Raw genomic sequence first — 454961 nt, forward strand, 5'->3', positions numbered from 1 at the left:
ACCTGGTGGTCTGCCTGGGCGCGCTGGCCGGCGTCTACCTGGTGCTCGCCGCCGAGCTGGTGGCCTGGGTGCAGGTGCTGATCTACGTGGGTGCCGTGGTGGTGCTGCTGCTGTTCGCGGTGATGCTGACCCGCGCCCCGATCGGCGCGTCCGACGACCTGGACCGGCCAGGCTGGCCGGCGGCCCTGATCGGCGGCGGTGCCGGCCTCGGGCTGGCCGCCCTGCTGGTCGACGCCTACCGCTGGACCCGGGTGGACCTGCCCGCGCCGGGCACCGCCGAGCGGCTCGGCGAGCAGGTGTTCCGCACCTGGGTGCTGCCGTTCGAGGTGCTGTCGGTGCTGCTGCTGTCCGCCCTGGTCGGCGCGGTCGTGCTGTCCCGCCCCGACATCGGCCGCCGCCCGGCCGACCCCACGGGTCGGGGAGCAACGGACCGCGCGGGAGGCCGCCCGTGAGGCCCGTCGTCCCGTACGTCACCGCCGCCCTCCTGTTCGGCCTCGGCGTCTACGGCGTGCTGCGCCGCCGCAACGCGGTGCTCGTGCTGATGGCGGTGGAGCTGATGCTCAACGCCGTCAATTTGATCCTGGTCACCGCCGACGCGACGGTCCGGGCGGCGCTGCCGCACGCGGGGCAGGTGTTCGCGTTGTTCGTGATCGTGCTGGCCGCCGCCGAGATCGGCGTGGGGCTGGCCATCGTGCTTCAGCTCTACCGGCTGCGGGCGAGCGTCGCCGTCGACGAGGTGCCGCTGACGGAGCCGCCGACCGAGGGGCTGGCCCAGGCGACGGTCAGCACGACCACCGGCGAGGTGACCCCGTGACCGGCCTGCTCGGGGCGCTGCTGCCGGCCGTACCCCTGGTGGCGGGTCTGGTGGGGTTGCTGCTGCCGCCCGTGTCGCGCGGCGGGGGCGCGCGGGCCGGGGCGGATCCGGCCCGCCGGGTGGCCGTCGGGCTCGGCGTGGCCGGCGCGGCCGGGGCGCTGCTGGTCGCGGTCGCGCTGCTGGCCCGGGTCGGCGCGCCCGTGGAGACGTCGACCACCTGGGTCGACCTGGGCGGCCTGCGGGTGACCCTCGGCGTCCGGCTCGACGGCGCGGCGGCCCTGGTCGCCGTCGCGGTGGCGGCGGTGGCCCTGGCCGTGCAGGTCTACTCGGTGGGCTACCTGCGGGCCGGTCCGCACGACGAGGCCGGCGTCGACGTCGACCACCGCTACCCGCCGTACGCGGCGCAGATCAGCCTCTTCACCGCCGCGATGCTGCTGGTGGTCGTCGCCGGTGACCTGGTCATGCTGCTGGTCGGCTGGGAGGTGATGGGCCTCTGCTCCTACCTGCTCATCGCCCACGACCGCCGGCTGCCCGGCGCGCCGGCCGCCGCGATGAAGGCGTTCCTGGTCACCCGCGTGGGTGACGTCGGCTTCCTGCTCGGCATCGCCCTGCTCGGCGTCTCGGCGGGTAGCTTCCGCATCGCCGACGTGCTCGCCCACGACCACTCCGCCGGCACGCTCACCGCCGCCTGCCTGCTGCTGCTCGCCGGGGTGGCCGGCAAGAGCGCCCAGTTCCCGCTGCACACCTGGCTGCCCGACGCGATGGCCGGCCCGACCCCGGTCTCCGCCCTGATCCACGCCGCCACCATGGTCGCCGCCGGGGTCTACGCGGTCACCCGCCTCTTCCCGCTGTTCGAGCGGGCCCCGGCGGCGCTGGCCGTGCTCGGGGTGCTGGCCTCGGTGACCCTGCTGCTCGGCGCGCTCGCCGCGACCGCCCAGGACGACCTGAAGCGGGTGCTGGCCTGGTCGACGGTGTCCCAGCTCGGCTACATGACGGGCGCGCTGGCCGTCGGCGCGCCCGCCGCCGCGCTGTTCCACCTGCTCACCCACGCCGCGTTCAAGGCGCTGCTGTTCCTCGCCGCCGGCGCGGTGATCCACGCCCTCGGCACCCCGCTGCTGTCCCGCATGGGCGGGCTGCGCTCGACGATGCCGGTGACGTTCTGGTGCACGGCGGTGGGCCTCGGCGCGCTGGCCGGCGTCCCCCCGCTGGCCGGCTTCTGGAGCAAGGACGGCGTGCTCGCCGCCGCCGAGGCCGCCGCGTTGGACTCCGCCGGCCCGGCCCCCGCCTGGGTGGGCTGGCTGGTGTGGCTCGCCGGGTTGGCCGGCGTCGCCGTCACCGCCTGGTACGCCACCCGGCTGCTGCTGCGCGCGTTCCTCGGCGCGGCCCGGCCGCCGCTGCCCCCGCACGACCGGCCGATCGCGCTGCACCCGCACGACCCGCCGGCCGTGATGCGGGTGCCGATGCTGCTGCTCGCGGTGCCGGCCGCGCTGCTCGGGCTCGCCGCGTTCTGGCCGGCGTTCACCGGCCGGCTCGGCGCAGCCGAGGGGGAGTGGACCCACGTCGGCCCCGCGCTGGTGCTCCCGCTGGCGCTGCTGGTCGCCGGGGCCGCCCTCGCCTGGGCCGGCTGGCGGCGGGACCGGGCCGCCGACCCGGCCCGCGCCCTCGGCCCGCTGGGGCCGGTGTTCGCGGCGGGCTTCCGGCTCGACGACGTGCAACACGCCCTCGTCGTACGCCCGGTGACCGCCCTCGCCCGGTTCGCCCGCGCCGCCGACGAGCGGGTGGTCGACGGCGCGGTGGAGGGCACCGGCCGGGGCGCGACTGGCCTCGGCGGGGCGCTGGCCGGGCTGCACCGGGCCGCGCTGCCCCGGGCGGCGGCCGGGGTGCTGGCCGGGGCGCTGCTGATCGGCCTGGCCGCCGTGCTGATCGGGGGCATCGCGTGAGGGCGATCGAGGTGCGTCGCGTGGCGGCGATCGAGGTGCGTCGCGTGGCGGCGATCGGGGGAGCCGGATGAGCCTCGGACAGGTCCTGCTCGTCGCGGCGCTGGCCGTCCCGGCCGTCGGCGCGGCCGTGGTCGCGCTGCTGCCCGGTGACAGGGCGGCCCGCGTCGTCGGCACGGTGGCGGCCGGGCTGACCCTGCTGGCCACCCTTCCCCTGGCCACCGGCGACCGCAGCTGGACGGCCTACGGGGTAAACCCGGCGGTGCGCCCCTGGCACCGGCTCGACCTGCCCTGGGTGCCCGCCCTCGACCTGCGCTTCCACCTGGGCGTGGACGGCATCTCCTACCCGCTGGTCGTGCTGACCGCGCTGCTCACGTTGCTCTGCTGCGCGTACACCCTGTGGAAGGTGCCCGACGGCGGCGGCAGCGGCCGGGCCCTCGTCGCGTTGCTGCTGGTCGTCGAGGTCGGCATCCTCGGCACCTTCCTCGCCCTCGACCTGGTCCTGTTCTTCGTGTTCTTCGAGGTCGTCCTCCTGCCGATGTACGCGATCATCGCCGGCTGGGGCGGGGCCGACCGGCGGCGGGCGGCGGCCAAGTTCGCCCTCTACACGCTGCTCGGCTCGGTGCTGCTGCTCGTCGGCGTCTACGTGGTGGTGGCGGCCGCCGGCACCGCCGACCTCCTCGCGCTCACCGGCGGCACGGGGCTGTCGCGGGGCACCCAGCTCGCCGCGTTCACCCTGCTGGGGCTCGCGTTCGCGGTGAAGAGCCCGCTGTGGCCGCTGCACTCCTGGCTGCCCGACGCGCACACCCAGGCGCCCACCGTCGGCAGCGTGATCCTCGCCGGGGTGCTGCTCAAGATGGGCACGTACGGGCTGATCCGCGTCGCCGTCGGGGTGGCCCCGGAGGGGGCCCGCTGGGCGGCCCCGGTGCTCGGGGTGCTCGCCGTCGCCGCCATCATCGTCGGCTCGCTGGTCTGCCTCGCGCAGGGCGAGCTGAAGCGGCTCATCGCCTACTCCAGCGTCGGGCACATGGGGTTCGTGCTGCTCGGGGTGGCCACGCTCACCGCCACCGGCCTCCAGGCCGCGCTGATCGGCAACGTCGCGCACGGGGTGATCACCGGCCTGCTGTTCTTCCTCGCCGGGGCGATCAAGGACCGCGCGCACACCGGGGCGCTGGCCGAGCTGTCCGGGCTGCGGGAGACCGCGCCCCGCCTCGCCGGCCTGCTCGGCTTCGCCGCCGTCGCCTCGCTGGGCCTGCCCGGCCTCGCCGGGTTCTGGGGCGAGGCGTTCGCCGTGGTCGCCGCGATCGGGCGGGGCGGCCCGCTGTGGACCACCCTCGGCGTGCTCGCCGCCGTCGGCGGGGCGCTGACCGCCGCGTACCTGCTGCGGCTGCTGCGCCGCGTCACCCACGGCCCGGCCAGCCCGGCCGTCGGCCGGATCGGCCCCGGCCTCGCCGCCGCCGAGTGGACGGCCTGGGCCCCGCTGGTGCTGCTCGCCCTCGCCGTCGGCCTCGCCCCCACCCTGGTCCTCGGCGTCGCCGCCGACCCGGTGGCGGCCCTCGTGGGGGTGCTCAAATGAGCCTCGTGCAGAGCGTCGACAACGTGGCGCTGCTCCCGGCCTACCTGGCCGCCGGCACCGCCGTCCTGGTGCTGCTGGCCGACCTGCTGGTGGCCCGCGCCGTCGCGACGGTCGCCGTGGCCGCCGCCGGTGCGGTCGCCACCGCGCTGGGCAGCGCGGTCGTCGGGGCGGGCGGGCCGCGCGCCACCTTCTGCGTCGCCGCCGACTGCTCGTACGTCTACGGCGGCCGGGCCGCCCTCGTCGGGGCGCTGTTCGCGCTGCTCACCCTCGGGGTGCTGGCCCTGTCCGGGCCGGCGCTGCGCGCCGGGCAGTCGCCCGTCGGCGAATACTGCTTCCTGCTCGCCTGCTCGATGACCGGCGGCGTGGTGCTCGGCGCGGCCGGCGACCTGATCACCCTGATCGTGGCGCTGGAGACGCTGACCCTCCCGCTGTACGTGCTCGTCGGCCTGCGCCGGGGCAGCCTCGCCTCCGCCGAGGCGGCGGTCACGTTCTTCGTGGTGAGCGTGGTCGCCACCACCGTCACCCTGCTCGGCGCGGCCCTGCTCTACGCGGTCACCGGCGGCCTGCACCTCGACCGGGTCGGCGCGCTGCTCGCCGGGCGGCCCGACCTGCTGGACGTGCCGCTGACCACGGCGGCGGTGGCGCTGGTGCTGCTCGGGCTGGCGTTCAAGGTGGCCGCCGTGCCGTTCCACGCCTGGGCCCCGGCCACCTACGACGGCGCGCCGCTGCCCGTGGCCGCCTACCTGTCGACCGCGTCGAAGCTGGGCGGGGTGGTGGCCCTGCTCGCGGTGGTGCAGCGGGCGCTGCCCGCCGAGGTGACCGGCCCGGTGCTGGCCGGGCTCGCCGTGCTCACCATGAGCGTGGGCAACCTCGTGGCGCTGCGCCAGCGCCGCACGGTGCGGCTGCTCGCCTGGTCGTCGGTGGCCCAGGCCGGCTACATCCTGGCCCCGCTGGGCGCGCTCGCGCTGGCAGCCGGGCGCACCGCCGACGCCCGCGCCGCCGCGTACGCCGCCGCCGTGGCGTACGCCGTCTTCTTCGTGGTCCTGGAGCTGGCCGCCTTCGCGGCGCTGGTGGCCCTGCGCCCGGCCGGCGCCGACGGCGGCAGCCTCGCCGACCTGCGCGGCGCGGCCCGGCGGCGGCCCTGGGTGGCGGCGGCGTTCGCGCTGGCCCTGGTCGGGCTGGCCGGGCTCCCGCCGGGGCTGGCCGGCCTGTTCGCCAAGGTGACCGTGGTCCGGGCCCTGCTGGACGGCGGCGCGGGCTGGCTGGCGCTGGTGGTGGCGGTCAACGCGGTGATCGGCCTGGCCTACTACCTCCGCCTCGCCGCCACCCTCTACGCCCCGCCCGCCGAGGCCGCCCCGCCCGCCGAGGCTGGGGGCACCGCCGGCACCCGGCCCGCCTGGGCGGTGCTCGGCACCCTCGCCGTGGCCACCCTGGTCGCCCTGGCCGTCGGCTTCGCCCCGCAGCTCGTGCTGGACCTCGCCGCCCGCTGAGCGGCCCCTGAGCGGTCGCCGAGCCGCCCCCGACCTCAGTGTTTCCGCAGGTCGATCCCAGGCAACTCACAGTCATGAGACGGATGGTTGGCGGGTACCGAGGTGTTGTACCGGTCAGCGGATCCCGCGCGGTCCGCGCACCGAAGGAGCGATCGTGCATCACAACCGTCTGAAGACCGCAGCGCTGCTCGGCCTGCTGACCTCGCTGATCCTCGCGGTCGGCTACTGGTTCGGCGGGAGCGGCGGGCTCGTCGTCGCCGTCGTCGTCTCGTTGGTGATGAACGGCGTGACCTACTTCTACTCCGACAAGCTCGCCCTGCGCTCGATGCGGGCGCAACCGGTCAGCGAGGCACAGTTCCCCGAGCTGTACCGGATGGTCCGCGAGCTGGCCACCGAGGCACGTCAGCCGATGCCCCGCCTCTACGTCAGCCCCACCTCCCAGCCCAACGCGTTCGCCACGGGTCGCAACCCGGCCAACGCGGCGGTGTGCGTCACGCAGGGGATCACCGAGATCCTCGACTACCGGGAGCTGCGGGGCGTGATCGGGCACGAGCTGTCGCACGTCTACAACCGGGACATCCTCATCTCCAGCGTCGCCGCCGGCCTCGCCGGCATCATCACCATGCTGGCCAACATCGCCTGGTTCATCCCGCTCGGCGGTGGCGACGACGAGGACGCCCCCAACCCGGTCGTGCTGCTGCTCACCCTGATCCTCGGCCCGCTCGCGGCGACCGTGATCCAGCTCGCGATCAGCCGCAGCCGCGAGTTCCAGGCCGACGAGTCGGGGGCCCGGCTCACCCGGGACCCGCTGGCCCTGGCCAGCGCCCTGCGGAAGATCCACCTGGGCACCCAGGCCCGGCCGCTGCCGGCCCAGGGGCAGCTCACCAGCACCGCCCACCTGATGATCGACAACCCGTTCAAGCGGGGCGGCGGCATCGCCGCGCTCTTCTCCACCCACCCCCGGATGGAGGAGCGGGTCGCCCGCCTGGAGCGGATGGCCGCCAGCGCCGGCCCCGTGCAGTTCCAGCGCTGACCCGTCCCGACCCGATCCCGCCCGCGCCCGGTCCGACCGGGCGCGGGCGTTTCGTCGGGTACGCGGCGAGACGCGCACCATAACCAGTTCACTGCCACCAGGCTGCGGCGTTAGGGTCGGGACGTTTCCGGCTCGTTACATGCTCTCGTCGCACCCCTCTCGTTGCACCCCCTGGAGGTTCCCGTGGCCGCACTGCGCCAGTACCTCGGCGTATGGCGGATCCCCGGCGCGCCGATGCTGCTCGTCCTCGGCGTCATCGGCCGGCTCGGGATCGGCATGACGCCGTTGGCGCTGCTGCTCGTCGTGCAACAGGTCACCGGGCGCTACTCGCTGGCCGCCGTCGCCGGTGGCATCTACGCCCTCGCCGGGGCCGCGCTCAGCCCCGTCGCCGGCCGCGTCGCCGACCGGGTCGGCCCCACCCCCGTGCTGCTGGCCACCGCCGTCGCCCACCCCCTCGCGCTCGGCGGGCTGCTCTGGGCCAGCCGCACCGACGGCGCCAGCATCGCCCTGATCTACCTCGCCGCCGGGGTGGCCGGAGCCACGTACCCGCCGCTGACCGCCGCGCTGCGCGGCGCGTGGAACGACCTCACCAGCCCCGCCACCGGCCGGTACCACCTGCGCAACACCGCCCTCGGCGCGGAGACCGCGCTCCTCGAAGTCGTCTTCGTGCTCGGCCCGCTGCTGGTGGCCGCGTTCGTGCTGATCGCCGACGCGGCAGCCGCCCTCGTCGGCGCGGCCGTGGTCACCCTCGTCGGCACCGTCGCCGTCGCGCTCGGCCGGGTCATGCGCGGCTGGCGTCCCCACCCGAAGGAGCACCACGCCCGGGGGCTCGGCCCGCTGCGCGTCGGCGGCTTCCCCGCCCTGCTGCTCTGCATCGCCGGCCTCGGCATTGCGTTCGGGGCCGCCGGGGTCATCGTCCCGGCGTTCGCCGGAAACCAGCCCACCGACGACCCGGAAAGCCTGGCCGGCGTCCTGCTCGCGGTCTGGGGCCTCGGCAGCGCCGCCGCCGGCTTCTGGTTCGGCGTCCGCAAGCCCGCGGCCAACATGACCCGCCAGTTCGCCTGGCTGCTCGCCGCCGTCGCCGCCACCTTCGCCGTGTACGCGGTGATGCCCGGCCCGCTCGCCCTCGGCGTCGCCCTGGTCGTCGGCGGGGCCGCCATCGCCCCCGCGCTCACCCTGGAGAACACCCTCGTCGGGCGGATCGCCCCGGCCGGCATGCTCAACGAGGCGTACACCTGGGCGGTGACCATCATGGTCGCGTCCAGCGCCGCCGGTGGCGCGGTGGCCGGGCTGATCATCGACCACGCGGGCGGCGTGCCGTGGGCGTTCGTCTTCGCCGGGTCGGCCGTCGCCGTCGGGGCCGCCGTCGCCGCGCTGCCCGCCGGCCCCATCGCCCGCGCGGAGGCCACGGCGGTACGCGTCGAGCAGACCCTCGCCGCCTGAGCGGCCCGCTGCTCGGTGCTCCTCGGCGGCGGCTGCTGCCCGGGGCTGCTCGGCGCGGCGTGGGGCTGCTCAGCCGCTGCGCGGCGCGTACATGATGACGGCGACCCCGACCAGGCAGATGGCCGCGCCGACGACGTCGTAGCGGTCGGGCCGGAACTTGTCGACGACCATGCCCCAGGCAAGGGACCCGGCGACGAACACCCCGCCGTAGGCGGCGAGGATGCGGCCGAAGTTCGCGTCGGGCTGGAACGTGGCGACGAAGCCGTAGAGCCCGAGCGCGACCACGCCGCCCGCGATCCAGAGCAGCCCCCGGTGTTCCCGCCAGCCCTGCCACACCAGCCAGGCCCCGCCGATCTCGGCGAGGGCGGCGAGCAGGAACAGCAGGATCGAGCGGGCGACCGTCATGCGTCAGACCGTAGCCGTGCGGCCCCTCGTCAGCGGTGGACGGGATGGCAGGAGCGGGGGCGCGGTGCCCGCCAAGCGCGGTGAGCCAGCGGTACCTTGTCACCAGCAACCGGGCGGCACGGGCGGAGGGATCTTGGTCGGGCAAGTGAATGAAATCGGCATTGTTGATCTTTAGCAGTCCAGGTCAAGAAGTCTGTTCCCCGCGCACGCGGGGGTGATCCCTCCCGCAGCCGGTACAGCCGCTCGAGGCGCATCTGTTCCCCGCGCACGCGGGGGTGATCCACCATGAACCTAGCGATGGGCGTCCTGTTCCTGCTGTTCCCCGCGCACGCGGGGGTGATCCCCGCGAGGATCGCGGCCACCTGGCCGACGTGCCCTGTTCCCCGCGCACGCGGGGGTGATCCGGCCGGACCGATCTCGCTCCCCCAGTCGCGGAACTGTTCCCCGCGCACGCGGGGGTGATCCCCGACCAAGGACACGTTCACGCTTCGAGATCTCCTGTTCCCCGCGCACGCGGGGGTGATCCCTCCCGCGCCGACCGGCGGCCCTTCACCCAGGCACTGTTCCCCGCGCACGCGGGGGTGATCCCGGGACGACGCTGCCCGCTCCGGCACTGGCCGGCTGTTCCCCGCGCACGCGGGGGTGATCCCGTCGAACCGAGCGCCCAACTGCCCGTCTGGGTGCGGGGGTGATCCCGGCTTCCACGGCATCCTTCCGGACGCTATCGCCTGTTTCCCGCGCACGCGGGGTGATCCCCGGCTCGGTATGGCGGCGGTCATCGCGACGGCCTGTTCCCCGCGCATGCGGGGGTGATCCCGTGACCCGGACATACGAGGACTTGTACGCCGGCTGTTCCCCGCGGGGGTGATCCCGAACGCTCGCGAGAGAGTCTGGACCAGACCGGTTGTTCCTCGCGCACGCGGGGGTGTTCCGGTGGCGAAGGGCGAGCTGCGCGCCCTGCTGGCCTGTTCCCTGCGCACGCGGGGGTGATCCCAGCCGGTAGCGGAGCCAGGCCGTCCACAGGCCGTCAAAGGCCGGAGAAGGGCGACCAACGACGACCGAAGCCGCCCAGGTTCGCCCAGCTCACACAGCGTGCCTCGCTGCCCAACGAGGGACCCGACCGAGCCCTTAGCGGTAGTTGGTGAACTGGAGGGCGATGCCGAAGTCCTCGCTCTTGAGCAGGGCGATGACGGCCTGGAGCTCGTCCTTCTTCTTGCCGGTGACCCGGAGCTGGTCGCCCTGGATCTGCGCCTGGACGCCCTTCGGGCCCTCGTCGCGGATCTTCTTGCTGATCGCCTTGGCCTTGTCCGAGTCGATGCCCTGGACGACCTTGGCGTCGATCTTGAAGATCTTGCCCGAGGGCCGCGGCTCGCCCGCGTCCAAGGACTTCAGCGAGATGTTCCGCTTGACCAGCTTCTCCTTCAAGACGTCCAGGGCGGCCCGCACCCGCTCCTCGGTCTCCGCCTGGAGGCTGATCGCCTCCTCGCCCGACCAGGAGACCTCCGCGCCGGTGCCCCGGAAGTCGAACCGCGTCGAGAGCTCCTTCTCCGCCTGGCGGAGGGCGTTGTCGACCTCCTGCCGGTCGACCTTGCTCACGATGTCGAACGACGGGTTCGCTGCCATGCTGATGCTCCTGCTGTCCGGCGGTCAGTGCACGTACGTGCCGCTGGTTGGCGGCGGCACGACCCCCTGACGGTACCCGGTTGCGCTCGCCCCGGGAGCAACCGCTATCCTTGGCTCCGCTGCCACGCCACGGCGCGGCGGTGACGCCCTGGCGGGTTGCCCGAGCGGCCAATGGGAGCGGACTGTAAATCCGTCGCGAAAGCTACAGAGGTTCGAATCCTCTACCCGCCACCAGGTGCGAGCACGGCCCCTGAACAGCAGGAATGCTGATCGGGGGCCGTTGTCGTTGATCTCGTCGAGTCCGGCCAGGGTCCAGAGCGATACGACTCGTTGTGGGAAGATCGTGGGCGGGTCGATCTTGCCGTCTGAGGGCACTGCTAAAGCCTGCGAATGCTAGTAGTCGGGAATCTTGCCGGGGTTGGCGGGAACGCCTTGATGGGCCGCCTGAGGGTCGCCGGTTGGGCCTAGCCCGTGAACGGGGCCGCAACGGACGCGGCGACCGTCCGGAGGCAGTCGGTCGGTTGCTCTGCGACTGGGGCGGCTTGCCGCTGGCCGGCTCACCGCCCGCGCCGCCCGGAGCGCAGCGCCTTCATTCAACAGAGGAAATCGGAAATGAGGGCATGCGGCCCCGGCCGGGGGACCGCGTGGCTTCTGCCGGCAGGGACTTGAACCCTGAGCCCCGCCGGTGGTCTGTAGGTCACCTCAAATCGGGCGGATCGGCGTCCTGACTCGGTGAATCCTTACGTCGACTTACAGCAGTTCGCAGCCTTTGTTGGACTCAGTCTTCTTGCCCAACTTGCGCCCGACGATCTCGCCAGCCCATCGCTCGCCGTCGAGGTACCGGCGGCGGCGTTGCGTCCCGGCTGACGTCAGGTTGCTGCTGCGATTGTCCTGAGCGAGTAGTAGGCATGGATGCCGTTGACCTGGCTGATCCAGAAGCTCAGCTTCTCATCGGACGTCGCGCGCTGTGGTAGGAGTCCTAGCTGCTTCGCGAGAGCGTAGAAGCCAGGACCGGCATCGTTGGTATCTAGATAGTGCACCAGCGCAGAGATCATGAGCCCGGTGACGGGTCGGTTGCGGCCCACGACCAGGCTCAAGAGGTGTCCCATCGCCTTCCGGTCGATCTCGCGTTCAAAGTCGAAGGCCGGGAGCTCGGTCCGGCGTTCCAGGGTGGCGTTCAGTTCGGTGTAAGAGGTGACCCTGCCAAGCCGGGCACGCTCTATCAAGAAGGTCAGGCTGACCTCGCTAAAGCGATCCCACGTCTCGTCCTCGCGGCTGTACATCGACATCGCAGCCTCCGTGATGAAGAGTAGGGCGACCTGACCCCGCCGTCAGCGGGGCGCATGCTCACCTCCGACAAGAGTAAGGCTGGCCGATGGTCCCAATCGATCGCAAGTGGGCGGCAGCAGGCTTTTTGAAGCTCCTTGCCGACGCGGGGCAGCTCGTGGCCGATCGCTGGTTCCTCCTCCAGACCGCATCCCGGAGGGGCAGCGAGCCGGTGAGCCACTATCGCGAGAGAGTCTATTGTTACGAGCTCTACCACCAGCTTCGGACCCTGAGCGAAAGCTCTCTCGGCCGAGATGCAGGAGTTCCTGCGTACACGCTCTCGGGCGAGATTGACAAGGCCCAGCTGAACGCGGTGATTGACGGAGGGCGGCACAAGCCGGACTTGGTTTGGCATGTTCCCGGGCAGTGGCAGCACAACGCCGTCGTCGTCGAGGTGAAGGCGGCAGACCACCTTAGGTCTGGGCCGCTACGGAAGGATCTGCAGACTCTTCGCGCCTTCCTTGAAGCAGAGCGTGGGTATGAGCGAGCGGCTCTGCTCATCTACGGCGAATCCGAAGGCAAAGTCCTGCGGAGACGCATCCTTCAAGCCGCAGCTGATGTTGGCTTCCCTGCAAGTCTGACCCAACGCGTCCATCTTCTGTGGCATCGGCGGCCACGGCAGGCTATGCAGGACCTGGGTCCGCTCGCACAGCGTGTAGCCCATAGTGACGGTACGCCGTCGGGCAGCGTTGCTGTCGACAGTTAGGCCGCCGGCGACCGCAGCTGACTCCGCCGGGGTGTCAGGCTCAACCTGTCGGCTGTTGTCAAGCCTGTGGCGGCCGGCGTCGGTGAGCAGTGCCCAGGAGCTCGTTGGTTGACCCTCAGGGCCGACGATCATCAAGACCTCCGCTGCCTACTTACTGCCTCGCTGAGTGACGACTCGCCCGCGAAGTGCTTGAAAGGAGCCGATTCTCGGTAGGCTCTTCCGACTCGTCTCGCTGGTCACTGTGGGTGGAAGTGATGATGCGGCTCGCCTCCCGCAGAGCGCGAAGGTTTCCCAGCGCGTACCACGGCCGTAGGCGCTCAGGGTCAAGCGCGGTAGCGATCGGGATAGCCAACTCCTTGATGATTTGGGCCTTCCTCACGCGCGTGCGCGAGGAGAGCATCAGGCCGTGGACGCACATGACGTATTCCACCAGCAGTTGTCGAAGCGGTCCCCCGTAGACGGCGACGAACCGACCCGAGTCGTCAAAGAGTTGCTGCACGATCAGGCGCAGGCGCTCCTCTTGGCGCACCTGCTCAGCGCGGACACGGTCACGCACCTCGCGGCTCATGTCCTTCGGCAGCTCTTCTGCGAGTACACCAGCGGATAGCGACAGCCCTACTATTCGGCTCATGAGCTCCCGCCGGGCTGCGCGGCGTTCTTTATTGGCCTCCACGCGCGGCTTCACAACCTGCTCAACCACGGTCGCTGCCACCACGGAGGTTGCGACGGAAGCAGTGAAGGTTATGGCATCGATTGGCATTGGGCTCCTCCGCGGACGGCTAGCAGCTTTATCTTGACCTTCGATGGAGCATCGCCATGGGGTGCCGGATGCTGCCTTGCAAAGGCGGCGCACTGTCCTGGGCCGTCGTTTGCCAGTGTCAGCGAGTGGCGCTAGCGACGGGGGCCTTGTGGTCCTACGCCAGCATTCGTCGGTTGTTGTCGCACGTTGCGCTGGTTCTTGCTGACGCTATCCTCACGGGCCGAGTACTTGAGCCGCACTGCGGCGGGCCATGACGTCCTCAGCGTACTTGCGCATCGATCAGCCTAAAAGTCCTGCCGGGGGTGGCGGCTATCGCCAAGGTCCCCGCCGCTGCTCGTCAGCCCCCACCTCCTTCTGTCGGTTTACCATTGTCCACGGGTAGTCGCCGATTCGGCTGCACGCTTGGCTGGGTTGCGGGACGTCTGCGAACTGCTCCTGTTGCAAACCACTGCACAAGCGTGACTGCCAGGTGAATGGCCATCCGTGCCTCGTCTTGGTCATGCCGTCGAGGCGAGGGCGAACCCGCGTGCCGTGCGTGGCCGTCCCACAGCAGACCAATCATCGCGACGACAGGGTCAACTGCACCCTGATTGTTGCCCTTGATGGCCAACTCCCACTTGCTGCCAGCATCACGAAGATGCGCTCGGACCTTGCCGAGCGTTTCGAGCCTTCCTTTCGGTAGGACAACCGGGATGGCTGCCGCTTCGACCGCACGAACCGCTTCGTCGTATGCCTTAGAGGGGTCTGGGTTGAGGCCATAGGCTGAAGTCCATGCTGTGGCGAGATGCCGGCCCGCTTCTCTCCGGCCGGACGTAACGCTCTGAGCAGCCTCGCTAACGGTTTTATCCACTCGGCGTACTAGGCAACGTTCATTCCAGCTGAATTCGTAGGCGGATCCAGCATCGGTCAGTATCTGGTTAAGCCGCTCAGCTTCTAGTGCTTGTTTCGACGTCTCCGGCCACTCATACTCTGGGACCCAGTCCGCTATACCCGCGTACGAAGTCGGAACAGGCCCTGCGACCTCAATGTCCCACCGGAGTCCTTCGTCGAGGTGCAGCGCGGTATCGACGACGTCCAAAAGTTGGTCCGTCCTCGTTGTAGCCGTCACCAGTTCCTCGGCCGCCACGCCTCGACCAGATAGGGCAAGGCGCAGGCGTAGCGCGACCCGGCCAGCCAGATCACCCGGGCGGTCTAGCAGTAGGTAGCTCCTAGCCCACTCGGCGAGGGGCATCTCGAGGTGGGCTGGCACGCCTTCAAAAAGGCTCTCTTCTCGGAGTGACTGGTATCGCTGGGAGATAGGTCTCCAGTCGCTCTGCTCGTCAAGCGTCATCTTGATCTCCGCAAGGGGTAGAGAGGTGGGGCTGTGGCGGTGAGGGCCCCATACCTATCTGGGTTTGACTATGCCATCTCGGGCTTGAGGCGGCCGTTGAGGTAGGGCTGGGACGGCCGTTGGAAGCATGCGCCGGAGACGCGGGACTCGATGGTGCGGACGTGTCGGAAACCCTGCCGGCGGTAGTAGTCGTGCAGTCCGTGGTTGGTGGTCCAGGCGTCCAGCCGTAGCCAGGTCAGTCCCGCGTCGTAGGCCCGTCCGCCGGCCCAGTCCAGCAGTTCGCCGCCGAGGCCCGCGCCGGAGTGGGCAAGCGGGATCATCATCTTCGCCGCGTACAACGCGTCGGCCGGGTCGTCCTCCGGGTACCACAGCGCTTCGGGGTCCCGGTCCGGCTTCCACAGGCCGTCCACGTCGACATATGCGGTCAGGGTGATGGTGGCGATCGGGTCGTCGCCTTCCCAGACCAGCCACGTCTGTCCGGCGGATACCGTCGCCGCCACGGCGGAGCGGGGCAGCGGGATGGACCACTGTTCCTCACCCCGGGCGGCGAGCCACGCCACCCGCTCGCGCCGCCACTGCATGATGACGTCGACGTCCTGGAGCCGGGCCGGGGTGATGATCACTCGGGGGATTCCTCGGGGCGGAACCTGGCGATGACGCCGACGTCTCCGTGGGTGGTGACGATCTGGTTGCGGTCGCCCGCGAAGACGTTGAAGGACACCCGCACTGGGCGCTGCTCGGTGTAGCCGGTGCGGATGTGCAGCAGGATCGTTGTGCCGGGCTGCAAGCCGAGCAGGTTCGCCTCCTCGGGCGTGGGCATCCGGGAGACGTACTCGTCGTAGTAGGCCGTCTGCTGGTGACCCCGTTCGGCCAGAAGCCTGGTGGTCCCCTGCGGGATGTCCTTCGGCGACAGCAGCTCGCGGATCTCCTCGGCGAGGTCCATCGGGTAGTAGGTGTCCTGTAACGAGGACGGCTGGTCGTTGACATACCGGACGCATCGGCGCAGCACCGCGACCGAGTCGGGTTCGACGTGGAGGCGTTCGGCGAGTTCGGGCGACAGGGACCGGATCGTCAGGGTGAACTCCTGCGACGCCTCGTAGCCCTGGGCCACGACCTCCGAGCGCCACGCGTCCGTCTCGGCCGTCGGCTGGGCGGGCATCTCGGCGCGGTGGGCGTGGAAGGTCAGAGTGACCTTCCTTCGGACGATCATGCCGCCGCCGCGTCCGGGCACCCTCTGCACCAGGCCCTCGTTCACCAGCAGGGCGGTGGCGTCGCGGACGGTGTTGCGCGAGACGCCGTACTGGTCCTGGAGCTGCGGCTCGGTCGGGAGCCGGTCGCCCTCGCGCAGTGTTCCGGACACGATCTGGCCCCGAAGCTCGCTGGCGATCTGGCGGTACTTCGGCTGGCCCACGTCGCCGTCCCCTCCTGATGTCGTACCAACCAATCTATCCGCATGCCTTGACTGCCTCCTGCCCGCCTGTAATGGTTGGTATGAATCCAACCTTACTTACGGCTATGGCCCGATCGCAGAGGAGTGGCATGGATGATCAGGCCGGCGAGCTGGCACGGGACATCGAAGTGGTGAACCGGGCCCTCGCATCGACCCGCGCCCACCTGACCGCACTCGCTCGGGCGGAGGACGCCCTTGAGCTGCGCCGACCGACCCACTCGCCCCTGCTCACGCTCGTGGAGCAGGCCGAGAAGGCGGCGTCCCGGGTGACGCGGTACCTGCGGGCGCTCTCGCCTGCGCACACCTCTGACCTGACCAGGAATCGGGAGTGCTCGTGATCTCCGGGGTCGTGTCGATTGTGTTCGGTGGGCTGGTGCCGGGCTTCCTACTCGGGTTGCTCGCCTTCCGCGTCAAGTCCCGCTGGTGCCCGCGCTGCGGCGAGTCCACCCTGGCCATGCCGCCCCTGGAGCAGGACAGATGAGTGGCCGCGACGAGGTGCCGATCGGGCGGCGGATGGCGGAGCTGCGGGCCCGCCGGGGGATGAGTCAGCAGGTCTTCGCCGACCGGATCGGCAAGTCGAAGAGCTGGGTCGACAAGGTCGAACGAGGCGTACGCACCCTCGACCGGCTCTCCGTCATCGAAACCGTCGCCGCCGCCCTCGGCGTCACCCCGACCATCCTGCTCACCGGCAAGCCCCGCCGGGAAGGCGTCACCGACACCGACGCCGCCGTGGAACGCGTCCGCGCGGCGCTGGCCCGCCACGACCCACCCGGGGCCGACGCCGACAGCCCGACCGCGCGGCAGCTCGACGACCGGGCCGGGCATGCCTGGGCCGCGTACCGCAACGGCCACCACGCCCAGGTCCTGCGCGCCCTGCCCGACCTGCTCGCCGCCACCCGGCACACCACCCGCGCCGAGCCGGCGGCCGACCCGCCCGTCCGCGTCTACCGGCTGACCGCCCAGACTCTGGTCAAGCTCGGCCAGCCCCACCTCGCCTGGCTGGCCGCCGACCGAGCCATGACCGCCGCCACCGGCGACCCCCACCGCACCGCGCTCACCGCCGTCTCCCTCGCCCAGGCCCTGCGCGCCCTGCACCGGGGCCGCCTCGCGCAGGCCGCCGCGCTCAGCGCCGTACACCAGCTTGACCCGGCGGCGCACGACCGCCCGCCGGACCCGGGCCTCGCCGGGACGCTGCTGCTCGAAGCCGCCCTCGCCGCCGCAAGCTACCGCGACGCCGCCACCGCCCACGACCTCACCGAGCGCGCCGCCCACCTCGCCGCCGCGCACGACGACCACCATCAGCGTGACGGCGACGGCATCGCCTTCGGCTCCGCCGCCGTCACCCTCGCCCGCGCCCTGGTCGCCACCCAGCTCGGCGACCACCACCAGGCCGTCACCATCCATCGGTACGCCACCAGCGGCGACGGCTGGCACCAGCTTCCCGCCGAGCACCGCGCCGCCCACCTCATCGACATCGCCCGCGCCCACCTCGATCTGGGCGACCCGCGGGCCGCCGGCCGCGCCCTGATCGCCGCCGACCAGATCGCCCCCGCCGAGGCCCGCATCCGCCCCGCCGCACGCGCCGCCCTCACCGCGATTGTCCGCACCGGACTCACCGCCGCCGATGTCGCCCGCCTCGCCGCCACCGTCGGCCTCACCCGGCGGTAGGCACCTGCCCGATCTCGCCGCACTACTGCCGTCGCGCCGCCGACCCTGCGGCCCCGCCCGACGGTGCTGCCGACCCCGGCAGCGCCCGACGGTCGGCCACGAAGATCGTCTGTCGGGTACCGGCATCCGGTTCGGCGTGTCGCGCCGGTGACGAGCAGACGATCAAGGTGTTGCCATCCGGGAACGAGTGGGGTCGGGATGGCGCTTCGGGAGTGCGGCCGGGCGTCGTGAGTGATGTCGCATCTGACTCAGCTCCCTATGCGCGACAGAAGCCGCCCGCCGGGGCAATGGCAATGGGCGGCGACTCCGCCCTTTCCGGGGAAATCGAATGGGCGCGCGGCATCGTGCCATCTAGCCTCGCGAAGATGGACGATGCTGACGGGCGCGCCTTGGTCGAGCACGGATACGACGCGTTGTCATACCACTACCGAGCGGACGATGCCGGGGACGGCCAATACGCTCCGTGGCTCGCCGCTTTGCACCGACGCCTGCCGGGTGCGGCAACGGTTCTCGATCTCGGCTGCGGCTGTGGCGTGCCGGCCGCCCGCTTCCTCGCCGCCGCCGGGCACCACGTCACGGGCGTCGACATCAGCGCCGTGCAGGTCGAGCGGGCCCGCCGCCTGGTGCCCACCGGGGCCTTCCTCCGCGCCGACGCCACCCGCGTCGACCTGCCGCCGGGCTCGCCCTCATCCACCTGCCCCTGCCCGAGCAGCCCCGCCTCATCGGGCGCATCTTCACCTGGCTGCGCCCGGGCGGCTGGCTGCTGGCCACCGTCGGCGACAGCGCGTGGACGGGCACCGAGGAGAACTGGCTCGGCGGTCCCGCCGCCATGTGGTGGAGCCAGGCCGACGCGTCGACCTACCGCTCCTGGCTGCGGGAGGCCGGGCTGCTGGTCACCGCCGAGGAGTTCGTGCCCGAGGGGACGGGCGGGCACGCCCTCTTCTGGGCCCGCCGACCCCCAGCCTGACCAGGTCGCGGGGCGGGGTGCCGGGCGGGGCGCCGCCATGTCGGGCAGGTGGCGGTATCCCGGCCGCCGGATACCCCCATGTCGCCGACATGGCGGGCCCAGGGCGGGCCCAGCGCGGGCCCAGGGCGGGCCCAGGGCGGGCCCAGCGCGGGCCCCGCCCGGGCCCGGCCGCGTCGGGGACGGGGTCGAAGCGGGTTCGGGACGAAGGTCCCTTTCGATATCTCGTCGTCTGTGGTGTGCTGTTTTCCGATGCGTGGCGCCAGGGGGCTGGAGCATGCATTCAATGAATTTCCATGATTGGCGCGCTAGGTCCGAGTGTTCGCCAAATGAAGGACGGCGTGGAACGCGGGAACGCAGGGGTATCACCCCGCCAGGCAGGGCGTCCTGCCGATCGGTCGGACTTGTTGCCGTCCAGGCGGAGCCAGGCCACCGAGGGCTTTGTTGCCCTCAGTGCGTGTGGCACCATCATGGAATCTTCACGCCCCCCGTGCTGCCCGTTTCGTGACAGGAGCCCCACAGATGCCTACTCAAAAGCTGGGTCGGCTGCTCGGCTTGACCCTGATGCTGTTCGCGCTCGCCTCGGGTGCTGCTTCGGTCGCCTCCGTCGCCGGTGCCCCGGCCAAAGGCTCGGGCGGCTTGGTGAACCTCGAGTTCGAGTGGAACTAGGTTCTTCGCAGTTCGTGTGACGCCGCCGTCGCCCGGCCACCCACCGGGCGGCGGCGGTAGCGGCCAGACACGGGCCAGGCATCGGCGCGGAGTTCACTCTCGGTGACAACAAGGGAGCAGGATGACGAGCCGAGCGGCAGCCGTGCGACGACGCGGGACTGACCTGGCCTGGCTGATCACCGGGCCGCTGGCGTTCCTGGCGGTCATCTGCTGCCTGCTGATCGCGCTGGTCACCGACGACAAGAAGGACGCCTACGGCGAGTGGGGCCTGGGCCTGCTGCTGCTCACCGCCCTGGTCGCCGCCCACCTGCCGGTGCTGAGCTTCATCGTCCGGCGGCAGACGCTCTCCGCCACGATCACCGAGATCCCGCTGGTCCTGGCGCTCTATTACCTTCCGCCGCTGACCCTGGTGCTGGTGGCCACCCTGGCCGCCCTGATCGCCCAGCTCCGGCGGCGGCTCGGCCCGGCCAAGTTCGCGTTCAACGTCGCCCGGTCCGCCGCGGCGACCTCCCTCGCCGGCCTGGTGCTGCTGGCGTTGCCCCCGATCCGGGGGGTGGGCCCCGGCACGTGGGGCATCCTCTTCGCGGCGGTCAGCACCGTCACCCTGGTCACCCTCGCCGCGGTCGTCGGCGTGATCACCCTGCTCCAGGGCTGGCAGGCCGGCCTGGAGGTGGTCCGGACGTCCACCGTGCCGCTGCTCGCAGCGGCGGTGAACGCGACCGTCGGCCTGATCATCCTGCTCGCGCTGAAGGCCACCTACTGGTCGCTGCTGCTGCTCGCCGCGCTCGCCCTCACGGTGGCGCTGGTCTACCGGGCGTACGCCCAGTTCCTCCGCCAGCACCGCACGCTGGCCGACATCTACGACCTGACGCGGGCGATGACCCGCAGCGGCCAGGACGGCACGCTGCCGGACGCGCTGCTCGGCCGGGTCCGCGCCCTCATGCAGGCCGAGTACGCGACGCTGTGGCTGCCCGCGCAGGGCCGGCACCCGGAGGTGCTACTGACCGCGCGGATCGACGGGCGGGGCCTGCTCGACTTCTCGAAGATCCCGGCGTCGGTGCGGGAACAGGTCGTTCAGCAGCGGCAGACCGTCGCGCTCGGCGCCCGGCTCGGCGGGGACCGCGTGCAGTTGGCCATGCTCCGGGCGGCGTCGACGAAGGACGCGATCGTCGTTCCGCTGCGCTCCGGCGAGGCGGTCATCGGCACGCTGGAGGTGGTCAACCGGCTCAGCGACGTCGGCCACTTCACCCCGTCGGACGTGCCGGTGATCGAGACGGTCGCCGCGCACGCGGCGGTGGCCCTGGAGAACTCCCGGCTGGTCGACCGGCTGCGCCACGACGCCTACCACGACACGCTGACCAAGCTGCCCAACCGGCGGCGGATCAGCGCGGCGCTCGACGAGGCCGTGAGCATCCGGGCCCCGGGCGAGGTGGTGGCCGTCCTGCTGTTCGACGTGGACGGGCTGCGTCAGGTCAACGAGTCGCTCGGCCACGCGGCCGGCGACCAGGTGCTCGCCGAGGTCGCCGTCCGGCTGCGCGACTCCGCGCCCTCCTCCGCGCTGGTCGGCCGGGCCGGCGGCGACGAGTTCCTGGTGACGCTGCGGCTGGAGAACGCCGAGGCGGCGCTGGAGCTGGCCGCCCGGCTGCGTGAGGAGATCCGCGCCGAGATGGTCTTCGACGCTTTCACGCTGGACGTCGACACGGCCGTCGGCGTGGCCGTGCACCCCGACCATGGCAGCGACGCGGCGACCCTGCTGCAACGGGTCGACCTGGCCGCGACGGCGGCGAAGTCCATGCCGGGCAGCATCCAGTTGTTCAACCCGGCGCTGGAGTCGCGCTCGCTACGCCGCCTCGGCCTCGCGGGCGACCTGCGCAAGGCCCTCGACGACGGCGCGCTGGAGGTCTACTTCCAGCCGAAGGTGACACTGCGGGACCGCCGCCTGGTGGGGGTGGAGTGCCTGGCCCGCTGGGAGCACCCGGCGCACGGCGAGGTCGCCCCGGAGGACTTCGTGGCCGTGGCGGAGCACACCGGCCAGCTCGGCCGGCTCACCGAGGTGGTGCTGCGGGAGGGGCTGCGGCGCAGCCGGGACTGGGCGCACGCCGAGCAGCCGCTCGCCGTCGCGGTCAACCTCTCCGCGCGTACGCTCACCGACCGGCACTTCCCCGATCGCGTGCGCGAGCTGCTCGCCGAGTACGACGTGCCCCCGCAGCGGCTCACCTTCGAGATCCGCGAGGCCGGGGTGCTCGACGGCACCGACCGGCCGATCCCGACCCTGCGCCGGCTGCGCGACCTCGGGGTGCGGCTGTCGGTGGACGACTTCGGCACCGGCTCGTCCTCGCTGGCCTACCTGCGCCGGCTGCCCGTGCACGAGGTGAAGGTCGACCGCTCCTTCGTGCAGGGCATGGCGACCGACCCGGGGGACCTGGCCATCGTCAACGCCGTGGTGACCCTCTCCCAGCAGTTCGGCCTCGCGGTGGTGGCCGAGGGCGTGGAGAGCGAGCTGACCCTGGAGCTGCTGCAGGACATCGGCTGCGAGATCGGCCAGGGCTTCCTGTTCAGCCGGCCGCTGCCGTACGAGCGGCTGGAGGCGTGGTTCGGGGCCCAGTTGGAGTCCGAGGCGCTCGTCATCCCGGACGTCCGGCGGCTGCGCATCGTCCCCTGATTCCGCCCCGAACACGGCGCTGAGCTGGGGGAACGTTGCGACGCGCGAGGGTGGGGGGATCCGATTTCACCTCCGGCGCGGGGCCGTGTACTCTTACCTCTGCGCGGCCACCGAGTGATCGCGCAGGCCCCCTTAGCTCAGTCGGCAGAGCGTCTCCATGGTAAGGAGAAGGTCTACGGTTCGATTCCGTAAGGGGGCTCAAAGGGTCCGGCTGGACCCGCCACGGCGGTGTAGCTCAGATGGCAGAGCAAGCGGCTCATAATCGCTGTGTCGCCGGTTCAAGTCCGGCCACCGCTACTCTCGTCCTCCGGGCCAGCTTCCGGTGGTCGGTGGGATGGGCGCCATAGGCGCCCACTTTGCATGTCCGCGTCGCCAGCGCGTAGGCTGAGGCGCTGTAGTTGTTGTCCGTTAGCGAGGAAGGCACTCCGCCGTGGCGAAGGCTACCGATGTCCGGCCGAAGATCACTTTGGCGTGTGTGGAGTGCAAGGAGCGCAACTACATCACGCGCAAGAACCGCCGCAACGACCCGGACCGCATCGAGCTGAAGAAGTTCTGCCCCCGGGACGGCAAGCACACGGTCCACCGCGAGACCCGCTGACCCGTCGCCGGCACACGCCGGCCAGCACGACACCCGATCGCCGATCCGGAGCGAGCGCGCGGCCAACCGGCCGACCGTCCGCCCCCGGGTCGGCTTTCGTGCTTCCCGTGTAGGTTCTCGGGCATGTCCCTGGACCCGTCCTACGTCGGCCGGACCTATCCGCCGACCGCCCCCTACCAGGTGGGCCGTGAAAAGATCCGCGAGTTCGCCACGGCGATCGGCGCCGCCGACCCGGCGCACCACGACCCGGAGGCCGCCCGCGCGCTCGGGCACCCGGACGTGGTGGCCCCGCCGACCTTCCCCGTGGTGATCACGATGGCCGCCACCCGGCAGATCGTCGACGACCCGGCCCTCGGGGTCGACTACAGCCGGGTGGTCCACGGCGACCAGCGGTTCGCCTACACCCGGCCGGTGGTGGCCGGCGACGAGCTGGTCTGCGTGAACACCATCGAGGACATCACCAGCCGCGGCGGGCACGACTTCCTGACCACCCGCACCGACGTGAGCACGGCCGCCGGCGAGCCGGTGGTCGCCGTCTGGTCCAAGCTCGTCGTACGCGGGGAGGCCTGACATGGAGCTGTCCACCCAGACCTTCCGGGTCACCCGGGCCGACCTGGTCCGCTACGCGGGCGCCTCGGGCGACTTCAACCCGATCCACTGGAGCGACCGCGTCGCCACCGGGGTCGGCCTGCCCGGGGTGATCGCGCACGGCATGTTCACCATGGCCCTGGTGGGCCGGGCGGTCGCCGAGTGGGCCGGCGCGCCCGACGCGGTGGTCGACTACGGGGTCCGGTTCGCCCGCCCGGTGGTCGTCCCCGACGACGACGCCGGCACCGAGATCGAGGTGACCGCGAAGGTCCGCGAGGGCGCGGGGGAGGGCCTGACCAGGCTCGACATCACCGCGACGTGCCGGGGCGAGAAGGTGCTCTCGCAGGCCCGGGCGGTGATCCGGACGCCCCGCTGAGGGGGCCGCGCCACGCGCGGGGGCAGACCGGTTGGGAAAGTCGGGTCCGTACCCGTACACTGGTCCGCCGTGGGGCAAGTGACCCCGCCCGGTGCGTCATGGCCGGGTCGGGCGAGCGTTGCCGCACAGGGGTGTAGCTCAATTGGCAGAGCAGCGGTCTCCAAAACCGCAGGCTGCAGGTTCAAGTCCTGTCACCCCTGCGCCTCAGGCCTGACCGTTCCCGTGGGTCGCGCCGCCAACCGGCGGCGTCCGGCCCGTGGTGGTGGCATCGGCGGGGTGGGTTCCGAGGCATCGGGGCCCGTCCGTCGATCCGCCGGCCGCGGCCCGTCGCGGGACGGTTGGTCCGGCCGGCGTGACCAGCGCCGCGCACGCCGCACCGGTGTGCGACCCGATTCCCGCGACGGAGGGCGAAGTGGCCGAGAACAAGCGGCGCAGCGAGGACGCCGGCGACGACGACCGTCTGAACGACGAGGTCGCCGACGACGTGGCCGCCGACGACGCCTCCGACGCGGACGAGCCGGTATCCCGCGGTGGCACGGCCACCCGGGCGCGGGCCAAGGCCGAGTCGGCCGACGAGAGGAAGACCCGCAAGGACACCGAGCGGATCGGGCTGTTCGCCCGCATCGCGCGGTTCTTCCGCGAGGTCGTGGCCGAACTGCGTAAGGTCATCTGGCCGACCCGCAAGGAGCTGCTGACCTACACCGCGGTGGTGGTCACCTTCGTCGCCGTGATGCTGACGATCGTGGCCGGCCTGGACTACGCCTTCGCGAAGGGCGTGCTGTGGGTCTTCGGAAACCCCAGCTGACCGGCTGATCAAGCCGATAGTTACGGAAGTGAGCGAGCGTGCCTGAGTACGACGAGACCGCCGAGACCACGGACGAGCAGTCCGCGGTGGCGACGGCGGCCAACGATGAGTCGGTCGAGGCCGCCAGCGAGCCGGACTTTCCGACCACCGAGCCCGCCCCGGACGAGGACTACGACCCGGTCGCGGAGCTGCGCCAGAAGCTGCGCTACGCGCCGGGCGACTGGTACGTGGTGCACTCGTACGCCGGCTACGAGAACAAGGTCAAGACCAACCTCGAGACCCGGATCACGTCCCTCGACATGGAGGACTACATCTACCAGGTCGAGGTGCCGACCCGGGAAGAGGTCGAGGTCAAGAACGGCAAGCGGTCCCAGATCCAGGCCAAGGTCTTCCCGGGCTACATCCTGGTCCGGATGGAGCTGACCGCCGAGTCCTACTCCTGCGTGCGGAACACCCCGGGGGTCACCGGCTTCGTGGGGGCGACCGACCGGGCCGACCGGCCCGCGCCGCTGAGCCTCGACGAGGTCCTCAAGTGGCTGGCCCCGGCGGTCGAGACCGAGCAGAAGAAGGCCAAGCCCGAGATCAAGGTCCTCGACTTCGAGGTGGGCGACTCGGTCACCGTCACCGACGGCGCGTTCGCCTCGCTGCCGGCGACGATCAGCGAGATCAACGCCGACCAGCAGAAGCTCAAGGTGCTGGTGTCGATCTTCGGCCGGGAGACGCCGGTCGAGCTGAACTTCAACCAGGTCACCAAGATCTGACGTTCCGTCTCGCCGGCGGTGGGCAGCGGCCCGCCGCCGGCGAGGCCGTTTCCGCCCCCGTGCCGGCCTCGGCGGACCTCGCCGCATCCGGGGGCGGAGCCTTGCGCTAACCTAGAACGTCGGCCGTCGCATCGCGCTGACCGTGCGCGCCCCCGGCCGGCACCTTTCCCAGTTCCAAGCCCCAGGAAGAGACATGCCTCCGAAGAAGAAGCTCGTCAAGACGTTCACGCTTCAGCTGAAGGCGGGCCAGGCCACGCCGGCCCCGCCGGTCGGCCCCGCGCTCGGCCAGCACGGCGTCAACATCATGGAGTTCTGCAAGACCTACAACGCGCAGACCGAGGCTCAGCGGGGCGACATCGTCCCCGCCGAGATCAGCGTCTACGAGGACCGCAGCTTCACCTTCGTCCTGAAGACCCCGCCCGCCGCCCAGCTGCTGATCAAGGCCGCCGGCGTGCAGAAGGGCTCGGGCAACCCGCACAAGGAGAAGGTCGGCTCCGTCACCCGCGCCCAGCTGCGGGAGATCGCCGAGAAGAAGATGGTCGACCTCAACGCCAACGACCTCGACCAGGCTGAGAAGATCATCGCCGGCACCGCCCGGTCGATGGGCCTGACCGTCGGCGACTGACCTCACCCCACCGCCTCACCCGATCAGTTCGTGGGAGGGCACGCGGAGCGCCGCGGCCCGCCATAGACCACAGGAGTAAGCAGAGATGCAGCGCAGCAAGACCTACCGCAAGGCCGCCGAGGTCATCGACCGGTCGAAGCTCTACACGCCGGCCGAGGCGGTCAAGATCGCCAAGGACACCACCAGCACCAAGTTCGACGCCACGGTCGAGGTCGCCATGCGCCTCGGCGTCGACCCCCGCAAGGCGGACCAGATGGTCCGCGGCGTGGTCAACCTGCCGCACGGCACCGGCAAGACCGCCCGCGTGATCGTCTTCGCCGCCGGCGCGAAGGCCGAGGAGGCCGTCGCCGCGGGTGCGGACGAGGTGGGCACCGACGAGCTCGTCGCCCGGATCCAGGGCGGCTGGCTCGACTTCGACGCGGCGATCGCCACGCCGGACCAGATGGCCAAGATCGGCCGGATCGCGCGGATCCTGGGCCCGCGCGGCCTGATGCCGAACCCGAAGACCGGCACGGTGACCATGGACGTCACCAAGGCCGTCTCGGACATCAAGGGCGGCAAGATCACCTTCCGGGTGGACAAGCACTCCAACCTCCACCTGATCATCGGCAAGGCCTCGTTCTCCGAGACCCAGCTGATCGACAACTACGCGGCGGTCCTCGACGAGGTGCTGCGGGCCAAGCCCTCGGCGGCCAAGGGCAAGTACCTCAAGAAGGTCACCCTCACCACCACGATGGGCCCGGGCGTGCCGGTCGACCCCAACCTGATCAAGAACCTCCAGGAGGGCGTCGAGGCCTGAGCACCACCGCCTCGCCGGGGCCCCGCCACGACTCGTGGCGGGGCCCCGTCCGTCTGTCCGGTGTGGCAGGCTCACGCCATGCGCTGGGAGGATGTCTGGCTCCGTTACCACCGGCGCGGTCCGTGGGTGCTGCGGCAGGTCGACCTGCGGCTGGGCGCCGGCGAGGCCGCCGTGGTGCTCGGCCGCAACGGCGTCGGCAAGTCCACGCTGCTCCAGCTCGCGGCCGGGGTGCTCCGGCCGTCCCGGGGCCGCGTCGTCGACCGGCCCCGGCACGTCGGCTGGGTCCCGGAGCGGTTCCCCGCCGACCAGCCGTTCACCGTGGGCCGCTACCTCGCCGGCATGGCCCGCGTCGCCGGCCTGGGCGGTGCCGAGGCCAGCGACGCCGTGCGGCGGTGGACCGAGCGGCTGGGCCTGGGCCCGTTCCACGGGGTGCGGCTGCCCGAGCTGTCCAAGGGCACCGCCCAGAAGGTCGGCCTGGCCCAGGCGATGCTCCGCCGGCCCGGCCTGCTCATCCTCGACGAGCCCTGGGAGGGCCTCGACGCCGCCGCCCGCGACCTGGTCCCCGCCCTGATCGACGAGGTGCTGGCGGCCGGCGGGTCGGTGCTGGTCAGCGACCACCGGGGCGAGACGGCCCGGCTGCCGGGCGCGGCCCGCTGGACGGTCGCCGACGGCACCGTCACCGCGCAGGCTCCGACCGACGCGTCGCCCGGGGCGCTCGTCGTGGTCGAGGTGGCGGTCCCGGCCGCGCGCGCCGCGGGTGCCGTGGCCCGGCTCCGCGCCGACGGTCACCACGTTCTTCGCGTACGCGCCGACCCCGCCCCGCCCGACGCCCCCGCCCCCGCCTCCGGGGCGGGCGGGCAGGCGCCCCGGTGACCGCGCTCGTGCGGCTGCGGCTGGCCGGCTTCCTGCGTACCGGACGGGCGGTCGCCCCGCTGCTGGCCGGCCTGCTCGCCCTCGGCGTCCTCTACGGCGGCGGCCGGGCCCAGCCGGCGGAGGCGTACGGCGTGTCGGCGGTGGTGCTCTTCCCGGTGCTGGCCTGGCAGACCAAGCTTTTGCTCGACGTCGAGCCGGACGTCCAGCGCCGGCTGGCCCTGGTGCTCGCCGGTGCCGCCCGGGAGTGGGCCGCCGGGCTGCTCGCGGCGCTGGTGGCCGGGCTCGGCACCGTCGCCGTCGCGCTGGCCTTCCCCTGGCTGGTGGGCGGGGTGACCGGCCAGGTGGAGCCGGGCGGCCCGTCGGTGGCCGCCGGGGTGGCCCTCGGCGTCTGGGCGCACCTGCTCGCCCTGCCCGCCGCGGTGGCGTTGGGGGCGCTGGCCAGCCGGGCGGTGACGGGCAGCGCCGGGTACGGCGTCGCGGTGCTGGCGCTCGGCGCGGTCGGCTCGTTGGTCCTCGGCCTGTCGGCCTCGGTGGCGCCCTGGCTCGCGCCTCCGGTGCTGCCGGTCGCCCGGGCCACGGCGGCCGGCCCGTCCCCCGCGTCGGTGGCCCTGCTCACCGCGTGGGCCGTCGCCTGGAGCGCGACGGCGCTCGCCGGGTACGCCTGGCGGCGGCGCGCCCGCGCCTGAGGGGTGCGGGCGGCGGGGGAGTGACGGGGCGCACCCGGGGGCGATTTGGTGCTCACGGGGCGTGTCGCGTAACCTTGCGGCGAAGTACCACCCAGAGACCGCTGGTCACCGTGCTCCGGCACGGTCGAAGGTCCCGATCCGACGGGCGACCCGCGCAGGGCGGCAAGCGAAACTCGGCTGTGTTCCCGTGGTCCGCCGACTGCGGCGCGACCGGCCGGCCCTCGCCCCGTGCGCCCTGCGCCGGGGCTTTTCTCGTTGTCGTGGCCCTCCGGTACCGGGAGGCCCGCCGGCCTGCTGGTGGATCAGCCTGGAGCAACGAGAGAGGAGGGACATGGCGGACAAGCCGATCCGGGCCGACAAGGCCACGGCAGTCGCTGAGATGACCGACAACTTCCGCAACGCGGGAGCTACGGTGCTGACCGAGTACCGTGGTCTGACGGTTTCCCAGCTCACGCAGCTGCGGCGCTCGCTCGGCAAGGAGACCACCTACACGGTCGCGAAGAACACGCTGGCGAAGCGTGCCGCGGCCGACGCGGGCATCTCCGGCCTCGACGAGCTGTTCACCGGTCCTACCGCGCTGACTTTCGTTTCGGGCGACGTCGTCGAGGCGGCGAAGGGGCTTCGCGACTTCGCGAAGGCCAACCCGAAGCTCGTCATCAAGGGCGGCGTCTTCGAGGGCAAGGCCATTTCCGCGGCCGAGGTCACGAAGCTCGCCGACCTGGAGTCCCGCGAGGTGCTGCTGGCCAAGCTGGCCGGCGCGATGAAGGGCAACCTGAGCAAGGCCGCGGCCCTGTTCCAGGCTCCGCTCTCCAAGGCCGCCCGCGCGGCGGCCGCCCTGGCGGACAAGAAGCGCGAGCAGGAGGGCGCCGAGGCGGCCTGAGGCCGCGTCCGGCGCACCCACGTTCTTAGACAACCGTTAGAAAGGACGCCAGCCATGGCGAAGCTCAGCACCGACGAGCTGCTCGACGCGTTCAAGGAGATGACGCTGATCGAGCTCTCCGAGTTCGTGAAGCAGTTCGAGGAAACCTTCGAGGTCACCGCGGCCGCCCCGGTCGCGGTCGCCGCCGCCGGTGGTGCCGGTGGCGCCGCCGCCGCGCCGGCCGAGGAGGAGAAGGACGAGTTCGACGTCATCCTCGAGGCCGACGGTGGCAAGAAGATCCAGGTCATCAAGGTCGTGCGCGAGCTGACCGGCCTGGGCCTCAAGGAGGCCAAGGACGCGGTCGAGGCCGCGCCGAAGGCCATCCTGGAGAAGGTCAACAAGGAGACCGCCGAGAAGGCCAAGGCCAAGCTCGAGGGCGAGGGCGCCAAGGTCACCCTCAAGTAATTGAGGTTGGACTCAGGCGTGCGCCCGGCTCGCCTCACGTGAGCCAGGGCACATCGCGTCGCGGCGGGCGGTGATCCGGACTCGGATCACCGCCCGCCGTGTTCGTGTCGTGACTCCCTGACAGCGTCGTGAGCAGGGCGGCGACGCTCCACGCCGGCCGGCGGGGCGGTTCGGGGCCGTCGCCCACGCGTGGGAAACACCTGTCGCGCACGAGACGGGCCCTTGACGCGGCCCCCGGCTGCCAGGCACGCTGACACCAGCAAGACCTTCCGCGCTTGCGACGGCCACCATCCGGGTAATGGCAGCGGCGGCACCATCGTCCGCTGCACCTGGGCGGTCCGTGGGTATGCCGCGTTCCGAGCGGCCCGGTCAGGCCCCGTTCCGGGGGCCCCGAGGCACGTTCCGCGGCGACCTGCGGGTTGGGCTGGACAGCGGTTAGCCTCTCGGCTACACTGCTAGTTTGCGCTGCCTTCCGACTTGACCCCTGCGCAGAAATGTCCGATTACGGATATTTCTGGTGGGGTCATTGGAGTGCACGCGTACCAGCCGTTCTGCAGCACCGGTCCTCGGAAGGACGCATCTTGGCAGCTTCCCGCCCTGCGAAGACCAGTCGTACGTCGAGCGCTTTCGCACCCCGCCGAGTTTCATTCGGCAGGATCACCGAACACCTCGAGGTCCCCAACCTCCTCGCCATCCAGAACGAGTCCTTCGACTGGCTCGTCGGCAACGAGGCTTGGCAGGGCCGGTCGGCGGACGACCCGCACGCACGCTCGGGTCTCGCGGAAATCCTCGACGAGATCAGTCCCATTGAGGACTTTTCCGGCACCATGTCGCTCTCCTTCTCGGCGCCGCGCTTCGACGAGGTCAAGGCCTCGATCGAGGAGTGCAAGGAGAAGGACCTGACCTACTGCGCCCCGCTGTTCGTGACGGCGGAGTTCACCAACAACACCACCGGCGAGATCAAGAGCCAGACGGTGTTCATGGGTGACTTCCCGATGATGACGCCCAAGGGCACGTTCATCATCAACGGCACCGAGCGCGTCGTGGTCAGCCAGCTCGTCCGGTCCCCGGGCGTCTACTTCGACAAGCAGCCGGACAAGACCTCCGACCGCGACCTCTCCAGCGTCAAGGTCATCCCGAGCCGGGGTGCCTGGCTCGAGTTCGACATCGACAAGCGCGACACCGTCGGCGTCCGCATCGACCGCAAGCGCCGGCAGGCCGTCACCGTCCTGCTCAAGGCCATCGGTTGGTCGGCCGAGCGGATCCGCGAGAAGTTCGGCTGGTCCGAGCTGCTGATGACGACGCTCGAGAAGGACCACATCGCCGGCCAGGACGAGGCGCTGCTAGACATCTACCGCAAGCTCCGCCCCGGCGAGCCGCCGACCCGCGAGAACGCCCAGACCCTGCTCGACAACCTCTTCTTCAACCCGAAGCGGTACGACGTCGCCAAGGTCGGTCGGTACAAGTTCAACAAGAAGCTCGAGCTGGACGTGCCGATCACCACCGGCACGCTCACCGAGGACGACATCGTCGCCACCGTGGAATACCTCTGCCGGCTGCACGCCGGTGAGGACGGCTACGAGGCCGACGACATCGACCACTTCGGCAACCGGCGCCTGCGCACCGTGGGCGAGCTCATCCAGAACCAGGTCCGCGTCGGCCTGTCCCGGATGGAGCGGGTCGTCCGCGAGCGGATGACCACCCAGGACGTCGAGGCGATCACGCCGCAGACCCTGATCAACATCCGCCCCGTCGTGGCGGCGATCAAGGAGTTCTTCGGCACCTCGCAGCTGTCCCAGTTCATGGACCAGACCAACCCGCTGGCGGGCCTGACCCACCGGCGTCGGCTGAGCGCGCTCGGCCCGGGTGGTCTGTCCCGGGAGCGGGCCGGCTTCGAGGTCCGCGACGTGCACCCGTCCCACTACGGCCGGATGTGCCCGATCGAGACGCCCGAAGGCCCGAACATCGGCCTGATCGGCGCGCTCTCCACCTTCGCCCGGGTCAACCCGTTCGGCTTCATCGAGACGCCGTACCGGAAGGTCGTCGATGGTCGGGTCACCGACCAGATCGACTACCTGACCGCGGACGAGGAGGACCGGTTCGTCAAGGCGCAGGCGAACGCGCCGCTGAAGGCCGACGGCACGTTCGCCGAGGACCGGGTCCTCTGCCGCCGTAAGGGCGGCGAGACCGAGGACGTGGTCCCGGGCGCCGTCGACTACATGGACGTCTCGCCGCGGCAGATGACCTCGGTCGCGACCGCGATGATCCCGTTCCTCGAGCACGACGACGCCAACCGGGCCCTGATGGGCGCGAACATGCAGCGTCAGGCGGTGCCGCTGGTCAAGGCGGAGTCGCCGCTGGTCGGCACCGGCATGGAATACCGTGCCGCCGTCGACGCCGGTGACGTGGTCGTGGCCGAGGTCGGCGGTGTCATCGAGGACCTCTGCGCCGACTACATCACCATCCACCAGGACGACGGCCACCGCCGGACGTACCTGCTGCACAAGTTCCGCCGCTCCAACGCCGGCTCCTGCGTCAACCAGAAGCCGGTCGTCTTCGAGGGCGACCGCGTCGAGGCCGGCCAGGTCATCGCCGACGGTCCCTGCACCGACGAGGGCGAGATGGCGCTCGGGCGCAACCTGCTGGTCGCGTTCATGTGCTGGGAGGGCCACAACTACGAGGACGCGATCATCCTGTCGCAGCGCCTCGTGCAGCAGGACGTGCTCACCTCGATCCACATCGAGGAGCACGAGGTCGACGCGCGGGACACCAAGCTCGGCCCGGAGGAGATCACCCGGGACATCCCGAACGTCAGCGAGGAGATGCTCGCCGACCTCGACGAGCGCGGCATCATCCGGATCGGCGCCGAGGTCGTCCCCGGCGACATCCTGGTCGGCAAGGTCACGCCCAAGGGCGAGACCGAGCTGACCCCGGAGGAGCGGCTGCTCCGCGCGATCTTCGGCGAGAAGGCGCGCGAGGTCCGGGACACCTCGCTGAAGGTGCCGCACGGCGAGACCGGCACGGTCATCGGCGTACGCACGTTCTCCCGCGAGGACGGCGACGAGCTGCCCCCGGGCGTCAACGAGCTGGTCCGGGTCTACGTCGCCCAGAAGCGGAAGATCCAGGACGGCGACAAGCTCGCCGGCCGGCACGGCAACAAGGGTGTCATCTCGAAGATCCTGCCGATCGAGGACATGCCGTTCCTGGAGGACGGCACCCCGGTCGACATCGTGCTCAACCCGCTGGGTGTGCCGTCCCGGATGAACATCGGCCAGGTGCTGGAGACGCACCTCGGCTGGGTGGCCAAGACGGGGTGGAGCGTCGACGGCGACGACGCCGAGTGGAAGCGCCAGCTGCGCTCCATCGAGGCGCACGAGTCCGAGCCGGACACCAACGTGGCCACGCCGGTCTTCGACGGTGCCCGCGAGGAGGAGATCTCCGGTCTGCTCGCGTCGACCCTGCCCAACCGGGACGGCAAGCAGCTGATCGGTTCCTCCGGCAAGGCGCAGCTGTTCGACGGTCGCTCCGGCGAGCCGCTGCCGGACCCGATCGCGGTCGGCTACATCTACATCCTGAAGCTCAACCACCTGGTCGACGACAAGATCCACGCCCGGTCGACCGGTCCGTACTCGATGATCACGCAGCAGCCGCTGGGTGGTAAGGCGCAGTTCGGTGGCCAGCGTTTCGGTGAGATGGAGTGCTGGGCGATGCAGGCGTACGGCGCCGCGTACGCCCTGCAGGAGCTGCTGACCATCAAGTCCGACGACGTCCTGGGCCGGGTCAAGGTCTACGAGGCGATCGTCAAGGGCGAGAACATCCCGGAGCCGGGCATTCCGGAGTCGTTCAAGGTGTTGCTCAAGGAACTGCAGTCGCTGTGCCTGAACGTCGAGGTGCTCTCCAGCGACGGCGTGGCCCTGGAGATGCGCGAGACCGACGACGAGGTGTTCCGGGCCGCGGAGGAGCTGGGCATCGACCTGTCCCGGCGCGAGCCGAGCTCGGTCGAAGAGGTGTAAGTGGTGTGGGTTGGGGGCCGGCCACCCCGCTCCGGGCGGTCAGGCTTGATCCCTCCGCGGGGCGGCCGGCCCCCAACCCCGCCCGTGATCTAGCTGTAAAGACGACGACATAGGGGACATAGTGCTCGACGTCAACTTCTTCGACGAGCTGCGCATCGGTCTCGCCACCGCCGACGACATCCGTCAGTGGTCGCACGGCGAGGTCAAGAAGCCCGAGACGATCAACTACCGCACCCTCAAGCCGGAAAAGGACGGGCTCTTCTGCGAGAAGATCTTCGGTCCGCAGCGGGACTGGGAGTGCTACTGCGGTAAGTACAAGCGGGTCCGGTTCAAGGGCATCATCTGCGAGCGCTGCGGCGTCGAGGTGACCCGCTCCAAGGTCCGCCGGGAGCGCATGGGGCACATCGAGCTGGCCGCTCCGGTGACCCACATCTGGTACTTCAAGGGCGTGCCGAGCCGGCTGGGCTACCTGCTGGACCTCGCCCCGAAGGACCTCGAAAAGATCATCTACTTCGCCTCGTACGTCGTGACGAGCGTGGACGCCGAGTCGCGTCACCGTGACCTCTCGACCATCGAGAACGAGATCCTCGCCGAGAAGCGGCAGTCGGAGAACAGCCGCGACTCGGAGATCGAGAAGCGGGCCGCCAAGCTGGAGGCCGACCTGGCCGAGCTGGAGGCCGAGGGCGCGAAGGCGGACGTCCGGCGCAAGGTCAAGGAGGGCGGAGAGCGCGAGATGCGCCAGATCCGCGACCGGGCCCAGCGCGAGATCGACCGCCTCGACGAGGTGCTCGACACCTTCCGCAAGCTGGAGCCGAAGCAGCTCGTCACCGACGAGCTGCTCTACCGGGAGCTGCGCGACCGGTTCGGCGAGTACTTCACCGGCGGCATGGGTGCCGAGGCGATCAAGGCGCTGGTGCAGAACATGGACCTCGACGCCGAGGCCGAGAGCCTGCGCGAGACCATCCGCTCCGGCAAGGGCCAGCGGAAGATCCGGGCGCTCAAGCGGCTCAAGGTCGTCGCGGCGTTCCTGAACACCCGCAACTCGCCGCTCGGCATGGTTCTGGACTGCGTCCCGGTCATCCCGCCGGACCTGCGCCCGATGGTGCAGCTCGACGGTGGCCGCTTCGCGACGTCCGACCTGAACGACCTGTACCGCCGCGTGATCAACCGGAACAACCGCCTCAAGCGGCTGATCGACCTCGGCGCGCCCGAGATCATCGTCAACAACGAGAAGCGGATGCTCCAGGAGGCCGTCGACGCGCTGTTCGACAACGGCCGTCGCGGCCGGCCGGTCACCGGCCCGGGTAACCGTCCGCTCAAGTCGCTGTCCGACATGCTCAAGGGCAAGCAGGGCCGGTTCCGGCAGAACCTGCTCGGCAAGCGCGTCGACTACTCCGGCCGTTCGGTCATCGTGGTCGGCCCGAAGCTGAAGCTGCACCAGTGCGGCCTGCCCAAGCAGATGGCGCTGGAGCTGTTCAAGCCCTTCGTGATGAAGCGGCTGGTCGACCTCAACCACGCGCAGAACATCAAGTCCGCCAAGCGGATGGTCGAGCGGCAGCGCCCGGTCGTGTGGGACGTGCTGGAAGAGGTCATCGGCGAGCACCCGGTGCTGCTCAACCGCGCGCCGACCCTGCACCGCCTCGGCATCCAGGCCTTCGAGCCGCAGCTGGTCGAGGGCAAGGCCATCCAGATCCACCCGCTGGTCTGCACCGCGTTCAACGCCGACTTCGACGGCGACCAGATGGCGGTGCACGTGCCGCTGTCCGCCGAGGCGCAGGCCGAGGCGCGGATCCTGATGCTGTCCTCGAACAACATCCTCAAGCCGGCCGACGGCAAGCCGGTCACCATGCCCACGCAGGACATGGTCATCGGCCTCTACCACCTCACCCACCTCACCACCGGTGAGCGGGGCGAGGGCCGGGCGTTCAGCTCGGACGCCGAGGCTCGGATGGCGTTCGACGCCGGCGAGCTGCACCTGCAGGCCCCGGTGCGGATCCGGCTGCGCGGTCTGGTCGGGGTCGACAACGGCGCCGGCGCGCAGCCGTGGGTCGCGCCGGAGGGCTGGGTCGAGGGTGAGCCGCTCACCGTCGAGACCACCCTGGGCCGGGTGCTGTTCAACGAGACGCTGCCGCAGGGCTACCGCTTCGTGAACTACGAGATCCGCAAGGGTCAGCTCTCCGCGATCGTCAACGACCTCGCCGAGCGCTTCCCGAAGGTCGCCCTCGCCGCGACCCTCGACGGGCTCAAGGAGGCCGGTTTCCACTGGGCCACCTGGTCCGGCGTGACGATCGGCATGGAGGACGTCATCGCTCCGCCGCGCAAGCGGGAGATCCTGGAGCGGTACGAGAAGGAAGCCGACCGGATCGACAAGCAGTACCAGCGTGGTCTGATGACCGCCGAGGAGCGTCGCGGCGAGCTCATCGAGATCTGGACCAAGGCGACCAACGAGGTCGCCAAGGAGATGGACACCGCGCTGCCGCAGGAGAACCCGCTGTGGAAGATGATCAACTCGGGTGCCCGCGGTAACCTGCTCCAGCTCCGCCAGATCGCCGCGATCCGTGGTCTGGTGGCCAACCCCAAGGGCGAGATCATCCCGCGACCCATCAAGGCGTCGTACCGGGAGGGTCTCTCCGTGCTGGAATACTTCATCTCCACGCACGGTGCCCGTAAGGGTCTCGCCGACACCGCGCTGCGGACCGCCGACTCGGGTTACCTGACCCGTCGTCTGGTGGACGTCTCGCAGGACGTCATCATCCGCGAGGAGGACTGCGGCACCGACCGGGCCATCCCGATGCAGATCGGCGAGCGGCGCGACGGCAAGCTGTACGTCCACGAGCACGCCGAGACCAGCGTCCACGCCCGGACCCTGGCCGACGACATCAAGGGCCCGGACGGCACGGTCGTCGCCCACCGGGGCCAGGACATCAACTCCATCCTGGTCGACGCGATCGTCGCCGCCGGGACGGAGACGGTGCGGGTGCGCAGCGTGCTCACCTGCGAGTCGAAGCTGGGCGTCTGCGGTGCGTGCTACGGCCGTTCGCTGCCGACCGGCAAGACCGTGGACGTCGGCGAGGCGGTCGGCATCATCGCCGCCCAGTCGATCGGTGAGCCCGGTACGCAGCTGACGATGCGTACGTTCCACACCGGTGGTGTCGCGGGTGAGGACATCACCCAGGGTCTGCCCCGGGTTCAGGAGATCTTCGAGGCCCGCGTCCCGAAGGGCAAGGCGCCCATCGCCGACACCCCGGGCCGGATCCGGATCGAGGACGGCGAGCGGTCGCGGAAGATCATCGTGGTGCCGGACGACGGCTCCGACGAGATCGTCTACGACAAGATCTCCAAGCGGGTCCGGCTGCGGGCCCACGACGGCGACCACGTCGAGGTCGGCGAGAAGCTCACCGAGGGCACCATCGACCCGCACGAGCTGCTGCGCATCCTCGGCCCGCGCGCGGTCCAGGTCCACCTGACCCAGGAGGTCCAGGAGGTCTACCGCTCGCAGGGTGTGCTCATCCACGACAAGCACATCGAGATCATCATCCGCCAGATGCTCAAGCGGGTGACGGTCATCGACTCCGGCTCGACCGAGTTCCTGCCGGGCGTGCTGGTCGACCGGGCGCTGTTCGAGTCGGAGAACCGCCGGCTCGTCGGCGAGGGCGGCGAGCCCGCCGCCGGTCGCCCCGTGCTGATGGGTATCACCAAGGCCTCGCTGGCCACGGACTCCTGGCTGTCGGCGGCCTCCTTCCAGGAGACCACCCGGGTGCTGACGGACGCGGCGATCCACGCCCGCAGCGACTCGCTGATCGGCCTCAAGGAGAACGTGATCATCGGTAAGCTCATCCCGGCCGGTACGGGCATCAGCAAGTACCGCAACGTCCGGGTCGAGCCGACCGAGGAGGCCAAGGCCAAGGTCTACTCGATGACCGGATACCCGGAGACCGACTACGGCTTCGGGCCGGCCAGCGGGCAGGCCGTGCCGCTGGACGACTTCGACTTCGGGTCGTACCGCTAAAGATCACGCACTGACGACGAGGCCCCCGGCGCACCGCCGGGGGCCTCGTCGCGTCGGGCCGTGCGCCCCGCCATGTCGGCGACCTGGTGGGGTCGCCGGCCCGGGATACCGCTATCTCTCCGTGGTCGGCTGGGATCGTCGCGGGGGACGGGCATGATGGAGGACATGACGATCGCACCCGGGCAGGTGCCCGTCGCCCCGCACGGGGCACGCCATCCGCTCGACCCCGACCCGGTGCGCTCCAGCAAGGCCCGGGCGGTCTTCGCGCTCGGCCTGATGGGCGCGCTGACCGGGCTGTTCGTCGGCGGGGTGGTGCCGGCCACGCTCGCTCTCGTGCTGGCCCGGCAGGCCCGCCGTGAGGCGTACGCCTCGGGGGGTTTCCTCACCGGCGCGGCCTGGCTGCGGCGCGGGGAGCGCCTGGCCTGGGCCGGGCTGGTCCTGGTCGCGGCGGCCGTGGTGGCGGCCCTGGTGATCGGCCTGGTGCGGCTGGCCGGAGCGCCGTTCGGGCACGACTACGCCCCGAACGTGGACTGACCGTCCCGCGCGGGGGAGACGTCGACGCGCGCCCACGGGGTTGGCCGGGCGACGGTAGCCTGGCCGGTGTCCGTCGCGCGGCGGTGGACGACGACCGGCGACAGGAGGCCCTCGTGACGGAACCGGCGCGGCCCTCGGGCGAGTCGGCGGAGGGATCCGCCGCGCTCCCGGATCCGGCGGGGTCACCGGCAGCGCCGGAGGAGAGCCCGTGGGCCCGGCCCGCCGCCGGCACCGATCCGCAAGCACCGGGCACCCCCGCCGCCGACGCCCCGTCGTCGGTCTCCCCGCCGATCGGGAGCAGCGGCCCCTCTGCCGGCGCATTCCCGCAGCCCGACCCGTTTCCTGGGCCGGGTCCCGGGCCGGCGGCCGGCTCCCCGCCGCAGTTCGGCCCGGGCCCGGGGGCCGGCGACGTCGCGCAGCCGAGTTCCGGGCCACAGCCGGCCCCCGCCGTGCCGCCGGCTTCGCCCGTGCCGTCGGGCCCCGCCGCCCAGTCGTCTCCCTCGGCGCAGCCGGCTCCGCCCGCGCATCCGGGTCTCTCGGCACCACCGGCTTCTCCTGCCCAGCCGGGCCCCCCGGCATCGCCGGCTTCTCCCGTGCAGTCTGCTCCCTTCGTGCAGCCTGGCCACGCACCACAGTCGGCGGCCGGGCCGCATCCGGCTCCCGCTTCCTGGCCGGGGCACCCCGGCACGACCACCCATCCGGGTGGCTACCCGGGTCAGGCGCCGGGCGGTGCCTGGGGCGGACCGGGCGGCGGCTGGGGTGGGCCGGGCGCTGGCTGGGGGGCGGTGCCCCCGCCGCCGAAGGACGCGGCCCGACCGCCCAAGCGGGTCGACCCGGTGCCGGGCACCCCGTTCGGCGTGGTGCATCTCGACGTGCCCCCGGTGACGTCCGGGCTCGCGATCGGATCCCTGGTGGCGGGCATCGCCTCCGCTCTGGTGTCCCTCCTGGTGATCTGCCTCGGGGCGACCGCCGGCAGCCAGGGTGCCTGGGCCGCCGGTGTGTTCGCGGTCCTCGGGCTGCTGGCCGGCACGGCGGCGGTGGTGGCCGGTGCGCTCGGCCGGCGGCAGATCCGGCGTCCGGCGCCCCCGCCGGCGGTGCGCTTCACGGGCCGGGGGCTGGCGGTGGCCGGGATCAGCTGCGGCGTGGTGGGCGTGGTGCTCAGCCTGCTGGGTCTCGGCCTGGGGCTGCTGCTCGCCCTGAGCTGAGTCTCCGCCCGTGCTGGGCCCGCCCCGTGCTGGGCCCGCCCCGTGCTGGGCCCGCCCCGTCCTCCGGCTGGTCCGGCTTGATCGACACCATGTCGGCGACATGGCGGGGTCGCGGGTGCCTGGATGCCGCCATGTCGCCGACATTGCGGCTCAGGGGCAGGGCGGGGCGGCGGCGTTACCCAGGGCCGACGGGCCGGGTGCCGCGGTAGCCGTTACACTTGTTTCTGTAGGTGCCCATCGCAAGTGGGCAGGCGCGACGGTTCGGCCGGCAGGGCGGTGACGCTGATCTCCGGGACCTCTCCGTTTTGACCTGTGCGGCTGTGATAGGTACTCTTTCCCCTTGTGCCCGGGCTCGCCCGGGCAACTCGTGCGTGCGTCGGAACCGGGTTCCCGGTGATCGCGCGGCGGCACGACAGAGAGCCAAAAGACCCGGCGCGCGGTGACCGTGTGCCGGTGACAGGAATCCGGTGCGCGCGCGAGCGACTGCACCGGGGACCGTGAGCCGGGCGACACGCCCGACCGCGGGTGCCGGGACCTCCGCAAGGCGGGCCTGGCCGGAATGTAGGAGAGCCTTTCCACGAGGGATGGCTACGAGCAGACGGCGCGGTCGCCGGAAGGCGGCCGAAGGGAGCGGAGAAACCCGGTGCCCACGATCCAGCAGCTGGTCCGAAAGGGCCGCCAGGCGAAGACGAGTAAGACCAAGACCCCGGCGCTGAAGGGTTCCCCTCAGCGGCGCGGCGTGTGCACCCGCGTGTACACCACCACCCCGAAGAAGCCGAACTCGGCGCTGCGCAAGGTCGCTCGTGTCAAGCTCAGCAGCCAGATCGAGGTGACCGCCTACATCCCGGGCGTGGGTCACAACCTGCAGGAGCACTCCATCGTGCTCGTCCGCGGCGGCCGGGTGAAGGACCTCCCCGGCGTGCGTTACAAGATCGTCCGCGGGTCGCTGGACACCCAGGGTGTCCGTAACCGCAAGCAGGCGCGCAGCCGTTACGGCGCGAAGAAGGAGAAGAGCTGAGATGCCGCGTAAGGGACCCGCTCCGCGGAAGCCGCTGGTCGCTGACCCGGTGTACAACTCGCCGTTGGTCACCCAGCTGGTGAACAAGATCCTCCTGCGCGGCAAGCGCCAGCTCGCCGAGCGCATCGTGTACGCGGCCCTGGAGGGCTGCCGCGAGAAGTCCGGCACCGACCCGGTCGTCACCCTGAAGCGGGCGATGGACAACGTCAAGCCGACCCTCGAGGTGCGCAGCCGCCGTGTCGGTGGCGCCACCTACCAGGTCCCGGTCGAGGTCCGGCCGGCCCGGGCGACCACCCTGGGCCTGCGCTGGCTGGTCACCTACTCCCGCGCCCGGCGCGAGAAGACCATGGTCGAGCGGCTGATGAACGAGCTGCTGGACGCGAGCAACGGCCTCGGTGCCGCCGTCAAGCGGCGCGAGGACACGCACAAGATGGCCGAGTCGAACAAGGCCTTCGCGCACTACCGCTGGTAACACATCTGGTTCCGGCGCCCGCGTGGCGCCGGAACCACCACCAGTTGTGTCGAGACGACGATAAGTAGGGATTGAAGTGGCCGCCGCAGACGCGCTCGCCAACGTACGCAACATCGGCATCATGGCGCACATCGATGCCGGTAAGACCACTACCACCGAGCGGATCCTCTTCTACACCGGTATCACGTACAAGATCGGTGAGGTCCACGAGGGCGCTGCCGTCATGGACTGGATGGAGCAGGAGCAGGAGCGTGGTATCACCATCACCTCCGCTGCCACCAAGTGTGAGTGGAAGGGCCACACGATCCAGATCATCGACACGCCCGGTCACGTCGACTTCACGGTCGAGGTCGAGCGGTCGCTGCGGGTGCTGGACGGTGCGGTCGCGGTCTACGACGGCGTGGCCGGCGTGGAGCCGCAGACGGAGAACGTCTGGCGTCAGGCCGACAAGTACAACGTCCCGCGGATGTGCTTCGTCAACAAGCTCGACCGGACCGGCGCGGACTTCTTCCGCTGCGTCCAGATGATGATCGACCGGCTGAACGCGACCCCGCTGGTGCTCCAGATCCCGATCGGGCTCGAGGGCGACCACATCGGTGTCGTCGACCTGATCGGCATGCGCGCCCTCACCTGGCGCGGGGAGACCCAGAAGGGTGAGGACTACGCGATCGAGGAGATCCCGGCCGACCTCGCCGACGACGCTGCCCAGTGGCGCGAGAAGCTGATGGAGACCCTGGCCGACGTCGACGACGCGGTGATGGAGAAGTACCTGGAGGGCGAGGAGATCTCCGTCGAGGAGATCAAGGCCGCCATCCGGCGGGCCACGATCGCCAGCAAGGCCAACCCGGTGCTGTGCGGCTCGGCGTTCAAGAACAAGGGCGTGCAGCCCATGCTCGACGCCGTGGTCGACTTCCTGCCGTCGCCGCTGGACATCCCGGCCATCGAGGGCACCGCGACCGACGGCGAGACGCCGCTGCAGCGGAAGCCGTCGAAGAAGGAGCCGTTCTCCGGTCTCGCCTTCAAGATCCAGACCGACAAGCACCTCGGCAAGCTCACCTACGTCCGGGTCTACTCCGGCGTGGTCGAGTCCGGGTCCCAGGTGGTCAACTCCACCAAGGACCGCAAGGAGCGGATCGGCAAGATCTACCAGATGCACGCCAACAAGCGGGAAGAGCGCGGCTCGGCCCAGGCTGGCGACATCATCGCGGTGCAGGGTCTCAAGCAGACCACCACCGGTGACACGCTGTGCGACCCGGCGAACCCGGTCATCCTGGAGTCGATGACCTTCCCGGAGCCGGTCATCGAGGTCGCCATCGAGCCGAAGACCAAGGCCGACCAGGAGAAGCTCAGCACCGCCATCCAGCGGCTGGCCGAGGAGGACCCGACCTTCCGCGTCAAGCTGGACGACGAGACCGGCCAGACGGTCATCTCCGGCATGGGCGAGCTGCACCTGGACATCCTGGTCGACCGGATGCGCCGCGAGTTCAACGTCGAGGCGAACATCGGCAAGCCGCAGGTGGCGTACCGCGAGACCATCCGCCGCAAGGTGGAGAAGGTCGAGTTCACCCACAAGAAGCAGACCGGTGGTTCCGGCCAGTACGCCCGGGTCATCATCAGCCTGGAGCCGCTGCCGCTGGACAACGACTCGCCGACCTACGAGTTCGCGAACGCCGTCACCGGTGGCCGCATCCCCCGGGAGTTCATCCCGTCGGTGGACGCGGGCGCCCAGGACGCCATGCAGTACGGCATTCTCGCCGGCTTCCCGCTGGTGGGTGTCAAGCTGACGCTGGTGGACGGCCAGTACCACGAGGTCGACTCGTCCGAGATGGCGTTCAAGATCGCTGGCTCGATGGCGCTGAAGGAGGCGGCCCGCAAGGCCGACCCGGCGCTGCTGGAGCCGGTGATGTCCGTCGAGGTCACCACTCCTGAGGAGAACATGGGTGACGTCATCGGCGACCTCAACTCCCGCCGTGGCATCATCCAGGCGATGGAGGAGCGCAGCGGCACCCGCATCGTGAGGGCGCTGGTGCCGCTGTCGGAGATGTTCGGCTACGTCGGCGACCTGCGGTCGAAGACCCAGGGCCGGGCTAGCTACAGCATGCAGTTCGACTCCTACGCCGAGATTCCGGCCTCGGTGGCCAAGGAGATCATCGCCAAGGCGACTGGTGAGTGACGCTCGCCTGAGCTGATCCGATGAATCGGGGCTGGTCGCGGGAGGGATTCCCGCCCGCGGCCACCTCGGTCGGGTTGTGTGAGACCGGGCCTGTAGGCTTCATCGCCGCAGAACCCACAAAAGCTCTCCGGCCGTCAGGCCGGAAAGGCTGTCGACAGAGTCCTAAGCGCCTACCTGGCGTGCCGGGGCGAGAAGAACCAAGAAGTCCACAGGAGGACACCAGTGGCGAAGGCGAAGTTCGAGCGGACTAAGCCGCACGTCAACATCGGCACCATTGGTCACATCGACCACGGTAAGACGACGCTGACGGCGGCCATCACCAAGGTCCTGCACGACCAGTTCCCGGACCTGAACCCGTACACCCCGTTCGACGAGATCGACAAGGCGCCGGAGGAGAAGGCCCGCGGCATCACGATCTCCATCGCGCACGTCGAGTACCAGACCGAGGCGCGGCACTACGCGCACGTCGACTGCCCCGGGCACGCCGACTACATCAAGAACATGATCACCGGTGCCGCGCAGATGGACGGCGCGATCCTGGTGGTGGCGGCGACCGACGGCCCGATGCCGCAGACCCGCGAGCACGTGCTGCTGGCCCGTCAGGTCGGTGTGCCGTACATCGTCGTGGCGCTCAACAAGAGCGACATGGTCGACGACGCCGAGCTCCTGGAGCTCGTCGAGCTCGAGGTCCGCGAGCTGCTCTCCTCGCAGGAGTACCCGGGCGACGACCTGCCGGTCGTGCAGGTCTCCGCGCTGAAGGCGCTCGAGGGCGACCCGGTGTGGACCGAGAAGCTGCTCGAGCTGATGAACGCGGTCGACACCGCGATCCCGCAGCCGGAGCGCGAGACCGAGAAGCCGTTCCTCATGCCCGTCGAGGACGTCTTCACGATCACCGGTCGTGGCACCGTCGTCACCGGTCGTGTCGAGCGTGGCGTGCTGCTCCCGAACGAGGACGTCGAGGTCGTCGGCATCCGCGAGAAGGGCTTCAAGACCAAGGTCACCGCGATCGAGATGTTCCGGAAGACCCTGGACGACGCGCGCGCGGGTGAGAACGTCGGCCTCCTGCTGCGTGGCACCAAGCGCGAGGACGTCGAGCGCGGCATGGTCGTCATCAAGCCGGGCACCACGACCCCGCACACGGAGTTCGAGGCGACGGTCTACATCCTCTCCAAGGAGGAGGGCGGCCGGCACACCCCGTTCTTCCAGAACTACCGCCCGCAGTTCTACTTCCGCACCACGGACGTCACCGGCGTCGTCACGCTGCCCGAGGGCACCGAGATGGTCATGCCGGGCGACAACACCACGATGAGCGTCAAGCTCATCCAGCCCATCGCGATGGAGGAAAACCTCAAGTTCGCGATCCGGGAGGGTGGCCGTACGGTCGGCGCGGGTCGGGTCACCAAGATCGTCAAGTGAACTGGGTAACCCCGATTAGCGTCGCCGCCGGTCGTGCGGCATACTAGTCAGGTTGCGTAACGGCAGTTCCTCGCCCGTGTCCGGCATCCGCTGGACCTCCGGGTCGTTGAACAGTCGCGCGTAGGGTGGTTGGCCTGCCACTGTGCGGCCAACCACCCTCGCACGGCGTCCGGGTCGCGGTGAACGCGATCGGCGCCATTGACCCACCGCATGGCCAGCAGAGCTCCGGGGTCCCGGGGCGGAGCCTGGTCCTAGGGCGCGACACGCCCGACCGCGGGGGTCGGCGGAAGTGGGCCTGCACCAGCCGGTGCAGGCGCCCGCAACACAGCGGCATCGAGAGAAGGAACAGAAGCCACCATGGCGGGACAGAAGATCCGCATCCGGCTCAAGGCCTATGACCACGAGGTCGTCGACTCCTCGGCTCGGAAGATCGTCGAGACGGTGACGCGTACCGGGGCGCAGGTCGCTGGCCCGGTGCCGCTGCCCACGGAGATCAACCGTTTCTGCGTTATCCGCTCGCCGCACAAGTACAAGGACTCGCGCGAGCACTTCGAGATGCGTACGCACAAGCGGCTGATCGACATCATCGACCCGACCCCGAAGACGGTCGACTCGCTCATGCGCCTCGACCTGCCGGCTGGCGTCGACATCGAGATCAAGCTGTAGGGACCGGACAAATGGACAGGCAAGTCAAGGGGATCCTGGGCGCCAAGCTCGGCATGACCCAGGTCTGGGACAACAACAAGGTTGTGCCCGTGACCGTGGTGCAGGCCGGCCCGTGCGTCGTCAGCCAGGTTCGTAGCGCCGAGAAGGACGGTTACTCCGCGGTCCAGCTCGCGTACGGCACCATCGACCCGCGCAAGGTCAAGAAGCCGGTCAGCGGGCACTACGCGAAGGCGGACGTGGCGCCGCGCCGGCACATCGTCGAGCTGCGCACCAAGGACGCCGCGGACTACTCGCTGGGCCAGGAGGTCACGGTCGAGCAGTTCCCGGTGGGCGTCACCATCGACGTCACCGGCAAGACCAAGGGCAAGGGCTACGCCGGCCCGATGAAGCGGCACGGCTTCCACGGTCTGCGCGCCAGCCACGGTGTCGAGCGCAAGCACCGCTCGCCGGGCTCGATCGGCGCCTGCGCCACCCCGGGTCGCGTCTTCAAGGGCACCCGGATGGCGGGTCGGATGGGTGGCGTGCGCTACACCGTCCAGAACCTGACCGTCCAGGCGGTCGACACCGAGAACAACCTCCTGCTCGTCCGCGGCGCCATCCCCGGCCCGAAGGGCGCGCTGGTCCTGGTCCGCACCGCGGCCAAGGTCAAGGCGAAGAAGGGCGGTGCGGCCAAGTGACCACCGTTGACGTGCTCAACGTCGAAGGCACGAAGAGCGGCACCGTCGAGCTGCCGTCCGACGTCTTCGACGTCCAGGCCAACATCGCGCTGATGCACCAGGTCGTGGTGGCCCAGCTCGCGGCCGCCCGGCAGGGCACGCACAAGACCAAGACCCGCGGCGAGGTCGCCGGTGGCGGCAAGAAGCCGTACAAGCAGAAGGGCACCGGTCGGGCCCGCCAGGGTTCGATCCGCGCGCCGCAGTTCGCCGGCGGTGGCGTGGTCCACGGCCCGGTGCCGCGCGACTACAGCCAGCGGACCCCGAAGAAGATGAAGGCCGCCGCCCTGCGTGGCGCCCTCTCCGACCGGGCCCGCGCCGGCCAGGTGCACGTCGTCGAGGCGTTCGTCTCGGGCGAGAAGCCGTCGACCAAGGCCGCCCTGGCCACGCTGGCCAAGCTGACCGAGGCGCGCCGCGTCCTGGTCGTGCTGAGCAGCACCGACGAGCTGAACTGGGTGTCGCTGCGCAACGAGCCGCGGGTGCACCTGATCGAGGCCGGCCAGCTCAACACGTACGACGTGCTGGTGGCCGACGACGTGGTCTTCACCAAGGACGCCCTGGACGAGTTCCTGGGTGTCCCGGCCGAGACCACCGAGGAGGGTGACAAGTGAGCACGATCGCCGATCCGCGTGACGTCATCATCGCGCCGGTCGTCTCGGAGAAGAGCTACAGCGAGCTGAACCGGAACTGGTACACCTTCCTGGTGCACCCGGACGCCAACAAGACCGAGATCAAGATCGCTATCCAGCAGATCTTCAACGTCCGCGTCCTGACGGTCAACACGCTCAACCGCGAGGGCAAGCGCAAGCGCACCAAGACCGGCTTCGGTCAGCGCAAGGCCACCAAGCGGGCGATCGTGAAGCTGGCTGACGGTGACCGTATCGAGGCCTTCGGCGGCCCGGTCAGCTGAGGGGTGTAGACAATGGCTATCCGTAAGTACAAGCCGACGACGCCGGGCCGGCGTGGCTCGAGCGTCGCCGACTTCGCCGAGATCACCCGGTCGACGCCCGAGAAGTCGCTGCTGGTTCCGCTGCCGAAGAAGGGCGGGCGTAACGCCCACGGCCGGATCACCGCGCGGCACCACGGTGGCGGCCACAAGCGCCAGTACCGTCTGATCGACTTCAAGCGGGTCGACAAGGACGGCGTCCCGGCGAAGGTCGCGCACATCGAGTACGACCCGAACCGCACCGCGCGCATCGCGCTGCTGCACTACGCCGACGGCGAGAAGCGGTACATCATCGCGCCGAAGGACCTGAAGCAGGGCGACGCGGTCGAGTCCGGTCCGGGCGCCGACATCAAGCCCGGCAACAACCTGCCGCTGCGCAACATCCCGGTCGGTACGACGATCCACAACGTGGAGCTTCGTCCGGGTGGCGGTGCCAAGCTGGCCCGCTCGGCCGGCGTCGGCATCCAGCTGCTCGGCCGGGAGGGCGCGTACGCGACCCTGCGTATGCCGTCCGGCGAGATCCGGCGGGTCGACGTGCGCTGCCGCGCCAGCGTCGGCGAGATCGGCAACGCCGACCAGTCGAACATCAACTGGGGCAAGGCCGGCCGGATGCGGTGGAAGGGCAAGCGCCCGACCGTCCGTGGTGTCGCCATGAACCCGGTCGACCACCCGCACGGTGGTGGTGAGGGCAAGACCTCCGGTGGTCGCCACCCGGTCAACCCGCAGGGTAAGCCCGAGGGCCGCACCCGTCGTAAGGGCCAGCCGAGCGACCGGCTGATCGTCCGCCGCCGCTACGCCACGCGTAAGCGCGGCTGAGGGAGATAAGACATGCCTCGCAGCCTGAAGAAGGGCCCGTTCGTCGACGACCACCTGCTCAAGAAGGTGGAGACGCAGAACGACAAGGGCTCGAAGAACGTCATCAAGACCTGGTCGCGGCGCTCGACGATCATCCCCGAGATGCTCGGCCACACGATCGCCGTGCACGACGGACGCAAGCACGTCCCGGTGTTCGTCACCGAGGCGATGGTCGGGCACAAGCTCGGCGAGTTCGCGCTGACCCGCACCTTCAAGGGTCACGAGAAGGACGACCGGAAGAGCCGCCGGCGCTGAGCCGCGGGCATACGGATAGAGGAACAAGGGGTTACAGCGATGCCAGGAAAGGGCGACGCTCCGGTGCTTCCGGGCGCGCGGGCGGTTGCGCGGCACGTGCGCATCTCGCCGATGAAGGCGCGCCGGGTGGTCAACCTCGTCCGCGGCCTGCCCGCGAAGGAGGCGCTCACGGTGCTGCAGTTCGCGCCGCAGGCTGCGAGCGAGCAGGTGTACAAGGTGCTCGCTAGCGCGATCGCCAACGCGGAGAACAACGAGCGGCTGGACCCCGACGCGCTGCTCGTCAGCGAGGCGTTCGTCGACGAGGGCCCGACGATGAAGCGGTTCCGGCCGCGGGCGCAGGGCCGGGCGTACCGGATCCGCAAGCGCACCTGCCACATCACCGTGGCGGTCGAGGCGGTCGCGCCGGCCGCGCCGAAGAAGTCCGCGGCGAAGAAGGCCGCCCCGGCGCAGCAGCCTGCGGCCGCTGAGACGGAGAGCAAGACGGAGGGCGCCGAGTAATGGGTCAGAAGGTTCACCCCACTGGGTTCCGGCTCGGCATCTCGACCGACTGGAAGTCCCGCTGGTTCGCGGACAAGCTCTACAAGGACTACATCGGCGAGGACGTCAAGATCCGCCGGATGATGTCCAAGGGGCTCGAGCGGGCCGGCATCTCCAAGGTCGACATCGAGCGCACCCGGGACCGGGTCCGCGTCGACATCCACACCGCCCGGCCGGGCATCGTCATCGGCCGTAAGGGTGCGGAGGCCGACCGGATCCGCGGCGAGCTGGAGAAGCTCACCGGCAAGCAGGTGCAGCTGAACATCATCGAGGTGAAGAACCCCGAGTCGGACGCGCAGCTGGTCGCCCAGGGCGTCGCCGAGCAGCTCTCCAGCCGGGTCAGCTTCCGTCGGGCGATGCGCAAGGCGATGCAGTCGGCGATGAAGAACCCGGTCTGCAAGGGCATCCGGGTGCAGGTCTCGGGTCGCCTCGGCGGCGCCGAGATGAGCCGGACCGAGTTCTACCGCGAGGGCCGGGTTCCGCTGCACACGCTGCGGGCCAACATCGAGTACGGCTTCTTCGAGGCCCGTACCACCTTCGGCCGGATCGGCGTGAAGGTCTGGATCTACAAGGGTGACGCGGTGCCGGGTCGGGAGGCTCCGGCCGAGGCTCCGTCGCGCCCGCGCCGTGAGCGCGGCGACCGCCCCGAGCGGCCGCGCCGTGGTCGGTCCGGTTCGTCCGGCACGACCGCCGGTGGCACCGAGGCCGGCCGGGCTGCCGCGACCACGATCGCGCAGCAGGCCGAGACGCCGAGTGGCGAGCCGGTGGACGCGTCCGCCGTCGCCGCCGCGGCAGAAACGCAGCAGGAGGGCTGACAGATGCTGATGCCGCGCAAGCCCCCGAAGGGCTTCCGCAAGCCGCACCACCCGGACCGCCACGGCGCGTCCAAGGGTGGCAACCGCGTGGTGTTCGGCGAGTTCGGGATCCAGGCTCTCGAGCCGGCGTACGTGACGAACCGGCAGATCGAGTCGGCGCGTATCGCGATGACCCGTCACATCAAGCGTGGCGGTAAGGTCTGGATCTCGATCTTCCCGGACCAGGCCCTGACCAAGAAGCCGGCCGAGACCCGGATGGGTTCCGGCAAGGGCTCGCCCGAGTGGTGGGTCGCCAACGTCAAGCCGGGGCGGATCCTGTTCGAGATGTCCTTCCCCAACGAGCAGATCGCGCGAGAGGCGATGCGTCGCGCGATCCACAAGCTCCCGATGAAGTGCCGCATTGTTACGCGCGAAGTGGGTGAATCCTGATGGCAGCGGGCGTTAAGGCCTCCGAGCTGCGTGAGCTCTCCGAGGAGGAGCTGGTCACGAAGCTGCGCGAGGCCAAGGCGGAGCTGTTCAACCTCCGCGTGCAGGCCGCAACCGGTCAGCTGGACAACAACCGGCGGCTGCAGGTCATCCGTCGGGAGATCGCCCGGATCTACACGATCATGCGTGAGCGCGAGCTGGGTCTCTCTGCCGCGCCGACTGAGGTGACTGCGTCATGAGTGAGAACACCGCCACCACCGCCGCCGCGCGGGCCCGCCGCAAGGTGCGCGAGGGCCTCGTGGTCAGCGACAAGATGGAAAAGACCGTCGTCGTCGAGGTCGAGGACCGGGTCAAGCACGCGCTGTACGGCAAGATCATGCGTCGTACCAGCAAGCTGAAGGTGCACGACGAGCAGAACGCCGCCGGCATCGGCGACCGGGTCCTGATCATGGAGACCCGGCCGCTGTCCGCCACCAAGCGGTGGCGGCTCGTGGAGATCCTGGAAAAGGCCAAGTAGCGAAGGCTCGAGCTCGCCCGGCGTCAGTCGGGCGCAGGTTCCGCCAGGCTCCGGCCGCGGCAGGCGGCCGGAGAACCGGCAGACATAGGAGATAGACGTGATTCAGCAGGAGTCGCGACTGCGCGTCGCCGACAACACGGGTGCCCGGGAGATCCTGTGCATCCGGGTTCTCGGTGGCTCCGGTCGGCGCTACGCGAGCATCGGCGACGTCATCGTGGCCACGGTCAAGGACGCGATCCCGGGTGCCGGTGTGAAGAAGGGCGACGTCGTCAAGGCCGTCGTCGTCCGCACCGCCAAGGAGAAGCGGCGGCCGGACGGCTCGTACATCCGCTTCGACGAGAACGCCGCCGTCATCATCAAGGACGGTGGGGACCCGCGCGGTACCCGTATCTTCGGCCCGGTGGGTCGGGAGCTGCGGGACAAGCGGTTCATGAAGATCATTTCCCTCGCGCCGGAGGTGTTGTGACCGTGAAGGTCAAGAAGGGCGACACGGTCGTCGTCATCGCCGGCAAGGACAAGGGTGCCAAGGGCAAGGTCATCGCGGCCTACCCGCGGCAGGACAAGGTCCTGGTCGAGGGCGTGAACCGGGTCAAGAAGCACACCCGCATCAGCACCACCCAGCGTGGCGCCAAGACCGGCGGCATCGTCACCCAGGAGGCGCCGATCCACGTCTCCAACGTGATGGTCGTGGACTCCGACGGTAACCCGACCCGCGTCGGGTACCGGATCGACGACAACGGCCAGAAGGTCCGCATCGCGCGTAGCACCGGTAAGGACCTGTGATGACCACGGCTACCGAAACCAAGACCATGCCGCGCCTCAAGGAGCGGTACCGCAACGAGATCGTGGCCAAGCTGCAGGAGCAGCACAACTTCGGCAACCCCATGCAGGTGCCGCGGTTGGTCAAGATCGTCGTGAACATGGGTGTCGGCGAGGCCGCCCGGGACGCCAAGCTGATCGACGGCGCCGTGCGGGACCTGGCCACCATCACCGGCCAGAAGCCGCAGGTGCGGCGGGCGACCAAGTCCATCGCGCAGTTCAAGCTCCGCGAGGGCATGCCGATCGGCGCGAAGGTCACCCTCCGCGGCGACCGGATGTGGGAGTTCCTGGACCGCCTGCTCTCCATCGCGCTGCCGCGTATCCGCGACTTCCGCGGGCTGGACGGGCGCAAGCTCGACGGGCACGGCAACTACACGTTCGGCCTGACCGAGCAGTCGGTGTTCCACGAGATCGACCAGGACAAGATCGATCGCCAGCGGGGCATGGACATCACGGTGGTCACGACCGCCACGACCGACGACGAGGGCCGGGCGCTGCTCAAGCTCCTGGGCTTCCCGTTCAAGGAGAACTGAGATGGCCAAGAAGGCGCTGATCCTCAAGGCGGCCGCGAAGCCGAAGTTCTCGGTTCGCGCGTACACCCGCTGCCAGCGGTGCGGGCGTCCGAAGGCGGTCTACCGCAAGTTCGGTCTCTGCCGGGTCTGCATCCGGGAGATGGCCCACCGCGGTGAGCTGCCGGGCGTGTCCAAGGCTTCCTGGTAAGGGCGACCGCGCCCCGGCTGCCGGCCGGGGCCCCCTTGCACCGATCATGTATTGCTCTTCGCCGTAGGCCCGGGGCTGACCGCCCCGGGAACCCCGGCGAGAAAGGCTGACGAAATCCATGACGATGACCGACCCGATCGCAGACATGCTCACGCGTCTGCGTAACGCCAACCAGGCGTACCACGACCGGGTGACGATGCCCTACTCCAAGATCAAGGCGAACATCGCCGAGGTCCTGATGTCCGAGGGCTACATCGCCACCTGGTCGGTCGAGGAGCCCGAGGAGGGCGCCGTCGGCAAGCGACTGGTCGTCGAGCTGAAGTACGGCCAGAACCGCGAGCGGAGCCTGGCCGGCATCAAGCGCGTGTCCAAGCCCGGTCTCCGGGTGTACGCCAAGTCGGACGGGCTCCCGCGGGTGCTCGGCGGGCTGGGCGTGGCGATCATTTCGACGTCCCAGGGGCTGCTCACCGACCGGCAGGCCCGCAAGCGGAGCGTTGGCGGGGAAGTCCTCGCCTTCGTCTGGTAACGGGAGACAGGTAGAAATGTCGCGTATTGGACGTAAGTCGATCCCGGTGCCTGCCGGCGTCGACATCACGATCGACGGCCAGGCCGTCAAGGTCAAGGGCCCGAAGGGCGAGCTCACGCACGTGCTCGCCGAGCCGATCACCGCGGAGCGGGCCGAGGACGGTCAGCTTCAGGTCAACCGGCCGAACGACGAGCGCAAGGCCAAGGAACTGCACGGCCTGAGCCGGACCCTGATCGCCAACATGATCGTCGGCGTGACCGAGGGCCACCGCAAGAGCCTGGAGATCGCCGGCACCGGTTACCGGGTCACGGCCAAGGGCAAGGACCTGGAGTTCGCGCTCGGGTTCTCGCACCCGGTGCTGGTCCCCGCGCCGGACGGCATCACCTTCACGGTGGAGAAGCCGACCGTCTTCCACGTGGCCGGCATCGACAAGCAGCTCGTCGGTGAGGTCGCCGCCAACATCCGGAAGATCCGCCCGCCGGAGCCCTACAAGGGCAAGGGCGTGAAGTACCAGGGCGAGGTCATCCGCCGCAAGGCCGGAAAGGCAGGTAAGAAGTGAGCGCCACGCTGCTCAAGCGTCGCCGCGGCGTCGCCGCCAAGCGCGCCGTCGGCCGTGCGCGTCGACACTTCCGGGTCCGCAAGAACGTCAGCGGCACCCCCGAGCGTCCCCGCCTGGTCGTCACCCGGTCGCTGCGTCACATCGTCGCGCAGGTCGTCGACGACACCAAGGGCCACACCCTGGCGTCGGCCTCGACCCTCGACGCGTCGGTGCGCGGCACCGAGGGCGACAAGAGCGCCCTGGCCGGCAAGGTCGGCGCCCTGCTCGCCGAGCGGGCCAAGGCCGCCGGCGTCTCGAAGGTCGTCTTCGACCGCGGTGGCAACCGGTACGCGGGGCGGGTCGCCGCGCTTGCCGACGCCGCCCGCGAAGCCGGGCTCGAGTTCTAGAAACCCCGTCACGAGAGAGAAGGAAGGCTGCTGATGCCAGGTCAACAGCGCCGTGGCGGCGGGTCCGGTGGCAACGAGGGTGGTCGCCGCGACAACCGCCGTGAGGGCGGCCGCGGAAACGCGCCCGTCGAGAAGACCCCGCACCTTGAGCGGGTCGTCGCGATCAACCGCGTCGCCAAGGTCGTGAAGGGTGGTCGTCGCTTCAGCTTCACCGCCCTGGTGATCGTCGGCGACGGCGACGGCACCGTCGGTGTGGGCTACGGAAAGGCCAAGGAGGTGCCCGCGGCGATCGCCAAGGGCGTCGAGGAGGCCAAGAAGCACTTCTTCAAGGTGCCGCGGATCGCTTCCTCGATCCCGCACCCGGTGACGGGTGAGGCCGCCGCCGGCGTGGTGCTGCTCAAGCCGGCCTCCGCCGGTACGGGCGTCATCGCCGGTGGTCCGGTGCGTGCCGTGCTGGAGTGCGCGGGCATCCACGACGTGCTCTCCAAGAGCCTCGGCTCGTCCAACCCGATCAACATCGTGCACGCCACGGTGGCGGCGCTGAAGGGGCTGGAGTCCCCGGAGGCCGTCGCGGCCCGTCGCGGCCTGCCGGTCGAGGACGTCGCGCCGGCCGCGATGCTCGCGTCGCGGGCGGGGGTGGCGTCCTGATGGCTCGCCTGAAGGTCACCCAGCTCCGGTCCGAGATCGGTGCCAAGCGCAACCAGCGTGAGTCGCTGCGTTCGCTCGGCCTGAAGCGGATCAACGACGTGGTGGTCAAGGAGGACCGTCCCGAGATCCGGGGCATGATCTTCGCGGTCAACCACCTCGTGAAGGTCGAGGAGGTCGAGTAATGACGATCAAGGTCCACCACCTGCGCCCGGCGCCTGGTGCCAAGACCGCGAAGACCCGCGTGGGTCGCGGTGAGGGCTCCAAGGGCAAGACCGCCGGCCGCGGTACCAAGGGTTCCAAGGCCCGCAAGAACATCTCGGCGGCGTTCGAGGGTGGGCAGATGCCCATCCACATGCGCCTGCCGAAGGTGAAGGGCTTCAAGAACAAGTTCAAGGTGGTCTTCCAGGTGGTCAACCTGGACAAGCTCGCCGAGCTGTTCCCGAACGGCGGTCAGGTCGGCCCGCAGGAGCTGGTCGAGGCCGGCGCGGTCCGCAAGGGCCACCCGGTCAAGGTGCTCGGCACCGGCGACCTGAACGGCGTGTCTCTCCAGGTGTCGGCGCAGGCCTTCAGCGCGTCGGCCAAGGAGAAGATCACCGCCGCCGGTGGCTCGGTCACCGAGCTGTAAGGCAGTGTCCGTGGCGCCCGCTCAGTTCTTCGTGACTGGGCGGGCGCCTCGGTCTACCCCGGGCGTCTCCACCGGGTAATATCGGATTCGATTTATGTAGCCGGGCACACCTGCCCGGACCGGGACGGGGCTGTTAGGCTCCCATCCCAGCTATGGATATCGGGCGCTCGCCCGGCACCCACCCCGATCCGCCAGGGACCACCACCGGCGGCCCGCCTCGCGCAGGAGGAAGAAGTTGCTGTCCGCCTTTCTCAGTGCGTTCCGTACGCCTGACCTGCGCAAGAAGCTGCTGTTCACGGTAGGCATCATTGCCGTCTACCGGCTCGGCGCCACCCTGCCCAGCCCTGGTGTCTCGTACGGCAACGTCCAGAAGTGCCTCGACACCATCGGCAGCGCGAACACCGGGGTGCTGAACCTGCTGGACCTCTTCTCCGGCGGGGCGCTGCTGCAGCTCTCGGTCTTCGCGCTGGGCATCATGCCCTACATCACAGCGTCGATCATCCTGCAGCTGCTCACCGTGGTCATCCCGCGGCTGGAGCAGCTCCGCAAGGAGGGCCAGGCCGGCCAGGCGAAGATCACGCAGTACACCCGCTACCTGACGCTCGGCCTGGGCATCCTCCAGTCGTCGGCGTTCGTGGCGCTGGCCCGCTCGGGGCAGCTGTTCAACAACCAGTGCGACCAGTTCCCGATCGTGCCCAAGGGCACCGGCATCCCGGACTGGCTGACGCTGACGATCCTGGTCATGACGATGACCGCCGGCACCGGCGTGGTGATGTGGCTCGGCGAGCTGATCACCGACCGGGGCGTCGGCAACGGCATGTCGGTGCTGATCTTCACCTCGATCGCGGCCCGCCTCCCCAGCGAGGGCTGGCGGATCAAGACCCAGCAGGGCTGGTGGAAGTTCTTCCTGGTGCTGGCGCTGGTCCTGGTGGTCATCACCGCGGTGACGTTCATCGAGCAGGCGCAGCGCCGGATCCCGGTGCAGTACGCCAAGCGGATGATCGGCCGGCGGATGTACGGCGGCACCTCGACCTACATCCCGCTGAAGGTCAACCAGGCGGGTGTCATCCCGGTCATCTTCGGCTCGTCGCTGCTCTACCTGCCGCAGCTGGCGCTCCAGTTCTTCGACCAGACGAACCCGGGCAAGACCCAGGCCTGGATCCAGAACAACGTGGTCGACCCGTCGAGCCCGCTGCACATCGCGATCTACTTCCTGCTGATCATCTTCTTCACGTACTTCTACGTGTCGATCACGTTCAACCCGACCGAGGTCGCGGACAACATGAAGAAGTACGGCGGCTTCGTGCCGGGCATCCGCCCCGGCAAGCCGACCGCCGACTACCTCGACTTCATCCTCAGCCGGATCACCCTGCCGGGCGCGCTCTACCTGGGCATCGTCTCGATCCTGCCGAACTTCTTCTTCATCTGGCTGAACAGCGAGCAGTTCCAGAACTTCCCGTTCGGCGGCACCGCTGTGCTCATCATGGTCGGCGTCGGTCTGGAGACCGTGAAGCAGATCGAGAGCCAACTCATGCAGCGGAACTACGAAGGGTTCCTGCGGTAGATGCGACTCGTTCTGGTTGGCCCGCCGGGGGCGGGCAAGGGCACACAGGCGGAGTTCATCGCCGCTCACCTCTCGGTGCCGAAGATCTCGACCGGTGACATCTTCCGGGCGAACGTCTCGCAGGGCACGCCGTTGGGTGTCGAGGCGAAGCGCTACATGGACGCGGGCAAGCTGGTCCCGGACGAGGTGACCATCAACATGGTCCGGGACCGGCTCGCCGAGCCGGACGCCTCGGAGGGCTTCCTGCTCGACGGCTTCCCGCGCACCACGCCGCAGGCCGCCGCGCTGGACAAGCTCCTCGCCGACCTGGGCACCGCACTGGACCTGGTGCTGGAGCTGGTCGTCGACGACGACGAGGTGATCCGGCGGCTGTCGGGCCGGCGCACCTGCCGGGGCTGCGGCAAGATCTGGCACGTCGAGTTCGACGCGACCACCCGGGACGGCATCTGCGACCGCTGCGGCGCCGAGCTGTTCCAGCGCGACGACGACAAGCCCGAGACCATCGCCGCCCGGCTGCGCGAGTACGCGGACAAGACCGCGCCGCTGGTCGACTACTACGGCGCCCAGGGCAAGCTGGTGGGCATCGACGCCACCGGCCCGGTGGAGGACGTCACCGTCCGCGCCATCGACGCCCTGCGCTCGTACGGCGGCTGACGAACGGTCGCACCGCGGCTGACGGAAGGTCGTCCGGCGACTGGCGGACGCCGGGGTCCCGGCGGATAGAGTGCGAACAGCGGGGTACGTGCGACGTGCCCCGCTGCTCCGCGCGACGAAAGGTAACGGCCCCATGCGTCGTCCCCAGCTGGACATCCAGCTGAAGACCCCCGACCAGATCGAGAAGATGCGCGCCGCCGGCCTCGTGGTGGCCGAGGCGCTGCGTCGGATGCGGGAGGCGGTGGCCCCCGGGGTCAGCACCGCCGACCTGGACGCGATCGCCGAGTCGACCATCCGGGAGGCGGGGGCGGTCCCGTCGTTCAAGGGCTACCACGGCTTCCCGGCCTCGATCTGCTCGTCGGTCAACGAGCAGGTGGTGCACGCGATCCCGTCGCCCGCCCAGGTGCTCCGGGAGGGCGACCTGATCTCGATCGACTGCGGCGCGGTGCTCGACGGCTGGCACGGCGACGCCGCGATCACGGTCGGCGTGGGGGAGGTCGACCCGGCGCTGCTGAAGATGGCCGCGGTGGCCGAGGACGCGATGTGGGCCGGGATCGCGGCGGCGGCGCGCGGGGCGGCCAACGGTCGCGGCCGGCTCACCGACATCTCGCACGCGGTGGAGAACGCGGTCCGCCGGGGCGGTCGGTACGGCATCGTCGACGGGTACGGCGGGCACGGCATCGGCACCGAGATGCACCAGGATCCGCACGTGCTCAACCACGGCCGGCCCGGCAAGGGCCCCCGACTGGTGCACGGCATGGCGCTGGCCATCGAGCCGATGATCACGATGGGCTCGCCCCGCACGGTCGAGCTGGCCGACGGCTGGACCGTCGTCACCCGGGACGGTTCGATGGCGGTGCACGTCGAGCACTCGATGGCGCTGCTCCCGGACGGGGTCTGGGTGCTGACCGCGTTCGACGGCGGCCGGGGGCGCCTGGGTGATCTGGTGACCGCCCGCCAGCCCGCCGACTCGCCGGCGATCTGACCGTCGGGTGGCCCCTCCGGTCGGCGAGAGGGGTGACCCCCGTCACTCCCGGCCCCGGGCGGGGCGGGAAGTAATCCGGCCGGGTGACCTGACGGGTGGCCGGTTTGGCGGCGGCGCGCAGGCGGGCGTACACTTTCTGATCGGCGCACAGCGTCCACTCCGGCATGCCCACCCTGCGCTTCGGTGGGGCCGGAGCCGCGGCTGGCGCGGGCACCCGACAACCGTCGGGGCCCGTGTAAGACGTTGTGGGCCGTCCGGAGTAACCGACGTCAGGACAGCGGAGGACATGCCGAAAAAAGACGGAGCCATCGAGATCGAGGGTCGGGTCATCGAGCCCCTGCCGAACGCCATGTTCCGGGTGGAGCTCGCGAACGGTCACAAGGTGCTGGCTCACATCAGTGGCAAGATGCGGCAGCACTACATCCGCATCCTGCCGGAGGACCGCGTCGTCGTCGAACTCTCGCCGTACGACCTGACCCGCGGGCGCATCGTCTACCGCTACAAGTAAGCGACCTGACGACGGCCGGGTAGTCCCCGTGTCCGTCCTCGACGTCCGGCGTCGCGCGTCGTCGCGCCTCCGGGCCAGATGGGAAGTAAGGCAACCGTGAAGGTCAAGCCGAGCGTCAAGAGGATCTGCAACAAGTGCCGGGTCATCCGCCGGCACGGCCGGGTCATGGTCATCTGCAGCGACCCGCGCCACAAGCAGCGCCAGGGCTGATCCAGCCCGACCGACCGTGAATCCACGGCCGGTCGGTCCGGTCCCGGCGTCGCAGATCCAGCCAACACATCATCAGCTCGTCCCAGCCGCGAGCGGTGCGCATCGCGTACCCCTGCGTGGTTGACCCCCGGTCGGAGGCCGGGGCCCGCTCGGGCAGCGGTCGTTCCTCCCGGCGCCACGGCGCCGGTCGGACGACCGGAGCGGGGTGGGGCGGGTGCAGACCTCCGCCAGGAAACCACAAGGAGTACGCCCGCACATGGCTCGTCTAGTCGGCGTGGACCTCCCCCGCGAGAAGCGGATGGAGATCGCGCTCACCTACATCTTCGGGGTCGGCCGCACCCGTGCCCTGGAGACGCTCGCCGCGACCGGTATCTCTCCGGACAAGCGCGCTCGGGACCTCACGGACGAGGAGCTGGTCCAGCTCCGCGACCACATCGAGGGCAACTACAAGGTTGAAGGCGACCTGCGCCGCGAGGTCGCCGCTGACATCCGCCGCAAGGTCGAGATCGGCTGCTACGCCGGTATCCGCCACCGCCGTGGTCTCCCGGTGCGTGGCCAGCGGACGCGGACCAACGCCCGCACCCGCAAGGGCCCGAAGCGGACCGTCGCCGGCAAGAAGAAGCCCGGCAAGAAGTAATTAGGAGCGCACAGACTTATGCCACCGAAGGCTCGTGCCGGAGCCGCCGTCAAGAAGGTCCGGCGCAAGGAACGCAAGAACGTCGCCCACGGGCAGGCGCACATCAAGAGCACCTTCAACAACACCATCGTGTCCATCACGGACCCGACCGGTGCGGTCATCTCCTGGGCCTCGGCCGGCCAGGTGGGCTTCAAGGGCTCCCGCAAGTCGACCCCGTTCGCCGCGCAGCTGGCCGCCGAGGCCGCCGCGCGTCGGGCGATGGAGCACGGCATGCGCAAGGTCGACGTGTTCGTCAAGGGCCCCGGCTCCGGCCGGGAGACCGCCATCCGTTCGCTGCAGGCCGTCGGGCTGGAGGTCGGTCAGATCTCCGACGTGACCCCGCAGCCGCACAACGGGTGCCGTCCGCCGAAGCGTCGCCGGGTCTGAGAGGTTAGAGAGAGATGGCTCGTTACACCGGTGCTGACTGCCGCCGTTGCCGGCGGGAGAAGATGAAGCTGTTCCTCAAGGGCAGCAAGTGCGATGGCCCGAAGTGCCCGTTCGAGTCCCGGCCGTTCCCGCCCGGGCAGCACGGCCGCGGCCGCACGAAGGAGACGGAGTACCTGCTCCAGCTCCGTGAGAAGCAGAAGGCCCGCCGCGTGTACGGCGTGCTGGAGAAGCAGTTCCGCGGTTACTACGAGGAGGCCGTGGCCAAGCAGGCCAAGACCGGTGAGGTCCTCCTGCAGATCCTCGAGTCGCGGCTGGACAACGTGGTCTACCGGGCCGGCTACGCCAAGTCCCGGGACATGGCCCGCCAGCTGGTCAAGCACGGTCACTTCACGGTGAACGGCAAGAAGGTCGACATCCCGTCGTACCGCGTCAAGGAGCACGACATCATCGAGGTCCGGGGCAAGAGCAAGGAGCTCACCCCGTTCATCGTGGCGCAGGCCGAGGCCGGCTCCAAGACGGTTCCGGCGTGGCTGGAGGCCATCCCGAGCCAGATGAAGGTGCTCGTGCACTCGCTCCCGGCCCGCCAGGTGATCGACACCCAGGTCCAGGAGCAGCTGATCGTCGAGCTCTACTCCAAGTAGTCGGGCTCGTTGCGGTGGTCCGCCCTGCGGGGCGGGCCACCGGAACGGTTTGTGTCGCGGACGTCAAATAGCGGGCGTCCCGGAAGAGAAGAGAAGACATGCTCATCAGCCAGCGACCGTCTCTGTCCGAAGAGTCGATCAACGAGACCCGCTCCCGGTTCACCATCGAGCCGCTGGAGCCGGGCTTCGGGTACACCCTGGGCAACTCGCTGCGGCGCACGCTGCTGTCGTCGATCCCGGGTGCGGCGGTCACCTCCATCAAGATCGACGGCGTGCTGCACGAGTTCACCACGATCCCCGGTGTCAAGGAGGACGTGGTCGAGCTCGTCATGAACATCAAGGAGCTGTGCGTCAGCTCCGAGCACGACGAGCCGGTCAGCATGTACCTGCGCAAGCAGGGCCCGGGCGACGTGACGGCGGGCGACATCCAGCCCCCGGCCGGCGTCTCGGTGCACAACCCGGACCTGAAGCTCGCCACCCTCAACGGCAAGGGTCGGCTCGACATGGAGCTGACCGTCGAGCGGGGTCGCGGCTACGTGACGGCGGCGCAGAACAAGCAGGCCGGCGCCGAGATCGGCCGGATCCCGGTCGACTCGATCTACTCGCCGGTGCTGAAGGTGACGTACCGCGTCGAGGCGACCCGGGTCGAGCAGCGGACCGACTTCGACCGGCTGATCATCGACGTCGAGACCAAGCCGTCGATGGGCCCGCGCACCGCGCTGGCCTCCGCCGGTTCGACGCTGGTGGAGCTCTTCGGGCTGGCCCGGGAGCTGGACGAGACCGCCGAGGGCATCGACATCGGGCCGTCCCCGCAGGACGCCCAGCTGGCGGCGGACCTGGCCCTGCCGATCGAGGAGCTGGACCTGACCGTCCGCTCCTACAACTGCCTCAAGCGCGAGGGCATCAACTCCGTCGGTGAGCTGATCGGGCGCACCGAGGCCGACCTTCTCGACATCCGCAACTTCGGCCAGAAGTCGATCGACGAGGTCAAGATGAAGCTGGCCGGGATGGGTCTGGGGCTGAAGGACTCGGCCCCGAACTTCGACCCGGCGCACGTCGTGGACGCCTTCGGTGAGGCCGACTACGACACCGACGACTACCGCGAGACCGAGCAGCTCTAGTCCCCGCTGCCGCCACACCTGAGGAGCACCAAGCATGCCCACGCCCACCAAGGGCCCCCGCCTCGGCGGCAGCCCCGCGCACGAGCGGCTGATGCTGGCCAACCTGGCCACCGCGCTGTTCCAGCACGGCAAGATCCAGACCACCGAGACGAAGGCCCGGCGGCTGCGTCCGCTGGCCGAGCAGCTCATCACCAAGGCCAAGCGGGGCGACCTCGCCTCCCGGCGGCGGGTGCTGGGCGTCGTCAAGGACAAGGACGTGGTCTACGCCCTGTTCGACCAGATCGCGCCCCGGTACGCGAACCGTCCGGGTGGCTACACCCGGATCGTGAAGACCGGCCCGCGCAAGGGTGACGCCGCTCCGATGGCGATCATCGAGCTGGTCGAGGAGCTTCAGGTCGCCGAGCCGAAGGCGAACAAGAAGACCGCGACCCGCAAGGCCGCGCAGCAGGACAAGGTCGAGGCGCTCGCCCCGGCCGAGGAGACCCCGGCGTCGGCCCAGGCCGACCAGGACTCCGAGGCGCCGGTGTCGGCGTCCGGTGACACCGCCGCCGCCCGCGAGGACAGCGACGAGGCCGCCGAGGGCACCGAGAACAAGGCCTGAGCAACGGCAGCACCGTCGGGCCCGGCATCCCTTCCTGGGGTGCCGGGCCCGACCCGTGAGGAGGTACGAGGTGGACGAGCGGGTCCGGCTGCGGCTGGCGGTCGCGTACGACGGGACCGGTTTCTCCGGTTGGGCGGCCCAGCCGACCCGGCGGACGGTGGCCGGCGTGCTCGCCGAGACCCTGGACCTGGTCCTCGGCGCGGGCGTGGCGACGGGGCTGACCGTGGCCGGGCGGACCGACGCCGGGGTGCACGCCACCGGCCAGGTCTGCCACCTCGACCTGCCGGCGGCCGTGTGGGCCGGGCACGAGGGGCGGCTGCTGCGCCGGCTGGCCCGGCTGCTCCCCACCGACGTGCGGGTGCGGGCGATGACGCCGGTGCCGGCGGACTTCGACGCCCGGTTCTCGGCGACCTTCCGGCGCTACGAGTACCGGGTGACCGACGCGCCCTTCGGCGCCGAGCCGCTGCGCCGGCACGAGGTGCTGGCCTGGCCGAGGCCGCTCGACCTCGACCTGCTCAACGCCGCGGCGGCGGGGCTGGTGGGGGAGCACGACTTCGCCGCGTACTGCCGGCGCAAGGAGCACGCCACCACCCTGCGCGAGGTGACCCGGCTGGACTGGCGGCGCGACCCGGACGGCCTGCTGGTCGCCACCGTCCAGGCCGACGCGTTCTGCCAGGCGATGGTGCGCAGCCTGGTCGGGGCGATGCTGGTGGCGGGGGACGGGCGGCGTCCGGTGCAGTGGCCGGGCAGCCTGTTGACCCGGCGGGAGCGGTCCAGCGAGGTGACGGTGGCCCCGGCGCACGGGCTCACGCTGGTCGCCGTCGGCTATCCCGACGACCCCGCCGAGTACGCCCGCCGCGCCGAGGCGACCCGCCGGCTCCGCGTGCCCACGGGCGGGCCCGCCGTCGAGGGCTGAGAGCCGTCCCGGCCGTTCCCGCCGTCGCCTCAGTCGTTCTCGCTGTCGCTGTCGTCCTCGTCGCTGCCGCTCGGGGTGGTCGTCGGCTGGCCGGCGCTGCCGCCGGTGGCCCGGCGCTCCAGCACCCCCTTGGTGAGGTGCGTCTCGATCAGGTCGAAGAGGATCTCGCGTACCGCCGGGTCGGCGGCCTTGACCGGTTCGCCGTCGGCGCGGACCACGAGGCAGTACGCGAGGTAGTGGCCGCGTACCTGCCAGCCGACCCGGGCGGGGGCCTCGGTCAGCGCCTCGGTGTCGTCCCCGGCCGGCAGGCCACGGAACCGGCCCTCCCGCTCGTCGAGCAGTTGCCGCAGCCGGTCCCGGACGCGCTGGGCGGTGGCCTTGTCGGTCAGGTTGAACAGCCCGGCGGTGAGCAGGTGGTCCCCGTCGGGGGAGCGCAGGCTCGCCCGGACCACCTGGTTGCAGCCGAGCGTGGCGAGCAGGTCCGCCACCTCGCCGCTGGCGGCGACCGCGCAGCTGCCGCTGGACTGGGTCTTGAGCACCTCGTACGGGTCCGCGCCGTCGCCGACCGTGACCTGCCGGCCGGGGAAGACCTCCTTGACCGTCAGGGGAGCGGAGTCGGTGTCCCGCGAGTCGATGTCCTGCCGTTCGGTCTGGGACGGCGACGGGGCGGCGGCGGCCGGCGGGCTCGGCGCGACCTGGGGGTCGGTGGCCCGGTTGGCCAGCAGCGCGGCGCCGCCGAGGCCGCAGAGGGCGAACAGCGCCAGGACCGCCGCCCCGCCGAACACCACCTGCCAGAGCCGGGCGCGGTGGCGGCCGGTGTCCCGGGCGCGCCGGGACCGGGGGAGGTGCAGCGGCTGCGTGGTGGCGTACCCGCCGGCCGGCGGGGCGGGACGGGGCGCGGCCGGTGGCGGCGGTGCGAAGGCCGACGCCGGGGGCGGGGCGGCCGCGGGCAGCGCGATCCGGCTGGTCCGGGGCAGTGACGGCGTCGGGAAGCGGGACGGCGCGGGCCCGGTACGGGCGGGCGGGCGGTTCCAGGCCACCGACAGGTCCGACCCCGGCCCGGGGTGCCCCTCGAAAGCGTCCTCATCGGACTCGTACCGATACACCATGCGACCCAGAGTAGGGGCTATTGTCCCTTTAGGGGGTAATACCCGGAAACTGCGGCGGGTCCGCCGGGCCGCCCCGGCGGGCGCGCGGCCGGGCCGCCGCCCCGGACCCCGCCCGGCGGGCGGCGACGCCAGTGCGAGAATGCCGGGCGTGACCGGCGACCACTACTTCTCCGCTGAACCCGGAACCGCCGCCCGCCACCGGGAGGTCGAGTTCACCGTCGCCGGGCGCGACTACACGCTGACCTCGGCCGGCGGCGTCTTCTCCGCCGACCGCCTCGACCCCGGCACCGCCGTGCTGCTGCGCAAGGCCGACCTGCCGGCCCCCGACGCCGCCGGGAACCTGCTGGACCTGGGCTGCGGCTTCGGCCCGATCGCCTGCGTGCTGGCCGGCAGCGCCCCGGCCGCCACCGTCTGGGCCGTCGACGTCAACGAGCGGGCCCGGGCGCTCACCGCCGCCAACGCCGAGCGGGTCGGCGCGGCCGACCGGGTCCGGGTCGCCGCCCCCGACGCCGTGCCGGACGACGTGACGTTCGCCCAGCTCTGGTCCAACCCGCCCATCCGGATCGGCAAGGAGGGCCTGCACGAGCTGCTGCTGCGCTGGCTGCCCCGGCTCGCCCCCGACGGCGTGGCCTGGCTGGTGGTCGCCCGCCACCTCGGCGGCGACTCGCTGCACCGCTGGCTGACCGAGCAGGGCTGGCAGGTGGGCCGGCACGCCAGCCAGAAGGGCTACCGGGTGCTGCGGGTCACCCGCTGACCTGCGCACCGGTAATCGGCTGTCGCCGGGCCAGCCCGCTCAGGCAGGATGCCGGCGTGGGATATGTGGACGTGGCAGCCGTGGGGCACATCCTCCCCGACGGCCGGGAGCTCTTCACCGACGTGTCGTTCCGGGTCGGCGAGGGCGCCAAGGTGGCCCTGGTCGGGCCGAACGGCGCGGGCAAGACGACGCTGCTGCGGATGGTCGCCGGCGACCTGCCCGTGCGCAGCGGCGGGATCGCCCGCTCCGGCGGGCTCGGCGTGATGCGCCAGTTCATCGGCATGATCGGCGACGATTCCACCCTCGCCGACCTGGCCCTGTCGCTCGCCCCGCCGGCGCTGCGCGACGCCGGCCGCCGGCTCACCGAGACCGAGGCCGCCATGCGGGCGGCCGAGCTGCGCGGCAAGTTCGGCAACGCCGCCGCCAAGGCCCAGCTCGCGTACGCGGATGCGCTCGCCGCCTGGGGCGAGGCCGGCGGGTACGACGCCGAGGTCGTCTTCGACACCGTCGCGACGATCGTCCTCGACGTGCCCTGGGACGCGGCCCGGGAGCGCCCGGTGCGTACCCTCTCCGGCGGCCAGCAGAAGCGGTTCGCCCTCGAACTGCTGCTGCGCGGCCCCGACGAGGTGCTGCTGCTCGACGAGCCGGACAACTTCCTCGACGTGCCGGGCAAACGGTGGCTGGAGGACCGGCTGCGCGAGTCGGCCAAGTCGGTGCTCTACGTCTCGCACGACCGGGAGCTGCTGGCCCGCACCGCCGACCGGGTGGTCGCCGTCGAGGGCGGCAGCGCCTGGGTCCACCCGGGCGGCTTCGCGAGCTGGCACGAGGCGAGGGTGGTCCGGCACGCCCGCCTCGACGAGCTGCGCCGCCGCTGGGACGAGGAGCACCAGAAGCTGCGCGACCTGGTGCTGATGTACAAGCAGAAGGCCGCGTACAACGACGGGTTGGCGTCGCGGTACCAGGCTGCGCAGACCCGGCTGCGCAAGTTCGAGGAGGCCGGGCCGCCGCCCGTACCGCCGAAGGACCAGGACATCCGGATGCGCCTGACCGGCGGGCGGACCGGCAAGCGCGCGGTGATCGCCGAGCAGCTGGAGCTGGACGGCCTGACCTACCCGTTCGACCTGGAGATCTGGTTCGGCGACCGGGTCGCGGTGCTCGGGGCCAACGGCACCGGCAAGTCGCACTTCCTGCGGCTGCTGGCCCGGGGCGGCACCGACCCGGACCCGGCCAACGGCCCGGTCGACGGGGCCGCCGCGCTGGCCCCGGTGGCGCACGACGGGGTGGTCCGGCTCGGCGCGCGGGTCCGGCCCGGCCACTTCTCGCAGACCCACGACCGGCCCGAGCTGATGCAGAAGACCCTGGTCGAGGTGCTGTGGCGCGGCGACGACCACCGGGCCGGGATGGACCGGCACGCGGCGATGGCGGCGCTGAGCCGGTACGAGCTGGCCGGGCAGGGCGACCAGCGCTTCGGCACCCTCTCCGGCGGCCAGCAGGCCCGTTTCCTGGTGCTGCTGCTGGAGCTGTCCGGGGCGACGCTGCTGCTGCTCGACGAGCCGACCGACAACCTGGACCTGGCCAGCGCGGAGGCGCTGGAGGCCGGCCTGGCGGCGTTCGCGGGCACGGTGATCGCGGTGACCCACGACCGCTGGTTCACCCGCTCCCTCGACCGCTTCGTGTTGTTCGGCAAGGACGGCGAGGTGACCGAGACCCCGGAGCCGGTCTGGGACGTGTGAGCAGGGGTAAGGGAGGCCCCCTGTCAACGCATAACGGTGTAGAAGGGGCCCTTCCCTACCTCTGGCATAGGGTTGGGCGCGTGACTGAGATGACGTACCGCCGGCTGGGCGACTCCGGGCTCGTGGTGTCCGTGGTCGGCATCGGCTGCAACAACTTCGGCCGCAAGCTCGACCTCGACGGCACCCGGGCGGTGGTCGACGCGGCGCTCGACGCCGGCATCACCCTGTTCGACACCGCCGACATCTACGGCGAGCCGCAGGGCGCCTCCGAGGAGCTGCTCGGTCAGGCGCTCAAGGGCCGCCGCGACGAGGTGGTGCTGGCCACCAAGTTCGGCATGGACATGCACGGGGCCAACGGGGCGGACTTCGGCGCCCGGGGCTCCCGGCGCTACATCGCCCGCGCGGTCGAGGCGTCGCTGCGGCGGCTCGGCACCGACCACATCGACCTGTACCAGATGCACGAGCCCGACCCGGGCACCCCGATCGACGAGACGCTCGCCGCCCTCGACGACCTGGTGCGCGCCGGCAAGGTGCGCTACCTGGGCAACTCCAACTTCGCCGGCTGGCAGATCGCCGACGCCGACTGGATCGCCTCGTCCAACGGGCACACCCGGTTCGTCAGCGCGCAGAACCACTACTCGCTGCTGGAGCGGGGCGTCGAGGCCGAGGTCATCCCCGCCTGCGAGCGCTTCGGCCTCGGTATGCTGCCGTTCTTCCCGCTGGCGAACGGCCTGCTCACCGGCAAGTACCAGCGCGGGGAGGCCGCCCCGGCCGGCAGCCGGCTCTCCGGCGGCGGCCGGTACGCCGAGCGCCTCGCCGCGGCCCGCTGGGACACCATCGAGGCGATCGGGGCGTACGCCGCCGAGCGGGGGCTCACCATGCTCCAGGTGGCCATCGGCGGGCTGGCCGCCCGGCCCGCGGTGACCTCGGTCATCGCCGGGGCCACCACCCCGGAACAGGTGCGCGCCAACGCAGGTGCCGGCGCGTGGCAGCCCGACGACGACGACCTGGCCGCGCTCGACGCCATCCTCTGAGCCCGGTCGAGAAACGGCGGCGAAACGACGCCAGTCGAGGAACGACGAGGGGCGAAACGACGAGGGACGCCGGGGCAACTCGCCCCCGGCGTCCCTCGTCCGGCTTCCGGCCCGGTCAGGCAGCCGGCCCCCCAGGCCCGGCCGGCCGACGCCGCCGCACGAGTAGCAGCGGCACCGCCGCCAGCAGCGCGACGGCGACGAGCCCGCCGGCCGCGTACGTCCACCAGCCGCCCCCCGACCGGTCCCGCGCGTCCGGGGCGGACTGCACGGCGACGGGCCGTGGCGCGGGCGGCGTCTGCGCGGGGCGGGCCTGCACCGTCGCGGTCGCCGACGTCTTGTACGGGGCCGGCGCGGTGACCGTCACCCTCCAGCGGCCGGGGGAGAGCAGCGGGCCGCTGGAGTAGAAGCCCTGCCCCTCCCCGGCCATTTCGAGCTGCACCGGACCGGCCGTCCGGTCGCCCTCGCCCTTGGCGGTGAGGGTCAACCGCACCGGCTGGTCCAGTCGGTGGCCGTCGGAGTAGACGGCCAGCACGGTGACCCCGCCGGCCCCGTCGCCGCCCACCGACAGCTTGAGCTTTCCGCCGTGCGCCGCCGCCGGGCCCGCCGGCAGCGCCACCAGGCACGCCGCGACGAGCGCGGCGGCGAGGATCCTGAGGGTACGCATCACCCGTGCTCCACTCGTTCGGTTCGGGTGGGGCCGCCCCCGCCGTCGTGGTGCACGGCGGGAGCGGCCCCGTCTTCCGTTACAGCGAACCGCCCTCGGCGATCCGGGTGGGGTCGGCGCCGAGGCGGCCCGCCCCGTCCACCGACTTGTTGTCGTTCGCCTTGACGCCGGCCTTGGTGGCCGCGCCACCGAGCCGGACGATCATGGCGTCGGCGTCGCGGACCAGCACGTCCCGGACGTCCGTGTCGGTCACCAGGGCGGCATCGGTGGCCAACGCCTTGAAGGCGGTCAACTGCTGCACCGCCCGCTTGTCGTTGCCCGCCGCCTCGGAGGCCCGCACCGCGTCCAGCTTGTTGGACAGCTGACGGTGCGCCTTGGTGGAGAGTCGTCCGGTCGCCTTGAACCGGTCCAGCAGGTTCTGCATGTCCCGGAACGAGGTGGTGACGTAGAACCGGACCGTCGAGGAGGTGGAGTTGCCCGCCTTGTCGGTCGCGGTCACCGTCAGCTCGTGCTGGCCGAGCGGCAGCTCGTACAGCGCCTGGAGGGTGCCGCTGGCGTACGTCGTGCCGTCCAACTTGCCGGAGGTCGTCTTGATGCCGGAGGTCGGGTCGACCGCCTGCCACGAGATCCGGACGTCCTGGCTGTCACCGTAGAGCTGGCCGTCGGCGATGCCGGAGACCAGCAGCGTCGGCTTGGTGCCGTCGATCTTGACGACCGCCGACTTCAGCGACTCGACGTTGCCGGCGGCGTCGGTGGCCCGGTACAGCAGCTCGTGCGTGCCGTCCCCGGTCACCTCGACCGGCGTGGTGTACGCCGTCCAGGCGCCACCGTCGAGCGACCACTCCAGCTTCTTGACCCCGGAACCGGCGTCGGTGGAGGTGATCACCACCGGAACCGTGCCGGCGTGCCAGCCGTCGTCGTTCGCCGGGGCGAACGCGGCCGAGCTGACCGGCGCGGTGCCGTCGATCTTGACGTTGACCTTCTTGGCGGTCTCCACGTTGCCGGCCTTGTCGGTCGACCGGAACCGCACCTCGTGCGACCCGTCACCGGTGACCTGCACCGGCTCGGTGTACGCGGTCCACGTGGTGGCACCGTCGAGCTGGTACTCGGTGGAGGCCACCCCGCTGCCGCCGGCCTCGTCGGCCGCCGCGAGCGTGACCGTGACCGGCGCGGTGTGCCAGCCCTCGGTCGGGGTGCCGGAGACCGTGGCGGTGGTCACCGGCGCGGCCGTGTCGGCCACCTTGGTGGAGAGCCGGAAGTAGTCGAACGACGCGGTCTTCGACGTGGCCGCGTTGGCCCCGAGCGTGAACAGACCGATCTTCGGGGTGGCCCCGACGGCGGTGTTGCTCACCGTGCCGAGCGTCGTCCACTCCTGCCCGTCAGCCGAGTACGACCCGGTGAAGTCGTTCCCGGTGCGCGCCACCCGCAGGTGCCACACCCCCGAGGTCAGGTTGGTGACCTCCGGCTGCGGGTTCTGCACGGTACCGCCGACCTCGCTGCGGAACTCGATCCGCCGGGAGACCGTCTGACCGGCCTGGTTGTCCACGATGAAGTCGAACTTGACGTAGTTGTCGTCGTCGGCGTGGACGATCAGACCCGCCTGCTGGTACTGCTCGGCCAGCAGGCTGCCGTCGACCTTCGTCTCCAGGGTCCAGTCGCCGCTGGGCGCGGTCTGGAGGATGAAGTTCGTCGGCCCGGTGTTGCCGGTGCCGTAGATGTCACCCTTCGGCACGTCGATCTGCAGCGCGCCACCGGTCACCCGGTAGGTGGCCGCGTCCTCCCGCAGGATCGCGTTCCAGCGGCACTTGTCGAGCGCGGTGCCACCGAACTCGTCCGACGGGTCGACCGGGCCGGCCGGCTCGTCCGGCGTGACCTGGAAGAAGTCGAACGCCGCGTCCACCACCGGGGCGGTGGTGCCGCCGTTGAGGGCGAACAGGCCGATCCGGGGGTTGGTGATCCCGGCGAGCGCGGCGGACCGGCCGACCGGGGTGAACGTCGTCCCGTCGGCGGACATGCCCGCCGTCAGGTTGGTGCCGTCGCTGGTCAGCCGCAGCCAGATGGAGTCACCGGCGGGCGCAGCGGTGGCGTCCGCCCCCTCGTTGCGGGGCGAACCGGCGGTCTCCCGGATGAACTCCACCCGGCGGGACCCGCTGTAGAGCAGGTCCAGCTTGGCGTAGTTGTCGTCGTCGCCGTAGATCAGCAGGCCGGCCTGCTGGTAGTTGGCGGTGACGGGCAGGGTGACCTTCGTGGTGGCCTGCCAGGCCCCGCTGGGCGCGGGCTGGAGGACCAGGTTGGTGGCGCCGTTGGTCGTGCCGTACAGGTCACCGGAGGCGGTGGGCAGCCGCAGCGACCCGCCGGAGACCGAGTAGAGCTGGTTCTCCCGGACCACGGTCCAGCGGTTCTTGTCCAGGCTGGTGCCGAGGAAGTCGTCCGAACGCGCCCCGAAGCAGGACGTGTTCGCCGCCTCCACCTTCACCGGGACGGTCACGTACGCCTTCGCGCCCCGGGCGTCGGTCACCGTCAGGGTGGCGGTGAAGGTGCCCGGCACGGTGTACGTGTGGGTGGCGTCGAGGGTCGACGCCGTCTTGCCGTCGCCGAAGTCCCAGGCGTACGTCAGCGGGGTGTCGCCCTCGGCGTCGGTGGCCGTGCCGTCGAAGGTGACGGTGACCGGCGCGGTGCCGGTGGTCGGCGTCGCCGTGGCGCTGACCTGCGGCGGCGCGTTCTCGGTGACGCCGCGGCCGATGAAGTCCATCCAGTTGACGTTGAACAGCGAACCGGTGCCGCCGGCCGGGTCCTTGGCGAGGAAGTACAGCGTGCCCTCAGCCGGGCCGGTGACCGGGGCGGTCACGTCGACGAACTGCTGCCAGCCGCCGGTGCCCGGCACGTTCGCGGTCGCGACCAGCGGGCCGTCGACGGTGCCCGAGCGGACCTCGATCCGCCCGCCCTGGACCGACGAGGCCGCCCGGAAGCGGATCGAGTCGATCCCGGTCAGGCTGGCCGGGGCGAGCGACCACCAGTCACCGTCCTCGATGAAGCCGATGTTCTGGTTGCCGCCGGCGGTGTCGGTGGTGGTCTCCTTCTGCACGCCCGGGTCGCCGCCGCCGGTGCTGCCGGGGGCCCGGCCGGTGGCGGTGAAGTACTCGGCCTGCTTGCGCTTGGGCTGGAGCTGCTCGATCGCCCGGCCGGTCAGCGAGCCGGCACCGCCGGCGCCGCCCTTGTCGGTGTACGTCGCCTCGAAGACGCCGAAGACGTTCGCCTCCGCGCCGTGGCCGGAGGCCAGCGAGGTCTGCACGGTGCCGGTGCAGCCGGTGTGCTGCTCCAGCGGGTGGGCGTGCTCGTCGTGGCCGAGCAGCACCTGGAGCTGGACCCGGTCACAGTCGATGGTGCCGTCTTCCGGGTCGGTCACCTTGATCGTGTACTTGATCTGGTCGCCCCACTCGAAGAAACCGCCGTTCGGCGGGAACTCGATGGTCACCGTCGGGGCGGTGTTGCCGACCGTCACCGGCACGTTCGCCACGGCGGTACGACCCGCCGGGTTGGTGACGGTGAGCTGGGCGATGTAGTCACCGGCGGTGGCGTAGGTGTGCGTCGGGTTCGCCTCGGTGGAGGTCTGCCCGTCGCCGAACTTCCAGGAGTAGGTCAGCGTGCCGCCGTCGGGGTCGCGGGAACCGGCGCTGGAGAAGTTCACGGTCAGCGGTGCGGGCCCGGAGGTGGGGTCGGCGCTGGCCTGGGCGATCGGGGCCCGGGAACCGGCGGTGTAGTCGATCCGGTAGACCCCGGAGTTGTCGTTGTTGCCGCCGAAGCCGCTGCCCCACTCGATCAGGTAGAGCGCGCCGTCCGGCCCGAACTCGAAGTCCATCGGGCGGACCATGGTCATGCCGGTGAGCAGCTGGTTGATGTCGATCAGCGACTTGCCGTCCTGGCTGACCTGCATCGTGTACATCTTCGACTGGTTCCACTCACCGAGGAGCGCCTTGCCGTCGTAGTACGCCGGCCACTTGCGGTCCGACGTGCTGTCGGCGTCGTACCGGTAGACCGGGCCGCCCATCGGGGCGCCGCCGCCGCCGATCTCGGGGAAGCGCGGGTCACCCGCGTAGCCGTAGTCCACGGTCGCCGGGATGGCCGGCGGCAGGTTGGTCAGGCCGGTGTTGTTCGGCGAGTCGTTCACCGGCGCGGCGCAGTTGAACTTCGCCCCGCTCGGCCCGTTCGGGAAGGTGTAGTCGTTGTACGCCTTGTTGTTGCCGGTGCAGTACGGCCAGCCGTAGTTGCCGGCGGTGGCGACGATGTTCCACTCCACCAGGCCCTCGGGGCCGCGGTCCGGGTTGGCCGAGTTGGCGTCCGGTCCGTAGTCGGCGACGTAGAGGGTGTCGGTCTTCTGGTCGACGCCGATCCGGAACGGGTTACGGAAGCCCATGCCGAAGATCTCGGGGCGGGTCTTCGCGGTGCCCGGCGCGAACAGGTTCCCCGTGGGGATCGTGTAGGTGCCGTCGTCCTCCGGGTGGATCCGGATCACCTTGCCGCGCAGGTCGTTGGTGTTGCCGGCGCTGCGCTGCGCGTCGTAGTCCTGCCGGCCGGCCCGCTCGTCGATCGGCGTGAAGGCGTTCGACTCGAACGGGTTGGTGTTGTCGCCGGTGGCCAGGTACAGGTTGCCCTTCGAGTCGAAGGTCATGCTGCCGCCCGCGTGGCAGCAGGTGTTGCGCTGTGTGTCGACCTGGAGGACGACCTTCTCGGTGGCCTTGTCGATGGCGTCACCGTTGACGGTGAACCGGGACAGGTAGTTGCGGGGGCCGCCACCGGCCGGCGCGTAGTAGAGGTAGATCCACTTGTTGGTGGCGAAGTCCGGGTCGAGGCGGAGGCCGAGCAGGCCGTCCTCGTTGCCGGTGAAGACGTCCAGCTTGGTCGCGGTGACCGTGTTGCTGGTGTCCGGCTTGATGATCTGCACCCGGCCGTCACGCTCGGCGTAGAACACCCGACCGTCCGGAGCGATGTCCAGCTCCATCGGGTTGTTGGTGTTGCTGTCCAGCGTCACCTTGTCGAAGTTCGAGGTCTTCGAGGCGCCGCAGTCGGCCTTCTCCACGCCCGCGGCGGTGCGGATGCCGCCGAGCAGGTGGGCGAGGAACTCGGGCTCCTGGTACGACTGCTGGGTGTGGCCGCCACCGGTGTACCAGGCCCGGCCGCCGTCGTAGTCCTGGCACCAGGCGGTGGGGTGGTCGGCGCCCATCGCGCCGCTGCCCGGGGTGTAGGACTTCTCGTCCAGGCTGGCCAGGACGTGCACGTTGGAGCGCGGGTTGGTCCGGAAGTTGTACCACTCGTCGAACCGGGACCACTTGTCCGGCAGCGTGGCCGTGGACGGGTGGGCGTGGTCCTCGACCTTGACGGTGGCCTGCTGGTTGGCGGGGTGGTTGTTGAAGTACGCGCCGACCAGCTTGCCGTACCAGGGCCAGTCGTACTCGGTGTCCGAGGCCGCGTGGACGCCGGCGTAGCCGCCGCCGGCCTTGATGTAGCGCTCGAACGCGGCCTGCTGGTCGGCGTTGAGGACGTCACCGGTGGTCGACAGCCAGATCACGGCCTGGTACTTCGCGAGGTTGGCGTCGTTGAACGCGGCGCCGTCCTCGGTCGTGTCGACGGTGAAGCCGTTGTCGGTCCCGAGCTTCTGGATCGCGGCGATGCCGGCCGGGATCGCGTCGTGCCGGAAGGCGGCGGTCTTGGAGAAGACGAGCACCGAGAACGGGTCGGTGGCGGCTGCCGCTGCGGGGGCCGCCAGGGGCGCCGCCTGCGCGGCGGCCGGTGCGGCCTGCGCGGGGGTGCCGGCGACCAGGCCGGTGGCGACGAGGGACAGGCTGAGAAGTGAGGAACTGAGGATGCCGCGAGGTATGCGGCGGCGGCGGGATGGAGACACTCCATGCTCCTTTTGTCCGAGCTGGACAGTGGTGGGCTCGGGGACGACTTCGCCGCAGACCGTCCCCGGTCGGTGCGGTGCCTGGGTCAGACCAGGGCCCAGGCACCTTGTAACGTCGGTGCGGGCCCAGGCCCGCACCTGTCGGACCGGTACGCGAGGGGGTCGCATACCGCTGGTCGGTGCGCGGCCACGCCAGGGCCGCTCACCGGTCGGATCGGGTGCGCGGCCACGCCAGGGCCGCGTACCGGTAGGTCGGTGCGGGCCACGCCGAGGCCACGCGCCGAAATATGTCGATCGGTTGAACAAATTAGCGCCGCTGGACTCGTTTCCGGCAAGGCGTCGGCGTGTAACGATTCGGTATCGGCGATCGACCTATCCGGCGCATGCGGAGGAATGGGGAGAAGCGGCTCGCCGGCCGGCTGACCGTGGTCTGGACCACCGGTCGGATCCCTTGGCGGATCAGCCGATTCGTCGTACGGTGACACGGACGTAACCCACGGGAGCCCGGTGTACCGGGCTGAGAGGGGGGCTGGAGCCCCCGACCGTCGAACCTGATCCGGGTAATGCCGGCGCAGGGAGGAGAGTTGCCGTGCCGTCCCTTGGGCGACTGCATCTGATCACCGACACCCGGCCGGGGCGGGACCCGCTCGCCGTGCTTCGCGCCGCCCTGCCGGTGGCCCGCGCCGAGCTGGTCGTCCAGGTCCGCGTCACCGACGACGCCACCGACCGCGAGGCGTACGACCTGGCCCGGCGGGCGGTCGCCCTCTGCGCCCCGTACGGGGCGATGTGCCTGGTCAACGACCGGCTGCACGTGGCGCTCGCGGTCGGCGCCGCAGGCGGCCACGTCGGCGCGGACGACCTGCCGGTCGCGGCGGCCCGCCGGGTCCTCGGCCCCACCGCCGTGCTCGGCGCGACCGCCCGCGCACCCGGGCCGGCCGCCGAGGCGGTGGCCGGCGGGGCGAGCTACCTCGGCGTCGGCCCCTGCCACGCCACCGACACCAAGGCGGGCCTGCCGGACCCGATCGGCCCCGAGGGGGTACGCGCCGTGGCCGGGGCCGTGGCGGTGCCGGTGATCGCCATCGGCGGGGTGACCGCCGCAGCGGTGCCGGCGCTGCGCGCCGCCGGGGCGTACGGGGTGGCGGTGGTCGGGGCGCTCTCCGCCGCCGCCGATCCCGCACGGGCCACCGCCGAGCTGCTCGGGGCGCTGACGTGCTAGCCCGCGCCGAGGTGCCAGCCCGCGCCGACGGGTTAGGAAGGGACCCTTCCTATGCAGAAGGCGTTGACCGGGGGCCCTTCCTTACCGACGTGGCGGTGGTGGGGGGCGGGGCCGTCGGGCTGGCGGTCGCGTGGCGGTGCGCGGCGCGCGGGCTGCGCGTCACCGTGCACGACCCGGCCCCCGGGTCGGGCGCGTCCCACGTCGCGGCCGGGATGCTGTCGCCGGTCGCCGAGGCCTACTTCGGCGAGCGGGAGCTGACCGGGCTGCTGGTCGCCTCGGCCGCCCGCTGGCCCGCGTTCGCCGCCGAGCTGACCGCCGCCAGCGGCGTCGACCTCGGATACCGCACCGAGGGCACCCTCGTCGTCGGGCTCACCGGCGACGACCTGGCCGAGGCACAGCGGCTGTGGTCGTACCAGCGGGACCTGGGGCTGCCCATCAGCCCGCTGCGCCCGTCGGAGCTGCGCGACCGCGAACCGGCGCTCGCCACCCGGGTGCGCGGCGGCGCGGTCGCCCCCGGCGACCACCAGGTCGACCCCCGGCGGCTGGTCACGGCGCTGCGCACCGCCGCCGAGCGGGCCGGCGCGACCCTCGTCACCGGCGCGGTGCGGGCGCTGTCCGACCTGGACGCCCGGGTCACCGTCGTCGCCGCCGGCTGCGGGGCCGCCGCGCTCACCGGGCTGCCGGTCCGGCCCGTCAAGGGCCAGATCCTGCGGCTGCGCGCGCCCGACGGCGGTCCGCCGGGCTTCCGGCACGTCGTCCGGGGGTACGCCGACGGCGAACCCGTCTACCTGGTGCCCCGCGAGGACGGGGAGGTGGTGGTCGGCGCGACCGTCGAGGAACGCGCCGACACCGACGTCACCGCCGGGGCGGTGCTGCGGCTGCTCCGCGCCGCCGTGGATCTCGTCCCCGAGCTGGCCGAGTACGAGCTGGTCGAGGCGACCGCCGGGCTGCGCCCCGGCACCCCCGACAACGCCCCGATCATCGGGCCGCTGCCCGGCCGGCCCGGCGTGCTCGTCGCCACCGGCCACCACCGGCACGGCATCGTGCTCACCCCGCTCACCGCCGACCTCGTCACCGAGCTGGTCGTCGCCGAGCCCACGGCCCCCGCGACGGCGGACCCGCTGCTCGCCCCCTGCACCCCCGAGCGGTTCGCCGGCCAGCGCCGGCCCGGCTGACCGTCGTCACCCCGACCGACCCGACCGATCCGCGCGACCGATCCGCGTCACCGGTCCGCGTCACCGGTCCGACCGCGCCGCCGCCGACCCGGCCGATCGCGTCCGGCCCGGCGCATCCCGTCCCGGTGGCGGGCCGAGGACGCATCCGAGGAGGAGCACCCACATGGAACTGACGGTGAACGGCACCGGGCGTACGCTGCCCGCCGGCGCGACCGTGGCCGACGCGGTCGGCCTGGTCACCGACGAGCGGCGCGGCCTCGCCGTCGCGGTCAACGGCGAGGTCGTGCCGCGCGGCGGCTGGCCGGCGACCCCGCTGCGCGACGGCGACCACGTCGAGGTGCTCAGCGCCGCCCAGGGCGGGTGACGACATGTCCCACGAGGGCTCCTCGTTCGAGCTGGGCGGCGTGACGTTCGGGTCCCGGCTCATCCTCGGCACCGGCGGCGCGGCCAGCCTGCACGCGCTGGAGCAGGCGATCCGGGCGTCCGGCACCGAGCTGGTGACGCTCGCGCTGCGCCGCGTCGACACCGCCCCCGGCATGGGCGGCGGGCTGCTCGACCTGCTGGACCGGTGCGGGGTGCGGCTGCTGCCGAACACGGCCGGCTGCTACACGGCCGGCGAGGCGGTGAAGGTGGCCCACCTGGCCCGCGAGGCGTTCGACACGGACTGGGTGAAGCTGGAGGTGATCGGCGACGAGCGCACGCTGCTGCCCGATGGGGTGGAGCTGCTGCGCGCCGCCGAGACCCTGGTCGCGGACGGGTTCACCGTGCTGCCGTACACGTCGGACGACCCGATCCTGGCCCGGCGGCTCGCCGACGTCGGCTGCGCGGCGGTGATGCCGGCGGGCGCGCCGATCGGCTCCGGACTGGGCGTGAACAACCCGCACCACATCCGACTGATCCGGCAGAGCGTCGACGTGCCGGTGATCCTCGACGCGGGGATCGGCACGGCGTCCGACGCGGCGCTGGCCATGGAGCTGGGCTGCGACGCCGTGCTGCTGGCCAGCGCCGTCACCCGCGCCGCCGACCCGGTCGCCATGGCGAGCGCCATGCGGTACGCGGTCGAGGCGGGCCGCCTGGCCCACGGGGCGGGCCGCATCCCGCGCCGCTTCCACGCGCTGGCCTCCACCCCCGACGAGGGAAGGCCAGCCCTATGACCCCACCCCCCACCCCGCCTCTTGCGGATCTTGGAAGGAAATGGCCCCTCCAGGGGCCGGAATCTTCCAAGATCTTGCCGCCGACGCCCTGCGGCGTCGTCCTGCTCGCCGATCGGGGAGGGGACGCCACGGGAGGGAGCGCGCCGGGGGCGCTCGTGCGGGTGGTGGTGGGTGCCGTGGCCGGGGGAGTGCGCTGGGTGGTGCTGCGGGAGAAGGACCTGCCCCGCGCCGAGCGGGCCGCGCTCGCCGCGCACCTGCGCCCGATCCTCGCCGAGGCCGGCGGCACCCTGGTCGTGGCGGGCCCCGACCCGCTCGGCGGCGACGCCGTGCACCTTCCGGCCACCGGCCCGTACCCGCCGCCGCGCCCCGGCCCCGCCGGTCGTCCCCGCCCGTGGCTCGTCGGCCGCTCCTGCCACGACGCGGCCGAGCTGGCGCGACTGACCACCGAGGACTACGCGACCCTCTCCCCGGTGTATCCGAGCAGGTCGAAGCCCGGCTACGGCCCGCCCCTCGGGCCGCGGCGGCTCGGCGAGCTGATCCGGTTCAGCCCCGTGCCGGTCCTCGCCCTCGGCGGCATCGAGACCCCGGAGCAGGTGCGCGCCTGCCTGGCGGCGGGCGCGGCGGGGGTGGCGGTGCAGGGCGCGATCATGCGCGCCCCGGACCCGGCCGAGGCAGCCGCCACGCTGACGACCGCCTGGGCCGAGGCGCGAGCCGGCCAATCGTGCGCGGAGACGCCCCAGCCCTCAACCGGGACCACCGCCGCAGCCCTGGTGGACCGAGCGAGCGAGGCGACCAAGTGACCCCGACGACCGTGCTCACCATCGCCGGCTCCGACTCCGGCGGGGGCGCCGGCATCCAGGCCGACCTCAAGGTCTTCGCGGCGCTCGGCGCGTACGGCACCAGCGTCCTCACGGCCGTCACCGCACAGAACACCCGGGGCGTGGACGCCGTCCTGCCGCTGCCGCCGCGCACCGTCACCGAGCAGCTCGACAGCGTGCTCGGCGACTTCCGGGTGCGGGCGGTGAAGACCGGGATGCTCGGCAACCCGGCCGTCGCCGACGCGGTCGCCGACGCCGCGCGGGCGGGACGCCTGCCGCACCTCGTCGTCGACCCGGTGCTCGTCGCCACCAGCGGGCACCGGCTCGGCGTGGTCGAGGCGGTCGAGCGGCTGCTGCCGTACGCCGAGGTGGCGACGCCGAACTGCGCGGAGGCCGCCGCCCTCACCGGACGCCCGGTGACCACGGTCGAGGAGATGGTGGCCGCCGCCGAGGCCCTCGCCGCCGGCGGCCCGGCGCACGTGGTGGTCACCGGCGGCGACGTGGACGCGGCCGGCGAGTCGGTGGACGTGCTGGTCGGCGGCGGGGCGACCACGCTGCTGCGCGCCCGGCGGGTGCGCACCCGGCACAGCCACGGCACCGGCTGCTCGTTCTCGGCGGCGATCGCCGTGCGGCTTGCGGCCGGGGATCCGGTGCCGGCGGCGGTCGCGGCCGCCAAGGAGTACGTCACCCGCGCGCTGACCGGCGCGCGGGACTGGGAACTGGGCGCGGGACGCGGCCCGCTGGACCACTTCGGCTGGTCCTGACCACCACCTGGGAGGCAGTCATGCAGGCACGACGCAAGGTCTACGTCGAGGGGGCCCGGCCGGACGTCCGGGTGCCGTTCGCCGAGGTCGACCTGACCGGCGACAACCCGCCGGTCCGGCTCTACGACACCTCCGGCCCCGGCTCCGACCCCGAGGTGGGGCTGCCGCCGCTGCGCGGACCGTGGATCGCCGAGCGCGGCGACGTCGCGCCGGTGCGGGGGGCGGGCACCCCGCTCGCGGGCGCGGACGGGAAGCGCCCGACGCAGCTCGCGTACGCGCGGGCCGGGGTCGTCACCCCGGAGATGGAGTTCGTGGCGATCCGGGAGGGGATGGCCCCGGAGTTCGTCCGCGACGAGATCGCCGCCGGCCGGGCGGTCCTGCCGCTCAACGTCAACCACCCGGAGTGCGAGCCGGCGATCATCGGCAAGGCGTTCCTGGTGAAGGTCAACGCCAACATCGGCACCTCGGCGGTCACCTCCTCGGTGGCCGAGGAGGTGGAGAAGCTGACCTGGGCCACCCGGTGGGGCGCGGACACCGTGATGGACCTGTCCACGGGCAAGCGGATCCACGAGACCCGCGAGGCGATCGTGCGCAACTCGCCGGTGCCGATCGGGACGGTGCCGATCTACCAGGCCCTGGAGAAGGTCGGCGGCGACCCCGTAAAGCTGAGCTGGGAGGTGTTCCGCGAGACGGTGATCGAGCAGGCCGAGCAGGGCGTCGACTACATGACGGTGCACGCCGGGGTGCTGCTGCCGTACGTGCCGCTGGCCGTCGACCGGGTGACCGGGATCGTCTCCCGGGGCGGGTCGATCATGGCGGCCTGGTGCCTGGCGCACCACGAGGAGAACTTCCTCTACACCAACTTCCGCGAGCTGTGCACGATCCTCGCGCGGTACGACGTGACGTTCTCCCTCGGCGACGGGCTGCGCCCCGGCTCCATCGCCGACGCCAACGACGAGGCCCAGTTCGCCGAGCTGCGCACCCTCGGCGAGCTGACGAGGATCGCCTGGGAGTACGACGTGCAGGTGATGATCGAGGGCCCCGGCCACGTGCCGATGCACAAGATCAAGGAGAACGTGGACCTCCAGCAGGAGTGGTGCCACGAGGCCCCGTTCTACACCCTCGGCCCGCTGACCACCGACATCGCCCCCGCGTACGACCACATCACGTCGGCGATCGGCGCGGCGATGATCGGCATGTTCGGCACCGCGATGCTCTGCTACGTCACGCCCAAGGAGCACCTCGGCCTGCCCGACCGGGACGACGTGAAGGCCGGCGTGATCGCGTACAAGATCGCGGCGCACGCGGCGGACCTGGCCAAGGGCCACCCCGGCGCGCAGGCGTGGGACGACGCGCTGTCGAAGGCGCGGTTCGAGTTCCGCTGGTCCGACCAGTTCAACCTCTCGCTGGACCCGGAGACGGCGCGGTCGTACCACGACGCGACCCTGCCGGCCGAGCCGGCGAAGACCGCGCACTTCTGCTCGATGTGCGGCCCGAAGTTCTGCTCCATGAAGATCACCCAGGAGCTGAAGGAGTACGCGGCGCGCGGCATGCAGGACAAGTCGGCGGAGTTCGTCTCCTCCGGCGGCCGGGTGTACCTGCCGCTGGCCTGACCCCGGCCCGCGCCCCGCCGGGCTGGCCTTGCCGGGCCTGCGCCCGGAGCCATGTCGGCGACGTGGGGGTATCCCGTCGAGGCTTACCCCGCCACGTCGCCGACATGGCGGCGGGGTCAGTCCCGGTGGTGCCGGCCGGAGGGGCGCAGCGAGCGCCGGTCGGCGTCCGTCGACCCACCGTCCTCGCCCGACACGGGGCGGGCGAGGCCGGTGACCCAGTCGACGTACTCCTCGTCCTGCGCCGGCAGCGGTTCCGGGTCGTGGCGGTCGTCCCGCTCGGCCGCCGGGCCCACGTCGTCTCCCGCCCGCGTCCGGCCGCGCCGGAAGAGGGGCCGCAGGAGCCGGGACCGGCCGGCGGGCGCGTCCTCCGGAGGCGTACCGGCCGCTGCGGGGAGGGCGGCACCGGGCTCGCCGGCCGGTCCCGTCCCGTCGGCGGGGGCAACGCCTGTCCCGTCGGTGAGGGCCGCGCCGGTCGTCCTCGCCGCGGCCTGCCAGAGCCCGCCCGGTTCACCCGGTTCGCTGCGTGGAAGCGGCGTCTCGCCGACCACGTGGCGCTCGGGCGCCGGCCTGGCGAACCGCCGGGCGGCGTTGCCGAACGCGTCCCAGCTCGCCGCCTGGTCGAGGTCGGGCAGGGGCAGCCGGGGGCGGGGCCGCGGGGCCGGCTCGGCGGCCTGGCCGGTCAGGGCCGGGTCGATCAGTCCGCCGGTCGAAACCGGGTCGATCAGTCCGCTGGTCAGGGCCGGGCCGGCGGCCTCGCCGGTCCCGCTCACGCTGGTGGCCTCGCCCGCCGATGCGGCGGGGACCTCACCTGCGGCGGCGACCTCACCGCCCTGGGCGGGGCCGGCGGCCTCGCCGCCTTCGGTGAAGGTGGTGGGCCCACCGGCCTGGGCGGGGGTGGCGGGCTCCCCGCCCGGGGTGGCATCGACGCCCCCGCCGCTCGGGGTCGGACCGGTCGCCTCGCCGGTCCCGGCCGCGTCGGTGGGCTTGGCCGCGTCGGTGGGCTTGGCCGCGTCGGTGGGTCGGGCGGCGGTCGTGCCGGAGGCCATCGGCCACTCCCAGTGGGCGGGGGGAGCGCCCGCCGGACCGTCGACCCCGACCCGGTCCCGGCCCTCGTCGCCCCGACTGCGGGGGCCTCCGCTGCGGGCGGCGTCGCCGGTGCGGTCGTCCGGCAGCGGGTCGCCGATGGTCGCCGGGACCCGGCGGGCCGTGGTCGCGCCCGGTTGGGCGGCCAGGTCGGCCGGGCCGTCGGGCCCGTCGGCGTCGCCGGCCACCGGCGGGGTGGGCCCGGTCGGCAGCGGCCGGAGAATGTCCGTCGGCTCGATCGCGCCCTGCTGCCCGCCTGCGCGGGGCGAGCCGGGCAGGCCGACGCCGCGTCCCCTGGTCAGGCCGGCGGCGCGCATCCCGGACAGGGCCGCGCGGAGCGTCCCGGGCGGGCGGGCACCGAGCGCTCCGGTCAGGGGCGCACCCCCGGCCCCGGACAGGTCGGCCGTCGGCACGCCGGCCGCCGGATCGACGCCGCCGGCCGGCCCGTCGGCCAGCGTATCGGCGCTGGCGGAGCGGGCGAGGAGGGGCCAGCGGGCCAGGGCGGCGGCCGTGGCGCCGAGCAGGCCGGTGGCGACCGCGAGCAGGGCACCGTAGTAGGGCGCGAGCTGGTACCGGTCGGCCGAGTCGCCGGGGCCGGCGGTCAGGTAGGCGAAGGCGACCAGCACGGGGCCCGCCGCCCCGGTCGCGCCGGCGATCAGCGGCGGGTGCCCACGTCGGCGGGCCAGCGCGCCGGAGGCCGCGCCCGCGAGCAGGGCCACCAACGGCAGGACGATGGTGGCCAGCCCCTGCGCCGCGTCGGCGGCGAGCCAGCCCGGCTCGAACACCCCCAGGCGTACGGTCGGCAGCGGGCCGGTGCCGACGAGGGCCGGCAGGGCCGAGACCAGGGCGACGAACCAGACCGTGCCGGCGACCGCCGCGACGTTCCAGCCCAGCGGCGGGCGCAGCAGCACGGCGAGCGCCGCGCCGGCGCCGACCACCGCGCCGAGGGTCGCGCAGATGCCCATCGCCCAGACCGGGTCCACACTGTTGAGCTGGGTGGCCCGGGCCGGCTGCATGCACAGCGGCGCGACGACGGTCGCGCCCAGGGCCGCCGCGCCGGCCAGGGCGAGCCGCCCGGTCGTGGTGCCGGTGACCGGGTCGGCGCTGACGAGCCGCTCGGTTACCACCGCGCCGACCACGGCGGCGAGCGCCGCGCACCAGCCCACCCAGACGAGCTGGGCGGGCCACCGGTTGACGGTGGCGTCGGTGAAGTCGCCGGCGATCCGCACGATGCCGAAGCCGTACGCGACGCCGAGCTGGCCGGCCCCGGCCAGCATGCTCACCCCGAGCGCGGTGGACAGCGGCTTGCCCCACGTCCGAAAGGCCATGTCGGGCACGTTACGGCCCGGTGCGCCCGATCGCCACCTTGGCACCGCGCGGCGCGCCCGACGCGCCCGGCCTGGGACTACTTGAGCTCGACCAGCCGCGCCAGGTACGTCGTATCCCCGACATTGGTGAGCATGTGGACGGCACCCGGGTCGCGGTAGACGACCCCGCCGGTCGGCTCGTCCGCGTCGATGGTGGTGCCGTCGATCGTCTGCACCACGTTCTTCGCGCCCTGGACGGCGATCACCAGGTACGGGTGGTCGTGCCGGTGCAGCGGCTGCCGCTCGCCCGGCTCCAGCCGGATGTGCCACACCCGCACCCGGTCGTTCTCGTAGACGATCTCCTGGCCCACCGGGCCCAGCTCGGTTCCGTCGATCACGTCGGTCATGCGGTCAGCCTCCAGTGGCGGGAGCGTCGGCGTGCCCCAGGTGCGGGAGCACCTCGGCGGCGACGAGCTCCAGGTGGTCGAGGTCGGCGAGGTCGGTCAGCCGCAGGTGCACCCGGGTCGCCCCGACGGCGGCGAACTCGCCGATCCGGTCGACGAGCCGGGCGGGCGAGCCGACCACCGCTTCCTCCGGCGGCAGGGCGCTCTTGGCGTGCAACGGCGCGGCCCGCAGCCGCGCCTCGGCGTCGGTGCGCCCGATCGCCACCGCGATGGCGGCGGAGAGGACGAGCGGTGCCCGCCCCGACGCCGGGCGGCCGTGCCGGTCGCACGCCTCGACCACCCGCTCGTACGCGGCGGCGGTCTCGGCGACGCTCTTGAACGGCACGTTGAACTCGTCGGCGTACCGGGCGGCCAGTTCGGGCGTGCGCCTGGGGCCGCTCCCGCCGACGATCACCGGTGGGCCGGGCCGCTGGACCGGCTTGGGCAGGGCGGGCGCGTCGACCAGGCGGTAGTGCTCGCCGGTGAAGCTGTACGTCTCGCCGACGGGGGTGCGCCACAGGCCGGTGATTACTTCGAGCTGCTCGGCGAGCCGGTCGAAGCGCTCGCCGACGGCGGGGAACGGGATGCCGTACGAGGTGTGCTCCCGCTCGTACCACCCGGCGCCGATGCCCAGCTCGACCCGGCCGCCGCTCATCTGGTCGACCTGGGCGACCATGACGGCGAGCGGCCCGGGGAGCCGGAAGGTGGCCGAGGTGACGAGGGTGCCGAGCCGGATCCGGGTGGTCTCCCGGGCCAGCGCGGCGAGGGTGAGCCAGGCGTCGGTGGGGCCGGGCAGGCCGGGCTCGGTGCCCAGGAACTGGTAGTGGTCGGCCCGCAGGAACCCCTCGAAGCCGCCCGCCTCGACGGCCCGGGCGAAGCGCAGCTGGTCGTCGTAGGTGGCGCCCCGGTGCGGCTCGGTGAAGACGCTGACCCGCATGGTCACCGCCCCTCCGCGCCGGCCCCGGTGGCGGCGGGCGCGGCGGGGGCGTCGCGTTCCATCAGCAGCTCGTGCAGCTCGGCGCTGACCCGGGCGACGTCGGCGAGGTGGGCGTTGCGGCCGAGGGTCCGGGGCCGGGGGATGTCGACCTCGACGATCGCGCGGATCCGGCCCGGCCGAGGGCTGAGCACGACCACCCGGTCGGCGAGCAGCACCGCCTCGTCGATGGAGTGGGTGACGAAGACGACGGTGGCCCCGCTGGTCATGTGCACCCGCTGGAGCTCACCGGAGAGCTCCTCGCGGGTGAGCGCGTCCAGGGCGGAGAACGGCTCGTCCATGAGCATCACCCGGGGGTCGCCGATCAGCGACCGGCACAGCGAGACGCGCTGCTGCATGCCGCCGGACAGCTCGTGCGGCAGCCGCTTCTCGAACCCGGCGAGCCCGGCCAGGTCGAGCAGCTCCCGGGCGCGCTCGCGGTGCCCGGCCCGCTTCCAGCCGAAGATCTCCACGGGCAGCAGCACGTTGTCCAGCACCGACCGCCAGGGCAGCAGGGCGGGGCGCTGGAACAGCATGGCGATGTCGCGGCGGGGGCGGGTGATGGGCGTGCCGGCGACGGTGATCTCCCCGGCGGTGGCCGGCAGCAGGCCGGCGATCATCCGCAGCAGGGTGGACTTGCCGCAGCCCGAGCGCCCGAGCACGGCGACGAATTCGCCCTCGGCGACGTCGAGGTCGATGCCCCGCAGCGCCTCGACCCGGCCGGCCCGGCCGTCGAAGGTGCGGGACACGCCGGACAGTCGGATCATCGCCGGTGTCCTCCCTGAGTGGACCATCAGGATCGCAGCTAGGGTAGCCCGCCGCCGTCCGGACGCAACGGTCCGGGGTGGAGATCAGTTCGTTTCCGTTCCGAAACACACACTCCTCGCTACACCGGCAGGTCTCTTGCGTAGTCTGTGCCGGCGAAGAGTCCCCTCACGACGATGGCGTCGGCTCCCCCCTCTGTCGACGCCGTTGCTCTCGACGACCCGCCCGGAGGCGCATCGCCCCTGGTCGGAAAGGACATGGTGCACAGATGAACAGGCTGACCCGCACGGTCGCCGCGGCCCTCCTGGCCTCCGCCCTCACCCTGGTGTCCGCGTGCAGCAGCGACTCGGACGCGTCCGACGCCAAGGGTGGAGACGGCAAGTCACTGGAGAAAGTGACGTACCTCACTTCCTTTGGCAACTTCGGGCGGGACTCCTACGCCTGGGTGGCGAAGGAGAAGGGCTTCTTCAAGGAAGCCGGCTTCGACGTCGAGATCAAGCCCGGTCAGGGTACGGGCGCGGTGATCCAGACCATCGTCGGCGGTCAGGCCGACTTCGGCCCCATCGACCTCACCGGTGGTCTGCTCCAGCTCGGCAACGGCCAGGCCAAGGACTTCGTCGCCGTCGCGGCGATCCAGCAGCGCACCATGGCGGCCATCGTGACGGTCGAGGGCAAGAACATCGCCTCGCCGAAGGACCTGGAGGGCAAGAAGCTCGCCGACGCTCCGGCGTCCGTGGTCCGCAACCTCTTCCCGACGTACGCCCGGCTCGCCGGCGTGGACGTCAACAAGGTGACCTGGGTCAACGGCGAGCCGCAGACCCTGATGGGCACCCTCGCCTCCGGCTCCGTCGACGGCATCGGCCAGTTCGTCGTGGGCCAGCCGACGGTCGAGGCGGTCACCAAGAAGAAGGCCGTCCTGCTGCCCTACAGCAACGTGATGCAGGACCTCTACGGCAACGTGCTGATCACCTCCAGCAAGATCGCCAAGGAGAAGCCGGAGATGGTCAAGCGGTTCAGCGCCGCGCTGATCAAGGGTCTGGAGTACTCCCTGGCGAACCCGCAGGAGGCCGCCGAGATGTTGAAGAAGAACGTCGACGCCACCAACCCGGCGGCGGCCGCCGCCGAGCTCCAGCTGATGGCCGGGTACGTCCGCTCCAACAACTCCGGCACCAAGATCGGCACGCTGGACAGCGGCCGGGTCGCCAAGAGCATCGCGATCCTCCAGGGCGCGGGCTCGCTCAAGCAGAACCTCACCCCCGACCAGATCATCGACTTCAACCTCGTGCCGCAGTCCTGACCGGTCCGACAAGTCAGCAGGGGTACGTCCCGCCGGCCTCCGGCGGGACGTACCCCCGTTCCGTTCCCGGCCGCCGCGCCGGATGGATGAGGAGAACAAGATGACCGACCTCCGGTCGCCGGAACCGGCGCTCGCGGGCCCGCCCGTCGACCAGCGCCGCCCCGCCGTGGGGCGCGGCGCCCTCGGCGTCGGCGCGCGGGCCGGCGCGAACGGCCTGCTGCTGCCCGGCGCGGGCCTGCTGGTCGCGTTCGCGGTGTGGTGGCTCACCGCCCGGCTGGAGCTGGTGCACCCCGCCGCGCTGCCCACCCCCGGCTCGGTGCTGTCGGCGTTCACCGACAAGCCGGACCGGATGCTGGAGCACACGCTCGACACCATGCTGGAGATCCTGATCGGCTTCGCGCTCTCCGCCGTGGCCGGCGTCCTGCTCGGGCTGTCGCTGGCCGCCTCGAGCACCGTCGAGCGGATGTTCACCCCGCTGCTGGTCGCGGTCAACGCGGTCCCGAAGATCACCCTGGGGCCGCTGCTCGTGGTGGCGCTCGGCTGGGGTCAGAAGCCGATCCTGACCATGGTCTTCCTGCTCTGCTTCTTCCCGATCGTGCTCTCCACCGCGACCGGGCTGACCACCACACCGTCCGACCTGGCCGAGCTGGTCCGCTCCCTGAACGCCTCCTGGTGGCAGGCGTTCCGCAAGGTGCGCTTCCCGGCCGCGCTGCCGCAGATCTTCGTCGGCCTGAAGGTGGCGATGCCGCTGGCCGCCATCGGCGCGGTGATCGGGGAGTTCCAGGCCGGCGAGAGCGGCCTCGGGTACGTCATCACCCAGTATGCCGGCATCGGCGACACCGCGACCGCCTGGGCGGCGATCATGCTGGTGGCGCTGGTCAGCATCCTGCTCTACTCGGCGCTGGTGTTCGTGGAGCGCCTGGCCCTGCCCTGGGTGCGGGCGACCACCTCGTCGAGGTGAGACGACGATGGGCCTGCCGGTCGACCGGCAGGCCCATCGTCGTCGTGCGTGCCGTCAGCCGGCGAGCCGCCAGCGGCCGCCCCGGGCGACCAGCGTCGTGAGGGCCTGCGGCATTAGCCCCGAGTGGTTGTCCGGCGTCATCCGGATCGGGCCGGAGAGGCCGTCCATCTGGGACGTCTCCAGCACGTTGCGCAGCCCGTCGCGGCCGGCCTTGCCGGGCGCGCCGCCGGCCCGCAGCTCGGCGTCGGCGATGAGCTGCACGGCGTCCGCGGCGAACGAGGAGAAGCCGTTGTAGCCGCCGAAGCGGGCCGTGTAGTCCTGGAACCACTGGCGGCGGGCCGCCTTGGCCGGGGTGGTGGCGATGACGTCGTCGATGACCATCGTCTGGGTGAAGATCAGGGTGGCCCGCTCCGCCGACCGGGACGACGCGCCCAGGAACAGCTCCCCGGCGGCCGAGGCGTCGAAGAACAGCGAGCCGGTGAACCCGGCCGTCTGGGCCGCGCCCGCGGCGAGCATCGCCTGCTCCGGCGGGGTCCAGACCACCATCGCCTCCGGCTCCCGCGCGGCCAGCGTGGCGACCTGCTGGCTGACGTCGGTGTCGGTGGTCTTCACCGACTGGTCGCTCAGCAACTTGATGTTGGTCTTGTCGAACTCGCGCCGCAGCACGTCCAGCCCTTCCCGGCCGTAGCTGTCGTCGCTGTTGAGCACGGTCACCTTGCGGATGCCGCGGCGGCGCAGCTCCGTGGTGAGGGCGGCGGCGCTGTCGGCCGCGTTCGGGGCCAGCTTGAACAGGTACCGCCGGTCGGCGACCGGGGTGGCCACGGCGCTGGACGAGGCGAGCGCGATCGTCGGGATCTTCTTCTCGTTGATCGTACGAGCCGCGCCGACGGCGCACTCGTTGCAGCCGCCCATGATGATCGCGCTCACCTGGGAGTCGTTGCTGAAGTCACCGATGTTGCGCAGCGATTCGCTCGCGTCCGACCGGTTGTCCTTCACCTTGAGCTCGATCCTGCGGGCGCCGAGCGCGCCCGAGGCGTTCATCTGGTCGACCTTCAGTTCCAGCGCGCGCTGGTACGCCTTGCCTACCGGGGCCGCGGAGCCGGACAGCTCCAGGTCCACGGCGATCACGATCGGGCTCGTATCCTGCTCCGCCGCGCCGAACTGGCAGCCGGTGAGCGTGGTGGCCAGGACGGCCGAGGCGAGCGCCGCGATGGTCACGGAGCGGATGGGAGTCAACTCTGTCCTCCAGGTGCGGCGCGGGCAGATGCCCGGTCACCGCCGCTTGTTCCGTCCTCAGTGGAGAAACGGGATTGGTCTGCCGTACGGTGTGCGCGAAGCCTGCAAAACCTTGCCAATGCCGGGCCCTGTGGTCAAGCGCGGATGCTCCGAAGCTTTTCGGGACGGGCGTCCCACATGTTGGGGTAACCCGATGTTTGCAAACGCTTACTTTGCATAAGCGCGCGACCACTCTGGAGTCACATCCCCTGATCAGGGGCTTGGGGAAATGAAGGTATTAGTTGACCGGATCACGCGATGAGTGCCGTGCGACCGTTTCCTACCTCACCGCGGCTTCCCAAACACGATCTTCTCTGATGAAATCGCGGCCGTGCCGCGCGCGGCGCTGTCCGCTGCACCGGGCACGGGTCGGCGGTTCAGGCGTGGAAGAAACGACGGAGGCGATGTCGTGAGCACCGGACCTACGACCCTGCCCGAGAGCGGCGAGTCGAACGAGCGGAGCCGGCGACGGCTGCCCCGCCTCCGGGATGCCCGGATCCGCTCGAAGCTGGCGCTGATTCTGGTGGTGCCCGTCGCGGCGGTGATCGCGCTCGCCACCATCCGGCTCATCTCCACCGGTGAGGGCGCGCTGGAGGCGACCCAGCTGCGGTCGCTGACCGCCCTGTCGATCGACGTCTCGGCGCTGACGCAGGACCTGCACAAGGAGCGGATGGCCGCGGCCACCCTGCTGGCCCGCCCGGGGGAGAAGGGCCGGGTCGACGAGTTCAACCTGCGGGTGCGCAGCACCGACGCGCGCATCGAGGCGTACAACGCCGAGCGGGCCGGCATCGGCGAGGTCCCGGCCGACGTGCGGGACCGGCTCAAGGTCATCGACGACCACCTGAAGACGCTGAACAGCACCCGCCAGGAGGTGCTGGACCGCAAGCAGATGCCGGTGGCCGAGGCGTCGCTGCGCTACGGCGTCATCGTCACCGACCTGGTCTCCTACAACGACACGCTCGCCCAGCTGCCCGGCCAGGAGGCGCTGGCCGACAACCGCCGGGCGGTGGCCGCGTTCGCCCACGCCAAGGCCGCGGTCGCCGAGGAGCAGGCCGTCGCCTACACGGCGCTGTCCTCCGGCCGGCTCGACGAGGAGCAGTTCTCCTCCTTCGTGGCCACGCTCACCAGCCAGCAGGAGGCCCTGGTCTCCTTCTCGCTGTCGGCCGACCCGGCCCAGCGGGCCCTGGTCGACGGCACCGTCTCCGGCGACGCCGTCGTGCTCGCCGACCGGGTGGCCGCCGACCTGACCCGGTCGGTCGGGCAGACCCCGCTGGTCACCGCCGCCGACGTGTCCGCCTCCGTCGGCTCGGTCAACGACCTGATGCGGTGGGCGGAGATCCAGCTCCAGCGGCGGCTGCTCGACCAGACCGAGCAGGCCCGCGCGGACGTCATCCAGCAGGCCGTCATCGAGTCGGTGCTGGTGCTGCTGACCCTGATCATCGCGGTCACGCTGGCCGTGGTGCTGGCCCGCTCGCTCAACCACTCGCTGCGCCGGCTGCGCGAGGGCGCGCTGTCGGTGGCCAACCACGATCTCCCCGACGCGGTGCAGCGGCTGCAGAGCATCGGCAACGTCGGCGACGGCGGCGTGGAGGAGATCGTCCGGCAGGTCCGGGACCCGATCAAGCTCACCAACCGCGACGAGGTCGGCCAGGTGGCCCTGGCGTTCAACGTCGTCCACCGGGAGGCGGTCCGGGTCGCCGCCGAGCAGGCCGCGCTGCGCACCAGCGTCTCCGCGATGTTCCTCAACCTGGCCCGGCGCAGTCAGACGCTGGTCGACCGGATGATCGGCGAGCTGGACGCGATCGAGCGCGGCGAGGAGGACCCGAAGCGGCTCGCCCAGCTCTTCGAGCTGGACCACCTGGCCACCCGGATGCGCCGCAACGACGAGAACCTGCTGGTCCTCGCCGGTGCCGACTCCGCCGTGCCGCGCCGCGACGACGCCCTCCTGATCGACGTGCTGCGGGCCTCCCAGTCTGAGGTCGAGCAGTACAACCGCATCGAGTTCGGCACCGTCGACACCGACATCTCGGTCGCCGCGCACGCGGTGAACGACGTCGTCCGCCTGGTCGCCGAGCTGCTCGACAACGCCACCCGCTTCTCGCCGCCGAACACGGTGGTGGTCGCCGACGGCCGGCGGATCCGCGACTACGTGCTCATCCAGGTCGAGGACCGGGGCCTCGGCCTCACCGACGAGCAGCTCGACTCGCTCAACCGCCGGCTCTCCGCGCCGTCGACGGTGGACGTGGCCGCGTTCCGGCTGATGGGTCTGGCCGTGGTGAGCCGCCTCGCCTCCCGGTACGGCATCCGGGTGGAGCTGCGGCGCAACGTGGAGGGCGGCACCGTCGCCCAGGTGACCCTGCCCGCCTCGACCGTCGTGCTGCCGTCGCTGCGGGGACGCGAGCCGGCTCCGGCCCCGCTCACCCCGGCACGCCAGCCGGCCGCGGTGGAGCAGGCCCCGCCGAGCCCGGCCAGCTTCGGTGAGCCGGCGACCGCCGGCCGCACCGCCACCCTGACCGACCAGTGGCGCACCGCCGCGCCGACGCCGGCCCGGTGGCAGGTGCCCGGCGACGCCCGGGACGCGGCGACGGCCGCGCCGTTCGGCAGCCCGACCGTGTCCCAGCCGACGATCCCGACCGTGACACCCGTGTCGCAGCCGCCCGCCTCGCAGCCGGCCGGGCCGGCCCAGCCGGCGTACGCGCCCGGCGGTGGCGCGATCGGCAGCCCGACCGTGGCGTTCCCGGCGATCGACCCGCTGCCCCGACGGTCGCCGAACGGGGAGTCCGCCCAGCCGGCCACCCCGCTCGCCCCGGCCACCCCGACGGCGTCGTTCGCGCCGGCCGCACCGCTCGCGCCGGCGACCCCGGCGTCGTTCGCGCCGGCGGCCCCGGCGCTGCCGGGTGGCCCGGTCGCCGGGATGGCACCCTCCGCCCCTTCCGCCCCGCCCGTGCCGGCCGCACCGGCCACCCCGGTGGTCGCTCGCCCGGCCCAGCAGGCGGAGGCGCCGATCTTCCGCGAGATGGAGGCGGTATGGTTCCGCTCGCACGGTGATGACGTGACCGCGATCTTCCAGCGCCCCAACTTCGACGACGCGCCCGCCCCGGCACAGGCCACCGCCCCGGCACAGGCCACCGCCCCGCCGCGGGCTCCGCTGCCCACCCGTACCCCGGGGGCCACCGCCACGGACGGCCCAAGCGCGACGACCGCGCCGCCGGCCAGCACCATGCCGGTGGCACCGCCCCCGCAGCCGGCCGCCTCCGCGACCGGCGGGCCGGCGGCGCCCACCCCGCCGCCGGCGGTGGACCCGGAGGCGTGGCGGACCGCCGCCGACGAGGGCTGGTCCCGGGCCAGCCGGGCGGCCGAACCGCCGGCCGCCGGCACCACCCGCTCCGGCCTGCCCAAGCGGGTGCCCCAGGCCCAGCTCGTCCCCGGGGGGATCGAACCGAAGAGCGGCCGGGACCGCAGCCGGCGCACCCCCGACGAGGTACGCGGCCTGCTGTCGGCCTATCACCGCGGCGTGCAGCGGGGGCGGACGGCCGGCGGGGCGGACCAGACCAGCAATTCGACCAAGGAGACGAGCCGATGAACAGGCCAGCGGCCATGCAGGACATGGGTTGGCTGCTCACCAACTTCGCCGACAGCGTGGCGGGCATCGCCCACGTGGTGGCGGTGTCCGCGGACGGGCTGCTGCTCGCCTCGTCCCGGGACCTCCCCCCGGACCGGGCCGACCAGCTCGCCGCCATCACCTCCGGCGTGGTGAGCCTGACCGAGGGCGCGGCCCGCATGTTCAGCGCCGGCGGGGTGCTCCAGACGGTCATCGAGATGGACAGCGGATACCTGTTCCTCATGTCGATCAGCGACGGCTCGTCGATGGCGGTGCTCGCCGCCCGCAGCTGCGACGTGGGGCAGGTCGGCTACGAGATGGCGCTGCTGGTCGAGCGGGTGGGCGCCGCGCTGGTGCCGCTGCCCCGCGACGCGGTGCGCGCGTAGCGCGGCCGGGCTGCACGGACAGATGACCAGACGTCGAGCGACGACGTCGACCGGGAGGAGGTGATCGCGGATGGACCAACGACGGGAGGACCCGCGCGGCGCGCTGGTGCGTCCGTACGCGGTCACCCGGGGCCGTACCGAGCCACGCCAGGACATCGCGCTGGAGGCGGTGCTGACGGCCAGCCCGACAGCCGTCGCCGAGTCCAGGTTCGCCGGTCACGACAAGCACCGGATCGCCACGATCTGCGAGGGTCGGCCCCAGTCGCTGGCCGAGGTTGCCGCGTACACCCGGATGCCCCTGGGTGTCGCCCGGGTCATCGTCGCCGACATGGTGGCCGAGGGCCTGCTGACCCTGCATACTGCCGCTCCCGCCGAGGGATACGAGGAGCGGATGGAAATTCTTGGAAGGGTGCTAAGTGGACTTCGCAGGCTATGACCCCGCCGGGGCGCGCCGCAACCGCGGGATCACCTCCGCGAAGATCGTGGTTGCGGGCGGCTTCGGCGTGGGCAAGACGACCCTGGTCGGCGCGGTCTCGGAGATCACTCCGCTGACCACCGAGGCGGTGATGACCTCGGCCGGCGTCGGCATCGACGACCCGTCGAAGGTGCCGGGGAAGCAGACGACGACGGTCGCCATGGACTTCGGCCGGATCACCATGGCCGAGGACCTGATCCTGTACCTCTTCGGCACGCCCGGCCAGACCCGGTTCTGGTTCATGTGGGACGAGATCATCAAGGGCGCGGTGGGCGCGGCGGTGCTGGTCGACACCCGCCGGATCACCGACGCGTTCGCCCCGCTGGACTACTTCGAGAACCGCCGCCTGCCGTACGTGGTGGCGCTCAACCGGTTTGACGGGGCCCCGCAGTACGAGCTGGAGGAGGTCCGCGAGGCCCTCGCCATCTCGCCCCAGGTGCCCCTGATCATGACCGACGCCCGGCACCGCGAGCCCGTCAAGCAGGTGCTGGTGACGGTCGTCGAGCACGCGATGATGCGACTGCAGGCCGAGCACGGCCGGGGCTTCCCGACTCCGGTCGGCTGACGTCGGAAAGGCTGGCGGCGGTCCGGGTCGTCCGGACCGCCGCCAGCGCCGTCTAGCCCGGCGCGGGTCCGGTTTGTCGTTACGGGCGCGACCCTCCGCGTTCACATTCGTGGACCCACGCGCGCCTCAGCGCGCCCCGCATCCCCTTTGACCTGCGGCAACTTACCCTTCTCCAAGAGATTGACGCAGCGTGACCAGTGCGCCACGGCACGCTCGACACAGGAGGAGCGCATGCGCAGAGTCACAGTGCTGACCGCCGTGGTGGCGGGCGCGGTGATCGGCCTCGCCGGCCCGGCCCAGGCCGCCGGGCTGGACCCGCAGACCCGCCGCAACGCCCTGACCGCGATGGAGGGCGAGGCGTACGCCCACGCCAGCTACCTCGCGTACGCGCAGGAGGCGGAGCGGACCGACCAGGAGGGCATCGCCAGCCTGTTCCGCGCCACGGCGGAGACCGAACGGTACGACCACTTCGCGGCCGAGGCCGAGCTGACCAACTTCGTGCACGGCAACCAGGCCAACCTGCGCGACTCGATCGCCGGTGAGGAGCACGAGGCGACCGTCGTCTACCCGTCGTACGCCGAGCAGGCCCGCCTGGACGACTGCCCCGAGGCGGCCGACCTGTTCACCGAGCTGGCCGGCGACGAGGCGAAGCACGCCGCGCGGTTCCGGGTCGCGCTGGAGGCCCTGCTGAACCCCGGCGCGGGCGTCGTCGTTCCCGTCGGCGAGGTGGTGCCGCCGGTGCCGATCGTCCGCAGCACGCCGGCCTGCTCGGGGCGGACCCAGGACAACCTGGAGACCACGCTGCGCGGTGAGGCGTTCGCCAACGCCAAGTACACCCTGTACGCCGAGCACGCCCGCGCCACCGGGCAGCGCCGGCTGGCCCGGCTCTGGGACAACACCGCCGGGCAGGAACTCGGCGAGCACTTCGCCCAGACCGCCATCCTGGCCGGCCTGGTCGGCAGCAACGCCGACAACCTGCGCACCGCGATCGCGGGGGAGGAGTACGAGGCGACCACCATGTACCCGTCCTTCTCGCGGCAGGCGGCGGCGGCCGGCGACGACCGGGCGGCGGCGCTGTTCGCCGAGATCGCCCACGACGAGGCCGACCACGCGTCGGCGTTCCTGCGGGCGCTGGTCGACCTGTCGCTCGGCGGGTCGGGCGGCGAAGAGGCGAGGAAGGGCGGCCGGCAGCCGACGAGTCCCCGGGCCTGACCAGGCCGGGGCGCGCGATCGGTGGCTGGTTGCGGTGGAACCACGTCGGCGTGTCGTGTGGTGGAGGCAGCCGACGTTCCCCGGCCCGTGTCACACGCTGTGCCGCCGCCGGCCAGCGCTCCGGCCGGGGTCAGTCGATCCGGAGGCGGTAGCCGCGCTTCACCACCGTCTGCACCACCCGGGGGGCCTTCAGCCCGGCCCGCAGCCGGGCCACCGCCATCTCCACCGCGTGCTCGTCCGCGCCGCGCGGCAGCGTTCGCAGCAGGGCGGTGCGGGACAGCACCCGACCCGGTGAGGTGGCCAGGGCCCGCAGCACCGCCATCGGCGCCGGGGCCAGCGGGCGCAGCTCCCCGTCGACCACGGCCGCGTGCCCGCGCAGGGTCAGCAGGTGCCCGGCGGCCTTGATGCTGACCGTACGCCGGGGCAGCTCGTCCACGATGGTCCGGACCAGCGCGCCCAGCCGGGCCCGGCTCGGCGCGCTCACCGGCACCCCCCGCCGCACCAGCGGCTCGGCGGTGACCGCGCCCACGCAACTGGCCAGCACGTCGCCGCGCAGCGCCTCCAGCACCGTCTCGGTGCGGTCCCCGGCGGCGCGCAGCAGCGCCTCGGCCGCCGGGGCGGAGGTGAACGTGACCGCGTCCACCAGCCGGCCCGCGACCAGGTCGATGAGCCGGTGCAGCGGCGCGGGGTCGGTCGGCGGGGCCCACCGGTAGACCGGGACCTCGATCACGGTCGCCCCGGCGTCCTCCAGCGCGCTCGTGCACTCGGGCTGCCGGTCGCCGTGCAACTGCATGGCGATCACCTGGCCGGCCACCCCGCGCCGCACCAGGTGCTCGACGACCTCCTCGCAGCTCTCCGAGTCCGGCGACCACTGGTCGTGCAGGCCGGCGGCGCGGATCGCCCCCCGCGCCTTGGGACCCCGGGCCACCACGTACGCCTGCGACAGCACGCCGCGCAGCGGCTCCGCCAGCCCCCAGCCCTCGGCCGCCTCCAGCCAGCCGCGCATCCCGATGCCGGTGTTGGCCATCAGCACGTCCGGCGGGCGGGCCAGGCACTCCCGGGTCGCCTCGCGCAGGTCCGTGTCGTCGGTCAGCGGCACGATCCGCAGGGCCGGCGCGATGACCACCCGCGCGCCGCGCCGTTGCAGCAGGGCGGCCAGCTCGTCGCGCCGGCGGTCAGCGGTGACCCCGATGGTGAAGCCGGCCAGCTCGTCGGCCATTCACCCCTCCCGTCTCAACCGCACCTCGACCAGGCCGTCCCGGCAGCGCACGTCGTGCCGGGGCACCGCCACGCCGGGCAGGTCCAGGCAGGCGCCGGTGCGCAGGTCGTACACCTGCTTGTGCAGCGGGGAGGCGACCGTCGGCGTGCCGCCGCGGCTGCCCACGATGCCCCGCGACAGCACGTACGCGCCGCCGACCGGGTCGAGGTTGTCCAGGGCGAACAGCTCGTCGCCGGTGCGGAACAGGGCGACCTGCGCCCCGTCGACCAGGGCCGCCACGCCCCGCTCCGGCTCCAGCTTCTCCAGCGGGCAGACCGGGCTCCAGCCCTGCGTGTCCGCCGCCGGGCGGCGCGTGTACGTGTCCGTCGCGATGCTCATCGCCGTACCTCCGGAAGGCCGAGGGTGACCGGTTGCCGGCGGCGGGCGGGCGCCTCGCCGTCGGGTGCCGCGACCGGCCGGGCCCGGCCGGCGGGCACGGGCTGGCCGCGTTCGACGGCGAAGGTGATCGACGGGTCCGGCACGTCGGGCGCGTTGACGAACGACGTGAACCGGCGCAGCCGCTCCGGGTCGTCGAGCACGTCGCGCCACTCGTCCGAGTACGCCGCCACGTGCCGGGCCATCTCCGCCTCCAGCTCGGCGCAGAGGCCCAGCGAGTCGTCCACGATGACCGCGCGCAGGTGGTCGAGCCCGCCCTCCATCGCCTCGATCCAGGCGGCGGTGCGCTGCAACCGGTCCGCCGTGCGGATGTAGTACATGAGGAACCGGTCGATCAGCGGGATCAGCTCCGCCGTGGACAGGTCGGTGGCGAACAGGTCGGCGTGCCGGGGCCGGAAGCCGCCGTTGCCGCCGACGTAGAGGTTCCAGCCGGTGTCGGTGGCGATGATGCCGAAGTCCTTGCTGCGGGCCTCGGCGCACTCCCGGGCGCAGCCCGACACCGCCGACTTGAGCTTGTGCGGGGCGCGCAGCCCCCGGTAGCGCAGCTCCAGGGCCACGGCCAGGCCGACGGAGTCCTGCACCCCGTACCGGCACCAGGTCTCGCCGACGCACGACTTCACCGTGCGCAGCGCCTTGCCGTACGCGTGGCCCGACTCGAAGCCCGCGTCCACCAGCCGCCGCCAGATCTGCGGGAGCTGGTCGACCCGCGCCCCGAACAGGTCGATGCGCTGCCCGCCGGTGATCTTCGTGTAGAGCTTGAACTCCTGCGCCACCTGACCGATGACGATCAGCTTCTCCGGGGTGATCTCGCCGCCGGGGATCCGGGGCACCACCGAGTAGCTGCCGTCGCGTTGCAGGTTCGCCAGGTACGCGTCGTTGGTGTCCTGCAACGACGCCCGCTCGCCGTCGAGCACGTGCCCGGTGCCCAGCGACGCGAGGATCGAGGCGACCACCGGCTTGCAGATGTCGCAGCCCCGGCCCCGCCCGTGCTCGGCGATCAGCCGAGAGAAGGTGCGGATGCCGCGCACCCGCACCACGTCGAACAGCTCCTGCCGGCTCAGGTCGAAGTGCTCGCACAGCGCCGTGGACTGCTTCACCCCCGCCGCGTCGAGGAGCTGCTTGAGCATCGGCACGCATGACCCGCAGCTCGTCCCGGCCCGGGTGCACGCCTTCAGCGCCGGCACGTCCGCGCAGCCGCCGGCGATCGCCGCGTCGATGTCGTCGCGGGTCACCGCGTTGCACGAGCAGACCTGCGCGCTGCCGGGCAGCGCCCCGGCCCCGGCCGCCGCCCCGCCGGCCGGGGCCAGCAGCGCCAGCGGCGCGGCCGGCAGCGGCCCGCCGACGCTGGCCCGCAGCGTCGGGTAGGCGCTCGCGTCCCCGACCAGCACGCCGCCGAGCAGCGTCTTCGCGTCGTCGGAGAGGACCAGCTTCGCGTACGACCGGGTCGCCGGGTCGGTGAACGTCACGTCCAGGCTGCCGTCGGTGGTGCCGTGGGCGTCGCCGAACGACGCCACGTCCACCCCGAGCAGCTTCAGCTTCGTCGCGGTGTCCGCGCCGGGGAACGTCGCCGCGCCGCCCAGCAGCCGGTCGGCCACCACCTCCGCCGTGGCGTACCCGGGGGCGACCAGGCCGTGGCAGACCCCGTCGACGGCAGCGCACTCGCCGACCGCCCAGATCCGCTCGTCACCCGTGCGGCACGTCGCGTCGACCAGCACCCCGCCGCGCGGGCCCAGCTCCAGGCCGGCCGCGCGGGCCAGGTCGTCGCGGGGCCGGATGCCGGCCGCCACCACCACCAGCTCGGCGTCGACCGTGCGGCCGTCGGACAGCTCCAGCGCGGCCACCGCGCCGTCCGCGCCGGGCCGCAGCGCGGTGGTCGCCACCCCGAGGTGGGTGGTGACCCCCAGCTCCTCGACGTAGCGGCGCAGCATCGCCCCGCCGGCCTCGTCGACCTGCACCGGCATCAGCCGGGGCGCGAACTCGACCACGTGGGTGGCCAGGCCGAGCAGGCGCAGCGCGTTCGCCGCCTCCAGGCCGAGCAGCCCGCCGCCGATCACCGCGCCGACGCGCCGGCCCCGGGCGTGCTCCCGGATCGACTCCAGGTCGTCGAGCGTGCGGTAGACGAACACCCCGGGCAGGTCCCGGCCCGCCACCGGCGGCACGAACGGGTACGACCCGGTCGCCAGCACGACCGCGTCGTACGGATGCTCGCCGGCCGCCGTGACCACCACCCGCCGCTGGCGGTCGATGGCGGTGGCCGGCTCGCCGAGGCGCAGCTCCACCCCGTCGTCGGGGGTGTGCAGGTTCAGCTCCTCGGCGGACACCCCGTCGAAGAACGCCGACAGCCGCACCCGGTCGTACGCGGGCCGGCGCTCCTCGGCGAGCACCGTGACCTGCCAGCGGCGGTCGGTGTCCCGGGCGCGCAGCGCCTCGGTGAACCGCTGCCCCACCATGCCGTTGCCGATGACGACCACCCTGCCGCCGGTGGCGGCGTCGCCTCCGGCGGTGCCCGGCCCTGTCGTGTCGCCGTTCATCACGCCACCTCCACGCGGTCGTGTCGCGCCCTCGGGCTGTCGTCGTCGGTCGGGTCCGCCGGTTCGTCGGCCGCCGGGTCGACCTCGGCGAGCCAGCCGACGATGCCGGCGAGGGCGTCGCGGCACCCGCCGCAGCCGGTGCCGGCCCGGGTCGCCGCCGACATCGCCGCGACCGTCCGGGCCCCGGCCCGCCAGCAGGCCACCAGCGCGCCCTTGCTGACGTCGTTGCACTGGCACACGGTCGCCGCGTCCGGCATCAGCGCCGGTGACGCGGCCGGGGCGGCCGGCGCGCCGCCGAGCGCCCGGCCCAGCAGCAGCGCCCGCCGGTCCGACGGCACCGGAGCGCCCCGGTCGAACAGCTGCACCACCGTGCCGACGGCCGGGTTGTCGCCGAGCAGGATCGCCCCGGTCAGCCGCTCGTCGCGGATGCGCAGCCGGGCGTACGTGCCCCGGGCCGGGTCGGCGAAGGTCAGCTCCTCGACCGGCCCGTCGCCGGCCCGGTCGCCCCCGGCGGCGGTGTCGCCCATCGCGGCGAGGTCGATCCCGGCCGCCTTGAGCCGGGTCACCGCCGGCCGGGGCCGGTACGCCGCGTGCGCGTCCGCGCCGCTGAGCAGCTGCGCCACCACCCGGGCCTGCGCCCAGGCCGGCGCGACCAGCCCGCTGGGCGTGCCGTCGTGCTGGGCGCAGTCGCCGATCGCCGAGACGTGCGGGTCGCTGGTGCGCAGCCGGTCGTCGACCACGACGCCCCGCTGCACCGCCAGCCCCGCCGCGGCGGCGAGGGCGGTGTCGGGGCGCACCCCGCAGGAGAGCACCAGCAGGTCGGCGGCGAGCGACGAGCCGTCGGACAGGTCGAGCCGGACGCCGTCGGCGTCGGCGGCGAGCCCCGTCGCGGACGCGCCGAGGTGGGCGCGTACGCCGAGGTCGGCGAGCGTGCCGGCGAGCACCGCGCCGGCCGTCGGGTCGAGCTGCCGCTCCATCAGGTGCCCGTTCGGGTGGACCACCGTGACGTCCAGCCCCCGGGCGGCGAGCCCCCGGGCCGCCTCCAGCCCGAGCAGGCCGCCGCCGAGCACCAGCGCGCGGCGCGCGCCCCGGGACAGGGCCAGGATGCGTCGGCAGTCGCCCAGGGTGCGGAAGACGGCCACCCGGTCCGGCAGGCGCGCCGGGTCCAGCCCCGGCAGCGGCGGCACCACGGCCCGGCTGCCGGTGGCGAGCACCAGGTGGTCGTACCCGATGCGCTCGCCGTCGCCGGTGCGCACCTCGCGGGCGGCGCGGTCGATCGCGGTCACCGCGACCCCGGTGCGCACGTCCACGCCGTGCCCGGCGGCCTCGGTCAGCTCCACGTCCGGCTCGTCGACCTTCCCGGCCAGCAGGGTGGAGAGCATGATCCGGTTGTACGCCCGGTGCGGCTCCGCGCCGAGCACGGTGACCTTGCGGTCCCCGGGGCGGGCGTGCAGCTCGGCGGCGAGCCGCGCGCCGGCCATCCCGTAGCCCACGATCACGACGGCGGTCATGCTTCGGCCCTCTCCACCCGGACGGCGCAGATCTTGAACTCCGGCATCCCGGAGACCGGGTCGACGGCGTCGTTGGTGACCGAGTTCGCCCGCGCGGCCCCGCCCCAGTGGAACGGCGCGAAGACCGTGTCGGGGCGGATCGTCGGGGTGAGCCGGGCCGGGGCGCGCAGCTCGCCGCGCCGCGAGGTGACGCGTACGTCCTCGCCGTCGCCGACGCCGAGCCGGGCGGCCAGGTCCGGGTGCAGCTCGACGAACGCCCCCGGCGCGGCCCGGCGCAGCGCCGCCACCCGGCGGGTCTGCGCGCCGGACTGGTACTGGGCGAGCACCCGGCCGGTGGTCAGCCGCAGCGGATACTCGGCGCACACCTCCTCGGCGGCTGGCCGGTGGTCGACCGCGCGGAACCGGGCCCGCCCGTCGGGGGTGGGGAACGCGTCGGCGAACAGCCGCGGCGTGTCCGGCGCGTCCGCGTCCGGGCAGGGCCAGAACACCCCGCCGGCGGCGTCGATCCGGTCGTAGCTCACCCCGGCGTAGTCGGCGACCCCGCCGGCCGAGGCCCGGCGCAGCTCGCCGAAGACCTCCGCCGGGTCGTCGCCGAAGCCCGCCTTCGCGCCGAGCCGGTCGGCCAGGTCGGCGATGATCGCCAGGTCGGTCCGCACGCCCGCCGGAGGCGTACGCACCGCGCGGCGGCGCAGCACCCGGCCCTCCAGGTTGGTCATCGTGCCGTCCTCCTCGGCCCACTGGGCGGTGGGCAGCACCACGTCGGCCAGCTCGGCGGTCTCCGAGCGCACCAGGTCGGCGACGACCAGCAGGTCCAGGTCGCGCAGCCGGCCCTCGACCCGGGCCGCGCGGGGCGCGGACACCACCGGGTTGGAGCCGAACACCAGCAGCGCCTTCGGGCCCGCCGGGGTGCCGAGGGAATCCAGGAGCTGGTACGCGGGCACGCCCGGCCCGGGCAGCTCGTCGGCGCTCACCCCCCACACCCCGGCGACGTGCGCGCGGGCCGCCGGGTCGGTGATGCTGCGGTAGCCGGGAAGCTGGTCGGCCTTCTGGCCGTGCTCTCGCCCGCCCTGGCCGTTGCCCTGGCCGGTGAGGCAGCCGTAGCCGGAGCCGGGCCGGCCGGGCAGGCCCAGCGCCAGCGCGAGGTTGATGAACGCGGTGACCGTGTCGACGCCCTTGGCGTGCTGCTCGGCCCCCCGGGCGGTGAGGATGATCGCGCTGCCCGCCGTGGCCAGGGCCCGCGCGGTGGCCTCCAGGTCGGCCACCGGTACGCCGGTCAGCCGCTCCACCTCGGCCGGCCAGTAGCCGGCCACCGTCCGCCGCACCTCGTCGAAGCCGGTGGTGCGCTCGGCGACGTACGCCCGGTCGACGTAGCCCTCGGTGAGCGCGATGTGCAGCAGCGCGTTGGCCAGCGCGAGGTCGGTGCCGGGCACCGGTTGCAGGTGCAGGTCGGCCTGCCGGGCGGTGGCGGTGGCCCGGGGGTCCACCACGATCAGCGTCCCGCCGGCGGCCTGCTGGTCGGCGACGTGGCGCATCAGCGGCGGCATCGTCTCGGCCGGGTTCGCGCCCACCATCAGCAGGGTGCGGGCCCGGCCCAAATCGGCCAGCGGGAACGGCAGCCCCCGGTCGACGCCGAACGCGCGGTTGCCGGCCGCCGCCGCCGACGACATGCACCAGCGCCCGTTGTAGTCGACGTGCCGGGTCCGCAGCGCCACCCGCGCGAACTTGCCCAGCGCGTACGCCTTCTCGTTGGTCAGCCCGCCGCCGCCGAAGACGGCGACCGCGTCGCGGCCGTGCCGGTCCTGGACGGCGCGCACGCCCCCGGCGACCCGCTCCATCGCCTCGGCCCAGGACGCTGGGCGCAGCTGCCCGGTGCCGGCGTCGCGCACCAGCGGGGTGGTCAGGCGGTCGGGGTGGTCGAGCAGCTCGGCGGCCGTCCAGCCCTTCTGGCAGAGGCCGCCACGGTTGGTGGGGAAGTCCCGGGGGAGGACCTCGACCCGCCCACCGGTCTCGCGCAGCGTCATGCCGCACTGGAGGGCGCAGTACGGGCAGTGCGTCGCCGCCTCCCGGGGGGAGTCCCCCGGGGCAGTCGCCGGTCGTGCACCGTCTGTCATGTCGGCAAAGCGTGCCGCCGGGCGGTTTCGGGTCAGCGTCCCGTTTGTTTCGGTCCTGTCAAGAGCGCCTCACACCGCACAGGAGAAACCCGCCGGACCTCCTGTTCGATCATCCAGGGCTGCCGGATCAAGGGGAGCGGGCGCCCCTTCTCGTGCCACATAGGGAGCTGAGTCATCTACGCCATCACGGCCGACGGATGATCCTCGCCGGTCGCCGGTCGCCGGTCGCCGGTCGCCGGTCGCCGGTCGCCCGGTCGGTTGCCCGGTTGCCGGTCGGTGGTCGGCAGCGGGTCGCGGGTTGTCGGTCCTGGGCCCTGGGGCGTGGCGGGCCCTGATGTCGTATTCGACTCAGCTGCCTAGTGGCGGCAGGAAGCCCTCCCGGCCACACCCACCTCTCGACAGCGTGAGCCCTTCGCCGGGGTTGATGGCCCGGGGCAGGGGGATGACCTGTGGTCATACCGGGAGTAGGCTGGGTGGCATGACTGCGAAGGTGACACTCTCGTTCTCCGACGACACGATCGAGGAGGCGCGCCGGTTCGCCAAGCGCGAGGGGCTGTCGCTCTCCGCCTGGATGGACCAGGCCGCCCGGGAGAAGGCGCTGCGCGAGGTCTTCACGGCGCACGCCGACGCCGTCAACCGGGCCGGGCTCGACCTGGAGACCGCCGCCGTCGCCGACGCCCGCGAGGTGGCGATGGTCGACGACGTGCTCTTCGGTGGGCGGCCGCGTGCTGCGTAGGGGAGAGGTCTGGCGCATCTCCGGCGCCCGGGAGCGGCTCGGGCTGGTGATCAGCTCCGACGTCTACAACTCCACCGACGTGCCCATCGTGATGGTCGCCGAGGTGGTCGAGGCGGCGCTGCTGCGCGACTCGCCGCTGGCCGTGCCGATGGGCGGGCACGTGGTGATGCCCGACCGGCTCTCCTCGCCCATGAAGCAGTGGTTCACCGAGTGCGTGGACGTGGCCGACGCGGACACCATGCAGCGGGTCGCCCGCGCGTTGCGTATCCTGCAACAGCTCTGACCGCACCCCGCGCCGCTGGCCCCGCCCCGACCGGGATCTCACGATTGTCCCGACCCGCCCTGTGCGGCGGCTGTTGCGTCGGCGACTCCCGCGACGAATCTTCCGGTAATCCCGGCCTCCTAACTTTCTGGCGGAACCGCCCGTCGCCCGTCCCCTCGGCGCCGGGTGACGTGGACGCAGCGCCCGGCCGGGAGGAGACAGCGGATGACCAGCACGGTGGTCGAGACCGAACCCACAGGCGAGATCGACCTGCAACGCCGGCCGGGCCGGTGGATCGGGCACTGGGACCCCGAGGACCAGGGCTTCTGGCGGACCGTCGGCCGGTCGATCGCCCGCAGGAACCTCGTCTACTCGATCTTCGCCGAGCACATCGGCTTCTCGGTCTGGCTGCTCTGGAGCATCGTCGTCGTCCGGCTCGACGACGTCGGCTGGCAGCTCAGCACCAGCCAGGCGCTGTGGCTGACCGCCGTGCCCAGCGGGGTCGGCGCGCTGCTGCGGCTGCCGTACACCTTCGCGGTGCCGATCTTCGGCGGCCGGAACTGGACCATCGTCTCCGCGCTGCTGCTGGTCCTGCCCTGCCTCGGCCTGGCGTGGGCGGTCGAGAACCCGGAGATCGGGTACGTCCCGCTGCTGCTGATCGCCGCCACCGCCGGCCTCGGCGGCGGCAACTTCGCCTCCAGCATGGCCAACATCTCCTTCTTCTACCCGGAGCGGGAGAAGGGCTGGGCGCTGGGCCTCAACGCCGCCGGCGGCAACATCGGCGTCGCGGTCGTGCAGTTCCTGGTGCCCCAGGTGGTCGTGCTGGGCGGCGGGCTCGCGCTCTCCCGGGCCGGCCTGATGTACGTCCCGCTCGCCGTCGCCGCGGCCGTCTGCGCGTACCTGTTCATGGACAACCTGGCCGAGGCGAAGGCCGACGTGAAGCCGGTCCTGTCCTCGCTGCGGCACGCCGACACCTGGATCATGTCGCTGCTGTACATCGGCACGTTCGGCTCGTTCATCGGCTACTCGGCCGCCTTCCCCACCCTGCTCAACTCGGTGTTCGGCCGGCCCGACATCGCGCTGAGCTGGGCGTTCATCGGCGCCGGCATCGGCTCGTTCTTCCGCCCGTTGGGCGGGCGGCTGGCCGACCGCATGGGCGGGGCCCGGGTCACCATCGGCAGCTTCGTGCTGATGGCCGTCGGGGCGTACGGCGCGCTCTGGTCGGTGCAGGAGCGCAGCCTGGGCGTGTTCTTCGCCGCGTTCATGCTGCTGTTCGTGGCGACCGGGATCGGCAACGGGTCGACGTACCGGATGATCTCCAAGATCTTCCGGGTCAAGGGGGAGGACCTGGGCGGCTCCCCGGAGACCATGCTGTCCATGCGCCGACAGGCGGCCGGGGCGCTGGGCATCATCTCCTCCGTCGGCGCGTTCGGCGGCTTCCTCGTCCCGATCTGCTACGCCTGGGCCAAGTCCACCTACGGCGGCATCCAGCCGGCGCTGCGCTTCTACGTCGGCTTCTTCCTGGTGCTGCTGGTGGTCACCTGGGTCGCGTACGTGCGGCCCGGCTCCCGGATGGCCCGCGCCGGAGTGTGACCCTGGTCATGATCGAAACGGGGGGCCGCGCCGGGCGGCCCCCCGTTTTGACCTGCCGACCCGGCCCCGGGTATCGTTGCCTGCTGTTGTACGACATTTAGAGGCGTGCCGCATCAGGTACGCTTGGTCGTTCGTGCGCGCTGGTCCGGCCGGGTTGTCCTGGTCACCTCGGCGCGCGACCCCAGACCGACGACGAGACAAGGTAGACCTGTGCGTACGTACAGCCCGAAGCCGGGTGAGATCGAGCGTCAGTGGCACGTCATCGACGCCTCTGATGTCGTGCTGGGCCGCCTCGCGACCCACGCCGCCACGCTGCTGCGTGGCAAGCACAAGCCGACTTTCGCGCCGCACGTCGACACGGGCGACTTCGTCGTCGTCGTGAACGCGGGCAAGGTCGCGCTGACCGGCAACAAGCGCCAGCAGAAGGTCGCCTACCGCCACTCCGGTTACCCGGGCGGCCTCAAGCAGGTCGGCTACGAGGAGCTGCTCAGCAAGCGCCCCGAGCGGGCCATCGAGCTGGCCGTGAAGGGGATGCTCCCGCACAACAAGCTCGGCCGTCAGCTCATCAAGAAGCTGAAGGTCTACGCCGGTGCCGAGCACCCGCACGGCGCGCAGCAGCCGACGCCGTTCGAGATCAAGCAGATCGCGCAGTGAGCGCGGGCGAAGGAAACAGCATGACCGACATCACCGAGACCGAGGTTGCCCCCGAGGCCACCGAGGCGCCGGCGCCCGTCGTCCGCGCGCCCCGCGGCGACCGCCCGATCCAGACCGTGGGCCGCCGCAAGGAGGCCATCGTCCGGGTGCGCATCGTCCCCGGCAGCGGCAAGATCACCTGCAACGGCCGCGACCTCGAGGCCTACTTCCCGAGCAAGGTGCACCAGCAGCTCATCAAGGACCCGCTGGTGACCGCCGAGAAGCCCGAGGCGTTCGACGTCATCGCCAACCTGCGGGGCGGCGGCACCACCGGCCAGGCCGGTGCGCTGCGGCTCGCGATCGCGCGGGCGCTGATCGTCAGCGAGCCCGACGACCGCCCGGCCCTGAAGAAGGCCGGCTTCCTGACCCGTGACGCCCGGGTCAAGGAGAGCAAGAAGTACGGCCTCAAGAAGGCCCGTAAGGCTCCCCAGTACTCGAAGCGCTGACCAACAGCGGCACGTTGTACTTCTGACGAAACGGCCGGGTCCACCTCTCCTCGCCGGGAGGTGGCCCGGCCGTTTCGCTTTCTCTCTTGCACCATTTCATCGGAGGTTGGCGGGTATGGGCCGGTTGTTCGGCACGGACGGCGTACGCGGACGCGCGAACGCGGATCTCACCCCGGAGCTCGCGCTCGCGGTGGCGGTGGCCGCCGCCCACACACTGGCCGAGACGGACCGCAGCCATCCGCCGCTGGCCGTGGTCGGCCGGGACACCCGGGCCAGCGGCGAGATGCTGGAGGCCGCCGTGGTCGCCGGCCTCACCAGCGCGGGCGCCAACGTCGTGCGCGTCGGCGTGCTGCCCACCCCCGCCGTGGCGTTCCTCACCGCCGAGGCCAAGGCCGACCTGGGCGTGATGCTCTCCGCCTCGCACAACCCCATGCCCGACAACGGGATCAAGCTCTTCGCGGCCGGCGGCCACAAGCTGCCCGACGAGATCGAGACCCGGATCGAGGCGGCCGTCGAGGCGAACGCCGTCACCGCGTGGGACCGGCCGACCGGCGCCGGGGTGGGGCGCGTGCACGACCTGCTCGACGGCGCGGACCACTACGTGCAGCACCTCGTCGGCACCGTGCCGCACCGCCTCGACGGCATCAAGGTCGTGGTCGACTGCGCCAACGGCGCGGCGGCCGAGGTCGCGCCGGTGGCGTACCGGGAAGCGGGGGCCGAGGTCGTCGCCATCCACGCCGAGCCGGACGGCCTCAACATCAACGACGACTGCGGCTCCAACCACATCGACGCGCTGCGCGAGGCCGTGGTCGAGCACGGGGCGCACCTGGGCATCGCCCACGACGGCGACGCCGACCGGTGCGTGGCGGTCACCGCCGACGGGGTCGAGGTCGACGGCGACCAGGTGATGGCGATCCTCGCCGTGGCCATGCGGGAGGCCGGCGCGCTCACCGACGACACGCTCGTCGCCACCGTGATGAGCAACCTCGGCCTGCGGCTGGCCATGTCCGCGCAGGGCATCCGGCTGATCGAGACGAAGGTCGGCGACCGGTACGTCCTGGAGGAGCTGCGCGGCTCCGGCCTCGCCCTCGGCGGCGAGCAGAGCGGGCACATCGTCATGCCGGCCTACGCGACCACCGGCGACGGGGTGCTCACCGGGCTGCACCTGATGGCCCGGATGGCCGCCACCGGCCGCACCCTCGCCGACCTGGCCGCCGTGGTGACCAAGCTGCCCCAGGTGCTGATCAACGTGCCGGTCGGGGATCGCTCGGTGGGCGCCGCCGCGCCGGCCGTCCGGGCCGAGGTCGAGCGGGCCGAGGCGGAACTGGGCGAGACCGGCCGGGTGCTGCTGCGCCCCTCGGGCACCGAGCCCCTCGTCCGGGTGATGGTCGAGGCGGCCACCGAGCAGGCCGCCCGCGAGGTCGCCGAGCGCATCGCCGAGCAGGTCCGCGCCGCCAGCCCCGCCTCCTGAGCCGCCCCGCACCTCGCGTTGCGGTGGCCGGCTCGGCATGACGGGTCGCCTCGCGACGCGCCGTGCCGGCCCGGCCGGCGGGGTCGGGCTCACAGGCGGAGACGGGCCACCCGGTCGTACGTGTCGGCCGGGTCCTCGCCGTCGGTGAGGTCAACGTCCTCGACGATCCGCCCGTCGCCGAGCCGGACCAGCCGGTCACACCTGGCGGCGATCGCCCGCTCGTGGGTGGCCAGCAGGATCGTCATCCCGTGCCGGTCCCGCAGGTCCAGCAGCAGGTCGAGGATCTGCCCGCCGGTGGTCGAGTCCAGGTTGCCGGTCGGCTCGTCGGCCAGCAGGAGGTTGGGCCCGCCCATCAGCGCGCGGGCGATGGCGACGCGTTGCTGCTGGCCGCCGGAGAGCTGCGCCGGCAGGGACCGCTCCCGGCCGGCCAGGCCCACCGCGTCCAGCAGCTCCCGGGCCCGGGCGGCGTGGTCGGCCTGGCCCCGGCGGGGCAGCATCGGGGCGATCACGTTGTCCAGCACGGTCAGCGCCGGCAGCAGGTGGTAGCGCTGGAACACGAAGCCGATCCGCTGCCGGTACCGGGCCAGGGCCGACCGCCGCAGGCCCGTGACCTCCACGTCGTCCACCGTCACCGTGCCGCTGTCGGCCTGCTCGATCGCCCCGATCAGGTGCAACAGGGTCGACTTGCCCGAACCACTCGGCCCGGTGAGCGCCACCACCGACCCGGCGGCGACCTCCAGCGACACCTCGTCGACCGCGGTCAACCGTTCCGTGCCGGAGCGGAACCGCCGGACCAGCCCGGTCACCCGGACGGTGCTGCCCATGGTCGCGTCCATCGTCATTCCTCCGTGAGCAGTCGAGCGGTCGGCAGGCGGCGCAGCAGGGCGGCCGGGACCAGCGCCGCCGCACAGGTGACCAGCACCCCGGCCCCGGCGACCGTGGCGGCCACCAGCACCAGCGCGCCCGGCAGGCCGCCGACCAGCCAGGCCGCGCCGCCCAGACCGAGCGCCGCCCCGGCGAGGGCACCGAGCACGCCGAGAAGGAACCCCTCGTAGCCGATCAGTCGGGCCAGCGCGGCGTCCGTCCAGCCGACCGCCCGCAGCGTGGCCAGCTCGGCGGCCCGGTCCCGAATGTTCAGGTAGAGCACGTCGGCGACCGCCGCCGCGCCGAGCAGCACCGTCGCGACGGCCGCCAGGGTGTCAGCGCCGCGCACGCTCACCGACACCGTGTCGCCGAGCAGGCTGCCGACGATCGCGCCGCGGAACGCGTACCCGGCGGCGGTAACCAGGGTCAGCGCGGCCACCCCGATGGCCAGCGCACCGGAGCCGAGCAGGGTGCGCCCCGGCGTGCGGGCCAGATTGGCCAGGGCCAGGCCCGCCAGAGTGCGCGGGCGGCGTACCCAGCGGGCCGTCGCCACCGGTGGGCGCAGCGCGGCGGCCGGGTGGGCGCGCGCGGCCCGCAGCGCCGGCACCAGGCCCGCGACCAGCGCCAGCAGCAGGGCCACCGGCACGGCCAGCAGCGCCCGCCGCCACCCCACGTCGATGCCGAGCGCGGCACCGAGCGGGAACGCCAGGCCCAGCGAGAGCAGCCCGGCGACCAACCCCAGGGCGGCGACCTCACCGAGGATCAGCGCGCCGATCCGCCGGGCCGGCCAGCCCAGACAGGCGAGCACCGCCAGCTCGGACCGGCGGTCCCGGACGGCGGCGGCGACCGCGTTGCCGAGGAAGAGTGCGCAGACCACCAGCACCAGCACGAAGAGCGCGACGCTCTTGCGGTCCACCGCCTTCGTGATCACGGAGGCGACCCCGAGGGCGGACCAGTTCTCGGCCAGCCGCAGCGCCGGCCGTCCGAACGAGCCGGCGGGCAGCTCCACCGCCTGCGGGGCCGGGGACGAGCCGAGCGTGATGTCGACGTCGAGCCCGGTCGCCTGGGCGATCCGCTCGGCGACCAGCCGGACCCGCTCGGCTGACTGCTCGGTGTATCCGCCCACGTCGGCGACCCGGACCCGGATCGCGCTGATCGGGGCACCCACCTGCGGGCTGCCGCCCCCGGCCAGCAGCTGCGGCACGCTGGCCAGGCTGGTCAGCAGCAGCGGCGGCGCGGCGAGGTGGCCGGCGGGGTTGCCGCCCGGCTCCAGCGGTCGCCCGCCCAGTGCGCTCCGGCTGGCGGCGTCGGCGCCCTGGGCGGCCGGCGGCTCGTACGTCTCCAGCGGCACCCGCCCGAGGTCGCTGAAGCCCGCCAGCCTCCCCGGGTCGAAGACCCCCACGGCCCGCCAGCCCCGGTACGGCGGGCTGCTCCTGCTGCCCTGCTTCAACGGCACCCGGCTCAACACCCGGGCGCCCGTGTCCCCGGCCAGCCAGGGGCGTGGATAGGGGTTGAACGTCTGCTGGTCGCCGTAGACCTGCGGATCGGCCGCAGCGACCGCGCCCACCCGGAGCGTGCCGTCGGGCAGCCGGTCGTACCGTGTCGGGCCGGCCTGGACCATCGCCTGGAGCTGCCCGGAGCAGCAGCCGTCCGGGGAAACGCCCGCGGACAGCCGGCCGCGCCAGCCGGCGACCACGTCGCCCCGGCCCTCGCCGGCCGCGAGCGTGGGCCCGCGCCGCAGGGCCCGCTCCAACTCGTCACGGTCCACGCCGGCGGGGCGGGCGGCGGGCAGCCGGGTGAAGTGGGCGCGCAGCTCCGCGTCGACGAAGGGCCGGTTGGTCGCGAGCACCGGCACGTTGAGCAGCTCCGACGAGCCGGCGGACCGGACGCTCGCCGTGTCGTCCGGGCGCAGCGACCGCCCGTCGACCACCGCCCCGCCGAGACCCACGAGGCGGTCCTCGGCCGTCGGGTCGACGGCCGCGAGCAGCAGTGGCACCGTCAGCCCGACCGCGATCCGCAGCCGGTCCGAGGCGGAGGAGGAGCCGGGCCCCGCATCGGCGAGCACGCCCGCGCCGGCCTCGAACCGGCCGTCGGGCCGCAGTCGTACGGCCACCAGCGACCACTCGTCGAGCTCCGAGTAGGTCCCCGGACTGCCCAGCGCATACCGCGGGTCGCAGACGGCCCGGGTGCGGCCGTCGGGCAGCACCTCCCGGGGCGCGGGCCCGCACGCGGCGACCCACGGGTAGCTCCGCCCGTCCGTGTACGGGGTGGCGTCGCTGCTCTGGGGCAGGTCGACGCGGGGGTGGATCAGCGGGTGGGTCGTGACGTACACGTAGCGGGGTCGACCCGGCGCGGCGGAGAGCCCGCGCTCGGCGACGAACCGGGGGTCGACGCGGATAACCTGCCGGTCGAGCGACCGGTCCACCGCGTCGGTCAGGTCCAGCGGGGTCGGCACCCGGGCGGTGGACCAACCGAGCATGGCGATGGGGGCGGCGACGTCGACCCCGGCGACCGCCTTCACCCGCTCGTACTGGGCGGTGGTGATGCCGCCGAACAGCCCGGAGAGGTAGTTGGGCTGGACCAGCCGCCGTTCGGCCTCCAGGGGGGTGCGGGCGCCCTTCGGGCGCACCAGGATGTCGTAGGCGGCGGCGGTGCTCTGCTCGACGGTGCCCGTGACAGCCAGCCGGGAGGTGGTGGTGGCGCCGGTCAGGACGACGAAGCCGGTGGTCGCCACCAGCACGCCGACCAGCAGCGCCACCGACCGGCCCGCACGGCCGCGTAGCTGCCTCCAGACGAAGTTGAGCATGTCGCGCCTCCCCGTGTGCTGACCACACTGTGCGCGATACATTGTGACAATGCAAGGCGCGCGCCTGAAACTGTCGCGTCTGGAATCGTGGGGACGGGCGGGCGGCAACCCGCCGTCGAACGGAGGAGACGGTGGCGATCCAGCACGCGGTCCTGGCCCTGCTCGCCCGGGGCCCCAGCTACGGCTACGAGCTCAAGGGGGCGTTCGAGCAGGCGGTGGGCCCGCAGTGGGGGACGCTGAACATCGGGCACCTCTACCAGATCCTCGACCGGCTCTCCCGTGACGGGCTGGTGGTCGCGGAGCGGCAGGCGCAACCGGTCAAGCCCGACCGGGTGGTATACGAGATCACCCCCGCAGGCCGCGCCGAGCTGGACCGCTGGCTGGGCGAGCCCAGCCCGCGCAGCGGCGGCTTCCGGGACGACTTCTTCCTCAAGGTCACCGCGGCGGCCCGCTCCGGTGCGCGGGACACGGTCCGTGCGGTGCTCGGCAACCAGCGCGGGCACCTCATGCGCGAGCTGCGCAACCTCGACGGGCTGCGTCGCCGCGCCGACGACGTGGTGGTGGCCCTGCTGCTCTCCGCCGCGAGCCGGCACGTCGAGGCCGACCTCGCGTTCGTCGACGACGCCGAGACCGTCCTGCTCGCCGACGACGGGGCGCTGCTGCACGCGTTGTCGTCCGCGCCCCGGCCCGCCGACTTCTCCCGGCCCGCCGTGCCCCCGGCGGGCCCCGCCCGGGCCGCCGGCTGACGGCGCGCGGGGCGGCTCAGGCGGGGCGACGCCCGCGGCTGGTCAGCCCGCCGACGGCCCGGGTCAGGCCAGGCGGCGCAGCCTGGTGACGGCCTCGGCGAGCACCTCCGGTCGCTTGCAGAACGCGAACCGGACCAGCCGCCGGCCCGCCTCGGCGTCGTCGTAGAACACCTGGGTCGGCACGGCCACCACCCCGCACCGCGCCGGCAGCGACCGGCAGAACTCGACCCCGTCCCGCCCGCCGAGCGGGCCGATGTCGGCCGTGACGAAGTACGTCCCCTCGGGCGTGAGGACGCCGAAGCCCGCGTCGGTCAGCCCGGCGACCAGCTGGTCCCGGCGGGCCTGCATCCCGGCCGCGAACTCCGCGAAGTAGGCGTCCGGCAGGGCCAGCGCCACCGCCACCGCCGGCTGCAGCGGCGCGCCGTTGACGTAGGTGAGGAACTGCTTGACCCGCAGCGCCGCCGAGACCAGCGGCGCCGGCCCGCTGACCCAGCCCACCTTCCACCCCGTGCAGGAGAACGTCTTGCCGGCCGACGAGATCCGCAGGGTGCGCTCGCGCATGCCGGGCAGGGTGGCCAGCGGCACGTGCGGCGTGGCGGCGTCGGCGAAGACCAGGTGCTCGTACACCTCGTCGGTCACCGCGTACGCGCCGTGCTCGCGGCACAGCTCGGCGACCAGGGCCAGCTCCTCGCGGGTGAAGACCTTGCCCGTCGGGTTGTGCGGGGAGTTCAGCAGGACCAGCCGCGTACGCGGCCCGAACGCGGCGCGCAGCGCCGCCGGGTCGAAGGCGTACCGGCCGTCGGCCTCGGGCCGCAGCGTGACCGGCCGCCGCACCGCGCCGGCGAGGGCGATCGAGGCCGCGTACGAGTCGTAGTACGGCTCGAAGCAGACCACCTCGTCGCCCGGCTCGCAGAGGGCGAGGATGCTCGCGGCGATCGCCTCGGTGGCCCCGGCGGTGATCACGACCTCGCCGTCCGGGTCGTACTCCAGGCCCCAGAACCGGCGCTGGTGGGCGGCGACGGCGGCCCGCAGCGCGGGAATGCCCGGACCGGGCGGGTACTGGTTCTGGCCGCCGCGCAGCGCCTCGGCGGCGGCGGCGAGCATCTCGGGCGGCCCGTCGGTGTCGGGGAAGCCCTGCCCCAGGTTGACCGCGCCGGTGCGGACGGCCAGGGCGGACATCTCGGCGAAAATGGTCGTCCCGAACGGCCGCATCCGGGCCACCAGCGGATCGACATCGGCGGGCGTCGTCGTCACCCGCGTCAGCCTACGGGCTCGCCCCGACCGCGCCCACCCTCGGCCGCCGGCCGGTCGTGGTCGGTTGGCCCCGCCTCGGGGCGCGGGCAGGTGGCCTCCGGTGGGCGCGTCGGCGCGGTGCCCCGGGCGAAGCCGGGACGGCGGGGCGGGAGATTCGTCCCCGGAGCGGCCCACCCCACCAATTCGCTCAAGCTCGATGCTTGTTTACCCGGCTTCTGCGCACGCGTGGTGAGCGAAACTGGGTTAGGCTGCGGACCATGTGTGGAATCGTGGGTTACGCCGGCGCGCGCCCGGCGCTCGGCATCGTGCTCGACGGCTTGCGCCGCCTGGAGTACCGGGGCTACGACTCGGCCGGGGTGGCCGTCGTGTGCGCCGACGAGCTGCTGGTCGAGAAGAAGGCGGGCAAGCTGGCCAACCTCGAGAAGGTGCTCGCCGAGCGGGCCGCCACCGACCCGGAGGCCTGCGCCGCCAGCCCGATCGGCATCGGCGACGGCACCACCGGCATCGGGCACACCCGCTGGGCCACCCACGGCGGCCCCACCGACCGCAACGCCCACCCGCACCTCGCCCCGGACGGGCGGGTCGCCGTGATCCACAACGGCATCATCGAGAACTTCGCGAAGCTCCGCGCGGAGCTGGAGGACGACGGCGTCCAGTTCAGCAGCGACACCGACACCGAGTGCGCCGCCCACCTGCTCTCCGCCGCGCTGGCCGACCTGCGCGCCGCCGGCGAGCCCGACGGCCCGCAGCTGCTCGCCGCCGCGATGCGGGTGGTCTGCCAGCGCCTCGAAGGCGCGTTCACGCTGCTCGCCGTGGACGCGGCGGTGCCCGGCGCGGTGGTCGGGGCCCGCCGCAACTCGCCGCTGGTGGTCGGCCGGGGCGACGGGGAGAACTACCTCGCCAGCGACGTCGCGGCGTTCATCGAGCACACCCGCGACGCGGTCGAGCTGGGCCAGGACCAGATCGTCCTGATCACCGCCGACTCGATCGAGATCACCGACTTCGCCGGCCTGCCGGCCACCGGCAAGGACTTCCACATCGACTGGGACTCCTCGGCCGCCGAGAAGGGCGGCTACGACTGGTTCATGCTCAAAGAGATCGAGGAGCAGCCGCAGGCCGTCGCCGACACCCTGCTCGGCCGGCTCACCGACAGCGGCGAGATCATGCTCGACGAGGTCCGCCTCAGCGACCAGGACCTGCGCGACGTCGACAAGATCTTCATCGTCGCGTGCGGCACCGCCTACCACTCGGGTCTGGTCGCGAAGTATGCCATCGAGCACTGGACCCGGATCCCCTGCGAGGTGGAGCTGGCCAGCGAGTTCCGCTATCGCGACCCCGTCCTCGACCGCTCCACGCTGATCATCGTGATCTCCCAGTCGGGCGAGACCATGGACACGCTCATGGCGCTGCGGCACGCCAAGGAGCAGAAGGCCCGGGTGCTCGCCATCTGCAACACCAACGGCTCGACCATCCCGCGCGAGTCCGACGCCGTCCTCTACACCCACGGCGGGCCCGAGATCGCCGTCGCCTCCACCAAGGCGTTCCTCACCCAGCTCGTCGCCTGCTATCTCATCGGCCTGCACCTCGCCCAGGTGCGTGGGATCAAGTTCGCCGACGAGGTGGCCGCCGTCGTGGACCAGCTCCACCAGATGCCCGGCAAGCTGCGCGAGCTGCTGGACCGGATCGAGCCCGTGCGGGAGCTGGCCCGGGAGATCAGGTCCGAGCCGACCGTGCTGTTCATCGGCCGGCACGTCGGCTACCCGGTCGCCCTGGAGGGCGCGCTCAAGCTCAAGGAGCTGGCGTACATGCACGCCGAGGGCTTCGCCGCCGGCGAGCTCAAGCACGGCCCGATCGCGCTCATCGACCAGGGCACCCCGGTGATCTGCATCGTGCCGTCGCCCGTCGGCCGGGGCATGCTGCACGACAAGGTCGTCTCCAACATCCAGGAGGTACGCGCCCGGGGGGCCCGCACCATCGTGATCGCCGAGGAGGGCGACGAGGCGGTCGTCCGCTACGCCGACCACCTGATCCGGGTGCCGCGTACGCCGACGCTGCTCGCGCCCCTGGTGACCACCGTGCCGTTGCAGGTCCTCGCGGCGGAGATCGCGGCGGCCCGGGGCCACGACGTCGACCAGCCCCGCAACCTCGCCAAGTCCGTCACCGTCGAGTAGCCGCCCAGGGGCCGGCGGCTCGGCCGCCTGCGGGAGTGGCCGGTCACCGGCCCAGGACGACGCGGGCCATGCCGTCCAGGGCCGGGTTGGCCGGGTCCCAGTAGCCGGTGTGGCCGTACCGGCCGCTGGGGAAGGTGCGCCCGCCGAAGCCCGGGTCGGCCGGGTCGTGGCCGAACCACAGCGCGTGGTCGTCCCGGCCGGTCAGCACGGCCGCCAGCGGACTGAGCCCGCGCAGGACGCGGCGGGGCAGCTCGTCGGGGGCGGGGGCCAGCCGGATCGCGTCGTCGGGTGCCGTGCTCGCCCAGACCTCGCCGCTGGGCAGCCGCAGCCCGTCGGCCCGGTCCACGCCGACGCCCGGCGAGCCGACGAAGACCAGCGCGTCGGCGGCGAGCCCGTGGTCGCGGGCGGCGGTGCCCACGACCAACGAGCCGTAGCTGTGCCCCAGCACCGTCTGCCGGGCCGGCTGGCCCTCGTGCGTCGCCCGCAGCCCCTCCTGGAACCGGTGCAGCGCCGGGCCGGCGTCCCGGGCCTGGTGGGGCAGCACGGCCTCGTGCAGGAAGTCCGGCGCGTCGTAGTCCAGCCAGAGCACCGCCGCGGTGGACGCCGTCGGGTCCAGCGCCGCGCAGCGGGCCTGCACCCGGGCGGCCCGGCCCAGCTCACCCGTGGCGTCGGCGAGGCCGGCGGTCATCCCCGGCACGTAGGTCAGCACCCGGTCGGCCCGGTCCGGGTCGCCCAGCGCCACGACCGTCCGCCCCTCGCCGCCCGTGTCCAGCCCCAGCAGGTACGCCCGGGGCTGCCCGCCGCCGTTCAGCCGGGCCGCCAACGCGTCCAGCCCCGTCAGGGCCCCCTCCACCCGGGCCAGCCCGGCCAGCTCCACCGGCCCGCGCGGCAGCCGGTCGAGCAGCCGGCGGCGCTCGGCCAGCAGCACCGCCCGCCGCCGGTCGACCAGCAGCCGGTTCGCCTGGTCCCGGGCCGCCACGGGCACCCCGTCGAGGCGGCCGACCAGCTCGGGCTCCCGGGCCACCAGCCAGCGGCGCTGCGCGGGCGTGAGCCCGGCCCACCAGGACCGGACGGTCGCCGGGCCGGCACCCGGCGGCGGACGCCAGGGTGGGGGCGGGGCCACCCAGCCCGCGCCGGCCGCCCGGGTCAGCTCGTCGAGCCGGCCGGCGGCCTCCCGGTCGGCCGCGTCGGCCAGTTCCAGGGCCGCTGCCACGGCGGCGGCGACCCGCGCCACGGGGGCGGGCCCGCCCGGCTGCGCCCGCGCCGGGTCGGCGCTCGCCCGGCCCCGCCGGTCCAGCCGCACCCCGCCGACGTCGGCCAGCACGACCGCCTCGGTCAGCCGGGCCTTGGCCCGCTGCAACCGCCCGGCCAGCTCGGCGAGCACCTGGTCGGTCTCGATCACCGCCGGCGCGAGGGCCGCCAGCTCGGACCGGAGCGCGCCGATCCGCCCGCCCGCCGCCCCGGCCGCGGCGCCCGCCCAGCCGCCCCGCAGCGCCCGGGCCGCCCCGTCCAGCTCGGCCGCCCGCCGGTCGACCAGCCCGGTCAGCCCCCGCCAGGCCGCGCCGGCCGCCGCCCAGCGGCCCGGGTCGGCCGCCCACAGCCGGGCGTAGGCGTCGCCCCCGGCGTCGGGGGACGCCCGCCCGCCGGCCGCGTCGGTGCCGCCGGCACGGCCCGCCCCACCGGCACCGGGCCTGGCCGGGCCGCCCTCCCCGCCGGCCGCCGCCGGGCTCCCGCCGCCCGCGCGCCCGCGCGCCGCCGTGCTCACCGGGGCAGCGTCGTGAGCCGGTGGGCGGCCCGCTCGTCGGCCGCCTGGTAGCCCTCGGCGGCGACGGTGAGCGCCCCCTGGGCGGCGGCGACCCGTGCGCCGAGCGCGCCACACCAGGCGTGCGCGGCCGACTCCAGGCCGGCCAGGGCGCCCGCCGACCGCCAGCCGGGCGCCGGCACCGCAAGCCCGGGCACGCCGGACAGCCCGTGCCCGAGCTGGAACGCGAGGTCGCCCAACGCCCCGGCGACCTCCCGCAGCAGCTCCGGGCGGACGGTGAACGGCTCCTCGGTCATCGGCGGACTCCTCCGGCTCGGTGCCCCGTCACGAGATGACGGGCGGCGCGGCCGGCCCGGATGGGCCGGCGACCCCGCCGTCGACGGGTGGACAGCGACGCCGTCGACGCTAGGCAGCCGCCCCGCCGACCGGAACGCCCTGTGGACAACGGGCGGCGGTCGTACCCCCGGGTTGTCCACAGGCATTGCCCACAGTCGACCCGACGGGTAACCTGCGGCCGCCTCCGCCGGTAGGGTGAGGCCATGATCCTCGACGGGCCGGGGTGGACCCGGCACGCGGACGATGCCGGCGACGGCGGCCCCGGCGCGGCCGCCGGACGGGGCGTGGCGGCATGAAACCGGTGTGGCGGGTCGCGGACGTCCGGGCGGCGGAGGCCGGGCTGATGGCCACCCTCCCCGCCGGCACGCTGATGCACCGGGCGGCGGCCGGGCTGGCCCGCCGCTGCGCGCTGCTGCTCGCCGACCGGGGCGGGGTGTACGGGGCCCGGGTGCTGCTGCTGGTCGGCACGGGCGACAACGGCGGCGACGCCCTGTACGCGGGCCAGCGGCTGGCCCGCCGGGGCGCCGGCGTCTCGGTGCTGCTGCTCACCCCGGGCCGGGCGCACGCGGCGGGGCTGGCCGCGCTGCGTGCCGCCGGGGGCCGCCTGGTGGACCGGCCGCCCGCCGTGGTCGACCTGGTGGTGGACGGGATCGTCGGGATCGGCGGCACCGGCGGGCTGCGCGAGGCGGCCGACCGGCTGTCCGGCGAGCTGCCCGGCCTGCGCGGCCGCGACGGCGGGCGGGCCGCGGTGGTCGCCGTGGACGTGCCCAGCGGCGTGGCCGTGGACACCGGCCACGTGCCGCCGGCAGCCTCCGGGCGGCCGACCGCGATCCGGGCCGACGTGACGGTGGCGTTCGGCGCGCTGAAGCCCGCCCTGGTGGTGGGCCCGGCGGCGGCGCTGGCCGGCCAGGTCGAGCTGGTCGACATCGGCTTGGGGCCGTGGCTGCGCGGCACGCCCGCGCTGCGGGTCACCGAGCGTTCCGACGTCGTCGACTGGTGGCCGGAGCTGGGCCCGGCCGCCGAGAAGTACACCCGGGGCGTGGTGGGCCTGGCGACGGGCTCGGCGGCGTACCCGGGCGCGGCCGTGCTCTCCGTCGGCGGCGCGCTCGCCGGCCCGACGGGCCTGGTCCGCTACGCCGGCAGCGCCCGCGCCGACGTGCTGCTCCAGCACCCCTCCGTGATCGCGAGCGGCCGGGTCGCCGACGCCGGCCGCGTCCAGGCGTGGGTCTGCGGCTCGGGGCTGGGCACCGGCGAGGAGGCCGCCGCCGAGCTGCGGGCGGTGCTCGCCGCCCCGGTGCCGGTGGTGCTCGACGCCGACGCGCTGACCCTGCTCGTGGACGGGTCGATGGCGGACCGGCTGCGCCAGCGGGACGCGCCGATCGTGGTCACCCCGCACGACCGGGAGTTCGCGCGGCTCTGCGGGGAGGAGCCGGGCGCGGACCGGGCCGCCGCCGCGCTGCGGCTGGCCGCCTGGATGAACGCGGTGGTCCTGCTGAAGGGGGACCGCACGATCGTCGCCACCCCCGACGGCCGGGCGTACGTCAACCCGACCGGCACCCCGGCGCTGGCCACCGGGGGCACCGGCGACGTGCTCGCCGGGCTGCTCGGCTCGCTGCTCGCCGCCGGGCTGGCCCCGGAGCGGGCGGCCGCTGCGGCGGCGTACCTGCACGGGCTGGCCGGGCGGGAGGCGGCCCGGTCGGGCCCGGTGACCGCGCCCGACGTGGCCGCCGCGCTCCGCCCGGTCGTGGCCGGCCTGCTCCACGGGCGGCCGGGCTCGGGCTGATCGACACCATGCCGGCGACATGGCGGGGTCGTTCGCCCACGGATACCGCCATCCGCCCGACATGGCAAAGCCTCCGGCACCCCGGTCAGTAGGCTGGGCACATGTGGCAGTCCGAGGTGCGGGTCGATCTTGACGCGATCCGGGAGAACGTGACGCGGCTGCGGGCCGGCACCAGCGCCGAGCTGATGGCGGTGGTCAAGGCCGACGGCTACGGCCACGGCATGGTGCCGTCGGCCCGCGCCGCGCTCGACGCCGGCGCGGACTGGCTCGGCGTCTGCACCCTCGACGAGGCGCTGACGCTGCGCCGGGCCGGCCTCGACGCGCCTGTGCTGGCCTGGCTGCTCGCCCCCGGGTTGCCGCTGCACGAGGGCGTCGCGGCCGGGGTGGACCTGGCCGCCGCGAGCCTCACCCAGCTCGACGAGATGGTCGAGGCGGGCCGGCTCGCCGACCGCCCGGCCCGGCTGCACCTCAAGATCGACACGGGGCTGGCCCGGGGCGGGGCCACCGTCGCCGACTGGCCGGCGCTGCTGGAGGCCGCCGCGAAGGCCCAGGCCGACGGCCTGGTCGAGGTGGTCGGCGTGTGGAGCCACTTCGTCTACGCGGACCTGCCCGGCCACCCGACGACCGACCGTCAGCTCGCGGTCTTCCACGAGGGGCTGGCCATGGTCGAGCGGGCGGGGCTGCGCCCGCGCTACCGGCACCTGGCCAACTCCGCCGCGACCCTGACCCGCCCCGACACCCACTTCGACCTGGTCCGGCCGGGGATCGCGACCTACGGGCTGTCCCCGGTGGCCGGCGAGCGGTTCGGGCTGCGCCCGGCGATGACCGCCCGGGCCCGGGTCATGCTCACCAAGCGGGTGCCCGCCGGCAGCGGCGTGTCCTACGGGCACACCTACCTCACCGACGCCGACGCCAACCTGGCCGTGGTGCCGCTCGGCTACGCCGACGGGGTGCCCCGGCACGCCTCCAACACCGGCCCGGTGCAGCTCGCCGGCCGGCGGCGGACGGTCTCGGGCCGGGTCTGCATGGACCAGTTCGTGGTCGACTGCGGCGACGACCCGGTGGCGGCCGGCGACGTGGCGACCCTGTTCGGCCCCGGGGCCGACGGCGAGCCCACCGCCGACGACTGGGCCGAGGCGGTCGGCACGATCAACTACGAGATCGTCACCCGGTTCGGCGGGGTCCGGGTGCCCCGCGTCTACGACGGCGAGCGGCCGTGAGCGAGCGCAGGGGCTTCCGCATCCCCCGGCCGCGCACCGCCGCCGGCCGGGTGGCCGGGGTCGTCGGGGCGGCCGTCGGGGTGGCCGCGGCCGGGCTCGCGGCGGGCGTGGTGAGCGAGCGCGCCCTGGTCCGTCGGCTCAAGGCGGATCCCGCCGACCCCTACGCCGACGAGGTCTTCGGCCAGCAGCGCTACGACGAGGCGTTCCGGCTGGAGCTGCCCGACGGCACCGACATCCACGTCGAGGTGGTGGAGCCGACCCGGCCCGTCCCCGGGCACCCGACGGTGGTGCTGGTGCACGGCTTCTGCCTGGACATGGGCACCTTCCACTTCCAGCGCAAGATGCTCGCCGAGCGGGGCGAGCACCGCATCGTCGCGTACGACCAGCCGGGGCACGGCCGGTCGGGGCGGCTGGAGACCGGCGAATACGATCTCGCCGCGCTCGGCCGCACGCTGCGCCGGGTCATCGACCGGACCACCCCGGAGGGCCCGCTGGTGCTGGTCGGCCACTCGATGGGCGGCATGACCATCATGGCGTTCGCCGAGCTCTACCCGGAGCTGTTCGGCGACCGGGTGGTCGGCACGGTGCTGATGGCCACCTCGGGCGGGCTGCTGGCCGAGACGAAGCTCGTCGCCCCGGCCCTGCTCGGCCGGGTCGGCGCGCCGGTGCTCTACATGGTGAGCAACGCCACCCGCTACGGCGGGCCGGCGATCGACGCCGCGCGCAAGTCGACGTCCAACGTGGCCTGGCTGCTCACCCGCAAGTACGGCTTCGGCACCCCCAGGCCCAGCCCGGCCCTCGTGTCGTACGTCGAGCTGATGAACTCCCGCACGTCGGCCGACACGGTCACCCGCTACCTGCGCACGCTGGCCACCCACTCCCGATATCCGGCGCTGGCCGCGTTGGCCGGCACCCCGGTGCTGGTGGTGGTCGGCGACAAGGACATGATCACCCCCGTGACCCACTCGGAGGAGATCGTCCGGCGGCTGCCGCACGCCGAATACCTCAAGATCCACGACAGCGGGCACGTGGTGATGCTGGAGCATGCCGACGAGGTCAACGGAGCCCTGGTCCGCTTCCTGGAGGGGCTGTGAGCCGAGCCGACGCGGCCGGTGCCGGTGTGCGCGTGACGCTGCCGACGGTGGCGGACACCCACGCGTTCGGCCGCCGGCTCGCCGGGGTGCTGCACGCCGGTGACCTGCTGCTGCTCACCGGTCCACTCGGTGCCGGCAAGACCGCGTTGACCCAGGGCATCGGCGCGGGCCTCGGCGTGCTCGGCGACATCACCTCGCCGACCTTCGTGATCGCCCGGGTGCACCGGCCCGATCCGGTGCGGGGCCGGGGCGTCGCGCTGGTGCACGCCGACGCGTACCGGCTCGGGGACGCGGCCGACCCGCGCGCCGAGATCGACGACCTCGACCTGGACGCGTCGGTCGACGACTCGGTCACCGTCGTCGAGTGGGGCGAGGGGCTGGTCGAGCAGCTGGTCGACGCACACCTGCGGGTCCGGATCGACCGGCGCGACGACGACACCCGGCTGGTCGAGCTGGAGCCGGTCGGCGGTGACTGGGCTGCGAGGCTGGCCGCCCTCGCCTGACCGGACGCCGTCGGCCCGAGGCTTTCCGTGGTCTTTCGTCGGCCCGAGGCTTCCGTGCCCGCCGTCGGCCCGCCCCGCGCGGGGTGTCGGACCGGGCTGGTAGGAAGGGGGCCGACCGACTGCGAAAGGTTGCCGATGCCCCACGACGCCCCCACCCTCGACCTGCTCTCCCTGCTGCCCGAGGAGTGGCGCGCCCTGCTCACCCCGCACCTCGACCCGGCCCGCACGGCCGCGCTGGCCGAGTTCGTCGCCGGGGAGTACGCCACCCAGACCGTCTTCCCGCCGGTCGAGGATCTGTTCTCCGCGTACCGGCTGTGCGGGCCGGGCCAGACCCGGGTGCTGATCCTCGGGCAGGACCCCTACCACAAGGCGGGGCAGGCGCACGGGCTGAGCTTCAGCGTCCGCGAGGGAGTCTCCGTCCCGCCGTCGCTGCGCAACGTCTTCAAGGAGTTGACCGAGGACCTGGGGGTGGCGAAGCCGCGCAGCGGCAACCTCGACGGCTGGGCCGCGCAGGGGGTGCTGCTGCTCAACTCGGTGCTGACCGTCCGGCAGGCCACCCCCGGCTCGCACGCCAACAAGGGGTGGGAGGAGTTCACCGACGCGACGATCCGCGCCCTCGACGCCCTCGACCAGCGGGTCGTCTTCCTGCTCTGGGGCGGGTACGCCCGCAAGAAGGCGGCCCTGGTCACCAACCCGCAGCACGTGGTGCTGGAGGCCGGTCACCCGAGCCCGATGAACCCGCGCGGGTTCCTCGGCAGCCGCCCGTTCAGCGCGACCAACAAGGCCCTCGCCGACGCGGGCCTGCCGACCATCGACTGGGAGCGTTCGGCGGGCTGAGCGGGCTCCACCGCCCGGCCGGGCGGATCGCCGGGTGGACCGCCCGGCGGGGAGGGCTGCCCGGCGCGTGGGTAGCGTCGCCCGGTCACACCGCACTTTCGGAGTGACCGGGCGATCACCGTCTGATTTAGACTGTCGGCATCCTGGTATCCCGGCGGCTCCACGGATCGGAGGCGGCACGTGGCGGCTACGGCGACGGTCAACCCGCAGCAGTGGCGCGCGGCCCAGGAGGCGCTGGCGGCGGCCACCGACCGGTTCGCCCGGCTCGTCGAGTCGGTCGACCGGCCGCAGAGCATGGTGACCGCGCACTGGTCGGTCGCCGACACCGTCGTCCACCTGGTCTCGGTCGCCTGGTGGTATGCGACGAAGCTCGACCCGGAGCACCCGCCGCTGCCGATCCCGGGTCTCGACGCCCGGCTGCCGACGGTCACCGTGGACACCATCGAGGGCGTCAACGACCTGGTCCTGGCCCACCTGACGGAGCGCGATCCCGCGCCGCTGCTGGCGCAGTTCCGCGCCGACGTGGCGAAGATCCTCTCGATCGCCGCCGACCGCGACCCCGACGAGTTGCTGCCCTGGTTCGGCGACGCCCGCGCCCCGCTCGCCGGCCTCTTCGGCCACCTCGTCAACGAGCTGCTCGTGCACGGGTGGGACATCGCCCGCGCCACCGGCCGGCCGTGGGAGATGCCCGGCCGGGAGGCCGTGCTGTTCTTCGAGGTGTTCCTCGTCGGGGTGGTCCGTGCCGGCTACGGGCGGCTGCTCGACAACGACGAGCCGCCCCGGGAGCGCCCGATCACGGTGGAGTTCCGATCGGCGTACTGCGCCGACATCACCCTCGTCCTGCACCGGGGGCTGGTGTCGATCGCCGCGCCGGGCGCCCGCCCGGACGTGCGGGTGCGATTCGACCCGGCGGCGCTCAACCTGATGCTGTTCGGCCGCGTGAGCCGCGTCCGCACCGCCCTCACCGGCGGCGTCTCGATCCGGGGCCGCCGCCCCTGGCTCCTGTTCCCCTTCCTGCGGGTCCTGCGCACCCCCAGCTGACCCCGCCCCGCCTGTCGATCAAGGGGTTCGCGCCATCGTCGAGATCGGCCCCGCCAGGACGGGGCGCGGCGTGGGGGTGCGGGAGGGGCGGTGGGCGGGCGGTTAGGGTTGCGTTCGTGCTCGTACTGGTGGTGGACTCCTCGACCCCTGCGGTGACCGCGGCGCTGGTGGAGGTCACGGCGGACGGCGTGACGCCGCGCGCCCAGCGGCGCACCGTCGACGCCCGCGCGCACGGCGAGCTGCTCGCCCCACAGGTGCACGCCGTCCTCGCCGAGGTCGACGCCCGCCCGACCGACCTGACCGCGATCGTCGCCGGCCTCGGCCCCGGCCCGTTCACCGGGCTGCGGGTGGGGCTGGTCACCGCCGCCACCATGGCCCAGGTGCTCGGCGTCGCGGCGTACGGCGTGTGTTCGCTGGACGGGATCGGCCACCCGGCGGCGGCCGGCGAGCCGGTCCTGGCGGCCGGCGACGCCCGCCGCCGGGAGGTCTACTGGGCGGTGTACGACGGCGCGGGCCAGCGGATCGCCGGCCCCGACGTCGACGCCCCGGCGGTCGCCGCGCAGCGCGCCCGCGACCTGGGGGTCACCGCCGCGGTCGGCGACGGCGCACACCGGTACGCCGACGTGCTCGGCCTGCCGCTGCGCGACGAGCCCCGCTACCCGGACCCGACCGCGCTGGCCCTGCTGGCGGCCGAGCGGATCCGGGCCGGCGCGCCCGGCGAGCCGCTCACCCCGCTGTACCTGCGCCGCCCCGACGCCGTGGCCGCCACCGCCCGCAAGTCGGTCCTGCCGTGAGCCGGCGGGAGGCCGGGCGGACAGGAACGCCGGCCGTGAGCGGGCGGGAGCGCCGGCCGTGAGCGGGCGGGAGCGCCGGCCGTGAGCGGGCCCGAGCGGCCCGGCCCGGACGGGATCCGGCTGGGCCGGTTCCGCTGGTGGCACGTCGACGAGGTGCTGCCGATCGAGGCGGACCTGTTCGGGGCCGAGCGGTGGTCGCCGGCGATGTTCTGGAACGAGCTGGCCAACGGCCACTTCTACCTGGTCGCCACCCCGGCCGACGGGGAGCGGGTGCTCGGCTACGCCGGGCTCGCCGTCGCCGCCCCGGACGAGGCGTGGGTGCAGAACATCGCCGTCGCCCGGGACGCCCAGCGGCGCGGGGTGGGCCGGGCGCTGCTGGAGGCGCTGCTCGCCGAGGCGGCCCGCCGGGGCGTACGCAGCACGCTGCTGGAGGTGGCGGCGGACAACGCCCCCGCCCAGCGGCTCTACGCGACGTACGGCTTCGAGCCGATCGGCGTCCGCCGCGGCTACTACCAACCCAGCAACACCGACGCGCTGGTCATGCGGCGCGACCAGGACTGAGGAGCCATGGCCGACGCACCGCTCATCCTCGGCATCGAGACCTCCTGCGACGAGACCGGCATCGGCATCGTGCGCGGGCACACCCTGCTCGCGGACGCGCTGGCCTCCAGCGTCGCCGAGCACGCCCGGTTCGGCGGGGTGGTGCCCGAGGTGGCCAGCCGCGCCCACCTGGAGGCCATCGTGCCCACCATGGACCGGGCGCTGGCCGAGGCGGGGGTGACCATCGCCGACATCGACGCCATCGCGGTGACGTCCGGCCCGGGGCTGGCCGGCGCGCTGCTGGTCGGCGTGGCCGCCGCGAAGGGGTACGCGCTGGCCGCCGAGAAGCCGGTGTACGGGGTGAACCACCTCGCCGCGCACGTCGCCGTGGACACCCTGGAGCACGGGCCGCTGCCTGAGCCGGCGATCGCCCTGCTGGTCTCCGGCGGGCACTCGTCCCTGCTGCTCGTCGACGACCTGGCCCGGGGCGTGACCCCGCTCGGCGCGACGATCGACGACGCCGCCGGTGAGGCGTTCGACAAGGTGGCCCGGCTGCTCGGCCTGCCGTTCCCGGGCGGCCCGTACGTCGACCGGGAGGCCGCCGCCGGTGACCCGGCCGCGATCGGCTTCCCGCGCGGCCTCACCGCCGCGAAGGACCTCGCCGCCCACCGCTACGACTTCTCGTTCTCCGGCCTGAAGACGGCCGTGGCCCGCTGGGTGGAGGCCCGGCAGCGGGCCGGCGAGCCGGTGCCGGTGGCCGACGTGGCCGCGTCGTTCCAGGAGGCGGTGTGCGACGTGCTCACCGCGAAGGCGCTGGCCGCGTGCCAGGCCCACGGGGTGGACACGCTGGTGATCGGCGGGGGAGTGGCGGCGAACTCGCGGCTGCGGGTGCTGGCCGAGCAGCGGGCGGCGAAGCTCGGCATCCGGGTGCGGGTGCCCCGGCCGAAGCTGTGCACCGACAACGGGGCGATGGTGGCCGCGCTGGGCTCGCACCTGGTCGCGGCGGGGGTCGCGCCCAGCCGGCTGGACCTGCCGGCCGACTCGGCCCTGCCGCTGACCACGGTCAGCGTGTGACGGCCCGGCCCGGGAGCGCCGCCGGCGGCCCGACACGAGCGAGGGGAGTGACGACGTGATCGTACGGATGTGGGAGGCGCGGGCGGAGCCCTACGGCTTCGCCGACCTGATCACCTGGGTCTGCGACACCGCGCTGCCGGAGGTCGAGCACGACCCGCTGCACGTGTCCAGCGAGGTGTTCAGCTCCACCGACCACCGGGTGGTGGTGATCTCGAAGTGGCGCAGCAGCCCTCGGCCGCTGCCCGACCCGCCCGCGACGCTGCTGGCCCGCCCCCCGCACGCGTGGGACTTCACGGAGGTCGACCGCTGACGGCGTAAGCGTGCAAGGAAGGGCCCCCTGTCAACGCATTCTGTTGCACAGGGGACCCCTCCTGACAAGCTCCGGTCAGTTGCGGCGCAGGATGCGGTACGTGGCGATGCCACCGGTGCCGAGCGCGGCGATGAAGACCAGCCACACCACCGTCGTGCTGACGCCGAGCCGGCCGCCGCTGCCGACGTTCGCGGCTGCCGCCGCGACCAGCGAGTCGCTCTGCGCCGGCGGCAGGGCGGCGGGCGGGAGCTGCTCCCACCGGACCAGGCCGGTGCTCTCCAGCATCGCCATGTGGTCGGAGACGAAGTCGTTGGCCTCGTCGGCGAGCTTGCGGACGGTCGCGTCCCGGGTGCTGGCGCGCACCGCGCCGATGACCGGGAAGATCTTGCCGTGCGCCACCCGGAGCCGGGTCACGAAGATCTGGTCGAACCGGCCGCCGGTGGACTCCTGCATCTCCTTGAGCCACCCCTTCTGCTCGGCGGTGGCGTCCGACGGGAGGGTCGCGCCGAGCTTGTTGGCGGCGTCCACGACGAGCTGGTCCAGCACCCCGTGCTGCCGGGAGATCTCCGCGCCGATCTCGCGTACCCGGGCCGACTGGCCCTTCTCGGCGGCCATCTCGCCGGCCGGCATCTCCCACAGGCCGGCCAGCCGTACGCCGGCGAGCAGCGTCATGTCGGCGGCGTTGAGCTGGGCGTTGGCGGGTGCGGCGACGGCCACGCCGGGTAGCACCCCGAGCGCGGCGACGAAGGTGACCACCAGCGCCGCCATCCGGTGGGTCCGGTGCCCTGGCCGGCGACGTGCGGATCTGAGCGGTGCCATGGGTGCGGTGCCTCCTCGGTCCGGGCCGAACGCGTCCGTCCGGGCGGCCGGGTCCCCCGGGCCGCCCCTCCGGTCACTGGTACGGATCGCCGCCGCGATCAGTTCATCCGAATCCCGGAAGAGCGTCTCGCGAAATCAGGCGGGGGGAATCGGGCGGAGTGAATCCGGCGGCGGGCGCGCGGCGGCGGGGGCGGGCGCGGGCGCGGCGGGTCAGGTGCGGCGGGAGCGCGTCAGCGGGTGGCGGCCATCAGCAGGCCGAGCAGGATCAGGGTGGCGACGGCGACCGCGAAGACGACCAGCAGGTCCCGCCGGCCGTGCGCGGGCGAGGCGGACAGGACCGGGTCGGCCGGCAGGTCCCGGGTCACCGCGGCCAGGTCGCCGAGGGTGCGGGCGGCCCAGGCGTCGGCGGCCCGCTCGGAGAACTCGTCCAGGGTGAGCCGGCCCGCCGAGGCGTGCCGTTGCAGGTCGGCGACCGCCCGCTGCCGGTCGTCGTCGGAGGCGCGCAGCTCGACGTCCACGCCGGACAGCGTACGCAGCCGCGCCCGCCCGGGGCGCCCCACGCGGAACGGGGCGGTCAGGCCGCGTCGAGGGGGTCGGCGAGGAGCCGTTCGAACGCCAGCTCGGCCGCGCCGATCAGCGCCGCGTCGTCGCCGAGTTTCGGGGTACGCAGCCGCACGTGCTCCAGGCAGGCCGGGAGCCCCATCGAGTTGAGCCGGCTGCGGACCTGGGCCGCCGCGGCCAGGTAGAGGTCCCGCATCGTGCCGCCGAAGATGACCATCTCGGGGTTGAAGATGTTGACCAGGTTGGCCACGCCGAAGCCGAGCCAGTCCCCGGCCTGCCGTACCGCCGTCTGGGCCCGCGCGTCGCCCCGGTCGGCGGCCTCGAAGACGGCCAGCACCGCGTCGGGCCCCCGGGCGTCGGACCGGCCGGCGGCCCGCAGCAGACCGTGCTCGCCGATCTCGGTCTCCCAGCAGCCCCGGGAGCCGCACTCGCAGGGCTCCCCGCCGCGCACCACCACCATGTGGCCGACCTCGCCGCTGTACCCGCCGTGCCCGGTCAGCCGCCGGCCGCCGGCGATGATGCCCGCGCCGACGCCGACGTCCCCGTACAGGTAGATGACGTTGTCGCAGCCGGCGGCGACGCCCCGGGCGTGCTCGGCGAACGCCGCCACGTCGGCCACGTTGCCGACGGTGATCGGCACGTCGATGCCCAGCTCGGCGGCGAGCGCCGCGCCGATCGGCTCGTCCACCCAGCCGGTGGTCGGGCTGAGCCGGACCAGGCCGTCGTCGCGGCGGACCATGCCGCAGACCGCGACCCCGGCGCCGACGCAGACCGCGCCCGCGGGCACCGACTGGTGCATCTCCTTGACCGCGCCGGCCAGCAGCGGCGCGGCCTCCCCGGCCACCAGGTTGCGGGGCCGGTCCAGTTCCCGGCGATCGAGCACCGCGCCGCCCAGGCCGACCCGTGCGGCCCGCAGCCGGTCCACCTCCACGCTGTACGCGTACGCGTAGACCCGTTCCGACTCGGGCCGGACGACCAGCGACGGTCGTCCGGCCCGGCCGGTCTCCTTCGGCGCGCCCTCGCTGACCAGTCCGGCGCCGGCCAGGTCGGCGGTGAGCGCGCCGATGGTGCTGCGGTTGAGCCCGAGCGTGGTGGTCAGCTCGGCGCGGGTCGTCGCGCCGTGGACGTGCACGTAGCGCAGCAGGGCACCGAGGTTCTGCCGACGGATCTCGTCCTGACTCGGTCCCACGCGCATCGTTACCGGTACTTCCGTGCGGGCGTCAACGGTTGCCGGTGGCGGCCGACCGGCGGCGGGACAGGGCGTCCACGCTCGCGGCGAGCAGCAGCACGACGCCGGTGACCACGTACTTGACCCCCGAGCTGTAGCCCATCAGACCCATGCCGTTGTCGATCACGGCGACCACCGCGCCGCCGAGCACGGCGTCGAGCACCCGGCCCTTGCCGCCGAAGAGGCTGGTGCCGCCGATCACCGCCGCGCCCACGGCGTAGAGCAGCACATTACTGCCACCCGTGTTGGGGTCGACAGAGTTGGCCCTGCTCGCCGCCACGATGCCGCCGATCGCGGCCATCGAGGAGCAGATGACGAAGACCGAGATGCGGATCCGGTCGACGTTGATGCCGGCGCGGCGGGCCGCCTCCTTGTTGCCGCCGACCGCGTAGACGTGCCGGCCGTAGCTGGTGCGCTGGAGCACGAACGTCCAGACGATCAGCAGCACCGCGATGATCGGCACCACGATCGGCACGCCCTTGAGCGAGGTGATCAGGACATTGCGGCTGCGCTCCAGGTTGAGCACGTACACGGCGACGCCGAGGATGACCGCCAGCACGCCCACCCGGGCGGCCACGACGGCCAGCGGGTCGGTGACGAGGCCCCGGGCGGACCGGTTGCGGTGCCGCATGAGCTGCACCGCCGCGTAGCCGGCGACGGCGACGGCGGCCAGCGCCCAGCCGATCGCGGGCGGCAGGTTGCGGTTGGAGATCGCCACCAGCGTCTCGTCGCGTACGGAGATGTTGGCGCCCTCCTTCATCAGCATCAGCACGATGCCCTGGAAGGCGAGGAAGCCGGCGAGGGTGACCACGAACGACGGGATGCCGACCTTCGCCACCAGGAAGCCCAGCGCGGTGCCGATGAGCACGCCGGTGACGAGCGCGGCGAGCACCGCGACCCACCAGGGGTAGCCGAGCACGGTGACGACGTTGGCGAGGACGGCCGCGCAGACGCCGCTGGCGAAGCCGGCGGAGAGGTCGATCTCGCCGAGCAGCAGGACGAAGACCAGCCCCATCGCGATCAGCGTGATCGCCGCGCCCTGGGTGAACAGGTTGGCGAAGTTGCCGGCGGACAGGAACGAGGGGCGCATGATCGCGAAGACCGTGCAGAGCACGATCAGGCCCAGCACGGCCGGCAGGGCGCCGATGTCGCCGCCGCGTACCCGGCTGACGTAGCTGCGCACGTGGCCGCCGACGGTGACGGGCGGGGTGACCGCCGCCGGCCCTTCCTTCTTCACGACGGTGGTGGTCATCGGAGGGCTCCCCGGGTCGTGCCGACGGCCGCGCCGCCGGTGCCGTTGCCACCCGCCGGCTCGGCGGCGAGCCCGAGGGCGCCGGAACGCCCGGCGGTGATCAGCTCGACGACCTGCGAGTGGGTGATGTCGGTGGTCTTCACCTGGGCCACCATCTGGCCGAGGTAGAGGGCGGCGATCCGGTCGGAGACCGCGAAGACGTCGTTCATGTTGTGCGAGATGAGCACGACGGCGAGGCCGTTGTCGGCCAGCCGGCGGACCAGCTCCAGCACCTGAGCGGTCTGCGCGACGCCCAGCGCGGCGGTCGGCTCGTCGAGGATGACCAGCCGGCTGTTCCAGAGCACCGCCTTGGCGATGGCGACGGTCTGCCGCTGGCCGCCGGAGAGGCTGGAGACGTGCTGGCGTAGCGACTTCACCGTCCGGACGCTCAGCCCGGCGAGGGTCTCGGCGGCCATCTGCTCCATGGTCGGCTCGTCGAGGACGAGGCCGGTGTGCTTCTCGCGGCCGAGGAACATGTTCTGCACGATGTCGAGGTTGTCGCAGAGCGCGAGGTCCTGGTAGACGACCTCGATGCCCAGGGCGGCGGCGTCGCGGGGGCTGTTGATGCTGACCGGGCGGCCCTCGAAGAGGAACTCGCCGGAGTCGATGGGGTAGATGCCGCTGATGCACTTCACCAGGGTCGACTTGCCGGCGCCGTTGTCGCCGACCAGCGCGGTGACCTCGCCGGGGTGGGCGGTGAGGGCGACGTCGCGCAGCACCTGGACGGGACCGAAGCTCTTGTCGATCCCTCGTAGTTCCAGCAGGGGGGTTGCGGACACAAGGGTCTCCTAATGCGCGGAGGGGAGATCGCGGAGCCCGTCCGGCGCGGGCCGCCGCCCGGCACGGGGTCTCCGTGCCGGGCGGCGTCGCCTGGCGGGTACGACGGTCGGCGTACGGGTCAGCTGATGCCGGCTTCGGTGCAGAGCTTGGTGTAGGCGGCGGTGCAGAGCTCTTCCTTGGTGACGAAGCCGTCGGCGACGACGTCCTTGACGTTGTCCTTGTAGATGGCCTTCGGCTCCAGCAGGACGGCCGGGACGTCCCGGTTGCCCTCGACGTCCTTGACGGTCTGCCCGGTGTCCTTCTTCTCGCCCTTGGCGACCGCGATGGCCAGCTCGGCGGCGGCGTCCGCCTCCTTCTTGACGGCCTTGTAGACGGTCATGCACTGGTCACCGGCGAGGATGTTCTGCAGGCCCTGCACGGTGGCGTCCTGCCCGGTCACCGGGACCTTGCCGTTGAGCTTGTTCTTCTTCAGCACGGAGATGGCGGCGTTGCCGAGGCCGTCGTTCGCGGCCAGCACGCCGTCGATCTTGCCACTGGCCTTGGTGTACTGCTGCTCGAAGATCGTGGCGGCCTGCGTGTTGTCCCAGTCCGGCACCGAGTCGTCGGCGACCTTGGTGTACTCCTTCGAGTCGAACTTCGGCTTGAGCACCGAGTCGTACCCGTTCTTGAACAGGGTCGCGTTGTTGTCGGTCGGCGAGCCGTTGAGGTAGGCGATGGCCGGGTTCTTGACGCCCTTGTCGGTCAGGCACTTGGCGAGGCCCTCGCCCTGGAGCTTGCCGACGGCCTCGTTGTCGAAGCTGACGTAGTACTGCGCGGACCCGCCCAGCGTGAGCCGGTCGTAGTCGATCGTGGCGACGCCCTGCGACTTGGCCTTGTCGAGCACGGCCTTGCCGGTGCCCGAGTCCAGGTTGACGATCATCAGGGTGGTCACCCCGTTGGTGATCATCTGGTCCGCGATGGTCTGGAACGCGGTCTTGTCGCCCTGCGCGTTCTGGATGTCGTACTCGACGTTGGCGGCCTTGAACGCGGCCTCCAGGAACTTGCGGTCGGCGCCCTCCCAGCGGGCGGAGGACTTGCTGTCCGGCAGGATCACGCCGATCTTCGGCTTCTTCTCGGAGGATCCGGCCTGGTCGCCGCCGTCGGAGTTCTCGCCGCAGGCGGCCATGCTGCCGGCGGCCAGCAGGCCCACGGCGGCGAAGGTGAGGAAGCCCTTGCGCATCTGCACGGGTCCTTTCGGGGGTGGGGGAGTGGGAGTGGAGCGGTGTTTTGTTGTGTCCGGCAACGTATTGCGCGCCACACTCCCGGCACAAGACCGCCGAGGTCAGAAGTTTGTTGGCGGCGGTAACAATTCAGCAACGTGATCGACACTGTGCCCTAACCGCCCCGAAAGCGGGCAGACCGAAGGGCCGCGCCTCGACGCGGCGATCATGAGAATTGCCGATGCCGCAGGCCGCCAAACCTGCCGCATGCCGACGCCCCGGCTCGGGGTGGCGGGCTCGGGATGCCGCTCGGCTCGCGGCGGCGGTCAGCCGGCGGCGATGGGGGCGGTGGTGGCGTCGGTGAGCGCGACCAGGTCGGCCGGGGCGAGCTGGAGCTGGAGCCCGCGCCGGCCCGCCGAGACGTACACGGTGTTGTGGGCCAGCGCGGAGGCGTCCAGCACCGTGGGCAGGCGCTTGCGCTGGCCGAGCGGGCTGATCCCGCCGCGCACATACCCGGTGGCCCGCTCCGCCACCGCCCGGTCGGCCATCGTCGCCCGCTTGCCGCCGAGCGCGGCGGCGAGCGCCTTGAGGTCCAGCTCGCCCGTCACCGGCACCACCGCCACCGCGAGCGCGCCGTCGACCTCGGTGACGAGGGACTTGAACACCCGCTCCGGTGGCACGCCCAGGGCCGCCGCGACGAGCGCGCCGTAGTTCGGCGCGTCCGGCGACACGTCGTACGGGTGGGTGCTGTGCCGGATCTTCCGCTTCGTCAGCAGCGCCGTCGCCGGAGTCCCCTGTCCCGCCATGCCGACAAGCTAGCCGGCCGTCGCCTCGTGATCCAGCGGATACGTCACCGGGCGGCAGACCAGCACGGTCGGCGCGCCGGCCACCCGGGTCAGCACCAGGCTCGCCGCCTCCGGGCCGGCCAGCCGCAGGTCGCGCCGCAGCCGCTCCGGCTCCAGCGCCGAGCCGCGCTTGAGGATCTCGACGCGGCCCACCCTGCGCTCGCGCAGCAGGGCGCGCAGCCGCTTCAGCGAGAACGGCAGCACGTCGGTGACCTCCAGGCAGCGGGCGAACGGCGTCGCGCCGGGAGCGTCGGCGTACAGGTAGGCGATGGTCGGGTCGGCGAGCGTGGCATCCAGTTCGCCGGCCAGCTCCGCCACGAGGTGCGCGCGGACGACGGCCGGGTCCGGGTCGTGGACGTACCGCCGGACGGGCCCGACCGCCGCCTCGGCCGCGCCGGAGCCGGTGAGCTGGTGGGAGGTGTGGTGGCCTGTGCCGGAAGCGTTGCCAGGGGGCCCTTCCTTCAGCACAGTCGCGCGGCGGGGGACCTCGGCGAGCCGGCCGCACCACAGGGCGGCCTCGACCAGGTCGCCGCCCACACTGACCCACTCCGCCTCCGCGCCGGCCGGGATCAGGCTGTGGTCGAGCCCGGGGGCCACCTTCACCACCGTGTGCGGCACCCGATCGGCCAGCGCCGTGACGAAGTCCCACGGCGGCGAGTAGGCGTTGGGGTCGAAGATCCGCCGGCCCGTGCCGGCCCTGCGCCGCGCCGGGTCGCAGAACGCCGCGTCGACGGAGGACACGTCGAACGCCGTGGCGTCGCCGCACTCCACCGTGAAAACGTCGGCCAGCCCGGCGGCCTCGGCGTTCGCGGCGGCCATCGCGGCGGTGACCGGGTCGGCCTCCACCCCGTACACCCGGATGCCGGCGCGGGCGGCGGCGAGCGCGTCGGCGCCGAGGCCGCAGCCCAGGTCGGCCAGGGTGCGCACCCCGGCGGCGCGCAGCCGGTCGGCCCGCCGGGCCGCGACCACCCCCCGGGTCGCCTGCTCCAGGCCGGCGCGGGTGAGGAACATGCCGGCCGCCGCCGGCCCGAACTTGCCGACGGCCCGGCGGCGCAGCTCGGCCTGGGTCAGCGCGGCGGCGGCCAGCCCGGCGGTCACCCCGGCCGAGCGGAGCGCGGCCGCTGCGGCCAGCGGGTCGCCGCCGGCCACCTCGGTCGCCGCGGCGAGCGCGGCCGACCCGTCGGGGGTACGCAGGGCGGCGAGCTGGTCGAGATCCACGCGCCCATTGTCGGGCCCGGGCGGCGGTGGACCGACGGCGGTGGTGGTGTCGGAGGTCGACGAGGTCCGGGGGTCGGCGGTGGCGGCGTGTCGCGGTGACGAGTGGCGGAACTGTGGCGACACGACGGGCGACGCGTTGGCACTCTCCTTGACGGAGTGCTAGCCACGGCCTAACCTGCGATTAGCACTCTCCCATCGAGGGTGCCAGCTTCCGGGCCCCGTGCCCGGGGGTTGACGCCAGGCGGACCGGCACCCGCGACGACGGCCCCGCCCGGTGGCATGTGGCAGATTGACGCTGGTCGGCCCCGCCGTCCGGCAACGAAACCAGTACCCCAGGAGGGTATGCCCGTGACTACCGCGACCAAGGTTGCGATCAAGCCGCTCGAGGACCGCATCGTGGTCCAGGCGAACGAGGCTGAGACCACCACGGCGTCGGGCATCGTGATCCCCGACACCGCCAAGGAGAAGCCGCAGGAGGGCACCGTCCTCGCTGTCGGCCCGGGCCGGATCGACGACAAGGGCAACCGCGTGCCGATCGACGTGAAGGTCGGCGACACCGTCCTCTACTCGAAGTACGGCGGCACCGAGGTCAAGTACGCCGGCGAGGAGTACCTGGTGCTCTCCGCCCGCGACGTCCTCGCGGTCATCGAGAAGTAACAACCGATCCGCGTCACTGCCCCGGTCCGGCTCGCCGGGCCGGGGCAGTGACGCTTCGAAGGGATACAGATGGCGAAGATCCTGAGCTTCTCGGACGACGCCCGGCACCTGCTGGAGCACGGTGTCAACGCCCTCGCGGACGCGGTCAAGGTCACTCTCGGCCCGCGCGGGCGCAACGTCGTCCTGGACAAGAAATTCGGTGCGCCCACGATCACCAACGACGGCGTGACCATCGCCAAGGAGATCGAGCTCACCAACCCGTACGAGAACCTCGGCGCGCAGCTGGTCAAGGAGGTGGCGACCAAGACCAACGACGTCGCCGGCGACGGGACCACCACCGCGACCGTGCTGGCCCAGGCCATGGTCCGCGAGGGCCTGCGCAACGTGGCCGCCGGCGCCAGCCCGTCCGGCCTCAAGCGCGGCATCGACGCGGCGGCCACGAAGGTCTCCGAGGCCCTGCTCGACCGGGCCGTCGAGGTCGCCGGCAAGGAGTCGATCGCGCACGTCGCGACGATCTCCGCGCAGGACGCCACCATCGGCGAGCTGATCGCCGAGGCGATGGAGCGGGTGGGCCGCGACGGCGTCATCACCGTCGAGGAGGGCTCCGCGCTCACCACCGAGCTCAACGTGACCGAGGGCCTCCAGTTCGACAAGGGCTTCATCTCCCCCAACTTCGTCACCGACGTGGAGGGTCAGGAGTCGGTCCTGGAGGACCCGTACATCCTGATCACCACGCAGAAGATCTCGGGGATCGAGGAGCTGCTGCCGCTGCTGGAGAAGGTCCTCCAGAACAACAAGCCGCTGCTGATCGTCGCCGAGGACGTCGAGGGCCAGGCCCTGTCGACGCTCATGGTCAACGCGGTCCGCAAGACCCTCAAGGTCTGCGCGGTGAAGGCCCCCGGCTTCGGCGACCGCCGCAAGGCGATGCTCCAGGACATGGCGATCCTCACCGGCTCCGAGCTGGTCGCCCCGGAGCTGGGCTACAAGCTCGACCAGGTCGGCCTGGAGGTGCTCGGCACCGCCCGGCGCGTCGTGGTCGACAAGGAGACCACCACCATCGTCGACGGTGGTGGCCAGGCCAGCGAGGTCGCCGACCGGGTCGCCCAGATCCGCAAGGAGATCGAGGCCTCGGACTCCGACTGGGACCGGGAGAAGCTGGCCGAGCGGCTGGCGAAGCTCTCCGGCGGCATCGCGGTCATCAAGGTGGGCGCGGCGACCGAGGTCGAGATGAAGGAGCGCAAGCACCGCATCGAGGACGCCATCGCCGCGACCAAGGCCGCCGTCGAGGAGGGTACGGTCCCGGGTGGCGGTGCCGCCCTGGCGCAGATCCTGCCGGTGCTCGACGACGACCTCGGCTTCACCGGTGACGAGAAGACCGGCGTCTCGATCGTGCGCAAGTCGCTGGTCGAGCCGTTGCGCTGGATCGCCCAGAACGCCGGCCACGACGGCTACGTGGTGGTGGAGAAGGTCGTCGGCAGCCAGTGGGGCCAGGGCCTCGACGCGGCCGTCGGCGACTACGTCGACCTGGCCAAGTCCGGCATCATCGACCCGGTGAAGGTGACCCGCAACGCCGTCACCAACGCCGCCTCGATCGCCGGCCTGCTGCTCACCACCGAGAGCCTGGTGGTGGAGAAGCCGGAGAAGGCCGAGCCGGCCGCCGCCGGTGGCCACGGCCACTCGCACGGCCACGGCCACCAGCACGGCCCGGGTTTCTGACCCACGGCGGCTGACCCAGCCACACCACACGTTCAAGGCACGCCGGCTCCCCACGGCGTGCCTTGACGCGTATCCGCCCCGCGTTCGCCGGGGCTGGTTGCTTACGGAACGCTGACGTGCCTGTCGCTTCCCGGCCCCGTCGGAAACACTGGGCGGATGGGCACCATCTCGCGCGGGTACGCCGCGCTGGCCGGGATCACCGCCGCCGCCGTGGCGATCGGCACCGCCGAACCGGTGGCGGTGCTGACCGGCCCCCGGTCGGCACCACTGGTCGCGGTCGGCGGGCTGGTCGTCGACACCGTCCCCGAGCCGGTCAAGCAGTTCGGCATCGCCGTCTTCGGCACGTACGACAAGATCGCCCTGCTGGTCGGGACGGCGCTGCTGCTGGCCGGCTTCGCGGCGCTGCTCGGCGTCCTCGCCGCCCGCCGGCTGTGGCTCGGCCTGGCGGGCATCGGGGCGTTCGCGGCCCTCGGGGTGGCCGCCGCGCTGACCCGGGCCGGCGCCGACGCCACCGACGCGCTGCCGGCGCTGGCCGGGGCGGCCCTCGGCGCGCTGACGCTCTGGCTCCTGCTGGCCGGCCCCCTGCACCCCGACCCCTGGCCGTGGACCCCGCCCACCGCCGCCGCCGGCAAGGAAGGGCCCCTTGTCGACATCCCCCTGTCAACAAGGGGCCCTTCCTTGCACCCCGAGCGCCCGGAGGGGCGGCGGCGGTTCCTCACCGGCGTCGGCGCGCTGGCCGGCGCGGCCGTCGTGACCGGGCTGGGCGGGCACTGGCTTGCCGGGCGGCGCGGGGTGTCGGAGGCCCGGCGGGCGGTCGCCCTGCCCGCGCCGGCCTCGCCCGCGCCGGCGGTGCCGGCCGGGGCGGACCTCTCCCTCACCCAGCTCGCCCCCTACGTCAGCCCGACGTCCGGGTTCTACCGCATCGACACCGCCCTGGTGGTGCCGCAGGTCGACCCGGACACCTGGCGGTTGCGCATCCACGGCCGGGTGCGCAACCCGATCGAGCTGAGCTTCGCCGACCTGCTGGCCCGCCCCATGGTCGAGCGGTACGTCACCCTGGCCTGCGTGTCGAACGAGGTCGGCGGGGACCTGATCGGCAACGCCCGCTGGCTGGGCGTGCCGATCCGGGAACTGCTCGACGAGGCGCAGCCGGAGGAGGGCGCGGACCAGGTCGTCGGCCGCTCGGTCGACGGCTGGACCTGCGGCACCCCGACGGCGGCGCTGCGCGACGGGCGGGACGCCCTGCTCGCGGTGGGCATGAACGGCGAGCCGCTGCCGGTGGAGCACGGCTTCCCCGTACGCATGGTGGTGCCCGGCCTGTACGGCTACGTCTCCGCGTGCAAGTGGGTGACCGAGCTGGAGCTGACCAGCTTCGCCGACTTCGACGCGTACTGGGTGCCCCGGGGCTGGTCGGCGCAGGGGCCGATCAAGACCCAGTCGCGGATCGACACGCCCCGCCCCCGCAACCGGCTCACCGCCGGCCCGGTCATGGTCGCCGGGGTGGCCTGGGCGCAGCACCGGGGCATCCGCCGGGTCGAGGTACGCGTCGACGACGGCCCGTGGCGGGAGGCGACGCTCGCCCCGACGGTGTCGGTGGACACCTGGGTGCAGTGGTCCTGGCAGTGGGCGGCCACCTCCGGCGAGCACACCCTCCAGGTGCGGGCCACCGACGCCGACGGCGAGACGCAGACCGAGCGCCGGCAGCGCGTCGACCCGGACGGCGCGACCGGCTGGCACACCGTCCGGGTCACCGTGGGCTGACCGCCGGGCGGACCCGCGCCGGCAGGCGGGTCACCCGGCCGTGGGCGTGGCGGCCGACACGCCGGTGGCCTGGTCGCCCGGCGGTGGGGATGGCGGGCGGCACGCCGGTGGCCTGGCCGCCCGACGGTGGGCGTGGCGAAGGGCGGCGGCGTGGCGGCGGTCGTCAGGCGACGCTGCGCTGCGCCGGCACGGTGGACTTGTGCGGACGGCCCAGGCGGGCCTCCAGGCGGGCCACGTCGACGCGCGAGTGCCGGCGGTCGGCCAGGTCCTCCCAGCCCACCGCGAGCAGCCGCAGCCGCTCCGCCTCGCTGAAGCCGCCCCACACCCCGTAGGGCTCACGGACGGCGAGGGCGTGCGCGGCGCACTCGGCGCGTACCGGGCAGGCCCGGCAGACCGTCTTGGCGCCGGACTCCCGGCGCAGCCGGGAGGAGCCGCGTTCGCCGTCGGGGTGGAAGAACTGGGCGCTGTCGCGGCCCCGGCAGGCACCGAGCCGCTGCCAGTCCCAGAGGTCGACGATGGGTCCGGGCAGCCTGCGTACGTTCGACATCAGCACCCCTCCTTCCGCGCGGCACCGCGGAGATCCTCAGTTGACGGGTGTCCGGGCGGCGGCCGCGCTGGCGCACCGTTTCCGGCTCGGGCTCCCCGTTACCCCGCCTCGCTTCCGCTCACACGTCTGTGATCGAAAAGGTCGGACAACCTGACTGATATGCCCTAACTGTCGGAAAAGTTCGAAGGATTGCCGGGAACGCCCACCCGACGCCGCCTCCCCATGGTCTGCTCGGGGTCGGAGAGGAGACCACAGTGCGTACTGTCCTCGTGTGCGTTCGGACACCGCTCGCCGCGCAGCAACTGAACTCCGCGGCGGCGCGGCTAGGACTGTCCGCCGCCGTTCGTACGGCCGTCTCCGATCCCGAGGTGATGCTGCGCCTGGCGGAGATCCCGGCGGACGTCGTGCTCGCCGACACCGCCCTCACCCGGCCGGACAGCGCCGGCTTCGTCCGGCGGGTGCTGGCCCGCGCCCCGCAGGCCGCGGTGCTGCTGCTCGGCGCGGAGGAGTCCGAGGCCGCCGCCGCGACCATCGGCGCCGGCGCCCGGGGGCTGATCCAGGGCACCGACCACGACCTGACCAGCGCGGTGGCGAAGGCGCTGCTGCTGCTCTCGGCGCCCGGCCGCGCCACCCGCAGCCGGGTGACCGACCCGGCCCGCGACGCCGCCTCCGTCGGCGGGCCCGCCCGCCCCGCCCCGGCCGGACGCCCCCCGGCCAAGCCTGGCCCGGCCTGGCCGGCGGGCCCCGAGGAGCCGCCCGGTGGTACGCCGCCGGTGGTGCCGGTGCAGCGCGGCGACGACGAGGTGGAGGCGGGCGGCGAGGGCGAGACCCCGGCCGCGGCGGGGCAGCGTCCCGCCCCGGCCAGGGGCGGCCGGAGCGCGATCGGCCTGACGGAGCGGGAACTCCAGGTGCTGCTCGGCATGGCCGAGGGCAAGAGCAACGCCGAGATCGGCCGTGAGCTGTTCGTCTCGGAGGACACCGTCAAGACGCACGCCCGCCGGCTGTTCCGCAAGCTCGGCGCCCGGGACCGCGCGCACGCGGTGGCCGCCGGCTTCCGCGCCGGCCTGGTCACCTGACCAACCACCCAGCTACCCGCCCACCCGCGCGCCTTCCCGCCCGTCCCGCAGGTGCGGCCCGGGCGGAGGCCGCGAGACCGGCCCATCGGGCCGCGAGTGCAAGATCGCCGTGGCGCTGTCCGCAGTCGTCCCGTCCGCCCCCGCTGGTCACGCCGCGTGATCTCCCTGCCCGGCAGCGCCAACCCCACCGCTCCCTTTGCTCTGCACCCGGATACGCAACGGTTCACGCTGGGTATCCGGCCGTGGCGGGTGCGTGCCGTGCGCGAATGGCGTATCGCCAGCTCAGTGCCGGTGATGCGTGGGTGGGTGCAGGGCAAAGGGAGGGGGCGATGTGTGGGGGAGTCCGGCGGCCCTTACCCAGAGTCAGGTCGCGGGCTGCGGTGGTCGCCCCGGCGATCGTGACGGAAAGTGGTCGACGGGGTTCGGGCGTGGGCTCGGGTGCCGCGCGGGAGCCGGGTGGCGCGCAGACGTGGCGACGCGGCGTGTGGCCGTGCGGTGGGGGTGTGGTGACGGGGACCCTAGGGGGTCGGGTCGTCGTCGGTGCCCTCGGTGAGGGTGTCGTGCACGCCGTCGGCGTATCCCCGGGCGTAGTCCCACGTGACGTAGTGGTCCGGATCCGGGTCGTAGGCCGGCTCGTGCACGCGGGGGCGGCCGGAGCTGAGCAGGTGGCGCAGGTTGCCCCGCAGCAGGTCCCAGTCGAAGTAGTGCGGCTCGCGGCAGTCCTCGCACTCGATGACCAGCCCGCGCACGCCGACGGGGGCCAGCAGGGCCTGGTAGATCTCCAGGTCGGCCAGGTCCTCCAGCACGTCCTGCCGCTCGACCTCGGTCAGCGGGTCGAGCGTGTCGTCGTCCGCCGGGTCGTGCAGCTCCGCCGCCGGATCGGCCGGGTCGCCGTTGAACGGGTCGATGGGCTCGTCGTGCACCCCCTCACCGTAGACCCCGCGCCGGCCGGACGCCCGCCCCCGTCCGGCCGGTCACCCCGCGTCGGCCTCGGCGGGGGTGAACGTCACGCAGCGTCGTCCACCGGCCCGGCACCGGCGGGGCCGGCCTGGGCCGATGGGTACGATGACACTGACGCGTCCTCACCCGGCGCGCGCCGGACGTCCGCGCGCGCCTCCTCGCCGAAGCCCGCCCGACCCAGCTCAGGAGAGCAATCGTGGACAATTCGCCCAGCATCGATCTTCCGGCCGGCGCCGACACCGGCGAGCTGGGCGGCCACCTGCCGGAGCTGCCCGCCGGCTCGGCCCGGGTGGTCCCGCTCGGCCTCACCTTCGACGACGTGCTCCTCCAGCCCGGCGAGTCGGACGTGGTGCCCAGCCGGGTCAACACCCGCACCCGGCTCACCCGCAACGTCGAGCTGACCGTCCCGCTGCTGTCCAGCGCGATGGACACGGTCACCGAGGCGCGGATGGCGATCGCCATGGCCCGCCAGGGCGGCATCGGCGTGCTGCACCGCAACCTCTCCCTGGAGGACCAGGCACTCCAGGTCGACCTGGTCAAGCGCTCCGAGTCCGGCATGATCACCAACCCGGTGACCGCCAGCCCCGACGACACCCTGCGCGACGTCGATGCGCTCTGCGGGCGCTACCGGATCTCCGGCGTCCCCGTGGTCGACGGCGAGGGGCAGCTCGTCGGCATCGTCACCAACCGGGACATGCGCTTCGTCTCCGAGCCGGCCACCCCGGTCCGCGAGATCATGACCCGCACGCCGCTGGTCACCGCCCCGGTCGGGGTCAGCAAGGACGAGGCGCTGGCCCTGCTGCGTCAGCACAAGGTCGAGAAGCTGCCGATCGTCGACGGCTCGGGCCGGCTGCGCGGGCTGATCACCGTGAAGGACTTCACCAAGAGCGAGCAGTACCCGAACGCCACCAAGGACGACGCCGGCCGGCTCCGGGTGGCCGCCGCCGTCGGCGTGGGCGAGGACGCGTACAAGCGGGCGCGGGCGCTGGTCGACGCGGGCGTCGACGTGATCATCGTGGACACCGCCCACGGCCACCAGCGGGCGGTGCTGGACATGGTCCGCCAGCTCAAGAAGGACGTGACGATCGACATCGTCGGCGGCAACGTGGCCACGTACGCCGGGGCGAAGGCCCTGGTCGAGGCCGGCGCGGACGGGGTGAAGGTCGGGGTGGGTCCGGGCGCGATCTGCACCACCCGGATCGTCGCCGGGGTCGGCGTGCCGCAGATCACCGCGATCATGGAGGCGGCGCGGGCCGCCCGCCCGGCCGGCGTGCCGGTCATCGGCGACGGCGGCATCCAGTACTCGGGCGACATCGCCAAGGCGCTCGTGGCCGGGGCCGACACCGTGATGCTCGGCAGCCTGCTGGCCGGCTGCGAGGAGAGCCCCGGCGAGCTGATCTTCATCAACGGCAAGCAGTACAAGGCGTACCGGGGGATGGGCTCCCTCGGCGCGATGCAGTCGCGGGGGCAGGCCAAGTCGTACTCGAAGGACCGCTACTTCCAGCAGGACGTGCTCGCCGAGGACAAGCTGGTCCCGGAGGGCGTGGAGGGCCAGGTTCCCTACCGGGGCCCGCTGGCCGCCGTCGCCCACCAGCTCATCGGCGGGCTGCGCGCCGCGATGGGGTACGTCGGCGCGGAGAGCATCCCCGAGCTGCACCGGCGCGGCCAGCTCATCCGGATCACCGCGGCCGGGCTCAAGGAGAGCCACCCGCACGACATCCAGATGACCGTCGAGGCGCCGAACTACCACTCCCGCTGACCCCACCACCACCCCGACACCACCTGGAGCCACCATGCGTGACGTGGTCGAGATCGGCCTGGGCAAGACCGCGCAGCGCGGTTACCACCTGGACGACATCGCCATCGTGCCGAGCCGCCGGACCCGGGACGTCGACGACGTCTCCACCACCTGGCAGCTCGACGCGTACCAGTTCGGCATCCCCTGCGTGGGGCACCCCTCGGACGCGACGATGAGCCCGGCGTCCGCCGTGCGGCTCGGCCAGCTCGGCGGGCTGGGCGTGCTCAACGTCGAGGGCCTGTGGACCCGGTACGAGAACCCGACCAAGGTCCTCAAGGAGCTGGCCTCCCTCGACGAGGACGCCCGCGCCACCAAGCGGCTCCAGGAGGTGTACGCCGAGCCGATCCGCCCGGACCTCATCGCCGAGCGGGTCCGCGAGCTGCGGGCCGGCGGCGGCACGGTGGCCGTGCGGGTCTCCCCGCAGCACACCCTGGCGCTGGCCCCGGTGATCCTCGACGCGGGCGTGGACATCCTGGTCATCCAGGGCACGATCGTCTCGGCGGAGCACGTCTCCACCACCGACGAGCCGCTGAACCTCAAGGAGTTCATCGCCGACCTCGACCTGCCGGTCATCGTCGGCGGCTGCACCGACTACAAGACGGCGCTGCACCTGATGCGCACCGGCGCGGCCGGGGTGATCGTCGGCATCGGCGGCGACGGCTGGTCGACCACCGAGTCGGTGCTGGGCATCCGGGTGCCGATGGCCACCGCGATCGCCGACGCCGCCGCGGCCCGCCGCGACTACCTCGATGAGACCGGCGGCCGGTACGTGCACCTGATCGCCGACGGCGACATCCAGACCTCCGGCGACATCGCCAAGGCGCTGGGCTGCGGCGCGGACGCGGTGATGCTCGGCGAGCCGCTGTCGCTGTGCGCGGAGGCCCCGGCCGGCGGCGCGTGGTGGCACTCGGCGGCCAGCCACCCGTCGCTGCCGCGCGGCGCGTTCGAGGTGGCCGGCGAGCCGCTCGGGGAGATGGAGCGGCTGCTGTTCGGCCCGGCCGACGAGCCGGACGGCCAGCTCAACCTGTTCGGCGGGCTGCGCCGGGCGATGGCCAAGTGCGGCTACCGCGACCTCAAGGAGTTCCAGAAGGTCGGCCTGGTCCTCGACCGCTGACCCTGGCTCCGGGGCGACCCGGGAAGCACGTGGAACGGCCCCGCCGCGGGAAAGCGGCGGGGCCGTTCCAGTCGGGGTGGGGTCAGTTGGTGCCGGACTCCGCCCGGTTGAGGTGTGGACCTATTGTCGGTTTTGGAGGCTTTTGTTGGCCGGCGTCGGCTAGGCTCGCCCCCGACAGGCGAGGGAGAGCGATGGTCCGCACAGGAAGACGACCGGTCGGCCGCGCAGTCCTGGCCGCCTGCCTCGTCGTGGGCGCCCTCGTCGCCTGCACCGGGACGCCGCCCGACGCCGACCGCGCCCGCCGCGGGGCGGCCGACGCGGGCGACCCGTACGTCCCCGGGCGCGGCAACGGCGGCTACGACGTGGCCGCGTACCGGCTGCGGGTCCGCTACGACCCCGCCGACGACCGGCTCACCGGGCACGCCACGATCACGGCCACCGCGACGGCCGGGCTGTCCCGGTTCAACCTGGACCTGTCCGGCCTGACCGTCGGCGCGGTCCGCGTCGACGGCGCGAAGGCCGAGCACGCCCGCGAGGGCGAGGAACTGGTGGTCACCCCGGCGCGCGGCCTGGCCCGGGGCGCCCGGTTCGCCGTCGACGTGGAGTACGCGGGGGTGCCGCAGCCGGTCGAGAGCAGCACGCTGGGCCTCGGCGGCTTCCTCGCCACCGCCGACGGCGCGGTCGCGCTCGGCCAGCCCGACTCGGCGAGCACCTGGTACCCGGTCAACGACCACCCGTCCGACAAGGCCACCTACGACGTCGAGGTGACCGTCCCCGACGGGCTGGCCGCGCTCGGCAACGGCGTGCCGGTGGGGCGCACCAGCGCCGGCGGCTGGACCACCTGGCGCTGGGCCGAGCGGTCCCCGATGGCCAGCTACCTGAGCACGCTGGTGATCGGCGACTACCGGGTCGCCACCGGCACCCACCGGGGGAAGCCGCTGGTCACGGCTGTCGCGGCGAGCCTGCCCGCCGACGGGCCGGCCGCCGCCTCGCTGGCCCGCACCGGCGAGGTCGCCGACTTCCTCGCCGACCGCTTCGGGCCGTACCCGTTCGAGTCGTACGGCGGGATCGCGCTCGCCGAGGGCCGCATCTCGTACGCTCTGGAGACCCAGTCCCGCCCGGTCTACGGGCCGGGCTTCTTCCGCTCCGGCCGCCCCGACACCGGGGTCGTCGCCCACGAGCTGGCCCACCAGTGGTTCGGCGACAGTGTCTCGCTGGCCCGGTGGAGCGACATCTGGCTCAACGAGGGCTTCGCCACGTACGCCGAATGGCTCTGGCTGGAGCACGACGGCGGCCGGACCGTCGAGCAGACCGTCGCGGCCCGCTACGCCGCGACGGACTGGTCGCAGCCGTCGGTCGACCCGGGCCGGGCGAACATGTTCGGCGACGCCGTCTACCAGCGGGGGGCGCTCGCGGTGCACGCGCTGCGGCGGACCCTCGGCGACGACGTCTTCTTCCGGGTCCTGCGCGCCTGGACCACCGAGCGGCGCGGCGGCAACGCCACCACGGCGGACTTCGTCGCCCTCGCCGAGCGGGTCTCCGGCCGGCGGCTGGGCGCGCTGCTCGACGCCTGGCTCGTCGGCGGCACCGCGCCCGCGCTGCCCTGAGCGGCACCGGCACCCGGGGCAGTCGGCCCGGTGACCCCTCGTGCCCGCGCCGCCCCGCGCCGCGCCCGCGCTCGGTAGGCTGCCGCGGGTGGAGCGGCCCGGACGAGCCGGGCCGGCCGGGTGGGCCGGAGGGCCGCCGCCGGGCCGGGGGCCTCCGCCGGGAGGGACGACGCCATGATGCTGCGCCTGCGGGGCCTGCGCCTGCGCACCGGGCTGCTGTTGGCCGGCGCGCTCGGGCTGGCCGCCTGCTCCTCGACGCCCGAGCCGGCCGCCCGGGAGGCCACCCCGTCGCCGACGGCGTCGCGGCAGTTCACGCCCGGCGCGGCCGGGGTGGGTGACGAGTACTTCCCCCGGTACGGCAACGGCGGGTACGACGTGACCCGGTACGTGGTGAAGGTCCGCTACGACCCGGCGACGGACCGCCTCACCGGCACCACCACCGTGCAGGCCACGGCCACCGCGAGCCTGTCCGCGTTCCACCTGGACCTGGCCGGGCTCACCGTGCGCGGGGTGACGGTCGACGGCGTCGCGGCCCGGCACGCCCGCGACGGCGACGAGCTGGTCGTCACCCCCGCCGCCGGCCTGACCTCCGGCAACGGCTTCACCGCCGAGATCCGGTACGAGGGCTCGCCGAAGCCGCTGACCAACGAGGCGCTCGGCGAGGGCGGCTTCCGGCACACCTCCGACGGCGCGGTGGCCCTCGGCCAGCCCGAGTCGGCGAGCACCTGGTTCCCGGTCAACGACCACCCCGCCGACAAGGCCACCTACGACTTCGAGATCACCGTCCCGGAGGGGCTGACCGCCGTCAGCAACGGGGTGCCGGTGGGCAAGACCACCCGCGCCGGCTGGACCACCTGGAAGTGGGCCGAGCGGTCCCCGATGGCCAGCTACCTGAGCATGGTGGCCATCGGGAACTTCCGGGTGACCCGCGCCGAACACAAGGGACGGCCGGTGTTCAGCGCGGTCACCACCGGGTTGCCCGAGGGCGCGGCGGACGCCTCGATCGCCCGCACCGTCGAGGTTGCCGACTACCTGGAGGGCGTGTTCGGGCCGTACCCGTTCGGGTCGTACGGCGGGGTGGTCGTCGACGATCCGGGCATCAGGTTCGCCCTGGAGACGCAGAGCCGCCCGGTCTACTCGGCCAACTTCTTCCGCCGCGGCGAGAACAGCGGGGTGGTCGCCCACGAGCTGGCCCACCAGTGGTTCGGCGACAGTGTCTCACTGGCCCGGTGGAGCGACATCTGGCTCAACGAGGGCTTCGCCACGTACGCCGAATGGCTCTGGCTGGAGCACGACGGCGGCCGGACGGTGCAGCAGTCGTTCGACGGGGAGTACGTCGGCGCGTCGGCGTCGCTGTGGCGGACGCCGCCCGGCCGGCCGGGGGCGGCGAACCTGTTCGGCGACTCCGTCTACCAGCGGGGCGCGATGACCGTGCACGCGTTGCGCACCACCGTCGGCGACGAGGCGTTCTTCCGGATCGTCCGGGGCTGGGCGGCCGACCGGCGCGACGGCAACGTCACCACCGCCGACTTCGTCGCCCACGCCGAGCAGGTCTCCGGCAGGCAGCTCGACGCGCTCTTCGACGCCTGGCTCTACGGCACCGAGCAGCCGGAACGCCCCACGGCCCGCTGACCCCGGGGGTACGCGGCCCGCCGAACCCCGTCATTCCGTCACCCCGTCACCAGGGCACCACCCCGGCGTCCTCGAAGAAGCCGCCGGTCGGGCCGTCGTCGGGCAGGGTCGCGAGCCGGATCGCGATCGCCGCACCCTGCTCGGGGGTACGGACCCCCTGGAAGTTGTTGAGGTCGGTGGCGACGTAGCCGGGGCAGGCGGCGTTGATCAGGATGTTCGTGCCGCGCAGCTCCCTGACGTACTGGACGGTGACGGCGTTGAGGAACGTCTTCGACGGCGAGTACGCGACGGCGACCGGGCCCGTGGTGAGCTCACCCTCGGCGGCGGACTGCCGGGCGAGGGAGCCGACGCCGCTGGACATGTTCACGATCCGGGGCGACGCCGACCGGCGCAGCAGCGGCAGCATGGCGTTGGTGACCCGGATGACGCCGAGCACGTTCGTCTCCACGACGGCCCGCACCACCGCGAGGTCGACGGTGGTGGGCAGCTGCGCCCGGTCACCGGTCACCCCGGCGTTGTTGACCAGCGCGTCGAGGCGGCCGGCACGCTGTTCGACCAGCGCGGCGGCGGCGGTGACGCTCGCGTCGTCGGTCACGTCCAGCGGCACCCCGAACGCGTCGACGCCGGCCGCGCGCAGCTTCGCCACGGCGGTCTCCCGGCGCTGCCCGTCCCGGGCGCCGACGCCGACGCTGAAGCCGAGGGCGCCCAGGCCGGCGGCGATCTCGTACCCGATTCCCTTGTTGGCGCCGGTGACCAGCGCGATCTTCGCTTCGCTCATGTGGTCGATCCTGGCCGGGTCCGGCCGGGCCACCAACACCGGCTGAGTGGGCAGCGATACCCGGCGGGTATCGGCCCCGGGTACCGTGGGGGCATGGAGACGCGGGAGCTGCGGTACTTCGTCGCCGTCGCCGAGGAGCTCCACTTCGGGCGGGCGGCGCAGCGGCTCGGCATCGCGCAGCCGCCGCTGTCGCGGGCGATCGCGCAACTCGAACGGCGGCTCGGGGTGACGTTGCTGGAACGCAGCAGTCGCAGCGTCACCCTGACCGAGGCCGGCTCGGTGCTGCTGGTCGAGGGCCGGGCGGCCCTCGACGCCGTCGCCGCCGCCGACCGGCGCACCCGCCGCGCCGCTCGCGCCGCGACCGGAGACCCCGGCCTGGTCCTGGTCACCAAGGCCGGAGCGTCCAGCGAACTGCTGGCGAAGCTGCTCGACGCCTACGCCGCCGAACCCGGCGCGGTCGCCGTCGACGTGCACCTGTGCGGGATCGGCGAGCAGGAGCGGCTGCTGCGCGACGGACGGGCGGACGTGGCGCTGCTGCACCGGCCGTTCGACTCGGTCGTCGGGTTCGACACCGAGGAGTTGTACACGGAGGGGCAGGTGGTGCTGCTGCCGGCCGGGCATCACCTCGCCGGCCGGGCCGAGCTGCGGGAGGCCGACGTCGCCGATCTTCCCGGCCTGCCGCTGCCGCGCTGGCCGCGCCGCGACGGCAGCTACCCGGACGGTCCCGGCCCGCAGGTCCGCGACCACGCGCAGCTGTACGAGCTGATCGCGCTCGGCCGGGCGTCGGCGGTCCTGCCCGAGTCGTGCCGGGTCCACCTGCGCCGCGACATCGCCGCCGTGCCGGTGTCGGACGCGCCGAGCGTGACGACGGTGATCGCCTGGCCGCCGCACAGCCGGTCCCGGGCGCTGGCCGTGCTGATCCGGACGGCGCTCGGCCTCTAGCCGGGCCTAGTTCTTCACCACCAGCTCCGGGTGGTCGGCGAGGTACTGCTCGGCCCGGCCCTCCTCCAGCGCGGTGAGGAACTGCCGGCCGACCGGCTTGAGCTGTTCGCCGCGGTAGCCGCTGCCCTTGCCCACCCCCTCGCCGGGCAGGCCGACGAGGACGAGCCGGTCGGCGGGCAGCCCGCCGAGGGCGTACGCGAGGTCGACGATCCGTGGCCCGCCGGCGTAGAGGAGGGTGTCGCCGAGCGCCCCGACGACCTGCTCGACCCGGTCGGGCTGCCGGGGCAGGCTCTCGGACTGCATCTTCGCCACGATGGCCCGGATGAGCTGCTGCTGGTGGCGCTGCCGGTCGTAGTCGCCGTTCTTCAGGCCGTAGCGCTGCCGGGCGTAGTCCAGCGCCTGCCAGCCGTTGAGGTGCCGCTCGCCCTTGGCGTAGACCATCTGCGGGCCGACGTAGCCGCCGCCGCCCGGCGCGGCCTCGCGGTGCCGGCCGTCCGGCCGCCGGTGCAGCGACACGGTCCGCTGGTCGACGTAGAGGTCGACCCCGCCGACAGCGTCCACCAGCTTCTCGAAGCCGGTGAAGGTGACCACGGCGCCGGCGTCGAAGCGCAGCCCGGTGTAGCCGCTGACGGTGCTGCGCAGCAGCTCGTACCCCTGGGCGGTGCTCGGCTTCTTGGGCTTGCCCGGCACCCGGCTGCCGTAGCTCATCGCGTGGGTGAGCTTGGTCTTCCCGCCGGAGTAGCCGGCCTTCGGGTAGGCCGGGATGTCGACCAGCAGGTCCCGGGGCAGCGAGAAGAGGTACGCCCGGTCCAGCCCCTGCGGCACGTGCGCCACCAGCACGGCGTCGCCGTGCGGCTCCCAGCCGGGCACGCTGACGCGGGTGTCCACGCCGACGAGCAGCAGGTTCAGCGGCCCGGTGACGTCGGCCCCCGGCGGCGGGGTCGGGCTCGGCGTGGGCGACGGCGTGGGGGTGGGCGCGGCGGTGATCCGCCCCGCTCCGCGTTCGGTCTGCCGGTCGGCGACCAGCCGGGCCGCCACCGTGCCGCCGACCGCCAGCACGACGGCCGCCGCGACGACGGCCAGCCCCACCCGCCACCGCCGCCGTCCGGTACCCGCCTGTCCGGCCATGTCCGCACCCCCGCCCCTACAACGCTCCGAGGGCCACGCCGGGTTGCGGCCGCTGAGCCGCGGATCACCGGCGGCGGGGTGCATGGTCCCGCGAAAACCGGCTATGGCGCGAGAGCTACCCGTCGGTAATGATGCGTTCATGCGGTACGACGTGCTCGTCATCGGGTCCGGCTTCGGCGGCAGCGTCACCGCGCTCCGGCTGGCCGAGAAGGGCTACTCGGTCGGCGTCCTGGAGGCCGGGCGGCGCTTCGCCGACGACGAGTTCCCCGAGACCTCGTGGCGGCTGCGGCGGTTCCTGTGGGCCCCGCGGCTCGGCTGCTACGGCCTGCAACGGATCACCCTGCTCCGCTCCGCCGACCGGAGGACCGGCGGCGGGGTGCTGGTGCTCTCCGGCGCGGGGGTCGGCGGCGGCTCCCTGGTCTACGCGAACACCCTCTACGAGCCCCTCGACGCGTTCTACGCCGACCCGCAGTGGCGGGACGTCACCGACTGGCGGGCCGAGCTGGCCCCGCACTACGACCAGGCGAAGCGGATGCTCGGCGTCACCACGTACCCGCTGCACACCCGCGCGGACGCCGCGATGCGGGCGGTCGCCGACCGGATGGGGGTCGGGCACACCTTCCACCCCACCCCCGTCGGCGTGCACATCGGCCGGCCGGGGGAGCGGGCCGCCGACCCGTACTTCGGCGGCGTCGGCCCGGAACGCACCGGCTGCACGCACTGCGGGGCGTGCATGACGGGCTGCCGGCAGGGGGCGAAGAACACCCTGGTCAAGAACTACCTGTGGCTGGCCGAGCGGCTCGGCGTGCAGGTGCACCCGCTGACCACCGTCACCGCCGTGCGTCCCGCCGACGGGGGCGGCTACCGGGTCGAGACCGTGCGCACCGGGGCCTGGCCGCGTAGGCGCCGCCGGGTGTGGCACGCCGACCAGGTGGTCCTCGCCGCCGGGGCGCTCGGCACCCAGCGGCTGCTGCACGAGATGAAGGCCACCGGGGCGCTGCCCCACCTGTCCGACCGCCTCGGCGAGCTGACCCGGACGAACTCCGAGGCGATCCTCGGCGCGTCCGTGCCACCCGGGCCGGCCCGCGCGCAGGGGCTGGACTTCACCGAGGGGGTGGCGATCACCAGCTCGTTCCACCCCGACCCGCAGACCCACATCGAGCCGGTCCGCTACGGGCGGGGCTCCAACGCGATGGGGCTGCTCCAGTCGCTGCTGGTCGACGGCGGGCCGCACCGGGTCCGCCGCTGGCTGGTCGGGCTGCTCACCCAGCCCCGCCTCGCGGCGCGGATGCTCACCGTCCGCGACTGGTCGCGGCGCACCGTCATCGCGCTGGTCATGCAGTCGGCCGACAACTCGCTGACCACCCGCTGGCGGCGCGGCCCGCTCGGGCGGCGGCTGGTCGCCGGCCCCGGTCACGGCGAGCCCAACCCGACGTGGATCCCCGCCGGCAACGCCGCCGCGCGGCTGCTCGCCGAGGAGATCGGCGGTACGCCGGGCGGGTCGCTCACCGAGCCGTTCGACATCCCGATCACCGCGCACATCCTCGGCGGGGCGGTGATCGGGGCCACCCCGGCCGACGGGGTGATCGACCCGTACCACCGGGTGCACGGGCACCCGGGGTTGCACGTGGTGGACGGGGCGGCCGTGTCGGCGAACCTGGGGGTGAACCCGTCGCTGACCATCACCGCCCAGGCGGAACGGGCGATGTCGTTCTGGCCCAACCGGGGCGAGGCCGATCCCCGGCCGCCGCTGGGGGAGGCGTACCGGCGGGTGGCGGCGGTGCCGCCGGTACGCCCGGCGGTGCCGGCGCACGCCCCGGGCGCGCTGCGCTGAGCGCACGCCGGGGTCCGCGCCGGGGCGGGGGTGACTGTCGGTAGGCTTCCTGCCCATGAGCACGCCTCGCCCCGTCCTCGTGGTGGACTTCGGAGCCCAGTACGCCCAGCTCATCGCGCGCCGGGTGCGCGAGGCGCGGGTCTACTCGGAGATCGTGCCGCACTCGATGCCGGTGGCGGAGATGCTGGCGAAGGACCCGGCCGCGATCATCCTGTCCGGTGGCCCGGCCAGCGTCTACGCGCCCGACGCCCCCCAGGTCGACGCGGGGATGTTCGACGCGGGCGTGCCGGTCTTCGGCATCTGCTACGGCTTCCAGGCGATGGCCCAGGCCCTCGGCGGCACGGTCGCGCGCACCGGCAACCGCGAGTACGGCGGCACCCCGCTGCGCCCCCGCCTCACCGAGCCCGGGGTGCTGCTGCGCGACCTGCCGGCCGACCTGCCGGTCTGGATGAGCCACGGCGACTGCGTGACCGAGGCCCCGGCGGGCTTCGCGGTGACGGCCGAGTCGGCCGGCGCCCCGGTCGCCGCGTTCGAGGACCTGGCCGGGCGGCGCGCGGGCGTGCAGTTCCACCCGGAGGTGGGGCACACCGCGCACGGCCAGGAGATGCTCACCCGGTTCCTCTACGACATCGCCGGCATCGAGCCGACGTGGACGCCCGAGAACATCATCGACGAGCAGGTGGCCCGCATCCGCGCCCAGGTGGGCGACAAGGAGGTCATCTGCGGCCTGTCCGGCGGGGTCGACTCGGCCGTCGCCGCCGCGCTGGTGCACAAGGCCGTCGGCGACCAGCTCACCTGCGTCTTCGTCGACCACGGCCTGCTGCGGGCGGGCGAGGCCGAGCAGGTGGAGAAGGACTACGTCGCCGCCACCGGGATCAAGCTGAAGGTGGTCGACGCGGCCGACCGGTTCCTCGGCGCGCTGGCCGGGGTGACCGACCCGGAGCAGAAGCGCAAGATCATCGGCCGGGAGTTCATCCGGGTCTTCGAGGCCGCCGCCCGGGAGATCGCCGCGCACGGTGACGTCGAGTTCCTGGTGCAGGGCACCCTCTACCCGGACGTGGTGGAGTCCGGCGGCGGCACCGGCACCGCCAACATCAAGAGCCACCACAACGTCGGCGGCCTGCCGGAGGACCTGAAGTTCGCCCTGGTCGAGCCGCTGCGCACGCTGTTCAAGGACGAGGTGCGCACGCTGGGCCTCCAGCTGGGCCTGCCCGAGGCGATGGTCTGGCGGCACCCGTTCCCGGGCCCGGGTCTGGCCATCCGGATCATCGGGGCGGTCGACCGGGAGCGGCTGGACCTGCTGCGTCAGGCCGACCTGATCGCCCGCGAGGAGCTGACCGCCGCGGGCCTGGACCGGGGCGTGTGGCAGTTCCCGGTGGTGCTCCTGGCCGACGTGCGCAGCGTCGGGGTGCAGGGCGACGGGCGCAGCTACGGCCATCCCGTGGTGCTGCGCCCGGTCTCCAGCGAGGACGCGATGACCGCCGACTGGTCCCGGCTGCCCTACGAGGTGGTGGCCAGGATCTCCACCCGGATCACCAACGAGGTGGCCGAGGTGAACCGGGTGGTCCTGGACGTCACGAGCAAGCCGCCGGGCACCATCGAGTGGGAGTGACCCCACCCGCCCGCCGGCTCAGCCGCCGGTCGGTGACGCGGGGTCCGTCGGGTGCGGCCACGCCGGGGCGTCGGCCGGCTCCTCCGGCATGAGGAACCACATGATCGGGTACGCGAGCGCGGCCACCCCGGCGGTGGCGAGCGTCGCGACGGCGAAGAGCACCCGGACGAGGGTGGGGTCGACGGCGAAGTAGCGGCCGAGGCCACTGGCCACCCCGGCGACCATCCGGTCGGTGGTGGGCCGGCGGAGTTGCTTGTACGGGGCCTGGTGCGGTGTCGAGGTCATGCCTCAACGTTCCGCGCCGGGCGGCGGGGCGACCTCGGTGACGGCCCGGATCATTACCCTGACCGATCCCTGATGATCCAGTATTCAGTCAGGAATCTGACACTTTTCGATGCCGGTAACGAGGGGCGGGGAGAATTTGGCCCCGTGACCACCATGCTGGAGCCGCTCCGCAGGATCGCGGCATACGCAGTCTGTGCTGACTCAGTCGGCCGAGTGTTGCTGGTCCGCGCATCGGAGCGCTCCGGCACCCCCGGCACGTGGTCCCTCCCCGGCGGGGCGGTCGACCACGGCGAGGACCCCAACCACACCGTCGTCCGGGAGACCGCCGCCGAGACCGGGCTCTCGGTCGCCGTCTCCGGCCTCGACGACGTGCTGGCCGACATGCGGGCCCTGCCCGAGCGCGGCATCACCATCCACACCGACCGGCTCATCTACCGGGTGTCGGTGCGGGGCGGCACGCTCACCGACCGGGTCGACCGCCCCACCGACCTGGCCCGCTGGGTCACCCCCACCGAGGCGCGCGAGCTGCCGCTGCGCGCGTTCACCGCGCGGGCCCTCGGGCTGCCCGCCTCCTCGGCCGACGTGGTGCCCGACGAGCCCCCGGAGTTCCCCTCCTTCTACGCGGTGCCCGGCCCCGACGGGCTGCACCGCGCCCAGCGCTTCGCCGCGTACGCGGTGGCCACCGACCCCGACGGCCGAGTGCTGCTCACCCGGGTCTCCGACGGCTACCCGGGGGCCGGCTGCTGGCACCTGCCCGGGGGCGGCACCGACTACGGCGAGCAGCCGGGCGCGGCGCTGATCCGGGAGTTGGTCGAGGAGACCGGCCAGCGGGGCCGCCTCGTCGAGCTGCTCGGGGTGGCCAGCCACCGCGACGCCGCCTCCCTCGGCCCGGAGGGCTACCCGATCGACTGGCACGGCGTGCGCGCCTTCTACCGGGTGATGGTCGACCAGCCCGCCCCGCCCACGGTGACCGACGTCGGCGGCTCCACCTGCGAGGCCCGCTGGTTCGCCCGGGAGGAGCTGGGCGCGCTGCCGGCCGACCGGCTCACCGAGGTCACGGCCGAGGCCGTCCAGGCCGCCCGCCTCGCCTGACCTGCGGTCCCGCCCCGGCGGCCCACGTCGTCGCCCGCGCGGCCGTCGCCCGCGATAGCTTCTTGATCGACCGGGCGCCCCGCCCGGGGATCGGGAGGCGCGGCGTGCTGGAGCAGCGACGGCGGGTGGGGGTCTACGGGGTGTGCCGGGGCCGCGACGGGCGGGTGCTGCTCGTGCGCGGCTCCGCGTCGGCCGACCACCCCGGGGTGTGGCAACTGCCCGGGGGCGGGCTGGAGCACGGGGAACACCCCGAGGCCGGCGTGGTCCGGGAGTTCGCCGAGGAGACCGGCCTCGCCGTCCGGGTGACGGGCCTGCTCGCCGCCGTCTCGGACGTCACCGGGCTGCCGGGCGTGGCGCTGCACACCGACCGGATCGTCTTCGCCGTCGAGGCGACCGGCGGCACGCTGCGCGACGAGCCCGACGGCACCACCGACCTGGTGCGCTGGTCGACCCTCGACGAGGCCGCCGGGCTGCCGCTGCTGCCGTTCACCGCCGAGGCGCTCGGCCTGCCGGTCACCCCGCTTCGGCGGCCCGATCCCGGGGCGTCCCCCGGCACGCCGTACCCGCCGGCGCCGACCGACCGGCGGCAGCGTTTCGCGGCGTACGGGCTGGTCACCGACCCGGGCGGGCGGGTGCTGCTCACCCTGATCGCCGACGGCTACCCGGGGGCCGGGCTGTGGCACCTGCCCGGCGGCGGCACCGACCACGGCGAGCAGCCGGCCGCCGGCCTGCTCCGCGAGCTGGTCGAGGAGGCCGGGCAGCTCGGCCGGGTCGTCGAGCTGCTCACCGTCCACCACCGCTACGATCCCGGCGCGCTGGGGCCGGAGGGCCGGCCGATGGACTGGCACGGGGTGCGGGTGGTCTACCGGGTGGCGGTCGACGACCCCACCGAGGCCCGGGTCACCGAGCTGGCCGGGGGATCGACGGCCGCCGCCGCCTGGTTCCCGCCGGACGCGCTCGGCGACCTGCCGCTGACCGAGGTGGCGGCCCTGGTAACCGGACATGGGGTCGCATAGCGTCCGCCCGCCGAGCCGGTATCGACGACCTCCGGTAGGCTGAAGGCGGGGTTGATGGAGGATCGGGCGATCAGGCCCGAGATGGGAATAGAAGAGGCGATTCGCGCGGTTTAACGGAGATATAAGGTCCGCCGGCAGCTATCGCCAAGCCCCCTACCCCTGTGCAATGGTGTACTCCGCTTTGACGGCTGCCGGGCCCGAAGCGGTCCGGCACGAGACAGCCGGACACCCGCCCTCGTGGCGGCCAGCCCGATCCGGTGATGGAGGAAACGTGCCGAGAGCCCCATGGCGCCGGCGTCGTACGACTGACAGTCCGCGCCCCGCAGGGCGTCGCTGGGCGGGCCCGTTGCGCCGCAGCAGCACGTTCGCCCGCCAGGTGCTGCTCGTCCGGGTGGGACGCCGCGACGGCGTCGCCGCCGCGGGCACCGACCTGACCTCGCCCGAGCACCGCTACCTCGACCGGCAGCGCCGCCGCTACGGCCTCGACCGCTACCAGCGCACCGAGGTCGAGGCGGTCGTGCCGGTGAGCCCGGCCGTGGGCCCCGCCGCCCCGGTCGACGACGCGGCGTCGATGTCGATCCCGCTGCTGCCCGGCGCGCGGACGACGGCCCGCCGGGTCAAGTTCGCCCTGGTCAACGCCTGCACCCTGGCCAGCCTCGTGCTGGGCATCAACGCCATCTTCGTGGCCATGCAGGGCCAGGTGCGCCTCGCCGCGCTCCTGCTGATCGCCTGCGTGGCGTTCGACGGGCTCGACGGCGCGCTGGCCCGCCGGTTCGGGGTGGCCAGCCCGTTCGGCGCCCAGATGGACTCGCTGGCCGACATGTGCTCGTTCGGCCTGGCCGCCCCCGTGGTGGTCTACGCCTCGCTCGCCGGCGAGGCGCCGCGCGCCGCCGCCGCGGTCGCCGCCGCGCTCGTCGCCGCCTGCGCGGCGATCCGGCTCGCCCGGTTCAACGTCTCGCCGAAGGACGGCCGCTTCTTCTGCGGCGTGCCGACCACGATGGCCGCGGCCGTGCTGGCCCTGACCGTCGCCCTGGGCCTGCCGCTGCCCGGCCTCGTGCAGATCGCCGGGGTGGCGCTGCTGGCCTTCGCGATGGTCTCCAGCTTCCCGTACGCGAAGCTGGCCCGGCTGGTGAAGCTGCCGCCGTGGCTCTGGCTGGCCCCGGTGGTCGGCGCGCTGGTCGACATCCGGCTCACCTTCGCCCTGATCGTGGTGGGCTACCTGGTCAGCGGCCCTGTGCTCTGGCTGCACCAGCGCCGCACCGCCTGATCCGACGCTCGACGACGAAGGGGGCGCCGCAGTCGCGGCGCCCCCTTCGTCGTGCCCGGCTCAGCGCCAGCGGGCGATGACCGTGGACCCGCCGACCACCCGGTCGCCCGGCCCGACCAGCGGGTCGGCGGCGTCGGCCGGCAGGTAGACGTCGGTGCGCGAGCCGAACCGGATCAGGCCGAACCGCTCGCCCCGGGCCAGCAGCGACCCGATCGGGGCCCGCTGCACGATGCGCCGGGCGATCAGCCCGGTGCGCTGCGCCACGACGACCGTCCCGTGGTCGGTGTCGAGCACCGTGTAGGCCGCCACGTTGTGCTCGGCGTCCGGCTTCATGGCGTTGACGAACCCGCCGTCGGCGACGAAGTAGTCGACCACCTTGCCGGCCACCGGGGAGCGGTTGACGTGCACGTCCAGCACCGACAGGAACACCGCGACCCGCAGCCACTCGCCGTCGCCGAACCGCTCGTCGTGCAGCCGCTGCACCGACAGCACCTGACCGTCGGCGGCGGCCACGACGGCCGACGGGTCCTCGGGGACGTCCCGCTGCGGGTCCCGGAAGAACGCGGCCACCGGGACGGCGGCGAGGGCCGGCACCAGCCACAGCTTCGACTTGGGCCGGGCGACCCGGGTCAGCGCGGCCAGGCCGAGGGTGATGCCGGCCGCCGCGACCCCGTTGGAGTCGATGTGCATGCCCCGCGTCAGCGGGACACTCGACGGCCGGTGGGCCGGGGCGAGGCGGGCGGCGACCGCCGCGTCGGCCGGGGTGAACCGGAGCCGGTGCACCCGCACCGGCGGGGAGTTGCGCAGCACCAGGTCGCTCCCGGCGCCGTGCAGGGCGGCCTGCCGCTCCAGCTCGGCCGCCGCGCCGGCCGTCCGGGCCGGGGTCGCCGGCACCGCCACGGCGAGCACCGCACCGTCGGCCAGGTATTTCGCCAGGCCGTCGACGGTCGTGCGGGTCTCGTCGGCGGTGCCGGTGAGCGGCTCGGCGGCGATCACCACCTCGACGGCGTCGGCCTCGGCGAGGGAGTCCACCACGCGTACCCGGTCGGCGACCCAACGGCCCTGGGCCGTCACGTGCTCGCGCAGCGCGGCCGGCGTCGCCGACCCGGCCGGCACGACGGTGAGGGCGTCGCCGGGCAGCAGGGCGTCGATCGCCGCGGCGAGGACCGCGGAGTCCGGGGTCGCGCCGACCAGCAGGGCGGCCTTCGGGTCGTTGCGCCGGGCGAGCTCGGTGACGAGGGTACGGGCGGCACGCTCGCCGATGCGGACCGGACCGGGCCGGCCGGAGGTGCGCACGGCGGGGGACTGGGTCATGTCGGACGGGCTCCTGACGGGGTAGAGACGGCAATCGCGGCGGGATCGCCACGGCGAACCGGTCGGGGTCGACCGCGGACGGGCCCGACGACCGGGCGGCGGGCCGGGGCGGGGCCCCGCGACGCGGCCCGGTCGTCGACGGCCCGGCGGCTCGTCGCGGGCGAGGCCCGCGGCGTGGGCCGGCCGGCGGAGGCGAGATCTCCACGGCCAGCATATGCGCCCTCCGCCGGGGCCCGCACCGCAGCGGTCAACCGCCCGCCCGCTCGTCCCCGCGGGGCGCCCCGCCGCCGCTGACCGGCCGGTCCTCGACCGCCTCGGGCAGGTCGTCGGAGACGGCGGCGGTCGGCCACTCGTCGGTCCGCGCGGCACCCGGCTCCTCGGCCTCCGTCGCGGCCCCGGCTCCGGCGCCGGGCCCGGCGGCCGGTGCCGTCTCGGGGGCGGCCCCCTGCGGGCCGGCCGCCCGGTTGCCCCGGCCGGAGCGCAGCGCGCCGACCAGCCCCAGCACGCCGATCAGGAGCAGCCCGCCGGCCAGGAACCAGCCGACCGGGGGGAGGGCCAGGCCGAGCAGCTGGGCGAGCAGCCACCAGGCGGCCAGCGCGACGAAGAACAGGCCGAAGCCGAGCGATACGACGTCGGTGCGGTGCGCCTTCACCGGGTCACCTCCAGGTCTCCGGCGTTGACGTGGACGTAGAGGCGCAGCTTCCCGCCGCCGGGACCGTCCGCGCCGAGGTCGGTGATCTCCCGGAGCCGACCGTCCAGGGCACCGGAGCGGTTGCCGAAGATGGTCGCGTCCCCGGCGTTGACGTCGGCGATCGTGGTGACGTCGACGTTCGGCGGCACCACCACGGTCGCCTTGCCGAAGTTGATCGCGACGGTGATCTGGGTCTCCTGCTTGTCGAAGTCGATGGCGCGCAGGTCCAGCACGGCGTCGCCGAAGTTGTTCTCGTACCGGTCGGCCAGGTCGCGGCGGTCCGTGGGGGACCAGGTGACGTCCCCGTCCACGCCCCGGACCCGGTCGTAGGACTCGGCGACCGTGGCGACGCCGAGCGCCGCAGCGGTGACCAGCCCGAGCGCGATCAGCCACCGCGCCCGGCCGAACCAGGCGCCGACGAGCAGGCCGAGCCCGATGGTCGCCAGGGCCGCCGCGAAGTACGCCGCCGCCCCCACCTCGACCACGTCCAGCAGGTCGAGCACGGCCACCACGCCGAGCGCCAGGAAGATCAGCGAGAAGGTCACGGCACCCAGCGGGGACCGCTCCCGGGGCCGCTTCGGCGGCCGGGCCGGCGGGGGCGGCGCCGCCGGGGCCGGTTGCGGCCCCTGAGCGTACGGGCCGTGCGGGGCGAACGGCGGCCGGTAGCCGGGCGGCGCGGGCGGGGTGACCGGCGGGTGGCCGGTCGGGGAGGGGGAGCCGACCGGCGGGGTCGGCGCGGGCGGCCAGGCCGGCAGCCCGGCGGTCGCCCCGCCCGGGGGACGGGCGGGTGCGGCCCATCCGGTGGCGGGCTGCCCGGGGACGGGCGTCCCGAACGACTGCCTCGGCAGGGCCCCGGCGGGCTGCCCCGCGAGCGGTGCTCCGGACGGCTGACCGGGGACGCCGGGGCCGGCGGGCGGCGTCCCGGGCACGGCCCCGTGGCCGGCGGGCGGGGTGAACAGCCCCGGCGCGGGCGGGACGACGGTGCCCCGCGCCGGCCACGCGGCCGGCGGCACCGGCCCCGGCGGGGCGGCGGCGGGCGTGCCGGGGCCCGCCGCGCCCCGGCCCGCCGCGGCGTGGTCGCGGTTGAGCAGCAGCGCGCCGCCGACCAGGATGGCCGCGCCGAGCAGCACCGCCCGGAACGCGTCGGTGACGATGTAACCGAAGCTCACCGCGACCAGGATGCTCAGCACGATCACGGTGACCGGGGACATGCTGGACCGGCCCCGGCCGAGCATCGACTCGACCGGGGAGGCGGTGTCGCCCTCGCCGGGGATGATCAGCCAGGCCGTGACGTACACCAGGATGCCGATGCCGCCGAAGAAGCCCAGCACCGCCAGCAGCACCCGCCAGAGCACCGGGTCGGTGTTGGTGGCCCGGCCGATCGCCGCGCAGACGCCGGCCAGGTAGCGACCCTCGCGTGGCCGGACCAGCCCGTACCGGGAGGTGAAGCCGGCGCCCTCGGGCGGCGGGGGCGGCGGGGCCGCGTACCCACCGGGTGGTGGGCCGCCCGCCCCCGGACCGTCACCCCCGGGCGGCGGCGGTGGCGCGCCCCGGCCCGGCGGCTGCGGCGGCGGCCAGCCGCCGGGGGCCTGGCCGGTCTGCCCGGGCGGGCCCGGCGTGGCGGTCGCCTCCGGGTCGCCCGGCGCGGCCGTCGCCGGGCCGAAATCGGTCGGCGCGGTCCAGGCGGCGGGGGTGGTGGGGGCCGCCGGGGCCGGCGGCGGGGGCGGTGGTGGCCCGCCCGGCGGTGCCGTCCCGGGGCGGGGCGGCGGGGCAGCTTCCTCGGTCATGCCTCGATCCTGCTGCGCGGGCCGGCGAGAGACCTCCGGAACCGACCCTGACCCCACCCTGAGATCGGGCGGGCCCGGATGTCCGGGCGTTCCCCGTGGTCTGTGGCCCTCGCGGCGTGTGACGATCGGATCGGCGTCGCCGGCCCCGGCGCGCCCGCGCCCGCGCCGCACGGCGGCCCGGCGTGCGCCCCGCCCGAGCAGGGAGCCTCCGATCAGCGCCGTGACCCAGCCGCCCCGCCTCTACCGGGCGCCCGAGCACCGGATGGCCGCCGGCGTCGCCGCCGGCATCGCCGAGCACCTCGGCATCTCGGTGGTCCGGGTGCGGATCGCGTTCATGGTGCTGCTGGGCCTCAGCGGGCTCGGACTGCTGCTCTACGCCGCCTTCTGGGCCGTGGTCCCGCTGCGGCCCGGTGACGCCGCCGTCCCGGCCCGCCGGGATCCCGGCCAGCTCCTGCCGTTCGTGGCGATCGGGCTGGTGGTGCTGGTGCTCCAGACGGTGCTCTTCGACTCCGTCGGCGCGGCGGGGACCGCCGGCTGGCTGGTCGCGATCATCGCCGTCGGGGCCGGGGTGATCTGGCACCAGTCCGCGCCGGAGCGCCGCCGGCAGTGGGGCGAGCGGATGCCGGTGCCCTGGCTCGGCGCGGTGATCGAGGAGAACGACCGGCGCGCGTTCGTGCTGCGGTTCATCGGCGGCGGGGTGCTGGTCGCGGTCGGCATCATCGGCGTGGCGGCGGTCTACTCGCCCGCGCAGAACTTCGACGCGGTGGTCAACGGTGTCATCTTCGCGCTGGTGGGGCTGGCCGGGGTGGGGGTGGTGGCGGCCCCGGTGCTCTGGCGGACGTACAACCAGCTCCGCTCGGAGCGCGAGGGGCGCATCCGCGAGCAGGAGCGGGCGGAGCTGGCCGCCATGGTGCACGACCAGGTGCTGCACACCCTCGCGCTGATCCAGCGCAACGCCGCCGACACCACGACCGTGCAGCGGCTCGCGCGCGGGCAGGAACGGTCGCTGCGCAACTGGCTCTACAAGCCGACCGCCTCGCCGACGGAGCGGTTCGCCGCGGCCCTGGAGCAGGCGGCGGCCGAGGTCGAGGACACCTTCGCCATCACCGTGGAGACGGTGGTGGTGGGCGACCGGGGCACCGACGAGCGGGTCGGCGCGCTGGTCGCGGCGGCCCGCGAGGCGCTGGTGAACGCGGCCCGGCACGCCGGGGTGCGGACGGTCTCGCTGTACGCCGAGGTCGAACCGGAGCAGGTGAGCGTCTTCGTCCGGGACCGGGGCAAGGGCTTCGATCCCGATACGGTGGAGGACCACCGGCACGGGGTCCGGGGGTCGATCGTCGGGCGGATGAGGCGGCACGGCGGCCGGGCGGAGATCCGCTCCGAGCCGGGTGAGGGGACGGAGGTCCGGTTGATCCTGCCGATCTCCCGCGACCAGTCCACGGCGGAAAGGGACAGATGACCATGGCCGAGCAGCCGACCGGACCGGTCGAGGGCGGGGCGGGCGCGCCTGCGCGCCTGCGCGTCTTCCTCGTCGACGACCACGCCATGTTCCGCGCGGGGGTCCGCGCCGAGCTGGGCGTGCACGTCGACGTGGTGGGCGAGGCCGGCACGGTGGCCGAGGCGGTCGCCCGGATCGCCGCCAGCGTCCCCGACGTGGTGCTGCTGGACGTGCACATGCCCGACGGCGGCGGCCGGGCGGTGCTGGAGGCGATGCGGCGCAGCCACCCGCAGGTGCGCTTCCTGGCGCTGAGCGTGTCCGACGCCGCCGAGGACGTGATCGGCCTGATCCGGGCCGGCGCCCGGGGCTACGTCACCAAGACGATCTCCCCGGACGAGCTGGCCGCGGCGATCCGCCGGGTGGCCGACGGGGACGCCGTGTTCAGCCCCCGGCTGGCCGGGTTCGTGCTGGACGCGTTCGCCGCCCGGCCGGACGCCCCGGTGGCCGATCCGGAGCTGGACCAGCTCACCAACCGGGAGCGCGAGGTGCTCCGCCTGCTCGCCCGGGGGTACGCGTACAAGGAGATCGCCAAGGAGCTCTACATCTCGATCAAGACGGTCGAGACGCACGTGTCGAACGTCCTGCGCAAGCTCCAGATGTCCAACAGGTATGAATTGTCGCGCTGGGCTGCGGACCGTCGCCTGGTGTGATCGACTCCTGACTCCGGCCGGGCCCCGACGATGATCCTGGGTGCCGGTCGGTGTGACGCAGCGTAACTGTGAGTCTGGTCATTCCGCTCGCATCCCCCGCTCGGTCGGTGCTGCTCCCCGGGCGGCCGAAGGCCGCCTCGCCCGGACGGGCAGACCGTGTCGGTGTCCGTCCCGCTCCAGCGTGCCCGCAGTGCGGGGGCGGGGAAGCTCACAGGCTGGTCGCGGGCGTTGGGCGGAACGCGAAAGTCGGTTGTATCTTGGCTGTTCAGCGGGGCGCGGCCGGCTTGTTTCAAGATCATTTCTCAAGTATCGGCCGCACTGCGGGCAACTAACGGCTTGATAACGGCACCTTCACGTAACGGGCCGGCAGGTGTCACAGTTGCAGCACCTCACCCCCGGTGTGAGGCGCCCATGCACGGTCGCGCGACCACGGATGCGTCGAGAAGTCACGGTTCGTGGTCGTCGATTCCTGCGCGGGGGCCGAATCCGGTACGGTGCGGCAGCCCGGCGGATCGGTACATCAGGGGTGTCCCGATTTCCTGCGGTAACCGGCGGTCGGTGGTTGCGACCGCCGGCGGTGTCACCCCCCATGCGTGCGTGAAACCCACGACGGAACAGGTTAGAAAGAGGAGGCCCCTCGGAATGAGAGTCTCGAAGCGGGCGAGTGGCGCGATCGCGCTGGGCGCGGCTTTCGCGCTCGTCGCGTCCGGCTGCTCCAGCAGCGACGGAGAGGGTGGCGACGCCACCAGCGCGGACGGCGCGATCACGGTCGACGGCACCGAGCCGGAGAACCCGCTGGTTCCGTCGAACACCACCGAGACCGGTGGCGGCAAGATCATCGACTGGATGTGGACCGGTCTGGTCGAGTACCCCAACAACGGTGGTGCCCCGCAGAACGCCCTGGCCGAGTCGATCGAGACGACCGACTCCAAGGTCTACAAGATCAAGATCAAGCAGGACACGAAGTTCCACGACGGCACCGTCGTCAAGGCCAAGAACTTCGTGGACGCCTGGAACTGGGGCGCCTACTCGCCGAACGGCGCGCAGAACTCCAGCTTCTTCGCCGACATCGAGGGCTTCGCCGACGTCAACACGGCGGACCCGGACGGCCCCGAGGGCCCGCAGAAGGCCCCGGAGCCGAAGGCCAAGGAGATGTCCGGCCTCAAGGTCGTCGACGACTGGAACTTCGAGGTCACGCTCTCCGCGCCGACCGCCGTGTTCCCGACCAAGCTCGGCTACAGCACCTTCATGCCGCTGCCGGACGCCTTCTTCTCCGGCAGCGCCGAGGAGTTCGGCAAGAAGCCGATCGGCAACGGGCCGGTCAAGTTCGTGTCCTGGGAGAACAACGTCCAGATCAAGCTGACGCGGTTCGACGACTACCAGCTGCGCGACAAGATGAAGATCAAGGACGTCACCGTCAAGATGTACCAGGACGACACGGCCGCCTACAGCGACCTGGTCTCCGGGAACCTCGACTTCATGCAGCAGGTGCCGGTCTCCGCCCTCGCGGGCGACAAGTGGAAGTCGGACCTGACCGACCGCGCGATCTCGTCGACCACCCCGTCGACCGGCATCATCGCCTTCCCGATCTACGACAAGCGCTTCCAGAACCCGAAGCTGCGTCGCGCCATCTCCCTGTCGATCAACCGGCAGGAGATCACCGACAAGATCTTCTTCGGTAACCGGAAGCCGGCCGACAGCTGGGCCAACCCGCTGACCCCGGGCGCGGCGCCGGGCAACTGCACCGCGTGCCAGTTCAACGTGGACGAGGCCAAGAAGCTGCTCGCCGAGGCCGGCGGCTTCTCGGGCGAGCTGGTCATGTACTACAACGCCGACGCCAGCCACAAGGAGTGGATGGAGGCCGTCGCGCAGCAGGTCAAGACCAACCTCGGCATCAACGCCCGCGCCGAGGGCGTGCCGACCTTCGCGGTGTTCCGTCAGAACATCAACGCCCACAAGATGAAGGGCGCCTACCGCGCCGGCTGGCAGCAGGACTACCCGGACGTGGAGAACTGGGTCAACCCGCTCTACGTGACCGGTGGCTCCTCCAACGACGGTCTGTACAGCAACAAGCAGGTCGACGCCCTGGCCAAGGAGGCCAGCTCCGCGCCGAGCCTCGACGCCTCGCACGCCAAGTTCGCCGAGGCCGTCAAGCTCATCGACCAGGACGTTCCGTCGATGCCGATCTACTTCGGTGGCCAGCAGTCCGGCCACTCGGAGAAGGTCAAGAAGATGGAGCTGAGCAACGTCGGCGAACTCGACATCACCTCGGTCGAGCTCTGATCCGTTCGGTCTGACCCCGGGTCGGGCTCACCTACCGGTGGGTCCGACCCGGGGCCGTTCCGCGAGGAGTGCACAACACTCCCCGCCACGTTGACGTCACCCCGTGTCGGCGGTCGTCCGACGCGCCCCCTGTCAGGAGGACCCCCCATGGGCCGTTATCTGTTGAGACGGCTACTGCAACTCGTCCCGGTCTTCATCGGTACGACGTTCCTGATCTACTGGCTCGTCTGGTCCGTGCCGGGCGACCCGTTCGCCGGCAAGTGCGGCGACCGCCGGTGCCCGGACTCGTACATCAACTTCATGACCGAGAAGTACCAGCTCGACCAGTCGATCTGGGTGCAGTACGCCACCTACATGAAGAACCTGTTCCAGGGGGACTTCGGCGTCACGTACAACAACCGCGCCGTCGGCGACATCATCGCCACCGCGTACCCGAACACCCTGAAGCTCGCCGTGGTGGCCCTGGCGATCGAGGCGATCATCGGCCTGAGCGCCGGTGTCCTGACCGGTCTGCGGCGCAACGGCTTCCTCGACAACCTGGTCCTCGTCTCGACGCTCTTCCTGATCGCGCTGCCGGTCTTCGTCGTCGGCTTCGTCCTCCAGTGGCTGCTCGGCGTGAAGTGGGGCATCGTCCACCCGACGGTCTCCAGCGAGATGCGGCTGTCCGAGCTGCTCCTGCCGGGCTTCGTGCTAGGCAGCGCCTCCATGGCGTACGTCGCCCGGGTGGCCCGCACCAGCATCGCGGAGAACCGCCGCGCCGACTACGTCCGCACCGCCATCGCCAAGGGCCTGCCGATGCGGCGCGTCGTCGGCGTGCACCTGCTGCGCAACTCGCTGATCCCGGTCGTCACCCTGCTCGGCACCGACCTCGGCGCGCTCATGGGCGGCGCCATCGTCACCGAGGGCATCTTCGGCATCAACGGCATCGGCCGCGCCGTGCTCCGGGCGATCGTCACGAAGGAGAGCGCTACCGTTGTCTCCATCGTGGTGGTCCTGGTGCTCGTCTACCTCCTGATGAACCTGCTGGTGGACCTGCTCTACGCCGCTCTCGACCCGAGGATCCGCTATGAGTGAGCAGCGTCGCGAACGAGTCAAGAACGCAGCGTGCCGGGGCCACCGTCCCGGCACCGAGCGCAGCGAGGTGGCGGCATGAGTGACCCCAGCACCGCATCGATCGTCTCGACCCCGCCGGCGACCATGCCCACCGAGGCTGGCTCCGGCGCGCCCGTCGACGCCGGCCTGCCCGAGAACGCCCGCAAGGAGAAGCCGCGCGGCCTGCTCGGCGACGCCTGGCGCGACCTGCGCCGCAAGCCGCTGTTCTGGGTCTCCGCGGCCCTCATCGTGATCTTCGTGCTGATGGCGGCCTTCCCGTCGCTGTTCAGCTCCGGCGACCCGGTCAACGGCGCCCTGGCCAACAGCCAGGTCAAGCCGTCCGCCGACGCCTGGTTCGGCTACGACGTGCAGGGCCGCGACGTGTACGCCCGGACGATCTACGGCGCGCGCGCCTCGATCGTGGTGGCCCTGATCTCCACCATCGGCACGCTGCTGATCGGCGGCGCGATCGGCATGATCGCCGGCTACGCCGGCGGCTGGGTCGACGCCCTGCTGTCCCGCTTCGCCGACATCTTCTTCGGCCTGCCGTTCGTGCTGGGCGCGATCGTCATCCTGACCACCTTCAACGGCGCCGAGTCGAGCAACGGTGAGTGGCAGATCATGGGACTGGTCATCATGTCCCTGGTCGTGCTGAGCTGGCCGGTCGTGATGCGGCTGATGCGCTCCTCGGTGCTGGCCACCAAGGAGGCCGACTACATCGTCGCGGCCCGGGCGCTGGGCGCCGGCCACGGCCGGATCATCCTCAAGCACCTGCTGCCGAACTGCCTCGCCCCGCTGCTGGTCTACGGCACGATCATGGTCGGGTCGTTCATCGGTGCGGAGGCCACGCTGTCGTTCCTGGGCATCGGCCTGAAGACCCCGGTGGTCTCCTGGGGCATCATGATCAGTGAGGCGCAGAACTACATCCGGGTCTCGCCCTTCCTGCTCTTCTTCCCCTCCGCGTTCCTCGTCACCGCCGTGCTCAGCTTCGTGATGCTCGGTGAGGCGGTCCGCGAGGCCCTCGATCCGAAACTGCGCTAGGGGAGATTGAGTTGTCCGACATTCTCGTGTCCGAGCAGTCCAAGCCGGGTGCCGCCGGATCCGGCCGCCCCTCGGGTCGCCTCCTGGAGGTCGAGGACCTGCGGGTCGAGTTCCGCACCCGCGACGGCGTCGCCAAGGTCATCAACGGCGTCACCTACCACGTCGACGCGGGGGAGACCCTCGCCGTGCTCGGCGAGTCCGGCTCCGGCAAGAGCGTCACGGCGCAGACCATCATGGGCATCCTCGACACGCCGCCCGGCTTCGTCACCGGCGGCCAGGTGCGCTTCCACGGCAAGGACATGCTCACCATGTCCGCCGAGGAGCGCCGCCGCATCCGCGGCGAGGGCATCGCGATGATCTTCCAGGACGCGCTCTCCGCCCTGAACCCCGTCTTCACCGTCGGGTTCCAGATCGCCGAGCAGTTCCGCATCCGGCGCGGCCTCAGCCGCGCCGACGCCAAGAAGCGCGCGATCGAGATGCTCGACCAGGTCAAGATCCCGAACGCCAAGGGCCGGTTCAGCAACTACCCGCACCAGTTCTCCGGCGGCATGCGGCAGCGCGCGATGATCGCGATGTCGCTGGCGCTCGACCCGGAGGTGCTGATCGCCGACGAGCCCACCACCGCGCTCGACGTGACCGTGCAGGCCCAGATCATGGACCTGCTCGCCGAGCTCCAGCGCGAGCGGCAGATGGGCATGATCCTGATCACCCACGACCTCGGCGTGGTCGCCGACGTCGCGGACCGGATCGCGGTCATGTACGCGGGCCGGATCGTCGAGGAAGCCAACGTCTACGACCTGTACGCCAAGCCGGCGCACCCGTACACGATGGGCCTGATCGACTCGATCCCGCGGATGGACGAGCGGGGCCAGCAGCTCCGCACCATCAAGGGCCTGCCGCCGAACCTGATGAACATCCCGCCGGGCTGCCCGTTCAACCCGCGCTGCCCCATGGCGCAGCCGGTCTGCCGGGAGAAGCTGCCACCGTTGCTGCAGATCGGCACCGACCGGGCGAGCGCCTGCCACTTCGCTGAGGATCTGGTGAACCGTGACTGAGAACATCCTCGAAGTCCGTGACCTGGTCAAGCACTACCCCGTCACCCGCGGCGTGGTGTTCAAGAAGACCATCGGGCACGTCAAGGCCGTCGACGGGGTGTCGCTGGAGCTCAAGGCCGGCGAGACGCTCGGCGTGGTCGGCGAGTCCGGCTGCGGCAAGTCCACGCTGGCCCGGGTGCTGATGAACCTGGAGCGGCCGACCGCCGGCAGCGTCAACTACAAGGGCCAGGACATTTCCAAGCTCTCCGGCGGCGCGCTGCGCCGGTTGCGCCGCCAGATCCAGCTGGTCATGCAGGACCCGTACACCTCGCTGAACCCGCGGATGACGGTCGGCGACCTGATCGGCGAGCCGTTCGAGATCCACCCCGAGGTGTCCCCGAAGGGCAGCCGGCGGGACAAGGTCAAGGAACTGCTCGACCTCGTCGGCCTGAACCCGGAGCACATCAACCGGTACCCGCACCAGTTCTCCGGCGGCCAGCGGCAGCGCATCGGCATCGCCCGGGCCCTGGCACTGCGGCCGGAGATCATCATCTGCGACGAGCCGGTGTCGGCCCTGGACGTTTCCATCCAGGCCCAGGTGATGAACCTGCTGGAGAAGCTCCAGGCCGAGTTCGGCCTGTCGTACGTCTTCATCGCCCACGACCTGTCGGTGGTCCGGCACCTGTCGGACCGGGTCGCGGTCATGTACCTCGGCAAGATCGTCGAGATCGGCACCGAGGACGAGATCTACGAGCGCCCCACCCACCCGTACACGCAGGCGCTGCTGTCGGCGGTGCCGGTGCCGGACCCGACGCTGCGCGACCAGAAGGCGATCATCCGGCTCACCGGAGATGTGCCGTCGCCGGTCAGCCCGCCCTCGGGCTGCCGGTTCCGCACCCGGTGCTGGAAGGCGCAGGACGTCTGCGCCGAGCAGGTCCCGCTGCTGGAGATCCGCTCCGGCTCGGACCACCCGAGCGCCTGCCACTTCGCGGAGAAGCGCGAGATCGTCGCCAGCCACGAGGCGTGAGCCTCCCCGGCTGACCGACCGAGTCCCGCCTGACCTGCCGAAGCTCGACCGGCCTGCGACATCCGACCGCCTGCCGGCGTCCCCAGGACGCCGGCAGGCGGTTCTCCGCCTGGGCCCGCCTGCGCCCCTACAGCGGGCCGCGGCCGGCGCGGAGCAGCAGCAGGGCCAGCTGGGTGCCGTCAGCCCCGAGGACCTGCCGGAACCGCTCCAGGATCTCCCGCTCCCGCGACAGCACCAGCCGGGTGCCCCCGGAGGCCATCCGGGTCGCGCCCACCTCCTGCGACAGGGCGGCCCGTTCCTGCCACAGGGCGATCAGCGTGCGGTCGATCTCGTCGATCCGCTCCCGGATGGCGACGATCCGCTCCGCCGCCACCGAGTCGTCGGTGCCGGTCCGGGTCGACCCGGCAGCCGACGGCGCCGCCTCGCCCCGCCCGCCGCCCGTGTTGCCCGCCTTGCCGGCGGAAGCCGGGCCGCCGCTGCCGCCACCCACGTTGCCGGCCTTGCCGGCGGCACCCGCGTTGCCGCTGCCGGCGGCACCCGCGCCCGCGTTCCCGTTGGCGGGCAGGCCAGCGCCCGCGTTCGCGCCGCCGACAGCGCCCGCGTTCCCGCTGCCCGTGCCACCGTTGCCGGCGTTGGCCTGGACGCCGCCGCTCTGGTCACCCTGCGACCGCGACCGCGCCAAGCTGCCGTTCTGCTCCATCACGTCTGTCATCATCGCCGTACCCCTCGGACGTCGGGCCCGGTGCCCGGATCCCGGGACGGAAAAGCCCCGGGCTCTCCAGAGCCCGGGGCTTTCGTAGGTCTGATCTGATCAGGCGCGACCCACGGCTGCCGGACTCCCGGAGCCGTAGTAAAAGTAGAAGCGCTGACCGAACACGTCGTCGAGTATGCCGACCTCCCGGCCACCTGCGCAAGCACTGCCGCCCACTCCCCGGGCGGGAGGTGTGAGAAGGGGCCCCTTCTCGACCGTGTGCGTCGACAAGGGGCCCCTCCTTACCAGCTCAGCCGAGGCGGGTGATGCGGTTCGCCGGACCCGGGGCGACCGGGTCGCCCGCGCCCACGTACGCCACCAGCGCGTCGACGTCGAAGCCGGGAGCGGTGGTGCGGCCGGTGCCGCCCTTCAGCTCGGTGAAGCCGTCGCCGCCGTTGGCCAGGAAGTCGTTCGTGGTGACCTTGTAGCTGGCCGCCGGGTCGATCGGGGTCCCGTTCAGCGCCAGGGCGCTCACCCGGGAGCCCGCCGGAGCGGTGCTGTCGTACGAGTAGGTCAGCCCGGCCGAGACCTGCAGGATCCGCTGGGCGGTCTGCCCGTTGAAGCCCACGAACTGCTGCTCCAGCACGTTCTTGAGCTGCGCCCCGGTGAAGGTCTGGGTGACCACGAGGTTGTTGAACGGCTGCACGGCGAACGCCTCGCCGTAGGTCACCTCGCCCGGCGCCTCGCCGCCGGCCGACGCCCCGTACGACATGGAGGCCCGCACGCCGCCCGGGTTCATGAGCGCGATCTGCGCCCCGTTGCTCTTCGTGTACGCGAGCTGCGCGTCGGCGATCACGTCGCCGAGCGGGCTCTCGCCGTTGGGCAGGGCGTCGCGGACGATGTCGGCGCTGATCTTGCCGACCACCTTGTTGGCGATCGGGGCGACCGCCGTGCGGTACTTGTCGGCCAGCGCCTTCGCGCCCGCGTCCACCAGGTCGGGGTTGCGGGCGTACACGCCGGGGCTGGTCTGCTGCCAGGTGCCGTCGGCGTTGCGGACGCCGTTCTCGACGATGACGTTGCGGGCCGAGATCCCGGTGAACCGGCCGGTGCGCCGGTTGAGGGAGTAGTCGACGTCGGTGATCAGCTGGCCGTTGTTGCCGGCGCTGGTGACCACGCTGGGCTGGCCGGACGAGTTCGGCAGCGAGCACGAGTAGAACCGGTGGGTATGGCCGGAGACGACCAGGCCGAACTCGGGCCGCAGGCCCTTGACGATGTCGACGATCGGGCCGGAGAAGTTGGCGCAGTCGGAGACGCCGGGGGTGCTCGGCGGCGGGGACTGCGCGCCGCCCTCGTGCACCAGCAGCACCATCGCCTTGACGCCGAACAGCTTGAGCAGGCCGCCCCACTTGTTGGCGGTCTCCACCTCGTCCTTGAACGTGACGCTGGTGATGCCGGCCGGGTTGACGATGCCGGGGGTGCCCTCCAGGGTGACCCCGACGAAGCCGACGGGCACGCCGCCGACGAACTTGACGTCGACCGGGGGCAGGATCGGCAGCTTGGTCTTCTTGCTGATGGTGTTGGCGGCGAGGTAGGTGAACTTCGCGCCGGCGAAGCCGTCGCCGTCCTGGCAGCCGTCGACCGGGTGGCAGCCGCCCTTGTTGAGCCGGATCAGCTCGTCGACGCCCTCGTCGAACTCGTGGTTGCCGACGGAGCTGATCTCCAGGCCGATCTCGTCCATCAGCTCGATGGTCGGCTCGTCGTGGAACGCGGCGCTGACCAGCGGCGTCGCGCCGATCCGGTCGCCCGCGCCGACGGTGGTGGTGACCCGCCCCTCGGCCTTGGCCTCGGCGCGCAGCTTCTTGAGCCAGGTGGCGAGGTATTCCACGCCGCCGGCCGGGGTGCCGTTGACCACGGCGCCGCTGCCCGCCGGCGGGTCGATCGCGCCGTGGAAGTCGTTGTAGCTGAGGAAGTTGCCCTTGACCTCGCCGCCGGTGGGCTTGGCGTAGGAGACCGAGACCGGGGCGAGGGCCGCCCAGGGGTCGGCGGCCGGGGCCGGCGCGGGCCGCGTGGCGGCCGGCAGCGTGGCGACGACAGCCAGTGCGAGGGCCGGCGCGGCGAGGTGACGCAGCACCGCCCGACCGCGCGAGCGCGGTTGACTCATGGTTTTTCTCCCAAAATCGTGTACGGGGGAGGAAGTGGGGGTTCACCAGCCATCGTTGTGGATCGGGGACGGCCGCGCCAGAGCCGGACGGGTGACGGGTTGGTCTCTTCCTGGTGTCCCCCGGTCTCCCCGCTCGCCCTGACCGGTCGCGTCGGGGGCCGCGCTGTCGGGAAGTGTCCGGCCGGCGGCATAGACTCGCCGTGCGATGCAGCCTCTCTTCGACATCCCCGCGTCCCCGTCCGAGCCCGAGCCCGCGCCGGCCCCGCCGCGCCGGTCCGGCCCGGCCGTCCGCCTCGACCCGCAGGCCCTGGTGGAGGGCCTGAACGGCCCGCAGCGCGACGCCGTCGTGCACGCCGGCTCGCCGCTGCTGATCGTGGCCGGCGCCGGCTCCGGCAAGACCCGGGTGCTCACCCACCGGATCGCCTACCTGCTGGCGGCCCGGGACGTCCACCCCGGCGAGATCATCGCGATCACCTTCACCAACAAGGCCGCCGGCGAGATGAAGGAGCGGGTGACCCAGCTCGTCGGCCCGCGTGCCCGGCTGATGTGGGTGTCGACGTTCCACTCGGCGTGCGTGCGCATCCTGCGGGCCGAGCACGAGCACGCCGGCCTGAAGTCGAGCTTCTCGATCTACGACGCCGACGACTCCCGCCGCCTGATGCAGCTCGTCGCCCGCGAGCTGGACCTGGACCCGAAGCGCTACCCGGCGCGGGGGCTGGCCGCCCAGGTGTCCAACCTGAAGAACGAGCTGGTCGACCCGGAGGAGTTCGCCGGCCGGGCCAAGGGGCCCAACGAGCGGGCCCTCGCCGAGGCGTACACGCTCTACCAGCGGCGGCTGCGCGAGGCGCACGCGCTGGACTTCGACGACCTGATCATGACGACGGTGCACCTGTTCCAGTCCCACCCGCACGTCGCGGAGGGCTACCGCCGCCGGTTCCGGCACGTGCTGGTCGACGAATACCAGGACACCAACCACGCGCAGTACACGTTGATCAAGGAGCTGGTCTCCGGCACCGAGGGCATCGAGCCGGCGGAGCTGTGCGTGGTCGGCGACGCCGACCAGTCGATCTACGCGTTCCGGGGCGCGACGATCCGCAACATCCTGGAGTTCGAGCGGGACTTCACCGACGCCCGGACGATCCTGCTGGAGCAGAACTACCGCTCCACCCAGACCATCCTCAACGCCGCCAACGCGGTGATCGACCGCAACACCTCCCGCAAGCCCAAGCGCCTGTGGAGCGACGCCGGGGCCGGCGAGCAGATCGTCGGGTACGTGGCCGACACCGAGCACGCCGAGGCCGACTGGGTGGGCCGGGAGGTCGACCGGCTGGTCGACGACGACGAGGCCCGCCCCGGCGACGTGGCGGTGTTCTACCGCACCAACGCCCAGTCCCGGGTGTTCGAGGAGGTGTTCATCCGGATCGGCCTGCCCTACAAGGTGGTCGGCGGGGTGCGCTTCTACGAGCGCAAGGAGGTCCGCGACGCTTTGGCTTACCTGCGGGCGGTGGTCAACGACGACGACACGGTCAGCCTGCGCCGCATCCTCAACACCCCCCGCCGGGGCATCGGCGAGCGCGCGGAGGCGTGCGTGGAGGCCCTGTCCAGCCGGGACCGCATCTCCTTCGGGGCGGCCCTGCGCCGGGCGGGCGACGCGCCGGGCATCTCCACCCGGGCGGCCAACGGCATCGGCGACTTCGTGGCGCTGCTCGACGGGGCCCGGGAGCTGGCCGAGACCGGCACCCCGGAGGAGGTGCTGGAGGCGCTGCTGACCCGCTCGGGCTACCTGACCGAGCTGGAGGAGAGCCTCGACCCGCAGGACGCCGGCCGCGTCGACAACCTCCAGGAGCTGGTGAGCGTCGCCCGGGAGTACACGGAGCGGGTCGAGGCGCTGGGGGAGGAGGGGGAGCGGGCCACCCTCGCCGGCTTCCTGGAGCAGGTGGCGCTGGTCGCCGACGCCGACCAGATCCCCTCCGACGACCCCGACCACCAGGGCGTGGTAACCCTGATGACCCTGCACACCGCCAAGGGGCTGGAGTTCCCGGTGGTGTTCCTGACCGGGCTGGAGGACGGCGTCTTCCCCCACCTGCGCGCGCTGGGCGACACCCGGGAGCTGGAGGAGGAGCGGCGGCTGGCGTACGTGGGGATCACCCGCGCCCGGCAGCGCCTCTACCTGTCCCGGGCGGTGACCCGCTCGGCGTGGGGGCAGCCGGCCTACAACCCGCCGTCGCGGTTCCTGGAGGAGCTGCCGCCGGAGCTGGTCCGCTGGGAGCGCACCGAGGGGACGTACACCTCGTGGGGCGGCGGTGGCGGCGGCGTCGGCGGGCGCGCGGACCGCACGCCGCGCGGCGGCGGCTTCACCGGGGGCACCCCGAAGGCCGCGCAACTCGCCAAGCGGCTGGGTGTCGACGGCAGCCGGCTGGCCACGGCCAGCGAGCTGCCCCAGGGCCCCAAGGTCGCGGCCGGGGACCGGGTCAACCACCAGCGGTACGGCCTGGGCCGGGTGCTCGCCGTGGAGGGGCACGGCCCGGGGGCGCGGGCGCAGATCGACTTCGGTGACCAGACGATGTGGCTGGTGTTGCGGCACGCCCCGATCGACAAGCTTTGAGCCGGCCGACGACATGGACGAGACGCTCACCCGGATCAACGAGGGCGTGCAGTTGCACCACCAGCAGGGCCGGCGCGAGGCGGCCCGCGACCTGTTCGCCCAGGTCTGGGAGGAGATCGGCGGGGAGCGGGGTGATCCGCTGCACGTGTGCGTCCTCGCGCACTCGATGGCCGACGTGCAGGACGACGTCCACGAGGAGCTGCTCTGGGACCAGCGGGCCCTGGCGGCGGCCGACCTGCTCACCGACGGCCGGGTGGCGCAGGCCGGGGTGCCGATGTCGGTGGCCGCTCTCTATCCGTCGCTGCACCTCAACCTCGGTGAGTGCTACCGCAGGCTCGGCGACCTCGACCGGGCCCGCGAGTGCCTCCGGCAGGCGCGGGCGGGCATCGACGCGCTCGGCGACGACGCGTACGGGCAGCTGATCCGGAGCGGCCTGGACAGGCTGGCGCAGCAGTTGGGCTGAAGGGTGGGCGCCGGCCGCCGGTGGTTTCCTCGGCGGCCGGCGCGTCGCCGGGCGGTCAGCAGGCCACGTCGATGCCCCGGGCACGCAGGAACGGCGCGGGGTCGATCTGGTTCCACATCTGGCCCTGGTGCACCTCGAAGTGCAGGTGCGGGCCGGTGGAGTCGCCGGTGGAGCCTTCGTAGCCGATGACCTGGCCCGCCTTGACCTTGTCGCCGACGCCGACGGCGGTGCGGCTCTGGTGGGCGTAGTGGGTCAGGTAGCCGTTGCCGTGGTCGACGAAGACGGAGATTCCGTAGCCGTCGCCGACGTCGCCGGCCTTCACGACCGTGCCTGCGGCGGCGGCGTGGATCGGGGTGCCGGCGGGCATGGCGAAGTCGATGCCGGCGTGCAGGGCACCCCCGCGCGGGCCGTAGCAGGAGGTGATCGTCGCCCCCGCCATCGGGATGACCCAGGCGGGTGCGGGCTTGCTGGTCTTCTTCGGCGTGGGCTTCGGGGTCGGCTTGGGCTTGGGCTTCGGCTTGGCGGTGGCCTTCGTCGCCGTCGGGCTGGGGCTGGCGCTCGACGGGCTCGGCGAGACGGCGCTGGGGCTGGCGGCGGGGCTGGCCGACTCACGGGCGGCGCGGTCGGCGCGGGCGGCGGCCTCGGCGCGGGCCGGGGAGTCGACCGCCACGGTGGCGGGGGCCGGGTCGTCGTCGCTGGCGGTGGTGGCGACGGCGGCACCGGCGAGACCGAGCCCGAGCAGGGCGACCGCGCCGACGACCAGGGCCCGGGTGCCGGGCCGGGGGCGCATCCGGTGGCGGGCCGGCGCGTCGGGGGTGCTGCTGTTGCGGATGTTCTCTTCGTGCACGGCGGACCTACACCTTCGAGGGGACGTGGACCTCGAAATACTGGTGTTCGTGCTGGTGAGGAGGCGGGTGGGGGACGGGGGAACCGGCGTGGGCGCAGGAGGGCGGTGTCCGCCGCGTCCCGGGGTCGACCCGCTCGTCCCGATAATTGATCATCAGTGATGTGTGGCTGGTCACATCAGGGGCTGTGACGCAGCAGACATTCCGGCGGGGGTGCAGCACGAAGAACCGCCCGGATCGGTCGATCCGGGCGGTCATCGGTCGATGCGTAGCGTCAGGAAGCGGCTACGTCGCTGTAGTACAGCTCGATTTGCATCTTGATGTCCACTCCGCGCTCCTGCAGCCACGGCACCGGGTCCAGCGGGTCCCCGTTGACATGGATCTCCAGGTGCAGGTGGGAGCCGTAGGAGTGGCCCGTGTTGCCGACCAGGCCGAGCTGGTCGCCGGCCTTGACCTGCTGCCCCTCCTTGACGCTCACGGCGGAGGAGTGGCCGTAGATGGCCTCGCTGCCGTCGGCGTGCTTGACGATCACCGCGTAGCCGTAGCCGCCGAACCAGCCGGCCTTGGTGACGGTGCCCTCGTGGATGGCCACGTACGGGGTGCCCTCGGGGGCCACCAGGTCGATCCCGGTGTGCAGCTTGCCCCAGCGCATGCCGTAGGGGGAGTTGAAGTCGTAGCCCTGCAGCGGCAGGAGCCAGACCTCCTGCTCGCCGGCGGCCTTCGTCTCGGCCCGGCTGTCGCGGGAGGCCCGGTCGGCGGCGTCCGCGCGGGCCGCCGCGTCCTGGCTGGTGATGGAGGCCTGCTTCAGCTCGTCGAGGACCGACGGGCTGACGCTCTTGGCGTCCGGCAGGGCTCCCGCGCCGATCGCGACGATGCCGGCACCGACGAACGCGGTGGTGACGACGGCGGCGTAGCGGCTCCGCGGCGGGGTGGGTACGCGGCGGCGGCCGCGATATCGATCGGGCTCAGACGACAGGCGCTGGCGCACGCACACCCTCCGTTGTCGGGGTTCCGATGCGGTCGGCCGGCGCTCGTGAAGCGGTGGTGAACGTCGGCTGGCCGCGTCGTCACCCGTCCGTGGACCTGATGACAACCGTGGACACGGTAGCCAACCGCCACGCCCGTCACAAGCCAGACGGGGTAATTGGCGTGTCGATCTGTCCGTTTACGTCCTTTATTGTCACGCCTCGTCACTTGGTCATACGTGCCCTCACCTGCCCGTTCGTCGCGCACCGTGACCGCTGTCGCCCGAATGTCCGGCCCCCTGGCCCGGCCCCCTAGGCTCCTCCTTCGAAGGGCCGGTCGGATTCCCTGCCGACGACCCGCCGGGTTACCGTTCGTTCAGGTGACAGTCGTAGCGCCCTCGAAAGGTGTCCGCTGATGAGCTCTCGTATCCGGGTCGTCGTCGCGAAGCCGGGCCTCGACGGCCACGACCGGGGGGCCAAGGTCGTCGCCCGCGCCCTCCGCGACGCCGGCATGGAGGTCATCTACACCGGCCTGCACCAGACCCCGGAGCAGATCGTCGAGACCGCCATCCAGGAGGACGCCGACGCGGTCGGGCTCTCGGTGCTCTCCGGCGCGCACATGACCCTGTTCCGGCGGGTCGTCGAGCTGCTGGGCGAGCGGGACGCGCAGGACATCGTCGTCTTCGGCGGCGGCATCGTCCCCGACGCCGACATCCCCGAGCTGGAGCAGCTCGGCGTCAAGAAGATCTTCACCCCGGGTGCGACCACGCAGTCGATCGTCGAGTGGGTGCGGGCCAACGTGGCCCAGCCGGTCGCCTGACCCGCGCCCCGGCACCTTTCCCCGGGCAGGGGGGAGGGGCCGGACGCACCCCTCACACGTCCGGCCCCTCTATGCACGATGCCCCGCCGCCACCCCTCGACCGACAGGGCATCGGCCGTCTCCCGTCTTTGCGCTCAGCAGCGCTCCGACACCTGACTCAACGACGCCCTGACCGTGGGGTTACGCCGACCTGGGAACATCGTCTGCGGAATTCCCACGCGCGCTGTTGCGGACCCCGCCGACGGCCGCGATCCCGCTGGTTGTGGAGTAGGGCACACCGCGCACCCGCTCGGTTGCCGCCGGTGCCGACCTCGCTAGGCTGCGCCCAATGGCCTGTTTCAACTGATGACAGGCGTCAAACTGATTCCACAACGCTGGTGGCGGCGCGACGGCGCGCCGCGGAGACGGGACGGGACGCGCAATCGTGGACCTGTACGAGTACCAGGGGCGGGACCTGTTCGAGCGGCACGGCTTGCCCGTGCTGGCCGGCGGCGTCGCCAACACCCCGGAGGAGGCCCGCGCGATCGCCGAACGCCTCGGCGGCCGGGTGGTCGTCAAGGCGCAGGTGAAGGTCGGTGGCCGTGGCAAGGCCGGCGGCGTCAAGCTGGCCGAGGGCACGGATGAGACGGTGGCCCGCGCCACCGACATCCTCGGCATGGACATCAAGGGTCACACGGTCCACAAGGTCATGATCACCGTGACGGCGGACGTGGCCGAGGAGTACTACTTCTCCTACCTGCTCGACCGGGCGAACCGCACCTTCCTCTGCATCGCCAGCGTCGCCGGCGGCATGGACATCGAGCAGGTCGCCGCCGACACCCCGGACAAGGTCGTCAAGGCCCCGATCGACGCCGTCAAGGGCGTCGACGAGGCGAAGGCCCGCGAGATCGTCACCGCCGCCGGCTTCCCGGCCGACGTCGCCGACCAGGTCGTCGAGGTCGCCGTGGGCCTGTGGCAGGCGTTCGTCGCCGAGGACGCCACGCTGGTCGAGGTGAACCCGCTGGCCAAGACCGGCGACGGCAAGCTGCTGCTGCTCGACGCGAAGGTCACCCTGGACGAGAACGCCGCGTTCCGGCACCCGGACCACGAGGCGCTCGTCGACCAGGCCGCCGTGGACCCGCTGGAGCAGGCCGCCAAGGAGAAGGACCTCAACTACGTCAAGCTCGACGGCGAGGTCGGCATCATCGGCAACGGCGCGGGCCTGGTGATGTCCACCCTCGACGTCGTGGCCTACGCGGGCGAGCGGCACGGCAACGTCAAGCCGGCCAACTTCCTCGACATCGGCGGCGGCGCGAGCGCCGCGGTGATGGCCAACGGGCTGGAGATCGTCCTGTCCGACCCGTCGGTGCGCAGCGTCTTCGTCAACGTCTTCGGCGGCATCACCGCCTGCGACGAGGTCGCCAACGGCATCGTGCAGGCGCTGGCCCTGCTGGAGCAGCGCGGTGAGAAGGTCACCAAGCCGCTCGTCGTCCGGCTGGACGGCAACAACGCCGAGGCTGGCCGGGCGATCCTCGACGGCGCGAACAACCCGCTGGTGCAGCGGGTCGACACCATGGACGGCGCGGCCGAGCGGGCCGCCGAGCTGGCGGCTGCGGGGGTCTGACAATGGCTATCTGGCTGACCAAGGACTCGAAGGTCATCGTGCAGGGGATGACCGGCTCCGAGGGGTCCAAGCACACCCGGCGGATGCTCGCCGCCGGCACGAACGTCGTCGGCGGCACCAACCCGCGCAAGGCGGGCCAGAGCGTCGACTTCGACGGCACCGCGCTGCCGGTCTTCGCGACCGTCGCCGACGCGATGGCCGAGACCGGCGCCGACGTGACGGTCATCTTCGTCCCGCCGCAGTTCACCAAGGCCGCCGTGATCGAGGCGATCGACGCCGGGATCCCGCTGGCCGTGGTCATCACCGAGGGCGTGCCGGTGCACGACACCGCCGCCTTCTGGGCGTACAACGTGGCCAAGGGCGAGCGCACCCGGATCATCGGGCCGAACTGCCCCGGCATCGCCTCGCCGGGCGCGTCCAACGCCGGCATCATCCCGGCCGACATCACCGGCTCCGGCCGCATCGGCCTGGTCAGCAAGAGCGGCACCCTGACCTACCAGATGATGTACGAGCTGCGCGACATCGGCTTCTCGACCTGCGTCGGCATCGGCGGTGACCCGATCATCGGGACCACCCACATCGACGCCCTGGCCGCGTTCGAGGCCGACCCGGACACCGACGCCATCGTGATGATCGGCGAGATCGGCGGCGACGCCGAGGAGCGGGCCGCCGAGTTCATCAAGTCCAACGTCACCAAGCCGGTGGTCGGCTACATCGCCGGCTTCACCGCGCCCCCCGGCAAGACCATGGGCCACGCCGGCGCGATCATCTCCGGCTCGGCGGGCACCGCCGAGGCGAAGAAGGAGGCGCTGGAGGCCGTCGGCGTGAAGGTCGGCAAGACCCCGACCGAGACCGCCAAGCTCATGCGGGAGATCATGTCCGCCGGCTGACCGCCGCGAGACGCGCCGAGGGGGTCGACCGAGCCGGTCGGCCCCCTCGCGTCGTCACGGCGCCCGATCGTCGCGCGGTGACGGGTCAGTTGTTGTTCCAGAACGGGTAGTTGCCGCTCGCCCGCAGGATCGCGCTGCCGATGATGTTGATCACGCCGAACGCGATGGCGAGGTAACCCAGCACCGGGGACTGGCCGTACCGCTTGGCGTCCCGGATCGACAGGTACCCGAAGATGATCCCCAGGATGCCGCAGCAGAGCAGGCCCAGGATGATGCCGAGCACGCCCCACAGCGTGGTGCGGTCCCGGCCCCCGGCCTGCGCAGGGGGCGGTGGATACGGAGCATTCACGGCTTCCTCCGAGCGGTCCGCGGCCGCGACAGGAATTCGCGTCCTGGGGCCGAGGCTAGACCGGATCGGGGGTGCCAGGTCGGTGGATCACCGAACTTCCGGCCGGTCGGGGGCGGTATCGGACTGCCCGCGACGGCGCGACGTGCCAGAGTAGAGCCGATGTCCTCCGTCACCCCTGACCAGCCCCGCCGTCCGGCCGCCAGGGTCGGCGCCGACGCCCGGCCCGCCGGCCGCGTCCCGGGCCCCCGGGGGCCCGCGCCCCGGCCCGGGGAGTCCCCCCGGGGCCGGGCCCCGCTCGCGGTGGCCGCCGGGGTCGCCGCCGCCTGGGCCGCGCTCACCTCCTACCTGCCGGTCGCCCTCGTGCTCGGGCTCGCCCAGCTCACCGAGGACGCCGGCTCCGTCACCGGCGCGCTGCGCGCCGGGCTCGCCGGCTGGCTGCTCGGCCACGGCGTCCCGCTCACCACCGACGCCGGGCCGTTCGGCCTGACCCCGCTCGCGCTGACCGCGCTGGCCGTCTGGCGGCTCACCCGCGCCGGGGTGCACGCCAGCCGGGCCATCGGGGCGCGGGGCGGGCGCTCCCCGCGCCAGGCGCTCACCGCCGCCGGCGCGGTCGGCATCGGGTACGCGCTGCTCGGCGCGCTCGCCGCCGTGCCCGCCGGTGCCGCCCCGGCCCGCGCCGGGGCGACGTTCGCCCTCGTCGGCACGCTCGCGGCCCTGGCCGGGGCGCTGCGGACCACCGCCGTGGCCCGCCTGCTCGCCGCCCGGGCCCCCACGCAGCTCCGGGACGGGGTGCGCACCGGCCTCGTCGCCGGGCTGCTGCTGCTCGGCGCGGGGGCCGGAGCAGCGGGGCTCGCGGTGGCCACCGGGGGCGGCGACGCCGCCGACATGATCGGCGCCTACCGCACCGGGGTGGCCGGGCAGGCCGGGATCACCCTGGTCAGCCTCGCCTACGCGCCGAACGCGACGATCTGGTCGGCCAGCTACCTGCTCGGCCCCGGGTTCGCCGTCGGCGTCGACACCGCCGTCCGCACCAGCGAGGTCTCCGTCGGCGCGCTGCCGGCCGTGCCGCTGCTGGCGGGGCTGCCCAGCGGGCCCGTCGACGGCTACGGTGCGGGCCTGCTCGCCGTGCCCGTCCTGGCCGGCATGGCCGCCGGGTGGCTGCTCGCCCGCCGGCTGCTGCGGATCGCCGCCGAGGACCGCGCCGAGGTGGCCTGGCCGGCGCTGCTCGCCCCGGCGGCGCTGGCCGGCCCGGTCGCCGGGCTGCTGCTCGGCGCGCTCGCGGCGGTCTCCGGCGGCCCGCTCGGCGGCGGCCGGCTGGCCGAGATCGGCCCGGTCGGCTGGCAGGTGGCCGGGGTGGCCACCGCCGTGATCGCGGTCGGTGCCCTGCTCGGCGCCGCCGCCACCCGGGCGCTGCGCGGGAAGGGAAGGCCCCCCTCCTGACGCGTCGGACGCAGCGAGGGGCGCCCCGGGAAACTCCGGAGCGCCCCTCGCGATGTCCTGCGACCAGGTGGCCTGCGGCCCGCCTCAGGTGGTGGGCAGGGTCACGTTCCCCACGATCCCGAGGATGAACAGCAGGACGCCGAGCCCGGCGCCGATCGCACCGCAGATCAGGCCGGTCTTGGCCTGGCCGTCGTTGCTGGCCAGCCCCTGCGCCGCCTTCTGCCGGCCCAGGTAGCCGGTGACCACGGCGGCGATGCCGACCGGGACGCCCAGGTACAGGCAGCAGACCAGCGGGATCGACGCGATGCCGAGGATCATCGACACCAGGCCGAGGGTGTTGTTCTGCCCCTGCGGCTGCGGGTAGCCGGCGTTCGGATAGCCCGGCGCGGCCCCGTAGGGCGGCTGCTGGGCGTACGGATCCTGCCCGTACGGCTGGCCAGAGGTGGGCTGCCCGTACGGCGCCGGGGGCTGCTGGGCGTACGGGTCCTGCCCGTACGGCTGACCCGATGTCGGCTGCTGCCCGTACGGCGCCGGGGGCGGCGGGGCGTACGGGTCGTGGTACTGCGGCTGGTTCGGGTCGTGGGGCTGCTGGCCGTACGGGTCCTGACCGGGCTGCATGCGTCGGTGCTCCTTGCTTCGGGCTGCTGTCAGTAGCTGCTGGTGCTGCTGGCTCCACCCATGATCCCGGCAAGACCACCCAGCGCGCAGCACACGAGGACGATCACGAGCCAGACGATGCCGACGATCAGGGCCCACTTGGACCACTTCTTCGACTCGGCCGCCGCCGCCTGCGCCCCCGCGTAGTCACCCTGCTGGATCAGCGGGTTGACCTTCGACGCGTTGATGATGGCGGGGATGGCCAGCGGCCAGAAGAGGAAGATGGCCACGATGGACATCGTCATGTTGTTATTGATCTGTTGCGGTTGGGGGGACTGGTAACCGGGCTGCATCCTGGGTGCTCCTCATTCCGTCGACACACCGCGCGTGTCGCGTCACTGACAGGTGCGGGACCCGGCCTGCGCCGGGCACCGAGCGACCGGCAGCGTACAGGGTCCGGGCGACAGGAAGCGTCACCGATTTCGGCCCGGGCCTGACGCCCCGCGCGTAGCGGTGCGGCCCCGACCTGGCCGCCCACCCGAGGGTGGCCCCGACCTGCCCGATAGGGTGGCCGCGTGACCGAGCCCGCGTCCGTCGCCCGCATCGTCGTCCTCGTCTCCGGCTCCGGGAGCAACCTCCAGGCGCTGCTCGACGCCGCCGCCGACCCCGCGTACGGTGCCCGGGTCGTCGCCGTGGGCGCGGACCGCGACGGGATCGCGGGCCTGGACCGGGCCGCCGCCGTCGGGGTGCCGACCTTCGTCGAGCGGGTGAAGGACCACCCGACCCGGGCGGACTGGGACGCCGCGCTGACCAGGCAGGTCGCCGCGCACCGCCCCGACCTGGTGGTCTCCGCCGGCTTCCTCAAGCTGGTCGGCCCGGAGTTCCTCGCCGCCTTCGGCGACCGCTACCTCAACACCCACAACACGCTGCTGCCGGCGTTCCCCGGCATCCACGGCCCCCGCGACGCCCTCGCCTACGGGGTGAAGATCACCGGGGCCACCCTCTTCTTCGTCGACGCCGGCATGGACACCGGGCCGATCGTGGCCCAGGTCGCCGTCCCCGTGTGCGACGACGACGACGAGGAGACGCTCACCGAGCGCATCAAGTCCGCCGAGCGGCGTCAGCTCGTCGAGCAGGTCGGTCGGCTGGTCCGCGAAGGTTGGACGATCACCGGAAGAAAGGTCACGGTCCCGTGAGTTCCAGTCAGGACGAGCGCCGCCCGATCCGGCGGGCGCTGGTCAGCGTCTACGACAAGAGCGGCCTGGTCGAGTTGGCCCAGGCCCTGCACGCGGCCGGCGTGGAGATCGTCTCGACCGGCAGCACCGCGTCGACCGTCGCCGCCGCCGGGGTGCCGGTGACCCCGGTGGAGTCGGTGACCGGCTTCCCCGAGATCCTCGACGGCCGGGTCAAGACCCTGCACCCGCTGATCCACGGCGGGCTCCTGGCCGACCTGCGCAAGCCCGCGCACGCCGCCCAGCTCGACGAGCACGGCATCGCCGGCATCGACCTGCTGGTGTCGAACCTCTACCCGTTCCAGGACACGGTCGCCTCCGGCGCCGACGTCGAGGAGTGCGTGGAGCAGATCGACATCGGCGGGCCGGCGATGGTGCGCGCCGCCGCCAAGAACCACGCGTCCGTCGCGGTGGTCACCGACCCGGCCGCGTACCCGGAGTTGGTGGCCGCCCTCGGCGCGGGCGGGTTCACCCTGGCCCAGCGCCGGGTGCTGGCGGCCCGCGCGTTCGCCGCCATCGCCGAGTACGACGTGGCCGTGGCGCAGTGGTGCGCGACCACGCTCGCCCCCGACGCCGCCGGGTGGCCGGAGTTCGCCGGGCTGTCGCTGCGCCGCTCGGCGGTGCTGCGCTACGGCGAGAACCCGCACCAGGCCGCCGCCCTCTACGCCGACCCGGCCAGCCCCGCCGGCCTGGCGCAGGCGGAGCAGCTGCACGGCAAGGAGATGTCCTACAACAACTACGTCGACGCGGACGCCGCGTGGCGGGCGGCGAACGACTTCGCCGAGCAGCCGGCCGTGGCGATCATCAAGCACGCCAACCCGTGCGGGATCGCCGTCGGGGCCGACGTCGCCGACGCCCACCGCAAGGCGCACGCCTGCGACCCGGTGTCGGCGTACGGCGGGGTGATCGCCGTGAACCGGCCGGTGACCGCCGAGCTGGCCCGGCAGGTCGCCGACGTGTTCACCGAGGTGCTGGTGGCGCCGGGCTTCGACGAGGACGCGCTGGAGCTGCTGCGGGCGAAGAAGAACCTGCGGCTGCTGCGCGCCCCGGCGTACGCCCCGCTGCCGGCGGAGTGGCGGCAGGTCACCGGCGGGATGCTGGTGCAGACGCGCGACGCCGTCGACGCCGAGGGCGACGACCCGGCCAACTGGCGGCTCGCCACCGGCGAGGCGGCCGACGAGGCCACCCTGCGCGACCTGGCGTTCGCCTGGCGGGCGGTACGCGCGGTGAAGAGCAACGCGATCCTGCTGGCGAAGGACGGGGCGACCGTCGGCGTCGGCATGGGCCAGGTCAACCGGGTCGACTCGGCGCAGCTCGCGGTGACCCGGGCCGGCGCCGACCGGGCGGCCGGCTCGGTCTGCGCCTCGGACGCGTTCTTCCCGTTCGCCGACGGCCCGAAGGTCCTCATCGCGGCCGGGGTGAAGGCGATCGTCCAGCCGGGCGGCTCGATCCGGGACGAGGAGGTCGCCACCGCCTGCAAGGAGGCCGGCGTCACGCTCTACCTCACCGGCACCCGCCACTTCTTCCACTGACCGCACCGCGCCGCCGTCCCGCTGCCCGCCCGGCCCCGCTGCCTCGACCGACCCGCCCCGGGTCCGCAGGCAGCGGGGCGGGCGGACGTGAGACGATCTGGGCGTGACGGCGACGATCCTGGACGGCAAGGCGACCGCGGCGGAGATCAAGGACGAGCTGCGGGCGCGGGTGAAGGCACTGGCGGAGCGGGGCGTCGTGCCCGGGCTGGGCACGGTCCTGGTCGGGGCCGATCCGGGCTCCCAGGCGTACGTCAACGGCAAGCACCGCGACTGCGCCGAGGTGGGGATCGCCTCGATCCGCCGCGAGCTGCCCGCCGACGCCACCCAGCAGCAGGTCGACGACGTCCTCGCCGAGCTGAACGCCGACCCGGCCTGCCACGGCTACATCGTCCAGCTTCCGCTGCCCGGTCACCTGGACACCCAGCGGGCGCTGGAGATGATCGACCCCGACAAGGACGCCGACGGCCTGCACCCGGTCAACCTCGGCCGGCTGGTCCTCGGCTACGACGGCCCGCTGCCCTGCACCCCGCGCGGCATCGTCGAGCTGCTCCGCCGGCACGACGTGCCGCTGCGCGGCGCGAACGTCGCCGTCGTGGGCCGGGGCAACACCGTCGGCCGTCCGCTGGGCCTGCTGCTGACCCGGCGCAGCGAGAACGCCACGGTCACCCTCTGCCACACCGGCACGCTCGACCTCGCCGGCCACACCCGCGCGGCCGAGATCGTGATCGTCGCGGCCGGGGTGCCGGGCCTGCTCACCGCCGACATGGTCACCCCCGGCGCGACGGTGGTCGACGTCGGCATCACCCGGGTGATCGGGGCGGACGGCAAGGGCCGCTACACCGGCGACGTCGACCCCGAGGTGGCCGAGGTGGCCGGCAAGGTGGTCCCGATGCCCGGCGGCGTCGGCCCGATGACGCGCGCCATGCTGCTGACCAACGTCGTCGAGCGGGCCGAGCGCGGCTGAGTCCCCGCCGGTCCGGCGCGGCCGGGTCGTCCCGCCCTGCCGGGCCGGGCGCGGCTGAGCCCGACCCGGCAGTCGCCGGGGCGAACCCGGCGACGGTGACGTTCGCCCCATCCCGCCGATGGCCGCCGCCCCTGGCCGGTGGGCTGCCAGGATGACTGATACGGTCCGGAAAACGACTGGTAACAGGGAGTGGGACGACCATGGGTAAGAAGGTCACTGTCGTCGGGGCCGGCTTCTACGGCTCCACCACCGCGCAGCGCCTGGCCGAGTACGACGTCTTCGACACCGTCGTGATCACCGACATCGTGGAGGGCAAGCCCGCCGGCCTGGCCCTGGACCTCAACCAGTCGCGGGCCGTCGAGGGCTTCGAGACCAAGGTCGTCGGCGTCACCACCGGCCCGAACGGCGAGGGCTACGAGGCCATCGAGGGCTCGGACGTCGTGGTGATCACCGCCGGCCTCCCGCGCAAGCCGGGCATGAGCCGGATGGACCTGCTGGAGACGAACGCCAAGATCGTCCGTCAGGTCTCCGAGAACGTCGCCAAGTACGCCCCGAACGCCGTCGTCATCGTCGTGTCGAACCCGCTCGACGAGATGACCGCGCTGGCCCAGCTCGCCACCCAGTTCCCCAAGAACCGGGTGCTCGGCCAGGCCGGCATGCTCGACACCGCCCGGTTCACCAACTTCGTCGCCGAGGCGCTCGGCGTGCCGGTGCGGTCGGTGAAGACGCTGACCCTGGGCTCGCACGGCGACACCATGGTCCCGGTGCCGTCGCAGAGCACCGTCGACGGCAAGCCGCTGCGCGAGGCCATGCCGGCCGAGCAGATCGAGGAGCTGGTCGTCAAGACCCGCAACGGCGGCGCCGAGGTGGTCGCGCTGCTGAAGACCGGCTCGGCCTACTACGCCCCGTCGGCCGCCGCCGCCCGGATGGCCAAGGCCGTGGCGGAGGACTCCGGCGAGGTCATGCCGGTCTGCGCCTGGGTCGACGGCGAGTACGGCATCTCCGGCGTCTACCTGGGCGTCGAGGCCCAGATCGGCGCCGAGGGCGTCAAGCGGGTCGTCGAGACCGACCTCGACGCCGACGAGCTGGCCAGCCTCAAGGAGGCCGCCGAGGCCGTCCGCGCGAAGCAGGCCGACGTCGCCAGCATGTGAGCCACGCGGAAGGGGCGGGCCGGCCGACGCCGGGCCCGCCCCTTCGCCGTTTCCGCCGCCCGTCCGGGCGGCCGTCGGCGCTCAGAGCGCCACGAACGGCTCGCCCAGGTGCGGGGTGGCCAGGGCCGCCGGGCCCCGCGCGGCCAGGTCGCGCAGCAGCGCCACCCGCGAGGCGCGCGCCGTCCCCGGCTGCTCCTCGTGGGCGTACGCCAGGTCGGGGTCGACGAGCTGGACCGCGTGCACCAGCAGGTCGCCCGTGACCAGCAGCCGCTCGTCGCCGGAGTCCACCAGCACCGACTGGTGGCCGGGGGTGTGCCCGGGGGTGCTCAGCACGCGTACCCCCGGGGTGAGCGGGGTGTCGCCGTCGAGGACCCGGAGCTGGCCGGCGGCGCGCAACGGCGCGACCAGGCCCGCCTCCAGCCCGGGGTTGAGCGAGGCGAGGGCGGTCAGCTCGGCGCGCTGGACGAGGTAGTCGGCGTTGCGGAACCAGGGGGTGCCGACGACCGCCCAGCCGACGTGGTCGGTGTGCAGGTGGGTCAGCACGACCGTGCGGACGTCGGCCGGGTCGATCCCGGCGGCGGCCAGCTCGGCGGGCAGCCGGCCGGGCACCGGGGCCCAGCTCGCGGCGGGGGCGCCGGCCGGGCCGATGCCGGCGTCGACCAGGGTGACCGGGCCGTCCCCGGCGCGCAGGGCGAAGCAGCGGAACGGCAGCCACCAGCGGCCGTCGTCGGTGACCGTGGCCGGGTCGCGCCGGTCGGCGGCGGCCCACTGCTCGGCCGTGGCGGCCGGGAACGCCTCCTCGCGCGGCTGGAAGAACGGCCCCTCCCCGTCGGTCAGGGCGGTGACCGTGATAGACCCGAGGGTGCGGCGCGGCGGCATCCGGCGATCGTCCCAGCCGTCGGTTGTGCCGTGCATCCCGTTTTTCCCCGGCCAGCGCGGGCCGGCTGGGGACTGCGAGCCGGTTTCCAGTACGCTCGTACTGTTGAGCACGTGTCCCCCGAGAGGAGCGCCGGTCGATGGCGAAGATCAAGGTAAACAACCCGGTCGTTGAGCTCGACGGCGACGAGATGACCCGGATCATCTGGAAGCAGATCCGGGAGCAGCTGATCCTGCCCTACCTCGACGTCGACCTGCACTACTACGACCTCTCGATCCAGTACCGCGACTCCACCGACGACCAGGTCACCATCGACGCCGCCAACGCGATCAAGGAGCACGGCGTCGGCGTCAAGTGCGCCACCATCACCCCGGACGAGGCCCGGGTGGAGGAGTTCGGCCTCAAGAAGATGTGGCGGTCGCCGAACGGCACCATCCGCAACATCCTCGGCGGCGTCGTCTTCCGCGAGCCGATCATCATGTCGAACGTGCCGCGTCTCGTCCCGGGCTGGACCAAGCCGATCATCATCGGCCGGCACGCCCACGGCGACCAGTACAAGGCCACCGACTTCGTCGTCCCCGGCCCGGGCACGGTGACCATCACCTACACCCCGGCCGACGGCTCCGCCCCGGTCGAGATGGAGGTCGCCAACTTCCCCGGCGGCGGCGTCACCATGGGCATGTACAACTTCGACGACTCGATCCGCGACTTCGCCCGCGCCTCCATGCGCTACGGCCTGGACCGCGGCTACCCGGTCTACCTGTCGACGAAGAACACCATCCTCAAGGCGTACGACGGCCGGTTCAAGGACATCTTCGCCGAGGTGTTCGAGAACGAGTTCAAGGCCGAGTTCGAGGCCGCCGGCATCACCTACGAGCACCGGCTCATCGACGACATGGTGGCTGCCGCGCTCAAGTGGGAGGGCGGCTTCGTCTGGGCCTGCAAGAACTACGACGGTGACGTGCAGTCCGACACCGTGGCGCAGGGCTTCGGCTCGCTGGGCCTGATGACCTCGGTCCTGATGACCCCGGACGGCCGCACCGTCGAGGCGGAGGCCGCGCACGGCACGGTGACCCGGCACTACCGGCAGTACCAGAAGGGCGAGAAGACCTCGACCAACCCGATCGCCTCGATCTACGCCTGGACCCGGGGCCTGGCCCACCGGGGCAAGCTGGACGGCACCCCGGCCGTCACCGAGTTCGCCAACACGCTGGAGCAGGTCATCATCGACACCGTCGAGGGTGGCCAGATGACCAAGGACCTCGCGCTGCTGATCTCGCGCGACGCCCCGTGGCTGACCACCGACGAGTTCATGAACGCGCTGGACGAGAACCTGGCGCGTCGGCTCGCCGCCTGATCGCACCGCCGTACCGCCGAAGCCCGCCGGCCACGCGCCGGCGGGCTTCGCCGCGTCCCCGGCCGTCGCGCCGTCACCCCGGGTGAGGTGGCTCGTTGTGCAGGATGGACGTGGTGCCAGTCGCGTCCAGGGAGGTTGACCGCGGTCGCCGCGCGGCACGAGTGCCGATGAGCCAGCCTCCCCGGCTGTCGCACACAGCCAGCCGTCCCTTCCCTGCGGGGGGCCCGTCCCGGGCCCCCCGCGCCCTGTTGCGCTGCCCCGAGCCCCTGACAAGTGGGCCCTGCACTACCGGAAGCGTCAAGCAGGGGCCCCTCCTCTCAGCAGGGCGGCGGCGCGCTCCGGGGCGATGTCGTTGATGAACACCCCCATGCCCGACTCCGAGCCGGCCAGATACTTCAGCTTGTCCGTCGCCCGCCGGATGCTGAACAGCTGCAGGTGCAGGTGCCCCAGCTCGCGGTCGATCCGCACCGGCGCCTGGTGCCAGGCCGCGATGTACGGCATCGGCATGTCGAACAGGGCGTCGAAGCGGCGCAGCAGGTCCAGGTAGAGCGGGCCGAACGCGTCCCGCTCGGCGTCGGTCAGGGCGGGGATGTCCGGCACCGGCCGGTGCGGCGCGACGTGCACCTCGAACGGCCACCGGGCCGCCGCCGGCACGTACGCCGTCCAGTGCTCGTTGGCCGCCACCACGCGCGTGCCGGCGGCGCGCTCGGCGGCGAGCACGTCGGCGTAGAGGTTGCCGCCTCCGGTGCACTCGGCGTGGCGGCGGGCCGCGCCGAGCATCGCCCGGGTGCGCGGCGTGACGAACGGGTAAGCGTAGATCTGGCCGTGCGGGTGGTGCAGGGTCACCCCGATCTCCACGCCCCGGTTCTCGAAGCAGAAGATCTGCTCCACCCCGGGCAGCTCGGCCAGCGCCGCCGTCCGGTCGGCGAGGGCGTCGAGCACAGTACGCACCCGGGCCGGCGGCAGGCCGGCGAACGAGGCGTGGTGGTCGTCGGTGAAGCAGACCACCTCGCACCGCCCCTGCCCCGGCCGGACCGGGGTGAACGGGGTGATCTCCGCCGGCTCCTCGGCGATCCGCTGGCTCAGCGACGGGAACCGGTTCTCGAAGACGGCCACGTCGTAGTCCGGGGCCGGGATCTCACTGAGCCGGTCGCCCCGGGACGGGCAGAGCGGGCACTGGTCGGCCGGGGGGAGGAAGATCCGGCTCTGCCGGTGCACGGCGACCGCCACCCACTCGTCGGTGAGCGGGTCGTACCGCAGCTGGGACGCGGGCGGCGGCGGCGGAAGCTCGCGCCGGTCCGGCTGGTCGCGGACCGCGTCGTCCCGCTCGTCGAAGTAGATCAGCTCCCGGCCGTCGGCCAGCTCGATCGTCGTACGCTTCACTCCGCCGTTCCCTCCCTCGTCGGCGCGGCCACGCGGCCGGGGCCACGATCCGGGGCCGGCGTCCGACCCGGTGCCGATCTGCTCGTCGTCCCCGCCCCCGCGACCAGGACCAGCTCGCCGACCCGCTCGTCGAGCACCTGTCGGGCCTGCGGGTCGAGCCGGTCGTCGGTGACCAGCACGTCGGCGGCGGACAGCTCGACGATCGAGGAGATGCCGACGGTGCCCCACTTGGTGTGGTCCGCGAGCACGACCAGCCGGTCGGCGGCGGCCACCAGGGCCCGGTCGGTCTCGGCCTCCATCAGGTTGGGGGTGGTGAAGCCGGCCCGCTCGCTGATCCCGTGCACGCCGAGGAAGAGCAGGTCCAGGTGCAGCGACCGGATCGCCGCGACCGCGAGGGGCCCGACCAGCGCGTCGGACGGCGTCCGCACCCCGCCGGTGAGCACCACGGTCTGGTCGGTGCGGTCCCCGGCGTGCAGGATCTCGGCGACCGGCAGAGAATTGGTCACCACGGTCAGCCCCGGCACGTCGACCAGCCGGCGGGCCAGCTCGGCCGTGGTGGTGCCGGCGGAAAGGGCGACCGCCGCGCCGGGACGCACCAGCTCGGCGGCGCGGGCGGCGATGGCCGCCTTCTCCGGCAGCTGGCGCACCGACTTCGCGTGGAAGCCCGGCTCGTGGGTGGAGCCGGGGCCGGTCGTGGTGGCGCCGCCGTGCACCTTGGCCAGCACGCCCTGCTCGTGCAGCGTGTCCAGGTCGCGCCGGATCGTCATGTCGGAGACGCCGAACTCGGCGGCCAGCTCGGTCACCCGGACGCCGCCGGTGGCCCGGACGCGCTCCAGGATGGCCGCCTGCCGTTGCCGCGCCAGCATTCCGCACCTCCGGTTCCCGCGCCCACTTCTCACGTGGTCGCACGCGTTCCAACAAAGGTGAACACTAGCGCGGCGGGTGGCCGTTGCGGAAGCGGAGCCGTAGGGGGCGGTGGGCACCGACACGTGCCCGGCGCACGCACCGCCGCCCGGCCCCCTCGACGGAGAGGAGGACCGGGCGGCGGCGACGGGTCGGGAGGCGGCGGGTCAGGTGGACTGGAGGCGCGGCTCCACCCAGCCGGTCTCGGTCAGGTGGTGCATCACCGCCTGCACCGCCTCGTCGATCGACATCCCGGTGGTGTCGACCACGACGTCGGCGTCCGTGGGGACCTCGTACGGGTCGTCGATGCCCGTCATGCCCGTGAGCAGGCCGGCCCGGGCGCGGGCGTACAGGCCCTTGCGGTCACGCTGCTCGCACACCTCGATCGGGGTCGCCACGTGCACCAGCACGAAACCGGCCCCGGCCGCGTGCGCCATCTCGCGGGCCGTGGTCCGCGCCGCCGCGTACGGGGCGATCGGGCAGCAGATGCCGACCCCCCGGTGCCGGGCGATCTCGGCCGCCACCCAGCCGATCCGCCGGACGTTCAGGTCCCGGTCGGCCTTGCTGAAGGTCAGCCCGGCGGACAGCTCCCGGCGCACCACATCGCCGTCGAGCAGGGTCACCGTGCGGTCGCCGCCCTCGCGCAGCACGTCCGCCAGGCCCCGGGCGATGGTCGACTTGCCGGAGCCGGAGAACCCGGTGAGGAACACCACGAGCCCCCGGTGCCGCCGGGGCGGCCGGGCCCGCACCAGTTCCTTCGCCACGGCCGGCGGGGTGTGCCACTCCGGCAGCGGGAAGCCCCGGTCGAGCAGGTCGTCGATCTCCGCCTGGCTGAGCGCCAGCCGCCGATTCCGCGGCGGGATGTCCTCCCGCCAGCGCCACTGCCCGTCCCGGTTGTCGTAGGCCAGCTCGCGCGGCACCAGCACCCGCAGCCCCGCGCCGGAGAGCATCTCGCCGGTGGAGAGCAGGTGGGTCACCCCGTACGCGGCGGCGACCCGGGCCTGGAGCAGGGCGTCGCTGATCTCGTCCCGGCGGCGGGCCAGCGGCACCGCGACCAGGGTCGCCGGGGGCATCCGGTCCCGGGCGGCGAAGACCGCCCGCACCAGCGACTCGGAGGGCAGCCCGTTGATCGGCCCCTCGCCGACCGGGATCATCACCAGCAGGTGCGCGCCCAGCGTGCGGGCCGCGTGGGCGATCTGCGCGAGCTGCGGGCGGTGCAGCGGGCGGTCGGCGAGCACCCCCAGCACCCGGCCCGGGGGCAGCAGCGCCCGGATCTCCTCCGGGCTGCGGCGCAGCCGCTGGAACGGGCCGTGGCCGCCGTCGCCGAGCCGGCGCACCGTGCCGCCCACCCCGGCGACGCCCTCGCGGGCCGACCACACATCGGTCACCTCCAGCGAGGCCACCGGGGCGCCCTCGCCGTCGGACAGCACCAGCACCCGGCGGGCCGGATCGGCCGGATCCAGACCGTCGGCGACCGCCGCCGGCACCTGGAGGGCCACCGGCACCTGCCACGGCGCCCCGTCCGCGAGCCGGCCCCGCCGGCTCACCGAGGCCAGATCCGCCCGGGTCATGAAGCCGGTCAGGGGCGCGTACGCCCCGGAGACCAGCAACTCGAGATCGGCCAGTTCCCCGGGCCGCGGCGTGTACGCCGGCGCGTCCCGAAGCACCTCGTCGGGCAGCACCCACCCGTTGCTCATCGCACCCCCACTCTCTGGCCGGCTCACAGTTTCTCAGCCCGTCGCCGATCGGTCGAGAGTGCCATTCCCATCACTAGGGGTTGATCCCCGCCACGGATCAGGCGGCGGCCCGCAGCGGGGCCGCGCCGAACGAGACCGAGAACCGCTTGCACCAGATCGAGACGCTGGTCAGGGCGGTCAGGTCGGTGCCCGCCGGGATGTCGTACGCCTGGTCGCCCCGGTTGCCCTTCAGCCGGCCCAACTCCACCCGACGACCGTCGTCGAAGACCCGCCAGCCGGCCACCCCCTCGCGTACCGGCTGATCGGTGAGCCAGACCCGGAGGTCCGGCCCGTTGCTGGTGTCCAGCCCGACGAGTTCCAGGCGGTGCCGCCCGTCGGGGGTCCGGACGATCCGGGCGCTGCCCGACGTGTCGTGCTCGTGGGTGACGAAGTCGCCCCGGCTCACCAGCGTCGGCCCGGCCGGGGCGCGCGCGGCGGCCGGGCTGCTGGCGGAACCGGGGCCGGTCGCGGGTGTGCCGGCGGGTCCCGACGCGGCCGGGGCGGTGGTGGCCGCCACGGCCGACAGCGTCTCGTCGACCTCGGTGTCGGTGACCAGCTTCCAGGGCTGGAACCAGGCCAGGCCGGCGGCGGCCCCGGCGGCGACCACGGCGACCGCGATCCAGGTCAGCGGCTTGTGCAGCAGGCGGGCGATCATGCGTCCAGTCTCGCCCGGCCCGCGCCCGGCGGCACCGTCGCGCCGGTTACGGAAGCCTTACCGGCGCGTCGGGCCGCCCGTCACCTGCCGTCCATAGCCCATCCACAGGTCGTTCATACGCCGTTCGCATGCCCGACCGGTTGGCTGCCCTCTGACCGATCCGTGCCATCCAGACCGGAGGAAGTGCGTTCATGCGTCTACGGTTCAACCGCCGAGCCCGGCCCCCAGACCCGGCTGCTGACCACCGTGGCGATCCGGCTCCGGAAGCGGGGCCCCCGACGACCGGCCGGGACCACGCGGGGCACGCGCTGCGCGCGCCGAGCAAGCTGCACGCCTTCAACCGGTACGAGATCAAGTATCTCGTGGAGACCACGAAGGTGGCGGCGCTGCGGCGGGAGCTGGCCGCCCGGCTGGCCACGGACAGCAACGGCGGCAACAGCGGGTACGGCGTGTGGAGCGTCTACTACGACACCGCCGACCTGCGGTTCTACTGGGAGAAGATCGAGGGGCTCAGGTTCCGCCGCAAGCTGCGCGTGCGCCACTACGGCGACCGGTCCACCATCGACGACGACACCACCGTGTACGTCGAGATCAAGCAGCGGGTCAACCGGGTCACCCAGAAGCGCCGCATCGCCCTGCCCTACCGGGAGGCCCGGCGGCTCTGCGACGAGCGGGCGATGGTCGAGCACGACCCGTCCCAGCGGGGGTTCGTCGAGGAGGTCCTCGAACTCGTCTCCGGGCTCGACCTGCGGCCGGTGGCGATGACCGGCTACCACCGCGAGGCGTTCGTCGGCCAGGACTCCGACCTCGGCCTGCGGGTCACCCTCGACCACCGGGTCCGGGGCCGGGACCGCGACTTCCACCTCGGTGCCGACGCCGAGAACCGGCTCATCGTGCCGGCCCGGCTCTCCGTCGTCGAGATCAAGGCCAACGAGCGGGTGCCGTACTGGCTCACCGATCTCGCCGCCCGCGCCGAGCTTTCGGTGGTGCGGGTCTCCAAGTACTGCCAGAGCGTCGAGGCGTTCGGCCGCGCCCCGCGCTCGGTCTTCCACGTCCAGGACACCGACCCCGCCGCCGATCTGGCGGCGGCCACCTTCGAGAAGTGAGGCCCGAACCCCGATGGACATCACGTTCCAGGACCTGTCCGGCACGTTCAGCGTGGGCGACATCGCCATCGCGCTGTCGCTGTCGTTCCTGCTCAGCGCCATGATCGGCTGGGTCTACCGGGCCACCCACCGCAACGTGTCCTACAGCCAGTCGTACGTGCAGACGCTGATCATCCTCGGCATGCTGATCTCGCTGATCATGCTGGTGGTGGGCTCCAACATCGCGCGGGCGTTCGCCCTGGTCGGGGCGCTGTCGGTGGTACGGTTCCGCAACGCCATCAAGGAGACCCGGGACGTCGGGTTCATCTTCCTGGTGATGGGCGTCGGGATGGCCTGCGGCACCCGGTTCTACACCCTGGCGATCGCCGCCGCCATCGCGATCAGCCTGATCATCGTGGTGATGTACCGGTTCAACTGGTTCGCGCTGAACGTGCAGCGGCAGGTGGTCAAGGTCCAGCTCCCGGCCGGCGGCAACCACACCGCCGAGATCCAGGACGTGCTGGTCCGCTACACCACCGAGTTCGAGCTGGTCAGCCTGGAGTCGATCCGGGCCGGCGCGCTCACCGAGCTGATGTACACCGTCCGGCTCAAGAAGGGCACCGAGCCGGGCGACCTGATCTCGGCGCTCAGCGAGCGGACCTCCGGCCAGCGGGTGACCGTGCTCACCGGCTACGACCAGACGGACCTGTGATGGCCGAGCCACCCCGGGCCAGGTCCCCGCTGCCCCGGGCGCTGCGCCGCCGGCTGCCCGCCCGGGTCCGCCAGAACTGGAAGCTGCTCACCACCTGCGCGGCGTTCCTCGCCGTCCTCACCCTGGTGCTCGGCACCGAGCGGATCCGCCCGTACGTGACCAGCGCCGGCGACGTCGGATCGGACACGGTCACCGTGAACATCGCCGGCACGACGGACCTGTTCGACGCGACCGTCGCCCACTCGATCTCGCTGACCTTCAAGGACACGGACTACCAGCAGATGCTGGAGACCTACTGGAAGGAGGGGGAGAAGGGGTACGTCGAGGCGGACCTGACCGTCGACGGCACCACCCTCCCCAGCGTCGGCATCCGGCTCAAGGGCAACTCGACCCTGCAGAGCCTGACCTGGAAGGGCGAGTCCAGGCCGCGCGGGAACGGCGGTGGCCCGCCCGGCGGGATGCCCGGCGGCGGCGAGCGCCCCGCCGACGCCGGCCAGCGGCAGGGCGGCCAGCCGGGCCAGACCGGCCAGCAGGGCGGCCAGACCGGCCAGCAGACGGGCCAGCGGCAGGCCGGCGGCGGGTTCCCCGGCGGCGGGATGACCCGCACCAGCCTGAAGGCCGAGGAGCCCGAGACGCTGCCCTGGCTGATCAGCTTCGACGAGTTCGTCGACGGCCGCCGCTACCAGGGGCACCGCGAGGTAGCCGTCCGGGTCGCCGGCATGGGCGGTGGCTCCACGGTGCTCAACGAGGCGCTGGCGCTGTCCCTGCTCGACAGCACCGGCGAGGCCGCCCAGCGGTACGCGTACTCGTCGTTCACGGTCAACGACCGGCCCACCGCGGCCCGGCTGCTGGTCGAGCACCCGGACGAGAACTTCGCCGACCAGATGGGCGGCACCGGCGTGCTCTACAAGTCCCTGGCCAGCAGCAGCTTCACCGACCAGGGCGACGACCAGACCGACTACACCGACGACTTCAAGCAGATCACGATGAAGGGCAGCCAGGACCTGCAACCCGTGATCAACCTGATCAAGTGGGTGAACTCGGCCAGCGACGAGGAGTTCGACGCGCAGCTCGCCGACCGGGTCGACGTGGAATCGTTCGCCCGCTACGTCGCGCTGCAGAACCTGCTGCTCAACTTCGACGACATGTCCGGGCCGGGAAAGAACTACTACCTCTGGTACGACCTGGAGACGAAGAAGTTCAGCGTGATCAGCTGGGACCACAACCTGACCTTCAGCGGCAACGCCTCCCAGGGCCCGCACGACAGCGGCGGCTTCGGCATGCGGGGCGGCATGCAGCCACCGGAGGGTATGCAGCTCCCCGAGGGGATGCAGCTTCCCGAGGGTATGCAGCTCCCTGAGGGCATGGACCTTCCCGAGGGCATGCAACCGCCGGGCGGCGGGGCCACGGAACAGGAGGGCGGCAATGCCGAGCGGGGCCGCGTCGGCGGCATGATGACCGGCCACAAGCTCAAGGAGCGGTTCCTGGCCAGTGACGCGTTCAAGGAGGTCTACGAGGACGCGTACCGCGAGCTGTACCAGCAGGTCTACGCCAGCGGCCGGGCGACCGGGGCGCTCGACGCGATCACCGGTGTGCTGAAGACCGTCGACGGGGTCGACGCGGCGGCGGTGGACTCCGACGCCGAGCGGCTGCGCACCCTCGTCCAGCAGCGCACCGAGAGCCTCAAGAACAACGAGGTGATCACCCGGAGCTGAGCCTGGGAGAGCCGGGGGAGCCGGCACGGCGGACCCGCCGCGCCGGCTCCCCACCCGGCCGCCGGAACGGAGAAGGTAGGGCCTGCCGGATGGCTCCCGCCCGCCCCGCCCGGCAGGCTGGGAGCATGGTGGCCGACACGGGCCGGGCGACGCCCCGGCGGACGTACCCGAAGCACACCCGGCACTGGGTGACCAGCCTGGCGGCCGCCGGTGCGGCCGTGGCGGCGACCACCTCGGTCGCCCAGACGGCCGGCCGGTTCCACTGGTGGGCGGGCTTCGTGCTGATCCCCGGCGCGCTGATCGGCGCGGCCGGCGGGGCGCTGCTGGCGCGCGGTGGCGGCCGGGCCTTCGCCGGGTACGTCGTCGGCTGCGTCGGCCTGCTGGTCTTCACGGTCGGCGCGCTGCTGATGACCGGCACGATGGGCGAGGGCTGGCCCGTCCTGGTCATGCTGCCCTGCCTCGCGGGCGTCGGCACCTACCTGTGGCGGCCCACCGACCCGCTGGCGCGCGGGCTGCACCGCACGGTCGCCCTGCTCGCCCTGGCCGGCGCGGGGGTCGGCGTGGCCCTGATGCTGATCCGGCACCGCCTCGTCGACCCGGGGGAGACGCACTGGTGGGGCGGCTTCGTGCTGGCCGCCGGCCTGCTCGTCGGCGGGAACGCCGTCGAGGTGGCCCGGCACCGGATGCCGTACCGGCTCCAGGCGGTCACCCTGCTGCTCGGGCCGGCCGTGGTCGCCGCCCTGCTCGGCGTGCGCATGCTGCGCGGCTGGTGACCGGCGGCCTCCTTACACGGCGCACGCGATCACCAGTTCCGGGGCGCGGCCCGGCAGCAGGTCCAGCCGGCCGATCCGCCCCGCCGCCCGCACGTCGTCGGCGACCAGCGTCAGCCGGTCGAGCAGGTCGGCCGGGCCGAGCGCCTCGGCCAGCGGCACCTCCGCCTTCATCGACTGCTTCCGCTCCGACTTGGCGCGGCGCACCTGGCCCAGCGCGTCGGATGCCAGCCGCAGCAGCCCCGCGTCGGCCGCGCCCCCGATCGCCCGGTCCACCTCGTACGTGGTGGGCCACGGCGCGCGGTGCACCGAACCGTAGCGCCACCACGACCACACCTCCTCGGTGACGAACGGCAGCACCGGGGCGAACAGCCGCAGCTGCACCGACAGGGCGGTGGCCAGCGCCGCCCGCGCCGAGTCGGCCCCCGGCCCGGTGCCGTAGGCGCGTTCCTTCACCAGCTCGATGTAGTCGTCGCAGAACCGCCAGAAAAAGGACTCGGTCGCCTGCAGGGCGGCCGTGTGGTCGTACGCGTCGAAGGCCGACGTGGCGGTGGCGACCACGCCGGACAGCTCGGCGAGCATCGCGGTGTCCAGCGGCTGTGTCGCCGACAGCTCCAGGTCGCGGCGCGGAGTCAGACGCGCCGAGCTGGAGCTGTCGTACGGGGCGCGCAGGGCGTCCGCCGCGCCCAGCCCCAGGGCGAACCGCGACGCGTTGAGCAGCTTGGTGGCCAGCCGCCGGCCCACCCGGATCTGCGCCGGGTCGAACGCCAGGTCCATCCCCGGCCGGCCGCTGGCCGCCCAGTAGCGGACCGCGTCGGAGCCGTACTGCTTGAGCAGCGCCATCGGGGTGACCACGTTCCCCTTGGACTTGGCCATCTTCTTGCGGTCCGGGTCGAGGATCCAGCCGGACAGCACCGCGTCCCGCCAGGGCAGCACCCCGTGTTCGAGATGGGCGCGGGCCACCGTGGCGAACAGCCAGGTGCGGATGATCTCCTGCCCCTGCGGGCGCAGGTCCATCGGGAAGACCCGCCCGAACAGGTCCGGGTCGGTCTCCCAGCCGCCCACGATCTGCGGGGTCAGCGACGACGTGGCCCAGGTGTCCAGCACGTCCGGGTCGCCGACGAAACCGCCCGGCAATCCGCGCAGCGACTCGTCGTAGCCGGGCGGCGGCTCGCCGGACGGGTCGACCGGCAGCGCCGACTCGTCCGGTGTGAGAGGGTGGGCGAAGTCCGGCTCGCCAGTGTCGTCGAGCCGGTACCACACCGGCACCGGCACCCCGAAGAAGCGCTGCCGGCTGACCAGCCAGTCACCGGTCAGCCCGCCCACCCAGTGCTCGTAGCGGCTGCGCATGTGCCCCGGCACCCAGTTCAGCTCCCCGCCCCGGGCCAGCAGCTCCGCGCGCAGGCCGGCGTCGCGGCCCCCGTTGCGCAGATACCACTGCCGGGTCGAGACGATCTCCAGTGGCCGGTCGCCCTTCTCGTAGAACTTCACCGGGTGCACGACCGGGCGCGGCTCGCCCACCAGGTCGCCCGCGTCGGCGAGCAGCCCCACCACGGCCCGCCGGGCGCCGGCCACGGTCTGCCCGGCCAGCGCCGCGTACGGCCCCGCCGGCACCCCGGCCGGCGGCTCCGGCAGCAGCCGGCCGTCGCGGCCGATCACCACCCGCGTGTCGAGCTGAAGCTCCCGCCACCAGGTCACGTCGGTCAGGTCGCCGAACGTGCACACCATCGCGACGCCCGTGCCCTTGGCCGGGTCCGCCAGCGGGTGCGCGCGCACCGGCACCGCCACCCCGAACACGGGGGTACGCACGACCGCGCCCACCAGGTCGGCGTAGCGCTCGTCGTCGGGGTGGCAGACCAGCGCCACGCACGCCGGCAGCAGCTCCGGCCGGGTGGTGTCGATCAGCACCTCCCGCCCGCCCGGCCCGGCGAACCGCAGCCGGTGGTACGCCCCCGGCCGCTCCCGGTCCTCCAGCTCCGCCTGCGCCACGGCGGTGGCGAAGCCGACATCCCACAGCGTCGGGGCCTCCGCCTGGTACGCCTCGCCCCGGGCCAGGTTGCGCAGGAACGCCCGCTGCGACGCGACCCGGGCCGCCCGCCCGATCGTCGTGTACGTCAGCGACCAGTCCACGCTCAGCCCGAGCCGCCGCCACAGCGCCTCGAACGCCTGCTCGTCGACGACGGTCAGCGTCCCGCACAGCTCCACGAAGTTGCGCCGGGAGATCGGGGTCGGGTTCTTCCGGGCGGCGTCGTCCACGGGCGCGGCGGGCGGCTGCCAGTGCGGGTCGTACGGCAGCGTCGGGTCGCAGCGCACCCCGTAGACGTTCTGCACCCGGCGCTCGGTGGGCAGGCCGTTGTCGTCCCAGCCCATCGGGTAGAAGACCGTCCGGCCGCGCATCCGCTGGAACCGGGCGACGGTGTCGGTGTGCGTGTAGGAGAAGACGTGCCCCATGTGCAGCTCGCCCGACACGGTCGGCGGCGGGGTGTCGATGGAGTACACGTCGGCCCGCGTCTTCGTGCGGTCGAACGCGTACGTGCCGTCGTCCTGCCAGCGGCGCGCCCAGGTGTCCTCGATCCCGTCGAGCGTGGGACGCTCGGGGACACCGGCGCGGGCCGACCTGCCCGGTTCAGTCATCGGTCGATGGTAGGCACCGTGGACCGCAGCGACCACGGCTTATCGGGTCGCCGTGCCCACAGTCAGACCAGGGAGTCGCGCCACTGTCGGCGCAGCGCCGCGTACCGGCCGCCGGTGGCGGTCAGCCGCTCCGGTGGGCCGTCCTCCACGACCCGGCCCCCGTCGAGGACGAGCACCCGGTCGGCCGTCTCGACGGTGGAGAGCCGGTGCGCGATCACCAGCGCCGTGCGGTCCCGCAGCACGGTGGCGAGCGCCCGCTGCACCAGCCGTTCCGTGGGCACGTCGAGCGAGGACGTCGCCTCGTCGAGGATCAGCACGCGGGGGTCGGCGAGGAACGCGCGGGCGAACGCCACGAGCTGCCGCTGCCCGGCGGAGAGCCGGCCGCCCCGGCGGCGCACCTCGGTGGCGTACCCGTCGGGGAGGGCGGCGATGAAGTCGTGCGCGCCGATGGCGCGGGCCGCCGCCTGCACCGCCGCGTCGTCCGCGCCCGGCCGCCCGAACCGGATGTTCTCCGCCACCGAGCCGCTGAACAGGTGGTTCTCCTGGGTCACCAGCACCACCGCCCGGCGCAGCTCGGCGTCGGCCAGGTCCCGCAGGTCGACCCCGTCCAGGGCGACCGTGCCGGCGTCCGGGTCGTGGAACCGGGCCAGCAGCTTCGCGATGGTGGACTTGCCCGCCCCGGTGGCCCCGACCAGCGCGACGGTCTGCCCGGCCGGCACGGTCAGGTCCAGCCCCGACAGGATCGGGGCGCCGGCCCGGTAGCCGAAGGAGACCGACCGGAACTCCACCGCGCCGCGCGCGTCGCCGCCGGGCAGCGGCGCCGGGCGCGCCGGCTCGGCGACCCCCGGCCGCTCGTCGAGCACCCCGGCGAGCTTCTCCAGCGCCGCCGTCGCCGACTGGAGCGAGTTGTAGAACTGGCTCAGCTCCTGCATCGGCTCGAAGAAGCGGCGCAGGTAGAGCAGGAACGCGGCGAGCACCCCCACCTCCATCGCGCCGCCGAGCACCCGGGCCCCGCCGTAGCCGAGCACCACCGCCACGGTCACGTTCCCGATCACCTTGATCCCCGGGGAGTACGTGGCGATCAGCCGGAACGCGTGCAGGCTGGCCTGCCGGTAGTCGTCGTTGACGGCCGCGAAGATCCGCTGGTTGCGTGGCTCCCGCCGGTACGCCTGCACCGCCCGGATGCCGCGCAGCGACTCGACGAAGTGGACGATGACCAGCGACACGGCCTCCCTCGTCCGCCGGTACGCGCCGGCCGAGGCGCGGGCGAACCAGCGGGACAGCCAGAACAGGAACGGGAACGCCAGCAGCGTCACCGCCGCCAGCGGCAGGTCCAGCCAGAGCAGGATGCCGGCCACCGACAGGATCGACAGCCCGGCGAGGACCAGGCTGTCGACGCCCCCGTCGAGCAGCTCGGCGATGGAGTCCAGGTCGCTGGTGAGCCGGGAGATCATCCGGCCGGACGTGTAGCGCTCGTGGAAGCCGACGGACAGCCGCAGGAAGTGGCCGTACACGCGCTGGCGCAGCTCCAGCAGGACGGCCTGGCCGATCCGGGCGGAGAGGGTGAGGAAGCCGCGCCGGGCCGCGTACTCGACGACCGTGGCGGCGGCGAACGCGCCGGCGATCGCGACCAGGGGCCCGCTGTCCCCGGCCCGCAGCGGCCCGATGGCGCGGTCGATGCCGAGCATCACCAGGTACGGCCCGGACATGGCGGCGGCGTTCTGGGCCAGCAGCAGCCCCACGGCCAGCCCCAGCCGGCCCCGGTGCGGGCGCAGCAGGTCGCGCAGCAGCGCCCGGCTGCGCACCCGCAGCCGCGCGATGGCCTCGGGGGTGGCCTCCTCGGCCCGGCTCCGGTCGGCCTCCGGGTCGGTGGCCCGCCCCCGCCACCGCTGGAGGTCCAGGTGCGTCGCCGCACCGTGCCGCTCGGCGTCGTCGGCGGTCGTGGTCACGAGCGCACCAGCCCACGGCCGTCCGGCCCGGCCGGGAGCCTGCCGGCGGGGCGGGCCTCGGCCGGGGGCGGATCGGTCGAAGGGGGGTCGGCGGAGAGGACCGCCCGGTACGCCGGCACCGTGGCCAGCAGCCGCGAGTGGGTGCCGACCGCCGTGATCCGCCCCCGCTCCAGCAGCGCCACCCGGTCGGCCAGCGCGACGGTCGACGGCCGGTGCACCACGAGCAGGGCGGTGGTGTCCCGCAGCACCCGCCGCAGCGCCGCCTCGACCAGCGCCTCGGTGTGCACGTCGAGGGCGGACAGCGGGTCGTCCAGCACCAGCACCGCCGGCCGGCCGAGGACGGCCCGGGCCAGCGCCAGCCGCTGCCGCTGCCCGCCGGAGAGGGTGAGCCCCTGCTCGCCGACCCGGGTGGCCAGCCCCCACGGCAGCTCGTACGCGAAGTCCGCCTGGGCCAGCGCCAGCGCCGCGCGGACCTCGTCGGCGTCGGCGTCGGGGCGGCCCAGGGTGAGGTTCTCCCAGACCGACATGGAGAACAGCGTCGGCTCCTCGAAGGCCACCCCGACCAGCCGGCGCAGCGAGGCCAGCTGCAGGTCCCGCACGTCGTGGCCGTCGAGGGTGATCCGGCCGGCGGACACGTCGTGCAGCCGGGGCACCAGCGAGAGCAGGGTGCTCTTGCCGACCCCGGTGGCGCCCACCAGGGCCAGCGTCTCGCCCGGCTCCACGGTCAGGTCGATGCCGCGCAGCACCGGCGCGGGCGTGCCGGGGTAGCGGAACGACACGCCCTCGAACGCCAGCCGGCCCCGGACGCCCGCCCGGGCCAGGCCGACGGCGTGCGGGGCGTCCACGATCGCCGGCTCGGTGTCCAGCACCTCCTGGATGCGGTCGGCGGCCGTCGCCGCCTCCTGACCGTTGGCGATGATCCAGCCCAGCGACTGCACCGGCCAGATCAGCATCAGCTGCAGGCTGACGAACGCGACCAGCTCGCCGATGGTCAGCGCGCCCCGGGCCGCGGCGACCGCCCCGGCGACCAGCACCACGCCGAGGGTCAGGTTGGGCACCAGGTCGAACAGCGCGGAGGTGCGGGCCAGCAGGCGGCTCTTGGCCACGCCGGTGTCGTGCAGCGCCCGCGCGCCGTCGGCGAACCGGGCGGCCAGTTCCGGCCCCCGACCGTACGCCTTCATCGTGCGCAGGCCCTGCGCGGTCTCCTCGACGAGGGTGGCCACGTCGCCCTGCTGGTCCTGCATCCGCCGCGACGCCGCGTGGTAATACCGGCCGAACCGGCGGCTGATCAGGAACAGCGGCACGGCGCTGGCCGCCACCAGCAGCCCCAGCGTCGGGTGCAGCCGGACCAGCAGCACCACCACGGCGACGTACGTGACCAGGTTGAGCACCAGGAACAGCAGCCCGAAGGAGAGGAACCGGCGGATCACCGACAGGTCGCTGGTGACCCGCGACAGCAGTTGCCCGGTCTGCCACCGGTCGTGGAAGCCGGCCGGCAGCCGCTGCAGGTGGGCGTAGATGTCGGCCCGGATCGTCGCCTCCATGCCCACCGAGGACGAGGTCTGGGCCCACCGGCGGATGAAGATCAGCAGGGCCTCGGCCAGGCCGAGGAGCAGGGCCAGCCCGCCGAGCCGGACCAGGCCGCCCGGGTCGTGCCGGGCGACCGGGCCGTCGACCACCCGCTGCACCACCAGCGGCACGGCCAGGCTCGCCCCGGTGGCCGCCAGCGCCGCCACGAGCAGCCAGCAGAACGCGACGGCGTGCGGGCGGAGGTAGTGGCGCAGCCGCCACAGGTTGCGCAGCGGGCGAGCGGCGTCGCCACGGTGGGTCGGGACGCCGTCGCTCTCCGCAGGCACTAACCGACGGTAGCGCCTGAGTGGATGATTGATGCTGTCAACTTTCGGCAGTCCTCTTTGTCCGCAACGGTTTCCGCCGCCGTCCGGGCCTCGTGGGCGAGCAGCCAGCGCTTCACGTCCAGCCCCCAGCGGTAGCCGCCGAGGCTCCCGTCGGTGCGCAGCACCCGGTGGCACGGGACGAACAGGGCGGCGGCGTTGCGGGCGCAGGCCGCCGCCGCGGCGCGCACCGCCGCCGGCCGCCCGGCCAGCCCGGCGTACGCCGTGTAGGTGACCGGGCGGCCGGGCCCGACCTCGCGCAGCACCCGCCACGCGTGCGCCTGGAACGCCCCGCCGGTGTGCTGCTGCACGGGCACCGCGTCGATGGCGGTCAGCTCGCCGTCGAGGTACGCGGCGACGGCGGCGGTCACCGGCCCGAGGTCGGCGCGCCGCCGCACCGGGCCGCGCAACCCGGGGTGCACGAGCGGCAGCAGCGACTCCGGTTCGGCGGTGAACCCGGCCGCCCGGACCGCCCCGTCGGGGCCGGTCACGATGCTCAGCGGGCCGGCGGGGGTGTCGACGACCGCGCCGTCGAGGGTGGTGGTCATGCTGCTCTCCAGAGTCGGATCACCGCGTACGAGCGCCAGGGGCGCCAGCGCCCGGCGTACGCGTCGAGGGTCGATGGGTCGTGGGGCAGGCCGAGCGCGGCGGCGCCGCGCCGGACGGCCAGGTCGGTGGTGAGGCCGACGTCCGGGTCGCCGAGGGCGCGCATGGCCACGTAGCCGGCCGTCCAGGCGCCGATCCCGGGGAGCGCCAGGAGCCGCCGCGCGGCCTCCTCCCGGTCCCCGCCCGGGTCGAGGTCGAGCGAGCCGTCGGCGGCGGCCCGCGCGGCGGCCCGGATCGTCTCCCGCCGCGCCGCCGGCATCCGGAACGCCTCGTCCGGCAGCGCCAGCAGCTCCTCCGCGCCGGGAAAACCCCGCAGCCCGCCGTCGGTGGCGGCGGGGGGCAGCAGCCGGGTGAGGGTGGTGCGGGCCGAGGCCAGGGAGACCTGCTGGGTGGCGACGGCGCGGACGAGCATCTCCAGGCCGTCGACGGCGCGGGGCAGGCGTACGCCCGGTTCCGCCGCCACCGCCGGGGCCAGCGCGGGATCGGCGGCGAGGGTGCCGTCGACGGCCGCCGGGTCGGCGTCGAGGTCGAACAGCCGGCGGCAGCGGGCCACCGCCGGGGCCAGGTCGCGCAGGTCGGCCAGCCGCAGCGTCGCCGAGACGTGCCCGTCCGCCGGGGTCAGCGCCACCTCCGCCGCGCCGTGCGGCAGCCGCAACCCCCGGTGGTACGTCCCGTCGCGCACCTCCTCCACGCCGGGCAGCGCCCGCAGCGCCAGGAAGTCCAGCAGCGCCGCCGCGTGCAGCGGCGGCCGGTACGCCAGCCGCAGCGTGATCGTGCCCGCCCCGCCCGGCGTCGGCCGGCCACCCCGGGCGACCCGCAACTGCGACGGCGCGGCGGCGTAGACCTCCCGCACCGTGTCGTTGAACTGCCGGACGCTGCCGAACCCGGCCGCGAACGCGATCTCGGCCATGCCCAGGCCCGTGGTCTCGATCAGGATGCGGGCGGTCTGGGCGCGCTGCGCCCGGGCGAGCGCCAGGGGCCCGGCCCCCAGCTCGGCGCGGAGCATCCGGTGCAGGTGCCGCTCGGTGTAGCCGAGCCGGGTGGCCAGCCCGGGCACCCCGTCCCGGTCGACCACCCCGTCGGCGATGAGCCGCATGGCCCGGCCCACCACGTCCGCCCGGACGTCCCACTCGGGCGAGCCCGGGGCGGCGTCGGGGCGGCACCGGCGGCAGGCCCGCAGCCCGGCCGACTGGGCGGCGGCGGCCGACGGGAAGAACCGGACGTTGCGTCGCTTCGGCGTCGTCGCCGGGCAGGACGGCCGGCAGTAGATCCCGGTCGACGTCACGCCCGTGTAGAACCAGCCGTCGAACCGCTGGTCACGGCTGTCGACGGCCCGGTAGCAACGCTCGAAGTCCAACTCCACGCCCCCGATACTGCCCCGCCCTCCCCGCGCCCGGCTCGCGGAAATCGGACCTGGTTGCAAGGAGGGGCACCTTGTTGACGCCTTCGGTGGAGGAAGGGCCCCTGTTGACAACGGCGCTCCAGGTCAGCCCGCCCGCGCGCCCCGGGGCGGGCGAAACCGGGCGGGAAAGTGTCGGTCGTGGCCGGTACCGTCCCGCCACCAACTCAAGAAGGGGTGCGGCGATGGCGAGCGTGGCCGGGCGAGGGGTCCGCTGATGCGGTCGGGGCGGGCGCGGCTCGACCGCACGGTGGTCCAGGGCTTCTACGACCGGATGCGGGCGGTCGCCCCGGCGGCGTACGGGGCGATCGAGCGGGACCGGGCGGGTGACCCGGGGCGGGCGTTCCCGGACACGGCCTGCGGCCGGCTCGTCGCCTCGCTCGACGCCGCCGGCCTGCGTGCGCTCGGCATGTGGGCGCACCACTGGTGCATGCGCTTCTACGACGACGACACCCGGGTGGGGCTGCGCCTGGTGCGGGAGATCGCCGGTCGCACCGGGCTGGGCTGGACGGTCGACGAGGTGCGCTGGATGCTCGGGGAGTCGGAGGCGGCCGGCCCGTCCGCCGCGCACCGGTTCACGCTGCCGGGCGCGGCGGCCGGGGAGCTGCCGCCGACGGTCCGCCGGGAGTTCGCCACCGACGTGCTCTCCGGTGCCGGCAGCCGCGAGTTCCGATAGCCGGCGGGCGGCGACGCGCCTGCGGAGAGCGTCGTCGGGGGACGCCGGCGGCCGGCGGCGCGTCGTCCGGGCCGGGTGCCGGGCAGCGCCGGGAGTTGACCGACGACGGTCGCGGCGATCGCCAGGGCGAAGCCCGCGAGCTGCGTCGCGCTCAACGCCTGGCCCAGCGCCAGCCAGCCGAGCGCGGCGGCGGTCAGCGGGCTCAGCGCGCCGAGCACGGAGACCTGGGTCAGGGGCAGCCGCGCCGCGCCGCGGAACCACAGGGCGTACGCGGCGGCGGTGCCGACCAGCCCGAGCCAGGCGTACCCGAGCAGGGCCGGGCCGTCGACGGGCGGCGGCGGTCCCTCGACCGCGACCGCGAGCGGCGCGATCAGCAGGCCCCCGGCGGTGAGCTGCCAGCTCGTCGCCGCGAGGGTGCCGACGCCGGGCGGGCGGCCCCAGCGGCGGGTCAGCACCAGCCCGGCCGCCATCGCGGCGGTGCCGGTGAGCCCGGCGGCCACGCCCAGCGGGTCGGTGCCGGCGTCGGGGCGGAGCACGACCAGCGTCACGCCCAGCGGCGCGGCGAGCGCGGCGAGCAGGGCCGGCGGCCGGGGGCGCTCGCCGAGGGCGCCCACGGCCAGCGCGGCGACCAGCAGCGGCTGCGCCGCGCCGAGCACGGCGGCGGTGCCGCCGGGCAGCCGGTACGCGGCGTAGAAGAGCAGCGGAAAGAACGCGCCGATGTTGAGCGCGCCGAGCGCGGCGGCCCGCCACCACCACGCGCCGTGGGGGCGGCGTCGGGTCACGGCGAGCAGCAGCAGGCCGGCCGGGAGGGCCCGCACCACCGCCGACCAGAGCGGCCGGTCGGGCGGCAGCAGCTCGGAGGTGACCAGGTAGGTGGTGCCCCAGGCGGCGGGCGCGGCGGCGGTGGCCAGCAGGTCGGCGGTGCGGCGGGGCATGGGAGACCAATCATTAGTCGCTAAGTAGCTTGAAGCTAAGCTAATCATCTCCGAGTTAACAGCGCCAGTGCGAGGTGGGGCACAATGCCGGGGTGACCGAGCGGGACGACGTCGACGCCATCGTCGACCAGTGGCGGCGCGAGCGCGCCGGAATGCGGCCCGAGCCGATGGCCGTCTTCGGCCGGATCTTCCGCCTGGCCCGGCTGGTCGGCGACGAGCAGGAGCGGGTGTACGCGGCCTGGGGCATCAGCCGGGGCGAGTTCGACGTGCTGGCCGCCCTGCGCCGGGCCGGTGCCCCGTACACGCTCGCCCCCAAGGCCCTGGCCGCCGGGCTCATGCTCACCTCGGGCGGGATGACCGGCCGCCTCGACCGCCTGGAGCGCGCCGGCCTCGTCCGCCGCGCCCCCGACCCGGCCGACCGGCGGGGTCTCCAGGTGACCCTCACCGACACCGGCCGGCAGGTGGCCGAGGAGGCCGCCGACGCCGGGCTGGCCACCCAGCGGCGGCTGCTCGACGCCCTGCCGCAGGGGGACCAGGAGCGGCTCGCGGAGCTGCTGCGCGACCTGCTCGCCGCTGCCGCCCCCGCTGCCGCCCCGGACGCCACCAACCGTCGCCCCCGCACCCGCCCCTGACCCCACCCGCCCCTGACCCCACCCCGCCCTGAGGCCGCGTAGCGCGCCCGACGCCGCGTCGCGACGGCCCGCCGAGGAGAGGACCCGCCGTGCCCGCCAGCGAACCCACCATCGTCGCCACCAGCATGGGCTTCCTCAGCCGCCGACGCGGGCCCTACGACCTGCGCCCCGGGCCGGTCTTCGAGCTGGCCGCCGAGCTGGCCGAGGCCGGTCCCGCACCCCGGCTGTGCTACCTCGGCCAGGCCGTCGGCGACCGGGACTCCTCGATCGCCGCCGTCCACGCGGCGTTCGCCGGCACCCGGTTCCGCGCGTCGCACCTGGCGCTGTTCCCGATGCCGAACGTCGACGACGTCCGGGCGCACCTGCTCGCCCAGGACGTGCTCTGGGTCGGCGGCGGCAGCGTCGCCAACCTGTGCGCGGTGTGGCGCGTGCACGGCCTCGACGAGATCCTGCACGAGTGCTGGCAGGCTGGGGTGGTGCTGGCCGGGGTCTCCGCCGGCTCGATCTGCTGGCACCTCGGCGGTGCCACCGACAGCTTCGGCCCCCGGCTGCGCGGCTTCACCGACGGCCTGGGCTGGCTGCCGTACGGCAACGGGGTGCACTACGACAGCGAGGAGCAGCGGCGACCCCTGATGCACGCGCTGGTCGCCGACGGCACGCTGCCGACGAGCCACTGCACCGACGACGGCGTCGGGCTCGTCTACCGGGGCACCCGCCTGGTCGAGGCGGTCGCCGACCGGCCGGGCGTCGCCGCGTACGAGGTCGCGCGCGCCGCCGACGGAGAGGTCCGGGAGACCCGGATCGAGCCGCGGCTGCTGGCCGACCGAGGTGAGCCGACCGGAGGCGGCCGGTGACCCGGTGAGGCGAGCTGACGGGAGGCGGCGGGGGTCGGCCGCGTAGACTGGCCGGCCGTGAGCCTCACCATCGGGATCGTCGGCCTGCCCAACGTCGGCAAGAGCACCCTGTTCAACGCGCTGACCAAGAACGACGTGCTCGCGGCGAACTACCCGTTCGCCACCATCGAGCCCAACGTCGGCGTCGTCGGGCTGCCGGACGAGCGGTTGACCAAGCTGGCCGAGATCTTCTCCTCGCAGAAGGTCCTGCCCGCGCCGGTGTCGTTCGTCGACATCGCCGGCCTGGTCCGGGGCGCGTCGAAGGGGCAGGGCCGGGGCAACGCGTTCCTGGCGAACATCCGGGACGCGTCGGCGATCTGCCAGGTGGTGCGGGCCTTCTCCGACCCGAACGTGGTGCACGTCGACGGCAAGGTCTCCCCGGCCGACGACATCGAGACGATCAACACCGAGCTGATCCTGGCCGACCTCCAGACCCTGGAGAAGGCGCTGCCCCGGCTGGAGAAGGAGGCCAAGCTCCGCAAGGACCGGGCCGCCGCCGTGACCGCCGCGAAGCAGGCCGTCGAGGTCCTCGACGGCGGCACCACCCTGTACGCCGGCGCCGCCGCCGCGAAGATCGACCTGGAGCACCTGCGCGAGCTGCACCTGCTCACCACCAAGCCGTTCCTCTACGTCTTCAACGTCGACGAGGCCGAGCTGGCCAACGCCGAGTTCCTCGACGAGCTGCGCGCCCTGGTCGCGCCGGCCGAGGCGGTCTTCATGGACGCCAAGATCGAGTCCGAGCTGGTGGACCTGCCCGAGGAGGAGGCCCGCGAGCTGCTGGAGTCCATCGGGCAGTCCGAGCCGGGGCTCGACCAGCTCGTCCGGGTCGGCTTCCGCACGCTCGGGCTCCAGACGTACCTCACGGCCGGGCCCAAGGAGGCGCGGGCCTGGACGGTCCCGGTCGGCGCGACCGCCCCGGAGGCCGCGGGGGTCATCCACTCCGACTTCCAGCGCGGGTTCATCAAGGCCGAGGTGGTCTCCTACGACGACCTGGTCGCGGCCGGCTCGATGGCGGCGGCGAAGGCGGCGGGCAAGGTCCGCATCGAGGGCAAGGAGTACGTCATGCAGGACGGCGACGTCGTGGAGTTCCGCTTCAACGTCTGAGGCGGCCTGCCGACGGGTTCGCCGGCCGGCGACGGTCCACCCGGGTGACACCGACGAACGGAGCACCATGGCCAAGCTGCTGTACTCGGCGACGGCGTCGCTCGACGGCTACATCGCCGGCCCCGGCGGCGACATGTCCTGGCTGACCGAGCACCTGACCGGCGAGAACCCGACGGCGGAGCGCCTGCTGGCCGGGGTCGGCGCGATCCTCGCGGGCAACGGCACCTTCGGCGGCGGCGACCCCAACCGGGGCACCGACAAGGAGGGCGCGTTCGGCGGGCAGTACCACGGCCCGGTGTTCGTCCTCACCCACCGGCCGCCGGCCGAGCCGCCCCCGGGGATCACGTTCGTCGGCGACCTGCCCAGCGCCGTGGCGCAGGCCAGGGAGGCCGCCGGCGACAGGTACGTCAACGTCCTCGGCGCGGACGTCGCCCGGCAGTGCGTCCGCGCCGGGCTGCTCGACGAGGTCCTGATCTTCTTCGCTCCGGTGCTGCTCGGCGCGGGGGTGCGCATCTTCGACGACCCGGGCGGGCCTGCCGTTCGACTGACGCCGATCCCCGGCGAGACGGCCCACTGGTACCGCGTCGTGCGCTGAACGTTGCCGCTGCTTGATCGACAGGGTGCCCCGGCGCAGGACATGATGTCCTGATGCGAACTCGGCTCCTCTTCGTCCGGCACGGCGAGTCGGTGCACAAGGTCGAGGATGTCGTGGGCGGCCCCGGTGGCTGCCGGGGACTGACCGACTCTGGCCACCAGCAGGCGCGCCGGCTGGCTGACCGACTGCGCGACGAACTCGCCGTCGCCGGTCCGGTGGCGGTCTACTCGTCGGTGCTGCGCCGGACCGTCGAGACCGCGTGGCCCATCGCCGAGGCGCTGGGCGTCAGCCCGGTGCCCGACTGCGGGCTCTGCGCCTGGCACACCCCGCCGTACGCCGACGGGCTGCCCACCGCCCAGTTCCAGACCGAGCACGCCGTGGAGGGCGGCGGGGTGTTCCGGCCGTTCGAGGAGGGCAACGAGAGCTGGGCCGAGCTCGTCGTCCGTGTCAGCCGCGCGATCATGGACATCGCGCACCGGCACTGGGGCGGCACGGCCGTGCTGGTCGGGCACACCGAGACGGTCGAGGCGTCCTTCCACGCGCTCGCCGCCCAGCCGCTGTTCCGGGCGTTCGACATGGAGGTGGCGCCGGCCTCGATCACCGAGTGGACCACCGACGGTGATCCCACCGGCTGGCCGCCGCCCCGCTGGACCCTGCGGCGCTTCAGCGACGTCTCCTGAGTCCCCGTCGGCTGTCGGTCCCTGCGTGCACACTGTGCGGATGACGGAACGACTGGCACCCGTATTGCGGGTCGCGGACGCGGAGGCCACCGCCGGCTGGTATGCCCGGCTCGGCTTCCGCAAGCAGTGGGAGCACCGGTTCGCGCCGGAGCTGCCGAGATACGTGAGCATCGCGCGGGGCGGCATCGAGGTGCACCTGTCGGAGCACGCGGGGGACGCCCGGCCGGGCACCTCGCTCTACCTGTACGTCGACGACGTCGACGCGGTCGCGGCGGCCTGCGGCGGCGTCGAGGTCGCCGAGCGGGACTGGGGCCGCGAGTTCCAGCTCACCGACCCCGACGGCAACCGCATCCGGGTCGGCACCGTCCCCGCCTGATCCGGCCCACATTCCTTGGACGGTTGTCGTCACCAGCCGACGACAACCGTCCAGGGTCGGGAAACGCCGGGGTGCCGGGGCGGGGCAGCGCGGGACGGGCCGGCGTGATGGGGTGTCGCGTGTGGAGTTGAGCGTCGACGTCGCCGGCACGCGGTTGCCGGCCACGCTGAGCCTGCCGACCGGCCCGGTGCGGGGCGGGCTGGTCGTGCTGCACGCGGCCGAGGCGGGGCACCGGTCGCACTTCTGCTACGAACACCTGGCCCGGCTGCTGCCTGGCGCGGGGGTCGCGGTGCTGCGCTTCGACCGCCGGCCCCGCGTCGACGGCCACGACGTGCCCCTGGCCGACCAGGCCGCCGACGCGATCGCGGCGGTCGACGTGCTGCGCCGCCACGTCGGCGACGTGCCGGTCGGGCTGTGGGGGCTGAGCCAGGGCGCCTGGGCCGCCCCGCTGGCCGCCGGGCTCCGGCCCGACCTGGTCGCCTTCCTCGTGCTCGTCTCCGGCAGCGGGGTCAGCCCCGCCGTGCAGATGCGCTACGGCACCGCCGAGCAGCTGCGCCGCAACGGGTACGGCGACGCCGACCTGGCCGAGCTGGGTCGGGTGCGGGCCGCGACGGAGGCGTACCTGCGGGGCGACCTCGACCGCGCGACCGCGCAGGCGGCCGTGGACCGCGCCGCCGCCCGCCCCTGGTTTCCGCTGGTCCACCTGCCGCGCGCGCTGCCCGACCAGCCGGGCACCTGGCGCGACATGGACTTCGACCCGGTCCCGGTGTTCGCCCGGGTGAGCTGCCCCGTGCTGCTGTTCTACGGTGCGACCGACGCGTGGATCCCCATCGACGACAGCGTCGCCGCCTGGCGGCGCGCCACCGCCGGGGCGGCCGATCCGCCCACCGTCTGCCGGCTGGACGGCTGCGACCACTACCCGACCCTCGGCGAGGGCACGAGCCTCGACAGCATCAGCCCGCAGTACACGGCCGCCCTGCTGAGCTGGCTGGACGCCCGGCTGCCCGCCGGTTAGCGGGTCTGGCTCAAGCGCTGCGCAGGGCGTCGTCGACGCCGGTCTCGCGGCGGCCGAGGTGCGCGGGGTCGCGGCCGGAGAGCAGGTCGACGGCGGCCTTCACGCAGGCCCCGTACTCCCGGGTGGAGCTGATCTGCCACGTCCTGGCGTACGCGCGGGCGGTCTCGTCGCCGACCCCGCTGGCGTCGACGCCGAGCCGCCGGCACACCGCCACGGCGCGGGGCAGGTGGAAGGTCTGCGTGACCACCGTGGCCCGCTCCACCCCGAAGATCCGCTTCGCGCGGGCGCACGAGTCGTACGTGTCGGAGCCCGCGTAGTCCAGCACGATCTTCTCCGCCGGCACCCCGTTGTCGAGCAGCCAGCGCCGCATCGCGGTCGGCTCGTCGTAGTCCGCGTTCATGTTGTCGCCGGAGAGCAGGACGGCGCGCACCTTCCCGGCGACGAACAGCCGCCGGGCGATCTCCAGCCGGGCGGTGAGGAACGGCGACGGCGTCCCGTCCGGGTGCACCTTCGTGCCGAGCACCAGGGCGACGGGGGCCTCCGGGACGTCCGCCTCGGCGAAGATGTGCCCCTGCGCGCCGTCGCGGATCCACGTCACGCTGGCCACGGTGCCGCCCGTCAGCAGCGCCGCCCCGACGACGCCCGTGACGGCGGCGCGGCGCAGCCAGCGCCAGCGCCTGCGCGTGCCGCCGGCCGTTCGCAGCCTGCCGATCATGGTGGACAGTCGACGCCGCATGGGTACGAGTATTCCTGATCAACTCAGCTTTGATCGACTTCATGTCGCCGACATGGCGGTATCAACCGGCCCCCGACCGGACCATGTCGCCGACATGGTGTGGATCAAGGGGCCTTTTCCTTCCAAGATCCGCGCCTGGCCGCCTGCGGGCGGTGCGGGGGTCAGGGGGAGGCCTGCGACTGGCCGTTGCGCCATACGTCGCCCTGGCTGCCGTGCCGCTCGGCGGCGTAGCGCTGCTGGGTGCGGGCCGCCTCGCGGGCCGCCGCCGAGTCCTCCGGCGACGACTGCCGCCGCCGGTCCCGCCAGGCGACCACCAGGAACGCGCTCACGATCAGCGCCAGGGTCGCCCCGAAGAGAACCATCAGCGTCGTCATATCCCAACGGTAGGCCACCCGGTCGAGCCCGGCCGCCGAGCGGGCGACGGCAGGCATTCGTCAGATCACGCGGGGGTCAGTGCCTGGGCCAGTCGGGCGAGGCCGTCCCCGCCGTGACCGTTCGCTATCACCCGGTCGATGACGGCCTGCGCGGCGCGCAGCGCCCCGGTATCGATCCCGTGGAGGTCGGCGGCCTCGATGACGTGGGCGATGCCCGAGGCGGCCGAGGTCACGGTGGACCGTTCGCCGGGGAACCGGCCGTCGGTGAGCTGGTCGGCGAAGCGGCCGGCCATCTCGCCGATCATGGGGGCGATCCCCGCCGCGTACCCGGCGAACGAGCGGGGGGCGATGCCCTCGGCCGATGCCAGCGCGAAGGCGTGGGTCAGGCCGCTGACCGTCGTAGCGAACAGGTCGAGCAACGCCACGTCGTACGCGGCGGCAGCGCCCGGGTCCTCGCCGAGGTACGCGGGCGTGCCGCCGAAGGCGGCCAGGATGGGCAGGCAGGCATCGAATGCGGGGCGGGATCCGCAGTAGAGCACCCCGGCGGCCTGGGTGCCGATCGACGGGGTCGGCGTCAGGATGGCCCCCTTGACCAGGTCGATGCCCCGCGCAGCCGCCCACTGCGCCAGGCCACGCGCCGCGTCCGGCGAGGCCGTGGTGACGTCGACGAGCGTCCGGCCGGCCCAGTCGTCGTGGTGGGCCAGGACGGACCGGACCGTCGGCGGGTCGATCAGGCAGGTGACCACGAGCGAGCACGCGCGGACGGCGTCGGCGACGGTCGGCGCGGCGGTCGCGCCCAGCGCGACGAGGGGTGCGGCCCGCTCCGGCGTGCGGTTCCAGACGACGGTGGGGACGCCGGCGGAGACGAGGGAAGCGGCGAGGGCCCGGCCCATGGGCCCGAGGCCGAGCACCGCCACCGGCGGACGTTCCGTGAGGTGTTGATCGGTCATGTCAGGAGACGCTAGAGGTTGACGTTGACGTGAAGGTCAAGCCGAAGGTCTGCTGTAGGGCATGCGGATCGGTGAACTGGCCCGGCGGACCGGCGTGAGCACCCGGGCCCTGCGCTACTACGAGGAGCAGGGGCTGTTGCGGCCCGAGCGCCGGTCGAGCGGTTACCGCGACTACGGCGACACCGCCGTGTCGACCGTGCGGCACATCCGGCTGTTGCTCTCGGCAGGGCTCGGCACGGCGGTGATCGCCGAAATCCTGCCCTGCGTCCCGGACGACACGACGGTGCTCGCCCCCACCTGTCCCGAACTCCTCGACGGACTGGCCGAGGAGCGAACGCGGATCACCGCGGCCATCGAGCGCCTGGCCGCAGCCCGGGACATCCTCGACGCGCTCATCGCGACCGGCACCGCCGGCCAGCGCCCGGGAGGTCAGGAGATGTAGTGCAGGATCACGTTGTGTACGTGGTGGCTCTTCTGCGCGCCCCGGAACTCGACCTCGTACGTGTGCGTGCCGACGTGGATGGCGATCGAGCCGGTGGAGAAGAACTCCCCGCCCCACGACTTGTTGCTCACCACGCTCACGCTGGTGATCTTCGAGTACGGGATGCTGGTGATCGCGTACCGCTTGCCGACGAAGGAGCGGTCCTGGATGATCACCCGCCGGTCGGTGAGGCCGATGAACCCGGTGCCGGTGCCGACGGCGTCGTAGACGGCGATGATCTGCTCACCCGTGAGCAGGCCGCTCTGGATCTGCTGGAACTGCTCCTTGCGGTCGTATGTCGCATTCGCCATGACCCCACGGTAAGCGGACGTGCCAAGTCAGCCCGGGGCCGAGAGCCTGCGGGCCACCACGACCAGCTCCCCGGCGCCCGTGCCGACCGGTTGCCGCGCCCAGCCGCCGTACACCCGCTCGACGGCGAAGCCGGCGGCCTCCACGGACGCGCGCAGCTCCGCCTCGCCCCGGAAGCGCAGCCTCGCCGAGCTGCGCCGCGCGTCGCCGCCGGGGAACGCGTAGTGGTGGGTGAAGTCGACGACCCCGGCGTGCACGGCGGTGACCTCCGTCCAGGCCCGCACCTCGCGGCCGTCGGGCAGGCGGACCACCCGCCGCGAGTCGACAGCGTTCCAGCGTTCCCAGGCCCGGGCCGCCGGGTCGCGGGAGTCGAACGCCAGCCGGCCGCCGGGCCCGAGCGCCCGCGCCAGGTCGGCGAGGGTACGCGCCCACTCGTCGTCGGTCACGAAGACCTGCGCCACGTGGCTGGTCAGGACGGCCACGTCGAACGCCGCGCGGGGCAGCGACGCGGAGGTGCCCTCGACCCAGGTGACCAGGTCCGCGCCGGGCCGGCGGCGGGCCGCCGCGAGGGCCGGGCCGGCCGGGTCGACGCCGGTGACGGGGTGCCCGGCGGCGGCCAGGGCGACGGTGAGGCGGCCGGTGCCGCAGCCGAGGTCGAGCACGCGCGCGGGAGGCGTGCCGGCCGACGCCGGATCGGAGGCCAGGGGACCGGTCACCAGGGAGAGGAAGAAGTCGTCGTCGGGCCCCCACGGGCACTCGGCGTCGTAGACGGGCACGAGCTGCGGGTCGCGGAACTCCCCGTCGCGCACGGCCCGGACCAGGAGTCAGCGCGGAGGGCGGATCAGGAGCCGGTGACGGTGCGGTACGCGTCCTCGATGCGGGCGGCCAGCAGGACCTCGCCCTCGCTCAGCGGGGCGCCGTCGCCGTGCCCGACCCGGATCTGCGTCCGGTCGTCGCGGCGGCTGATCTCGGGGCGCAGGTGCAGGGCGTCGGCGACCACCTTGACCCGTTCGGTCAGCGCGGCGTGCTGGGTGTCGTCGATCACCAGCGTGCGCCGGATCTGCTCGCCCTCGCGGGTCCACCCGGTCAGCAGGGTGAGTGCGTCGCTCAGGTAGTCGTGCTTCGCCCGGCTCCTGAACAGCACCCGCATCACCGCACCTCCCAGGCGTCGTTGCCGGCTTGTGGCCAAATCGTCGCCGTCCCGTGTCTAAGTCGGTAACCCCAGTCTGTCGTCCGACCGAGGGTGTGTCCACGCCCACACTTCCCACTTCTACTGGCCTAGCGGACGGCCACGGTACCCAAACCGCCGATTGATCTGGCACGCTGGGAGCCCGTGCGGACCGAACGGGCTAACGAAAGCGGACAGACCGAGCGACGGGATCCGAAGGTGGTCGTCGGCGCGGCGATCATCGCGGACGGGCGGGTGCTCGCCTGCGCCCGGTCGGCCCCGCCCGAGGTGGCCGGCATGTGGGAGTTCCCCGGCGGCAAGGTCGAGCCGGGCGAGAGCGAGACCGCCGCCCTGGTCCGCGAGTGCGCCGAGGAGCTGGCCGTACGCGTGGAGATCGGCGACCGGGTCGGCCGCAACGTGCGGATGGCCCACGGCCGTTCGGTGCTGAAGGTGTACGCGGCCCGCCTGCTGCACGGCGACCGGCCGAAGGCCCTGGAGCACTCGGCGCTGCGCTGGCTCTCCGCGGCCGAGCTGGACACCGTGACCTGGCTGCCCGCCGACGCCCCCATCGTCGCCGCCCTGCGCCCCCTGCTCGCCGCCGACTGAGCCACCTACTGAGCCGCCCACCGAGCCACTGACTGGACCGCAGGCGCAGCAGCCCGCGGAAACGCCGACGGGGGCCGGCGGCCTGTGCCGCCAACCCCCGCCGTCGCTGTCGTCGTCAGTGCTTGTCCTGCTCCGGGTGGGCGAAGTTGAGGTGCTCCGGGGGCAGCGGGAACTGCACGTCGTCGCCGAACGGCGACGGCGCGGCGGCCCGGTCGAAGGTGAGCTCCGTCAGCGGCAGCTTGCCGTTGTCGTCCACGGCCGGGGCGGTCGGCTTCGGCACCTCGCGGTGCCAGTTGACGCCGGCCTGGGCCTGCGCCTCGGCAGCCTGGTCGTGGGAGCCACCCGCGTGCGAGTGGACCCCGCCGGCGGCGGCGTGGGAGTGCACGGCGCCGCTGTGCGAGCCGCTGGTGACGCTGGTCTGAGGCACCTGACCCCTCCGGAAGATCTTGCTACCGAGCCATACCAGGGGATCGTACCTGCGGTCGACCACGCGCTCCTTCATGGGGATGATCGCGTTGTCAGTGATCTTGATGTGCTCGGGGCAGACCTCGGTGCAGCACTTGGTGATGTTGCAGAAGCCGAGGCCCTGCTCCGCCTGCGCATACTCCTTGCGGTCGGTCTTCGCGTCGAGCGGGTGCATGTCCAGCTCGGCGGCCCGGATGAAGAACCGGGGACCCGAGAACGCCTGCTTGTTCTCCTCGTGGTCGCGGACCACGTGGCAGACGTTCTGGCACAGGAAGCACTCGATGCACTTGCGGAACTCCTGCGAGCGCTCGACGTCGACCTGCTGCATCCGGTACTCGCCCGGGGCGACCCCGGCCGGCGGCGCGAACGCCGGGGTCTCCCGCGCCTTCTCGTAGTTGAACGAGACGTCGGTGACCAGGTCCCGGATGATCGGGAACGTGCGCAGCGGGGTGACCGTGACGGTCTCGGCCTCCTCGAACGTCGACATCCGGGTCATGCAGCCCAGCTTGGGCATCCCGTTGATCTCCATCGAGCAGGAGCCGCACTTGCCGGCCTTGCAGTTCCACCGGCAGGCCAGGTCCGGCGCGTCGGTGGCCTGGAGCCGGTGGATGACGTCGAGGACCACCTCGCCCTCGTTGACCTCGACCTGGTAGTCCTGCAGGTCGCCGCCGCTCTCGTCGCCCCGCCAGATCCTGAAGTGACGCTTGGTTCCCATTACTTGCCCGCCTCCTCAGCGAGGGCGTCGAAGTCCGCGAGCTCCTCGTCGGTCAGGTACTTGGCCAGTTCGGCCCGGTCGAACAGGGCGACCAGCTCGGCGCGCATCTTCGGCAGCGGCTTGTGGGTCAGCCGCACCGTGTCGCCGTCCAGGGCGCAGACCAGGTTGACCCGGCGCCACTTCGGGTCCATCGCCGGGAAGTCCTCCCGGGTGTGGCCGCCGCGCGACTCCTGCCGCTCCAGCGCCGCCTTCGCCGTGCACTCCGAGACCACCAGCATGTTGCGCAGGTCCAGCGCGAGGTGCCAGCCCGGGTTGTAGCGCCGCCCGCCGGCCGCGCTGACCTTCGCCACCCGCTCGCGCAGCTCGGCCAGCCTGACCAGCGCGTCGGCCAGCTCGCCCTCCCGGCGGATGATCCCGACCAGATCCCCCATGACCGCTTGGAGGTCCTGCTGGAGGTGGTACGGGTTCTCCCCGGTGTCGCGCTGCAACGGCGCGAGCGCCGTCTCCACGGCGGCCTCGACCGCGCCGATCGACACCTTCGGGCGCGAGGTCAACTGATCGGCGTACGACGCCGCGTGGCCGCCCGCCCGCTTGCCGAAGACCAGCAGGTCCGACAGCGAGTTGCCGCCGAGCCGGTTGGAGCCGTGCATGCCGCCCGACACCTCACCGGCGGCGAACAGCCCGCGCACCGTGCCGTACGCGGCACCCGAGTCCGGGTCCACCTCGACGCCGCCCATCACGTAGTGACAGGTCGGCCCGACCTCCATCGGCTCCTTGGTGATGTCGACGTCGGCCAGCTCCTTGAACTGGTGGTACATCGACGGCAGGCGACGGCGGATCTCCTCGGCCGGCAGCCGGGACGCGATGTCGAGGTAGACGCCGCCGGCCGGCGTGCCCCGACCGGCCTTGACCTCGCTGTTGATCGCGCGCGCCACCTCGTCGCGGGGCAGCAGCTCCGGCGGACGCCGGTTGTTGTCCGGGTCCTTGTACCAGCGGTCCGCCTCGGCCTCGTTGTCCGCGTACTGCTTGCGGAACACGTCCGGGACGTAGTCGAACATGAACCGCTTGCCGTCGGAGTTCTTCAGGATGCCGCCGTCGCCGCGCACCGACTCGGTGACCAGGATGCCCTTCACCGAGGGCGGCCAGACCATGCCGGTCGGGTGGAACTGGAGGAACTCCATGTTGATCAGCGTCGCGCCGGCGCGCAGGGCCAGCGCGTGCCCGTCGCCCGTGTACTCCCAGGAGTTCGACGTCACCTTGTAGGACCGGCCGACGCCGCCGGTGGCGAGCACCACGGCCGGGGCCTCGAACAGGATGAACTCGCCGGACTCCCGGTAGTAGCCGAACGCCCCGGCGACCTTCTCGCCGTCGAGCAGCAGCTCGGTGATCGTCGTCTCGGCGAACACCTTGATCCGGGCGTCGTACGAGCCGAACTCGGCCTTGTCCTCCTGCTGGAGGGAGACGATCTTCTGCTGGAGGGTGCGGATCAGCTCCAGGCCCGTCCGGTCGCCGACGTGCGCCAGCCGGGGGTACTCGTGGCCACCGAAGTTGCGCTGCGAGATCTTCCCGTCCTTGGTGCGGTCGAACAGCGCACCGTACGTCTCCAGCTCCCAGATGCGCTGCGGCGACTCCTTCGCGTGCAGCTCGGCCATCCGGAAGTTGTTGAGGAACTTGCCGCCGCGCATGGTGTCGCGGAAGTGCACCTGCCAGTTGTCCCGGCTGTTCACGTTGCCCATGGCGGCGGCCGCGCCGCCCTCGGCCATCACGGTGTGCGCCTTGCCGAACAGCGACTTCGAGATGATCGCCGTCTTCTTGCCCGCGAGCCGGGCCTCGATCGCCGCGCGCAGGCCGGCGCCGCCGGCCCCGATCACGACGACGTCGTAGTGGTGTCGTTCGATGCGATTCGTGGTCGTCATGTCAGGCCCTCTAGTTGATGAACCGCAGGTCGTTGAACCAGCCGGCCGCGACCGCCATGACGTAGAAGTCGGTCAGCGCCAGGGTGCCGAGGGTGATCCAGGCGAGCTGCATGTGCCGGACGTTCAGCCAGGACACGCCGGTCCAGGCCTTGTATCGCACCGGGTGCTTGGAGAAGTGCTTGAGCCGCCCGCCGATGATGTGCCGGCAGGAGTGGCAGGAGATCGTGTACGCCCACAGCATGACCACGTTGACCAGCAGGACGATGTTGCCCAGCCCGAAGCCGAAGCCCTCCGGCGAGTGGAAGGCCAGCACCGCGTCCCAGGTGTTGATCAGCGAGATGATCGCGGCGGCGTAGAAGAAGTAGCGGTGCAGGTTCTGGCCGAGCAGCGGGAACCGGGTCTCGCCCGAGTAGCTGTCGTGCTTGTCCGGCACGGCACAGGCCGGCGGCGACAGCCAGAACGACCGGTAGTAGGCCTTGCGGTAGTAGTAGCAGGTGAGCCGGAACAGCAGCAGGAACGGCAGGGTCAGCGCCGCGTCCGGGATGATCCACCAACCGGGCAGGAACTGGCCGAAGTGGGAGGCCCCCTCGACGCACCGGTCCGTGACGCAGGGGGAGTAGAACGGGGTCAGGTAGTGGTACTGCTCGACCCAGTACCACTTGTGCATGAAGACCCGGACCGTCGCGTACGCCACCCAGGCGCTGAGCCCGATGACGGTGATCAGCGGAGCGAACCACCACCGGTCCGTCCGCAACGTCTTCGCCGCTATGGCGGCGCGCGCTCGCGCTCCCCGCGGCCTCGTTGCCGTTGAAGTCATTCGGTCGTCTCCCTGACGGGGCCCTCACGGGCGGCAGTTGTTCCGGTCGGCACGCGGACCGGCGACCCCGTACCCGCTGCCACCTCACCGCGCACACCAACGACCACACCGGCCGTACCGGCGCAGCTAGTTGACACACGTTACGCCGATCTCCGTGGGCCGTCCGCGCAAGGGAGTGTCCCGTGTGTCCGGCCTGCGGAAAAGTCCCCGCAACACGATCGATGTCGGATGTTAAGAACCTCACTCTCCGGCCGCCGCCAGAACCGGCGAGGATCATCCGCCCGGGTCAGCCGGATGCGCCCCCGGTGAAGTTCCAGGCCGCCAGGCGCAGCGCCGGCGCGTCCCACCAGACGCCGTCGACGCGGTCCGGCTGCCGGACCGCCCGGCGGCCGATCCCGAGCACGGCCCCCGGGCCCAGCGCCCGGGGGTAGGACTCGGTGAACCGGAAGTTCTGCACCGCCCGCACCGGCACCCCGCCCTCCACGAGCCAGACCCCGTTGCGGGTCAGCCCCGTGATCACCAGGCTCTTCGTGTCCAGCACCCGGGTGTACCACAGGTCGCTGACCAGCAGGCCGCGTTCCATCCCGGCGACCAGGTCGGCCGTGGAGTCGTCGACCAGCGGCCCCGCCGGTGCTGGCGACCCGTGCTGAGCCCCGTCGCCGTGCCCTGTCCCGGCGGCGTGCTGAGCCCGGTGGCCGCCGGCCGCCGGCGCGTGCGCCGGGGCGCCGGCGTCGCCCGCCGGGGCGGGGCCCGACAGCCGCAGGTTGACCGGCATCGGGCCGAAGGTGGCCGCGTCGGGCGACGCGTGCCCGGTGGAGCCCACCCCGGCCGCCGCGCCGCTGCGCCGGTCGTGCGCCACCGCGACGGTGGTGCCGGCGTCGACCAGCGTCAGGGCCCGCCGGCCCGTGCCCTCCACGTCGAACGGCAGCCCCGACCCGGCGAGCGGGTCGTCGACCAGCGTGACCGCCGGGTCGAACTGGGCCACGCCCGGCTCGGCGAAGGACTGCCGCTCGGCGTGCCGCTTGCCGTTGAAGCCCCACAGGGCGAAGTTGTGCAGCAGGTCGGCGACGGCGGCCGGCTCCAGCACCACCTCGTAGCGGCCCGGAGGCAGCTCGACCGGGTCCACGGCCGCCCGTGCCTTCGCGGCGGCCCGGGCCCCCAGCGCCGCCCCGTCGAGGTCGGCCAGCCGGTCGACGTGCAGCCGGGCCACCCCGTCCGCGCCGCCGGTGCGGGCGATGCCGTCCATCGCGGCCTCGGCGGCGACGCCCTGCGCCGAGTGCCCGGTGGAGTTGGCGAACGCTGCCGCCCGGTAGCCGGTGCGGCAGTAGCCGGCGGCCTCCAACCCACCCACGGCGTCGACGAACGCGCGCACCCGCTCGGCCCGCTCGCCCGGCTCGGCGAAGGCCGTGGCCTCGTCCCAGGCCGGGGCGGCGGGCACCGGCGAGCGCGGGGTCAGCCCGGGCCAGGCCGGATCCGGCGGGCATAGGCGGGCTGCCGCGAGGGCCCGCTCGACCAGGGCGGCCAGCCCGTCCGGGGTGACCACGCTGCCGCCGCCGGCCGCCGTGCGCCCCTCGGCGTGCACGCGCAGCCGCACGGAGACGCCCGACTCGGCGACGTTCTGGTGCACGAAGGAGTTGGCGAACCGGGTCAGCGCCAGGTCGGCGCGGGTGACCACCACCTCCGCCTCGGCCCGCGGCCCGGCCAGCCGGCGGACCAGGTCGACCACCTGGTCGGCGAGCCCCAGCACGTCCCGCCCACCGTCCTGCCTCATGCGCGCACCCCCACTCGGACGTTGCGGAACCGGGCCGGCGCGGCCGGGTGACCCGTGTGGCCGACCTGGCCGGGCTGACCCTTGCCGCAGTTGGGCGTGCCCCAGGCGACGGTCTCGGCGGAGAGCATGTCCATCGAGCGCCAGAACAGCGGGCCGATGCCCGTGTAGGTCGGGTTGCGCAGCATCCGCCCCCGCCGGCCCCGCTTCACCTCCCAGCCGATCTCGCAGCCGAACTGGAAGTTGAGCCGCTTGTCGTCGATCGACCAGGAGCGGTTGATGTCCATCAGCACCCCGTCGTCGGTGGCGGCGATGATCTCGTCGAGGGTGTGCGGGCCGGGCTCCAGCCCGACGTTCGTCATCCGCACCATCGGCAGCCGGGCCCAGCCGTCGGCGCGTACGCTGCCGCCGTAGTCCAGGCCGGCGACGGCGGCCGAGTCGCGGCCGGCGAGCACCCCCACCCACCGGCCCTCGCGCACCGCGTCCCGCCGCACCGCCGGGGAGCCCTCGTCGTCGAAGCCGAAGCTGCCCAGCGCGCCGGGGATGGTCGGGTCGATCGTGACGTTCATCAGCTCGGAGCCGTAGCGCAGCGAGCCGAGCTGCGCCAGGTCCAGCCAGGAGGTGCCGGCGAACGCGGCCTCCCAGCCGAGGATGCGGTCCAGCTCGATGGCGTGCCCGACGGACTCGTGGATCTGCAACGCGAGCTGCTCGCCGCCGAGGATCAGGTCGGTCTCGCCCGCCGGACACTCGGGCGCGGTGAGCAGCGCGCGGCTCTCCTCGGCGACCCGGGCGGCGTGCGCGGCCAGGTCGAGCCGGGTGACCAGCTCCCAGCCGGTCGTGCCGTACTGGCCGCGGTAACTCGGATAGGACCGGCGCTGGGTCTCGCCGTCGCCGATCGAGGTGGCCGAGATGCCGCCGCCGCACTCGCGGATGCGCTGGTCGATGCGGTGCCCCTCGCTGGAGACGAACCACTTCGTGGTGTCCCACACCTGGTAGAGGCCCTCGGCCAGGTCGGCGCCGTGCTCCCGCATGGTCGCGGTAGCGCCGACCAGCAGGTCGCCCTTGTCGGACAGGGCCACCCCGAGCGGGTCGACCTCGCACGCCGAGGACCAGCTCGCGACGACCGGCTCGGCCGGCACCAGGTCGACCGGCGGACCGGGGACCCGGGCGCTCGCGGCGGCGATCAGCGCGGCCCGCCGGCCGGCGTCGCGGGCGGCGGCGTCCGACAGCTCCGGTACGGCGTGGAAGCCCCAGCCCGACCCGACCAGCGCCCGGACGCCCAGCCCGAGGCTCTCGTCCTGGGTCAGCTCCTCGACGTCGCCGTTGCGGGCCGACATCGACTCGTAGCGGCGGTGCATCACCCGGGCGTCGGCGTACCGCGCGCCCGCGTCCAGGGCGGCCTGCACGGCGGCGGACGCCGCATCGAATCCGGTCATGACGACGCCCCGCTGCGCTGCGCGCCGCCCTGGGACACCGGGCCAGTTGGATGATTCGCTCGCTGGCGCTCGCTCATGCGCCCGACCCTAGGGGACGGGGCCGACATCCGTCAGGGGACGAGATCCTCGGGCCGGATCTTCGCCCGGACGGGCTCGACCAACTCCAGCACCTCGCCCCGCTTGGCGACGGAGTGCTCCACGTAGTGGGCGTGCCGACGCCGGTGCAGGCGCAGCGCGCCGGTCTCCTGCTCGACCAGGAGGTACCAGTCGATGTGGGCGGCGGCGTAATAGTGCATCTTCAGCACCTTGTCGGTGGACGCGTTCCCCGGCGAGATGATCTCGCAGACCAGCCGGACGTCGGCCGCCGCCACGTAGACGTCGTCGAGGTCGACCGGGTCCGTGACAACGAGGTCGGGGACAGGGACCCGCCCGGACTGGAGCCGGACGTTCACCGCCTCCAGCAGCTCCAGCCCGACCGCCTCGGCGGCCGGTTCGAGGATGTTGCCCAGCTTGCGGGAGATCCGTTGGTGCCGTGGGGTGGGGGCTGGGGTCACGTGGAGGCTCCCGTCGAAGAGTTCGACCCGTTGCGACGTCTCGCCGAGGGCGAGGTACTCCTCCTCGGTCCACGGTCCGTCGTGGTCGAACACCGCCGCGGTCATGGTCACCCCCACCTCGATCGATCGGGCACGGATCCTCTGCCGGCCACCCCCATCATGGTCGCACCCGACGTGCGACCTGTGCGGCTTCGCCGGTCTCGCGATCAGGGGTGTCGGAGGGAGTTGCCGAGTCGTTACGCTCAGCACCGCTGACAGCCCTCGATCTGTAGCTTATTTTCAGCCTCAGTGATCTGTTGTAGTTTCTCTTCGTCACTGGGGGAGGTGGTCGTGGGCGAGCCAGCACCGGCGTCCGACCCGTACCTGCGGGTCGACGACCTGCGGGTGCGCTTCGACACCGCCGACGGCACCGTCCGCGCGGTCGACGGGGTCTCCTTCGCCGTCGAGCGGGGCCGCACCCTCGCCGTCGTCGGCGAGTCCGGCTCCGGCAAGAGCGTCACCTCGCTGGCGATCCTCGGCCTGCACGACCCGAGGCGCACCACCGTCACCGGCGGGATCTCCGTCGGCGGCCGGCAGCTCGTCGGCCTGCCCGAACAGGACGTCCGCCGGCTGCGCGGCCGGGACGTCGCGATGATCTTCCAGGACCCGCTGTCGGCGCTGCACCCCTACTACACCGTCGGCCGGCAGATCGCCGAGGCGTACCGGGTGCACCACCCGGGTGCCGGGCGGCGGGAGGCCCGGCGGCGGGCCGTCGACATGCTCGGCCGGGTCGGCATCCCCCAGCCGGAGCGGCGCTACGACCAGTACCCGCACGAGTTCTCCGGCGGCATGCGGCAGCGGGCGATGATCGCCATGGCCCTGGTCAACGACCCGGCCCTGCTGATCGCCGACGAGCCGACCACCGCCCTCGACGTCACCGTGCAGGCGCAGATCCTCGACCTGCTCGCCGACCTCCAGGCCGAGTTCCGCTCGGCGATCATCCTGATCACCCACGACCTCGGCGTGGTCGGCCAGGTCGCCGACGAGGTGCTGGTCATGTACGCCGGCCGGGCGGTCGAGCACGGCAGCGCCGAGCAGGTGCTGCGCCGGCCCCGGCACCCGTACACCTGGGGTCTGCTCTCCAGCGTGCCGTCGTTGCACGGCGACGCCGACGCGGACCTGGTGCCCATCCCCGGCAACCCGCCCAGCCTGATCGACCTGCCGCCCGGCTGCGCCTTCCACCCCCGCTGCCGGTACGCCGACCGCACCGGCGGCCGCTCGCGCGCCGAGGTCCCGGCGCTGGCCCCGGCCGGCGAGCCCGGCCACCTGGCGGCCTGCCACCTGCCCACCGACGAGCGCGCCCGGCTGCACGCCGAGGGCGTCGCGCCCACGGGGGCGGCCCGATGAGCGAGCCGCTGCTGCGGGTCAGCGGGCTGACCAAGCACTTCCCGGTGCGCACCGGGTTCCGCGCCACCGGCCTGGTGCGGGCCGTCGACGGCCTCGACTTCGCGGTGCGCCCCGCCGAGACGCTCGGCCTGGTCGGGGAGTCCGGCTGCGGCAAGAGCACCACCGGCCGGATGCTGGTGCGGCTGCTGGAGCCGACCGCCGGGCGCATTGAGTTCGCCGGCCGCGACATCACCCACGCCGGGCGGCGGGAGCTGCGCCCGCTGCGCCAGGACCTCCAGATCATCTTCCAGGACCCGTACGCGTCGCTGAACCCCCGGCACACCGTGGGCCGGATCGTGGCGATGCCGCTGCGCGTCAACGGGATCGACCCGCCCGGCGGGGTGCGCCGCCGGGTGCAGGAGCTGCTGGAGCTGGTCGGGCTCAACCCCGAGCACTACAACCGCTACCCGCACGAGTTCTCCGGCGGGCAGCGCCAGCGCGTCGGCATCGCCCGGGCCCTCGCGCTGCGGCCGAAGCTGATCGTCGCCGACGAGCCCGTCTCCGCCCTCGACGTGTCGATCCAGGCGCAGGTCGTCAACCTGCTGCGCGACCTGCAACGCGACCTCGGGCTGGCGTTCGTGTTCATCGCCCACGACCTCGCGGTGGTGCGGCACTTCTGCCAGCGGGTCGCCGTCATGTACCTGGGGCGGATCGTGGAGATCGGCGACCGGGCGGACATCTACGAGCGGCCCCGGCACCCGTACACCCGGGCCCTGCTGTCGGCGATCCCGGACGCGACGCGGCTCGGCCCCGGCGGGCGGATCCGGCTCACCGGCGACGTGCCGACGCCGCTGAACCCGCCGTCGGGCTGCCGGTTCCGCACCCGTTGCCCCAAGGCCCGCGACATCTGCGCCACCGAGGAGCCGGCGCTGGTGCCCCGCGACGGCAGCGGGCAGTCGGTCGCCTGCCACTTCCCGGAGCCGGACGGGGCCGGCGACTTCCCGGGGCACGACGGGGCCGGCGACTTCCCGGAGCCGGACGGGCGCGACGCGGCCGGCGCGAGCGGTGCGGAGGTGACGGCGTGAGCCTGTCCCCGGTCGAGGGCGTGGCCCTCGCGGAGATCGAGTCCACCGGCGACGGCCCCGGGGGCTCCCGCGTCGTCGGCCGCTCGCCCGGCCAGCTCGCCTGGGCCCGGCTGCGCCGGGACCGCACGGCCGTCGTCAGCGCCGCCATGCTCGCCTTCTTCCTGCTGGTCGCGCTGGCCGTGCCGCTGATCGAGGCGCTGTACGGCATCGGCCCCCGCGAGCAGTTCCAGAGCCGGCTCGACGGCTTCGGCATGCCGCTGGGCTACGCCGGCGGCGTCACCGGGGAACACTGGTTCGGGCTGGAGCCGGGCCTGGGGCGGGACATCTTCATCCGGATGGTGCACGGGCTGCGCACCTCGCTGTTCATCGCGATCGCCGCCGCCGTCGTCACCGCCGCGATCGGCGTCGTGCTCGGCACCCTCGCCGGCTACCTCGGCGGCTGGCTCGACGCGGTGGTCAACTGGATCACCGACCTGACCCTGGCCATGCCGTTCCTGATCATCGCGCTGGCGCTGACCCCGACGATCGCGCTGCGCTTCTACGGCCAGCGCGAGGAGGTGCCGCCCGCGTTCCAGATCGGCGTGCTGATCGCCATCTTCGCCCTGTTCGGCTGGACCAGCACCGCCCGGCTGGTGCGCGGGCAGGTCATCGCGCTGCGCGAGCGGGAGTTCGTGGAGGCCGCCCGGGCCAGCGGCGCCGGGCTGGGACACATGCTGTTCCGCCAGCTCCTGCCCAACCTCTGGGCGCCGATCCTGGTGTCGTTCTCGCTGGCCGTGCCGTCGTACATCACCAGCGAGGCGGCGCTGTCGTTCATCGGGGTCGGGCTCACCGACGCCACGCCGAGCTTCGGCCGGATGATCTACCGCAGCCTCGACTACCTCCAGACCGACCCCGCGTACGTCTTCTTCCCCGGCGTCACGATCTTCGCGCTGGTCTTCGCCTTCAACCTCTTCGGGGACGCGCTGCGCGACGCGCTCGACCCGAAGTCGTCCCGGTAGGAGGGCTGCACCATGGCGCGGTTCCTGGTCAAGCGGCTGCTCTCGGCGACGCTCACCCTGTTCGCGGTGAGCGTGCTCAGCTTCCTGATGTTCTTCGCCCTGCCGCGCGACCCGGTCAGCGGCATGTGCCCCAAGAACTGCAACCCGGAGCGGCTGGAGCGGGTCCGCCAGGAGCTGGGCCTGCGCGACCCGCTGGTCACCCAGTACGCCGGCTACATGAAGGGCATCGTCACCGGGCGTGACCTCGGCAGCGCCCAGGGCGGCCGGTGCGACGCGCCCTGCCTGGGCTGGTCGTACGTCACCAACGAGGCCGTCAGCGACACCATCGCCCGGGTGCTGCCGGTGACCCTGAGCATCGTCATCCCGGCGGCGGTGCTGTGGCTGCTGCTCGGCGTCGGCCTCGGCATGGTCTCGGCGCTGCGCCGGGGCACCTGGCTGGACCGGCTGGCCATCGGCTTCTCGCTGACCGGCGCGTCGTTGCAGCTCTACTTCGTCGGGGCGGTGCTGCTGCTGGTCTTCGTCTACCACCTGCGGCTGCTGCCGGTGCCCAGCTACACGTCGCTGTTCGACGACCCGCTCAAGTGGGCCAGCGGCCTCGTGCTGGCGTGGGTCTCGCTGGCGTTCCTCTTCTCCGCCATCTACGCGCGGCTGTCGCGGGCACAGATGCTGGAGACGCTGTCGGAGGACTTCGTCCGCACGGCCCGCGCCAAGGGCCTGACCAAACCGAAGGTGTACGGGCGGCACGCGCTGCGCGCGGCCATCACCCCGGTGGTGACCATCGCGGGGCTCGACGTGGGCGGGGCGCTGGGCGGCACCGTCATCACGGAGACCACGTTCGGCATCCAGGGGCTGGGGCGTACGGCCGTCGACGCCGTCCGCGCCGGTGACCTGCCCACCATCATGGCGACCGTGCTCATCGCGGCGGTGTTCGTGGTGCTGGCCAACGTCGTGGTGGACCTGCTCTACGCGGCGATCGACCCTCGGGTGCGGCTGCGCTGATCGTTTCGACCGGATTCATCGACAGAGGAGGTAGGAGATGCGACCACGCGCAGCGGCCGGCGTCGGCGGCGCCATCGCACTGGTGGTGGCGCTGGGGGCGTGCTCGGAGAACACGGGCGAGGGCACCACGGTCGACACCGGCCGGCAGCAGACCGGCGTCATCGCCACCGACCCGAAGGACTCGCAGGGCCCGGCGGCCGAGGTGAGCGGGGCGCGCAAGGGCGGCACGTTCACCATCATCCGGGAGACCCCGATCTCCCACCTGGACCCGCAGCGGACGTACTCGTTCGCGGGCCTGATGGCCAACCCGCTCTTCGCCCGCTACCTGACGACCTGGAAGGACGACGGCAAGGGCGGCCTCGTGCTCGTCGGCGACCTGGCCGAGACCCCGGGCACCAACGTCAACAACGACTGCAAGGTCTGGCAGTTCACGATCAAGCAGGGGGTGAAGTTCGAGGACGGCAGCCCGATCACGTCGAAGGAGATCGCGTACGGCATCGCCCGGTCCTTCGATCCGGACCTCGCCGGCGGCCCCACCTACCTGCAGGAGTGGCTGGCCGACACCCCGCAGTTCGACACCAAGTGGGACTTCAAGAAGAACAAGGGCGCGCTCCCGCCCGGCCTGACCACCCCGGACGAGCGGACCCTGCGCTTCGAGTTCGCCAAGCCCCGCTGCGACCTGCCGTTCGCGGTGTCGCTGCCGACCACCGCGCCGCTGCGGCCCGACAAGGACACCGGGGTCAACCTGGACCAGCGGCCGTTCTCGTCCGGGCCGTACAAGATCGCCAACAACCAGGTCGGCGTGCAGCTCACCCTCGACCGCAACCCGAACTGGGACCCGGCCACCGACCCGGTGCGCCACCAGTACCCGGACCAGTTCGTGTGGAGCTTCGGCCCGACCGCCGACGCCGCCAACAACCGGGTGATCGCCGACAACGGCCCCGACCAGAGCGCGCTCGCCTTCAACTCGGTGCCGCCCTCGCTGGTCGCCCGGGTGGCCCAGGACGCGGCGCTGAAGTCGCGCACCATCCTCTCGCCGACGCCGAGCGCCAACCAGCTCGTCATCAACAACCAGCGGGTGACCGACCTCAAGGTCCGCCAGGCGCTGAACTACGCCATCGACCGGGAGGGACTGGTCAAGGCACTCGGCGGGCAGACCATCGCCCAGCCGCTGACCACCCTGATGCCGCCGGCCACGATCGGCTTCGAGGCGTACGAGGCGTATCCGGCCGGGGCGAACGGCGACGTCGACAAGGCCAAGGAGCTGCTCGGCGGGCAGACGCCGGAGCTGGTCCTCGGCGTGGCCGACAACACCAACGAGCAGGTGCAGGCGACCCAGCTCAAGGGCAACCTGGAACGGGCCGGCTTCAAGATCACCGTGCGGAACATCCCGGACGACGCCAAGCTCGACGAGGTCAAGAAGAAGAACAACCCCTGGGACCTGTACATCGGCAACTGGGCGGCGGACTGGCCCAGCGGCGCGTCGATCCTGCCGGTGCTCTACGACGGCCGCACCATCAAGGCCGAGGGCAACAGCAACCAGTCGTACTTCAACGACCCGGCCATCAACGCCGAGTTCGACCGGATCCTCGCCCTTGAGCCCGCCAAGCAGGGCCCGGAGTGGGCCAAGCTCGACCAGCGGATCATGAAGGAGCACGCCCCGGTGGTGCCGCTCTACGTCGACGTGGCGTACAACGTGCACGGCTCCAAGGCCGGCGGGGTCTTCATCTCCAGCGTCTTCGGCTACCCGTCCTTCGTCAACGCGTACGTCAAGGGCTGACCCCACCCGCCCCGCGTCGCCCGCGCCCTGCCCGCCCCGCCCCGCGCTGGTGATCAAGAGGTTTGCGTCATCGTCGAGATCAAACTTGACGCTTTCCTCTTGATCACCGGGTGGGGTGGGGCGGGGCGGGCGGCTCAGTCGGCGCGGAGGGCCAGCAGGGCGCTCTTGAGGTCGTGTTCGTTGTACTGGCGGGCATCGAGGTCGGCGACCATGAGCAGGTAGGCGTCCTGCCGGGTCGGGACCCCTCGCACGGAGAACCAGAACCGGCAGGTGCCGTCGGTGAGTGCCCGGGCGTCGGTCAGCTTCCCGCCGGCGAACGAGCCGCCGGTCGTGATGATCACCGGTGCGCCGTCCTTGATGTCGGTGTGGTCGCCGGTGCCGGCGCAGCCGCCGTGGTCGTCCCTGGCGAAGGACGCGCCGTCGCCCAACAGCACCGCGCCGGAGACCACGAACGTCTCCGTCGGCGGTCGACTGGTTGCGGCAGGGGCGTGTGACCTGCCGCTGTTCACGAACATGCTGACGGCGAGCGCGAGCCCGGCTGCAGCGCCGACCCACATCCAGCCCGAACGCCGCGTGGTCGGCGCTGGCTGCAACGGCTGCATGTCGTCTCTCCGGTGGGGTTCGGACGGCGGGGAGTGTGATCATCGCAGACGTCTGGGACCGCGATCTTCCTGTCGGTTAACAAGGGGCCCCTGCTATACGGAAAGCTTTAACAAGGTGCCCTTCCTTACCCCAAGTGGGTGCGGAGGAAGTCGAGTTCCAGGCGCAGCAGGCGTTCCGACAGGCCGCCGGCCGCCATGTGGGTGGCCCCGGTCAGCGGCAGCACCGAGTGCGGCCGGCCCGCCGCCAGCAGCGCCGCCGACAGCCGCAGCGTGTGCGCGGCCACCACGTTGTCGTCGACCAGGCCGTGCACCAGCAGCAGCGGCCGGGCCGGCTCGCCCGACACCGGCGGCTCGGCCGCCAGCTCCAGCAGCGAGTGGTGCGCGTACACGTCCATGCCGTCCTCCGGCAGGCCCAGGTAGCGCTCGCTGTACGCCGTGTCGTACAGCGTCCAGTCGGTGACCGGGGCGCCGGCGATCCCGCAGCGGAACAGCTCCGGGTGGCGCAGCACCGCCAGCCCGGCCAGCCAGCCCCCGAACGACCAGCCCCGGATGCCGACCCGTTCCAGGTCCAGGTCGGGATGCTTGTCGGCGAGCGCGGTCAGCGCGTCGATCTGGTCGGTCAGCACCACGTCGGCCAGCCGGCGGTGCACCGCCTTCTCGAACGACGGGGCCACCCCCGGGGTGCCCCGGTTGTCGACCGTCACCACCGCGAAGCCCGAGTCGGCCCACCACTGCCGCTCCAGCCAGGCGGCCCGCGCGGCCACCACCTCCTGGTGCCCCGGGCCGCCGTAGACGTCCAGCAGCACCGGCAGCCGGGTGCCCTTGACGTGCTGGGTGGGGTAGACCACCGCGCTGGGCAGCCGCCGGTCGGTCACCCGCACCATCGTCGGCCGGGGCGCGTACGGCGGGGCGGCGGCCAGCGAGCGCAACTGGGCGACCTCCCGGTCGCCGCGCCACACCGCCCAGGTGGTGCCCGGCTGGTCCAGCGACGCGGTGCCGACCACCAGCGTGTCCCCGCCCACGGCGGCCGTGTGCCAGCCGGGGGTGCCGCTCATCCGGCGGGCGTCCACCCCGCCGCCGATCAGGGTGCGCACCCGGTAGAGGTGCCGCTGGCTGGGCTCGCCCTCGCTCGCCTCCACCAGCAGGTCGGCCGGGCCGTTGCCGGCGGGCAGCCGGCCCACCACCCGGCGCACGTACAGCGACGGCGGGGTGAGCAGGGTGCCGTCGGCGAACAGGCAGCGGGCGTCGTACCCGTCGTGGGCCAGCTCGCCGCCGACCAGCACCCGCCCGTCGGGCAGGTGGGCCGGGGTGCCGGGGATCGGCTCGACCCAGCGCGGGTCGGCCAGCTCGGCGTGCACCTGGGTCTCGCCGGTGCGCGGGTCGACCGCGAGCACCAGGCCGTGCTGCTGCGAGCGGCGCAGCACCGTGAGCAGCGGGTTGCCGTCGGCCCAGTCGACGGAGGCGAGGTACGGGTAGGTCTCGCGGTCCCAGTGCACGTCGACCCAGCCGTCGTCGAGGTCGAGCAGGTGCAGGCTGACCTCTGCGTTCGGCCCGCCCGCCTGCGGGTACGCCACGGTCGTCGGCGGGCTGGCCGGGTCGGCCGGGTCGTGCAGGTGCCAGTGGGGCAGGCGGGACTCGTCGACGCGGGCGGCCAGCACGCCGCGCCCGTCGGGCGCCCACCAGTAGCCCCGGAACCGGTGGAACTCCTCGGCGGCGACGTGCTCGGGCAGCCCCCAGGTGACGCCGCCGTCCTCGCCGGCCAGCAGGCTGTCGGTGCCGTCGGGGGCCACCACCCGCAGCTCGCCCCGGCGGACCCCGGCGGCGGCGTCGGTGACGTACGCCAGCCGCTCGCCGGTGGGGTCGGGGCGCGGGTCGAGCGCCGGGCCGACGGTCGCCACCTCGACCACGTCGCCGTGCACCAGGTCGGCCCGGAACAGCCGCCCGGCCAGCGCGAACACCGCGATCCGGCCGGCCGCGTCCAGCGCGTACGAGCCGATGCCGGCGGCGCTGAGCCGCCGCCGCTCGCGCAGCGCCCGCTCGCCGGGGGTGAGCGCGGCCGGGTCGCCGCCCGCGCCGAGCAGGGCCGTCGGGTCGGCGACCAGCCGCTCCTCGCCGGTGGCCGTGTCGAGCAGCCAGAGCGCGTCGGCGGGATCCTCCGGACCGGCCGAGCGCAGGAAGATCACCCGGGATCCGTCGCCGGCCACGGTGACGGCGCGCGGCGCCCCGTGGCCGAACCGGCGGGTACGGGCGGCCAGCTCCGGAAAGTCCACACGTCGGATCGTAGAGCCGCCCCGGGGGTGATGTGGCGGACCTGGCGGGACGCGTCGGGGCCGGCGCGGGCGAACCGCCGGTTAGAGTGACCGTCGTGACGACGCTGCCCGACCGCCGCCTCCTGCTGGTCCACGCGCACCCCGACGACGAGTCCATCGGCACCGGTTCGACGATGGCCCACTACGCCGCCGCCGGTGCCCACGTCACGCTGGTGACCTGCACGCTCGGCGAGGAGGGCGAGATCCACGTGCCGGAGCTGGCGCAGCTCGCCGCCGCCGAGGCCGACCAGCTCGGCGGGTTCCGCATCGGGGAGCTGGCCGCCGCCTGCGCCGCGCTCGGCGTCACCGACCACCGGTTCCTCGGCGGCGCGGGCCGCTACCGCGACTCCGGGATGATGGGCCTGGCCACCAACGACCACCCCCGGGCGTTCTGGCAGGCCGACCTCGACACGGCCGCCGGGTTCGTCGTGGAGGTCATGCGGGAGGTACGCCCGCAGGTCATGATCACGTACGACCCGAACGGCTTCTACGGCCACCCCGACCACATCCAGGCGCACCGGGTGGCGATGCGGGCGCACGAGCTGGCCGCCGCCGAGGGGTTCGCCCCGGCCAAGGTCTACTGGACGGCCATGCCGCGCAGCGTGCTGGAGGCCGGCCTGAGCCACTTCACCGAGGCGGCGGACAACCCGTTCGAGGGCATCGGCAGCATCGACGACCTGCCCTTCGGCACCCCGGACGAGCAGATCGCCGCCCGGATCGACGCCACCGACCAGCACGCCGCGAAGGAGGCGGCGATGCGGGCGCACGCCACCCAGATCCCGGCCAACTCCTGGCTCTACTCGATCGCCGGCAACTTCGGGGCCGAGTTCATGGGCGTGGAGTACTTCACGCTGGCGGTGGGGGAGAAGGGGCCGGGCAGCGGCCCGTACGGCTGGGAGGACGACCTGTTCGCGGGGCTCGACCTCGACGGGGACGGCGCGGGGCGGACCCCGGTCGCGGCGGCCGGCGTCCGGTGACCCTGCCCGCCGCGCCGATGTCGGTCCTCCCGCCGCAGGCCCCCGTCCCGTCCCCGCCGGGGCGGTCGTGGCGGCTGCTCGACCTCGCCCTGCGGGTCGCCGGTGGCGTGGTGGCCGTGGTGGGCGCGGTGGCGACGGGCCTGCTGGAGCTGATCCTGTCCACCGTCCGGGTCTCCGGGACGCTGGTCGGCGCGTCGGTGCCGGTGGTGGTCCTCGCCAACGTGGCGTTGAGCTGGTTCGCCCACGCGGCGGTGGGCCGCCGCTGGGCGGTGGTGCTGCCCGCCACGCCGTGGTTCGTGCTCATGGGCGCGGCGGCGATCCGGACCAGCGAGGGCGACCTGCTGCTGGCCGGCGACAACTGGGTCGGGCTGGCGATGATCGTGGCGGGCGCGATGACGTTCGCGGTGATGGGGTTCCGGCAGGTGCTCGCACCGCCACCGGCCCGTCGCGACGGGTGATGACGACGCACAGGTTGCGGTGGTAGATATTCCTGCCAGGAGGCCCGCCGTCGGGGCGGGCGGTGCGGCGGGAGGCGTGCGATGAGGGATCGGTGGCGGGCGGTCGGGCTGCTCGCGGTGGCGTTGTTCGCGGTCAACGTGGTCGCCCGGGTGGTCATCCGGCTCGGTTTCGACGGCGACGACACCGCCGCCGACCGGGTGTCGCTGGCGATGTTCCTGGTGATCGGGCTGATCCTCGCCGTGCTCGCGTTCCGTTGGGGGCAGGACCACCCGCTGGGCCGCTGGGCGGCCGACGTGGCCGCCGGCGTCGGGGTGGCGCTGCTGCTGACCGTCCTGGTCGGGCCGCTGCTGGTCGGGCAGAACCCGTTCGGCGGTGGGGCGGGCACCTTCTTCGCCCAGATCTGGCTCTACCTCGCGGCGACCGCCGCCGGTGTCCTCGTCGGCTACCTGACGGTCACCGCGCTCGGCCGCGACCACCGCTCCCGGATGCTCAAGCGCTACGCCGAGATCAAGACCGCCAAGCCGCGCCGCCCCGTGCGCCGCTGACCGGTTTCCCGTCGCCGCCAGGAATCAGGGCGCGACGCGGGTGAGATAGGTGTGGTGCGTGGTGAAGCCCAGGCGCCGGTAGAGGGTCACCGCCGGGGTGTTGCGCTGCTCCACCTGGAGGAACGCGCCGGAGGCGCCCAGGGCGGCGCCCCAGTCGGCCAGGGCGCGGACGACGTGGGTGGCCAGGCCCTGGCGGCGGGCGTGCGGCAGCGCCTCGATCAGGCTCAGCCCGAGCCAGCGCCCGTCGCCGGTGACCGTGCCCCGGGCGATGGCGAGCAGCACGCCGTCGGCGTACACGTGGGCGAAGCGGACCTGGCCCACGGCGGTGAGCACGTGGCGGGCGGCGTCCGGGAGGCCGCCCTTGCGCCCGGCGGCGACGGCGAGCCAGTCGTCGGACGGCGCGGCGGCCAGCTCCACCGGCGGCAGGCCGGCGCGGCCCGGTGCGGCGGGCGGGGCGCCGGCCCCCGGCTCGACCTCGCCGTGCCGGCCCGGCGGCGCGTCGACCTGGCCCGGCGGCGTGTCGGGGCGGCCGGGTGGTGGGCCGGCGCGCAGCGGGGCGAGGGGCGCGGTCTGCACCAGCGTCAGCGGCCGGGAGGTCCAGCCCCGCGCGTCCAGCTCGGCGCCGACCGGGGCGGCGAGCGGCAGCGGCGTGTTGACCAGGGCGGGCTGCCCGAGGTCGGCATACCAGCGCTCGACGGCGTCCAGCGCGGCCGGCAGCGGCCGGTCCGGGTCGCCGACCGGCAGCGCCGAGTTCGCCCGGCCGGTCCAGCCCTCCGCGCTGCGCAGCAGCCAGTCGCCGAGCCGGCCCCGGGTGGGCGCCGGCCACGCCTCGTCGGAGGCCAGCTCCAGCGCCACGACGGCGGCGGCGGTCGGCCGGCGCGCCGGCGGCACCCGCTTGGCCCGGTGCACCTCGGCCACCGGCACCCGCAGCCGACCCTGGTCGGTGGCCAGGGTGACGTGGGTCTCGGTCAGCTCGACCAGCTCGCCGAGGGCATCGGAGAAAAGCGGCCGACCCTCGCGAACCCCCACAATTCGGCGGACCACGATCCGGTGTCCCACATCCTGCTGTCGGAGCACGATCGACCCCCTCCCCGGCGAGATACTAGGCTCTAACCGTCGCGGTGATCGCGGCGTGTCTTGCGGAGGAGAAGACCGGTGACCTACATCATCGCCGAGCCCTGCGTGGATGTGCTCGACAAGGCATGCATCGAGGAATGCCCGGTCGACTGCATCTACGAGGGCAACCGGATGCTCTACATCCACCCCGACGAGTGCGTCGACTGCGGTGCCTGTGAGCCGGTCTGCCCGGTCGAGGCGATCTTCTACGAGGACGACGTCCCGGAGCAGTGGAAGGACTACACCGGGGCGAACTACGAGTTCTTCGAGGACCTGGGCTCGCCCGGCGGCGCCTCGAAGATCGGCAAGGTGGAGAAGGACGCGACGTTCGTCGCGGGCCAGCCGCCGCGCGGAGAGGGCCACTGAACCGGCCCGCGCCGGTCTCGTCGCGGCTGCCCGAGTTCACCTGGGACACCCTGGACGCCGCGGCCGCCCTGGCCGCGGCGCACCCGGACGGCCTGATCAACCTGTCGATGGGCACTCCGGTCGACCCGGTGCCCCCGGTGATCCGGCAGGCCCTGGCCGACGCGTCCGACGCACCCGGATACCCGCTGACCGCCGGCACCCCCGCCCTGCGGGACGCCGTCGCGACGTGGGTGGCCCGGTCCTGCGACGCGCGCGTCGACGGCCTCGGCGTGCTGCCCACCATCGGCTCCAAGGAGCTGGTGGCGTGGCTGCCCACCCTGCTCGGCCTCGGGCCCGGTGACGTCGTCGTGGTGCCGTCGATCTGCTACCCGACGTACGAGGACGGGGCGCGGATCGCCGGGGCCACCACCGTGCGCACCGACTCGCTGACCGCGCTCGGCCCCGACCCCCGGGTCCGCCTGGTCTGGGTCAACTCGCCCGGCAACCCGACCGGCCGGGTGCTGCCCGCCAACCACCTGCGCAAGGTGGTCGACTGGGCGCGGGAGCGGGGGGCCGTCGTGGCCAGCGACGAGTGCTACCTGCCGCTGGGCTGGTCGGCCGCCGCCGAGCCGGTCTCGGTGCTCGCGCCCGAGGTCAGCGGCGGGTCGTACGACGGGCTGCTGGCGGTGCACTCGCTGTCCAAGCGCTCCAACCTGGCCGGCTACCGCGCGGGCTTCGTCGCCGGGGATCCCGCTCTGGTGGCGGAGCTGCTGAAGGTGCGCAAGCACGCCGGCATGATCGTGCCGGCCCCGGTGCAGGCGGCGATGATCGCCGCGCTGGGCGACCAGGAGCACGCCGACGCCCAGCGGGAGCGCTACCGGGCCCGGCGGGAGCGGCTGCTGGCCGCGTTCACCGGGGCCGGGTTCACCGTCGAGCACTCCGAGGCCGGGCTCTACCTGTGGCTGACCCGGGGCGAGGACTGCTGGGCGACCGTCGACTGGCTGGCCCGCCGAGGCATCCTGGTCGCGGCCGGCGTCTTCTACGGCCCGGGCGGCGCGCAGCACGTCCGGGCGGCGCTGACCGAGTCCGACGAGCACGTCGCGGCGGTCGCCGCCCGCCTCGCCCAGCCCTGACGGCGCGTGATGGTGGACAGTCTCCGGGCCGCGGTGGTGGGCACCGGGCTCATCGGCGGCTCGATCCTGCTCCGGCTGCGGGAGCGGGGCGTCGACGTCGCTGGCTGGGACCCGGACGCCGCCACCCGGGCGGAGGGCCGCGCGCGGGGGATCGACTTCCCCGACGCGCTCGCCGACGCCGTCCGCGACCGGGACGTGGTGTTCCTCTGCGGCCCGCTGTCCAGCCTGCCGGAGACCCTGCGCACCGTCGGCGGGCTGACCGGCCCCGACTGCGTGCTCACCGACGTCGGCAGCACCAAGGGCGGCATCGCCGCGTACGCAGCGGGGCACGGGCTGACCGGCCGGTTCGTGCCGGGTCACCCGATGGCGGGGACGGAGCGCGCCGGGCTGACCGCCGCCAGCCCCGCCCTCTTCGACGGGGCGGCCTGGGTGCTCTGCCCCACGGCGGCGGGCCTCGACCGGTTCCGGACGCTGGCCGTCCTGCTCGTGGACGTGTTCGGCGCGCGGATCGTACCGCTGGATCCGGACGCCCACGACGCGGCGGCGGCCCTCGCCTCGCACCTGCCGCACCTGCTGGCCGGCACCCTGGCCGCGACGGTGGCGGAGGCCGACCTGCGCGACGCCGCGCTGGGGCTGGCCGCCGGCAGCTTCCGCGACGGCACGCGCGTCGTCGGCACGCCGGCCGCCCGCACGGTGGACATGCTGCTGAACAACCGCGACCAGCTGCTCGCCCAGCTCGACCGGGTGCGCGGTCTCCTCGACCGGTACGCTGCCGCGCTGCGCGGCGGCGACGCGGCGGCCCTGGCCGACCTCCAGCAGCGGGCGCGCGGGCTCCGGCTGGCGCTGCTCGACCGGGAGCTGCCCGCCGCCGCCCCCCGCACCTTCCCGCGCGCCCTCCCGCCCGGCGCGGAGCCCGACGACGCGGCGGCCGACGGGGAGCTGGCCTACCTGCTGTCGCTCGGTGCGGCCGGCGGCTACCTGACCGGCTGCGAGGTCACGGACGCCACGGTCACCTACGCCGCCCACCTGCCCCGCGGGTGTTAGAAGGGGCCCCTGCTCTACAGAATGCGTCAACAAGGTGCCCTTCCTCTAGGGTGAGAGCATGGTGGACGGACCGGTCGTGGCGGTGCGCGGCGAGGCGTACCGGGAGGTTCCGCCCGAGCTGGCGCGGTTCACGGTGACCGCGACGGCCCGGGACCGCAGCCGGGAGGCCGTGCTGAGCCGGCTCGCCGAGCGGGCCGCCGCCGTGCGGGTGCTGCTCGACGCCGCCGAGCCGGCCGTGGACCGCCGGGAGACCGGCGACCTGCGTGTGTGGCCGCAGACGCGCCGCTCCGGCGAGCGGGTGGTGGCCTGGCACGGCAGCGTCGGCACCACCGTCACCGTCACCGACTTCACCGCGCTGGGCGAGCTGATGCTGCGGCTGGCCGACCAGGACCAGGTCGAGATCGCCGGCCCGTGGTGGTCGCTGCGGCCGGACAGCCCCGCCCACCGCGACGCCCGGCACGCCGCGATCGCCGACGCGCTGGCCCGCGCCCGGGAGTACGCGGAGGCGCTCGGCGCCCGGGTGACCGCCCTGCTGGAGCTGGCCGACACCGGGCCGGCCCCGCAGCCGATGTTCGCCCGCGCCGCGTTCGCCGGTGGCGGCGGCGGGGAGTCCGGCGGCCCGCCGGAGCTGGACCTGGACCCGCAGCCGCAGTCCGTGCACGCGGCGGTGGAGGCCCGGTTCACGATCTCCGAGCCGGTGCTGGGCTGATGCCGACCGCCGACGTGCTGGCCGTCGAGGAGCTGGTGGCGCGGGCCCGCGTCCTGGCCGACGCCGGCCCCCGCCAGCTGCTGGGCATCGCGGGCGCGCCCGGGGCGGGCAAGTCGACGCTGGCCGAGCGGGTCGTCGCCGAGCTGGGCGGGGTGGCCCGGCTGGTGCCGATGGACGGGTTCCACCTGGCCCAGGCGGAGCTGCGCCGGCTCGGCCGGGACGCGCGCAAGGGCGCGGTGGACACGTTCGACGTGGTCGGGTACGTGTCGCTGCTGCGCCGGCTGCACCGGCTGGAGCCGACCTCGGTGTGGGCGCCGGAGTTCCGCCGGGACCTGGAGGAGCCGGTCGCCGGGGCGATCGAGGTGCCGCCGGAGGTCCGGCTGGTGGTGACCGAGGGCAACTACCTGCTGCTGCCGGACTACCCGTGGGACGAGGTGCGGTCGCTGCTGCACGAGGCGTGGTTCCTGGACCTGGACGCCGAGGTGCGGCACCGCCGGCTGACCGCCCGGCACGAGGCGTACGGGCGGTCGCCGGAGCAGGCGCGGGCCTGGGCGCTGGGCAGCGACGAGGCCAACGCGGCCCTGGTGGCCGGCACCGCCGGCCGGGCCGACCTGGTGGTCCGGCTGGCCGACCCGCCGCCGGCCTGACCGGGGCGGCGGCACCGGCCGCACCCCGGCGGGCGGTCCGGCCGACGCCGAGCCAGCCGGCGTCCCCGGCGAACGGAACCTGCCCGGGCACGTCAGCCGACGCCCTGCCGGGGCGCCGGGACGCCGCGCCGCAGCAGCCAGGTCACCCGGGCCCGCTCGCGGCGGAACTCGGCGGCGTCCGGGTAGGCGCTGTGGTTGCGGATCGGCGGGTCGGCGACCTCCCCGCCGGTGGGGTGCAGCGCGTCCGGGTCGTGGACGGGCAGGTTCCGTTCGCCGGCCGTCACCGGCCAGCCCAGCGGGTCGGTGTCCCGCCAGAAGTTGGTCCAGCCGGGCCGCCCGGACGGCCCGCGCAGCGCGTCGGCCAGCGCCGGCAGCCGGTCCGGCCCGAAGTACGCGGGAAAGATCCGCCCGTACAGCCGGGTGAGCTGGCAGCCGTAGGAGAAGAACCAGATCCGCCGTCGCCACCGGGCGGGGAGCTGGAGGAGCACCGCCGCGCAGATCACCGCGCCCTGGCTGTGCCCGGAGAGGATGATCCCGTCGACCCGGCGGGGATCGTGCTCGCCGAGCGCGAGCAGGCCGGCGGTGCGGGTCTGGAGTTCCGGCACGGCCCGTTCGGCGTAGCTGGGCGGGGCGAGGGGGTGCGCGGCCCGGGGCCAGAAGGTGCCGATGTCCCAGAGCACGCCGACCGAGCGGCGCACGGTGTCGTTGCGGTAGACCATGAGCCCCACGGCGGCGATGGCCACCGGCAGCCAGCCGAGCAGGGTGTCGCCGGCGTCGGCCACGGCCTTGACCACCGTCGGCCAGCCGGTCACGGCGGTCACGTCCGGCGGGACGTGGGAGAGGGCGGCGGCGGAGCCGAGGGTGGCCAGGGCGGCGCCGACCGCCGCGTACCAGCCGATGAGGCGCAGGGCGTGCTCGCCCACCAGCCGGTGCAGCGCCCGGTACGCGCTCACGTCGCGGCAGCGCCGCCGGTCGTGCGCGGAGAGGGTGTTGTCGGTGGGCACCAGCGCGGCGTACTCCTGCCGGCGGAGCCGGTGGAACAGCAGGCCGGCGCGGAGCGCGACGCCGGCCAGGGCGAGCACGGCGACGGCGAAGGCGAGGCCGGCCCACATCACCGGCAGCGGCGGGACGACCCCGGTCCGGCCGCCCGCCGGGTTGCCGTCGGTGAGCCGGTCGGTGACCCAGTAGAGCACCCCGGAGCAGTACGCGATGCCGAGCAGCCAGCCGAACCCGGCGATCACCGCCGGCCCGCGCCCGCCCCAGCCGAGGTCGGCGTGCGGCTGCCCGGGTCGGGGCGGCGCGGCGGGGCCGGTGCGGGGCAGCAGCAGGCCGCCGCCGGCCAGCGCGATCGCGGGGACGGTGAGCATCCAGTCGTCCAGCCGTTGCGGGGCCGGCGGGGTGGCGGGCAGCCAGCCGGCGATCCAGGCGACGCCGAGCGGCAGGAGCAGCGCGGCGGCGACCGGCGCGGCGAGCGCCCGCCGGCCGGACCGGGCCACCGCGCCGATGGCGGCGAGCAGGAGCACCTGCCCGGTGCCGTACCAGGCGATGACCCAGTCGTAGCCGGGCAGCGAGCGGTCGACGAGGCAGCCGGCCTGTGTCGGGTCGCGGATGCACCCGGCGGGTGGGCGCAGTTGCGCCAGCGGGGTGCCGGCCGGACCGTCCGGCAGCAGCAGGAGCAGCACCGTGCCGGCCACCCCGGCGCAGGTCAGCACGATGACCGCCACGCTCCACGGGCCGAGGGGGGTGTCCCCGGCGCGACGGCTCAGCCAGGGGCGGCCGAGGGCCACCACGGCGATCAGCACCACCGCGCCGAGCAGCGCCACGGTGGGCCAGGCGACGGCGGCCCGTACGCCCAGCGGCGGGTCCATGGCGAGCACCGCGCCGAGCGGCACGGCCACCGCGACCACCGCGCCGACGCAGAGGTGCAGCACCCCGGCGCGGCGCAGCTGCCCCTCCCCGCACCAGAAGGTGGGGTCCTGCAACGGGTTGGCGCTGGCGGCCTGCTCCGGCGGCGGGCCGTCGCCGGGAGGCGGCCCGCCGGCGGGGTCGCGGGGCGGGGTCGAGTCGTGGGAGGGTTCGGCGGCCGGGCGGGCGGCCGGCGCGGCCGGCATCTCCGCCTCGTACTGGTAGGTGCGCCAGGCGAGCAGGCCGAGCAGCGCCAGCAGGCCGAGGGGGATCACGAGGCCGACGACGAGGGAGTGCGCGCCCTGCCGCCACCAGCCGTGGGCGAGGAACTCCCACACGCCCGGGACGCGGCGCAGGCACTCCTCGTCGACGCACTGCCAGGCGACGAGGTCCACTCCGATGCCGGTGGCGGCGAGGACCAGCGTCCCGGTGAGGCTGAGGCAGAACAGCCGGACCAGCCAGGCGGTGATCCCGGACCGGCTGCCCCAGCGTTCCTCGTCGGGGTCGGGCGGGATGCCGGGCCGGGCGTGCAGCGCCACGTTGGCCAGGGTGAAGGGCAGCAGCAGCGTCCAGAGGGCCCGCTCGACGTCCCGCGCGGTCCGCGCGCCGGAGGTCAACTGCCCCCAGCTGTACGCCTCGACGACCACCGAGTCGTCCGGCCCGACGTCGGTGGAGCGGTAGAAGCCGGTGACCTCGTCGCCGGCGACGAGCCAGGGGCGGGGGCCGTCGTCGCCGGGTTGTGGGTCCAGGCCGAGCACCTGGTCCGGGGGAGTGTTGGACACCCCGTGTACGCGTAGTTCGAGCACCCGACCGGCCATCGGTACCTCCTAGTGATGGCTCCACTACCCAGAGTGCACCTTCCGGGCTCGCTTCTGCCACCCCTGGGGCGAGATGTTTTCGCAGGTAAGCGCCGTGTTGACCGGATCTTCGGTCGCTCAGCCGATGGTGCGTACCACCCGGGCGGGGTTGCCCACGGCGACGACGTTCGCCGGCAGGCCGCGGTTCACCACGGCCCCGGCGCCGACCACCGTGTTGTCGCCGATGGTGACCCCGGCGAGCACGATCACCCCGCCGCCGAGCCAGACGTTGTCGCCGAGGGTGATCGGCTGTGCCGCCTCCCACTTCTGCCGCCGGGGCTCCGGGTCGACGGGGTGGGTGGGTGTCAGGAGCTGCACGTTCGGTCCGATCTGGACGTCCGCGCCGATGGTGATCGGGGCGACGTCGAGGAAGACGCCGTTGAAGTTGACGAACCCGCGCGGCCCGAGGTGGATGTTCCAGCCGTAGTCGCAGTGGAACGGCGGGCGGACCGAGGTGCCCTCGCCGACCGAGCCGAGCAGTTCGCGCAGCGCGGCCAGTCGGGCCTCGGGGTCGGTGGCGGAGGTGCGGTTGAACGCCTCGTTGCGGCGCGCGGCGAGGTCCAGGTCGGCCAGGAGCTCGGGCCCCTCGGCGCGGTAGAGCTCGCCGGCCAGCATGCGGTCCTTCATGGAGGTCATCGGACGATGATGCCCCGTCGGATCTCGACTCTGTGCGAAGTTCGTCACGTTTATGTCTTCACCTGTGCATACCGAGTATGCAATTCTTCTCCTGTCAATGCGACCCCGTCATTGATGACGCCTCATGAGGAGGATCGAGTTGCATCGAAAGGGAAGAAAGCCAACCAGCCTGGCGCTGGCCCTGGGCCTGGTGCTCGCCGCGCCCCTGCCCACCCCGGCCGCCGCCGCCCCGGCCACGGCCCCCGCAGCCGGGTCACCGGCGACGCCCGCCGCCGCGACCGGCGGCACCGGTCCGGCGGGGCCCGTCGCCGGCCGACCGGCCACCGTCACCCTGGTCACCGGCGACCGGGTGACCGTCACCGGCTCCGGCACGGTGAGCATCCGCCCCGGCGCGGGGCGCGACAAGCTGCGCTTCCTGGTCCGGCGCGACCGGGGCCACGTCACCGTGCAGCCGCAGGACGCCCTGCCCCTGCTGCGCTCCGGCCGGGTGGACCCCCGGCTGTTCGACGTGACCGAGCTGATCGCCGCCGGCTACGACGACGCCCGCCGCGACAGCCTGCCGCTGCTGGTGTCGTACCGGCCGGGTGACGCCCGCCGGGCCGTCGCCGGCATCGCCGGCACCCGGGTGACCCGCGACCTGCCGGCCATCCGGGGCGCGGCCGTGACGGCCGAGAAGGCCCGGGCCGGCGTGGTCTGGGGCGCGGTGACCACCGGCCGGGCGGCGGCCCGTGTCGACACGGCGGGGGGTGTCGACCGGCTCTGGCTGGACGGCAGGCGCCGGGTCACCCTCGACCACAGCGTGCCGCAGATCGGCGCCCCCACCGCGTGGGCGGCCGGCCTCACCGGCAGGGGCGTCACCGTCGCGGTGCTGGACACCGGCGTCGACGCCGAGCATCCCGACCTCGCCGGCCGGCTCGCCGAGTCGCGCAACTTCAGCGAGGTGCCCGAGCCGGGCGACACGATCGGCCACGGCACCCACGTCGCCTCCACGATCGCCGGCAGCGGCGCGGCCTCCGGCGGGAAGTACCGGGGCGTCGCGCCGGACGCCACGCTGGTCTCCGGCAAGGTGTGCGAGGACAACGGCTGCTCCGACTCGGCGATCCTCGCCGGCATGCAGTGGGCCGCCGTCGACAAGCGGGCCACCGTGGTCAACATGAGCCTCAGCGGCTGGGACACCCCGGAGGTCGACCCGCTGGAAGAGGCGGTGCAGACCCTCACCGCGCAGACCGGCACCCTGTTCGTCCTCGCCGCCGGCAACTACGGCACGGACGCCTCCGTCGGCTCCCCGGCCAGCGCGGACGCCGCCCTCGCCGTCGGCGCGGTCGACCGGGACGACGAACTGGCCGACTTCTCCAGCCGTGGCCCCCGCACCGGCGACGACGCCCTCAAGCCCGACATCACCGCCCCCGGCGTGGACATCGTCGCGGCCCGCGCCGCCGGCACCACCCTCGGCGAGCCGGTCGGCGACCAGTACGTGGCGGCCTCCGGCACGTCCATGGCCACCCCGCACGTCGCCGGCTCGGTGGCGCTGCTCGCCCAGCGGCACCCCGACTGGAAGGCCGGCGCGCTGAAGGCCACCCTGATGGCCGCCGCGAAGCCGCACCCCGAGCAGACCGCCTACCAGCAGGGCGCGGGCCGGGTCGACGTGGCCCGGGCCATCGGGCAGCAGGTCACCAGCGACCCGGCGAGCGTGTCGTTCGGCCGGGCACTGTGGCCGCACGACGACGACCCGGTGCTCGACCGCACGGTCACCTGGCACAACTCCGGGACCGCCCCGGTCACCCTCGACCTCACGATCGAGGCCACCGGGCCGGACGGCAAGCCGGCCCCCGCCGGTCTGTTCCGCCTCGGCGCGCCCCGCGTCACCGTGCCGGCCGGCGGCACGGCCGGGGTGCAGGTCAGCGCCGACACCCGGGTCGACGCCCCGGACGGCTACCACACCGGCCGGGTCGTCGCCCGCTCCGGCGACACCGTGGCGGTCACCCCGATCGCCGTGCACCGCGAGGTGGAGAGCTACGACGTCACCATCAGCCACCTCGGGGTCGACGGCAAGCCCACCACCGACTACGGCACCAGCCTGATGAACCTGGACGGCTTCACCTTCCCCATCGACATCTACGGCGGCACCGGGACGGCGACCGTGCGTGTGCCGAAGGGCCGCTACGGGCTGGCCAGCTACCTGTTCGCCACCGACGAGACGGGCGAACCCACCGGGGCCACCCTGCTCGCCCGGCCCGAGCTGGTCGTCGACGGGCCGGTCAAGCTCACCCTCGACGCCCGCGCCGGCAAGCCGGTGCTGGCCACGGTGCCGCAGCGCGGCGCGACGGCGGAACTGGTCGACGTGAGCGCGATCTTCTACGGGGCCGACGACAGCATCTACTCGTTCAGCCTGTGGAGCTCCGGCTTCGCCGGGCTGACCAGCGCGCAGCTCGGCCCGGCGAGCACGCCGGACCGCTTCGTCGCCACCATCGGCAGCCAGTGGGTCGACGCGGACGCCGAGAGCAGCCCGTACCTCTACGCGCTGCTGGAGGCGTTCCCGGGTCGGCTGCCGACCGGCTTCGTCAAGCACTACCGCGCCAAGGACCTCGCCACCGTCGTGCACACCTTCCGGGACGCGTACCCGGGGATGGAGGCGGAACGGATCGTCTACGGCGAGCCGGAGTACAACACCGGCGGGTCGGCGCTGGTCGTGCCCACGGCGGTGCCCGGCAAGCGGGTCGAGCACTACAGCACCAACGCCGTGAGCTGGAGCACCGAGCTGGACTTCGGCGCCCCGACCGAGGACGGCTGGCTGGACGTGAAGGCGCTGCTGATGTCGCCGTCGACCAGGTACCGGGCCGGCAGCACCGGGCACGAGACGTGGGGCGCGGCCCCGTTCGCGCCGTCGTTCCCGGCGCGGCGCTGGGGGACCGAGGGAATCACCCGCCAGGGCGACCTCATCGTGGTCGACCTGGCCGTGCACAGCGACGCGGCCGGGCACGTCGGCGGGTCCCTCAACGAGACCCAGTGGACCCGGCTCTACCGCAACGGGAAGCTGGTCGGCGAGAGCGGATATCCCGGCTACGGCGAGTTCGAGGTGCCCCCGGGCGCGGCGAACTACCGGGTGGAGACCCTGGCCACGCGCGACATCGCCGACCTGAGCACCGAGGTGACCGCCGCGTGGACGTTCCGCTCGAAGCACGCCGCCGGTGACGACTTCGTGCCGCAGCCGGCGGCGGCGGTGCGCTTCGCCCCGGCGCTGCGCCCCGACAACAGCGCCCCGGCGGGCCGCACCTTCACCGTGCCGGTGCGGGTCGAACCGCAGGAGGGCGCGCCGACGGCGAAGGTGGCCTCGCTGACCGTCGACGCCTCCTACGACGGCGGCAAGACCTGGCGCAAGGCGGAACTGCGCCGCCAGGGCGCCGGCTGGGTGGCGACGCTGCACCACCCGGCGGGCACCGGCTACGCGTCGCTGCGCGCCACCGCGAAGGACACCGCCGGCAACACGGTGACCACGCGGATCATCCAGGCGTACCGGCTGAAGTGAGCCTGCGTCCGGGCCCGGCGGTCCCATCCCGCCGGGCCCGGACGTGCGGCCCTACCATCGCCCGTCGCCGCGCAGGCCGGCGTCGGCCGCGCGGGGCGTCAGTCGTTGGCGTGCAGGGCGGCGTTCAGCTCGATGCCCCGGCCCGTGCGCGGGCGGGCCTCCAGCGCGCCGGTGACCGAGTTGCGCCAGAACAGCAGCCCGTCGACGCCGGACAGCTCGCGGGCCTTGACCACCCGGCCGTCCGGCAGCGTGATCTTCGAGGCCGCCGTGATGTAGCAGCCCGCCTCGACCACGCAGTCGTCGCCGAGCGAGATGCCGACGCCCGCGTTCGCGCCGACCAGGCTCCGCTCGCCGATGCGCACCCGGTCGGTGCCGCCGCCGGAGAGGGTGCCCATGATCGACGCGCCGCCGCCGATGTCGGAGCCGTCGCCGACCACCACGCCCTGCACGATCCGCCCCTCGACCATCGAGGTGCCCAGCGTGCCGGCGTTGAAGTTGACGAAGCCCTCGTGCATGACCGTGGTGCCGGCGGCCAGGTGCGCGCCGAGCCGCACCCGGTCCGCGTCGGCGATCCGCACCCCGGAGGGCACCACGTAGTCGGTCATCCGGGGGAACTTGTCCACCCCGTGGACGGCCAGGTGGCGGCCGGCGGCCCGCTCGATCACCCGCAGCTCGTCCACCCGCTCCGGCGGGCACGGCCCGGCCGACGTCCAGGCCACGTTCGCCAGCTTGCCGAAGATGCCGTCGAGGTTCAGCTCGTTGGGCCGCACCAGGCGGTGGGACAGCAGGTGCAACCTGAGGTACGCGTCGGCGGCGTCGGAGATCGGGTCGTCCAGCGAGCCGATCACGGTGACCACCTGGACCGTACGCAGCCCCGGCAGCGCCCGCTCGCCGACCGCCCCCGGCGGCAGGTCCAGCACGTCCGCCTCGTCCTCGCCCGGGACCAGCGGCAGCTCGCCGAGCCCCAGCTTGCCCGTCGGATACCAGGTGTCGAGCACCTGCTCGTCAGCGGTGATCGTGGCCAGGCCGATGCCCCACGCAGGCTGTGCAGTCGTCACGCCTGTGACGGTACCGTGCGAACCATGGAGAACCCGCTGACCCCCGAGGTCCTCGCCGATCCGGTGGCGTTGACCCGTGCACTGGTCGACATAGAGTCCGTCTCCCTCCACGAGAAGGCCATCGCCGACTGCGTCGAGGAGGTGCTGCGCGGGGTGCCGCACCTGACCACGTTCCGGCACGGCAACACCGTGATGGCGCGCACCGACCTGGGGCGGGCCTCCCGGGTCGTGCTCGCCGGGCACCTGGACACCGTGCCGCTGAACAACAACTTCCCGTCGACCATGCGCGGCGACCTCATGTACGGCTGCGGCACCTCCGACATGAAGTCCGGCGTCGCGTACGCGCTGCACCTGGCGGTCACCCTGCCCGAGCCGCGCTACGACGTGACGTACTTCTTCTACGAGGCCGAGGAGATCGAGTCCAAGTACAACGGGCTCTTCCTCGTCGCCGAGGCGCACCCGGAGTGGCTCCAGGCGGACTTCGCCGTGTTGCTGGAGCCGACGTACGGCATCGTCGAGGCCGGCTGCCAGGGGACCATGCGGTCGGTGGTGACCACCACCGGCGTACGGGCCCACTCGGCGCGCTCCTGGCACGGGGTGAACGCCATCCACGGCGCGGGCGAGGTGCTGCGCCGCCTGTCGGCGTACGAGGCGCGGCGCGTCACCATCGACGGCTGCGACTACCGCGAGGGCATGAACGCGGTGCGGATCAGCGGCGGGGTCGCCGGCAACGTGGTGCCCGACCGGTGCGAGATCGAGGTCAACTACCGGTTCGCGCCCGACCGGACGCCGGCCGAGGCCGAGGCGCACCTGCGCGAGGTCTTCGACGGCTTCGAGCTGCGGGTGACCGACGTGGCCGCCGGGGCGGCGCCCGGACTGGAGGCGGCCCCGGCGAAGGAGTTCCTGGCCGCCGTCGGCGCCGCGCCGATCGGCAAGCTCGGCTGGACGGACGTGGCCCGCTTCGCCGCGATGGGCATCCCCGCGCTCAACTTCGGCCCGGGCGACCCCAACCTGGCCCACCACCCCGACGAGCACGTCGAGATCGGCAAGATCCGCGACGGCGCGGCGACCCTGCACCGCTGGCTCGCCCCGGCCTGAGCGCCCCGGAGCCGGCGCGGACGCGCCGGGGCGGCCCGCTGTACCGCGCTGCGGTGGGCGGGCCGCCCCGGCGACGTGCGTCGGTCGGTCAGGCGGTCGGGGTCAGGGACGACTCGGGGCGGGTGTCGGTCGGGTCGCCGGTGAGGTCGGCGACGGGGGCTTCCATCTGCCGGGCGCGGCGGCGCTCGGCCACCACGTCCCGGATCCGCCGCTGCATCTGCCGACGGATCCGGATCATCTCGCTGTTGCTGATCACGCTGGCTCCTCCCCCGAAGGCGCGTGCCGGGGCATACCCGGTATATGAATGGTAAGACGTACGGGCGAGCGAATTAGTTGCCCTGGTCGCGGAAAATTTCTCCGACCCGCCCCTGGTGCGGGCGTCGCACCCCGCTACCGCCCCTCCACTACGGTTGCTTCCATGAGTGACAGGGCTGCCAGGAGCGACAGCGGCGGGCGCGGTCCGGCCCGCGAGCCGGGGCGGGAGCGGCACCGGGGCGCGGTCACGCTGCGTCGCGGCGCGATCCCGACCAGCACCGCCGACCAGCGGCTGCTGGACTCGCGCGGCCGTGGCGACTGGAAGACGAAGGACGCCTGGCGGGCGCTGCGCATCCTGTCCGAGTTCGTGGAGGGCTTCGACACCCTGGCCGACCTGCCGCCCGCGGTCAGCGTCTTCGGCTCCGCCCGCAGCAAGCCGGACAGCCCCGAGTGCCGGCTGGCCGAGGAGCTGGGCGCCGCCCTGGCCCGTGCGGGGTACGCCGTGATCACCGGCGGCGGGCCGGGCGTGATGGAGGCGGCCAACCGGGGCGCCAGCGAGGCCGGCGGGCTCTCCGTCGGGCTCGGCATCGAGCTGCCCTTCGAGCAGGGCCTCAACGACTGGGTCGACCTGGCCATCGACTTCCGCTACTTCTTCGCCCGCAAGACCATGTTCGTCAAGTACGCCCAGGCGTTCGTGGTGCTGCCCGGCGGGTTCGGCACCATGGACGAGCTGTTCGAGGCGTTGACGCTGGTGCAGACCGGCAAGGTCACCCGGTTCCCGGTGGTGCTGATGGGCACGGACTACTGGCGGGGCCTGCTCGACTGGCTGCGCGACACGATGGCCGCCGACGGCAAGATCGGGCCGGTCGACCTGGAGCTGATCTGCCTCACCGACGACGTAGACGCCGCCGTGCGGCACATCGTGGCCGCCGAGGCGGCCCTCTCCGCCGAGCAGGAGGCGATCCGCGAGGAGGCGGTCGCGCGTACCGGGAACGGCCAGCGGGCCGCCGACCGGGCCGACGCCGACCGGGCCGCCGTCGAGCAGGCTGCCGTCGAGCGGGCCGCCGCCGACCAGCGGGCCGCCGCCGAGGGTCCTGCTGCGGAGGGTGCCGCTGCCGACAGGGCCGCTGCCGACCAGGCCCGGGAGGGCTGAGCCGGTGGCCGCGATCTGCGTGTTCTGCGCGTCCTCCCGCACCCTCGACCAGCGCTGGCTGGACCTCGCCGCCGAGACCGGCCGGGAGATCGCCCGGCGCGGGCACACGCTGGTCAGCGGCGGCGGCTGCGTCGGGATGATGGGGGCGGTGGTGGACGGGGCCCGGTCGGCCGGCGGCCGCACGGTCGGGGTGATCCCGCAGTCCCTGGTCGACCTGGAGGTCGCCGACCTCGCCTCGGACGAGCTGCTGGTCACCGCCAGCATGGCCGACCGCAAGACGCTGATGATCGAGAAGTCGGACGCCTTCCTCACCCTGCCCGGCGGGCTGGGCACCCTGGACGAGCTGTTCGAGGTGTGGACGACCGCCACCCTCGCCCTGCACACCAAGCCGATGGTGCTGGTCGACGCGGACGGCTTCTACCGCCCCCTGCTCGACTGGCTCACCACCCTCACGGACCGCCACTTCCTCAAGCCGGCGGGCCAGGACCTCCTCCTGGTGGCCGACACCATCCCCAACGCCCTGACCACCCTGGAATCCCACCTCCCCTGACCCACCCCCTTGCCCCCTGCCCCGCCCCGCCCCGCCCCGCCTCCTCCCGCCCCCGCCCCGCCCTCTCCCGCCTCGGTGATCAAGAGGTTTGCGTCAACTTGGTGATCAACTTTGACGCAAACCTCTTGATCACCGAGGCGAGGCAGGGCGAGGCAGGGCGAGGCAGGGCGAGGCTGCGGCGGGAGGGGGGGAGGGGGTGGGGTGGGGTGGGGCAAGAGGGCGGGGAAGCACGGGGTGGGCGGGGTGGGGTGAGTGTCGGTGGGGCGTGGTGGGATGGGGGGATGCAGGCGTACCGGCTGGTGCGCCGGCCTGTCGAGGCGGCCCGGGGGGACCGCCGGTCCGACGGGGCGGCGTTGGGGGGCGGTCGGCCCGAAGGGGCGGCCGGGCGGGAGCGTCGGGCCGGCGGGCCGGGCGGCGATGGCGGGCAGGCCGACCACGGCGGGCAGACCGGTCACGGCGGGTTCGACAACGGCGCGCGGCAGGGCGTTGGCGTGCGGCCGGGCGACGACGTTCGGCAGCGCGTTGACCTGCGGCAGGACGTCGACGTGCGGCAAGACGATGGCACGCGGCAAGACGATGGCGCACGGCCGGGCGACGGCGAGCGGGGTGGCGCGGCGGGGCCGGCGTGGGGCGACGGGTGGCGGGACGACCCGGTGCAGGCCGAGGTCGTGGCGCACACCGACGGGCCGATGCTGGTCGTCGGCGGGCCGGGCACCGGCAAGAGCAGCGTGCTGGTGGAGGCGGTCGCCGCCCGGGTGGCCGAGGGGGTCGACCCGGAGCGGGTCCTGGTGCTCACCTTCGGCCGGCGGCAGGCCACCGACCTGCGCCGCCGGATCGAGGCCCGGGTGGCCGGCGACGGGCAGCGGGTGCTGCGCGAGCCGCTGGTGCGCACCTTCCCGGCGTACGCCTACGGGCTGCTGCGCCGGGCCGCCGCCGAACGGGGCGAGCCGTCGCCGCGCCTGCTCACCGGCCCCGAGCAGGATCTGATCATCCGGGAGCTGCTGGACGTGGTCGGCGAGGAGCCCGACGACGACCCGGTCGGCTGGCCGGAGGACCTGCGGCCGGCCCTGCGTACCCGGGCGTTCGCGGCCCAGCTCCGCGACCTGCTGATGCGGGCGGCGGAGCGCGGGGTGGGCCCGGCGGAGCTGGCCCGGCTGGGCGAGCGGCTGGGCCGCGCCGACTGGCCGGCCGCCGCGCGTTTCCTGCGGGAGTACGTCGCCGTGCTCGCGCTGCGCGACGTCAGCAACCGTGGCTCGGTCGCGTACGACCCGGCGGAGCTGGTCCGGGCCGCCACCGGCCTGCTGCTCGACGACCCGGGGCTGCTGGACGCCGAGCGCCGCCGCCTCGCCCACGTCTACGTCGACGAGCTGGCCGACACCGACCCCGCCCAGCTCGACCTGCTCGCCGTGCTGGCCGGCGGCGGCAAGTCCCTGGTCGCGTTCGCCGACCCCGACTCGGCCACGTACGCGTTCCGGGGCACCGATCCGGCCGGGGTGGCCGCCTTCCCGCACCGCTTCCGCACCGCCTCCGGGGCGCCGGCCGCCCAGGTCGTGCTGACCACGTCGTACCGGGCGGGGCCGGGGCTGATCGCCGCGACCCGGCGGCTCGCCGGCCGGCTGCGTGGCCCGGCGGCCCACCGGCGGCTGCGCCCGCTGCCCGACGCCCCACCCGGCACGGTGGAGGTGCGCACCTTCCGCTCGGCCACCAGCGAGGCCGCCTGGCTGGCCCAGGCGCTGCGCGCCGCGCACCTGCTCGACGGGGTGCCGTGGTCGCGGATGGCGGTGCTGGTGCGCTCGACGGCCCGGCAGTTGCCGGCGCTGCGTCGGGCCCTGCACACGGCCGGGGTGCCGACCGTGGTGCACGGCGAGGACCTGCCGCTGCACCTCCAGCCGGCGGTCGCCCCGCTGCTGCTCCTGCTGCGCTGCGCCCTGGAGCCGGCCCGGCTGGACGAGGAGGCGGCGGTGGCGCTGCTGCACTCGCCGCTGGGCGGGGCCGACCCGCTGGCCGAGCGGCGGCTGCGCCAGGGGCTGCGGGCGCTCGCCCTGGCGGTCGGCGACCGCCGCCCCTCCGGCGAGCTGATCGTCGACGCGCTGCGCGACCCGGAGGAGCTGTCCGGGATCGACCGGCACTGGGCGGAGCCGGCGCAGGCGGTGGCCGGGCTGCTGGCCATCGCCCGGGAGGCGGCCCAGCGGCCGGGCGCCACCGCCGAGGACGTGCTCTGGGCGGTGTGGGACGCCAGCGGGCTGGCGGAGCGCTGGGCGGGCGCGATCGCGCTCGGCCGGGCGGCGACCGGGGAGCACGAGACCGCGCGGCGGTGGCGGGCCGAGGCCGCCGACCGGGATCTCGACGCCGTGCTGGTGCTCTTCGACGCGGCGGCCCGGTTCGCCGACCGGCTGCCCGGCGCGCGCACCGAGGTCTTCCTCGACCACGTGCTCGGCCAGGACCTGCCGGCCGACACCCTGGCACCGACGGCGGATCGGGGGGAGGCCGTCCGGCTGCTCACCGCGCACGCGGCGAAGGGGCTGGAGTGGGACCTGGTCGCCGTCGCCGGGGCGCAGGAGGGTGTCTGGCCGGACCTGCGGCTGCGCGGCAGCCTGCTCGGCTCCGAGCGGCTGGTGGACGTGCTCGCCGGCCGCGACGTCGGCGGGCACGACGTCGGCGGGCATGACATCGGCCAGACCGGGCGGGCCGCCGGCGCCGGCGGCCGCGGTGGGCAGGGTCCGGGCGACGGCGGCCACGGTGGTCGGGGCCCGGGTGACGGCGGGCGGGCGGTCCTCGTCGGGCAGACCTCCGCCCTGCTCGACGAGGAGCGCCGGCTCTTCCACGTGGCCGTGACCCGGGCCCGCCGCCGGCTGCTGGTCAGCGCGGTCGCCTCGGCCGCGGTGGGCGGCGACGACCACGAGGAGCAGCCCAGCCGATTCCTGTACGAGCTGGATCCGACCCCAACGCCGGGCGGCGACTCCGCCGGCCAGACCCCCGACGGCGGCCCGGACGGCGGTGGCGACACCGGCCCCGTGGCGAGCGACGGCCATGCGGGCGGCGAGGCGGGGGCCGGCGAGCCGGCCGACGGTGGTGCGGAGCCCGGCCGGGGGAGCCTGCCGGTGGCCGGGCCGCCCCGGGCGCTGACCCTGCCGGCGCTGGTGGCGGAGCTGCGTACCGCCGTGGCCGACCCGGCCGCGCCCTACCACCGGCGCAGCGCGGCGGCGGCCGAGCTGGCCCGCCTCGCCGCCGCCGGGGTGCCCGGCGCGCACCCCGACGACTGGTGGGGGCTGCGCGGCCTCTCCGACGACCGGCCGCTGGTCGACGAGGGGGAGCCGGTGCGGGTGACCCCGTCGGGCATGGAGAGCGCCCTGCGGTGCAGCCTGCGCTGGCTGCTGGAGCGGCACGGCGGCAGCGGCCCGGCCAGCGCCGCGCAGGGGGTGGGCAACCTTGTGCACGCCGCCGCGATGCTCGCCGAGGATGCCAGCGCCGACCGGTCCGCGCTGCTGGAGTACGTGGCGGCCCGGTTCGACGCGATCGAGCTGGCCGCCCGGTGGATGGTGGGCCCCGAGCGGGAACGCGCCGAGGCGATGGTGGACAAGCTGCTGCGCTGGCTGGCGGGCAACCCGCGCCGGCTGCTGGCCATCGAGCACGAGTTCGCCGTGCGCCTGGACGACCCGCAGCGGCCCGTCGAGCTGACCGGCCGGGTCGACCGGCTGGAGGTCGACGCCGACGGCCGGCTGGTGGTGGTCGACCTGAAGACCGGCAAGTCCACCGTGGTCACCGAGCGGGAGATCGGCGAGCACCCGCAGCTCGGGGCGTACCAGGCGGCGGTCGAGGCGGGGGCGTTCGCCGAGTACGGCGACGAGTCCGGCGGGGCGGCCCTGGTGCAGCTCGGCACGGGGGCGCGCGACGCCCGGGAGCAGAGCCAGCCGGCGGCGGGGCAGGGGCCGGCGGCCGGCTGGGCGACGGCGCTGGTCCGGCGCACCGCCGATACGATGGCCGCCGCCACCTTCGCCGCGGTCGCCAACTCCAAGTGCCGGGTCTGCCCGGTGCGCACGAGTTGCCCGGTGTCCGGGCAGGGGCGCCAGGTGGTCGAGCCGCCGACCCCCCGCCGGGAGCAGCCAGAGTGAGCTTGCGAGCCGCGCAGTCGCGACCTGAGGACGTCCCGTGACCCAGCCCGCCCTGTTCAGCGCCGCTACCCCGGCGCCCCGGGCCGCCGACTCCGGCCCCCGGTACACGCCGGTCGAGCTGGCGAAGCTGCTCCGGCTGCCCGCGCCCACCCGGGAGCAGGCCGCGATCATCGCCGCGCCGGTCGAGCCGCTGCTGGTGGTCGCGGGGGCCGGCTCGGGCAAGACCGAGACGATGGCCGCCCGGGTGGTCTGGCTGGTGGCCAACGCGTACGTCCGGCCGGAGCAGGTCCTCGGCCTGACGTTCACCCGCAAGGCGGCCGGCGAGCTGGCGCACCGGGTGCGTACCCGGCTCGACCAGTTGGTGCGCCGGCTGGGGCGGCGGGGCCGCGACCCGCTCGACGACCCGCTGGCCGGCGAGCCGACGGTGTCCACCTACCACTCGTACGCGGGGCGGATCGTCACCGAGCACGGGCTGCGCGCCGGGTACGAGCCGACCACCCGGCTGCTCACCGAGGCGTCCCGCTGGCAGCTCGTGGACCTGCTGGTACGCAACTACGACGGCGACATGACCGGCGTGGACCGGATGCCCAGCACGATCACCGACGCGGTGCTGGCCCTGGCCGGCGAGCTGGACGAGCACCTGGTCGACCCGGACGCCCTGGCCGCCTGGACGGGCCGGTTCTTCGCCGACGTGCAGTCCCGCCCCGGCCGCGTCTACGCCGACGTGCGCAGGGCGCTCGCCCTGCAGCAGACCCGGCTGAAGCTGCTGCCGCTGGTCCGCGCGTACGGCCGGCGCAAGGACGACTTCGAGGCGATGGACTTCGCCGACCAGCTCGCCCGGGCTGCCCGGGTGGCCCGCGACCACCCGGCGGTCGGCGCGATCGAGCGGGACCGGTTCCGGGTGGTGCTGCTCGACGAATACCAGGACACCAGCCACGCCCAGGTGGTGCTGCTCAACGCGCTGTTCGGTGGCGGCCACCCGGTGACCGCCGTCGGCGACCCCTGCCAGTCCATCTACGGCTGGCGCGGGGCAAGCGCGGGCACCCTGGACCGCTTCCCGGCCGAGTTCGCCCGCGCCGACGGCGCGCCCGCCGCCGTGCTGGGGCTCACCACGAGCTGGCGTAACCGCCCGGAGATCCTGGGGGTGGCGAACGCCCTGGCCACGCCGCTGCGGGCGGCGGGGGCCCGGGTGCCGGAGCTGCGCGCCGCGCTCAGCGTCGCCGACCCGATCGGCCACCGCACGCCGGGTGGCCTGGCCGCCGGCACCGTGCACTGCGCGCTCCTGCCGACGTACGCCGACGAGGCCGACTGGATCGCCGACAGCGTCCTCGCGGCGTGGCGGGGGGCGGCCGGGATGCCGGGCGCGCTGCCCGAGCACGTCCCGGTGCCGCTGCGGCCCACCACCGCCGTGCTGGTGCGGCTGCGCAGCCAGATCCCGGCGCTGGCCACGGCGCTGCGCGCCCGGGGGCTGCCCGTCGAGGTGGTGGGGCTGGGCGGGCTGCTGGACACGCCCGAGGTGCGGGACGTGGTGTGCACCCTGCGGGTGCTCGCCGACCCGACCGACGGGGCGGCGCTGCTGCGGCTGCTGACCGGGGCGCGCTGGCGGATCGGGCCGCGCGACCTGGTGGCCCTGCACCGGCGGGCCCGGTCGATCGCCGCCCAGCGTCGCCGGCTCGCCGCCGGGGACGAGCCGGAGGTCGCCGTGGACCTGCTCGACGAGGCCACCCTCGTGGAGGCGCTGGCCGACCTCGGGCCGGCCCAGGCGTACTCGGACCAGGGCTATGCGCGGCTGCGCGCGTACGGCGAGGAGCTGGCCCTGCTGCGGTACCGCCTGGACCAGACGCTGCCGGAGCTGATCGCGGACGTGGAGCGGACCATCGGCCTGGACGTGGAGGTGGCGGTGCGGGCGGGCCGGGACGGCACCGGCGACGCCGGCCTGGCCCGGGGCCACCTCGACGCCCTCGGCGACGTGGCGGCCCGGTTCAGCGGTGAGTCCCCGGCGGCGACCCTGTCGGGGTTCCTCGCCTACCTGGCCGCCGCCGAGGACGAGGAGCGCGGCCTCGCTCCGGGCGAGGTGGAGGTGGTCGACGGCGCGGTGCAGATCCTCACCGCGCACGCCGCGAAGGGCCTGGAGTGGGACGTGGTGGCGGTCGCCGGGCTGAGCCGGGGCGTCTGGCCGGGTCCGGTGCGCAACTCCGACCACTGGCTGGGCGGGCTGGGGGTGTTGCCGTTCCCGCTGCGCGGGGACGCCGACGGGCTGCCCGAGCTGGGCCTGGCCGACGCCGCCGACCAGCGCGCGGTGGCGCGGGCGCTGGCCGACTTCACCGACGCGTGGCGGGCGCACGACGAGCGGGAGGAGCGCCGCCTGGCGTACGTGGCGGTGACCCGCCCCCGGCGGCTGCTGCTCTGCTCCGGCTACTGGTGGGGCGAGGGGACGAAGCGCCCGCGCGGCCCGTCGGCGTTCCTGCGGGAGGTGCACGACGCGTGCTCCGGCGACGGCGACGGGCTGCTGGTGGACCGGTGGGCCCCGGAGCCGGCCGGTGACGCGGTGAACCCGACCACGGAGGTGGTGCTGCGCGCCGAGTGGCCGGCCGATCCGCTGGGCGGGCGTCGTCCGGCGCTGGCCGAGGCCGCCGCCCTGGTGCGCCGCTTCCTCGCCGACCCGGACGCCGGCCCGGCCGCCCTCGGTGGCGAGGCCGCCGTCCCGGGTGGACGCTCCGGCCGCGCCGGCGACGAGCGGGGGCCGGTCGTCGCCGAGGACCCGGAGGTGGCGCGCTGGCGGCGGGAGGCCGACCTGCTCCTCGCCGAGCGGGCCGAGCTGGTCGCCGGGGCGGGGGCGGTCGAGGTGGTCCTGCCCGGGCAGCTTTCCGTCACCCAGCTGGTGGCGCTGCGCCGCGACCCGGGTGAGCTGGCCCGCGCCCTGCGCCGGCCGATGCCGAGCGCGCCGAACCCGTACGCCCGGCGGGGCACCGCGTTCCACACCTGGCTGGAGCAGCGCTTCGGCGCGGACCGGCTGCTCGACGTGGACGAGCTGCCCGGGGCGGCCGACGCCGACGCCGCGCCGGACGAGGCCCTCGCGGAGTTGCAGGCGCGCTTCCTGGCCGGCGAATGGGCGCAGCGGGTGCCGGTGGAGGTGGAGGTGCCGTTCGCCACGGTGATCGCCGGGGTGGTGGTGCGGGGCCGGATGGACGCGGTGTTCGCCCGGCCGGGCGGGCGGTTCGACGTGGTGGACTGGAAGACCGGGCGGCAGCCGGTCGGGGTGGAGGCCGAGGCGGCGGCGGTGCAGCTCGCCGTCTACCGGCTGGCCTGGGCCGAGCTGGCCGGGGTGCCGGTCGACCGGGTCGGCGCGGCCTTCCACTACGTGCGGGACGGGGTGACCGTCCGCCCGGCGGACCTGCTGGACGCCGATGGGCTCACCGCGCTGGTCGCGGGCGTGCCGGAGGCCGGCCGCGACCACGTCCCCACGAACGCCGACGCCCCGGCGGGCGGCCAGCGGCCGGCAAATTCCCGGTGACAGGCGACGGGCGACGAGATCCGTGCTAGCCTTGCTGCGTTGCAGTTATGGTTCCCAGAGACTCTGTGTGCGCCTGGCGGATTGTGGCCCCAGGCGCTCTTTGTTGTGTCCGGAGTTCTCCGGGCGGGGCGACCAGAAGCGACAGGCGATTCGCGCATCCCGCGCGGAGCGCTCCTCTTCGGGCCCGCAACAGGTGCGGGTCCGACGTTCCGTCAAGGAGACGAAACACATGGCAATTGGCACCGTCAAGTGGTTCAACGCTGACAAGGGCTTCGGCTTCATCACCCCGGACGGCGGCGGCGCCGACGTCTTCGCCCACTTCTCGGCGATCCAGACCTCCGGCTACCGGAGCCTGGACGAGAACCAGCGGGTCGAGTTCGAGATCACCCAGGGCCAGAAGGGCCCGCAGGCGGAGAACATCCGTCCGCTCTGATCTCCGGCACCCGTTCCACCCGTAACATCCGTCGCGCCCTCCGGGCGTGACGACGTGGCCGGTCCGCCCCTCGTGCGGCGGGCCGGCCACGACCCCATTCGGTTCGTGCTTGCGAGTCCCGGCGGCCCCGTCCGCCGGTCGACAGCGCCATCCCGGCGCCCTTCCTCGACACGTGCCGCGTCGAGGAAGGCTTTTCCATGACCACCGTTCTGCCCTCTTTCTCCGCCACCGGCCTGGCGCCCGCGCTGCTCGCCGAGCTGACCGCGCAGGGCATCACCGAGCCGTTCCCGATCCAGGCGGCGACGCTGCCGGATTCGCTGGCCGGCCGGGACGTTCTCGGCCGGGGCCGCACCGGCTCGGGCAAGACCCTCGCCTTCGGGCTGCCGCTGCTGCACCGCACCGCCGGCCGCCGCGCCCGCCCGGGGCGTCCGCTGGCGCTGGTGCTGGTGCCGACCCGTGAGCTGGCCCAGCAGGTGACCACCGCGCTCGCCCCGTACGCCCGGGTGTTGGGACTGCGCGTCGCCACCGTGGTGGGCGGCCTGTCGCTGGGGCGGCAGGCGGACGCGCTGCGCGCCGGCGCCGAGGTGGTCGTGGCCACCCCCGGCCGGCTGCACGACCTGATCAACCGCGGTGACGCCCGGCTCGACCAGGTGGCCGTGACGGTGCTGGACGAGGCCGACCAGATGGCCGACATGGGCTTCCTGCCGCAGGTCACCAAGCTGCTGGAGCAGGTGGCCGGCGACGGCCAGCGGATGCTCTTCTCCGCCACCCTCGACGGCGGCGTGGACAAGCTGGTCCGCCGGTTCCTCACCGACCCGGTCTCGCACTCCGTCGACCCCGGCACGGCCACGGTCACCGCGATGACCCACCACGTGCTGCACGTCGAGGCGGAGGACAAGCCGGCCACGCTGACCCGGATCGCGGCCCGCGAGGGCCGCACCATCCTGTTCATGGGCACCAAGCACCGCGCCGACCGGCTGGCCCGCCAGTTGCTGGCCAAGGGCGTGCGGGCCGCCGCCCTGCACGGCGGCAAGTCCCAGCCGCAGCGCACCCGGATCCTGGAGCAGTTCCGCACCGGTCAGGTGACCGCGCTGGTCGCCACCGACGTGGCGGCCCGGGGCATCCACGTCGACGGCCTCGACATGGTGGTCAACGTCGACCCGCCGACCGAGGCGAAGGACTACCTGCACCGGGGTGGGCGCACGGCGCGGGCCGGCGAGTCGGGGACCGTGGTCACCCTGGTCCTGCCCGAGCAGCGCCGGGAGGTGTCCCGGCTGATGGCCACCGCCGGCATCCGGCCGCAGGCCACCCAGGTCCGCCCGGGCGAGGAGGCGGCGCTGGCCCGGGTCACCGGTGCCCGCGAGCCGTCGGGTGTGCCGGTGACCGTCGTCGCCCCGCCGCCGCAGCGGTCCGCCCCGGCGGCATCCGGCCGGGGCTCCCGGTCCGCCCGCGCCGCCCACGGCACCGCCGCGTCCGGCGGCACGCCCCGTTCCGCCGGTGCCCAGGGGGACACCCCGGCCGGCCGTGACGCGGCGGGCGGTGACGGGCGACGCACCGGGCACCGCGCGTCGGGCCGGTCGCGTCGCCCGCGTCGCCCCCGTTCCGCCTGACCCGTCGCCGCTCGGAGGGGCCGTGCCCCGGCTCCTGGCTGCCCCACTCGCCGGTCGCGGACCGCGCCCCGGTTCCTGGCTGAGTCGATAATCAGGCTACTGAGTCGGGAATCAGGCAGGCGCGGGTCCGATCGGTGACTGTCGCCCGCGCGCCTGGTGGAAGATGCTAGCCGTGGGGGAACACGGCCGGTGGGGACCGGCCTTGCTGGGGGGAGGAAGACCATGACGGGCGACGTCGAGTCGGGGGCGGCACGGGAGCTGCTGGTGGTGTTGGCGGTCGCGGGGGCGGGGCTGCTGCTCGCCACGGCGGCGGCCTTCTCGCCGTGGCATCCCACCCGCAGTGCCCGACAGCCCGCCGGGGTGGTGGGGCTGCACAACCCGGACGGGGCGGACGCGAAGCTCACCGGCGCCGTCATCGGGGTGACCGACCGGTCCGCCGGCTGAGCCCGCACCTCCGACTGCCGGGGTGCTGCTGCCGGCCGGCGACCAGCTGGCGAGCCCGTGCCGCCCAGCCCGCTGAGCCGGCACCGCCTCGCCGGTGGACCGGCCGGTCAGGCCCCGCCGACCGGGTCGGCGACGGGCGCGGCGGCGGCCCCGGCCGTCGCCGCGGCCCCGTCCCGGGCGGCCGGCTCCCGGCCCTCCCCGGTGAGCAGGTCGGCCAGGGTCGTCCGGTCCACCACGAGGGCGATCGCCCCGTCGACCGCCAGCCACACGTCGCGCAGTCCGGCGGCCACGCCGTGATAGCCGGCGACCTCGGCCGGCAGGCCGCGCACCGAGGTGAGCGACCCGCCGACCGCGCGGAGCACGTCCCCGACGCTGATCTCGGTCGCCGGCCGGGCCAGGGCGTAGCCGCCGTCGGTGCCCCGGTGGCTGAACAGCAGCCCGGCCCGCCGCAGGTCGAGCAGGATGCCCTGGAGGAAGCTCAGCGGGATGGCCTGACTCTCCGCCAGGGCCGCCGCCTTGACCAGCTCGCCGCCGGGCGCGGGGCCCGAGCCGCGGGCCGTGGCGGCGACGGCCAGCATGGCCCGGAGCGCGTAGTCGCTGCGCGCGGAGACGTACATGTCACTGCCCGGCCTGGTCCAGCACGCCCCAGCGGCGGCGGATGGCCTGGTCCGCGGCCCCGAACGCGGCGTCGACCCCGAGGCCGACGACCAGGATGACGATCATCGTGGAGAGCAGCCAGGGCGCGTCGGCCAGCTCCCGGGCGTACGTCAGCTGCGCGCCGAGCGAGGTCTGCGAGATGCCCACCACGATCAGCTCGCCGGCCATCAGGCTGCGCCAGGAGAACGCCCAGCCCTGCTTCAGCCCGGCGACGATGGCGGGCAGGGCGGCCGGGGCGATGACGTACCGGTAGAGGTTGAGCCCCCGGGCGCCGAGGTTGCGCCCGGCCCGTTGCAGCAGCGGCGGCACGTAGTCCACCCCGCTGATCACCCCGTTGGCGATGGACGGGGCCGCGCCGAGCACCACGACGAAGAAGATGGCCTTCTCGCTGAGCTCGAACAGCAGGATCGCCAGCGGGAACCAGGCGATCGACGGCATGGTCTGCAACGCGGTGATCATCGAGCCGATGGCCGCCCGCAGCACCCGGAACCGGGCCACGGCGAGGCCGAGCAGCAGGCCGACGCCGACGGAGAAGACGTACCCGAGGGCGGCCCGGCGCAGGGTGGTGACCAGGCCGTCCCAGAGCTGCGCCCCGCTGGCCTGCCGGACCAGCTCCTGCCACACCGGGCCGGGCCCGGGCAGGGAGTACGGCGGCCAGATCTCCGCCCACACCACGACCTGCCAGGCGGCGATGGCGATGGCGAGCGCGGCCAGCTTCGGCCAGGTGGACGCCCAGATGGTGGCGGCCCGGGTGGTCGTCTTCTGCCGGCCGGCGATCTCCAGCGCGTCGAGCCCGGAGATCTCCGCGTCGGCGCGCGCCTCGGCGATCGTGTCACTGGCCATGGCGGCCCACCTCCGTACGGAGCCGGTCGGTGACGTCGGCGGCGATCGACGCGATCTCCGGGGAGTCGATGCGTCGGGGCCGGGGCACGTCGACCCGGGTGGAGTAGATGATCCGGCCGGGCCGGCTGGACAGCAGGATGATCCGGTCGGCGAGCCGCGCCGCCTCCCGGACGTTGTGCGTCACGAAGAGCACGGTGAGCTTGCGCTCGGCCCAGATCCGCTCCAGCTCGTCGTGCAGGATGTCGCGGGTCATCGCGTCGAGCGCGCCGAACGGCTCGTCCATCAGCAGGACCGGGGTGTCCAGGGCGAGGGTGCGGGCGAGCGCGACCCGCTGCCGCATGCCGCCGGAGAGCTGGTGCGGGCGCTTGCGGCCGAACTCGGCCAGGTGCACCGTGCGCAGCAGCTCGGCGACCCGTTCCCGGCGCTGTGCCCGGGGCAGCCGGCGCAGCTTGAGCGGCACGTCGACGTTGCCCTCGACGGTGAGCCACGGGAAGAGGGCGGACTCCTGGAACATCAGGCCGGGGTTGACCCCGTCGCCCAGCTCGATCCGCCCGCCGCTGACCTTGTCCAGGCCGGCGACCAGGTTGAGCAGGGTGCTCTTGCCGCAGCCGGAGGCGCCCACGAGGCAGACGAACTCGCCGGGCGCGACGTCGAGGGAGACCCCGTCCAGGGCGAGGACGGCGTGCTCGCCCTGCCCGTACACCTTGGTCACGCCGTGCAGCGCGACCGAGCCGGTCGCGCTGCGGGGCGTCGTCGTGGTCGACGTCATGGTTGGGTGACCTCGGGCTTGCCCTGGGTCTTCAGCACCTCGTTGAGGTACTTCAGGTCGTAGAGCCCGTCGAGGCTGACCGGCTGGGTCAGCTCGACGGCGACCGCGTGGTCCAGACCGGCCTTCAGCGAGGAGGCGATGGGGTCGTTGGTGAACTCCAGCGTCGGCCACGCCTGCTTGATGAGCTTCACGTCCAGCGGCTTGCCGGTGATCTTGCCGATGTGGTCGGAGATGGCCTGCTGCGACTCGTCGGGCTTGGTGTTGACGAACTCGTTGGCCGCCACCTGGCCCTCGACCAGCTTCTTCACCACGTCGGGGTGGGCCTTGAGGAACTTGGTGGAGACGATCAGGTTGGTGATGACGAACTTCTTGTCCGGCCACAGGTCGCGCTCGTCGACGAGCACCTTGCCGCCGGCGTTGACCAGCCGGGAGACGAACGGCTCGGGCACCCACGCCCCGTCGATCGTCCCGCTGTTGAACGTCTCCACGGTCTGGGCGTTCTCCTGGGGGACGACCTTGACGTCGCCGCCGCCCTCCTTGGTGGCGGTGAGGCCCTTCTCCCTGAGCCAGTAGCGCAGCGCCACGTCCTGGGTGTTGCCGAGCTGCGGGGTGGCGATCTTCTTGCCCTTGAGCTGCTCGACGGAGGTGATCTCCGGCTTGACCACCAGGGCCACGCCGCCGGACGCCGCGCCGGAGATCACCCGGACCGCCTCGCCCTTGGACTTGGAGAACGCGTTGACCGTCGGGTTGGGACCGATGTACGTCGCGTCGAGCGCGCCCGAGAAGATGGCCTCGATGGCGGCCGGGCCGGCGTTGAAGGTCTTCGTCTCCAGCTTGACGTCGCCGCCGAGCTTCTCGGCGAAGATGCCCTTCTCCACCCCGACGACCGCCGGGGCGTGGGTGATGTTGGGGAAGTAGCCCAGCCGGAGCGTGACCGGGCCCGAGCCGCCCGCAGCCGCGCCGTCGTCCTCGCCGCAGGCGGCGGTGGCTCCCAGGGTCGCCGCGCCCAGCACGGCGAGGGCGGCCAGGGTCACCGTCCGACGGAGGGGTAGCCGTCTCATCGTCTGTCCAATCCGCAGTATTCCTACTTAGTTGGTAGGAAGACTGGGGCAGCGTTCGGGCGGCGTCAAGACCCGTCCACATCGCGGGATTCTCGCTCGGGATTATTCCCGGTTTTCCTACCTTCTTGCTAGGTTTGGTCGACGTGACCTACCACTGGTTCCTCCCCACGTCCGGCGACGGGCACCAGGTCGGCGCCGCCACCGTCACCGCCGGCGCGGCCCGGCACGAGCGGGCCGCCACCGTCGGCTACCTGGCCGAGGTCGCCCGGGCCGCCGAGGCGGCCGGCTTCGCCGCGCTGCTCACCCCGGTCGGCTCCGGCTGCCCCGACCCGTGGATCGTCTGCGCCGCCGTCGCCCAGCACACCGACCGGATCGGCATGCTCGTCGCCGTGCGGACCGGGTTCGCCCTGCCCACGCTCGTCGCCGCCCAGGCCGAGGCGTTCCAGGCCGTCTCCGGCGGGCGGCTCGCGCTCAACGTCGTCACCGGCGGCGACCCCGCCGAACAGCGGGCGTACGGCGACTTCCTCGACCACGACGACCGGTACGCGCGCACCGGCGAGTTCATCGACGTGCTCCGCCGCACCTGGCGCGGCACCCCGTTCGACTTCACCGGCGCGCACTACCGGATCGCCGGCGGCGGCCTGACCGCCCCGCTGACCGAGCCGCCGCCCGTCTACCTCGGCGGGGCGTCCCCGGCCGCCGAGGCGGTGGCGGCGCGGCACGCCGACGCGTACCTCATGTGGGGTGAGCCGCCGGCCGCGATCGCCGCCCGGGTGGCCCGGGTGCGGGCCCTGGCCGCCGAGCGGGGCCGCACCCTGCGCACCGGCCTGCGGCTGCACGTCATCGCCCGGCCGACCGCGGGCGAGGCGTGGGCCGAGGCGGACCGGCTGCTGGCCGGGATGAGCCCCGAGCGGATCGCCGCCGCGCAGGCCCGGTTCCGCCGGATGGACTCCGTCGGCCAGGCCCGGATGGCCGCCCTGCACGGCGGGTCCGCCGACGCGCTCACCGTCGCGCCGAACCTGTGGGCCGGGATCGGCCTGGTCCGCGAGGGCGCGGGCACCGCGCTCGTCGGCAGCTACGCCGAGGTCGCGGCCAGAATCGACGAGTACGCCTCGCACGGCGTCGACGAGTTCGTGCTGTCCGGCTGGCCGCACCGGGAGGAGGCCGAGCGGGTCGGCGCGGAGGTCCTGCCCCGGGTCGCCGCCGTCGCACCCGTGGGCTGACCCGACGCGCTAGGGTCGACCCGTGGCGGCGCGGAGATCCAGAATTCCAGCGACGAAGTACCCGGTCGAGCGGTTCACCCTCGGCAACGGCCTGCGGGTGGTGCTCACCCCCGACCGCAGCGCACCGGTGATCGGGGTGGCGGTCGTCTACGACGTCGGCATCCGCTCCGAGCCCGAGGGGCGCACGGGCTTCGCCCACCTCTTCGAGCACCTGATGTTCCAGGGCTCGGAGAACCTGGAGAAGCTGGCCCACTTCCGGCACGTGCAGGGCGCGGGCGGCACCTTCAACGGGTCGACCCACCACGACTACACGGACTACTACGAGACGCTGCCGAGCAACGCCCTGGAGCGGGCGCTGTTCCTGGAGGCCGACCGGATGCGCGGCCCCCGGCTGACCGAGGAGAACCTGCGCAACCAGGTCGACGTGGTCAAGGAGGAGATCCGGGTCAACGTGCTCAACCGGCCGTACGGCGGGTTCCCCTGGCTGACCCTGCCGCCGGTCATGTTCGACACGTTCCCCAACGCGCACGACGGCTACGGCTCCTTCGACGACCTGGAGTCCGCCACCGTCGACGACGCGGCCGACTTCTTCCGCCGCTACTACGCCAGCGGCAACGCCGTCCTCGCGATCAGTGGGGACGTCGACGTGGCCGAGGCCACCGCGCTGGTGCAGCGGCACTTCGGCGACGTGCCGGCCCGGCCCGCCCCCGACCGCCCCGACTTCGCCGAGCCCGACCTGACCGCCGAGCGACGCTCGTCGTACACCGACGCCCTGGCCCCGCTGCCGGCGGTGGCCTCGGCCTGGCGGGTGCCCGACCCGATCACCGACTTCGCCGACTACCTGCCCTACGTGGTGCTCGCCGAGGTGCTCACCGACGGCGACGCGTCCCGGCTGGTCGAGCGGCTCGTCCAACGGGACCGCGCGGTCACCAGCCTCGGCGGGTACGTGGGCTTCATGGGCGACCCGTTCGACGTGCGCGACCCCACCGCCCTGCTGCTCCAGGCGCACCTGCCGCCCGGTGGGGACGTCGACAAGGTGCTGCGCACCGTCGACGAGGAGCTCGACCGGCTGGCCACCGACGGCCCCACCGACGGCGAGTTGGCCCGCACCCAGGCCCGGATGGCCACCCACCTGCTGCGCGACACCGACGCGGTGCTCGGCCGGGCGCTGCGGATGGCGGTGCTGGAGCAGCAGCGCGGCGAGCCGGGGCTGCTCAACGACCTGCCCCGGCTGGTCGGCGAGGTCACCGACGAGCAGGTCCGGGCCGCCGCCGCCACCCTGCGGCCGGAGCGCCGCGCGTCCATCGAGGTTGTTCCTGGGGGTGCCCGATGAGTGTGGCAGACGTGTCGCCGCGGGCGTTGCCGCCGCTCGGCCCGAACCGCAGGCTCAAGCTGCCCAAGCAGGCCGAGCGGAGGCTCGGCAACGGGCTGACCGTCATCGCGGTACGCCGCCCGGCCGTCCCCCTGGTCGAGCTGCGGCTGTGGATGCCGACGGGCCGGACCCACCTGGCCCGGGGGGCGATGCTCGCGCAGACCATGCTCTCCGGCACGCAGTCGATGACCAGCGTGCAGATCGCCGCCGAGCTGCAGGCGGTCGGGGGCGGGCTGTCGGCCGGCATCGACCCGGACCGGCTGATGCTCTCCGGCGCGGGCCTGGTCACCGGGCTGGACCGGATGCTGGAGATCCTGGCCGACGTGCTGACCGGCGCGACGTACCCGGGTCAGGAGGTCGGCACCGAGCGGGACCGGCTGGTCGACCGCATCCAGGTGGCGCAGAGCCAGCCGGCCCACCTCGCCCGCACCGCCCTGCTGCGCCGGGTCTACGGCACGCACCCGTACGCGGTGCAGACCCCCGAGCCGGAGCAGGTGCGCGCGGTCCGGCCGGCGGCGCTGCGCCGGCTGCACGCCGAGCGGGTGCACCCGGCCGACGCGGTGCTGGTGCTGGTCGGCGACGTGCAGCCCGAGCGGGCCCTGGACGCCGCCGAGAAGGCCCTCGCCGCCTGGAACGGCGCTGGCCACACCGCCGAGCTGCCGCCCGCCCCGCCGCTGGAGCCGGGCCCGCTGCTGCTGGTCGACCGGCCCGGCTCGGTGCAGTCGTCGCTGCGGATCGCCCTGCCGGCGGTGCCCCGCACCCACCCCGACCACGCCGCGCTGCAACTGGCCAACCTGCTCTTCGGCGGCTACTTCTCCTCCCGCTGGGTGGAGAACATCCGGGAGGACAAGGGCTACACGTACGGGCCGCACTCGCTGGTCGAGCACTCGGTGGCCGGGTCGGTGCTGGTCGCCGGTGCCGAGGTGGCCACCGAGGTGACCGGGCCGGCGCTGCTGGAGACGACGTACGAGCTGGGCCGCCTCGCCACGCTCCCGCCGAAGCCGGACGAGCTGGAGCAGGCCCGCCAGTATGCCCTCGGCACCCTCCAGCTCGGCATGTCCACCCAGGCCGGGCTGGCGTCGCTGACCAGCGCGTACGCGGGCAGCGGGCTGCGCCTGGAGTTCCTCGCCGAGCACGCCGCCCGGCTGGCGAAGGCCACGGTCGACGACGTGGCCGAGGTGGCCCAGCGCTACCTGGCCCCGGCCCGGGCGGTCACCGTGGTGCTCGGCGACGCCGAGCGGGTCGCCCCCGCGCTGTCGGCCCTCGCCCTCGTCCGCACCGAGCCGGTCCGGCCGTGACCGCCGGGGGCGGGCCGGTCCGGGGCGGGGGCGGGGAGACCGCCCCGCCGCTGGCCCGGTCCACCCTGGACCGGGCCGCGCACCGGCGCACCGACCCGCAGTGGCTGGCCGAGGCGTGGGAGCGGGCCCGGGTCCTGGTGCTCGACTCCGCCGCCGACGGCCGGGCCCTGGTCCGCGCCGACGCGTCCCCGCCGGAGCTGGTGCTGCTCGGCTCGGGCGAGCTGCCCGAGGTGCCCCGCTCCGTGCCGATGTTCCTCGGCGTCGAGCCCGACGGCGCGCCCGTGTTCGCGGTGGACTCGCCGCTGCCGGAGCTGCCGGGCACCCGGGCGGTGGGCCTGCGGGAGGTCGGGCACCTGCTGTTGGACCGCGACGCCGGCATCTTCACCGCCGCGCTGGCGCTGACCAACTGGCATGCCCGGCACGGCTACTCCTCGGTCACCGGCCAGCCGACCCGCGTCGATGAGGCCGGCTGGTCCCGCATCGACGAGACCGGCGACCGGGTCTGGCCGCGCACCGACCCGGCGATGATCGCGCTGGTGCACGACGGGGTGGCCGGGCCCGAGGGCACCTGCCTGCTCGGCAGCAACGCGGCCTGGCCGCGCACCGGGGGCCACCGCCGCTTCTCCTGCTTCGCCGGCTACGTGGAGCCCGGCGAGTCGGCCGAGGACGCCGTCGTGCGCGAGGTCCACGAGGAGGTTGGCGTCGCGGTCGGGAACATCACGTACGCGGGCAGCCAGTCCTGGCCGTTCCCCGGCTCGCTGATGCTCGGCTTCGTCGCCCTGGCCGACCCGGCGCAGCCGGTGCGCGTGGACCCGACGGAGATCGCGTACGCCCGCTGGTTCAGCCGCCGGGAGATCGGCGCGGCGCTGGCCGGGCGGCCGGTGGCCGTCGACGACGGCGAGCACCTGCTCCTGCCCCCGCCCTCGTCGATCGCGCTCTTCCTGATCCACCGCTGGCTCGACGGCCACTGCTGACACCGGCTCGGCTCCTGCTCGCGGCGACCTGGCGGCGACGGCTGCGGCCGCGGCGGGCGCCCGACGCTCGGCCCGCAGGGGCGGCTCGCCGTCACGCTGAGTTCGCAGAATCCGCCCGGGCGGCCCCGGCGGCAACCCTGCGCTCCGCCCCCTTTGCTCTGCACCCGGATCCGCAACGGTTGCCGGAAGTAGTGGAACCATCTGGTCGCCGCCGGCCGCCCCCTTGCAAAGCCGCTGCTCACCACGGTGCTGCGTGGATGGGTGCAGAGCAAAGGGAGCGCGGGATGTGTGGCGGGGGTCGATAGGCATGACGGAGGGTGAGATCGGCCAAAGTCTGGGAGCGCCTCGGCCGTCAGTGCGGAGAGTGAGCGGCGTAGGGGCCGGGTCCAGCAGGGATCAGGTCCAGCAGCGGGCCGGGTTTGGCGGGGCCGGGCTCAGCGGGGAGGGGCGTCGTCGAGCGGTAGCACCTTGACGCGCTGCCTGCCGCGGCGGACCGCGCCCACCGTGGACAGGGCCCGGGCCAGCAGCAGGGCGGCCTCCCGGTCCTCGGCGTGCACCACCTGGCGGCGCGGTTCGGGGGAGACGATCTCGTCGCGCACCCGGCCACCGCCGGCCCAGGCGACCGCGATGTCGACGTCGGCGGCGGCGCGGATGTCGGTGCGAACGATCAGGAACCGCATGATGGTCTCCGGATGCGACGGTGACGGACGGCACTCGGTGGAAGTTCCACGTCACTCTGTCGACACATGGTACGCCCGGCCCGCGTCCCAGCAAATGGAACGAGACGGTCGGAGCGTCGTATCCCTCGATCGGATGACGCCGCGCAGCGCGTGGTCGCGGGCCTGAACGGCAGATGGGGGCCGCCGGCACAAGGCCGGCGGCCCCCATCGGGCCGGGACGATCAGCTCAGGTCGAACTGCCCGTTCTTCGTGCCGGCGATGAAGCCCGCCCAGCCGGCGCGGTCGAAGAGCAGCACCGGCCCGCCGCGGTCCTTGCTGTCCCGCAGCGCCACGGCCGCCGGGCCGCCGGGCAACGGGGCCACCTCGACGCAGTTGGAGGTCTGGCTGCGGGTGCTGGTCCGCCAGGGCGCGTCGGCCAGCCGCCGGGCGAGAACGGAGGACATGTCGGGGATCTCGTTCATGGTCTGCTCCTGATTGGACTGTACCGATGGAACGAGTGGCTTCGCGCGCCCGGGCGAGCCGGTCCTCACCGATCCGTCAGGCGGTCGGAGTGCCGGCGACGTTGGGCCGGCGCCGTTGCCGACCCGTGGGCCGCCGTGGACGGGCCTGCCGCCTCGGCCAGCCGCCCCGCCGCCTCGAAGAGCCAGGAGGTGGTGTCCGTCGCGGAGAGCGCCGCCGAGCGCAACCACTCGAAAGCCACTTTATAGGCATTTAGGGTGTTTGCCTCGGTCGACATGGCGTTGGTGAAGCCACCTTCTATCGCCAACGTCTCCGGGTCGAGCGGGTCGGCGAACCGGTAGATCGAGAACGCGGTCGGCGGGAGGTACCAGTTGCCGATCGGGGTGTCCCGCAACAGCACGTGCAGGGTGACGTGCGGCAGCATGGCCAGATCACACAGCTGGGCGAGCTGCTCCCGCAGCACCTCCGGCGGACCGGCCCGCCGGCCCAGCGCCGCCTCCTCCAGCACCGCCGTGTAGCGCGGCGCGTCGGGGTGGCTCAGCAGCGACTGGCGGGCCACCCGGGCGGCCACCTCGTCCTCCGGCGTCCCGCCGTGCTCCGACTCGCCGGCCCGGGACTCGACCCGGCGGGCGGAGACGATCCGCAGCCGGGCGTACCCGATGGTTTGCAACAGCCCCGGAACCAGGACCGGGTTGTACTCCAGGATCTCCGCGCAGCCCGCCTCCAGCTCGGCGAAGCTCCGCTGCTGCGGGGTCATCACCGAATACTTGCGCAGCCAGCCCCGCATGTCCCCGGCCTCGCCGGTGATGCCGAGCAACTCGTCGCGCTGCGCCTCGGTCACGCCGAAGAGGTCGAGCAGCGCGGCGACGTCGGCGGGGTCGGGGCGGCTGCGGCCGTTCTCCAGCCGGGACAGTTTCGACGCGGATGCCCAGCCGACCCGCGCGATGACCTGGTCGCCCGTCAGGCCGGCGGCTTCGCGCAGCTTACGCAGCTCAAGGCCCAACCTGCGGCGGCGCAGCACTGGGCTCGGTCCGGTAGGAGGCACGGTGTCCTCATCTCCGTCGACCGCCGCGGGACGCGACGGTAACTGTATGAAATTCGCCCCCCACGGTCAGTATGGACGGCGCGGCCGGCGTCGGGAGCCTCCGACAGGCGCGTGTCTTCCAGAAACCCGAGAACAGAAACCCCTCCCCGCCCCGAGAAGAGGAACCCGATGCGCACCGTCCTGGGTCGCCCCGACTTCCGCCTGCTGTTCGGCGCACTCCTGGCCAGCATGGCCGCCGAGTCGATCCTGCTGCTCGCCCTGGCGATCTGGGTCAAGGACCTGACCGGCTCCGACGGGCTGGCCGGCGCGACCATCTTCGCGATCATCGCGCCGATGGTGCTCGCGCCGCTGGTCGGCTGGGCCGTCGACCGGTACCCCCGGCGGCCCTTCTTCGTCGCCGCGAACCTCGCCACCGCCGCCCTGCTCACCCCGCTGTTCACGGTCTCCCGGGCCGGCGACGTCTGGATCATCTACGTGGTCGCGGGTCTCTACGGGCTGTCGTACCTGACGCTGAGCGCGGCGCTGGCCGGGCTGATCCGGCAACTCGTGCCGGTCGAGCTGCTCGCCGACGCCAACGGCGTCCTGCAGACCGTGCGGCAGGGGCTGCGGCTGGTCGGCCCGCTCGCCGGGGCCGCGCTCTACGCCGCCGTCGGCGGCTGGCTGCTGACCGGGCTGGCGATGACCGGGTTCGTCACGGCCGCCGCCGTGGTCGCCCTGCTGCGCGCGCCCGAGGCCACGCCCGCCGACGGCGGGTCGCGCTGGACGGCCGAGCTGGGCGCCGGGCTTCGCCACCTGGCCGGCGAGCCGGCGCTGCGCCGCGCCCTGCTCGGCTACGGCCTCGGCTCCCTGGTGATGGGCTTCACCGAGTCACTGATCTTCGCGTACGTCGACCAGGGCCTGCGCCGCGACGCCGCGTTCGTCGGCGTGCTGGTCACCGTGCAGGGCATCGGCGGACTGGTCGGCGGCCTCTTCTCCGCCGCCCTGGTGCGCCGCGCCGGCGAGGTCGGCGCGCTGGCCACCGGGGTGACCCTGTTCGGCCCCGCCGCCGTCGCCCTCGCCTACCCGAGCATCTGGCTGGGGTTCGCGGCGCTGCTGCTGGCCGGGCTCTCGCTCCCGCTGATCACGGTGGGCCTCAACACGCTCATCCAGCGCCGCACCCCGCCGGGCCTGCTCGGCCGGGTGGTCTCGGCGGCGGAGGCGCTGGTCAGCGGGCCTCAGGCGATCTCCATCGGGGCCGGCGCGCTGCTCGTCGGCGTGCTCGACTACCGGGTGCTGTTCGTGCTCGTCGGCGTGGTCACCACCGCAGCCGGCATCTTCCTCTGGCGGGGCCGCCGGCTCTCCGCGCCCGCGCCCAGCGTGCCCCGGATCCCGCTGCAACGCCGGCCCGCCGCAGCCGGGGCCGAGCCCGAGCCGCAGGTGGCGCACCCCACCCGCTGACGCGCGAAGGCGGCCGCCCCGCAGCTCGGGGCGGCCACCTTCGGGCGGCGCGGGGTCCGCCTCAGCCCGGCAGACCGGCGAGGTGCTGCTTGACCTGGGTGATCGACGGGTTGGTGAGCGCGCTGCCGTCGGCGAAGCGCAGCGTCGGGACGGTCTGGTTGCCGCCGTTGACGCTCATCACGAACTCGGCCGCCTTCGGGTCCTGCTCGATGTCGACCACCTGGTAGGCGATGCCCTCCCGGTCGAGCTGCGACTTGAGCCGGTGGCAGTAGCCGCACCACGGGGTCGAGTACATCGTCAACATGATCGCGTCCTCCAAGGTCCGTTCGCCCGTCCGGTCAGGCCAGGCTAACCGCTGCAACATCCGGGACAGCTGAGATGATTCCTCGCTGTGGGGGTTCACTCAGGCTCGGAACGGGTGCTCGCCGGGCTGGACCCGGAGCAGCGCGCCGCGGTGACCGCCCCGGCCGGCCCGGTCTGCGTCCTGGCCGGCGCCGGCACCGGCAAGACCCGGGCGGTCACCTCCCGCATCGCCCACCGCGCCCTGACCGGCGAGGTCTCCGGCCGGCACGTGCTCGCGGTGACCTTCACCGCCCGCGCCGCCGCCGAGCTGCGGGCCCGGCTCACCGCGCTCGGGGTCGGCGGGGTGCAGGCGCGCACGTTCCACGCCGCCGCGCTGCGGCAGGTGCGCTACTTCGCGCCCCGCCTGCTCGCCGGGCGGGCGATGCCGGAGCTGCTGGACAGCAAGGCGCGGATCGTCACGCTCGCCGCCGCCCGGGTGGGCCTGCGCGCCGACCGGGCCGCCGCCCGGGACCTGGCCGGCGAGATCGAGTGGGCCAAGTCGTCCCTCGTGGAGCCGGGGGAATACGTGGTCGCCGCCGCCAAGGCGCTGCGCGACACCCCGCACGAGCCGGCGAAGGTGGCCGAGGTCTTCGTCGCGTACGAGAAGCTCAAGCGGGCCAACGGCGTGATCGACTTCGAGGACATGCTGCGCGCCGCGGTCTGGGGCATCGAGGAGCACCCGGACGTCGCCGAGCAGGTCCGGGGGCAGTACCGGCACTTCGTGGTCGACGAGTACCAGGACGTCAACCCGTTGCAGCAGCGGCTGCTGGAGGCGTGGCTCGGCGGCCGGGACGACGTGACCGTGGTCGGCGACGCCAGCCAGACCATCTACTCGTTCACCGGGGCCACCTCGGCGTACCTGGTCGACTTCCCCCGCCGCCACCGCGGGGCGACCGTGGTCCGGCTGGTCCGCGACTACCGCTCCACCCCGCAGGTGGTCGGCCTGGCCAACGCGGTGATCTCCCAGGCCCGGGGCACCGAGGCGCGGCTGCGGCTGGAGCTGGTCGGGCAGCGCCCGCCGGGCCCCGAGCCGGAGCTGCGGATCTTCACCGACGAGCCGGCCGAGGCCGCCGCCGTGGCGACCCGCTGCAAGGCCCTGGTCGACGCCGGCACCCCGGCCCGGGAGATCGCCGTGCTGTTCCGCACCAACGCCCAGTCCGAGGCGTACGAGAAGGCGCTCACCGAGGCCGAGGTGCCGTACGTGGTGCAGGGGGCCGAGCGGTTCTTCGAGCGGGCCGAGGTGCGCCAGGCGATGGTGGCGCTGCGGGCCGCCACCCGCTCGATCCCCGGCGAGACCCCGCTGCGCGACGCCGTGGTGGAGGGGCTCGCGGCGGTCGGCTGGACCCCCGACGCCGCACCGGCCGGCGGCGCGGCCCGGGAACGCTGGGAGGCGCTCGCGGCCCTGGTGCAGCTCGCCGAGGAGCACGCGGCCACCCCACCCGTGCTGCCGATCGGGGAGGCCGCCGCCGTGCAGCGCCTCGTGACGCTGGCCGACTTCAACGACGAGCTGGCCCGTCGCGCCGCCGCGCAGCACGTGCCGACCGTCGAGGGGGTGACCCTGGCGTCCCTGCACTCCGCGAAGGGCCTGGAGTGGGACGCCGTCTTCCTGGTCGGGCTCTCCGAGGGCACCCTGCCCACCACGTACGCGCGCACCGCCGAGCAGGTCGAGGAGGAGCGCCGGCTGCTCTACGTCGGCATCACCCGCGCCAGGCAGTGGCTCTGGCTGTCGTACGCGGTGGCCCGCTCGCCGGGCGGTCGGGCCCGGCGGCCGTCGCGGTTCCTGCCCCAGCTCGACCGCTCCGGCGGTGGAACGGAGCGGGCCGGCGCGGCGGCGCCCCGGCGGGCCGAGCGTCGCCGTAACCAGGTGGTCTCCTGCCGGATCTGCGGCGCGACGCTGCTCGCCGGCCCCGACCGCAAGCTCGGCCGCTGCCCCACCTGCCCCTCCGACATCGACGAGGAGCTGTACGAGCGGCTGCGCGACTGGCGGGCCCGGGTGGCCGCCGCGCAGAAGGTCCCCGCGTACGTGGTCTTCACCGACGCCACCATCACCGCGCTGGCGGAGCGGCGGCCCGGCCGGGCCGAGGAGTTGATCGCGATCGCCGGCATCGGCCCCCGCAAGATCGGCCTGTACGGCGAGCCGGTGCTGGCCCTCGTGGCCGGCGCGGCGGTCGACGAAGTCTGCCCAGAGAAAACTTTGGAAATCGACCCGTAAATTCGTTTGCCCTCGCCCCGGGGCGAGGAATAGCCTCAGGACACACCTCGCGAGCAGCGCCATTCCGGCTGCTCACGGGGGTGGAGACCCAGTCGGCATCGAGGAAACGTCAGGGAGGTGGCACCAATGGAGATCTACATCAACGAGCGTCCGCTGGCGCTGCCCGCTGCCGTCGTCCCGCTGTCGGCTGTCCGGGTGGCCCCGGCCGCTCGACCGTCGGCTCCGTGGGCGCACCAGGTCCGGGTTCAGGCCGAGCTGAACCTGACCGTCGCGCCGCTCACCGAAGCCGAGGGGACCAGTGGCTTCACGGGCATGGGCATCGACGGCGCCAAGCAGCGCACTGATGTCCGCGGCGTTCCACCTCGAGGTAGACCGGTCTGATCACCAGACCAACCGGCTCACCTCGAGGCCGCGGAACCCGCTACCGGGATCCGCGGCCTCAGTTTTTTGCCCGCCGAAGTACGTCGGAAATCCGATCCACGAGATCGAAGTGAGAGAGAGGTGACCGGGAGATGAGTCTGGCGTTGGCCCCCGTCGACCTGAGCGTCGAGCTGGAGGCGAACCTGCCCTGCCGGAAGTTCGACCCCGACCTGTGGTTCTCCGACCAGCCCGCCGAGCTGGAGTTGGCCAAGTCGCTCTGCGGGGACTGCCCGCTGCGCGTCGAGTGCCTCGCCGGCGCGGTCGAGCGGGCCGAGCCCTGGGGCGTCTGGGGCGGCGAGATCTTCGAGCGTGGCGCGGTCGTCCCGCGCAAGCGGCCCCGGGGCCGCCCGCGCAAGGAGGACGTCGCGCGGGACGCCGCACTGAAGGTCGAGGCCGAGGCGCGACTGGCGGCCAGTGGGCTGTCCGCGTCGCGTCACGCCGTCCGGTTGGCTGCCTGACACACCCGATCCGCACCACCCCCCCCGCCGGTGTCCACCGGCCCGAGCACATCAGAGAAGGTCGATACCCATGCTGCACATGCCCCACGGAGCCGTCGAGATGCAACTACTCCACGAAGCGTTGTCCCGGGCCCGAATGCCCCGGCCTCAGGCCGGTCGCACCACCACGAGCACTGAGGCAACCCGCACCACCCGAACCGCCCGTACCGTCGCGATGAGCAGCCGCAGCCAGTCGGCGCGCGACCTGGGCGTCTACTAACCGATCACCACACCCGCGCGGGGCGGGTCGGCCGGCGGCCGACCCGCCCCGCGTCGTCGTGCCGGCTCAGCCCGGCCGTGCGCGTCGTGCCGGCTCAGCCGGCGGTCCTCACCGCCCCGGTTCAGCCGACCGGGGCGAAGCCCGGCAGCCAGCGCTCCAGGATCGACCGGTAGGGTGCCTTCGCCTCCAACTGGCACAGCACCCCGATCGAGCCGAGCGTCACCCGGTGGATCAGCAGGTACGACGGCGGCAGGTTCAGCTGCCGGCTGAGCTGGTACGCGGGCGAGCGCGGGCTGGCCAGCCGGGTCGCCTCGGCCCGCAGCCAGGCCCGGGTGAACCGGAACTCCTCCTCGGCCACCGGATCCAGCATGGGCCGGATGAAGTCGAGCACGGCCTGGGCGTCGATCTGCTCGGTCCGGCTGACGAAGCCCTCCTCGCGCAGCCCGTCGACCACCGCGTCCGCCTCGCCACGCAGGGCCAGCCCGGCCAGCCGGCCGATCGGCTCGGGCGTGCCCTCCGGCATGCGGGCCACCGCGCCGAAGTCGATGACGCCGAGCCGGCCGTCGGGCAGCAGCCGGAAGTTCCCCGGGTGCGGGTCGGCGTGCAGCAGCCCGGCGCGGGCCGGCGCGGAGAGGTGCAGGATCGCCATGAGCCGACCGGCCTCGTCGCGCTGCTCCTCGCTGCCCTCGCGGATGATCTCGGCGAGCGGCGTGCCCTCGATCCACTCGGTGACCAGCACCCGGGGGGTGGCGGTGAGCACCGCCGGGATGAAGATCTCGTCGTCGCCGACGTACGCGGCGGCGAAGGCGCGCTGGGACTCGGCCTCCAGCTCGTAGTCCAGTTCCTCGGTGATCCGCTCCCGCAGCTCGACCAGCAGCGGCTTGACGTCCAGACCCGGCTGGATCGCGCGGAACATGCCGCCCAGCCGGGAGAGCTGCTTGAGGTCGGCCAGCAGCGCGTCCCCGGCCCCCGGATACTGGATCTTGACGGCGACGTCCCGGGGCGCGCCGTCGTCCGGGTCCCGCCACACGGCCCGGTGCACCTGGCCGATGCTGGCCGCGGCGGCCGGCGTGTCGTCGAAGGAGACGAAGCGTTCCCGCCAGGCCGGGCCGAGCTGCTCGGCGAGCACCCGGTGCACGGTGGCCGCGGGCAGCGGCGGGGCGGCCTCCTGGAGCTTGGTGAGGGCCTGCCGGTAGGGGGCGGCGATCTCCTCGGGCAGGGCCGCCTCGAAGACCGACAGCGCCTGGCCGAACTTCATCGCCCCGCCCTTGAGCTGGCCCAGCACGCTGAACAGCTGCTCGGCGGTGCGTTGCTGGATCTCGGCGGAGATCACGTCGGACGCCAGCCCGGTGACGCGCTTGCCCATGCCGAGGACGGTCCGGCCGGCGAAGCCGAGCGGCAGAGCGGCGAGCTTGGCGGTCCGGGACACGGCCCGGCGCGGGATGTCGGTCACCCGGCCATTGTTACCGACTGGGCGGCCCTGCGGCTGCTCCGCTGCCGGGCCGGGGCCGTCCGCCCCCGGATCGTGGCGGTCCGCCCCCGGATCGTGGTCGTCCCCTGCCGCCGCCGGGCAGGGCCCGCCGGGTGGGTCAGCGGCTCGGCCCGGCGCGGTGGCCCGGCACGGCGGCCCGTCGAGTGGGGGCGGTGCGTGGGGCGGCCGGAACGGGGGGCGGGAGTCAGCGGCTCGGCCCGGCGCAGCGGCAGGACGGGTGGGGCGGCCAGGTCCGCCGGCGTAGCCGGCCCGGTCCGGCGACCTGCACGGCGCAGCCGAGGGTCTCCGGGGTGCCGCCGTCGAGGTGGGCCAGCGCCTCGGCGGCGGCGTACCCGGCTGCGGCGAGCAGGGTCGCCGCGCCGCAGGCCTGGTCCGGGGCGTCGGTGGCGAGCTGGGCGGCGAGCGTCGGCCAGCCCGGGTCCCGATCCGTCCGGTGCAGGTCGACGCAGCGCAGGCAGGGCCCGATCGGCGGACGGACCAGCGGCCCGACCGTGGGCACCCCCTCGCGGAGGCCGAGCAGCAGGTGCGGCTGACGACGCTGGGCGAAACCGGCCGCGACGAGGGCCGCCGGCCGGTCGACGCCGAGCTGGAGCACGAGATCGGGTCGACCGCCGCGCAGCGGGCGGGTGGCGGTTCCGGGGGCGACCCGGTCCACCGCGTCGCGTACGGCGGCGGCGAGCGGCCGGCCCAGGTCGGCGGCGGCGAGACCCGTGCCCACCAGGTCGGCCGGGCACACCGGCCCGGCAAGGTCCGGGCGTACGTGCCCGACCCCGGCCTGGGCGAGCGCGACGGCGACCGGTGCGCCGAGCCGTCCGGCGCCGGTGACCAGCACCCGCGCGGCGCGGCGCCGCCGCAGCACCTGGGCCGGTGTGCCGGGCAGCGCGGGCGCGGCGAACGCCAGCGCCCCGGCCTCCGCGCTGAGCCGCCGCCGCGCCGGGCCCGCGAGGTCGCGGGGCAGCAACGTGTGCGCGGGTACGACCAGCCCGGCGGCGCACAGCGCGTCGACGAGCCCGCGCGCCTCGTCCCGTGGCACGTCGGCCCCGGCGGCGTGGGCGAGGACGAGGCGCTCGCTGCGGGTGCCGTCGAGCAGGTCGAGCACCCGGACGGCGCGGGGGTTGGCCACCTCGACGAGGACGGCCCGGCCCGGCTCCAGCCCGAGCTGGAGGGTGTGCCGGTCCCGCCAGAGGCGGGTCAGGCCGGGCAGCAGGGTGGGGCGGGGCAGCGGTTCGCGGTCCATGACGACGAATCGTGACCGAGTCCCTGCTTTCCGTCGATCGTTGTCCACAGGTGCGCACCCGCCTACGCAGGGTTATCCACAGCGAACGGCGGGTTATCCACAACCGGCCGGTAGCTGTGTCGGGTGACCGACACGGGCGCGCGCCGGGAACGTGACGGGGGAGGGCGACCGGTGGCCGCCCTCCCCCGTGCTGGACCCGAACGGGTCAGACCTTCGCCTTGCCCAGGATGCGGTTCACTGTTGTGCCGCACACCGGACACTTGCCCTTGGCCATGTTCATCCCGGTCTTCGAGACCTCGACGTGCCCCTCGAAGTCCCGCTTCTCCTTGCACTTGACGCAGTAACCGTTGTAGGTCTGGGCCTGGTCGGCCACGGTTGTCCTCCTCGTCTCGTCCGCCGGTCAATCCGGTTCCGGCGGGTTGCCCGGCGGCGGGCCACGGGGGGCGCCGACGCTGGGACTTCTCCGCGGCCACGCTCGTGACCGCTGGTCCGCGGACCCTACCCAGGTGCGGGTGGTTCCATGTCAGCTGTGCTTCGACACTGTGAGCAAGTCGACGTCGAGAGTGTGCATGCCGAATTACGTCGGATAAGTCAGTTTCGCGGGGACACGCCGGGTGAACCCCCTCAGATCGCCCGAGAGGCGGCCCCCGGCGGGCGGCCGGCGGCGTGATCACATACCGTGGGGCGGAGGCGCGCGGCTTCCCGACGCGGCGACCACGAACCGTGACGGAGCCCCTCCGTGACGGTCCGCAAGGATTTTTTTCGGGACTCCTGGTCACCAACCATGACTTTCCGGGCGCGTGTCGTGGTGTTGACTCTTGCGGACCCCTGGTCAGTACCCATTAGCTTTCCTTCGTGACAGCAATCCAAGGCTGCGCGGCCCGCTGATGGCAGGGGCGCGGAAGCCGGTCGTCGAAGTACGGCGCAGCCAGCGCCGGCGACGCACGGTGTCCGCCTACCGCGACGGCGAACGGGTCGTGGTGCTGATCCCCGACCAGTTCTCCCGGGCCGAGGAGACCGAGTGGGTCGACCGGATGCTGGCCCGGCTGGCGGCCCGCGAGGGGCGCCTGGTCCGCACCGACGACGAGCTGTTCGGCCGCGCCACCCGGCTGCGCGGCCTCTACCTCGCCGAGTACGGCGACCAGGCCGTCCCGGTGAGCGTCCGCTGGGTGACCAACCAGAACGGCCGGTGGGGCTCCTGCACCCCCGCCGACCGCACCATCCGCATCTCGCACCGCATCCAGGACATGCCCGACTGGGTGATCGACTACGTCCTGCTGCACGAGCTGGCCCACCTCATCGTGCCCAGCCACAACGCCCGGTTCTGGGCGCTGGTCGGGCGTTACCCCAAGGCCGAGCGCGCCCGCGGTTACCTGGAGGGCGTGGCCGCCGCCTCCGGCACCCCTCTGACCGACTGACCCACCCACCCACCTGCGCCACCCGCCCGCAGCCCGCGCCACCCGCCCGCAGCCCGCGCTCCCTGCCCGCGCCGATCTTGCAGTTGGGGCCCGGGCAGAAGGTGTGAAACGGGCTTTCGAGGGGCCGAAAGTGCAAGATCGGCGAGTTTGACGGGGCTGGTGGGGCGGGGAGGCGGGTCTCCGGTGGGGCTCGTCTAGGGTCGGGGCGTGGCCCGACGTGTGGTGGTGGCGTTGCTCGGACCGGTGGCGTGGACGCCCCCGGGGATCGACCCGGCGGCCTGGCGGGCCGCGCTCGCCGAGGACGTGGTGGACCTGCTCGCCACCCTCCAGGAGGTCGAGACCGCGATCGCGGCCGTCCCGGCCGACCGTGCCCTGGCCGAGTCCGTCACCTGGCCCGGCATGGCCGTGTACGAGGTGCCCGCCGCCACCGGCACCGCCGTCCTCGCCGCGCTGGCCGGGGCCGGGTACGACGAGGCTGCCGTCGTCGCCGCCGACGCCCCGGACCTGCCCGGCCTGACCGTCGGCAAGCTGCTCCGCCCGCTGACCACGCGGCCGGTGGCCCTCGCCCCGGTCGAGGGCTCCGGCACCGGCCTGCTCGGCGTCGCGTCCCGGCTGCCTGTGCCCGTGTGGCTGCCCGAAGTCGACCTGGACGTCGCCCACCCGGCCGATGTGCGCCGGGCCGCCCCGAGCCCCGGGGACGTGGCCGTCACCGCCGCCTGGCGGCGGATGCGCGGCCCAGCCGACCTGGCCGCCCTGAATCCCGCCGTGGAGGGCTGGGAAACCACCCGCGCCCTCCTCTCATCACCCCACCCCTGACGCCCCACCCCTGACGCCCCACCCACCCAACGCCCGGCCCGCCCGCCCAACCCACCCAGCCTGCCCAGCCCGCGGTGATCAAGAGGTTTGCGTCACCGTGAAGATCGACTTTGACGCTTTTCTCTTGATCACCGGGCCGAGGTGGGGCGGGGCCGAGGTGGGGCGGGGTGGGGTGGGGTGGGTTAGGGGCGGGGTGGGGAGTCGGGGGAGTCCGGGGGTTCCGGGGTGCCGGGGGTGGGCGGGGGTTGCTCCTGGGGGCCGCCCGGGGCGGTGAAGTCGAAGGTGGCCAGCTCGTCGTCGAGGTCGAGCCGGGCCGTGGCGAACGCCACCGGGTCGGTGAAGTCGTCGTCGGAGGGGAGCAGGTCGGGGTGGCCCCAGACGGCGTCCCGGCCGGCGATGCCCCGGTGCTCGGTCAGCGCCGCCCACAGGGTCGCCGCCTCGCGCAGCCGGCGCGGGCGCAGCTCCAACCCGACCAGCGCCGCGAACGTCTGCTCGGCCGGCCCGCCGGCCGCCCGTCGACGGCGGAACGCCTCGCCGAGGCGTACGACGTTGGGCAGGCGCTCACCGGCGGCGTCGTCCACCACGTGGCAGACCCAGCCCTCCACCAGGGCGAGCGCGGTCTCCAGCCGGGCCAGCGACGCCTTCTGCGCCGGCGTGTCCTCCGGGGTGAAGATGCCCTCCAGGGCGATCGCCTGCATCGACTCCGGGTCGGTCGGGTCGACCCGGCCCATCGCCTCCTCGATCGCCTCCCGGTTGACCCGGATCCCCGAGGCGTACGTCTCGACGGCGGTGAGCACGTGCCCGCGCAGCCACGGCACGTGCTCGAAGAGCCGCTGGTGGGCCGCCTCGCGCAGGGCCACGTACAGCCGGACCTCGTCCTCGGGCAGCTCCAGGCCCTGGCCGTACACCCGGATGTTGGCCGGGATCAGCGCGGCCGTGCCGGCCGGGCCGAGCGGCAGGCCGATGTCGCCGGCGGAGAGCACCTCGGCGGCGAGCGAGCCGAGGGCCTGGCCGAGCTGCCCGCCGAAGAGCGCGCCGCCCAGCGTCGCCACCATCGACTGCATCGGGCCGAGCTGGGCGCGGGCCTCCGGCGGCACCAGGTCGCCCATCGCGCCGACCATCCGGCTGGCCACCGGGTCGCACAGCTTGCGCCAGACGTCGAGCGTCTTGTAGATCCACTCGTTGCGGTTCCAGGCCAGCGAGGTGCGGATGCCCGTCGGCCAGGCGGTGGCCGGCTCCAGCCAGAGGTCGGCCAGGCGCAGCGCCTCCTCGACGGCGTGACGCTCGTAGGGTGAGGCCGCCGGGTCCCCGGTGGCGGCGAGCTGACTGGCGGCCACCTGCCGGGCCAGGTCCCAGTTGACCGGTCCGCCGCCCTGCGCCGAGAGCAGGTGCTGCAACTGCGACATGAACTGCTGCATCGCCGCGGGATCGTTGGGGTCTGGTGGTTGCCCACCCGGGAGCGCGAAACCGAACGGAATATCAGGCACGACCTCTACGGTACGCGGGCTGCGCCCCAGGCAGCCGCCACCGGCGTTGCGCTGAGGGCGAAGTCCCCGTCACCCTCGGGCATCCCGCCGCGACCTCGGTACGCTCACCGCCATGAGACGTCGCGGCGTGACCGTCCTCCTGGGTGCCCTGCTGACCGCCCTGCTCAGCTTCGGCGTGCTCAACGCGCCCATCCCGTACGTGGTGCTCGGCCCCGGCCCGACGGTCAACACGCTCGGCACCGTGGACGGCAAGGAGGTCATCCAGGTGACCGGGCGGGCGACGTCCACCTCCGCCGGCCAGCTGCGGCTGACCACGGTCGGCGTGCAGCCCACGGTGCGGCTGCGGTCCGCGCTGGCCGGCTGGTTCTCCGCCGACGAGGCGGTGGTGCCCCGCGAGCTGGTCTACCCGCCGGGGGAGACCCAGCAGGAGGTCGAGCAGCGCAACGAGGAGGACTTCCGCAACTCCCAGACCAGCGCCGAGACCGCCGCGCTGCGGGAGCTGGGGTTCCCCGTCCAAGTGCTGGTCAAGACCGTGACGGCGGGCGGCCCGTCGGAGGGGGTGCTCAAGCCGGGCGACGTCGTCACCTCGGTCGACGGCACGCCGGTCACCAGCGCGGGCAAGCTCACCGAGCTGATCCGCGCCAAGCCGGCCGGCACCAGCCTGACCGTCGGCTACACCCGCGCCGGTACCGCCGCCACGGCCCGGATCACCAGCCGGGAGTCCGACGGCCGGCCGCGCATCGGGGTCGAGATCGACCAGCAGCAGCCGCACCCGTTCACCCTCTCCATCGACCTCGGCGACATCGGCGGGCCGAGCGCCGGCCTGATGTTCGCCCTCGGGATCGTGGACAAGCTGGAACCGGCCGACCTCACCGGCGGGATGATCATCGCGGGCACCGGCACCATCGACGACGAGGGCCGGGTGGGCCCGATCGGCGGGATCGCCCAGAAGCTGGTCGGCGCGAAGGACTCCGGGGCGAAGGTCTTCCTGGTGCCGGAGGCGAACTGCGCGGAGGCGGTGCGTAACCCGCAGCCCGACCTGCCGTTGCTCAGGGTGGGGTCGCTGGCCGACGCGCTCACCGCCCTGGAGACCCTCCGCGCCGGGGGCCAGCCCACCCGCTGCTGACCGATGCGCCCGCCCGACCCGCCGCCCGGCGTGACCGTGGGCCGACACTCTCAGGAACACCCCGTACTCTGGGTGCCTGGTCGGAGCCGATCACATCGAGCGTGCGGAGCCAAACAGTGGTCATGCGTAGCAGCCCCCTGCCGAGGATGAGCCGGCGCGGACGCGTCACCATCGGCGTCCTGGTCGGGGTGTTCGTCCTCTTCACCCTCCTCGGTTGGGGGGTGCAGGCGTGGACGGACTGGCTGTGGTTCGACGAGGTGCGATACACACAGGTCTTCACCGGCGTGCTGGCCACCCGGCTGCTGCTCTTCCTCGTCGTCGGCCTCGCGATGGCGCTGGTCGTCGGCGGCAACCTCTGGCTGGCGCACCGGCTGCGCCCCAAGCTGCGGCCCCACTCGCTGGAGCAGGCCACCCTGGAACGCTACCGGATGGTGCTCGGCCCCCGGCTCGGCCTCTGGATCAGCCTGGTCGCCCTGGTGGTCGGCCTCTTCGCCGGGTTGTCGGCGCAGAGCCGGTGGAACCAGTGGCTGCTGTTCCGCAACGGCGGCGACTTCGGCGTCAAGGACCCGGAGTTCGGCGTCGACGTCGGCTTCTACGTCTTCCAGCTGCCGTTCTGGCGCTACGTGCTGGGCGTCGGCTTCACGGCGGTGGTGCTGGCCCTGCTCGGCGCGCTGGCCGTGCACTACATCTTCGGCGGCGTGCGCCTGCAGGGCGTCGGGGACCGGATGACCAACGCCGCGCGGGCCCACCTGAGCACGCTCGTCGCGGTCTTCGTCCTGCTCAAGGCCGTGGCGTACGTGTTGGACCGGCGCAGCATGCTGCTGGAGTACAACGAGGGCGCGAAGCTCTACGGCGCCGGGTACGCCGACATCAACGCGCTGCTGCCGGCCAAGGAGATCCTCGCCTACATCTCGGTCGTGGTCGCCATCGCGATCATCGTGTTCTCCAACGCGGTGATGCGGAACCTGGTGTGGCCGGGCATCTCGCTGGCCCTGCTCGGCGTCTCCGCCGTCGCCATCGGCGGCATCTACCCGTGGGCCGTGCAGACCTTCGAGGTCAAGCCGAGCGCCAAGGACAAGGAAGCGCCGTACATCGAGCGGAGCATCGACGCCACCCGGGCCGCGTTCGGGCTGGCCGACACGAAGATCCAGCCGTACGCGGCGAGCAACCTGGTGCCACCGGCGAGCCTGGGCACCGACGCCTCCGTGGTGCCGAACGTCCGGCTGCTCGACCCGCAGCTCGTCTCCGAGACGTACACCCAGCTCCAGCAGGTCCGGGGCTTCTACGACTTCGGCCCGAAGCTGGACATCGACCGGTACGCGGTGGGCGGCAAGACCTCCGACTACGTGGTCGGCGTCCGGGAGGTCAACTACGGCGAGTTGACCGACCAGCAGAACACCTGGATCAACCGGCACACCGTCTACACCCACGGCTACGGGCTGGTGGCAGCGCCGGCCAACCAGGTGGTGTGCGGCGGCCAGCCGTACTTCGTCTCGGGCTTCCTCGGCGAGAAGACCCAGGAGGCGTGCTCCGCGCAGACCGAGCAGATCCCGGCCACCCAGCCGCGCATCTACTACGGCGAGCGGATGGAGCCCGAGGACTACGCGATCGTCGGGCAGGCCAACCCGGAGCGCAACGCCGAGTTCGACCGGCCGACCCAGACCGGCGGCGAGCAGTACTACACGTACACGGGCGAGGGCGGCGTCGAGATCGGCTCGTTCAGCCGCCGGCTGCTCTACGCCATCAAGGAGCAGGAGTCCAACTTCCTGCTCTCCGAGGCCGTCAACGAGAACTCGAAGCTGCTGTACGTGCGTAACCCCCGGGACCGGGTGGAGAAGGTCGCGCCGTTCCTCACCCTCGACGGTGACCCGTACCCGGCGGTGGTCGGCGGCCGGGTGCAGTGGATCGTCGACGGCTACACCACGGCCGCGACCTACCCGTACGCCGAGCGGGTCAACCTCCAGTCGGAGACCACCGACGAGCTGACCGGCCGGGGCACGTTCCAGCTCGCCCGGGAGAACGTCAACTACATCCGCAACTCGGTCAAGGCCACGGTCGACGCGTACGACGGCACGGTCCGGCTGTACGAGTTCGACCAGACCGACCCGGTGCTCAAGGCGTGGAACAAGGCGTTCGGCGGGGACCTGGTGCTGCCGAACGACAAGATCCCGGCCGAGCTGCGGGAGCACTTCCGGTACCCGGCCGACCTGTTCAAGGTGCAGCGCAACCTGCTGACCAAGTTCCACGTCACCGACCCGGGCGACTTCTACTCGGCGCAGGACTTCTGGCAGGTGCCGAACGTGCCGGACAACCCCGACGGTGGGCAGAAGCAGCCGCCGTACTACCTGTGGACGCAGTTCCCGGGGCAGACCGCGCCGCGCTTCCAGCTCACCTCCGCCGTCACCCCGAACGGCCGGCAGAACCTCGCCGCGTTGATCTCCGGCTCGTACGTCGACGGCAAACCGCAGCTGGAGGTGCTGGAGCTGCCCGACCAGACCCGGATCTCCGGGCCGGTGCAGGTGCACCAGCAGATGACCAACAACGCCAACATCCGGCAGCAGCTGAACCTGCTCTCCTCCAACCAGGCCCAGGTGCAGTACGGCAACCTGCTGTCGCTGCCGTTCGGCGACGGGATGCTGTACGTCGAGCCGGTCTACGTCAAGAGCAACCAGCAGGACGCGTACCCGCTGCTGCAGAAGGTGCTGCTCTCCTACGGCGACGGCGGCTCGTACGTGGTGCTGGCCAACAACCTGACCGACGGCATCAAGCAGCTCGTCGAGCAGGGCAAGCAGGCCGCCGAGGGCGGAACCCCGCCGCCGACCGGTGGCACCCCGCCCCCGGGCGACGGCAGCAACGCCCCGCCGCTGACCGGCGAGCTGGCCGAGGCGGCGGCCAAGGTGCAGTCGGCCATCGCCGAGGTCAAGGCCGCGCAGACGTCCGGCGACTTCGAGCGGTACGGCCGGGCGCTCAAGGCCCTGGACGAGGCGATGACGGCGTTCCAGCAGGCCCAGCAGGCGGCCAGCCCGGCCGCCCCGGCCGCGCCCTCGGCGTCGCCGTCCGCCTCGCCCAGCGGTGGCTCCGCCCCGTCGCCGTCGGCGCCGGCAGGGGGATGACCAGCGGTTACGCCCCGCCCCGTGGGCCGTTTTGCGGCCCGCGGGGGCGGTGGGTTAGGGTTAACGAGCCGACGCGGGGTGGAGCAGCTCGGTAGCTCGCTGGGCTCATAACCCAGAGGTCGCAGGTTCAAATCCTGTCCCCGCTACTCGTTCGGAAAGGCCCCGGAGTTCGCTCCGGGGCCTTTCGCGTGACAGCCTTCCACGTGAGAGCCTTTTGCGTGCTGGCCCTTCGCACGCTGGTCCTCGCGTGCTGGCGTTTCGCGTGCTGGCTTCTCGGATGCTGGCTTCTCGGATGGGGCGGGCGGCTTTCGGGGGGCCCGCTGATCTCCGCCGCGGGGATGGGCTAAGCTATGAAAGCCGACGCGGGGTGGAGCAGCTCGGTAGCTCGCTGGGCTCATAACCCAGAGGTCGCAGGTTCAAATCCTGTCCCCGCTACTCGTTCGCAAGGGCCCCGGAGTTCGCTCCGGGGCCCTTCGCCTTTTCCTGCGCGCGAAAAGCTCCGTGTCGCCTCCTCGCGCGAGGTCCTGTCCAGCTCTCGGCCGCGAAGCTGGGGCGCGCTGTCCGTCGCGCCGTCGGGCGATGCCGTCCTCGCGCCGTCGGGCGCATCCCTGGCCGTCCCGCGTGCCCCACTTGCGTTCCTCGGCGAGGATGGGGGCATGTCTTCGTGGAACAAGTGGTGGGGCCGGCTCAGCACGGTCCTCGGTGCGGTCGTGCTGTCGGTCTTCGTCCCGGTCGCGGCCTGGGCGTCCACCGGCACGGGAGAGCTTGTGGTGGAGGCCGCCAAGCGGCGGTCCCGGGGCGGCGGCGTCGGCTTCCTCGGGCTGCTGTGCTGCCTGGTCGTCGTCGGCGGGATCGTGCTGCTGGTGCTGCTGCTCATGCGCAACCGGCGAAACCGCCCGCCGCGCTGACCCGGCGGCCCACGCCCCGCCCCGCCCCTGCCCGGGCCCGCGTCCGCGTGCCCAACATCGCGCTCGAACCGGTAAGGAGTGGCCTCCGGCCGCTCGGAGGCCACTCGATCCGCGATTGAGCACGATCTTGCCGGCGGTCACCCAGGGGCCGGCGGTCACCCGGGGGCCGGCGGGCACCTGCGGGCGGGCGCCCGAGGGCGCGCACCGAAAGCGGGCACCCGAGAACGGGTACCCGCGGGCGGGTCCGGACGGGTGGCGGGTCCCGGACGGGTGGTCAGGACGCCAGGGCGGCCTCGGCCTGGGCGACGAACCGGGTGGTGGCCGCGCGGATCCCGGCCCGGCCGGAGCGGACGCCCTCCGCCGTCTCGACGAGCAGGGTCCGGACCCGGGCGTGCCCCTTCGGCGGCGGGCCGGGGGCCGGGCCGAGCTGGGCGGCCACGGCCTCCGCGAGGGCGGCGGCGGCCTGCTGCCCCGGGTCGGTCAGGCTCTCCCGCACGTACCGGCGGATGGCGAGGTTGGGGCTCACCCCGCGTTCGTGGCCGAGTGCCAGGCCGGCCTCCATGTTGTTGGTGAGGAACTGGATGACGTCGGCCACCAGTGCGGGGTGCCGGGTGCCCCGGAAGCCCGCCCAGTACATCGAGGCGCGCGGCCACTGCGCCGCCGGTGGCCCGGGGAACGCGGCCAGGGCCAGCTCGTCCCGGGTCTGCCGCCGGAACTCGGGGAACTGGTGGGCCCAGGCGAACGACGCGGCAGTATGGCCGGTCACCACCAGTTGCCGGGTCGGCTCGCCGCCGTCGGCCTGGTCCACGAGGGCGGCGCTCGGGGTGGCGCGCCGGGCCCGCGCGTTCTGCCACAGCTCGAACCAGTCGACCAGCTCGTTCGCGCCGAAGCCGAGCTGCCGGCCCTGGTACAACTCGGCGCCCCGGGACCGCAGCCACAGCCACAGCGCCCGGTGGTCCCCGGACGGGTCCATCGTGCCGGCCACCCGGCCGTCGGCGGCCCGGGTGACCCGCGCGGCCCAGTCGACGTACGCGGGCCAGGACATGCCGGTGCGGGGCTCGGCGACGCCGAGCCGGCGCAGCAGGCTGCGGTTGTAGACGAGGGCGGCGGTCGTCTGGGCGGCGGCGACCGCCACGGTGCGGCCGTCCACCTCGCCGTAGCGCGCCAGGTCCGGCGGGAGCCCGCGCAGGTCGAGCCGGTGGTCGGCGACGTATCCGCCGAGGTCGAGCAGGATCTCCCGCCGGGCGTACTCGGCGAGGACGGTGTCGTCGAGCTGGATCAGGTCGGGCACGTTGCCGCCGGCGGCCTGGGTGGCCAGCCGGTCGTAGTAGCCGGGCAGGCCCTGCCAGGTGACCCGGAAGCTGACCAGGTTGTTGCGGGAGGAGTAGAGCCGCAGCGCCTTCTCGGTCAGCTCGGCCCGGGCGGCCGTGCCGTACCAGAAGACCGACAGCTCGACCGGCCCGTCCTCGACCGGCCGGTCCTCCTCCCGGCTGCCGCAGCCCGCGAGGCCGGTCGCCGCGAACGGCGCCCCGAGCAGCGCACCGAGCAGCCGCCGCCGGCCCGGGTCCGGGCCGGTGCGGGTCGGTGGGGTACGGGCGTCGGGCACGGGCGCTCCTGATCTTTCCAACGTGGGGTCGGACCATTTACACAGCCGGCGCGGGCGGGTGTCAACGGCCGTGCGGCCCGACGGGTGGCCGTCCCGGGGCGTCTGCCGGCCCGTGGTGTACTAGGGCGCGTGGAACTTCTGCACTCGGGCAAGGTCCGGGACGTCTACGCCGACGGCGACGACCTGATCCTGGTCGCCTCCGACCGGATCTCGATCTACGACGTGGTGCTGCCGACCCCGGTGCCGGACAAGGGCCGCCTGCTCACCGCGCTGTCCCTGTGGTGGTTCGAGCAGCTCGCCGACCTGGTGCCGAACCACGTCGTCTCCGCCACGGACGTGCCGGCGGAGTTCGCCGGCCGGGCGATCCGCTGCCGGCGGCTGGAGATGGTCCCGGTCGAGTGCGTCGCGCGGGGCTACCTCACCGGCGGCGGCCTCGCCGAGTACGAGCGCACCGGCGCGGTCTCCGGCGTGCGGCTGCCCCGGGGCCTGGTCGAGGCGTCGATCCTGCCCGAGCCGATCTTCACCCCGTCGACGAAGGCCCCCAAGGGCGAGCACGACGAGCCGATCTCCTACGAGCAGGTGGTGGACAAGGTCGGCGCGGAGACCGCCGCGCGGCTGCGGCAGATCACCCTCGACATCTACTGCCGGGGCGCGGAGCTGGCCGCCGACCGGGGCATCCTGGTCGCCGACACCAAGATCGAGCTGGGCTGGGCGGCGGACGGCACCCTCGTCCTCGGCGACGAGGTGCTCACCTCCGACTCGTCGCGGTTCTGGCCGGCCGAGTCGTACCAGCCGGGCCGGGCCCAGTTCTCCTACGACAAGCAGTACGTCCGCGACTGGGCGACCGGCGGCGGCTGGGACAAGCGGCCCCCGGCCCCCGAGGTGCCCGCCGAGGTGATCGAGGCGACCCGGGCCCGCTACGTCGAGGTCTACGAGAAGCTCACCGGCCGCACCTGGTCCTGACGCCCGCCGGCCCGGTGCCGGGCCGACCGGTGCCGGGTCAGTCCACCCAGTCGAGGGTGCGCTGCACGGCCTTGCGCCACTGGCGCAGCTCCCGGTCCCGCTCGTCCGGGTCCATCGCGGCGGTCCACTGCGCGTCGGAGCGCCACTGGGCGCGCAGAGTGGCCAGGTCCGGCCAGAAGCCCACGGCGAGGCCCGCCGCGTACGCCGCGCCGAGGCAGGTCGTCTCCGTGATCCGGGAGCGGACCACCGGCACGTCCAGCACGTCGGCGAGGAACTGCATGAGCAGGCCGTTGGCGGTCATCCCGCCGTCGACCCGCAGCCGGCGCAGCGCCACGTCGGAGTCGGCGTTCATCGCGTCGACCACCTCGCGGGTCTGCCAGGCCGACGCCTCCAGCGCCGCCCGGGCCAGGTGCCCCTTGGTGATGTAGCCGGTGAGCCCGGCGACGACCCCGCGCGCGTCGCTGCGCCAGTGCGGGGCGAACAGCCCGGAGAACGCCGGCACCACGTAGCAGCCGCCGTTGTCGTCGACCGTGCGGGCCAGTTCCTCCACCTCGGCGGCGGTGGAGATCAGGCCGAGGTTGTCCCGCAGCCACTGCACCAGCGACCCGGTGACCGCGATCGCGCCCTCCAGCGCGTACACGGCGGGCTGCCCCTCGATCCGGTACGCGAGGGTGGTCAGCAGCCCGTGCGAGGAGATCACCGGGCTCGCGCCCGTGTTGAGCAGCAGGAAGCTGCCGGTGCCGTACGTGCACTTGGCCTCGCCCGGCTGGAAGCAGGTCTGCCCGAACAGGGCGGCCTGCTGGTCGCCGAGGGCGCTGGCCACCGGCACCCCGGCGAGCGGCCCGTCGGTGGCGGTGCCGTAGACCTCGGCCGAGCTGCGGATCTCGGGGAGCATCGCGGCCGGCACGCCGAGCGCGTCGAGCAGCTCCGGATCCCAGTCGAGGGTGTCCAGGCCCATCAGCATGGTGCGGCTCGCGTTCGTCACGTCGGTGACGTGTCGGCCGGTCAGCTTCCAGATCAGCCAGCTGTCCATGGTGCCGAACAGCACCTCGCCCCGCTCGGCCCGGCCGCGCAGCCCGTCGACGTTGTCCAGCAGCCAGCGCAGCTTCGGGCCCGCGAAGTAGGTGGCCAGCCGCAGCCCGGTGCGCTCGCACAGCCGCTGCTCGCCGTACGCCTCGTCGAGCGCGCGCAGCTGCGGCCCGGTGCGGGTGTCCTGCCAGACGATGGCGTTGGCGACCGGGCGGCCCGTGGCGCGGTCCCAGACGACGGTGGTCTCCCGCTGGTTGGTGATGCCGACGGCGGCGAGCCCCTCCGCGCCGGTGCCGGCCGCGTCGAGCGCCTCGCGGACGACGAGCCGCACGTTGTCCCAGATCTCCTCGGCGTCGTGCTCGACCCAGCCCGGCCGGGGGAAGATCTGCCGGTGCTCGCGCTGGGCCACGGAGACGATCTCCCCGGCCCGGTCGAAGACGAGGCACCGGGACGAGGTGGTGCCCTGGTCGATGGCGGCGACGTACTCTCCGGTCACCGCAGCACCGTACCCGCCCCGCCGCCGGTCCGCCGCCCACCGCCGCCCGGCCGGGCCCGGCGGGTCAGTCCGGGGCGCGCTCGCCGGCGTCGAGGGCCGGGGCGAGGGGCATGCCGATGCGGACCGTGGTGCCGGCCGGGCCGGTCTCGACGTCCATCGCGTCGCTCAGCTCCCGGGCCAGCCAGAGGCCCCAGCCGCCCGCGGTGTCGGGCGCGGGGCGGCTCCGGTCGTCGAGCCGCCGGGAGCTGATCCCCCGGCCGTGGTCGGCGACCTCGCAGACCAGCCGCCCCGGCTGGCGCCACAGCCGCAGCCACCCCCGCCCGCCGCCGTGCCGCACCGCGTTGGTGAGCAGCTCGTTGACGGCCAGCACGAAGTCGTCCAGCCGTTGCCCGCGCAGCCCGACGGCGTGCGCGCAGGAGGTGACCGAGTGCCGGAGCTCGGTCACCTGGGCCTGGTCGAAGGCTTCGGCGATCAGGAGGGTGGTGTCGATGGGCACAACCGTACGCCGTGTCGGTCGGGGCAGCCATGATCGTCCGCCGTTCCCGGGGCAGGTGGCGGCGGGTCGCCTCCCGCCCGACGGACGATCATGGCTGGGGAGGGGGCGTGTGGCATCGTGTCGGGGTGCCGTCGACGCCCGGTGGATTCGAGGTCCCGCTCTGGCGGGCCGTCGCGGTGTTCCGGTTCGCCGCCCTGGCGTACGTCGGCCTGATCGTCGCGCGCGACGCCCGCGGGTACGCCCATCCGTTGGTCGCCGGCGCCGTCCTGCTGGTGATGCTCGGCTGGACGGTGACCACGGCCCTCGGCTACGCCCGCCCCGCCCGACGGGGCTGGCCGCTGCTGGTCGCCGACCTCGCCGTCGTGGTCGGGGTGCTGCAGGTCAGCCCCTGGGCGGTCGGCCGGGCGGCCCTCGCGGCCGGCGCGCCCAGCCTCGCCGTGGTGTGGCTGGCCGGGCCGGTGCTCGCCTGGGCCGTCTCCGGCGGCCGGCGGCGCGGCACCGTGGCCGCGCTGGCGGTGTGCGCGGCCGACCTGGCGGCCCGGGAGCGGATCGGCCAGTCCGCCCTCACCGGCTGGATCCTGCTGCTGATGGCGGGGGCGGTGGTCGGCCACGTCGCCCGGCTGGCGGTGACCGCCGAGCAGCGGCTGCACCGGGCGGTGGAGCTGGAGGCGGCGACCCGGGAGCGGGAGCGGCTGGCCCGGGACATCCACGACTCGGTGCTCCAGGTGCTCGCGCTGGTGCAGCGGCGCGGCGCGCACCTGGACGGGGAGGCCGGCGAGCTGGCCCGGCTGGCGGGGGAGCAGGAGGCCGCCCTGCGCGCCCTGATCGCCGGGGCGGCACCCCCCGGCGACGCCGACCCGGCGGGGCAGGACACCCTCGACCTGCGTGCCCTGCTCGGCCGGTACGCCTCGGCTACGGTCTCGCTGTCGGCGCCGGCCACCGGCGTCCCGCTGCCCGCGCCGGTGGCCCGGGAACTGGCCGACGCGACCGGGGCGACGCTGGACAACGTGCGCCGGCACGCGGGTGGCCGGGCCTGGGTGCTCATCGAGGACGAGGGGGAGACGGTGACGGTCTCGGTACGCGACGAGGGCCCGGGCATCCCGGCGGGCCGGCTCGACGAGGCGGCGCGGCAGGGCCGGCTCGGGGTGGCGCAGTCGATCCGGGGCCGCGTCGCCGACCTGGGCGGCACGGTCACCATCACCTCCACGCCCGGCGCCGGCACCGAGGTCGAGCTGACCGTGCCGAGGACGCCCCGGTGAGCGCCGCCGACGCCCCGCCCCCGCCGACCGGCCCACGGTCGCCGGCCACCGGCCCGGACGCGCCCGCCGCGAACGCCCCGGCCGGCGTGCGGGTGATGGTGGTGGACGACCACCCGATGTGGCGGGAGGGGGTGGCCCGCGACCTCACCGAGGCCGGGCACCTCGTGGTCGCCACCAGCGGGGAGGGCCGCCAGGCCGTGCGGGTCGCCCCCGCCGCCCGGCCCGACCTGGTGGTGCTCGACCTGCAACTGCCGGACATCTCCGGGGTGGAGGTCATCCGGGGGCTGCGCGCGGCGCTGCCCGAGGTGCGGGTGCTGATGCTCTCGGCCAGCGGGGAGCAGCAGAGCGTCCTGGACGCGGTGAAGGCCGGCGCGACCGGCTACCTGGTGAAGTCGGCGGCCCCGGCCGAGTTCCTGGACGCGGTGCGCCGCACCGCCGCCGGCGAGCCGGTCTTCACCCCCGGCCTGGCCGGCCTCGTGCTCGGGGAGTTCCGCCGGCTCGCGGCGGGCGCGGGCGGTCCCGCCGCGAGCCGGGGCACCGCCGCGGTGGGCCGCCCCGCAGACGCGCCCCGGCTCACCGACCGCGAGACCGAGGTGCTGCGCCTGGTCGCCAAGGGGATGTCGTACAAGCAGATCGCCGAGCGGCTCGGGCTGTCCCACCGGACGGTGCAGAACCACGTGCAGAACACGCTCGGCAAGCTCCAGCTGCACAACCGGGTCGAGCTGACCCGCTACGCGATCGAGCGGGGCCTCGACGACTGACCCGCCCGGCCGGGCGCGCTGACCGCCGGGCCGGGAGCGGCGGGCCGGTCAGTGCGCGCCGGGCGGCCGGGTCTCGTGGATCGCCAGCTCCTCGGCGCTCGCCCCGCCGCCGGCGGACCCCGCGTCGTACGCGACGTTGTCGGTCTCCAGGTCGCTGTGCGCCCCCTCGTCCGGTTCCACCAGCCGGCCCACCTCGGCGTCGGCGACGCTGCCGAGCTGGCCGTGGTCGTAGATGGAGACGGGGGAGTGCGGGTCGGAGGTGGGGCCCGGGTCGATCACGTCGGCGTCGAGCTGTGCCTGGGCGGCGGCCTCCTCGCTGTCCGCCTCGGCCGCGATGTCCGGGTCGACCGGTCCGGCCAGCGGGTCGTCGGCGGGGCGCTCGAAGCTCTCCCGCTGGAGCTTGTAGTCCAGCGACTCGCCGTCGAGCTGCTCCTCGGCGGTGGTGCCGTACCGGTCCACCGCCACGGGCGTGCGGTCGCCGGGCAGCTGGGCCGGCGCCGGGCCGTCCGCCTCGCGACCGGTCTCGACGTCGTCGTTGGCCGTCGAGTCGTCGTCGGCGGTGTCGGGCAGGCCGTCGGCCTCCGGGTCGGAGACGGGGGTCGGGTACTCGTCGTCGCGCATGGCTGATCACTACCCACTGCCCACCGCCCGTAACCGATCCGCCCGCCGGTGTCCGGGCCGGCACGTGGGGACCGCTGGGGCGGCGGTGACAGGAGTCAGCCCGGGGTGCGCGCGAGGTCCAACACGGCCCAGACGAGCTTGCCGTCGGGCAGGAGGGTGCTGCCCCAGCGGCGGGCCACCGTGTCGATCAGCAGCAGTCCCCGACCGCCGGCCAGGTGCGGTGGGGTGACCCCGGTGTAGCGCGGCTGCCGCCGCGACTGGTCGCGTACGCCGAGGTGCAGCGTGCCGTCGCCGGGGGCCATCCGCAGGGTCATCGGGGTGCGCGCGTGCGCCACCACGTTGTTGACCATCTCGGTCACCGCGATGCAGCCCGCCTCGGCCAGAGCGCCGATCCCCCACCGGGCGCAGCCGTCGGTGACCAGCGCCCGGGCCTGCCGGGCCGCGCCGACGACCGGCGGCAGCGCGGTGGTGGTCGCCGCGGCCATCGGGGCGCGGGTCAGCGCCGCCTCCGCCTCCGCCAGGTTCGCGCAGACCGGCAGCCCCGGGCCGGCTGCCGCCCCGGTCGGGTCGACGACCAGCAGCCCCGCCGCCGGCCAGTCGGCGATCTCGCGGCGCACCTCGGCGAACAGCCCCCGGGCGGGGTCCGTCAGCCGCAGCCGGGTCAGGTCGACCACCACCGGGCCGGGGCGGTCGCAGAGCCGCACGAGCAGCGCGTCCCGGACGGCGGCGGTGCCGGCGGCGTCGAGCACCCCCGTCAGCCGGAGCACTCCGGACGACTCGTCCGTCTCCACCACGCAGCGCAGGTCGGTCGGCATGATCGTCCCATTGTGCGCCGTGGCGATGAACCGCGCATCCTGCCGGTCGGGGGAGTTCATCGGCGTTCCGTCCGGGACCGCCTGGCCCGGGCCGCCATCGTGCCGACCGCCGTGCCGGCCGCGGCGAGCCCGAAGGCCGTGGTCATCCGGACCAGTTGCCGCCGCCGGCCGTGCCACCCGCCGTCCCGCCGGGCGGCCGCGTCGGCGGCGAAGACGTTGCCGGCGCTGTCCGGCCGACCGGCGGGCCCGAACTGGGTGCGGTGGACATACCAGCCGAGGGCCCGTTCGGCCAGCGCGGGTGCCAGCCGCCACTGCGCGCCGAGCAGCCGGGCGGCGCCGCCGGCGTACGCCTCGCGGCGCGGCCGGCGCAGCACCCGGACGATGGTCTCGGCCACCAGCTCCGGCGGGTACACCGGTGGGGGCGGCACCAGCTCCCGCCCGGTGTGGTTGGCGGCGTGCCGGAAGAACGGGGTGTCGATGCTGGCCGGCAGCACCGTGCACACGGAGACGTTCCCCCGCCCGGTGAGCCGCAGCTCCTGCCGCACCGTGTCGGCCAGCCCCCGGATGCCGTGCTTGGTGGCGTTGTAGGCCGACTGGTAGGGCATCGCCACCTCGGCCAGCACGGAGGCGTTGTTGACCAGGACCCCGCCGCCGGCCGCCGCGAGGTACGGCAGGGCGGCCCGCATGCCGTGCACGGTGCCGAGCAGGTTCACCTCCAGCACCCGGCGGAACTCCCGCACCGGTATCTCGTCGAACAGCCCGACCGCGCTCACCGCCGCGTTGTTGATCCAGGCGTCGATCCGGCCGAACTCCTCCGCCGCGCGGGCGGCGAGGATCTCCACGGCGACCGGGTCCGTGACGTCCGTGGGCACGACGAGCGCCTGGCCGCCCAGCTCCCGGCACCGCGCCGCCACCCGCTCCAGGGCGTCCTCGCTGCGGGCCGCCAGCGCCACGGCCGCGCCCCGCCGGGCGAGGGCGTACGCGGTGGCGGTGCCGATGCCGCTGGAGGCGCCGGTGAGCACGACGACGGCGTCGTCGAGGGTGCGGGTCAGAGCCATTCCACGCCCGTACCCCCGTGGGCCCCGCTCATGCCGGCGGCCCGGACCGGATCGGCGGCCGGCGGCCCCGGCCCCGGCGGGGACTTGCCAGGTTTCGGCTCCGAGCAGCGCGGTTAATGGGACCCTCTGACCGGGAGGACCCACCAGCTCAACCAACCGCATGGAGGTGACCCATGCGCGTCGGCCTAGTGTGCGCGCACTCCGGCCCGTCGCGGCCCGCCGACGGACCGGTGGTCGGCACGCGCGAGCACATCGCGCGGGTCGCCGCCGAGCTGGCCGGGCGCGGCCACGACGTGCACGTCTACGAGCGCCGGGACGATCCCGCGCTGGCCGCCACGGCGGAGGTCGACGGCTACCGGGTGGAGCGGGTGCCGGTCGGCCCGGCCGCGCCGATGCCCACCGCCGAGCTGGTCGGGCACGTGTCGGAGTTCGGCCGGTGGCTGGCCGACCGGTGGGCCGGCGGGTGGTCCCCGGAGGTGGTGCACGGGCACTACTGGGTCGGCGGCCTGGCCGCCGCGCACGCGGTGCGCGAAACCGACATCCCCGTCGTGCAGACCTTCCACTCGCTCGGCGTGGAGCAGCTGCGCCACCTCGGCCCCGGCTACGACGGCCCCGGCACCCGCATCCCGCTGGAGCGGGCCCTGACCCGGGCGGTGGACATTGCGGTCGCCCAGTGCAACGACGAGGTCGACGAGCTGACCCGGATGGGGCTGCAACGCAGCTCGGTGGCGATGGTCCCCACCGGGGTGGACACCGACCAGTTCCACCCGGACGGCGAGGCGGCCCCGCGCGACCAGCGCTCGCGCATCCTCTCCGTGGGGGGCCTGACGCCCGGGCACGGCCACGACGACCTGATCCGGGCGATGCGGCTGGTCGGCGACGCCGAGCTGGTGATCGCCGGCGGCCCGCCGGCCGACCAGCTCGCCGGCCACGCCGAGGCGCGCCGCCTGCGCGAGCTGGCCGAGCGCACGGGGGTGGCCGAGCAGGTGACGCTGGTCGGCGCGGTGCCGCACGACCAGATGGCCACCTGGTACCGCTCGGCCGACGTGGTGGCCTGCACCCCGCACTACTCCTCCGCAGGCCGGGTCTCGCTGGAGGCGATGGCCTGCGGCGTGCCGGTCGTCGGGTACGCGATGGGCGGCATCGCCGACGCCGTCGTCGACGAGGTCACCGGGAAGCTGGTGCCGCCGGGCGACGTGCGGGCCCTCGGGATGACCCTGCGCCGGCTGCTCGCCGACAACGCGGGCCGGTTCGCGTACGGGCACGCCGCCGTGGACCGGGTCCGGTGCAGCTACACGTGGGAACGCACGGCCGGCGCGCTGGAGCGGCTCTACGAGCGGGTGGTGCTGCGGCGCAGGCCGGTCGAGGCGGCCTGATCACCGGCGGGGGCGGGCCGGTGCGCCGGCGGGGAGCATCCCCCGGGCGTGTTCCCGGGCCGCCACCTCGTGGTGGTGCTGCGGCTCGGCGTAGCGCGTCAGCCCGATGACCGCGGCCAGCGTGGCCAGGAAGCCGAGGGCGGCCAGCCACTCCCGGCCCGGCCAGATCTTGTCGTTGAGCAGGAGCAGCCCGACGATCGCGGCGGGCACCGCCCCGGCCGCGTCCATCGCGGCCACCGCCGCCGTGGTCGAGCCGCGCTGCATGGCCAGGCCGAGCAGGAGCTGACCGACCAGCGAGTGGGCCACCAGCAGGTAGAGCAGCGGGTCCCGGACGAACCCCTCCACGCTCGTCACGGCGGCCAGCGGGCGGGCGGCCACCGCCGCGGCGGAGAAGGCCAGCCCGGCCAGCGAGCCGAGCGCCACCGACCCGGGCGCGCCGTGCAGCCGTACCGCGAAGAAGCCGACCACGGCGATCACCCCGAGCGCCGCCGCCAGCGCGACCAGGCCGGCGGGCCCGAGCGGCCGGGACTGCGCCGGCTGCGCCGACAGCACCAGGCCGGTGACCCCGACGACGAGCAGCACCAGCAGCGCGACCTCGGCGGTGGGCAGCCGCCACTTGAGCACCAGCACGCCGAGGATCGCGGTCACCCCGAGCCCCGCCGCCACACTGGCCTGGACCAGGAACAGCGGCAGGTCCCGGCGGGCCAGGAAGGCCAGCACGAAGCCGCCGACCTGGCAGGCGAGGCCCACGAGGTACGTGCGGTGGCCGGCCAGCCGCAGCAGCAGCCCCGGGTCGAAGGTGTGGTGCACGGTGGTCCGCGCCGCGGCGACGGACTGGAGCAGGTTGGCGAAGCCGTACGCGACGATCATCGCCGCCAGGAAGCACCAACCGGAGGACACCACCTGGCGAGGATAGAGGCTGGCGGCGCTCAGCGCTCGGCCGGCCGACCCAGCCTCGCCAGGATGTCGGCGTGCAGCGGCCCGTTGCTGGCCACGGCGCTGTTCTCCACCGAGGCGTCGCCCCCCGGGGCGGGCCGCCCGGCCAGGTCGGTGAACGTCCCGCCCGCCTCGGTCACGATCGGCACCAGCGCGGCGACGTCCCACAGGGACAGTTCCGGCTCGACCATCACGTCCAGGGCCCCCTCGGCGAGCAGCATGTAGCCGTAGAAGTCGCCGTAGGCCCGGCTGCGCCAGGTGTCCCGCATGAGCTGGAGCACCGGCTCCAGCAGCCCGGCGGACTCCCACCCCGACAGTGACGAGTAGCAGAAGCTGGCGTCGGCGAGGCGGCCCACCGCCGACACCCGGATCGGCGTGCCGTGCGCGGCGTCCGGGCCGGCGTACGCCCCCGCGCCGAGCGCGCCCCACCAGCGGCGGCCCAGCGCCGGCGCGGAGACCAGCCCGAGCACCGGCCGGTCGCCCTCCAGCAAGGCGATCAGGGTGGCCCAGACGGGCACCCCCCGGACGAAGTTCTTGGTGCCGTCGATCGGGTCGACCACCCAGCGCCGCCCGCCCGGGGTGGCCGAGGGCTGCCCGCCGTACTCCTCGCCGAGCAGGCCGTCGCCGGGGCGGTGCGCCGCCAGCAGCGCCCGGATCTCCCGCTCCACGGCCGTGTCGGCGTCGGAGACCGGGGTCAGGTCCGGCTTCGCCTCCACCCGCAGGTCGAGGGCCCGGAACCGGGCCGTGGAGATGGCGTCCGCGGCGTCGGCGAGCAGGTGGGCGAGGGCGAGGTCGTCGGCGTACCCGGTCATGCCGCAAACGGTAGCGGCGGCCCGGTCACGCTCCTGTCGGCGGGTCGCCGGTCACGACCCTTCCAGCGGGTCGCCCGGGTTGCGCTGGTCGGGCTCGCGGCTGTCGCCCTCCCCGGACCGGGAGGCCAGCAGCCGGCGGTACGAGGCGAGCCGGCGCTCGTCGGCCTTGCCGGCGGCCACCCAGGCGTCCAGCGCGCAGTCGGCCTCCTCGGCGGTGTGCTGGCAGTTCGCCGGGCAGTCGACCGTGCCCTCCACCAGGTCGGGGAAGCCGTGCAGCAGGCTGTCGGCCGAGACGTGCGCCAGCCCGAAGCTGCGCACCCCCGGGGTGTCGACGATCCAGCCCGGGTCGGCGACGATGCCGGGGCGGGGCGGCAGCCGCAGCGCCACCGCGCTGGTCGAGGTGTGCCGGCCCCGGCCGATCGCGCTGACCACCCCGACCGCCCGGTCGGCGTCCGGGACGAGGCGGTTGACCAGCGTCGACTTGCCCACCCCGGAGTGGCCCACCAGGACCGACACCCGGCCGGCGAGCAGGTCGCGCAGCGCGTCGAGGTCGGCGTCGGGCCGCAGTAGCACGTACGGCAGCTCCAGCTCGGCGTAGTAGCCGAGCACCTGCTCCGGGCCGGCCAGGTCGGCCTTGGTGAGGCAGAGCAGCGGCTCGATGTCGGCGTCGTACGCGGCGACCAGGCAGCGGTCGATGAACCCGGTGCGCGGCGGCGGGTCGGCCAGCGCGCTGACGATGACGAGCTGGTCGGCGTTGGCCACCACGACCCGCTCCAGCCGCCCCTCGGCGGTGGTCTCGTCGTCGTCGGCGGTGCGCCGCAGCACCGAGGTGCGCTCGGCGATCCGGACGATGCGGGCCAGCGCGCCGGCCGCCCCGGAGGTGTCCCCGACCAGGCCCACCCGGTCGCCCACCACCACCGACTTGCGGCCCAGCTCCCGGGCCCGCATGGCGGTCACCAGCGGGGCGTCGGGGCCGGCGTCGGGCAGCACGCACGTGTAGCGGCCCCGGTCCACGGCGATGACGAAGCCGTCGACGGCGTCGGCGTGCCGGGGTCTCGTGCGGGTACGCGGGCGCGACGACCTCCCGGGCCGGACCCGTACGTCGTCCTCGTCGTACTCCCGCCGCTTCGTCGCCAGGACGCCCTCCGCCGTGTCAGCTCTCTCCGGTCACCATCGCCGACCATAGCCCGGGAAACTCCGGCATGGTCTTCGAGGTGCACGACACGTCGTCGAGCTCGATGCCGGGGACCGCCAGGCCGGTCACCGCGGCGGCGTGCGCCATCCGGTGGTCGTGGTACGTCCGGAACTGCCCGCCGTGCAGCGGCCGGGGCCGGATCTCCAGCCCGTCGGCCGACTCGGTGAGGTCGGCGCCGAGGCCGGTGAACTCGCGGGCGAGCGCGGCGATCCGGTCGGTCTCGTGCCCCCGGATGTGTGCCACGCCGGTGAACCGGGACGGCGAGTCGGCGAGCACGGCGAGCGCGGTCAGCGCTGGGGTCAGCTCGCTGACGTCGGAGAGGTCGGCCTCGATGCCGTGCACCACGCCGGTGCCGCGCACGGTCAGCCCGTCGGTGGTGAGGACCACCTCGCCGCCCATCCGGTGCAGCAGCGTGCGGAGCTGCTCGACGGGCTGGGCGCTGCTGCGCGGCCAGCCCCGCAACGTCACCTCGCCGCCGGTGACCAGCGCCGCGGCGAAGAACGGCACCGCGCCCGACAGGTCGGGCTCGATCTCCCAGCCCCGCCCGGTCAGCGGCCCCGGCTCGACGACCCAGACGTCGGGGGTGCCGTCGTCGACGGCCGCCCCGGCGGCCCGCAGCATCTGCACGGTCATCCGCAGGTGCGGCGCGGACGGCACCGGCGGGCCGACGTGCCGGACCACCACGCCCCGGTCGAAGCGCGGCGCGGCCAGCAGCAGGCCGGAGACGAGCTGGCTGGAGGCGGAGGCGTCGATGACCACCTCGCCGCCGGCCACGCTCCCGGTGCCGAACACGGTCAGCGGGAGGCTGCCGGTGGCCGGGGACTCGACCCGCACCCCGAGGGAGCGCAGCGCGTCGATCAGCGGGCCCAGCGGGCGGGTGCGGGCCTGCGGGTCGCCGTCGAAGGTGATCCGCCCCTCGGCGAGCCCGGCGACCGGGGGCACGAACCGCATGATGGTGCCGGCGAGGCCGACGTCGACGTGCGCCGGGCCGGCCAGCGGGTGGGGCCGGACCAGCCAGCGATCGTCGTCGGTGATCGACATGTGCGCGCCGAGGGCCCGCAGGCCGCCGGCCATCAGCTCGGTGTCGCGGGCGCGCAGCGGCCCGGCGATGGTGGAGGGGCCGCCGGCCAGGGCGCTGAGCACCAGCGCGCGGGCGGTCATCGACTTGGAGCCGGGCAGCCGCAGCGTGGCAACCACCGGGTCGGACGCGGTCGGAGCGGTCCACGGCCGCAGCGGCCGGGTCGCGGTCGTGTTCCCCACGGTCACATTCTGCCGTGCCCCGGCCGCCGCCCGACGGCCGCCGGGCGCGCTCCCGGTGGGCGGGACGGCCGTCCCGGGGCCGGGCCCGCGACCGGGGCGGCCTCCGGCGGGACAGCCGAACGCGGCCCGGGGCGTTAGCGTGTGCCCCATGTGCGGGAGGTACGCCACGACCCGGAGCGCGGTCGACCTGAGTGCCGTGTTCGAGTCGTCCGACGAGACGCAGGGCCGGGCCCGGTCGAGCCACAACGTCGCCCCCACGACGACCGTGCCGTTGGTGCGGCTCACGCCGGAGGGGCACCGCGCCCTGTCCGCCGGCCGCTGGGGCTTCCTGCCGCCCTGGTCGAAGTCGCCCGCCGCCGGGGCCCGCATGATCAACGCGCGGGCGGAGACGGTGGCCACCAGCCGGGCGTACGCGCCCGCGTTCGCCCGTCGGCGCTGCCTCGTCCCCGCCGACGGCTGGTACGAGTGGGTCCGGCTGCCCGAGGGCGGTCGGCAGCCCTACTTCATGACCCCGGCCGACTCGTCGGTGCTCGCCCTGGCGGGCATCTGGTCGGTCTGGGAGGGGCCCGCCGGGCCCGTGCTCACCTTCAGCGTGCTGACCACCGCCGCGGTGGGCGAGCTGGCCCGGGTGCACGAGCGGATGCCCCTGCTGCTGCCCCGGGACCGGTGGGCGTCCTGGCTGGGCCCGACCGACGAGCCGGCGGACCTGCTGACCCCGCCCGATCCCGGGTGGCTGGCGGGGCTGGAGATCCGGCCGGTCGGTTCGGCGGTCGGCAACGTCCGCAACGACGGGCCGGAGTTGATCACGCGGGTGCCCGCCCCGGCCGCCCCGGCCGACGAGGTGACGCTTTTCTGACAGTTGCCGGGGGCATTGTCGCGTGCTGATTTGCCAGAGTTGCGGGCGAATCGTCGGCCAAGCTTTTAGTCATCTTTACGGAAGACTCTTGTCCCGGTGTCTGAAAGTGCGATACAACACAGCGCCGGTAGTGGGTGACGATTCGTACGGTGCGAACGGCACTCATCGATCTTTCCGGTCCCACGGGGGAGGTGGGTGGATGACACGGGCGCGTATGCCCCGCCCGCACGAGGTGGCTGCCGCACGACGAGATCCGCGACTGTTGCGGGCGTTGCGTGAACGGCGGCAGGACGAAGCCTGGCGCACCAGAGGCACCTGCCAGAGCGTGGATCCGGAAACGTTCTTTCCGGCGCCCAACGAGCCGGCCGACGCGGCCGTCGCGCTCTGCCGCAGCTGTGACGTGCAGGGCTCGTGCCTGGCCTGGGCGCTGGAGGTCGGTGACTGCCACGGCGTGTGGGGCGGCACCACACCGCGCGAGCGCCGGGCCATGCTGGTCGCCTGGCGCAGCGAGGTCGACCCGAACCCGGACGCGGCCGACGAGGCCGGCCCGCCGGTGCGGGACCGGCTGCTCACCCTGGTCCCGCTGAGCTGACCGCCCCGGCCGTCCCGCCCCCCGGCAAGGGCGGGACGGCCGGCGGCGGTCCGACCAGGGCGGGGCGGCCGTGGTGCCCGCCTCCGGGCGGCGTCGGTGCGGTGCGCCGTCGGCTCGCGGCGGTGACCCGCAGAATGGGCCCGTGCGAGACGCGGACGAGATCGTCACCCCGCGCGGACCGGCCCGGGTCGACACCGACCTGCCCGCCGGCCCGCCACAGGCGCTGCTGGTGCTCGGGCACGGCGCGGGCGGTGACGTCGACGCGCCGGACCTGGGCGCGCTGCGGGACGCGGCGGCCCGCGCCGGGCTCGTCGTGTGCCGGGTGACCCAGCCCTACCGGGTCGCCGGCCGGCGCGCGCCGGCCCCCGCCGGGCACCTCGACGAGGCGTGGACGGCGGTCCTGGCCGAACTGCGCCGACGGCACCCCGCCGTGCCCGCGCTCGTGGTCGGTGGCCGGTCCAGCGGCGCCCGGGTGGCCTGCCGCACCGCGACCGCCGTCGGCGCGGACGCGGTGGTGGCCCTGGCGTTCCCGCTGCATCCGCCGGGTCGGCCGGAGCGCTCCCGGGCGGCGGAACTGGCCACCGGGCTGCCGACGCTGGTGGTCAACGGCGACCGGGACCCCTTCGGCGTGCCCGAGCCCGGCCCGGGGGTGCGGGTGGTGGTCCGGCCCGGCGAGCGGCACGACCTGGCCGGCGATCCGGCCGGGACGGCCGCGGTGGTCGTCGACTGGTTGCGCGCGCGGGGCTGGGCGTCGCCCTGACGGCCCCGGGCCGTGACCCGGGGCCGAACGCCTCGTTGTCTCCGATGGTGTCGGAGGCCCGGTCCGGGCGGCCGGCACCGTCCCTCCCAGGCCCTTCCTGGTCCCAGCGCCGACACCCGCCGGAGTCGGGGCCGGGACCAGGAACGGGGCCGGCGGGCCGGAATGCCGGGGCCCGCGCCCCGCGTTACCTCCCACGGAAGAGACTTCTGCTTCAGGGGGGTGTGACCGGTGCCGACCGAGACGCGGAGCCGGGAACGGGACGAACGGGAGGCGCAGCAGCTCAGGAAGCTGCTGGGCGGACCGGAATGGCCCGTGGTGGCGGGGCCGGTCGGGCCACGGTGGCCCGCAGTGGTGAGGACCAGCACACCGGCCGAAAGTGAATCTGCGGGCAGTGCCCGGCGCGTATCCTCGGCGGGAAAGCATCCGACGCGAGGGGATGTGCGGTTGACCACCGAGAAGACGGACGAGCGCAGGGCCCGCTTCGAGCGGGACGCGATGCCATTCGTCGACCAGCTCTACGCTGCCGGGCTGCGGATGACCCGCAACCCGGCGGATGCCGAGGACCTGGTCCAGGAGACGTACCTGAAGGCGTACGCGGCCTTCCACCAGTTCGAGCAGGGCACGAACCTGAAGGCCTGGCTGTACCGGATCCTGACCAACACCTACATCAACTCCTACCGCAAACGGCAGCGCCAGCCCATCCAGGCGCCGACCGAGGAGATCACCGACTGGCAGCTCGCCGAGGCCGAGTCGCACACCTCCAGCGGGCTGCGTTCGGCCGAGACCGAGGCGCTGGACCGGCTGCCGGACAGCGACGTCAAGGAGGCCCTCCAGCAGCTGCCGGAGGAGTTCCGCCTGGCGGTCTACCTCACCGACGTCGAGGGCTTCTCCTACAAGGAGGTGGCCGACATCATGGGCACGCCCATCGGCACGGTGATGTCGCGGTTGCACCGGGGTCGTCGTAATCTGCGCAAGCTGCTCGAGGGCTACGCCGCCGAGCGCGGTTTCAGCGCTGCGCGGTCCCCGAAGGGCTCGACCGCCGCCGCCGGCCGGGAGGTGTGACGTGAGCTGTGGGAAGCCGCACGAGACGGACTGCCGTGAGGTGCTCGCCGAGGTCTACCTCTACCTCGACCTGGAATGCGCCGAGGAGCGCCGCACGCTGATCCGGCGGCACCTCGACGAGTGCGGGCCGTGCCTGCGCGAGTACGGCCTGGAGCAGGAGGTGAAGGCGCTGGTGGCCCGCTGCTGCGGCAACGAGACCGCGCCCGAGCAGCTGCGCGAGCGGCTGCGGGTCCGCCTCACCGAGCTGGTGGTCTTCGAGACGAGCGAGTCCCGCGAGCTGGCCGACTGACGGCCGGTGCACCTGGACGTGCCGGTGGCCCGGGTCGAGTCCGACCCGGGCCACCGGCGTCTCCGGCCATGGCCGGCGAAGAGCACTGAGCGGTCGGCGGTCGCCCGCCGCGCGACTCAGGAGTTGGGGCGCTTGCCGTGGTTCGCGCTGCTCTTCTTCCGGGCCTTCTTCTTGCGGGCCTTCTTCGCCATGCTGACCTCCTCGGGTGCTGGTCGGTGTCCGCCGGCGGCGAGCGCGGCGGTGGTCGCGTACCGGTCGCCCGGTCACCCGGGGCCGACCCGCTGATGCTAGTGCGGCCTGCGGTGGCCGTGGTCCGCCGGGGCACCGTGGCGGGCCCGGTTCTCCGCCGACCGGCCCGGTTGCGGTGGCCCTCGCGACTGGTACCGCATGTCGAGGGCCGCCGACGCGCCCGCGACGGTCCGGCACGTGATTGGATACCGATCGCAGACACTGGCGGAAGAGGGAGGACCCGGAGATGGCCGACGAGATCCGCGCCGAGATGGTGGCGAACGTGTGGAAGGTCGTCGCGTCGGCCGGGGACACCGTGTCCGAGGGGGACACGCTGGTGATCCTGGAGTCGATGAAGATGGAGATCCCCGTCGTCGCCGAGTCCGACGGCGTCGTCCAGCAGCTCGTCGTCAACGAGGGTGACGTGGTGCAGGACGGTGACCTGATCGCGGTGATCGGTTGACCGGCCTGCGGGTCAGGCGGGCCACCCCGGCCGACTTCTCGGCGGTGGCCCGGCTGACCGTGGCCGCGTACGAGGCGGACGGTCAGCTCAAGGGCGAGCACGGCTACGGTGTGGTGCTCGCCGACGTGGCGACCCGGGCGGAGAGCGGCGAGGTGCTGGTCGCCGTCGACGGGGCCACCGGCGGGGTGCTCGGTTCGGTCACGTTCGTGCTGCCCGGCACCCCGTACGCCGAGCTCTCCGGCCCCGGCGAGGCCGAGTTCCGGATGCTGGCCGTGGACCCGGCGGCGCAGGGTCGAGGGGTCGGTGCGGCGCTGGTCGAGGCGTGCCTGTCCCGCGCCGCCGCGCGGGGCTGCTCGGCGGTGGTGATCTGCGTGCGCGGCGGGCTCGCCGAGGCCGCCCACCGGCTCTACGAGCGGCTGGGCTTCGTCCGCACGCCGGAGCGGGACTGGTCTCCGCTGCCCGGGGTGGACCTGCTCGGCCTGCGGCGGGAGCTGCCCGGCCCGAGCTGACCCGGCGCGCGGTCGGCCCGCCGCACCGGCTACGGACCCCGCCGCACCGGCCCTACGGACTGCGCCGACGAGAGCGCGGGGCCCGGCCGGACGGTGTCGGCTCAGCCGTCGGCGATGCGGGCGAGCAGCTCGTCGGCCACGTCCAGGGCGATCTTCCGCCGCTCCTCGTCGGTGACGCGCGGGGCGCGGATGGCGAACCAGCTGCTGTGTACGGCGAACAGCGACAGGGCGGCGCGCAGCTGGGCGGCGGGCGACTCGTCGCCCCGGGCCAGCGCGTCGGCCAGCCGGAACATCCGGTCGCGCATCTGCTGGCCGGCGGCGAGGCTCTTGAGCGCGGTCTGGTTCTGCTCGAAGAAACGCATCACCGAGGGCTGCTCGGTGGCGAACATGCTGTCGGCGTAGCGGGCGATCAGCTCGCGCCGCGTCGCCAGCGTGGAGGGCTGCTCGTCGGCCCAGGCGATCAGCGCGTCCATCCGGTCCAGCCGGTCCTCGACGAAGCTGCTGACGATCTCGTCCTTGCTCTTGAAGTGGTAGTAGAGGGCGGCCTTCGTCACATTCAGCCGCTCGGCGATCTCGCGCAGCGACGTCTTCTCGTAGCCCTGCTCGGTGAAGAGTTCGAGGGCCACGGCCTTGATGCGCTCCCGCGTGCCTGTGCTCTCTCTCACCCGAACCACCCAACTCGCTTGACGACCAGTTGCCAACCAACTTACCGTGCGGCTAGTAAGGTAACTAGCCGGCCGGCAAGTAAGTCGGTCACATCCCCGGGGGAGCTTACCGATGAGTCAGGAAGTCGAGGGCGCGGAGCGACGACCCAACATCCGGGTCGTCCTCTTCGGCCTCATGATCGCGATGATGCTCGCGATGCTCGACAACATGATCGTCAGCACCGCGCTGCCGCGCATCGTCGGCGAGTTCGGCGGGGTGGACCACTTCACCTGGGTCGTCACCGCGTACGTGCTGGGCACCACCGTCTCCACCCCGATCTGGGGCAAGCTCGGCGACCTCTACGGCCGCAAGGCGGTCTTCCTGACCTCCGTCGGCATCTTCCTGGTCGGCTCCGCGCTGTGCGGGATGGCCGGCTCCGGCGTGTTCGGCGGCGCCGACAGCGGCATGATCGAGCTGATCGCCTTCCGGGCCGTCCAGGGCCTCGGCGCGGGCGGCCTGATGGTCGGCGTGATGGCGATCATCGGCGACCTGGTCCCGCCCCGGGAGCGGGGCCGCTACCAGGGCATGATGGCCGGCATCATGGCCATCGCCATGGTCGCCGGGCCGCTGGTCGGCGGCTTCATCACCGACAACCTCTCATGGCGCTGGGCGTTCTACGTCAACCTGCCGCTCGGCGGCGTCGCGCTGCTGGTGCTCGCCACCACCATGCACCTGCCGAAGTACCGCACCGAGCACCGGATCGACTGGCTCGGCGCGGGGCTGCTCTCGGTCGGCATCACCGCGATCGTGCTGATCACCACCTGGGGCGGCAGCTCCTACGACTGGGCCTCGCCGCAGATCCTCGGCCTGTCCGCCCTGGCCCTGGTGAGCCTGGTCGTGTTCGGCTTCGTGGAGCGGCGCGCGGCGGAACCGATCCTGCCGCTGGGGCTGTTCGCCAACCGCAACTTCGCGCTGATCTCGATGATCGGCTTCCTGCTCGGCTTCGCCATGTTCGGGGCGATGAACTTCCTGCCGCTCTACCAGCAGACCGTGCAGGGGGCGTCGGCCACCAACAGCGGCCTGCTGCTGCTCCCGCTGATGTTCGGCATGCTGGTGGTCTCGCTGGTGGTCGGCCGGGCGATCACGAAGACCGGCCGCTACCGGATGTTCCCGATCGTCGGCGGCGTGGTGATGACCGTCGGCCTGGCCCTGCTGACCCGGCTCGACGTAGGCACCGGCAAGGCGGAGTCCTCGCTCTACATGATCGTCCTCGGCGTCGGCATGGGCTTCCTCATGCAGACCTCGATGCTGATCGCGCAGAACAGCGTCGAGCAGAAGGACCTCGGCGCGGCCAGCGGCGCGGCCACCTTCTTCCGCTCCATCGGCGGCTCGTTCGGCATCTCGCTGTTCGGCGCGATCTTCGCCAACCGGCTCGCCGACTCGCCCGCCGGGTCCGCGTTCAGCGGCGGGGGCGGCGAGGGCGGCCAGATCGACCTCGACAAGCTCAAGGAGCTGCCGGCGCAGGCCCGCGAGCTGGTGCTCGGCGGTCTCGCCGACGCCGTCTCGCACGTCTTCTGGTGGGCCGTGCTGTTCACCGTGCTGGTGCCGGTGCTGGCCTGGTTCATCCGGGAGATCCCGCTGCGCTCGACGAACGACGCCCCGCCGGCCGCCACGCCGGAGGAGCAGGCCGAGGCGGCCCTGGGCAAGGCCGCGGCGGTCTGACCCGGCGACGACCGCCCGCCCCGACCCCGGGGCGGGCGGCCCGGGTCCGCAGTGCCGCCGGGGCCGGCCTCAGCCCCGGCGGCGGGTGAGGCGGTCCCAGAGGCGGCGCAGCCGGCCCGGTCGGGACCGGCCCGCCGCCGGGCCGGAGATCAGCTCGCCGGCCAGCGCGGCCGTCTCCGGGTCGAGGGCCGGGGTGGCCAGCGCCAGGTACGCCAGCGAGACCGCGATCGGCACGCTCCGGTCCCGGGCCACCGCCGCCGCGTCGGCGAGCCGATCGGCCACCACGCCGGCCACGTCCTCGCGGACCGAGGGGTCCACCCAGGCGGCGGTGACCAGGGCGAACAGGGCCGCCTCGGTGATCCAGTCCTCCACCCCCCAGACCAGCTCGACCAGCGTCCGGCGGCGGGTGGAGGACGGCCACGGCTCGTCCGTGCGGTGGTGCAGCAGGCCCAGGCACGCCCACACCTGCACGCAGCGCACCCAGAGCGACGGGTCCTGCCCCGCCAGCACCCGGCCCAGCCCGGTCGGTGGGGCCGCGGGCGGGTGCACCAGCAGCCCGAGCAGGTCGGGCAGCCCCAGCGTGGCCAGGCCGACCGCCGCGTCGTACGCCGCCGGGGGGTGCGGCCACGCCGGGTGGGCGAGCTGCCGGATGCGGTCCGCCGCCTCGGCCGAGGGTGCCGGCACCGCCGGGGCGGCGACGGTGCCGTCCCAGCGCCACAGCGGCCGGTCGGTGGCCCGGCGGGGCTCGCGCGGATCCGGCTCGGCCACCTCCGCCACCTCGACCCGCAGGCCGGGCGCGGCCGCCGCCACGGTACGCAGGGCGCTCGGCGGCTCCAGCGTCTCCAGCCGTACGGTCGCGCCGAGGGCGTCCTGCTCGGCGGCCAGGGCATGGCGCAGCACGGCGACCGCCGCCCCGGCGGCCGGGGTGACCTGACCCAGCCACGGCCGGCTGCGGCAGCACTCGGCGAGGTCGCCGTGCTCGTGCGAGTCGTCGGGATGGTCGCGGACGAAGTCGGCCAGCGCCACCAGGTGCGCCACGTCGCCGTCGCGCTGGAAGCGCAGCCGGTGCGCGGTGTGCACGGCGCAGTCGAAGGCAGGGTTCCGGGCGAGGGCGCGGTCGGTCCACTCCAGGGCCTCGTCGAGCCGGCCGGTGTCGGCCAGCGTGCCGGCGATGTCGGCGTAGACGGCGAGGTCGTCCGGGTCGTGGTCGACGGCCCGGCCGAGCGCGGCGAGGGCCTCGCGGGTGCGGCCGGCGCTGCGGTACGCGTACCCGAGCCAGACCTCGCCGAGCTTCGACGGGCGCACCCGTACGCCCCGGCTCGCCCAGCGGACCGCCAGGGTGACCTCGCCGAGGCGCCGGGCCAGCGCGGACGCCGCGCCCAGCAGCAGGGCGTGCTCGGGATGGACGGTGACCGCGTTGCGGGCCAGGGTGAGGTACGGCGTCAGGGGCGCCCGGTCGGCGCGCGGCACCGGGTCGGGCGTGGCGGCGCACACCTGCATCAGCACCTGGGCGATGCCCTCCGGGTCGAGCCGCTCGGGCAACTCCGGGGCCGTCACCCAGGGCACCCCGGCCCAGTCGGCGGTGCGGTCGTGCCCAGTGGCGGCGGCCAGCAGCTCCAGCCCCTCGGCGGGCCGCCCCGCCGCGGCGAGCAGGTGCGCCCGGGCCACCACCGTGCCGACGAAGGCGCGCTGGTGCAGGGGGAACAGGTCGACGCCGCCGCCGCTGACAGCGGCCAGCCGGGCCAGCGTCTCGTGCGCCTCGGGCAGGGTGGGCGACCGGGTCAGCGCGCCGGCGACGTGCCCGGCGGCGTGCGCCAGGTCACCCTCGTCCAGCGCGAGCCGGGCCAGGGCCAGCTCCTCCTCCGCCGACAGCGGGGGATCGTCCCTTCCCTCGGACACGTGGGCCTCTCGGTGGTAGGTGCGGGTGGCCGGGCGGCGGATGCGTCCCCCGTCGCAGTGTCGCCGGGCCGGGCAAGCGTAGGTGATGTTGGCTCGGCTTGGTGATCCACTGCGCAATGCTGCTCGCAAGATTGTTCACGTACGCCGAAACATGCAAGACTGAGCAGGAAACGCGCGGCAATCGCGCAGGGAAAGGGGCACTCCGTGACGCGTGCAGGGGCCGGCATGGCCGCCGACATCTCCGAGCAGCCGGCCGGCTACGAGCGGCTGCTCTCCGCCGAGCACGCCGGGGCGATCGCCGAGGTGGCCGCCGTCGTCGCGCAGCGCCGCCCCCGGCACGTGGTCTTCACCGCCCGGGGCACCTCCGACCACGCCGCCCTCTACGGGGCGTACCTGACCGAGATCCGGCTCGGCCTGCCCGCCGGGCTCGCCTCGCCCAGCGCGGTCACCCTCTTCGGCGCTCGCCCCGACCTGTCCGACGCGCTGGTCGTCGGCGTCAGCCAGAGCGGCGGCTCACCCGACCTGGCCGAGGTGCTGCGCACCGCCCGCGCGTCCGGCGCGCTCACCCTCGCCGTGACCAACAACCCCGACTCGCCGCTGGCCGGGATCGCCGAGCTGAGCGTCGACATCGCCGCCGGACACGAGCGGGCCGTGGCGGCCACCAAGACGTACACGGCGGAACTGCTCGCCCTGCTGCTGCTCGTGGAGGGCGTCCGGGCCGGCGACGGGGCGCTGCCCGCCGCCGAGCGCGCCGCCCTGGCGGCCCTGCCCGAGCTGGCCGCCCGCACCCTCGACGACCCCACCCCGGCCCAGCTCGCGCCCCGCTACCGGTTCGCCGCCCAGCTCGTCACCACCGGCCGGGGATACGCGTACCCGACCGCCCGGGAGGCGGCGCTCAAGCTGATGGAGACTTCGTACCTGCCGGCGCTCGCCTTCTCCGGCGCGGACCTGCTGCACGGCCCGCTCGCGATGACCGACCCGGACGTACCGGTGCTGGCCGTGGTCGGCTCCGGCCCCGGCGGCCGGTCCATGGGCGAGGTGCTGCCCCGCCTCGGCGAGCGCCGCGCCGACGTGGTCGTGGTCGGCTCGGCCGACGTCGAGGGGGCCACCCGGATGGCCGTCCCCGAGGTCGACGAGCGGTACGCCCCGCTGCTGGACATCCTGCCGTTGCAGCGCCTCGCCCTTGCCCTGGCCCTGGCCCGCGGCGAGGACCCCGACGCGCCCCGCGGCCTGAAGAAGGTCACCGCGACGATGTGAGCGCCCCGGGCCGGCCGGCGGACGTGGGCGGGCCCGCGGAGGTGAGCCGGGCGGGCCTGCGCACGGGTCGACCGGTGTGAGCCCGGCCGGCCAGCGGGACGGGGCCCGGGTGGGCGTGGCACGCTGTGCATCGTGTCCACGTTGCGCGACCTCGCCGAGGAGCACACCCAGCTCCGTCCCGCCGACATCGACCACCTGCACCGGATCGCCGGAGACTGGCAGCTGCTGTCCGACCTGTCCTTCGCCGACCTGCTGCTGTGGGTGCCGGTGGACCGCGACGGCACCTTCCTCTGCGTGGCCCAGGTCCGCCCGACGACCGCGCCCACCGCGTACCAGGACGACCAGGTGGGGCGGATCGTCGGCGGGCCCGAGGTGGCCCACCTGGAGGTCGCGTACGGCCAGGGCCGGATCTGGCGGGAGGGCGACCCGGTCTGGTACGGCGACGTGCCCGCCCGGCACGAGGCGATCCCGGTCCGGCTGCGCACCGCCGACGGGGAGGCCGGCGAGGTGATCGCGGTCGTCGGCCGGGACACCAACCTCTCCACCGCCCGCACGCCCAGCCAGCTCGAACTGAACTACCTGACCACCGCCGACGACCTCGCCCAGATGATCGCCGACGGCACGTTCCCGCCGCCCCGGCACCCCGGGGAGACGACGTCCGCGCCCCGGGTCGGCGACGGCCTCGTCCGGCTCGACGCCGGCGGCAAGGTCACCTACGCCAGCCCCAACGCGCAGTCCGCGTACCGGCGGCTCGGCTTCGCCGCCCACCTGGTCGGGGAGGACCTGGCCAAGCTGCACCGCCGGCTGGCCGGCGACCCCCTGGAGGGCACCGAGGCGGCCAACGGCATCCTCGCCGCGCTGCGCGGCGAGGGTCCGCCCCGGCGGGAGATCGACGCCCGGGGCGCGACCATGCTCACCCGGGCCCTGCCGCTGATGCCCGCCGGGGTGCCGATCGGCGCGCTGGTCCTGGTCCGCGACATCACCGAGGTACGCCGCCGCGACCGCGCCCTGATCACCAAGGACGCCACCATCCGGGAGATCCACCACCGGGTGAAGAACAACCTGCAGACCGTCGCCGCGCTGTTGCGCCTCCAGGCCCGCCGGGTGGCCATGCCGGAGGCCCGGGTCGCCCTGGAGGAGTCCGTACGCCGCGTCGCCTCCATCGCCCTGGTGCACGAGACGCTCTCCATGTCCAGCGACGAGGCGGTCGAGTTCGATGGCATCGTCGACCGGGTGGCCAGCGCGGCGACCGAGGTCGCCGCGACCGAGCAGACCGTCGGCATGCGCCGCCGGGGCAGCTTCGGCGTGCTGCCGGCCGAGATCGCCACCTCGTTGGTCATGGTCCTCAACGAGTTGCTGCTCAACGCCGTCGAGCACGGCTTCCCGCCGGCCGCTGAGTCCCCGACCGGGCCTCCGGCTGTGCCCACGGCCGGATCCTCGGCCGGGGCGGAGGCCGGCGGCGGTGCTGGGGCGGAGGCCAGCGGCGGTGCCGGGGTCGCTGGGGTGGGCGTCGGGTCCGGGTCCGTCGGGCTTGCCGGCGCTTCCGGGGCGACCGGGGCGACCGGGGCGACCGGGGGCGCGGCGGTGGCCGGCGGAAGCGGTTCCGGGGCGGCCGGCGCTTCCGGGGCGGGCGAGGGCTCCGGGTCGGCTGGCGGTTCCGGGTCGGGCGGGGGTTCCGGGTTGGCCGAGGGGTCCGGGTCGGGCGGGGTCCTTCCGCAGGTCGCCGCCGGGGCCGAGTCGACGGTGCCACCCGAGGTCGTCGTGTCGGCACACCGGTTCCGCAAGCAGCTGCACGTCACCGTCGCCGACAACGGGCGTGGCCTGCCGGCCGGGTTCGACGCCGAGCGCGGCAGCCGCCTCGGGCTCCAGATCGTCCGGGCGCTGGTGACCGGCGAGCTGCGCGGCACCATCGAGCTGCGCAACGGCGCGGAGGGCGGCACCGAGGCGGTACTGGTGGTCCCTCTCGTCCGCTCCTGACGCCCGTCCTGCCCTGCGCGCCGCTTGATCGACTCCATGTCGGCGACATGGCGGCATCCCACCGCCCCGGATACCGCCATGTCGCCGACATGACGCGGGCGATCCCGGGGCGGCCGGACGGCCGGGCGGCCGGGCGGCCGGGCAGCCGGGCAGGCCGGCTCAGCGGGTGAGTAGTGCCACGGTCAGGCCGGGGCGCTGCCAGACCCGCTCGACGGCGAAGCCGTCGTCCCGTAGCGCCGCCCCCTTCGCGCCGGGTACCGCGGCGACCGGGTCCGGTCGCCGGCCGGCGACCACCAGCCAGACCCGCCGCGCCCCGGCCAGGCAGGCGGCCGGGTCCGGGCACTCGTCGGCCCAGTAGTCGCCGCGCGCGTCGCGGCCCCGCACGGCCAGCGCGTCCCGGGGCTGCCGGTCGCCCAGGTGGTAGCCGATGCCGAGGTCGGTGAAGAGCCAGCCGTCCCGGGGCGAGAAGACGATCACGTCACCGGGCCGGCGGCCCGCGTCGACCACCCGGGCCGCCCCCCGGTAGTCGACCAGCGCGCCCCGTGGCCACTCGTGGCTGTGCCGCAGCGCCGCCTGGTCGGGCAGGCCGAGCAGGCCGGCGAGGAGCACCACGGCCAGCGCCGCCGGTAGCACCGCCGTGGCCAGCGCCGCCCCGGCCAGCAGGCAGGCGAACGGCACGACGAAGAACAGGTAGCGCGGCACCCACAGCGGCACGGCCAGCCCGGCCAGGAAGACCAGGGCCACCGGCAGGACGAGGCAGGCGGCGGGGAGCAGCCCGCCCCGGCCCGACCGGGCGGCACCGAGGGCGGCCAGGCCCAGCAGCAGGCCGCCCACCGCGCCGCTCTGGGCCAGCGCGCCGGGCAGGGCGACAAGGTCGGCGGCGCGGGCCTGGTCCACCCAGTCGAGCTGCCGCCCCCGTTGCCCTGCGGCCAGTAGCACCAGGGGGGTCAGCACGACCGCCGCCGGCAGGAGCGCGAGCAGCCAGCCCCACACCGGTCGACGCGACCGGCGGCCGGCGGCCGGGCGGAGGCCGGATCGGTCGCCGGCACCGTGGGCTGCCCGGTCGGCGGTGCCCGGAGCGGCCCGGTCGGCGGCACCGTGGGTGGCCCGGTCGGCGGTGCCCGGGGCGGCGCCAGAAGGGGTGCGGCGGCCGGCGGCCAGCACGGCTGCCGCGTGGGCGGCGAGCAGGGTGAGGGCGACGAGGTGGGCCAGGCCGAGGGCGGCCACGGCCGCGGCGTACCCGGCCCAGCGCCGCCAGCCGGGTCGCTCCAGCGCCCGGACCAGCAGCAGCGTCGCCAGCACCGCGAAGAGGGCGACGAAGGCGTACGGGCGGGCCTCCTGGGCGTACCGGGAGGTGCCGGGCAGGGCCGCGAACAGCAGGCCACCGGTCAGGCCGGCGTGCCGCCCGAGCAGCCGTGCGCCGAGCGCGGCGGCGAGCCCGGCCGTGCCCGCCATGGCCAGCGCCGACGGCAGCCGCAGCGCGGCGGGGGAGTCCCCGCAGAGCATCACCCAGCCGTGCATGAACAGGTAGTACGGCCAGGTGGCCGCGTCGATGGTGCCGGCCATCCGGGCCAGGTCGCCCAGCGGCCGGGTGGCGGCGCTCCAGGTGGCCAACTCGTCGCGCCACGGCTGGGCCGAGCCGATCCCCGCGCCGGTGACCGCCAGCGTCGCCAGGGTCGGCCACAGCCAGACCGCGCCGAGCCATCCCGGCAAAAGCCGCCTTACAGGCAATCCGCCCACGATGTCGAGCCTTCCACACCCGAACGGCCTACGCCCCCACCCCGGCCCCCAACCCGGTGATCAAGAGGAAAGCGTCACCGTCGAGATCGACTCTGACGCTTTCCTCTTGATCACCCGGGCGAGGGGCGCTTGGCCTGTTCGGGGGCGGTGTCGGCGCGGTGGCGCATCGGTGGCCCGTGATGTGGGATCACACTCACGGTCGGTGGTAGGTCCACCGCCGGTGTGCGAGCATGGTCGCATGCTTGCCGCTGTCGTCCGTCGCTTCGTGGCCCGTCGCCACGTCGACTACGGCCGCGTGCGCAGCGCCATCTGTCCGGCCCACTGACGACGCCCGACCCATCCGTCTCGGGCGCGTAGTCGCGCCGGCCGTCCGACACCGCTGTCCACGGCCCCGTCCCACGGGCCGGCCGCGCGCCCGCGTCCAGAGGCACAGCAGACAACGGAGGACGCCGCGATGGCGGTCAGCAGCACCCCCGCCCGACCCGAGGCACCCACGGCACCCGTCGCGCGGGCGCCCCGCCGCCCCCGTGGGGAGGGCCAGTGGGCGCTCGGCCACCGCGAGCCGCTCAACGCCAACGAGCGGATCAAGAAGGACGACGATCCGCTGAACGTCCGGGCCCGGATCGAGAACATCTACGCCCACGGGGGCTTCGCCTCGATCGACCCGCAGGACCTGCGCGGCCGGTTCCGCTGGTGGGGCCTCTACACCCAGCGCAAGGCCGGCATCGACGGCGGGCGCACCGCCGTGCTGGAGCCGCACGAGCTGGAGGACGAGTTCTTCATGCTCCGCGTCCGGGTCGACGGCGGCCAGCTCACCCTGGACCAGCTCCGGGTGGTCGCGGACATCTCCCGGGAGTTCGCCCGGGACACCGCCGACATCACCGACCGGCAGAACATCCAGTACCACTGGATCCGGGTCGAGGACATGCCGGAGATCTGGCGTCGGCTGGAGTCGGTGGGCCTGCAGACCACCGAGGCGTGCGGCGACTGCCCGCGCATCGTGCTCGGCAGCCCGGTCGCCGGGGTGGCCGAGGCCGAGCTGCTCGACCCGACCCCGGCGCTGGAGGAGATCGTCCGGCGGTACGTCGGCGACAAGCGCTTCTCCAACCTGCCCCGCAAGTTCAAGACGTCGATCTCCTGGCTGGTGGACACCCCGTACGAGGCGAACGACATCGCCTTCCTCGGCGTCGACCACCCGGAGCACGGCCCCGGCTTCGACGTCTGGGTCGGCGGCGGCCTGTCCACCAACCCGATGCTGGCCAAGCGGCTCGGCGTCTGGGTGCCGCTGACCGAGGTGCCGGACGTCTGGGCCGGCGTGGTCGGCATCTTCCGCGACTACGGCTACCGCCGGCTGCGCAACCGGGCCCGGCTGAAGTTCCTCGTCGCCGACTGGGGCGTGGAGAAGTTTCGCGAGGTGCTGGAGAAGGAATACCTGGGCCGCACGCTGCTCGACGGGCCCGCCCCGGAGCTGCCCGCCAAGCCGGTCGACCACATCGGGGTGCACCGCCAGCGCGACGGGCGCGCCTACGTCGGGGCAGCCCCGGTGGTGGGCCGGGTCTCCGGCACGCAGCTCGCCCGGCTCGCCGACGTGGTCGAGGCGCACGGCAGCGGCCGGGTGCGGCTCACCCCGTACCAGAAGCTCCTGGTCCTGGACGTGCCCCCGGAGCGGACCGGATCGCTGGTGGCCGAGCTGAGCACGATCGGCCTTGAGGCCCGGCCGTCGGCCTGGCGGCGCGGCACGATGGCCTGCACCGGCATCGAGTTCTGCAAGCTGGCCATCGTCGAGACGAAGGCGCGCGGCGAGGAGCTGGTGGCCCGGCTGGAGGAGCGCCTGCGCGACTTCGACGCGGACATCTCCATCCACCTCAACGGCTGCCCGAACGCCTGCGCCCGCACCCAGGTCGCCGACATCGGCCTCAAGGGCCAGCTCGTGGTCGGCCCCGACGGCCGCCAGGTCGAGGGCTTCCAGGTGCACCTGGGCGGCGGCCTGGGCATGGCGCAGGGCCAGACCGCCGGGTTCGGCCGCAAGCTGCGCGGCCTGAAGACCACCGCCGACGAGCTTCCGGAGTACGTGGAACGGCTGGCCCGCCGCTACCTGGCGAGCCGGACCGAGGGCGAGTCCTTCGCCAACTGGGTGATCAGGGTAGACGAGGAGGAACTCCGATGAGTGAGACTCGTTCCGCGCCGCTGTACTGCCCCTACTGCGGCGAGGAGGACCTGCGGCCGAGCGAGGCCGGGCACGGCGCGTGGGAGTGCCACGCCTGCGCCCGCGTGTTCACGGTGAAGTTCACCGGCCTGCTGACCGAGGCGGTGACCCGGTGACCGCCCTGGTGTCGGCCGCGACCCTGGGGCTGGTCGGCCCCGGCGGCCCGACTCCCGCCGATCCCGCCCGGCGCAGCCCGCAGGAGCTGCGGGAGCTGGCCGAGCGGGCCGGCCGGGAGCTGGAGGGCGCTCCGGCGCTGGAGATCGCCCGCTGGGCGGCCGAGACGTTCGGCGACCGGTTCTGCGTGACCAGCTCGATGGCGGACGCCGTGCTGGCCCACCTGGTCTCCCGGGTCGCGCCCGGGGTCGACGTGGTCTTCCTCGACACTGGCCTGCACTTCCCGGAGACGCTGCGGGTGCGCGACGAGGTGGCCCGCCGGCTGCCCGTCAACGTCCGGTCGATCCGGCCCCGGCTCACCGTCGGCCAGCAGGACGGCGAGTACGGCCCCCGGCTGTTCAACCGGTCGCCGGACGACTGCTGCCAGCTGCGCAAGGTCGAGCCGCTGGAGCGGGCGCTGGCCGGGTACGACGCCTGGGCCGCCGGGCTGCGCCGCGACGAGTCGCCGACCCGGGCCAACACGCCGGTGGTGACGTTCGACGCCCGCCGGGGCAGGGTGAAGGTGAACCCGATCGCCGCCTGGAAGCAGGCCGACGTGGACGCCTACATCGCCCGGCACGACATCCCGGTCAACGAGCTGTTCAAGCGCGGCTACGGCTCGATCGGCTGCTGGCCCTGCACCCGCCGCACGAAGGCGGGGGAGGACCCCCGGGCCGGTCGTTGGGCGATGTTCGAGAAGACCGAGTGCGGGCTGCACCTCTGACCGTGTCCGGGCCCCGGGTGCCGTCGGTCGCGGCCGGCGACCCGGTGGTCCTGGTGGCGCACGGCAGCCGGGACCCTCGGGCGGCCGAGGCGACCCGGGCGCTGGCCCGGGCGGTCGCGGCCGTCCGCCCCGGCGTGGCCGTGTCGGCGAGTTGGCTGGACCACACGGACCCGGGGCCGACGGAGGTGCTGCGGTCGCTGGCGGCGGCCGGGCATCCCCGGGCGGTGCTGGTGCCGCTGCTGCTCACCGCCGCGTACCACCGGCGGGTGGACGTCCCGGCGGCCGTCGCGGCGGCCCGCGAGTCGGGCCCGCCGATCGACGTGCGCGTCTCCGACGTGCTCGGCCCGGCCGACGGCGTGGTCGACGGGGCGCTGCTGGCCGGGCTGCGGCGGCGGCTGGCGGAGGCGGAACCCGGCCGGTTCGACGCGCTGGTGCTCGCTGCCGCGGGCACCCGGGATCCCCGGGCGCGGGGCTCGGTGGGCCGGGTCGCGGCGGCGCTCGGCGCGGAACTCGGGGTGCCCTGCCGGGTGTCGTACGCCTCGGCGGCCCCGCCGGACGCGGGCGCGGCGGTGTCCCGGCTGCGCGCGGCGGGCGCCCGGCGGGTGGCCGTGTCGGCGTACTTCCTGGCCCCGGGGCTCTTCCACGACGCGGTGCTGGCGGGGGCGCGGGCGGCCGGCGCGGTGACCGTCTCCGGGCCGCTCACCGACGCCCCGGAGCTGGCCGATCTGGTGCTGCGTCGGGCGGACGCCGCGCCGCCGGAGTGAATCCGGGCGGGCGGCGGAATCGGGCGGGCGGCGCGCCGGTCGGGTGATCGGGGCGGCCCCGGCCCCGGCGCGGGGGCGCAGCGGGGCGCGAGGACGCCGCACAGCAGAACGCCCCGACAGGGGTTGCCCTGTCGGGGCGTGGAGCTGTGGTGCGTGCAGTAGGTCAGGCGGAGTGAGCGCGCAGCACCCGGAGGCCACCGCGGCGCTTGACGGCGCGCCGCTCCTCCTCGCTCATCCCGCCCCAGACGCCGGCGTCCTGACCGGACTCAAGTGCCCACTGGAGGCACTGGTCGGTCACGGAGCAGCGCCGGCAGACGGCCTTGGCCTGCTCGACCTGCAGGAGAGCCGGACCGGACGTCCCGATCGGGAAGAACAGCTCCGGGTCCTCGTCGCGGCAGACAGCATGGTGACGCCAGTCCATGGCGGCAACACTCCTCATTCTGGATGGGTGGCAGATATTGCGTTGGTGCTTTTCCTTTATGCATCCGCACGCCGATGGTCACGGTTCGCATCCATCAATTCGGCGCTGCGTGAGCAGGCTCTGGTAGCCACTGGGACCTGCTCGAACAGCTCAACACAATGAGCATGTCCAAGCAATGTCCCGGTAACTCAAGTTCGCTTGTGAATACTTTCACGAACTCACGCGATGTCAAGGGTGACGCTCGGAAAAACTCCGAGCGGTGAGCAAGCTCACGACCCCTTTGTCCGGTTTGCAGGGAGTCCTGGTTACCCGGCGTACCACAGTCGAGGATCAATATAGTACAGTCTGCGTGACATTGCTGACATTTCCGGCACCTCGCCCTCGGTGTGGCGGCCACCGCATCGACAGCGGTGGGGGGACCGCGCTCGACCAAGGGCTGTACCCGAGACCTAGCAGATTACTCTCAGTGCGGCCGGAACGGATGCGAATCTGACTTTTTCCCGCTCGCCGAGATAGTCCCCGTCGAGCTGGAAAGCCTGAGGACGGCTCGCGACCAGGGTGAACTCGGCCAGGTCGTGCAGCTGCAGCACCTGACGCCCTCGCGGATTGGGCGTGTGGGAGAAGAACTGGGTCACTGTGCGTGCCGTGCTCGCCACGCGGAGCTGCCGCATGGCCAGCACGTCGAGCCCGAGGTCGAAGGACGCCGCGGGATTCGGGTTGATCTCCCGCTCGCCCAGGTACGTCCAGGGCGCGGTGTTCTGGATGATGACCGTGGCCAGCTCACCCTCCGTAACCTCGCCGGGTCGCTCCAGTGAGATCGTCGGATGGCGGCGGTCCGAGCCGAGGAAGTACTGGTTGACCGTCGAGCGCAGATAGAGCGCGGGCGTGGAGACCCGGCCGCGCCGGCGGGCCTGCTCCACCCGGTGGATCACCGCCGCGTCGAGGCCGAAGCCGGCGCAGAAGGTGAAGTAGCGGTCGTCGGCCCGGCCCAGCCCGATCGTGCGGGACCGCCCGAGCCGCAGCCCCTCCAGGATCATGCTGGTGCCCTCCGGCCACTCCCGGGGCAGGCCGAGCGCGCGGGCGAACACGTTCGTGGAGCCCCCGGGGACGGTGGCCAGCGCCGGCAGCCGCTCGGCGGGGCTGCCCCCGGTGCGGATCGTCGGCGGCTCGGCCGCCATCAGGCCGTTGACCACCTCGTTGACCGTGCCGTCGCCGCCGAGCGTCACCACCAGGTCGACGCCCTCCTCGGCCGCCTCCCGGGCGAGATCCATGGCGTGACCCCGCCGGCGGGTGTACCGCACCGACAGGTCGACTTCGCTGCGCAGCGCCCGGACCAGGACGTCGCGGCTGCGTTCGCTGGTGGTGGTGGCCTTCGGATTGACCACCAGGACGGCCCGCATGGGCGGCACTGTACCGCGCCCCACCACCGGTATCGTGGCGCGCGTGACCATCGACTCGGACCAGGACCCGACCACGCTGCGCTGGGCGGTCCGGCTGCTCCGGGCGGAGGCGGTCGCCCTCGGCCTGGTCGCCGCCTGGCTCGTCTGGGCCGACCTCACCGCCACCACCACCGACCTGCCGTCGGCGCTGCTGGTGACCGCGTTCGCCCTCGGCGGCGCGGCCGCCCTCTGGGCGCTCGGCGGCGCGCTCGGCCGCCGCCGCGCCGGGGCCCGAGCCCCGGCGATCGTCCTGCAACTCATGCTGCTGCCGGTCGGCTGGTACATGATCCAGGGCGGGCTCGGCTGGCTCGGCGTGCCGCTGATGGCGCTTGGCCTCGGCGTCAGCGCGCTGCTCGTCAGCCCGCCGACCACCCGGGCCCTCGGCCTCGCCTGAGCCGGGCGGGCGCGGGCCCGCTGGGTGGCCCGTGGCGGGCGAGAAGAGCCGGCGCTACGGGGGTCAGTAGCCGGCGCGGCGGGTCAGCAGGGAGATGGTGGCCCGGCCGTTGGCCGCGCTCGCCGAGGCGGCCGTGGTGAGGGCCGTCAGCACCTTCCAGGCGAACGACGACTCGGAGGGCAGCGTCGCCCCGCGCACGGTCGGCACGGTCACCTCGACGGTCAGGGCGTCCTCGGTCACCTGGAACCGGCACTCCAGCTCGGCGTCGCGGGTGGCGATCGCGAGGAGCATGGCGCACGCCTCGTCCACGGCGATCCGCAGGTCCTCGATCTCGTCCAGGGCGAACTGGAGACGGGCGGCGAGGCCGGCCGTGGCGGTGCGGAGCACGCCGAGGTAACCGCCGTCGGCGGGCACCGTGAGGTGCACGATGTCGTCGTCGGTGGCTGGCTGGCCGGTCAGTTGAGTCACGCCTCATCCCCCCGGTGGGGGACTCTACCCCGTCAGGCCGACGGACGCGTGGGCGCGGCGCTCGTCGGCGGCGTCGCGCCGGCCGCGAGCGCGGTCAGGGCCGCCCCCGTCAGGCGGTACGGCACCCACTCCTCCATGGGGGACGCGCCGATCGAGGCGTAGAACCGGGCCGCCGGGTTCCAGTCGATCATCGACCAGTCGAGCCTTCGGTAGCCCCGCTCGACGCAGATCGCGGCCAGGGTGGCCAGCAGCCGCCGGCCCGCACCGGTGCCCCGCGCCTCGGGGCGGACGTAGAGGTCCTCCAGGTAGATGCCGTGCACGCCGGCCCAGGTGGAGAAGTTGAGGAACCACAACGCGAAGCCGAGCGGCCGGTCGGCCCCGTCGACGGCCACGTGCCCGAAGAGCGCGGGCGTCGGGCCGAACAGGGCCTCGGTGAGCTGCCCGGCGGTCAGGTGGCACTCGTCGGCGGCCCGCTCGTACGCGGCCAGCTCGTGCACCATGGCGACGACGGCCGGCACGTCCTCGGGACGCGCCGGCCGTACCGTCGGTGTGGACCCGGGGGTCACGCCTGCTTGGTCTCCCAGAAGATCTTCGAGATCTCCTCGATCTTCGCCAGCAGCTCCTCGGCCTTGGCCGGGTCGGCGCTGCCCTTGGCGCCGCTGGCGCCCGCGAGCTTGGTGGCCTCGTTGAACAGGGTGTGCAGGTTGGGGTACTTCTCGAAGTGCGCCGGCTTGAAGTAGTCCGTCCACAGCACCCACAGGTGGTGCTTGACCAGCTCGGCGCGCTGCTCCTTGATGATCAGCGCCCGGGTGCGGAACTCGGGGTCGGTGTTCGCCTGGTACTTCTCGGCGATCGCCTTGATCGACTCGGCCTCGATCCGGGCCTGGGCCGGGTCGTAGACGCCGCACGGCAGGTCGCAGTGGGCGCTGACGGTGACGCTCGGCATGAGGATGCGCGGAAGTCGCATCGGGATCCTCCATGGGAAGTTTGCGATGATCCAGGACGACATTACTCCTGGAGATGCTCCCCAGCGGGACGGAGGTGAAACAGGTGCCCGCCGACACTCCCGCCGCCGACCGGCTGCGGGGGCCGCTCACGGCCGTACTGGTGACCGGCCCGTCGATGGCACCCACCCTGCGCCACGGCGACGCCGTCCTGGTGCGGCGCGGGGGCCGCCCGATCCGCCCGGGCGACGTCGTGGTCGCGGTCTTCCGCACCCGCCCGGAGCTGCTCGTGGTCAAGCGCGCGGTCCGCCCCGCCGACGGCGGCTGGTGGGTACGCGGCGACAACGACCTCGTCACCGACGACTCCCGGGCGTACGGCGTGGCCGACGTGCACGGCCGCGTCGTGGCCCGCTACTGGCCCCGGCCTGGCCGGCTGCCCCGCCCCGCCGGCTACCGGCGAGTATGACCCTACTCACATCCGACTTGTGCTCCCGACACTATGCTCGGCAGGTATCCGGGTGACCCCCGCACCGTGCCACCGCCGCTGGCCGCCTCACCTCGCGCTGGCGCCGGTCGCCTCGTCTACCCGACAGATTCCTGGAGTCACCATGTCTTCGTCCACCGTGGACCCCGCTGATCCCGTCTTCCAACTGCACGTCGGCGGCAAGCTGGCCGTCGCCTCCACCGTCCCGCTGAGCAGCCGCGAGGACCTCTCCCTCGCGTACACACCGGGGGTGGCCCGGGTGTGCGAGGCGATCGCCGCCGACCCGGCGCTGGCCGACGACTACACCTGGGCGGGGCACACCGTCGCCGTCGTCACCGACGGCTCGGCCGTGCTCGGGCTGGGCAACATCGGCCCGCGCGCGGCGCTGCCGGTGATGGAGGGCAAGGCGGTGCTGTTCAAGCAGTTCGCCGACGTCGACGCGGTGCCGGTCTGCCTCGACACCCAGGACGTGGACGAGATCGTCGCCGTGGTGAAGGCCCTCGCCCCCTCGTTCGGCGGGATCAACCTGGAGGACATCAGCGCCCCGCGCTGCTTCGAGGTGGAGCGCCGGCTCGACGAGGCGCTGGACATCCCCGTCTTCCACGACGACCAGCACGGCACGGCGATCGTCGTGCTCGCCGCGCTGCGCAACGCGGCCGCCCTGCTCAACCGGAAGCTCGGCGACCTGCGGGTGGCGGTCAGCGGCGCGGGCGCGGCCGGGGTGGCGGTCACCCGGATGCTCATCGCCGGCGGCGTCGACCCGGCCCGGGTCGTCGTCTGCGACTCGAAGGGCATCATCGGCCGGCACCGCACCGACCTCACCGGCACCAAGGCGGACCTCGCGGCCGACACCAACGCCGAGGGGCGGTCGGGCGACATCGCCGAGGCGCTGCGCGGCGCCGACGTGCTGGTCGGCGTCTCCGGCGGCGAGATCTGCGAGGCGGCGGTGGCCGGGATGGCCCCCGGCGGGATCGTCTTCGCCCTGGCCAACCCGACGCCCGAGGTGCACCCCGAGGTGGCCGCCCGGCACGTCGCCGTCGTGGCCACCGGCCGCAGCGACTACCCCAACCAGATCAACAACGTGCTGGCCTTCCCCGGGGTGTTCCGGGGCGCGCTGGACGCCCGGGCGACCCGGATCACCGACGGGATGAAGGTGGCCGCCGCCGACGCGATCGCCGGGGTGGTGGCCGACACGCTCACCGCCGACGCGATCGTGCCGTCCCCGCTGGACCCGCGGGTCGCCCCCGCGGTGGCCGAGGCCGTCGCCGAGGCCGCCCGTCGCGACGGCGTCGCCCGCGCCTGACGTGCAAGGAGGGGCACCCTGTCAACGCCTCGGGATGGCAGGGGGCCCTTCTTAACACCCCCACTCCTTGTTACGGTGCGGATCATGCGTGCCGCCTTCGCCTCGAGCTTCGACGCCGACAACCCGCTCGCCGCGCTGACCGTCGGCGAGCAGCCCGAGCCGACCCACCCCGAGGACGACTGGGTGACCGTGCAGGTGCGGGCCAGCTCGATCAACCACCACGACCTGTGGTCGCTGCGCGGCGTCGGGCTCGGTGCCGACCGGCTGCCGATGATCCTCGGCTGCGACGCCGTCGGCACGGCCCCGGACGGCACCGACGTGGTGGTCTTCCCGCTGGTCGTCGACCCGGGCGACCCGCGCGGCATGTCCATCCTCTCCGAGCACTTCCCCGGCACCTTCGCCGAGCGGGTGGCCGTACCCCGGATGAACCTGCTGCCCCTGCCGGCGGGCCTCTCGGCGACGGACGCCGCCTGCCTGCCCACGGCCTGGCTCACCGCGTGGCGGATGCTGACCACCAAGGGCCGGGTCGACGAGGCCGACGCCGTGCTGGTCCAGGGCGCGGGCGGCGGCGTCGCGACGGCCGCCGTCGCGCTCGCCGTCGCGCTCGGCAAGCGGGTGTACGCGACCAGCCGCGACGCCGGCAAGCGGCAACGGATCGCGGAGCTGGGGGCGACCGCGCTGGAGCCCGGCGCGCGGCTGCCCGAGCGGGTCGACGTGGTGATCGAGACGGTCGGCGAGGCTACGTTCGACCACTCCCTGAAGTCGGCCGCGCCGATGGCCCGGATCGTGGTCTCCGGTGCGACCGCCGGGCACGAGCCGAAGGTCAACCTGCGGCGGGTCTTCGCCATGCAGCTGGAGATCCTCGGCACCTCGATGGGCACGCCGGGGGAGCTGACCGAGCTGCTGACGTTCTGCGCCGAGCACGAGGTGCGCCCGGTGGTGGACAGCGTGGTGCCGTTCAGCCGGATCGAGGAGGCGTTCGCCCGGCTGCACTCGGGCGAGGCGTTCGGCAAGATCGTCATCGACCACACGGCGTGAGGCCGGCCGCCGTCACAGGCGGTCGTCGAGGGTGGCCACGCCGCCGCGGGTGGCCTCGTCCGGCAGCCGGCGCTTCGCCGCCGCGTCCCCGTACAGGGTCCAGCGCAGGAACTCGACGCAGGTGTCCGAGACCACCCGCAGGGCCGCGCCGTCGGTGAGCAGGGCCCGCCCGTGGTCGCCCTTCGGCAGGCTGAGCATCGCCTTCGGCCAGGGCACCTTGTCGTACGCGGCCTTGCCCGACGCGTAGTCGACCACCTCGTCGGCCTTCCCGTGCACGAACAACTGCGGGGCGGCGGCCCCCGCGAAGGCGGTGCCCACGCCCAGGCAGGTGCCGGCGAAGACCACCCCCGCGTCCAGCCGGTCGTCCCGGCCGGCGGTGAACAGGCCGATCGTGGTCACCCCGCCCGCCGAGTGCCCCGCCGCCGCCACCCGGTCCGTGGCGAGCCGGCCACGCAGCGGGTCGCCGGCCTTCGCGTCCAGGGCGAGCACCCGGGTCAGCGCGTACGACACGTCGGCCGGCTGGTTCAGCACGTCCAGCACGTTGGTGTCGGTGCCCCGCGCGGTGTGCGGGAAGGCCGGCGCGGCCACCACGAACCCGGCCGCCGCCCAGCGGGTGAGCAGCAGCTCGTAGTCGTCGGGCCGCCCGTTGAGGCCGTGGCTGAACATCACCACGGGGAAGCGGCCCGTCGCGGCCGTCGCGGACCGCTGCGGCGTCCCGCCCGCCGTGCCCCGGGCCGGGTACCAGATCGTCACCGGCAGCGGGCGGTCGCCGTCGCGGTTGAGCTTGAGCTGACGTACGCCGACGGCGAAGCTCTCGCTCGGCGCGCTGCCGGCGGGCACGCGCGGGGCCGGGGTGGTCGCCTTCGGCGCCTGCGGCGGGGCGGCCTCGCGCCAGGCGGGCTCCGCGCCACCCGAGCAGCCCGCCAGGCCGGCGGCGAGCAGGGCGGTGGCCAGCAGGGCGGCGGTACGACGGCGGCGGCACATGAAACCGATTGTGCCTCGCCGGAGGCGGAGCACCGGCCCGCATCGCACCGCAGGTCAGGGCGCGCTCACCCCGGGCGACGGGGCGGCGGGTGGGCTGCCCGGAGCCGGGTGAGGTCGGCGGCGTCCTTCGGGCGGCGTGGCCGGTCCGGCATCCAGACGGGGAACATCTCCTTGAACTCGATCTGCGCGGCGACGGAGACGACCGGCGCGGTCAGGTCGCCGATGCGGCCGGGCGGCGCGTCGAGCATCCCCGCCGGCAGCGGTGTGCCGGCCCACGGTCCGGCGCCCACCACCACCTGCCCCGCCGCGTCCCGGCTCAGGTAGGCGACGCTCAGCTCCACGTCGCCCCGGACGAGTTCGAGCTGCACGTCGACCGGCAGCCGGGGGTCGACCCGCCAGCCCCGTCCGCCCAGCGCCTCGGCGAGCCGGTCGGCGTCGTCGCGCCAGCAGTACCAGTCGACGTCGACGTGCGGCCGGGTCACCTCGCCGAGGACGAAGTCCATCGCCCACCCGCCCCGTAGCCACAGCGCGACCCCGACCACCCGGGCCACGGTGACCGTCTCCGCGATCGCCGCGAGCTGCCGCGCTGCCAGCCCGTCCCGCCCGCCCCGCTCGCCGTCCCCGCCCACGCTGCGACGGTAGCGCCCGGTGCGTGCCCCCGCGCGAGTGTCAGAAGGGGGCCCTCCCTGTGCAGAAAGCGTTGACAGGGGGCCCTTCCTTGCAACTCCAGTGGGTGGGGAGGGTGGCGTCCGTGGGGAGGCGGCGCAGGGCGGCCCGGTCGCCGTACAGCGCCCAGCGCAGGAAGTCCGTGGTGGTGGCGAGGACCTGGGCGAAGCCGGGGCGGCCCGGGGTCAGGTAGGTGCCGTGGTCGCCCCCGGTGACGGTGAGGAACCCGGCCGGGCCGGGTGTGCGGGCGTACGCGGCCCGGCCGACGGCCACCCCGACGACCGGGTCGGCGTCGCCGTGCACGAACAGCACCGGCGCGGTCGGCCCGGCGAACGCCCCGGCCAGGCCGCCCCCGGCGAGCACGATGCCCGCCCGCAGCCGGGGCGGGTGCCCGGAGGTGAGCATCCCGGCGGTGGTGAAGCCGCCCGCCGAGTGGCCGGCAGCGGCGAACCGGGCGACGTCCAGGTGACCGGCGAGCGGGTCGCCCCGGCGGGTGTCGAGGCGCACCAGGTGCCGGATCAGCCGCCACCCGTCGGCCGGCTGGTGGCGCACGTCGGCGCGGGTGAACCGGGCCGCCCCACGCCGGGTGTGCGGGTACGCGGGCGCGGCGACCACGAAGCCGGCGGCGGCCCACCGGCTGGTCAGCGGGGCGTGCAGGGCGGGCAGGCTGTCCAGCCCGTGACTGAACACGACGACGGGGAACCGGCCGGGGGCCACCCCGCCCCGGGCGGCCGGATACCAGACGGTCACCGGCAGCGGGCGCGCGCCGCCCGGGTCGAGGGTGAAGGTGTGCACCCCGACCGGGTACGCCGTCGCCGGGGCGGGGCCGGCCGACGGGGTGCTGCGGGGCCCCGGGGCGGCGGTGGCCGTGCCGCAGCCGGCCAGCAGCGCCGTCATCGTCGCGGCGACCAGCCGGCGTACCCACACGCCCTCACGGTAGGCGGCCGGCGGTGCACGGCGGCCCCGCCGTCCGGACCGGTGGGCGACGCCACCCGGTCGGGGTGGCTCCGCCGATCCGGCGGTCCTGCGGCGTGCCGCCCGGTCGGGCGGGCGCGGGGTGGACCGTCTTGGCTAGGGTCTGGCCATGTCTGACAAGTACGTGGACCCGAGCGGCAACACAGAGCAGTTCCGGGCGTTCGCCCACGCACCGGAGGGCGCGGCCCCGGCCGCCCCGGCGTCCCGGGTTCCGCTGGTCGCCGGAATCGCGGTGGCCGTGGTGCTGCTGGTGGCCGTCGTCGCCTGGCTCGCGCTGGGCTGAAGCCCGGCGGAGACGGGCTGGGCTGCAGCCGGGCGGAGGCCGGGCCGGGCTGACCGCCTCAGCCCGTGGCCTCGGCCACGGCGCGGGCCTCGCGGGCGATCTCGCGTTCCTCGTCGGTGCCGACGACGCAGACGGCGACCTCCGCGCCCGCCGGGGAGATCACCCGGTCGCCGCTGCCGTCGTTGCGCGCCGGGTCGACGGCGATGCCGAGCCGCTCCAGGCCGGCCAGCGCGGCGGCCCGCACCGGCGCCGCGTGCTCGCCCACCCCGGCGGTGAAGGTGACCGCGTCCACCCGGCCGAGCAGCGCGTAGTACGCCCCGACGTAGCCGGTGATCCGGCGGGTGTAGACGTCGAAGGCGAGCGCGGCGGCCGGGTCACCGGCGGCGCGGCGGGCCAGCACCTCGCGCATGTCGTTGACCCCGGCGAGGCCGAGCAGGCCGCTGCGGTGGTTGAGCAGGTCGTCGATCTCGTCGACGCCCATGCCGGCCTCGCGGCGCAGGTGGAAGACGATCGTCGGGTCGAGGTCGCCGCTGCGGGTGCCCATCACGAGGCCCTCCAGCGGGGACATCCCCATCGAGGTGGCCACGCTGCGCCCGCCCTGTACGGCGCAGGCGCTCGCCCCGTTGCCCAGGTGCAGGGTGATCGTGTTCAGCTCGTCGTACGGCCGGCCCAGCAGCTCGGCGGTGCGCCGGGAGACGTACGCGTGGGAGGTGCCGTGGAAGCCGTACCGGCGGATGTCGTACCTGCGGGCGGTGTCCCGGTCGATCGCGTAGGTGGCGGCGGCCTCGGGCAGGGTGTGGTGGAACGCGGTGTCGAAGACGGCGACCTGCGGCACCCCGGGCAGCGCCTCGCGGGCGACCCGGATGCCGGCCAGGTTGGCGGGGTTGTGCAGCGGGGCGAGCGGCACGAGTTCCTCGATCGCCGCGAACACGGCGTCGTCGACCAGCACCGGTTCGGTGAAGCGCCGCCCGCCGTGCACCACCCGGTGCCCCACGGCGGTCAGCCCGGCGAGCCCGTCCGGGCCGAGCCGGTCGAGGATCTCCCGGACGGCCGTCTCGTGGTCGGCGGGCCCGCCGCCGGGCTCGCCGACCCGCTCGACGGTGCCCTTCGCCAGGACCTCGTCGCCGTCGTAGAGCCGGTACTTCACCGACGAGGAGCCGCAGTTGAGGACGAGCACCCGACTCATGAGGACTCCCCGGCGGCGGCCTGGATGGCGGTGATGGCGACGGTGTTGACGATGTCGGGGACGGTCGCGCCCCGGGACAGGTCGTTGACGGGGCAGCGCAGGCCCTGCATGACCGGGCCGACGGCCACCGCCCCGGCGGAGCGCTGCACCGCCTTGTACGTGTTGTTGCCCGTGTTGAGGTCGGGGAAGATGAACACGGTGGCCCGCCCGGCGACGGCGCTGTCGGGCAGCTTGGTGGCCGCGACGTGCGGGTCGATCGCCGCGTCGTACTGGATGGGGCCCTCGACCAGCAGCTCCGGCCGCCGCTCGCGGACGAGGCGGGTGGCGGCGGCGACCTTCTCCACGTCGGCCCCGGCCCCGGAGTCCCCGGTCGAGTAGGACAGCATCGCCACCCGGGGTTCGATGCCGAACCGGGCGGCGGTGTCGGCCGAGGAGATCGCGATGTCGGCGAGCTGGGCGGCGTCCGGGTCGGGGTTGACGGCGCAGTCGCCGTAGACGAGCACCCGGTCGGCGAGCAGCATGAAGAACACGCTGGAGGCCACCGACACCCCGGGCACCGTGCGGATGATCTCGAACGCGGGGCGGATGGTCGCGGCGGTGGTGTGGGTGGCCCCGGAGACCATCCCGTCGGCGTGCCCGGTGTGCACCATCATCGTGCCGAAGTAGTTGGGCTGCGCCACGATGTCGTGGGCCAGCTCGGCGGTCATGCCCCGGTGGGCGCGCAGCTTCGCGTACGCCTCGGCGAACTCGTCGCGCCACGGGCTGGTCGCCGGGTCGACGACGGCCGCCCCGGAGATGTCGACGCCCAGCTCCCGGGTGCGCCGGGCGATGTCGTCGGGGCGGCCGAGCAGGGTCAGGTCGGCCACGCCCCGGCGCAGCAGGATCTCCGCCGCGCGCAGGATCCGCTCCTCCGCCCCCTCGGGCAGGACGAGGCGGCGGCGGTTGGAGCGGGCCCGGTCGATCAGGTCGTACTCGAACATCAGCGGGGTGACCCGCGCGGAGCGGCTGACCCGCAGCCGGCGGGCGAGGTCGACGGTGTCGACGCAGTCCTCGAACGCGCCGAGCGCGGCCTCGACCTTGCGCGGGTGGGCCATGCTGGGCCGCCCCTCGATCCGGCTGGACGCGGCGACCGTGTCGTAGCTGTCGCTGCCCACGGAGAGCACCGCGAGCCCGGTGTTGAGCCCCTCGACGAGGCGCATCGCCCTCGGGTCGGGCCGCTCGCCGAGGGTGAGCACCAGCCCGGCGACGGAGACCTGGCCGGCGACGTGCGCGGCGCTGGCCGCCACCAGCAGGTCCGCCCGGTCGGCCGGGGTGATCACCAGCGCGCCCTCGGTGAGGTGGTCCAGCAGCGTCGGCACGTGCGCCGCGCCGACGACGTAGTCGAGCACGTCGCGGCCGAGCGCGGCGTCGTCGCCGGCCAGCAGGGTCGCGCCGAGCGCCGCCGCCACCTCGGCCACCGTCGGCGCCGACACGGCCGGCACCTCCGGGATCGCGTACGCGGGGACGGGCAGCTCGGGCAGCGTCATCGGCCCCGGCACCCGGTTGGCGATCACCGCCAGCACCGTCGCGCCGAGGTCCACCAGATCGTGGTACGCCCCGCGCGCCGCCGCCGCGATCGCCTCCGGCTGCTGCCCGAAGCCGTCGACGACGGGCACCACGACGCTGCCGAACTCGGTGGCCAGCCGGGCGTTGAACGCCAGCTCGCGGGGGCCCGCGCCGTCGCCGCCGTCGGCGAAGTCGCTGCCCACCACGACCACCGCGGGGCAGCGCCGTTCGACGTCGCGGTACCGCTCGACGATCCGGGAGATCAGCTCCTCCCGGCGGCCGTCGGCGACCAGCGCGCCCGCCTCGGCGTAGCTGCAGCCGTGCAGCTCGTCGACCGGAATCTCGATGCGGTAGCGCTCGCTGAGCAGGGCGAGGATCTGGTCGGGCCCCCGCCCGGGGACCAGCGGCCGGAACGCGCCGATCCGTTCGACCTGCCGGGAGAGCAGCTCGGCGAGGCCGAGCGCGATGGTCGACTTGCCCCCGCCGGAACCGACGCTGGTCAGATACACGCTCCGGGCCACGCCCCCACGCTACAAGATCGCGCCCAAGGCCGCCCGGGTCCTTGGACCCGGGCCGGCGGGGGCTGGCCGCGCGTCGCCGAGGTCAGTCGTCGTCGGGGTCGTCCAGCCGGGCCAGCCAGGTGGCGAAGCGCTCGATCGGCGTCTCGAACTCGGGGTTCAGGTCCACGAAGTCGCGCAGGCGCTCGCCCAGCCACTCCACGCTCACCTGCTCCTCGCCCCGCCGCTCGACCAGTTCCTCGATGCCACGGTCGGTGAAGTACATCGTGCGTCCTCATCGGTTGTGCCGGCCCGGGGCCGGGTCGTGCGGTCAGGGATGCGAGCGGGGCAGCGCCCGTCGTGGTGACGGTCGCTGCCCCGGCGCGCGGCGGTGCGGTCAGGTCACGGGCGGGGCAGGGCCGCCTCGATCAGCGCGTTCTGCTCGACCTCGTGCATCTTCGCCGAGCCGACGGCCGGCGCGGCGGCGGCGGGGCGGGAGATGCGGCGCAGCCGGACCTCGCTGAGGTGCTCCAGCAGGTTGAGCGCGACGAAGCTCCACGCGCCCTGGTTGGCTGGCTCCTCCTGCACCCAGGCGAAGTCCTCGGCGTTCGGGTACTGCGCCAGGGCGGCCCGGATCTCCTCGACGGGCAGCGGGTAGAGCTGCTCCATCCGGACGATCGCGGTGTCGGTGACGCCGCGCTCCGCCCGAGCCTGGAACAGGTCGTAGTAGACCTTGCCCGAGCAGAGCAGCACCCGCTTCACCTGCTCGGCGGGCGGGGCGGCGGTGTCGGCCAGCACCGGGGCGAAGGTGCCCGTGGTGAAGTCCTCCACGCCCGACACGCAGAGCTTGTGCCGCAGCAGCGACTTCGGCGTGAACACCACCAGCGGCTTGCGCTTCGGCGACAGGGCCTGGCGGCGCAGCAGGTGGAAGTAGTTCGCCGGGGTGGTCGGCATGGCCACCCGCATGTTGTCCTCGGCGCAGAGCTGGAGGAACCGCTCCGGGCGGCCGGACGTGTGGTCCGGGCCCTGGCCCTCGTGGCCGTGCGGCAGCAGCAGGGTGACGGCGGAGCGCTGGCCCCACTTCACCTCGCCGGAGGAGATGAACTCGTCGATCACCGACTGCGCGCCGTTGACGAAGTCGCCGAACTGGGCCTCCCAGCAGACCAGCGCGTTGACGTTCTCCACCGAGTAGCCGTACTCGAAGCCCATCGCCGCGTACTCCGACAGCAGGGAGTCGTGCACGAAGAACCGGGACCGCTCGCCGTCGGCGGTGAGCGACTTCAGCGGCAGGTAGTCGTCGCCGGTGCGGGCGTCCACCACCGAGGCGTGCCGCTGCACGAACGTGCCCCGGCGGGAGTCCTGCCCGGCGAGCCGGACGGTGACCCCGTCGTGCAGCAGCGCGCCGAACGCGATGATCTCGCCGTACCCCCAGTCGATGTTGCCCTCGACGGACATCTTCGCCCGCCGGTCGAGCAGCTGCTGGATCCGCTTGTGCGGGGTGAAGCCTTCCGGCAGGTTGGTGTGCGCCTCGCCGACGGCCTTGACGACCTCGGCCGTGGTGGCGGTCGCCACCTGCGGCTCCGGCTCCTCCTCGCGGCGCGGCCTGGCCGCCTGCTTCGGCGCGGAGGCGGCGTCGCGGGTGGCCTTGAAGACCCGCTCCAGCTGCGCCTGGTAGTCGCGCAGCAGCTCCTCCGCGTCCTCCACGGTGATGTCGCCCCGGCCGATCAGCTCCTCGGTGTAGAGCTTGCGGACCGACCGCTTCGAGTCGATGATCTTGTACATCTGCGGGTTGGACATCGACGGGTCGTCGCCCTCGTTGTGCCCGCGCCGGCGGTAGCAGACCATGTCGATCACGACGTCCTTGTTGAACGCCTGCCGGTACTCGAACGCCAGCCGGGCGACCCGGACCACGGCCTCGGGGTCGTCGCCGTTGACGTGCAGGATCGGGGCCTCGATCATCCGGGCCACGTCGGTGCTGTAGAGGCTGGACCGGGAGTGCTCGGGGGCGGTGGTGAAGCCCACCTGGTTGTTGACCACCACGTGCACCGTGCCGCCGGTGCGGTAGCCGCGCAGCTGCGACAGGTTGAGCGTCTCGGCGACCACGCCCTGGCCGGCGAAGGCGGCGTCACCGTGCACCGCCAGCGGCAGCACCGTGTAGCCCTCCAGCTTGAGGTCGATCCGGTCCTGCTTGGCCCGGACGATGCCCTCCAGCACCGGGTCGACGGCCTCCAGGTGCGACGGGTTGGCCACCACCGACACCTTGACGGAGTGCTCGCCGTCGGGGGTGGTGAACTTGCCGTTCTGGCCGAGGTGGTATTTCACGTCGCCCGAGCCCTGCGTCGAGCGCGGGTCGAGGTGCCCCTCGAACTCCGAGAAGATCTTCTCGTACGGCTTGCCGACGATGTTGGCCAGCACGTTGAGCCGGCCCCGGTGGGCCATGCCGATGACGACCTCGTCGAGCCCCGCCTCGGCGGAGGACTCCAGCACCTCGCCGAGCAGCGGGATCAGCGACTCGCCGCCCTCCAGCGAGAAGCGCTTCTGGCCCACGTACTTCGTCTGCAGGAAGGTCTCGAACGCCTCGGCGGCGTTGAGCCGGTTGAGCACGTGCTTCTGCTCGTCGGAGGTGGGCTTCTCGTACTTGCGCTCGATCCGCTCCTGGATCCAGCGCCGCTCCTCCGGGTCCTGGATGTGCATGTACTCCACGCCGACCCGGCGGCAGTAGGAGTCGCGCAGGACGCCGAGGATGTCGCGCAGCTTCATCCGCTGCTTGCCGGCGAAGCCGTTGACCGGGAAGACGCGGTCCAGGTCCCACAGGGTCAGCCCGTGCTGGAGGACGTCCAGGTCCGGGTGCTTGCGGATCTTGAACTCCAGCGGGTCGGTGTCGGCCATCAGGTGGCCGCGCACCCGGTACGCGTGGATCAGCTCGTGCACCCGCGCGGTCTTGTTGATCTGGCCCTCGGAGTTGACGGCCACGTCCTGCATCCAGCGCACCGGCTCGTACGGGATGCGCAGCGAGGTGAAGATCTGGTCGTAGAAGCCGTGCTCGCCGAGCAGCAGCTCGTGCATGACCTTGAGGAACTCGCCGGACTGCGCGCCCTGGATGATCCGGTGGTCGTACGTGCTGGTCAGCGTGATGATCTTGCTGACGGCCAGCTCGGCGAGGGTGGCCTCGCTCATCCCCTGGTAGGGCGCCGGGTACTCCATCGCGCCGACGCCGATGATGGCGCTCTGCCCCGTCATCAGGCGCGGGATCGAGTGCACCGTGCCGATGCCGCCCGGGTTGGTCAGCGAGATCGTGGTGCCCGAGTAGTCCTCCATGGTCAGCTCGTTGCGGCGGGCGCGCCGGACCACGTCCTCGTACGCCTGCCAGAACTGCCGGAAGTCCATCGTCTCGCAGCCCTTGATGGACGGCACCACCAGGTTGCGGCTGCCGTCGGGCTTGGCCAGGTCGATCGCGATGCCCAGGTTGACGTGCTCGGGGCGGACCATCGCCGGCTTGCCGTCGACCTCGGCGAAGGAGTTGTTCATCTCCGGGTGCTCGACGAGCGCCCGGACCATCGCGTACCCGATCAGGTGGGTGAAGCTGACCTTGCCGCCGCGCCCCCGGGCGAGGTGGTTGTTGATCACGATGCGGTTGTCCACCAGCAGCTTGGCCGGGACGGCGCGCACGCTCGTCGCGGTCGGCACGCTCAGCGAGGCGTCCATGTTCTGGACGATCTTCGCGGCGACGCCGCGCAGCGGGGTGGTCTGCGGGCCGGACACCGTCGGCTTCGCCGCCGCCTTCGCGGCCGGCTCGGCCTTCGCGGCCTTGGCGGGCGCCGGCTTCGTGGCGGGCTTCGCCGCCGGCTGTGCCGCCGGCTGTGCCGCGGACGCGGCCGCCTTCGGCGCGGGGGCCTTCGCGGCGGCCGGCTCGGCCGGCGTCGCCGGCTGGGCGACGGTGGCGGCGGCCTCCTGCTGCCCGGCCGGCTCCGGCGCGGCCTTGGCGGCCTTGGCTGCCTGGCCGTCCGGGCGCGCTGTGGCGGCGCCCGGCGCGGGGCGGTAGTCGGCGAAGAAGTCGTGCCAGGCCGAATCGACGCTGCTCGGGTCGGCGAGGTAACGCTGGTACATCTCCTCGACGAGCCACTCGTTAGGGCCGAAACCCGCCAGTGGGTTCTCCTGCGAAGTCTGCTGGGTCGACACGGCCGGTAATCGCCTCTTTCACGCGGGTTTGTGTGTCACGCGGTGTCCTCCGACGCCCCGATTGCGAGGGGCGGACGGGGGACGGCTCCCAGGCTACGCCGTACGAATACGCTAGGCATTTCCGGCTCGGGCGCGTGGTCGGTTTCACAGAAGATGACACAAGTTCGGTCAGCGCCGCGTGTCCCGTTGACTCCGGCCCGGAACCGCGCCGGCCCCGGGCGCGATCCGTGATCACGCTCCGGGGCCGGTCGTCGACTGCGCACGGGTCAGGAGATGTCCCGCCGCCGCATGGTGAGGGTGCCGATCACGCCGGTCACCACGGCGTACCCGATCAGCACCGCCGCGCCCGCCCAGCGCGGCGGGTTGCCCGGGATCTGGGTGCCGCTGACCATCAACGACGAGGCCAGCGAGGGCACCAGCACCTGGAGGTTGTTGATCCACTCGCCCCAACGGGCGGCCAGGATGCTGATCGCGATGGCCGCGCCGATCGAGCCGCCCAGGTAGAGCAGGATGCCGGTGACCGTCGCGCCGATCTGGCTGCGGATCAGCACGCCGATGCCGACGCCCAGCACCGACCAGAGCAGGTACGCCAGCGCGTTGAGCGCCGTCGCCGTCCAGACCGCGCCGTTGCCGAGCTGGGAGCCGAGGTCGACGCTGTTGAGCACCAGCACGCCGAGCACCAGGTTGAGCCCGGTGGTGACCAGCCAGAACAGCATCGCCAGCACGGCCGCCGCCACCAGCTTGGCCGTCATCACCGCCGTGCGGTGCGGCACGGTGAGGAACGTGGTGGTCACCGTCTGGTGGAAGAACTCGCTGGTCACCACGATGATGCCGAGCAGCATCACGATGAGCAGCCCGAAGAACTGCCCGTTGGTGTAGATGTTGGCCGCGAGGCTGTCCACGGACTGCGCGGCCGTCACCTGGTCGGCCTGGTCGGCCGGCACGTCGCCGAAGTTGCCGCTGGCCAGCGCGTCGGTCTGCAGCCAGTTGATCAGCGCGGTGAGGGCCCACAGCGGCAGCGAGATGAGGCCGAAGACCCACCACGTGTTGGTGGTGCGGATCTTGAGCAGCTCGGATCGGACGAGGTTCATCGGATGCCCGCCTTTCCGGCCGTCAGCTCCAGGAAGACCCGTTCCAGGTCGGGTCGCTCCGGGGTCAGTTCGTGCAGCTCCACACCGGCGGCCAGCGCGGCCTTGCCGATGGCCGGGGCGTCCGCCCCGGTGACCAGCAGCACGCCGTGCTCGCCGGTCTCCACCGTCGCCGACTGCGCGCGCAGCGCCGCGACCAGCTCGTCGGCCTGCGGGGTGCGCACCCGCACCCGGCCGCCGCCCTGCGCCATCGAGCCGAGCACCTGCTCGACCGGCCCCTGCCGGACCAGCTTGCCGGCCGCGATGATCACCACGTCGTCGGCGAGCAGCTGCATCTCCGACAGCAGGTGGCTGGAGACCAGCACCGTGCGGCCCTCGTGGGCCAGCCCCTTGAGGAAGCCGCGCATCCACCGGATGCCCTCGGGGTCCAGCCCGTTCGCCGGCTCGTCGAGGATCAGCACCCGGGGGTCGCCGAGCATCGCGGCGGCGATGCCGAGGCGCTGCTTCATGCCCAGCGAGTAGCCCTTGAACTTGCGCTTCGCCGCCGGGGTGAGCCCGACCAGGGCGAGCGCCTCGTCGGCGCGCGACTTCGGCAGCCCGGCCGCCGCGCAGATCACCCGCAGGTGGTTGATCCCGGTGCGGCCCTTGTGCGCGCTGGACGCCTCCAGCACCGCGCCGACGTGGCGCAGCGGGTCGGTCAGGTCCGCGTACCGCTGGCCGCCGATGGTCGCCGTGCCGCCCGTCGGGGTGACCAGGTTCAGCAGCATGCGCAGCGTGGTGGTCTTGCCGGCGCCGTTCGGGCCGAGGAAGCCGGTGACCCGCCCCGGTTCGACCGTGAACGACAGATTGTCGACCGCCCGGACGTTCTTGTACTGCTTCGTCAGGCCGGACACCACGATCTGACCGCTGCCGGTTGTGGGGCTTCGCTGCCCGTCAGACATCTTTCTCCTCCCGTGCACGGCGCGCGGAGCGCGCCGAGGTGTGCGGCGCCGTTGCTCCACGCGCCGTGGCACAGCCTGGCAAGGCCGCGCAACCAGGTCAATCAGGCGCGACACCTACCTCCGCCTCCACCTCAGGCAGGAGCCGGTCCTCCCCAGGGACGAGATCGTCCCGCCCGGGCACCGCTTCCCGGCCCGCCCGGTCACGCCTCCGACAGGGCGATCCAGGCGGCCAGGGCCCGGCCCAGCAGCCGGCCGTCCGGGGCGTAGAGGCTGGTCCGGACCACCGCCTTGCGCCCCCACACGCCGTCGGCCGCGCCCGTCACCACGCACTCGTCGCCCGGCGTCGGCAGCCCGTCCAGCACGGCGGTCATCCGGCCCAGCACGTACGGCCGGCCCGGGCCGATCACCGCCCAGCCGCCAGGGCAGTCCAGCGCCGCCCACACCGTAGCCGCGCCCACCTCGGCCGGGGCGGTGAACGGCGCGGCGGTCCGCCCGTCGGGCAGGCGACCGGGGAAGATCCGCAGCCCGTCGGCCCGGCCGGGCCCGCAGACGAAGCAGCCGGGGAACGGGTGGTCCACCAGACCCGGGTACGCCGCCGAGGCGGCCCGCGCCGTGTCGAGGTCCACCGGGGGCACCGCCTCCGGCGCCTCGTCGACGCCGCGCACCTGGGCGATCAGCCGGCCGTCGGGGTCGTGCACCTCGCCGCCGTCGAGGGTCAGCGGGGTCTCCAGCGGCGGCGGCTGCCGCAGCGTCACCTCGACGGCGCCGCCGAGCCCGGACGCGCCGGCGAAGACGCCGGCGCACCAGCCGCCGTTGCCCGACCCGGGCGGCCCGTTGTATCTCGCGGGGATGATCACGCGTACCTCCTCCGCGCAGCCTCGCACGCCGCCCGCTGCGCAAGGAAGGACCCCTTGTTGACGCCTGCGGTATGGCAGGGTCCCCTTCTCACCCCGCCGGGCCGGCGGCCCGGCGCGGTGCGCGGGGCGGGCGATCCGGGGGGTGAGGAAGTCCGCCCGGTGGCGTTCACCGGATCGACACCGGTCGTCCCCGCTTGCGGCATCCGGGGCACCTACACAGAGCTCATGGCTGTTCTGCCCGTCGCTGGCGTTCCCCTGACGACCAGCGGATACACCGTGTCGATCGCCGACGACCCCCGTCAGGTCGCGGCCGCGCAGCGCCTGCGCCACGAGGTCTTCGCCACCGAGCTCGGGGCCACCCTGCGCCCCGGGCCGGTCGGCCTGGACGCCGACGACCTCGACCCCTACTGCGACCACCTGATCGTCCGCGAGGAGCGCACCGGCGCGGTGGTCGGGACGTACCGGCTGCTGCCGCCCGGACGGACCCCGCGCCGGTACGCGGAGGCCGAGTTCGACCTCGCCCCGCTCGATCCGCTGCGGGACGTCCTGGTCGAGGCCGGCCGGTCCTGCGTCCACCCGGAGCACCGCTCCGGCGCGGTGATCAACCTGATGTGGACCGGCATCACCCGCTACCTGCACCTGCGCGGGTCGCGCTGGCTGGGCGGCTGCGCCTCCGTCGGAGTCGACGACGGCGGGCTGCTCGCCGCCGGCGTCTGGGAGCACGTCCGGGCCCGGCACCTGGCCCCGCCGCCGCTGCGGGTCCGGCCGCTGCGCCCCTGGCTGGCCGAGCCGCGAGCCGCCGACCAGCGGGCCACCGCCCCGCACGCCACCGCCCCCGGCGACCCGCGCGCGGCCGGGCGGGTCGCGCTGCCGCCGCTGCTGCGCGGGTACCTGCGCCTGGGCGCCTGGGTGGCCGGCGAGCCGGCGTACGACCCGGACTTCCGGGTCGCCGACTTCTACGTGATCTTCTCGCTGGACCGGATGAGCCCCCGCTACCTGCGGCACTTCCTCGGGGACGGGGGCGAGCGGTGACCGCCCGCCGCGACCTCTGGCGACCGGTCTCCGGCTGCGACGCGGGCTGCCTGCCCGGCCCGGGGGAGACCCCCGCCGTCCCGGTCGCCCGCCGGCTCGGGCGGCTGGCCGCCGTACTCCTGATGCTGGCGGCCGGCGCGTTGCTGGCCGGGCTGCTGCCGGTGCTGCCGGCCCGGGAGCGGCGGGCCGCGCTGCGCGGCTGGGCCCGGGGCACGACCCGGGCGTTCGGCGTGCGGCTGGTGGCCCGGGGGCGGCTGCCCCGGCGGCCGTCGCTCGTGGTGGCCAACCACGCCTCGTGGCTGGACGTGCTCGCGCTGCTGGCCGTGGCGCCGGCCCGGGTCCTGGCCAAGCGCGAGGTGCGCCGCTGGCCGCTGGTCGGGCCGCTGGCCGTCGCGGGGGGCACCCTCTTCGTGGACCGGGCGCGCCCCCGGGCGCTGCCCGCCGCCGTGCGCCGGGTCGCCGCCGTGCTGCGCGCCGGTCACCCGGTCGCGGTGTTTCCCGAGGGTACGACGTGGTGCGGCGCGGCCCTGGACTGCCGGCCGGGCGGCGGGTTCCGTCCTGCCGTGTTCCAGGCGGCGGTCGACGCGGGCGCGCCGGTCATCCCGGTCCGGATCGGCTACCACCTCGCCGCCGCTCCCGCCCCCGGCCTTCCCTCCGCTCGTGCCGGCGGGCCGACGACCGTCGGCGCCTTCCTCGGCGCGGAGAGCCTCGGGCGGTCGGTCTGGCGGGTCCTCGGGGCCCGGGGGCTCACGGTGACGGTCACGGCCACCGCCGCGCTGCACCCGGGGCGGGACGCGGACCGGCGGCGGCTCGCCCGGGCGGCCGAGTCGGCGGTCCACCTCGTGCCGCCCCGGGCCGCCGCTCCAGCCGTCCCGCCCCGGGCCGCCGTCCCGGTGCTGCCGCTCGCGCCCGTGTCGCCTCGGGCCGCCGGCCCGGAGGTCGGCCTGGCTGCCTGACGTCCCTCCGACACGCGACAGTCTTGTTCAGTCGCGATGTATCGCGTTAGTCTTTCCCCGGAAGGAGCGCGCCGCCGGGGCGCGCCTGCCGGCGGGAGGATGCATGCCCAGGTGGACCGTCGACCGCCCGCAGCGGCTCAGCCTCGACGAGCCGGTCACCGCCCTGCACGTCCGGCTGGTGACCGGGCGGCTCAACGTCGTCGCCGCGGACGGCCCGGCCCGGGTGGACGTCACCCGGGTCAGCAGCCGACCCGTGATCGTCGAGCAGCGCGACGGGGTGCTGACCGTCCGGCACGAACGCCACCCGAGGACGCCCGGGCTGCGCTGGTGGCTCGGCCGGCTCGGTCGCCGCTTCCGGGCCGACGTCTCGATCGCCGTACCCGCCGACGTGCTGGCCGACCTCCGGCTGATCGACGGCCCGCTGGTCGCCTCGGGCCTGCGCCGGGAGACGCGCGCCGACGTCACGTCGGGCCGGATCACCCTGATGGGCGTGCGGGGACGCACCGCCGCGAAGATCGTCTCCGGGCCGGTGGAGGCCCTGGGGGTGGCCGGGGACCTGAGCCTGGAGACCGTCTCCGGGGAGGTGGTCCTCGCCGACAGCACCGCCGGCACGGTGCGCGCGCACACCGTCTCCGGCGAGATCACCTGTGACCTGGACAACCTGCGCGGCGGCGAGATCCAGCTGAGCACGATCTCCGGCGCGATCACCGTCCGGGTCCGCGAGGACAGCGACCTCGCCGTCCGCCTGCACACCACCGCAGGCCGGATCACCAGCGGGTTTCCCCAGGTGCGCGGCGGGGGTGGCCTCGGCGGCGTACGGGACAGCGCGGGGGTCCTCGGCACCGGCGCGGGTAGGCTCTGGGCGTCCGCGACCTCCGGCAGCATCGCGCTGCTCGCCCGCCCGGTCGACGACGACGCCGAGGAGCTGCCGTGACCACCGTGTTCAGCCACGGGCGGCTCCGGCTCTACCTGCTCAAGCTCCTCGACGACGGCCCCAAGCACGGCTACGAGCTGATCCGGCTGCTGGAGGACCGCTTCCTCGGCCTGTACGCGCCGAGCGCCGGCACGATCTACCCCCGGCTCCAGCGGCTGGAGGCCGAGGGGCGGGTGACCCACACCGCCGCCGGTGGCCGCAAGGTCTACGACATCACCGAGGCGGGCCGGGCCGAGCTGCGCCAGCGGGCCGGCGAGCTGGCCGCCCTGGAGTCCGACATCAGCTCCTCGGTGGCGGACCTGTCCGCCCTGGCCGGCGAGATCCGTTCCGAGGTACGCGGCTCGGTGCGCGACCTCAAGCGGGAGCTGCGCGAGGCGACCCGGCGGACGCGGCAGTTCCGGCGTACCCCGTGGGAGGCCGCGCCGCCCCCGGGCCCGGCGCGGTCCGCCACCCCGACCGGCTCCTCGCCGCTGCTGGCCGAGCTGGACGACCGGTTGGCCGCGTTCACCGTCGAGGTCGACGCGTTGACGCGGGCCGGTCGGCTCGACGACGTCCAGCTCCGCGCGGCGATCCGGGTCCTCGACGGCGCCCTGGACGGGCTGCGCCGGCTGCTCCGCTAGGCCGGCGACCGGCCGCTCCGAGTTCTCAGGGAGTTTCCAGCAACCGCCCAGCGCCGACGCAGCGAGGTCACGGATGATGGTCGGCATGGCCGCTACCCAGACCGAGGCGCGACTGCTCGTCGTCGAGGACGATCCCAACATCCTCGAACTGCTCTCCGCGAGCCTCCGCTTCGCCGGCTTCGACGTGGCCACCGCGACCAGCGGGAGCGCCGCGCTGCACGCCGCGAAGGACCACCGCCCCGACCTGGTGGTCCTCGACGTGATGCTCCCCGACCTCGACGGCTTCGAGGTCATCCGGATGCTCCGCGAGGGCGGCACCCGCACCCCGGTGGTCTTCCTGACGGCCCGGGACGCGACCGACGACAAGATCCGCGGGCTGACCCTGGGCGGCGACGACTACGTCACCAAGCCGTTCAGCCTGGAGGAGCTCACGGCCCGCATCCGCGCCGTGCTGCGCCGCACGGCCAGCGGCGACCAGACGCCGTCCCGCCTCACCTTCGCCGACCTGGAGCTGGACGAGGAGACCCACGAGGTGCACCGGGCCGGGCAGCGCGTGCAGCTCTCGCCCACCGAGTTCAAGCTGCTGCGCTATCTGATGCTCAACGCCAACCGGGTGCTGTCCAAGGCGCAGATCCTCGACCACGTCTGGAACTACGACTTCCGGGGCGACGACAACATCGTCGAGTCCTACATCTCCTACCTGCGGCGCAAGGTCGACAACACCCAGCCCCGGCTGATCCACACCCTGCGCGGAGTGGGATACGTGCTGCGCAAGCCGGCGGCGTGAACGCCGTCGCGCTGGCGAAGGGGCGGCTGCGGAGCGTACCGCTGCGGGTGAAGCTGGTGGCGGCGGTGCTGACGCTGGTCGCCGCGGCCCTGCTGGTGATCAGCTCGCTGACCACCTATTTCCTGCGCAACTACCTGGTCGCCCAGGTCGACGTCGAGCTGAACGCCTCGGTGGACAACATCGAGACCACCCTGATCACGGCCCAGCCCACGCGGTCGGTCGTGCCCACCGACTACCTGGTGGTGGCCACTGACCGGCGTTCCGGGGCGGTGTCGGTCACCGAGTACGACCGGGGCCGGTTCCGCATCGAGGACCTGCCGTCCTGGCCGAGCGACGCGGCCGGCTTCGCGGCCAAGGTCGGCAAGCCGCGGACGGTTCCGGCCCGTGACAGCGGGGTGCGCTGGCGGATCATCTACGCCGAGCTGCCGAACGGGCAGATGGTGGCCATCGCGCAGAACCTCACCGACGTCGACCTGGCGGTCAAGCGGCTGGTCTGGATAGACCTGCTGGTCGGCGGGGCGGTGCTGATCCTGCTCGCGTCGATCGGCGCGGCGATCGTGCGGACCAGCCTCAAGCCGCTGGTGGAGATCGAGCGCACCGCCGCCGCCATCGCCGGCGGCGACCTGACCCGGCGGGTGCCCGACCCGGAGGAGGGCGAGCCCTGCCCGACCTCGGAGCTGGGACGGCTGTCCCGGGCGCTGAACACGATGCTGGCCCAGATCGAGGCCGCCTTCACCGCCCGCGCGGCCTCGGAGATCGCCGCCCGGTCGGCCGAGGCCGGCGCGCGGGACGCGGCCGCCGCCGCGCAGGCGTCCGAGGCGCGGGCCCGCCGCTCGGAGGAGCGGATGCGGCAGTTCGTCGCGGACGCCTCGCACGAGCTGCGCACCCCGCTGACCACCATCCGGGGTTTCGCCGAGCTGTACCGGCAGGGCGCGGCGCGGGCCCCGGAGGAGACCGCCGGCCTGCTGCGCCGCATCGAGGACGAGGCCGCCCGGATGGGGCTGCTGGTGGAGGACCTGCTGCTGCTCGCCCGGCTGGACCGGGAACGGCCCCTCGCGCTCGGCCCGGTGGAGCTGCCGTTGCTGGCCGGCGACGCCGTGCAGGCCGCCCGGGTGGTGGCCCCGGACCGGCGCATCGAGCTGGAGATCGAGCCGGGCTCCGGGCCGCTGGTGGTGCTCGGCGACGACGCCCGGCTGCGGCAGGTGATCGGCAACCTGATGACGAACGCGCTCACCCACACCCCACCGGACGCCTCGGTGACCCTGCGGCTGCGTACCGAGTCGGGGAACCTGGCGGTGGTGGAGGTGGCCGACACCGGCCCGGGGCTCTCCCCGGAGCAGGCGGAGCGGGTGTTCGAGCGGTTCTACCGGGCCGACGCCGCCCGCACCCGGCGGGCCGGCGGGATGACCAGCACCGGCCTGGGGCTGGCCATCGTGGCGGCGCTGGTCGCCGCGCACCACGGCACCGTCGAGGTCGGCGAGACGCCGGGCGGGGGAGCGACCTTCCGGGTCCGGGTGCCCCTGCTTCCCGACAGCGGGGACGACCCGGGCGAGTGACTTTCAGGGAACTTCCAGGCGGGTTCCAGGCTGGTCGCAGTGGCATGGGAGAAGGTGGATACATGACCGAGTACGAGACCGACCCGCAGCGGCGACCGGCGCCCTCCGACGCCGAGCCGTCGCACCCCACCGCCGAGCTGTCCCGCATCGAGACCGGGCAGTCCGACTCCCCGGCCGTCGAGCCCGCCGCTCCGGCCGCGCCCGCCGCCCACCCCACCTACCCCGGCCCCGCCGCGCCGGCCGCCGGGCAGCACACCCCCGCCGCCCCCGTCTCCGGGCCCGTCGCCCCGGGTTCCGGCCCGCAGCCGTACGCCGGCCCGGCCACCCCGTCCGCGTCGCCGTACCCGGTGTCGGGGCAGCCGCAGCCGGCCGGGCCGTACCCGAACAGCCCCTGGCAGCCCCAGCACGCCGGGCAGCACTCCGCCGGGCAGCACTCCGGCTGGGCCGCGGGGGGCCAGCACGGTCCGGCGGCCCCCGGGTACGCCCCGCACGCCGGTGGTCCCGCGTACCCGGGCGGCCCGGTGCCGCCCCAGCACCCCGGCCAGCCGGTGCCGGCGTGGGCGCAGGCCCCGAAGCCGAGCCGCGTCGCCAAGCTGGCCGGCGCCGGGGTGGCGGTGTTCGCGCTGATGCTCGGCTCCGGCGTGGCCGGTGGCGCGCTCGCGCTCGCCGTCGACGGCAATTCGGGCGGGATCACCCGCACCTACTCGGCCGCGCCGGTGCTCAACAGCGCCGACCTGCCGAAGATCGCCGCGTCCGTGCAGGACAGCGTGGTCTCGATCAGCACCGGTAGCGGCGAGGGCTCCGGGGTCATCCTCTCCGAGGACGGCTACGTGCTGACCAACAACCACGTGGTCGCCTCCGCCTCGGGCAAGACCGTCAAGGTGGTCTTCGCCGACGGCAAGTCCGCCGACGCCGAGATCGTCGGCACCGACCCGAAGACCGACCTGGCCGTGGTGAAGGCCGGCGGTGTCAGCGGGCTGAAGGCCGCCACGTTCGGCGACAGCGACGCGATGCAGGTCGGCGACCAGGTGCTCGCCCTGGGCAGCCCGCTGGGCCTGCAGGGTTCGGTCACCTCGGGCATCATCAGCGCCCGGGACCGCACCATCCAGGCCGGCGAGGGTCAGCAGCAGGACCCGCGCCAGGGGGTCAGCTCGATCGCCGGGCTGCTCCAGACCGACGCCCCGATCAACCCGGGCAACTCCGGCGGCGCGCTGGTCAACACGCGGGGCGAGGTGATCGGCATCAACACCGCCATCGCCACCTCCGGGCAGAGCACCGGCAACATCGGCGTCGGGTTCGCCATCCCGAGCAACAAGGCCAAGGACGTGGCCGGCAAGCTCCAGCGCGGCGAGAAGGTCAGCCACCCCTCGCTCGGGGTGAGCGTGAGCCCGGCCGAGAACGGCGGCGCGGTGGTCGCGTCCGTCACCCCCGGCAGCGCCGCCGAGAAGTCCGGCCTCCAGCGGGGCGACGTGATCACCAAGTTCGGCGACACCGTGATCAACGACTCCGACGACCTGGTGGGCGCCGTCCAGGCCCGCAAGGTCGGCGACCGGGTCGAGGTGCAGTACCAGCGAAACGGATCGGCGGCGACGGCAACCGTGACGCTCGCCGAGACGTCGTAACGACAACAGACCTGCCTCCTCGCGAAGGGCGGTGGGTGGCGGAGCCAAGGGGGTTGGCTTCGTCACCCGCCGCCCTTCCCCCTTCCCGGCCCCCGGAGCCGTCGCGAGCGCATGCCGTTCACCCGGACCGGGTGAGCCGCGCTCACCCCCCGGGCGTCCGGCCCCGCCGGTGCCGGGCCCGTGCCGTTTGGCCCGACCGGGGCCGGGAAAGCGCCGCAGATCACGCGCACTGGGACCACCGGGGAGGACTCGTGGCCGTGAACCACCTGCCGCTCGACCGCTCGGAGGAACGGCCGCTGCGGATCGCCATGGTGGTCCCGCCGTGGCTGACCGTGCCGCCACCCGGCTACGGCGGCCTGGAGCAGGTCGTCGCCGGCCTGGTGGACGCGCTGGTCGACCGGGGGCACGCGGTGACCGTCTTCGGGGCGGGCCGGCGGCACGGCACCCGGGCCGGCTACGTCGCCACCTGCGACGACCTCCAGTACGACCGGCTCGGCGAGTCCCTGCCCGAACTGGCCCACCTGGCGCACGTCGGCCACCTCGTCTCCCCGGCCGACTTCGACGTCGTGCACGACCACACCACGATCGGTCCGCTGGTCGCCGGCCGCCGGGCGGTGCCCACGGTGGCCACCGTGCACGGCAACCCGGTCGGCGAGTACGGCACCGTGCTCAGCGACACCGACCGGGGGGTCGGCCTGGTCGCCATCTCGCACACCCAGCGGCGGCTGAACCCGGGGCTGCCGTGGGTCGGCACCGTGCACAACGCGCTCGACGTCGCCGACGTGCCGCACAAGACCGCGCCGGGGCGTGGCCCGGTGCTCTGGCTGGCCCGGTTCAGCCCCGACAAGGGCCCGGACGTGGCGATCGGGGCCTGCCGGGCGGCGGGCCTGCCGCTGGTCCTCGCCGGCAAGTGCAACGAGCCCGCCGAGCGTCGCTACTACGAGCAGGTGGTGGAGCCGATGCTCGACGACGACGTGACCGTGGTGTTCAACGCCGACCGGGAGGCCGCGCTGCGGATGCTCGTCGACGCCCGCTGCCTGATCATGCCGATCCAGTGGGAGGAGCCGTTCGGGATGGTCATCCTGGAGGCGATGGCGACGGGCACGCCGGTGGTGGCGCTGCGCCGGGGGGCCGTGCCGGAGCTGGTCCGCCCCGGCATCACCGGGCTGGTCTGCGACCGCCCCGACGACCTGCCCGGTGCGCTGCGGGAGGCCGACCGGCTGGACCCGGCCGACTGCGTGGCGCACGTCGCGGAGAACTTCTCCACGACCCGCATGGCGCAGGGCTACGAGGCGGTCTACCGCGACTTCCTGCACGGGCTCGCGCCCGCCCCGCCGGGCCGGCCGATTCCTGTGCCGGCCCGCTGACCCCCGCCCCGGCGGGGGCCGGTCACAGCCGGGCCGCCCCGAGCCGCTGGAACGCGGTGTCGAGCTGGCGGGCGTACGCGGGGGTGATGCTGCCCTCGCGCTGCCGTTCGGCGACCTTGTCGCGGGCCCGCTGCACCGCGGCGGCCAGGTCGCCCGCGCTGTTGGCCTCGACGGCGTGGCCGAGCAGGTTGCGGATGTCGGTGCCGACGTCGACCCGGATCCCGCCGTCGGCCACTCCCGTGTCGATGAGCTGCCGGATCTCGGTGGCCATCTCGGTCACGCTGCCGCCGGACGGGGCGGGCGGCGTGGTCGTCGCCGCGGCCGAGGGGGTGGCCCGGGGCCGGGCGGGCGGCCGGGTCGTGGTCGGCGGCGCGCTCGGCGACCGGGTCGGCGCCGCTCCCAACGACTCCCCGGCCGGCGACTCGGTCGGCAGGGCGCGGGGCGGCGGGTCGGGCTGCTCGTCGAGCCTGGGCCACAGCAGCACCCCCGCGGCCGCCACCGCGGCCCCCGCCGCCACCACGGGCACCGCCCAGCGGCGGCGGGACCGGCCCGGCGACCCGGCGGGCTGCGGGGGCGTCGCGGGGCCGGGCGTGTCCCCGGGCGGCGGGGCCGGGGCTGCGCCGGGCGCGCCCCCCGGCGGGGGAGGCGGTGCCGGGGCGGGCGGACCGGCCGGGACCGGCGGGGCGACGATCGACGGCAGGGTCATCGTCGGGGCGAGCATGGTGGCGGCCTGCGGGTCGGCCGGCAGGAGTTGGTCGCGCAGCGCGAGGGCCACCTGGTGCGCGGTGGGGCGGTCCCGTGGCTGCCGGGACAGGCAGCGCAGGCAGATCCGGACCACCTCGGACGGCAGGCCCGGCACCTCCAGCGGCGGGGGTTCGTCGCCGCCCTCCAGCGCCGCGCCCAGCTGCTCCCAGGTGTCCGCCGGGTAGGGCACCTGCCCGGTCAGGGTCTCGTAGAGCAGCACGCCGAGCGAGTAGATGTCGGTGGCCGGCTGCGCCGGGGCCCCGTCCAGCCGCTCCGGCGCGACGTACGCGGGCGTGCCGAAGGTGCCGCCGTCCTCGTCCTCGTCCGGGGCGCCGACGTGGGTGGCGATGCCGAAGTCGAGGACCTTCGCGCCGACCGGGGTCATCATCACGTTGGCCGGTGTGATGTCCCGGTGCACGATGCCGAGCCGGTGCGCGGCGGCGAGCGCCTCCGCCACCTGGGCGCCGATCTCCACCGCCTCCGGCCAGGGCAGCGGGCCCTCGGTCAGCCGGTATTCCAGCTCCTCCCCGGCGAGCAGCTCCATCACCACGAACGAGGTGATGCTGCCGTCCGGGGCGAGCGTCTCGCCGTAGTCGTGCACCGCCGTCACGTGCGGGTGGACGAGCTGCGCGGCGGAGCGGGCCTCCTCGCGGACCATGTCGCGGAACCGGGCGTCCGCCGCGAGCGAGGGGGCGAGCACCTTCAGGGCGACCGTACGGTCGAGAACCTCGTCGCGGGCCCGCCAGATGACCGACATGCCACCTGCGCCGATCTGGTCGATGAGTCGGTACCTGCGGGCCAGCAGCCTGCCGGCGTGCAGTGTTGCCATGACGGATCGCACCTGCCTGAGGTCGGGGCGGTATCAGGTTGCGCGAATGTGTCCGGCATGTCAACGCCCGTCCGGTCTCACCCGACCGACGCCTGGACGGCCGCGCCCGGGCACCGGACGGCGGGCGTGACCACGCGTGCCAGGATGAACGGCATGGTCAGCGGTCCGGTGGCGTTCGTGCTCGGCGGCGGGGGAGTCCTCGGCGCGGTCGAGGTGGGCATGCTGCGCGCCCTGTTCCGCGCCGACGTCCGCCCCGACCTGGTGCTCGGCACCTCGATCGGCGCGGTCAACGGCGCGCTCGTCGCGGCCGACCCGACCGAGGCGGTCACCGACCGGCTGGTCCGGCTCTGGGCGTCCCCCGAGGCCAGCGAGGTGTACGGCGACTCCGTCGCCCGGCAGCTGCGCCGCTTCGCCGCCCGCACCCACCTGCACTCGCCCCGGCCGCTGCGCCGGCTGCTGGAGGCCGAGCTGGGTGAGGAGACCACCTTCGCCGACCTGCGGGTGCCGTTCCGCTGCTGCGCGGCGCACATCGAGCGGGCCGCCGAGCACTGGTTCGACGCCGGCCCGCTGGTGCCGGCGGTGCTCGCCTCCGCCTCGGTGCCGGGGCTGCTGCCGCCGACCGAGATCGACGGGCAGCACTTCATCGACGGCGGGATCGTCAACTCCATCCCGATCGGCGCGGCGGTCGAGGCCGGGGCGCGGGAGATCTTCGTACTCCAGGTGGGCCGCATCGAGCGGGAGCTGACGCCGCCCCGACGGCCCTGGGAGATCGCCCAGGTCGCGTTCGAGATCGCCCGCCGGCACCGGTTCTCCCGGGAGATGGCGGCGCTGCCCGACGGGGTGCGGGTGCACGTGCTGCCCACCGGGGGGCCGGGCCCGCGCGAGGACAGCCCGTGGGCCTACCGGGACATGGCGGCGGTGGGGCGGCGGATCAGCCGCGCGTACACGGCCTCCCGCCGCTACCTGGCGACCCACCTGGACCGCTGATGCCGCTGCCGCCCCGATGGGTCCGCCGGCTGCTGCTGGCGCCCGGTGTGGTGCTGCTCGCCGTGGCCGTGGTGACCACGCTGCCGGTCTGGGCGTTCGCCGCCCTGGCGCTGTCCCCGCTGGTCCCCGGCCGGCTGCGACCGCTGCGCCTGCTCTGGATCGGCTGCCTCTACCTGGTCTGGGACGCGGCGGCGCTGCTGGCCCTGTTCGCGCTCTGGCTGGCCTCCGGCTTCGGGGTGTGGAAGCGGACGCCGCCGTTCCAGCGGGCCCACTACGTGCTCGCCGGCCACTTTCTCCAGGTGTTCTTCTGGCAGGCCCGGTGGACGCTGCGGCTGCGCATCGACGTGGTCGGCACCGACCCCGACACGGCGCTGCCCGGCCGCCCGGAGCTGGTGCTCTGCCGGCACGCCGGGCCGGGCGACTCGTTCATCCTGATCCACGCGCTGGTCAACTGGTTCCACCGGGAGCCCCGGATCGTGCTCAAGGAGAGCCTCCAGTGGGACCCGGCGATCGACGTGCTGCTCAACCGGCTGCCCAACCGGTTCCTCGCCCCGGCGGCCGACCGTCGGGGGTCGGTGACCGAGCAGATCGGCCACCTGGCGACCGGCCTGGACGACGACGACGCCTTCGTGATCTTCCCCGAGGGGGGCAACTTCACCCCGCGTCGCCGGCTGCGCGCCATCGCCCGGCTGCGGTCGCGCGGCCTGGAGCGGATGGCGCTGCGGGCGGAACGGATGCGGCACGTGCTCGCCCCGCAGCCGGGCGGGCTGCTCGCCGCGCTGGACGCCGCCCCCGACGCCGGGGTGATCTTCGTGGCGCACACCGGCCTCGACCGGATGCTCACCGTCGCCGACGTGTGGCGGGAACTGCCGATGGACAAGCGGATCATCATGCGGTTCTGGTCGGTGCCCCCGGAGGAGATCCCCGCCGGCCGGCAGGAGCGCATCGACTGGCTGTTCGACTGGTGGTCACGCATCGACGAATGGATCGCGGCGCACCACGACGGGGGCGTCGACGGCGCGTAGGGTGCGCTGGTGGAGCAGATCAGCGTGGTGACGACCGTGGTGGACAGCCGCTCGGTCGCGGACGTGCTCGCGGCGGCCGCGGTCGCCGGTCGGCTGGCCGCCTGCGCGCAGGTGGGCGGCCAGGTGGACAGCACCTACTGGTGGCGGTCCGCGGTGGAGACGACCACCGAGTGGTCGGTGCTGTTCAAGACCGCCCCGGACCGGGTTCCGGCGTTGGTCGACCACATCCGCCTCAGCCATCCGTACGAAGTTCCGGAGGTGCTGGTGACCCGGGTCGACAGCGGCAACCCCGACTACACGGTCTGGGTGCACGAGCAGACCCGGCCCTGAGTACGCGCACTCTGGGTGGGGCTTGACCAGGGCACCATGATGGCCGGGTGGACACGAGTGGCTACCCCTGCCCGGCGTGCGGTGCCCCGGCCGACCTGAGCGTCGGCTGCCGGCGCTGCGGGCGGGCCCCCGACCCGACCGCGGCCGAGGTGATCCGGCTCGACCGGGAGATCGTCGTGCTCTCCGGGCGGGCGGAGCAGGCCCGGCGGGCGTACCTCGAACTGGTCGAGGCGGTGCGGTCGGCGCAGGTCCGCCGGGCGGACCTGGCGGCCCGGGTCCGGGCGGCGACCCCGGTCGGTGCCCCGCGCCCGGCCGGGCCGGTTCCCGCCCCGCCGCCCCTCGTCGCGCCGGCTCCCGTGCCGGCGGCCGGGCAGCAGGTGCGGCCGTCCGGCCCGGCGCTGCCGGTGCCCGGCCAACAGACGCAGCCGCCGGGTCCGGCCGTGCGGCTGCCCGGCCCGGCGCTGCCCGCGCCGGTCGGGGCGGTGCCGTCCGCGCCGGTCGGGGCGGTGCCGGCGCAGGTCGGCGGGGCGGAGACCTCCACCCGCACGGTGCAGGGGCTGCTCTTCGTGCTCGGCGGCCTGCTGCTGGGCACGGCGGCGGTGGTCTTCACGGCGGTCGCCTGGGCCACGGTGGGCGTCGCCGGCCGGGCGTTGATCCTGCTCGCGTTCACCGCGCTCGCCCTGGCCGTCCCGCCGGTCGCGGCGCGGCGCGGGCTGCGCGGCACGGCGGAGACGTTCGCCGCCGTGGGGCTGCTGCTGGTGGTGCTCGACGGGTACGCCGCCTGGTCGGTGGACCTGTTCGGGGTGGCCGGCTGGCCCGGTGCCCGCTACGCCGCGCTGGTCGGGGGGGTCAGCGCGGCGCTGGCGGCGGGCTACGGCCGGCTGACCCGGCTGACGGTGCCGTGGTTCGCGGCGTTGTTCACCGTGCAGCCGGTGCTGCCGCTGCTGGCCGGCCCGGCCCACCCGTCGGCCGCCGGCTGGACGGTGGTGTTCGTCGGCGTCGCGGCGCTGAACCTCGTCGTGGTCGCCGCCCTGCGCGACCGGGGCCCGGCCCTGGCCCCGGTCCCGCCGGGGTCGCCGGCCCCGCCAGCAGCGCCGCTCGGGGGAGCGCCGCTCGGGGGAGCGCCGCTCGGGGGAGCGCCGGCCGGGGGAGCGCCGGCCGGGGGAGCGCCGGCCGGGGCGGGGGCCGCCGGGGGGTCGGCCCCCGCCGCCGGCCGGGTGCTGGCCTGGCTCGGCTACGGCGGCGCGCTCCTCGTCGCGGCCGGCTGCGCGCTGGTGCCGCTCGCCGTGGGCCGGGCCGCCGGGTCGCCGCTGCTGGCCGGCGGGCCCCTGCTCATGGTCAGCCTGGCCCTGCTCGGCGCGGCGCTGGTCGCCGGCGGCCGGTTGTTCCGCGCCGCCGCGGCCGGGGCGCTGGTCCCGGTGCTCGGCCTCGCGCTGCTGCGCCCGGTGGCGGAGCTGCGCTCCGGACTGCTGACGCTGGCCACGGCGCTCGTCGCGCTGGCGCTGGCCGGGGCGGTCCGGGCGCTGCCCCGCCGGGTCGGCACCGGGCCGAGGGCCGGTGCCCTGGTGGTCGCCGCCGGGGCGGCGCAGGTCGGCGCGCTGCTCGCCGTGCTGCTCGGCGCGGTCGCGGTGGGTCGGGTGCTGCCGCCCTGGTCGGGTGTCGGCCCGGGTCCGCACCTGCCCTGGGGGTGGCAGGTGCCGGTGGCCGTGGCGCTGGCGGCGGTCGCCCTGGCGGCGCTGCTGCCCCGGGTGGCCTGGCCGGTGATCGGGGTGGTCGCGGTCGCGTTCGCCACCCTCGGGGTGTCGGGCGTCGGGCCGCTGCCGTGGCCGGCGGTGCCGGCCGCCGGCCTGGTCGTCGGCGCGGGGCTGCTGCTGTTCGCCGTCACCCGGGCCCGGCCCTGGTGGGGCGTGCTGGCGGCGGCGGTCGCCGGTGCGGCGCTGGTCGGGCACGCGCTCCTGGTCGGCCTGGCCTACCCGGCCGGGGAGGCGGCGCTGCTCGGCGCGGTCGTCCCGCTCGGGCTGGCCGTCGCCGCCCTGGGCCGGCGGGCCGGCGGCGTCCGGCGGGGCGTCGCGGGGGCCGCCCTGGCCGCCGCGCTGCTGGCGGTGCCGGCGACGGTCACCGTCGCGCTCTTCGCCGCCGCGGTGCCGCCCTGGTGGCAGGCACGGGCCGCCCTCGCCGCCGTCGGGCTGCCGCTGGTCGCGCTGGTCGCCGTCCGCCGCCGGTGGCCCGAGCTGACCGGGTACGCCTCCGTCGCCTTCGCCGCCGGGTCCGCGCTGGTGGCGCTGGCTCCCCTGGCCGTACGGGTCGACGAGCCGGTGGCGCTCTACGCCGCGGTGGTGGTCCTGCTGACCGTGCTCGCCGGGCCGGGCACCCGGCCGACGGGAGCGCCGCTGGTCAGCGGCCTCGGCCTGCTCGCGGTGGCGCTGTTCGCCGCCGCCGGGGTGCTCGCGCGGGTGCTCGTCGCCCCGTACGGGGAGGTGGCCGCGCCGTGGTCCGGCGCGCCCACCGGCGGCCCGGTCCCGGGGGCCACCCCGGCCGGCGTGGCCCTGCTCGTGCTGACCCTGGCCGCCGCGCTGGCGGGCCGCACGCCCGGCCCGGGGCGTTCTGCGACTCCGGTCGGCGGGGAGGACGGCTTCCCGCCCGGGGCGGGGCTGCCCACGTCGTCCGGCGGGCAGCCGCCCCGGGCGGCGGGGTTCGCCGACGCGGCGCTGTCCGCGCTGCCGTTCGCCGCGGCGGCGCTGCCGGTGCTGCTCGCCGCCGCCGGCACGCCGTGGCCGGTGGTGCCGGCGGTGCTGCTGGCGACCGGGGTGGCCGCCCTGCTGGCCGCCGCCCTGGCCCGGCCCCGGCCGCTGCTCGTCGCGGTCACCGTGCCGGTGGGGCTGGTGGCCACCGTGACCGGGCTGGGCGGGCTGCTCGCCACCCGGGCCGGCACCCTCGCCGGCCTCGGGGCGCTGGTGGTGGCCGGCGTGGTGGCCGCCGTCGCGGGCCGGACGGGCGCGGCCCGGCTGGCCGCCGCCCTGACGGCGGTCGGGTCGGCGACCGGGTTCGCGGTCACCGCCGCGCTGGCGGCGAGCCTGCCGCTGCGTACGGCCTCCTTCGCCGTGCTGGCGGTGGCGGTGCTGGCCCTGGCCGCCGCCGCCCTCCCGTCCGGCGTCGACCCGATCCGGGGCCGGGTGCTCGACGTGGCCGCCCAGGCGGTGGCCCTGCTGGCGGTGCTGCTGGCCGCCGGGTCACCCCGGTACGCCGCCGCGGTCTGCGTGCTCTGGGGGGCCGCCGTGGGGCTGCGGCTGCTGCGCCGGGGCGAGCCGGTCGGGTGGCGTTGGGCGTTCGCGGGCGTCGCCGGGGGCAGCGAGCTGCTCGGCGCGTGGCTGCTGCTGATCGCGGGCGGGGTGGTGCTGCTGGAGGCGTACACCCTGCCGGCGGCGGGCCTGGCCCTGGCCGCGGGCGCGGTGGCCCTGCGCACCCGGCCGGGCCTGAACAGTTGGCTCGCGCTCGGGCCGGGGCTGGTCGCCGCGCTGCTGCCCAGCGGGGTGTCGGTGCTCTTCGCGCCCGACCCGCAGCCCTGGCGGCGGCTGCTGCTCGGGGCCGGCGCGCTGGCCGTGGTGCTGGCCGGCGCGGCCCGCCGCTGGCAGGCCCCGGTGCTGCTGGGCGGGGTCACCCTCGTCCTGCTCGCGCTGCACGAGCTGGCCCGCGGCTGGGACCTGCTGCCCCGGTGGATCTTCCTCGCGGTCGGCGGGTTGGCGCTGATCGGCCTGGCCGCGACGTACGAGCGACGCCGCCGCGACCTGGCCCGGTTCCGGGCGGCGGTGGGACGGATGAGCTGACGGTGGGGTCGGCGGGAACGAGTGACGGGGTGGGGTCGTGGGGCTGACGGGCCGACCGGGCGGGGCTGGTGGGGCCGTTGGGTCCGCCCGTGCCGGCCCGCGCCCGGGGTAGGGCAAACCCCACCTGGGAAGCTGGTGCTGCCCGGGTTACCCAGAGCTACTGTTGCCGCGAGACTCGACATCAGGGCACGCCGTCCGGCGTGGCCCGGGTGCCGAGATGCGGGGAGCTCAGATGGTGCTTGCAGCGACAGCGGACCCGCCAGCCCGACGGGGCAGCGATTTCGCACAACTTTCCCGCAGGATCAGCGGGGCGGGCCTGCTCGACCGTCGGCCCGCCGGGTACGCCGTCCGGATCGCCCTGACCCTGGCGGCCTTCGTGGCCGGCTGGGTGGCGGTGCCGCTGGTCGGCGACTCCTGGTGGCAACTGCTGGTGGCGGCCGGCCTGGCCGTGGCCACCACCCAGGTGGCGTTCCTCGGGCACGACGCCGGCCACCGGCAGATGTTCCGCCGCCGCGCGGCGAGCGAGGCGGCCGGGCTGCTCGCCGGCAACCTGGCCGTCGGGCTCAGCTACGGCTGGTGGGTCGACAAGCACAACCGGCACCACGCCAATCCCAACCACCACGACGAGGACCCGGACGTCGGGGCCGGGGCGCTGGTCTGGTCGTACGAGCAGGCCGCCGCGACCCGGGGGATCGGGCGGCGGCTGGCCCGGCGGCAGGCGTGGCTGTTCTTCCCGATGCTGCTGCTGGAGGGGCTGGCCCTGCACGTGGCGAGCGTGCGGGCGCTGCTCGGGCGCACCCCCGACGGCCGGTACGCCACGCCGATGCGGCACCGGGCCGTCGAGGGGCTGCTGCTCGCACTGCACGCGGCCGGCTACCTCGGCCTGCTGTTCGCGGTGCTGTCGCCGGGGAAGGCGCTGGCCTTCATCGCCGTGCACCAGGGACTGTGGGGGCTCTACATGGGGTGCGCGTTCGCCCCGAACCACAAGGGCATGCCGATGCCGACGGCCGACGAGGACCTCGACTTCCTGCGCAAGCAGGTGCTCACCTCGCGCAACGTGCGGGGCGGCTGGTTCGTCGACGTCGCGCTGGGCGGGCTCAACTACCAGATCGAGCACCACCTGTTCCCGAACATGCCCCGGGGCAACCTGCGCCGGGCTCGGCCGATCGTGCGGGCGTACTGCGCCGAGCACGGGGTGCCGTACGTCGAGACCGGGCTGGTCGAGTCGTACCGGCAGGCGCTGGCCCACCTGCACGAGGTGGGCCGCCCGCTGCGGGGCTGAGCGGGACGCGGGCCGGGGCCGGGGCCGGGGCCGGGCCGGGCCGGGACAGCACGCCCGTCCCGGCCCGGTGGGCAGGCGCTGGTCAGGTGCCGGCCCCGGTCAGCCCCGTCGGCGCCTCGACGACCTGGCTGGCCGGTGGCCGGGACACGGACACGGGCGTGCCCCAGTCGGAGTAGATGACGCTCATCGGTCCGAGCAGCGGGCTGACCACCGTGGTGTCGACCCCGAGCTTCTTCAACCGGCCCTGCTCGTCCACGGTGGCGGTGAACGGCACGGCCTTGGCCTTGTCGCTCAGGTCCGCCAGGGTCTTGCTGTTGGCCATGCTCTTCGAGTAGTCGAGGGTGCCCACGAAGGTGCCCGGACCGATGCGCCGCACCTCGACCACGGCGTCGAGCATCTTCCTGACGCCCACCGGGTCGTCGGCGGGCATCAGCCCGAGCTGCCCGCCCGAGCCGAGGTTGCGGGTGTCCAGGTGCAGCCACTTCCCGGACCCGCCGGTCGCGGCGCCGAGCTGGCCGCCCATCTTGACGTACGCGTCCCGGCCGATCATCAGGACGCGGGTCTCGCCGGCCGTGCCCAGCTCCATCGTCATGTCCATGGCCGGCACCTTCGGGTCGGACAGCCCGGTCCCGCGCAACCCCGTCGAGCTGACGTGGATCCGCATGCTCTCCTCGTTGAGCCTGCGCACGGCGGCCCGCAGCTCGTCGGCCGGATCCGCGGTGGTCGCGCCCGCCGGGGCCGCGCTCGCGGCGTCGCCGTTCGCAGCCGGGGCGTCGGTCGTGGCCGGGTTGCCGCAACCGGTCACCGCGAGGCCGAGGACGGCGACGTACGCGACCCCCGTGGTCGCCAGCCGTCGGAGTTTCGTCAACACGCGCTCCTCGCCAGGTTGAGGTGGGCCGGCCGGGCGTCACTGCCTCCCGCCGGCCCGAGTCGGCGCTCAGCCTAGCGGCCGGCACCGACCGGCGGGCGTCGATGCCGGCGCACGTCGGACCGGCCCGTCGGTCCCCTGGCGGTAGGGTCTGGCCATGGCAGACGTGCTCACCGCCGAGGCGGTGCGAGACGGGCTGGGCGGCCTGGCCGGCTGGACGGGTGATCCCACCGGGATCAGCCGCACCGCCGAGCTGGGGAGCTTCCCGGCGGCCGTCGCGGTGGTCGACCGGGTCGCCGAGGTGGCCGAGGAGCTCGACCACCACCCCGACATCGACATCCGGTGGCGGACCCTCACCTTCCGCTGCGTCACCCACTCGGCCGGCGGGGTCACCCACCGGGACCTGGAGCTGGCGCGGCGCATCGACGACATTCTCCGGAGTGCCCGATGAGATTCGAGATCAGCAAGGTGCTCGACGCCATCGAGGGGCGGGTCTGCACCGACCCGTCGCTGGCGCGGGCCGTCCTCGACCTGGCCGAGGTGATCCGCTACCAGGACCTCGACGGCGGCCGGCCGGCGAACCTGCTCCGGCTCGGCATGGTGATCGACGCGCTCGCCCGCGACCTGGAGGAGGACAGCGTCCCGGTGTACGCGATCGTGCACCGGGCCCTGCTCTCCGACGCCGACCTCACCTCCAACGAGCGGATGGTGGTGCGCCGCTGGGCCGACGACGGCCTGGTGGAGGTGCTCGACCACCCAGGCGACCGGATGCTGGAGGTCGCCGACCTGCTGGGGTTGCCGGTGCTCAGCCGGGCCCGCTTCGACGGCCTGCGCGGCCGGTTCCCCTGGACCGTCGAGCAGCCCGGCCGGGTGCTCGCCCCGGTGCCCGGCGCGGGCGGGCCGGTGTTCATCGCCCACGTCGGCGGCGGCAACGTACCGGTCGCCGGCACCCGCTCGGCGACGGGGGAGAAGCTGCTCGCCCGGCAGTGGCGCTGCCCCGAGCCGGGCTGCGCGCTGTTCGGCGGCGGCGGGGGTGGCGGCGCGTTCGCCGACCTGGCCCGGGTCGAGCGGGCCCCGGCCGGGCAGCCGCCGCCCTCCCTGCGCGGCGGCGTGCCGACCTGCCCCCGGCACGGCGCGCGGCTCGGCGACGCCGGGCCCCGGCCCCGCACGGAGGTGCTGGCCGTACGCATCGGCGGGCTGATCCGCCGCCGGTTCGTGCTCACCGAGGAGCAGCCGGTGCTGGTCGGGCGCGCGCCGGAGCAGCAGGGCGGGATCGTGCTCGGCCAGTGGCTCAACGACGAGGCGCGCCGCTGGATCAGCCGCGGCCACGTCCGCTTCGAGCTTCGCGTCGGCGAGGTGATCGTCACCGACGTGAGCACCAACGGGTCGGGGATCCGCCCCGGCGGCTCGATGACGGAGGCGGACCGGATCGCGCTCAAGCCGCAGCAGTCGCGGGTGTTGTCCGCCGGGGACATGGTCGAGCTGTATCCGGGGGTGCAGGTCGGCCGCGCCGACGAGCTGCCCTCGGGCGCGCCGTTCACCCCGACCTCGGTGATGGCCGAGGCCCCGACGATGGCGATGCGCCTGCCCCGGCCCTGAGCCGGGTGCGTCGGCGGGCGCCGGGCCGTGGCCCGACGCCCGCCGACGTCGTACGGTCAGTCGGCCAGCACGGCGGCGAGCTGGGCGACCGCGTGGTCGATCTCCTCGGCGGTGATGACCAGCGGCGGGGCGAGCCGGATCGTGGAGCCGTGGGTGTCCTTGGCCAGCACGCCACGGGCCATCAGCCGCTCGCACGCCTGCCGGCCGGTCATCAGCGCCGGGTCGATGTCGAGGCCGGCCCAGAGCCCCCGGCCCCGCACGGCGACGAGGCCCCGGCCGACGAGGCCGCGCAGCCCGGCGTGCAGCCGCTCGCCCAGCTCCGCCGACTGGCGCTGGAACTCGCCGGTGGCCAGCAGCCGGACGACCTCGGTGGCCACCGCGCAGGCCAGCGGGTTGCCGCCGAACGTCGAGCCGTGCTGGCCGGGCTGGAGCACCCCGAGCACGTCGGCGTTCGCGGCGACCGCGGAGACGGGCACGATGCCGCCGCCCAGCGCCTTGCCCAGCAGGTACATGTCGGGCACGACGTCCTCGTGGTCGCAGGCGAACGTCGCCCCGGTGCGACCCAGGCCGGACTGGATCTCGTCGGCGACGAACAGCACGTTGCGCTCGGTGCAGACCCGCCGTACGCCCGGCAGGTAGCCGGCTGGCGGCACCACGACGCCCTGCTCGCCCTGGATCGGCTCCAGCAGCACAGCCACGGTGTCGTCGTCGATCGCCGCCTCCAGCGCCGCCAGGTCGCCGTAGGGGACCACGGTGAAGCCCGGCGTGTACGGCCCGAAGTCGGCGCGCGCGTCCTCATCCGTGGAGAAGCTCACGATGGTGGTGGTACGCCCGTGGAAGTTGCCCTCGGCCACCACGATGTTCGCCTGCCCGGCCGGGACGCCCTTGACCCGGTAGCCCCACTTGCGGGCCACCTTGATCCCAGTCTCGACGGCCTCCGCGCCGGTGTTCATCGGCAGGACCATGTCCTTGCCGCACAGCTCGGCCAGCTCCCGGCAGAAGTCGGCGAACTGGTCGTGGATGAACGCCCGGCTGGTGAGGGTCAGCCGGTCGAGCTGCGCGTGCGCGGCGGCGATCAGCCGGGGGTGCCGGTGACCGAAGTTGAGCGCCGAGTATCCGGCGAGGCAGTCCAGGTAGCGCCGCCCGTCGACGTCGGTGAGCCAGGCGCCCTCGGCGGAGCTGACCACCACCGGCAGCGGGTGGTAGTTGTGCGCGGTGTGGCGCTCGGCGTCCCGGACCGCCCCCGGCGTCCGCAGCATGTCTTCCACGATCACTTGCTCGCCTTTCCCTGACGGAGTCGCAACGTGCAGCACTTCGGTCCGCCGCCGGCCTTGCGCAGCTCGGACAGGTCCACCCCGATGGTCTCGTAGCCTCGGTCGCGCAGTTGCGCGGCCAGGCCGGTGGCCTGCTCGGGCAGCACCACGTGCCGGCCGTCGCTGACGGCGTTGAGGCCGAGCACCTCGGCGTCGGCGGCGGTGGCGTGGACGGCGTCGGGGAAGAGGCGGCGCAGCGCGGCCCGGCTGCCGGGCGAGAACGCCTCCGGCAGGTACGCCACGGTGCGCTCGTCGAGCACGGTGAGCGCGGTGTCCAGGTGGTAGAAGCGGGGGTCGACCAGCTGGAGGGTGATCACCGGGTAGCCGAAGACCTCCTGGAGCTGGGCGTGCGAGGCGTGCGCCGTGCGGAACCCGGTGCCGGCGAGCAGCACGTCCCCGGCGAGCAGGACGTCGCCTTCGCCCTCGTTGACGTGCTTCGGGTCGTGCAGCTCGAAGCCGGCGGCGGCGAACCAGGCCCGGTAGGCGGGGGCCTCGTCGGCGCGCTGCGGGTCGCGGAACTGCACGGACATCGCGTGGCCGTCGATCACGGTGCCGCCGTTGGCGGCGAAGACCATGTCGGGCAGGCCGGGGACGGGCACGATCTCCTCGACGGTGTGGCCCAGCTCGCGGTAGACCTGCCGGAGCCGCTCCCACTGCCGCACGGCCAGCCCGGCGTCGACGGGGGCGGTGGGGTCCATCCAGGGGTTGATCGCGTAGTCGACGGCGAAGTACGTCGGCCGGCACATCAGAAAGCGCTGGCTGGTGGCGTCCATCGTCACTGTCCTGCTCCCATGGGTCGGGCGCGCCCGGCCACCTTCGGCCCACGGGCTGGCGCCGTTGCCCAACGGTATGCGGGCGCAGCGACGACATCCACCGCCGGAAGTTGCGTCGCCCGACGATTCGTTGCGTCTCGGACGCCAACAGCGGCGATCCGTTGCGCCTACGCTGGCCCCGCCCTGTCGCCACCCCGCCACCCGCCCCGCCCCGTCCCGCCCCGGCGGGGCGAGCCCGCCCGAACGTGGACACTTCGCGTTCGCTCCCGACAACAGCTGTCCAAGATCGCCGCAGGGCGAGCGGGAGCGGAGCGAGCGGGGTCTAGGGGGTGGGTGGGGTCGTGCCTGCTACGCCCAGGTGCACGTGGTGGTGGCGGGGCGCGTCGATCTCGTCGAGCAGGGCGAGGGCGAGGTCCGGGTAGGTGATGCGGCTGCCGGCGTCCGCCGTGGCGAACCGGTAGCCCCCGGCGGGCTGGCCGGTGTGGTCGAAGTCCCCGGCCGGGCTGAGCACCAGCCAGTCCGGAGCGCCCTCCGCCCGGCGCAGCGCCTCGTTGCCGGCACCGTGCCCCAGGCAGAACGCCCGGTACTCCTGCGGGTAGCCGGGGGTGTCCAGCAGCAGGGCCCCGGCCTCGGTGGGCAGGACGGCGGCCAGCCCCACGACCACCAGCCGGCCCACCCCGGCCCGCCCCAGCCCGGACGCGAGCGCGCGGGCGGCGGCCGGGAAGAACACGTCGGCCGGCACGCCCAGGTCGGCGGCGGCGTGCACCGCCGCGTCGTGTCCGGCCGCCAGTTCGGCGACCCGCCCCGCGTCGGTGACGTCACCGGAGGCGACCCGGACGCCCCGCTCGGCCGCCAGGGCGGGGTGGCGGGCCGGGTCCCGCACGACGGCGGTCACCTCGTGACCACGCGCCCGTGCCTCGGCCACCACGGCCCGGCCGGCCCGGCCACCGGCCCCGAAGACGACGATCCCACTCATCGACGTACCCCCTCGCTCCGGTCGCCCCGCCGGCGACCTCGCAGCGACGCTAGCCGGGGGGCCGGTTACCGCCCGGATACCGATTACGGTGAGTGTCATGGCGACGCCACTGGACCCGGAGATGTTCGACCCGCTCTGCCCGTCGGACCTGTCGCCGTTCCGGTTCGGCGACAAGTGGGGCGGCATGGTGATCCGCTGCCTGGAGGGCGGCCCCCGACGCTTCTCCGAGCTGCGGGTGCCCCTGCGCGGGGTCAGCGCCAAGGCCCTCACCGCCTCGCTGCGCCGGCTGGAGGCCAGCGGCCTGGTGCGCCGCTCGGAGCAGCCCGGCCCGCCGCGCCGGGTCGAGTACGCCCTCACCGCGCTCGGCCGCAGCATGCTCGGCCCGATCGAGGCCGTCTGCGCGTGGAACCGCGAGCACTGGGACGAGCTTCTCGACGCCCGGGAGGGCGTCGCCCACCCGGACTGAGGCGGGGACCGGGGGGCGGGGCCCGCCCTGGGGGTGCCACCCGGACATGCTCGCCGGACATGCTTCGGGGGCGGCGAATCGCCGCCCCCGAAAAGGGTGTGCCCGGCCGGTGAACCACCGGAGAAGTCGGGCTGCCGGCGAGTCGCCGGGTCGCACAGTCCCGGTGCACCACCGGGTCCCACAGTCCCGGCGCACCGCCGGGGTCGAGCATCCCCGGTGCACCACCGGGTCGATCAGGGCCGGCGCATCGCCGGGTCGAACTGTGCCGGCGCACCGCCGGCGAGGTCCAATGTGCCCGTCAGAGGCGATCGACAAACTGTGAGTCGAGCCACTCGCGCAGCCGCTGCACCCAGTCGCCGTCCGTGGTGGGCCAGACGAACTGCCCGGTCATCGCCAGCACCCCGAGCACCACGGCGGCCACGCCGAAGGCCATGCCCAGCAGCGCGTCCGTCTTGCCCGCGATGTGCCGGCGGCGGGTGGCGAGCAGGCCGAACACCGACAGCACCGCCCCCAGCGCGCCGACCGCGATGCCGTACCCGGCGAGGGTGCCGGTCAGCACGGCGGCCAGCCCGGCGACGCCAACGACCAGGCCGAGGGTGGCGAGCAGGCTGGCCCTCGGCTTCGGCCCGGCCACCACCGGCACCGGCTCCCGCCGGGCCTCGCCCTCGGCATCGGTCCGGTCGGCCGGCAGGGGCCGCTCGGCGGTGCGGTCGCGCTCGGTGGTGCGCTCCGTCGCCTGGCCGGCTGTGGGGGCTGTCGGCAGCGAGCGGGAGGCACTGCGTTCCCGGTCGGCGGCTCGCTCCGGGTCCGGGGAGTCCACCGTGGGCGCGGCGGTGGTCGGGCGGCGCAGCTCGCCGTCCGGGGTGCGGGCGGTGGCCGCGCGGGCGGTGGCGGCCCGGGCCAGGGCCCCCCGCTCGGCGGCCCGTCGCTCCACGTCGGAGGCCCGCTCGCCGTCGGTGGCGGTCGCGCTGCTGCGGTACGTCGTCTGCTCCCCGCCCCGGTCGGTGACCACCGGCTGCCCGTCGGGGCGGCCGTCGGTGCCGGACGCGACAACTCCGTCGCGCTCGTCGACCCGGCCGTCGCCGTTGCTGTCGTACGTCGTCGCCGGCTCGTTCCGGCGGGACAACAGCGAAGGAATCTTCACCTCATCACCTCCTGATGAACGCGTGGAGACCTCGGAAGCGCCGGTGGCAGCCACGCGGTAACGCCACCGAGGTACCCAGCCGCCGATCCGGCGACACCCGGTTCACCCGATCGGGGCGCGCGGCCCCCGCCGAGTCCGCCGTGGCGCCAAGATCTTGGTGAGAAATGGCCCCTCTGGGGGCCGAAACTTACCAAGATCTGCTTCGGCTGCGTGTGCGTGGGTGCAGGTGGTCAGCGGCGGCCTGCCGCGCGTCCGACCGGCATGTCGGCAAGGCGGTGACCTTGGCCCGGCCTCGGGGCGGCAGCCGGCCGTATCGGCCTGCGCGGGGTTGGTGCAGGGCACTGCGGCCTCAGCCCGGCCGGCTGGACGAAGATCGACCGACGAGCGCCCCCTGTACGTGCAGCTCGCCGACCTGATCGCCAAGCGCATCGAGTCGGGGGAGTTGCAGCCGCTCAAGCCGCTGCCGAGCGAGCTCCGGCTTCAGCAGGAGTACGGCGTGGCACGAGGCACGGTCCGTGCCGCGATCGCTCTGCTGCGCGAGCGCGGGCTGGTCATGACCATGCCGCAGCGCGGGACGTACGTCACCGAGGGCCGCTGACCCCACTGCTGACTATGCTGGCGGCCGTGCCAGAGGGACATACCATCCACCGCCTCGCCGCCCGGCACGCCGAGCTGTTCGCCGGGGCCGAGGTGCGGGCCACCAGCCCGCAGGGCCGCTTCGCCGACGGCGCGGCCCTGCTCTCCGGCACCGTCCTGGACGGCACCGAGGCGTACGGCAAGCACCTGCTGCACCACCACGCGAACGGGCTGACCCTGCACGTGCACCTCGGCCTGTACGGCAAGTTCGCCGACGGGTCGGGCGAGCCCCCGCCGCCCGTCGGTCAGGTGCGGCTGCGGCTGACCGGCGACGGTTCGCGTACGCGCTCCGGGCCGGCGGCGTCGGACGGCGGGCACTGGCTGGACCTGCGCGGCCCGAACGCCTGCGAGCTGCTCACCCCGCCCGAGGTGGCGGCGCTGCGCGACCGCCTCGGCCCCGACCCGCTGCGCGCCGACGCCGACCCGGCCCGCGCGTACGCCCGGATCTCCCGCAGCGCGACCCCGCTCGCGGCGCTGCTGCTCGACCAGTCGGTGGTGGCCGGCACCGGCCTGATCTTCGTCACGGAGGCGTTGTTCCGGGCGGGCCTGTCGCCGCTGCTGCCCGGCCGGGAGCTGACCCCGGCCCGGTGGCGGGAGCTGTGGGCGGACCTGGTGCACCTGATGGCCCAGGCCGTCGAGGCGGGCCGGATCGACACCGTGCGGGACGCCCACCTGCCGGAGGCCACCGGCCGCGCGCCCCGGGTGGACCGGCACGGCGGCGAGGTCTACGTCTACCGCCGCCCCGGCCAGCCGTGTCACGTCTGCGGCGACGAGGTGCGCCGGGGCGAGCTGGCGGGCCGCAACCTCTACTGGTGCCCCACCTGCCAGCCCGGCCGGCCCTGACCCGCCGCCGCTCAGGCGAGGTCGAGCAGCCAGCGGACGATCTCGGCGTGCTCGGTGAACACGACGTCATCGGTCATGCTCCAGGCCAGCGTGTGCCCGATCGCCCAGCCCAGCACCCGCTCGCGGTCCAGGCCCAGGTCGCCGGTCAGTTTGTCCAGCCGCCGCCGCACCGCCGCCGGGGAGTGGCCCAGCTCCTGGCCCCGGACGATCGCCACCACGCCGAACTCGCGCTCCCCGGCCAGCGGCTTCGGGTCGATCACCAGCCACGGCTCGCGGGTGGCCCGCAGGATGTTGCCGGCGTGCAGGTCCTGGTTGACCAGCACCTGCTCGCCCTGCGTGTCGACCAGCTCGGCGAGCCGGCCGAGCGCGGCGTCGAGCAGCCGGCGCTCGAACGGCCGGCCGAGCCGCTCCCAGCGCACCGGCAGCTGCTCCGACCAGCCCGCCGCCTCCTCGGCCAGCGGCGTGAACGGCGCGCCGACGGGTCGCCACAGCCGGGGCAGCAGCCCGGCGACGACGTCCAGCGCCTCGTCGAGCGTCACCTGCGGCGCTCCGTCCCGACCGACGGCGTGCAGCTGCGTGCCCGGGTCGCAGCGCTCCACCAGCAGCGCCCGCCGACCCGGGTCGTGGGCCAGCAGCCGGGCCGCCCCGTCGCCCGCCCAGCACGCCAGGGCCGTGGCCTCGTGCACGCTGTCGGCGTCGGGAAGCTGGAGCTTGAGCACCGCCCGGGTGCCGTCGGGCAGCTCGACCGGCCGCGCCAGGGAGGCGAACGCGTACGGAAACGGCGGGCCGGTGAGCCGCAGCCCCCACTGCTCGACGCAGTCGGCGAGCCGGCCCGGCAGCGCCGCCAGCCAGGCCCGGCCGAAAGGCGTCCGCCGCAACCAGCTCAGCCGCTCGGGGATCTCCAGCTCCGTCTCCATCGGACCATCCTGCCCCACCGCCGCTGCGCGCCGGGGACCGCTCAGCGCAGCCGGCGGATGTCGCCGTACGCCCGGTAGAAGCCGCCCCGGCCCGCCTCGCGGACCTCGGTGACCAGGTAGCGCGCGCCCGGCTCGCGGATGCCCTTGGGAAACTGCACCGACCAGTCCCGTCGGTAGCCGTCGGAGAGCACGTGGACGCGCAGCCGGCCGCCGTCGTCGACGCACTGCACCACCACGCCGCCCCGGTCGTCGGTGACCACCTCCACGGTGGTCCACGCCGCCGGCTCGGGCTGCCGGGCGGGGGCCTTGACGTCCACCACCTCCGGCACGGTGCCCGCCTCGGCGGCCCGGATCGCCGGCTCGCTGGCGTCGATGCAGGCCAGATAGCCGCTGGTCGTGACCACGTAGAGCCGGTCGTCGTGGAATTGCATCGAGTAGGCCGAGCCGCAGCCGGTGCCGAGCTTCCACAGCCGGTTGCCGGCCGCGTCGAAGCAGTAGATCGACGACTGGTTGTCGCCGGCGAAGACGTACCGGCCGTCCTCGGCGGTGGCGCACGAGAAGACCGGGGCGTCGCAGCGGTACGTCTGCTCGGCCCGCCCGTCCTTGCGCAGCCGCACCACCTCGCGGGTGCCGGTGCCGGCGAACACGGCGTCGCGCTCCTGCCAGCCGAACAGCACCGACCCGGTGCGGGTGTGCCACAGCTCCCGGCCGGTGCGCCAGTCGTAGCCGGTGACCCCCTGCGAGTGGCCGTGGTAGAGCGCGTCGGCGTCGCAGCGCACCATCCACGCCGCCCGGCCGCGCCCCGGTCGCCGCCACAGGAACTCGTCCTCGTGGTCGATCGCGGCGATGCCGCCGTCGGCGTCGGCGACGCCCAGCACCCCGTCGTGGATGTCCAGCCAGTAGATGTCGATGTCGGGGGCGATCGCGTACGCCACCCGGGGCACCTTGCCCGACAGGTCGTAGACGTTGCCGTCGTCGCAGCCCGCGTAGAGCCAGGCGTCGTCGGCGACGATGCACTTCACCCCGTCGGGCAGGCGGACCTGGTCGAGCACCCGGGCGTCGTGGTCGAGGGTGGTGATCACCCCGTGCTCGTTGCCGACCATGCAGTGCTGCCCGTCGACGAAGATGCCGAACGCGGGCGCGCCCGAGGCGTACCGCCACAGCACGGGGGCGGTGCGGGCCGTCGAGCGGGTGCTGACGATCTGCCGCCGCGACACGGGCCGCTTCTGGCGGACGCCGGGCACCGCCGGGGCGTACCCCTTGCGGACCTTCTCGCCGATCTTCTTCGCGGCGGCGGCGCGGGCGCGCGCGTTGTCCGGGTAGGTCGTGGTCTTCACCTGACCCTGGTCGCCGATCCGGCCGTAGCGCAGCGTCAGCGCGGTGTCGTCCACCACCACCTCGTAGAACTTGTGCGCGGCACCGTCCGCTTCGGACAGTTCGAGGTAGGTCGTCTCCTGCGACATGGTGATGCCTTTCGAGGGGGTGGGGCGCCGGACCCGGCACCACGGCTGCGCCCACACGCTAACCGCGCCCCCCGACACTTACACCTGGTGCAGGGCGTCGACCGCCTTGCGGGCCGCGATCAGCACCGGGTCCCACACCGGCGCGTACGGCGGGGCGTAGCCGAGGTCGAGGGCGGTCATCTCGTCCACCGTCATCTCGTTCCACAGCGCCACGGCCAGCGTGTCGATCCGCTTCGCCGCCTCGGACCAGCCGACGATCTGCGCCCCGAGCAGCCGCCCGCTGGACCGCTCGGCGATCAGCTTCACCGTCATCGTCCGCGCCCCCGGGTAGTAGCCGGCCCGGTTCGTCGACTCGGCCCGCACCGACACGAACTCGAACCCGCTGGCCGCGGCGTCCCGCTCGCGCAGGCCGGTGCGCCCCACCTCCAGCTCGCAGACCTTCGTCACGGCCGTGCCGATGACGCCGGGGAAGGTGGCGTACCCGCCGCCGAGGTTGATCCCCGCGACCCGGCCCTGCTTGTTGGCGTGGGTGCCCAGCGGCACGTGCACGGGCAGCCCGCTGACCCGGTGCAGGGTCTCCACGCAGTCGCCCGCCGCCCACACCCCCGGCACCCCGGGCACCCGCATCCGCCGGTCCACCCGGATCCCCCCGGAGAGGCCGATGGGCAGGCCGGCGGCCTCGGCGAGGGCGGTGTCGGGGCGTACCCCCAGGCCCAGGACCACGACGTCGGCCGGCAGCGGCCCGTCCGCGGTGACCACCGCGGACACCCGCCCGTCACGCTCGTCGAGCCCGGTCACCTCGACTCCGGTACGGATGTCGATGCCGATGCCGCGCATCGCGTCGGCGACCAGCGCCGCCATGTCGGGGTCGACGGTCGCCATCGGCTGGTCGGCCTGCTCGACGAGGGTGACCGACAGCCCGCGCTGGATCAGCGCCTCGGCCATCTCCACCCCGATGTAGCCGCCGCCCACCACCACCGCGCGGCGCGGCGCGGGCTCGGCGTCCAGCCACGCGCGCAGCGCCGAGGCGTCGTCGAGGGTCTGCACGCCGAAGACGCCCCGCACCTCGGGGTCGGCCCAGTCGGGCCGCTTCGGCACCGCCCCGGTGGCGTACACCAGCTCGTCGAAGGGCTCGCGGACCTCGCCGCCGCCGTCGAGGTCGCGGGCGACGACCTCCCGGCGGGCCAGGTCGATCGCGGTGACCTCGTGCCGCAGCCGGACGTCGATGTCGAAGTCGGCGCGGAAGGTCGCCGGGTCGCGGGCGATGAGCTGATCCCGCTCCGGGACCACCCCGCTGATCCAGTACGGGATGCCGCACGCCGAGTACGACGTGAAGTGCCCCCGCTCGAACGCCACGATCTCCAGGTCGGACCGGTCGCGGCGGCGGCGCGCCTGGGAGGCCGCCGCCATGCCGGCGGCGTCCCCGCCGACGACGATCAGCCGTTGCGCCACGACGACCATCCTGTCACGCCGCGCCCCGCCCCGGGCCGGTCCCGGCGGCGCGGGCGTTCGTCCCGGCCCGGTGCGGGAGCCCGGCCGCCACGCTCAGCCACGGGTCTGCCGGGCCACGTCCCGCACCACGTCGACCAGGCTCCCGGTGCGCGCGAAGACGGCCCGCTGCCGCGCCGCCCCGGTGCCGTGCCGGCGCAGCCCGCCCAGCAGGTCGGTCACCTCGGCCAGGTCGCCGTGCCGGTCCAGCGCGGGGGCGAGCCGCTCGACGAGGGAGTCCAGCAGCTCCCACGCGGGGCGCAGCTCGCCGTCGGTCAGGTCGACGCCCCGGCCCTCCAGGCCGTCGTGGGCGGCCCGCCAGTGCGCGGCCACCAGCAGGTGGTGGTCGGTGCGGATGGGCGGCCGGCCCTCGGCGATGTCGGTCATCGCGGTCGCCACCAGGGCCCGGACCAGGGCGGCGACCAGCACCGCGTCGTCCACCGAGGGGCAGACGTCGCCGATGCGCAGCTCCACCGTCGGATACTTCGCCGACAGCCGGGCATACCAGTAGAGCATCCCCTCGTCGAGCATCACCCCGCTGGCGATGAGCTGCCGGATCAGCCGCTCGTAGTGCTCGTGCGACTCCAGGTACGGCGTCGGCGCCACCGACGGCCAGCGTTCCCACTCCACCGAACGCCAGCTCGCGTAGCCGGTGTCCACCCCGGCGGAGAACGGGGAGTTCGCGGTGGCCGCGTGCAGGATCGGCAGCCAGGGCCGGACGTGGTTGAGCACCTGCACACCGGTCTCCGCGTCCGGCACCCCGACGTGCACGTGCATGCCGTTGTTGCCGGGCCCCGGCACCAGCAGCCGGAACCGCTCGATCATCCGGTCGAAGCGGGGCTTGTCGACCACCGGCGGGACGGGGCCCTCGACCGGGCCCGTGCCGATCGCCAGCACCCGTACGCCGGCGCGCTCGGCGGCGTCGGCCAGCGCCCGGCGCAGCACCCCGAGGGAGTGCCGGATCGACGACAGCTCCAGCCCCGGCGGGCTGCCGATCTCGATCTGGCTGGTCTGGAACTCCCGCTCCACCTGCCCGCGCAGCTCCGCCGGCACCTGCTCCATGACCAGGTCGACGGCCGGCACGGCGGTGCCGGTGTGCGGGTCGACGAGCAGGAACTCCTCCTCCACGCCGACGGTGAGCAGGTCGGTCCCGCCCTGGGCGGCGTCCCGTTCCCGCTCGGCCACTGACCCGCTCATCGCACTCACCGTCCGTTCCGTGCCGGTCGCGGTACCGCGCCGCGACGTCGACGGCGCATTACCCACCGTGTCGGCGCGGGGAAACGCCCCACCCGCGTGTCGGGTCGGGCGTTTCCTTCGCCGGGGGACGGTGGACGGCGTCTCCTACCCTGGCCGGCGTGACGGGGCTGCTGCTGGCGGTGACAGGGGCGTGGGCGTACGCGCTCACCCACCTGACCCTGCTCGCGGACCGCCCCGCCGAGCTGCTCGCCGGGGCGGCCGTCGCCGCCGTCGTGCTGCTCACCGTGCTGCTCGCCGGGCGGCCCTCCGCGGCGGCCGGCCCGCCGAGGCGGGGCGTCGGCCGGGGCGTGGGCCTGCGCGAACGCGCCCGCCGCCGGGGCGTGCCCCGGCAGGTCGACCCGGACGCCGCCGGTCGTCCCCGCCCCCGCGCACCGGGCCCGGCCCCCTCGGCCGGGTAGCGCCCCCGGACGCGTCCGCCCCCGCCCGCCCGCCGGGTGGACGGGGGGCGGCAGCCCGTCGTCGCCGTGCGCCACCCGGCCGGTTCCGTCGTCGTCCGTCCCGCCGCGCCCGTTCCCGGGCCGGCCGGACACCACCGGAAACCGGACCGAGGGGTCATCCATGCTCGCCTTCGCACCACTGCACGCCGCCGTCGGCGTCGCCGCCGACACCGTCACCTGGCTCGCCGGCACGCTGCACCCGCTGACCGGCGGGGCCGCCACGGCCGCCGCCATCGTCCTGTTCACGATCGCCGTCCGCCTGCTGGTCTCACCGCTCACCCTGGCCCAGGTCCGTGGGGAGCGGCGCCGCGCGGCCCTCGCCCCGCAGGTCCGCGACCTGCAACGCCGGTACGCCGACGACCCCGCCCGCCTGCAGAGCGAGCTGTTCGGGTTGTACCGGTCGGCCGGGGCGAGCCCCGTCGCGGGCTGCCTGCCGGCGTTGCTCCAGGCCCCGTTCTTCCTGGTGATGTACCGGCTGTTCAGCACCGGCGAGGGCAGCACGGGCGGCGGGACCGGCGACGCCGGCGCCGGGCTGTTGGCCGAGCGGCTGGCCGGGGTGCCGCTGGGCTGGCACCTCTCCGACGGGCTGGCCGGTGCGGCGGGCCCGCTGTTCGGGGCGTTGCTGGCGGCGCTGGTGGCGCTGGCCTGGTGGTCGTCGCGGCGGGCCCGGCGCGCGGCGGCGGCCGGCACCACCATGACCGGGGGCACGGGCACGGCCGGCGGCGGCACCCCGACCGACGGGGCGGTGCCGGCCGTGCTCGGCCGGGTGCTGCCGCTGCTGCCGTACCTGACCGTGGTGGCGGCGCTGGTGGTGCCGCTGGCGGCGGTGCTCTACCTGGTCACCACGACGGCGTGGACGGCCCTCGAACAGGCGGTGCTGCGTCGCCCGCAGGTTTCCGCCGGCCAGCCCCTGGACAGAAACAGTTAACAGTCCTAATAATAAGCGCCAACGTTGACGGATATGAATTCCGTCCGGGCGTGGAGGGCTGCATGAGGCGTACCCGAACACTGATTCTGACCCTGGTTACCGCGTGCGCGGCGACCGTCGGGGCGGCCTGGGTGGCCCTGCCGGCGTTCGCCGCCGGGGCCACCGCGACCTTCGTCAAGACCGCCGACTGGGGCACCGGCTGGGAGGGCAAGTACACGATCACCAACGGCGGGGCCAGCACCCTCTCCGGCTGGGCGGTCACCTTCGACCTGCCGGCGGGCACCACCCTCGGCAGCTACTGGGACGCGCTGCTGACCTCCTCCGGCCAGCGGCACACCTTCACCAACCGGTCCTGGAACGGCACCCTCGCCCCCGGGGCGAGCACCTCGTTCGGCTTCCTCGCCACCGGTTCCGGCAGCCCGGCCAACTGCCAGCTCGACGGCGCCCCCTGCGGCGGCGGCCCCACCCCGACCCCGACCGGCACCACCCCGCCGGCCACCACCGCGCCCCCGACGACCCCGCCGGCCACCACCCCGCCGGCCACGACACCCCCGCCCACCACCGCCCCGCCCACCGGTGACCTGCCGAAGCACCTGCTCACCGGCTACTGGCACAACTTCGACAACCCGGCCGTCGAGCTGCGGCTGCGCGACGTACCCGCCGAGTACGACCTCGTCGCGGTCGCCTTCGCCGAGGCCACCGCCACCCCCGGGGCGGTCACCTTCGCCGTCGACCCCGGCCTGTCCGCCGCCCTCGGCGGCTACTCCGACGCCGAGTTCACCGCCGACGTGCAGGCGCTGCGCTCGCGCGGCAGGAAGGTGATCCTCTCCGTCGGCGGCGAGACCGGTCGGGTCGCCGTGAACGACGCCGCCTCGGCCACCGCGTTCGCCGACAGCACGTACGCGCTGCTGCGGCGGTACGGCTTCGACGGCGTCGACATCGACCTGGAGAACGGGCTCAACCCGACGTACATGGGCCAGGCGCTGCGCGCCCTGCGGGCCAAGGCCGGCCCGTCCCTGATCATCGCCATGGCGCCGCAGACCATCGACATGCAGTCGCCGGCCGCCGGCTACTTCAAGCTGGCCCTCGACATCCGGGACATCCTCACCGTCGTCAACACCCAGTTCTACAACTCGGGGGCGATGCTCGGCTGCGACCAGAACGCCGCCTACCCCCAGGGCAGCGTGAACTTCATCGTCGCGCTCGCCTGCATCCAGCTGGAGGCCGGGCTGCGCCCCGACCAGGTCGGCCTCGGCCTGCCCGCCGGGCCCGGCGCGGCCGGCGGCGGCATCGTCGCCCCGAGCGTCGTCAACGCCGCCCTCGACTGCCTGGCCAGGGGCACCAACTGCGGCAGCTTCCGCCCGCCGCGCACCTACCCGGGCATCCGGGGCGCGATGACCTGGTCGATCAACTGGGACGTCAGCAACGGCAACGGCTTCGCCCGCACCGTCAAGCCGCACCTGTCCACCCTGCCCTGACCTGCTGCCCCACCCCCACCCCCGGTCCCTGGAGGCCACCGTGAAACTGCGCGCCCCGACACTGCGTACCCCCCGCGCGGCGACGTTCGCCGCCGCGTTCGCCGCCGCCGTCGTCGCGGCCACCCTCGTGGCCCCGCCGGCCGCGTCGGCGGCCACCGCCGCGTTCGTCCGCACCGCGAGCTGGAGCAGCGGGTACGAGGCGAAGTTCACCGTCACCAACGACACCTCGGCGAGCATCGGCTCCTGGAACGTCCAGTTCGACCTGCCCGCCGGCACCACCCTCGGCTCCTTCTGGGACGCCACGATGACCACCTCCGGCCAGCACGTCACCGCCGTCAACGCGTCCTGGAACGGCACCCTCGCCCCGGGGGCGAGCACCTCGTTCGGCTTCGTCGTCGCCGGCACCGGCGACCCGACCAACTGCACCGTCAACGGCGGCTCCTGCACCGGTGGCGGCACCCCGTCCGGCCCGGCCACCCCGGGCGGGCTGCGGGTCACCGGCACCACCGCCTCGTCGGTGTCGCTGGCCTGGAACGCCGTCTCCGGCGTGACCGGCTACCGGGTGTACGAGGGCAGCACCCTCAAGGCCACCGTCACCGGCACCTCGGCGACGGTGGCCGGGCTGGCCACCTGCTCCGCGCACAGCTACACCGTCGCGGCGTACAACTCCTCGGGCGAGTCGGCGAAGTCGGCGGCCGCGTCCGCCACCACCTCCGGCTGCACGGGCGGGAACGGGCCGATGGCCGCCGCGCCGTACCTCTACCCGGGCTGGGGCGACCCGCCCGCACCGGCGACGGTGATGGGTGCGACCGGCGTCAAGTGGTTCACCATCGCGTTCGTCCTCTCCGGCGGCGGCTGCACCCCGGCGTGGGACGGCACGGGCCCGCTGACCGGCGGCGCGCACGCCGCCACCATCGCCGCGATCCGGGCGGCCGGCGGCGACGTCATCCCGTCCTTCGGCGGCTGGAGCGGCAACAAGCTGGGCCCGAACTGCTCCTCGGCCAGCGCGCTCGCCGGGGCGTACCAGCAGGTCATCAACGCGTACGGGCTCAAGGCCATCGACATCGACATCGAGAACAGCGACGAGTTCGAGAACGAGGCGGTGCAGGACCGCATCCTCGGCGCGCTGAAGATCGTGAAGCAGAACAACCCGGGGATCAAGACGATCGTCACGTTCGGCACCTCGACCACCGGCCCGTCGTACTACGGCACCCGGCTGATCAACCAGGCCGCCGCGCTCGGGGCGAACATCGACACGTTCACGATCATGCCGTTCGACTTCGGCGGCGGCGCGAACATGTACCAGAACACCGTCAACGCGTCCGAGGGGCTGAAGACCGCGCTGAAGAACGCGTTCGGCTGGTCCGACGCGACCGCGTATGCGCACATGGGCATCTCCGGCATGAACGGACTGTCCGACCAGCAGGAGCTGACCTCCCCGGCCACCTGGACGCAGATCCGCGACTGGGCGAAGGCCCGCGGCCTGTCCCGCTTCACCTTCTGGTCGGTCAACCGCGACCGGCCGTGCCCCGGCGGGGGAGTGGTCGCCAACTGCTCCGGCATCGCCCAGGACACCTGGGAGTTCACGAACATCACGGCCCGGTACTGAGCCGGGACGGCAACCGCGGACCCGCGCGCGGTCAGCGGCCGGCGGTCACCGACTGCCGGTCGCGCCGCGCGCGGCGGCGGCGCACCTTCTTCGCCGCCCAGCTCACGACCATCACCCCGAAGACGGCGAAGATCGCGTAGTTGAACCAGCTGCTGTAGCGGTCCACCTCTTCCCAGCGGGACCCGAGCGCGAAGCCGGCCCCCACGATCAGCGCGTTCCACACCCCGCTGCCCAGCGTGGTCAGCAGCACGAACTCGCCCAGCGGCATCCGGTTGGCCCCGGCCGGGACCGACACCAGGCTGCGGACCACCGGGACCACCCGGCCGATCAGCACCGCCCACCGGCCGTGCCGTTCGAACCAGCGGTCGGCCTTCTCCAGGTCGTCGCGGTCGACCAGCGGGATGTGGTCCAGCCACCGCTTCAGCCGCTCCTCGCCCAGGGCCGCGCCGAGCCAGTAGAGCACCAGCGCCCCGAGCAGCGAGCCGACCGTCGCGGCGACGACGATCAGCACCACGTTGAACTGCCCCTGCGAGGCGAGGTAGCCGGCCATGGCCAGCACGATCTCGCTCGGGATCGGCGGGATGATGCTCTCCAGGGCCACCAGCAGGGCCACCCCGACCGCGCCGAGCGCCCCGATGACGTCGGCCACCCACCCGGTCAGCCCGGTGAACTGCGACGGTTCGACGTCCTGGGCGAGGGCCATGGGTGTCCTTCCGTGGAGCCGCGGGGAGCGGACCTGGGTGGGCCGCCGGGGGGATCGGGAGGTGTTACCCAGTCTGCGGGCGATCACACCCCCCGGTGACCGGGCCCACCCGAGGGGCTCAGTGCAGGGCGGCGTCCGCCGGGCCCCGCCGCCAGCCGGTGAACGTCACGGCCAGTCCGCCCCGCGTCGGCGAGCAGCAGAACGGCCCGGCGGACGCCTCGGCGTCCGGCGCGAGCGGGGCCACCCGGACCAGCCGCCACGGCTCGTCGCCCGCGCGGGCCCGCACGGTCAGCGCGTCGCCGGCCCGGCTCACCCGCACGCTCACCGTCCGTCCCGACCACTGCGGCACCGGGGCCACCGACCAGTCGGAGACCTCCCGGGTGACCACCGCGCCGACCTGCTCCTCGCCGTCGCTGACCTCCACCCCGGCCTTGACCCAGGTGCGCTCGTCCACCCGGACCAGCACGCCCGCCTGGTCGAACTGCTCGGTGAAGTCGAGCCGGAAGTCGACCTCCACGGCGCTGCCGGCGGGCAGCGGGGCGAGCAGGGCCGGGCCGTCGTCGTGCACGAAGCCGTAGCTGGTGTGCCGCCAGAAGTCGCTGCCCGCGCCCGGCTCGACGACCAGCCCGCCGTCGGGCGTCGGCTCGGCCCGTACCGGCCGGTGCAGCCACTCGCCCTGCGCCCAGTCGACGTCGCGCAACCCCGTACCCGATCCGCTGCTCATGCCGGAAACGCTACCGCCCGCCCGACGCGGGCGGCGTTCGCGTTTGCCGGCGGGCCGAATCGGAGAAGGTACGCCGGCATGGGTGACAGGTGGTACTCCGAGGCCGTCGTCTACTGCCTCGACATCGACACGTACGCGGACTCCGACGGCGACGGGGTCGGCGACATCCGGGGCCTCATCGGCCGGCTGGACTACCTGGCCCGGCTCGGGGTGACCTGCCTGTGGCTGCACCCGATCCACCCGTCGCCCAACCGGGACGACGGCTACGACGTCACCGACTTCTACAACGTGGACCCGCGCTTCGGCACCCTCGGCGACTTCGCGGAGCTGCTGCACCAGGCGCAGAACCGGGGCATCCGCGTCATCATCGACCTGGTGGTCAACCACACCTCCGACCAGCACCCGTGGTTTCAGTCCGCCCGGTCCTCGCCCGACTCGCCCTACCGCGACTGGTACGTCTGGGCCGACCACGAGCCCGCCGACCGGCACCAGGGCATGGTCTTCCCGGGCGAGCAGAACGAGACATGGACGTACGACCGGACGGCGAAGGCGTGGTACTACCACCGGTTCTACAAGTACCAACCGGACCTCAACTTCGCGAACCTGCAGGTGCGCGCCGAGGTCAAGAAGATCGTCTCGTTCTGGCTCCAGCTCGGCGTCTCCGGCTTCCGGATGGACGCCGTCCCGTTCATCATCGAGCTGACCGAGCCGGGCAACCCCGACTCCCCGAAGGACTTCGAGTTCCTCACCGAGCTGCGCCAGCACGTCCAGTGGCGGCGCGGCGACGCCGTCCTGCTCGCCGAGGCCAACGTGGAGCCCGACGAGCTGCCCACGTTCTTCGGCGACGGCAGCGGCTCCGGCAACCGGATCCACATGCTGTTCGACTTCATGCTCAACGGCCGGCTCATGCTCGCCCTGGCCCGGCGGGACCCGGAGCCGGTCATCGAGGCGCTGCGCGACACCCCGACGCTGCCCACCGGCGGCCAGTGGGCCACCTTCCTGCGCAACCACGACGAGATCGACCTGTCGCGGCTCACCGCCGCGCAGCGCGACCAGGTGTACGCCGAGTTCGGCCCCGAGGAGCACATGCGCATCTACGACCGGGGCATCCGCCGCCGGCTCGCCCCGATGCTCGGCAACGACCGCCGCCGCGTCGAGCTGGCGTACGCGCTCCAGTTCTCGCTGCGCGGCACGCCGGTGCTGCGCTACGGCGAGGAGATCGGCATGGGCGAGGACCTGTCGCTGCCGGGGCGGGAGGCGATCCGTACCCCGATGCAGTGGTCGTTCAAGCCGAACGCCGGCTTCTCCACGGCGGATCCGGAGAAGCTGGTCCGCCCCGTGATCGACTCGGGCGACTACTCGTACGAGAAGGTCAACGTGACCGCCCAGCGCGGTGACCCGCGCTCGCTGCTGTCGTGGTTCGAGCGGATGATCCGGACGCTGCGCGAGGCCCCGGAGATCGGCTCCGGGTCGACCACCCACATCGACGTGCCGATGCCGGCCGGGGTGCTGGCGCACCGGGCCGACGGCCCGACCGGGACGATGGTCTTCCTGCACAACCTCGGCACCGACGACGTGGAGGTCGACCTGGGCATGCTCGCCGCCGAGGCGGACCTGCCGCTGGACGTGCTCACCGACCGCAACTACGGCGAGGTGGGCAAGCTCGACTCGCTGAAGCTCGCCGGCTACGGCTACCGCTGGATCCGGCTCTGCCGCGGCGACACGTTCTGACCTCCGGCCGGTGGGTTACGCTCCCCGGGTCGCCATAGGTTACCGGGAGGTAGGCATGTCGGAGGAGCAGCGGGTCGCCATCGTGACCGGGGCCGCGCGGGGGATCGGGGCGGCCACCGCCCGCCGGCTGGCCGCCGACGGCCTGGCCGTCGCCGTGGTCGACATCGACGAGGCGGCCACCGCCGACACCGTCGACGCGATCGTGGCGGCCGGCGGCCGGGCGATCGGCGTCGGCGCGGACGTCGCCGACCGGCCGCAGGTCACCGCCGCCGTCGAGCGGGTCGCCGCCGAGCTGGGCGCACCCACCGTGCTGGTCAACAACGCCGGCGTGCTCCGCGACAACCTGCTGTTCAAGATGACCGACGCCGACTGGGACACCGTCATGGGCGTGCACCTGCGCGGCGCGTTCCTGTTCAGCCAGGCCGCCCAGCAGCACATGGTCGAGCGGCGCTGGGGCCGGATCGTCAACCTCTCCAGCACCTCCGCGCTGGGCAACCGGGGCCAGGCCAACTACGCGGCGGCGAAGGCTGGCCTGCAGGGCTTCACGAAGACCCTCGCCATCGAGCTGGGCCCGTTCGGGGTGACCGTCAACGCGGTCGCGCCCGGGTTCATCGTCACCGACATGACCGCCGCCACCGCCGCCCGGATGAAGGTGGACTTCGAGGCGCTCCAGAAGCACGCCGAGTCGGAGATCCCGGTGCGCCGCGTCGGCCGCCCGGAGGACGTGGCGCACACCATCTCGTTCCTGGTCAGCGAGGGCGCGTCCTTCGTCTCCGGCCAGGTCGTCTACGTAGCCGGCGGCCCGAAGGACTGAGGGCGGGGCGTCAGCGGGTGCGGGTGCGCCAGAGCCAGAGCAGGCCGAGCACCGGCAGCACCAGCGGCACGTAGCCGTACCCGCTGCCGAACCCGGACCAGACCGTCTCGTCGGGGAACAGCTCCGGGTCGGCGAGGCTGAGCAGGCCCACGCCGACCACCCCGACCAGCTCCACCGAGCAGCAGGCCAGCGCGACCCGCCGGCCGGCGTGCCCGGCGCGGGCCAGCCCCACGGCGGCGACGATGTAGACCAGCGCGGCCAGTGCCGACAGCAGATACGCCACCGGCGCCTCGGCGAACCGCGTGGCGATCTGCAGGCCCGCCCGGGAGGTCGCGGCGATGGCGAACAGCAGGTACACGGCGATCAGCAGCCGGCCCGGCCCGGTGTTGGTGGCGGGCCTGGGTGCCTCGGTCTCAACCACCGACGACCTCCCAGGTCTGCTGGAGCCGGACCACCACGACCGGCGTGACCACGCAGATCGCGCAGACGATCGCCGAGCCCCACCGGGTCGGCTCCATCCGGGCCAGCACCCAGGCCAGCGGCGGCAGGCAGACCAGCGTCACCAGGTAGCCGAAGAACGCGCCCGGCTCGCCCGGCCGCTCGCCGCCGCCGAGGGCGACCAGCGCCACGACGGCCAGCGCGAGCAGCGCCAGCTCCAGCACGGCCAGGCCGGCGAGCTGCACCCGGTCCGGCGGCCGGTTGCGCACCGCCGCCACCAGCGCCCACCCGGCGAGTACGAGCGACAGCACGATCGTCGCCGTCGCCAGCACCCCGTCCACCGGCGAGCCGGCCGCCGCGCTGGTCATCGACGCCAACGGCGTCGCAGTCTCGGTCACCGGGACAGCCTACTAACCGGCGTAGTACACGCCCCCGGCCCGGTCCGCCCGCAGCCCCGCCCCACGCCCGTCCGCCTCCCGGGCCGGGGTCCGCGTTCCCGTGCCCGACGCGTCGGCTGCGCCAAGGCGGGGCGGGCGGCTAGCGTGGATCACGGCTCCGGGCTCGCCGGCGCCGACGACGGACACCGGGGGTGGACCGTGCTGCGGTTCGGCTTGTTCGGCACCGGCCACTGGGCGGCCGAGACGCACGCGGCGGGCATCGGCGCGCACCCCCGCGCAGAGTTGGCCGGCGTCTGGGGCCGCAACCCCGACCGCGCCGCCGAGCTGGCCGCCCGGCACGGGGTGCCCGCGTTCACCGAGGTCGACGCGCTGCTCGACGCCTGCGACGCGGTCGCCGTGGCGCTGCCGCCGGACGTCCAGGCCGACGTCGCCGTCCGGGCCGCCACGGCCGGCCGGCACCTGCTGCTGGACAAGCCGCTGGCGCTGACCGTCGCCGACGCCGACCGGGTGGTCGCTGCCGCCGCGCAGTCCGGCGTCGCTTCCGTGGTCTTCTTCACCAGCCGCTTCCAGCCGAACATCGCCGGGTTCCTCGCCTCCACCGCCGCCGCGGGCGGCTGGCACACCGCCAGGGCGGTCCGGTTCGCCTCGATCTTCCAGCCCGGCAGCCCGTACGGCGGCTCGCAGTGGCGTCGCGACCGGGGCGCGCTGTGGGACATCGGCCCGCACGCCCTGTCGATCATCCTGCCGGTGCTCGGCCCGGTGACCCGGGTCGCCGCGATGGACGGCCCGCGCGGCCTGGTCCACCTGCTGCTCACCCACTCCGGCGGCGCGACGAGCACGGTTTCGCTGACCCTCGACGCCCCGCCCGAGGCCGTCGCGGCCGAGTTCGCCTTCTACGGCGACAGCGGCGTCGAGCCGGTCCCGCCCGGCGACGGCAGCTCGCTGACCGCGTTCGGGGTGGCGATCGACCAGCTCCTGGGGGAGATCGACGCCGGCACCCGGGACCACCGGTGCGACGTGCGGTTCGGCCGCGACGTGGTGGCCGTCCTCGCCGCCGCCGAGACCGCCCGCGCCGAGGGCCGCACCGTCACCGTGCCCGACTGAGACCGCACCGCCGGGTGTGCGACAGCCCGGTGCGTCACAGGACGTCGTAGACGTCGCTCCGGTGGCCGAGGTGGACCACGAGCACGATCAGCTCATCGTCGCGGACGGTGTAGACGATCCGGTAACTACCCGAGCGGATGCGCAGCAGGCCGGGGTGTCCGGTCAACGCCTTGACCCCGGCGGGCCGGGGCTGGATGGCGAGTCCGGCGATGGCGGCAAGAAGACGGGCCTGCACCGGGCGGTCGAGTTTGCGCAGCAGCTTGGCGGCTACCCGGTCGACCTGGACGGTGTAGACCTGCGGCGGGGTCGGTGCGCTCACAGCCCGAGTTCGCTCCGCAGCTCGGCCAGCGCGATCGGCGTGTCGCCGGCGTCGATGCGGTCCAGCGCCTCGCGCGCGGCTGCCACGTCGGAGGCGTCCTCGGCCCGCTCGATCGCCTCGGCCAACTCGACCGGCACGATCGCCGCCAGTCGTTGGCCACGTCGCGTGATGTAGGTGATGCGCCCGGCGTAATGGGCGCGGGACACCACATCCGCGAGGCTTTCGCGGGCTTCGGAGATCGGCAGCTCCGCTGCGGATTCGCTCATGCCCCCAGCGTACGACTTGTACAACTCGTACGACAGAGTTGTGCCTGGGTGGCCGGCAAATCGGTCGCGTGACCGGGGTCGCCCGGCCTACTCTGCCCGCATGTTCACGCACGCCCTGATCGACGTGGCCGCTTCGCCGGCCGCGTGGGCCCCGCTGCTGGTGGCCCGCCCGCGAGTCCGGCGTCCGGCCCCGGCCGGCCGGGACGCCACCCGCGCCTGATCGCCGCCGGGCGGTGAACGCCGCCCGCGTCCCCCGCGCCGAGGGCCGTCCGAGTCCCCATCCGACCGGACAGGCCCACCCGCCGGCTGCCCGCCGGCCGCCTGTCCGTGCCCGTCGCCGCCGGCGACAGACAGGACGACGACCCATGGCGCCCCGCCGTACCCGTGCCACCGAACGCGACCGGTCCCGTCGCGTACTGTCCCAGAACTTCCTCGCCGACCCGGCCGCCGTCGCGCGGATCGTCGCGGCGGCCCGCCCCGCCCCCGGCGACCTGCTGCTGGAGGTGGGTGCCGGCCGGGGCCGGCTGACCCGCGCGCTGGCCGCCCGGTGCGGGCGGCTCGTCGCGTACGAGATTGACCCGGTCGCCGCCGCGGACCTGGCCGTGACCTGCGCCGACCTGCCCGGCGTGACCCTGCGCCGGGCCGACTTCCTGGCGGCGGACCCGCCCGCCGAGCCGTTCGCGGTCGTCGGCAACATCCCCTGGTCGCTCACGGCGGCCGTGGTCCGCTGGTGCCTGGCCGCCGACCGGCTGCGCTCGGCGACCCTGCTCACCCAACTGGAGTACGCCCGCAAGCGCACCGGTCACGCCGGCCGGTGGAGCCGGCTGACGGTGCTGACCTGGCCCGGGTACGCGTGGCGGCTCGCCGGCACCGTGCCCCGCACCGCGTTCCGCCCGGTGCCCCGCGTCGACGCCGGCATCCTGCGCCTCGACCGGCGGGCCGAGCCGCTGCTGCCGCCCGGCGAGTGGCCCGCGTACCGCCGGTTGGTGGAGGTCGGGTTCGGCGGGGTCGGCGGCGGCGTCGCGGCCTCGCTGAGCCGGCACCGCCCCCGCGCCCGGGTCGACGCGGCGCTGCGCGCGGTGCGCCTCGACCGGGACGCCCTGCCCAGCGAGGTCTGGCCGGAGCAGTGGATCACCCTGCACCGCCTGCTCCGCTGAGGTCACACTCCCGCCGGGTACGTCTCCATCTCGCCGAACGAGGTGAGCGCCGGCAGCGGGCGCACGCCGCGGGTCTCGTCGCACCAGACGAACGCGTCGTAGCGCTCGCCCAGCCGGGTCGGCACGTAGTTGCCCCACGACTCGAAGGTCGGGTCGTACACGACGCCGACCGCCCGGTGGTCGTGCTCCTCGGTGACCCAGCCGGGCTGGTCGGGGCCGCCGAAGACCAGCACCGCCCGCTCCGGCAGCAGCTCGTGCAGCCGCCGCTCGACCGAGCCGGGGCGGGCGGGCGGCACCACCATCTCCTCTGCCGGCGAGCCCCAGCGCGGCGCGGCGACGACCGTGCCCCGGTAGCTGCCGAAGCCGACGAGCACCACGGCGTCCGCGCCGTGCCGTTCGCGGGCGAGCTGGCCGATGTTGACCATCCCGTCGGCGGCCATGTCGGTGGCCCGGGCGTCGCCGACGTGGGTGTTGTGCGCCCACACGATCCCCCGCGAGCCGGGGCCGTGGAAGTCCAGCAGCCGGTCCAGGGTGTCCGCCATGTGGATGTCCCGGACGTTCCACGAGTGCGGCCCGCCGCCCATCATCGCCCGGTAGTAGCGCTCCGCGCCGGCCACCACCTCCGCGTTCTGCCAGGCCGAGAAGCGGTCCGGGCCGTCCGCGGCGGCCTGTTCCCGGGTACGTGCCAACAGCCGCACCACCTCCTCCTCGCAGCGGGCCGAGACGAACCGGCTGGCCGCGCCGTACTCCTCGATCCGCCGTCCGTACGGCTCGAAGCACCGGTACGCCTCCTGCGCGGCCTCCAGCGAGGCGGGCTCCTCCTCGCCCAGGTAGTCGAAGATCGCCTGCATGGACTCCCAGAGGCTGTAGACGTCCAGCCCGTGGAAGCCGGCGCGCTGCTGCGGGGGGCGCTCCTGGTTCCAGGCGCGCAGCCAGCGGCAGAAGCGCGCCACCTCGGCGTTGGACCACATCCAGGTCGGCCAGCGGGTGAAGCGCTCCAGCGCGGCCTGCGGGTCGGCGAGCCCGCCGGGGGCGGCGGTGACCGACCGGTGTACGCGCTCGCAGTCCGGCCAGTCCCCCTCGACGGCGACGAAGCGGAAGCCCTGCTCGGCGATGAGCCGCCGGGTGAGCTGCTCGCGGAGGCGGTAGTAGTCGTGGGTGCCGTGCGTCGCCTCGCCGATCATGACGATCCGGGCGCCCCGGATCCGGTCCAGCAGGGGATCGAAGTCGCTCGGCGCGCCGAGCCGCTGTACCAGCATGTCCGCGGCTACCCGGCCCCCGCCGGGACAAACCGCCCGCCGCTCGCGCCCGGCCGGGGGCGCGCGGGGGCATGGAGACGGGCCGAACGGGTAGCCGGCCGGCATGACCGTCAGTGGAGTGGAGTTGCAGGAGTACCTGGCCGGGCTCGACTACCCGGTCTCCCGGGAGGACCTGGTCCGCTGGGGGCAGGAGAACGGGGCCAGCACCGAGGTGTTGCAGATGCTGCACGCGTTGCCGGCGGAGGAGTTCTCCTCCCCGGCGGAGCTGACCGAGGCGCTCACCACGCTCGCCTGAGCGCGTGCGCGGGCGGCGGCACGCAGGTGTCTGCAGGGGCCCCCTGTACGACAGAATGCGTCAACAGGGGGCCCTCCTTGCACAGCTCAGACGTTGGCCGGTTCCTTGTCGGCCAGGTGGGCGCGCAGGCCCTCGCCCTCGACGTCCACGTTGGGCAGGATCCTGTCCAGCCAGCGCGGGATCCACCACGCCGCCGTGTTGAGCAGCGACATCACCGCCGGCACGATGGTCATCCGCACCACGAAGGCGTCGATCGCGACCCCGGCGGCGAGCGCGAAGCCCATCGACTTGATCACCGGGTCGTCGAGGAACACGAACCCGCCGAAGACCGAGATCATGATCAGCGCGGCGGCGGTGACGACGCGCGCGCCGTGGCCCATGCCGTTGATCGTGGCCTGGCGTGCGGTGTCGCCGTGCACGTAGTCCTCCCGCATCCGGGAGACCAGGAAGACCTCGTAGTCCATGGCCAGGCCGAACAGGATGCCGATGAGCAGGATCGGCAGGAAGCTGACCAGCGGCCCCGGGGTGTCGAGGCCGACCAGCCCGGCCAGCGTCCCCTCCTGGAACACCGCCACCGTGATGCCGAACGTCGCGGCGACCGTGAGCAAGAAGCCCAGCGCCGCCTTGACCGGCACCAGGATCGACCGGAACACCAGCATCAGCAGCAGGATCGACAGGCCGACGACCAGCAGCAGGTAGACCGGCAGCGCGTCCGAGAGCTTCTCCGACACGTCGATGCCGATCGCGGTCGCGCCGGTCAGCAGCACGTCCGCCCCGTCGACGCCGGCGACCTGGCGGCGGATGTCGTGCACCAGCTCCTCGGTGGCCTCGTCGGTCGGGCCGCTGCGGGGGATCACCCCGAGCAGCGCGGTCCGCCCGGTCGGGTCGGTCTGCGGCGGGGCCACCGCGAGCACCCCGTCCGTGGCCTGGACCAGCTTGGCGACCTGCGGGGCCGCGGCGGCGGTGGCCTGCGGGGAGTCGGACGTGACGACCACCGCGAGGCGGCCGGTGAAGCCGGGGCCGAAGCCCTCCCGGACCAGGTCGTTGTTCAGCCGGGCCGGCGAGCCCGCGGCGGCGGTGCTGGCGTCCGGCAGGGCCAGCCGCATGTCGGGGGCGGGCACCGCGAGCAGGCCCAGGCCGAGCAGGGCCACCAGGATCACCGGTACGCGCAGCCGGGTGACCAGGTGCGCCCAGCGGAAGCCGAAGCCGGACCGGTCCTCGGCGGGCGCCTCGGCGGCCACCGACCCGGCCCGGTCCCCGGCCGGGCTGCCGTTCGCCGGTGCGGCGGCGGTGCTGCCGGCCCGGCGCAGCCGGCGGGGGAGGACCCGGTGACCGGCGAAGCCGAGCAGCGCGGGGGCGAGGGTGATGGCGACCAGCACGGCGACGGTCACCGTGCCGGCGGCGGCCAGGCCCATGACGGTGAGGAACGGGATGTCCACCACGGCGAGACCGGCCAGCGCGATGACCACGGTGGCCCCGGCGAACACCACGGCGGAGCCGGCGGTGCCGACGGCGCGGCCGACCGCCTCCTCCGGGGAGAGCCCCTCGATCAGGTGCTGGCGGTGGCGGGAGGTGATGAACAGCGAGTAGTCGATGCCGACCGCGAGGCCGAGCATCAGCGCCAGGATCGGCGCGGTGCTGGTCAGCTCGATGGTGCCGGAGAGCGCGTACAGGCCGGCCATGCCGACGCCGACGCCGATCAGCGCGTTGAGCATGGTCATTCCGGCCGCGACCAGCGACCCGAACGTGATGACCAGGACGATCGCCGCCACGAGGACGCCCAGCGCCTCGGTGGAGCCGACCTCCGGCTCGCCGCCGAGCACCTCGCCGCCCGGGGCGATCTGCCAGCCCTGCGCCTCGGCCTGCTCGCCCACCTTCTCGTACGCGTCGCGCTGGGCGTCGGTGACGTCGTCGGCACGGCCGGCGAACTGCACCTGGATCAGCGCGTACCGGCCGTTGGGGGAGATCGCCTGGGACTGGTACGGGTCCACCGCGCCGACCACCCCGGGCAGGGTGGCCGCCTCCTGGGTCACCTGCTTGACCAGGGCCTGCCCCTCGGGCGTGGCGAGCTGGCCGTCCGCCGGTGCCTTGACGGCGATGGTGCCGGTGGCCCCGCTGGCCGCCGGGAACCGCTCGGCGAGCAGGTCGATCGCGCGCTGGGACTCGGTGCCGGGCATGGTGAAGTTGCTCGCCGTCGGGCCGCGCAGCGTCGCCGCGGCGATGCCGAGGCCGACGAGCACGACGAGCCAGACGACGGCGACGAGCCGCCGGTGGCGTAGTGAGGCCCGGCCGAGCCGGTACAACAGGGTCGCCATCAGATCCTTGTCCTCGATCGTGGGTGGAGTCGTCGTGGGTCAAACCGTGGTGGTGGAGCCGTCGTGGGTGGAGCCGCCGGGCGGCGGGCCGGGCCGGCCGGGCGGCGGCGGGTCGGCCGGGGGCACCAGCGCGCGCCGGACGAGGCCGAGTAGCGCGTCGCGCAGCTCGTCGTCGTCGAGGTCGTCGAACTCGCCGCAGGTCTCGGCGATCCCGGCGAGCACGACCAGGGCCGCGACCCGGGCGGCCGGGCGCGGCGAGTGGCCGGCGAACGCCGCGACCAGCCGTTCGGAGATCTGCTGCACGTGCGCGAAGGCCGGCTGCTGGAGCAGCACGGGGAACTCGCCGCGCAGCAGCGCGATCTGCCGGCGGAAGCGCACCGCGAGGTCGACGAAGCCCTCGGCGGCCACCCGCTGGGCCCGGTCGCCGCCGAGCCCCGCTATCCGCTCGTCGAGCTCGACCACCGCCGCCAGCTCCGGGGCCATCAGCTCGCTGAGCAGGGCCTCCTTGTTGGCGAAGTGGTAGAGCACGGTGGCCTTCGAGACGCCGACCTCGCGGGCGATGTCCTGCAGCGAGGTGCCCTTGTAGCCGGTGACGGCGAACCGCCGCCCCGCCGCCGCGAGGATCTCCGCGTGTGTCTCCGGTACCGCCCGTGCCATGCCGGCCACCTCCCGCCCACCAGCATGCCTGACCGATCGGTCAGACCCTGACCGATCGGTCAGAGGAATCGGGTGGCGTTGGCCACAGCGACGCCCGCCCGCGGCGGGGCCGGAACGGGCCGGGGCCGGACCAGGAACCGGCCGGGAGCGACGCCGGACACGGCCCGCTCGAAGAACCGGTACCGCCCCCCGGGTGCCATGATGCGGGGATGACCGAGAACCCATCGACCTCCGTCGAGCACGCGGACGCGCTGCGCGCCCTGCACAAGTCCGGCGACCCGCTGGTGCTGCCCAACGCCTGGGACGCCGGCTCGGCCCGGGCGGTCGTCGCGGCCGGCTTCGCGGCCGTCGCCACCAGCAGCGCCGCCGTCGCCGAGTCCCTCGGGTACGCCGACGGCGAGGCCACCCCGGTCGAGGAGATGTTCGCCGCCGTCGCCCGGATGGTGCGCGCGGTGCCCGTCCCGGTCACCGCCGACCTGGAGCGGGGGTACGGCCTGAGCCCCGCCGAGCTGGTCGAGCGGATGCTCGCCGCCGGGGTCGTCGGGTGCAACCTGGAGGACTCCGACCCGCGCACCGGCGCGCTGTACGACGCCGAGGAGCAGGCCGAACTGCTGGCCGCCGTGCGGGCGGCGGCCGACGCGGCCGGGGTGCCGCTGGTGCTCAACGCCCGCATCGACCTCTACCTGCGCGGGGCCGGCGACCCGGACGGCCGCACCGCCGAGGCGATCCGCCGGGGGCGGCTCTACCGGGCCGCGGGGGCGGACTGCGTCTACCCGATCTTCCTCGCCGAGCCGGAGCGGATCGCGGAACTCGTGTCAGCCGTGGACGCCCCGGTGAACGTCGGCTTCAAGCCGGGCGGGCCGAGCCTGGCCGAGCTGGCCGGGCTGGGCGTGGCCCGGGTCAGCTTCGGCCCCGGCCCGTACCGGGTCAGTCAGGCGCGGATCGCCGGCCTGCTCGACGCCGTCCGCTCCGGCGCCAACCCGTACGCGTGAGGAAGGGCCCCTGGTTAAGGCTTCCGGTACAGGAAGGGCCCCTTCCTAACCAGCCGGCCCAGCCAGCCGACCCGGTGGGCCCGTTCCGGTTGCCCGCCGGCGGGTGGGGCGCGAGGGTGGGGTGATGAGCAGCGCGGAGCAGACCCGCGACGGGGTGTCGCTGACCAACCTCGACCAGCCCCTCGCCCCCGACGCCGGGGCGAGCAAGCGGGACCTGGTCGACTACCTCGACGCCGTCCACGGACGGCTGCTGCCCTGGCTGCGGGGTCGGCCGCTGTCGGTGGTCCGGGTGCTGCGCGGGCAGGCGCCGTTCATGCAGAAGAACCTGCCGAAGTACACCCCCGACTGGGTACGCCGAACGTCGGTCTGGGCCGAAGCGTCCCACCGCGACGTGTCGTACGCCCTCTGCGACGACCGGCGGACGCTGCTGTGGTTCGCCAACCAGCGCGCGGTGGAATACCACCCGACCCTGTCCACGGTCGACCGCCCGGGGCACCCGACCGACCTGGTGCTCGACCTGGATCCGCCGGAGGGGGCGGACTTCGGGGTGGCCGTGGCCGCCGCCCGGCTGGTGCGGCAGGCGCTCGCCGACGTCGGGCTCGCCGGGGCGGTCAAGACCAGCGGGGCCAAGGGGCTGCACGTCCTCGTCCCGGTCGACGGGGCGACGAGCGCCGAGGAGGCCGCCGCCGCCACCCGCGCCCTCGCCGTACGGGCCGAGCGGCTCGACCCGGCGCTGGCCACCACCGCCTTCATCCGCGAGGACCGGGGCGGGCGGGTGTTCGTCGACTCGACCCGGGCGGGCGGGGCGAGCCTGGTGGCCGCCTTCAGCCCCCGGCTGCGCCCGGGGCTGCCCGTGTCGTACCCCGTGGGGTGGGACGACCTCGACGCGGTCGTCCCCGCCGACTTCACCGTGCGGACCGTCCCCGCGCTGGTCGCCGACCGCGACCCGTGGGCGGGGCTGCTGCCGCCGCCGCAGCCTCTCCCCGCCGACCTGGTCGAGCAGGGGCGGGGCATCCCGGTCGCCCGCGTGCAGGCGATGCACGAGGGCCGCCGGCGGGCGCGGGCCCGCCGCGCCGCGCAGTCGCCGTAGCGGCCGGGCGACCGCTTCGCCGCGTACACCGATCGCCGCCGGAGCCCCGGCGTGCGCGGAGCAGCCGTCAGCGGGCCTCGGCGTACGCGGCGAAGCGGTCGACGAGGCCGTGCGGTGCGTCGTCGCGGAAGCAGATCTCCAGGTTCGCGGCGGCCTCCCGGGCGGCTGTCTCGGCGCGCGGGAACAGCGCCCGCTCGTACGCGGCCAGCGCGGTCTCGACGTCGTCGGGGTGGGCGGCGAGGGCCCGGCCGAGTTCGGCTCCGTCGAGCATGGCGAGGTTGGCGCCCTCCCCGGCGAAGGGCGACATGAGGTGGGCGGCGTCGCCGAGCAGGGTGACGCCGGGCACCCGGTCCCAGCGGTGCCCGACCGGCAGCGCGTGGATGGCGCGCGGGACCAGGGGGCCGTCGGCGTCGGCGATCAGTGCCCGCAGCTCGGGCGCCCAGCCGGCGAACTGGTCGAGCAGGAAGGACCGGGCGGGGTCGTCGCCCGGCCGCTCGTGCCCCGGGACCGCGCAGGCTGGGTCGACGCCGGCGAGCCGGTCCTCGGGCAGCCGCAGGGCGACGTAGACGTGCAGGCTGCCGTCGGTCTCCCGGTGGGCCAGGAAGCCCTTGCCGGGGCCGAGGGCGAACAGCATGCCGGACCCGACGAGCGCGGCCTGCGCGGGGTGCCGGCGGTCGGCGTCGAGCAGGGTGGCCTCGACGAACGACAACCCGCAGTAGGCGGGCGCGGCGGCGGAGACCAGCGGTCGGATCCGGGACCAGGCGCCGTCGGCGCCCACGAGCAGGTCGGTGGTGGCGGTGCCGCCGCCGGCGAGGGTCAGCTCGTGCCGCCCGTCGCCGAGGGCGCGGGCGGCCGTGATCCCGCCGCCCCAGCGGACGGTGCCCTCGGGCAGGGAGTCCAACAGCAGCCGGCGCAGGTGGCCCCGGTTGACCTCGGGGCGGTCGCCGTCGCCCTCGTCGGCCTCGTCCAGGTGCGCGGTGCCGTGCCGGTCGAGCACCCGCACGGCCTGCCCGCCGGGGTGGACGAGGCGCAGGAACTGCTCGTGCAGGCCGGCGGCCCGCAGGGCGACCTGGCCGTTGTGCTGGTGGATGTCGAGCATGCCGCCCTGGGTGCGGGCGTCCGGTGCGGAGTCCCGCTCGTAGACGGTGGCGGGGATGCCGTGGACGTGCAGGACGCGGGCGAGCGTGAGGCCGCCCAGTCCGCCGCCGACGATGCCGATCGCTGGTGTGCGCACAGGTCTCCTTCGGGTGTGGGTGCTGCTGGTTCCGGGTGACGAACAGGTTCTTGACGAACGCGTTCGACGCGGGCATGGAAAGCCGCCGTGCGGCCGGGGAGGGTCAGTCGCCGCCCCGGCCGGCGGCGAGGCCGTCGAGCAGGGTGCTGAACGCCCACCGCGCCCGCTGTTCGCCGGTGCCGGAGAACAGCTCGTCGCGGGCGCGGTGCAGGTGGGGGTGGTCGCCCGGATCGGCGTCGCGCACGGCCGACACCTGCTGGCGTACCTCGCCGTCGGCGTCGGCCGACCCGTCCCGGGTGCCCTGTTCGGCGGCCGTGGCCGTGGCGTGCTGCAGCAGCAGGTCGACGCCCCACGCCGCCTGCCGCACGGGGATGCCGCCCGCGTGCAGCAGGCCCAGCACCGCATCGACCAGCCGCAGGTAGTGCGGCCCGGAGGGGCGCAGCACCAGCGCCGACCGGGCCAGGCCCGGATGACCCATCAAGATCCGGGTGTACGCGTCGAGCAGGCCGATCACGTCCTCGCGCCAGCATCCGGCGTCGTCGCCGGACGGCAGCGGAAGGTCCGCGATCAGCGCGTCGAGCAGGGCGGCGTGCATCTCGGCCAAGTTGTCGACGTAGACGTACAGGGACGCCGGGCCGGTGTCGAGCTCCGCCGCCAGCCGGCGCATGGTGACCCGCTCCAGGCCCTCCTCGCGCATGACACGCAGGGCGACGCTCATCACGCCGTCCCTGCTCAGCGGCGGCTTGGCGGGGCGGTCGCGGCGACTCACGGGAACGCGCCGAGGGCTCATGAACGCGATCGTAACGAACATGTTCGTCACCTGGCAAGGGCCCCCGCGACGGGTTGTCCATGCCGGTCCGCGACGGCGCGGGCGTGCGGGCCGGGAGCCTTGCTTTCATTGATGGGCTTTGGCATCCTCCATGTGGAAAGCGCTTTCCAAGCTGGTGTCTCCGGGCGACGCCGGCACCGGCCACGCCTGCGCCCCGGCCGCGCGCTGTCGATCGACGGCGCGCCGGCCGTGCGCCCGGCCGGCCGACCACGGGCATCCCGTCCCGCGACCAGTTCGATCCCCTGGAGACCCCCATGCGCGTCAGCTCCATGATCGCCGCGACCGGCCTGCTGGCCGGCGCGCTCGTCGTGCTACCCCAGGCGGCGCAGGCCGCCCCCGTCCGGTACGAGGCCGAGACCTCCCCGGCGGTATGCACCGGCACCGTCGATGCGGACTGGGCCGGCTACTCCGGCAGCGGCTTCTGCAACGCCACCAACGCCGTCGGCGCGTACGCCCAGTTCACGGTGACCGCCGCCGCTGCCGGCGCGGCGACGGTGCAGATCCGGTTCGCCAACGGCGCCACGACGGTCCGGTCGGCGGACCTGGTCGTCAACGGCTCGACCGTGCAGAACCTCGCGTTCGAGGGCACCGGCGCCTGGAGCACGTGGGTGACCAGGACGGTGTCGGTGAACCTGACCGCCGGCAGCAACACCGTCCGGCTCACCCCGACCGTCTCGGTAGGCCTGCCCAACGTGGACTACCTCGACGTCGACGCGGGCACCACCACGCCGCCCCCGGCGACGAACGCGCTCTACGTGGCCACCAACGGCGACGACGGCAACCCGGGCACCCTGGCCGCCCCGCTGCGCAGCATCCAGCGCGCGGTCGACCTCGCCCAACCCGGCCACACCATCTACCTGCGCGGCGGCACGTACGCCCCGAGCACCAACCTCCAGCTGCTCAAGAACGGCACGTCGAGCCAGCCGATCACCATGCGCAACTACGGCACCGAGCGGGTGGTCATCGACGGCGAGAACATGCCGCACACCCCCGCGCCGGTGGGCGGCAGCATCCCCCGCGCCGAGCGGGGCGCGATCCACATCGAGGGCGACTGGTGGCGCCTCGTCGGGCTGGAGATCGTCCACGGCCCGTACGCGGTGTTCGCGCTCGACGTCAACAACACCATCTTCGACCGTTTGGTGACCCGGGACAACTACGAGTCGGGCATCCAGATCCAGGGCGCGTCGAGCAACAACCAGGTCGTCAACCTCGACTCGTACGGCAACCGCGACCCCCGCAAGAACGGGGAGAGCGCCGACGGCCTGGCCATCAAGGAGGGCTCCGGCACCGGCAACGTGGTGCGGGGCGCCCGGCTGTGGAACAACTCCGACGACGGGCTGGACTTCTGGATGTTCGAGTCGCCCATCCTGCTGGAGAACAGCCTGGCCTGGGGCAACGGCTTCAACCGCTGGAACCTGCCGGACTACACCGGCGACGGCAACGGCTTCAAGCTGGGCGGCAACGGCGTGGCGGCCAACCACACCGTGCGCAACAGCATGGCGTGGGGCAACGCGGTCGGCGGCTTCATCGACAACAACAACCCCGGCCGGCACACCATCGACCACTGCACCGCGTGGGACAACCCGGAGACCGGCTTCAAGTTCGACCGGTCCACCAGCACGCTGACGAAGAACCTCGCCGTGGCCAACGGCACCGCCGCGTCGCTGGGCTCGACCTCCACCGGCAGCGGCAACTCGTGGAACATCGGCGGCACCTGGTCGCTGGCCAGCACCGACCCGGGCACGATCACCGGGCCGCGCACCGCCGACGGCTCGATCCCGTCGTCGACCTTCCTGCGCCCGTCCAACGGCGCCGACGTGGGCGCCCGCTTCTAGCCGATAGGCCGGAGACACGACGAAGGCCGCTGACCTGATCGATCCTGGTCAGCGGCCTTTCGTGTTGCTCATCCGAGGTGCCCCCGGCAGGATTCGAACCTGCGCCCCCGCCTCCGGAGGGCGGTGCTCTATCCCCTGAGCTACGGGGGCTCAGCGACGGGAGAAGACTAGCAAACGTCCCCACCGAACGCCGAATCGGTATCCGGCCCGGCGGGTCAGGCCGCGATCGCCCGTCCGCAGCTCGGCAGCGGGTGCAGGACGATCCGCCGGGGCAGCCGGCGCGGCCACTCGTTCTTCGGCCAGGAGCCGTCGACGATGACGTGCACCGGGTTCTCCTCGGCCCCGCTGAGCCGCAGCACGAAGTCGCGGGGCAGCGGCGGGTCGACCGACGGGGTGGTGATCATGAAGCGGACCCGGCCCCGGGACGACACGGCGGAGACCACGTCGGCCGCCGGCATCGTGCCGCGCAGCCGCACCCGGCCCAGCCAGTAGACCTCGGCGAGGTGCTCCTGGGCGGCCCGGGTGATCGCCGGGTACTCCAGGCGTACCCAGCGCTCGACCGCGCCGACGCAGAGCCCGCAGGCGCGCTCGCGCGGCTCGCGCGGACCCAACCCCCAGGCCCGCAGGTACGCCCCGACGGCGCCCGCGTCGGCCCGGGGATCGAAGCGGCGCTGGACGAGCGTGGTGAGGCTCTGCCGCGTCCACAGCTCCTCGTCCAGGCCGAACTCGTCGGGGTGGACGCCGCGCAGGACGTCGATCAGCTCCAGTTCCTGTTCGCGGCTGAGGGCTCCCGGCTCGCCCTGCCGCTGTCCGCGACGGACGGCTGCCACCGTCCCGTCACCGCCGATGGTGTGGCGTCGGCACCAGCTGGTGACCGACCGCCGTGCGTCTCTGAGTGCAACCCCCACGTCCTGCGCAACGAGCCCGAATCGCAACTGGTCACGATATGTGGGTAGAAAACTCTCTCAAGCTGGCCAAAGGGTCGGATGGCTTCTAAACGGACATGGCTCGCCGGCGGAACGTGAGCGGACACGGGAAAGGCCCGCGCCGTCGCCGGGTTCGGCGGGACGCGGGCCTTCCGGTGCTGCGGCCCGGCGGGTCAGCCCTTCGCGAGCCGGTCGCGCGCGGCCGTGAGGTTGGTGAGGTCGGTCTGCTGCGTGTTCTTCATCGTCTGGGCCACCCGCACGACCTCGGGGTCGTCGCTGGCGTCCAGGATGCCGTCGATCATGTGGACGCCGCCCAGGTGGTGCTGGATCATCATCTCCAGGAAGAGGACGTCCTTCTCCCGGCCCCGGGGGGTGTCCCGCAGCTTCGCCATCTGCTCCGGGGTGGCCATTCCCGGCATCAGGCCGTTCTTCATCGACGCCGCGCCGTCGGGCATCCACGCCATCCGCGGCTGCGACCCGGTCGGGTCGAGGCCCCAGGAGCGCAGCCACGTCTGCATGGTGCCGATCTCGCCCTGCTGGCCGGTGGCGATGTCGCCGCCGATGCTGACCACCTCGGCGTCGGTGCCCTGCTGGAACGCGATCAGCCCCATCTCCACCGCCTGGGCGTGGTGGGTGGTCATGTCCCGGGCGAAGCCCGCCTCGGCCGAGGCGTCACCTGGGCGGGTGAGCTTCGGCGTGAGCAGGCCGCCCGCGTACCCCAGGAGGAGGCCGACCACGACGGCGGCGACCACCGCCAGCGTGCCGAAACGGCGCGCGCCCGTCGCCCCACCGTCGTCGCCGGTCTCCGGGGCCTCGACCGTGTCGGGCTCCGTCGTCGTGGGTGCGGTCATCGGCGTCCTCGTCCTCGGTGGTCTCGGTCCCGGGTCACTGGGTGGGCATCGCGGCGCCGTCACGCGGCGTGGTGCCGGTGGCGGTGATGCCCGGCTCGCCGCAGTTGGCGGTGGGGCCCTCGATCGAGGCGTTCACCCGCAGCGTCTTGATGAACTCGTCGATCCGGCTGTCGTCGGCGTTGTCGACCTTGAGCTGGTAGCCCCAGGCCTGGAGGGAGATCGGCTTGTCCTGCCCCTCGAACGGGCTGAGCATCAGCTTCTCCTGGCCCTCGACCTTGCTCTTGAGCTTGGCCACCTGGTCGGCCGGCAGATCCGGGCGGTAGGTGATCCACACCGCGCCGTGCTCCAGGCTGTGCACCGCGTGCTCGTTGGCGATCGGGGCGTCGTAGACGTTGCCCATGCAGTTCTGCCAGGTCGCGTTGTGCGGGCCGGCCACCGGCGGGGACTGCGCGTACTTGATGGAGCCCTGCTGGTGGTTGCTGCCCTTGACCAGCTCCGGGTCCGACTTGCGGAAGTTGACGATGCCGCTGATGTCGGCGGCCCGGTCCTCCCACGGCTTGGAGCCCTGGAACGTCGCCCAGGCGCCGAAGCCGATGATGCCGACGGCGAGCACACCGACTGCCGTGAACAGCGCGATCGGGCCCCACGAGCGGCCCTGGCTCACCTTCACCGGTGCGATCGGCTTGCGGGGGCCCTTGCCCTTGCCGCCCGCCGAGGGGCGTGGGGCGTCGCCCGTCGACTTGCCGGCCCCGGCCTTGGCGCCGGCCGCCGGCCGGCCCGCCCCCGGCTTCTTGCCGGTGGTGACCACGGTCGGACGGCGCTCCGGGCCGCCCGGGGTGCTGATGCTCATCGTGCCTCGTCAGGTCGGTCGGTCAGAGTGGGTGGCGGACGGTGTTCACGCGCAGGGTGGCCGCCGAGTGACCGAGTCTACCCCCGATAACATGGTTCGGTGACTCCCGCAGAACTGGCCGAGGTCGTCCTCTCCGCAGCCCACGCAGTCTTCGCCGACCGGGGCCTGGACAGCTCCGCGCTCCCGGGGCGCACCGCCGTCGAGCGACCGCGCAACCCGGAGCACGGCGACTACGCCTCGACGCTCGCCCTCCAGCTGAGCAAGAAGGTGGGCGTGCCGCCGCGCGAGCTGGCCACGGCGCTGGCCGAGCAGCTCGGCCGGGCCCCCGGGGTCAAGTCGGTGGAGATCGCGGGGCCGGGCTTCCTCAACATCCGGCTCGACGCCGCCGCCGCCGGCCAGCTCGCCCGGTCGATCGTCGAGGCCGGCCCGGCGTACGGCACCGGCACGGCCCTCGCCGGCCAGAAGATCAACCTGGAGTTCGTCTCGGCCAACCCGACCGGCCCGGTGCACATCGGCGGGGTCCGCTGGGCCGCCGTCGGCGACGCGCTGAGCCGGCTGCTGCGCGCGACCGGCGCCGACGTGGGCACGGAATACTACTTCAACGACGCCGGCTCCCAGATCGACCGGTTCGCCCGGTCCCTGCTGGCCGCCGCGAAGGGCGAGCCCGCCCCGGAGGACGGCTACGGCGGCGCGTACATCGCGGAGATCGCCACCGAGGTCCGCAGCCGCCGGCCCGACGTGCTGGAGCTGGGCGACGCCGCCGCCCAGGAGGTGTTCCGGGTCGAGGGCGTCGAGCTGATGTTCGAGGAGATCAGGTCCTCGCTGCGCGACTTCGGGGTGGAGTTCGACACCTACTTCAACGAGAAGGACCTGCACGACCGGGGCGAGCTGGACCACGCCCTGGCCCGGCTGCGCGAGCAGGGCCACCTCTACGAGGCCGACGGGGCCACCTGGCTGCGCACCACCGACTTCGGCGACGACAAGGACCGGGTGCTGCGCAAGTCCAACGGCGAGTGGACGTACTTCGCCGCCGACTGCGCGTACTACCTCGACAAGCGCGAGCGCGGCTTCGACCGCGTGGTGATCATGCTGGGCGCCGACCACCACGGCTACATCGGCCGGATGAAGGCGATGTCCGCCTGCTTCGGCGACGACCCCGCCGTCAACCTGGAGATCCTGATCGGCCAGCTCGTCAACCTGGTCCGCGACGGGCAGCCGGTGCGGATGAGCAAGCGGGCCGGCACCGTGGTCACCCTGGAGGACCTGGTCGACGCGATCGGCGTGGACGCCTCCCGGTACGCGCTGGCCCGCTACTCCAGCGACTCCCCGATCGACATCGACGTGGAGCTGTGGACCCGGGCCACCCGCGACAACCCGGTCTACTACGTGCAGTACGTGGCGGCGCGCACCGCCAGCGTGGGCCGCAACGCGGCCGAGGTGGGGCTGACCCGGGGCGACGGCGAGGCGTTCCGCCCCGAGCTGCTCTCCCACGACAAGGAGAACGACCTGCTCAAGGCGCTCGCCGAGTTCCCGGCCGTGGTCGCCACCGCCGCCGAGCTGCGGGAGCCGCACCGGGTGGCCCGCTACCTGGAGGAGCTGGCCGGGGCGTACCACCGGTTCTACGACAACTGCCGGATCCTGCCGCGCGGCGAGGAGGAGGTCACCGACCTGCACCGGGCCCGGCTCTGGCTCAACGACGCCACCCGCACGGTGATCGCCAACGGGCTGCGCCTGCTCGGCGTGTCCGCCCCGGAGAGGATGTGATCGCGTGCGAGCGCGAGGAGTGAGCCTGCGAGCCCCGCAGTCGCGAAGCGGAGACCGCTGATGCGGGCTCACGAGGCCGGCGCGCTGCACGGCGACATCGGCAGCCGGGGGCCGGCGTGGCTGCGTACCCCGGTCGACGTCAACGCCTTGGTGCCGCCGCTCTGGCCGCGCACGGTGACCCGGGCCGCCGACGGCGCGCTCGCCGTCGGCGGGCTCGGCGTGCGCGAGATCGCGGCCGAGTTCGGCACCCCGGTGTACGTGCTCGACGAGGACGACCTGCGCTCGCGCTGCCGCGACTTCCGGGCGGCCTTCCCCGACGCCGACGTCTACTACGCGGGCAAGGCGTTCCTGTGCCGGGCCGTGGTGCGGATGATCGCCGAGGAGGGGCTCTTCCTCGACGTGTGCACCGGCGGCGAGCTGGCCACCGCGCTGTCGGCCGGGATGCCGGCGGAGCGGATCGGCTTCCACGGCAACAACAAGTCGGTGGCGGAGCTGACCCGGGCGCTGGACGCGGGGGTGGGGCGGATCGTCCTCGACTCGTTCACCGAGATCGACCGGCTCACCGCGCTGGCCCGCGAGCGCGGGGTCCGCCCCGGCGTGCTGATCCGGGTCACCGTCGGCGTGGAGGCGCACACCCACGAGTTCATCGCCACCGCGCACGAGGACCAGAAGTTCGGCTTCTCGCTGGCCGGCGGGGCGGCTGCCGCCGCCGCGTTCAAGGTCATCGACGAGGGCGTGCTGGACCTGCGCGGCCTGCACTCGCACATCGGCTCGCAGATCTTCGACGCCAGCGGGTTCGAGGTCTCCGCCCGCCGGGTGCTCGCCCTGCAGGCGCAGATCCGCGACGCCCGGGGCGTCGAGCTGCCCGAGCTGGACCTGGGTGGCGGCTTCGGCATCGCGTACACGACCCAGGACGACCCGGCGACCCCGCAGGAGCTGGCCAAGCGGCTGCGCAAGATCGTCGACGGGGAGTGCGCCGCCGAGCGGCTGGCCGTGCCGCGCCTGTCCATCGAACCCGGCCGGGCCATCGTCGGCCCGGCGGTGTTCACGCTCTACGAGGTCGGCACGGTCAAGAACGTCGACGGCATCCGCACCTACGTGAGCGTGGACGGGGGGATGAGCGACAACATCCGCACCGCCCTCTACGACGCGTCGTACTCGGCGACGCTGGCCTCCCGGGCCTCGACCGCCGAGCCGCTGCTCGCCCGCGTGGTGGGAAAGCACTGTGAGTCCGGGGACATCGTGGTGAAGGATGAATTCCTGCCCGCTGACGTGCAGGCCGGAGATCTTGTCGCGGTGCCCGGGACGGGTGCCTACTGCCGGAGCATGGCCAGCAACTACAACCACGTGCCCCGCCCCGCGGTGGTGGCGGTGCGCGCCGGCCGGGCGCGACTGATCGTCCGGCGGGAGACGGAAGAGGACCTGCTCGCATTGGATGTCGGATGACCTCACCTGTGCGCTTGGCGCTGCTCGGCTGCGGAACGGTCGGCAGCGAGGTGGTGCGGCTGCTGCACGAGCAGTCGGCCGACCTCGCGGCCCGCATCGGCGCCCCCCTGGAGATCGCCGGCATCGCCGTGCGCCGGCTCGGCCGGGACCGGGGCGACCTGCCGGTCGACGAGGCGCTGTTCACCACCGATCCGCTCGGCCTGATCAAGCGGGACGACGTCGACGTGGTGATCGAGGTCGTCGGCGGCATCGAGCCGGCCCGGGGCTGGCTCGTCGAGGCGCTGCGGGCGGGCAAGAGCGTGGTCACCGCCAACAAGGCGCTGCTCGCCGAGGACGGCCCAGCCCTGCACGACGCGGCGGCCGAGGGCGGTGCCGACCTCTACTACGAGGCGTCGGTCGCCGGGGCCATCCCGCTGCTGCGCCCGCTGCGCGACTCGCTGCACGGCGACCGGGTCAACCGGGTCACCGGCATCGTCAACGGCACCACCAACTTCATCCTCTCCGCGATGGACGCCACCGGCGCCGGCTTCGCCGAGGCCCTGGAGGAGGCCACCGAGCTGGGCTACGCGGAGGCCGACCCGACGGCCGACGTGGAGGGCTTCGACGCGGCGGCCAAGGCGGCGATCCTCGCCTCGCTGGCGTTCCACACCCGGGTCACCGCCGCCGACGTGCACCGCGAGGGGATCACCGAGGTCACCGCCGCCGACGTGGCCAGCGCCAAGGCGATGGGCTGCACGATCAAGCTGCTCTGCATCGCCGCCCGGGGCCGCGACGCCGCCGGCCGGGAGACGGTCAGCGTGCGGGTGCACCCGGCGATGATCCCCCTGACCCACCCGCTGGCCAGCGTCGGCGACGCGTTCAACGCGGTCTTCGTCGAGGCCGAGGCGGCCGGGCAGCTCATGTTCTACGGCCGGGGCGCGGGCGGCGCGCCGACCGCCAGCGCCGTGCTCGGCGACGTGGTGGCGGTGGCCCGCAACCGGCTCGCCGGGGTGCGCGCGCCCAGCGAGTCGGCGTACGCGGATCTCGCGGTGCGGCCGATGGGGGAGGCCCTGACGCGCTACCACATCAGCCTCGACGTGGCCGACCGTCCCGGCGTGCTCGCGGCGGTGGCCGGGGTGTTCGCCCGGCACGACGTGTCCATCGCCACGGTCCGGCAGGGCTCGGCGGACGGCCCGGCCGGCTCCGGCGACGCCGAGCTGGTCATCGTCACCCACGTCGCGCCGGACGCCGCGCTCGCCGCCACCGTGGAGGAGCTGCGCGGGCTGGACATCGTGCGGTCGGTGGCGAGCGTGCTGCGGGTCGAGGGCGGGGCCTGACGCGGCTGGTCCGCCGGCCCCCGTCGGCCCTCGCTTGGGCGGCGGGTACGCCACGGCGCGCGCGTTCGCGTCTCGCCTGGTGGTTACGCTCAGGTGCGGCGTGCGCCGGTCGGCGAGGCTGGTCCACGCTGGGTGTGCCCGGCCTGTCGGCGGGGCGGTAGAGGTGAGGAGAGCGACATGTGGCGGGGTCTGATCGAGACGTACCGGGACCGGCTGCCGGTCACCGACGCCACCCCGGTCGTCACCCTGCACGAGGGGAACACCCCGCTGCTGCCCGCGCCGGTGCTCTCCGCCCGGCTCGGCTGTGACGTCTACCTCAAGGTCGAGGGGGCCAACCCGACCGGCTCGTTCAAGGACCGGGGCATGACGCTCGCGGTCTCCAAGGCCGTCGAGCACGGCGACAAGGCGATCATCTGCGCCTCGACCGGCAACACGAGCGCCTCCGCCGCCGCGTACGCGGCCCGCGCCGGGATCACCTGCGCGGTGCTGGTGCCGCAGGGCAAGATCGCGCTGGGCAAGCTGGCCCAGGCGCTGGTGCACGGCGCGCGGCTGCTCCAGGTCACCGGCAATTTCGACGACTGCCTGGCGCTGGCCGCCAAGCTCGCCCAGGACTACCCGGTCGCGCTGGTCAACTCGGTCAACCCCGACCGCCTGCACGGGCAGAAGACGGCCGCGTTCGAGATCGTCGAGGCGCTCGGCGACGCGCCCGACATCCACTGCCTGCCGGTCGGCAACGCCGGCAACATCTCCGCCTACTGGATGGGCTACTCGGAGGACCTGCGCGACGGCAACGCCACGAAGGCCCCGAAGATGTACGGCTTCCAGGCCGCCGGCGCCGCCCCGATCGTCACCGGCCAGGTGGTGCACGAGCCGTCGACCATCGCCACCGCGATCCGGATCGGCAACCCGGCGAGCTGGACGAAGGCCGTCGACGCCCGGGACGCCTCCGGCGGCCTGATCGCCGCCGTCAGCGACCGGGAGATCCTGGCCGCCTACCGGCTGCTGGCCCGCGAGGTCGGCGCGTTCGTCGAGCTGGGCAGCGCGGCCAGCGTCGCCGGGCTGCTCCAGCAGGCCGCCGCCGGCAAGGTGCCGGCCGGCTCGACGGTCGTCTGCACGGTCACCGGGCATGGCCTGAAGGACCCGGAGTGGGCCATCTCCACGGCTCCCGCCCCGATCACCATCGGCAACGACGCCCTCGCCGCCGCCCGCTCCCTCGACCTGGCCTGAGCCCGCCCCGGGCGGCTGTCGTCCGGGCGACGACGCGACCGGTCGTCGGGCCGGCCGGGGACGGCGTGCCGCGCCGTCGGGTCGGCCGGCGCCGGGCGCGGCCCGCGCACGTGCGGCGACGGGCGCGACACGCCGCCGGGGCGGGGCGGCGCGACCCCGGCCCGGCCGGGATGATTGCGTCGGGCACACTCCTTGTTACCGAGCTGTCCCGCCCTTCTCTTCCCAGGAGTGAGCCACGCCGATGTCGCTGCTCGCCAGATTCAGCCTCGCCAACCGAGGGCTGGTCGCCCTCATCGCCGTGGTCACGACGCTGTTCGGTCTGTTCGCCGTGCCGTCGTTGAAGCAGCAACTCCTGCCGTCGCTGGAGTTCCCGGGCGCGTTCGTCGTGGCGGTCTACCCCGGCGCCGCGCCCGAGATCGTCGAGTCGCAGGTCACCGAGCCGATCGAGAACAGCATCCAGGGCATCCCCGGGCTGGAGAAGGTCACCTCCACCTCCCGCGAGGGCTCGGCCACCGTCCAGGTGGAGTTCACGTTCGGCACCGACCTGGACAACGTGGTCAACAAGATGGAGACCGCGCTGAACCGGATCGACAGCCAGCTCCCCGAGGGCGTCGACCCGCAGGTCCTCACCGGCACCACCGACGACCTCCCGGCCGTGGTGATCGCCGCGTCCGGCGGCGGCGACGAGCGGGCGCTGGCCGACCGGCTGCGCGACAACGTGGTGCCGGAGCTGGAGGGGATCGACGGGGTCCGCACCGTCGCCGTGACCGGCACCCGGGAGCAGGTCGTCACCGTCACCCCGGACCCGGCGAAGCTGGCCGCCGCGAAGCTCGCGCCGACCGCGATCGGCACGGCCCTGAAGACCAACGGCGTCGCCGTGCCGGCCGGCGCGGTCAGCGACGGGTCGCGGGCCCTCACCGTCCAGGTGGGTACGCCGATCCGCTCCGTCGACGACCTCAAGGGCATCGTGCTCACCTCGACCGCGCCGAAGGCGGCCCCGGTGAAGCTCGGCGACGTGGCGGCCGTGGAGCAGCAGCTCGCCCCGGCCACCTCGTTCACCCGCACCAACGGCCGGGACAGCCTCGGCATCGCCGTCACGGCCGCACCGGACGGCAACGCCGTCGAGATCTCCCACGAGATCCGCGACCGCCTCGCCGACCTGCGTTCGGCCTCCGGCGCGGACCTGACCGTCGTGTTCGACCAGGCCCCGTTCGTGGAGAAGTCCATCGAGAGCCTCACCACCGAGGGCCTGCTGGGCCTGGTCATGGCGGTCGTGGTGATCCTGGTCTTCCTGCTGTCGGTGCGCTCCACCGTGGTCACCGCCGTCTCGATCCCGCTGTCGGTGCTGGTGGCGCTCATCGCGCTCTGGATCGGCGACTACTCGCTCAACCTGCTCACCCTCGGCGCGTTGACCATCGCGGTCGGCCGGGTGGTCGACGACTCGATCGTCGTGCTGGAGAACATCAAACGCCACCTGGAATACGGCGAGCCGAAGCGGCAGGCGATCCTCACGGCGGTCCGCGAGGTGGCCGGCGCGGTGACCGCGTCGACGCTGACCACGGTGGCCGTGTTCGCCCCGATCGCGCTGGTCGGCGGCTTCGTCGGGCAGCTCTTCGCGCCGTTCGCGATCACCGTGACGGTGGCCCTGCTCGCCTCGCTGCTGGTCTCGCTCACGGTGATCCCGGTGCTGGCCTACTGGTTCCTCAAGCCCGGGCGGGTCGCCGACGAGGCCGCCCGCCGGGCCGCCGAGGAGAAGGAGCTGCGCAGCCCGCTCCAGCGGGGCTACCTGCCGGTGATCGGGTTCGCCACCCGCAGCCGGGGAACCCGCTGGATCACCGTCGGGCTGGGGCTGGTGGTGCTGCTCGGCACCTTCGTCCTGTCCGGCGCGCTCAAGACCAACTTCCTGGACGACTCCGGCCAGGACACCCTGACCATCACCCAGCAGCTCCCGGCGGGCAGCGGGCTGGCCGCCACCGACCAGGCGGCCCGCCAGGTCGAGTCGGTGCTCGACCGGGCCGAAGGCGTCGAGACGTACCAGGTGAGCGCCGGGGGCAGCGACCAGCCGTGGGCGGGCGGCGGCGGCAACAACGCCGCCACCTTCTCCGTGACGCTCGACGGCGAGACCGACGTGGCCGAGGTGAAGCGGGCGCTGCGCCGCGAGTTCGACTCCCTCGGCGCCTCCGTCGGCGAGCTGAGCTTCGGCGGCGCCGAGGCCGGCGGGTCGACCAACCAGCTCGAGGTCGTCGTGCAGGCGGCCGACACCGAGGTGCTGGCCCGGGCGGCCGAGCAGGCGCGGGCCGCCATGGCCGGCACGGCCGACGTCGAGGACGTCTCGACCAGCCTGGCCGAGCGGGTGCCGCGGGTGGACGTGACCGTGGACCGGCTGGCCGCGGCGCGGGCGGGGCTCACCGAGGCCGCCGTCGGGCAGCTCGTCGCCCAGGTCTACCGGGGCACCCCGCTGGGGCAGGTCACCTTCGACGGCGGCCAGCAGGACGTGGTGCTGCGCTCCGGCGGGCAGCCGCCGCTGACGGTGGAGGAGCTGCGGGCACTGCGGGTCGGCCCGGTCAAGCTGGACGACATCGCCGACATCACCCAGGCCGAGGGGCCGCAGCAGGTGACCCGCATCGACGGGGAGCGCAGCGTCACGGTCACCGGCACGGCGACCGGCGCCAACCTCGGCGCGACCACCGAGGAGCTCCAGCAGAAGCTGGACGACATCGACGTACCCGGCGCGACCATCAGCATCGGCGGCGTCAGCGCCGACCAGGCGGACGCGTTCGCCGACCTGGGGCTGGCCGTGCTCGCGGCCATCGCGATCGTGTTCCTGATCATGGTGGCGACGTTCCGCAGCCTGACCCAGGCGCTGATCCTGCTGATCTCCGTGCCGTTCGCGGCGACCGGCGCGATCGGCCTGCTGCTGGTCACCGGCACCCCGCTGGGCGTGCCGGCGCTGATCGGCGTGCTCATGCTGGTCGGCATCGTGGTGACCAACGCCATCGTGCTGCTGGATCTGATCAACCAGTACCGGGCGCAGGGCATGGGCGTCGGCGAGGCGGTGGTCGAGGGCGGCCGGCGTCGGTTGCGCCCGATCCTGATGACCGCCGTCGCGACGATCTTCGCACTGCTCCCGATGGCGTTCGGCCTGACCGGGGAGGGCGGCTTCATCTCCAAGCCGCTGGCGATCGTGGTGATCGGTGGCCTGCTCAGCTCCACCCTGCTCACCCTGATCCTGGTCCCGACCCTGTACACGATGGTGGAGAACACCAAGGAGTCGCTGCGGGCCCGTCGGCAGCGTCGCCGGGGCGTACCGCCGGTGGAGTCCACGGGCGACGGCCCGGCGCCGGCCGACGAGCCCGTGCCCGCCGCCGCGCCGGCCGCTCCCGCCCGGCCCGCGCCGTCGGCGGCCCTGGTGGACGGCACCGACCAGTTCGAGGTGCTGCGCCTGCCGAAGAGCCGGCAGTCGCCGTTGCCGCCGCCGGCCGAGTAGCCGACGCGACCGCCCACGCCCCCGCCGGGTTCCACTCCGGCGGGGGCGTTCGCGTGTCCGGCCGCGTCGCGCATCCGACCGGGTACGGTGAGTCAGAGGTCGCATACTGACGGTATCGGGTCGCGCCGGGTGACCTGCTGTTGCGCGGGAGCGGGCCATGGCGGACGGCGCTGGCCGGTGGGGGCGGCGGACGGTGCTGCGCCGTGCCGGGCTGCTCGCCGGGGGCGCGCTCGTCGGGGCCGGCGCCACGGTGCAGACCACCTGGATCGCCGACCGGCGGCTGCCCCTGGCCGGCGGCCCGGCCAGCGCCACCGTCGGCGGCGACCTGCAGGAGGTCGGCGACGGCGCGGTGTCGGTCGTCTGGGGGGCCCGCACCGGCCAGCGGCTGGTGGCGCTCACCTTCGACGACGGCCCCCGCCCACAGTGGACCCCGATGGTGCTCGACACCCTGGAGCGGTATGCCGTGCCGGCCACGTTCTTCCTGGTCGGGCAGCACGTCCGGCAGCACGCGGACCTGCTGCGCGGCCGGCTCGGCCGGCACGAGGTGGGCAACCACAGCTGGGCGCACCACGACCTGGCCCGGCACGACGCCGCCGAGGTCCACGACGACCTGAGCCGGGCGCACGACGCGATCGCCGAGGGCGTCGGGGTCGCCCCCCGGCTGCTGCGCCCCCCGTACGGGCACCTCGGCGGGGCGGTGCTGCACGCCGCCGCCCGGCTCGACTACCGGCTCGTGCTCTGGTCGTTCCAGATGGCCGAGGCACGCTTCCCCGACGACCCGGCCGGGCACGCCCGGCGGATCGTGGCCGGGGTGCGGCCGGGCACGATCCTGCTCGCCCACGACGTCGGGGACGCCCGCCGGCTGGTCGCCCTGCGCGGCCTGCCCGACATGATCACCGGGCTGCGCGGCCGGGGGTTCACCTTCGTCACCGTCTCCGAGCTGCTGCGGCAGGCGGGCGCGCCGCAGCCCGGCGGGTAGGCTTCCCCTACGTGTCTCCCACCCTCTCGGTCCTGGTCCGCAACCGCAGCTTCCGCAACCTCTTCCTCGCCGAGCTGGTGGTCTTCGGCGCGGACTGGTTCGTCATGGTGCCGCTGCTCGTCCTGCTGCCGAAGCTGACCGGCAGCGGGGTGTGGGGGGCCCTCGTGCTGGCCCTCGACACCGGCGTGGTGGCGCTGCTGCTGCCGTACACGGGGACGATCGCGGACCGGTTCGACCGCAAGAAGATCATGATGGCGGCCAACGTCGCCGCGCTGCTCGGCGTGCTGCTGCTGCTCGGCGTCCGGGGCGCGGGCACGGCCTGGCTGGCGATGGTGGCGATCGCCGTGGTGGCGGTGGCGAAGGCGTTCTACTCGCCGGCCGCCCAGGCCGCCCTGCCCAACGTCCTCGACCCCGAGGACCTGGCCGCCGGCAACGCGATCGCCGGCTCGGCCTGGGGCACCATGACCGTCGTCGGCGCGTCGCTGGGCGGCGTGCTCAGCGCCGCCGCCGGGCCGTACGCCTGCTTCTGGGTCGCCGCCGGCGGCCTGACGCTGGCGGCGGGCCTGGCCGGGCTGATCCGCCGCCCCCTGCAGGCCCCGCGCGACGCGGCCGTGCCCGCGCAGCGCACCTGGGCGGCGATCCGGGAGGCCCTCGGCTACATCGGGCACCGGCCCCGGGTGCTCGGCCTGGTCACGGTGAAGTCGGCGGTCGGCCTGGGCAACGGGGTGCTGACCGTCTTCCCGCTGCTCGCCGGCGTGTACGGGGTGGGCGCGATCGGCGCCGGCCTGCTCTTCGCGGTGCGCGGCGCGGGCGCGCTGGTCGGACCGATCCTGATGCGACGGGTGCTGACCAACCGCGCCTGGCTGCTGCCCGGCCTCGCGCTGTCGATGTCGCTGTACGGCCTGGCCTACCTCGGCACGTCGGTGGTGAACTGGTTCCCGCTGGTGCTGGCGCTGGTGTTCGTGGCGCACTTCGCGGGCGGCAGCAACTGGGTGATGTCGAACTACGCCCTGCAGGGCGAGGTGCCGGACCGGCTGCGCGGGCGCGTCTTCGCCACCGACATGATGCTGGCCACCCTCGCGATCTCGGTGAGCCAGCTGGTGGTGGCCGGGGTGGTGGACCTGGTCGACGAGCGGGTGGTGCTGGCCGGCTGCGGCCTGGTCACCCTGGTCTACGCGCTGGGCTGGCGGGTCGCCACCCGGCGGCTGTCGCTGACCGACCCGGTCGCCGAGCCCACCCCGGCGGGGGCGTGAGGGGCGCGCCCGGTCAGCGCCCCGGCGATCACCAGGGCCAGCCCGGCGGGGTGCAGCAGGGAGAAGAGCAGGCCGACCGCCGCGCTGTAGCGGGCCACCGTGCCGGCGGGCAGCGACGACCACGCCGAGGAGTAGAGCCGGGGTAGGGCGACCAGCCAGGCGATGTTGAGCAGCGCGGTGACCAGCAGGATCCCGACGCCGGCCAGCAGCAGGGCCCGGGAGGGGCCGCGGAGGCGGTGGCGGCTCACGGCGGCCAGGACCAGGCCGGTCACCAGCACCAGCACGGTGGGCAGCTGCGTGGCCGTCTGCACGGCCGCGTACCCCAGGAATTCCACGCCGTCCCCCTCCCTGCGGACCCGTCGGCCGTCAGGCTAGCGAAGGGGGTCACGTCCCACGGGCCGGGCGGGACGCCGCAGGGCCCGTCCGGCGGCCTAGCATGAGCGTCGTGCCGACGACATTCGTGGCCGGGCCGGTGAAGGTCCGGGTCCCCGCCACCAGCGCCAACCTCGGGCCGGGGTTCGACGCGCTGGGGCTGGCGCTCGGCCTGCACGACGACGTGGCCGCCGAGGTGGTGCCCGACGGCGTCCGGGTCACGGTGTCCGGGCAGGGCGCGGGCGAGCTGCCCGGCGACGAGACGCACCTGGTCGTCCAGGCCATGCAGGCCACCTTCGACGCGCTGGGCGGGCAGCCGCCGGGCCTCGCGGTGGAGTGCGTCAACCGGATCCCGCAGGCCCGTGGGCTGGGCTCCTCGTCGGCCGCCATCGTGGCCGGCGTGCAGCTGGCCCGGGCCCTGGTCGTCGACGGCGCAACCCGGTTGGACGACGCGGGCGCGCTGCGGCTGGCGGCCGAGATCGAGGGGCACCCCGACAACGTCGCGCCCTGCCTGCTCGGCGGCTTCACGATCGCCTGGACGGAGCCGACCGGCGCCCGGGCGGTCTCGCTGGCCGTGGCCGAGGAGGTGCGCCCGATCGTCTTCGTGCCCGCCGAGCGAGGGCTGACCGCCGTGGCCCGCGCCGCGTTGCCGGCCGCGGTCCCGCACGGCGACGCCGCGCTCAACGCCGGCCGGGCGGCGCTGCTGGTGCACGCCCTGACCGCCGAGCCCTCGCTGCTGCTGCCCGCCACGGTCGACCGGCTGCACCAGGACTACCGCGCCGCCGGCATGCCGGACTCGTCGGCCCTGGTGGAAGCGCTGCGTGCGGCCGGTGTGGCCGCCGTGATCAGTGGGGCCGGGCCCACCGTGCTGGCGCTGACCGAGCCCTCGGAACATTTCGCGCCCGGGGCCGGTTGGCAGGTCTGGTCGTTGGGTATAGACAGCCGCGGAGCGCGTGTCGCACGGGGTACACTTGAACACGCCGAGCGGGACCCTGTTGCCGCAGGTCGGAAGAGTTGATTACGCTCTAGACTTAGCACAGCCGCGAAGCATGCGATCCTCCTGCGGGTCGGCGCACCCCCGAAGCTGTCGGCGGTCAGCCCGTCACCCCTGCCTAAGGCCCACGCCGCACCGCAGTTTCCGCAGGTCGCCGCAGACGGCGAGACCTGCTCACCGAGGTTGGTGAGTCGGGGAAACCGACCGGCTGCTGTGTCACAGTCTCCCGCGACGCGTCATGCGAGGCGGGTGCACCGAGGCCGCCCGGCCACCTGCTTGTCGACTCCGGGCAGTCCCGGCCTATCGAGGGAAGGAATCCATTGAGCGACACCACCGACGTGACGTCGGATGTTTCCAACGTCGCTGGCGATGCCACCGCCGCTGCCCCCACCCGTCGTCGGCGTAGCGGCACCGGGCTGTCGGCGATGCTGCTGCCGGAGCTCCAGAGCCTGGCCGCGTCGCTCGGCATCTCCGGCACGGCTCGCATGCGCAAGGGCGAGCTGATCAGCGCGATCTCCGAGCGGCAGGGCGGCGCCGCCGCCGGGACCCCTCGTCCACGGGCCGAGGCCACGGCCGCCGCCGCTCCCGCCCGCGAGGAGGTGCGCGCCGAGGTCACCCAGGCCCCGTCGGGCACCGACCAGAACCGGGCCCCGGCCGAGCCAGCCGCCGCCCCGGCCGAGGGCCGGACCCGGACCCGGCGCAGCAGGGCCGTCGCGGCGGCCGAGTCCCGGCCCGCCGAGGCCGAGACCCGGCCGGCGGAGACCCGGGCCGAGGAGCCGCCGGCCGCCGCCACTCCCGCCACCGGTGCCGCCGAGCCCGCCGAGCGGGTCGAGGGGCGCCGGGAGCGGGGCGGCCGGGAGCAGGCCGACCGTGCCGAGCGCGGTGACCGTGCCGAGCGGGCCGAGCGCGGCGAGCGGGCCGAGCGGGCCGACCGCGGCGAGCGGGCCGAGCGCACCGACCGTTCCGAGCGGGTCGACCGCGGCGGTGACCGCAACGAGCGGGGCGAGCGGGCCGACCGTGCCGAGCGGGGCGAGCGCGACCGCAACGACCGTGGCGAGCGGGCCGAGCGCGAGCGGGGCGACCGCAACGAGCGGGCCGACCGTGGCGACCGCAACGACCGCAACGACCGGGGTCAGCGCGCCGAGCGGGACAACGGCGGCGACGATGACGACGAGGGCGGCGGCCGGCGGGGCCGGCGCAGCCGCTTCCGCGACCGCCGCCGGGGCCGGGGCGAGCGCGGTGAGGGCGACGGCGCCACCGGTGGTGGCGGCGGCGGCCGCGAACCGCAGGTGAGCGAGGACGACGTGCTCGTCCCGGTCGCCGGCATCATCGACGTGCTCGACAACTATGCCTTTGTCCGGACCACCGGCTACCTGGCCGGCCCGAACGACGTCTACGTGTCGATGTCCCAGATCAAGAAGTACGGCCTGCGCCGGGGTGACGCGATCACCGGCGCGGTGCGGGCAGCCCGGGACGGCGAGCAGCGGCGGGACAAGTACAACCCGCTGGTGCGGCTCGACACGATCAACGGGATGGAGCCGGAGGAGGCCCGGCGGCGGCCGGAGTTCTACAAGCTCACCCCGCTCTACCCGCAGGAGCGGCTGCGGCTGGAGACCGAGCCGCACATCCTGACGACGCGGGTGATCGACCTGGTCATGCCGATCGGCAAGGGCCAGCGGGCGCTGATCGTCTCGCCCCCGAAGGCGGGCAAGACGATGGTGCTCCAGGCGATCGCGAACGCCATCACGCACAACAACCCGGAGTGCCACCTGATGGTGGTGCTGGTGGACGAGCGGCCCGAAGAGGTCACCGACATGCAGCGGTCGGTGAAGGGCGAGGTCATCGCGGCCACGTTCGACCGCCCGCCGCAGGACCACACGACGGTGGCGGAGCTGGCGATCGAGCGGGCGAAGCGGCTGGTCGAGCTGGGGCACGACGTGGTCGTGCTGCTCGACTCGGTGACCCGGCTCGGTCGGTCGTACAACCTGGCGGCGCCGGCCTCCGGCCGGATCATGTCGGGTGGTATCGACTCCACCGCGCTCTACCCGCCGAAGCGTTTCCTGGGTGCGGCCCGCAACATCGAGAACGGCGGCTCGCTGACCATCCTCGCCACCGCGCTGGTGGAGACCGGTTCCATGGCGGACACGGTCATCTTCGAGGAGTTCAAGGGCACCGGCAACGCGGAGCTGAAGCTCGACCGGAAGATCGCCGACAAGCGCACCTTCCCGGCCGTGGACGTCAGCGCGTCCGGCACGCGCAAGGAGGAGATCCTGCTCGCGCCGGAGGAGCTGGCCATCATCCACAAGCTCCGCAAGGTGCTGCACTCGCTGGACTCGCAGGCGGCGCTCGACCTCCTGCTGGACCGGCTCAAGCAGTCCCGCACCAACATCGAGTTCCTGATGCAGATCGCGAAGTCCACACCGGGCGAGTGATCCGGTAGGCAGTACGCGCGGAAGGGCACGGCCGTGAGCGGCCGTGCCCTTCCGCGCGGTGTGCGCCCCGCGCGCCCCGTGCCCCCTCCGCGCCCCCGCTGAGGGGCCCTTCTCTACCGGATGCGTTGACAAGGTGCCCTTCCTCGCGCCCGGGGAATGCGGGAGGGGACCGGCACGTTGACGAAGCCGGACCTGCTGTGCGGCCCGCCCGAAGGGCCGGCTCACGCCCATGGCACACTGGTCAATCGGCCACCGGTTCCGGTTCACGCCCGATCCCGACACGCGACGCGTCGGGGCCGCACGGGCGACCCGGCGACCACCAAGCGAGAGGACCGAGGCGACATGAAGCCCAACATCCACCCGGAGTACACGACCACCGAGGTCACCTGCTCCTGCGGCAGCACCTTCACGACCCGCAGCACCGCCAAGGGCGGTTCCATCCACGTCGAGACCTGCAGCGCCTGCCACCCGTTCTACACCGGTAAGCAGCGCGTTCTCGACACGGCCGGCCGGGTCGCCAAGTTCCAGCAGAAGTACGCCAAGGTTCAGGCCAAGAAGGCCAAGTAGCTCCACGTTCGGCGCCCGCGTCCGGCTTCCCGCCGGGCGCGGGCGCTGTCCGTATTGCCCCCTTCCGTCCGGAAGTTGCCGGCCGGTAGTCGTCGTCGAAGGAGCACCCGAGCATGAGCAGCGAGCGGCTGGCGGCCCTCCTCGACGAGTACGCCGAGCTGGAGAAGCGCCTCGCGGACCCGGCGATCCACGCGGACCAGAGCGTCGCCCGCCGGGTCGGCCGCCGCTACGCCGAGCTGTCGCCCCTGCACAAGGCGGCCGGCGAGCTGGAGCAGGCCCGTGCCGACCTGGCCGCGGCCCGGGAGTTGGCCGCCGAGGACCCGTCCTTCGCCGGCGAGGCAGAGTCGATCGCCGCCGGGCTGCCCGCCCTGGAGGAGCGCCTCGCCGAGCTGCTGATCCCGCGCGACCCGCACGACGCCAAGGACGTGATCGTCGAGATCAAGGCCGGCGAGGGCGGCGAGGAGTCCGCCCTGTTCGCCGGGGACCTGCTGCGGATGTACACCCGGTACGCCGAGCGCCGCGGCTGGCTCACCGAGGTCATCGACGCGCAGGACTCCGACCTGGGCGGGGTCAAGGACGTCTCGCTGGCGATCAAGACCAAGGGCGTCCCGGAGGGCGGCAACGGGGTGTGGTCGCGGCTCAAGTGGGAGGGCGGGGTGCACCGGGTGCAGCGCGTACCCGTCACCGAGTCGCAGGGGCGCATCCACACCAGCGCCGCCGGCGTGCTGGTGCTGCCCGAGGCCGAGGACGTCGACGTCACCATCGACCCCAACGACCTGCGGATCGACGTGTTTCGCTCGTCGGGCCCGGGCGGCCAGTCGGTGAACACCACCGACTCGGCGGTGCGGATCACCCACGTGCCGACCGGGATCGTCGTCTCCTGCCAGAACGAGAAGTCGCAGCTGCAGAACCGGGAGCAGGCGATGCGCATCCTGCGGGCGCGGCTGCTGGCCGCCGCCCAGGAGCAGGCCGACGCCGCCGCCTCGGACGCCCGCAAGGCCCAGGTACGCACCGTGGACCGCTCGGAGCGCATCCGCACGTACAACTTCCCGCAGAACCGGATCACCGACCACCGGATCGGCTACACGGCGTACAACCTCGACCTGGCCCTCGCCGGCGAGCTGGACGGCGTGCTCGACGCCCTGGCCGACGCGGACCGCGCGGCGCGGCTGGCCGGCGACCCGGAGCTGACCCGCCGCTGAGACGTGCCGGCGGGGCTGCCGCCGCTGCGCCGCCCCCGGGCCGTGCCGCCGGCGCGGGGCGGCCCGGACAGGGGCTCAGCCGGCGCGGAGGCGGTTCTTCGCGGCGAGCATCTCCCGGTCGGCGGTCTCGAACGCCGCGCCGATCGCGCCGCGCAGCCCGGGGCCGTTGGCCTCGACCTCGGCGAAGCCGATGGTCACCCCGACCGGGGTGCCGGGCACCAGCGCCTCCCAGTCCTCCGTGCGCACCGCCGCCTCGATCCGGCGGGCCACGTCGGCCGCCTCGGCCATGCCCGCGCCGGACAGCACCACCACGAACTCGTCGCCGCCGTAGCGGGCCACGAAGTCGCCCCGGCGCATGACCCGGTTGATCACCCCGGCGATGCGCTGGAGGACCAGGTCGCCCGAGTGGTGGCCGTGGCGGGTGTTGACCGCCTTGAAGCCGTCGAGGTCGCACACCCCGATCACCACCCGCTCCCCGCCGGCCACGACGGCCGCGATGTAGCGCTCCAGCCGGCGGCGGTTGGGCAGGCCGGTCAGCGGGTCGGTGAGCGCCTCGCCCTCGAACCGGGCCGCCTCCCGCCGCATCTCCTCGTGGTCGATCCGGGCGGCGATGCCGTCGATGTAGACGTCCCGCAATCGGTCGTTGCGCTGGGCGGCGAGGCGGAACGCGTGCCGGTCGGCCCGGTGGGCCGCCGCGTGGTCGCCCGCCCGGGCGTACGCGATGCTGCGCAGCCGGGCCGGCTCCGCCGCGCCGAGGGTCTCGTTGGAGACCCGGGCGGTGTCGAGCCGGGTGATCGCCTCGATCGGGTTGCCCGCCGCGATCGCCAGGCAGACCTGGCCGAGTTGGCGCATGTCCCGGGCGCGGGCGCTGTCCGCGCCGTGGCCGAGCAGCCGGTTCGGGTCGGCGTCGGGGGCGGCCTCCACCCGGTCGCCGAGGGCGGCCCGGCGGGCGGCGGCGTAGCCGTACGCGGCCAGGCTGCTCGGGCGCAGCTCCTCGGCGCGCCCCCCGCGCAGGAACCGCCCCAGGTCGGCGGCGACGTCCCGCAGCACCCGCAGGCAGCCGTCGCTGTCGCCGTTGTGGTCGAGGGCGACCGCGTTGCGCAGCCGGATGCCGGGTGCGGCGAACGTCTCCTCGGGGATGCCGGCGGCCAGCCCGAGCTGGCGGGCGCGCTCGATCGCGCCGAGCGCGTACCCGTGGAAGCTGAGGTAGGAGTAGGCCATCGCCAGGTCGTGCCAGCCCCAGGCGGTGTCCCGGTCCGGGTCCTCGACCGCGCCCAGCGCCCGGGCCGCCTTCACCAGGTGGGTGACGCACCGGTCGAGCGCCCCCTGGTGGTGGGCGGCGAGCGCGGCCAGCGCGTTGAGGTGCCCGTGCAGGTAGGGCTCGGCGAGGTCCCGTACGGCGGCGGACGCCTCCTCGATGGCCCGCGTGTATTCGGCGGTGCGCCCGAGATTGATCAACGCGGAGAGGCGCTGCACGAGGGCGTCGGCCCGGGCGTACGGGTCGTCGGTGCTGCGGATCACGCCGTCGAGCAGGAGACACGATTCGGCGGAGCGACTCACCTCCTGCAGGGCGCGCGCCCGTGTCAGGACGTCAACCTGGTCGTTGACCCGGTTGAGCCACCCCACGCGCGACCTCCCTGTCGGTGTGTGCACACGGAGGCACCAACTCGTGGCGCGGGCCCGCGACGCTTCATGATTATGTCGTGACCTCCCTTCCGCAACACCCGTCCGAAGGGTCAGAACGCCTCAGGCCCACGGTGGCGGTGGCCCGCGCCGCCCGCGTCCTCGCCGCGGCGGGGATCGATGCCCCGCGCGTCGAGGCCGAGCTGCTCGCCGCGCACGTGCTGGGCGTACCCCGGGGGCGGCTGGCGCTGGCCGACGGCCTCACCACCGACCAGCTCGACCGCTACGACGCCCTGGTCGCCCGGCGGGCCGCCCGGGAGCCGTTGCAGCACCTCACCGGCTCGGCCGCCTTCCGGCACCTGGAGCTGGCGGTCGGCCCGGGTGTCTTCGTGCCCCGCCCGGAGACGGAGCTGCTCGCCGGCTGGGGCGTCGACCAGGCCCGGCTGCGGACCGTCGGCGGGCAGCCGGTCACGGGCGGAACCCCGGCTCCGGGCGGGGCGCCGGCCACGGGCGGGCTTCCGGCCGCCGGTCCCGTGCCGGCGGGCGTGCCCACGGCCGTCGGCGGGCCGCTGGTCGTCGACCTGTGCAGCGGCTCGGGGGCGATCGCCCTCGCGGTGGCCCAGGAGGCGCCCGCCGCCCGGGTGGTGGCCGTGGAGCGGTCCCCGGCGGCGCTGGCGTGGCTGCGGCGCAACGCCGCCGACCGGGCCGCCGCCGGGGACCGGCCGGTGGAGGTGGTCGCCGCCGACGTCACCGACCCTGGCCTGCTGGGCGACCTGGAAGGGCGGGTGGACGTGCTGCTGTGCAACCCGCCGTACGTGCCCAGGGCCGTCGAGGTGCCCCCGGAGGTGGCGGCGCACGACCCGGACGAGGCGGTCTTCGGCGGGGCGGACGGGCTGGACGTGATCCGCCCGGTGCTCGCCCGGGCTGCGCGGCTGCTCCGCCCCGGCGGGGTGCTCGGCGTCGAACACGACGACACGCACGGCGCGGCGGTGCCCGAGCTGCTGGCCGCCGACGGCCGGTACGAGGCGGTCGAGGAGCACCGGGACCTGGCCGGGCGGCCCCGGTTCGCCACCGCCCGCCGCCGCTGACCGCCCGCCCGCCGGTGACCGTCCGCCGTCGGTGACCGGCCGCCCGCCGCGCCCCGCCGGAGGCGGCCGCATCCGGACCTGTGGGACCCGCTCACGCCGAGGACGCCGACCGGGCCGGGGCGTGGCAGACTGACTTCTCGTGATGCTCTACGACTGTCGGTCGCTCGCCGACCGGGACCGCGGCATCGCCGCTGCCATCGAGGCCGTCAAGAACGGCGAGCTGGTCGTCCTGCCGACGGACACGGTCTACGGGATCGGCGCGGACGCGTTCACCCCGTACGCGGTGAAGGCGCTCTCGGACGCCAAGGGTGGCACCCGGCAGGCGCCCCCGGTGCTGATCGGGTCCCGGCACACCCTCGACGGCCTGGTCTTCACGCTGCCCCGGTCGGCCCGCGACCTGGTCGAGGCGTTCTGGCCGGGCGCGCTCACGATCATCGTGGAGCACTCGCCGAGCCTGTCGTGGGACCTCGGCGACGAGACCGGCAGCGGCGTGGTCGCGGTGCGGATGCCGCTGCACCCGGTCGCCCTGGAGGTGCTGCGCGAGACCGGCCCGATGGCGGTGGCGTCGGCCAACAAGGTGGGCCAGCCGGCTGCGGTGACCGCCGAGGCGGCCCGGGAGCAGCTCGGCTACACGGTGCGGGCCTACCTGGAGGCGGGGGAGTGCCCCGACCCGGTGCCGAGCACCATCGTCGACCTCACCGGCGAGGCACCGACGCTGGTGCGCGCCGGGGCGATCCCGGTGGAGCAGCTGCGCGACGTCGTGCCGGACCTCGTCGAGAGCCGGGTGGGCTGAGTGCCGCCGTTCACCGTCCTGCATGTCTGCATGGGAAACATCTGCCGCTCGCCGATGGCGGAGCGGCTGCTGGCGCTGGCCGTCCGCGAGCGGCTGACGCGGCGCGGCGGCGACCCGGCCGACGCCGACGCGCTGCTGCACAGCCACAGCGCCGGCACCGGCGGCTGGCACGCGGGGGAGGAGATGAACCCGCCCGCCGCCCGCCAGGTGACCGCCCGGGGCGGCGACGTGGCCGGCTTCGCTGCCCGCAAGCTGCGTTCCGACCTCATCGACGCGGCCGACCTGGTGCTCACCGCCACCGCCGACCAGCAGGAGTACGTGGTGGCGCTGCGCCCCGACGCCGCGTCCCGCACGTTCGTGCTCGGCGAGTTCGGCCGGCTGCTGGCGGCCGTGGACGCCGCCGGGCTGCCCCCGGCCGACGCCACCGGCGACGCCGTGTACGCCCGGGGCGTGGCTTTGGTCGCCGCCGTGCACGCCGCCCGGGAGGGCGCGACCCCGCTGCACACCGACGACCTCGACGACCCGTGGGGGCGCGGCGACCAGTGCTTCAGCCGGGTCGCCGACGAGATCGAGGAGACCGTCCACCCGCTGGCCGCCACGCTGCTGCCCTGAGGCGGCTGCGGGGCCTGCGGCCCTGAGGCGGCGCGGCCGTCGTCGGCCGGCGACGGCGCGTCGCGTCGCGTGTCTTTCTCGCGAAATTCGTACCCCTTTGGGGAAAAGCGGCGGGGTTCGCCGCCGTCCGGGTCATTCTGAACGGGTCCGCACCTGACCGGCTCCTGCGGGGAGAGCTGATGATCCGGGCCCGTCGTCTCCACAAGCTCATGACCATCGTGCTCGCCGGCGTGCTCGCCGGGCTGGCGCTCGCCGTGGCGGCGCTGCCGGCCGCCCTGGTCTTCGGGATCGGCGTCCGGGGGATCACCGAGCCGTGGTCGGAGCTGCCGGCGTCGCTGCTCACGCCGCCCACGGCGCAACGGTCCACCCTCTACGCCAACGACGGCCGCACCCTGATCACGTCCTTCTACACCGAGGACCGGGTCGACGTGCCGCTGGCCCAGGTGGCAGCGACCATGCGCCAGGCCGTCGTCGCCGCCGAGGACGTCCGCTTCTACGAGCACAAGGGCGTGGACCCGCGCGGCGTCATCCGGGCGTTCACCGCCAACCGGCGCGACGGCGCGCCCCGGCAGGGCGCGTCGACCCTGACCATGCAGTACGTGCGCAACGTGCTCGCCGGCGACCCCAACCTCACCGAGGAGCAGCGGGCCAAGGCCACCGAGGTCACCCTCACCCGCAAGATCAAGGAAATGCGGTACGCCCTGGCGGTCGAGCGCGAGCTGAGCAAGGACCAGATCCTCGCCGGCTACCTCAACATCGCCTACTTCGGTGCCGGCGCGTACGGGGTGGGCGCCGCCAGCAAGCGCTACTTCTCGAAGTCGCCGGCGAAGCTCACCCTGGCCGAGTCGGCCCTGCTGGCCGGGCTGGTCCGCTCGCCGGACACCGACGACCCGATCAACGGCGACGCCGACGCGGCGCTGGCCCGCCGGGCGTACGTGCTGGACCGGATGGTCGAGACCGGCCAGGTCACGCCCGAGGCGGCCGAGGCGGCGAAGGCCGAGCCGCTCACGCTGAAGCCCAGCGCCACGCCGAACGACTGCACGGCGGTCCCGCAGGACCACAACGACTGGGGCTTCTTCTGCGACTGGTTCACCCGCTGGTGGAGCGAGCAGCCGGCGTTCGGCGCCACCGCAGACGAGCGGCAGCGCACCCTGCGCCGGGGCGGTTTCCGGATCGTCACCTCGCTCGACCCGGCCGTGCAGCGGACCGCCACCGAGCAGGTGCTCGACGTCTACGACGTCGACGACCCCCGTGCCGCGCCGACCGCCGTGGTGCAGCCCGGCACGGGCCGCGTGCTCGCCCTCGCGGTGAACCGCAACTACAGCGTCGAGGAGAACCCGCAGGGGTGGCGCAACCGGCCGAACACCGTCAACCAGCTCGTCGCCGGGGGCGGGGCCATCACCGGGTACCAGGCCGGGTCGACGTTCAAGATCTTCGCGGTGCTCGCCGCGCTGGAGGCGGGCCTGCCCCTGGACACCCTCTTCGACGCCCCGCCCCGCATCGTCACCCGCTTCCCCGTGACCGGCGGCCCCGCCGACTGCCGGGGCCGCTGGTGCCCGGTCAACGCCGACCCGGTCGGGATGGACGGCTACCGGACCATGTGGGACGCGTTCGGCCGGTCGGTGAACACCTACTTCGCCTGGCTGACCGAGCGGGTCGGCGCGGACCGGGTGGTGGAGATGGCCGAGCGGCTCGGCATCCGGCTGCGCGCCGAGTCCGACGCCAAGATGGCCCGCTACGGCGCGCGGGACTGGGGCCCGTTCACGCTGGGCGTCGCCGCCACCACCCCGCTCGACCTCGCCGGGGCGTACGCGGCGGTGGCCGCCGAGGGAATCTGGTGCGCGCCCACGCCGGTGGTGCGGATCCTCGATGCCGCCGGGCGGGAGGTCGCCGCCGGGCGCCCGGACTGCCGGCAGGTGCTCGACACGGACGTGGCCCGGGGCGCGGCCGACGCGGCCCGGTGCCCGGTCGGCGACCAGTCGATGTACGGCGGCTGCGCCGGCGGCACCGCCCAGGACCTGCGCGGTCGGCTGGGTCGACCGGTGGCCGGCAAGACCGGCAGCTCGGAGGGGAACGGCACGGAGACCGTCGTCGCGTTCACCCCGCAGCTCGCCGTCGCCTCGATCGCAGCCAACCCGGACGATCCCCGCGACGCGGTGGGCCGGGAGGTCCAGGCCCGACTGGTCGACCTGGTGGGCCGCACCCTCTACGACACCCTCCAGGGCCAGCCGGTGCGCGACTTCGTCCCGCCGAGCGAGTCGGTGGCCCGGCACGCCACGGCCCCCCGCGCCGGCAACTGACCCGGTCACCCGTCGCCGCCCGCCGTCCGCCCCGCCCGCCCGCGCGGCACCGGAACTCGCCAGGACTTGGACGCTTACTGTCCACAGTGAACGGTAACTGTCCAAGATCCTGGCCCGGTCTCACCGGCCGGTCAGTCCGATGGTGGCGGCGAGGCGGGTGACGTCAGCGGGGGTGGGGCCGGTGCGGAGGACGACGGCCAGCGCGGCCCGTGCGGCGGGGCGGGTGCGGGTCTCGGCGGGGGCGATCTGGTCTGCGGTGATCAGGGCTCGGCGCCTTCCTTGATCCTGTGCCTGAGTTCGGCGGCGAAGCTCTCGGCGGTGTGCTTCTTTGGGCCGCTCGCGTCGTTCATCCGATTCTCCAACTGTCGCCTGACAGCAGGCTACTTCCAGGACGCTTGCCCTATCCGGCCAACCCGGCCCCCATGATTGTCCCGAATCTTATCGATTGTCTTCGGACAAAGCGAATGTGCAACCGAAAGTGATTGCCTCAAGGCTTTGCGTTGGCGATGCCTGCCTGGCTCATGAACTGCGGAAATGGGAGATCTTGGAAACAAGGGCCCCTCAAGGGGCCGAAATCTTCCAAGATCTGCCCGACCTCTGCGCCCGGCTCCCGGGCGCGGCGACGCGACGACGCGCGGGGGCGATGTCGTATTCGACTCAGCTGCGTAGGGCGCGCGAGGGGGCGGTGGCTGCCGACGGGAGGGCTTCCGCGCCGCGGGCGATGTTCCTCGCCATGCCGCCGAAGACGATCGCGTGGAAGGGCAACACCGCGCCCCAGTACGCGTGCCCGGGCAGGCCCCTCGGCAGGAAGACCGCGCGCTGGACGTACCGGCTGGTGCCGTCGCCGGTCGGCTCGGCGCGCATCTCCAGCCAGGCCCGGCCGGGCAGCCGCATCTCGGCGCGCAGCCGCAGCAGTTCGCCCGGGACGATCTCCTCGACCCGCCAGAAGTCCAGCGCCTCGCCGACGCGCAGCCGGTGCGGGTCGCGCCGGCCCCGGCGCAGCCCCACCCCGCCGGCCAGCCGGTCCAGCCAGCCGCGCACCGCCCAGGCCAGCGGGAACGAGTACCAGCCGTTCTCGCCGCCGACGCCCTCGATCACCCGCCACAGCGCGTCGGCCGGGGCGCGCACGGCCCGCTCCCGCACGTCCGTGTAGGCGGTGCCGCCGGACCACTTCGGGTCGCTGGGCAGCGGCTCGGCCGGGGCGTCCGGCCCGCTCGCGGTGGACCAGCGGGTCTCCACCTGCGCGTCGCGGACCCGCGCGAGCGCCAGCTCGACCGCCCGGTCGAAGCCGGTCAGCCCGCCGGGCGGGTCCGGCACGTACGCCGCGATGTCGTGCTCACCGGCGACCGCCTCGTGGACCAGGCTCTCCACCAGCGGCCGGGCGATCGCGTTGGGCACCGGGGTGATCAGGCCGACCCAGTGCGACGACAGCGACGGGGTCAGCGGCCGGACCGGCAGGATGAGCCGCCGGCGCAGCCCGGCCACCCGGGCGTAGCGCTGCATCATGTCGCCGAAGGTGAGCACGTCGGGGCCGCCGATGTCGAACGCCCGGTTGACCTGCGGCGGCAGCGCGGCGCAGCCGACCAGGTAGTGCAGCACGTCCCGCACGGCGATCGGCTGGATCCGGTTGCGCACCCAGCGCGGGGTGACCATGGCGGGCAGCCGCTCGGTGAGGTGGCGCAGCATCTCGAACGACGCCGAGCCGGACCCGATGATGATCGCCGCGCGGAGCACCGCCGTGGGCACCCCGCTGTCGAGCAGGATCCGGCCGACCTCGGCCCGGGACCGCAGGTGCGCCGACGGGAGGCCGTCGTCGGCCTTCGGCTCGGGGCCGCCGAGGTAGACGATCCGGCGTACGCCCGCGGCGCGCGCCGCGTCGGCGAAGGCGACCGCCGCCTCCCGGTCGGCGGCCTCGAAGCCGGCCTGCCCGAGCGAGTGCACCAGGTAGTAGGCGACGTCCACGTCCGCGAACGCGGCCGGCAGGGTCTCCGGCTTGCGCAGGTCGCCCTCGGCGATCTCGGCCCGCGCCGCCCACGGCACGTCGCGCAGCCGGCCGGCGTGCCGGGCCAGGCAGCGCACCTGGTGCCCCTCGGCGAGCAGCAGGGGCGCGAGCCGTCCGCCGATGTATCCGGTCGCGCCGGTGACGAGGCATCTCACGGCCTCCAGTGTGCGGCTCCGTAGACTCGTTCGCTGTGGAGAACGCGAGGAGCACCTTCTGGGGGCCGGACTTCGAGCAGCTCAGCGCCACCGATCCGGAGATCGCCGGGGTGGTGCTCGGCGAGCTGGACCGGCTGCGCGGCGGCCTGCAACTGATCGCCAGCGAGAACCTGACCTCCCCGGCGGTGCTGGCGGCGCTCGGCTCGACGCTGACCAACAAGTACGCCGAGGGGTATCCGGGCCGGCGCTACTACGGCGGCTGCGCCGAGGTGGACCGGGCCGAGGAGATCGGCGTCGCCCGGGCGAAGGAGCTGTTCGACGCCGAGCACGCCAACCTCCAGCCGCACTCGGGGGCGAGCGCCAACCTGGCCGCGTACGCCGCGCTGGTGCAGCCGGGGGACACGGTGCTGGCGATGGACCTGCCGCACGGCGGTCACCTGACCCACGGCAGCCGGGTGAACTTCTCCGGCAAGTGGTTCCACACGGTCGGCTACCGCGTGCGCAAGGACACCGAGCTGATCGACTACGACGAGGTGCGGGACCTCGCCCGCGCCCACCGGCCCAAGATGATCATCTGCGGGGCGACGGCGTACCCCCGTCTGATCGACTTCGCCCGGTTCCGGGAGATCGCCGACGAGGTGGGCGCGTACCTGATGGTGGACGCCGCGCACTTCATCGGCCTGGTCGCCGGCCGGGCCGTGCCCTCGCCGGTGCCCCACGCCGACGTCGTCTGCGCCACCACCCACAAGGTGCTGCGCGGCCCGCGCGGCGGCATGATCCTGTGCCGGGAGTCGCTGGCCCAGCGCATCGACAAGGCCGTCTTCCCGTTCACCCAGGGCGGGCCGCTGATGCACGCCGTCGCGGCCAAGGCGGTGGCCCTGCGCGAGGCCGCCCAGCCCGAGTTCCGGGCGTACGCCGCGCAGGTGGTCGCCAACGCCCGCGCGCTCGCCGCCGGGCTCGCGGCCGAGGGGATGCGGCCGGTCTCCGGCGGCACCGACACCCACCTCGCGCTGCTCGACCTGCGCGCCGCCGGGGTGAGCGGGGCCGAGGCCGAGGCGCGCTGCGACGCCGCCGCCATCACCCTGAACAAGAACGCCATCCCGTACGACCCGCAGCCGCCGATGGTCGCGTCGGGCATCCGGGTGGGCACGCCCAGCGTCACCACGCAGGGCATGGGCGAGGAGGAGATGCGCCGGGTCGCGGCGCTGATCGCCCGCGCGGTGCGCACCGATCCGGGCGAGCCCGGGGGCGCCGACGCCCTCACCCGCGTCGCCGCCGACGTGGCCGAGCTGGTCGCCGCCTTCCCGGCGTACCCCCGTGGCTGAGCCCGGGGTGGCCGCGGAGCCGGCGGCGGACGACCGGAGCTGGCGGCTGCGCCACCTGCCGGTGCTGGTGGCCGTCTCCGCCGTGGTGGCGGCGCTGGGCGCGGCGGCCGGCGGGGTCCTCGGCGGGGCCGACGCGGCGCTCGGCGTGGCGGCCGGTGTCGCCGTCACCGTAGCCAGCTACGTCCTCACCACCGTGGTCCTGGCCTGGGCGGACGCGCGCAACCCGCAGCTCGTGCTGCCGTTCGGGGTGGGTCTGTACGTCGCGAAGTTCACCCTCCTGGGTGGCGTGATGGTGGCGGTCGCCTCGACGGGCTGGGCGGGGGTCGTCCCGCTCTGCCTCGGCATCGCCGTCGGCGTGGTCGTCTGGACCGGCGCGCACATCTGGTGGCTCAGTACGGTGCACGCGCGCCGGACCAGGGGCTGAAGCTCCAGCGTCCCACGTTTCGGTACGACGCGCGATTGTGTCCGACACCGGTCATTCATTCGGTGGCGCAAGGGGAGTAGCGTGCCCACAGACGACGCGCCCGCCCGACGCCCACACAACCACGGTTGTGCGGGGGGTGAGGCACAGCCTCGTTTCTCCGACTGATATCGTTCGCCCCGTCATGGCTGGTGACCAAACCCCCCGACCCAGCGGCGGCCCGGACGACAATCCGACCGGTGCCGGCCAGGGTTGGACCGCGCTCTCGTACCTCATCGGGGGCATGCTCGTCTGGGGTTTCATCGGCTGGCTGGTCGACCAGTGGCTCGACACCGGCGGCATCGCCACCGGGATCGGCGTCGTGCTCGGCATGGCCGGGGGGATCATCCTGGTCGTCCGCCGACTCGGCACGCCTACTTAGGAAGGGACGCGGTGTTCGGACAGGCGAACGTCCTGGCAGCGGGCCAGGCGGCATTCCCACCCAGCGTGGAGGACTTCTACCTGCCCAGCATCCTGCCCTGGGGTGCGCACGACTCCTACTGGTTCACCAAGATCACGGCCATGGTCTGGATCGCCGTCGGCGTCCTGATCATCTTCTTCCTGGCGACCTACCGGAAGCCGCAGCTCGTGCCGACGAAGAAGCAGTGGCTCGCCGAGTCCATCTACGGCTTCGTGCGCAACAACATCGCCGTCGAGATGATCGGGCACGCGGGGGTGCGGTTCGCGCCGTACTTCACGACGCTGTTCTGCTTCATCCTGCTGACGAACTTCTTCGCGATCGTGCCGCTGTTCCAGATCTCGCCGAACTCGCACATCGCCTTCCCGGCCTTCCTCGCCGTGATCAGCTACGTGATGTTCATCTGGGTGGGCATCCGGCACCACGGTTTCGGCAAGTTCTTCAAGAACTCCCTGATCCCGCCGGCGCCGTGGTACATCCTGCCGCTGCTGATCCCGATCGAGTTCTTCTCGACCTTCCTGGTCCGGCCGTTCTCGCTGGCCGTCCGTCTCTTCGCGAACATGTTCGCCGGCCACATGCTCCTGCTGGTCTTCACGCTCGGCGGGTTCGCGATGCTCAGCGCCAACGCCTGGCTGGCCCCGGTCTCGGTGCTGTCCTGGGTGATGACCATCGCGCTCACCTTCCTCGAGTTCCTGGTCATCTGCCTGCAGGCATACGTCTTCACGGTGCTCACCGCCAGCTACGTCCAGGGCGCGCTCGCCGACGAGCACTGATCCACCTCGCACCACCCGTTGTCGTCCCGCGTGAGAGTCACGCGTGATAACCAGGAGGAACCCACTAATGGACATCTACGCCGCGGTAGAGGGCAGCACCGCCGCCATCGGCTACGGTCTCGCGGCCATCGGCCCGGGCATCGGTGTCGGCCTGGTCTTCGCCGCCTACATCCAGTCGACGGCCCGCCAGCCGGAGTCGTCCCGGATGACCCTGCCGTACGTCTGGATCGGCTTCGCCGTCATCGAGGCGCTCGCGCTGCTCGGCATCGCGTTCGGCTTCATCTGGCAGGGCCAGCTCTAATCCCGCCCCCCTTCGACCGGGAGGTCTCCCATGTACCTGCTCGCCGCAGAGGGTGGTGAGTCGACCCACAACCCGATCATCCCGATCTGGCAGGAGATCGTGGTCGGTGGCATCGCCTTCATCCTGCTCTGCATCGTGCTGATGAAGTTCGTCTTCCCGCGCATGGAGCAGACGTTCCAGGCCCGGGTCGACGCGATCGAGGGTGGCATCAAGCGCGCCGAGGCCGCCCAGGCCGAGGCCAACCAGCTCCTTGAGCAGTACCGCGCGCAGCTCGCCGAGGCGCGCACCGACGCCGCGAAGATCCGGGACGACGCCCGGGCCGACGCGGAGGGCATCCGGCAGGACATCCTCGCCAAGGCGCGGGAGGAGTCCGACCGCATCATCGCGGCCGGCAAGGAGCAGCTCGCCGCCGAGCGGGCCACCATCGTGCGCGAGCTGCGTACCGAGGTCGGCACGATCGCGGTCGACCTGGCCAGCAAGATCGTCGGTGAGTCGCTGGCCGACGAGGCCCGCCGCAAGGGCACCGTCGACCGCTTCCTGAGCGACCTCGAGAGCGCGGGGGCCCGCTGATGCAGGCCGCCAGCCGGGAGTCGTACCAGGCCGCGACCGAGCGCCTGGCGGCGTACGCGCGGGGTGCGGAGCCGTCGGCGGTGGCCGCCACCGCCGACGACCTGCTCGCCGTCGCCGGCCTGCTGCGGCGCGAGCCGCGGCTGCGCCGGGCGCTGTCCGACCCGGCCCGTCCGGGCGCGGACCGCGCCGGGCTGCTCGGGGACATGCTCCGGGGCAAGGTCGGCGCGGACGCGCTCGACCTGCTCACCGGGCTGGTCTCCGGCCGGTGGTCGGCGCCGTCGGAGCTGCTCGACGGCACCGAGCGCCTCGGCGTGGAGGCGCTGTTGGCCAGCGCCGACGCCGCCGGTGACCTGGGCGAGGTCGAGGACGAGCTGTTCCGCTTCGGTCAGGTGGTCGCCGGCCAGCCCGCGCTGTCGGCGGCGCTGTCCGACCCGGTCGGCCCGGCCGAGCGGCGGGCCGAGCTGGCCCGCGAGCTGCTCGCCGGTAAGGCCCGCCCGGTCACCGTCCGCCTCGTCGAGGTGGCGCTGAACGGGTTCGGCGGGCGCTCCTTCACCGGCTCGCTGACCCGGCTGGTCGAGCTGACCGCCGACCGGCGGGACCGGCAGGTCGCGTACGTGACCGTGGCGGCTCCGTTGAGCGACGAGGACGAGCGCCGGCTCGGTGCCCGCCTCTCCGCGATGTACGGTCGGGAGGTCTCCGTCAAGCAGACGGTGGACCCCTCGGTCCTCGGCGGCGTCAGCGTCCGGGTCGGGTCCGACCTGTACGACGGCACCGTCCTGCGCCGCCTCAACGAGACCCGCAACGCGCTCGTGCAGCGCTGACCGGCATCCCGCTGGCGCACCGCGAAAACGCCTGGATTGACAGACGCCATTCGGACCGGTCGGTACTAGGTATCCCGGGCCCCTGATACTTAAGGAAGCAGAGGATGGCCGAGCTGACCATCTCGACGGAGGAGATCCGCGGCGCCCTGGAGCGCTACGTCTCCTCCTACTCGCCCGACGTCTCCCGCGAGGAGGTCGGCACCGTCGCCGACACCGGCGACGGCATCGCCCACGTCGAGGGCCTGCCCTCGACCATGACCAACGAGCTCCTGGAGTTCGAGGACGGCACGCTCGGCCTGGCGCTGAACCTCGACGTCCGGGAGATCGGCGTCGTCGTTCTCGGTGACTCCGCCAAGCTCGAAGAGGGCCAGCGCGTCAAGCGCACCGGCCGGGTGCTCTCGGTGCCGGTCGGCGACGCCTTCCTCGGCCGCGTGGTCAACCCGCTCGGCCAGCCGATCGACGGCCTCGGCGACATCGCCAACGAGGGCTTCCGCGAGCTGGAGCTCCAGGCCCCGAACGTGATGTCCCGGCAGTCCGTCGACGAGCCGCTGCAGACCGGCATCAAGGCGATCGACGCCATGACCCCGGTCGGCCGGGGCCAGCGGCAGCTGATCATCGGTGACCGCAAGACCGGCAAGACCACGGTCGCCCTGGACACCATCCTCAACCAGCGGGACAACTGGCGCTCCGGCGACCCGAAGAAGCAGGTCCGCTGCATCTACGTCGCCATCGGCCAGAAGGCCTCCACGATCGCCTCGATCAAGGGCATCCTGGAGGAGGCGGGCGCGATGGAGTACACCACCATCGTGGCCTCCCCGGCGTCCGACCCGGCCGGCTTCAAGTACCTGGCGCCCTACACCGGCTCCTCCATCGGCCAGCACTGGATGTACGGCGGCAAGCACGTCCTGATCGTCTTCGACGACCTGAGCAAGCAGGCCGAGGCGTACCGGGCCGTGTCGCTGCTGCTGCGCCGCCCGCCGGGCCGTGAGGCGTACCCGGGCGACGTCTTCTACCTGCACTCCCGGCTGCTGGAGCGCTGCGCGAAGCTCTCCGACGAGCTGGGCGGCGGCTCGATGACCGGCCTGCCGATCATCGAGACGAAGGCCAACGACATCTCGGCCTTCATCCCGACCAACGTCATCTCCATCACCGACGGCCAGATCTTCCTGGAGACGGACCTGTTCAACCAGGGCGTCCGGCCGGCCATCAACGTCGGCACCTCGGTCTCCCGGGTCGGCGGCGCCGCCCAGGTGAAGCCGATGAAGAAGGTCTCCGGCTCGCTGCGGCTCAACCTCGCCCAGTTCCGCGAGCTGGAGGCGTTCGCCGCCTTCGCCTCCGACCTGGACAAGGCCTCCCGCGCCCAGCTGGAGCGCGGCTCCCGCCTGGTCGAGCTGCTCAAGCAGCCGAACTACTCGCCGTACCCGGTGCAGGAGCAGGTCGTCTCCGTCTGGGCCGGCACCGAGGGCAAGCTCGACGACATCCCCGTCGGCGAGATCCGCCGGTTCGAGGCGGAGTTCCTCCAGTACCTGCGGCACAAGCACGAGGGCACCCTCGCGGCGATCGCCGACAACAAGTGGGACGACGAGGTGATCTCCTCCCTCGACCAGGCCATCGCGAGCTTCAAGCAGACGTTCCTCGGCAAGGAGGACGAGCCCCGGATCAACGAGGCCCCCGCCGCGCCGCTGGAGGGCGACGAGAACCGCGAGACGGTGACCCGCTACCGCGACAACGCCGAGAAGCAGTAGGGCTGACTCATGGCGGCCCAGGTACGCGTTCTTCGTCAACGGATCCGCTCGGCGAAGGGGATGAAGAAGATCACCAAGGCGATGGAGCTCGTGGCGACGAGCCGGATCGCCAAGGCCCAGGCCCGGGTGCAGGCGTCCCTGCCGTACGCCCAGGCCATCACCGGCGTGCTCACGGCGCTGGCGTCCAACGCCCGGATCGACCACCCGCTGCTCACCCCGCGCGAGCAGGTGCGGCGGGCGGGTGTCCTGCTGGTAACCGCCGACCGGGGCCTGGCCGGCGGTTACAGCTCCAACGCGATCAAGACCGCGCAGTCGCTGATCGCCCGGCTGCGCGCCGAGGGCAAGGAGCCCGTGCTCTACGTCATCGGCCGCAAGGGCGTCGGGTTCTACCGGTTCCGGGACTGGCCGATCGAGGCGAACTGGACGGGCTTCTCGGAGCAGCCGACGTTCGCCGACGCCCGCGAGGTCGGTGAGACGCTGATCAAGGCGTTCACCGCCGGCGCGGACGACACCGACGGCTCCGCCGGGGCGGACGGGGTGCTCGGGATCGACGAGTTGCACATCGTCTACACCGAGTTCCACTCCCTGATGACCCAGACCCCGGTCGCCAAGGTCATCGGCCCGATGCAGGTCGAGGACCGGCCCAAGTCCGAGGGCCTGCTCCCGGCGTACGAGTTCGAGCCGGAGGCGGAGGCGCTGCTCGACGCGCTCCTGCCGAAGTACATCAACACGCGGATCTACGCGGCGTTGCTGGAGTCGGCGGCGAGCGAGTCGGCGTCGCGTCGGCGGGCGATGAAGAGCGCCACCGACAACGCCGAAGAGATGATCGAGAAGTACACGCGTGAGATGAACTCGGCCCGCCAGGCCGGGATCACCCAGGAGATCAGCGAGATCGTCGGCGGCGCGAACGCGCTCGCCGCGTCGGGAAGTGAAGTGTGATGACTGCCCCAGTACAGACCAAGACGGCCACCGGTCGCGTGGTCCGGGTCATCGGCCCGGTCGTCGACGCCGAGTTCCCGCGCGACGCCATGCCGGCCCTGTTCAACGCCCTGAACGTGGACGTGAGCCTCTCCGGTGGCGAGAAGACGCTGACCCTGGAGGTCGCCCAGCACCTGGGCGACAACCTGATCCGCGCCATCTCGATGCAGCCGACCGACGGCCTGGTGCGCGGCGCCGAGGTGCGCGACACCGGCTCGCCGATCACCGTGCCGGTGGGCGACACCGTCAAGGGCCACGTCTTCAACGCCATCGGCGAGTGCCTCAACCTCACCGAGGGCGAGACGCTGAGCCCCGACGACCACTGGGGCATCCACCGCAAGGCCCCGGCCTTCGCGGACCTGGAGCCGAAGACCGAGATGCTGGAGACCGGCATCAAGGTCATCGACCTGCTCGCCCCGTACGTCAAGGGCGGCAAGATCGGCCTGTTCGGCGGCGCGGGCGTGGGCAAGACGGTGCTCATCCAGGAGATGATCACCCGGGTGGCCCGGAACTTCGGTGGTACGTCGGTGTTCGCCGGCGTGGGTGAGCGCACCCGTGAGGGCAACGACCTCATCGCCGAGATGACCGAGTCCGGCGTCATCGACAAGACCGCGCTGGTCTACGGCCAGATGGACGAGCCGCCGGGCACCCGGCTGCGCGTCGCCCTGTCCGCGCTGACCATGGCGGAGTACTTCCGCGACGTGAAGAAGCAGGAGGTGCTGCTCTTCATCGACAACATCTTCCGCTTCACCCAGGCCGGTTCCGAGGTGTCCACCCTGCTCGGCCGGATGCCGAGCGCCGTGGGTTACCAGCCGACCCTGGCCGACGAGATGGGCGAGCTCCAGGAGCGGATCACCTCCGTCCGGGGCCAGGCCATCACCTCGCTCCAGGCGATCTACGTGCCGGCGGACGACTACACCGACCCCGCCCCGGCCACCACGTTCGCCCACCTCGACGCGACCACCAACCTGGAGCGGTCGATCTCCGACAAGGGCATCTACCCGGCCGTGGACCCGCTGGCGTCCTCGTCCCGGATCCTCGCCCCGGAGTTCGTCGGCGAGGAGCACTTCGCGGTGGCCACCGAGGTCAAGCGGATCCTGCAGAAGTACAAGGACCTGCAGGACATCATCGCCATCCTCGGCATCGAGGAGCTCTCCGAGGAAGACAAGATCACCGTGCAGCGCGCGCGGCGCATCGAGCGCTTCCTGTCGCAGAACACCTACGCCGCCGAGCAGTTCACCGGCGTGCCGGGCTCGACGGTCCCGATCGCCGAGACCATCGAGGCGTTCAAGAAGATCAGCGAGGGTGAGTACGACCACTTCCCCGAGCAGGCCTTCTTCATGTGCGGTGGCCTGGAGGACCTGGAGCGCAAGGCCGCGGAGCTGATGAAGAGCTAGACGCACGTCACACTGTCGAGGGCCGTCCCGGAAACATCCGGGGCGGCCCTTGTTCATCTACAGGCCCTATGATCTCCGCTGTCCGGTTGCTGATCGGCGGCTCCGTCGAACGCGAGGTACCGTCGACTCACGCCGTCCCCCGGACGAGTGAACATCGTTGCAACTTTTCGGCTGCGTACGCCCGTCTCCAAGTCGTGGGCGTGACGAACGGAGATGCTCGTGGGTAAGGCCGGCAAGGGCGGCAGGAAGAAACCGTCGGCGTGGTCGAGGGTGCCCCGCTGGGCCCGGGTGTGCACGGTCTTCGGATCCGTGCTCATGCTGCTCAGCGGCGCGGTGCTGGTCGGCTACGAGGCGCTGATGGCCCGCTACGAGGGCGCGGTGGGCAAGGGCGACCTGTTCGGCGACCAGGCCGCCGGCGCCCAGGAGCGCAAGAGCGACATCAAGGGCCCGCTCAACATCCTGCTGGTCGGCATCGACCCGCGCGACGTGAAGACCCCGCCGCTGGCCGACTCGATCATGGTGCTGCACATCCCGGCCGAGCTGGACCGGGCGTACCTCTTCTCCCTGCCCCGGGATCTGCGGGTCGAGATCCCGAGGTTCAGCAAGGCGGACTTCAACGGCGGCACCGACAAGCTCAACGCCGCCATGTCGTACGGCAGCCGGGTGCCGGGGCAGAACCCCGACGCGGCCCGGGGCTTCGAGCTGCTGGCCAAGACCGTGCAGCAGGTCACCGGGATCGACCGCTTCGACGCGGGCGCGATCATCAACTTCACCGGCTTCCAGAAGATCGTCGACGCGATGGGCGGCGTCGACATGTACATCGAGCGCGAGGTGCGCTCCGAGCACCGCGAGCCGAGCGGGGTGCACCGCAAGGGCAACCCGTACGGCGAGGGCTACATCGGCCCCCAGGCGGTCTACAAGAAGGGCAACCAGCACCTCAGCGGCTGGCAGGCGCTGGACTACGTCCGGCAGCGGTACCCGAAGAACGGCGTCCCGGACGCCGACTACGGCCGGCAGCGGCACCAGCAGCAGTTCATCAAGGCGATGGTCGACCAGGCGTTCAGCGCCGACGTGGTGACCAACCCGATCAAGCTGGACAAGGTGATCCGGGCCGCCGGGCAGTCGCTGATCTTCAACGGCCGGGGCAACAGCGTGGTCGACTTCGCGATCGCCCTCAAGGGGATCCGCTCGAACAACGTCGAGCTGATCAAGTTGCCGGGGGAGAACATCGGCACCGGGTCGGCGTACCGGGGGGAGCGGCTGCGGCCCGAGGCCGAGGACTTCTTCACCGCCCTGAAGAAGGAACAGCTCGACGCCTTCCTGCTGGAGCATCCGGACTTCCGGAACAAGACGAAGTAGCGTTTCCCCGGCGGGTGGCGCAGCTTACGCCACCCGCGTTGGGGGCCCGCGACGGGCGCGACTAGACTTTCGGCAATCCGCCGCCGCAGCAAGGAGACAGCGTGGCACAGCAGCTTCACGTCGAGCTCGTAGCCGTCGAGGAGAAGGTCTGGTCCGGCGAGGCCGAGATGGTCGTCGCCCGCACGACCGAGGGTGAGCTGGGTGTGCTGCCGGGGCACGCGCCCCTGCTGGGGCAGCTCGCCGAGCCCGGCCAGGTCCGCATCAAGCTGCCCGGCGGCGAGCAGGTCTCGTACGAGGTGGCCGGTGGCTTCCTCTCGGTGAGCCGCGAGGGTGTCACCGTACTGGCCGAGAGCGCCACCCCGGTCACCGCCGCGCAGAGCCGCTGAGCCGCCCCGCCGATGGAGATCGTGGAAGGGATCGGAATCGGCGTCGCCGCGGTGCTCGTGGCCCTGTTCGTCCTCTTCCTCCGGCGCGCGCTGGTCACCCGCAGCGGCGGGATCATCCGGCTCAGCGTCCGGGTGACCACCGTGCTCGACGGGCGGGGCTGGTCGCCCGGTTTCGGCCGGTTCGCCGGTGACGAACTCCGGTGGTACCGGATGTTCAGCTTCGCCCTGCGCCCCAAGCGGGTGCTCTCCCGCAAGACTCTGGTCGTGGAACGCCGCCGGCTGCCCGAGGGGCAGGAACGCCTCTCCATGCCCGCCGACTGGGTGATCCTGCGCTGTGCCAGTCGCCACGTGCCGGTGGAGATCGCCATGGCCCGCTCCACCGTCACGGGCTTCCTGTCCTGGCTAGAGGCCGCCCCGCCCGGGGCGGCCTCGCCGCGTCTGGCCCCCCAGGACTGGCCCGCCGCCTGACGCGTCCCGCTCTCCGGGGTCTCCGGGGAGCCCACCCGCTCCGGACGGTCAGCTCCTCGCTGAGGCCACCAGTTCGACCTCGTACCCCTGGGTGTTGGTGAGGTAGGCCGCGTAGGTGTCCGCGCCGCCGGCGTGGGGATGGCGGTCCGCGAAGAGCAGGGACCAGCCGTGGGCCGGTGCTGCCGCGACCAGCCGATCCACGTCGGCCGGCTGGCCCGCGTGGAATGCCAGGTGGTTCAGGCCGGGGGCGAGCCGGTCGTGGTTTCGTCCGGTCATTGCCGGGGACTCCTCCACCACGAGGTACGTCGGGCCGAGCCGCCAGGACCGGCCGGCGGACCAGTCCTGGAACGGCTGCCAGCCCAGCTCGTTGAGCAGCCAGCCCCAGCAACGGACGGCCTCGGCGAGCTCCGGCACCCAGACCTCGACGTGGTGCAGGGTGCCGACGGGGACGCTCAGCGCTGGCCGCCCGGGACCCATAGCACGTCGCCCGCCGGATTCGCCGTTCTTGACAGGATGAAGAGCAGATCGGAGAGCCGGTTGAGATACTTTGCCGGGAGGGTGCTGGTCCGGTCGGGGTCGTGCGCGACCAGCGTCCACGCCGCCCGCTCGGCCCGCCGGGCGATCGTCCGTGCCACGTGCAGCAGCGCCGCTCCCGCGGTGCCGCCGGGGAGGATGAAGGAGTCGAGCTTGCCCAGGCGTGCGTTGAACTCGTCGCACCATCCTTCGAGGCGCTCCACGTACTCCTCGGTGACCCGCAGCGGCGGATACTTCGGGTCCGGCTCCACCGGCGTGGACAGGTCGGCGCCCACGTCGAACATGTCGTTCTGGATCGACCCGAGCACCGCCCGCAGCTCGTCGTCGAGCTGGCCGAGGGCGAGCGCGACGCCGATCGCGGCGTTGCACTCGTCCACGTCCGCGTACGCGGCGATCCGCGGATCGGTCTTCGGCACCTGCTCGTTGTTGCTCAGCCTGGTCATGCCGGCGTCGCCGGCCTTGGTGTAGATGCGCGTGAGGTGGACGGCCATGACGCACAGCCTACGGATACCGGACCTGACGATCCCCGCCCGACCGGCCCCGGCGCGCCCCGCCGGGCTCGGCCCCGGTGACGCCGGCGACCCGGCGGTCAACGACGTCGACGTCATCCGCGTCGCCGGCGACGCCCGCCTCGCCGGAACGGTGCACGTGGTCGGGGCGAAGAACTCGGCCCTCAAGCTGATGGCCGCCGCGCTGCTCGCCCCCGGCCGCAGCGTGATCACCAACGTCCCGCGCATCACCGACATCGCCATCATGGGCGAGGTGCTGCGCCGGCTGGGCTGCGGCGTCCGCTTCGACGCCGACGAACCGGTCGACCCGATGGTGGCCCGGGGCGGCGTGGCGCGGTCCCGGTCGGTCACCATCGACGTGCCCGAGCGGCCCGGCGCGGAGGCCGACTACGACCTGGTCCGCCGGCTGCGCGCGTCCATCTGCGTGCTGGGCCCGCTGCTGGCCCGCCGGGGGTACGTCCGGGTGGCCCACCCTGGCGGGGACGCCATCGGCTCCCGGGGGCTGGACATGCACATCGCCGGGTTGACCCGGATGGGCGCGGACATCTCCGGCGAGCACGGCTTCGTCATCGCCGCCGCCCCGGACGGCCTGCACGGTGCGGACATCGTCCTCGACTTCCCCAGCGTCGGTGCCACCGAGAACCTGGTGATGGCCGCCGTGCTGGCCCAGGGCACGACGGTGATCGACAACGCGGCCCGGGAGCCGGAGATCGTCGACATCTGCTCGATGTTGATCCGGATGGGCGCGCGCATCGAGGGGGAGGGCACCTCCACCCTGCACATCGACGGGGTGCCCGAGCTGCGGCCGGTGCGGCATGCCACGGTGGGGGACCGGATCGTCGCCGGGACCTGGGCGTTCGCCGCCGCGATGACCCGGGGGGACGTCACCGTCACCGGCATCGACCCGGGCTTCCTGGAGGTCGCGCTGGACAAGCTGGTCTGCGCGGGCGGCCTGGTGGAGACCCGGGGCGACGCCTTCCGGGTGCGGATGGCCGACCGGCCCACGTCCGTCGACGTGGTCACCCTGCCCTACCCGGGCTTCGCCACGGACCTGCTGCCGATGGCGATCGGCCTCGCGGCGGTGAGCGACGGCGCGTCCCTGATCACCGAGAACATCTTCGACGGCCGGTTCATGTTCGCCAACGAGATGATGCGGCTCGGCGCGGACATCAAGACCGACGGGCACCACGCCGTCGTGCGGGGCCGGGACCGGCTCTCCGGCGCACCCGTGCGGGCCACGGACATCCGGGCCGGCGCGGGGCTGATCATCGCCGGGCTCTGCGCGGACGGGGTCACCGAGGTCTCCCACGTGCACCACGTCGACCGCGGCTACCCGGACTTCGTCGCCGACCTGCGGGCGCTCGGCGTGGAGGTCGAGCGGGGCAGCGTACCGGAGGAACCGGCCCTGGAGATCTGAGCGCGCGGGCGGGCCCGGCGCGCACCGCGCGGCCTGTGCCCCGGCGGATCGGGTGGCCCTCGTCCCAGCCTGTGCACCGCGCAGCCCTGGGCTTAGTCTTCGTTCAGTCTCGCCGCTAGGGTGCTGACAGACACTCAATCAGGCGAGGGAGAAGCAGATGGCGGGTCGACTCGCGGTCGTCGGGGCCGGGCTGATGGGCTCGGGCATCGCCCAGGTGGCGGCGCAGGCGGGATGGCAGGTGACGCTGCGGGACCTGGACGACGCGGCCACCGGGCGCGGACTGGCCGGCATCCGGAAGTCGCTGGAGAAGTTCGCCGAGAAGGGCAAGATCGAGCCGGGCGAGGTGGACGCCGCGCTGGGCCGGATCACCCCGACGACGGACCTGGAGGCGGTGGCCGACGCGGACATCGTCGTCGAGGCGGTCTTCGAGCGGCTGGAGATCAAGCAGGAGGTCTTCCGGGCCCTGGACAAGCTCTGCAGGGCCGACGCGGTGCTCGCCACCAACACCTCGGCCATCCCGGTCACCCAGATCGCCGCCGTCACCGAGCGCCCCGAGTCGGTCGTCGGCACGCACTTCTTCTCGCCGGTGCCGATGATGAAGCTGTGCGAGCTGGTCCGGGGCTACAAGACCAGCGACGAGACCCTGGCCACCGCGAGGGCGTTCGCCGAGGAGATCGGCAAGACCGTCGTCGTGGTGAACCGGGACATCGCCGGCTTCGTCACCACCCGGCTGATCGCCGCGCTGGTCGTCGAGGCCGTCAAGCTGGTCGAGTCCGGCGTGGTGTCGGCCGAGGACCTGGACACCGCCTGCAAGCTCGGCTTCGGCCACGCGATGGGGCCGCTGGCGACCACCGACCTGACCGGCGTCGACGTGCTCATGCACGCCTCGAAGAACATCTACACCGACACGGCCGACGAGAAGTTCTTCCCGCCGGAGCTGCTGCAGCGGATGGTCACCGCCGGCGACCTGGGCCGCAAGACGGGCAAGGGCTTCTACACGTACTGACGGGTTGGGCGTGGCCCGCAGGTGCGCTCGCCTGCGGGCCGGCCCCCTGGGGTGGGTCGGCGTCAGGGGCCGGCGAGGGCGGCGCCCAACAGGGCGAAGGCGTCCGGGACGACGCGCCCCCAGTAGGTGAAGTCGTGCCGGCCGTCGGCGTACTCGGCCCGGACCGGGTCAGCCGTCGCGCTTCGTCGTCCAGCGGAAGGTGGTCAGGCACAGGACCAGGCCGATCACGCACCACAGGCCCAGCACGAGGGCGACCCGGCCCAGCTCGAACGAGCCGCCCGGCTCCTGCGCGCCGAAGCCGTCCGGCAGGAAGACCGAGCGCAGGCCCTGGCACATCCACTTCAGCGGGAACAGCGCCGCCACCTGCTGCATCCAGGTCGGCAGGTTGGTGAAGACGAAGAAGACGCCGGAGATGAACTGGAGGACGAGGGCGACCGGGGTGACCACGGCCGAGCCGCTGCGCGCCGTGCGGGCCAGCGACGAGATCGCGATGCCGCACAGGGTGCACGCGGTCACCCCGAGGACGGAGACCCAGCCGAAGGTGAGCCACCTGCCGGCCGTGCCGGGAAGCTCCAGGTCGAACAGGGCGACCGAGACGGCGAGCAACAGGGCGGTCTCGGCGACGCCGACCGCCACCACCATGATCACCTTGCCGGCGAACCACACCCACTTCGGCATCGGCGTGCCCCGGTACCGCTTGAGCACCCCCCGGTCCCGCTCGATCGGGATCCAGATGCCCAGGTTCTGGAAGCTGACCGTCATCAGGCCGGTCGCGATCATGCCGGTGATGAAGTACTGCGTGTAGCTCACCCCGGGGGCGATCTCGTCGCTGAAGATCGCCGCGAAGATCAGGATCATGATGATCGGGAAGCCCATCGTGAACACGACGGACTCCCGGCTGCGCAGGAACTGGGTGATCTCCAGCCGGCCCTGGCGCAGGGCGAGCGCGCCCGCGCCCGGCCGGCGGGCGGGCGCGGCGGCGGTGGCCGGGGCCGCCGGCTTCGTCGTGGTCGTCATCGGTGTCCGATCATGGTCAGGTAGACGTCTTCCAGGGTCGGCCGGGTCACCGTGAGGCCGGGGACCTCGCCGCCGTAGCGCGCGGCCAGCTCGGCGACCAGGGCCGTCGGCGTCGCGCTCTGCGCGCTCTCCGGCACCCCCTCGGGGGTACGCCAGGAGACCGTCGCCAGGGACTCCTGGCGGTTGCCCAGCAGCTTCGGCGGGGCCACCTCGATCACCCGCCCGGCGGCGATCACCCCGACCCGGTCGGCGAGCGCCTCGGCCTCGTCGAGGTAGTGGGTGGTCAGCACGATGGTGGTGCCGGCGGCGGCCAGGTCCCGGATCAGCTCCCAGAACTCGCGCCGCGCCTCCGGGTCGAAGCCGGTGGTCGGCTCGTCGAGGAAGAGCAGCTCGGGGCGGCCGATGATGCCCAACGCCACGTCGAGGCGGCGCTTCTGCCCGCCGGAGAGGGTGTGCGTGCGGGCCTTCGCCTTCGCGCCGAGGCCGACCCGCTCGACCACCTTCGCCGGGTCGTCGGCGTCGGGATAGAAGCCCGAGAAGTGCCGGACCACCTCGCCGACGGTCAGCTCGTCGAACTCGCCGGTGCCCTGGAGCACGATGCCGACCCGGGAGCGCCAGTCCGGGGTGGGGTCGGCGGGGTCGCTGCCCAGCACCCGGACCTCGCCGGAGTCGCGCCGCCGGTAGCCCTCCAGGATCTCCACCGTGGTGGTCTTGCCCGCCCCGTTCGGGCCGAGCAGCGCGAACACCTCGCCCCGCCGGACGTCGAGGTCCACGCCCGCCACCGCGACGTTGTCGCCGTACGCCTTGCGCAGCCCCCGGACGGAGATCGCCAGCTCGTCATCCATGCGGTCAAGTGTGCGACCTGGGCGGGGCCGGTGTGGAGGCGGGGCTGTGTGGTTTGGCACAGCCCGTTTTACTGAACGGTAACTTAAACTCCGGAAATGGACGAGAAGGCCCCCGCCGGCCGGCTGCCCGAGCGCGACCGCCCCTGGGTGATGCGCACCTACGCCGGCCACTCCTCGGCCGCCGCGAGCAACGCCCTGTTCCGCCGCAACCTGGCCAAGGGGCAGACCGGCCTGTCGGTCGCCTTCGACCTGCCCACCCAGACCGGGTACGACCCCGACCACGAGCTGGCGGCCGGCGAGGTCGGCCGGGTCGGGGTGCCCGTGGCCCACCTCGGCGACATGCGGGCCCTCTTCGACGGCATCCCGCTGGCCGACATGAACACGTCCATGACGATCAACGCGCCGGCCATGTGGCTGCTCGCCCTCTACGGCACGGTCGCCGCCGAGCAGGGGGCGGAGCTGGCCCGCTGCGCCGGCACCACGCAGAACGACATCATCAAGGAGTACCTGTCCCGGGGGACGTACATCTTCCCGCCGGCGGCGTCGCTGCGGCTCACCGCCGACCTCGTCGCGTACACGCTGCTCCGGATGCCCCGGTGGAACCCGGTGAACGTCTGCTCGTACCACCTCCAGGAGGCCGGGGCGACGCCCGTGCAGGAGGTCGGCTTCGCCCTCGCCACCGCCGTCGCCGTCCTCGACGCGGTGCGCGACTGCGGCCAGGTGCCGCCCGGGCGGATGGGCGACGTGGTCGCCCGGATCTCGTTCTTCGTCAACGCCGGGGTGCGGTTCGTCGAGGAGACCGCCAAGATGCGCGCGTTCGGCGTGCTCTGGGACGAGATCGCCCGCGACCGGTACGGCGTGACCGACCCCAGGCAGCGCCGCTTCCGGTACGGGGTGCAGGTCAACTCGCTCGGGCTGACCGAGGCCCAACCGGAGAACAACATCCAGCGCATCGTGCTGGAGATGCTCGGCGTCACCCTGTCCCGGGACGCCCGCGCCCGCGCCGTGCAGCTCCCGGCCTGGAACGAGGCGCTGGGCCTGCCCCGCCCCTTCGACCAGCAGTGGTCGCTGCGGATGCAGCAGGTCCTCGCGTACGAGTCGGACCTGCTGGAATATCCCGACCTGTTCGCCGGCTCGCACGTGATGACCGCGCTGGTCGACGGGATCGTCACCGGGGCGCGGGCCGAACTGGAGAAGGTGCTGGAGATGGGCGGCGTGGTGGCCGCCGTCGAGTCCGGGTACCTCAAGAGCGCGCTGGTCGCCTCGCTGGCCGAGCGCCGCCGCCGGCTGGAGTCCGGCGCGGACACGGTGGTGGGCGTCAACCGGTTCACCGAGACCGAGCCGTCGCCGCTGACCGCCGCCGGTGCCGACGCCATCGAGCAGGTCGACCCCGCGGTGGAGGCGGCGGCCGTGGCCGCCGTACGCGAATGGCGGGCCGGACGCGACGGCGCGGCGGTCGACGCGGCACTGGAGCGGCTACGCGCGGACGCCGCGACCACCGCGAACCTGATGCCGGCGACCCTGGAGTGCGTGCGGGCCGGGGTGACCACCGGCGAGTGGGCCGGCGCGTTGCGGCGGGTCTTCGGCGAGTACCGGGCGCCGACCGGCCTGGCCGGTGGCACCGGGGCGGGCGGCGACGCGACCCTGGCCGCCGTGCGGGAGCGCGTCGCCGCGACCGCCCGGGAGCTGGGCAGTGGCCGGCTGCGGCTGCTGGTCGGCAAGCCCGGCCTCGACGGGCACTCCAACGGGGCCGAGCAGATCGCCGTGCGCGCCCGCGACGCCGGCTTCGAGGTGATCTACCAGGGGATCCGGCTGACCGCCGGCCAGATCGTCGCCGCCGCCGTGGAGGAGGACGTCGACCTCGTCGGCCTGTCGGTGCTCTCCGGCTCGCACCTGGCCGTCGTGCCGGCTGTGCTGGACGGCCTGCGCGCCGCCGGCCGGGGTGACCTGCCGGTGGTGGTCGGCGGCATCATCCCGGCCAGCGACGCCGACGCGCTGCGGGCGGCGGGCGTCGCCCGGGTCTTCACGCCGAAGGACTTCGCCCTCACCGGCATCGTCGACGACCTGGTGACGGTGGTCCGCCACGCCAACGACCTGTAGGAAAGGCCCCCTGTCAACGCATTCCGTTGTACAGGGGGCCCTGTCAACGCCTGCCGACGGTGGTCAGCGGCTGGCGTAGGTCATGCAGTCGGCCATGTCGTTGTCCGGCCCGACGCGGATCGCCGGGGCGTGACACTCCAGGTCGGCGTTGTGCCGGCAGTCCGAGCGCTGACAGGCGCCGACCTGGGCGATCATCGTGTCGATGCCGCCCCGGACGGGCATCTCGACGAACGTGTGGCAGTGCGCGTGATCGGTGCTGCCGATCGTGATGGCGAACGCGTGGCAGTCGCCGGTGTGGTTGTAGGCGCAGGCCGCGACCACGCATTCCTGGACGCGGGGCATCTCCATCGCCGTAGTCATGACGACCTCCTCTGGGTTCTCGAATCTCCTCCCATATTAGGTTTTTGTCGGTTTTGTCGTCGGCGATCGGCCATCCCCGGTCAGTCGGCATCCCGGCTTGGCCGGCATCAGCCGGCATCCCCGGTCGGTCGGCGTCCCCGCTTGGTTGGCATCCCGGTCGGTCGGCGTCCCCGGCCGGCAGGGATCGGGCCGCCGGTCGTGATCGGGCGCCGGGTCACCCGACCGGTCTCGCCCCCAGCACCTCGGAGAGCGGGGCCGGCCGCAGGCCCAGCTCGGCGAGTCCGGCCAGGATGCGCGGCAGCGCCTCGTCGGTCATCGGGGCGTTCGCCTCGGTGACGTGCAGGACGACGACCGAGCCGGGGCGTACCCGGGACAGCACCGCGTCGACGACCGGCCGCCAGGACTTCGCGAACGGGTCGCCGCTGATGACGTCCCCGTCCACCACGGTCACGCCCAGCGGGGCGAGTTCGGTCAGCGCGGCTCGGTCGTGGCACAGCCCGGGGAAGCGGAAGTAGCGGGTCTGCCTGCCGCCGTACGGGGCGATCACGTCGAACGTCCGGGCCACGTCGGCGGCCATCCGCTGCCGGGGGATCGTCGGCAGCTGATAGCAGTCGGCGGTGAAGGCGAGATGGCCGTACGTGTGGTTGGCCAGCTCGAAGCGGGGATTGCCGGCCAGGCGGCGGGTCACCCCGGGATACTCCTCGACCCACTTGCCGGTCAGGAAGAAAGTGGCCGGCACCCGCTCCCGTTCCAGCAGGTCGATGATCGCCAGGTTCGCGTACGACCGCACCGCCCCGCTGCGCAGTTGATACCGCATGGCGTCCGTCATGTCCGCGTCGAAGGTCAGCGCCACCAGGTCACCGGTGCGTGGTCCGTGGTCGACCACCGGGGGCCGTCGGTCGGTGCGGCTCGCGCCGGGGAGGGCCGTGGTCGGGGGCCCCGCGCTGGGCTCGTCGGTCGGTCCGCCCTGGCCGGGCCGTGACGGTGCCCCGGGTCGCCCGGATGCGGATGCCGGCGGGGTCGGGCGGTTCGTTCCCTGCGGTGTCCCGTCCTTTCCGCTGGCGGGCGGCGTCACGGCCGTGGGCACCCGTCCGATTGCGGCGCGGCCGGGCGCGTCCGACGGCGCGGGCGCGACGAGGAGGGCGGCGACGCCCGCCAGGGCGGCGACCGTCGCGATCAGGGGTACGCGAGAGTTCTTTGCGGGCACCGGGAGATGATCTCTCGGCGGGTGTCCGCCCGGCTGCCCCGCCCCACGCGGGATCTCCCGGCGGGATGTCGGGAAGATGGCGGTATCCCGCGCTACTGATACCCCCACCTGCCCGACATCCCGTCACCTGTCCGCCCGGGCCTGGGGGTGTGGGCGGGTTTGGCGTGGGCGGCCCGGGGATCATCGGCGGACCCCGGGCCCGGAATGGCGGCCGGGTCGGTCCGAGGTGGGTGGGCCGGCGTGGGGTCGGGCTGGATCGGGGTGGGGTCGGGCTGGATCGGGGTGGGCCGGGCTGGGCTGGGGCGGGGCGGGGCGGGCCGAGGCGGGCGCGGGGTGGGCCGGGGCTGGGCGGGGCGGGTTGATCGACTTCATGTCGGCGACATGGCGGCATCAACGCGCCGCTGATACCCCCACCTGCCCGACATCCCGTCACCCCTCCACCGAAAAAGGCGATTTGTCCGGCCCGGCGGGGTGCGTGGGACGGGGTCGAGCCGGGTCGGGGTGGTGACGGGCGGCACCCTGCGGCCGGAATCCTGGCCGGGGCGGGGGCGTTACACCTGACGGACGACCGCAGCAGCACCCCGGATCCCCCGGATCCAGCAGGCCCCCGGGTTGTCATCTCCCGGAATGCGGGCCGGTCGTCGGTCGTTACACCTGGACCCGGCGCCGCAAGGCAGCCGAACCCCTCCTTCTTCTCCCCGTTGTTCGTTGTTCGGGCGCCTCGACGTGGTGCTCGCACACCCCCCGCCATCTTGCTTTGGCGGGTGCGGGTGTGCCGACCCCCGACGATTGGAGTCACCCCCATGAACACGACCATCCTGCGTAAGAGCGTCCTCGGCATCGCCGGACTCGCGTTCGCCGGTGGCCTCGCCGCCGGCCCCCTGAACCACCACACCACCACCGACACCGGCACCGGCACTGTTGACGCGCGGCCCGTCGCCGCCGTGCAGGCCGACAAGACCGCCGCCGTGGACACGGCCAAGCTGATCCCGCACGGCGTGCAGGGCACGCAGTCGCGCATCGGCCTCGACGCCGAGCAGACCGCCAACGCCAAGGCCATCATCGCCGCCACCAAGAAGACCGGCCTCGACGAACGCGCCGCGGTCATCTCCATCGGCACCGCCCTGCAGGAATCGAAGCTGCAGAACCTGGGTCACCTGGGTGACCGCAACGACCACGACTCCCTCGGCCTGTTCCAGCAGCGCCCCTCCAGCGGCTGGGGTTCGCCGGAGCAGATCACCGACCCGGAGTACGCGACCACCGCGTTCCTCAAGGGCCTGCGACAGGTCGACGGCTGGCAGGACATGCCGCTGACCGACGCCGCCCAGACCGTCCAGGTCTCCGCCTACCCCGACGCCTACGCGCAGTGGGAGCAGCAGGCCGCCGACCTCGTCGCCCAGCACTGGAACAGCTGACCCAGCGAACACACGCCGCCGGCCGGGCCCCGATCACCGGGGCCCGGCCGGCGGCGTTTACGTGGGGCGTACCCGGTCAGACGCGGTAGCCGGCGGCGCGGGCGGCCTGGCATTCGCGGCGGCGGTCCCGGCGGCGGCGCAGGAACCAGACGGTGAAGGCGACCAGGCCGAGCAGGAAGGCCAGCACCAGCACCGGCAGGATGATCGCCACCAGGGACATGACGACGCTGGTGGCGTCCTCGGCGGTGCTGGCGACCGGCGCGCCGAAGCCGGCGGTGGTCGCGTTGATCACCGGGCGGGCGGCGGACTTGAGCAGATGGACGCCGAGCGCGATGAGCACGCCGGTGACCACCGGCACCCAGTCGTTGGACGAGAAGAAGCTGCCCGGGTCGCTCACGGTGACCGTCTCGGAGGTGGAGCCCGCGCCGAAGGCGAGGCCGCCGGCGGTCGGCCGGACCACGGTCTGGACGACGTCGTTGACGTGGTCGAGCACCGGCACCTTGTCGGCGACGACCTCGACGGCGAGCAGCACCGCGAGGATGGCGACGACCCAGCCGTTGCCGAGCCACTGCCAGCCGCTGGGCAGGTCGATCAGGTCGGTGTAGCGGGCCAGCAGTCCCATGGTCAGCAGGGGTATGTAGGCGTTCAGGCCGGCCGACGCGGCCAGCCCGGTACCCGTGAGGACTTCGAACACCGTCTCAGCATGGCACCGGCACGCCAGTGCCGCTCGGCGGCGGACGCCGGGGTCTGGGCTACCCTCGTCGGGTGCGGCTGGTGATTGCGAAGTGCTCGGTGGACTACGTCGGACGGCTCTCGGCGCACCTGCCGTTGGCCACGCGCCTGTTGATGGTGAAGGCGGACGGGTCGGTGTCGATCCACGCCGACGACCGGGCGTACAAGCCGTTGAACTGGATGAGCCCGCCCTGCCGGCTGGAGGAGGCCCCCGGCGTGTGGCGGGTGGTCAACAAGGCCGGCGAGGAGCTGCGGATCACGCTGGAGGAGGTCTTCCAGGACACCTCGTACGAGCTGGGCGTCGACCCCGGCCTGCGCAAGGACGGCGTCGAGGCGCACCTCCAGGAGCTGCTGGCGGCCAACCCGACGGCGCTGGGCGAGGGCTACACGCTGGTGCGCCGGGAGTACATGACGGCGATCGGGCCGGTGGACCTGCTCTGCCGGGACGCCGACCTCGGCGCCGTCGCCGTCGAGGTGAAGCGGCGCGGCGAGATCGACGGGGTGGAGCAGCTCACCCGCTACCTCGAACTGATGAACCGTGACCCCCTGCTCGCCCCGGTCACCGGCGTCTTTGCCGCCCAGGAGATCAAGCCGCAGGCGCGGGTGCTGGCCACGGACCGGGGCATCCGGTGCGTTGTCGTCGACTACGACAAGCTGCGCGGCATCGAGCGCGACGAGCTGACCCTGTTCTGAGCGCCGCCTGCGCGGGCCGGGTCAGCGCCTGCGGCCGTACAGCAGCTTGGTGACCTTGACCAGGCGGGCGACGTCGGCGGGGGTGCGCTCGAAGGTCATCGCCGGCAGCAGCGACCGGGCCCGGCGGCGGGTGACGGCCTTGGGGCGGCCGAACTCGCGCAGCCCGTCCTCGCCGTGGATGCGGCCGAAGCCGGACTCGCCGACGCCGCCGAACGGCAGGGTGGACATCCCCGCGAACGTCAGGGTGGAGTTCACCGCGGCCATCCCCGAGCGCAGCCGCCGCGCGATGGCCACGGCCCGCCGCCGGCCGAAGACCGAACCCCCCAGGCCGTACGGGAGCGCGTTGGCGCGGGTGATCGCCTCCTCGGCGTCGCGGACCCGGTTGATCGTCAGCGTCGGCCCGAAGGTCTCCTCGCGGACGGCGAGCGAGTCCTCCGGCACGTCGACCAGGATGGTCGGCCGCACGTACGGCGGCTGCACCGCGTCGGCACCGCCGAGGACCGCACGCCCGCCCCGGGCCAGCGCGTCGTCGATGTGCCGGCGGATCACGTCGAGCTGACCGGGCATGGTGATCGGGCCGATGTCGGACCCGTCGGCGCCGACCGTCAGCCGGCCGGCCCGCTCGACGACCTTGCCGACGAAGGCGTCGAAGACGGGTTCGACGGCGTACACCCGCTCGATGCCGATGCAGGTCTGGCCGGCGTTGGTGAGCCCGCCCCAGACGCACGCCTCGGCGGCGGCGTCGAGGTCGGCGTCGCTGTCGACGATCATCGCGTCCTTGCCGCCCGCCTCCAGCAGGACCGGGGTGAGCGTCTCGGCGCAGGCGGCCATCACCTTCTTGGCGGTGGCCGTCGAGCCGGTGAATGCCAGCTTGTTCACGCCGGAGCGGCACAGGGCCGCGCCGACGTCGCCGAGGCCGTGCACGGCGGTGAGGACGGGCTGCTCGGGCACCACCTCGGCGAGGCTGTCGACCAGCCACTGGCCGACGACGGGGGTGTATTCGCTGGGCTTCAGCACGACCGTGTTGCCGGCGGCGAGCGCGTACGCCGTGGAGCCGATCGGGGTGAAGACCGGGTAGTTCCACGGGCCGATGACGCCGACCACCCCGTACGGCTGGTATTCGAGGTGGCCGGTGAACTCGGCCAGGATGAGCCGGGAGCGCACGCGGCGCGGGCGCAGCACCTGGCCGGCGTTGCGGGCGGCCCAGTCGATGTGTTCGATGGCGGTGAGGACCTCGACGATCGCGTCCGGGACGGGCTTGCCGCCCTCGGCGTGCATCAGCTCGGCCAGCTCCTCGATCCGCCGGGCGAGGACGCCCCGCCAGCGCAGCAGCCGCTCCCGGCGGCCGGTGAAGCCGAGCCCCGCCCACCAGCCGGCGGCCTCGCGGGCCCGCTCGACCGCCCGCGTGACGTCGTCCCCGGCGGCGACGGGCAGCCGACCCACCTCGGCCCCGGTGGCGGGGCTGGTGGAGACCAGCCGCCCGTCTGAGATGATCGGGGCACCCGGGACACGTACAGCCGTCATGGCGGAAGTCTAGACCCCGAAGCTACTCGTCGGTAGGTGTTCGGTCGGGCTGGTCAGCGGTCCCCGGCGCAGGGCCGGCGGCTCCCGGGGGCCGTGCCCGGGGCGGGACCAATGGCCCTGGTGCGCCGCGCCGCAAGCCGAACCGGCTAACGGGAGTTGTCCTCCCGGGGGCTGGGAGGTGTCCGGGCGGTGGTGGGCATCGATACGGTGTGCTGGCAGGCTGACGCCGGACACCGGTGGCTGGAGGCTGACCGTCCATGGAGGACTTTCCGGAACTGATGCCGCTGCTGACGGTGGCGGGTGGACCGATGCGTGGGGCGAGCTTCCGGCTCAGCCGCACGCCGCAGGTGATCGGCCGTGCGACGACCGTGCAGGTCAGCGTCGACGATCCACACCTGAGTCGCCGGCACGCCAGCGTGCGGCTGGCCGCCGACGGGGTGTGGCTTGAGGACCTGGGCTCGACCAACGGCACGTGGCTCAACGACCGCCGGATCGAGATGCCGGAGCTGCTCTCCGACGGGGACGTGATCCGGCTGGGCCGCACCGAGCTGCGCTTCTTCGACCCGGGCCTGGCCCGGACGGACCCGGTCGGGCTGCGGCTGGCCCCCCAACTGGGCCCGCAGCGCCGCGACCGCCGGCCGACCCTGCCGCTGCCCGTCGCCGCCCCGCCGGCCGCCCGCGCCTGACCCTCTTTCATGTGGGCCGGCCACATGGAGCCGGCCGTCGCCGCGTGGCAGCATGCCGCGGCATGGAGAGCACGCAGCACACCGTGCAGGCCAACGGCATCGTCCAGCGGGTCCGGGTGGCCGGGCCACCCGACGGCGCGCCCGTGCTGCTGGTGCACGGCAACTGTTCGTCCTCGGCGTTCTGGGAGCCGCTGCTGCGGCGGCTGCCCGACACCCTCCGGGTGGTCGCCCCGGACCTGCGCGGTTACGGCGACACCGAGACCGCCGCGGTGGACGCCACCCGGGGGCTGCGGGACTTCGCCGACGACGTGGCCGCCCTGCTCGACGCCCCGGGGCTCTTCGCCCCCGGCGCGCGGCCGGTGGTGGTCGGGCACTCCCTCGGCGGGGGCGTGGCGATGCGGCTGCTGGTCGACCACCCCGACCGGGTGGCCGGGCTGCTGCTCTCCGCGCCCGTCTCCCCGTACGGCTTCGGCGGCACCCGGGACCTCGACGGCACGCCGACCACGCCCGACTTCGCGGGCACCGGCGGCGGCACCGCGAACGGGGACTTCGTGGCCCGGCTGGCCGCCGGCGACCGGGGCGCGGACGGCCCGACCAGCCCCCGCAGCGTGCTGCGGACCGCGTACGTGGCCGATCCGGCGTCGCTCGGCGACGACGAGGACCTGCTGCTGGACAGCCTCCTGTCCACCGCTACGGGGGACGGCAACTATCCCGGCACGGCGGTCGACTCGCCGCACTGGCCGGGCACCGCGGCCGGCGACCGCGGCGTGCTCAACGCCCTCGCCCCGGCCCACTTCCGCATCGCCGACGACCTCGTCGCCGTCGCCGCCAAGCCCCCCGTCACCTGGGTACGCGGCGACGCCGACGTGATCGTGTCGGACACCTCGCTGTTCGACCTGGCCTACCTCGGGTCGCTCGGGGCGGTGCCCGGCTGGCCGGGGGAGCGGGACTGCCCGCCGCAGCCGATGGTCGGGCAGACCCGGGCGGTGCTCGACCGGTACGCTGCGGCCGGCGGGGCGTACCACGAGGTGGTGTTGCTGGGTTGCGGGCACAGCCCGCACCTGGAGCGGCCGGCGGAGTTCGTCGCCGAGCTGCTGGCGCTGACCGACCGGAGCCGCTGAGACACCCGATCGCCCGACGGGAGCCGTCGACCCCCTCCGCGTCCCGGCGACGGACCGTCACGTGGCAGACTCGCGCGCATAACCTTAGTGACCGTTCATGCGGTCCCGCGGGGTCTCGGCCCGCGGTCCCGCGCAGCATTGGGGAGGCCGGTCGTGGCGCGCGAGTTCACCAGCGTGGGCGTTGTGGGGCTGGGCACCATGGGTGCCGGCATCGTCGAGGTCTTCGCGCGCAACGGCATCGACGTCGTCGCGGTCGAGGTCTCCGAGGCCGCCCTCGACCGTGGCCGCGCCAACCTGACCGGCTCGACCGACCGGGCCGTCGCCCGGGGCAAGCTCGCCGAGGCCGACCGGGACGCCCTGCTGGCCCGGGTCGACTTCCAGGTGGGGCTGGACGCGCTGCACTCGGTGGACCTGGTGGTCGAGGCGGTCCCCGAGCGCCTCGACCTCAAGCGGCGGATCTTCGCCGAGCTGGACCGGGTCTGCAGGCCCGAGGCGATCCTCGCCACCAACACCTCCTCACTGTCGGTCACCGAGGTCTCCGTCGCCACCGGCCGACCCCAGCAGGTCGTCGGCATCCACTTCTTCAACCCGGCCCCGGTGATGAAGCTGGTCGAGGTGGTCCGCACGGTGGTCACCGCCGCCGACGTGGTCGCCGACGTCGAGGCCCTCTGCGCCCGGCTCGGCAAGGTCGGCGTCACCATCGGCGACCGGGCCGGCTTCATCGCCAACGCGCTGCTCTTCGGCTACCTCAACCACGCCGTGGCGATGTTCGAGTCGCGCTACGCCAGCCGCGAGGACATCGACGCCGCCATGAAGCTCGGCGGCGGCCTGCCGATGGGGCCGCTCGCCCTGCTGGACCTGATCGGCCTCGACACCGCGTACGAGATCCTGGACACCATGTACCGGCGCGGCGGGCGGGACCGCCGGCACGCACCGGTGCCGCTGGTCAGGCAGATGGTCACCGCGGGTCTGCTCGGGCGCAAGTCCGGCCAGGGCTTCTACACCTACGAGAAGCCGGGCTCGTCGAAGGTCGTACCGGACGAGTCGACCCCGCAGGAGCGGCCGGCGGCCGGCGACGGCGCGCGCCCCGTCGCCCGGGTCGGCGTCGTCGGCTCCGGCGCGACGGCCGCCGGGCTCGTCGAGGTCTTCGCCGGGGCCGGGTACGACGTGGTCCAGGTGGCCCCGGGCGCGGAGCCGCTCGACGGGCTGGCCGAGGTCGACCTGGTCGTCGAGGCCGTGGCGGAGGACCTGGGCGTCAAGAAGGAGCTGCTCGCCAGCCTCGACGGCGTCTGCAAGCCGGGCGTCGTGCTCGCCACCACCACCTCGTCGCTGCCGGTGATCGACATCGCGATGGCCACCGGGCGGCCCGCCGACGTGGTCGGGCTGCACTTCTCCGGCCCGGTGCCGGCGCGGCCCCTGGTGGAGATCGTGCAGACCATCCGCACCGGCGAGGAGGCCACCGCCACCGCCCGCGCCGTCTGCGCGACGCTCGGCAGGACCGCCGTGGTCTGCGGCGACCGGGCCGGCTTCGTGGTCGACGCGCTGCTGTTGCCGTACCTGAACGACGCGGTGAAGATGCTGGAGGCCGGCTACGCCACCGTCGACGACATCGACCACGCGATGAAGCTCGGCTGCGGCTACCCGACGGGCCCGTTCGAGCTGCTGGACGCGGTCGGCCTGGACGTGGCGCTCGCCAGTCAGCGCGCGCTGTACCGCGAGCTGCGCGACCCCGGCTTCGCCCCGGCCCCGCTGCTGGAGCACCTCGTCACCGCCGGCTACCTGGGCCGCGAGGCGGGGCGCGGCTTCCGCGACCACACCGCCCGCTGACCGGGCCGGGAACCGACCGTAACCTTGACGAGGTGAGCCCCCGTCGCAACCGTCCCCGCCGGGACGAGCACGCCCACCTCGACGCCGACCGGGCCCGCCACGGGGTGCCCACCGTGCAGCAGTGGCGCGACGGCGACTGGCAGGTGCGCGGGATCAGCGGCGGCGCGTCGGTCAAGACGTACCGCTGCCCGGGCTGCGACCAGGAGATCCGCCCGGGGGTGGCGCACCTGGTGGCCTGGCCGGCCGACGACCGGGGCGACCTGACCGACCGCCGGCACTGGCACAGCGGGTGCTGGCGGGCGCGGGACCGGCGCGGCCCCGGCATCCAGCGCGGGCGGGGCGCGCCCCGCTACGGCTGAGCGATCTGGATCACCCTGTTTCCGCCCGGGCGGGCGGTGCCGGTGCCGACGCGCGAGACTGGGACGGTGAGCACACCGATCCGCGCGTCCTCGATCCTGCCCGGGCACCGCGAGGACATCGAGCTGCACACCGCCGACGGCCTGACCCTCGTCGGCGAGCTGGCCCGCCCCGTCGGGAAGGAGCCGGCCGGCACGCTGGTCTGCCTGCACCCGCTGCCCACCCACGGCGGGATGATGGACAGCCACGTCTTCCGCAAGGCCGCCTGGCGGCTGCCGGCGCTGGCCGACCTGGCCGTGCTCCGGTTCAACACGCGCGGCACCAGCAGCGTGCGGGGCACCA

The 454961-nt window shown here is 73.8% G+C and carries 421 protein-coding genes, 7 tRNA genes, 6 pseudogenes, 1 CRISPR repeat array and 1 riboswitch (2 of these 436 only partly in view); of the genes and pseudogenes, 278 read left to right on the forward strand and 156 right to left on the reverse strand.

The genetic code is table 11. The annotated features are described in order from the left end of the window. From TK50_RS18635 to TK50_RS18665, 7 genes are all read left to right on the forward strand, one after another. On the forward strand, nucleotides 1-452 hold the 3' portion of the coding sequence (locus tag TK50_RS18635; RefSeq protein ID WP_043965436.1) for an NADH-quinone oxidoreductase subunit J family protein. Its footprint begins 100 nt before the window's first position; 452 of the gene's 552 nt are visible here — the last part of the coding sequence; the start codon falls outside the window, past its left edge; its stop codon occupies nucleotides 450-452. After that, complete coding sequence (gene nuoK, locus TK50_RS18640; protein ID WP_043965438.1) at nucleotides 449-814, forward strand: NADH-quinone oxidoreductase subunit NuoK; 366 nt, start codon at nucleotides 449-451, stop codon at nucleotides 812-814. The genes TK50_RS18635 and nuoK overlap by 4 nt, the downstream gene beginning before the upstream one ends. Before the next feature lie 71 nt (nucleotides 815-885). Next, nucleotides 886-2754 (forward strand): NADH-quinone oxidoreductase subunit 5 family protein, encoded by a 1869-nt coding sequence (locus tag TK50_RS18645; protein ID WP_422119951.1) that lies wholly within the window; start codon nucleotides 886-888, stop codon nucleotides 2752-2754. 67 nt (nucleotides 2755-2821) lie between these two features. Continuing rightward, a complete protein-coding gene (locus TK50_RS18650) occupies nucleotides 2822-4327 on the forward strand; it encodes a complex I subunit 4 family protein (RefSeq protein WP_043965443.1) in 1506 nt (501 codons plus the stop codon). Beyond that, nucleotides 4324-5817 (forward strand): NADH-quinone oxidoreductase subunit N, encoded by a 1494-nt coding sequence (locus tag TK50_RS18655; protein WP_043965445.1) that lies wholly within the window; start codon nucleotides 4324-4326, stop codon nucleotides 5815-5817. Before TK50_RS18650 ends, TK50_RS18655 begins: the two co-directional genes overlap by 4 nt. A gap of 154 nt (nucleotides 5818-5971) precedes the next feature. After that, entirely contained in the window at nucleotides 5972-6850 is an 879-nt protein-coding gene (gene htpX / locus TK50_RS18660; protein ID WP_043965448.1) for a zinc metalloprotease HtpX, read from the forward strand. A 183-nt stretch (nucleotides 6851-7033) separates the two neighbouring features. Next, nucleotides 7034-8293, forward strand: a complete 1260-nt coding sequence (locus tag TK50_RS18665; RefSeq protein ID WP_043965450.1) for an MFS transporter — start codon at nucleotides 7034-7036, stop codon at nucleotides 8291-8293. A gap of 69 nt (nucleotides 8294-8362) precedes the next feature. Here the strand turns inward: TK50_RS18665 and TK50_RS18670 are convergent, their stop codons facing one another. Together TK50_RS18670 and TK50_RS18675 are read right to left on the reverse strand one after the other, a co-directional pair. Beyond that, on the reverse strand, nucleotides 8363-8698 hold the full coding sequence (locus TK50_RS18670) for a YnfA family protein (RefSeq protein WP_043965452.1): 336 nt from the start codon (nucleotides 8696-8698) through the stop codon (nucleotides 8363-8365). 193 nt (nucleotides 8699-8891) lie between these two features. Further along, nucleotides 8892-9348: direct repeats of the CRISPR family, unit length 28 nt; unit sequence CTGTTCCCCGCGCACGCGGGGGTGATCC. Nucleotides 9349-9826: 478 nt separating this feature from the next. Further along, entirely contained in the window at nucleotides 9827-10321 is a 495-nt protein-coding gene (locus TK50_RS18675) for a YajQ family cyclic di-GMP-binding protein (protein WP_043965453.1), read from the reverse strand. 150 nt (nucleotides 10322-10471) lie between these two features. On the opposite strand from TK50_RS18675, the gene TK50_RS18680 reads away from it, so the two are divergent. Next, nucleotides 10472-10555, forward strand: a tRNA-Tyr gene (locus tag TK50_RS18680). A gap of 635 nt (nucleotides 10556-11190) precedes the next feature. Here the strand turns inward: TK50_RS18680 and TK50_RS18685 are convergent. The 6 genes from TK50_RS18685 to TK50_RS18705 form a co-directional block, all read right to left on the reverse strand. Then, complete coding sequence (locus tag TK50_RS18685; protein ID WP_199486095.1) at nucleotides 11191-11610, reverse strand: hypothetical protein; 420 nt, start codon at nucleotides 11608-11610, stop codon at nucleotides 11191-11193. 464 nt (nucleotides 11611-12074) lie between these two features. Beyond that, nucleotides 12075-12311: a hypothetical protein gene (locus TK50_RS18690; RefSeq protein WP_043965456.1), complete on the reverse strand. Its 237-nt coding sequence runs from the start codon at nucleotides 12309-12311 to the stop codon at nucleotides 12075-12077. 193 nt (nucleotides 12312-12504) lie between these two features. Next, nucleotides 12505-13113, reverse strand: a complete 609-nt coding sequence (locus TK50_RS18695) for a hypothetical protein (protein WP_144420328.1) — start codon at nucleotides 13111-13113, stop codon at nucleotides 12505-12507. A 337-nt stretch (nucleotides 13114-13450) separates the two neighbouring features. After that, nucleotides 13451-14443, reverse strand: a complete 993-nt coding sequence (locus TK50_RS33745) for a hypothetical protein (protein ID WP_144420329.1) — start codon at nucleotides 14441-14443, stop codon at nucleotides 13451-13453. A 68-nt stretch (nucleotides 14444-14511) separates the two neighbouring features. Further along, complete coding sequence (locus TK50_RS18700) at nucleotides 14512-15066, reverse strand: GNAT family N-acetyltransferase (protein ID WP_043965459.1); 555 nt, start codon at nucleotides 15064-15066, stop codon at nucleotides 14512-14514. Continuing rightward, a complete protein-coding gene (locus tag TK50_RS18705) occupies nucleotides 15063-15854 on the reverse strand; it encodes a GntR family transcriptional regulator (RefSeq protein ID WP_043965460.1) in 792 nt (263 codons plus the stop codon). The genes TK50_RS18700 and TK50_RS18705 overlap by 4 nt, the downstream gene beginning before the upstream one ends. 128 nt (nucleotides 15855-15982) lie before the next feature. On the opposite strand from TK50_RS18705, the gene TK50_RS18710 reads away from it, so the two are divergent. From TK50_RS18710 to truA, 61 genes and pseudogenes are all read left to right on the forward strand, one after another. Continuing rightward, nucleotides 15983-16231 (forward strand): hypothetical protein, encoded by a 249-nt coding sequence (locus tag TK50_RS18710; RefSeq protein WP_241774054.1) that lies wholly within the window; start codon nucleotides 15983-15985, stop codon nucleotides 16229-16231. Nucleotides 16232-16242: 11 nt separating this feature from the next. After that, nucleotides 16243-16374, forward strand: coding sequence for a hypothetical protein (locus TK50_RS35465; protein ID WP_277814343.1), 132 nt, complete (start codon nucleotides 16243-16245; stop codon nucleotides 16372-16374). Then, nucleotides 16371-17561, forward strand: coding sequence for a helix-turn-helix domain-containing protein (locus tag TK50_RS35470; protein WP_043965463.1), 1191 nt, complete (start codon nucleotides 16371-16373; stop codon nucleotides 17559-17561). The genes TK50_RS35465 and TK50_RS35470 overlap by 4 nt, the downstream gene beginning before the upstream one ends. Nucleotides 17562-17926: 365 nt before the next feature. After that, a pseudogene (locus TK50_RS34980) lies at nucleotides 17927-18232 on the forward strand (class I SAM-dependent methyltransferase); the annotation flags it as partial. Between the two features lie 158 nt (nucleotides 18233-18390). Then, the gene (locus TK50_RS34985) at nucleotides 18391-18528 is read left to right on the forward strand and encodes a hypothetical protein (RefSeq protein WP_241774086.1); all 138 of its coding nucleotides are present in this window, start codon (nucleotides 18391-18393) and stop codon (nucleotides 18526-18528) included. 519 nt (nucleotides 18529-19047) lie between these two features. Beyond that, a complete protein-coding gene (locus TK50_RS34190; protein WP_158499185.1) occupies nucleotides 19048-19194 on the forward strand; it encodes a hypothetical protein in 147 nt (48 codons plus the stop codon). 121 nt (nucleotides 19195-19315) lie between these two features. Beyond that, nucleotides 19316-21856 carry a putative bifunctional diguanylate cyclase/phosphodiesterase gene (locus tag TK50_RS18720; RefSeq protein WP_043965465.1) on the forward strand — a complete coding sequence of 847 codons (2541 nt, stop codon included), beginning with the start codon at nucleotides 19316-19318 and terminating at the stop codon, nucleotides 21854-21856. A 126-nt stretch (nucleotides 21857-21982) separates the two neighbouring features. Further along, nucleotides 21983-22055: transfer RNA gene (locus TK50_RS18725), tRNA-Thr, on the forward strand. A 25-nt stretch (nucleotides 22056-22080) separates the two neighbouring features. Then, nucleotides 22081-22153, forward strand: a tRNA-Met gene (locus TK50_RS18730). Nucleotides 22154-22286: 133 nt separating this feature from the next. Beyond that, nucleotides 22287-22454 (forward strand): 50S ribosomal protein L33, encoded by a 168-nt coding sequence (gene rpmG / locus TK50_RS18735; RefSeq protein ID WP_013288652.1) that lies wholly within the window; start codon nucleotides 22287-22289, stop codon nucleotides 22452-22454. Between the two features lie 123 nt (nucleotides 22455-22577). Continuing rightward, nucleotides 22578-23024, forward strand: a complete 447-nt coding sequence (locus TK50_RS18740; protein ID WP_043965472.1) for a MaoC family dehydratase N-terminal domain-containing protein — start codon at nucleotides 22578-22580, stop codon at nucleotides 23022-23024. Nucleotide 23025: 1 nt separating this feature from the next. Further along, nucleotides 23026-23418 (forward strand): MaoC/PaaZ C-terminal domain-containing protein, encoded by a 393-nt coding sequence (locus TK50_RS18745; RefSeq protein WP_043965474.1) that lies wholly within the window; start codon nucleotides 23026-23028, stop codon nucleotides 23416-23418. Between the two features lie 127 nt (nucleotides 23419-23545). Beyond that, a tRNA-Trp gene (locus tag TK50_RS18750) sits at nucleotides 23546-23618 on the forward strand. A gap of 212 nt (nucleotides 23619-23830) precedes the next feature. Next, nucleotides 23831-24223 carry a preprotein translocase subunit SecE gene (secE, locus tag TK50_RS18755; protein WP_043966506.1) on the forward strand — a complete coding sequence of 131 codons (393 nt, stop codon included), beginning with the start codon at nucleotides 23831-23833 and terminating at the stop codon, nucleotides 24221-24223. Between the two features lie 38 nt (nucleotides 24224-24261). Then, the gene (nusG, locus tag TK50_RS18760) at nucleotides 24262-24984 is read left to right on the forward strand and encodes a transcription termination/antitermination protein NusG (RefSeq protein ID WP_043965476.1); all 723 of its coding nucleotides are present in this window, start codon (nucleotides 24262-24264) and stop codon (nucleotides 24982-24984) included. Nucleotides 24985-25177: 193 nt separating this feature from the next. Then, nucleotides 25178-25609: a 50S ribosomal protein L11 gene (gene rplK / locus TK50_RS18765; protein ID WP_043965477.1), complete on the forward strand. Its 432-nt coding sequence runs from the start codon at nucleotides 25178-25180 to the stop codon at nucleotides 25607-25609. 85 nt (nucleotides 25610-25694) lie between these two features. Beyond that, nucleotides 25695-26408 (forward strand): 50S ribosomal protein L1, encoded by a 714-nt coding sequence (rplA, locus tag TK50_RS18770; protein ID WP_043965479.1) that lies wholly within the window; start codon nucleotides 25695-25697, stop codon nucleotides 26406-26408. A 78-nt stretch (nucleotides 26409-26486) separates the two neighbouring features. Further along, on the forward strand, nucleotides 26487-27281 hold the full coding sequence (locus TK50_RS18775; RefSeq protein WP_043966508.1) for an ABC transporter ATP-binding protein: 795 nt from the start codon (nucleotides 26487-26489) through the stop codon (nucleotides 27279-27281). Next, a complete protein-coding gene (locus TK50_RS18780; RefSeq protein WP_043965481.1) occupies nucleotides 27278-27967 on the forward strand; it encodes a hypothetical protein in 690 nt (229 codons plus the stop codon). Before TK50_RS18775 ends, TK50_RS18780 begins: the two co-directional genes overlap by 4 nt. Before the next feature lie 331 nt (nucleotides 27968-28298). Continuing rightward, nucleotides 28299-28847 (forward strand): 50S ribosomal protein L10, encoded by a 549-nt coding sequence (gene rplJ / locus TK50_RS18785; protein WP_043965482.1) that lies wholly within the window; start codon nucleotides 28299-28301, stop codon nucleotides 28845-28847. A gap of 54 nt (nucleotides 28848-28901) precedes the next feature. Further along, entirely contained in the window at nucleotides 28902-29291 is a 390-nt protein-coding gene (rplL, locus tag TK50_RS18790; RefSeq protein ID WP_043965485.1) for a 50S ribosomal protein L7/L12, read from the forward strand. Nucleotides 29292-29872: 581 nt separating this feature from the next. Then, the gene (rpoB, locus tag TK50_RS18795) at nucleotides 29873-33304 is read left to right on the forward strand and encodes a DNA-directed RNA polymerase subunit beta (RefSeq protein ID WP_043965487.1); all 3432 of its coding nucleotides are present in this window, start codon (nucleotides 29873-29875) and stop codon (nucleotides 33302-33304) included. Between the two features lie 121 nt (nucleotides 33305-33425). Further along, nucleotides 33426-37313 (forward strand): DNA-directed RNA polymerase subunit beta', encoded by a 3888-nt coding sequence (locus TK50_RS18800; RefSeq protein WP_043965489.1) that lies wholly within the window; start codon nucleotides 33426-33428, stop codon nucleotides 37311-37313. A 165-nt stretch (nucleotides 37314-37478) separates the two neighbouring features. Then, the gene (locus TK50_RS18805; protein ID WP_043965490.1) at nucleotides 37479-37847 is read left to right on the forward strand and encodes a hypothetical protein; all 369 of its coding nucleotides are present in this window, start codon (nucleotides 37479-37481) and stop codon (nucleotides 37845-37847) included. 836 nt (nucleotides 37848-38683) lie between these two features. Then, on the forward strand, nucleotides 38684-39052 hold the full coding sequence (locus TK50_RS18810) for a DUF4190 domain-containing protein (RefSeq protein WP_043966510.1): 369 nt from the start codon (nucleotides 38684-38686) through the stop codon (nucleotides 39050-39052). Nucleotides 39053-39695: 643 nt separating this feature from the next. Next, the gene (gene rpsL / locus TK50_RS18815; protein ID WP_014440718.1) at nucleotides 39696-40070 is read left to right on the forward strand and encodes a 30S ribosomal protein S12; all 375 of its coding nucleotides are present in this window, start codon (nucleotides 39696-39698) and stop codon (nucleotides 40068-40070) included. A gap of 1 nt (nucleotide 40071) precedes the next feature. After that, nucleotides 40072-40542, forward strand: coding sequence for a 30S ribosomal protein S7 (gene rpsG, locus TK50_RS18820; protein WP_013735957.1), 471 nt, complete (start codon nucleotides 40072-40074; stop codon nucleotides 40540-40542). 76 nt (nucleotides 40543-40618) lie between these two features. Beyond that, nucleotides 40619-42715 carry an elongation factor G gene (fusA, locus tag TK50_RS18825; RefSeq protein WP_043965497.1) on the forward strand — a complete coding sequence of 699 codons (2097 nt, stop codon included), beginning with the start codon at nucleotides 40619-40621 and terminating at the stop codon, nucleotides 42713-42715. Between the two features lie 222 nt (nucleotides 42716-42937). Next, nucleotides 42938-44131 (forward strand): elongation factor Tu, encoded by a 1194-nt coding sequence (tuf, locus tag TK50_RS18830; protein WP_043965499.1) that lies wholly within the window; start codon nucleotides 42938-42940, stop codon nucleotides 44129-44131. 357 nt (nucleotides 44132-44488) lie between these two features. Beyond that, nucleotides 44489-44797: a 30S ribosomal protein S10 gene (gene rpsJ, locus TK50_RS18835; protein WP_007073037.1), complete on the forward strand. Its 309-nt coding sequence runs from the start codon at nucleotides 44489-44491 to the stop codon at nucleotides 44795-44797. Between the two features lie 11 nt (nucleotides 44798-44808). Next, nucleotides 44809-45474, forward strand: coding sequence for a 50S ribosomal protein L3 (gene rplC / locus TK50_RS18840; protein WP_043965509.1), 666 nt, complete (start codon nucleotides 44809-44811; stop codon nucleotides 45472-45474). Next, a complete protein-coding gene (gene rplD / locus TK50_RS18845; protein ID WP_043965511.1) occupies nucleotides 45471-46121 on the forward strand; it encodes a 50S ribosomal protein L4 in 651 nt (216 codons plus the stop codon). The genes rplC and rplD overlap by 4 nt, the downstream gene beginning before the upstream one ends. Next, entirely contained in the window at nucleotides 46118-46420 is a 303-nt protein-coding gene (gene rplW, locus TK50_RS18850; protein WP_007073034.1) for a 50S ribosomal protein L23, read from the forward strand. The genes rplD and rplW overlap by 4 nt, the downstream gene beginning before the upstream one ends. Before the next feature lie 12 nt (nucleotides 46421-46432). After that, nucleotides 46433-47272, forward strand: a complete 840-nt coding sequence (gene rplB, locus TK50_RS18855; protein ID WP_043965513.1) for a 50S ribosomal protein L2 — start codon at nucleotides 46433-46435, stop codon at nucleotides 47270-47272. Nucleotides 47273-47284: 12 nt separating this feature from the next. Further along, nucleotides 47285-47566 carry a 30S ribosomal protein S19 gene (gene rpsS, locus TK50_RS18860; RefSeq protein WP_007073032.1) on the forward strand — a complete coding sequence of 94 codons (282 nt, stop codon included), beginning with the start codon at nucleotides 47285-47287 and terminating at the stop codon, nucleotides 47564-47566. Between the two features lie 39 nt (nucleotides 47567-47605). After that, nucleotides 47606-48064: a 50S ribosomal protein L22 gene (gene rplV / locus TK50_RS18865; protein ID WP_043965515.1), complete on the forward strand. Its 459-nt coding sequence runs from the start codon at nucleotides 47606-47608 to the stop codon at nucleotides 48062-48064. Next, nucleotides 48064-48918: a 30S ribosomal protein S3 gene (rpsC, locus tag TK50_RS18870; protein WP_043965517.1), complete on the forward strand. Its 855-nt coding sequence runs from the start codon at nucleotides 48064-48066 to the stop codon at nucleotides 48916-48918. The genes rplV and rpsC overlap by 1 nt, the downstream gene beginning before the upstream one ends. Before the next feature lie 3 nt (nucleotides 48919-48921). Further along, nucleotides 48922-49347 (forward strand): 50S ribosomal protein L16, encoded by a 426-nt coding sequence (gene rplP / locus TK50_RS18875; RefSeq protein ID WP_043965519.1) that lies wholly within the window; start codon nucleotides 48922-48924, stop codon nucleotides 49345-49347. Further along, nucleotides 49347-49583, forward strand: coding sequence for a 50S ribosomal protein L29 (gene rpmC, locus TK50_RS18880; RefSeq protein WP_007073028.1), 237 nt, complete (start codon nucleotides 49347-49349; stop codon nucleotides 49581-49583). The genes rplP and rpmC overlap by 1 nt, the downstream gene beginning before the upstream one ends. After that, complete coding sequence (gene rpsQ / locus TK50_RS18885; protein WP_043965522.1) at nucleotides 49580-49861, forward strand: 30S ribosomal protein S17; 282 nt, start codon at nucleotides 49580-49582, stop codon at nucleotides 49859-49861. Before rpmC ends, rpsQ begins: the two co-directional genes overlap by 4 nt. A gap of 97 nt (nucleotides 49862-49958) precedes the next feature. After that, nucleotides 49959-50327, forward strand: coding sequence for a 50S ribosomal protein L14 (gene rplN / locus TK50_RS18890; RefSeq protein ID WP_007073026.1), 369 nt, complete (start codon nucleotides 49959-49961; stop codon nucleotides 50325-50327). Then, nucleotides 50324-50644, forward strand: coding sequence for a 50S ribosomal protein L24 (gene rplX / locus TK50_RS18895; RefSeq protein ID WP_007073025.1), 321 nt, complete (start codon nucleotides 50324-50326; stop codon nucleotides 50642-50644). Before rplN ends, rplX begins: the two co-directional genes overlap by 4 nt. Further along, on the forward strand, nucleotides 50644-51213 hold the full coding sequence (gene rplE / locus TK50_RS18900) for a 50S ribosomal protein L5 (RefSeq protein ID WP_043965524.1): 570 nt from the start codon (nucleotides 50644-50646) through the stop codon (nucleotides 51211-51213). Before rplX ends, rplE begins: the two co-directional genes overlap by 1 nt. A 1-nt stretch (nucleotide 51214) precedes the next feature. Next, complete coding sequence (locus tag TK50_RS18905) at nucleotides 51215-51400, forward strand: type Z 30S ribosomal protein S14 (RefSeq protein WP_007073023.1); 186 nt, start codon at nucleotides 51215-51217, stop codon at nucleotides 51398-51400. A 118-nt stretch (nucleotides 51401-51518) separates the two neighbouring features. Continuing rightward, nucleotides 51519-51926, forward strand: coding sequence for a 30S ribosomal protein S8 (gene rpsH / locus TK50_RS18910; RefSeq protein WP_043965527.1), 408 nt, complete (start codon nucleotides 51519-51521; stop codon nucleotides 51924-51926). Between the two features lie 16 nt (nucleotides 51927-51942). Further along, nucleotides 51943-52485, forward strand: a complete 543-nt coding sequence (gene rplF / locus TK50_RS18915) for a 50S ribosomal protein L6 (RefSeq protein WP_043965528.1) — start codon at nucleotides 51943-51945, stop codon at nucleotides 52483-52485. Then, nucleotides 52482-52871, forward strand: a complete 390-nt coding sequence (gene rplR, locus TK50_RS18920) for a 50S ribosomal protein L18 (protein ID WP_043965529.1) — start codon at nucleotides 52482-52484, stop codon at nucleotides 52869-52871. Before rplF ends, rplR begins: the two co-directional genes overlap by 4 nt. Nucleotides 52872-52904: 33 nt before the next feature. After that, a complete protein-coding gene (gene rpsE / locus TK50_RS18925) occupies nucleotides 52905-53519 on the forward strand; it encodes a 30S ribosomal protein S5 (RefSeq protein WP_007073019.1) in 615 nt (204 codons plus the stop codon). After that, nucleotides 53519-53701: a 50S ribosomal protein L30 gene (gene rpmD, locus TK50_RS18930; protein ID WP_043965530.1), complete on the forward strand. Its 183-nt coding sequence runs from the start codon at nucleotides 53519-53521 to the stop codon at nucleotides 53699-53701. Before rpsE ends, rpmD begins: the two co-directional genes overlap by 1 nt. Continuing rightward, nucleotides 53701-54144: a 50S ribosomal protein L15 gene (gene rplO, locus TK50_RS18935; protein WP_043965531.1), complete on the forward strand. Its 444-nt coding sequence runs from the start codon at nucleotides 53701-53703 to the stop codon at nucleotides 54142-54144. Before rpmD ends, rplO begins: the two co-directional genes overlap by 1 nt. Before the next feature lie 235 nt (nucleotides 54145-54379). Further along, nucleotides 54380-55708 carry a preprotein translocase subunit SecY gene (gene secY, locus TK50_RS18940; protein ID WP_043965532.1) on the forward strand — a complete coding sequence of 443 codons (1329 nt, stop codon included), beginning with the start codon at nucleotides 54380-54382 and terminating at the stop codon, nucleotides 55706-55708. Continuing rightward, complete coding sequence (locus tag TK50_RS18945; protein ID WP_043965534.1) at nucleotides 55709-56362, forward strand: adenylate kinase; 654 nt, start codon at nucleotides 55709-55711, stop codon at nucleotides 56360-56362. A gap of 133 nt (nucleotides 56363-56495) precedes the next feature. Next, nucleotides 56496-57347 carry a type I methionyl aminopeptidase gene (gene map / locus TK50_RS18950; protein WP_043965536.1) on the forward strand — a complete coding sequence of 284 codons (852 nt, stop codon included), beginning with the start codon at nucleotides 56496-56498 and terminating at the stop codon, nucleotides 57345-57347. A gap of 286 nt (nucleotides 57348-57633) precedes the next feature. Continuing rightward, entirely contained in the window at nucleotides 57634-57855 is a 222-nt protein-coding gene (gene infA, locus TK50_RS18955; RefSeq protein ID WP_007073013.1) for a translation initiation factor IF-1, read from the forward strand. A 96-nt stretch (nucleotides 57856-57951) separates the two neighbouring features. Then, on the forward strand, nucleotides 57952-58065 hold the full coding sequence (gene rpmJ / locus TK50_RS18960; RefSeq protein ID WP_043965539.1) for a 50S ribosomal protein L36: 114 nt from the start codon (nucleotides 57952-57954) through the stop codon (nucleotides 58063-58065). A 256-nt stretch (nucleotides 58066-58321) separates the two neighbouring features. Continuing rightward, nucleotides 58322-58702, forward strand: a complete 381-nt coding sequence (rpsM, locus tag TK50_RS18965) for a 30S ribosomal protein S13 (protein WP_043965541.1) — start codon at nucleotides 58322-58324, stop codon at nucleotides 58700-58702. A gap of 18 nt (nucleotides 58703-58720) precedes the next feature. Then, a complete protein-coding gene (gene rpsK, locus TK50_RS18970; protein WP_007073011.1) occupies nucleotides 58721-59128 on the forward strand; it encodes a 30S ribosomal protein S11 in 408 nt (135 codons plus the stop codon). Between the two features lie 14 nt (nucleotides 59129-59142). Further along, nucleotides 59143-59769, forward strand: a complete 627-nt coding sequence (gene rpsD, locus TK50_RS18975) for a 30S ribosomal protein S4 (protein WP_043965544.1) — start codon at nucleotides 59143-59145, stop codon at nucleotides 59767-59769. A gap of 98 nt (nucleotides 59770-59867) precedes the next feature. After that, entirely contained in the window at nucleotides 59868-60890 is a 1023-nt protein-coding gene (locus TK50_RS18980; protein ID WP_007073009.1) for a DNA-directed RNA polymerase subunit alpha, read from the forward strand. A gap of 34 nt (nucleotides 60891-60924) precedes the next feature. After that, the gene (gene rplQ / locus TK50_RS18985) at nucleotides 60925-61491 is read left to right on the forward strand and encodes a 50S ribosomal protein L17 (protein ID WP_043965547.1); all 567 of its coding nucleotides are present in this window, start codon (nucleotides 60925-60927) and stop codon (nucleotides 61489-61491) included. Nucleotides 61492-61561: 70 nt separating this feature from the next. After that, nucleotides 61562-62407, forward strand: coding sequence for a tRNA pseudouridine(38-40) synthase TruA (gene truA / locus TK50_RS18990; protein ID WP_043965549.1), 846 nt, complete (start codon nucleotides 61562-61564; stop codon nucleotides 62405-62407). Between the two features lie 29 nt (nucleotides 62408-62436). Here the strand turns inward: truA and TK50_RS18995 are convergent, their stop codons facing one another. Next, nucleotides 62437-63516: a hypothetical protein gene (locus TK50_RS18995; protein ID WP_043965551.1), complete on the reverse strand. Its 1080-nt coding sequence runs from the start codon at nucleotides 63514-63516 to the stop codon at nucleotides 62437-62439. A 148-nt stretch (nucleotides 63517-63664) separates the two neighbouring features. Here TK50_RS18995 and TK50_RS19000 point away from each other — a divergent pair, with 148 nt between their 5' ends. The 3 genes from TK50_RS19000 to TK50_RS19010 all read left to right on the forward strand — a co-directional run bounded on the left by TK50_RS19000 (nucleotide 63665) and on the right by TK50_RS19010 (nucleotide 67037). Continuing rightward, nucleotides 63665-64270: a class I SAM-dependent methyltransferase gene (locus TK50_RS19000; protein ID WP_043966513.1), complete on the forward strand. Its 606-nt coding sequence runs from the start codon at nucleotides 63665-63667 to the stop codon at nucleotides 64268-64270. A gap of 56 nt (nucleotides 64271-64326) precedes the next feature. Then, nucleotides 64327-66003, forward strand: coding sequence for an ABC-F family ATP-binding cassette domain-containing protein (locus tag TK50_RS19005; RefSeq protein WP_043965554.1), 1677 nt, complete (start codon nucleotides 64327-64329; stop codon nucleotides 66001-66003). 89 nt (nucleotides 66004-66092) lie between these two features. Further along, a complete protein-coding gene (locus TK50_RS19010; RefSeq protein ID WP_043965555.1) occupies nucleotides 66093-67037 on the forward strand; it encodes an aldo/keto reductase in 945 nt (314 codons plus the stop codon). 115 nt (nucleotides 67038-67152) lie between these two features. Here TK50_RS19010 and TK50_RS19015 read toward each other — a convergent pair whose 3' ends face one another. Next, entirely contained in the window at nucleotides 67153-67701 is a 549-nt protein-coding gene (locus TK50_RS19015) for a hypothetical protein (protein WP_043965557.1), read from the reverse strand. Between the two features lie 79 nt (nucleotides 67702-67780). Continuing rightward, complete coding sequence (locus TK50_RS19020) at nucleotides 67781-73600, reverse strand: ThuA domain-containing protein (RefSeq protein ID WP_043965559.1); 5820 nt, start codon at nucleotides 73598-73600, stop codon at nucleotides 67781-67783. 486 nt (nucleotides 73601-74086) lie between these two features. Continuing rightward, nucleotides 74087-74195, forward strand: a riboswitch (TPP riboswitch). Here TK50_RS19020 and thiE point away from each other — a divergent pair. The 7 genes from thiE (at nucleotide 74190) to thiC (ending at nucleotide 80340) form a co-directional block, all read left to right on the forward strand. Continuing rightward, entirely contained in the window at nucleotides 74190-74816 is a 627-nt protein-coding gene (gene thiE / locus TK50_RS19025; protein WP_043965561.1) for a thiamine phosphate synthase, read from the forward strand. Its footprint overlaps the riboswitch before it by 6 nt. An 89-nt stretch (nucleotides 74817-74905) precedes the next feature. After that, nucleotides 74906-75991, forward strand: a complete 1086-nt coding sequence (thiO, locus tag TK50_RS19030; RefSeq protein WP_043965563.1) for a glycine oxidase ThiO — start codon at nucleotides 74906-74908, stop codon at nucleotides 75989-75991. A 163-nt stretch (nucleotides 75992-76154) separates the two neighbouring features. Then, a complete protein-coding gene (gene thiS, locus TK50_RS19035; protein ID WP_043965565.1) occupies nucleotides 76155-76355 on the forward strand; it encodes a sulfur carrier protein ThiS in 201 nt (66 codons plus the stop codon). Between the two features lie 4 nt (nucleotides 76356-76359). Continuing rightward, nucleotides 76360-77145 carry a thiazole synthase gene (locus tag TK50_RS19040; protein ID WP_043965567.1) on the forward strand — a complete coding sequence of 262 codons (786 nt, stop codon included), beginning with the start codon at nucleotides 76360-76362 and terminating at the stop codon, nucleotides 77143-77145. Beyond that, nucleotides 77142-77945, forward strand: a complete 804-nt coding sequence (locus tag TK50_RS19045) for a thiamine phosphate synthase (protein ID WP_052503870.1) — start codon at nucleotides 77142-77144, stop codon at nucleotides 77943-77945. Before TK50_RS19040 ends, TK50_RS19045 begins: the two co-directional genes overlap by 4 nt. Further along, entirely contained in the window at nucleotides 77942-78727 is a 786-nt protein-coding gene (gene thiD / locus TK50_RS19050; protein ID WP_043965569.1) for a bifunctional hydroxymethylpyrimidine kinase/phosphomethylpyrimidine kinase, read from the forward strand. Before TK50_RS19045 ends, thiD begins: the two co-directional genes overlap by 4 nt. A 20-nt stretch (nucleotides 78728-78747) precedes the next feature. Next, nucleotides 78748-80340 carry a phosphomethylpyrimidine synthase ThiC gene (gene thiC, locus TK50_RS19055; RefSeq protein ID WP_043965571.1) on the forward strand — a complete coding sequence of 531 codons (1593 nt, stop codon included), beginning with the start codon at nucleotides 78748-78750 and terminating at the stop codon, nucleotides 80338-80340. 116 nt (nucleotides 80341-80456) lie between these two features. Here the strand turns inward: thiC and TK50_RS35475 are convergent, their stop codons facing one another. From TK50_RS35475 to TK50_RS19075, 4 genes are all read right to left on the reverse strand, one after another. Next, the gene (locus tag TK50_RS35475; protein WP_043965573.1) at nucleotides 80457-82751 is read right to left on the reverse strand and encodes a hypothetical protein; all 2295 of its coding nucleotides are present in this window, start codon (nucleotides 82749-82751) and stop codon (nucleotides 80457-80459) included. Nucleotides 82752-82828: 77 nt separating this feature from the next. Then, nucleotides 82829-83137 carry a cupin domain-containing protein gene (locus TK50_RS19065; RefSeq protein ID WP_043965575.1) on the reverse strand — a complete coding sequence of 103 codons (309 nt, stop codon included), beginning with the start codon at nucleotides 83135-83137 and terminating at the stop codon, nucleotides 82829-82831. 4 nt (nucleotides 83138-83141) lie between these two features. After that, nucleotides 83142-84110: an LLM class F420-dependent oxidoreductase gene (locus TK50_RS19070; protein ID WP_043965577.1), complete on the reverse strand. Its 969-nt coding sequence runs from the start codon at nucleotides 84108-84110 to the stop codon at nucleotides 83142-83144. Between the two features lie 2 nt (nucleotides 84111-84112). Further along, entirely contained in the window at nucleotides 84113-84913 is an 801-nt protein-coding gene (locus TK50_RS19075; RefSeq protein WP_043965579.1) for an ABC transporter ATP-binding protein, read from the reverse strand. A gap of 266 nt (nucleotides 84914-85179) precedes the next feature. On the opposite strand from TK50_RS19075, the gene TK50_RS19080 reads away from it, so the two are divergent. After that, on the forward strand, nucleotides 85180-86208 hold the full coding sequence (locus tag TK50_RS19080; protein ID WP_043965581.1) for an ABC transporter substrate-binding protein: 1029 nt from the start codon (nucleotides 85180-85182) through the stop codon (nucleotides 86206-86208). 100 nt (nucleotides 86209-86308) lie between these two features. Further along, complete coding sequence (locus tag TK50_RS19085; protein ID WP_043966515.1) at nucleotides 86309-87169, forward strand: ABC transporter permease; 861 nt, start codon at nucleotides 86309-86311, stop codon at nucleotides 87167-87169. 54 nt (nucleotides 87170-87223) lie between these two features. Here TK50_RS19085 and TK50_RS19090 read toward each other — a convergent pair whose 3' ends face one another. Then, nucleotides 87224-88405 carry an ABC transporter substrate-binding protein gene (locus tag TK50_RS19090; RefSeq protein ID WP_043965583.1) on the reverse strand — a complete coding sequence of 394 codons (1182 nt, stop codon included), beginning with the start codon at nucleotides 88403-88405 and terminating at the stop codon, nucleotides 87224-87226. 448 nt (nucleotides 88406-88853) lie between these two features. On the opposite strand from TK50_RS19090, the gene TK50_RS19095 reads away from it, so the two are divergent. From TK50_RS19095 to TK50_RS19115, 5 genes are all read left to right on the forward strand, one after another. Beyond that, the gene (locus tag TK50_RS19095; RefSeq protein WP_043965585.1) at nucleotides 88854-92027 is read left to right on the forward strand and encodes a sensor histidine kinase; all 3174 of its coding nucleotides are present in this window, start codon (nucleotides 88854-88856) and stop codon (nucleotides 92025-92027) included. After that, complete coding sequence (locus tag TK50_RS19100) at nucleotides 92024-92431, forward strand: roadblock/LC7 domain-containing protein (RefSeq protein ID WP_043965587.1); 408 nt, start codon at nucleotides 92024-92026, stop codon at nucleotides 92429-92431. Before TK50_RS19095 ends, TK50_RS19100 begins: the two co-directional genes overlap by 4 nt. A 70-nt stretch (nucleotides 92432-92501) precedes the next feature. Further along, nucleotides 92502-92867 (forward strand): DUF742 domain-containing protein, encoded by a 366-nt coding sequence (locus tag TK50_RS19105; RefSeq protein WP_007072983.1) that lies wholly within the window; start codon nucleotides 92502-92504, stop codon nucleotides 92865-92867. Beyond that, nucleotides 92848-93471: a GTP-binding protein gene (locus TK50_RS19110; protein ID WP_043965589.1), complete on the forward strand. Its 624-nt coding sequence runs from the start codon at nucleotides 92848-92850 to the stop codon at nucleotides 93469-93471. The genes TK50_RS19105 and TK50_RS19110 overlap by 20 nt, the downstream gene beginning before the upstream one ends. A gap of 231 nt (nucleotides 93472-93702) precedes the next feature. After that, a complete protein-coding gene (locus TK50_RS19115; RefSeq protein WP_082106451.1) occupies nucleotides 93703-94683 on the forward strand; it encodes a ferritin family protein in 981 nt (326 codons plus the stop codon). Nucleotides 94684-94813: 130 nt separating this feature from the next. On the opposite strand, the gene TK50_RS19120 is transcribed toward TK50_RS19115, so the two are convergent. Genes TK50_RS19120 through TK50_RS19140 form a run of 5 tightly spaced genes read right to left on the reverse strand, consistent with a single transcriptional unit; the run spans nucleotide 94814 to nucleotide 102490 of the window. After that, nucleotides 94814-95902, reverse strand: a complete 1089-nt coding sequence (locus TK50_RS19120) for a uroporphyrinogen-III synthase (RefSeq protein ID WP_043965592.1) — start codon at nucleotides 95900-95902, stop codon at nucleotides 94814-94816. Then, nucleotides 95903-96280: a nitrite reductase small subunit NirD gene (gene nirD, locus TK50_RS19125; RefSeq protein WP_043965593.1), complete on the reverse strand. Its 378-nt coding sequence runs from the start codon at nucleotides 96278-96280 to the stop codon at nucleotides 95903-95905. Then, on the reverse strand, nucleotides 96277-98868 hold the full coding sequence (gene nirB, locus TK50_RS19130) for a nitrite reductase large subunit NirB (protein ID WP_043965596.1): 2592 nt from the start codon (nucleotides 98866-98868) through the stop codon (nucleotides 96277-96279). The genes nirD and nirB overlap by 4 nt, the downstream gene beginning before the upstream one ends. Then, nucleotides 98868-100379: an FAD-dependent oxidoreductase gene (locus tag TK50_RS19135; RefSeq protein WP_043965599.1), complete on the reverse strand. Its 1512-nt coding sequence runs from the start codon at nucleotides 100377-100379 to the stop codon at nucleotides 98868-98870. Before TK50_RS19135 ends, nirB begins: the two co-directional genes overlap by 1 nt. Then, nucleotides 100376-102490: a molybdopterin oxidoreductase family protein gene (locus TK50_RS19140; protein WP_082106452.1), complete on the reverse strand. Its 2115-nt coding sequence runs from the start codon at nucleotides 102488-102490 to the stop codon at nucleotides 100376-100378. The genes TK50_RS19135 and TK50_RS19140 overlap by 4 nt, the downstream gene beginning before the upstream one ends. A 478-nt stretch (nucleotides 102491-102968) precedes the next feature. Between TK50_RS19140 and TK50_RS19145 the strand changes: the two genes are divergently transcribed. From TK50_RS19145 to glmM, 6 genes are all read left to right on the forward strand, one after another. Further along, nucleotides 102969-103226, forward strand: a complete 258-nt coding sequence (locus TK50_RS19145) for a DUF6364 family protein (RefSeq protein WP_043965603.1) — start codon at nucleotides 102969-102971, stop codon at nucleotides 103224-103226. Beyond that, on the forward strand, nucleotides 103204-103509 hold the full coding sequence (locus TK50_RS19150) for a type II toxin-antitoxin system PemK/MazF family toxin (protein ID WP_199486097.1): 306 nt from the start codon (nucleotides 103204-103206) through the stop codon (nucleotides 103507-103509). Before TK50_RS19145 ends, TK50_RS19150 begins: the two co-directional genes overlap by 23 nt. 204 nt (nucleotides 103510-103713) lie before the next feature. Then, nucleotides 103714-105081 (forward strand): NarK family nitrate/nitrite MFS transporter, encoded by a 1368-nt coding sequence (locus tag TK50_RS19155; RefSeq protein WP_043965605.1) that lies wholly within the window; start codon nucleotides 103714-103716, stop codon nucleotides 105079-105081. Nucleotides 105082-105291: 210 nt separating this feature from the next. Continuing rightward, on the forward strand, nucleotides 105292-105735 hold the full coding sequence (gene rplM / locus TK50_RS19160; protein WP_043965607.1) for a 50S ribosomal protein L13: 444 nt from the start codon (nucleotides 105292-105294) through the stop codon (nucleotides 105733-105735). 20 nt (nucleotides 105736-105755) lie between these two features. Beyond that, complete coding sequence (gene rpsI / locus TK50_RS19165) at nucleotides 105756-106220, forward strand: 30S ribosomal protein S9 (RefSeq protein WP_043965609.1); 465 nt, start codon at nucleotides 105756-105758, stop codon at nucleotides 106218-106220. 115 nt (nucleotides 106221-106335) lie between these two features. Next, entirely contained in the window at nucleotides 106336-107691 is a 1356-nt protein-coding gene (gene glmM, locus TK50_RS19170) for a phosphoglucosamine mutase (protein ID WP_043965611.1), read from the forward strand. An 89-nt stretch (nucleotides 107692-107780) separates the two neighbouring features. Here the strand turns inward: glmM and TK50_RS19175 are convergent, their stop codons facing one another. Together TK50_RS19175 and TK50_RS19180 are read right to left on the reverse strand one after the other, a co-directional pair. Beyond that, complete coding sequence (locus TK50_RS19175) at nucleotides 107781-108527, reverse strand: ABC transporter ATP-binding protein (protein ID WP_043965612.1); 747 nt, start codon at nucleotides 108525-108527, stop codon at nucleotides 107781-107783. A 2-nt stretch (nucleotides 108528-108529) separates the two neighbouring features. Continuing rightward, nucleotides 108530-111361 (reverse strand): FtsX-like permease family protein, encoded by a 2832-nt coding sequence (locus tag TK50_RS19180; RefSeq protein WP_043965613.1) that lies wholly within the window; start codon nucleotides 111359-111361, stop codon nucleotides 108530-108532. A gap of 131 nt (nucleotides 111362-111492) precedes the next feature. On the opposite strand from TK50_RS19180, the gene TK50_RS19185 reads away from it, so the two are divergent. Next, nucleotides 111493-112107, forward strand: a complete 615-nt coding sequence (locus tag TK50_RS19185; protein ID WP_043965614.1) for a PadR family transcriptional regulator — start codon at nucleotides 111493-111495, stop codon at nucleotides 112105-112107. Between the two features lie 63 nt (nucleotides 112108-112170). On the opposite strand, the gene TK50_RS19190 is transcribed toward TK50_RS19185, so the two are convergent. Next, entirely contained in the window at nucleotides 112171-113361 is a 1191-nt protein-coding gene (locus TK50_RS19190) for a pyridoxal phosphate-dependent aminotransferase (protein ID WP_043965615.1), read from the reverse strand. Between the two features lie 257 nt (nucleotides 113362-113618). Here TK50_RS19190 and glmS point away from each other — a divergent pair, with 257 nt between their 5' ends. Further along, a complete protein-coding gene (glmS, locus tag TK50_RS19195) occupies nucleotides 113619-115532 on the forward strand; it encodes a glutamine--fructose-6-phosphate transaminase (isomerizing) (protein ID WP_043965616.1) in 1914 nt (637 codons plus the stop codon). Nucleotides 115533-115575: 43 nt separating this feature from the next. On the opposite strand, the gene TK50_RS19200 is transcribed toward glmS, so the two are convergent. Both TK50_RS19200 and TK50_RS19205 read right to left on the reverse strand, forming a co-directional pair. Beyond that, complete coding sequence (locus tag TK50_RS19200) at nucleotides 115576-117297, reverse strand: alpha/beta hydrolase (RefSeq protein ID WP_338390907.1); 1722 nt, start codon at nucleotides 117295-117297, stop codon at nucleotides 115576-115578. Then, a complete protein-coding gene (locus tag TK50_RS19205; RefSeq protein ID WP_043965619.1) occupies nucleotides 117294-117590 on the reverse strand; it encodes a hypothetical protein in 297 nt (98 codons plus the stop codon). The genes TK50_RS19200 and TK50_RS19205 overlap by 4 nt, the downstream gene beginning before the upstream one ends. A 332-nt stretch (nucleotides 117591-117922) precedes the next feature. Here TK50_RS19205 and TK50_RS19210 point away from each other — a divergent pair, with 332 nt between their 5' ends. The 10 genes from TK50_RS19210 (at nucleotide 117923) to TK50_RS19255 (ending at nucleotide 126826) form a co-directional block, all read left to right on the forward strand. After that, nucleotides 117923-119413 (forward strand): NAD(P)H-hydrate dehydratase, encoded by a 1491-nt coding sequence (locus tag TK50_RS19210; protein WP_043965621.1) that lies wholly within the window; start codon nucleotides 117923-117925, stop codon nucleotides 119411-119413. A gap of 101 nt (nucleotides 119414-119514) precedes the next feature. Next, nucleotides 119515-120633, forward strand: a complete 1119-nt coding sequence (gene alr, locus TK50_RS19215) for an alanine racemase (RefSeq protein ID WP_043965623.1) — start codon at nucleotides 119515-119517, stop codon at nucleotides 120631-120633. Further along, nucleotides 120630-121727, forward strand: coding sequence for an alpha/beta fold hydrolase (locus TK50_RS19220; protein ID WP_043965625.1), 1098 nt, complete (start codon nucleotides 120630-120632; stop codon nucleotides 121725-121727). The genes alr and TK50_RS19220 overlap by 4 nt, the downstream gene beginning before the upstream one ends. Further along, a complete protein-coding gene (tsaE, locus tag TK50_RS19225; RefSeq protein WP_229404695.1) occupies nucleotides 121724-122230 on the forward strand; it encodes a tRNA (adenosine(37)-N6)-threonylcarbamoyltransferase complex ATPase subunit type 1 TsaE in 507 nt (168 codons plus the stop codon). The genes TK50_RS19220 and tsaE overlap by 4 nt, the downstream gene beginning before the upstream one ends. A gap of 135 nt (nucleotides 122231-122365) precedes the next feature. Beyond that, nucleotides 122366-123067, forward strand: coding sequence for a uracil-DNA glycosylase (locus TK50_RS19230; RefSeq protein WP_043965627.1), 702 nt, complete (start codon nucleotides 122366-122368; stop codon nucleotides 123065-123067). Between the two features lie 180 nt (nucleotides 123068-123247). Continuing rightward, nucleotides 123248-124108 carry a maleylpyruvate isomerase family mycothiol-dependent enzyme gene (locus tag TK50_RS19235; protein ID WP_043965629.1) on the forward strand — a complete coding sequence of 287 codons (861 nt, stop codon included), beginning with the start codon at nucleotides 123248-123250 and terminating at the stop codon, nucleotides 124106-124108. Between the two features lie 116 nt (nucleotides 124109-124224). Continuing rightward, nucleotides 124225-124902 carry a tRNA (adenosine(37)-N6)-threonylcarbamoyltransferase complex dimerization subunit type 1 TsaB gene (gene tsaB / locus TK50_RS19240; protein WP_043965631.1) on the forward strand — a complete coding sequence of 226 codons (678 nt, stop codon included), beginning with the start codon at nucleotides 124225-124227 and terminating at the stop codon, nucleotides 124900-124902. 81 nt (nucleotides 124903-124983) lie between these two features. Further along, entirely contained in the window at nucleotides 124984-125463 is a 480-nt protein-coding gene (gene rimI, locus TK50_RS19245) for a ribosomal protein S18-alanine N-acetyltransferase (RefSeq protein ID WP_422119949.1), read from the forward strand. Nucleotides 125464-125469: 6 nt separating this feature from the next. After that, nucleotides 125470-126516 (forward strand): tRNA (adenosine(37)-N6)-threonylcarbamoyltransferase complex transferase subunit TsaD, encoded by a 1047-nt coding sequence (gene tsaD, locus TK50_RS19250; RefSeq protein WP_043965633.1) that lies wholly within the window; start codon nucleotides 125470-125472, stop codon nucleotides 126514-126516. A 55-nt stretch (nucleotides 126517-126571) separates the two neighbouring features. Then, the gene (locus TK50_RS19255; protein ID WP_043965635.1) at nucleotides 126572-126826 is read left to right on the forward strand and encodes a hypothetical protein; all 255 of its coding nucleotides are present in this window, start codon (nucleotides 126572-126574) and stop codon (nucleotides 126824-126826) included. A gap of 75 nt (nucleotides 126827-126901) precedes the next feature. Here the strand turns inward: TK50_RS19255 and TK50_RS19260 are convergent, their stop codons facing one another. The 8 genes from TK50_RS19260 to TK50_RS19295 form a co-directional block, all read right to left on the reverse strand. Continuing rightward, nucleotides 126902-127645 carry a DUF4142 domain-containing protein gene (locus TK50_RS19260; protein WP_043965637.1) on the reverse strand — a complete coding sequence of 248 codons (744 nt, stop codon included), beginning with the start codon at nucleotides 127643-127645 and terminating at the stop codon, nucleotides 126902-126904. Between the two features lie 230 nt (nucleotides 127646-127875). Next, the gene (locus TK50_RS19265) at nucleotides 127876-128163 is read right to left on the reverse strand and encodes a DUF1707 SHOCT-like domain-containing protein (RefSeq protein ID WP_043966526.1); all 288 of its coding nucleotides are present in this window, start codon (nucleotides 128161-128163) and stop codon (nucleotides 127876-127878) included. 56 nt (nucleotides 128164-128219) lie between these two features. Continuing rightward, nucleotides 128220-129401, reverse strand: a complete 1182-nt coding sequence (locus tag TK50_RS19270) for an ROK family protein (RefSeq protein ID WP_043965639.1) — start codon at nucleotides 129399-129401, stop codon at nucleotides 128220-128222. A gap of 25 nt (nucleotides 129402-129426) precedes the next feature. Further along, the gene (locus tag TK50_RS19275) at nucleotides 129427-130686 is read right to left on the reverse strand and encodes a sugar ABC transporter permease (RefSeq protein WP_043965641.1); all 1260 of its coding nucleotides are present in this window, start codon (nucleotides 130684-130686) and stop codon (nucleotides 129427-129429) included. Further along, on the reverse strand, nucleotides 130683-131504 hold the full coding sequence (locus TK50_RS19280; protein WP_043965643.1) for an ATP-binding cassette domain-containing protein: 822 nt from the start codon (nucleotides 131502-131504) through the stop codon (nucleotides 130683-130685). The genes TK50_RS19275 and TK50_RS19280 overlap by 4 nt, the downstream gene beginning before the upstream one ends. Before the next feature lie 119 nt (nucleotides 131505-131623). Further along, nucleotides 131624-132724 (reverse strand): sugar ABC transporter substrate-binding protein, encoded by a 1101-nt coding sequence (locus TK50_RS19285; RefSeq protein WP_043965645.1) that lies wholly within the window; start codon nucleotides 132722-132724, stop codon nucleotides 131624-131626. A 306-nt stretch (nucleotides 132725-133030) separates the two neighbouring features. Beyond that, nucleotides 133031-133510 carry a Cys-tRNA(Pro) deacylase gene (gene ybaK / locus TK50_RS19290; RefSeq protein ID WP_043965646.1) on the reverse strand — a complete coding sequence of 160 codons (480 nt, stop codon included), beginning with the start codon at nucleotides 133508-133510 and terminating at the stop codon, nucleotides 133031-133033. A 9-nt stretch (nucleotides 133511-133519) separates the two neighbouring features. Beyond that, nucleotides 133520-134767, reverse strand: coding sequence for a THUMP-like domain-containing protein (locus tag TK50_RS19295; protein WP_043965648.1), 1248 nt, complete (start codon nucleotides 134765-134767; stop codon nucleotides 133520-133522). 342 nt (nucleotides 134768-135109) lie between these two features. Between TK50_RS19295 and groES the strand changes: the two genes are divergently transcribed. The 3 genes from groES to TK50_RS19310 all read left to right on the forward strand — a co-directional run bounded on the left by groES (nucleotide 135110) and on the right by TK50_RS19310 (nucleotide 138901). Then, complete coding sequence (groES, locus tag TK50_RS19300; RefSeq protein ID WP_018222648.1) at nucleotides 135110-135424, forward strand: co-chaperone GroES; 315 nt, start codon at nucleotides 135110-135112, stop codon at nucleotides 135422-135424. 69 nt (nucleotides 135425-135493) lie between these two features. Next, nucleotides 135494-137140: a chaperonin GroEL gene (groL, locus tag TK50_RS19305; protein WP_043965650.1), complete on the forward strand. Its 1647-nt coding sequence runs from the start codon at nucleotides 135494-135496 to the stop codon at nucleotides 137138-137140. Nucleotides 137141-137296: 156 nt separating this feature from the next. Continuing rightward, nucleotides 137297-138901 (forward strand): molybdopterin-dependent oxidoreductase, encoded by a 1605-nt coding sequence (locus TK50_RS19310; RefSeq protein ID WP_043965653.1) that lies wholly within the window; start codon nucleotides 137297-137299, stop codon nucleotides 138899-138901. Between the two features lie 163 nt (nucleotides 138902-139064). Here TK50_RS19310 and TK50_RS19315 read toward each other — a convergent pair whose 3' ends face one another. Next, on the reverse strand, nucleotides 139065-139448 hold the full coding sequence (locus tag TK50_RS19315; protein ID WP_043966530.1) for a WhiB family transcriptional regulator: 384 nt from the start codon (nucleotides 139446-139448) through the stop codon (nucleotides 139065-139067). A 254-nt stretch (nucleotides 139449-139702) separates the two neighbouring features. On the opposite strand from TK50_RS19315, the gene TK50_RS19320 reads away from it, so the two are divergent. Then, entirely contained in the window at nucleotides 139703-140524 is an 822-nt protein-coding gene (locus tag TK50_RS19320; protein ID WP_043965655.1) for a helix-turn-helix transcriptional regulator, read from the forward strand. A 518-nt stretch (nucleotides 140525-141042) separates the two neighbouring features. Here TK50_RS19320 and TK50_RS19325 read toward each other — a convergent pair. After that, nucleotides 141043-141447, reverse strand: coding sequence for a DUF5319 domain-containing protein (locus tag TK50_RS19325; RefSeq protein WP_043965658.1), 405 nt, complete (start codon nucleotides 141445-141447; stop codon nucleotides 141043-141045). A gap of 233 nt (nucleotides 141448-141680) precedes the next feature. Here TK50_RS19325 and guaB point away from each other — a divergent pair, with 233 nt between their 5' ends. The 4 genes from guaB to TK50_RS19345 all read left to right on the forward strand — a co-directional run bounded on the left by guaB (nucleotide 141681) and on the right by TK50_RS19345 (nucleotide 147635). Then, on the forward strand, nucleotides 141681-143243 hold the full coding sequence (guaB, locus tag TK50_RS19330) for an IMP dehydrogenase (RefSeq protein WP_043965660.1): 1563 nt from the start codon (nucleotides 141681-141683) through the stop codon (nucleotides 143241-143243). 34 nt (nucleotides 143244-143277) lie between these two features. Beyond that, nucleotides 143278-144396 (forward strand): GuaB3 family IMP dehydrogenase-related protein, encoded by a 1119-nt coding sequence (locus tag TK50_RS19335; RefSeq protein WP_043965661.1) that lies wholly within the window; start codon nucleotides 143278-143280, stop codon nucleotides 144394-144396. Nucleotides 144397-144587: 191 nt separating this feature from the next. Next, on the forward strand, nucleotides 144588-146003 hold the full coding sequence (locus TK50_RS19340) for a M1 family metallopeptidase (protein ID WP_043965663.1): 1416 nt from the start codon (nucleotides 144588-144590) through the stop codon (nucleotides 146001-146003). 180 nt (nucleotides 146004-146183) lie between these two features. Further along, nucleotides 146184-147635 carry a M1 family metallopeptidase gene (locus TK50_RS19345; RefSeq protein ID WP_422119952.1) on the forward strand — a complete coding sequence of 484 codons (1452 nt, stop codon included), beginning with the start codon at nucleotides 146184-146186 and terminating at the stop codon, nucleotides 147633-147635. A gap of 46 nt (nucleotides 147636-147681) precedes the next feature. Here TK50_RS19345 and TK50_RS19350 read toward each other — a convergent pair whose 3' ends face one another. Beyond that, on the reverse strand, nucleotides 147682-148413 hold the full coding sequence (locus tag TK50_RS19350; RefSeq protein ID WP_043966535.1) for an SDR family oxidoreductase: 732 nt from the start codon (nucleotides 148411-148413) through the stop codon (nucleotides 147682-147684). A gap of 93 nt (nucleotides 148414-148506) precedes the next feature. On the opposite strand from TK50_RS19350, the gene TK50_RS19355 reads away from it, so the two are divergent. Continuing rightward, on the forward strand, nucleotides 148507-149355 hold the full coding sequence (locus tag TK50_RS19355; protein WP_043965664.1) for a LysR family transcriptional regulator: 849 nt from the start codon (nucleotides 148507-148509) through the stop codon (nucleotides 149353-149355). A gap of 6 nt (nucleotides 149356-149361) precedes the next feature. Here the strand turns inward: TK50_RS19355 and TK50_RS19360 are convergent, their stop codons facing one another. Continuing rightward, the gene (locus TK50_RS19360) at nucleotides 149362-150483 is read right to left on the reverse strand and encodes an LCP family protein (protein WP_043965666.1); all 1122 of its coding nucleotides are present in this window, start codon (nucleotides 150481-150483) and stop codon (nucleotides 149362-149364) included. Nucleotides 150484-150622: 139 nt separating this feature from the next. Between TK50_RS19360 and TK50_RS19365 the strand changes: the two genes are divergently transcribed. Both TK50_RS19365 and guaA read left to right on the forward strand, forming a co-directional pair. Then, nucleotides 150623-152317, forward strand: a complete 1695-nt coding sequence (locus TK50_RS19365; RefSeq protein ID WP_043965668.1) for an FAD-dependent oxidoreductase — start codon at nucleotides 150623-150625, stop codon at nucleotides 152315-152317. Nucleotides 152318-152372: 55 nt separating this feature from the next. Then, the gene (guaA, locus tag TK50_RS19370; protein WP_043965670.1) at nucleotides 152373-153929 is read left to right on the forward strand and encodes a glutamine-hydrolyzing GMP synthase; all 1557 of its coding nucleotides are present in this window, start codon (nucleotides 152373-152375) and stop codon (nucleotides 153927-153929) included. Nucleotides 153930-153947: 18 nt separating this feature from the next. Here the strand turns inward: guaA and TK50_RS19375 are convergent, their stop codons facing one another. Continuing rightward, nucleotides 153948-154214 (reverse strand): PspC domain-containing protein, encoded by a 267-nt coding sequence (locus tag TK50_RS19375; protein WP_043965673.1) that lies wholly within the window; start codon nucleotides 154212-154214, stop codon nucleotides 153948-153950. A 144-nt stretch (nucleotides 154215-154358) separates the two neighbouring features. On the opposite strand from TK50_RS19375, the gene TK50_RS19380 reads away from it, so the two are divergent. From TK50_RS19380 to TK50_RS19390, 3 genes are all read left to right on the forward strand, one after another. Beyond that, complete coding sequence (locus TK50_RS19380) at nucleotides 154359-155306, forward strand: NUDIX hydrolase (protein WP_043965675.1); 948 nt, start codon at nucleotides 154359-154361, stop codon at nucleotides 155304-155306. Between the two features lie 107 nt (nucleotides 155307-155413). Then, complete coding sequence (locus TK50_RS19385; protein WP_043966537.1) at nucleotides 155414-156322, forward strand: NUDIX hydrolase; 909 nt, start codon at nucleotides 155414-155416, stop codon at nucleotides 156320-156322. Nucleotides 156323-156668: 346 nt separating this feature from the next. Beyond that, complete coding sequence (locus TK50_RS19390) at nucleotides 156669-157589, forward strand: CDP-alcohol phosphatidyltransferase family protein (protein WP_043965676.1); 921 nt, start codon at nucleotides 156669-156671, stop codon at nucleotides 157587-157589. 60 nt (nucleotides 157590-157649) lie between these two features. On the opposite strand, the gene TK50_RS19395 is transcribed toward TK50_RS19390, so the two are convergent. The 3 genes and pseudogenes from TK50_RS19395 to TK50_RS19405 form a co-directional block, all read right to left on the reverse strand. Next, the gene (locus TK50_RS19395; RefSeq protein ID WP_043965678.1) at nucleotides 157650-158903 is read right to left on the reverse strand and encodes a phosphatidylserine decarboxylase; all 1254 of its coding nucleotides are present in this window, start codon (nucleotides 158901-158903) and stop codon (nucleotides 157650-157652) included. A 406-nt stretch (nucleotides 158904-159309) separates the two neighbouring features. Beyond that, a pseudogene (locus tag TK50_RS35725) lies at nucleotides 159310-159555 on the reverse strand (hypothetical protein); the annotation flags it as partial. Further along, on the reverse strand, nucleotides 159552-161381 hold the full coding sequence (locus tag TK50_RS19405; protein WP_043965679.1) for a PspC domain-containing protein: 1830 nt from the start codon (nucleotides 161379-161381) through the stop codon (nucleotides 159552-159554). The pseudogene TK50_RS35725 and the gene TK50_RS19405, both read right to left, overlap by 4 nt. 262 nt (nucleotides 161382-161643) lie before the next feature. Here TK50_RS19405 and TK50_RS19410 point away from each other — a divergent pair, with 262 nt between their 5' ends. The 7 genes from TK50_RS19410 to TK50_RS19440 all read left to right on the forward strand — a co-directional run bounded on the left by TK50_RS19410 (nucleotide 161644) and on the right by TK50_RS19440 (nucleotide 170006). Then, a complete protein-coding gene (locus tag TK50_RS19410; RefSeq protein ID WP_043966541.1) occupies nucleotides 161644-162840 on the forward strand; it encodes a PspC domain-containing protein in 1197 nt (398 codons plus the stop codon). Between the two features lie 2 nt (nucleotides 162841-162842). Continuing rightward, complete coding sequence (locus tag TK50_RS19415) at nucleotides 162843-163529, forward strand: response regulator (RefSeq protein ID WP_043965680.1); 687 nt, start codon at nucleotides 162843-162845, stop codon at nucleotides 163527-163529. A 642-nt stretch (nucleotides 163530-164171) separates the two neighbouring features. Next, complete coding sequence (locus TK50_RS19420; protein ID WP_043965682.1) at nucleotides 164172-165812, forward strand: peptide ABC transporter substrate-binding protein; 1641 nt, start codon at nucleotides 164172-164174, stop codon at nucleotides 165810-165812. A 147-nt stretch (nucleotides 165813-165959) separates the two neighbouring features. Further along, entirely contained in the window at nucleotides 165960-166886 is a 927-nt protein-coding gene (locus TK50_RS19425; protein ID WP_043965684.1) for an ABC transporter permease, read from the forward strand. A gap of 75 nt (nucleotides 166887-166961) precedes the next feature. Further along, nucleotides 166962-167945, forward strand: coding sequence for an ABC transporter permease (locus TK50_RS19430; RefSeq protein ID WP_043965686.1), 984 nt, complete (start codon nucleotides 166962-166964; stop codon nucleotides 167943-167945). A gap of 26 nt (nucleotides 167946-167971) precedes the next feature. Further along, a complete protein-coding gene (locus TK50_RS19435; protein WP_043965688.1) occupies nucleotides 167972-169000 on the forward strand; it encodes an ABC transporter ATP-binding protein in 1029 nt (342 codons plus the stop codon). Continuing rightward, nucleotides 168993-170006: an ABC transporter ATP-binding protein gene (locus tag TK50_RS19440; RefSeq protein WP_043965690.1), complete on the forward strand. Its 1014-nt coding sequence runs from the start codon at nucleotides 168993-168995 to the stop codon at nucleotides 170004-170006. Before TK50_RS19435 ends, TK50_RS19440 begins: the two co-directional genes overlap by 8 nt. A gap of 127 nt (nucleotides 170007-170133) precedes the next feature. On the opposite strand, the gene TK50_RS19445 is transcribed toward TK50_RS19440, so the two are convergent. Both TK50_RS19445 and TK50_RS19450 read right to left on the reverse strand, forming a co-directional pair. Next, nucleotides 170134-170496 carry a chorismate mutase gene (locus TK50_RS19445; RefSeq protein ID WP_043966542.1) on the reverse strand — a complete coding sequence of 121 codons (363 nt, stop codon included), beginning with the start codon at nucleotides 170494-170496 and terminating at the stop codon, nucleotides 170134-170136. Nucleotides 170497-171007: 511 nt separating this feature from the next. Then, nucleotides 171008-172858, reverse strand: coding sequence for a bifunctional metallophosphatase/5'-nucleotidase (locus tag TK50_RS19450; protein WP_043965692.1), 1851 nt, complete (start codon nucleotides 172856-172858; stop codon nucleotides 171008-171010). 205 nt (nucleotides 172859-173063) lie between these two features. On the opposite strand from TK50_RS19450, the gene pcrA reads away from it, so the two are divergent. Both pcrA and TK50_RS19460 read left to right on the forward strand, forming a co-directional pair. Continuing rightward, on the forward strand, nucleotides 173064-175463 hold the full coding sequence (pcrA, locus tag TK50_RS19455) for a DNA helicase PcrA (RefSeq protein WP_043965694.1): 2400 nt from the start codon (nucleotides 173064-173066) through the stop codon (nucleotides 175461-175463). Between the two features lie 13 nt (nucleotides 175464-175476). Continuing rightward, nucleotides 175477-175926: a tetratricopeptide repeat protein gene (locus tag TK50_RS19460; RefSeq protein WP_043965696.1), complete on the forward strand. Its 450-nt coding sequence runs from the start codon at nucleotides 175477-175479 to the stop codon at nucleotides 175924-175926. 55 nt (nucleotides 175927-175981) lie between these two features. Here TK50_RS19460 and TK50_RS19465 read toward each other — a convergent pair whose 3' ends face one another. Next, nucleotides 175982-176716, reverse strand: a complete 735-nt coding sequence (locus tag TK50_RS19465; RefSeq protein ID WP_043966543.1) for a M23 family metallopeptidase — start codon at nucleotides 176714-176716, stop codon at nucleotides 175982-175984. 329 nt (nucleotides 176717-177045) lie between these two features. After that, nucleotides 177046-177759: a M23 family metallopeptidase gene (locus TK50_RS19470; protein ID WP_043965697.1), complete on the reverse strand. Its 714-nt coding sequence runs from the start codon at nucleotides 177757-177759 to the stop codon at nucleotides 177046-177048. Nucleotides 177760-178151: 392 nt separating this feature from the next. Here TK50_RS19470 and TK50_RS19475 point away from each other — a divergent pair, with 392 nt between their 5' ends. The 3 genes from TK50_RS19475 to sucD all read left to right on the forward strand — a co-directional run bounded on the left by TK50_RS19475 (nucleotide 178152) and on the right by sucD (nucleotide 181049). Next, nucleotides 178152-178556 carry a coenzyme B12-dependent isobutyryl CoA mutase small subunit gene (locus TK50_RS19475; protein ID WP_043965699.1) on the forward strand — a complete coding sequence of 135 codons (405 nt, stop codon included), beginning with the start codon at nucleotides 178152-178154 and terminating at the stop codon, nucleotides 178554-178556. A gap of 424 nt (nucleotides 178557-178980) precedes the next feature. Continuing rightward, nucleotides 178981-180159 carry an ADP-forming succinate--CoA ligase subunit beta gene (sucC, locus tag TK50_RS19480; RefSeq protein WP_043965701.1) on the forward strand — a complete coding sequence of 393 codons (1179 nt, stop codon included), beginning with the start codon at nucleotides 178981-178983 and terminating at the stop codon, nucleotides 180157-180159. Between the two features lie 2 nt (nucleotides 180160-180161). After that, nucleotides 180162-181049: a succinate--CoA ligase subunit alpha gene (gene sucD, locus TK50_RS19485; protein WP_043965702.1), complete on the forward strand. Its 888-nt coding sequence runs from the start codon at nucleotides 180162-180164 to the stop codon at nucleotides 181047-181049. 85 nt (nucleotides 181050-181134) lie between these two features. Here sucD and TK50_RS19490 read toward each other — a convergent pair whose 3' ends face one another. Next, on the reverse strand, nucleotides 181135-181398 hold the full coding sequence (locus tag TK50_RS19490) for a hypothetical protein (RefSeq protein ID WP_043965704.1): 264 nt from the start codon (nucleotides 181396-181398) through the stop codon (nucleotides 181135-181137). 159 nt (nucleotides 181399-181557) lie between these two features. On the opposite strand from TK50_RS19490, the gene TK50_RS19495 reads away from it, so the two are divergent. Continuing rightward, nucleotides 181558-182838, forward strand: a complete 1281-nt coding sequence (locus TK50_RS19495) for a cell division protein PerM (protein WP_043965706.1) — start codon at nucleotides 181558-181560, stop codon at nucleotides 182836-182838. A gap of 84 nt (nucleotides 182839-182922) precedes the next feature. Here the strand turns inward: TK50_RS19495 and TK50_RS19500 are convergent, their stop codons facing one another. Next, nucleotides 182923-183456 carry a DUF4190 domain-containing protein gene (locus tag TK50_RS19500; protein ID WP_043965707.1) on the reverse strand — a complete coding sequence of 178 codons (534 nt, stop codon included), beginning with the start codon at nucleotides 183454-183456 and terminating at the stop codon, nucleotides 182923-182925. Nucleotides 183457-183485: 29 nt separating this feature from the next. Continuing rightward, nucleotides 183486-183740 (reverse strand): CD225/dispanin family protein, encoded by a 255-nt coding sequence (locus TK50_RS19505; protein WP_228986539.1) that lies wholly within the window; start codon nucleotides 183738-183740, stop codon nucleotides 183486-183488. Nucleotides 183741-184010: 270 nt separating this feature from the next. Here TK50_RS19505 and purN point away from each other — a divergent pair, with 270 nt between their 5' ends. The 4 genes from purN to mdh all read left to right on the forward strand — a co-directional run bounded on the left by purN (nucleotide 184011) and on the right by mdh (nucleotide 188314). Beyond that, nucleotides 184011-184631 carry a phosphoribosylglycinamide formyltransferase gene (gene purN, locus TK50_RS19510; RefSeq protein ID WP_043965709.1) on the forward strand — a complete coding sequence of 207 codons (621 nt, stop codon included), beginning with the start codon at nucleotides 184011-184013 and terminating at the stop codon, nucleotides 184629-184631. Continuing rightward, nucleotides 184628-186199 (forward strand): bifunctional phosphoribosylaminoimidazolecarboxamide formyltransferase/IMP cyclohydrolase, encoded by a 1572-nt coding sequence (purH, locus tag TK50_RS19515; protein WP_043965710.1) that lies wholly within the window; start codon nucleotides 184628-184630, stop codon nucleotides 186197-186199. The genes purN and purH overlap by 4 nt, the downstream gene beginning before the upstream one ends. A 103-nt stretch (nucleotides 186200-186302) precedes the next feature. Beyond that, nucleotides 186303-187163, forward strand: a complete 861-nt coding sequence (locus tag TK50_RS19520) for a bifunctional methylenetetrahydrofolate dehydrogenase/methenyltetrahydrofolate cyclohydrolase (RefSeq protein WP_043965711.1) — start codon at nucleotides 186303-186305, stop codon at nucleotides 187161-187163. A 200-nt stretch (nucleotides 187164-187363) separates the two neighbouring features. Continuing rightward, entirely contained in the window at nucleotides 187364-188314 is a 951-nt protein-coding gene (gene mdh / locus TK50_RS19525; protein ID WP_043965712.1) for a malate dehydrogenase, read from the forward strand. Between the two features lie 81 nt (nucleotides 188315-188395). Here the strand turns inward: mdh and TK50_RS19530 are convergent, their stop codons facing one another. Further along, a complete protein-coding gene (locus TK50_RS19530) occupies nucleotides 188396-189193 on the reverse strand; it encodes an MBL fold metallo-hydrolase (RefSeq protein ID WP_043965713.1) in 798 nt (265 codons plus the stop codon). Nucleotides 189194-189330: 137 nt separating this feature from the next. On the opposite strand from TK50_RS19530, the gene TK50_RS19535 reads away from it, so the two are divergent. Then, nucleotides 189331-190548, forward strand: coding sequence for an NADP-dependent isocitrate dehydrogenase (locus TK50_RS19535; RefSeq protein ID WP_043965715.1), 1218 nt, complete (start codon nucleotides 189331-189333; stop codon nucleotides 190546-190548). Nucleotides 190549-190845: 297 nt separating this feature from the next. Here TK50_RS19535 and galT read toward each other — a convergent pair whose 3' ends face one another. The 4 genes from galT to TK50_RS19555 form a co-directional block, all read right to left on the reverse strand. After that, nucleotides 190846-191931 (reverse strand): galactose-1-phosphate uridylyltransferase, encoded by a 1086-nt coding sequence (galT, locus tag TK50_RS19540; RefSeq protein WP_043965716.1) that lies wholly within the window; start codon nucleotides 191929-191931, stop codon nucleotides 190846-190848. Next, nucleotides 191928-192797, reverse strand: coding sequence for a DeoR/GlpR family DNA-binding transcription regulator (locus tag TK50_RS19545; RefSeq protein WP_043965718.1), 870 nt, complete (start codon nucleotides 192795-192797; stop codon nucleotides 191928-191930). Before TK50_RS19545 ends, galT begins: the two co-directional genes overlap by 4 nt. A 204-nt stretch (nucleotides 192798-193001) precedes the next feature. Further along, nucleotides 193002-194531, reverse strand: a complete 1530-nt coding sequence (gene cysC, locus TK50_RS19550; protein WP_043965720.1) for an adenylyl-sulfate kinase — start codon at nucleotides 194529-194531, stop codon at nucleotides 193002-193004. 97 nt (nucleotides 194532-194628) lie between these two features. Next, nucleotides 194629-195225, reverse strand: coding sequence for a DM13 domain-containing protein (locus TK50_RS19555; protein WP_043965722.1), 597 nt, complete (start codon nucleotides 195223-195225; stop codon nucleotides 194629-194631). 191 nt (nucleotides 195226-195416) lie between these two features. On the opposite strand from TK50_RS19555, the gene TK50_RS19560 reads away from it, so the two are divergent. From TK50_RS19560 to TK50_RS19575, 4 genes are all read left to right on the forward strand, one after another. After that, nucleotides 195417-196331 carry a polyphosphate polymerase domain-containing protein gene (locus TK50_RS19560; protein ID WP_043965723.1) on the forward strand — a complete coding sequence of 305 codons (915 nt, stop codon included), beginning with the start codon at nucleotides 195417-195419 and terminating at the stop codon, nucleotides 196329-196331. Nucleotides 196332-196344: 13 nt separating this feature from the next. Beyond that, nucleotides 196345-197022 (forward strand): DUF4956 domain-containing protein, encoded by a 678-nt coding sequence (locus TK50_RS19565; RefSeq protein WP_036373042.1) that lies wholly within the window; start codon nucleotides 196345-196347, stop codon nucleotides 197020-197022. After that, nucleotides 197022-198737 (forward strand): CotH kinase family protein, encoded by a 1716-nt coding sequence (locus TK50_RS19570; protein WP_043965727.1) that lies wholly within the window; start codon nucleotides 197022-197024, stop codon nucleotides 198735-198737. Before TK50_RS19565 ends, TK50_RS19570 begins: the two co-directional genes overlap by 1 nt. A gap of 125 nt (nucleotides 198738-198862) precedes the next feature. Then, nucleotides 198863-199510 carry a hypothetical protein gene (locus tag TK50_RS19575; RefSeq protein ID WP_241774055.1) on the forward strand — a complete coding sequence of 216 codons (648 nt, stop codon included), beginning with the start codon at nucleotides 198863-198865 and terminating at the stop codon, nucleotides 199508-199510. A 12-nt stretch (nucleotides 199511-199522) separates the two neighbouring features. Here TK50_RS19575 and valS read toward each other — a convergent pair whose 3' ends face one another. The 5 genes from valS to TK50_RS19600 all read right to left on the reverse strand — a co-directional run bounded on the left by valS (nucleotide 199523) and on the right by TK50_RS19600 (nucleotide 207951). Beyond that, nucleotides 199523-202141 carry a valine--tRNA ligase gene (gene valS, locus TK50_RS19580; protein ID WP_043965731.1) on the reverse strand — a complete coding sequence of 873 codons (2619 nt, stop codon included), beginning with the start codon at nucleotides 202139-202141 and terminating at the stop codon, nucleotides 199523-199525. 62 nt (nucleotides 202142-202203) lie between these two features. Beyond that, complete coding sequence (locus tag TK50_RS19585) at nucleotides 202204-204090, reverse strand: ABC transporter ATP-binding protein (RefSeq protein ID WP_043965734.1); 1887 nt, start codon at nucleotides 204088-204090, stop codon at nucleotides 202204-202206. Further along, on the reverse strand, nucleotides 204087-205946 hold the full coding sequence (locus tag TK50_RS19590) for an ABC transporter ATP-binding protein (protein ID WP_043965736.1): 1860 nt from the start codon (nucleotides 205944-205946) through the stop codon (nucleotides 204087-204089). Before TK50_RS19590 ends, TK50_RS19585 begins: the two co-directional genes overlap by 4 nt. Beyond that, nucleotides 205946-206530, reverse strand: a complete 585-nt coding sequence (locus TK50_RS19595) for a methylated-DNA--[protein]-cysteine S-methyltransferase (RefSeq protein WP_229404670.1) — start codon at nucleotides 206528-206530, stop codon at nucleotides 205946-205948. Before TK50_RS19595 ends, TK50_RS19590 begins: the two co-directional genes overlap by 1 nt. Then, on the reverse strand, nucleotides 206527-207951 hold the full coding sequence (locus TK50_RS19600; RefSeq protein ID WP_043965738.1) for an AlkA N-terminal domain-containing protein: 1425 nt from the start codon (nucleotides 207949-207951) through the stop codon (nucleotides 206527-206529). Before TK50_RS19600 ends, TK50_RS19595 begins: the two co-directional genes overlap by 4 nt. A gap of 253 nt (nucleotides 207952-208204) precedes the next feature. Between TK50_RS19600 and TK50_RS35000 the strand changes: the two genes are divergently transcribed. Next, complete coding sequence (locus TK50_RS35000) at nucleotides 208205-208663, forward strand: hypothetical protein (protein ID WP_229404669.1); 459 nt, start codon at nucleotides 208205-208207, stop codon at nucleotides 208661-208663. A gap of 164 nt (nucleotides 208664-208827) precedes the next feature. Here the strand turns inward: TK50_RS35000 and TK50_RS19605 are convergent. Continuing rightward, nucleotides 208828-209646: pseudogene (locus TK50_RS19605) on the reverse strand (EamA family transporter); the annotation flags it as partial. A gap of 44 nt (nucleotides 209647-209690) precedes the next feature. Here TK50_RS19605 and TK50_RS19610 point away from each other — a divergent pair. From TK50_RS19610 to TK50_RS19640, 7 genes are all read left to right on the forward strand, one after another. Next, a complete protein-coding gene (locus TK50_RS19610; RefSeq protein WP_229404668.1) occupies nucleotides 209691-210230 on the forward strand; it encodes a MarR family winged helix-turn-helix transcriptional regulator in 540 nt (179 codons plus the stop codon). Nucleotides 210231-210319: 89 nt separating this feature from the next. Then, nucleotides 210320-211084, forward strand: a complete 765-nt coding sequence (locus TK50_RS19615; protein ID WP_043965742.1) for a Type 1 glutamine amidotransferase-like domain-containing protein — start codon at nucleotides 210320-210322, stop codon at nucleotides 211082-211084. Nucleotides 211085-211141: 57 nt separating this feature from the next. Beyond that, nucleotides 211142-212227 carry a redox-regulated ATPase YchF gene (gene ychF, locus TK50_RS19620; RefSeq protein ID WP_043965744.1) on the forward strand — a complete coding sequence of 362 codons (1086 nt, stop codon included), beginning with the start codon at nucleotides 211142-211144 and terminating at the stop codon, nucleotides 212225-212227. A gap of 67 nt (nucleotides 212228-212294) precedes the next feature. After that, nucleotides 212295-212822 carry a dihydrofolate reductase family protein gene (locus TK50_RS19625; protein ID WP_043965746.1) on the forward strand — a complete coding sequence of 176 codons (528 nt, stop codon included), beginning with the start codon at nucleotides 212295-212297 and terminating at the stop codon, nucleotides 212820-212822. Nucleotides 212823-212875: 53 nt separating this feature from the next. Next, nucleotides 212876-213502, forward strand: coding sequence for a histidine phosphatase family protein (locus TK50_RS19630; protein ID WP_043965748.1), 627 nt, complete (start codon nucleotides 212876-212878; stop codon nucleotides 213500-213502). Between the two features lie 40 nt (nucleotides 213503-213542). Next, complete coding sequence (locus TK50_RS19635; protein WP_043965750.1) at nucleotides 213543-213878, forward strand: glyoxalase superfamily protein; 336 nt, start codon at nucleotides 213543-213545, stop codon at nucleotides 213876-213878. A gap of 121 nt (nucleotides 213879-213999) precedes the next feature. Beyond that, the gene (locus tag TK50_RS19640) at nucleotides 214000-214893 is read left to right on the forward strand and encodes an alpha/beta hydrolase family protein (RefSeq protein WP_043965752.1); all 894 of its coding nucleotides are present in this window, start codon (nucleotides 214000-214002) and stop codon (nucleotides 214891-214893) included. 10 nt (nucleotides 214894-214903) lie between these two features. Here the strand turns inward: TK50_RS19640 and TK50_RS19645 are convergent, their stop codons facing one another. The 3 genes from TK50_RS19645 to TK50_RS19655 form a co-directional block, all read right to left on the reverse strand. After that, a complete protein-coding gene (locus tag TK50_RS19645; protein ID WP_144420330.1) occupies nucleotides 214904-215629 on the reverse strand; it encodes a SanA/YdcF family protein in 726 nt (241 codons plus the stop codon). Nucleotides 215630-215790: 161 nt separating this feature from the next. Then, on the reverse strand, nucleotides 215791-216003 hold the full coding sequence (locus tag TK50_RS19650; protein WP_144420331.1) for a hypothetical protein: 213 nt from the start codon (nucleotides 216001-216003) through the stop codon (nucleotides 215791-215793). 65 nt (nucleotides 216004-216068) lie between these two features. Next, entirely contained in the window at nucleotides 216069-216953 is an 885-nt protein-coding gene (locus tag TK50_RS19655) for an NAD(P)-dependent oxidoreductase (RefSeq protein WP_043965756.1), read from the reverse strand. A gap of 61 nt (nucleotides 216954-217014) precedes the next feature. Between TK50_RS19655 and TK50_RS19660 the strand changes: the two genes are divergently transcribed. After that, the gene (locus TK50_RS19660) at nucleotides 217015-217395 is read left to right on the forward strand and encodes a MerR family transcriptional regulator (protein WP_043965758.1); all 381 of its coding nucleotides are present in this window, start codon (nucleotides 217015-217017) and stop codon (nucleotides 217393-217395) included. Here the strand turns inward: TK50_RS19660 and TK50_RS19665 are convergent. Genes TK50_RS19665 through TK50_RS19675 form a run of 3 tightly spaced genes read right to left on the reverse strand, consistent with a single transcriptional unit; the run spans nucleotide 217383 to nucleotide 218893 of the window. Further along, nucleotides 217383-217745: a PH domain-containing protein gene (locus tag TK50_RS19665; RefSeq protein WP_043965760.1), complete on the reverse strand. Its 363-nt coding sequence runs from the start codon at nucleotides 217743-217745 to the stop codon at nucleotides 217383-217385. The genes TK50_RS19660 and TK50_RS19665 overlap by 13 nt on opposite strands. A 27-nt stretch (nucleotides 217746-217772) precedes the next feature. Further along, nucleotides 217773-218552, reverse strand: coding sequence for a class I SAM-dependent methyltransferase (locus tag TK50_RS19670; protein ID WP_052503871.1), 780 nt, complete (start codon nucleotides 218550-218552; stop codon nucleotides 217773-217775). A gap of 32 nt (nucleotides 218553-218584) precedes the next feature. Next, on the reverse strand, nucleotides 218585-218893 hold the full coding sequence (locus tag TK50_RS19675) for a 4a-hydroxytetrahydrobiopterin dehydratase (RefSeq protein WP_043965764.1): 309 nt from the start codon (nucleotides 218891-218893) through the stop codon (nucleotides 218585-218587). Nucleotides 218894-219076: 183 nt separating this feature from the next. Between TK50_RS19675 and TK50_RS19680 the strand changes: the two genes are divergently transcribed. Further along, the gene (locus TK50_RS19680; protein ID WP_043965766.1) at nucleotides 219077-219517 is read left to right on the forward strand and encodes a (deoxy)nucleoside triphosphate pyrophosphohydrolase; all 441 of its coding nucleotides are present in this window, start codon (nucleotides 219077-219079) and stop codon (nucleotides 219515-219517) included. Between the two features lie 115 nt (nucleotides 219518-219632). On the opposite strand, the gene TK50_RS19685 is transcribed toward TK50_RS19680, so the two are convergent. The 6 genes from TK50_RS19685 to TK50_RS19710 all read right to left on the reverse strand — a co-directional run bounded on the left by TK50_RS19685 (nucleotide 219633) and on the right by TK50_RS19710 (nucleotide 227293). Next, nucleotides 219633-220697 (reverse strand): succinate dehydrogenase/fumarate reductase iron-sulfur subunit, encoded by a 1065-nt coding sequence (locus TK50_RS19685; RefSeq protein ID WP_043965768.1) that lies wholly within the window; start codon nucleotides 220695-220697, stop codon nucleotides 219633-219635. Continuing rightward, a complete protein-coding gene (locus tag TK50_RS19690) occupies nucleotides 220697-222613 on the reverse strand; it encodes a fumarate reductase/succinate dehydrogenase flavoprotein subunit (protein WP_043965770.1) in 1917 nt (638 codons plus the stop codon). Before TK50_RS19690 ends, TK50_RS19685 begins: the two co-directional genes overlap by 1 nt. Before the next feature lie 10 nt (nucleotides 222614-222623). Further along, nucleotides 222624-223430, reverse strand: coding sequence for a hypothetical protein (locus TK50_RS19695; protein WP_043965772.1), 807 nt, complete (start codon nucleotides 223428-223430; stop codon nucleotides 222624-222626). A gap of 286 nt (nucleotides 223431-223716) precedes the next feature. After that, nucleotides 223717-225201, reverse strand: a complete 1485-nt coding sequence (locus TK50_RS19700; protein ID WP_043965774.1) for a TldD/PmbA family protein — start codon at nucleotides 225199-225201, stop codon at nucleotides 223717-223719. Then, nucleotides 225198-226634 (reverse strand): TldD/PmbA family protein, encoded by a 1437-nt coding sequence (locus TK50_RS19705; protein ID WP_043965776.1) that lies wholly within the window; start codon nucleotides 226632-226634, stop codon nucleotides 225198-225200. The genes TK50_RS19700 and TK50_RS19705 overlap by 4 nt, the downstream gene beginning before the upstream one ends. A 110-nt stretch (nucleotides 226635-226744) precedes the next feature. Continuing rightward, nucleotides 226745-227293, reverse strand: coding sequence for a Uma2 family endonuclease (locus TK50_RS19710; protein WP_043965778.1), 549 nt, complete (start codon nucleotides 227291-227293; stop codon nucleotides 226745-226747). A 225-nt stretch (nucleotides 227294-227518) separates the two neighbouring features. Here TK50_RS19710 and TK50_RS19715 point away from each other — a divergent pair, with 225 nt between their 5' ends. The 5 genes from TK50_RS19715 to TK50_RS19735 are packed head-to-tail and all read left to right on the forward strand — an operon-like array spanning nucleotide 227519 to nucleotide 233415. Next, nucleotides 227519-228574: an ABC transporter ATP-binding protein gene (locus tag TK50_RS19715; protein WP_144420332.1), complete on the forward strand. Its 1056-nt coding sequence runs from the start codon at nucleotides 227519-227521 to the stop codon at nucleotides 228572-228574. Continuing rightward, nucleotides 228571-229638, forward strand: a complete 1068-nt coding sequence (locus TK50_RS19720) for an ABC transporter ATP-binding protein (RefSeq protein WP_043965782.1) — start codon at nucleotides 228571-228573, stop codon at nucleotides 229636-229638. The genes TK50_RS19715 and TK50_RS19720 overlap by 4 nt, the downstream gene beginning before the upstream one ends. Next, nucleotides 229635-230636, forward strand: coding sequence for an ABC transporter permease (locus TK50_RS19725; RefSeq protein WP_043965784.1), 1002 nt, complete (start codon nucleotides 229635-229637; stop codon nucleotides 230634-230636). The genes TK50_RS19720 and TK50_RS19725 overlap by 4 nt, the downstream gene beginning before the upstream one ends. Nucleotides 230637-230648: 12 nt before the next feature. Continuing rightward, nucleotides 230649-231635 (forward strand): ABC transporter permease, encoded by a 987-nt coding sequence (locus TK50_RS19730; protein WP_043965786.1) that lies wholly within the window; start codon nucleotides 230649-230651, stop codon nucleotides 231633-231635. A gap of 37 nt (nucleotides 231636-231672) precedes the next feature. Beyond that, the gene (locus tag TK50_RS19735) at nucleotides 231673-233415 is read left to right on the forward strand and encodes an ABC transporter substrate-binding protein (RefSeq protein ID WP_043965788.1); all 1743 of its coding nucleotides are present in this window, start codon (nucleotides 231673-231675) and stop codon (nucleotides 233413-233415) included. 134 nt (nucleotides 233416-233549) lie between these two features. Here the strand turns inward: TK50_RS19735 and TK50_RS19740 are convergent, their stop codons facing one another. Both TK50_RS19740 and TK50_RS19745 read right to left on the reverse strand, forming a co-directional pair. After that, nucleotides 233550-234017 carry a hypothetical protein gene (locus TK50_RS19740; protein WP_144420333.1) on the reverse strand — a complete coding sequence of 156 codons (468 nt, stop codon included), beginning with the start codon at nucleotides 234015-234017 and terminating at the stop codon, nucleotides 233550-233552. 125 nt (nucleotides 234018-234142) lie between these two features. Continuing rightward, on the reverse strand, nucleotides 234143-236287 hold the full coding sequence (locus TK50_RS19745) for a S9 family peptidase (RefSeq protein ID WP_043965791.1): 2145 nt from the start codon (nucleotides 236285-236287) through the stop codon (nucleotides 234143-234145). 86 nt (nucleotides 236288-236373) lie between these two features. Between TK50_RS19745 and mshB the strand changes: the two genes are divergently transcribed. From mshB to TK50_RS19760, 3 genes are all read left to right on the forward strand, one after another. Beyond that, nucleotides 236374-237303: an N-acetyl-1-D-myo-inositol-2-amino-2-deoxy-alpha-D-glucopyranoside deacetylase gene (mshB, locus tag TK50_RS19750; RefSeq protein WP_144420334.1), complete on the forward strand. Its 930-nt coding sequence runs from the start codon at nucleotides 236374-236376 to the stop codon at nucleotides 237301-237303. Nucleotides 237304-237320: 17 nt separating this feature from the next. Next, on the forward strand, nucleotides 237321-237761 hold the full coding sequence (locus TK50_RS19755; RefSeq protein ID WP_043966549.1) for a hypothetical protein: 441 nt from the start codon (nucleotides 237321-237323) through the stop codon (nucleotides 237759-237761). An 81-nt stretch (nucleotides 237762-237842) separates the two neighbouring features. Next, nucleotides 237843-238307 carry a hypothetical protein gene (locus TK50_RS19760; RefSeq protein ID WP_043965795.1) on the forward strand — a complete coding sequence of 155 codons (465 nt, stop codon included), beginning with the start codon at nucleotides 237843-237845 and terminating at the stop codon, nucleotides 238305-238307. 24 nt (nucleotides 238308-238331) lie between these two features. Here the strand turns inward: TK50_RS19760 and TK50_RS19765 are convergent, their stop codons facing one another. Continuing rightward, the gene (locus TK50_RS19765; protein WP_043965797.1) at nucleotides 238332-239384 is read right to left on the reverse strand and encodes a GNAT family N-acetyltransferase; all 1053 of its coding nucleotides are present in this window, start codon (nucleotides 239382-239384) and stop codon (nucleotides 238332-238334) included. A gap of 78 nt (nucleotides 239385-239462) precedes the next feature. Between TK50_RS19765 and fdxA the strand changes: the two genes are divergently transcribed. Genes fdxA through TK50_RS19790 form a run of 5 tightly spaced genes read left to right on the forward strand, consistent with a single transcriptional unit; the run spans nucleotide 239463 to nucleotide 243301 of the window. Then, a complete protein-coding gene (gene fdxA / locus TK50_RS19770) occupies nucleotides 239463-239789 on the forward strand; it encodes a ferredoxin (RefSeq protein WP_007072862.1) in 327 nt (108 codons plus the stop codon). After that, on the forward strand, nucleotides 239786-240901 hold the full coding sequence (gene dapC, locus TK50_RS19775) for a succinyldiaminopimelate transaminase (protein WP_043966552.1): 1116 nt from the start codon (nucleotides 239786-239788) through the stop codon (nucleotides 240899-240901). Before fdxA ends, dapC begins: the two co-directional genes overlap by 4 nt. Nucleotides 240902-240910: 9 nt before the next feature. Next, nucleotides 240911-241945, forward strand: coding sequence for a prephenate dehydrogenase (locus tag TK50_RS19780; RefSeq protein WP_043965799.1), 1035 nt, complete (start codon nucleotides 240911-240913; stop codon nucleotides 241943-241945). 58 nt (nucleotides 241946-242003) lie between these two features. Next, the gene (locus tag TK50_RS19785) at nucleotides 242004-242654 is read left to right on the forward strand and encodes an SIMPL domain-containing protein (protein ID WP_043965800.1); all 651 of its coding nucleotides are present in this window, start codon (nucleotides 242004-242006) and stop codon (nucleotides 242652-242654) included. Continuing rightward, the gene (locus TK50_RS19790; RefSeq protein WP_043965801.1) at nucleotides 242654-243301 is read left to right on the forward strand and encodes a nucleoside/nucleotide kinase family protein; all 648 of its coding nucleotides are present in this window, start codon (nucleotides 242654-242656) and stop codon (nucleotides 243299-243301) included. Before TK50_RS19785 ends, TK50_RS19790 begins: the two co-directional genes overlap by 1 nt. Before the next feature lie 92 nt (nucleotides 243302-243393). On the opposite strand, the gene TK50_RS19795 is transcribed toward TK50_RS19790, so the two are convergent. Beyond that, nucleotides 243394-246024: a hypothetical protein gene (locus TK50_RS19795; RefSeq protein ID WP_043965802.1), complete on the reverse strand. Its 2631-nt coding sequence runs from the start codon at nucleotides 246022-246024 to the stop codon at nucleotides 243394-243396. Between the two features lie 117 nt (nucleotides 246025-246141). Then, nucleotides 246142-246699 (reverse strand): sugar O-acetyltransferase, encoded by a 558-nt coding sequence (locus tag TK50_RS19800; protein WP_043965803.1) that lies wholly within the window; start codon nucleotides 246697-246699, stop codon nucleotides 246142-246144. A gap of 124 nt (nucleotides 246700-246823) precedes the next feature. On the opposite strand from TK50_RS19800, the gene TK50_RS19805 reads away from it, so the two are divergent. Beyond that, nucleotides 246824-250225, forward strand: a complete 3402-nt coding sequence (locus TK50_RS19805; protein WP_082106454.1) for a S8 family serine peptidase — start codon at nucleotides 246824-246826, stop codon at nucleotides 250223-250225. A 98-nt stretch (nucleotides 250226-250323) separates the two neighbouring features. On the opposite strand, the gene dapD is transcribed toward TK50_RS19805, so the two are convergent. Then, the gene (gene dapD, locus TK50_RS19810) at nucleotides 250324-251283 is read right to left on the reverse strand and encodes a 2,3,4,5-tetrahydropyridine-2,6-dicarboxylate N-succinyltransferase (protein ID WP_043965805.1); all 960 of its coding nucleotides are present in this window, start codon (nucleotides 251281-251283) and stop codon (nucleotides 250324-250326) included. Between the two features lie 24 nt (nucleotides 251284-251307). Here dapD and dapE point away from each other — a divergent pair, with 24 nt between their 5' ends. Then, nucleotides 251308-252381, forward strand: a complete 1074-nt coding sequence (gene dapE, locus TK50_RS19815) for a succinyl-diaminopimelate desuccinylase (RefSeq protein WP_043965806.1) — start codon at nucleotides 251308-251310, stop codon at nucleotides 252379-252381. An 88-nt stretch (nucleotides 252382-252469) separates the two neighbouring features. Here the strand turns inward: dapE and TK50_RS34460 are convergent, their stop codons facing one another. After that, nucleotides 252470-252637, reverse strand: a complete 168-nt coding sequence (locus TK50_RS34460) for a hypothetical protein (protein ID WP_176734749.1) — start codon at nucleotides 252635-252637, stop codon at nucleotides 252470-252472. 162 nt (nucleotides 252638-252799) lie between these two features. Here TK50_RS34460 and TK50_RS19820 point away from each other — a divergent pair. From TK50_RS19820 to TK50_RS19850, 7 genes and pseudogenes are all read left to right on the forward strand, one after another. Continuing rightward, nucleotides 252800-253645, forward strand: a pseudogene (locus TK50_RS19820) (LOG family protein); the annotation flags it as partial. Nucleotides 253646-253793: 148 nt separating this feature from the next. Continuing rightward, a complete protein-coding gene (locus TK50_RS19825) occupies nucleotides 253794-254339 on the forward strand; it encodes an LOG family protein (RefSeq protein WP_043965807.1) in 546 nt (181 codons plus the stop codon). 689 nt (nucleotides 254340-255028) lie between these two features. Next, nucleotides 255029-258451 carry an ATP-dependent helicase gene (locus TK50_RS35005; RefSeq protein WP_082106480.1) on the forward strand — a complete coding sequence of 1141 codons (3423 nt, stop codon included), beginning with the start codon at nucleotides 255029-255031 and terminating at the stop codon, nucleotides 258449-258451. Between the two features lie 37 nt (nucleotides 258452-258488). Further along, nucleotides 258489-261965 carry an ATP-dependent helicase gene (locus TK50_RS19835; RefSeq protein ID WP_043965811.1) on the forward strand — a complete coding sequence of 1159 codons (3477 nt, stop codon included), beginning with the start codon at nucleotides 258489-258491 and terminating at the stop codon, nucleotides 261963-261965. A gap of 229 nt (nucleotides 261966-262194) precedes the next feature. After that, a complete protein-coding gene (locus TK50_RS19840) occupies nucleotides 262195-262398 on the forward strand; it encodes a cold-shock protein (RefSeq protein WP_043965813.1) in 204 nt (67 codons plus the stop codon). Between the two features lie 197 nt (nucleotides 262399-262595). After that, complete coding sequence (locus tag TK50_RS19845; RefSeq protein ID WP_043965815.1) at nucleotides 262596-264008, forward strand: DEAD/DEAH box helicase; 1413 nt, start codon at nucleotides 262596-262598, stop codon at nucleotides 264006-264008. 222 nt (nucleotides 264009-264230) lie between these two features. After that, complete coding sequence (locus tag TK50_RS19850) at nucleotides 264231-264452, forward strand: hypothetical protein (protein WP_043965817.1); 222 nt, start codon at nucleotides 264231-264233, stop codon at nucleotides 264450-264452. 107 nt (nucleotides 264453-264559) lie between these two features. On the opposite strand, the gene TK50_RS19855 is transcribed toward TK50_RS19850, so the two are convergent. The 4 genes from TK50_RS19855 to TK50_RS19870 are packed head-to-tail and all read right to left on the reverse strand — an operon-like array spanning nucleotide 264560 to nucleotide 267782. Beyond that, nucleotides 264560-265069, reverse strand: a complete 510-nt coding sequence (locus tag TK50_RS19855; RefSeq protein ID WP_043965818.1) for an RrF2 family transcriptional regulator — start codon at nucleotides 265067-265069, stop codon at nucleotides 264560-264562. Nucleotide 265070: 1 nt separating this feature from the next. Beyond that, nucleotides 265071-265952, reverse strand: coding sequence for an ABC transporter permease (locus tag TK50_RS19860; RefSeq protein ID WP_043965819.1), 882 nt, complete (start codon nucleotides 265950-265952; stop codon nucleotides 265071-265073). After that, nucleotides 265942-266721 (reverse strand): ABC transporter ATP-binding protein, encoded by a 780-nt coding sequence (locus TK50_RS19865; RefSeq protein ID WP_043965821.1) that lies wholly within the window; start codon nucleotides 266719-266721, stop codon nucleotides 265942-265944. Before TK50_RS19865 ends, TK50_RS19860 begins: the two co-directional genes overlap by 11 nt. Beyond that, complete coding sequence (locus TK50_RS19870) at nucleotides 266718-267782, reverse strand: ABC transporter substrate-binding protein (RefSeq protein WP_043965823.1); 1065 nt, start codon at nucleotides 267780-267782, stop codon at nucleotides 266718-266720. The genes TK50_RS19865 and TK50_RS19870 overlap by 4 nt, the downstream gene beginning before the upstream one ends. A 143-nt stretch (nucleotides 267783-267925) precedes the next feature. Here TK50_RS19870 and TK50_RS19875 point away from each other — a divergent pair, with 143 nt between their 5' ends. The 4 genes from TK50_RS19875 to nudC are packed head-to-tail and all read left to right on the forward strand — an operon-like array spanning nucleotide 267926 to nucleotide 272649. Further along, nucleotides 267926-269005, forward strand: coding sequence for an LLM class flavin-dependent oxidoreductase (locus TK50_RS19875; RefSeq protein WP_043965824.1), 1080 nt, complete (start codon nucleotides 267926-267928; stop codon nucleotides 269003-269005). A gap of 22 nt (nucleotides 269006-269027) precedes the next feature. Beyond that, nucleotides 269028-270338: a M16 family metallopeptidase gene (locus TK50_RS19880; protein ID WP_063838609.1), complete on the forward strand. Its 1311-nt coding sequence runs from the start codon at nucleotides 269028-269030 to the stop codon at nucleotides 270336-270338. Then, complete coding sequence (locus TK50_RS19885; protein ID WP_043965826.1) at nucleotides 270335-271675, forward strand: M16 family metallopeptidase; 1341 nt, start codon at nucleotides 270335-270337, stop codon at nucleotides 271673-271675. Before TK50_RS19880 ends, TK50_RS19885 begins: the two co-directional genes overlap by 4 nt. After that, nucleotides 271672-272649: an NAD(+) diphosphatase gene (nudC, locus tag TK50_RS19890; RefSeq protein WP_043965828.1), complete on the forward strand. Its 978-nt coding sequence runs from the start codon at nucleotides 271672-271674 to the stop codon at nucleotides 272647-272649. Before TK50_RS19885 ends, nudC begins: the two co-directional genes overlap by 4 nt. A gap of 434 nt (nucleotides 272650-273083) precedes the next feature. Here nudC and TK50_RS19895 read toward each other — a convergent pair whose 3' ends face one another. From TK50_RS19895 to TK50_RS19905, 3 genes are all read right to left on the reverse strand, one after another. Beyond that, nucleotides 273084-273329, reverse strand: coding sequence for a hypothetical protein (locus TK50_RS19895; RefSeq protein ID WP_043965829.1), 246 nt, complete (start codon nucleotides 273327-273329; stop codon nucleotides 273084-273086). Nucleotides 273330-273550: 221 nt separating this feature from the next. Continuing rightward, a complete protein-coding gene (locus tag TK50_RS19900; protein ID WP_043965830.1) occupies nucleotides 273551-273790 on the reverse strand; it encodes a DUF397 domain-containing protein in 240 nt (79 codons plus the stop codon). A gap of 65 nt (nucleotides 273791-273855) precedes the next feature. Continuing rightward, nucleotides 273856-274833 (reverse strand): helix-turn-helix domain-containing protein, encoded by a 978-nt coding sequence (locus TK50_RS19905; RefSeq protein ID WP_043965832.1) that lies wholly within the window; start codon nucleotides 274831-274833, stop codon nucleotides 273856-273858. A 168-nt stretch (nucleotides 274834-275001) separates the two neighbouring features. Between TK50_RS19905 and TK50_RS19910 the strand changes: the two genes are divergently transcribed. Beyond that, nucleotides 275002-276270, forward strand: a complete 1269-nt coding sequence (locus TK50_RS19910; protein ID WP_043965834.1) for an MFS transporter — start codon at nucleotides 275002-275004, stop codon at nucleotides 276268-276270. A 61-nt stretch (nucleotides 276271-276331) separates the two neighbouring features. Here TK50_RS19910 and TK50_RS19915 read toward each other — a convergent pair whose 3' ends face one another. Continuing rightward, nucleotides 276332-276574: a mycoredoxin gene (locus tag TK50_RS19915; protein ID WP_043965836.1), complete on the reverse strand. Its 243-nt coding sequence runs from the start codon at nucleotides 276572-276574 to the stop codon at nucleotides 276332-276334. An 87-nt stretch (nucleotides 276575-276661) separates the two neighbouring features. Between TK50_RS19915 and TK50_RS19920 the strand changes: the two genes are divergently transcribed. The 3 genes from TK50_RS19920 (at nucleotide 276662) to TK50_RS19930 (ending at nucleotide 279702) form a co-directional block, all read left to right on the forward strand. Next, on the forward strand, nucleotides 276662-278824 hold the full coding sequence (locus TK50_RS19920; protein ID WP_043965838.1) for an ATP-dependent DNA helicase UvrD2: 2163 nt from the start codon (nucleotides 276662-276664) through the stop codon (nucleotides 278822-278824). A gap of 126 nt (nucleotides 278825-278950) precedes the next feature. Continuing rightward, nucleotides 278951-279205: a hypothetical protein gene (locus tag TK50_RS19925; protein ID WP_043965840.1), complete on the forward strand. Its 255-nt coding sequence runs from the start codon at nucleotides 278951-278953 to the stop codon at nucleotides 279203-279205. Nucleotides 279206-279336: 131 nt separating this feature from the next. Continuing rightward, complete coding sequence (locus TK50_RS19930) at nucleotides 279337-279702, forward strand: WhiB family transcriptional regulator (protein ID WP_043965842.1); 366 nt, start codon at nucleotides 279337-279339, stop codon at nucleotides 279700-279702. Nucleotides 279703-280082: 380 nt separating this feature from the next. On the opposite strand, the gene TK50_RS19940 is transcribed toward TK50_RS19930, so the two are convergent. From TK50_RS19940 to TK50_RS34480, 3 genes are all read right to left on the reverse strand, one after another. Then, entirely contained in the window at nucleotides 280083-281414 is a 1332-nt protein-coding gene (locus TK50_RS19940; RefSeq protein ID WP_043965846.1) for an ABC1 kinase family protein, read from the reverse strand. Nucleotides 281415-281637: 223 nt separating this feature from the next. Next, a complete protein-coding gene (locus TK50_RS19945) occupies nucleotides 281638-282690 on the reverse strand; it encodes a ThiF family adenylyltransferase (RefSeq protein WP_043965848.1) in 1053 nt (350 codons plus the stop codon). A 205-nt stretch (nucleotides 282691-282895) separates the two neighbouring features. Beyond that, nucleotides 282896-283063 (reverse strand): DUF5679 domain-containing protein, encoded by a 168-nt coding sequence (locus tag TK50_RS34480; RefSeq protein ID WP_007464795.1) that lies wholly within the window; start codon nucleotides 283061-283063, stop codon nucleotides 282896-282898. A gap of 514 nt (nucleotides 283064-283577) precedes the next feature. Between TK50_RS34480 and TK50_RS19950 the strand changes: the two genes are divergently transcribed. Together TK50_RS19950 and TK50_RS19955 are read left to right on the forward strand one after the other, a co-directional pair. Next, nucleotides 283578-284108, forward strand: a complete 531-nt coding sequence (locus TK50_RS19950) for a M48 metallopeptidase family protein (RefSeq protein WP_043965850.1) — start codon at nucleotides 283578-283580, stop codon at nucleotides 284106-284108. Nucleotides 284109-284315: 207 nt separating this feature from the next. Next, the gene (locus TK50_RS19955) at nucleotides 284316-284924 is read left to right on the forward strand and encodes a hypothetical protein (protein ID WP_043965852.1); all 609 of its coding nucleotides are present in this window, start codon (nucleotides 284316-284318) and stop codon (nucleotides 284922-284924) included. Nucleotides 284925-285106: 182 nt separating this feature from the next. Here TK50_RS19955 and TK50_RS19960 read toward each other — a convergent pair whose 3' ends face one another. Further along, on the reverse strand, nucleotides 285107-286342 hold the full coding sequence (locus TK50_RS19960; protein WP_052503872.1) for a zinc-dependent metalloprotease: 1236 nt from the start codon (nucleotides 286340-286342) through the stop codon (nucleotides 285107-285109). Between the two features lie 181 nt (nucleotides 286343-286523). Here TK50_RS19960 and TK50_RS19965 point away from each other — a divergent pair, with 181 nt between their 5' ends. The 5 genes from TK50_RS19965 (at nucleotide 286524) to TK50_RS19985 (ending at nucleotide 291558) form a co-directional block, all read left to right on the forward strand. Further along, a complete protein-coding gene (locus TK50_RS19965; protein WP_199486100.1) occupies nucleotides 286524-287537 on the forward strand; it encodes a YlbL family protein in 1014 nt (337 codons plus the stop codon). A gap of 122 nt (nucleotides 287538-287659) precedes the next feature. Next, the gene (locus tag TK50_RS19970; RefSeq protein ID WP_241774056.1) at nucleotides 287660-290650 is read left to right on the forward strand and encodes a UPF0182 family membrane protein; all 2991 of its coding nucleotides are present in this window, start codon (nucleotides 287660-287662) and stop codon (nucleotides 290648-290650) included. A gap of 72 nt (nucleotides 290651-290722) precedes the next feature. After that, a tRNA-Met gene (locus TK50_RS19975) sits at nucleotides 290723-290796 on the forward strand. Between the two features lie 215 nt (nucleotides 290797-291011). After that, nucleotides 291012-291085: transfer RNA gene (locus TK50_RS19980), tRNA-Met, on the forward strand. A gap of 221 nt (nucleotides 291086-291306) precedes the next feature. Next, nucleotides 291307-291558 carry a hypothetical protein gene (locus TK50_RS19985; protein ID WP_043965858.1) on the forward strand — a complete coding sequence of 84 codons (252 nt, stop codon included), beginning with the start codon at nucleotides 291307-291309 and terminating at the stop codon, nucleotides 291556-291558. A gap of 274 nt (nucleotides 291559-291832) precedes the next feature. Here the strand turns inward: TK50_RS19985 and TK50_RS19990 are convergent, their stop codons facing one another. Further along, on the reverse strand, nucleotides 291833-293164 hold the full coding sequence (locus TK50_RS19990) for an ABC transporter substrate-binding protein (RefSeq protein WP_043965860.1): 1332 nt from the start codon (nucleotides 293162-293164) through the stop codon (nucleotides 291833-291835). Nucleotides 293165-293293: 129 nt separating this feature from the next. Between TK50_RS19990 and TK50_RS19995 the strand changes: the two genes are divergently transcribed. Then, nucleotides 293294-294127, forward strand: a complete 834-nt coding sequence (locus TK50_RS19995) for a phosphoribosylaminoimidazolesuccinocarboxamide synthase (protein WP_043965862.1) — start codon at nucleotides 293294-293296, stop codon at nucleotides 294125-294127. Nucleotides 294128-294164: 37 nt separating this feature from the next. Here TK50_RS19995 and glpK read toward each other — a convergent pair whose 3' ends face one another. Together glpK and TK50_RS20005 are read right to left on the reverse strand one after the other, a co-directional pair. Further along, nucleotides 294165-295652: a glycerol kinase GlpK gene (gene glpK / locus TK50_RS20000; protein ID WP_043965864.1), complete on the reverse strand. Its 1488-nt coding sequence runs from the start codon at nucleotides 295650-295652 to the stop codon at nucleotides 294165-294167. Nucleotides 295653-295716: 64 nt separating this feature from the next. Beyond that, nucleotides 295717-296175, reverse strand: coding sequence for an ATP-binding protein (locus TK50_RS20005; protein ID WP_043965866.1), 459 nt, complete (start codon nucleotides 296173-296175; stop codon nucleotides 295717-295719). Between the two features lie 80 nt (nucleotides 296176-296255). Here TK50_RS20005 and macS point away from each other — a divergent pair, with 80 nt between their 5' ends. After that, nucleotides 296256-297407, forward strand: coding sequence for a MacS family sensor histidine kinase (gene macS, locus TK50_RS20010; RefSeq protein WP_422119950.1), 1152 nt, complete (start codon nucleotides 296256-296258; stop codon nucleotides 297405-297407). A 95-nt stretch (nucleotides 297408-297502) separates the two neighbouring features. Beyond that, complete coding sequence (locus TK50_RS20015) at nucleotides 297503-298168, forward strand: response regulator (protein ID WP_043966561.1); 666 nt, start codon at nucleotides 297503-297505, stop codon at nucleotides 298166-298168. Between the two features lie 48 nt (nucleotides 298169-298216). On the opposite strand, the gene TK50_RS20020 is transcribed toward TK50_RS20015, so the two are convergent. The 3 genes from TK50_RS20020 to TK50_RS20030 all read right to left on the reverse strand — a co-directional run bounded on the left by TK50_RS20020 (nucleotide 298217) and on the right by TK50_RS20030 (nucleotide 300662). Continuing rightward, nucleotides 298217-298789, reverse strand: coding sequence for a DUF5709 domain-containing protein (locus tag TK50_RS20020; protein ID WP_043965868.1), 573 nt, complete (start codon nucleotides 298787-298789; stop codon nucleotides 298217-298219). Nucleotides 298790-298884: 95 nt separating this feature from the next. Beyond that, entirely contained in the window at nucleotides 298885-299664 is a 780-nt protein-coding gene (locus tag TK50_RS20025) for an ATP-binding protein (RefSeq protein WP_043965870.1), read from the reverse strand. Next, complete coding sequence (locus TK50_RS20030) at nucleotides 299661-300662, reverse strand: SDR family oxidoreductase (RefSeq protein ID WP_043965872.1); 1002 nt, start codon at nucleotides 300660-300662, stop codon at nucleotides 299661-299663. The genes TK50_RS20025 and TK50_RS20030 overlap by 4 nt, the downstream gene beginning before the upstream one ends. Nucleotides 300663-300835: 173 nt before the next feature. Between TK50_RS20030 and TK50_RS20035 the strand changes: the two genes are divergently transcribed. After that, nucleotides 300836-302038, forward strand: a complete 1203-nt coding sequence (locus TK50_RS20035; protein WP_043965874.1) for a glycosyltransferase — start codon at nucleotides 300836-300838, stop codon at nucleotides 302036-302038. On the opposite strand, the gene TK50_RS20040 is transcribed toward TK50_RS20035, so the two are convergent. The 4 genes from TK50_RS20040 to aroA form a co-directional block, all read right to left on the reverse strand. Next, on the reverse strand, nucleotides 302039-302908 hold the full coding sequence (locus tag TK50_RS20040; protein WP_343450993.1) for a hypothetical protein: 870 nt from the start codon (nucleotides 302906-302908) through the stop codon (nucleotides 302039-302041). It abuts the gene before it with no gap. A 59-nt stretch (nucleotides 302909-302967) separates the two neighbouring features. Then, the gene (gene hisN / locus TK50_RS20045; RefSeq protein WP_043965876.1) at nucleotides 302968-303786 is read right to left on the reverse strand and encodes a histidinol-phosphatase; all 819 of its coding nucleotides are present in this window, start codon (nucleotides 303784-303786) and stop codon (nucleotides 302968-302970) included. Nucleotides 303787-303837: 51 nt separating this feature from the next. Then, on the reverse strand, nucleotides 303838-304776 hold the full coding sequence (rsgA, locus tag TK50_RS20050; RefSeq protein ID WP_043966562.1) for a ribosome small subunit-dependent GTPase A: 939 nt from the start codon (nucleotides 304774-304776) through the stop codon (nucleotides 303838-303840). A gap of 163 nt (nucleotides 304777-304939) precedes the next feature. Beyond that, nucleotides 304940-306241 (reverse strand): 3-phosphoshikimate 1-carboxyvinyltransferase, encoded by a 1302-nt coding sequence (gene aroA / locus TK50_RS20055; protein ID WP_043966563.1) that lies wholly within the window; start codon nucleotides 306239-306241, stop codon nucleotides 304940-304942. A gap of 148 nt (nucleotides 306242-306389) precedes the next feature. On the opposite strand from aroA, the gene TK50_RS20060 reads away from it, so the two are divergent. The 5 genes from TK50_RS20060 (at nucleotide 306390) to rsrA (ending at nucleotide 309800) form a co-directional block, all read left to right on the forward strand. After that, a complete protein-coding gene (locus TK50_RS20060) occupies nucleotides 306390-307097 on the forward strand; it encodes an SOS response-associated peptidase (RefSeq protein WP_043965877.1) in 708 nt (235 codons plus the stop codon). Nucleotides 307098-307296: 199 nt separating this feature from the next. Next, nucleotides 307297-307689, forward strand: coding sequence for a WhiB family transcriptional regulator (locus TK50_RS20065; protein ID WP_043965878.1), 393 nt, complete (start codon nucleotides 307297-307299; stop codon nucleotides 307687-307689). Nucleotides 307690-307831: 142 nt separating this feature from the next. Beyond that, nucleotides 307832-308449 (forward strand): alpha/beta hydrolase family protein, encoded by a 618-nt coding sequence (locus TK50_RS20070; RefSeq protein ID WP_043965879.1) that lies wholly within the window; start codon nucleotides 307832-307834, stop codon nucleotides 308447-308449. A 228-nt stretch (nucleotides 308450-308677) separates the two neighbouring features. Continuing rightward, on the forward strand, nucleotides 308678-309511 hold the full coding sequence (locus tag TK50_RS20075) for a sigma-70 family RNA polymerase sigma factor (protein ID WP_043965881.1): 834 nt from the start codon (nucleotides 308678-308680) through the stop codon (nucleotides 309509-309511). 1 nt (nucleotide 309512) lies between these two features. Then, the gene (gene rsrA / locus TK50_RS20080; RefSeq protein WP_043965884.1) at nucleotides 309513-309800 is read left to right on the forward strand and encodes a mycothiol system anti-sigma-R factor; all 288 of its coding nucleotides are present in this window, start codon (nucleotides 309513-309515) and stop codon (nucleotides 309798-309800) included. A 116-nt stretch (nucleotides 309801-309916) separates the two neighbouring features. Here rsrA and TK50_RS35730 read toward each other — a convergent pair whose 3' ends face one another. Continuing rightward, on the reverse strand, nucleotides 309917-309991 hold the full coding sequence (locus TK50_RS35730; RefSeq protein ID WP_369752275.1) for a 50S ribosomal protein bL37: 75 nt from the start codon (nucleotides 309989-309991) through the stop codon (nucleotides 309917-309919). Between the two features lie 284 nt (nucleotides 309992-310275). On the opposite strand from TK50_RS35730, the gene TK50_RS20090 reads away from it, so the two are divergent. Together TK50_RS20090 and TK50_RS20095 are read left to right on the forward strand one after the other, a co-directional pair. Beyond that, complete coding sequence (locus TK50_RS20090; RefSeq protein ID WP_043965886.1) at nucleotides 310276-310491, forward strand: biotin/lipoyl-binding carrier protein; 216 nt, start codon at nucleotides 310276-310278, stop codon at nucleotides 310489-310491. Further along, the gene (locus TK50_RS20095; RefSeq protein ID WP_043965889.1) at nucleotides 310488-311000 is read left to right on the forward strand and encodes a GNAT family N-acetyltransferase; all 513 of its coding nucleotides are present in this window, start codon (nucleotides 310488-310490) and stop codon (nucleotides 310998-311000) included. Before TK50_RS20090 ends, TK50_RS20095 begins: the two co-directional genes overlap by 4 nt. 101 nt (nucleotides 311001-311101) lie before the next feature. On the opposite strand, the gene TK50_RS20100 is transcribed toward TK50_RS20095, so the two are convergent. Continuing rightward, nucleotides 311102-311665, reverse strand: a complete 564-nt coding sequence (locus TK50_RS20100) for a TetR/AcrR family transcriptional regulator (protein ID WP_043965891.1) — start codon at nucleotides 311663-311665, stop codon at nucleotides 311102-311104. Between the two features lie 112 nt (nucleotides 311666-311777). On the opposite strand from TK50_RS20100, the gene TK50_RS20105 reads away from it, so the two are divergent. Further along, entirely contained in the window at nucleotides 311778-313367 is a 1590-nt protein-coding gene (locus TK50_RS20105; RefSeq protein WP_043965893.1) for an MDR family MFS transporter, read from the forward strand. Between the two features lie 69 nt (nucleotides 313368-313436). Here TK50_RS20105 and TK50_RS20110 read toward each other — a convergent pair whose 3' ends face one another. After that, the gene (locus TK50_RS20110; protein WP_043965896.1) at nucleotides 313437-315266 is read right to left on the reverse strand and encodes a tetratricopeptide repeat protein; all 1830 of its coding nucleotides are present in this window, start codon (nucleotides 315264-315266) and stop codon (nucleotides 313437-313439) included. A gap of 225 nt (nucleotides 315267-315491) precedes the next feature. Between TK50_RS20110 and TK50_RS20115 the strand changes: the two genes are divergently transcribed. Both TK50_RS20115 and TK50_RS20120 read left to right on the forward strand, forming a co-directional pair. Then, nucleotides 315492-316523, forward strand: coding sequence for an SIS domain-containing protein (locus tag TK50_RS20115; protein WP_043965897.1), 1032 nt, complete (start codon nucleotides 315492-315494; stop codon nucleotides 316521-316523). A 132-nt stretch (nucleotides 316524-316655) separates the two neighbouring features. Then, the gene (locus tag TK50_RS20120) at nucleotides 316656-318500 is read left to right on the forward strand and encodes a histidine kinase N-terminal domain-containing protein (protein ID WP_082106458.1); all 1845 of its coding nucleotides are present in this window, start codon (nucleotides 316656-316658) and stop codon (nucleotides 318498-318500) included. 159 nt (nucleotides 318501-318659) lie between these two features. On the opposite strand, the gene TK50_RS20125 is transcribed toward TK50_RS20120, so the two are convergent. Then, entirely contained in the window at nucleotides 318660-320240 is a 1581-nt protein-coding gene (locus tag TK50_RS20125; protein WP_043965899.1) for a glycosyltransferase family 39 protein, read from the reverse strand. Between the two features lie 454 nt (nucleotides 320241-320694). Between TK50_RS20125 and TK50_RS20130 the strand changes: the two genes are divergently transcribed. Genes TK50_RS20130 through TK50_RS20140 form a run of 4 tightly spaced genes read left to right on the forward strand, consistent with a single transcriptional unit; the run spans nucleotide 320695 to nucleotide 324087 of the window. After that, nucleotides 320695-322407, forward strand: coding sequence for a nitrite/sulfite reductase (locus TK50_RS20130; protein WP_043965902.1), 1713 nt, complete (start codon nucleotides 320695-320697; stop codon nucleotides 322405-322407). After that, entirely contained in the window at nucleotides 322404-322562 is a 159-nt protein-coding gene (locus tag TK50_RS34485) for a hypothetical protein (protein ID WP_176734126.1), read from the forward strand. Before TK50_RS20130 ends, TK50_RS34485 begins: the two co-directional genes overlap by 4 nt. Further along, nucleotides 322559-323323, forward strand: a complete 765-nt coding sequence (locus TK50_RS20135) for a phosphoadenylyl-sulfate reductase (protein WP_043965904.1) — start codon at nucleotides 322559-322561, stop codon at nucleotides 323321-323323. The genes TK50_RS34485 and TK50_RS20135 overlap by 4 nt, the downstream gene beginning before the upstream one ends. Before the next feature lie 2 nt (nucleotides 323324-323325). Next, nucleotides 323326-324087, forward strand: a complete 762-nt coding sequence (locus TK50_RS20140; protein ID WP_043965906.1) for a sirohydrochlorin chelatase — start codon at nucleotides 323326-323328, stop codon at nucleotides 324085-324087. A gap of 163 nt (nucleotides 324088-324250) precedes the next feature. Here TK50_RS20140 and TK50_RS20145 read toward each other — a convergent pair whose 3' ends face one another. Next, nucleotides 324251-324508: a WhiB family transcriptional regulator gene (locus TK50_RS20145; protein ID WP_007072794.1), complete on the reverse strand. Its 258-nt coding sequence runs from the start codon at nucleotides 324506-324508 to the stop codon at nucleotides 324251-324253. 449 nt (nucleotides 324509-324957) lie between these two features. Then, complete coding sequence (locus TK50_RS20150) at nucleotides 324958-325908, reverse strand: diacylglycerol/lipid kinase family protein (RefSeq protein ID WP_043966571.1); 951 nt, start codon at nucleotides 325906-325908, stop codon at nucleotides 324958-324960. Between TK50_RS20150 and TK50_RS20155 the strand changes: the two genes are divergently transcribed. Further along, entirely contained in the window at nucleotides 325907-326341 is a 435-nt protein-coding gene (locus TK50_RS20155) for a hypothetical protein (protein ID WP_374199629.1), read from the forward strand. The genes TK50_RS20150 and TK50_RS20155 overlap by 2 nt on opposite strands. 63 nt (nucleotides 326342-326404) lie before the next feature. Here TK50_RS20155 and TK50_RS20160 read toward each other — a convergent pair whose 3' ends face one another. From TK50_RS20160 to sodN, 3 genes are read right to left on the reverse strand one after another with little or no spacing between them, the layout of a single operon-like run. Then, nucleotides 326405-326809 carry an ATP-binding protein gene (locus tag TK50_RS20160; protein ID WP_043965908.1) on the reverse strand — a complete coding sequence of 135 codons (405 nt, stop codon included), beginning with the start codon at nucleotides 326807-326809 and terminating at the stop codon, nucleotides 326405-326407. A 32-nt stretch (nucleotides 326810-326841) separates the two neighbouring features. After that, the gene (locus tag TK50_RS20165) at nucleotides 326842-327375 is read right to left on the reverse strand and encodes a GNAT family N-acetyltransferase (protein WP_043965910.1); all 534 of its coding nucleotides are present in this window, start codon (nucleotides 327373-327375) and stop codon (nucleotides 326842-326844) included. Then, the gene (gene sodN, locus TK50_RS20170) at nucleotides 327372-327776 is read right to left on the reverse strand and encodes a superoxide dismutase, Ni (RefSeq protein WP_043965912.1); all 405 of its coding nucleotides are present in this window, start codon (nucleotides 327774-327776) and stop codon (nucleotides 327372-327374) included. Before sodN ends, TK50_RS20165 begins: the two co-directional genes overlap by 4 nt. A 53-nt stretch (nucleotides 327777-327829) precedes the next feature. Here sodN and TK50_RS20175 point away from each other — a divergent pair, with 53 nt between their 5' ends. The 3 genes from TK50_RS20175 to TK50_RS20185 all read left to right on the forward strand — a co-directional run bounded on the left by TK50_RS20175 (nucleotide 327830) and on the right by TK50_RS20185 (nucleotide 330578). Then, on the forward strand, nucleotides 327830-328219 hold the full coding sequence (locus tag TK50_RS20175; RefSeq protein WP_144420337.1) for a S24/S26 family peptidase: 390 nt from the start codon (nucleotides 327830-327832) through the stop codon (nucleotides 328217-328219). A 142-nt stretch (nucleotides 328220-328361) separates the two neighbouring features. Then, entirely contained in the window at nucleotides 328362-329540 is a 1179-nt protein-coding gene (locus TK50_RS20180; RefSeq protein WP_043965914.1) for an NAD(P)-dependent malic enzyme, read from the forward strand. Between the two features lie 75 nt (nucleotides 329541-329615). Then, complete coding sequence (locus tag TK50_RS20185; RefSeq protein WP_199486102.1) at nucleotides 329616-330578, forward strand: zinc-binding dehydrogenase; 963 nt, start codon at nucleotides 329616-329618, stop codon at nucleotides 330576-330578. Nucleotides 330579-330590: 12 nt separating this feature from the next. Here the strand turns inward: TK50_RS20185 and TK50_RS20190 are convergent, their stop codons facing one another. The 3 genes from TK50_RS20190 to TK50_RS20200 all read right to left on the reverse strand — a co-directional run bounded on the left by TK50_RS20190 (nucleotide 330591) and on the right by TK50_RS20200 (nucleotide 333125). Next, nucleotides 330591-331562: an alpha/beta hydrolase family protein gene (locus TK50_RS20190; protein ID WP_043965919.1), complete on the reverse strand. Its 972-nt coding sequence runs from the start codon at nucleotides 331560-331562 to the stop codon at nucleotides 330591-330593. Between the two features lie 65 nt (nucleotides 331563-331627). Then, nucleotides 331628-332191, reverse strand: coding sequence for a nucleotidyltransferase domain-containing protein (locus TK50_RS20195; protein WP_043965922.1), 564 nt, complete (start codon nucleotides 332189-332191; stop codon nucleotides 331628-331630). Nucleotides 332192-332231: 40 nt separating this feature from the next. Then, nucleotides 332232-333125: an alpha/beta hydrolase family protein gene (locus TK50_RS20200; protein ID WP_043966578.1), complete on the reverse strand. Its 894-nt coding sequence runs from the start codon at nucleotides 333123-333125 to the stop codon at nucleotides 332232-332234. A 187-nt stretch (nucleotides 333126-333312) separates the two neighbouring features. On the opposite strand from TK50_RS20200, the gene TK50_RS34490 reads away from it, so the two are divergent. Continuing rightward, entirely contained in the window at nucleotides 333313-333486 is a 174-nt protein-coding gene (locus TK50_RS34490; RefSeq protein ID WP_199486103.1) for a hypothetical protein, read from the forward strand. A gap of 58 nt (nucleotides 333487-333544) precedes the next feature. Here TK50_RS34490 and TK50_RS20205 read toward each other — a convergent pair whose 3' ends face one another. The 7 genes from TK50_RS20205 to TK50_RS20235 all read right to left on the reverse strand — a co-directional run bounded on the left by TK50_RS20205 (nucleotide 333545) and on the right by TK50_RS20235 (nucleotide 343779). Continuing rightward, a complete protein-coding gene (locus TK50_RS20205; protein WP_043965924.1) occupies nucleotides 333545-334672 on the reverse strand; it encodes an acetate kinase in 1128 nt (375 codons plus the stop codon). Then, entirely contained in the window at nucleotides 334669-336738 is a 2070-nt protein-coding gene (pta, locus tag TK50_RS20210) for a phosphate acetyltransferase (protein ID WP_043965927.1), read from the reverse strand. The genes TK50_RS20205 and pta overlap by 4 nt, the downstream gene beginning before the upstream one ends. An 82-nt stretch (nucleotides 336739-336820) precedes the next feature. After that, nucleotides 336821-337000 carry a DUF6104 family protein gene (locus tag TK50_RS20215; protein ID WP_007072780.1) on the reverse strand — a complete coding sequence of 60 codons (180 nt, stop codon included), beginning with the start codon at nucleotides 336998-337000 and terminating at the stop codon, nucleotides 336821-336823. 116 nt (nucleotides 337001-337116) lie between these two features. Further along, nucleotides 337117-340893 (reverse strand): multifunctional oxoglutarate decarboxylase/oxoglutarate dehydrogenase thiamine pyrophosphate-binding subunit/dihydrolipoyllysine-residue succinyltransferase subunit, encoded by a 3777-nt coding sequence (locus TK50_RS20220; protein WP_043965930.1) that lies wholly within the window; start codon nucleotides 340891-340893, stop codon nucleotides 337117-337119. A 266-nt stretch (nucleotides 340894-341159) separates the two neighbouring features. Further along, a complete protein-coding gene (locus tag TK50_RS20225) occupies nucleotides 341160-341984 on the reverse strand; it encodes an ABC transporter permease (protein ID WP_043965932.1) in 825 nt (274 codons plus the stop codon). Continuing rightward, complete coding sequence (locus TK50_RS20230) at nucleotides 341981-342922, reverse strand: ABC transporter ATP-binding protein (protein WP_043965934.1); 942 nt, start codon at nucleotides 342920-342922, stop codon at nucleotides 341981-341983. The genes TK50_RS20225 and TK50_RS20230 overlap by 4 nt, the downstream gene beginning before the upstream one ends. 200 nt (nucleotides 342923-343122) lie before the next feature. Next, nucleotides 343123-343779 (reverse strand): hypothetical protein, encoded by a 657-nt coding sequence (locus TK50_RS20235; protein ID WP_043965936.1) that lies wholly within the window; start codon nucleotides 343777-343779, stop codon nucleotides 343123-343125. Nucleotides 343780-344004: 225 nt separating this feature from the next. Here TK50_RS20235 and TK50_RS20240 point away from each other — a divergent pair, with 225 nt between their 5' ends. The 8 genes from TK50_RS20240 (at nucleotide 344005) to TK50_RS20275 (ending at nucleotide 352653) form a co-directional block, all read left to right on the forward strand. Continuing rightward, nucleotides 344005-344811 carry a GNAT family N-acetyltransferase gene (locus TK50_RS20240; protein WP_043966581.1) on the forward strand — a complete coding sequence of 269 codons (807 nt, stop codon included), beginning with the start codon at nucleotides 344005-344007 and terminating at the stop codon, nucleotides 344809-344811. Further along, complete coding sequence (locus TK50_RS20245; protein ID WP_043965938.1) at nucleotides 344808-345767, forward strand: lysophospholipid acyltransferase family protein; 960 nt, start codon at nucleotides 344808-344810, stop codon at nucleotides 345765-345767. Before TK50_RS20240 ends, TK50_RS20245 begins: the two co-directional genes overlap by 4 nt. 103 nt (nucleotides 345768-345870) lie before the next feature. Beyond that, a complete protein-coding gene (locus TK50_RS20250) occupies nucleotides 345871-346701 on the forward strand; it encodes a DUF4097 family beta strand repeat-containing protein (RefSeq protein WP_043965939.1) in 831 nt (276 codons plus the stop codon). Further along, complete coding sequence (locus TK50_RS20255; protein WP_043965940.1) at nucleotides 346698-347321, forward strand: PadR family transcriptional regulator; 624 nt, start codon at nucleotides 346698-346700, stop codon at nucleotides 347319-347321. Before TK50_RS20250 ends, TK50_RS20255 begins: the two co-directional genes overlap by 4 nt. Nucleotides 347322-347406: 85 nt before the next feature. Then, the gene (locus TK50_RS20260) at nucleotides 347407-348108 is read left to right on the forward strand and encodes a response regulator transcription factor (protein ID WP_043966583.1); all 702 of its coding nucleotides are present in this window, start codon (nucleotides 347407-347409) and stop codon (nucleotides 348106-348108) included. Continuing rightward, complete coding sequence (locus TK50_RS20265; protein ID WP_043965941.1) at nucleotides 348105-349664, forward strand: sensor histidine kinase; 1560 nt, start codon at nucleotides 348105-348107, stop codon at nucleotides 349662-349664. Before TK50_RS20260 ends, TK50_RS20265 begins: the two co-directional genes overlap by 4 nt. Nucleotides 349665-349726: 62 nt before the next feature. Further along, nucleotides 349727-351286, forward strand: coding sequence for a trypsin-like peptidase domain-containing protein (locus TK50_RS20270; RefSeq protein ID WP_043965942.1), 1560 nt, complete (start codon nucleotides 349727-349729; stop codon nucleotides 351284-351286). A 308-nt stretch (nucleotides 351287-351594) separates the two neighbouring features. Beyond that, nucleotides 351595-352653, forward strand: a complete 1059-nt coding sequence (locus tag TK50_RS20275) for a glycosyltransferase family 4 protein (protein ID WP_082106482.1) — start codon at nucleotides 351595-351597, stop codon at nucleotides 352651-352653. Between the two features lie 22 nt (nucleotides 352654-352675). On the opposite strand, the gene TK50_RS20280 is transcribed toward TK50_RS20275, so the two are convergent. Then, nucleotides 352676-354226 (reverse strand): serine/threonine-protein kinase, encoded by a 1551-nt coding sequence (locus TK50_RS20280; RefSeq protein ID WP_043965944.1) that lies wholly within the window; start codon nucleotides 354224-354226, stop codon nucleotides 352676-352678. 153 nt (nucleotides 354227-354379) lie between these two features. Here TK50_RS20280 and TK50_RS20285 point away from each other — a divergent pair, with 153 nt between their 5' ends. The 5 genes from TK50_RS20285 (at nucleotide 354380) to TK50_RS20305 (ending at nucleotide 361674) form a co-directional block, all read left to right on the forward strand. Beyond that, complete coding sequence (locus tag TK50_RS20285; protein WP_043965946.1) at nucleotides 354380-355213, forward strand: patatin-like phospholipase family protein; 834 nt, start codon at nucleotides 354380-354382, stop codon at nucleotides 355211-355213. After that, nucleotides 355213-356238, forward strand: coding sequence for a 1-acyl-sn-glycerol-3-phosphate acyltransferase (locus TK50_RS20290; protein ID WP_043965948.1), 1026 nt, complete (start codon nucleotides 355213-355215; stop codon nucleotides 356236-356238). Before TK50_RS20285 ends, TK50_RS20290 begins: the two co-directional genes overlap by 1 nt. 9 nt (nucleotides 356239-356247) lie before the next feature. Further along, on the forward strand, nucleotides 356248-356568 hold the full coding sequence (cutA, locus tag TK50_RS20295) for a divalent-cation tolerance protein CutA (protein WP_043965950.1): 321 nt from the start codon (nucleotides 356248-356250) through the stop codon (nucleotides 356566-356568). 47 nt (nucleotides 356569-356615) lie between these two features. Further along, the gene (locus tag TK50_RS20300) at nucleotides 356616-360392 is read left to right on the forward strand and encodes an SCO7613 C-terminal domain-containing membrane protein (RefSeq protein WP_043965952.1); all 3777 of its coding nucleotides are present in this window, start codon (nucleotides 356616-356618) and stop codon (nucleotides 360390-360392) included. 232 nt (nucleotides 360393-360624) lie between these two features. Further along, complete coding sequence (locus TK50_RS20305; protein WP_043965954.1) at nucleotides 360625-361674, forward strand: fatty acid desaturase family protein; 1050 nt, start codon at nucleotides 360625-360627, stop codon at nucleotides 361672-361674. Nucleotides 361675-361756: 82 nt separating this feature from the next. On the opposite strand, the gene TK50_RS32315 is transcribed toward TK50_RS20305, so the two are convergent. After that, entirely contained in the window at nucleotides 361757-362542 is a 786-nt protein-coding gene (locus tag TK50_RS32315) for a hypothetical protein (protein ID WP_144420339.1), read from the reverse strand. Between the two features lie 157 nt (nucleotides 362543-362699). Between TK50_RS32315 and TK50_RS20315 the strand changes: the two genes are divergently transcribed. Together TK50_RS20315 and TK50_RS20320 are read left to right on the forward strand one after the other, a co-directional pair. Continuing rightward, nucleotides 362700-362993, forward strand: a complete 294-nt coding sequence (locus TK50_RS20315; protein ID WP_043965956.1) for a 4a-hydroxytetrahydrobiopterin dehydratase — start codon at nucleotides 362700-362702, stop codon at nucleotides 362991-362993. Then, nucleotides 362990-364141, forward strand: a complete 1152-nt coding sequence (locus TK50_RS20320; protein WP_043965959.1) for an FHA domain-containing protein — start codon at nucleotides 362990-362992, stop codon at nucleotides 364139-364141. The genes TK50_RS20315 and TK50_RS20320 overlap by 4 nt, the downstream gene beginning before the upstream one ends. A 56-nt stretch (nucleotides 364142-364197) precedes the next feature. Here TK50_RS20320 and rocD read toward each other — a convergent pair whose 3' ends face one another. The 3 genes from rocD to TK50_RS20335 form a co-directional block, all read right to left on the reverse strand. Next, nucleotides 364198-365412, reverse strand: a complete 1215-nt coding sequence (gene rocD / locus TK50_RS20325; protein ID WP_199486115.1) for an ornithine--oxo-acid transaminase — start codon at nucleotides 365410-365412, stop codon at nucleotides 364198-364200. Next, on the reverse strand, nucleotides 365412-366227 hold the full coding sequence (ddaH, locus tag TK50_RS20330; RefSeq protein ID WP_199486104.1) for a dimethylargininase: 816 nt from the start codon (nucleotides 366225-366227) through the stop codon (nucleotides 365412-365414). Before ddaH ends, rocD begins: the two co-directional genes overlap by 1 nt. A gap of 322 nt (nucleotides 366228-366549) precedes the next feature. Beyond that, complete coding sequence (locus tag TK50_RS20335) at nucleotides 366550-367203, reverse strand: NAD(P)-dependent oxidoreductase (RefSeq protein WP_043965964.1); 654 nt, start codon at nucleotides 367201-367203, stop codon at nucleotides 366550-366552. 97 nt (nucleotides 367204-367300) lie between these two features. Between TK50_RS20335 and TK50_RS20340 the strand changes: the two genes are divergently transcribed. Next, nucleotides 367301-367669 (forward strand): winged helix-turn-helix transcriptional regulator, encoded by a 369-nt coding sequence (locus TK50_RS20340; RefSeq protein WP_043965966.1) that lies wholly within the window; start codon nucleotides 367301-367303, stop codon nucleotides 367667-367669. A 298-nt stretch (nucleotides 367670-367967) separates the two neighbouring features. Here the strand turns inward: TK50_RS20340 and TK50_RS20345 are convergent, their stop codons facing one another. Continuing rightward, on the reverse strand, nucleotides 367968-368813 hold the full coding sequence (locus tag TK50_RS20345; RefSeq protein ID WP_241774057.1) for a DUF4383 domain-containing protein: 846 nt from the start codon (nucleotides 368811-368813) through the stop codon (nucleotides 367968-367970). Between the two features lie 397 nt (nucleotides 368814-369210). Here TK50_RS20345 and TK50_RS20350 point away from each other — a divergent pair, with 397 nt between their 5' ends. After that, on the forward strand, nucleotides 369211-369411 hold the full coding sequence (locus tag TK50_RS20350) for a GntR family transcriptional regulator (protein WP_229404617.1): 201 nt from the start codon (nucleotides 369211-369213) through the stop codon (nucleotides 369409-369411). Between the two features lie 26 nt (nucleotides 369412-369437). Continuing rightward, nucleotides 369438-370292: an Fpg/Nei family DNA glycosylase gene (locus TK50_RS20355; RefSeq protein ID WP_043966589.1), complete on the forward strand. Its 855-nt coding sequence runs from the start codon at nucleotides 369438-369440 to the stop codon at nucleotides 370290-370292. 11 nt (nucleotides 370293-370303) lie between these two features. Here TK50_RS20355 and TK50_RS20360 read toward each other — a convergent pair whose 3' ends face one another. The 4 genes from TK50_RS20360 to TK50_RS20375 form a co-directional block, all read right to left on the reverse strand. Further along, nucleotides 370304-371209: an aminoglycoside phosphotransferase family protein gene (locus TK50_RS20360; RefSeq protein ID WP_043965968.1), complete on the reverse strand. Its 906-nt coding sequence runs from the start codon at nucleotides 371207-371209 to the stop codon at nucleotides 370304-370306. 41 nt (nucleotides 371210-371250) lie between these two features. Further along, a complete protein-coding gene (locus TK50_RS20365) occupies nucleotides 371251-372672 on the reverse strand; it encodes a WGR domain-containing protein (RefSeq protein WP_043965970.1) in 1422 nt (473 codons plus the stop codon). 78 nt (nucleotides 372673-372750) lie between these two features. Beyond that, nucleotides 372751-374124: an FAD-dependent oxidoreductase gene (locus TK50_RS20370; protein ID WP_043966590.1), complete on the reverse strand. Its 1374-nt coding sequence runs from the start codon at nucleotides 374122-374124 to the stop codon at nucleotides 372751-372753. A gap of 93 nt (nucleotides 374125-374217) precedes the next feature. Continuing rightward, nucleotides 374218-375366 carry a carboxylate-amine ligase gene (locus TK50_RS20375; RefSeq protein WP_144420340.1) on the reverse strand — a complete coding sequence of 383 codons (1149 nt, stop codon included), beginning with the start codon at nucleotides 375364-375366 and terminating at the stop codon, nucleotides 374218-374220. A 149-nt stretch (nucleotides 375367-375515) separates the two neighbouring features. Between TK50_RS20375 and TK50_RS20380 the strand changes: the two genes are divergently transcribed. From TK50_RS20380 to TK50_RS20395, 4 genes are all read left to right on the forward strand, one after another. Beyond that, on the forward strand, nucleotides 375516-375815 hold the full coding sequence (locus TK50_RS20380; protein ID WP_241774058.1) for a DUF6412 domain-containing protein: 300 nt from the start codon (nucleotides 375516-375518) through the stop codon (nucleotides 375813-375815). 160 nt (nucleotides 375816-375975) lie between these two features. Further along, nucleotides 375976-376782 carry a YidC/Oxa1 family membrane protein insertase gene (locus TK50_RS20385; protein ID WP_043965974.1) on the forward strand — a complete coding sequence of 269 codons (807 nt, stop codon included), beginning with the start codon at nucleotides 375976-375978 and terminating at the stop codon, nucleotides 376780-376782. Nucleotides 376783-376844: 62 nt separating this feature from the next. Next, on the forward strand, nucleotides 376845-378260 hold the full coding sequence (locus TK50_RS20390; protein WP_043966592.1) for a chitinase: 1416 nt from the start codon (nucleotides 376845-376847) through the stop codon (nucleotides 378258-378260). Nucleotides 378261-378300: 40 nt separating this feature from the next. Beyond that, on the forward strand, nucleotides 378301-379869 hold the full coding sequence (locus tag TK50_RS20395; protein ID WP_043965976.1) for a cellulose binding domain-containing protein: 1569 nt from the start codon (nucleotides 378301-378303) through the stop codon (nucleotides 379867-379869). 31 nt (nucleotides 379870-379900) lie between these two features. Here TK50_RS20395 and TK50_RS20400 read toward each other — a convergent pair whose 3' ends face one another. Continuing rightward, nucleotides 379901-380572 (reverse strand): DedA family protein, encoded by a 672-nt coding sequence (locus TK50_RS20400; protein ID WP_043965979.1) that lies wholly within the window; start codon nucleotides 380570-380572, stop codon nucleotides 379901-379903. A gap of 118 nt (nucleotides 380573-380690) precedes the next feature. After that, nucleotides 380691-381296 carry a DUF1349 domain-containing protein gene (locus tag TK50_RS20405; RefSeq protein WP_043965981.1) on the reverse strand — a complete coding sequence of 202 codons (606 nt, stop codon included), beginning with the start codon at nucleotides 381294-381296 and terminating at the stop codon, nucleotides 380691-380693. Between the two features lie 78 nt (nucleotides 381297-381374). Here TK50_RS20405 and TK50_RS20410 point away from each other — a divergent pair, with 78 nt between their 5' ends. Together TK50_RS20410 and fabG are read left to right on the forward strand one after the other, a co-directional pair. Further along, complete coding sequence (locus tag TK50_RS20410) at nucleotides 381375-383027, forward strand: alpha-amylase family protein (RefSeq protein ID WP_043965983.1); 1653 nt, start codon at nucleotides 381375-381377, stop codon at nucleotides 383025-383027. 55 nt (nucleotides 383028-383082) lie between these two features. Continuing rightward, nucleotides 383083-383841 carry a 3-oxoacyl-ACP reductase FabG gene (fabG, locus tag TK50_RS20415; protein WP_043965984.1) on the forward strand — a complete coding sequence of 253 codons (759 nt, stop codon included), beginning with the start codon at nucleotides 383083-383085 and terminating at the stop codon, nucleotides 383839-383841. On the opposite strand, the pseudogene TK50_RS20420 reads toward fabG, so the two are convergent. After that, a pseudogene (locus tag TK50_RS20420) lies at nucleotides 383814-384262 on the reverse strand (hypothetical protein). The gene fabG and the pseudogene TK50_RS20420 overlap by 28 nt on opposite strands. Next, complete coding sequence (locus TK50_RS20425; RefSeq protein WP_043965988.1) at nucleotides 384255-384647, reverse strand: hypothetical protein; 393 nt, start codon at nucleotides 384645-384647, stop codon at nucleotides 384255-384257. Before TK50_RS20425 ends, TK50_RS20420 begins: the two are co-directional and overlap by 8 nt. A gap of 228 nt (nucleotides 384648-384875) precedes the next feature. Between TK50_RS20425 and TK50_RS20430 the strand changes: the two genes are divergently transcribed. Continuing rightward, a complete protein-coding gene (locus TK50_RS20430) occupies nucleotides 384876-385781 on the forward strand; it encodes a Gfo/Idh/MocA family protein (RefSeq protein ID WP_043966594.1) in 906 nt (301 codons plus the stop codon). Between the two features lie 34 nt (nucleotides 385782-385815). Here TK50_RS20430 and TK50_RS20435 read toward each other — a convergent pair whose 3' ends face one another. Then, complete coding sequence (locus tag TK50_RS20435; protein ID WP_229404608.1) at nucleotides 385816-386100, reverse strand: type II toxin-antitoxin system RelE family toxin; 285 nt, start codon at nucleotides 386098-386100, stop codon at nucleotides 385816-385818. Beyond that, entirely contained in the window at nucleotides 386097-386366 is a 270-nt protein-coding gene (locus TK50_RS20440; protein WP_082106459.1) for a type II toxin-antitoxin system prevent-host-death family antitoxin, read from the reverse strand. Before TK50_RS20440 ends, TK50_RS20435 begins: the two co-directional genes overlap by 4 nt. A 365-nt stretch (nucleotides 386367-386731) precedes the next feature. On the opposite strand from TK50_RS20440, the gene erm reads away from it, so the two are divergent. After that, nucleotides 386732-387523, forward strand: coding sequence for an ErmE/ErmH/ErmO/ErmR family 23S rRNA (adenine(2058)-N(6))-methyltransferase (gene erm / locus TK50_RS20445; protein WP_043965992.1), 792 nt, complete (start codon nucleotides 386732-386734; stop codon nucleotides 387521-387523). Between the two features lie 2 nt (nucleotides 387524-387525). Here erm and TK50_RS20450 read toward each other — a convergent pair whose 3' ends face one another. Further along, nucleotides 387526-388782, reverse strand: coding sequence for an erythromycin esterase family protein (locus TK50_RS20450; protein ID WP_043965994.1), 1257 nt, complete (start codon nucleotides 388780-388782; stop codon nucleotides 387526-387528). Nucleotides 388783-388885: 103 nt separating this feature from the next. On the opposite strand from TK50_RS20450, the gene TK50_RS20455 reads away from it, so the two are divergent. Then, entirely contained in the window at nucleotides 388886-389077 is a 192-nt protein-coding gene (locus TK50_RS20455) for a DUF2795 domain-containing protein (protein ID WP_043965996.1), read from the forward strand. Nucleotides 389078-389163: 86 nt separating this feature from the next. Here TK50_RS20455 and TK50_RS20460 read toward each other — a convergent pair whose 3' ends face one another. Beyond that, nucleotides 389164-391392, reverse strand: a complete 2229-nt coding sequence (locus tag TK50_RS20460) for an MMPL family transporter (RefSeq protein ID WP_043965998.1) — start codon at nucleotides 391390-391392, stop codon at nucleotides 389164-389166. A 120-nt stretch (nucleotides 391393-391512) separates the two neighbouring features. Continuing rightward, nucleotides 391513-392049 (reverse strand): annotated as a pseudogene (locus TK50_RS20465) (TetR/AcrR family transcriptional regulator); the annotation flags it as partial. A 209-nt stretch (nucleotides 392050-392258) separates the two neighbouring features. On the opposite strand from TK50_RS20465, the gene TK50_RS20470 reads away from it, so the two are divergent. Then, nucleotides 392259-393041 carry an isocitrate lyase/PEP mutase family protein gene (locus TK50_RS20470; protein WP_043966000.1) on the forward strand — a complete coding sequence of 261 codons (783 nt, stop codon included), beginning with the start codon at nucleotides 392259-392261 and terminating at the stop codon, nucleotides 393039-393041. Between the two features lie 124 nt (nucleotides 393042-393165). After that, nucleotides 393166-394131 (forward strand): non-homologous end-joining DNA ligase, encoded by a 966-nt coding sequence (gene ligD, locus TK50_RS20475; RefSeq protein WP_043966001.1) that lies wholly within the window; start codon nucleotides 393166-393168, stop codon nucleotides 394129-394131. 67 nt (nucleotides 394132-394198) lie between these two features. Here ligD and TK50_RS20480 read toward each other — a convergent pair whose 3' ends face one another. After that, nucleotides 394199-395365 carry an FAD-dependent oxidoreductase gene (locus TK50_RS20480; protein WP_043966004.1) on the reverse strand — a complete coding sequence of 389 codons (1167 nt, stop codon included), beginning with the start codon at nucleotides 395363-395365 and terminating at the stop codon, nucleotides 394199-394201. A 103-nt stretch (nucleotides 395366-395468) separates the two neighbouring features. Beyond that, nucleotides 395469-396155, reverse strand: coding sequence for a TetR/AcrR family transcriptional regulator (locus TK50_RS20485; protein ID WP_052503878.1), 687 nt, complete (start codon nucleotides 396153-396155; stop codon nucleotides 395469-395471). A gap of 293 nt (nucleotides 396156-396448) precedes the next feature. Here TK50_RS20485 and TK50_RS20490 point away from each other — a divergent pair, with 293 nt between their 5' ends. Continuing rightward, nucleotides 396449-398029, forward strand: coding sequence for a right-handed parallel beta-helix repeat-containing protein (locus tag TK50_RS20490; RefSeq protein ID WP_241774059.1), 1581 nt, complete (start codon nucleotides 396449-396451; stop codon nucleotides 398027-398029). 78 nt (nucleotides 398030-398107) lie between these two features. Here the strand turns inward: TK50_RS20490 and TK50_RS20495 are convergent. From TK50_RS20495 to TK50_RS20510, 4 genes are all read right to left on the reverse strand, one after another. Then, a tRNA-Arg gene (locus tag TK50_RS20495) sits at nucleotides 398108-398179 on the reverse strand. 65 nt (nucleotides 398180-398244) lie between these two features. Then, complete coding sequence (locus TK50_RS20500; RefSeq protein ID WP_043966008.1) at nucleotides 398245-398937, reverse strand: winged helix-turn-helix domain-containing protein; 693 nt, start codon at nucleotides 398935-398937, stop codon at nucleotides 398245-398247. Between the two features lie 191 nt (nucleotides 398938-399128). Further along, a complete protein-coding gene (locus tag TK50_RS20505; RefSeq protein ID WP_043966009.1) occupies nucleotides 399129-399806 on the reverse strand; it encodes a DUF305 domain-containing protein in 678 nt (225 codons plus the stop codon). 34 nt (nucleotides 399807-399840) lie between these two features. Beyond that, nucleotides 399841-400656, reverse strand: coding sequence for a DUF3105 domain-containing protein (locus TK50_RS20510; protein WP_043966010.1), 816 nt, complete (start codon nucleotides 400654-400656; stop codon nucleotides 399841-399843). A 99-nt stretch (nucleotides 400657-400755) separates the two neighbouring features. Between TK50_RS20510 and argS the strand changes: the two genes are divergently transcribed. The 7 genes from argS to TK50_RS20545 all read left to right on the forward strand — a co-directional run bounded on the left by argS (nucleotide 400756) and on the right by TK50_RS20545 (nucleotide 412128). Then, on the forward strand, nucleotides 400756-402420 hold the full coding sequence (argS, locus tag TK50_RS20515) for an arginine--tRNA ligase (RefSeq protein WP_043966011.1): 1665 nt from the start codon (nucleotides 400756-400758) through the stop codon (nucleotides 402418-402420). 60 nt (nucleotides 402421-402480) lie between these two features. Beyond that, nucleotides 402481-403866: a diaminopimelate decarboxylase gene (gene lysA / locus TK50_RS20520; RefSeq protein ID WP_043966013.1), complete on the forward strand. Its 1386-nt coding sequence runs from the start codon at nucleotides 402481-402483 to the stop codon at nucleotides 403864-403866. Between the two features lie 8 nt (nucleotides 403867-403874). Further along, entirely contained in the window at nucleotides 403875-405182 is a 1308-nt protein-coding gene (locus TK50_RS20525; RefSeq protein WP_043966014.1) for a homoserine dehydrogenase, read from the forward strand. A 177-nt stretch (nucleotides 405183-405359) separates the two neighbouring features. Next, the gene (thrC, locus tag TK50_RS20530; protein WP_043966016.1) at nucleotides 405360-406409 is read left to right on the forward strand and encodes a threonine synthase; all 1050 of its coding nucleotides are present in this window, start codon (nucleotides 405360-405362) and stop codon (nucleotides 406407-406409) included. A gap of 241 nt (nucleotides 406410-406650) precedes the next feature. Continuing rightward, nucleotides 406651-409896, forward strand: a complete 3246-nt coding sequence (locus TK50_RS20535) for an efflux RND transporter permease subunit (protein ID WP_043966018.1) — start codon at nucleotides 406651-406653, stop codon at nucleotides 409894-409896. A 157-nt stretch (nucleotides 409897-410053) separates the two neighbouring features. Then, complete coding sequence (locus tag TK50_RS20540; protein WP_043966020.1) at nucleotides 410054-410875, forward strand: polysaccharide deacetylase family protein; 822 nt, start codon at nucleotides 410054-410056, stop codon at nucleotides 410873-410875. A gap of 11 nt (nucleotides 410876-410886) precedes the next feature. Next, nucleotides 410887-412128, forward strand: coding sequence for an MFS transporter (locus TK50_RS20545; protein ID WP_043966021.1), 1242 nt, complete (start codon nucleotides 410887-410889; stop codon nucleotides 412126-412128). Here the strand turns inward: TK50_RS20545 and TK50_RS20550 are convergent. After that, nucleotides 412047-412463 carry a hypothetical protein gene (locus TK50_RS20550; RefSeq protein WP_043966023.1) on the reverse strand — a complete coding sequence of 139 codons (417 nt, stop codon included), beginning with the start codon at nucleotides 412461-412463 and terminating at the stop codon, nucleotides 412047-412049. The genes TK50_RS20545 and TK50_RS20550 overlap by 82 nt on opposite strands. A 101-nt stretch (nucleotides 412464-412564) precedes the next feature. Here TK50_RS20550 and thrB point away from each other — a divergent pair, with 101 nt between their 5' ends. From thrB to prfA, 4 genes are all read left to right on the forward strand, one after another. Further along, a complete protein-coding gene (gene thrB, locus TK50_RS20555; protein WP_374199628.1) occupies nucleotides 412565-413518 on the forward strand; it encodes a homoserine kinase in 954 nt (317 codons plus the stop codon). A 296-nt stretch (nucleotides 413519-413814) separates the two neighbouring features. Beyond that, complete coding sequence (gene rho / locus TK50_RS20560; protein ID WP_043966025.1) at nucleotides 413815-415926, forward strand: transcription termination factor Rho; 2112 nt, start codon at nucleotides 413815-413817, stop codon at nucleotides 415924-415926. Between the two features lie 342 nt (nucleotides 415927-416268). Next, nucleotides 416269-416493 carry a 50S ribosomal protein L31 gene (rpmE, locus tag TK50_RS20565; RefSeq protein WP_043966028.1) on the forward strand — a complete coding sequence of 75 codons (225 nt, stop codon included), beginning with the start codon at nucleotides 416269-416271 and terminating at the stop codon, nucleotides 416491-416493. A 113-nt stretch (nucleotides 416494-416606) separates the two neighbouring features. Continuing rightward, a complete protein-coding gene (gene prfA, locus TK50_RS20570) occupies nucleotides 416607-417695 on the forward strand; it encodes a peptide chain release factor 1 (RefSeq protein ID WP_043966030.1) in 1089 nt (362 codons plus the stop codon). A 75-nt stretch (nucleotides 417696-417770) separates the two neighbouring features. Here prfA and TK50_RS20575 read toward each other — a convergent pair whose 3' ends face one another. Beyond that, on the reverse strand, nucleotides 417771-419321 hold the full coding sequence (locus TK50_RS20575; protein WP_043966032.1) for a GGDEF domain-containing protein: 1551 nt from the start codon (nucleotides 419319-419321) through the stop codon (nucleotides 417771-417773). A gap of 77 nt (nucleotides 419322-419398) precedes the next feature. Here TK50_RS20575 and TK50_RS20580 point away from each other — a divergent pair, with 77 nt between their 5' ends. The 4 genes from TK50_RS20580 to TK50_RS20595 all read left to right on the forward strand — a co-directional run bounded on the left by TK50_RS20580 (nucleotide 419399) and on the right by TK50_RS20595 (nucleotide 424111). After that, entirely contained in the window at nucleotides 419399-420406 is a 1008-nt protein-coding gene (locus TK50_RS20580; protein WP_043966034.1) for a N5-glutamine methyltransferase family protein, read from the forward strand. Nucleotides 420407-420548: 142 nt separating this feature from the next. Continuing rightward, nucleotides 420549-421199 (forward strand): L-threonylcarbamoyladenylate synthase, encoded by a 651-nt coding sequence (locus TK50_RS20585; RefSeq protein WP_043966036.1) that lies wholly within the window; start codon nucleotides 420549-420551, stop codon nucleotides 421197-421199. Continuing rightward, nucleotides 421200-421811 (forward strand): arsenate reductase/protein-tyrosine-phosphatase family protein, encoded by a 612-nt coding sequence (locus TK50_RS20590; RefSeq protein WP_043966038.1) that lies wholly within the window; start codon nucleotides 421200-421202, stop codon nucleotides 421809-421811. A gap of 179 nt (nucleotides 421812-421990) precedes the next feature. After that, complete coding sequence (locus TK50_RS20595) at nucleotides 421991-424111, forward strand: transglycosylase domain-containing protein (protein ID WP_043966040.1); 2121 nt, start codon at nucleotides 421991-421993, stop codon at nucleotides 424109-424111. A 657-nt stretch (nucleotides 424112-424768) separates the two neighbouring features. On the opposite strand, the gene TK50_RS20600 is transcribed toward TK50_RS20595, so the two are convergent. After that, a complete protein-coding gene (locus tag TK50_RS20600) occupies nucleotides 424769-426268 on the reverse strand; it encodes an SDR family oxidoreductase (protein ID WP_043966042.1) in 1500 nt (499 codons plus the stop codon). A 35-nt stretch (nucleotides 426269-426303) separates the two neighbouring features. Here TK50_RS20600 and TK50_RS20605 point away from each other — a divergent pair, with 35 nt between their 5' ends. From TK50_RS20605 to TK50_RS20665, 13 genes are all read left to right on the forward strand, one after another. Further along, nucleotides 426304-427593: a serine hydroxymethyltransferase gene (locus TK50_RS20605; RefSeq protein WP_199486105.1), complete on the forward strand. Its 1290-nt coding sequence runs from the start codon at nucleotides 426304-426306 to the stop codon at nucleotides 427591-427593. Then, nucleotides 427586-428017 (forward strand): hypothetical protein, encoded by a 432-nt coding sequence (locus tag TK50_RS20610; protein ID WP_043966046.1) that lies wholly within the window; start codon nucleotides 427586-427588, stop codon nucleotides 428015-428017. The genes TK50_RS20605 and TK50_RS20610 overlap by 8 nt, the downstream gene beginning before the upstream one ends. A gap of 181 nt (nucleotides 428018-428198) precedes the next feature. Continuing rightward, a complete protein-coding gene (locus TK50_RS20615) occupies nucleotides 428199-428435 on the forward strand; it encodes an AtpZ/AtpI family protein (protein WP_043966604.1) in 237 nt (78 codons plus the stop codon). Nucleotides 428436-428446: 11 nt separating this feature from the next. After that, nucleotides 428447-429244 (forward strand): F0F1 ATP synthase subunit A, encoded by a 798-nt coding sequence (gene atpB, locus TK50_RS20620; protein WP_043966048.1) that lies wholly within the window; start codon nucleotides 428447-428449, stop codon nucleotides 429242-429244. A gap of 67 nt (nucleotides 429245-429311) precedes the next feature. Continuing rightward, nucleotides 429312-429545, forward strand: a complete 234-nt coding sequence (locus TK50_RS20625; RefSeq protein ID WP_043966050.1) for an ATP synthase F0 subunit C — start codon at nucleotides 429312-429314, stop codon at nucleotides 429543-429545. Nucleotides 429546-429575: 30 nt separating this feature from the next. Continuing rightward, nucleotides 429576-430115, forward strand: coding sequence for a F0F1 ATP synthase subunit B (locus TK50_RS20630; RefSeq protein ID WP_043966052.1), 540 nt, complete (start codon nucleotides 429576-429578; stop codon nucleotides 430113-430115). Next, nucleotides 430115-430936: a F0F1 ATP synthase subunit delta gene (locus TK50_RS20635; protein ID WP_043966053.1), complete on the forward strand. Its 822-nt coding sequence runs from the start codon at nucleotides 430115-430117 to the stop codon at nucleotides 430934-430936. Before TK50_RS20630 ends, TK50_RS20635 begins: the two co-directional genes overlap by 1 nt. A 104-nt stretch (nucleotides 430937-431040) precedes the next feature. Then, nucleotides 431041-432681 (forward strand): F0F1 ATP synthase subunit alpha, encoded by a 1641-nt coding sequence (gene atpA, locus TK50_RS20640; protein ID WP_043966054.1) that lies wholly within the window; start codon nucleotides 431041-431043, stop codon nucleotides 432679-432681. Nucleotides 432682-432690: 9 nt separating this feature from the next. Next, complete coding sequence (locus TK50_RS20645; protein WP_043966055.1) at nucleotides 432691-433620, forward strand: F0F1 ATP synthase subunit gamma; 930 nt, start codon at nucleotides 432691-432693, stop codon at nucleotides 433618-433620. Continuing rightward, complete coding sequence (atpD, locus tag TK50_RS20650) at nucleotides 433620-435056, forward strand: F0F1 ATP synthase subunit beta (RefSeq protein ID WP_043966057.1); 1437 nt, start codon at nucleotides 433620-433622, stop codon at nucleotides 435054-435056. The genes TK50_RS20645 and atpD overlap by 1 nt, the downstream gene beginning before the upstream one ends. 213 nt (nucleotides 435057-435269) lie before the next feature. Further along, complete coding sequence (locus tag TK50_RS20655) at nucleotides 435270-436415, forward strand: LCP family protein (protein WP_043966058.1); 1146 nt, start codon at nucleotides 435270-435272, stop codon at nucleotides 436413-436415. Between the two features lie 101 nt (nucleotides 436416-436516). After that, nucleotides 436517-436801, forward strand: a complete 285-nt coding sequence (locus TK50_RS20660) for a F0F1 ATP synthase subunit epsilon (RefSeq protein ID WP_043966060.1) — start codon at nucleotides 436517-436519, stop codon at nucleotides 436799-436801. 12 nt (nucleotides 436802-436813) lie between these two features. Further along, nucleotides 436814-437269 carry a DUF2550 domain-containing protein gene (locus TK50_RS20665; RefSeq protein ID WP_043966062.1) on the forward strand — a complete coding sequence of 152 codons (456 nt, stop codon included), beginning with the start codon at nucleotides 436814-436816 and terminating at the stop codon, nucleotides 437267-437269. Nucleotides 437270-437317: 48 nt separating this feature from the next. On the opposite strand, the gene TK50_RS20670 is transcribed toward TK50_RS20665, so the two are convergent. Both TK50_RS20670 and TK50_RS20675 read right to left on the reverse strand, forming a co-directional pair. Next, the gene (locus TK50_RS20670; RefSeq protein ID WP_043966064.1) at nucleotides 437318-437746 is read right to left on the reverse strand and encodes a VOC family protein; all 429 of its coding nucleotides are present in this window, start codon (nucleotides 437744-437746) and stop codon (nucleotides 437318-437320) included. Continuing rightward, complete coding sequence (locus TK50_RS20675) at nucleotides 437722-438294, reverse strand: cob(I)yrinic acid a,c-diamide adenosyltransferase (RefSeq protein WP_043966066.1); 573 nt, start codon at nucleotides 438292-438294, stop codon at nucleotides 437722-437724. The genes TK50_RS20670 and TK50_RS20675 overlap by 25 nt, the downstream gene beginning before the upstream one ends. Here TK50_RS20675 and murA point away from each other — a divergent pair. Next, entirely contained in the window at nucleotides 438293-439729 is a 1437-nt protein-coding gene (murA, locus tag TK50_RS20680; RefSeq protein WP_043966067.1) for a UDP-N-acetylglucosamine 1-carboxyvinyltransferase, read from the forward strand. The genes TK50_RS20675 and murA overlap by 2 nt on opposite strands. A 157-nt stretch (nucleotides 439730-439886) precedes the next feature. Continuing rightward, nucleotides 439887-440735: a 3-hydroxyacyl-CoA dehydrogenase family protein gene (locus TK50_RS20685; RefSeq protein ID WP_043966069.1), complete on the forward strand. Its 849-nt coding sequence runs from the start codon at nucleotides 439887-439889 to the stop codon at nucleotides 440733-440735. A gap of 168 nt (nucleotides 440736-440903) precedes the next feature. Here TK50_RS20685 and TK50_RS20690 read toward each other — a convergent pair whose 3' ends face one another. Beyond that, nucleotides 440904-441752, reverse strand: a complete 849-nt coding sequence (locus TK50_RS20690; RefSeq protein ID WP_043966072.1) for an ABC transporter permease — start codon at nucleotides 441750-441752, stop codon at nucleotides 440904-440906. Beyond that, on the reverse strand, nucleotides 441749-442597 hold the full coding sequence (locus TK50_RS20695; protein ID WP_043966073.1) for an ABC transporter ATP-binding protein: 849 nt from the start codon (nucleotides 442595-442597) through the stop codon (nucleotides 441749-441751). Before TK50_RS20695 ends, TK50_RS20690 begins: the two co-directional genes overlap by 4 nt. A gap of 96 nt (nucleotides 442598-442693) precedes the next feature. Here TK50_RS20695 and TK50_RS20700 point away from each other — a divergent pair, with 96 nt between their 5' ends. Further along, a complete protein-coding gene (locus TK50_RS20700; protein WP_043966075.1) occupies nucleotides 442694-444697 on the forward strand; it encodes a protein meaA in 2004 nt (667 codons plus the stop codon). A 63-nt stretch (nucleotides 444698-444760) separates the two neighbouring features. Here TK50_RS20700 and TK50_RS20705 read toward each other — a convergent pair whose 3' ends face one another. Further along, nucleotides 444761-445057 carry a DUF1540 domain-containing protein gene (locus TK50_RS20705; RefSeq protein WP_043966077.1) on the reverse strand — a complete coding sequence of 99 codons (297 nt, stop codon included), beginning with the start codon at nucleotides 445055-445057 and terminating at the stop codon, nucleotides 444761-444763. A gap of 214 nt (nucleotides 445058-445271) precedes the next feature. Further along, nucleotides 445272-445943, reverse strand: a complete 672-nt coding sequence (locus tag TK50_RS34495) for a polysaccharide deacetylase family protein (RefSeq protein ID WP_043966080.1) — start codon at nucleotides 445941-445943, stop codon at nucleotides 445272-445274. Nucleotides 445944-447067: 1124 nt separating this feature from the next. Between TK50_RS34495 and TK50_RS20715 the strand changes: the two genes are divergently transcribed. Beyond that, on the forward strand, nucleotides 447068-447679 hold the full coding sequence (locus tag TK50_RS20715) for a hypothetical protein (protein WP_043966082.1): 612 nt from the start codon (nucleotides 447068-447070) through the stop codon (nucleotides 447677-447679). Between the two features lie 76 nt (nucleotides 447680-447755). Here TK50_RS20715 and TK50_RS20720 read toward each other — a convergent pair whose 3' ends face one another. Continuing rightward, a complete protein-coding gene (locus tag TK50_RS20720) occupies nucleotides 447756-448373 on the reverse strand; it encodes a DUF4126 domain-containing protein (protein ID WP_043966084.1) in 618 nt (205 codons plus the stop codon). Between the two features lie 71 nt (nucleotides 448374-448444). Between TK50_RS20720 and nucS the strand changes: the two genes are divergently transcribed. Further along, the gene (gene nucS, locus TK50_RS20725) at nucleotides 448445-449104 is read left to right on the forward strand and encodes an endonuclease NucS (RefSeq protein WP_043966085.1); all 660 of its coding nucleotides are present in this window, start codon (nucleotides 448445-448447) and stop codon (nucleotides 449102-449104) included. Nucleotides 449105-449125: 21 nt separating this feature from the next. Here nucS and TK50_RS20730 read toward each other — a convergent pair whose 3' ends face one another. Then, a complete protein-coding gene (locus TK50_RS20730) occupies nucleotides 449126-450628 on the reverse strand; it encodes an aldehyde dehydrogenase family protein (protein WP_043966086.1) in 1503 nt (500 codons plus the stop codon). Between the two features lie 257 nt (nucleotides 450629-450885). Here TK50_RS20730 and TK50_RS20735 point away from each other — a divergent pair, with 257 nt between their 5' ends. The 5 genes from TK50_RS20735 to TK50_RS20755 all read left to right on the forward strand — a co-directional run. Then, nucleotides 450886-451314, forward strand: a complete 429-nt coding sequence (locus TK50_RS20735; protein ID WP_043966087.1) for an FHA domain-containing protein — start codon at nucleotides 450886-450888, stop codon at nucleotides 451312-451314. Nucleotides 451315-451376: 62 nt separating this feature from the next. Then, a complete protein-coding gene (locus tag TK50_RS20740; protein WP_043966088.1) occupies nucleotides 451377-452435 on the forward strand; it encodes an alpha/beta fold hydrolase in 1059 nt (352 codons plus the stop codon). A 153-nt stretch (nucleotides 452436-452588) separates the two neighbouring features. Then, on the forward strand, nucleotides 452589-454262 hold the full coding sequence (locus TK50_RS20745) for a 3-hydroxyacyl-CoA dehydrogenase family protein (protein WP_043966089.1): 1674 nt from the start codon (nucleotides 452589-452591) through the stop codon (nucleotides 454260-454262). A gap of 32 nt (nucleotides 454263-454294) precedes the next feature. Continuing rightward, nucleotides 454295-454621, forward strand: a complete 327-nt coding sequence (locus TK50_RS20750) for a hypothetical protein (RefSeq protein ID WP_043966091.1) — start codon at nucleotides 454295-454297, stop codon at nucleotides 454619-454621. A gap of 66 nt (nucleotides 454622-454687) precedes the next feature. Further along, a protein-coding gene (locus tag TK50_RS20755; RefSeq protein WP_043966093.1) for an alpha/beta hydrolase crosses the window boundary here: on the forward strand, nucleotides 454688-454961 show its start. 536 nt of this gene lie beyond the right edge of the window; 274 of the gene's 810 nt are visible here — the first part of the coding sequence; it begins with the start codon at nucleotides 454688-454690; its stop codon lies off the right edge, out of view.

The organism is Micromonospora haikouensis (assembly GCF_000876225.1).
Lineage (GTDB): Bacteria > Actinomycetota > Actinomycetes > Mycobacteriales > Micromonosporaceae > Micromonospora > Micromonospora haikouensis.

Excerpts from the sequence above, each read along its gene's own strand:
- TK50_RS19965 (WP_199486100.1), top strand. The coding sequence starts at position 286,524 with ATGAGACGTCGCGGCGTGACCGTCCTCCTGGGTGCCCTGCTGACCGCC.
- TK50_RS19860 (WP_043965819.1), bottom strand. The coding sequence starts at position 265,952 with ATGGCCAGTGACACGATCGCCGAGGCGCGCGCCGACGCGGAGATCTCC.
- TK50_RS19155 (WP_043965605.1), top strand. The coding sequence starts at position 103,714 with ATGACCAGCACGGTGGTCGAGACCGAACCCACAGGCGAGATCGACCTG.
- TK50_RS19945 (WP_043965848.1), bottom strand. The coding sequence starts at position 282,690 with ATGGACCGCGAACCGCTGCCCCGCCCCACCCTGCTGCCCGGCCTGACC.
- TK50_RS19695 (WP_043965772.1), bottom strand. The coding sequence starts at position 223,430 with ATGACTTCAACGGCAACGAGGCCGCGGGGAGCGCGAGCGCGCGCCGCC.
- TK50_RS19270 (WP_043965639.1), bottom strand. The coding sequence starts at position 129,401 with ATGCGCGTGGGACCGAGTCAGGACGAGATCCGTCGGCAGAACCTCGGT.
- TK50_RS19705 (WP_043965776.1), bottom strand. The coding sequence starts at position 226,634 with ATGACCGGATTCGATGCGGCGTCCGCCGCCGTGCAGGCCGCCCTGGAC.
- ybaK (WP_043965646.1), bottom strand. The coding sequence starts at position 133,510 with ATGGCGGGACAGGGGACTCCGGCGACGGCGCTGCTGACGAAGCGGAAG.
- TK50_RS19665 (WP_043965760.1), bottom strand. The coding sequence starts at position 217,745 with ATGGCGAATGCGACATACGACCGCAAGGAGCAGTTCCAGCAGATCCAG.
- rplK (WP_043965477.1), top strand. The coding sequence starts at position 25,178 with ATGCCTCCGAAGAAGAAGCTCGTCAAGACGTTCACGCTTCAGCTGAAG.
- TK50_RS19565 (WP_036373042.1), top strand. The coding sequence starts at position 196,345 with ATGGACATCACGTTCCAGGACCTGTCCGGCACGTTCAGCGTGGGCGAC.
- TK50_RS20215 (WP_007072780.1), bottom strand. The coding sequence starts at position 337,000 with ATGTACTTCACCGACCGTGGCATCGAGGAACTGGTCGAGCGGCGGGGC.
- TK50_RS35000 (WP_229404669.1), top strand. The coding sequence starts at position 208,205 with ATGCGGTCGGGGCGGGCGCGGCTCGACCGCACGGTGGTCCAGGGCTTC.
- TK50_RS20440 (WP_082106459.1), bottom strand. The coding sequence starts at position 386,366 with ATGAGCGAATCCGCAGCGGAGCTGCCGATCTCCGAAGCCCGCGAAAGC.
- dapE (WP_043965806.1), top strand. The coding sequence starts at position 251,308 with ATGGAGAACCCGCTGACCCCCGAGGTCCTCGCCGATCCGGTGGCGTTG.
- TK50_RS20675 (WP_043966066.1), bottom strand. The coding sequence starts at position 438,294 with ATGGCCGTCCACCTCACGCGCATCTACACCAAGGCCGGCGACGCCGGC.
- ligD (WP_043966001.1), top strand. The coding sequence starts at position 393,166 with ATGAGCAGCGCGGAGCAGACCCGCGACGGGGTGTCGCTGACCAACCTC.
- TK50_RS19870 (WP_043965823.1), bottom strand. The coding sequence starts at position 267,782 with ATGAGACGGCTACCCCTCCGTCGGACGGTGACCCTGGCCGCCCTCGCC.
- TK50_RS18650 (WP_043965443.1), top strand. The coding sequence starts at position 2,822 with ATGAGCCTCGGACAGGTCCTGCTCGTCGCGGCGCTGGCCGTCCCGGCC.
- pcrA (WP_043965694.1), top strand. The coding sequence starts at position 173,064 with ATGCAGCCTCTCTTCGACATCCCCGCGTCCCCGTCCGAGCCCGAGCCC.
- TK50_RS19145 (WP_043965603.1), top strand. The coding sequence starts at position 102,969 with ATGACTGCGAAGGTGACACTCTCGTTCTCCGACGACACGATCGAGGAG.
- TK50_RS20715 (WP_043966082.1), top strand. The coding sequence starts at position 447,068 with ATGAACACGACCATCCTGCGTAAGAGCGTCCTCGGCATCGCCGGACTC.
- rplB (WP_043965513.1), top strand. The coding sequence starts at position 46,433 with ATGGCTATCCGTAAGTACAAGCCGACGACGCCGGGCCGGCGTGGCTCG.
- thrB (WP_374199628.1), top strand. The coding sequence starts at position 412,565 with ATGAGCGTCGTGCCGACGACATTCGTGGCCGGGCCGGTGAAGGTCCGG.
- TK50_RS19120 (WP_043965592.1), bottom strand. The coding sequence starts at position 95,902 with ATGGCCGACGAGCTGGCCGGCTTCACCATCGGGGTCACCGCTGACCGC.
- TK50_RS19045 (WP_052503870.1), top strand. The coding sequence starts at position 77,142 with ATGACCCCACCCCCCACCCCGCCTCTTGCGGATCTTGGAAGGAAATGG.
- TK50_RS19865 (WP_043965821.1), bottom strand. The coding sequence starts at position 266,721 with ATGACGTCGACCACGACGACGCCCCGCAGCGCGACCGGCTCGGTCGCG.
- valS (WP_043965731.1), bottom strand. The coding sequence starts at position 202,141 with ATGACTGAACCGGGCAGGTCGGCCCGCGCCGGTGTCCCCGAGCGTCCC.
- TK50_RS20630 (WP_043966052.1), top strand. The coding sequence starts at position 429,576 with ATGTACCTGCTCGCCGCAGAGGGTGGTGAGTCGACCCACAACCCGATC.
- TK50_RS19800 (WP_043965803.1), bottom strand. The coding sequence starts at position 246,699 with ATGACCTCCATGAAGGACCGCATGCTGGCCGGCGAGCTCTACCGCGCC.
- TK50_RS18670 (WP_043965452.1), bottom strand. The coding sequence starts at position 8,698 with ATGACGGTCGCCCGCTCGATCCTGCTGTTCCTGCTCGCCGCCCTCGCC.
- TK50_RS20240 (WP_043966581.1), top strand. The coding sequence starts at position 344,005 with ATGGCTGTTCTGCCCGTCGCTGGCGTTCCCCTGACGACCAGCGGATAC.
- TK50_RS20065 (WP_043965878.1), top strand. The coding sequence starts at position 307,297 with ATGACACGGGCGCGTATGCCCCGCCCGCACGAGGTGGCTGCCGCACGA.
- TK50_RS19930 (WP_043965842.1), top strand. The coding sequence starts at position 279,337 with ATGAGTCTGGCGTTGGCCCCCGTCGACCTGAGCGTCGAGCTGGAGGCG.
- TK50_RS20225 (WP_043965932.1), bottom strand. The coding sequence starts at position 341,984 with ATGAACCTCGTCCGATCCGAGCTGCTCAAGATCCGCACCACCAACACG.
- TK50_RS19375 (WP_043965673.1), bottom strand. The coding sequence starts at position 154,214 with ATGACCTCGACACCGCACCAGGCCCCGTACAAGCAACTCCGCCGGCCC.
- TK50_RS20385 (WP_043965974.1), top strand. The coding sequence starts at position 375,976 with ATGCTCGCCTTCGCACCACTGCACGCCGCCGTCGGCGTCGCCGCCGAC.
- erm (WP_043965992.1), top strand. The coding sequence starts at position 386,732 with ATGGCGCCCCGCCGTACCCGTGCCACCGAACGCGACCGGTCCCGTCGC.
- map (WP_043965536.1), top strand. The coding sequence starts at position 56,496 with ATGCGTCGTCCCCAGCTGGACATCCAGCTGAAGACCCCCGACCAGATC.
- TK50_RS18905 (WP_007073023.1), top strand. The coding sequence starts at position 51,215 with ATGGCCAAGAAGGCGCTGATCCTCAAGGCGGCCGCGAAGCCGAAGTTC.
- TK50_RS20030 (WP_043965872.1), bottom strand. The coding sequence starts at position 300,662 with ATGGCTCTGACCCGCACCCTCGACGACGCCGTCGTCGTGCTCACCGGC.
- TK50_RS20335 (WP_043965964.1), bottom strand. The coding sequence starts at position 367,203 with ATGAGTGGGATCGTCGTCTTCGGGGCCGGTGGCCGGGCCGGCCGGGCC.
- TK50_RS18980 (WP_007073009.1), top strand. The coding sequence starts at position 59,868 with ATGCTCATCAGCCAGCGACCGTCTCTGTCCGAAGAGTCGATCAACGAG.
- TK50_RS19840 (WP_043965813.1), top strand. The coding sequence starts at position 262,195 with ATGGCAATTGGCACCGTCAAGTGGTTCAACGCTGACAAGGGCTTCGGC.
- TK50_RS19795 (WP_043965802.1), bottom strand. The coding sequence starts at position 246,024 with ATGGCCGGTCGGGTGCTCGAACTACGCGTACACGGGGTGTCCAACACT.
- hisN (WP_043965876.1), bottom strand. The coding sequence starts at position 303,786 with ATGACCGGGTACGCCGACGACCTCGCCCTCGCCCACCTGCTCGCCGAC.
- TK50_RS19275 (WP_043965641.1), bottom strand. The coding sequence starts at position 130,686 with ATGACCACCACCGTCGTGAAGAAGGAAGGGCCGGCGGCGGTCACCCCG.
- TK50_RS19420 (WP_043965682.1), top strand. The coding sequence starts at position 164,172 with ATGAGAGTCTCGAAGCGGGCGAGTGGCGCGATCGCGCTGGGCGCGGCT.
- guaA (WP_043965670.1), top strand. The coding sequence starts at position 152,373 with ATGAGCACGCCTCGCCCCGTCCTCGTGGTGGACTTCGGAGCCCAGTAC.
- nirD (WP_043965593.1), bottom strand. The coding sequence starts at position 96,280 with ATGAGCATCGCGACGGACACGTACACGCGCCGCCCGGCGGCGGACACG.
- TK50_RS20020 (WP_043965868.1), bottom strand. The coding sequence starts at position 298,789 with ATGCGCGACGACGAGTACCCGACCCCCGTCTCCGACCCGGAGGCCGAC.
- TK50_RS19230 (WP_043965627.1), top strand. The coding sequence starts at position 122,366 with ATGCCCCACGACGCCCCCACCCTCGACCTGCTCTCCCTGCTGCCCGAG.
- TK50_RS19430 (WP_043965686.1), top strand. The coding sequence starts at position 166,962 with ATGAGTGACCCCAGCACCGCATCGATCGTCTCGACCCCGCCGGCGACC.
- TK50_RS19970 (WP_241774056.1), top strand. The coding sequence starts at position 287,660 with ATGCGTAGCAGCCCCCTGCCGAGGATGAGCCGGCGCGGACGCGTCACC.
- TK50_RS19950 (WP_043965850.1), top strand. The coding sequence starts at position 283,578 with ATGGCAGGGGCGCGGAAGCCGGTCGTCGAAGTACGGCGCAGCCAGCGC.
- rpmD (WP_043965530.1), top strand. The coding sequence starts at position 53,519 with ATGGCTCGCCTGAAGGTCACCCAGCTCCGGTCCGAGATCGGTGCCAAG.
- TK50_RS20340 (WP_043965966.1), top strand. The coding sequence starts at position 367,301 with ATGGCGACGCCACTGGACCCGGAGATGTTCGACCCGCTCTGCCCGTCG.
- TK50_RS20290 (WP_043965948.1), top strand. The coding sequence starts at position 355,213 with ATGCCGCTGCCGCCCCGATGGGTCCGCCGGCTGCTGCTGGCGCCCGGT.
- TK50_RS19740 (WP_144420333.1), bottom strand. The coding sequence starts at position 234,017 with ATGCAGCCGTTGCAGCCAGCGCCGACCACGCGGCGTTCGGGCTGGATG.
- TK50_RS19475 (WP_043965699.1), top strand. The coding sequence starts at position 178,152 with ATGAGCTCTCGTATCCGGGTCGTCGTCGCGAAGCCGGGCCTCGACGGC.
- alr (WP_043965623.1), top strand. The coding sequence starts at position 119,515 with ATGTGGCAGTCCGAGGTGCGGGTCGATCTTGACGCGATCCGGGAGAAC.
- TK50_RS20190 (WP_043965919.1), bottom strand. The coding sequence starts at position 331,562 with ATGTGCCGCCGCCGTCGTACCGCCGCCCTGCTGGCCACCGCCCTGCTC.
- TK50_RS20410 (WP_043965983.1), top strand. The coding sequence starts at position 381,375 with ATGGGTGACAGGTGGTACTCCGAGGCCGTCGTCTACTGCCTCGACATC.
- TK50_RS20275 (WP_082106482.1), top strand. The coding sequence starts at position 351,595 with ATGGTGGTCCCGCCGTGGCTGACCGTGCCGCCACCCGGCTACGGCGGC.
- TK50_RS20595 (WP_043966040.1), top strand. The coding sequence starts at position 421,991 with ATGATCCGGGCCCGTCGTCTCCACAAGCTCATGACCATCGTGCTCGCC.
- TK50_RS19070 (WP_043965577.1), bottom strand. The coding sequence starts at position 84,110 with ATGCGGGTCAGCGTCTTCACCGAGCCGCACCGGGGCGCCACCTACGAC.
- TK50_RS19790 (WP_043965801.1), top strand. The coding sequence starts at position 242,654 with ATGCCGACCGCCGACGTGCTGGCCGTCGAGGAGCTGGTGGCGCGGGCC.
- TK50_RS34485 (WP_176734126.1), top strand. The coding sequence starts at position 322,404 with ATGAGTGAGACTCGTTCCGCGCCGCTGTACTGCCCCTACTGCGGCGAG.
- TK50_RS20205 (WP_043965924.1), bottom strand. The coding sequence starts at position 334,672 with ATGAGTCGGGTGCTCGTCCTCAACTGCGGCTCCTCGTCGGTGAAGTAC.
- rplF (WP_043965528.1), top strand. The coding sequence starts at position 51,943 with ATGTCGCGTATTGGACGTAAGTCGATCCCGGTGCCTGCCGGCGTCGAC.
- TK50_RS20365 (WP_043965970.1), bottom strand. The coding sequence starts at position 372,672 with ATGTCGCAGGAGACGACCTACCTCGAACTGTCCGAAGCGGACGGTGCC.
- TK50_RS19355 (WP_043965664.1), top strand. The coding sequence starts at position 148,507 with ATGGAGACGCGGGAGCTGCGGTACTTCGTCGCCGTCGCCGAGGAGCTC.
- TK50_RS34985 (WP_241774086.1), top strand. The coding sequence starts at position 18,391 with ATGTGGTGGAGCCAGGCCGACGCGTCGACCTACCGCTCCTGGCTGCGG.
- TK50_RS19450 (WP_043965692.1), bottom strand. The coding sequence starts at position 172,858 with ATGAGTCAACCGCGCTCGCGCGGTCGGGCGGTGCTGCGTCACCTCGCC.
- rpsG (WP_013735957.1), top strand. The coding sequence starts at position 40,072 with ATGCCGCGTAAGGGACCCGCTCCGCGGAAGCCGCTGGTCGCTGACCCG.
- TK50_RS18995 (WP_043965551.1), bottom strand. The coding sequence starts at position 63,516 with ATGGTGTATCGGTACGAGTCCGATGAGGACGCTTTCGAGGGGCACCCC.
- TK50_RS20090 (WP_043965886.1), top strand. The coding sequence starts at position 310,276 with ATGGCCGACGAGATCCGCGCCGAGATGGTGGCGAACGTGTGGAAGGTC.
- TK50_RS20735 (WP_043966087.1), top strand. The coding sequence starts at position 450,886 with ATGGAGGACTTTCCGGAACTGATGCCGCTGCTGACGGTGGCGGGTGGA.
- TK50_RS20705 (WP_043966077.1), bottom strand. The coding sequence starts at position 445,057 with ATGACTACGGCGATGGAGATGCCCCGCGTCCAGGAATGCGTGGTCGCG.
- TK50_RS19360 (WP_043965666.1), bottom strand. The coding sequence starts at position 150,483 with ATGGCCGGACAGGCGGGTACCGGACGGCGGCGGTGGCGGGTGGGGCTG.
- TK50_RS35470 (WP_043965463.1), top strand. The coding sequence starts at position 16,371 with ATGAGTGGCCGCGACGAGGTGCCGATCGGGCGGCGGATGGCGGAGCTG.
- rpsD (WP_043965544.1), top strand. The coding sequence starts at position 59,143 with ATGGCTCGTTACACCGGTGCTGACTGCCGCCGTTGCCGGCGGGAGAAG.
- TK50_RS20645 (WP_043966055.1), top strand. The coding sequence starts at position 432,691 with ATGGCGGCCCAGGTACGCGTTCTTCGTCAACGGATCCGCTCGGCGAAG.
- TK50_RS19755 (WP_043966549.1), top strand. The coding sequence starts at position 237,321 with ATGTCGGTCCTCCCGCCGCAGGCCCCCGTCCCGTCCCCGCCGGGGCGG.
- TK50_RS19080 (WP_043965581.1), top strand. The coding sequence starts at position 85,180 with ATGAACAGGCTGACCCGCACGGTCGCCGCGGCCCTCCTGGCCTCCGCC.
- TK50_RS19535 (WP_043965715.1), top strand. The coding sequence starts at position 189,331 with ATGGCGAAGATCAAGGTAAACAACCCGGTCGTTGAGCTCGACGGCGAC.
- TK50_RS35475 (WP_043965573.1), bottom strand. The coding sequence starts at position 82,751 with ATGGCCTTTCGGACGTGGGGCAAGCCGCTGTCCACCGCGCTCGGGGTG.
- TK50_RS19855 (WP_043965818.1), bottom strand. The coding sequence starts at position 265,069 with ATGTACGTCTCCGCGCGCAGCGACTACGCGCTCCGGGCCATGCTGGCC.
- TK50_RS20740 (WP_043966088.1), top strand. The coding sequence starts at position 451,377 with ATGGAGAGCACGCAGCACACCGTGCAGGCCAACGGCATCGTCCAGCGG.
- prfA (WP_043966030.1), top strand. The coding sequence starts at position 416,607 with ATGAGCAGCGAGCGGCTGGCGGCCCTCCTCGACGAGTACGCCGAGCTG.
- thiC (WP_043965571.1), top strand. The coding sequence starts at position 78,748 with ATGCAGGCACGACGCAAGGTCTACGTCGAGGGGGCCCGGCCGGACGTC.
- TK50_RS19075 (WP_043965579.1), bottom strand. The coding sequence starts at position 84,913 with ATGATCCGACTGTCCGGCGTGTCCCGCACCTTCGACGGCCGGGCCGGC.
- TK50_RS20510 (WP_043966010.1), bottom strand. The coding sequence starts at position 400,656 with ATGAGCATCAGCACCCCGGGCGGCCCGGAGCGCCGTCCGACCGTGGTC.
- TK50_RS20040 (WP_343450993.1), bottom strand. The coding sequence starts at position 302,908 with ATGATCGTCGCGTACGGCTTCGCCAACCTGCTCCAGTCCGTCGCCGCG.
- glmS (WP_043965616.1), top strand. The coding sequence starts at position 113,619 with ATGTGTGGAATCGTGGGTTACGCCGGCGCGCGCCCGGCGCTCGGCATC.
- TK50_RS19315 (WP_043966530.1), bottom strand. The coding sequence starts at position 139,448 with ATGTCGAACGTACGCAGGCTGCCCGGACCCATCGTCGACCTCTGGGAC.
- TK50_RS19040 (WP_043965567.1), top strand. The coding sequence starts at position 76,360 with ATGTCCCACGAGGGCTCCTCGTTCGAGCTGGGCGGCGTGACGTTCGGG.
- TK50_RS18695 (WP_144420328.1), bottom strand. The coding sequence starts at position 13,113 with ATGCCAATCGATGCCATAACCTTCACTGCTTCCGTCGCAACCTCCGTG.
- TK50_RS20320 (WP_043965959.1), top strand. The coding sequence starts at position 362,990 with ATGAGATTCGAGATCAGCAAGGTGCTCGACGCCATCGAGGGGCGGGTC.
- TK50_RS20540 (WP_043966020.1), top strand. The coding sequence starts at position 410,054 with ATGGCGGACGGCGCTGGCCGGTGGGGGCGGCGGACGGTGCTGCGCCGT.
- TK50_RS20060 (WP_043965877.1), top strand. The coding sequence starts at position 306,390 with ATGTGCGGGAGGTACGCCACGACCCGGAGCGCGGTCGACCTGAGTGCC.
- TK50_RS19655 (WP_043965756.1), bottom strand. The coding sequence starts at position 216,953 with ATGACCGATCAACACCTCACGGAACGTCCGCCGGTGGCGGTGCTCGGC.
- tsaD (WP_043965633.1), top strand. The coding sequence starts at position 125,470 with ATGGCCGACGCACCGCTCATCCTCGGCATCGAGACCTCCTGCGACGAG.
- rplL (WP_043965485.1), top strand. The coding sequence starts at position 28,902 with ATGGCGAAGCTCAGCACCGACGAGCTGCTCGACGCGTTCAAGGAGATG.
- rplA (WP_043965479.1), top strand. The coding sequence starts at position 25,695 with ATGCAGCGCAGCAAGACCTACCGCAAGGCCGCCGAGGTCATCGACCGG.
- TK50_RS19205 (WP_043965619.1), bottom strand. The coding sequence starts at position 117,590 with ATGACCGAGGAGCCGTTCACCGTCCGCCCGGAGCTGCTGCGGGAGGTC.
- TK50_RS19100 (WP_043965587.1), top strand. The coding sequence starts at position 92,024 with ATGAACAGGCCAGCGGCCATGCAGGACATGGGTTGGCTGCTCACCAAC.
- murA (WP_043966067.1), top strand. The coding sequence starts at position 438,293 with ATGACGCACAGCCTACGGATACCGGACCTGACGATCCCCGCCCGACCG.
- TK50_RS19135 (WP_043965599.1), bottom strand. The coding sequence starts at position 100,379 with ATGACCGCCGTCGTGATCGTGGGCTACGGGATGGCCGGCGCGCGGCTC.
- TK50_RS19310 (WP_043965653.1), top strand. The coding sequence starts at position 137,297 with ATGGGCACCATCTCGCGCGGGTACGCCGCGCTGGCCGGGATCACCGCC.
- atpD (WP_043966057.1), top strand. The coding sequence starts at position 433,620 with ATGACTGCCCCAGTACAGACCAAGACGGCCACCGGTCGCGTGGTCCGG.
- TK50_RS19500 (WP_043965707.1), bottom strand. The coding sequence starts at position 183,456 with ATGCAGCCCGGTCAGGACCCGTACGGCCAGCAGCCCCACGACCCGAAC.
- TK50_RS20485 (WP_052503878.1), bottom strand. The coding sequence starts at position 396,155 with ATGAGCCCTCGGCGCGTTCCCGTGAGTCGCCGCGACCGCCCCGCCAAG.
- TK50_RS20450 (WP_043965994.1), bottom strand. The coding sequence starts at position 388,782 with ATGCTGGTACAGCGGCTCGGCGCGCCGAGCGACTTCGATCCCCTGCTG.
- rplP (WP_043965519.1), top strand. The coding sequence starts at position 48,922 with ATGCTGATGCCGCGCAAGCCCCCGAAGGGCTTCCGCAAGCCGCACCAC.
- TK50_RS20730 (WP_043966086.1), bottom strand. The coding sequence starts at position 450,628 with ATGACGGCTGTACGTGTCCCGGGTGCCCCGATCATCTCAGACGGGCGG.
- TK50_RS19065 (WP_043965575.1), bottom strand. The coding sequence starts at position 83,137 with ATGACCGACGTGATCGACGGAACCGAGCTGGGCCCGGTGGGCCAGGAG.
- TK50_RS19335 (WP_043965661.1), top strand. The coding sequence starts at position 143,278 with ATGCGTGACGTGGTCGAGATCGGCCTGGGCAAGACCGCGCAGCGCGGT.
- TK50_RS19650 (WP_144420331.1), bottom strand. The coding sequence starts at position 216,003 with ATGACGACGCTGATGGTTCTCTTCGGGGCGACCCTGGCGCTGATCGTG.
- TK50_RS20305 (WP_043965954.1), top strand. The coding sequence starts at position 360,625 with ATGGTGCTTGCAGCGACAGCGGACCCGCCAGCCCGACGGGGCAGCGAT.
- TK50_RS20285 (WP_043965946.1), top strand. The coding sequence starts at position 354,380 with ATGGTCAGCGGTCCGGTGGCGTTCGTGCTCGGCGGCGGGGGAGTCCTC.
- TK50_RS19735 (WP_043965788.1), top strand. The coding sequence starts at position 231,673 with ATGCGACCACGCGCAGCGGCCGGCGTCGGCGGCGCCATCGCACTGGTG.
- TK50_RS19925 (WP_043965840.1), top strand. The coding sequence starts at position 278,951 with ATGGAGATCTACATCAACGAGCGTCCGCTGGCGCTGCCCGCTGCCGTC.
- TK50_RS19015 (WP_043965557.1), bottom strand. The coding sequence starts at position 67,701 with ATGCGTACCCTCAGGATCCTCGCCGCCGCGCTCGTCGCGGCGTGCCTG.
- TK50_RS20360 (WP_043965968.1), bottom strand. The coding sequence starts at position 371,209 with ATGGAGACGGAGCTGGAGATCCCCGAGCGGCTGAGCTGGTTGCGGCGG.
- TK50_RS19730 (WP_043965786.1), top strand. The coding sequence starts at position 230,649 with ATGGCGCGGTTCCTGGTCAAGCGGCTGCTCTCGGCGACGCTCACCCTG.
- TK50_RS19115 (WP_082106451.1), top strand. The coding sequence starts at position 93,703 with ATGCGCAGAGTCACAGTGCTGACCGCCGTGGTGGCGGGCGCGGTGATC.
- TK50_RS20150 (WP_043966571.1), bottom strand. The coding sequence starts at position 325,908 with ATGCGGGCCGTCCTGGTGGTCAATCCGAAGGCCACCACCACCAGCGAA.
- TK50_RS20035 (WP_043965874.1), top strand. The coding sequence starts at position 300,836 with ATGCGCGTCGGCCTAGTGTGCGCGCACTCCGGCCCGTCGCGGCCCGCC.
- TK50_RS19340 (WP_043965663.1), top strand. The coding sequence starts at position 144,588 with ATGGTCCGCACAGGAAGACGACCGGTCGGCCGCGCAGTCCTGGCCGCC.
- TK50_RS19780 (WP_043965799.1), top strand. The coding sequence starts at position 240,911 with ATGGTGGACAGTCTCCGGGCCGCGGTGGTGGGCACCGGGCTCATCGGC.
- TK50_RS20115 (WP_043965897.1), top strand. The coding sequence starts at position 315,492 with ATGGCCGCCGACATCTCCGAGCAGCCGGCCGGCTACGAGCGGCTGCTC.
- rpsQ (WP_043965522.1), top strand. The coding sequence starts at position 49,580 with ATGAGTGAGAACACCGCCACCACCGCCGCCGCGCGGGCCCGCCGCAAG.
- TK50_RS19575 (WP_241774055.1), top strand. The coding sequence starts at position 198,863 with ATGGTGGCCGACACGGGCCGGGCGACGCCCCGGCGGACGTACCCGAAG.
- TK50_RS20460 (WP_043965998.1), bottom strand. The coding sequence starts at position 391,392 with ATGGCGACCCTGTTGTACCGGCTCGGCCGGGCCTCACTACGCCACCGG.
- TK50_RS19915 (WP_043965836.1), bottom strand. The coding sequence starts at position 276,574 with ATGTTGACGATGTACTCGACCCCGTGGTGCGGCTACTGCCACCGGCTC.
- TK50_RS18675 (WP_043965453.1), bottom strand. The coding sequence starts at position 10,321 with ATGGCAGCGAACCCGTCGTTCGACATCGTGAGCAAGGTCGACCGGCAG.
- TK50_RS19895 (WP_043965829.1), bottom strand. The coding sequence starts at position 273,329 with ATGCGGTTCCTGATCGTTCGCACCGACATCCGCGCCGCCGCCGACGTC.
- nirB (WP_043965596.1), bottom strand. The coding sequence starts at position 98,868 with ATGAACGGCGACACGACAGGGCCGGGCACCGCCGGAGGCGACGCCGCC.
- rplO (WP_043965531.1), top strand. The coding sequence starts at position 53,701 with ATGACGATCAAGGTCCACCACCTGCGCCCGGCGCCTGGTGCCAAGACC.
- TK50_RS19545 (WP_043965718.1), bottom strand. The coding sequence starts at position 192,797 with ATGCTGGCGCGGCAACGGCAGGCGGCCATCCTGGAGCGCGTCCGGGCC.
- TK50_RS19180 (WP_043965613.1), bottom strand. The coding sequence starts at position 111,361 with ATGCTCAACTTCGTCTGGAGGCAGCTACGCGGCCGTGCGGGCCGGTCG.
- TK50_RS19010 (WP_043965555.1), top strand. The coding sequence starts at position 66,093 with ATGACGTACCGCCGGCTGGGCGACTCCGGGCTCGTGGTGTCCGTGGTC.
- atpA (WP_043966054.1), top strand. The coding sequence starts at position 431,041 with ATGGCCGAGCTGACCATCTCGACGGAGGAGATCCGCGGCGCCCTGGAG.
- TK50_RS20470 (WP_043966000.1), top strand. The coding sequence starts at position 392,259 with ATGACCGAGAACCCATCGACCTCCGTCGAGCACGCGGACGCGCTGCGC.
- rplC (WP_043965509.1), top strand. The coding sequence starts at position 44,809 with ATGGACAGGCAAGTCAAGGGGATCCTGGGCGCCAAGCTCGGCATGACC.
- TK50_RS19365 (WP_043965668.1), top strand. The coding sequence starts at position 150,623 with ATGCGGTACGACGTGCTCGTCATCGGGTCCGGCTTCGGCGGCAGCGTC.
- TK50_RS19635 (WP_043965750.1), top strand. The coding sequence starts at position 213,543 with ATGACGGAACGACTGGCACCCGTATTGCGGGTCGCGGACGCGGAGGCC.
- TK50_RS19700 (WP_043965774.1), bottom strand. The coding sequence starts at position 225,201 with ATGAGGCAGGACGGTGGGCGGGACGTGCTGGGGCTCGCCGACCAGGTG.
- rpsH (WP_043965527.1), top strand. The coding sequence starts at position 51,519 with ATGACGATGACCGACCCGATCGCAGACATGCTCACGCGTCTGCGTAAC.
- TK50_RS20490 (WP_241774059.1), top strand. The coding sequence starts at position 396,449 with ATGCGCGTCAGCTCCATGATCGCCGCGACCGGCCTGCTGGCCGGCGCG.
- sucD (WP_043965702.1), top strand. The coding sequence starts at position 180,162 with ATGGCTATCTGGCTGACCAAGGACTCGAAGGTCATCGTGCAGGGGATG.
- TK50_RS19495 (WP_043965706.1), top strand. The coding sequence starts at position 181,558 with ATGTCCTCCGTCACCCCTGACCAGCCCCGCCGTCCGGCCGCCAGGGTC.
- sodN (WP_043965912.1), bottom strand. The coding sequence starts at position 327,776 with ATGCGACTTCCGCGCATCCTCATGCCGAGCGTCACCGTCAGCGCCCAC.
- TK50_RS19690 (WP_043965770.1), bottom strand. The coding sequence starts at position 222,613 with ATGACGACCACGAATCGCATCGAACGACACCACTACGACGTCGTCGTG.
- rplV (WP_043965515.1), top strand. The coding sequence starts at position 47,606 with ATGCCAGGAAAGGGCGACGCTCCGGTGCTTCCGGGCGCGCGGGCGGTT.
- TK50_RS19260 (WP_043965637.1), bottom strand. The coding sequence starts at position 127,645 with ATGGCACCGCTCAGATCCGCACGTCGCCGGCCAGGGCACCGGACCCAC.
- rpsI (WP_043965609.1), top strand. The coding sequence starts at position 105,756 with ATGACCGACATCACCGAGACCGAGGTTGCCCCCGAGGCCACCGAGGCG.
- rpsS (WP_007073032.1), top strand. The coding sequence starts at position 47,285 with ATGCCTCGCAGCCTGAAGAAGGGCCCGTTCGTCGACGACCACCTGCTC.
- TK50_RS20260 (WP_043966583.1), top strand. The coding sequence starts at position 347,407 with ATGGCCGCTACCCAGACCGAGGCGCGACTGCTCGTCGTCGAGGACGAT.
- TK50_RS18775 (WP_043966508.1), top strand. The coding sequence starts at position 26,487 with ATGCGCTGGGAGGATGTCTGGCTCCGTTACCACCGGCGCGGTCCGTGG.
- TK50_RS18945 (WP_043965534.1), top strand. The coding sequence starts at position 55,709 with ATGCGACTCGTTCTGGTTGGCCCGCCGGGGGCGGGCAAGGGCACACAG.
- TK50_RS19900 (WP_043965830.1), bottom strand. The coding sequence starts at position 273,790 with ATGAACGAGATCCCCGACATGTCCTCCGTTCTCGCCCGGCGGCTGGCC.
- TK50_RS19710 (WP_043965778.1), bottom strand. The coding sequence starts at position 227,293 with ATGACCGCGGCGGTGTTCGACCACGACGGACCGTGGACCGAGGAGGAG.
- TK50_RS20105 (WP_043965893.1), top strand. The coding sequence starts at position 311,778 with ATGAGTCAGGAAGTCGAGGGCGCGGAGCGACGACCCAACATCCGGGTC.
- TK50_RS19645 (WP_144420330.1), bottom strand. The coding sequence starts at position 215,629 with ATGCGGCGTCGACTGTCCACCATGATCGGCAGGCTGCGAACGGCCGGC.
- rpmE (WP_043966028.1), top strand. The coding sequence starts at position 416,269 with ATGAAGCCCAACATCCACCCGGAGTACACGACCACCGAGGTCACCTGC.
- thrC (WP_043966016.1), top strand. The coding sequence starts at position 405,360 with ATGTGGCGGGGTCTGATCGAGACGTACCGGGACCGGCTGCCGGTCACC.
- TK50_RS35005 (WP_082106480.1), top strand. The coding sequence starts at position 255,029 with ATGCTGGTCGTCGGCGGGCCGGGCACCGGCAAGAGCAGCGTGCTGGTG.
- TK50_RS18710 (WP_241774054.1), top strand. The coding sequence starts at position 15,983 with ATGGATGATCAGGCCGGCGAGCTGGCACGGGACATCGAAGTGGTGAAC.
- TK50_RS19805 (WP_082106454.1), top strand. The coding sequence starts at position 246,824 with ATGAGGAGGATCGAGTTGCATCGAAAGGGAAGAAAGCCAACCAGCCTG.
- TK50_RS20250 (WP_043965939.1), top strand. The coding sequence starts at position 345,871 with ATGCCCAGGTGGACCGTCGACCGCCCGCAGCGGCTCAGCCTCGACGAG.
- TK50_RS18740 (WP_043965472.1), top strand. The coding sequence starts at position 22,578 with ATGTCCCTGGACCCGTCCTACGTCGGCCGGACCTATCCGCCGACCGCC.
- TK50_RS19530 (WP_043965713.1), bottom strand. The coding sequence starts at position 189,193 with ATGCCGCCGCGCCGCACCCTCGGGTCTATCACGGTCACCGCCCTGACC.
- TK50_RS19675 (WP_043965764.1), bottom strand. The coding sequence starts at position 218,893 with ATGCGGGTGCTGTTCAGGAGCCGGGCGAAGCACGACTACCTGAGCGAC.
- TK50_RS20280 (WP_043965944.1), bottom strand. The coding sequence starts at position 354,226 with ATGGCAACACTGCACGCCGGCAGGCTGCTGGCCCGCAGGTACCGACTC.
- rplE (WP_043965524.1), top strand. The coding sequence starts at position 50,644 with ATGACCACGGCTACCGAAACCAAGACCATGCCGCGCCTCAAGGAGCGG.
- ddaH (WP_199486104.1), bottom strand. The coding sequence starts at position 366,227 with ATGGACGCCACCAGCCAGCGCTTTCTGATGTGCCGGCCGACGTACTTC.
- thiS (WP_043965565.1), top strand. The coding sequence starts at position 76,155 with ATGGAACTGACGGTGAACGGCACCGGGCGTACGCTGCCCGCCGGCGCG.
- TK50_RS20180 (WP_043965914.1), top strand. The coding sequence starts at position 328,362 with ATGTCTTCGTCCACCGTGGACCCCGCTGATCCCGTCTTCCAACTGCAC.
- TK50_RS20315 (WP_043965956.1), top strand. The coding sequence starts at position 362,700 with ATGGCAGACGTGCTCACCGCCGAGGCGGTGCGAGACGGGCTGGGCGGC.
- TK50_RS19720 (WP_043965782.1), top strand. The coding sequence starts at position 228,571 with ATGAGCGAGCCGCTGCTGCGGGTCAGCGGGCTGACCAAGCACTTCCCG.
- TK50_RS19630 (WP_043965748.1), top strand. The coding sequence starts at position 212,876 with ATGCGAACTCGGCTCCTCTTCGTCCGGCACGGCGAGTCGGTGCACAAG.
- TK50_RS20655 (WP_043966058.1), top strand. The coding sequence starts at position 435,270 with ATGCTCGTGGGTAAGGCCGGCAAGGGCGGCAGGAAGAAACCGTCGGCG.
- TK50_RS19625 (WP_043965746.1), top strand. The coding sequence starts at position 212,295 with ATGGCCAAGCTGCTGTACTCGGCGACGGCGTCGCTCGACGGCTACATC.
- TK50_RS19960 (WP_052503872.1), bottom strand. The coding sequence starts at position 286,342 with ATGCAGCAGTTCATGTCGCAGTTGCAGCACCTGCTCTCGGCGCAGGGC.
- TK50_RS19210 (WP_043965621.1), top strand. The coding sequence starts at position 117,923 with ATGAAACCGGTGTGGCGGGTCGCGGACGTCCGGGCGGCGGAGGCCGGG.
- rpsJ (WP_007073037.1), top strand. The coding sequence starts at position 44,489 with ATGGCGGGACAGAAGATCCGCATCCGGCTCAAGGCCTATGACCACGAG.
- TK50_RS19395 (WP_043965678.1), bottom strand. The coding sequence starts at position 158,903 with ATGACCCAGTCCCCCGCCGTGCGCACCTCCGGCCGGCCCGGTCCGGTC.
- TK50_RS19850 (WP_043965817.1), top strand. The coding sequence starts at position 264,231 with ATGACGGGCGACGTCGAGTCGGGGGCGGCACGGGAGCTGCTGGTGGTG.
- TK50_RS19465 (WP_043966543.1), bottom strand. The coding sequence starts at position 176,716 with ATGCGCCCCCGGCCCGGCACCCGGGCCCTGGTCGTCGGCGCGGTCGCC.
- TK50_RS19985 (WP_043965858.1), top strand. The coding sequence starts at position 291,307 with ATGTCTTCGTGGAACAAGTGGTGGGGCCGGCTCAGCACGGTCCTCGGT.
- TK50_RS19595 (WP_229404670.1), bottom strand. The coding sequence starts at position 206,530 with ATGACCACCACCCTCGACGGCGCGGTCGTCGACACCCCCGCCGGCCCG.
- TK50_RS19410 (WP_043966541.1), top strand. The coding sequence starts at position 161,644 with ATGGCCGCCGGCGTCGCCGCCGGCATCGCCGAGCACCTCGGCATCTCG.
- TK50_RS20155 (WP_374199629.1), top strand. The coding sequence starts at position 325,907 with ATGGGCGGCACTGTACCGCGCCCCACCACCGGTATCGTGGCGCGCGTG.
- fabG (WP_043965984.1), top strand. The coding sequence starts at position 383,083 with ATGTCGGAGGAGCAGCGGGTCGCCATCGTGACCGGGGCCGCGCGGGGG.
- TK50_RS19570 (WP_043965727.1), top strand. The coding sequence starts at position 197,022 with ATGGCCGAGCCACCCCGGGCCAGGTCCCCGCTGCCCCGGGCGCTGCGC.
- lysA (WP_043966013.1), top strand. The coding sequence starts at position 402,481 with ATGCGGGCTCACGAGGCCGGCGCGCTGCACGGCGACATCGGCAGCCGG.
- rpmC (WP_007073028.1), top strand. The coding sequence starts at position 49,347 with ATGGCAGCGGGCGTTAAGGCCTCCGAGCTGCGTGAGCTCTCCGAGGAG.
- TK50_RS19555 (WP_043965722.1), bottom strand. The coding sequence starts at position 195,225 with ATGATCGCCCGCCTGCTGCACAAGCCGCTGACCTGGATCGCGGTCGCC.
- TK50_RS20535 (WP_043966018.1), top strand. The coding sequence starts at position 406,651 with ATGTCGCTGCTCGCCAGATTCAGCCTCGCCAACCGAGGGCTGGTCGCC.
- TK50_RS19785 (WP_043965800.1), top strand. The coding sequence starts at position 242,004 with ATGGTGGACGGACCGGTCGTGGCGGTGCGCGGCGAGGCGTACCGGGAG.
- TK50_RS20615 (WP_043966604.1), top strand. The coding sequence starts at position 428,199 with ATGGCTGGTGACCAAACCCCCCGACCCAGCGGCGGCCCGGACGACAAT.
- TK50_RS20145 (WP_007072794.1), bottom strand. The coding sequence starts at position 324,508 with ATGGACTGGCGTCACCATGCTGTCTGCCGCGACGAGGACCCGGAGCTG.
- TK50_RS20505 (WP_043966009.1), bottom strand. The coding sequence starts at position 399,806 with ATGACCGCACCCACGACGACGGAGCCCGACACGGTCGAGGCCCCGGAG.
- infA (WP_007073013.1), top strand. The coding sequence starts at position 57,634 with ATGCCGAAAAAAGACGGAGCCATCGAGATCGAGGGTCGGGTCATCGAG.
- TK50_RS20230 (WP_043965934.1), bottom strand. The coding sequence starts at position 342,922 with ATGTCTGACGGGCAGCGAAGCCCCACAACCGGCAGCGGTCAGATCGTG.
- TK50_RS19910 (WP_043965834.1), top strand. The coding sequence starts at position 275,002 with ATGCGCACCGTCCTGGGTCGCCCCGACTTCCGCCTGCTGTTCGGCGCA.
- TK50_RS20700 (WP_043966075.1), top strand. The coding sequence starts at position 442,694 with ATGGACGAGAAGGCCCCCGCCGGCCGGCTGCCCGAGCGCGACCGCCCC.
- rplJ (WP_043965482.1), top strand. The coding sequence starts at position 28,299 with ATGGCGGACAAGCCGATCCGGGCCGACAAGGCCACGGCAGTCGCTGAG.
- TK50_RS18655 (WP_043965445.1), top strand. The coding sequence starts at position 4,324 with ATGAGCCTCGTGCAGAGCGTCGACAACGTGGCGCTGCTCCCGGCCTAC.
- TK50_RS18720 (WP_043965465.1), top strand. The coding sequence starts at position 19,316 with ATGACGAGCCGAGCGGCAGCCGTGCGACGACGCGGGACTGACCTGGCC.
- TK50_RS18685 (WP_199486095.1), bottom strand. The coding sequence starts at position 11,610 with ATGTCGATGTACAGCCGCGAGGACGAGACGTGGGATCGCTTTAGCGAG.
- TK50_RS19560 (WP_043965723.1), top strand. The coding sequence starts at position 195,417 with ATGCGTCTACGGTTCAACCGCCGAGCCCGGCCCCCAGACCCGGCTGCT.
- TK50_RS20635 (WP_043966053.1), top strand. The coding sequence starts at position 430,115 with ATGCAGGCCGCCAGCCGGGAGTCGTACCAGGCCGCGACCGAGCGCCTG.
- TK50_RS20585 (WP_043966036.1), top strand. The coding sequence starts at position 420,549 with ATGCTCTACGACTGTCGGTCGCTCGCCGACCGGGACCGCGGCATCGCC.
- TK50_RS20685 (WP_043966069.1), top strand. The coding sequence starts at position 439,887 with ATGGCGGGTCGACTCGCGGTCGTCGGGGCCGGGCTGATGGGCTCGGGC.
- rpsM (WP_043965541.1), top strand. The coding sequence starts at position 58,322 with ATGGCTCGTCTAGTCGGCGTGGACCTCCCCCGCGAGAAGCGGATGGAG.
- TK50_RS20405 (WP_043965981.1), bottom strand. The coding sequence starts at position 381,296 with ATGAGCAGCGGATCGGGTACGGGGTTGCGCGACGTCGACTGGGCGCAG.
- TK50_RS19350 (WP_043966535.1), bottom strand. The coding sequence starts at position 148,413 with ATGAGCGAAGCGAAGATCGCGCTGGTCACCGGCGCCAACAAGGGAATC.
- TK50_RS19140 (WP_082106452.1), bottom strand. The coding sequence starts at position 102,490 with ATGACAGACGGTGCACGACCGGCGACTGCCCCGGGGGACTCCCCCCGG.
- TK50_RS19105 (WP_007072983.1), top strand. The coding sequence starts at position 92,502 with ATGGACCAACGACGGGAGGACCCGCGCGGCGCGCTGGTGCGTCCGTAC.
- TK50_RS34490 (WP_199486103.1), top strand. The coding sequence starts at position 333,313 with ATGTCTGACAAGTACGTGGACCCGAGCGGCAACACAGAGCAGTTCCGG.
- TK50_RS19415 (WP_043965680.1), top strand. The coding sequence starts at position 162,843 with ATGGCCGAGCAGCCGACCGGACCGGTCGAGGGCGGGGCGGGCGCGCCT.
- TK50_RS19845 (WP_043965815.1), top strand. The coding sequence starts at position 262,596 with ATGACCACCGTTCTGCCCTCTTTCTCCGCCACCGGCCTGGCGCCCGCG.
- TK50_RS33745 (WP_144420329.1), bottom strand. The coding sequence starts at position 14,443 with ATGACGCTTGACGAGCAGAGCGACTGGAGACCTATCTCCCAGCGATAC.
- TK50_RS20175 (WP_144420337.1), top strand. The coding sequence starts at position 327,830 with ATGCTCCCCAGCGGGACGGAGGTGAAACAGGTGCCCGCCGACACTCCC.
- TK50_RS19175 (WP_043965612.1), bottom strand. The coding sequence starts at position 108,527 with ATGGACGCGACCATGGGCAGCACCGTCCGGGTGACCGGGCTGGTCCGG.
- TK50_RS20130 (WP_043965902.1), top strand. The coding sequence starts at position 320,695 with ATGGCGGTCAGCAGCACCCCCGCCCGACCCGAGGCACCCACGGCACCC.
- mdh (WP_043965712.1), top strand. The coding sequence starts at position 187,364 with ATGGGTAAGAAGGTCACTGTCGTCGGGGCCGGCTTCTACGGCTCCACC.
- TK50_RS18745 (WP_043965474.1), top strand. The coding sequence starts at position 23,026 with ATGGAGCTGTCCACCCAGACCTTCCGGGTCACCCGGGCCGACCTGGTC.
- TK50_RS20400 (WP_043965979.1), bottom strand. The coding sequence starts at position 380,572 with ATGGCCCTCGCCCAGGACGTCGAACCGTCGCAGTTCACCGGGCTGACC.
- TK50_RS19760 (WP_043965795.1), top strand. The coding sequence starts at position 237,843 with ATGAGGGATCGGTGGCGGGCGGTCGGGCTGCTCGCGGTGGCGTTGTTC.
- rpsC (WP_043965517.1), top strand. The coding sequence starts at position 48,064 with ATGGGTCAGAAGGTTCACCCCACTGGGTTCCGGCTCGGCATCTCGACC.
- groL (WP_043965650.1), top strand. The coding sequence starts at position 135,494 with ATGGCGAAGATCCTGAGCTTCTCGGACGACGCCCGGCACCTGCTGGAG.
- TK50_RS20390 (WP_043966592.1), top strand. The coding sequence starts at position 376,845 with ATGAGGCGTACCCGAACACTGATTCTGACCCTGGTTACCGCGTGCGCG.
- rplQ (WP_043965547.1), top strand. The coding sequence starts at position 60,925 with ATGCCCACGCCCACCAAGGGCCCCCGCCTCGGCGGCAGCCCCGCGCAC.
- TK50_RS18805 (WP_043965490.1), top strand. The coding sequence starts at position 37,479 with ATGACGATCGCACCCGGGCAGGTGCCCGTCGCCCCGCACGGGGCACGC.
- TK50_RS20425 (WP_043965988.1), bottom strand. The coding sequence starts at position 384,647 with ATGACCAGCGCGGCGGCCGGCTCGCCGGTGGACGGGGTGCTGGCGACG.
- TK50_RS20025 (WP_043965870.1), bottom strand. The coding sequence starts at position 299,664 with ATGAACTCCCCCGACCGGCAGGATGCGCGGTTCATCGCCACGGCGCAC.
- TK50_RS19425 (WP_043965684.1), top strand. The coding sequence starts at position 165,960 with ATGGGCCGTTATCTGTTGAGACGGCTACTGCAACTCGTCCCGGTCTTC.
- groES (WP_018222648.1), top strand. The coding sequence starts at position 135,110 with ATGCCCGTGACTACCGCGACCAAGGTTGCGATCAAGCCGCTCGAGGAC.
- glmM (WP_043965611.1), top strand. The coding sequence starts at position 106,336 with ATGGGCCGGTTGTTCGGCACGGACGGCGTACGCGGACGCGCGAACGCG.
- TK50_RS19285 (WP_043965645.1), bottom strand. The coding sequence starts at position 132,724 with ATGCGCAAGGGCTTCCTCACCTTCGCCGCCGTGGGCCTGCTGGCCGCC.
- TK50_RS20200 (WP_043966578.1), bottom strand. The coding sequence starts at position 333,125 with ATGACGGCGCTGCTGGCCGGCTGCGGCACGGCCACCGCCGCCCCGGGG.
- TK50_RS20695 (WP_043966073.1), bottom strand. The coding sequence starts at position 442,597 with ATGGATGACGAGCTGGCGATCTCCGTCCGGGGGCTGCGCAAGGCGTAC.
- cysC (WP_043965720.1), bottom strand. The coding sequence starts at position 194,531 with ATGAGCAACGGGTGGGTGCTGCCCGACGAGGTGCTTCGGGACGCGCCG.
- TK50_RS19685 (WP_043965768.1), bottom strand. The coding sequence starts at position 220,697 with ATGGGAACCAAGCGTCACTTCAGGATCTGGCGGGGCGACGAGAGCGGC.
- TK50_RS19505 (WP_228986539.1), bottom strand. The coding sequence starts at position 183,740 with ATGACGATGTCCATCGTGGCCATCTTCCTCTTCTGGCCGCTGGCCATC.
- TK50_RS18690 (WP_043965456.1), bottom strand. The coding sequence starts at position 12,311 with ATGGGCTACACGCTGTGCGAGCGGACCCAGGTCCTGCATAGCCTGCCG.
- rpsK (WP_007073011.1), top strand. The coding sequence starts at position 58,721 with ATGCCACCGAAGGCTCGTGCCGGAGCCGCCGTCAAGAAGGTCCGGCGC.
- TK50_RS20270 (WP_043965942.1), top strand. The coding sequence starts at position 349,727 with ATGACCGAGTACGAGACCGACCCGCAGCGGCGACCGGCGCCCTCCGAC.
- TK50_RS20015 (WP_043966561.1), top strand. The coding sequence starts at position 297,503 with ATGGTGGTGGACGACCACCCGATGTGGCGGGAGGGGGTGGCCCGCGAC.
- TK50_RS19085 (WP_043966515.1), top strand. The coding sequence starts at position 86,309 with ATGACCGACCTCCGGTCGCCGGAACCGGCGCTCGCGGGCCCGCCCGTC.
- rpsE (WP_007073019.1), top strand. The coding sequence starts at position 52,905 with ATGCCAGGTCAACAGCGCCGTGGCGGCGGGTCCGGTGGCAACGAGGGT.
- TK50_RS20670 (WP_043966064.1), bottom strand. The coding sequence starts at position 437,746 with ATGGGTCCCGGGCGGCCAGCGCTGAGCGTCCCCGTCGGCACCCTGCAC.
- TK50_RS19885 (WP_043965826.1), top strand. The coding sequence starts at position 270,335 with ATGAGTGTGGCAGACGTGTCGCCGCGGGCGTTGCCGCCGCTCGGCCCG.
- TK50_RS19660 (WP_043965758.1), top strand. The coding sequence starts at position 217,015 with ATGCGGATCGGTGAACTGGCCCGGCGGACCGGCGTGAGCACCCGGGCC.
- TK50_RS20455 (WP_043965996.1), top strand. The coding sequence starts at position 388,886 with ATGACCGTCAGTGGAGTGGAGTTGCAGGAGTACCTGGCCGGGCTCGAC.
- TK50_RS19405 (WP_043965679.1), bottom strand. The coding sequence starts at position 161,381 with ATGACCGAGGAAGCTGCCCCGCCGCCCCGCCCCGGGACGGCACCGCCG.
- TK50_RS20625 (WP_043966050.1), top strand. The coding sequence starts at position 429,312 with ATGGACATCTACGCCGCGGTAGAGGGCAGCACCGCCGCCATCGGCTAC.
- TK50_RS34190 (WP_158499185.1), top strand. The coding sequence starts at position 19,048 with ATGCCTACTCAAAAGCTGGGTCGGCTGCTCGGCTTGACCCTGATGCTG.
- TK50_RS20665 (WP_043966062.1), top strand. The coding sequence starts at position 436,814 with ATGGAGATCGTGGAAGGGATCGGAATCGGCGTCGCCGCGGTGCTCGTG.
- TK50_RS19460 (WP_043965696.1), top strand. The coding sequence starts at position 175,477 with ATGGACGAGACGCTCACCCGGATCAACGAGGGCGTGCAGTTGCACCAC.
- TK50_RS20690 (WP_043966072.1), bottom strand. The coding sequence starts at position 441,752 with ATGACGACCACGACGAAGCCGGCGGCCCCGGCCACCGCCGCCGCGCCC.